This window comes from Streptomyces rishiriensis (genome assembly GCF_003112535.1).
In the GTDB taxonomy this organism is placed as follows: Bacteria; Actinomycetota; Actinomycetes; order Streptomycetales; family Streptomycetaceae; genus Streptomyces; species Streptomyces rishiriensis.
On sequence record NZ_BEWA01000002.1, the window covers coordinates 1 to 461373 of the forward strand.

At 71.6% G+C, this 461373-nt stretch carries 375 protein-coding genes, 9 tRNA genes and 3 pseudogenes; 178 read left to right on the top strand and 209 right to left on the bottom strand.

Going from position 1 to position 461373, the window contains the following annotated elements:
- Nucleotides 1–1583 precede the first annotated feature (1583 nt).
- Nucleotides 1584–1991, bottom strand: a complete 408-nt coding sequence (locus Sri02f_RS01775) for a hypothetical protein (protein ID WP_159106651.1) — start codon at nucleotides 1989–1991, stop codon at nucleotides 1584–1586.
- Nucleotides 1992–2181: 190 nt separating this feature from the next.
- Entirely contained in the window at nucleotides 2182–10302 is an 8121-nt protein-coding gene (locus Sri02f_RS01780) for a ricin-type beta-trefoil lectin domain protein (protein WP_159106652.1), read from the bottom strand.
- A gap of 323 nt (nucleotides 10303–10625) precedes the next feature.
- On the opposite strand from Sri02f_RS01780, the gene Sri02f_RS01785 reads away from it, so the two are divergent.
- Nucleotides 10626–14549 carry a LamG domain-containing protein gene (locus Sri02f_RS01785; RefSeq protein ID WP_159106653.1) on the top strand — a complete coding sequence of 1308 codons (3924 nt, stop codon included), beginning with the start codon at nucleotides 10626–10628 and terminating at the stop codon, nucleotides 14547–14549.
- 222 nt (nucleotides 14550–14771) lie between these two features.
- Nucleotides 14772–15554 (top strand): sulfite exporter TauE/SafE family protein, encoded by a 783-nt coding sequence (locus Sri02f_RS01790; RefSeq protein ID WP_108999284.1) that lies wholly within the window; start codon nucleotides 14772–14774, stop codon nucleotides 15552–15554.
- A gap of 513 nt (nucleotides 15555–16067) precedes the next feature.
- On the opposite strand, the gene Sri02f_RS01795 is transcribed toward Sri02f_RS01790, so the two are convergent.
- From Sri02f_RS01795 to Sri02f_RS01805, 3 genes are all read right to left on the bottom strand, one after another.
- A tRNA-Ile gene (locus tag Sri02f_RS01795) sits at nucleotides 16068–16141 on the bottom strand.
- Between the two features lie 180 nt (nucleotides 16142–16321).
- A tRNA-Asn gene (locus Sri02f_RS01800) sits at nucleotides 16322–16394 on the bottom strand.
- Between the two features lie 5 nt (nucleotides 16395–16399).
- A tRNA-Asn gene (locus tag Sri02f_RS01805) sits at nucleotides 16400–16472 on the bottom strand.
- Between the two features lie 159 nt (nucleotides 16473–16631).
- Between Sri02f_RS01805 and Sri02f_RS01810 the strand changes: the two genes are divergently transcribed.
- The 4 genes from Sri02f_RS01810 to Sri02f_RS01825 all read left to right on the top strand — a co-directional run bounded on the left by Sri02f_RS01810 (nucleotide 16632) and on the right by Sri02f_RS01825 (nucleotide 22725).
- On the top strand, nucleotides 16632–16937 hold the full coding sequence (locus Sri02f_RS01810; protein ID WP_108999285.1) for a hypothetical protein: 306 nt from the start codon (nucleotides 16632–16634) through the stop codon (nucleotides 16935–16937).
- Nucleotides 16938–17185: 248 nt separating this feature from the next.
- Nucleotides 17186–18640: a xylulokinase gene (locus tag Sri02f_RS01815; protein WP_108999286.1), complete on the top strand. Its 1455-nt coding sequence runs from the start codon at nucleotides 17186–17188 to the stop codon at nucleotides 18638–18640.
- A gap of 423 nt (nucleotides 18641–19063) precedes the next feature.
- Nucleotides 19064–20797: an ABC transporter ATP-binding protein gene (locus Sri02f_RS01820; RefSeq protein WP_108999287.1), complete on the top strand. Its 1734-nt coding sequence runs from the start codon at nucleotides 19064–19066 to the stop codon at nucleotides 20795–20797.
- Complete coding sequence (locus Sri02f_RS01825) at nucleotides 20797–22725, top strand: ABC transporter ATP-binding protein (RefSeq protein WP_108999288.1); 1929 nt, start codon at nucleotides 20797–20799, stop codon at nucleotides 22723–22725. The genes Sri02f_RS01820 and Sri02f_RS01825 overlap by 1 nt, the downstream gene beginning before the upstream one ends.
- A gap of 131 nt (nucleotides 22726–22856) precedes the next feature.
- Here the strand turns inward: Sri02f_RS01825 and Sri02f_RS01830 are convergent, their stop codons facing one another.
- The 5 genes from Sri02f_RS01830 to Sri02f_RS01850 all read right to left on the bottom strand — a co-directional run bounded on the left by Sri02f_RS01830 (nucleotide 22857) and on the right by Sri02f_RS01850 (nucleotide 30102).
- Complete coding sequence (locus tag Sri02f_RS01830; RefSeq protein ID WP_245970400.1) at nucleotides 22857–24152, bottom strand: RNA polymerase sigma factor; 1296 nt, start codon at nucleotides 24150–24152, stop codon at nucleotides 22857–22859.
- A 106-nt stretch (nucleotides 24153–24258) separates the two neighbouring features.
- The gene (dnaG, locus tag Sri02f_RS01835; RefSeq protein WP_108999289.1) at nucleotides 24259–26157 is read right to left on the bottom strand and encodes a DNA primase; all 1899 of its coding nucleotides are present in this window, start codon (nucleotides 26155–26157) and stop codon (nucleotides 24259–24261) included.
- A gap of 231 nt (nucleotides 26158–26388) precedes the next feature.
- Nucleotides 26389–27654 carry an NAD(P)/FAD-dependent oxidoreductase gene (locus tag Sri02f_RS01840; RefSeq protein WP_108999290.1) on the bottom strand — a complete coding sequence of 422 codons (1266 nt, stop codon included), beginning with the start codon at nucleotides 27652–27654 and terminating at the stop codon, nucleotides 26389–26391.
- Nucleotides 27655–27929: 275 nt separating this feature from the next.
- Nucleotides 27930–29189 (bottom strand): deoxyguanosinetriphosphate triphosphohydrolase, encoded by a 1260-nt coding sequence (locus Sri02f_RS01845; RefSeq protein ID WP_108999291.1) that lies wholly within the window; start codon nucleotides 29187–29189, stop codon nucleotides 27930–27932.
- Nucleotides 29190–29322: 133 nt separating this feature from the next.
- The gene (locus tag Sri02f_RS01850) at nucleotides 29323–30102 is read right to left on the bottom strand and encodes a sirohydrochlorin chelatase (RefSeq protein ID WP_108999292.1); all 780 of its coding nucleotides are present in this window, start codon (nucleotides 30100–30102) and stop codon (nucleotides 29323–29325) included.
- A 286-nt stretch (nucleotides 30103–30388) separates the two neighbouring features.
- On the opposite strand from Sri02f_RS01850, the gene Sri02f_RS01855 reads away from it, so the two are divergent.
- Nucleotides 30389–31066, top strand: a complete 678-nt coding sequence (locus Sri02f_RS01855; protein WP_108999293.1) for a SanA/YdcF family protein — start codon at nucleotides 30389–30391, stop codon at nucleotides 31064–31066.
- A 144-nt stretch (nucleotides 31067–31210) separates the two neighbouring features.
- Here the strand turns inward: Sri02f_RS01855 and Sri02f_RS01860 are convergent, their stop codons facing one another.
- The 3 genes from Sri02f_RS01860 to Sri02f_RS01870 all read right to left on the bottom strand — a co-directional run bounded on the left by Sri02f_RS01860 (nucleotide 31211) and on the right by Sri02f_RS01870 (nucleotide 34997).
- The gene (locus Sri02f_RS01860; protein ID WP_108999770.1) at nucleotides 31211–31978 is read right to left on the bottom strand and encodes an enoyl-CoA hydratase-related protein; all 768 of its coding nucleotides are present in this window, start codon (nucleotides 31976–31978) and stop codon (nucleotides 31211–31213) included.
- Nucleotides 31979–32076: 98 nt separating this feature from the next.
- Nucleotides 32077–33324 (bottom strand): FNR domain-containing protein, encoded by a 1248-nt coding sequence (locus Sri02f_RS01865; protein ID WP_108999294.1) that lies wholly within the window; start codon nucleotides 33322–33324, stop codon nucleotides 32077–32079.
- The gene (locus Sri02f_RS01870; RefSeq protein WP_108999295.1) at nucleotides 33321–34997 is read right to left on the bottom strand and encodes an AMP-binding protein; all 1677 of its coding nucleotides are present in this window, start codon (nucleotides 34995–34997) and stop codon (nucleotides 33321–33323) included. The genes Sri02f_RS01865 and Sri02f_RS01870 overlap by 4 nt, the downstream gene beginning before the upstream one ends.
- Before the next feature lie 363 nt (nucleotides 34998–35360).
- On the opposite strand from Sri02f_RS01870, the gene Sri02f_RS01875 reads away from it, so the two are divergent.
- Complete coding sequence (locus Sri02f_RS01875) at nucleotides 35361–37439, top strand: molybdopterin oxidoreductase family protein (protein WP_108999296.1); 2079 nt, start codon at nucleotides 35361–35363, stop codon at nucleotides 37437–37439.
- Nucleotides 37440–37466: 27 nt separating this feature from the next.
- On the opposite strand, the gene Sri02f_RS01880 is transcribed toward Sri02f_RS01875, so the two are convergent.
- On the bottom strand, nucleotides 37467–38240 hold the full coding sequence (locus Sri02f_RS01880) for a TetR/AcrR family transcriptional regulator (RefSeq protein WP_108999297.1): 774 nt from the start codon (nucleotides 38238–38240) through the stop codon (nucleotides 37467–37469).
- 149 nt (nucleotides 38241–38389) lie between these two features.
- On the opposite strand from Sri02f_RS01880, the gene Sri02f_RS01885 reads away from it, so the two are divergent.
- A complete protein-coding gene (locus Sri02f_RS01885; protein WP_108999771.1) occupies nucleotides 38390–39913 on the top strand; it encodes an MFS transporter in 1524 nt (507 codons plus the stop codon).
- 135 nt (nucleotides 39914–40048) lie between these two features.
- Here the strand turns inward: Sri02f_RS01885 and Sri02f_RS01890 are convergent, their stop codons facing one another.
- Nucleotides 40049–40753 carry a DUF6215 domain-containing protein gene (locus Sri02f_RS01890; protein WP_167467467.1) on the bottom strand — a complete coding sequence of 235 codons (705 nt, stop codon included), beginning with the start codon at nucleotides 40751–40753 and terminating at the stop codon, nucleotides 40049–40051.
- A gap of 200 nt (nucleotides 40754–40953) precedes the next feature.
- Nucleotides 40954–42600: a M4 family metallopeptidase gene (locus Sri02f_RS01895; protein WP_108999299.1), complete on the bottom strand. Its 1647-nt coding sequence runs from the start codon at nucleotides 42598–42600 to the stop codon at nucleotides 40954–40956.
- A 167-nt stretch (nucleotides 42601–42767) separates the two neighbouring features.
- On the opposite strand from Sri02f_RS01895, the gene Sri02f_RS01900 reads away from it, so the two are divergent.
- The 6 genes from Sri02f_RS01900 to nirD all read left to right on the top strand — a co-directional run bounded on the left by Sri02f_RS01900 (nucleotide 42768) and on the right by nirD (nucleotide 49538).
- Nucleotides 42768–43220, top strand: coding sequence for a gamma-glutamylcyclotransferase family protein (locus tag Sri02f_RS01900; protein ID WP_108999300.1), 453 nt, complete (start codon nucleotides 42768–42770; stop codon nucleotides 43218–43220).
- 344 nt (nucleotides 43221–43564) lie between these two features.
- Nucleotides 43565–44119, top strand: a complete 555-nt coding sequence (locus Sri02f_RS01905; RefSeq protein ID WP_108999772.1) for a hypothetical protein — start codon at nucleotides 43565–43567, stop codon at nucleotides 44117–44119.
- A gap of 287 nt (nucleotides 44120–44406) precedes the next feature.
- The gene (locus Sri02f_RS01910) at nucleotides 44407–45030 is read left to right on the top strand and encodes a class F sortase (RefSeq protein WP_108999301.1); all 624 of its coding nucleotides are present in this window, start codon (nucleotides 44407–44409) and stop codon (nucleotides 45028–45030) included.
- 319 nt (nucleotides 45031–45349) lie between these two features.
- Nucleotides 45350–46579 carry an NAD(P)/FAD-dependent oxidoreductase gene (locus Sri02f_RS01920; RefSeq protein ID WP_108999303.1) on the top strand — a complete coding sequence of 410 codons (1230 nt, stop codon included), beginning with the start codon at nucleotides 45350–45352 and terminating at the stop codon, nucleotides 46577–46579.
- Nucleotides 46579–49182, top strand: coding sequence for a nitrite reductase large subunit NirB (gene nirB / locus Sri02f_RS01925; RefSeq protein WP_108999304.1), 2604 nt, complete (start codon nucleotides 46579–46581; stop codon nucleotides 49180–49182). The genes Sri02f_RS01920 and nirB overlap by 1 nt, the downstream gene beginning before the upstream one ends.
- Nucleotides 49179–49538 (top strand): nitrite reductase small subunit NirD, encoded by a 360-nt coding sequence (nirD, locus tag Sri02f_RS01930; RefSeq protein WP_108999305.1) that lies wholly within the window; start codon nucleotides 49179–49181, stop codon nucleotides 49536–49538. The genes nirB and nirD overlap by 4 nt, the downstream gene beginning before the upstream one ends.
- Nucleotides 49539–49576: 38 nt before the next feature.
- Here the strand turns inward: nirD and Sri02f_RS01935 are convergent, their stop codons facing one another.
- Nucleotides 49577–50515: an oxidoreductase gene (locus Sri02f_RS01935; RefSeq protein ID WP_108999306.1), complete on the bottom strand. Its 939-nt coding sequence runs from the start codon at nucleotides 50513–50515 to the stop codon at nucleotides 49577–49579.
- A 171-nt stretch (nucleotides 50516–50686) separates the two neighbouring features.
- Between Sri02f_RS01935 and Sri02f_RS01940 the strand changes: the two genes are divergently transcribed.
- Nucleotides 50687–51151, top strand: a complete 465-nt coding sequence (locus Sri02f_RS01940) for a hypothetical protein (RefSeq protein ID WP_108999307.1) — start codon at nucleotides 50687–50689, stop codon at nucleotides 51149–51151.
- Between the two features lie 75 nt (nucleotides 51152–51226).
- Here the strand turns inward: Sri02f_RS01940 and Sri02f_RS01945 are convergent, their stop codons facing one another.
- The 5 genes from Sri02f_RS01945 to Sri02f_RS01965 form a co-directional block, all read right to left on the bottom strand.
- Nucleotides 51227–53524, bottom strand: coding sequence for an FtsX-like permease family protein (locus Sri02f_RS01945; protein WP_108999308.1), 2298 nt, complete (start codon nucleotides 53522–53524; stop codon nucleotides 51227–51229).
- On the bottom strand, nucleotides 53521–54219 hold the full coding sequence (locus Sri02f_RS01950; protein WP_245970348.1) for an ABC transporter ATP-binding protein: 699 nt from the start codon (nucleotides 54217–54219) through the stop codon (nucleotides 53521–53523). The genes Sri02f_RS01945 and Sri02f_RS01950 overlap by 4 nt, the downstream gene beginning before the upstream one ends.
- A gap of 52 nt (nucleotides 54220–54271) precedes the next feature.
- The gene (locus Sri02f_RS01955) at nucleotides 54272–54739 is read right to left on the bottom strand and encodes a hypothetical protein (RefSeq protein WP_245970351.1); all 468 of its coding nucleotides are present in this window, start codon (nucleotides 54737–54739) and stop codon (nucleotides 54272–54274) included.
- Between the two features lie 267 nt (nucleotides 54740–55006).
- Nucleotides 55007–57754, bottom strand: coding sequence for a pyruvate, phosphate dikinase (gene ppdK, locus Sri02f_RS01960; protein WP_373865058.1), 2748 nt, complete (start codon nucleotides 57752–57754; stop codon nucleotides 55007–55009).
- 459 nt (nucleotides 57755–58213) lie between these two features.
- A complete protein-coding gene (locus Sri02f_RS01965) occupies nucleotides 58214–59452 on the bottom strand; it encodes an ROK family transcriptional regulator (RefSeq protein WP_108999310.1) in 1239 nt (412 codons plus the stop codon).
- A gap of 351 nt (nucleotides 59453–59803) precedes the next feature.
- Here Sri02f_RS01965 and Sri02f_RS01970 point away from each other — a divergent pair, with 351 nt between their 5' ends.
- Together Sri02f_RS01970 and Sri02f_RS01975 are read left to right on the top strand one after the other, a co-directional pair.
- Nucleotides 59804–61180 carry an MGH1-like glycoside hydrolase domain-containing protein gene (locus Sri02f_RS01970; RefSeq protein WP_373865065.1) on the top strand — a complete coding sequence of 459 codons (1377 nt, stop codon included), beginning with the start codon at nucleotides 59804–59806 and terminating at the stop codon, nucleotides 61178–61180.
- Nucleotides 61177–63126, top strand: a complete 1950-nt coding sequence (locus Sri02f_RS01975; RefSeq protein ID WP_108999311.1) for an amylo-alpha-1,6-glucosidase — start codon at nucleotides 61177–61179, stop codon at nucleotides 63124–63126. Before Sri02f_RS01970 ends, Sri02f_RS01975 begins: the two co-directional genes overlap by 4 nt.
- Nucleotides 63127–63353: 227 nt before the next feature.
- On the opposite strand, the gene Sri02f_RS42520 is transcribed toward Sri02f_RS01975, so the two are convergent.
- The gene (locus Sri02f_RS42520) at nucleotides 63354–63776 is read right to left on the bottom strand and encodes a hypothetical protein (protein WP_245970355.1); all 423 of its coding nucleotides are present in this window, start codon (nucleotides 63774–63776) and stop codon (nucleotides 63354–63356) included.
- Between Sri02f_RS42520 and Sri02f_RS01980 the strand changes: the two genes are divergently transcribed.
- The gene (locus tag Sri02f_RS01980) at nucleotides 63756–65438 is read left to right on the top strand and encodes an LTA synthase family protein (RefSeq protein WP_245970356.1); all 1683 of its coding nucleotides are present in this window, start codon (nucleotides 63756–63758) and stop codon (nucleotides 65436–65438) included. The genes Sri02f_RS42520 and Sri02f_RS01980 overlap by 21 nt on opposite strands.
- An 81-nt stretch (nucleotides 65439–65519) precedes the next feature.
- On the opposite strand, the gene dusB is transcribed toward Sri02f_RS01980, so the two are convergent.
- Nucleotides 65520–66662 carry a tRNA dihydrouridine synthase DusB gene (gene dusB / locus Sri02f_RS01985; protein WP_108999313.1) on the bottom strand — a complete coding sequence of 381 codons (1143 nt, stop codon included), beginning with the start codon at nucleotides 66660–66662 and terminating at the stop codon, nucleotides 65520–65522.
- A gap of 106 nt (nucleotides 66663–66768) precedes the next feature.
- On the opposite strand from dusB, the gene Sri02f_RS01990 reads away from it, so the two are divergent.
- Nucleotides 66769–68214: an MFS transporter gene (locus tag Sri02f_RS01990; protein WP_108999314.1), complete on the top strand. Its 1446-nt coding sequence runs from the start codon at nucleotides 66769–66771 to the stop codon at nucleotides 68212–68214.
- A 128-nt stretch (nucleotides 68215–68342) separates the two neighbouring features.
- Here Sri02f_RS01990 and Sri02f_RS01995 read toward each other — a convergent pair whose 3' ends face one another.
- Nucleotides 68343–69272 (bottom strand): helix-turn-helix transcriptional regulator, encoded by a 930-nt coding sequence (locus Sri02f_RS01995; protein ID WP_108999315.1) that lies wholly within the window; start codon nucleotides 69270–69272, stop codon nucleotides 68343–68345.
- Nucleotides 69273–69373: 101 nt separating this feature from the next.
- On the opposite strand from Sri02f_RS01995, the gene Sri02f_RS02000 reads away from it, so the two are divergent.
- The 3 genes from Sri02f_RS02000 (at nucleotide 69374) to Sri02f_RS02010 (ending at nucleotide 71635) form a co-directional block, all read left to right on the top strand.
- Nucleotides 69374–70825, top strand: coding sequence for an MFS transporter (locus tag Sri02f_RS02000; protein WP_245970358.1), 1452 nt, complete (start codon nucleotides 69374–69376; stop codon nucleotides 70823–70825).
- Between the two features lie 111 nt (nucleotides 70826–70936).
- Nucleotides 70937–71176 carry a hypothetical protein gene (locus tag Sri02f_RS02005; RefSeq protein ID WP_108999317.1) on the top strand — a complete coding sequence of 80 codons (240 nt, stop codon included), beginning with the start codon at nucleotides 70937–70939 and terminating at the stop codon, nucleotides 71174–71176.
- Between the two features lie 60 nt (nucleotides 71177–71236).
- Nucleotides 71237–71635, top strand: coding sequence for a hypothetical protein (locus tag Sri02f_RS02010; RefSeq protein WP_174855567.1), 399 nt, complete (start codon nucleotides 71237–71239; stop codon nucleotides 71633–71635).
- Here the strand turns inward: Sri02f_RS02010 and Sri02f_RS02015 are convergent.
- Both Sri02f_RS02015 and Sri02f_RS02020 read right to left on the bottom strand, forming a co-directional pair.
- Entirely contained in the window at nucleotides 71617–72225 is a 609-nt protein-coding gene (locus tag Sri02f_RS02015; protein WP_108999318.1) for a TetR/AcrR family transcriptional regulator, read from the bottom strand. The two genes, Sri02f_RS02010 and Sri02f_RS02015, sit on opposite strands and share 19 nt — an antisense overlap.
- A gap of 25 nt (nucleotides 72226–72250) precedes the next feature.
- Entirely contained in the window at nucleotides 72251–73261 is a 1011-nt protein-coding gene (locus tag Sri02f_RS02020; RefSeq protein WP_108999319.1) for an aldo/keto reductase, read from the bottom strand.
- Nucleotides 73262–73443: 182 nt separating this feature from the next.
- Here Sri02f_RS02020 and Sri02f_RS02025 point away from each other — a divergent pair, with 182 nt between their 5' ends.
- Nucleotides 73444–74556 carry an endonuclease/exonuclease/phosphatase family protein gene (locus tag Sri02f_RS02025; protein WP_108999320.1) on the top strand — a complete coding sequence of 371 codons (1113 nt, stop codon included), beginning with the start codon at nucleotides 73444–73446 and terminating at the stop codon, nucleotides 74554–74556.
- Here the strand turns inward: Sri02f_RS02025 and Sri02f_RS02030 are convergent.
- The gene (locus Sri02f_RS02030; RefSeq protein ID WP_108999321.1) at nucleotides 74535–74816 is read right to left on the bottom strand and encodes a DUF397 domain-containing protein; all 282 of its coding nucleotides are present in this window, start codon (nucleotides 74814–74816) and stop codon (nucleotides 74535–74537) included. The genes Sri02f_RS02025 and Sri02f_RS02030 overlap by 22 nt on opposite strands.
- Nucleotides 74798–75640: pseudogene (locus Sri02f_RS02035) on the bottom strand (helix-turn-helix domain-containing protein). The gene Sri02f_RS02030 and the pseudogene Sri02f_RS02035 overlap by 19 nt, the downstream one beginning before the upstream one ends.
- Before the next feature lie 171 nt (nucleotides 75641–75811).
- Here Sri02f_RS02035 and Sri02f_RS02040 point away from each other — a divergent pair.
- Nucleotides 75812–76192 (top strand): hypothetical protein, encoded by a 381-nt coding sequence (locus Sri02f_RS02040; RefSeq protein ID WP_108999322.1) that lies wholly within the window; start codon nucleotides 75812–75814, stop codon nucleotides 76190–76192.
- 67 nt (nucleotides 76193–76259) lie between these two features.
- Here Sri02f_RS02040 and Sri02f_RS02045 read toward each other — a convergent pair whose 3' ends face one another.
- The gene (locus Sri02f_RS02045) at nucleotides 76260–77642 is read right to left on the bottom strand and encodes a glycine--tRNA ligase (RefSeq protein WP_069767726.1); all 1383 of its coding nucleotides are present in this window, start codon (nucleotides 77640–77642) and stop codon (nucleotides 76260–76262) included.
- Between the two features lie 207 nt (nucleotides 77643–77849).
- Here Sri02f_RS02045 and Sri02f_RS02050 point away from each other — a divergent pair, with 207 nt between their 5' ends.
- Genes Sri02f_RS02050 through Sri02f_RS02065 form a run of 4 tightly spaced genes read left to right on the top strand, consistent with a single transcriptional unit; the run spans nucleotide 77850 to nucleotide 80981 of the window.
- Complete coding sequence (locus Sri02f_RS02050) at nucleotides 77850–78806, top strand: metal ABC transporter substrate-binding protein (RefSeq protein WP_108999323.1); 957 nt, start codon at nucleotides 77850–77852, stop codon at nucleotides 78804–78806.
- A 17-nt stretch (nucleotides 78807–78823) separates the two neighbouring features.
- On the top strand, nucleotides 78824–79600 hold the full coding sequence (locus Sri02f_RS02055) for a metal ABC transporter ATP-binding protein (protein ID WP_069767724.1): 777 nt from the start codon (nucleotides 78824–78826) through the stop codon (nucleotides 79598–79600).
- The gene (locus Sri02f_RS02060; RefSeq protein ID WP_108999324.1) at nucleotides 79600–80502 is read left to right on the top strand and encodes a metal ABC transporter permease; all 903 of its coding nucleotides are present in this window, start codon (nucleotides 79600–79602) and stop codon (nucleotides 80500–80502) included. The genes Sri02f_RS02055 and Sri02f_RS02060 overlap by 1 nt, the downstream gene beginning before the upstream one ends.
- 59 nt (nucleotides 80503–80561) lie before the next feature.
- Entirely contained in the window at nucleotides 80562–80981 is a 420-nt protein-coding gene (locus Sri02f_RS02065; protein WP_108999325.1) for a Fur family transcriptional regulator, read from the top strand.
- Between the two features lie 59 nt (nucleotides 80982–81040).
- On the opposite strand, the gene Sri02f_RS02070 is transcribed toward Sri02f_RS02065, so the two are convergent.
- The 3 genes from Sri02f_RS02070 to recO all read right to left on the bottom strand — a co-directional run bounded on the left by Sri02f_RS02070 (nucleotide 81041) and on the right by recO (nucleotide 83311).
- The gene (locus Sri02f_RS02070; protein ID WP_108999326.1) at nucleotides 81041–81583 is read right to left on the bottom strand and encodes a hypothetical protein; all 543 of its coding nucleotides are present in this window, start codon (nucleotides 81581–81583) and stop codon (nucleotides 81041–81043) included.
- A 107-nt stretch (nucleotides 81584–81690) separates the two neighbouring features.
- Nucleotides 81691–82545 (bottom strand): isoprenyl transferase, encoded by an 855-nt coding sequence (locus Sri02f_RS02075; RefSeq protein WP_108999327.1) that lies wholly within the window; start codon nucleotides 82543–82545, stop codon nucleotides 81691–81693.
- A gap of 16 nt (nucleotides 82546–82561) precedes the next feature.
- Complete coding sequence (gene recO, locus Sri02f_RS02080) at nucleotides 82562–83311, bottom strand: DNA repair protein RecO (protein WP_069767719.1); 750 nt, start codon at nucleotides 83309–83311, stop codon at nucleotides 82562–82564.
- 247 nt (nucleotides 83312–83558) lie between these two features.
- Between recO and bla the strand changes: the two genes are divergently transcribed.
- A complete protein-coding gene (bla, locus tag Sri02f_RS02085) occupies nucleotides 83559–84446 on the top strand; it encodes a class A beta-lactamase (RefSeq protein ID WP_108999328.1) in 888 nt (295 codons plus the stop codon).
- A 97-nt stretch (nucleotides 84447–84543) separates the two neighbouring features.
- Here the strand turns inward: bla and Sri02f_RS02090 are convergent, their stop codons facing one another.
- The gene (locus tag Sri02f_RS02090) at nucleotides 84544–85020 is read right to left on the bottom strand and encodes a protein-tyrosine phosphatase family protein (RefSeq protein ID WP_108999329.1); all 477 of its coding nucleotides are present in this window, start codon (nucleotides 85018–85020) and stop codon (nucleotides 84544–84546) included.
- Between the two features lie 80 nt (nucleotides 85021–85100).
- On the opposite strand from Sri02f_RS02090, the gene Sri02f_RS02095 reads away from it, so the two are divergent.
- Nucleotides 85101–85658 (top strand): SigE family RNA polymerase sigma factor, encoded by a 558-nt coding sequence (locus Sri02f_RS02095; RefSeq protein WP_108999330.1) that lies wholly within the window; start codon nucleotides 85101–85103, stop codon nucleotides 85656–85658.
- On the top strand, nucleotides 85655–86569 hold the full coding sequence (locus tag Sri02f_RS02100) for a hypothetical protein (RefSeq protein WP_245970360.1): 915 nt from the start codon (nucleotides 85655–85657) through the stop codon (nucleotides 86567–86569). Before Sri02f_RS02095 ends, Sri02f_RS02100 begins: the two co-directional genes overlap by 4 nt.
- Before the next feature lie 137 nt (nucleotides 86570–86706).
- Here Sri02f_RS02100 and Sri02f_RS02105 read toward each other — a convergent pair whose 3' ends face one another.
- Together Sri02f_RS02105 and leuA are read right to left on the bottom strand one after the other, a co-directional pair.
- Complete coding sequence (locus Sri02f_RS02105) at nucleotides 86707–87402, bottom strand: tellurite resistance TerB family protein (protein WP_108999331.1); 696 nt, start codon at nucleotides 87400–87402, stop codon at nucleotides 86707–86709.
- 183 nt (nucleotides 87403–87585) lie between these two features.
- Nucleotides 87586–89307 (bottom strand): 2-isopropylmalate synthase, encoded by a 1722-nt coding sequence (gene leuA, locus Sri02f_RS02110; RefSeq protein ID WP_108999332.1) that lies wholly within the window; start codon nucleotides 89305–89307, stop codon nucleotides 87586–87588.
- A 354-nt stretch (nucleotides 89308–89661) separates the two neighbouring features.
- Here leuA and Sri02f_RS02120 point away from each other — a divergent pair, with 354 nt between their 5' ends.
- The 4 genes from Sri02f_RS02120 to Sri02f_RS02135 all read left to right on the top strand — a co-directional run bounded on the left by Sri02f_RS02120 (nucleotide 89662) and on the right by Sri02f_RS02135 (nucleotide 93696).
- Complete coding sequence (locus Sri02f_RS02120; protein ID WP_108999333.1) at nucleotides 89662–90732, top strand: M4 family metallopeptidase; 1071 nt, start codon at nucleotides 89662–89664, stop codon at nucleotides 90730–90732.
- Between the two features lie 21 nt (nucleotides 90733–90753).
- The gene (locus Sri02f_RS02125; RefSeq protein WP_108999334.1) at nucleotides 90754–91020 is read left to right on the top strand and encodes a protealysin inhibitor emfourin; all 267 of its coding nucleotides are present in this window, start codon (nucleotides 90754–90756) and stop codon (nucleotides 91018–91020) included.
- 82 nt (nucleotides 91021–91102) lie between these two features.
- Nucleotides 91103–92440, top strand: a complete 1338-nt coding sequence (locus Sri02f_RS02130) for a GH1 family beta-glucosidase (RefSeq protein WP_108999335.1) — start codon at nucleotides 91103–91105, stop codon at nucleotides 92438–92440.
- Nucleotides 92437–93696, top strand: coding sequence for an MFS transporter (locus tag Sri02f_RS02135; protein ID WP_108999336.1), 1260 nt, complete (start codon nucleotides 92437–92439; stop codon nucleotides 93694–93696). The genes Sri02f_RS02130 and Sri02f_RS02135 overlap by 4 nt, the downstream gene beginning before the upstream one ends.
- A gap of 3 nt (nucleotides 93697–93699) precedes the next feature.
- On the opposite strand, the gene Sri02f_RS02140 is transcribed toward Sri02f_RS02135, so the two are convergent.
- A complete protein-coding gene (locus Sri02f_RS02140) occupies nucleotides 93700–94554 on the bottom strand; it encodes an NAD-dependent epimerase/dehydratase family protein (RefSeq protein WP_108999777.1) in 855 nt (284 codons plus the stop codon).
- 168 nt (nucleotides 94555–94722) lie between these two features.
- On the opposite strand from Sri02f_RS02140, the gene Sri02f_RS02145 reads away from it, so the two are divergent.
- Nucleotides 94723–95571 (top strand): helix-turn-helix transcriptional regulator, encoded by an 849-nt coding sequence (locus Sri02f_RS02145; protein WP_108999337.1) that lies wholly within the window; start codon nucleotides 94723–94725, stop codon nucleotides 95569–95571.
- Nucleotides 95572–95601: 30 nt separating this feature from the next.
- On the opposite strand, the gene era is transcribed toward Sri02f_RS02145, so the two are convergent.
- Nucleotides 95602–96555 (bottom strand): GTPase Era, encoded by a 954-nt coding sequence (era, locus tag Sri02f_RS02150; RefSeq protein WP_167467468.1) that lies wholly within the window; start codon nucleotides 96553–96555, stop codon nucleotides 95602–95604.
- A 173-nt stretch (nucleotides 96556–96728) separates the two neighbouring features.
- Between era and Sri02f_RS02155 the strand changes: the two genes are divergently transcribed.
- Together Sri02f_RS02155 and Sri02f_RS02160 are read left to right on the top strand one after the other, a co-directional pair.
- Nucleotides 96729–98039, top strand: a complete 1311-nt coding sequence (locus Sri02f_RS02155) for an ammonium transporter (RefSeq protein ID WP_108999339.1) — start codon at nucleotides 96729–96731, stop codon at nucleotides 98037–98039.
- Complete coding sequence (locus Sri02f_RS02160; protein WP_108999340.1) at nucleotides 98036–98374, top strand: P-II family nitrogen regulator; 339 nt, start codon at nucleotides 98036–98038, stop codon at nucleotides 98372–98374. The genes Sri02f_RS02155 and Sri02f_RS02160 overlap by 4 nt, the downstream gene beginning before the upstream one ends.
- Here Sri02f_RS02160 and Sri02f_RS02165 read toward each other — a convergent pair.
- From Sri02f_RS02165 to Sri02f_RS02215, 11 genes are all read right to left on the bottom strand, one after another.
- Nucleotides 98371–99381: a WxL protein peptidoglycan domain-containing protein gene (locus Sri02f_RS02165; protein ID WP_108999341.1), complete on the bottom strand. Its 1011-nt coding sequence runs from the start codon at nucleotides 99379–99381 to the stop codon at nucleotides 98371–98373. The two genes, Sri02f_RS02160 and Sri02f_RS02165, sit on opposite strands and share 4 nt — an antisense overlap.
- 90 nt (nucleotides 99382–99471) lie before the next feature.
- On the bottom strand, nucleotides 99472–100803 hold the full coding sequence (locus Sri02f_RS02170; protein WP_108999342.1) for a beta-xylosidase: 1332 nt from the start codon (nucleotides 100801–100803) through the stop codon (nucleotides 99472–99474).
- A 178-nt stretch (nucleotides 100804–100981) separates the two neighbouring features.
- Complete coding sequence (locus Sri02f_RS02175; protein WP_108999343.1) at nucleotides 100982–101455, bottom strand: hypothetical protein; 474 nt, start codon at nucleotides 101453–101455, stop codon at nucleotides 100982–100984.
- A gap of 227 nt (nucleotides 101456–101682) precedes the next feature.
- Complete coding sequence (locus Sri02f_RS02180) at nucleotides 101683–102036, bottom strand: cytidine deaminase (RefSeq protein ID WP_108999344.1); 354 nt, start codon at nucleotides 102034–102036, stop codon at nucleotides 101683–101685.
- Between the two features lie 73 nt (nucleotides 102037–102109).
- Nucleotides 102110–102469 (bottom strand): MmcQ/YjbR family DNA-binding protein, encoded by a 360-nt coding sequence (locus Sri02f_RS02185; RefSeq protein ID WP_108999345.1) that lies wholly within the window; start codon nucleotides 102467–102469, stop codon nucleotides 102110–102112.
- Entirely contained in the window at nucleotides 102466–103773 is a 1308-nt protein-coding gene (locus Sri02f_RS02190) for a hemolysin family protein (RefSeq protein WP_108999346.1), read from the bottom strand. Before Sri02f_RS02190 ends, Sri02f_RS02185 begins: the two co-directional genes overlap by 4 nt.
- A complete protein-coding gene (ybeY, locus tag Sri02f_RS02195; protein WP_108999347.1) occupies nucleotides 103770–104267 on the bottom strand; it encodes an rRNA maturation RNase YbeY in 498 nt (165 codons plus the stop codon). Before ybeY ends, Sri02f_RS02190 begins: the two co-directional genes overlap by 4 nt.
- A 13-nt stretch (nucleotides 104268–104280) precedes the next feature.
- Nucleotides 104281–106419, bottom strand: coding sequence for a PhoH family protein (locus Sri02f_RS02200; protein WP_108999348.1), 2139 nt, complete (start codon nucleotides 106417–106419; stop codon nucleotides 104281–104283).
- 136 nt (nucleotides 106420–106555) lie between these two features.
- Entirely contained in the window at nucleotides 106556–107713 is a 1158-nt protein-coding gene (locus Sri02f_RS02205) for a carbohydrate kinase family protein (protein ID WP_108999349.1), read from the bottom strand.
- Between the two features lie 255 nt (nucleotides 107714–107968).
- Complete coding sequence (locus Sri02f_RS02210; RefSeq protein WP_108999350.1) at nucleotides 107969–109264, bottom strand: glucarate dehydratase family protein; 1296 nt, start codon at nucleotides 109262–109264, stop codon at nucleotides 107969–107971.
- The gene (locus Sri02f_RS02215) at nucleotides 109261–110166 is read right to left on the bottom strand and encodes a 5-dehydro-4-deoxyglucarate dehydratase (protein WP_245970406.1); all 906 of its coding nucleotides are present in this window, start codon (nucleotides 110164–110166) and stop codon (nucleotides 109261–109263) included. The genes Sri02f_RS02210 and Sri02f_RS02215 overlap by 4 nt, the downstream gene beginning before the upstream one ends.
- 206 nt (nucleotides 110167–110372) lie before the next feature.
- Here Sri02f_RS02215 and Sri02f_RS02220 point away from each other — a divergent pair, with 206 nt between their 5' ends.
- Complete coding sequence (locus tag Sri02f_RS02220) at nucleotides 110373–111155, top strand: IclR family transcriptional regulator (protein WP_108999352.1); 783 nt, start codon at nucleotides 110373–110375, stop codon at nucleotides 111153–111155.
- A 174-nt stretch (nucleotides 111156–111329) separates the two neighbouring features.
- Nucleotides 111330–112619 (top strand): MFS transporter, encoded by a 1290-nt coding sequence (locus tag Sri02f_RS02225; protein WP_108999353.1) that lies wholly within the window; start codon nucleotides 111330–111332, stop codon nucleotides 112617–112619.
- An 83-nt stretch (nucleotides 112620–112702) separates the two neighbouring features.
- Here Sri02f_RS02225 and Sri02f_RS02230 read toward each other — a convergent pair whose 3' ends face one another.
- From Sri02f_RS02230 to hrcA, 10 genes are all read right to left on the bottom strand, one after another.
- On the bottom strand, nucleotides 112703–113692 hold the full coding sequence (locus Sri02f_RS02230) for an adenosine deaminase (protein WP_167467469.1): 990 nt from the start codon (nucleotides 113690–113692) through the stop codon (nucleotides 112703–112705).
- 20 nt (nucleotides 113693–113712) lie between these two features.
- Nucleotides 113713–114618 (bottom strand): ribonuclease Z, encoded by a 906-nt coding sequence (locus tag Sri02f_RS02235; RefSeq protein WP_108999355.1) that lies wholly within the window; start codon nucleotides 114616–114618, stop codon nucleotides 113713–113715.
- A gap of 6 nt (nucleotides 114619–114624) precedes the next feature.
- The gene (locus tag Sri02f_RS02240; protein ID WP_108999356.1) at nucleotides 114625–114978 is read right to left on the bottom strand and encodes a histidine triad nucleotide-binding protein; all 354 of its coding nucleotides are present in this window, start codon (nucleotides 114976–114978) and stop codon (nucleotides 114625–114627) included.
- Between the two features lie 101 nt (nucleotides 114979–115079).
- Complete coding sequence (locus Sri02f_RS02245) at nucleotides 115080–118280, bottom strand: S41 family peptidase (protein ID WP_108999357.1); 3201 nt, start codon at nucleotides 118278–118280, stop codon at nucleotides 115080–115082.
- A 45-nt stretch (nucleotides 118281–118325) separates the two neighbouring features.
- Complete coding sequence (locus tag Sri02f_RS02250; protein WP_108999358.1) at nucleotides 118326–118826, bottom strand: hypothetical protein; 501 nt, start codon at nucleotides 118824–118826, stop codon at nucleotides 118326–118328.
- Nucleotides 118827–118947: 121 nt separating this feature from the next.
- Complete coding sequence (locus tag Sri02f_RS02255) at nucleotides 118948–119340, bottom strand: VOC family protein (protein ID WP_108999359.1); 393 nt, start codon at nucleotides 119338–119340, stop codon at nucleotides 118948–118950.
- Between the two features lie 16 nt (nucleotides 119341–119356).
- The gene (locus tag Sri02f_RS02260; RefSeq protein ID WP_108999360.1) at nucleotides 119357–120103 is read right to left on the bottom strand and encodes a 16S rRNA (uracil(1498)-N(3))-methyltransferase; all 747 of its coding nucleotides are present in this window, start codon (nucleotides 120101–120103) and stop codon (nucleotides 119357–119359) included.
- Nucleotides 120100–121233, bottom strand: coding sequence for a nitronate monooxygenase (locus tag Sri02f_RS02265; protein WP_108999361.1), 1134 nt, complete (start codon nucleotides 121231–121233; stop codon nucleotides 120100–120102). Before Sri02f_RS02265 ends, Sri02f_RS02260 begins: the two co-directional genes overlap by 4 nt.
- Nucleotides 121234–121321: 88 nt before the next feature.
- Nucleotides 121322–122458 (bottom strand): molecular chaperone DnaJ, encoded by a 1137-nt coding sequence (gene dnaJ / locus Sri02f_RS02270; protein ID WP_108999362.1) that lies wholly within the window; start codon nucleotides 122456–122458, stop codon nucleotides 121322–121324.
- Nucleotides 122459–123475 carry a heat-inducible transcriptional repressor HrcA gene (gene hrcA / locus Sri02f_RS02275; RefSeq protein WP_069767684.1) on the bottom strand — a complete coding sequence of 339 codons (1017 nt, stop codon included), beginning with the start codon at nucleotides 123473–123475 and terminating at the stop codon, nucleotides 122459–122461.
- Between the two features lie 160 nt (nucleotides 123476–123635).
- Here hrcA and Sri02f_RS02280 point away from each other — a divergent pair, with 160 nt between their 5' ends.
- Both Sri02f_RS02280 and Sri02f_RS02285 read left to right on the top strand, forming a co-directional pair.
- Nucleotides 123636–124361 (top strand): MBL fold metallo-hydrolase, encoded by a 726-nt coding sequence (locus Sri02f_RS02280; protein ID WP_108999363.1) that lies wholly within the window; start codon nucleotides 123636–123638, stop codon nucleotides 124359–124361.
- A gap of 42 nt (nucleotides 124362–124403) precedes the next feature.
- Nucleotides 124404–125210, top strand: coding sequence for a DUF3097 domain-containing protein (locus tag Sri02f_RS02285; protein ID WP_108999364.1), 807 nt, complete (start codon nucleotides 124404–124406; stop codon nucleotides 125208–125210).
- A 43-nt stretch (nucleotides 125211–125253) separates the two neighbouring features.
- On the opposite strand, the gene hemW is transcribed toward Sri02f_RS02285, so the two are convergent.
- From hemW to lepA, 5 genes are all read right to left on the bottom strand, one after another.
- On the bottom strand, nucleotides 125254–126486 hold the full coding sequence (gene hemW, locus Sri02f_RS02290) for a radical SAM family heme chaperone HemW (RefSeq protein WP_108999778.1): 1233 nt from the start codon (nucleotides 126484–126486) through the stop codon (nucleotides 125254–125256).
- Between the two features lie 207 nt (nucleotides 126487–126693).
- The gene (locus Sri02f_RS02295; RefSeq protein WP_108999365.1) at nucleotides 126694–127839 is read right to left on the bottom strand and encodes a Dyp-type peroxidase; all 1146 of its coding nucleotides are present in this window, start codon (nucleotides 127837–127839) and stop codon (nucleotides 126694–126696) included.
- A gap of 73 nt (nucleotides 127840–127912) precedes the next feature.
- Nucleotides 127913–130051: a SpoIIE family protein phosphatase gene (locus Sri02f_RS02300; RefSeq protein ID WP_108999366.1), complete on the bottom strand. Its 2139-nt coding sequence runs from the start codon at nucleotides 130049–130051 to the stop codon at nucleotides 127913–127915.
- 187 nt (nucleotides 130052–130238) lie between these two features.
- Nucleotides 130239–132113 (bottom strand): AMP-dependent synthetase/ligase, encoded by a 1875-nt coding sequence (locus Sri02f_RS02305; protein WP_108999367.1) that lies wholly within the window; start codon nucleotides 132111–132113, stop codon nucleotides 130239–130241.
- Between the two features lie 247 nt (nucleotides 132114–132360).
- Entirely contained in the window at nucleotides 132361–134229 is a 1869-nt protein-coding gene (lepA, locus tag Sri02f_RS02310) for a translation elongation factor 4 (RefSeq protein WP_108999368.1), read from the bottom strand.
- 221 nt (nucleotides 134230–134450) lie between these two features.
- Here lepA and rpsT point away from each other — a divergent pair, with 221 nt between their 5' ends.
- Nucleotides 134451–134717: a 30S ribosomal protein S20 gene (gene rpsT / locus Sri02f_RS02320; protein ID WP_020127768.1), complete on the top strand. Its 267-nt coding sequence runs from the start codon at nucleotides 134451–134453 to the stop codon at nucleotides 134715–134717.
- Between the two features lie 274 nt (nucleotides 134718–134991).
- Here the strand turns inward: rpsT and Sri02f_RS02325 are convergent, their stop codons facing one another.
- The 10 genes from Sri02f_RS02325 to leuS all read right to left on the bottom strand — a co-directional run bounded on the left by Sri02f_RS02325 (nucleotide 134992) and on the right by leuS (nucleotide 148710).
- On the bottom strand, nucleotides 134992–135387 hold the full coding sequence (locus tag Sri02f_RS02325) for a nuclear transport factor 2 family protein (protein WP_108999779.1): 396 nt from the start codon (nucleotides 135385–135387) through the stop codon (nucleotides 134992–134994).
- Nucleotides 135388–135701: 314 nt separating this feature from the next.
- The gene (holA, locus tag Sri02f_RS02330) at nucleotides 135702–136691 is read right to left on the bottom strand and encodes a DNA polymerase III subunit delta (protein ID WP_218029839.1); all 990 of its coding nucleotides are present in this window, start codon (nucleotides 136689–136691) and stop codon (nucleotides 135702–135704) included.
- 283 nt (nucleotides 136692–136974) lie between these two features.
- Nucleotides 136975–137220: a hypothetical protein gene (locus tag Sri02f_RS02335; protein WP_167467470.1), complete on the bottom strand. Its 246-nt coding sequence runs from the start codon at nucleotides 137218–137220 to the stop codon at nucleotides 136975–136977.
- A 93-nt stretch (nucleotides 137221–137313) separates the two neighbouring features.
- The gene (locus Sri02f_RS02340; RefSeq protein ID WP_108999371.1) at nucleotides 137314–138204 is read right to left on the bottom strand and encodes a YceI family protein; all 891 of its coding nucleotides are present in this window, start codon (nucleotides 138202–138204) and stop codon (nucleotides 137314–137316) included.
- 234 nt (nucleotides 138205–138438) lie between these two features.
- Entirely contained in the window at nucleotides 138439–139224 is a 786-nt protein-coding gene (locus Sri02f_RS42185; RefSeq protein WP_108999372.1) for an arylamine N-acetyltransferase, read from the bottom strand.
- A 475-nt stretch (nucleotides 139225–139699) separates the two neighbouring features.
- Nucleotides 139700–142408 carry a ComEC/Rec2 family competence protein gene (locus tag Sri02f_RS02355; RefSeq protein WP_245970411.1) on the bottom strand — a complete coding sequence of 903 codons (2709 nt, stop codon included), beginning with the start codon at nucleotides 142406–142408 and terminating at the stop codon, nucleotides 139700–139702.
- A 146-nt stretch (nucleotides 142409–142554) separates the two neighbouring features.
- The gene (locus Sri02f_RS02360; protein WP_108999375.1) at nucleotides 142555–143694 is read right to left on the bottom strand and encodes a ComEA family DNA-binding protein; all 1140 of its coding nucleotides are present in this window, start codon (nucleotides 143692–143694) and stop codon (nucleotides 142555–142557) included.
- Between the two features lie 107 nt (nucleotides 143695–143801).
- Nucleotides 143802–144647 carry a DegV family protein gene (locus Sri02f_RS02365; protein ID WP_108999376.1) on the bottom strand — a complete coding sequence of 282 codons (846 nt, stop codon included), beginning with the start codon at nucleotides 144645–144647 and terminating at the stop codon, nucleotides 143802–143804.
- A gap of 112 nt (nucleotides 144648–144759) precedes the next feature.
- Nucleotides 144760–145506 (bottom strand): hypothetical protein, encoded by a 747-nt coding sequence (locus Sri02f_RS02370; protein WP_108999377.1) that lies wholly within the window; start codon nucleotides 145504–145506, stop codon nucleotides 144760–144762.
- Between the two features lie 315 nt (nucleotides 145507–145821).
- A complete protein-coding gene (leuS, locus tag Sri02f_RS02375) occupies nucleotides 145822–148710 on the bottom strand; it encodes a leucine--tRNA ligase (protein ID WP_108999378.1) in 2889 nt (962 codons plus the stop codon).
- A 427-nt stretch (nucleotides 148711–149137) separates the two neighbouring features.
- Between leuS and Sri02f_RS02380 the strand changes: the two genes are divergently transcribed.
- Nucleotides 149138–150451, top strand: a complete 1314-nt coding sequence (locus tag Sri02f_RS02380; protein WP_174855568.1) for a cytochrome b family protein — start codon at nucleotides 149138–149140, stop codon at nucleotides 150449–150451.
- Nucleotides 150448–152058 (top strand): NADH-quinone oxidoreductase subunit NuoF family protein, encoded by a 1611-nt coding sequence (locus Sri02f_RS02385; RefSeq protein WP_108999380.1) that lies wholly within the window; start codon nucleotides 150448–150450, stop codon nucleotides 152056–152058. Before Sri02f_RS02380 ends, Sri02f_RS02385 begins: the two co-directional genes overlap by 4 nt.
- Before the next feature lie 151 nt (nucleotides 152059–152209).
- On the opposite strand, the gene Sri02f_RS02390 is transcribed toward Sri02f_RS02385, so the two are convergent.
- From Sri02f_RS02390 to Sri02f_RS02405, 4 genes are all read right to left on the bottom strand, one after another.
- A tRNA-Ala gene (locus Sri02f_RS02390) sits at nucleotides 152210–152282 on the bottom strand.
- A 163-nt stretch (nucleotides 152283–152445) separates the two neighbouring features.
- Nucleotides 152446–152679 carry a hypothetical protein gene (locus tag Sri02f_RS02395; protein WP_003976229.1) on the bottom strand — a complete coding sequence of 78 codons (234 nt, stop codon included), beginning with the start codon at nucleotides 152677–152679 and terminating at the stop codon, nucleotides 152446–152448.
- A gap of 3 nt (nucleotides 152680–152682) precedes the next feature.
- Nucleotides 152683–152856: a hypothetical protein gene (locus Sri02f_RS02400; RefSeq protein WP_107450363.1), complete on the bottom strand. Its 174-nt coding sequence runs from the start codon at nucleotides 152854–152856 to the stop codon at nucleotides 152683–152685.
- A gap of 69 nt (nucleotides 152857–152925) precedes the next feature.
- Entirely contained in the window at nucleotides 152926–154320 is a 1395-nt protein-coding gene (locus tag Sri02f_RS02405) for an MFS transporter (RefSeq protein WP_245970362.1), read from the bottom strand.
- 208 nt (nucleotides 154321–154528) lie between these two features.
- On the opposite strand from Sri02f_RS02405, the gene Sri02f_RS02410 reads away from it, so the two are divergent.
- A complete protein-coding gene (locus tag Sri02f_RS02410; RefSeq protein WP_373865060.1) occupies nucleotides 154529–155509 on the top strand; it encodes a helix-turn-helix transcriptional regulator in 981 nt (326 codons plus the stop codon).
- A 102-nt stretch (nucleotides 155510–155611) separates the two neighbouring features.
- Here Sri02f_RS02410 and Sri02f_RS02415 read toward each other — a convergent pair.
- The 7 genes from Sri02f_RS02415 to Sri02f_RS02440 form a co-directional block, all read right to left on the bottom strand.
- Nucleotides 155612–155684, bottom strand: a tRNA-Ala gene (locus tag Sri02f_RS02415).
- 94 nt (nucleotides 155685–155778) lie between these two features.
- Nucleotides 155779–156453 carry a histidine phosphatase family protein gene (locus tag Sri02f_RS02420; protein WP_108999381.1) on the bottom strand — a complete coding sequence of 225 codons (675 nt, stop codon included), beginning with the start codon at nucleotides 156451–156453 and terminating at the stop codon, nucleotides 155779–155781.
- Nucleotides 156450–156896, bottom strand: a complete 447-nt coding sequence (rsfS, locus tag Sri02f_RS02425; RefSeq protein WP_108999382.1) for a ribosome silencing factor — start codon at nucleotides 156894–156896, stop codon at nucleotides 156450–156452. Before rsfS ends, Sri02f_RS02420 begins: the two co-directional genes overlap by 4 nt.
- Nucleotides 156897–157106: 210 nt before the next feature.
- Nucleotides 157107–158996 (bottom strand): LCP family protein, encoded by a 1890-nt coding sequence (locus Sri02f_RS02430; RefSeq protein WP_108999383.1) that lies wholly within the window; start codon nucleotides 158994–158996, stop codon nucleotides 157107–157109.
- A 16-nt stretch (nucleotides 158997–159012) separates the two neighbouring features.
- A complete protein-coding gene (nadD, locus tag Sri02f_RS02435) occupies nucleotides 159013–159639 on the bottom strand; it encodes a nicotinate-nucleotide adenylyltransferase (RefSeq protein WP_108999384.1) in 627 nt (208 codons plus the stop codon).
- Nucleotides 159640–159736: 97 nt separating this feature from the next.
- A complete protein-coding gene (locus Sri02f_RS41640) occupies nucleotides 159737–159901 on the bottom strand; it encodes a hypothetical protein (RefSeq protein WP_167467473.1) in 165 nt (54 codons plus the stop codon).
- 143 nt (nucleotides 159902–160044) lie between these two features.
- The gene (locus Sri02f_RS02440; RefSeq protein ID WP_108999385.1) at nucleotides 160045–160206 is read right to left on the bottom strand and encodes a hypothetical protein; all 162 of its coding nucleotides are present in this window, start codon (nucleotides 160204–160206) and stop codon (nucleotides 160045–160047) included.
- A gap of 137 nt (nucleotides 160207–160343) precedes the next feature.
- On the opposite strand from Sri02f_RS02440, the gene Sri02f_RS02445 reads away from it, so the two are divergent.
- Nucleotides 160344–161498, top strand: coding sequence for a M48 family metallopeptidase (locus Sri02f_RS02445; RefSeq protein ID WP_108999386.1), 1155 nt, complete (start codon nucleotides 160344–160346; stop codon nucleotides 161496–161498).
- A 302-nt stretch (nucleotides 161499–161800) separates the two neighbouring features.
- Here Sri02f_RS02445 and Sri02f_RS02450 read toward each other — a convergent pair whose 3' ends face one another.
- The 11 genes from Sri02f_RS02450 to rplU form a co-directional block, all read right to left on the bottom strand.
- A complete protein-coding gene (locus tag Sri02f_RS02450; protein ID WP_108999387.1) occupies nucleotides 161801–162871 on the bottom strand; it encodes an SCO2583 family membrane protein in 1071 nt (356 codons plus the stop codon).
- A gap of 124 nt (nucleotides 162872–162995) precedes the next feature.
- Entirely contained in the window at nucleotides 162996–163571 is a 576-nt protein-coding gene (locus tag Sri02f_RS02455) for an SCO2584 family spore wall biosynthesis protein (RefSeq protein ID WP_108999388.1), read from the bottom strand.
- A gap of 131 nt (nucleotides 163572–163702) precedes the next feature.
- On the bottom strand, nucleotides 163703–164989 hold the full coding sequence (locus Sri02f_RS02460; protein WP_108999389.1) for a glutamate-5-semialdehyde dehydrogenase: 1287 nt from the start codon (nucleotides 164987–164989) through the stop codon (nucleotides 163703–163705).
- Between the two features lie 300 nt (nucleotides 164990–165289).
- Complete coding sequence (locus Sri02f_RS02465) at nucleotides 165290–165844, bottom strand: DUF8830 family protein (RefSeq protein ID WP_108999390.1); 555 nt, start codon at nucleotides 165842–165844, stop codon at nucleotides 165290–165292.
- A gap of 156 nt (nucleotides 165845–166000) precedes the next feature.
- Nucleotides 166001–167107 carry a glutamate 5-kinase gene (gene proB / locus Sri02f_RS02470; protein ID WP_108999391.1) on the bottom strand — a complete coding sequence of 369 codons (1107 nt, stop codon included), beginning with the start codon at nucleotides 167105–167107 and terminating at the stop codon, nucleotides 166001–166003.
- A 359-nt stretch (nucleotides 167108–167466) separates the two neighbouring features.
- A complete protein-coding gene (locus tag Sri02f_RS02475) occupies nucleotides 167467–168696 on the bottom strand; it encodes a glycosyltransferase family 2 protein (protein ID WP_108999392.1) in 1230 nt (409 codons plus the stop codon).
- 176 nt (nucleotides 168697–168872) lie between these two features.
- Nucleotides 168873–170945 carry a CDP-glycerol glycerophosphotransferase family protein gene (locus Sri02f_RS02480; RefSeq protein ID WP_245970366.1) on the bottom strand — a complete coding sequence of 691 codons (2073 nt, stop codon included), beginning with the start codon at nucleotides 170943–170945 and terminating at the stop codon, nucleotides 168873–168875.
- Nucleotides 170946–171133: 188 nt separating this feature from the next.
- Nucleotides 171134–172633, bottom strand: coding sequence for a bifunctional cytidylyltransferase/SDR family oxidoreductase (locus tag Sri02f_RS02485; RefSeq protein WP_108999394.1), 1500 nt, complete (start codon nucleotides 172631–172633; stop codon nucleotides 171134–171136).
- A gap of 794 nt (nucleotides 172634–173427) precedes the next feature.
- Nucleotides 173428–174864 (bottom strand): GTPase ObgE, encoded by a 1437-nt coding sequence (gene obgE, locus Sri02f_RS02490; RefSeq protein ID WP_108999395.1) that lies wholly within the window; start codon nucleotides 174862–174864, stop codon nucleotides 173428–173430.
- 120 nt (nucleotides 174865–174984) lie between these two features.
- The gene (gene rpmA / locus Sri02f_RS02495; protein WP_007381992.1) at nucleotides 174985–175239 is read right to left on the bottom strand and encodes a 50S ribosomal protein L27; all 255 of its coding nucleotides are present in this window, start codon (nucleotides 175237–175239) and stop codon (nucleotides 174985–174987) included.
- Nucleotides 175240–175253: 14 nt separating this feature from the next.
- A complete protein-coding gene (gene rplU / locus Sri02f_RS02500; RefSeq protein ID WP_007381993.1) occupies nucleotides 175254–175574 on the bottom strand; it encodes a 50S ribosomal protein L21 in 321 nt (106 codons plus the stop codon).
- A gap of 233 nt (nucleotides 175575–175807) precedes the next feature.
- On the opposite strand from rplU, the gene Sri02f_RS02505 reads away from it, so the two are divergent.
- The 3 genes from Sri02f_RS02505 to Sri02f_RS02515 all read left to right on the top strand — a co-directional run bounded on the left by Sri02f_RS02505 (nucleotide 175808) and on the right by Sri02f_RS02515 (nucleotide 180470).
- Complete coding sequence (locus Sri02f_RS02505; protein ID WP_108999396.1) at nucleotides 175808–176410, top strand: acyltransferase; 603 nt, start codon at nucleotides 175808–175810, stop codon at nucleotides 176408–176410.
- A gap of 124 nt (nucleotides 176411–176534) precedes the next feature.
- Nucleotides 176535–178757 carry a glycosyltransferase family 4 protein gene (locus Sri02f_RS02510; RefSeq protein WP_108999397.1) on the top strand — a complete coding sequence of 741 codons (2223 nt, stop codon included), beginning with the start codon at nucleotides 176535–176537 and terminating at the stop codon, nucleotides 178755–178757.
- A 123-nt stretch (nucleotides 178758–178880) separates the two neighbouring features.
- Entirely contained in the window at nucleotides 178881–180470 is a 1590-nt protein-coding gene (locus tag Sri02f_RS02515; RefSeq protein ID WP_108999398.1) for a trypsin-like serine protease, read from the top strand.
- A gap of 81 nt (nucleotides 180471–180551) precedes the next feature.
- Here Sri02f_RS02515 and Sri02f_RS02520 read toward each other — a convergent pair whose 3' ends face one another.
- The 11 genes from Sri02f_RS02520 to Sri02f_RS02570 form a co-directional block, all read right to left on the bottom strand.
- On the bottom strand, nucleotides 180552–181931 hold the full coding sequence (locus tag Sri02f_RS02520) for a glycosyltransferase (protein ID WP_108999399.1): 1380 nt from the start codon (nucleotides 181929–181931) through the stop codon (nucleotides 180552–180554).
- A 17-nt stretch (nucleotides 181932–181948) separates the two neighbouring features.
- Nucleotides 181949–182521 carry a hypothetical protein gene (locus Sri02f_RS02525; protein WP_108999400.1) on the bottom strand — a complete coding sequence of 191 codons (573 nt, stop codon included), beginning with the start codon at nucleotides 182519–182521 and terminating at the stop codon, nucleotides 181949–181951.
- A 9-nt stretch (nucleotides 182522–182530) separates the two neighbouring features.
- Nucleotides 182531–183736, bottom strand: a complete 1206-nt coding sequence (locus tag Sri02f_RS02530) for a glycosyltransferase (RefSeq protein WP_245970368.1) — start codon at nucleotides 183734–183736, stop codon at nucleotides 182531–182533.
- 138 nt (nucleotides 183737–183874) lie between these two features.
- A complete protein-coding gene (gene wecB, locus Sri02f_RS02535; RefSeq protein WP_108999401.1) occupies nucleotides 183875–184981 on the bottom strand; it encodes a non-hydrolyzing UDP-N-acetylglucosamine 2-epimerase in 1107 nt (368 codons plus the stop codon).
- Nucleotides 184982–185231: 250 nt separating this feature from the next.
- Nucleotides 185232–186515, bottom strand: a complete 1284-nt coding sequence (locus Sri02f_RS02540) for a nucleotide sugar dehydrogenase (RefSeq protein ID WP_108999402.1) — start codon at nucleotides 186513–186515, stop codon at nucleotides 185232–185234.
- 9 nt (nucleotides 186516–186524) lie between these two features.
- Entirely contained in the window at nucleotides 186525–188231 is a 1707-nt protein-coding gene (locus Sri02f_RS02545; RefSeq protein WP_108999403.1) for a glycosyltransferase family 2 protein, read from the bottom strand.
- A gap of 108 nt (nucleotides 188232–188339) precedes the next feature.
- Entirely contained in the window at nucleotides 188340–189365 is a 1026-nt protein-coding gene (locus tag Sri02f_RS02550; RefSeq protein ID WP_108999404.1) for a Gfo/Idh/MocA family protein, read from the bottom strand.
- Nucleotides 189362–190477, bottom strand: a complete 1116-nt coding sequence (locus tag Sri02f_RS02555; protein WP_108999405.1) for a DegT/DnrJ/EryC1/StrS family aminotransferase — start codon at nucleotides 190475–190477, stop codon at nucleotides 189362–189364. The genes Sri02f_RS02550 and Sri02f_RS02555 overlap by 4 nt, the downstream gene beginning before the upstream one ends.
- A gap of 455 nt (nucleotides 190478–190932) precedes the next feature.
- The gene (locus tag Sri02f_RS02560; RefSeq protein ID WP_108999406.1) at nucleotides 190933–195135 is read right to left on the bottom strand and encodes an Rne/Rng family ribonuclease; all 4203 of its coding nucleotides are present in this window, start codon (nucleotides 195133–195135) and stop codon (nucleotides 190933–190935) included.
- 277 nt (nucleotides 195136–195412) lie between these two features.
- Nucleotides 195413–196177 carry a TIGR03936 family radical SAM-associated protein gene (locus tag Sri02f_RS02565; protein ID WP_108999407.1) on the bottom strand — a complete coding sequence of 255 codons (765 nt, stop codon included), beginning with the start codon at nucleotides 196175–196177 and terminating at the stop codon, nucleotides 195413–195415.
- Nucleotides 196178–196225: 48 nt separating this feature from the next.
- Nucleotides 196226–197395: a hypothetical protein gene (locus Sri02f_RS02570; RefSeq protein ID WP_108999784.1), complete on the bottom strand. Its 1170-nt coding sequence runs from the start codon at nucleotides 197393–197395 to the stop codon at nucleotides 196226–196228.
- Nucleotides 197396–197898: 503 nt separating this feature from the next.
- On the opposite strand from Sri02f_RS02570, the gene Sri02f_RS02575 reads away from it, so the two are divergent.
- Nucleotides 197899–199521 (top strand): recombinase family protein, encoded by a 1623-nt coding sequence (locus Sri02f_RS02575; protein WP_108999408.1) that lies wholly within the window; start codon nucleotides 197899–197901, stop codon nucleotides 199519–199521.
- Nucleotides 199522–199605: 84 nt separating this feature from the next.
- Here the strand turns inward: Sri02f_RS02575 and Sri02f_RS41645 are convergent, their stop codons facing one another.
- Nucleotides 199606–200319, bottom strand: a complete 714-nt coding sequence (locus Sri02f_RS41645; protein WP_167467466.1) for a hypothetical protein — start codon at nucleotides 200317–200319, stop codon at nucleotides 199606–199608.
- Here Sri02f_RS41645 and Sri02f_RS02585 point away from each other — a divergent pair.
- Nucleotides 200236–201044, top strand: a protein-coding gene (locus Sri02f_RS02585) for an IS5 family transposase (RefSeq protein ID WP_167467475.1) whose coding sequence is annotated in 2 segments (ribosomal slippage) — nucleotides 200236–200575 and nucleotides 200575–201044 — 810 coding nt in all. Because the reading frame shifts where the segments join, the coding sequence is not laid out codon by codon here. The two genes, Sri02f_RS41645 and Sri02f_RS02585, sit on opposite strands and share 84 nt — an antisense overlap.
- 5 nt (nucleotides 201045–201049) lie before the next feature.
- Here the strand turns inward: Sri02f_RS02585 and Sri02f_RS02590 are convergent.
- From Sri02f_RS02590 to Sri02f_RS02655, 13 genes are all read right to left on the bottom strand, one after another.
- Nucleotides 201050–201451 (bottom strand): DUF6896 domain-containing protein, encoded by a 402-nt coding sequence (locus Sri02f_RS02590; RefSeq protein WP_108999411.1) that lies wholly within the window; start codon nucleotides 201449–201451, stop codon nucleotides 201050–201052.
- A gap of 82 nt (nucleotides 201452–201533) precedes the next feature.
- Complete coding sequence (locus tag Sri02f_RS02595; RefSeq protein ID WP_159106654.1) at nucleotides 201534–202421, bottom strand: VanZ family protein; 888 nt, start codon at nucleotides 202419–202421, stop codon at nucleotides 201534–201536.
- Nucleotides 202422–202725: 304 nt separating this feature from the next.
- Nucleotides 202726–204687 (bottom strand): TIGR03960 family B12-binding radical SAM protein, encoded by a 1962-nt coding sequence (locus Sri02f_RS02605; protein ID WP_108999414.1) that lies wholly within the window; start codon nucleotides 204685–204687, stop codon nucleotides 202726–202728.
- 123 nt (nucleotides 204688–204810) lie between these two features.
- The gene (locus tag Sri02f_RS02610; protein ID WP_108999415.1) at nucleotides 204811–206349 is read right to left on the bottom strand and encodes a CYTH and CHAD domain-containing protein; all 1539 of its coding nucleotides are present in this window, start codon (nucleotides 206347–206349) and stop codon (nucleotides 204811–204813) included.
- Between the two features lie 104 nt (nucleotides 206350–206453).
- Entirely contained in the window at nucleotides 206454–207653 is a 1200-nt protein-coding gene (gene rodA / locus Sri02f_RS02615) for a rod shape-determining protein RodA (RefSeq protein WP_108999416.1), read from the bottom strand.
- Nucleotides 207650–209899: a penicillin-binding protein 2 gene (mrdA, locus tag Sri02f_RS02620; RefSeq protein WP_108999417.1), complete on the bottom strand. Its 2250-nt coding sequence runs from the start codon at nucleotides 209897–209899 to the stop codon at nucleotides 207650–207652. Before mrdA ends, rodA begins: the two co-directional genes overlap by 4 nt.
- Nucleotides 209900–210054: 155 nt before the next feature.
- Nucleotides 210055–210726: a rod shape-determining protein MreD gene (gene mreD / locus Sri02f_RS02625; protein ID WP_108999418.1), complete on the bottom strand. Its 672-nt coding sequence runs from the start codon at nucleotides 210724–210726 to the stop codon at nucleotides 210055–210057.
- A gap of 14 nt (nucleotides 210727–210740) precedes the next feature.
- A complete protein-coding gene (mreC, locus tag Sri02f_RS02630; RefSeq protein WP_108999419.1) occupies nucleotides 210741–211679 on the bottom strand; it encodes a rod shape-determining protein MreC in 939 nt (312 codons plus the stop codon).
- Nucleotides 211680–211887: 208 nt separating this feature from the next.
- Nucleotides 211888–212907, bottom strand: coding sequence for a rod shape-determining protein (locus Sri02f_RS02635; RefSeq protein ID WP_020127820.1), 1020 nt, complete (start codon nucleotides 212905–212907; stop codon nucleotides 211888–211890).
- A 233-nt stretch (nucleotides 212908–213140) separates the two neighbouring features.
- Nucleotides 213141–213554: a nucleoside-diphosphate kinase gene (gene ndk, locus Sri02f_RS02640; protein WP_108999420.1), complete on the bottom strand. Its 414-nt coding sequence runs from the start codon at nucleotides 213552–213554 to the stop codon at nucleotides 213141–213143.
- A gap of 94 nt (nucleotides 213555–213648) precedes the next feature.
- Nucleotides 213649–214014 carry a DUF4233 domain-containing protein gene (locus tag Sri02f_RS02645; protein WP_108999421.1) on the bottom strand — a complete coding sequence of 122 codons (366 nt, stop codon included), beginning with the start codon at nucleotides 214012–214014 and terminating at the stop codon, nucleotides 213649–213651.
- 8 nt (nucleotides 214015–214022) lie between these two features.
- Nucleotides 214023–215555: a bifunctional tetrahydrofolate synthase/dihydrofolate synthase gene (gene folC / locus Sri02f_RS02650; protein WP_108999422.1), complete on the bottom strand. Its 1533-nt coding sequence runs from the start codon at nucleotides 215553–215555 to the stop codon at nucleotides 214023–214025.
- A gap of 99 nt (nucleotides 215556–215654) precedes the next feature.
- Nucleotides 215655–218306 (bottom strand): valine--tRNA ligase, encoded by a 2652-nt coding sequence (locus Sri02f_RS02655; RefSeq protein WP_108999423.1) that lies wholly within the window; start codon nucleotides 218304–218306, stop codon nucleotides 215655–215657.
- Between the two features lie 136 nt (nucleotides 218307–218442).
- Here Sri02f_RS02655 and Sri02f_RS02660 point away from each other — a divergent pair, with 136 nt between their 5' ends.
- The gene (locus Sri02f_RS02660) at nucleotides 218443–219450 is read left to right on the top strand and encodes a hypothetical protein (RefSeq protein ID WP_108999424.1); all 1008 of its coding nucleotides are present in this window, start codon (nucleotides 218443–218445) and stop codon (nucleotides 219448–219450) included.
- Nucleotides 219451–219533: 83 nt separating this feature from the next.
- Here the strand turns inward: Sri02f_RS02660 and clpX are convergent, their stop codons facing one another.
- From clpX to Sri02f_RS02685, 5 genes are all read right to left on the bottom strand, one after another.
- Nucleotides 219534–220823: an ATP-dependent Clp protease ATP-binding subunit ClpX gene (gene clpX, locus Sri02f_RS02665; RefSeq protein WP_069772792.1), complete on the bottom strand. Its 1290-nt coding sequence runs from the start codon at nucleotides 220821–220823 to the stop codon at nucleotides 219534–219536.
- 181 nt (nucleotides 220824–221004) lie between these two features.
- The gene (locus Sri02f_RS02670; protein WP_108999425.1) at nucleotides 221005–221685 is read right to left on the bottom strand and encodes an ATP-dependent Clp protease proteolytic subunit; all 681 of its coding nucleotides are present in this window, start codon (nucleotides 221683–221685) and stop codon (nucleotides 221005–221007) included.
- Nucleotides 221686–221917: 232 nt separating this feature from the next.
- Entirely contained in the window at nucleotides 221918–222523 is a 606-nt protein-coding gene (locus Sri02f_RS02675) for an ATP-dependent Clp protease proteolytic subunit (protein ID WP_069772790.1), read from the bottom strand.
- Between the two features lie 253 nt (nucleotides 222524–222776).
- Nucleotides 222777–224171, bottom strand: a complete 1395-nt coding sequence (gene tig / locus Sri02f_RS02680) for a trigger factor (protein WP_108999426.1) — start codon at nucleotides 224169–224171, stop codon at nucleotides 222777–222779.
- Between the two features lie 204 nt (nucleotides 224172–224375).
- A tRNA-Pro gene (locus Sri02f_RS02685) sits at nucleotides 224376–224452 on the bottom strand.
- A 165-nt stretch (nucleotides 224453–224617) separates the two neighbouring features.
- On the opposite strand from Sri02f_RS02685, the gene Sri02f_RS02690 reads away from it, so the two are divergent.
- A tRNA-Gly gene (locus Sri02f_RS02690) sits at nucleotides 224618–224688 on the top strand.
- Nucleotides 224689–224821: 133 nt separating this feature from the next.
- Here Sri02f_RS02690 and Sri02f_RS02695 read toward each other — a convergent pair.
- Both Sri02f_RS02695 and Sri02f_RS02700 read right to left on the bottom strand, forming a co-directional pair.
- Nucleotides 224822–225187: a hypothetical protein gene (locus tag Sri02f_RS02695; protein WP_108999427.1), complete on the bottom strand. Its 366-nt coding sequence runs from the start codon at nucleotides 225185–225187 to the stop codon at nucleotides 224822–224824.
- A gap of 241 nt (nucleotides 225188–225428) precedes the next feature.
- Complete coding sequence (locus tag Sri02f_RS02700; RefSeq protein WP_108999428.1) at nucleotides 225429–225623, bottom strand: hypothetical protein; 195 nt, start codon at nucleotides 225621–225623, stop codon at nucleotides 225429–225431.
- Nucleotides 225624–226012: 389 nt separating this feature from the next.
- On the opposite strand from Sri02f_RS02700, the gene Sri02f_RS02705 reads away from it, so the two are divergent.
- Nucleotides 226013–227320: an acyltransferase family protein gene (locus tag Sri02f_RS02705; RefSeq protein WP_108999429.1), complete on the top strand. Its 1308-nt coding sequence runs from the start codon at nucleotides 226013–226015 to the stop codon at nucleotides 227318–227320.
- Here the strand turns inward: Sri02f_RS02705 and Sri02f_RS02710 are convergent.
- Nucleotides 227308–227757 (bottom strand): HD domain-containing protein, encoded by a 450-nt coding sequence (locus tag Sri02f_RS02710; protein WP_108999430.1) that lies wholly within the window; start codon nucleotides 227755–227757, stop codon nucleotides 227308–227310. The two genes, Sri02f_RS02705 and Sri02f_RS02710, sit on opposite strands and share 13 nt — an antisense overlap.
- Before the next feature lie 43 nt (nucleotides 227758–227800).
- Nucleotides 227801–228985, bottom strand: coding sequence for a PP2C family protein-serine/threonine phosphatase (locus Sri02f_RS02715; RefSeq protein WP_108999431.1), 1185 nt, complete (start codon nucleotides 228983–228985; stop codon nucleotides 227801–227803).
- Nucleotides 228986–229148: 163 nt separating this feature from the next.
- Between Sri02f_RS02715 and Sri02f_RS02720 the strand changes: the two genes are divergently transcribed.
- Complete coding sequence (locus Sri02f_RS02720; protein ID WP_245970370.1) at nucleotides 229149–230390, top strand: GNAT family N-acetyltransferase; 1242 nt, start codon at nucleotides 229149–229151, stop codon at nucleotides 230388–230390.
- 27 nt (nucleotides 230391–230417) lie between these two features.
- Here Sri02f_RS02720 and Sri02f_RS02725 read toward each other — a convergent pair whose 3' ends face one another.
- Nucleotides 230418–231224, bottom strand: coding sequence for an Fpg/Nei family DNA glycosylase (locus Sri02f_RS02725; protein ID WP_108999433.1), 807 nt, complete (start codon nucleotides 231222–231224; stop codon nucleotides 230418–230420).
- A 108-nt stretch (nucleotides 231225–231332) separates the two neighbouring features.
- Nucleotides 231333–231818, bottom strand: coding sequence for a ribose-5-phosphate isomerase (locus Sri02f_RS02730; protein WP_069772781.1), 486 nt, complete (start codon nucleotides 231816–231818; stop codon nucleotides 231333–231335).
- A gap of 213 nt (nucleotides 231819–232031) precedes the next feature.
- Between Sri02f_RS02730 and Sri02f_RS02735 the strand changes: the two genes are divergently transcribed.
- Complete coding sequence (locus tag Sri02f_RS02735) at nucleotides 232032–233540, top strand: amino acid permease (protein ID WP_108999434.1); 1509 nt, start codon at nucleotides 232032–232034, stop codon at nucleotides 233538–233540.
- Nucleotides 233541–233672: 132 nt separating this feature from the next.
- On the opposite strand, the gene Sri02f_RS02740 is transcribed toward Sri02f_RS02735, so the two are convergent.
- Nucleotides 233673–235496 (bottom strand): serine/threonine-protein kinase, encoded by a 1824-nt coding sequence (locus Sri02f_RS02740; protein ID WP_108999435.1) that lies wholly within the window; start codon nucleotides 235494–235496, stop codon nucleotides 233673–233675.
- Nucleotides 235497–235789: 293 nt separating this feature from the next.
- Here Sri02f_RS02740 and Sri02f_RS02745 point away from each other — a divergent pair, with 293 nt between their 5' ends.
- Nucleotides 235790–236512 carry a hypothetical protein gene (locus tag Sri02f_RS02745; protein WP_108999436.1) on the top strand — a complete coding sequence of 241 codons (723 nt, stop codon included), beginning with the start codon at nucleotides 235790–235792 and terminating at the stop codon, nucleotides 236510–236512.
- A 99-nt stretch (nucleotides 236513–236611) separates the two neighbouring features.
- On the opposite strand, the gene Sri02f_RS02750 is transcribed toward Sri02f_RS02745, so the two are convergent.
- Entirely contained in the window at nucleotides 236612–237217 is a 606-nt protein-coding gene (locus Sri02f_RS02750) for a biotin transporter BioY (protein ID WP_108999437.1), read from the bottom strand.
- A gap of 543 nt (nucleotides 237218–237760) precedes the next feature.
- Here Sri02f_RS02750 and Sri02f_RS02755 point away from each other — a divergent pair.
- From Sri02f_RS02755 to Sri02f_RS02785, 7 genes are all read left to right on the top strand, one after another.
- Complete coding sequence (locus tag Sri02f_RS02755) at nucleotides 237761–238975, top strand: ROK family protein (protein WP_108999438.1); 1215 nt, start codon at nucleotides 237761–237763, stop codon at nucleotides 238973–238975.
- 302 nt (nucleotides 238976–239277) lie between these two features.
- Nucleotides 239278–240345 (top strand): ABC transporter substrate-binding protein, encoded by a 1068-nt coding sequence (locus Sri02f_RS02760; protein ID WP_108999439.1) that lies wholly within the window; start codon nucleotides 239278–239280, stop codon nucleotides 240343–240345.
- 5 nt (nucleotides 240346–240350) lie between these two features.
- Nucleotides 240351–241319, top strand: a complete 969-nt coding sequence (locus Sri02f_RS02765) for an ABC transporter permease (protein ID WP_108999440.1) — start codon at nucleotides 240351–240353, stop codon at nucleotides 241317–241319.
- Nucleotides 241295–242032 carry an ABC transporter ATP-binding protein gene (locus tag Sri02f_RS02770; RefSeq protein WP_108999441.1) on the top strand — a complete coding sequence of 246 codons (738 nt, stop codon included), beginning with the start codon at nucleotides 241295–241297 and terminating at the stop codon, nucleotides 242030–242032. The genes Sri02f_RS02765 and Sri02f_RS02770 overlap by 25 nt, the downstream gene beginning before the upstream one ends.
- A 132-nt stretch (nucleotides 242033–242164) precedes the next feature.
- Nucleotides 242165–243505, top strand: a complete 1341-nt coding sequence (locus Sri02f_RS02775) for an LLM class flavin-dependent oxidoreductase (RefSeq protein ID WP_108999442.1) — start codon at nucleotides 242165–242167, stop codon at nucleotides 243503–243505.
- Nucleotides 243506–243518: 13 nt separating this feature from the next.
- Nucleotides 243519–244409 (top strand): TauD/TfdA dioxygenase family protein, encoded by an 891-nt coding sequence (locus tag Sri02f_RS02780; protein ID WP_108999443.1) that lies wholly within the window; start codon nucleotides 243519–243521, stop codon nucleotides 244407–244409.
- A 111-nt stretch (nucleotides 244410–244520) separates the two neighbouring features.
- Nucleotides 244521–245906 carry an amino acid permease gene (locus tag Sri02f_RS02785; RefSeq protein ID WP_108999444.1) on the top strand — a complete coding sequence of 462 codons (1386 nt, stop codon included), beginning with the start codon at nucleotides 244521–244523 and terminating at the stop codon, nucleotides 245904–245906.
- Between the two features lie 263 nt (nucleotides 245907–246169).
- On the opposite strand, the gene Sri02f_RS02790 is transcribed toward Sri02f_RS02785, so the two are convergent.
- Nucleotides 246170–246814, bottom strand: a complete 645-nt coding sequence (locus Sri02f_RS02790) for a DsbA family protein (protein ID WP_108999445.1) — start codon at nucleotides 246812–246814, stop codon at nucleotides 246170–246172.
- Between the two features lie 154 nt (nucleotides 246815–246968).
- Between Sri02f_RS02790 and pepN (Sri02f_RS02795) the strand changes: the two genes are divergently transcribed.
- Both pepN (Sri02f_RS02795) and Sri02f_RS02800 read left to right on the top strand, forming a co-directional pair.
- On the top strand, nucleotides 246969–249551 hold the full coding sequence (pepN, locus tag Sri02f_RS02795) for an aminopeptidase N (RefSeq protein WP_108999446.1): 2583 nt from the start codon (nucleotides 246969–246971) through the stop codon (nucleotides 249549–249551).
- 213 nt (nucleotides 249552–249764) lie between these two features.
- Nucleotides 249765–250826 (top strand): hypothetical protein, encoded by a 1062-nt coding sequence (locus tag Sri02f_RS02800; RefSeq protein WP_108999447.1) that lies wholly within the window; start codon nucleotides 249765–249767, stop codon nucleotides 250824–250826.
- 66 nt (nucleotides 250827–250892) lie between these two features.
- Here Sri02f_RS02800 and Sri02f_RS02805 read toward each other — a convergent pair whose 3' ends face one another.
- Complete coding sequence (locus Sri02f_RS02805; protein WP_108999448.1) at nucleotides 250893–251252, bottom strand: MerR family transcriptional regulator; 360 nt, start codon at nucleotides 251250–251252, stop codon at nucleotides 250893–250895.
- A 70-nt stretch (nucleotides 251253–251322) separates the two neighbouring features.
- Between Sri02f_RS02805 and Sri02f_RS02810 the strand changes: the two genes are divergently transcribed.
- On the top strand, nucleotides 251323–251763 hold the full coding sequence (locus Sri02f_RS02810; protein ID WP_108999449.1) for a hypothetical protein: 441 nt from the start codon (nucleotides 251323–251325) through the stop codon (nucleotides 251761–251763).
- 89 nt (nucleotides 251764–251852) lie between these two features.
- Here Sri02f_RS02810 and Sri02f_RS02815 read toward each other — a convergent pair whose 3' ends face one another.
- Complete coding sequence (locus Sri02f_RS02815; protein ID WP_174855570.1) at nucleotides 251853–252314, bottom strand: NUDIX hydrolase; 462 nt, start codon at nucleotides 252312–252314, stop codon at nucleotides 251853–251855.
- Between the two features lie 121 nt (nucleotides 252315–252435).
- Between Sri02f_RS02815 and Sri02f_RS02820 the strand changes: the two genes are divergently transcribed.
- Together Sri02f_RS02820 and Sri02f_RS02825 are read left to right on the top strand one after the other, a co-directional pair.
- Nucleotides 252436–253014 (top strand): CGNR zinc finger domain-containing protein, encoded by a 579-nt coding sequence (locus Sri02f_RS02820; protein ID WP_108999451.1) that lies wholly within the window; start codon nucleotides 252436–252438, stop codon nucleotides 253012–253014.
- 262 nt (nucleotides 253015–253276) lie between these two features.
- Nucleotides 253277–256591, top strand: coding sequence for a S8 family serine peptidase (locus Sri02f_RS02825; RefSeq protein WP_108999452.1), 3315 nt, complete (start codon nucleotides 253277–253279; stop codon nucleotides 256589–256591).
- A gap of 106 nt (nucleotides 256592–256697) precedes the next feature.
- Here the strand turns inward: Sri02f_RS02825 and Sri02f_RS41045 are convergent, their stop codons facing one another.
- Together Sri02f_RS41045 and Sri02f_RS02845 are read right to left on the bottom strand one after the other, a co-directional pair.
- Nucleotides 256698–257453: a hypothetical protein gene (locus Sri02f_RS41045; RefSeq protein WP_159106655.1), complete on the bottom strand. Its 756-nt coding sequence runs from the start codon at nucleotides 257451–257453 to the stop codon at nucleotides 256698–256700.
- A gap of 1 nt (nucleotide 257454) precedes the next feature.
- Entirely contained in the window at nucleotides 257455–257997 is a 543-nt protein-coding gene (locus Sri02f_RS02845) for a sigma-70 family RNA polymerase sigma factor (RefSeq protein ID WP_174855571.1), read from the bottom strand.
- 332 nt (nucleotides 257998–258329) lie between these two features.
- Between Sri02f_RS02845 and Sri02f_RS02850 the strand changes: the two genes are divergently transcribed.
- Entirely contained in the window at nucleotides 258330–259346 is a 1017-nt protein-coding gene (locus Sri02f_RS02850) for an aspartate-semialdehyde dehydrogenase (protein WP_108999456.1), read from the top strand.
- A 92-nt stretch (nucleotides 259347–259438) separates the two neighbouring features.
- On the opposite strand, the gene Sri02f_RS02855 is transcribed toward Sri02f_RS02850, so the two are convergent.
- The gene (locus Sri02f_RS02855; RefSeq protein ID WP_108999457.1) at nucleotides 259439–259939 is read right to left on the bottom strand and encodes a DUF1203 domain-containing protein; all 501 of its coding nucleotides are present in this window, start codon (nucleotides 259937–259939) and stop codon (nucleotides 259439–259441) included.
- A 205-nt stretch (nucleotides 259940–260144) separates the two neighbouring features.
- Here Sri02f_RS02855 and pepN (Sri02f_RS02860) point away from each other — a divergent pair, with 205 nt between their 5' ends.
- On the top strand, nucleotides 260145–262712 hold the full coding sequence (pepN, locus tag Sri02f_RS02860; protein ID WP_108999458.1) for an aminopeptidase N: 2568 nt from the start codon (nucleotides 260145–260147) through the stop codon (nucleotides 262710–262712).
- A 141-nt stretch (nucleotides 262713–262853) separates the two neighbouring features.
- On the opposite strand, the gene Sri02f_RS02865 is transcribed toward pepN (Sri02f_RS02860), so the two are convergent.
- On the bottom strand, nucleotides 262854–263837 hold the full coding sequence (locus tag Sri02f_RS02865; RefSeq protein WP_108999459.1) for an EamA family transporter: 984 nt from the start codon (nucleotides 263835–263837) through the stop codon (nucleotides 262854–262856).
- A 78-nt stretch (nucleotides 263838–263915) separates the two neighbouring features.
- Here Sri02f_RS02865 and Sri02f_RS02870 point away from each other — a divergent pair, with 78 nt between their 5' ends.
- Nucleotides 263916–264437, top strand: coding sequence for a MarR family winged helix-turn-helix transcriptional regulator (locus tag Sri02f_RS02870; RefSeq protein ID WP_108999460.1), 522 nt, complete (start codon nucleotides 263916–263918; stop codon nucleotides 264435–264437).
- Between the two features lie 141 nt (nucleotides 264438–264578).
- Here the strand turns inward: Sri02f_RS02870 and Sri02f_RS02875 are convergent, their stop codons facing one another.
- The 3 genes from Sri02f_RS02875 to Sri02f_RS02885 all read right to left on the bottom strand — a co-directional run bounded on the left by Sri02f_RS02875 (nucleotide 264579) and on the right by Sri02f_RS02885 (nucleotide 267399).
- A complete protein-coding gene (locus tag Sri02f_RS02875; RefSeq protein WP_108999461.1) occupies nucleotides 264579–264848 on the bottom strand; it encodes a hypothetical protein in 270 nt (89 codons plus the stop codon).
- Nucleotides 264849–264978: 130 nt separating this feature from the next.
- Entirely contained in the window at nucleotides 264979–267168 is a 2190-nt protein-coding gene (gene malQ / locus Sri02f_RS02880; RefSeq protein ID WP_108999462.1) for a 4-alpha-glucanotransferase, read from the bottom strand.
- Entirely contained in the window at nucleotides 267169–267399 is a 231-nt protein-coding gene (locus tag Sri02f_RS02885; protein WP_245970372.1) for a hypothetical protein, read from the bottom strand.
- Between the two features lie 152 nt (nucleotides 267400–267551).
- Here Sri02f_RS02885 and Sri02f_RS02890 point away from each other — a divergent pair, with 152 nt between their 5' ends.
- The 5 genes from Sri02f_RS02890 to Sri02f_RS02910 are packed head-to-tail and all read left to right on the top strand — an operon-like array spanning nucleotide 267552 to nucleotide 271885.
- Nucleotides 267552–268169: an RNA polymerase sigma factor gene (locus tag Sri02f_RS02890; protein ID WP_108999464.1), complete on the top strand. Its 618-nt coding sequence runs from the start codon at nucleotides 267552–267554 to the stop codon at nucleotides 268167–268169.
- Nucleotides 268166–269128, top strand: a complete 963-nt coding sequence (locus Sri02f_RS02895) for a zf-HC2 domain-containing protein (protein ID WP_108999465.1) — start codon at nucleotides 268166–268168, stop codon at nucleotides 269126–269128. The genes Sri02f_RS02890 and Sri02f_RS02895 overlap by 4 nt, the downstream gene beginning before the upstream one ends.
- Entirely contained in the window at nucleotides 269125–269898 is a 774-nt protein-coding gene (locus Sri02f_RS02900) for an ABC transporter ATP-binding protein (protein ID WP_174855573.1), read from the top strand. Before Sri02f_RS02895 ends, Sri02f_RS02900 begins: the two co-directional genes overlap by 4 nt.
- Entirely contained in the window at nucleotides 269895–271241 is a 1347-nt protein-coding gene (locus Sri02f_RS02905; protein ID WP_108999467.1) for a hypothetical protein, read from the top strand. Before Sri02f_RS02900 ends, Sri02f_RS02905 begins: the two co-directional genes overlap by 4 nt.
- Entirely contained in the window at nucleotides 271238–271885 is a 648-nt protein-coding gene (locus Sri02f_RS02910; protein ID WP_245970373.1) for a hypothetical protein, read from the top strand. Before Sri02f_RS02905 ends, Sri02f_RS02910 begins: the two co-directional genes overlap by 4 nt.
- 100 nt (nucleotides 271886–271985) lie before the next feature.
- Here the strand turns inward: Sri02f_RS02910 and Sri02f_RS02915 are convergent, their stop codons facing one another.
- The gene (locus Sri02f_RS02915; RefSeq protein WP_108999468.1) at nucleotides 271986–272522 is read right to left on the bottom strand and encodes an HNH endonuclease; all 537 of its coding nucleotides are present in this window, start codon (nucleotides 272520–272522) and stop codon (nucleotides 271986–271988) included.
- 323 nt (nucleotides 272523–272845) lie between these two features.
- Between Sri02f_RS02915 and Sri02f_RS02920 the strand changes: the two genes are divergently transcribed.
- The 14 genes from Sri02f_RS02920 to Sri02f_RS02985 all read left to right on the top strand — a co-directional run bounded on the left by Sri02f_RS02920 (nucleotide 272846) and on the right by Sri02f_RS02985 (nucleotide 292798).
- Entirely contained in the window at nucleotides 272846–273952 is a 1107-nt protein-coding gene (locus Sri02f_RS02920; protein WP_108999469.1) for a mechanosensitive ion channel family protein, read from the top strand.
- 280 nt (nucleotides 273953–274232) lie between these two features.
- The gene (locus Sri02f_RS02925; protein ID WP_108999470.1) at nucleotides 274233–275444 is read left to right on the top strand and encodes an ROK family transcriptional regulator; all 1212 of its coding nucleotides are present in this window, start codon (nucleotides 274233–274235) and stop codon (nucleotides 275442–275444) included.
- A gap of 95 nt (nucleotides 275445–275539) precedes the next feature.
- Nucleotides 275540–276889: an ABC transporter substrate-binding protein gene (locus tag Sri02f_RS02930; protein WP_108999471.1), complete on the top strand. Its 1350-nt coding sequence runs from the start codon at nucleotides 275540–275542 to the stop codon at nucleotides 276887–276889.
- Nucleotides 276890–276891: 2 nt separating this feature from the next.
- Nucleotides 276892–277896, top strand: coding sequence for a carbohydrate ABC transporter permease (locus tag Sri02f_RS02935; RefSeq protein ID WP_245970375.1), 1005 nt, complete (start codon nucleotides 276892–276894; stop codon nucleotides 277894–277896).
- Between the two features lie 5 nt (nucleotides 277897–277901).
- Complete coding sequence (locus Sri02f_RS02940) at nucleotides 277902–278795, top strand: carbohydrate ABC transporter permease (RefSeq protein WP_108999472.1); 894 nt, start codon at nucleotides 277902–277904, stop codon at nucleotides 278793–278795.
- 6 nt (nucleotides 278796–278801) lie between these two features.
- On the top strand, nucleotides 278802–280067 hold the full coding sequence (locus Sri02f_RS02945; protein WP_108999473.1) for a 6-phospho-beta-glucosidase: 1266 nt from the start codon (nucleotides 278802–278804) through the stop codon (nucleotides 280065–280067).
- Nucleotides 280058–281029 carry an N-acetylglucosamine kinase gene (locus tag Sri02f_RS02950; protein WP_108999474.1) on the top strand — a complete coding sequence of 324 codons (972 nt, stop codon included), beginning with the start codon at nucleotides 280058–280060 and terminating at the stop codon, nucleotides 281027–281029. Before Sri02f_RS02945 ends, Sri02f_RS02950 begins: the two co-directional genes overlap by 10 nt.
- Nucleotides 281030–281329: 300 nt before the next feature.
- Nucleotides 281330–282703, top strand: coding sequence for a GlnX family signal transduction membrane protein (locus Sri02f_RS02955; protein ID WP_108999475.1), 1374 nt, complete (start codon nucleotides 281330–281332; stop codon nucleotides 282701–282703).
- Nucleotides 282704–282717: 14 nt separating this feature from the next.
- Complete coding sequence (locus tag Sri02f_RS02960) at nucleotides 282718–283746, top strand: glutamate ABC transporter substrate-binding protein (RefSeq protein ID WP_108999787.1); 1029 nt, start codon at nucleotides 282718–282720, stop codon at nucleotides 283744–283746.
- 86 nt (nucleotides 283747–283832) lie between these two features.
- Nucleotides 283833–285182, top strand: coding sequence for a coiled-coil domain-containing protein (locus Sri02f_RS02965; protein WP_108999476.1), 1350 nt, complete (start codon nucleotides 283833–283835; stop codon nucleotides 285180–285182).
- Nucleotides 285183–285184: 2 nt separating this feature from the next.
- Entirely contained in the window at nucleotides 285185–287929 is a 2745-nt protein-coding gene (locus Sri02f_RS02970; RefSeq protein WP_108999477.1) for a serine/threonine-protein kinase, read from the top strand.
- 3 nt (nucleotides 287930–287932) lie between these two features.
- Nucleotides 287933–289276 (top strand): PP2C family protein-serine/threonine phosphatase, encoded by a 1344-nt coding sequence (locus Sri02f_RS02975; RefSeq protein ID WP_108999478.1) that lies wholly within the window; start codon nucleotides 287933–287935, stop codon nucleotides 289274–289276.
- 276 nt (nucleotides 289277–289552) lie between these two features.
- Entirely contained in the window at nucleotides 289553–290899 is a 1347-nt protein-coding gene (locus Sri02f_RS02980; RefSeq protein WP_108999479.1) for a vWA domain-containing protein, read from the top strand.
- A gap of 66 nt (nucleotides 290900–290965) precedes the next feature.
- Nucleotides 290966–292798 carry an FHA domain-containing protein gene (locus Sri02f_RS02985; RefSeq protein ID WP_108999480.1) on the top strand — a complete coding sequence of 611 codons (1833 nt, stop codon included), beginning with the start codon at nucleotides 290966–290968 and terminating at the stop codon, nucleotides 292796–292798.
- Nucleotides 292799–292808: 10 nt separating this feature from the next.
- Here Sri02f_RS02985 and Sri02f_RS02990 read toward each other — a convergent pair whose 3' ends face one another.
- Entirely contained in the window at nucleotides 292809–293855 is a 1047-nt protein-coding gene (locus Sri02f_RS02990; protein ID WP_108999481.1) for a methyltransferase domain-containing protein, read from the bottom strand.
- 153 nt (nucleotides 293856–294008) lie between these two features.
- Between Sri02f_RS02990 and Sri02f_RS02995 the strand changes: the two genes are divergently transcribed.
- A complete protein-coding gene (locus Sri02f_RS02995) occupies nucleotides 294009–294422 on the top strand; it encodes a globin (RefSeq protein ID WP_108999482.1) in 414 nt (137 codons plus the stop codon).
- Between the two features lie 60 nt (nucleotides 294423–294482).
- Here the strand turns inward: Sri02f_RS02995 and Sri02f_RS03000 are convergent, their stop codons facing one another.
- From Sri02f_RS03000 to ettA, 3 genes are read right to left on the bottom strand one after another with little or no spacing between them, the layout of a single operon-like run.
- Complete coding sequence (locus Sri02f_RS03000; RefSeq protein WP_108999483.1) at nucleotides 294483–295163, bottom strand: DUF8185 domain-containing protein; 681 nt, start codon at nucleotides 295161–295163, stop codon at nucleotides 294483–294485.
- A complete protein-coding gene (locus Sri02f_RS03005) occupies nucleotides 295160–295582 on the bottom strand; it encodes an acyl-CoA thioesterase (protein ID WP_108999484.1) in 423 nt (140 codons plus the stop codon). Before Sri02f_RS03005 ends, Sri02f_RS03000 begins: the two co-directional genes overlap by 4 nt.
- Nucleotides 295583–295588: 6 nt before the next feature.
- Nucleotides 295589–297253 (bottom strand): energy-dependent translational throttle protein EttA, encoded by a 1665-nt coding sequence (gene ettA / locus Sri02f_RS03010; RefSeq protein WP_108999485.1) that lies wholly within the window; start codon nucleotides 297251–297253, stop codon nucleotides 295589–295591.
- A 1165-nt stretch (nucleotides 297254–298418) separates the two neighbouring features.
- On the opposite strand from ettA, the gene Sri02f_RS41050 reads away from it, so the two are divergent.
- The 3 genes from Sri02f_RS41050 to Sri02f_RS41055 all read left to right on the top strand — a co-directional run bounded on the left by Sri02f_RS41050 (nucleotide 298419) and on the right by Sri02f_RS41055 (nucleotide 304244).
- Complete coding sequence (locus Sri02f_RS41050; protein WP_159106656.1) at nucleotides 298419–299993, top strand: hypothetical protein; 1575 nt, start codon at nucleotides 298419–298421, stop codon at nucleotides 299991–299993.
- Between the two features lie 309 nt (nucleotides 299994–300302).
- The gene (locus tag Sri02f_RS03020) at nucleotides 300303–301247 is read left to right on the top strand and encodes a restriction endonuclease (RefSeq protein ID WP_108999487.1); all 945 of its coding nucleotides are present in this window, start codon (nucleotides 300303–300305) and stop codon (nucleotides 301245–301247) included.
- 882 nt (nucleotides 301248–302129) lie between these two features.
- Entirely contained in the window at nucleotides 302130–304244 is a 2115-nt protein-coding gene (locus tag Sri02f_RS41055) for a hypothetical protein (RefSeq protein ID WP_159106657.1), read from the top strand.
- Nucleotides 304245–304693: 449 nt separating this feature from the next.
- Here the strand turns inward: Sri02f_RS41055 and Sri02f_RS42525 are convergent, their stop codons facing one another.
- From Sri02f_RS42525 to Sri02f_RS03035, 3 genes are read right to left on the bottom strand one after another with little or no spacing between them, the layout of a single operon-like run.
- On the bottom strand, nucleotides 304694–305077 hold the full coding sequence (locus Sri02f_RS42525; RefSeq protein ID WP_108999488.1) for a hypothetical protein: 384 nt from the start codon (nucleotides 305075–305077) through the stop codon (nucleotides 304694–304696).
- Nucleotides 305071–305499, bottom strand: a complete 429-nt coding sequence (locus Sri02f_RS03030) for an ATP-binding protein (RefSeq protein ID WP_108999489.1) — start codon at nucleotides 305497–305499, stop codon at nucleotides 305071–305073. Before Sri02f_RS03030 ends, Sri02f_RS42525 begins: the two co-directional genes overlap by 7 nt.
- A gap of 46 nt (nucleotides 305500–305545) precedes the next feature.
- Complete coding sequence (locus Sri02f_RS03035; protein ID WP_059130624.1) at nucleotides 305546–305953, bottom strand: NUDIX hydrolase; 408 nt, start codon at nucleotides 305951–305953, stop codon at nucleotides 305546–305548.
- 110 nt (nucleotides 305954–306063) lie between these two features.
- Between Sri02f_RS03035 and Sri02f_RS03040 the strand changes: the two genes are divergently transcribed.
- Nucleotides 306064–306852, top strand: a complete 789-nt coding sequence (locus Sri02f_RS03040) for a GntR family transcriptional regulator (RefSeq protein WP_057600682.1) — start codon at nucleotides 306064–306066, stop codon at nucleotides 306850–306852.
- A 25-nt stretch (nucleotides 306853–306877) separates the two neighbouring features.
- Here Sri02f_RS03040 and Sri02f_RS03045 read toward each other — a convergent pair whose 3' ends face one another.
- Complete coding sequence (locus Sri02f_RS03045) at nucleotides 306878–307219, bottom strand: hypothetical protein (RefSeq protein ID WP_245970376.1); 342 nt, start codon at nucleotides 307217–307219, stop codon at nucleotides 306878–306880.
- Nucleotides 307220–307398: 179 nt separating this feature from the next.
- On the opposite strand from Sri02f_RS03045, the gene Sri02f_RS03050 reads away from it, so the two are divergent.
- The 9 genes from Sri02f_RS03050 (at nucleotide 307399) to Sri02f_RS03090 (ending at nucleotide 313490) form a co-directional block, all read left to right on the top strand.
- Entirely contained in the window at nucleotides 307399–307755 is a 357-nt protein-coding gene (locus tag Sri02f_RS03050) for an SCO3933 family regulatory protein (RefSeq protein WP_108999490.1), read from the top strand.
- A complete protein-coding gene (locus Sri02f_RS03055; protein WP_108999491.1) occupies nucleotides 307755–309137 on the top strand; it encodes an FtsK/SpoIIIE domain-containing protein in 1383 nt (460 codons plus the stop codon). The genes Sri02f_RS03050 and Sri02f_RS03055 overlap by 1 nt, the downstream gene beginning before the upstream one ends.
- Before the next feature lie 83 nt (nucleotides 309138–309220).
- Complete coding sequence (locus tag Sri02f_RS03060) at nucleotides 309221–309847, top strand: DUF2637 domain-containing protein (RefSeq protein ID WP_108999492.1); 627 nt, start codon at nucleotides 309221–309223, stop codon at nucleotides 309845–309847.
- 11 nt (nucleotides 309848–309858) lie between these two features.
- Nucleotides 309859–310050: a mobile element transfer protein gene (locus Sri02f_RS03065; RefSeq protein ID WP_108999493.1), complete on the top strand. Its 192-nt coding sequence runs from the start codon at nucleotides 309859–309861 to the stop codon at nucleotides 310048–310050.
- 16 nt (nucleotides 310051–310066) lie between these two features.
- Nucleotides 310067–310261, top strand: a complete 195-nt coding sequence (locus Sri02f_RS03070) for a hypothetical protein (protein ID WP_108999494.1) — start codon at nucleotides 310067–310069, stop codon at nucleotides 310259–310261.
- A gap of 22 nt (nucleotides 310262–310283) precedes the next feature.
- The gene (locus Sri02f_RS03075) at nucleotides 310284–310535 is read left to right on the top strand and encodes a SpdD protein (protein ID WP_108999495.1); all 252 of its coding nucleotides are present in this window, start codon (nucleotides 310284–310286) and stop codon (nucleotides 310533–310535) included.
- Between the two features lie 159 nt (nucleotides 310536–310694).
- Complete coding sequence (locus tag Sri02f_RS03080) at nucleotides 310695–311978, top strand: replication initiator (RefSeq protein WP_108999789.1); 1284 nt, start codon at nucleotides 310695–310697, stop codon at nucleotides 311976–311978.
- Complete coding sequence (locus Sri02f_RS03085; protein WP_108999496.1) at nucleotides 311971–312210, top strand: helix-turn-helix transcriptional regulator; 240 nt, start codon at nucleotides 311971–311973, stop codon at nucleotides 312208–312210. Before Sri02f_RS03080 ends, Sri02f_RS03085 begins: the two co-directional genes overlap by 8 nt.
- Nucleotides 312210–313490, top strand: a complete 1281-nt coding sequence (locus Sri02f_RS03090; RefSeq protein WP_108999497.1) for a tyrosine-type recombinase/integrase — start codon at nucleotides 312210–312212, stop codon at nucleotides 313488–313490. The genes Sri02f_RS03085 and Sri02f_RS03090 overlap by 1 nt, the downstream gene beginning before the upstream one ends.
- A 314-nt stretch (nucleotides 313491–313804) precedes the next feature.
- Here Sri02f_RS03090 and Sri02f_RS03095 read toward each other — a convergent pair whose 3' ends face one another.
- From Sri02f_RS03095 to Sri02f_RS03110, 4 genes are all read right to left on the bottom strand, one after another.
- On the bottom strand, nucleotides 313805–315223 hold the full coding sequence (locus tag Sri02f_RS03095; RefSeq protein ID WP_108999498.1) for a TQXA domain-containing protein: 1419 nt from the start codon (nucleotides 315221–315223) through the stop codon (nucleotides 313805–313807).
- 326 nt (nucleotides 315224–315549) lie between these two features.
- The gene (locus Sri02f_RS03100) at nucleotides 315550–316032 is read right to left on the bottom strand and encodes a single-stranded DNA-binding protein (RefSeq protein WP_108999499.1); all 483 of its coding nucleotides are present in this window, start codon (nucleotides 316030–316032) and stop codon (nucleotides 315550–315552) included.
- A 292-nt stretch (nucleotides 316033–316324) separates the two neighbouring features.
- Complete coding sequence (locus Sri02f_RS03105) at nucleotides 316325–318541, bottom strand: YfjP family GTPase (RefSeq protein WP_108999500.1); 2217 nt, start codon at nucleotides 318539–318541, stop codon at nucleotides 316325–316327.
- Between the two features lie 3 nt (nucleotides 318542–318544).
- A complete protein-coding gene (locus tag Sri02f_RS03110) occupies nucleotides 318545–320152 on the bottom strand; it encodes a dynamin family protein (RefSeq protein ID WP_108999501.1) in 1608 nt (535 codons plus the stop codon).
- A 320-nt stretch (nucleotides 320153–320472) separates the two neighbouring features.
- On the opposite strand from Sri02f_RS03110, the gene Sri02f_RS03115 reads away from it, so the two are divergent.
- Nucleotides 320473–320545 (top strand) — tRNA-Arg (locus Sri02f_RS03115).
- 274 nt (nucleotides 320546–320819) lie between these two features.
- Here the strand turns inward: Sri02f_RS03115 and Sri02f_RS03120 are convergent.
- The 3 genes and pseudogenes from Sri02f_RS03120 to Sri02f_RS03130 all read right to left on the bottom strand — a co-directional run.
- Nucleotides 320820–321411: pseudogene (locus tag Sri02f_RS03120) on the bottom strand (helix-turn-helix domain-containing protein); the annotation flags it as partial.
- A 61-nt stretch (nucleotides 321412–321472) separates the two neighbouring features.
- Nucleotides 321473–322123 carry an alpha/beta hydrolase family protein gene (locus Sri02f_RS03125; RefSeq protein WP_108999502.1) on the bottom strand — a complete coding sequence of 217 codons (651 nt, stop codon included), beginning with the start codon at nucleotides 322121–322123 and terminating at the stop codon, nucleotides 321473–321475.
- Between the two features lie 594 nt (nucleotides 322124–322717).
- A complete protein-coding gene (locus tag Sri02f_RS03130) occupies nucleotides 322718–322993 on the bottom strand; it encodes a hypothetical protein (protein ID WP_245970418.1) in 276 nt (91 codons plus the stop codon).
- A gap of 746 nt (nucleotides 322994–323739) precedes the next feature.
- Between Sri02f_RS03130 and Sri02f_RS41065 the strand changes: the two genes are divergently transcribed.
- Nucleotides 323740–323892, top strand: a complete 153-nt coding sequence (locus Sri02f_RS41065) for a hypothetical protein (protein WP_159106659.1) — start codon at nucleotides 323740–323742, stop codon at nucleotides 323890–323892.
- 254 nt (nucleotides 323893–324146) lie between these two features.
- Here the strand turns inward: Sri02f_RS41065 and Sri02f_RS03135 are convergent, their stop codons facing one another.
- Nucleotides 324147–325265, bottom strand: a complete 1119-nt coding sequence (locus Sri02f_RS03135) for an acyltransferase family protein (RefSeq protein ID WP_245970383.1) — start codon at nucleotides 325263–325265, stop codon at nucleotides 324147–324149.
- 717 nt (nucleotides 325266–325982) lie between these two features.
- Between Sri02f_RS03135 and Sri02f_RS03140 the strand changes: the two genes are divergently transcribed.
- Together Sri02f_RS03140 and Sri02f_RS03145 are read left to right on the top strand one after the other, a co-directional pair.
- Nucleotides 325983–326981, top strand: a complete 999-nt coding sequence (locus Sri02f_RS03140) for an Lrp/AsnC family transcriptional regulator (RefSeq protein WP_108999503.1) — start codon at nucleotides 325983–325985, stop codon at nucleotides 326979–326981.
- Nucleotides 326982–327116: 135 nt separating this feature from the next.
- On the top strand, nucleotides 327117–328598 hold the full coding sequence (locus Sri02f_RS03145) for an MFS transporter (RefSeq protein ID WP_108999504.1): 1482 nt from the start codon (nucleotides 327117–327119) through the stop codon (nucleotides 328596–328598).
- Nucleotides 328599–329156: 558 nt separating this feature from the next.
- Here Sri02f_RS03145 and Sri02f_RS03155 read toward each other — a convergent pair.
- Both Sri02f_RS03155 and Sri02f_RS03160 read right to left on the bottom strand, forming a co-directional pair.
- A complete protein-coding gene (locus tag Sri02f_RS03155; RefSeq protein ID WP_245970385.1) occupies nucleotides 329157–329990 on the bottom strand; it encodes a 4'-phosphopantetheinyl transferase family protein in 834 nt (277 codons plus the stop codon).
- A gap of 35 nt (nucleotides 329991–330025) precedes the next feature.
- Entirely contained in the window at nucleotides 330026–330406 is a 381-nt protein-coding gene (locus Sri02f_RS03160; protein ID WP_069773010.1) for an S-adenosylmethionine decarboxylase family protein, read from the bottom strand.
- A 431-nt stretch (nucleotides 330407–330837) separates the two neighbouring features.
- On the opposite strand from Sri02f_RS03160, the gene Sri02f_RS03165 reads away from it, so the two are divergent.
- The 4 genes from Sri02f_RS03165 to Sri02f_RS03180 all read left to right on the top strand — a co-directional run bounded on the left by Sri02f_RS03165 (nucleotide 330838) and on the right by Sri02f_RS03180 (nucleotide 334494).
- On the top strand, nucleotides 330838–332685 hold the full coding sequence (locus Sri02f_RS03165) for a GNAT family N-acetyltransferase (RefSeq protein WP_108999507.1): 1848 nt from the start codon (nucleotides 330838–330840) through the stop codon (nucleotides 332683–332685).
- Nucleotides 332682–333764 carry an HAD-IIIC family phosphatase gene (locus tag Sri02f_RS03170; RefSeq protein WP_108999508.1) on the top strand — a complete coding sequence of 361 codons (1083 nt, stop codon included), beginning with the start codon at nucleotides 332682–332684 and terminating at the stop codon, nucleotides 333762–333764. The genes Sri02f_RS03165 and Sri02f_RS03170 overlap by 4 nt, the downstream gene beginning before the upstream one ends.
- On the top strand, nucleotides 333761–334039 hold the full coding sequence (locus tag Sri02f_RS03175) for an acyl carrier protein (RefSeq protein WP_108999509.1): 279 nt from the start codon (nucleotides 333761–333763) through the stop codon (nucleotides 334037–334039). Before Sri02f_RS03170 ends, Sri02f_RS03175 begins: the two co-directional genes overlap by 4 nt.
- Before the next feature lie 140 nt (nucleotides 334040–334179).
- Entirely contained in the window at nucleotides 334180–334494 is a 315-nt protein-coding gene (locus Sri02f_RS03180) for a chaplin (protein ID WP_108999510.1), read from the top strand.
- A gap of 68 nt (nucleotides 334495–334562) precedes the next feature.
- On the opposite strand, the gene Sri02f_RS03185 is transcribed toward Sri02f_RS03180, so the two are convergent.
- The 8 genes from Sri02f_RS03185 to chpG all read right to left on the bottom strand — a co-directional run bounded on the left by Sri02f_RS03185 (nucleotide 334563) and on the right by chpG (nucleotide 339720).
- The gene (locus Sri02f_RS03185; RefSeq protein WP_108999511.1) at nucleotides 334563–335429 is read right to left on the bottom strand and encodes a tyrosinase family protein; all 867 of its coding nucleotides are present in this window, start codon (nucleotides 335427–335429) and stop codon (nucleotides 334563–334565) included.
- Nucleotides 335413–335898, bottom strand: a complete 486-nt coding sequence (locus Sri02f_RS03190) for a tyrosinase family oxidase copper chaperone (protein WP_108999512.1) — start codon at nucleotides 335896–335898, stop codon at nucleotides 335413–335415. The genes Sri02f_RS03185 and Sri02f_RS03190 overlap by 17 nt, the downstream gene beginning before the upstream one ends.
- Before the next feature lie 177 nt (nucleotides 335899–336075).
- Nucleotides 336076–336597, bottom strand: a complete 522-nt coding sequence (locus Sri02f_RS03195) for a hypothetical protein (RefSeq protein ID WP_108999513.1) — start codon at nucleotides 336595–336597, stop codon at nucleotides 336076–336078.
- A 186-nt stretch (nucleotides 336598–336783) separates the two neighbouring features.
- Nucleotides 336784–337377: a vitamin K epoxide reductase family protein gene (locus Sri02f_RS03200; protein WP_108999514.1), complete on the bottom strand. Its 594-nt coding sequence runs from the start codon at nucleotides 337375–337377 to the stop codon at nucleotides 336784–336786.
- A gap of 1 nt (nucleotide 337378) precedes the next feature.
- Entirely contained in the window at nucleotides 337379–337879 is a 501-nt protein-coding gene (locus Sri02f_RS03205; RefSeq protein WP_108999515.1) for a DUF5949 family protein, read from the bottom strand.
- A gap of 235 nt (nucleotides 337880–338114) precedes the next feature.
- Nucleotides 338115–338402, bottom strand: coding sequence for a hypothetical protein (locus Sri02f_RS03210; protein WP_108999516.1), 288 nt, complete (start codon nucleotides 338400–338402; stop codon nucleotides 338115–338117).
- Between the two features lie 156 nt (nucleotides 338403–338558).
- The gene (locus tag Sri02f_RS03215; protein ID WP_108999517.1) at nucleotides 338559–339215 is read right to left on the bottom strand and encodes a hypothetical protein; all 657 of its coding nucleotides are present in this window, start codon (nucleotides 339213–339215) and stop codon (nucleotides 338559–338561) included.
- Between the two features lie 265 nt (nucleotides 339216–339480).
- Nucleotides 339481–339720: a chaplin ChpG gene (gene chpG / locus Sri02f_RS03220; RefSeq protein WP_108999518.1), complete on the bottom strand. Its 240-nt coding sequence runs from the start codon at nucleotides 339718–339720 to the stop codon at nucleotides 339481–339483.
- A gap of 239 nt (nucleotides 339721–339959) precedes the next feature.
- Between chpG and Sri02f_RS03225 the strand changes: the two genes are divergently transcribed.
- From Sri02f_RS03225 to Sri02f_RS03270, 9 genes are all read left to right on the top strand, one after another.
- Nucleotides 339960–341063: a DUF3344 domain-containing protein gene (locus Sri02f_RS03225; protein ID WP_108999519.1), complete on the top strand. Its 1104-nt coding sequence runs from the start codon at nucleotides 339960–339962 to the stop codon at nucleotides 341061–341063.
- Nucleotides 341064–341116: 53 nt separating this feature from the next.
- The gene (locus tag Sri02f_RS03230) at nucleotides 341117–342292 is read left to right on the top strand and encodes a glycosyltransferase family 4 protein (protein ID WP_108999520.1); all 1176 of its coding nucleotides are present in this window, start codon (nucleotides 341117–341119) and stop codon (nucleotides 342290–342292) included.
- Nucleotides 342289–343704: an exopolysaccharide biosynthesis polyprenyl glycosylphosphotransferase gene (locus tag Sri02f_RS03235; RefSeq protein WP_108999521.1), complete on the top strand. Its 1416-nt coding sequence runs from the start codon at nucleotides 342289–342291 to the stop codon at nucleotides 343702–343704. The genes Sri02f_RS03230 and Sri02f_RS03235 overlap by 4 nt, the downstream gene beginning before the upstream one ends.
- A 230-nt stretch (nucleotides 343705–343934) precedes the next feature.
- The gene (locus Sri02f_RS03240; protein ID WP_373865066.1) at nucleotides 343935–345215 is read left to right on the top strand and encodes an O-antigen ligase family protein; all 1281 of its coding nucleotides are present in this window, start codon (nucleotides 343935–343937) and stop codon (nucleotides 345213–345215) included.
- Nucleotides 345212–347017 (top strand): murein biosynthesis integral membrane protein MurJ, encoded by a 1806-nt coding sequence (gene murJ, locus Sri02f_RS03250; protein WP_245970389.1) that lies wholly within the window; start codon nucleotides 345212–345214, stop codon nucleotides 347015–347017. The genes Sri02f_RS03240 and murJ overlap by 4 nt, the downstream gene beginning before the upstream one ends.
- Nucleotides 347004–347744 carry a polysaccharide deacetylase family protein gene (locus tag Sri02f_RS03255; protein WP_108999523.1) on the top strand — a complete coding sequence of 247 codons (741 nt, stop codon included), beginning with the start codon at nucleotides 347004–347006 and terminating at the stop codon, nucleotides 347742–347744. Before murJ ends, Sri02f_RS03255 begins: the two co-directional genes overlap by 14 nt.
- Entirely contained in the window at nucleotides 347741–348904 is a 1164-nt protein-coding gene (locus Sri02f_RS03260; RefSeq protein WP_108999524.1) for a glycosyltransferase, read from the top strand. Before Sri02f_RS03255 ends, Sri02f_RS03260 begins: the two co-directional genes overlap by 4 nt.
- A complete protein-coding gene (locus Sri02f_RS03265) occupies nucleotides 348901–349548 on the top strand; it encodes a YveK family protein (RefSeq protein WP_108999525.1) in 648 nt (215 codons plus the stop codon). The genes Sri02f_RS03260 and Sri02f_RS03265 overlap by 4 nt, the downstream gene beginning before the upstream one ends.
- Entirely contained in the window at nucleotides 349545–350660 is a 1116-nt protein-coding gene (locus Sri02f_RS03270) for a GNAT family N-acetyltransferase (protein WP_108999526.1), read from the top strand. Before Sri02f_RS03265 ends, Sri02f_RS03270 begins: the two co-directional genes overlap by 4 nt.
- 28 nt (nucleotides 350661–350688) lie before the next feature.
- Here Sri02f_RS03270 and Sri02f_RS03275 read toward each other — a convergent pair whose 3' ends face one another.
- On the bottom strand, nucleotides 350689–352092 hold the full coding sequence (locus tag Sri02f_RS03275; RefSeq protein ID WP_174855574.1) for a glycoside hydrolase family 26 protein: 1404 nt from the start codon (nucleotides 352090–352092) through the stop codon (nucleotides 350689–350691).
- A gap of 162 nt (nucleotides 352093–352254) precedes the next feature.
- Here Sri02f_RS03275 and Sri02f_RS03280 point away from each other — a divergent pair, with 162 nt between their 5' ends.
- Nucleotides 352255–353649 (top strand): carboxylate--amine ligase, encoded by a 1395-nt coding sequence (locus Sri02f_RS03280; protein WP_108999527.1) that lies wholly within the window; start codon nucleotides 352255–352257, stop codon nucleotides 353647–353649.
- On the top strand, nucleotides 353649–354893 hold the full coding sequence (locus tag Sri02f_RS03285; protein WP_108999793.1) for an FAD-dependent oxidoreductase: 1245 nt from the start codon (nucleotides 353649–353651) through the stop codon (nucleotides 354891–354893). Before Sri02f_RS03280 ends, Sri02f_RS03285 begins: the two co-directional genes overlap by 1 nt.
- Before the next feature lie 63 nt (nucleotides 354894–354956).
- Here Sri02f_RS03285 and Sri02f_RS03290 read toward each other — a convergent pair whose 3' ends face one another.
- The 3 genes from Sri02f_RS03290 to Sri02f_RS03300 all read right to left on the bottom strand — a co-directional run bounded on the left by Sri02f_RS03290 (nucleotide 354957) and on the right by Sri02f_RS03300 (nucleotide 357191).
- Entirely contained in the window at nucleotides 354957–356129 is a 1173-nt protein-coding gene (locus tag Sri02f_RS03290) for a chaplin (protein ID WP_108999528.1), read from the bottom strand.
- A gap of 107 nt (nucleotides 356130–356236) precedes the next feature.
- Nucleotides 356237–356464, bottom strand: a complete 228-nt coding sequence (locus tag Sri02f_RS03295) for a chaplin (RefSeq protein WP_108999529.1) — start codon at nucleotides 356462–356464, stop codon at nucleotides 356237–356239.
- 313 nt (nucleotides 356465–356777) lie between these two features.
- Entirely contained in the window at nucleotides 356778–357191 is a 414-nt protein-coding gene (locus Sri02f_RS03300; RefSeq protein ID WP_108999530.1) for a rodlin, read from the bottom strand.
- 230 nt (nucleotides 357192–357421) lie between these two features.
- On the opposite strand from Sri02f_RS03300, the gene Sri02f_RS03305 reads away from it, so the two are divergent.
- The 3 genes from Sri02f_RS03305 (at nucleotide 357422) to Sri02f_RS03315 (ending at nucleotide 359503) form a co-directional block, all read left to right on the top strand.
- Nucleotides 357422–357832, top strand: coding sequence for a rodlin (locus Sri02f_RS03305; RefSeq protein WP_108999531.1), 411 nt, complete (start codon nucleotides 357422–357424; stop codon nucleotides 357830–357832).
- Nucleotides 357833–357936: 104 nt separating this feature from the next.
- Complete coding sequence (locus Sri02f_RS03310) at nucleotides 357937–358968, top strand: LCP family protein (protein WP_108999532.1); 1032 nt, start codon at nucleotides 357937–357939, stop codon at nucleotides 358966–358968.
- Between the two features lie 127 nt (nucleotides 358969–359095).
- A complete protein-coding gene (locus tag Sri02f_RS03315; protein ID WP_108999533.1) occupies nucleotides 359096–359503 on the top strand; it encodes a rodlin in 408 nt (135 codons plus the stop codon).
- A gap of 141 nt (nucleotides 359504–359644) precedes the next feature.
- On the opposite strand, the gene Sri02f_RS03325 is transcribed toward Sri02f_RS03315, so the two are convergent.
- From Sri02f_RS03325 to iolC, 8 genes are all read right to left on the bottom strand, one after another.
- Complete coding sequence (locus tag Sri02f_RS03325; protein ID WP_108999534.1) at nucleotides 359645–360499, bottom strand: ABC transporter permease; 855 nt, start codon at nucleotides 360497–360499, stop codon at nucleotides 359645–359647.
- Nucleotides 360496–363150, bottom strand: coding sequence for an alpha/beta fold hydrolase (locus tag Sri02f_RS03330; protein WP_167467476.1), 2655 nt, complete (start codon nucleotides 363148–363150; stop codon nucleotides 360496–360498). Before Sri02f_RS03330 ends, Sri02f_RS03325 begins: the two co-directional genes overlap by 4 nt.
- A 117-nt stretch (nucleotides 363151–363267) precedes the next feature.
- Nucleotides 363268–364665 (bottom strand): APC family permease, encoded by a 1398-nt coding sequence (locus tag Sri02f_RS03335; RefSeq protein WP_108999535.1) that lies wholly within the window; start codon nucleotides 364663–364665, stop codon nucleotides 363268–363270.
- A gap of 255 nt (nucleotides 364666–364920) precedes the next feature.
- Nucleotides 364921–366423, bottom strand: coding sequence for a CoA-acylating methylmalonate-semialdehyde dehydrogenase (gene mmsA / locus Sri02f_RS03340; RefSeq protein WP_108999536.1), 1503 nt, complete (start codon nucleotides 366421–366423; stop codon nucleotides 364921–364923).
- Between the two features lie 14 nt (nucleotides 366424–366437).
- A complete protein-coding gene (gene iolD / locus Sri02f_RS03345; RefSeq protein WP_108999537.1) occupies nucleotides 366438–368315 on the bottom strand; it encodes a 3D-(3,5/4)-trihydroxycyclohexane-1,2-dione acylhydrolase (decyclizing) in 1878 nt (625 codons plus the stop codon).
- Entirely contained in the window at nucleotides 368312–369142 is an 831-nt protein-coding gene (gene iolB, locus Sri02f_RS03350) for a 5-deoxy-glucuronate isomerase (RefSeq protein ID WP_108999538.1), read from the bottom strand. The genes iolD and iolB overlap by 4 nt, the downstream gene beginning before the upstream one ends.
- A 7-nt stretch (nucleotides 369143–369149) precedes the next feature.
- Entirely contained in the window at nucleotides 369150–370043 is an 894-nt protein-coding gene (locus tag Sri02f_RS03355) for a Cgl0159 family (beta/alpha)8-fold protein (RefSeq protein ID WP_108999539.1), read from the bottom strand.
- Complete coding sequence (gene iolC, locus Sri02f_RS03360) at nucleotides 370040–371008, bottom strand: 5-dehydro-2-deoxygluconokinase (RefSeq protein WP_108999540.1); 969 nt, start codon at nucleotides 371006–371008, stop codon at nucleotides 370040–370042. Before iolC ends, Sri02f_RS03355 begins: the two co-directional genes overlap by 4 nt.
- 176 nt (nucleotides 371009–371184) lie before the next feature.
- Between iolC and Sri02f_RS03365 the strand changes: the two genes are divergently transcribed.
- Nucleotides 371185–372102 (top strand): sugar phosphate isomerase/epimerase family protein, encoded by a 918-nt coding sequence (locus Sri02f_RS03365; RefSeq protein ID WP_108999541.1) that lies wholly within the window; start codon nucleotides 371185–371187, stop codon nucleotides 372100–372102.
- 317 nt (nucleotides 372103–372419) lie between these two features.
- The gene (locus Sri02f_RS03370) at nucleotides 372420–372620 is read left to right on the top strand and encodes a helix-turn-helix transcriptional regulator (RefSeq protein ID WP_108999542.1); all 201 of its coding nucleotides are present in this window, start codon (nucleotides 372420–372422) and stop codon (nucleotides 372618–372620) included.
- A gap of 103 nt (nucleotides 372621–372723) precedes the next feature.
- Here the strand turns inward: Sri02f_RS03370 and Sri02f_RS03375 are convergent, their stop codons facing one another.
- Nucleotides 372724–373767: a zinc-dependent alcohol dehydrogenase family protein gene (locus Sri02f_RS03375; RefSeq protein ID WP_108999543.1), complete on the bottom strand. Its 1044-nt coding sequence runs from the start codon at nucleotides 373765–373767 to the stop codon at nucleotides 372724–372726.
- Between the two features lie 202 nt (nucleotides 373768–373969).
- On the opposite strand from Sri02f_RS03375, the gene Sri02f_RS03380 reads away from it, so the two are divergent.
- Complete coding sequence (locus tag Sri02f_RS03380) at nucleotides 373970–374209, top strand: heavy-metal-associated domain-containing protein (RefSeq protein WP_108999544.1); 240 nt, start codon at nucleotides 373970–373972, stop codon at nucleotides 374207–374209.
- A 140-nt stretch (nucleotides 374210–374349) separates the two neighbouring features.
- A complete protein-coding gene (locus Sri02f_RS03385; protein ID WP_108999545.1) occupies nucleotides 374350–376626 on the top strand; it encodes a heavy metal translocating P-type ATPase in 2277 nt (758 codons plus the stop codon).
- A gap of 889 nt (nucleotides 376627–377515) precedes the next feature.
- Here the strand turns inward: Sri02f_RS03385 and Sri02f_RS03390 are convergent.
- From Sri02f_RS03390 to Sri02f_RS03400, 3 genes are all read right to left on the bottom strand, one after another.
- Nucleotides 377516–378814, bottom strand: a complete 1299-nt coding sequence (locus tag Sri02f_RS03390) for a citrate synthase (protein ID WP_108999546.1) — start codon at nucleotides 378812–378814, stop codon at nucleotides 377516–377518.
- A 240-nt stretch (nucleotides 378815–379054) separates the two neighbouring features.
- The gene (gene recD2 / locus Sri02f_RS03395; protein ID WP_108999547.1) at nucleotides 379055–381313 is read right to left on the bottom strand and encodes an SF1B family DNA helicase RecD2; all 2259 of its coding nucleotides are present in this window, start codon (nucleotides 381311–381313) and stop codon (nucleotides 379055–379057) included.
- Between the two features lie 50 nt (nucleotides 381314–381363).
- Nucleotides 381364–381687: a hypothetical protein gene (locus Sri02f_RS03400; RefSeq protein WP_108999548.1), complete on the bottom strand. Its 324-nt coding sequence runs from the start codon at nucleotides 381685–381687 to the stop codon at nucleotides 381364–381366.
- Between the two features lie 224 nt (nucleotides 381688–381911).
- Here Sri02f_RS03400 and Sri02f_RS03405 point away from each other — a divergent pair, with 224 nt between their 5' ends.
- From Sri02f_RS03405 to Sri02f_RS03485, 17 genes are all read left to right on the top strand, one after another.
- Complete coding sequence (locus Sri02f_RS03405; protein WP_108999549.1) at nucleotides 381912–382928, top strand: LacI family DNA-binding transcriptional regulator; 1017 nt, start codon at nucleotides 381912–381914, stop codon at nucleotides 382926–382928.
- The gene (locus tag Sri02f_RS03410) at nucleotides 382925–384469 is read left to right on the top strand and encodes a sugar ABC transporter ATP-binding protein (RefSeq protein ID WP_108999550.1); all 1545 of its coding nucleotides are present in this window, start codon (nucleotides 382925–382927) and stop codon (nucleotides 384467–384469) included. The genes Sri02f_RS03405 and Sri02f_RS03410 overlap by 4 nt, the downstream gene beginning before the upstream one ends.
- A complete protein-coding gene (locus Sri02f_RS03415; protein WP_108999551.1) occupies nucleotides 384459–386411 on the top strand; it encodes an ABC transporter permease/substrate-binding protein in 1953 nt (650 codons plus the stop codon). The genes Sri02f_RS03410 and Sri02f_RS03415 overlap by 11 nt, the downstream gene beginning before the upstream one ends.
- A gap of 73 nt (nucleotides 386412–386484) precedes the next feature.
- Nucleotides 386485–387393, top strand: a complete 909-nt coding sequence (gene rbsK / locus Sri02f_RS03420; RefSeq protein ID WP_108999552.1) for a ribokinase — start codon at nucleotides 386485–386487, stop codon at nucleotides 387391–387393.
- Entirely contained in the window at nucleotides 387390–387779 is a 390-nt protein-coding gene (gene rbsD, locus Sri02f_RS03425; protein ID WP_108999553.1) for a D-ribose pyranase, read from the top strand. The genes rbsK and rbsD overlap by 4 nt, the downstream gene beginning before the upstream one ends.
- Nucleotides 387780–388089: 310 nt before the next feature.
- The gene (locus Sri02f_RS03430; protein ID WP_108999554.1) at nucleotides 388090–388422 is read left to right on the top strand and encodes a hypothetical protein; all 333 of its coding nucleotides are present in this window, start codon (nucleotides 388090–388092) and stop codon (nucleotides 388420–388422) included.
- Between the two features lie 46 nt (nucleotides 388423–388468).
- Complete coding sequence (locus Sri02f_RS03435) at nucleotides 388469–388780, top strand: pore-forming ESAT-6 family protein (protein WP_069771063.1); 312 nt, start codon at nucleotides 388469–388471, stop codon at nucleotides 388778–388780.
- A 58-nt stretch (nucleotides 388781–388838) separates the two neighbouring features.
- Nucleotides 388839–389228 carry a DUF6507 family protein gene (locus Sri02f_RS03440; protein ID WP_108999555.1) on the top strand — a complete coding sequence of 130 codons (390 nt, stop codon included), beginning with the start codon at nucleotides 388839–388841 and terminating at the stop codon, nucleotides 389226–389228.
- A complete protein-coding gene (locus Sri02f_RS03445) occupies nucleotides 389225–391615 on the top strand; it encodes a YwqJ-related putative deaminase (RefSeq protein ID WP_108999556.1) in 2391 nt (796 codons plus the stop codon). Before Sri02f_RS03440 ends, Sri02f_RS03445 begins: the two co-directional genes overlap by 4 nt.
- The gene (locus Sri02f_RS03450) at nucleotides 391615–391986 is read left to right on the top strand and encodes a toxin-antitoxin system YwqK family antitoxin (protein WP_108999557.1); all 372 of its coding nucleotides are present in this window, start codon (nucleotides 391615–391617) and stop codon (nucleotides 391984–391986) included. Before Sri02f_RS03445 ends, Sri02f_RS03450 begins: the two co-directional genes overlap by 1 nt.
- 46 nt (nucleotides 391987–392032) lie before the next feature.
- The gene (locus Sri02f_RS03455) at nucleotides 392033–392902 is read left to right on the top strand and encodes an immunity 49 family protein (protein ID WP_108999558.1); all 870 of its coding nucleotides are present in this window, start codon (nucleotides 392033–392035) and stop codon (nucleotides 392900–392902) included.
- Between the two features lie 24 nt (nucleotides 392903–392926).
- Entirely contained in the window at nucleotides 392927–393196 is a 270-nt protein-coding gene (locus Sri02f_RS03460; RefSeq protein WP_108999559.1) for a hypothetical protein, read from the top strand.
- 16 nt (nucleotides 393197–393212) lie between these two features.
- Nucleotides 393213–394598 carry a type VII secretion integral membrane protein EccD gene (gene eccD, locus Sri02f_RS03465; protein WP_108999560.1) on the top strand — a complete coding sequence of 462 codons (1386 nt, stop codon included), beginning with the start codon at nucleotides 393213–393215 and terminating at the stop codon, nucleotides 394596–394598.
- A 13-nt stretch (nucleotides 394599–394611) separates the two neighbouring features.
- The gene (locus Sri02f_RS03470) at nucleotides 394612–396051 is read left to right on the top strand and encodes a CpaE/TadZ family protein (RefSeq protein ID WP_307721022.1); all 1440 of its coding nucleotides are present in this window, start codon (nucleotides 394612–394614) and stop codon (nucleotides 396049–396051) included.
- Nucleotides 396052–396127: 76 nt separating this feature from the next.
- Nucleotides 396128–400129 (top strand): type VII secretion protein EccCa, encoded by a 4002-nt coding sequence (eccCa, locus tag Sri02f_RS03475; RefSeq protein ID WP_108999561.1) that lies wholly within the window; start codon nucleotides 396128–396130, stop codon nucleotides 400127–400129.
- Complete coding sequence (locus Sri02f_RS03480) at nucleotides 400126–401535, top strand: DUF6177 family protein (protein ID WP_108999562.1); 1410 nt, start codon at nucleotides 400126–400128, stop codon at nucleotides 401533–401535. The genes eccCa and Sri02f_RS03480 overlap by 4 nt, the downstream gene beginning before the upstream one ends.
- 204 nt (nucleotides 401536–401739) lie before the next feature.
- Entirely contained in the window at nucleotides 401740–402951 is a 1212-nt protein-coding gene (locus Sri02f_RS03485) for an esterase/lipase family protein (protein WP_108999563.1), read from the top strand.
- A 92-nt stretch (nucleotides 402952–403043) separates the two neighbouring features.
- Here Sri02f_RS03485 and Sri02f_RS03490 read toward each other — a convergent pair whose 3' ends face one another.
- Nucleotides 403044–403325: a GntR family transcriptional regulator gene (locus tag Sri02f_RS03490; RefSeq protein ID WP_108999564.1), complete on the bottom strand. Its 282-nt coding sequence runs from the start codon at nucleotides 403323–403325 to the stop codon at nucleotides 403044–403046.
- A gap of 159 nt (nucleotides 403326–403484) precedes the next feature.
- On the opposite strand from Sri02f_RS03490, the gene Sri02f_RS03495 reads away from it, so the two are divergent.
- From Sri02f_RS03495 to Sri02f_RS03505, 3 genes and pseudogenes are all read left to right on the top strand, one after another.
- Nucleotides 403485–403715 (top strand): hypothetical protein, encoded by a 231-nt coding sequence (locus tag Sri02f_RS03495; protein ID WP_245970391.1) that lies wholly within the window; start codon nucleotides 403485–403487, stop codon nucleotides 403713–403715.
- Nucleotides 403712–403972 carry a hypothetical protein gene (locus Sri02f_RS03500; RefSeq protein ID WP_108999565.1) on the top strand — a complete coding sequence of 87 codons (261 nt, stop codon included), beginning with the start codon at nucleotides 403712–403714 and terminating at the stop codon, nucleotides 403970–403972. Before Sri02f_RS03495 ends, Sri02f_RS03500 begins: the two co-directional genes overlap by 4 nt.
- A 21-nt stretch (nucleotides 403973–403993) precedes the next feature.
- Nucleotides 403994–404098: pseudogene (locus Sri02f_RS03505) on the top strand (type II toxin-antitoxin system YoeB family toxin); the annotation flags it as partial.
- 153 nt (nucleotides 404099–404251) lie between these two features.
- Here the strand turns inward: Sri02f_RS03505 and Sri02f_RS03510 are convergent.
- Genes Sri02f_RS03510 through Sri02f_RS03520 form a run of 3 tightly spaced genes read right to left on the bottom strand, consistent with a single transcriptional unit; the run spans nucleotide 404252 to nucleotide 407393 of the window.
- Entirely contained in the window at nucleotides 404252–405052 is an 801-nt protein-coding gene (locus tag Sri02f_RS03510) for a sugar phosphate isomerase/epimerase family protein (protein WP_108999796.1), read from the bottom strand.
- Between the two features lie 32 nt (nucleotides 405053–405084).
- Nucleotides 405085–406239, bottom strand: coding sequence for a dihydrodipicolinate synthase family protein (locus Sri02f_RS03515; RefSeq protein ID WP_108999566.1), 1155 nt, complete (start codon nucleotides 406237–406239; stop codon nucleotides 405085–405087).
- Nucleotides 406236–407393 carry a Gfo/Idh/MocA family protein gene (locus tag Sri02f_RS03520; protein WP_108999567.1) on the bottom strand — a complete coding sequence of 386 codons (1158 nt, stop codon included), beginning with the start codon at nucleotides 407391–407393 and terminating at the stop codon, nucleotides 406236–406238. The genes Sri02f_RS03515 and Sri02f_RS03520 overlap by 4 nt, the downstream gene beginning before the upstream one ends.
- A gap of 299 nt (nucleotides 407394–407692) precedes the next feature.
- On the opposite strand from Sri02f_RS03520, the gene Sri02f_RS03525 reads away from it, so the two are divergent.
- Complete coding sequence (locus Sri02f_RS03525) at nucleotides 407693–408739, top strand: LacI family DNA-binding transcriptional regulator (RefSeq protein WP_108999568.1); 1047 nt, start codon at nucleotides 407693–407695, stop codon at nucleotides 408737–408739.
- 824 nt (nucleotides 408740–409563) lie between these two features.
- Entirely contained in the window at nucleotides 409564–410364 is an 801-nt protein-coding gene (locus Sri02f_RS03530) for a sugar phosphate isomerase/epimerase family protein (protein WP_108999569.1), read from the top strand.
- A 150-nt stretch (nucleotides 410365–410514) separates the two neighbouring features.
- Here Sri02f_RS03530 and Sri02f_RS03535 read toward each other — a convergent pair whose 3' ends face one another.
- Genes Sri02f_RS03535 through Sri02f_RS03545 form a run of 3 tightly spaced genes read right to left on the bottom strand, consistent with a single transcriptional unit; the run spans nucleotide 410515 to nucleotide 413484 of the window.
- A complete protein-coding gene (locus tag Sri02f_RS03535) occupies nucleotides 410515–411147 on the bottom strand; it encodes a GNAT family N-acetyltransferase (protein ID WP_108999570.1) in 633 nt (210 codons plus the stop codon).
- Nucleotides 411148–411175: 28 nt separating this feature from the next.
- Entirely contained in the window at nucleotides 411176–412402 is a 1227-nt protein-coding gene (gene aroA / locus Sri02f_RS03540; RefSeq protein WP_108999571.1) for a 3-phosphoshikimate 1-carboxyvinyltransferase, read from the bottom strand.
- 5 nt (nucleotides 412403–412407) lie between these two features.
- Nucleotides 412408–413484, bottom strand: a complete 1077-nt coding sequence (locus Sri02f_RS03545; RefSeq protein WP_108999572.1) for an EamA family transporter — start codon at nucleotides 413482–413484, stop codon at nucleotides 412408–412410.
- A gap of 100 nt (nucleotides 413485–413584) precedes the next feature.
- Here Sri02f_RS03545 and Sri02f_RS03550 point away from each other — a divergent pair, with 100 nt between their 5' ends.
- Both Sri02f_RS03550 and Sri02f_RS03555 read left to right on the top strand, forming a co-directional pair.
- The gene (locus Sri02f_RS03550; RefSeq protein WP_108999573.1) at nucleotides 413585–414499 is read left to right on the top strand and encodes a LysR family transcriptional regulator; all 915 of its coding nucleotides are present in this window, start codon (nucleotides 413585–413587) and stop codon (nucleotides 414497–414499) included.
- Between the two features lie 217 nt (nucleotides 414500–414716).
- Nucleotides 414717–416501: a glycoside hydrolase family 3 protein gene (locus tag Sri02f_RS03555; protein WP_108999574.1), complete on the top strand. Its 1785-nt coding sequence runs from the start codon at nucleotides 414717–414719 to the stop codon at nucleotides 416499–416501.
- Nucleotides 416502–416595: 94 nt separating this feature from the next.
- Here Sri02f_RS03555 and Sri02f_RS03560 read toward each other — a convergent pair whose 3' ends face one another.
- The 5 genes from Sri02f_RS03560 to Sri02f_RS03580 all read right to left on the bottom strand — a co-directional run bounded on the left by Sri02f_RS03560 (nucleotide 416596) and on the right by Sri02f_RS03580 (nucleotide 424589).
- Nucleotides 416596–418008, bottom strand: coding sequence for a S28 family serine protease (locus tag Sri02f_RS03560; RefSeq protein WP_108999575.1), 1413 nt, complete (start codon nucleotides 418006–418008; stop codon nucleotides 416596–416598).
- A 95-nt stretch (nucleotides 418009–418103) separates the two neighbouring features.
- Nucleotides 418104–418523: a hypothetical protein gene (locus tag Sri02f_RS03565; protein WP_245970393.1), complete on the bottom strand. Its 420-nt coding sequence runs from the start codon at nucleotides 418521–418523 to the stop codon at nucleotides 418104–418106.
- Between the two features lie 247 nt (nucleotides 418524–418770).
- Nucleotides 418771–422499 carry an ABC transporter ATP-binding protein gene (locus Sri02f_RS03570; protein ID WP_108999576.1) on the bottom strand — a complete coding sequence of 1243 codons (3729 nt, stop codon included), beginning with the start codon at nucleotides 422497–422499 and terminating at the stop codon, nucleotides 418771–418773.
- 91 nt (nucleotides 422500–422590) lie between these two features.
- The gene (locus tag Sri02f_RS03575) at nucleotides 422591–423628 is read right to left on the bottom strand and encodes an esterase-like activity of phytase family protein (protein WP_108999577.1); all 1038 of its coding nucleotides are present in this window, start codon (nucleotides 423626–423628) and stop codon (nucleotides 422591–422593) included.
- Nucleotides 423629–423731: 103 nt separating this feature from the next.
- A complete protein-coding gene (locus Sri02f_RS03580; protein WP_108999578.1) occupies nucleotides 423732–424589 on the bottom strand; it encodes a serine hydrolase in 858 nt (285 codons plus the stop codon).
- Nucleotides 424590–424757: 168 nt separating this feature from the next.
- Between Sri02f_RS03580 and Sri02f_RS03585 the strand changes: the two genes are divergently transcribed.
- Both Sri02f_RS03585 and Sri02f_RS03590 read left to right on the top strand, forming a co-directional pair.
- Nucleotides 424758–427025 (top strand): mannosyltransferase YkcB-related protein, encoded by a 2268-nt coding sequence (locus tag Sri02f_RS03585; protein WP_108999798.1) that lies wholly within the window; start codon nucleotides 424758–424760, stop codon nucleotides 427023–427025.
- 201 nt (nucleotides 427026–427226) lie between these two features.
- On the top strand, nucleotides 427227–428033 hold the full coding sequence (locus tag Sri02f_RS03590) for an endonuclease I family protein (RefSeq protein WP_108999579.1): 807 nt from the start codon (nucleotides 427227–427229) through the stop codon (nucleotides 428031–428033).
- A 36-nt stretch (nucleotides 428034–428069) separates the two neighbouring features.
- On the opposite strand, the gene Sri02f_RS03595 is transcribed toward Sri02f_RS03590, so the two are convergent.
- The 3 genes from Sri02f_RS03595 to speB all read right to left on the bottom strand — a co-directional run bounded on the left by Sri02f_RS03595 (nucleotide 428070) and on the right by speB (nucleotide 431615).
- On the bottom strand, nucleotides 428070–428684 hold the full coding sequence (locus tag Sri02f_RS03595; protein WP_373865067.1) for a DinB family protein: 615 nt from the start codon (nucleotides 428682–428684) through the stop codon (nucleotides 428070–428072).
- Nucleotides 428685–428952: 268 nt separating this feature from the next.
- Nucleotides 428953–430638, bottom strand: a complete 1686-nt coding sequence (locus Sri02f_RS03600) for a thiamine pyrophosphate-binding protein (RefSeq protein ID WP_108999581.1) — start codon at nucleotides 430636–430638, stop codon at nucleotides 428953–428955.
- Nucleotides 430635–431615, bottom strand: a complete 981-nt coding sequence (gene speB, locus Sri02f_RS03605) for an agmatinase (protein ID WP_108999582.1) — start codon at nucleotides 431613–431615, stop codon at nucleotides 430635–430637. Before speB ends, Sri02f_RS03600 begins: the two co-directional genes overlap by 4 nt.
- A 110-nt stretch (nucleotides 431616–431725) precedes the next feature.
- Here speB and Sri02f_RS03610 point away from each other — a divergent pair, with 110 nt between their 5' ends.
- Both Sri02f_RS03610 and Sri02f_RS03615 read left to right on the top strand, forming a co-directional pair.
- The gene (locus Sri02f_RS03610) at nucleotides 431726–433180 is read left to right on the top strand and encodes a PucR family transcriptional regulator (RefSeq protein WP_108999583.1); all 1455 of its coding nucleotides are present in this window, start codon (nucleotides 431726–431728) and stop codon (nucleotides 433178–433180) included.
- Between the two features lie 66 nt (nucleotides 433181–433246).
- Complete coding sequence (locus Sri02f_RS03615) at nucleotides 433247–434047, top strand: phosphatase (protein ID WP_108999799.1); 801 nt, start codon at nucleotides 433247–433249, stop codon at nucleotides 434045–434047.
- Between the two features lie 11 nt (nucleotides 434048–434058).
- Here the strand turns inward: Sri02f_RS03615 and Sri02f_RS03620 are convergent, their stop codons facing one another.
- The 3 genes from Sri02f_RS03620 to Sri02f_RS03630 form a co-directional block, all read right to left on the bottom strand.
- On the bottom strand, nucleotides 434059–434931 hold the full coding sequence (locus tag Sri02f_RS03620; RefSeq protein ID WP_108999584.1) for an acyl-CoA thioesterase: 873 nt from the start codon (nucleotides 434929–434931) through the stop codon (nucleotides 434059–434061).
- A gap of 36 nt (nucleotides 434932–434967) precedes the next feature.
- Nucleotides 434968–436125: an acyl-CoA dehydrogenase family protein gene (locus tag Sri02f_RS03625; RefSeq protein WP_108999585.1), complete on the bottom strand. Its 1158-nt coding sequence runs from the start codon at nucleotides 436123–436125 to the stop codon at nucleotides 434968–434970.
- A 164-nt stretch (nucleotides 436126–436289) separates the two neighbouring features.
- The gene (locus Sri02f_RS03630) at nucleotides 436290–436889 is read right to left on the bottom strand and encodes an SACE_7040 family transcriptional regulator (RefSeq protein WP_108999586.1); all 600 of its coding nucleotides are present in this window, start codon (nucleotides 436887–436889) and stop codon (nucleotides 436290–436292) included.
- 97 nt (nucleotides 436890–436986) lie between these two features.
- On the opposite strand from Sri02f_RS03630, the gene Sri02f_RS03635 reads away from it, so the two are divergent.
- The 11 genes from Sri02f_RS03635 (at nucleotide 436987) to Sri02f_RS03685 (ending at nucleotide 451302) form a co-directional block, all read left to right on the top strand.
- Entirely contained in the window at nucleotides 436987–438603 is a 1617-nt protein-coding gene (locus tag Sri02f_RS03635; protein ID WP_108999587.1) for a carboxyl transferase domain-containing protein, read from the top strand.
- A gap of 12 nt (nucleotides 438604–438615) precedes the next feature.
- On the top strand, nucleotides 438616–440652 hold the full coding sequence (locus Sri02f_RS03640) for an acetyl/propionyl/methylcrotonyl-CoA carboxylase subunit alpha (RefSeq protein ID WP_108999588.1): 2037 nt from the start codon (nucleotides 438616–438618) through the stop codon (nucleotides 440650–440652).
- Nucleotides 440653–440663: 11 nt separating this feature from the next.
- Entirely contained in the window at nucleotides 440664–441599 is a 936-nt protein-coding gene (locus tag Sri02f_RS03645) for a hydroxymethylglutaryl-CoA lyase (RefSeq protein ID WP_108999800.1), read from the top strand.
- 6 nt (nucleotides 441600–441605) lie between these two features.
- The gene (locus tag Sri02f_RS03650) at nucleotides 441606–442766 is read left to right on the top strand and encodes an acyl-CoA dehydrogenase family protein (RefSeq protein ID WP_108999589.1); all 1161 of its coding nucleotides are present in this window, start codon (nucleotides 441606–441608) and stop codon (nucleotides 442764–442766) included.
- Between the two features lie 323 nt (nucleotides 442767–443089).
- Nucleotides 443090–444139, top strand: a complete 1050-nt coding sequence (locus tag Sri02f_RS03655; RefSeq protein WP_108999590.1) for an ABC transporter substrate-binding protein — start codon at nucleotides 443090–443092, stop codon at nucleotides 444137–444139.
- Nucleotides 444140–444272: 133 nt separating this feature from the next.
- Nucleotides 444273–445094 (top strand): siderophore-interacting protein, encoded by an 822-nt coding sequence (locus tag Sri02f_RS03660; RefSeq protein WP_108999591.1) that lies wholly within the window; start codon nucleotides 444273–444275, stop codon nucleotides 445092–445094.
- 197 nt (nucleotides 445095–445291) lie between these two features.
- Nucleotides 445292–446734 (top strand): lysine decarboxylase DesA, encoded by a 1443-nt coding sequence (gene desA / locus Sri02f_RS03665; RefSeq protein WP_108999592.1) that lies wholly within the window; start codon nucleotides 445292–445294, stop codon nucleotides 446732–446734.
- Nucleotides 446691–448001 (top strand): lysine N(6)-hydroxylase/L-ornithine N(5)-oxygenase family protein, encoded by a 1311-nt coding sequence (locus Sri02f_RS03670; RefSeq protein ID WP_373865061.1) that lies wholly within the window; start codon nucleotides 446691–446693, stop codon nucleotides 447999–448001. Before desA ends, Sri02f_RS03670 begins: the two co-directional genes overlap by 44 nt.
- A complete protein-coding gene (locus tag Sri02f_RS03675) occupies nucleotides 447998–448549 on the top strand; it encodes a GNAT family N-acetyltransferase (protein WP_108999594.1) in 552 nt (183 codons plus the stop codon). Before Sri02f_RS03670 ends, Sri02f_RS03675 begins: the two co-directional genes overlap by 4 nt.
- Nucleotides 448546–450333, top strand: coding sequence for an IucA/IucC family protein (locus Sri02f_RS03680; RefSeq protein WP_108999595.1), 1788 nt, complete (start codon nucleotides 448546–448548; stop codon nucleotides 450331–450333). Before Sri02f_RS03675 ends, Sri02f_RS03680 begins: the two co-directional genes overlap by 4 nt.
- 102 nt (nucleotides 450334–450435) lie before the next feature.
- A complete protein-coding gene (locus Sri02f_RS03685; protein WP_108999596.1) occupies nucleotides 450436–451302 on the top strand; it encodes a DUF4429 domain-containing protein in 867 nt (288 codons plus the stop codon).
- 167 nt (nucleotides 451303–451469) lie between these two features.
- On the opposite strand, the gene Sri02f_RS03690 is transcribed toward Sri02f_RS03685, so the two are convergent.
- Nucleotides 451470–453032, bottom strand: a complete 1563-nt coding sequence (locus Sri02f_RS03690; protein WP_108999597.1) for a purple acid phosphatase family protein — start codon at nucleotides 453030–453032, stop codon at nucleotides 451470–451472.
- A 186-nt stretch (nucleotides 453033–453218) separates the two neighbouring features.
- Between Sri02f_RS03690 and Sri02f_RS03695 the strand changes: the two genes are divergently transcribed.
- Nucleotides 453219–453476 (top strand): hypothetical protein, encoded by a 258-nt coding sequence (locus Sri02f_RS03695; protein ID WP_069769676.1) that lies wholly within the window; start codon nucleotides 453219–453221, stop codon nucleotides 453474–453476.
- A 24-nt stretch (nucleotides 453477–453500) separates the two neighbouring features.
- A complete protein-coding gene (gene glmS / locus Sri02f_RS03700; protein ID WP_108999598.1) occupies nucleotides 453501–455318 on the top strand; it encodes a glutamine--fructose-6-phosphate transaminase (isomerizing) in 1818 nt (605 codons plus the stop codon).
- A gap of 151 nt (nucleotides 455319–455469) precedes the next feature.
- Here glmS and Sri02f_RS03705 read toward each other — a convergent pair whose 3' ends face one another.
- Nucleotides 455470–456036, bottom strand: a complete 567-nt coding sequence (locus tag Sri02f_RS03705; RefSeq protein WP_108999599.1) for a GPR1/FUN34/YaaH family transporter — start codon at nucleotides 456034–456036, stop codon at nucleotides 455470–455472.
- Nucleotides 456037–456183: 147 nt separating this feature from the next.
- Nucleotides 456184–456711: a universal stress protein gene (locus Sri02f_RS03710; protein ID WP_107443814.1), complete on the bottom strand. Its 528-nt coding sequence runs from the start codon at nucleotides 456709–456711 to the stop codon at nucleotides 456184–456186.
- A gap of 369 nt (nucleotides 456712–457080) precedes the next feature.
- Here Sri02f_RS03710 and Sri02f_RS03715 point away from each other — a divergent pair, with 369 nt between their 5' ends.
- The 4 genes from Sri02f_RS03715 (at nucleotide 457081) to Sri02f_RS03730 (ending at nucleotide 459933) form a co-directional block, all read left to right on the top strand.
- The gene (locus Sri02f_RS03715; protein ID WP_108999600.1) at nucleotides 457081–457410 is read left to right on the top strand and encodes a hypothetical protein; all 330 of its coding nucleotides are present in this window, start codon (nucleotides 457081–457083) and stop codon (nucleotides 457408–457410) included.
- A gap of 377 nt (nucleotides 457411–457787) precedes the next feature.
- Nucleotides 457788–459023 (top strand): helix-turn-helix domain-containing protein, encoded by a 1236-nt coding sequence (locus tag Sri02f_RS03720; RefSeq protein ID WP_108999601.1) that lies wholly within the window; start codon nucleotides 457788–457790, stop codon nucleotides 459021–459023.
- A gap of 117 nt (nucleotides 459024–459140) precedes the next feature.
- Nucleotides 459141–459743 carry an oligoribonuclease gene (gene orn / locus Sri02f_RS03725; RefSeq protein WP_108999602.1) on the top strand — a complete coding sequence of 201 codons (603 nt, stop codon included), beginning with the start codon at nucleotides 459141–459143 and terminating at the stop codon, nucleotides 459741–459743.
- 117 nt (nucleotides 459744–459860) lie between these two features.
- Nucleotides 459861–459933, top strand: a tRNA-His gene (locus Sri02f_RS03730).
- A 110-nt stretch (nucleotides 459934–460043) separates the two neighbouring features.
- Here the strand turns inward: Sri02f_RS03730 and Sri02f_RS03735 are convergent.
- On the bottom strand, nucleotides 460044–461099 hold the full coding sequence (locus Sri02f_RS03735; RefSeq protein ID WP_108999603.1) for a LacI family DNA-binding transcriptional regulator: 1056 nt from the start codon (nucleotides 461097–461099) through the stop codon (nucleotides 460044–460046).
- Between the last annotated feature and the right edge of the window lie 274 nt (nucleotides 461100–461373).

Genomic DNA, 461373 nt, shown 5'->3' on the forward strand with positions numbered 1-461373 from the left:
AACCGCCGGTTCGTGGCGTCTGCGGCGCGTCCGGCAAACAGCCGGCGATCATGGCCTCCCCCGGATCTGGCGCCAACATCCACATCACGGCGCCATGCGACGGCGGCATCGCAGTTGCATGGCTCATCAGACAACCGGGCCGTTCTCTGTTCGGGCAGTTTCCGCCCTGACGCGCACCAGCTCGTCACGCCCCGCTACCGACGCGATCGAGCTCCCCAGAGTGAGGCCGAACCCGGTCAGCGCGGAAGCTTCTCGCGCGGCCGGGCAGACCCCACGGACAGTGGTCGCAGACCTCACGGAAACCCTGCGTCCCCAACACGTCCCCACGATCATGAAAATGAGGTCGAGGAGATGGTGCCGGCTCGTCGGCTCAAGCCCGCTGGCCAGCATTCCCTCAGTTCAGGGCGACGCCCGCCCGGCAAGGGAGCAAGATCCGCACCCGGCTCCGAACTCACGCGCAGCGGATTCAGTCCGTTCAGGCGAAGTTGACGATCCGACAGGACAAAATGAACGTTTCCGCAGGTCAGGAGCCTGCACAAGTGGGGCGGGTGGGACTCGAACCCACGGCCGACGGATTATGAGTCCCTTGGGGATCTTGGCGGCCCTTGCCCGTCCACGCTCATTCATGACGTTTTTGCAGGCCAGAAGGGGTGGGCCGTGTCGACACACCTTCGCCTTTGTCAGTCTGTTCCTGTCCTTGTGTCCCGACTGCGTCCCGACACCGCCTGATTGGACAGGACCCACGGGCTTGGCAGGGCGTCGTACGAGTTCGGCGCGGGGCTCGAACCCTGCCGCAGCGGATTGCCTTTCCAACGCGCCCGTGCTCGCCCCTGCGCGCCGGGCAAACCCGGCAATGATCTCTACTCAGCCGAGTGCGCCTGTATCCCTACCGAAAAGCACTGGCCAACGACCGGTATGACTGCTGATGGGCTATCTGGGACGGGACTCTCAGCCCTGGACCACGGCGAGGGTGCCGTTGGCCGGAGGATCAGCACGGAGGACGGCGCGGCGGCTGCCCTCAACTGTTGGCGGCGGAGCCGGGCGCCCGGCTACTGGCGAACACACCGAGGAATCCCGCGATCAAATAGGACACGCCGTCAGCCCTCGGGGCTTTCGAGTAAGTTTTTGCGAGCTTGGCCATCCCGGATGACGCGTGTTCCCCCATCTCCTCCAGCCCCGCCCCGGCGATCCAGGCACCAGCAGCCTCGGCGGCAGGCTCTTGTCACGGGTGTCTCCGTGCGCCGGGCTGCGCACCGGGGAATCGTATGTCGCCTGCCGCACCGCCTGCTGCTCAACCTCGGACAGAGCCTGATGCTCGCCGACGCGCCCTCCCCAGAGACGCGCCGCGAGCGCCTCGCGCCCGCCGGACAGCCGCTTTGCCCAGCCGTCCACCGCTTTGAGCAAGACCTTGATTTGGAGCACTCCCGGAGCAGCTGCTGCACCGCCCATTCGGGTATGCTCCCCGACCTGCTGCAAGGCACCTCCGCACTCAGCCAGCCAACCGCGACCATGGGAACCGAGTAGTCCGCATACAAGTACGGAGTACCGTCCGCCAGTTCCAATAGCCGGCCCTCTGTCTGCAGTCAGTCACGCTTCGCCCGCTTCCTCACCCGGCCGACCAGCTTGGCATCGAAATACTCGAACCGTTCGCGGTCGGCGTCCACCGCGTCTAGAACCATCCGAGCCATCGAGGCACGACCAGTCGCGTACTCCGCGTAGAGGGTCCAGATACCTTCACGGGCCGCGATCTGGCAGTCGATCTCGAGTTCTGGAGCGCCAGCCTCGACTTCGGTCCAGTGAGACTCCCCGCCGACACAGGAAATGAGCTCGTCGAGCAAACGGATGTGTACCGCTTCGGATGTCTCCTCGTTCAGGGCCGCCACAATCATGGAGGTCACGGGTACCGCCACCTCGAAAAGGAGGGACTGAATGTACACGTGTCCCTCCAGGGAGGCATCGGCCATCTCTTGGGACGTGCTTGCCTCCAGCAAGCGAGCGAAGGTCTCGGGAATGTGGGCTCCCGTCCCGCCGCACCCGCATCGCAGGGAACCCCAGTCCACGCGCTCGGCCTGGATCAAGGAAGGCCTGACAGTCATGCCCGCACCCCCGGTGCCTTCTGCTCTTTGCTGAGCCACTGGTACACGCCGCTCGCGCGGCCGCGAGGTACACCGTACCCAGAGGTCATCTGTTGTCCCAGTCGCCAGGGTGCATGTACCAGGCTCCGGGTTCGACGTCCTCCGGAGTCAAGTAGGTCTGGCAGATAGGGCAGATGGGCATCTCGTCCCAAATCTCCATCTCTCTGTCCCAGTACAGGGCACGCGTGAGTGTCACACGATTCGCGTCACCGCCGAGGGCGTTGATGACATTCCCCTCCGCGCAGTATCCGCAGCCGGATGAGGCAACGGCTATTTCACCTGTTTCAGCGTTGTAGCCAGCGGTCCAGGTCTTCTTGGCGAGTCCGGTGCTGGCCACCACGCCGTCTCCGTTCGGGAAAAGTGTGCGCTGCGCCATCCGGTCCCGGAGATTCCGTGCGCCGGCGAGACCGTCCTCGATCCTCGTGCCCCTCGGCACCCGGGTTTTGGTGACGACCGCCGTGGACGAGGCCTTGCGGCCGGGTGCGGTCTTCTGCACCGGAGCACGTGAGTCCCGCGCCGAGGGTCTCGTCCCTGGCGCCCCTGCCTCAGGAGCACTCGGTGCAGCCGCCTCCGCGTTCGTCGCACGGGCCTGTTCCTGCGCGTTCGCCCGCTTCAGCGCCGCCAGGTCCGCCGCGTCGGACGCTGCTTCGTCGACGGCCTTGGCGCCCGCGCCGGCCGCGGCCGCCGCGTCGGCGTCGGCTCCGCCTCTGGCCGTGTTGACCAGCGCGCTTTCGCCTTCACCCGCCGCACCGCGCTCCAGAGCCCCGATGCCGCTGCCTTCCATGCCCCCGCCGGAGACGACGCCGCCCGCGATTGCGCAGGCCTGGTCGTGGTCCGATCCGCTTCCCGTGAGCCAGAACTCGCACACGGACAGCGAGCGGATGGCCAGACCGATGTCCACGATGCTGCTGTAGAGGAGGTCGGGAGCGGCCTTCGGGTCGGGCGGTGTCGCGGGGGGCGTGAGGCCGGGAGACGGCTGCGGGGTGGAGCCTCCGCCGCCGCCGCCACTGGAGGTGCTGGTGGGCGCAGGCGCCGGGGACGGGGAAGGCGTCGGACCGCAGTCGATGACGCACTTGTTCATGGACGGGTCGTTGTACCAGTCGTCGAAACCCGTGGGGTCGCTGCTGCTGGCGGGGTTGTCGGCGGCGTATGTGTAGCCGCCCATCTGGTTGGGGTCACCGGCCTGGAAGAGCGGGTCCGGGGTGAGGAAGCGGCCGATGACCGGGTCGTAGTTGCGGGCGCCGAGCAGGTTGAGGCCGGTGACGGGATCGGCGGGCTGACCGAGGAAGCCGTGGTTCTCGTCCGGCGCCACCCAGGAACCGGGCTTGGTGCCGCGCGGGTTGCCCCAGGGGTCGAACGAGCGGCGGGTGACGGCCAGCGTGGCGGCGTTGACGGCGGTCAGGGCGGTGCCCTGCCCGTTGGCGACCTGGTAGCTGACTGTGCCGGTGCTGGAGCGCGTCACGGTGGTGCCGTCCGGACCGGTGATGTTGCGCAGGCCAGTCCAGGTCTTCGCGGCGACGTTGAGGGTGATCTGCTCGGTGCCGCCGAAGAGGTAGAGGACGCGGGTCTTGTCCACGCCGTCGACCGCGGCGGTCTGTTCCAGCAGGCCGCCCTTGGCGTCGTACAGGTACTTGCTGGTGTTGGTGTGGGTGCCGGAGATCGTGGCGACGGTGGCGGTGTGGCCTTCGGCGTCGTAGGTGAAGGTCTGGGTCTGGCCCGCCGGTATCGCGCCGGTGGCGGCGCTCGTCCACGTCTGGCCGCTGCCGCCGCAGGTGGCGATGGTCAGCTGGGTGCCGTTGGTGGCGGAGGCTCCCGGGTCGGTCAGGCACATCGCGCTGTTGGCGTTGTTGACCAGCGTGCCGGTGGTGGTGGCCTTCCACTTCTGGGTGGCGTCGGTCTTGCAGGTGTCGATCACCACGAGGGTGCCCGAGGCGGTCGCGTTGCCGGAGGTGTCCAGGCACATGCCGAGGACCTTCACCGTGCCGTCGGTGCCGATCGTCAGCTTCTCGCTGGTGGCGCCGTTGCAGGTGTTGATCTGCACCTTCGTGCCCGCGGTGGTGGACCCGCCCGCGTCGTCGACGCACCGCTTCCCGCCGCCGGAGATCGTGAAGGCGGTGGACAGCGGGCCGGTGGTCGTCACCTTCCGGCTCATGGTGTCGCCCGCGTTCACGTTGCCGTAGGCGGGGTCGGCGTACGTCGACGTGATGGTCGCGGTGCCGGAAGGGTTGGTGAGGGTGGCCGTCCCCGCCTGGTCGGGCAGCGTAGCGGGCGCCGTGCCGTTGGCGCCGGGGTAGGGGATGCTCTGCGTGATGTCGTTGAGCGCGTTGCCGGTGGTGTCGTGGTTGACCGTGCCGGTGCGGTCGCCGAGCTGGTCGTAGGTGTAGGTCTGCCAGTACGGGGCGGCTCCGCCGACGGTGGTGGCCGTGATGGGGGCCGTGGTGGTCGTCTGCACCCGCGCGGTGTTGCAGCCGCCCACGGCGCCGACCGTGGCCGCCGTGGGATCGGTGATGCCCCCGGTGTCCGTCCAGGCGTCGGTCAGCCGCTGGAAGGAGTCGTAGGTGAAGCATTGGGTGTCGTGCGCCGTGTTGTTCTGCAGGTCGTCGGCCGCGGTGAGTTCGCCGGCCTGGTTGTAGCGCAGATTGACGACGTCCAGGGCCGTGGCCGAGGTCTGCACCATGCTGCTGGTCTGGGTGACGCGCCCGGTGGTGGCGTCGTACTGGGCGAAGGTCGCCAGTTCCTTGCCGGTGGGGCCGTAGTTGGCCTGCAGCACGCGCCCGAACGCGTCGTGGACGGCGGTGTCCAGGTAGGCGGGCGTGTTGGCGGAGTTGATGAAACCGCCGATGCCGTCGAGGTTGCCCTGCTGGGTGTAGCCGTAGTCGATGTCCTCGGCGGGCAGGTTGCCGTCCGCCTGGTAGTGCGCGGTGGAGAGCAGGCCGACGTTCGGGGTGTAGCGGGCCGTGGAGGTGTAGGTGACGGTGCCTGACGTGGGCGCGCTGCTCTGTCCGGCGGCGGCGAAGCCGTCGGCTGCCGGGATCGTCAGTGTGGTTCCGAGCGGCTGGTAGGCCGTGTTGTAACCGGTGACGGCCTGGGTGTACGCCGACCCCGAGGCGCCCCCGACGTAACGGGTGGCCGAGGTCTGGTAGCCCTTCTCCAGCGTGTCGTACACATGGGACACCAGCAGCTTGGACGGGTCCGGTGTGGCGGACCAGGCGGCGGCGTATTCGGCAGTGGGGCGGTTGTCCCAGTCGTAGGTGAGGGACAGCGCCTGGCCGCGCGCGTCGGTGGTCTGCAGCAGGTTGCCGGTCACGTCGTACTTGTCGAACGTGGTCTTGCCGGCGTTGGGGTCGGTCTGAGAGGTCTTCTGGCCTAGCAGGTTGTACGTGTACGACCAGGTGTTGCCCGCGCTGTCCTTGATCGAGTCGATCTGGCCGGCGGGGGTGTAGGTGTAGCGGGTGGTGGCGTCGGCCGCCGGGACGGCGTTCGCCGTGCCCTGCTTCCACAGCGCGGAGCCGCCGGAGGCGACGACGGCCGCCGTGGAGTCGTTGCGCACCTGGAAGGTGGCGCCGGTGGTGGCCGTCAGGCCGGACGTCCACAGCTGGGCCGCGGCCGTGCTGTAGACGACCAGGTTGCCGTCGGTGCCGAACCTGGCCCAGGCGCCGGGGTGACCGCCGGTGCCGGAGGACCAGATGGTCGCGCCGGTCGCCAGGGCGGAGAGCACGAGGTTGCCGTCCGCCTGCATGGTCAGGCGCACGCTGTCGGAGGTCAGCGAGGTTCCCGAGGGGATCACCGAGCCGCCGGGCAGGGTGACCGTGGAGCCGGTGTTCTTCACCGTGGTGCTGGTGGTCTGGCCGATGGCGTTGGTGAAGGAGGCGGTGGAACGGCCCCCGGCTGGTGCCGTTGTGTCGACCTCGTCAGCTCCCGGGTAGCTGATGGAGGTGTGCCACTGCTCGACGGCCTGGTGCCAGAGGGTCCCTCTGAGGGGTCGTCCCTGGCCGTCGTACGTGGAGGTGGTCTCCGAGGGGATCTGGTTCTCGTTCGCCGCGTACAGCGTGGTCGACGGGAAGTTGTTCGGCTCGGAGTACGGCGCGTAGGCGGCGACCTGCCAGCCGTGCGAGTCGTAGAAGCTGTCCGAGATGATGCGGCCGGAGTTCGAGTCACCCATCGCGGTGGACTGGCTCTGTCGCGGCTGCAGCATGCCGTCGTAGATCGTGATCGAGGTGGCGTACGTGCCGTCCTCGCGCAGCGTCTTGGAGGTGACCGACGTCGGTGCGCCGGGCTGGGTGATCGTGTCTCCGGGCGCGGGTACGGCGCCGGGGTTGATGGAGTACTCGAAGGTGCGGTCCGGGCTCTGTCCGGCTGCCTTGTCCCGGCCGGGCAGCCACACCGCAGTGCGCCTGCCGAGCGCGTCGTAGGTCATGTCGGTCTTGCGACCGTTGGCGTCGACGTTCTCGGTGGACAGTCCGCGCAGCGGGTCCAGGGAGGAAGTGACCGTCCAGTTCTTTGAGTTGGTGGTGGTGATGCCGGTGGGGTTGGTGTTCTCGCCGGTCGAGGTCCAGGGAGGGGTGAAGGCCGTGTGGGTGTTCTGCCCGGTGACGTCCAGGGTGTCGGTGATCCGCCCGGCGCCGTCGTACTTCATCGCCGAGTTGGTCTGCCAGTTCTCCGTGGTGCCGGTGTAGCCGGTGGCCGTGCGCACAGCGGTGACCCGACCCGTCGTCGTGCTCCCGGTCTGCCCGAGCTGCCCGAAGGTCCCCAAATTCGTGAGGCTGCCGTCACCGTCGTAGTAGAGCTTCTTGTCGGCCAGGAGCGTGGTGGCGCTCGGTGCGGTGCCGCACGGGCCGCTGACGGCGGTGATCTGGGCCGGGTAGGCCAGGGCCATCGAGTTACCGGACGGCGGCGTCGCGTAGGTCGTGGTGGTGCACTTCTCCTGTTTCGGGTCGACGCCGTCACCGTGCTGGTTGACGGAGGAGAGGCGGCCCTGGCTGTCGTACGCCGTGTCGGTCTTTGTGTGCCGCCAGGTCCCGTTGGAGGTGAGTTCGTATTTCAGGGAGCTGCCGGACTTGATCCGGTGCGCGGTGAGGTCGGGCAGGGTGGACAGGGTCGGCTCGGTCTCGCCGGGGTTGTCCTCCTGGGTCCAGTCCGTCCAGGGCGTCCGGTGGGAGGAGGCGGTGCTGGTGAAGGCGAACGGGCCGTTGACGCTGACGGCGTCGACGGCGCCGCCGGCCTGGGTGTAGGTGTCGTCCTCGAGCATGCTGCCGGACAACTGGTCCGAGTCGGTCACGCTCAGCACGGTGCTGCCGCCGACCTTGGCGTCGACGGTGACGGAGCGGCGGCTGCCGTCGGCCTTGTAGTCGCCGTCCATGCCCTGCAGGTAGGTGGTGGTCCGCTGAGTGACGGGCTCGGGGCTCTGGCCGGTCTGCACGGTGACGGTGCGGAAGCCGCGGAACTGGTCCCAGGTCCGGTACTGATCGTCGGTCAGCGCCGAGTCGTCGCGGTGCCAGGCCGGGCCGGAGTAGCTGTAGCGGGAGATCTGCGTCTCGGAGCCCGCCGGGTTGCTCTGGGCGTCCGGCTTGTACTGGCCCGCGATGGTCAGGTCGGACACGGCCACGCTGTCGACCGTGACCTTGTTGAACCAGTCCGCGACCGGCTTGGAGGCTCCGGGCACGGTCCAGTAGACGGGATAGCAGGAGTCGGCGTTGCTGTCCGCCTGGGAGATGGAGAGCGATCTGCCCGCACACGGAGCCGAGTTGTACTCGACTGCGATCGACTCACCGGTCTCGGTCTGCACACTCGAGATGCGCGGCCGATACAGCGGCGGGGCGGACGGGGAGTCGTCGTTGACCCGGTTGTCGATCTCGGTGCCGGTGAACGACACCTGATTCAGCGCGATGTCGCTGTTGCCGTTGCCGTAGGTGCCCTTTCCGGTGTGCCGGACGGACTGGAGCCACATCACGGCCTGCAGCATCCCGGCGTCCTTCGGGTCCACCGTGGTGCCGGTGACGGGGTCGACAGTGCCGCCCGCGTCAGAGTAGATCTGGCCCAGCTTGTAGGAGTCGACCGCGGTGAGCTGGTCGGCCGCCTTCACATGAACCTTGGTGGTGATGGAGTCCAGCCGCGTGGTGGTCCAGAAGCTGGGCCCTGACGTGATGCACACGTCGTCGGGGACGGTCGTGGCGCCGTCCGGCAGCTTCGTCTTGTCCGTCGAGTCGCAGTGGAGGTCCCACGGCACGTCGGGCCAGTGCGTGGCGGTGGAGTCCTTCAGGTTGGACGCGGAGCAGTCGGTGAACGTGGAGGTGGTCTGGCATCGCTGGGCCAGGCCGAAGTCCACCTCGGCCGCCGGAGTACGCCCGGCCTGCTCATCGGCCAGCGTGTATCCGTACGAGAGCAGCGTCAGCGCGCCGCCGCGGGTGTACGAGGTGAGAGTGCCTGTGTCGTCCGGGTCGGTCGACTCGCCCGCTTGACCGCCGCCGAGATCGTAGTAGTTGGACTCGGTGGTGTAGTCGTACCGCTGCACGAATCCGGCTGGTGACACCACGAAGTCGAGGTTCCAGCGCCAGCCCTCCGGCTTGTCGCACTGGGACGCCTTCCCCTTGGCGCTGTCGTAGCAGGGGTCCGTCGCTTGCGGGTGCAGGACGGGGACGCCCCAGGCGGAGTGCGTGGAGGGGTCGGCAGGGTTCGCGGGCATGGTGGCAGCGGTGCCCGCACCGTTCGGGGAATGGTCGGCGCCGAAGTAGGCGGCTGTGCCATCCGTAGTCAGGACCCGGTAGTAGACGCCGTCGTGCAGGCCGTTGTCGGCTCCGGACAATTCCTGTACGAGGGTGCCGTCGTCGCCCTGCAACCGCCACTGCCTGATCTCCCCGGTCACGCTGGAGTCCACGCCGTCCGGCACCAGTACTCCGGAGTGCGCGCCGAAGGACAGCGTGGCGTTGTCCCCGCCCCAGCACTCGTCGCCGGAACCCTTGAGGATCTTGTCTCCACCGGAGTCGAGGAGGGAGCCGCACTTGCGGTAGGCGCGCTCCACGGAACCGACCTGGTAGCTCCAGCCGTCCCCGACCCACGAGGCCTGGGAGTTGCGGGCGGTGGTCTCGCCGTCGACGGTCTGCGAGTCGTAGCTCAGGCCGACGGAAGGCGCGTTGCCACCGATCGCGGACGGCACCGAGATCGGGTACGAGTAGGTGAACGAGCCCGTGGCGGAGGCCTGCCAGGTACCGGCGGCCGACAGCGTGGTGGCACCGTAGTCGCCCTGGGAGCCCGAGGTGCCGGAGGTGACCGCCAGCGCCGTGGTGCCTGTCGTGGCGGTCGCCGTCACGGGCGCGGTGCGGACCGACATCGTCTGCGGGCCGTCCGCGTTAGCTGCCTGGTCGGGGCCTTTCGTCTGTTCGGGGACCTCTGCCTTCTCGGGCGCGGGCTCGGCGTCGGGTGCGGCCCCCAGGGTGACAGTCGCCGTCAGCTGTTCGGCGGTGGGACGGTTGGTGAACGCGATCGGGGTGCGCTTCTGGCATTCCGTCCGCTGCGGGGTGGTCAGCGCGCATGCCGGCAACTGCACCAGCTGCAGCCGTGAACCGTAGCCGCCGCCGTACGCCTTGGCGATCGCGGCGTAGTCGACGACCACGCGCACCCGGCCGCCTGCGGTGGCCGCGCCGGACGGTGTGATGCCCAGCAGCATGCCGTTGGCGCCGGCCTTGAGGGTCTGCGTGTGAGAGGCGGTCTGTACGCGGACCTCGCCGACAGGGTGTCCGTCGTCTGCCTGGGTCACCCAGACCGGCAGTTCACCGGCCTTGACCGGCTTCGCCGCGCCGTGGGTGCCCAGGGCGACGGTGGCGGTGCCCGCCTTGGGCCACTGAGGTCCCCGCGCCCGATAAGTGCCCAGTGAGCCGGAGCCCTTGGGGTGGGGGGTCTTCTTCCGCAGGGCGTGATGCCCGACGGTCAGGGGCGCGGGGAGCTCCTTCGGGTTCCAGACCTCGCCGTCGAAGCGGAAGCCTCCGTGGTGGCCGAACCCGTCGTCGCCGTCGGCCCTGTGTCCGGGGAGGAATCCCGGGGTGCCGAAGCCCGTGGCGATCGCCGCCGGCAGGAGCAGCGCGAAGAGGGCGACGGGAATCGTCCAGAGTCCCAGCCCAGTCAGGAATCTTCGGTGCCACACGCCCGCGAACCAGCGCCGTCTGCCACTCACGCGTACCCCCCGGAACACGGCCTTGAGAGGCCGTCACATCGCCAGACCACACGTGTGAGTGATCGAGCGGAGGCTAGGTTCGGCCATGATCACGACTCAAGTCCCTTTGCCGTTTCGATGACAAAACCGTGCATCAACTTGGCAGAGCGTGTGTATTTTCTGTGCCGAAATTGATCACTGCCGAGTGGCAATCGGGCTTCCCCCACCCCGCTGCCCGCGAACCGAAGGAAGCCCGCCACGTGTTCAGAGCACCGATACGCGCCGGTCGCAGACGTACTGCGTCGGCTCATCGTCTGGCCCTCTTCGCCACCGCACTCGGCTTGTTGACGGCTTTGCCCGTGCTGCCCGCCGCGGCCGACGACTTCGCGCCCACTCCGGCCGATCCCCTGCTGGCCGCGCAGAGCCAGGCCATGTCCACCGGACAAGCTGTCCCCGTAGACGCACTCACCACAGAGGTCTCCACCACCGAGGCGCTTCCGGACGGCACCTTCGCCAACACCACGAGTGCGCTGCCGACCCGGGTCCTCAAGGACGGCGTCTGGACCCGGGTGGACGGCACCCTGGTCCCGGACAGCCAGGGTGGGTACACGCCAAGGGCCACACCGAACGGGGTCATCCTCTCCGGCGGCGGCGACGGCCCGCTGGTCACCCTCAACCATGCCGACGGGCCCAGCATGGCCTTCACCCTGCCGTTCACTCTGCCGAAGCCGGACATCAGCGGTGACACCGCGCTGTACGCCTCGGTGCTGCCGGGGGTGGATCTGTCGGTGTCCGTCACGGACCAGGGCGGCTTCAGCGACGTCCTGATCGTCCACGACGCCGAGGCCGCAGCCAACCCCCAGTTGCGGAAGCTTTCCTTGGCCACCGCCACCCAGGGCCTCACCCTGGCCACCACCTCCTCCCACAGCATGAGCGCCACCGCCACTGACGGCGATCTGGCCTACACGAGCCCCCAGCCTCTGATGTGGGACTCCAGCTCGACGCCCGTCGCCTCCCACGAGGCCGGTCCGGCCGCCGGCTTGACGTCCTCCGTGGACGGTCCCGGGCCCGGAGCCGACACCAAGCCCGTGGGCATGACCGCCACGAACAAGGCCCTGACGCTGATCCCGGACGCCGGCATGCTCACCGCCCCGGACACCGCCTATCCGGTGTACATCGACCCGTACACCAACCCGGTGTCCTCTACCGCCGGTCATTACACCGAGGTCTACTCCAGCTCGACCTGCAGCAACTCACCGCAGTACGACAAGCCACAGACCAACGGCCAGGGCGCGGGCTATCAGCGGTGGGGCGGCGTCTGCGGTGTCGGCTTGGAGCGCTCGTACTGGGCGATCAACACCAGCGGACTGCACCCGGCGTTCGTCGTCTACGACGCCTACGTGAAGATCTCCACCACCTACGCGGCCAGCTGGAACTGCAGCCAGAACCAGCCCCTCACGCTCCACACCACGAATGCGATCAGCTCCGGCACCGACTGGCTGTCGCGGCCCGGCGTCCACGACACCGCCTTCCCACCGGTGACCGACACAGTGCCCAGCGGCGCCAACTCCAACAGCTCCTGCAGCAACAGCACCGCGACCTTCCATGTCACCGACCAGGCCCAGAAGATCGCGGACCAGGACGGAGACGGCTATGACGCGGCCGGCACCTTCGGCGCCGGCACCAACACCTGGACCATCGGCCTGTACGGAAACGAGTCGCAGACCTCCGGCAACGACGACTACCTGCGCCTGTCGACCACGCTGACCCTCACCACCAAGTTCGACATCCCGCCCGGCGTGCCGACCAATCTCCACATCACCCCGGCCGCCACCGGCGCGTCGGCCGCCTGCACCACGAGCGGTGTGGGCTGGATCGGCGCCACCACCTACTCGGACGCCGGCAGCAACATCACCCTGCACTCCACCGTCACCACCCAGATGTCCGGCGAGAACGTCAAGGCGCACTACCACGTCTGGGACCGTACGGTCGATCCGGACGGCGACGGCAGTGGGGCCGACGTATCGACCCCGACCAGCGCCTTCCTCGCCTCCGGCACCGACGCGGCGGTGAAGATCGGCGCCACTTTGAAGGACGGCCACCAGTACGGCTGGGACGTCTACGCCGAGGACGACTCGGTCTCCGACCTGAAGTCCACGACATCCGACCACTGCTGGTTCTCCACCGACTTCACGGCACCGGCAACCCCGGAGGTGACCGGCAACTCGTCGTTCCCCCCAGTCGGCTCCGGCCCCGCCGACCCGGTGGTCTACGCCGGCCCCGGCAAGACCACGAACTTCACCGTGGCCGGCGCCGACAGCCCGGCCGCCGACACCAGCTGTGCCCCCGGCCCCTGCAAGTCCAGCGGCATGGACTCCTTCCTGTGGCAACTCGACTCCCCGCCCACCGCCGCCGACGGCCAGAGCACCGCGATCACCGGCACCGACAACCAGGGCAGGTCCACCGCCACCATCCCCGTCCCGATCCGCGACTGGGGCGTACACACCCTGTACGTGGCCGGCGTCGACAAGGCCGGCAACATCTCCACCAACCCCTACGGCTACACCTTCACCGTCCCCTGGAACCCGGCCACCACGATCAAGCCCGGTGACATCTCCGGCGACGGCGTTCCCGACCTGCTTGCCACCACCAAGACCGGCGACCTCAACCTCGTCCCGGGCAACCTCGACCCGGCCCAGAACACCGACCCGGTCCAGAGCGGCCCCGTCACCGGCACCCCGCCGGCCGTCACCGGCCCGGTCACCGTGGCCACCGCCGCCGACTCACCCGACGGCACCGGCTGGAACAACTACCTCATCGCCCACCGCGGCAACCTGCACGGCACGAACGTCGACGACCTCTTCGCGTACAACAAAACGAGCAAGCAGCTCTACGTCGTCAAGAACGACCAGGACCCGGTCGACGACGCGTCCTTCCCGAGAAGCCCGTACTCCACGTTCGGCGGCTTCATCGGCCGACGGTTCGACGTCATCGCCAAGGACGCCTGCGCACCGGCCGACATCGTGGCGGACGACACGCGCTGCCGGACCACGGACTACAACGCCCAGACCTGGAACATCAGCCAGCTCATCACTCCGGGCAACGTCTTCGGCAACACCAACGACTACCCCGCTGTGATCACCATCGAGAACAAGGAGCTGTGGATCTACCAGTCCGACGGCGGCTACCACCTGAAGAACCCGATCCTGCTCGGCGACGGCGACTGGACGGGCCAGACGCTGATCGCGGCGGGCACCTTCAAGGGCAGCCCCGTGCTGTGGTCCCGTGACAACGCAACCGGCGAGCTCTTCAGCTACCCGGTCACCGTCGACACCACCACCCTGGTGCCGTCCCTGCTCCACCCCACGATCCACACCAGCCTGCGACTGGCGCTGCCACCTGCCTCCTACCCCGCCGTCGCCTCACCCGGCGACATCAACAGCCCCATCAAAAGCAGCGCAACCGACCCCGGAGCCCCGGACGGACTTCCCGATCTCTACACCGTCGACACGTCCGGTCAGCTCATCGAGTACAACTACCGGCAGAGCCCCGTCCTCACCTCCCCGCCCATCTACGACTTCGCTCCACCGGTCTCCCTGGGCTCGGTGACGGACACCGCCACCCACTGGTGGCAGCTCGCCGAAGGCACCGGCACCACCGGCGCCGACAGCACCGGCACCCTGGGCGCCACCCTGTCCGGCGCCTACACCTGGGGCGCCGACACCACCCGGGGCAAGTTCCTCAGCCTGAACGGCACCACCGGATACGGCACCACCACGGCGCCCGCCGTGGACACCTCGAAGAGCTTCACGGTCTCCGCCTGGGTCAAGCTCAACTCGCTCTCCGTCAACAGCACGTTCGTCTCCCAGAACGGCACCACCAACAACGGCTTCCAGCTGTACTACTCCTCCGGCGCCCAGGGATGGGCCTTCGGCCGCTGGAGCACCGACGCCTCCGGCGGCGTGTGGCGGGCGGCCTACGGCAGCAAGGCCACAACAGGCCAGTGGACCCACCTGGTCGGCGTCTACGACGCCACCGCCAAGGAGGTCCGCCTGTACGTCAACGGCAAACTCACCGCAACCAAGGACTGGACCTACGCCCCCTGGAACGCCACCGGCCCCGTCCAGGTCGGGCGCAAACTCTCCTCCGGCGTCTACGGCGAATACGCCAACGCGTCCATCAGCGGCATCCGCATCTATCCCACCGCCCTGCCCCCCGCCGACGCCGCAGCCACCGGCGACAGCCCCAAGGTGACCCAGCTCGACTGATCCCACGGTCAACGCTCGGCCCAGGGCCCGTCCCGGATCGACCGGGGCGGGCCCGCGTCGTGCCACGGCCGCCGCGGCGGCGGTGCCACGCGGAAGAACAGCGCCCACTGTTCCCGACCTCGGGTGTTCAAGCCGGCACTCTGCGCGGGCCGACCGAGCGGTTGTTCCTTGCCCCGGAAGCCGGTTGGATCAAGCCAGGACGATGTGCACGAGGGGGCAGGGGTGGCGTGGTCGACGGGGCTGCTCGGGTTCGCCGCCGGGTTCCTGATATCGGTGGCCACCTCGCCCGTCGGGGTCTCCGGAGCGGTGTTCCTGCTGCCGGTACAAGTCAGCGTCCTGGGCGTGCCCAGCCCGGCCGTGACACCGACGAACCTGCTGTACAACGTCGTGGCCGGGCCCGGCGCCCTCCTTCGCCACTGGCGGGCCGGGCGCCTGGGAGGGCCACTGACGCGCCTGCTCATCGCGGGTACCGTGCCCGGCGTCGTCATCGGCGCGGCGATCCGGGTCTTCGCCATTCCGGGACCAAGGGTCTTCCGTCTCTTCATCGCCGTGCTGCTGCTGCCGCTCGGACTGTGGCTGTGGCTGCGGACCGTGCGCCCGGCACCTGCCCGTGACACCCGCCGACCCTCCCCTCGCGCGACGACTTCGCTCGCCCTGGTCATCGGTGTCGCCGGGGGCATCTACGGAATCGGGGGCGGCTCCCTGCTCGGCCCGATCCTCGTCGGCCGCGGAGCACCCGTCGCAACCGTCACACCCGCCGCCCTCGCCTCCACGTTCGTGACGTCCGTCGTCGGCGCGGCCACCTACGCACTGCTCTCCCTCACGGCCACAGGTGACGTCGCCCCCGACTGGCCACTGGGCCTTTCCTGCGGCCTCGGAGGCCTTGCCGGCGGCTACCTCGGCGCCCGCCTCCAACCGCTCCTGCCCGAGAGCGCACTTCGGCTCCTGCTGGGCACCCTCGCCACCGGAATCGGCACGCTCTACACGGTCCAGATCCTGCGCTGACCACGCATGACTCAGCCCCCGTAGCCACTGCCGTACCCTCCACAGCCGGGCAGCCACCGGACACGGTGTTCACCTCGACCCGACACCGGCATCCGCAACACGACGCCGGGCGACTGCGGGACCGCAGCCGAGCGACACATCGCCCAGACCGGACAGTTTTCAGTTCGGGCAGTTTCCATGAGCTCCAGCAGCGAAGAGCGGGAGCCACACTGCGCCGCGCGGTGCCGACCCCCTACCCGCCCTCAGGCGACGCCGGCGCGGCGGACGGAGCGGCACCTTCCGTTTCCCTGCGTCCTAGCAGCGTCCCGACTCAAGCGCCCAGCCACTCACAGAAGCCACCTGCGGCGACTTCTCCGGTTACGAGCCGAGGTATCTGTGCAGGTCAGAGCAGTTCGGACTCTCGATGGCGGCAACGCTGCCGAAGCCACGCGCAGCGGATTCAGTCCGTTCAGGCGAATTTGACGATCCGGCAGGACAAAATGAACGTTTCCGCAGGTCAGGACCCTGCGCAAGTGGGGCGGGTGGGACTCGAACCCACGGCCGACGGATTATGAGTCCGCTGCTCTAACCGGCTGAGCTACCGCCCCATAGCGGCGTGTCGCGTACATGTGTGCGCGCCGTCTGCCGCAGCATAGCCGCTCATACGATCTCACGCTCCGGCTGGTCGGCCTTGCCACGACCATGAGGACAGCGCCTCTGGCCTGCACGGTTCCCACCGGTGTGAGACCACATGAAAAAGGACCCCCATGGGGTCCTCGTTCACGATGCTCCCCCGACTGGACTCGAACCAGTAACCTGCCGGTTAACAGCCGGCTGCTCTGCCAATTGAGCTACAGGGGACCGAGCTCCCCCGACTGGACTCGAACCAGTAACCTGCCGGTTAACAGCCGGCTGCTCTGCCAATTGAGCTACAGGGGAATGCCTCGTTTGCATCGAACGTGCCTGCCTGGGTATTCGCCAGTGGGCGCTCGCTCGCTGCGACACATACATTAGCGCAAGCAGGGGGGTGCTCCGCCAATCGGTTCCCCCCGGCGCCGTCGCCGTGCCAGGGACCTACACGAGGGAAGGGTGGCAGTCATGCGCTACAAGCTCACGTTCGTCGTCGGACTGGCTCTGGGTTACGTACTGGGCACGCGTGCCGGGCGCGAGCGCTACGAGCAGTTGAAGAAGTCCGCCCGGCACGTCGCGCAGAACCCCGCCGTGCGCAACACCGCCGAGACCGCCGCCCAGCAGGGCCGGCAGTACGCGGGCAAGGCGTACCACGCGGTCAGCGACAAGGTCGGCGACCGGATGCCCGAGTCGGTGTCCAGCCGGGTGCGCTCGCTGAAGGAGCGCAGCGCCCACAACGGCAGGGACGACGACTGGGGCAGCAGCAACACCTAGCAGCAACACACGGCAGCGGCACCCGGCTCCCAAGCCCGGCTCCGAAGTCCGGCTTGGAAGTCCGGCTCCGCTGTCCGGCTCCCACATCCGCGGTCCTTTTCGACGCGGAAACGCCGCGCCCCCAGCGGACTCGGGGGGCGCGGCGAGCTGTGTCACCAGGCACGACACCGGCGCGCCCGCCGGACGCCCGGCACCCCGGCGGTGCCCGACGGCCAGACCCGAGCGGAGAGTGCGGCAGAATTTTCGCCATGGGGATAGTCGCCGGGTTGGACAGTTCGCCCGATTTCACTCGTATCGTCGTCTGCGACGGGGACACCGGAGCCGTGCTCCGGCAGGGATACGCGCCGCATCCGGTGGAAGCCGCCGAGGGCGGCGGGCGGCCCTCCGACGTCGATCCGCAGGCCTGGCTGCTGTCCCTGGGCGAGGCCGCGGGCGGCGGCCTGCTGGAGGGCGTGCAGGCCATCGGCGTGTCCTCGCAGCAGAACGCCGTCGTGCCCCTGGACTCGCAGGGCAACACCGTCCGTCCGGCGATGGTCGGCGGGGACAAGCGGGCCCAGGTCGCGGCGGCGGACCTCCTCGACGCGCTCGGCGGGCGCGAGGCGTGGGCGCAGGCCGTGGGATGCGTGCCGCAGGCCGCGCAACCGGTGACCAAGCTGCGCTGGCTGGCGAAGAACGAGCCCGAGGCCGCCGCGCGGACCTCGGTGCTGCTGCAGGCCCACGACTGGCTGGTGTGGCAGCTGCTCGGGCGGCCCGTGAGACGGACCACCGATCGCGGCGGGGCCTCCGGAACCGGGTACTGGTCGGCCGCCACCGGCGGTTATCGGCCTGATCTCGTGGAGCTGGCGCTGGGTCACCAGGCGATGCTGCCCGAGGTGATCGGGCCGTCCGACGCGGCCGGCACGACGCCCGAGGGGCTGCTGATCTCCGCCGGGACGGGCGAGACGATGGCCGCGGCCCTGGGGCTGGGCATCGGGCGGGGCGACGCGGTCGTGTCCCTGGGCGCCTCGGGTTCCGTGATGGCCGTGCACCCCGAGGCGCTGGTCGACCAGAGCGGGATGATCACCTCCCTGGCCGACGCGACGGGGATGCATCTGCCCGTCGTCACCACCCTGAACGCGGTGCGGACCCTGCGCGGGGCCGCCGAGCTGGTGGGGGCGCCCGATCTGGAGGCGCTGTCGGATCTGGCGATGAAGTCGACGCCGGGGTCGCACGGCCTCGTCATGCTGCCGTATCTGGAGGGCGAGCGGACCCCGAACCTGCCGCACACCGCCGGGACCCTGGCCGGGCTGCGACGCGAGTCCATGAAGCCCGAGCATTTCGCGCGGGCCGCGTTCGAGGGCATGCTGTGCGGGCTCGCGGACGCGCTGGACGTGCTGCGCGGCCGGGGCGTGGACGTCCGGCGGATCTTCCTGCTCGGGGCCGCGGCGGAGCTGCCGGCGGTGCAGGCGGCGGCGCCCGCGCTGTTCGGGGCGCAGGTGGTCGTGCCGCAGCCCGCGGACTACGCGGCGATCGGGGCGGCGCGGCAGGCCGCGTGGGCGCTCGGCGTCTCGCAGGGCACGCTGGATCCGCGGACCCCGCCGGCCTGGCAGGGGGCGGCGGCACAGGTTCTGGACCCGGGTGAGGAGCTGGCCGTGGGGCAGGCGGTGCGGCAGCAGTTCGTCTCGGTGCGGGAGCAGACGCATCCGGGCGCGTTCCGCGCATAGGGAGCTCGTCGGCCGCGCTCGTCGGCCGCGCTCGTCGGCCGCGTCCATCGGCTGGCCGCGTCCATCGGCTGGCCGCGTCCATCGGCTGAGCTGCGTCCATCGGCTGAGCTGCGTCCATCGGCTGGGCTGTATCCGACGGCTGGGCTGTGTCCATCGGCTGCGCAGGTGCGTCGGGAGCGGAGGGCCGGGGTGCGGCCGGTGCGCGGCCGGTGCGCGGCCGGTGCGCGGCCGGTGCGCGGCCGGTGCGCGGCCGGTGCGCGGCCGGTGCGCGGCCGGTGCGCGGCTGTGCGCGGTCGAAGGCTGTGAAGACGGCTGTAAACGCACTGCCGCCGGCTAATCGGTTGGGGTAACGCGGGGGGAGTGTCCGACGATAGGGGCCAGGGGCAACCGATGCCTCTCCCCGCCGACCCCGAGAGACGTAGCGTGCTCATACGACTGCTGAGGACCTACCTCAGGCCCTACCGAAAACCCATCAGCCTGCTGGTGCTGCTGCAACTGCTGCAGACCTGCGCCACCCTCTACCTGCCCACGCTGAACGCGCACATCATCGACAACGGCGTCGTCAAGGGGGACACCGGGTACATCCTGTCCTTCGGCGGCGTGATGATCGCCGTCTCGCTGGCGCAGGTCGTGTGCAACATCGGCGCCGTGTACTTCGGCGCGAGGACCGCCTCCGCGCTCGGCCGCGACATACGGGGGGCCGTCTTCGACAGGGTGCAGTCCTTCTCCGCCCGCGAGGTCGGCCAGTTCGGCGCGCCCTCGCTGATCACCCGGACCACCAACGACGTCCAGCAGATCCAGATGCTGGCCCTGATGACGTTCACGCTGATGGTGTCGGCGCCCATCATGTGCGTGGGCGGCATCGTGCTGGCGCTCGGCCTCGACGTGCCGCTCTCCGGCGTGCTGGTCGCCGTCGTGCCCACCCTGGGCGTCTTCGTGACGCTGATCGTGCGGCGGATGCGTCCGCTGTTCCGGTCCATGCAGGTGCGGCTGGACACGGTGAACCGGGTGCTGCGCGAGCAGATCACCGGCAACCGGGTGATCCGCGCCTTCGTCCGGGACGAGTACGAGGAGCAGCGGTTCCGCAAGGCCAACGCCGACCTCACCGACATGTCGCTGAAGACCGGCAACATGCTGGCACTGATGTTCCCGGTGGTCATGACGACGGTGAACCTGTCGTCGATCGCCGTGGTCTGGTTCGGGGCCCACCGGATCGACAGCGGCGGGATGCAGATCGGTGATCTGACCGCGTTCCTCGCCTATCTGATGCAGATCGTCATGTCCGTGATGATGGCCACCTTCATGTTCATGATGGTGCCGCGCGCGGAGGTGTGCGCGGAGCGCGTCCAGGAGGTGCTGGACACCTCGTCGTCGGTGGTGCCGCCCTCGGCGCCGGTCACCGAGCTGCGCCGGCACGGGCATCTGGAGATCCGGGCGGCCGGGTTCCGCTATCCCGGGGCCGAGGAACCCGTCCTCAAGGACATCGAACTCGTGGCCCGCCCCGGTGAGACGACGGCCGTGATCGGCTCGACGGGCAGCGGCAAGTCCACCCTGCTCGGGCTGGTCCCCCGGCTCTTCGACGCGACCGAGGGCGAGGTCCTCGTCGACGGTGTCCCGGTGGCCGAGGTCGAACCCGCGCTGCTGGCGAGGACCGTCGGACTCGTACCCCAGAAGCCGTACCTGTTCGCGGGCACGGTCGCGACCAACCTGCGCTACGGCAATCCCGGAGCCACCGACGAGGAGCTGTGGCAGGCGCTGGAGGTGGCGCAGGCCAGGGACTTCGTCAGCAAGCTGGAGAACGGGCTGGACTCCCCCATCGCCCAGGGCGGGACGAACGTCTCCGGCGGCCAGCGGCAGCGGCTCGCCATCGCGAGGACGCTCGTGCAGCGGCCGGAGATCTACCTCTTCGACGACTCCTTCTCCGCTCTCGACTACGCCACCGACGCGGCGCTGCGCGAGGCGCTCGGCCGGGAGACCGCCGAGGCGACCGTCGTGATCGTCGCCCAGCGGGTGGCGACCATCCGCGACGCCGACCGGATCATCGTCCTCGACCAGGGCCGGGTCGTCGGAGTGGGCTCGCACCACGAGCTGATGGCGGACAACGAGACCTATCGGGAGATCGTGCTCTCCCAGCTCACGGAAGCGGAGGCAGCCTGATGGCCGGGCCCATGGGGCGCATGATGGTCGGCGGCGGTCCCGAGAGCCGCACGCTGGACTTCAAGGTGTCCGGCAGGCGGCTGCTCGCCCGGTTCAAGCCGGAACGGCTCACCCTCTTCGCGATGCTGTTCTGCGTCGTCCTGAGCGTCGGCCTCAGCGTGGTCGGGCCGAAGATCCTCGGCAAGGCCACGGACCTGGTCTTCGCGGGCATCGTCGGACGGCAGATGCCGGCCGGCGCGACCAAGGAGCAGGTCCTCGACTCGATGCGCGGGCGCGGCGACAGCGGTGTCGCGGACATGCTCAAGGGCACCGACTTCACCCCCGGCAAGGGCATCGACTTCGACGCGGTCGGCCAGGTCCTGCTGTTCGCGCTCGGGGTGTACCTGGTCGCCGGTGTGCTGATGGCGGTGGCGACGCGCCTGGTCAACAGGACCGTCAACCGGACGATGTTCCGGATGCGCGAGGACGTGCAGACGAAGCTGTCGCGGCTGCCGCTGTCGTACTTCGACAAGCGCCAGCGCGGCGAGGTCCTCTCCCGCGCGACGAACGACATCGACAACCTCGGGCAGACGCTCCAGCAGTCGATGGGCCAGCTGGTCAACTCGCTGCTGACCGTCGTCGGCGTGCTGGCGATGATGTTCTGGGTGTCGTGGATCCTGGCGCTCGTCGCGCTGGTGACGGTGCCGCTGTCGGCGATGGTCGCCACGCGCGTGGGCAAGCGGTCGCAGCCGCACTTCGTGCAGCAGTGGCGCACCACCGGCAAGCTCAACGCCCACATCGAGGAGATGTACACCGGCCACACGCTGGTGAAGGTGTTCGGTCGCCAGGACGAGTCGGCGCAGCAGTTCGCCGAGCAGAACGACGCGCTGTACGAGGCCGGGTTCAAGGCGCAGTTCAACAGCGGGGTCATGCAGCCGCTGATGATGTTCGTGTCGAACATCAACTACGTGCTGGTGGCGGTGGTCGGCGGGCTGCGCGTCGCGTCGGGTTCCCTGTCCATCGGCGACGTGCAGGCGTTCATCCAGTACTCGCGCCAGTTCTCGATGCCGCTGACGCAGCTCGCGTCGATGGCGAACCTGGTGCAGTCGGGCGTCGCCTCGGCCGAGCGGGTCTTCGAGCTCCTGGACGCCGACGAGCAGGGGGCGGACCCGGTGGTGGCGGAGCGGCCCGCGGAACTGCGCGGGCGGGTGGCGCTGGAGGGCGTGTCCTTCCGGTACGACCCGCAGACGCCGCTGATCGAGGACCTGTCCCTGACGGTGGAGCCCGGCAACACGGTCGCCATCGTCGGCCCGACGGGCGCCGGCAAGACGACGCTGGTGAACCTCCTCATGCGGTTCTACGACGTCTCCGGCGGCCGCATCACCCTCGACGGCGTGGACATCGCGCGGATGTCGCGCGACGAGCTGCGCGCCGCGATCGGCATGGTCCTGCAGGACACCTGGCTGTTCGGCGGCACCATCGCGGAGAACATCGCGTACGGCGCGTCCCGGGACGTGACCCGGGGCGAGATCGAGGAGGCGGCGCGGGCCGCGCACGCCGACCGGTTCGTGCGCACCCTGCCCGACGGCTACGACACGGTGATCGACGACGAGGGCAGCGGGGTCAGCGCCGGTGAGAAGCAGCTGATCACCATCGCGCGGGCGTTCCTGTCCGATCCGACGATCCTGGTGCTCGACGAGGCCACCAGTTCCGTCGACACCCGCACCGAGGTGCTGATCCAGAAGGCCATGGCCAAGCTGGCGCACGGGCGGACGTCGTTCGTCATCGCGCACCGGCTGTCGACCATCCGGGACGCCGACACGATCCTGGTGATGGAGAACGGCTCGATCGTCGAACAGGGCGCGCACACCGAACTGCTCGCGGCCGACGGCGCCTACGCGAGGCTGTACAAGGCGCAGTTCGCCCAGGCGGTGGCCGAGGTGGACTAGTGGACTAGAGCCCTTGCGCCGCAGGAGGCCGCTCGGGGGGCCGCTCCCCTGGGGACGTTCCCCAGGGGGCCGTTCCCCAGGGGGCCGCTCGCGTCGGGGGGCGGCGAGCGGCTCCGCGGGGCCGCCCCGGCTCAGTCCAGGTAGCCGCGGAGCTGGTCCGCGAACGCGTGGTCCCTCAGCTTGTTCAGCGTCTTCGACTCGATCTGCCGGATCCGCTCGCGCGTCACGCCGAAGATGCGGCCGATCTCCTCCAGGGTGCGCGGCCGGCCGTCCGCCAGCCCGTAGCGGAGCTGGACGACCTTCCGCTCGCGTTCGCCGAGCGTGGAGAGCACGGCGTCCAGGTGCTCGCGCAGCAGCAGGAAGGCAGCCGACTCGACGGGGCTGGCCGCGTCGCCGTCCTCGATGAGGTCGCCGAGGGCCACGTCGTCCTCCTCGCCCACCGGGGCGTGCAGGGAGACCGGCTCCTGGGCCAGGCGCAGCACCTCGCCGACCCGCCCGGGCGGGAGGTCCAGCTGGCCGGCGACCTCTTCGGCGGTGGGCTCGTAGCCGCGTTCCTGGAGCATGCGGCGCTGGACGCGGACGACCCGGTTGATCAGTTCGACGACATGGACCGGGACGCGGATGGTGCGGGCCTGGTCGGCCAGCGCGCGGGACATCGCCTGGCGGATCCACCAGGTGGCGTAGGTGGAGAACTTGTAGCCGCGGGCGTAGTCGAACTTCTCGACGGCGCGGATGAGGCCGAGGTTGCCCTCCTGGACGAGGTCGAGCATGGTGAGCCCGCGGCCGACGTAACGCTTGGCGACGGACACCACGAGCCGGAGGTTCGCCTCGATGAGGCGGCGTTTGGCCATCCTGCCCATGACGACCAACCGGTCCAGGTCCAGGGCCAGTTCGCTGTCCAGGTCGGACGCTCCGCTCAGCCTCTCCTCGGCGAACAGGCCCGCCTCCACGCGACGGGCGAGCTCGACCTCCTCGGCCGCGGTGAGCAGCGGGATCCGGCCGATCTCGCGCAGATACTGGCGGAACAGGTCCGAGGAGGGGCTGCCGCTCTCGGTGGCCCGGGCACGCGGCGGGGTCTCGACGGGCTCGGGTTCCGGGCCCTCTTCGAGAGCCTCGGCGGGCGGGTCGGCGGGCTCGGCGTCGCCTTCGGGCCCGGCATCGGCATCCGCCTCAGACCCGCCCTCGGCCTCGGACCCGCCCTCGGCCTCGGTCTCGGACTCGGCCTCGGGGTGGTGCGCGGCGCGGTTCTGCGGCGGGACCGCGGCCAGGACGTCGGTGTCGGCGTCCGGTTCCGTGGTGTCGGTCGGGCTTTCGGCAGTGCGGTCGGTCTGGGTCAGGGTCTGGGTCTGCACGGGGGCGACCTCCAGGATGATCGCTGCTGAGGTGAGCGGCGGCGCTATGCCGGGGGGGCCGCTCCGAGGACTCAGGCACCGGGACCAGTGTGGGGTACGACACAACCTCGCCACGAGGGGCGTGCGGTGACTTTTTGCGTCCGGACCGTGACCACGCGGTTACCGTGCCGCGAGCGACCGCTCAGAGCGCGGAGGGGCCTTCGTGCTGCAGCGCCCTGTCGTACCTGGTCAGAATCATCATCTCGTTCTGGACGGCGGCCGACTGGGCCGGGTCCGTGTGGCCGAGGCGGGTCAGCGTGCTCTGCAGCTCCGTGAGCCGCCGGTTGACGGCCCGGCGGCGGACGGTCACGAGCTGCTCGCCCGCGTAGTTCTCGTCGACGGTGCGGCGCATGATCGCCTCGACCGCGAGTTCGGTCACCATCGCCCGTACCGTGTCGTCGGGCGCGGCCTCCCGGACCCGTACGAGGTACTCCGGGCCGTCCTTGACGCCCCACTCGGCGCCGCCCGCGTCCATGATGGCCTGGCGTACGGCGGCGTAGGGGGCCGCGGTGAACTCGTCGACGCCGTACGCGTCGAAGGCCGGGGACACCAGTTCGGGGCGCTGCAGGGCGAGTTTGAGCAGCTCGCGCTCGGTGGCGTAGACGGCGTTGCGCAGGTTGAGGGCGGGGCCGCCGGCGGCGGACCGTGGGGCGGCGTCGTAGGGCTGGGGGCCGCGGCCGGCCGGCGCGGGGCCCTTGCCGCCGCGGTCGCGGGCCCAACGGGCCAGCTGGGCGACGCGCTTGACGACGAACTGGGTGTCCAGGATGCCGAGCATGCCGGCGAGCTGGACGGCGACCTCGTGCTGGGCCCCGCTGTTCTTGATGCGGGCGACGATCGGCGCCGCCTCGTCGAGGGCGGCGGCCCGGCCCGCCGGGGTGTCGAGGTCGTAGCGCACGACGATCTGGCGGAGCGCGAACTCGAAGAGGGGGGTGCGGGGCTCGACGAGATCGGCGACGGCCTCGTCGCCCTTGGCGAGACGCAGGTCGCAGGGGTCCATGTTGTCCGGCGCGATGGCGATGTACGTCTCGGCGGCGAACTTCTGGTCGTCCTCGAAGGCGCGCAGGGCCGCCTTCTGGCCGGCCGCGTCGCCGTCGAAGGTGAAGATGACGCGGGCGCTGCCGTTGTCCATCAGCAGCCGGCGCAGGATCTTGATGTGGTCGCCGCCGAAGGCCGTGCCGCAGGTCGCGATGGCGGTGGTGACGCCCGCGAGATGGCAGGCCATGACGTCGGTGTACCCCTCGACGACGACCGCGCGGGACGACTTGGCGATGTCCTTCTTCGCGAGGTCGATGCCGTAGAGGACCTGGGACTTCCGGTAGATCGCGGTGTCGGGGGTGTTGAGGTACTTCGGGCCGTTGTCGGTCTCGTAGAGCTTGCGCGCGCCGAAGCCGACGACCTCGCCGCCGATGTCGCGGATGGGCCACATCAGACGGCCCCGGAAGCGGTCGATGGGCCCGCGCCGGCCTTCCTGGGCGAGCCCGGACAGGAGGATCTCCTTGTCGGAGAAGCCCTTGCCGCGCAGGAAGCGGGTGAGGTGGTCCCAGCCCTGGGGGCTGTAGCCGACGCCGAAGTGGACGGCGGCGGCCTGGTCGAAGCCGCGTTCGGCGAGGAAGATCCGGCCGGTGTCGGCCTCGGGGCTGACCGCGAGCTGTTCGGCGTACCAGTCGGCGGCGACCTTGTGGGCCTCGACCAGGCGGATGCGTTCGCCGCGCTGGTGGGCGGGGTTGTAGCCGCCCTCCTCGTAGCGCAGGGTGATGCCGGCCTGGGCGGCGAGGCGCTCGACCGACTCGGAGAAGGTGAGGTGGTCGACCTTCATCACGAACGTGATGGTGTCGCCGCCCTCCTGGCAGCCGAAGCAGTGGAAGAGCCCCTTGCTCGGGCTGACCTGGAAGGACGGGGACTTCTCGTCGTGGAAGGGGCACAGGCCCTTGAGGTTGCCGCCGCCCGCGTTGCGCAGCTGGAGGTACTCGGACACCACGGCGTCGATCGGGACCGCGTCCCGAACAGCCTTCACGTCCTCGTCGTTGATCCGTCCTGCCACGTGGTGATTCTACGGGGGTGCGCCGACATCTCCGGCGAGCGGTGCGCGGGCGCGGGCCGTGACCGGTGCGGTCGCGCCGCGCGGACGCGACCTGCCGCACACGGCCCGCGCCGGGCGGGCGTGGACGCCAGGGTCTGTCGTTCGGATCAGGTCGCGGGGCATCGGCGGGGCCTGTCGATGCCGGTGCGCGCGCCGGCCCCCGCGTCTGCGGGGTGATCCAAACGACAGCCGCTAGGAGCCGAGGCTCTCCAGCGGCACATGGGGGTCGGCCAGGGCCTCGGTGTCCACGGCGGTCCGTGACGCGATCAGCTTCTGGATCGGCTCTGTGACGTCCCACACGTTCACGTTCATGCCGGCCAGGACGCGGCCCTCCTTGACCCAGAACGCGATGAACTCCCGCTTTCCCGCGTCGCCGCGGATCACCACTTGGTCGTACGACCCCGGCGGGGCCCAGCCGCTGTACTCCATGCCCAGGTCGTACTGGTCGGAGAAGAAGTAGGGCACGCGGTCGTACGCGACGGCCTTGCCGAGCATCGCGCGGGCGGCCGCCGGGCCGCCGTTGAGGGCGTTGGCCCAGTGCTCCACCCGCAGCCGGGTGTCGAAGAGGCCGTGCGGGAAGGACGCGACGTCGCCGGCCGCGTAGACGTCCGGGTCGGAGGTGCGCAGCGACGCGTCGACCGCCACGCCGCCGCCGTGGGCGCGGTCGGCCAGCTCCAGACCCGCCGCCTCCGCGAGCGCGGTCCGCGGGGCCGCGCCGATCGCCGCGAGGACGTCGTGGGCGGGGTGCTCCTCGCCGTCGTCGGTGCGGGCGGCCAGGACCATGCCGTCCTGGCCGACGATCTCGGTGAGCCGGGCGCCGAAGTGGAAGCGGACGCCGTGGTCGCGGTGCAGGTCGGCGAAGAGCGTGCCGAGCTCCGGGCCGAGCACGCCGTGCAACGGGGTGGGCTCCGGTTCGACGACGGTGACCTCCGCGCCGTACTCGCGGGCCGCGGCCGCGACCTCCAGGCCGATCCAGCCGCCGCCGGCGATCACCAGGTGGCCGTTGTCGCGGCCGAGGGCGGTCAGGACGCCCTTGAGGCGCTCGGCGTGCGCGAGCCGGCGCAGATGGTGCACGCCCGCGAGGTCGGTGCCGGGGACGTCCAGCCGGCGGGGTTCGGCGCCGGTGGCGAGGAGCAGTTTGTCGTAGTGGGCGAGCGTGCCGTCGTCGCCGAAGCGGACGGTCTTCGCGGCGCGGTCGATCGCGTCGACGGTCTGCCCGAGGTGCAGCTCGATGTCGTTCTGCGCGTACCAGGCGGGCTCGTGCACGAAGACGCTCTCGCGCGTGTCCTTGCCGAGCAGGTACCCCTTGGACAGCGGCGGCCGCTCGTAGGGGTGGTCGCGTTCGTCGCAGATCAGTATCACGCGGCCGGTGAAGCCCTCCGCCCGCAGCGTCTCCGCCGCCTTGGCGCCGGCCAGGCCTCCTCCGACGATGACGAATGTCTGATCCGCGTCGACCACGTGATGCCTCCTACCCGGGGTCTGGGGGGTGTCCCCCAGATGACACTGTGCATGCCGCCACATGCGAGCGTCCCGCACGGAGCGTGATGGGGGAAGGGGGACGTGCCCGATCAAGGCGCGCGGGCGCTCGTTCGGGCCCGTTTGGGCGCACCGGGCGCGCTCTCGGTCTCATTCGCCCTCCTCCCTCTCCCTCCCCCTCTCCCCTTCGGTCTCGGTCTCGGTCTCGGTCTCGGTCTCGGTCTCGGTCTCGGTCTCGGTCTCGGTCTCGGTCTCGGTCACAGCCTCGGGCGTCCCGTGAGCCGGGCGTGCAGCGAACGGGCCGAGGCGTCGGTGAGGGAGGCGATCTGGTCCACGACGACGCGTTTGCGGGCGCGGTCGTCGGGCGCCCGGTCGAACAGGGCGCGGAACTGGGGGTCGAGGCCGTCGGGGGCGCGCGTGGTGAGGGCGTCGGCGAGCTCGCTGATGACGACGCGCTGGTCGGCGCGCAGCAGTTCCTGTTCGGCGCGCTGCATGACGTACCGGTCGGCGACCGCCTTGAGGACCGCGCACTCCAGGCGCGTCTCGTGCGGGACGACGAGTTCGGCGTCGTAGCGGGTGAGGGGGCCCGTGCCGTGCCGCGCGCGGGTGGCAGCCTCGGCGGCTTGGCAGAAGCGGCCGATCAGCTGGCTGGTGGCGTCCTTGAGACGGGCCTGGGCGACCGCCGTGCCGTCGTACCCGTGCGGCCACCATTCCTGGTCCTGGAGACGGTCGAGCGCGGCCGCGAGTTCGGCCGGATCGGTGCCGGCCGGGACGTAACGGCCGACGGCCACCCGGAAGACCTCTTCGCGTTCGGGCTCGGCGTGCAGGCAGTTGGGGTCGATGTGTCCCGCGTGCAGGCCGTCCTCCACGTCGTGCACCGAGTACGCCACGTCGTCCGCCCAGTCCATGACCTGCGCCTCGAAGCAGGTGCGGGTGCCGGGGGCCTCCTTGCGGACCCAGTCGAAGACGGGCCTGTCGTCCTCGTAGACGCCGAACTTGGGGGAGGCCGGATCGGTGGGGTGGGCGCCCCGGGACCAGGGGTACTTGGCGGCGGCGTCGAGGGCGGCCCGGGTGAGGTTGAGGCCCACGGAGCCCTCGGGCGTGAAGCGCTTGGGCTCGATGCGGGTGAGGAGCCTGAGCGACTGGGCGTTGCCCTCGAAGCCGCCGCAGTCCTCCGCGAAGTCGTTGAGCGCCTGTTCGCCGTTGTGGCCGAACGGGGGGTGGCCCAGGTCGTGGGAGAGACAGGCCGCCTCGACCAGGTCGGGGTCGCAGCCCAGGGCCGCGCCGAGTTCCCGCCCGACCTGGGCGCACTCCAGGGAGTGGGTGAGGCGGGTGCGGGGGGTGGCGTCCCAGACGTCCGTGCGGGCGCCGGGCGTCACCACCTGGGTCTTGCCGGCGAGCCTTCTGAGCGCCGAGGAGTGCAGGATGCGGGCGCGGTCGCGTTGGAAGGCGGTGCGGCCGGGGCGTTTGTCGGGCTCCGCCGCCCAGCGTTCCGTTGACGGCAAGTCGTAGGGCATGTCTCGACAGTAAGCGGCCACGGTGACAATCGGGCGCCGGCCGGCTGCCGGGTGCGCTGTTCCGGCGGCCGGCAGGTCGCGTGCGGCCGCACGCGCGCGTGGCCGAGCCGCACGCCGGCCCGGTCCCTCGCCGTCAGGCGGCGCTGCTCTCGGCCCCCGCCGCGAGGGCCTGGTCGTAGCGGTGGAGCAGCAGCTCGGCCATCGCCGGGTGGGTGCCCAGGGGGGCCGACGCGATCCAGGGAGCGGCCTGCGCGCACTCCGTCGCGAAGCGGCCGGGAGCGGTGAAGCAGGAGGCGACCGCCACCCTGTCGCGGCCCCTCGCCGCCAGCGCGCGGAGCGCCGTCGTGACCGTCGGGGCCGCCGTCGACGCGTAGGCGGGGACGACCGGGACGCCGAGGCGTTCGGCGAGGAGCTGCGCCGTGCGGCGGGTGTCGACGGCCGAGTCCGGGTCGCGGGAGCCCGCGGCGGCGAGGACGACCGCGCTCGCGGCGCGTTCCGCCCGGGTCATGCCGGTGCGCCAGCCCGCCTCGACGAGCCGCGCGTGGAGAGCGTCGGCCAGCAGGGGGTGCGGGCCCAGCGGCGCGGCCACGCGCGTGCGTACCCGGGCCGCAGCCGCCGTCTCGGGGATGTCCCGCTTGACGTGGTGGCCGCGGGCCAGGAGCAGGGGGACCAGGACGGCGTCCGCCGTTTCGTCGGCGTCGAGCTCGGCGAGGGTGTCCCTCAGCAGCGGCTCGTTCAGCTCGATGTGGCCGAGGCGCACCGGCAGGCCGGGGCGGCGGGCGCGGACGTCGTCCAGGAGGGCGCGGACGGTGCTCAGCGCACGCGGGTCGCGGCTGCCGTGCGCGACGACGACCAGCGTGGGCCGGCAGGCGCGCCGGCGGGCGTCGAGCTGGACGAGGCTTGGCTGGCTCATGCGTCCATCCTGACGGCACGAGGTTGCACCCCCGTTGCCTGACCGTCACGCGTGTTTTCCGGCCGTTCACGGCGGACTCTGCGCCGCTGTGAGGCGCGGCGCGTGGCACGGGCGCGAACCGGATCACCGCGAGCTGCGTCTTCCGGGCCGAAGAGCCTTTCGGCCTGCCCGGCCTGCCCGGCCTGCCGGACCTGTTGGGCCTCATGGAGCTCTTGGGCCTCTTGGGCCTCTTGGGCCTCTTGGGCCTGGACAGGCCGCCCGATCTTTTGAACCTGGGGGACACCGTATGAACATCCGTCGGCCGCGGTTGCCGCGCACCCGCGCCGGTCGGCGCCGCTGGGTGCAGGCCGTGATGGCCGGGTGCGTGCTGGCGCTGCTGCCGGCCACCTGGCTGTACGTGTCCACGGCGGGGCGGCTGGGCACGACCGCGGACGCGCCGCGCACCGAGGTCGCCGTGGTGTTCGGCGCCGGGCTGTGGGACGGCGAGCCGTCTCCGTATCTCGCGCACCGGCTGGACGCGGCGGCGAAGCTGTACCGCGCGGGGCGGATCGAGGTCGTCCTCGTCACCGGCGACAACAGCCGCGAGGACTACGACGAGCCCGACGCGATGCGCGCCTATCTCATCCGGCACGGAGTGCCCGACGGGCGGATCGTCAGCGACTTCGCCGGATTCGACACCTGGGACTCGTGCGTGCGCGCCAAGAAGATCTTCGGCGTCGACAGGGCCGTGCTGATCAGCCAGGGCTTCCACATCCGGCGGGCCGTCGCCCTGTGCGAGGCGGCGGGGGTGGAGTCCTACGGCGTCGGGGTCGACGCGAAACACGACGTGACCTGGTACTACGGGGGCGCGCGGGAGATCTTCGCGGCCGGCAAGGCGGCCCTGGACGCGATGTTCGAGCCGGACCCCCGCTTCCTGGGACCGAAGGAACGAGGCGTGGCCCGAGCGCTCGGCTCCGCCGGGTGACCCCGCCTGCCGACCGGCGGGCCCGCCCAGCGGGCCGGCCGACCGGCGGGTCGGGCCGCGGCCCGCGTCCCGGCCGCCGTGCGCCCGTGCCATCGTGCCGTCATGCCGTCATGCCGTCATGCAGACGTTGCCGCCGTGCCGCAGTCATCGCCCCCGGAACACCGGGGGGCGTTTCTCCAGGAACGCGGTCATTCCCTCCTTCTGGTCGTCGGTCGCGAACAGGGCGTGGAACACGCGGCGTTCGTAGCGGATGCCGTCGCGCAGGCCGCTCTCCAGAGCGCGGTCCACGCACTCGCGGGCCGCCCGGACGGCGGTGCGGCCGTACGAGGCGATCGTCGTCGCCGCCGCCAGCGACTCGGGCAGGACCCGCTCGTCGGGCACCACACGGGAGACCAGGCCGCACGCCTCCGCCTCCCGTGCGTCCATCGTGCGGCCGGTGAGGACGAGGTCCATCGCCTTGGCCCGGCCGATCAGCCGGGTCAGCCGCTGGGTACCGCCGATGCCCGGGATCACCCCGAGCCCGATCTCCGGCTGACCGAACACCGCCGACTCCCCCGCGATCACCAGGTCGCACATCATCGCCAGCTCGCAGCCTCCGCCCAGGGCGACGCCGTTCACGGCCGCGATCTTCGGGATGCGCAGATCGGCGAACTCCTCCCACGCGCCGAAGTAGTCCTGCTGCGCCATCTCCACGGCAGTCTTCGCCGCCATCTCCCTGATGTCGGCCCCGGCGGCGAAGGCCCGCTCCGACCCGGTGACGACGAGGCAGCCGACAGTCGAGTCCCCGTCCAACGGACGGAGCGCTGCCAGGAGTTCGGTGAGCAGCGCCGAGCTCAGCGCGTTGAGCACGTGCGGGCGGTGCAGGCGTACGGTCACGACCGCGCCCTCGCGTTCCACCTTCAGGTTGTCCATCGTCTCCGTCTCCGTCTCCGTCTCCGTCTCCGTCTCCGGCAAGGGCTCCGCCATGGGCTCCGTCATGCGCTCCGTCTCCGTCGCCGTCTTCGACGTCCTCACGAGTCCCAGATAGCGCCGTACGCCGGGATGCCGCGTCGTTCCAGCCCGTGGACCACCTGCCAGGTCAGCTTCTTGTTGGAGATGCAGATCACGGCCTCCGCGCCGAAGTCGCGGTACGCGGCGTAGGCGAGCGCGACCATGTCGGGCTTGCCGTCGCGGGAGGTGTCCCAGACGACGGCCTGCGGCTGGACGGCGAGGATCTCGTCGACGAGGGCGTCGCCGTAGGTCGTGCGGGGATCCCGCGTCGCCCAGACGAGGCGGGAGGGCACCTCGGCGGCCAGCAGATGGGGCAGGCAGGGGCCGATGCCGCTGCCGGTCGCCACGTACACCACCTTCGTGAACAGGATCTCGATGTTGGCGACGCCGGCGGTGGTGATGCCCTTCGTCCACACCTTCGACGGCAGGTCGTCGATGAAGGAGCCGGTCCAGTCGCCCGCCCGGGAGATCGTGAGCCGGAAGCCGGACTCGCCGGGGGCCGGGACGTTCGCGAAGGAGTGCCACTCCTTGAGCGGGCTGCGGCTGATGGCGGTCGAGGAGCCCGCGAACGGGGTCACTCCGTGGTCGAAGCGGGCCAACGCCACGTGCGTGGAAGGGCGTTCGGTGCGGACGTCCACCCGGCGCAGCCGCAGCCAGGGCAGCGCCACGCTGAACGTCACGAGCGTGAGGACCGCCAGGGACAGGGGGCCCGGAGCCGCCATCAGGGTGTGCGCCCAGAAGAGGGCGAGGGCGCTCCAGCCGCCGAAGCGGTGGATCCTCTCGAAGGCGTCGTGATGGCGGGCACGGAAGGGGGGCAGCGCCGTTGCGACGATCACCGCGAGGAGGGCGGTCAGGGTCCAGCTCACGGCCCGCAGGGGCCCGTCGGTCGTCCTCAGGGTCAGCGCCAGGAACCAGGCCGCTCCGGCCAGCGCCCCGCCCACGTGCAGTCCGCCGAAGTGGTAGACCTTGCCGAGCGTCCAGCGCAGCCGCAGCGGCCAGTGCGTGGGGGCCGAAGTCGCCAGCCGGAAGAGGAGGTTGATGACGTACTGCTGGCGGATCAGCACGGCCAGCGCGAGGTCGGCGAGGGCGGCGTGGCCCAGGGACCGGTCGGTCAGGGGGCGGCCCGCGTACGCGTATCCCAGGTTGAGGACGACGACCAGGGCCGCGAGCCGGTTGTGGTGCATCAGCCGGGGGTGTTTGAGCAGGCGGCGCAACATCCCTACGGGAGGCGGAAGTTCGGTCCCGGTCCGGTTGAGCGAGGTCGTCACCTGGCGCCCACCGCCGGCCGCTCCTGGGCCAGTCGCAGCAGCTCCTGTTTGTCGATCTTGCCGCGGTCGGTCTCCGGCAGGAATGGCAGGGGCATGACATCTTCGGGCACGCAGTAGTACGGCAGCGCCTCCGCGACCGCGCGGCGCGCCGCGGCCGGGTCGACGTCCGCCGGACAGACGAAGGAGACCAGCGTGCGGGCGTCCCGCCGGAGGGTCACCGCACGGGCGCAGCCCGGGATGCGTTCCAGGACCGAGGACACGGAGTCCAGCTCGACCCGGAAGCCGCGCACCTTGACCTGGTCGTCGGTGCGGCCGAGATGCTCCAGCTCGCCGTCGGCGGTCCAGCGGCCGAGGTCGCGGGTGCGGAACATCCGGCGGCCGCCGCCGAGGAAGGGATCGAGGACGTACCGCTCGGCGTTCAGCGCCTCGTCGCACAGATAGCCCTCGGAGACGCAGTCGCCCCCCGCCCACATCTCGCCGACCTCGCCGGCGGGCAGCGGTCGGCGGTCGGCGTCGAGGACGTACACGGTGTTGTTCGGGGTGGGGCGGCCGATCGTCAGCAGCGGGGCGGCCGGGTCGTGACGGCTCATCGTGTTGACGATCGTCGTCTCGGTGGGGCCGCAGCAGTTGAAGAAGTCCGCGCGGCGGGCCCAGCGGTCGGCCAGCGGGCGCGGGCAGGGCTCCCCGGCGACGGCGACCGTGCGCACCCGTGGGCAGGCCGCCGGGTCGATGGCGGACAGGACGGTCGGGGTGGCGATCAGCACGGTGGCCGTGCGCGCGGCCGCGGCGAGGTCGCTGCCCCGGACGACCAGGGTGGCGCCGTGCGCGAGGCAGCCCAGGATCTCCCAGGCCGCCATGTCGAAGGCGATGTTGAGGAGTTGGGCCACCCGGTCGCCGGGGCGGATGCCGAGGTCGCCGGGAGCGGTCAGGAGGAGGTTGGCGACGTTGCGGTGGGTGACCTTCACGCCGTTGGGGCGGCCGGTGGTGCCCGAGGTGAACAGGACATAGCAGCCGTCGTCGGGGGTGACGTGGCGGGGGACCGCCGGGGTCGGCCCGGCAGCCCGCGCGAGGGAGTCGCCGCCGAAGCCTCCGACGGAGCCGCCGAGAGGGGCGCGGAGGGGAGCGCCGAGAGGAGTGCCGGGAAGGGTGCCGAAGGAGCCGCCGAGGGGGTCGCCGAAGAAGCCGTCGGAGCCGTCGGAGCCGTCGCGGGGGTCGCAGGGGTCGTCGAGGACGATCGCGCGTGGGCCGGGCGGGATCTTCGACGTGTGCTCGCGCCGGGTGAGGACGACGGCGGTGGCGGCGGTGCGGACCACGTGGTCGAGCTGGCCGCGGGGGGTGATGCCGATGTCCTGGGGGACGTAGGCCGCGCCCGCCTTCAGGACGGCGAGCAGGCCCACCACCATCGCCGTCGAGCGGCGGACGAAGAGACCGACGTGGTCGCCGGGGCGGACGCCCTCGCGGGCCAGCCGGGCGGCGAGGGCGTCGGCGCGACCGTTCAGCTGCGCGTAGGTGAGGGTCGCGCCCTCGTGTTCCACGGCGATGGCGTGCGGGAAGGCGAGCGCGTTGCGTTCGACGGCGTGATGGATCAGCGGATCCGGGACGGGGACGGCCGGGCCGTGGCCGTACTGCCGGAAGAGACGCCGGTCGCGGGGGGTGAGGTGGCGCAGAGGCATGAGGGAGAGACCTCCAGGCTGCTTCGAGTGTCGGTGACATGGCCGGGGCGGCGGCATGCCCGGGATTTCGAACGCCGTGCGGGGTCGTGCGATGCCGTGCGAAAGGGATGAGCGTCGACTGTACTGCCGTCCCTTCATCTTTCAACCAGGTGTGACCGGCCAACTACCGACAGGGAATGAGTCACGTGTGGCGTCGTCCGCCGCAGCGGCAACTTCCGCACGGTCCACGACGACTCCCGTGGGGTGCTGTGCGTCCGTCGCGGCGCTCCTCACGCGGGCCGGGGACCGGCGGGGAGGGCACCACCACACCGCCGTAACAGGAGACCGCACGGCGCGTAACACGGCCGAAGCACGCTGCATCGCATGCAGACCGCCTCGACGCCCACCCACTGCCCGTACTGCGCCCTGCAGTGCGGGATGGCCCTGTCGCCCCTGCCCACGGGTGGCGTCGAGGTGGTCGAGCGCCCCGACTTCCCGGTGAACCGGGGCGCGCTGTGCGGGAAGGGCCGCACGGCGCCGGCGGTGCTCTCCTCCACCGTGCGGCTGACCTCGCCCCTGGTGCGCTCCGGGGGCTCGCTCGTCCCGGCCACCTGGGAAGAGGCTCTGGACCGGATCGCCGGGGAGCTGGGCCGGGTACGGGACCGGCACGGGGCCGACGCGCTGGGCGTGTTCGGCGGGGGCGGACTGACCAACGAGAAGGCGTACACGCTCGGCAAGTTCGCGCGGGTCGTGCTCGGCACCTCGCAGATCGACTACAACGGCCGCTTCTGCATGTCGTCCGCCGCGGCCGCCGGCGTCAGGGCGTTCGGGCTCGACCGGGGGCTGCCCTTCCCGCTGGAGGACGTCCCGCGGACCGGGTGCGTGATCCTCGTCGGTTCCAACCTCGCCGAGACCATGCCGCCCTCGCTGCGGTTCTTCAGCGAACTGCGGGACAACGGCGGCACGTTGATCGTGATCGACCCGCGCCGCACGAAGACCGCCGAACAGGCCGACCTGCACCTCGCGCCCCGGCCCGGCACGGATCTCGCGCTGGCGCTCGGCCTGCTGCACCTGATCGTGGCCGAGGGGCGGGTCGACGAGGAGTACGTGCGCGAGCGCACCGTCGGCTGGGAGGAGGCCCGGGCGGCCGCCATGGCCCACTGGCCGGAGTACGTGGAACGGATCACGGGGGTGTCCGTTCCGCAACTGCGGGAGACCGTAAGGCTGTTCTGCGAGCCCGAGGCCGCGATGGTGCTCACCGCGCGCGGGCCCGAGCAGCAGTCCAAGGGGACCGACACGGTCGGCGCGTGGATCAACCTGTGCCTGGCGACGGGCCGGGCGGGGCGGCCGCTCAGCGGCTACGGCTGTCTGACCGGCCAGGGCAACGGACAGGGCGGACGCGAACACGGCCAGAAGGCCGACCAGCTCCCCGGCTACCGCAAGCTGGACGACCCGGCGGCGCGGGCGCACGTGGCCGAGGTGTGGGGCGTGGACCCGGACTCCCTGCCCGGCCCCGGACGCAGCGCCTACGAGCTGCTGGACGCGCTGGGCACGGACATCCGCGCGCTGCTGCTCATGGGGTCGAACCCGGTGGTGTCGGCGCCGAACGCCGCGCACATCGAGAAGCGCATCGGATCCCTCGACTTCCTCGCCGTCTGCGATGTCGTGCTGTCGGAGACGGCGGCCCTCGCGGACGTCGTCCTGCCGGTCACCCAGTGGGCGGAGGAGACGGGGACGACCACCAGCCTGGAGGGCAGGGTCCTGCTGCGCCGGCAGGCGATCACCGCCCCGGACGGCGTGCGCAGCGACCTGGAGGTGCTGCACGAGCTGGCGGCCCGGCTGGGCGTCGAGAAGGGCTTCCCGGTCGAGCCCGAGGAGGCCTTCGAGGAACTGCGGCGGGCCAGCGCGGGCGGCGTCGCGGACTACTCCGGGATCACCTACCGCAGGCTCGCCGAGGAGAACGGGGTGTTCTGGCCCTGCCCGGCACAGGACGACGGACCCGCGCCCGGCACGCCCCGGCTCTTCCTCGACCGGTTCGCCACACCGGACGGCCGGGCCCGCTTCGTGCCGGTGTCGCACCGCCCGAACGCCGAGGAGCCGGACGACGACTACCCCGTGCTGCTCACCACCGGGCGGGTCGTCGCGCAGTACCAGTCCGGCGCGCAGACCCGGCGCGTGGCGGAGCTGAACGCCGCCGCTCCCGGCCCCTTCGTGGAGCTGCATCCCCGGCTGGCCGCGCGGCTCGGGGCCGTCGAGGGCGACCGGATGGCGGTCGTGTCCCGGCGCGGACGCGCCGTCGCCCCGGCCAGGATCACCACCGGCATCCGCCCGGACACCGTCTTCATGCCGTTCCACTGGCCGGGCGAGGGCCGCGCCAACACCCTGACCAACCCGGCCCTGGACCCCACCTCCCGCATGCCGGAATTCAAGTCCTGCGCGGTACGCGTGGAACGCGCCGAGTAGGCGGGCGGGAACGCCGGAACGAAGGCCCTAAGCGGGCAGGCGCAGGGACAGGCCGTCCAGGACGACCTGCAGGCCGTAGTGGAACTTCTCGTCGCGCAGGGCCGCGGGGTCGGCGGCCGCCGCGGCCGTGTCCGCGTAGCCGCCGGAGAGATGCTCGTGTCCGGCTGCGGCCCGCTGGGCGGCCGGCATGAGGCGGGCGATGAAGTCGGCCTCGCTCTCGCCCGATCGCGCGACCGTGGTGAGCCAGGCGGCCTCGGTGGTGCTCATGCCGATGACGTAGGACAGGACGGTGTCGATGGCGCGGCTCGGCTCCGGGAAGCCGGCGGCCGTGAACAGCGCGGCCAGGCTCTCCGAGAAGGACATGAGGTTGGGCCCCAGGTAGGCGAGGCCGGCCTGGCCCAGGACCGAGGACAGCCAGGGGTGACGCAGGCCCGTGGCGCGGAAGGCGGCGGCGGCCTCGGTGACGGCGGCCCGCCAGTCGGGGGCGCCCGCTTCCGGCACCCGGATCTCCGCGGCGACCTCGTCCACGGCCAGCTCCATCAGCTCGTCCTTGGTGGCGACGTGCCGGTAGAGGGAGGTCGCGCCCGCGTTCAGCCGGGCGCCCAGCTTGCGCATGCTCAGGGCCTCGATGCCGTCCGCGTCCAGCATCGCGACCGCCTCGCGCACGATCGCGTCCCGGCTGAGCGCGGGCTGGTCCGGCTCACGGCGCTGCCTGGCCCAGACGGACGGTACGGGGTCGGCGTTCTTCGTCCTGGCGGTCACGGTGGCACTCCCTGGGATCGGCGGCCTGTCGGCGTACATCGTGCGCTCCCAGCGTACAGAGCTCGCTCCTTGCGCACACCGTTCCGCTTTGCGTACAGTGTGCGCAGCGGACGGAACACCGTACGCATCAGCCGGAACAGTGTGCGCAACGAAGGAACGGTGTGCGCGCCACGAAGGGGCAGGACGTCATGGAAACCCGTAATCCACGCCGCTGGTGGATCCTCGTCGTGCTGTGCCTGAGCACGCTGGTGCTGCGCCGAGGTCATCGGTCATCGAGGGCACCGCCACGGTCAGCGCCATGCTGTCGATCGTCCGACGCCCAGGACACCCAGTGGATCCTCGACTCCTACATCCTGGTCTTCGCCGGCCTGCTGCTGACCTCCGGAAGCCTCGGCGACCGCTTCGGCCGCCGGAAGGTGATGCTCCTGGGCCTGGCCGTCTTCGGCGCGGCCTCACTGGGCGCGACGATGTGCTCCGATCCCGCCGAGGTGATCGCCATGCGCACCGCGATGGGCGTCGGCGGGGCGCTGATCATGCCGTCCACCCTCTCGATCCTCATCACCGTCTTCGACGAGGAGGAACGCGGCAGGGCGACGGCGATCTGGGGCTCGGTGTCGATGCTGGGCCTGGTCGGCAGCCCGGTCCTGGGCGGCGTGCTGATCGACCACTTCTCCTGGCACTCCGTCTTCTTCGTCAACGTCCCGGTCGTCCTTCTGGCGATGGTCGCCGCCGTGATCCTGATGCCGGAGTCCAGGGCGCCGTGGCAGAAGCCCGACCCGCTGGGCGCGGTGCTGTCCGCGATCGGCATGACCGCCCTCGTCTGGTGGATCATCGAGCTCCCGCAGCACGGCGCGCTGGGCGGCCGCTCCACCGTGACCCTGCTGACCGCCGTCGTCGGCCTGGCGGGCTTCGTGGCCTGGGAGAACGTCACCGCCTCGCCGATGGTCCCGCTGGTCCTGTTCAAGCACCGCAACTTCAGCGGCGGTTCGCTCTCGCTGGCCCTGGTCCAGATCGGCAACGGCGGGCTGCTGCTGGTCCTCACCCAGTACCTGCAGTTCGTCCTCGGCTACTCCCCCGTCAAGGCGGGCCTCGCCTTCCTGCCGTTCGCCGTGGCCGCGCTGATCGGCAACGGCGCGGGCATGAAACTGGCCGCGAGGATCGGCGATCGGTTCGTGATCCTGGCGGGCATGCTCGTGATGGCCGCCGCCTTCGCCCTGCTGACGACGGTCGACGCCGACTCGGGCTTCACCGTCCCGGCGATCGCCCTCGGACTGCTCGGCCTCGGCGCGGGCCTGGCCATGCCGGCCGCCGTCGGCGCGCTGATGAGCACCATCCCCGAGGACAAGGCCGGCGTCGGCTCGGCCCTCAACGACACCATTCAGCAGGCCGGCGCCGCCCTCGGCATCGCGATCCTCGGCTCCCTGCTGACCAGCGGTTTCGCCGCCGGGATGCCGGCCGACGCCCCCGAGGCGGCCCGTCGGTCGATCGGCGGGGCGCTGGCGGTGGGCGGCCGGGACGCGGGCCTGGTCCGGGCCGCCCGGCAGGCCTTCACCGACTCGATGACGACGACCTTCACGGTGAGCGCGATCGGCGTCCTGGCGGCGGCGGTCCTGGCGACGCTGGTGATGCGCGACGCCAAGCCGAAGCACCCCGCCCCGGACGCCCGGACGAAGCCGGAGGAGCAGGAGGAAGAGCAGGAGCTGGTCGCCTGAGCTGGTCGCCCGACCGACCCTGTCCCGTCCCACGATTGAAGGCCGGCACCCTCACGAGGGTGCCGGCCTTCGGCGTTCACCGTCCGGCGGCCGCCACCCGGCGGCCGTCAGTCGGCGGCCGTCAGTCGGCGGCCGTCACGCGGCCGTCGTCCAGCCCGGGACCGTGGGCAGGACCAGCTGGGCGATGCGCAGCAGTGCCGTGTCGTCCGGTCGCATACGGTCCTGGCGCCAGACGGTCAGTTCGTACGAGCCGCCGCGGTCCTTGGCGTCCGGGGCGACGATCAGGGCCCGGGCGATGCCGCCGGGAGCGGTCTCCGACTTGCCGCCGCCGAGGTCGAAGCGGAAGGCGATCGTCTGGGTCGAGTAGAGCACCGCGGGGTGGCCCGCGACCGTCTGGGCCTGCGCTTCGGTCAGCAGGTCGGCCATCCCGGCGATCGGGGTGTGGTCGTAGGACCGTGACAACTGCACGGTGTAGGTGTCCAGTCGGACGGTCGCCCCGGGTGTGGGGATGTCCTTGCCGCCGTCCGTGCCGATCGAGCTGTCACTGCCGTAGGCGGTCAGCGCGCGCTCGCGCGGCGTGCCGAGGAGCGTCGGCAGGTCCGCCCGGTTCAGCGCCGTGCACAGCTGCGTCCCGGAGATGCGGTGCGCCGCCTTCGCGGCCGCCGCGGCCTTCTGGTCCGCGTCGTCGGGGGAACAGGCCGCCGGCTTGTCGGCGGCCTTGGCGTCGTTCTTCTGGAACACGAACAGCGCGCCTCCCAGCGCGCCGACCACCACCAGAGCCGCTATCGCCTGAGCCCACGGGTTCGGACCCTTTTCGGGCGCGGCAACTTCTTCGCTCATGTCCCCCACTGTCCCCATCGCCCCGGTGCTCCCGGCACCGCGAGGCCCCCTGATCGCGCCGGATGCGCGCGGAGGGAGCGTAACGGGTGACCCGGCCGCGGGGAAGCGGGAATTCCCGCCGGGCCCCTGAGGGGGAGCGAGAGCGGCCCGCCCTGTCCGTGAGGCGGGCCGCTCCGGCGTCCGGGAAGGACTCGGTGCACTCAGTTCACGTTGACCGCGCTCCAGGCCGCCGCCACCGTGTTGTACTCCGTGCTGCCCGCGCCGTAGAGGTCCTTGGCCGCGTTCAGGGTGGCGGTCCTGGCTCCGGCGTAGTTGGTCGAGGACGTCATGTAGACGGTCAGGGCGCGGTACCAGATCGCGCCGAGCTTGTCGCGGCCGATGCCGGTGACCGTGGAGCCGTTGGCCGTCGGGGAGTTGTAGGAGACGCCGTTGACGGTCTTGGCCCCGCTGCCCTCGGCGAGGAGGTAGGCGAAGTGGTTGGCGACGCCGGAGGAGTAGTGGACGTCCAGGTTGCCGACCGAACTGCTCCAGTAGTCAGCGGAATTGCCGTCCCTGCTGGGCTTGTCCATGTAGCGCAGGGCGTCCTTGCCGAAGCCGGAGCGGACGATCTTCTCGCCGATCAGGTAGTCACCGACGTCCTGCGAGTTGGCCGCGTGGAACTCGACCAGCGTGCCGAAGATGTCGGACGTCGCCTCGTTGAGGCCGCCCGACTCGCCCGAGTAGGTCAGCTTGGCGGTCTTCGAGGTCACACCGTGGGACATCTCGTGGCCCGCCACGTCCAGGGCCACCAGCGGGCCCAACTGGGTTCCGTCGCCGTCGCCGTAGGTCATGCAGAAGCAACTGTCGTCCCAGAAGGCGTTGTTGTAGCTGTTGCCGTAGTGGACGCGGTTGTAGGAGCCCTTGCCGTCGTTGCCGATGCCGTTGCGGCCGTGGACGTTCTTGTAGTAGTCCCAGGTCGCGTCGGTGCCGTACTGGGCGTCCACCGCCGCCGTGGAGCGGTCCGCGGAGGCTCCGGTGCCCCAGTGGTTGTCGGCGTCCGTGAAGAGGGTCGCGGGGGCACGGCTGATGCAGATGCCGAAGATGCACAGGTCGGTCTTGTTGGCCGCGTCGCCGGTGTACGTGTTGCCGCGCGTGGGGTCCTTGAGCTGGTACGTCGATCCCGAGAGGGTCGTCTCCAGCGGGACCGTGCCGCCGTACAGGGACTTGCCGTCGCCGGTGGCCGTCTCGATCGTGTCCCAGGCGTCGATCCGGGCGCCGGTGCGGGCGTCGGTGAGCACCGCGCGGGCCACCGGGTTGCCCAGCGAGTCCAGGCCGACGACGTTCGTACGCCAGGCCAGTTTCGGGGCGCCGTGCAGGGCGTCGACGACGAGCTGCGGCTTGGCCTTCACCTGCTTCAGCGTCTGACCCAGGTGGGCCGCGCGCAGGGCGTTGACCGCGGCGTCGGCGGCTTTGGCCGCCGGCACCTTCGGGGTGATGCTCGCCAGCGTGATCGCCGCCCGCGTCGCCCGGTCGGCGCCGCGGTATGCGCCGTCACGACCGAGGTGGACGACGAAGTCTCCGCCCAGGACGGGGAGTTGACGGTAGGTGCGGTCGTAGCGGACGTGCTGGGCGCCGTCCTTGTCGACGACCACGTCGCTCACGGACGTGCCCTGCACCGAGCTGAGACCCAGGGCCGCCGCGTGGTCGGCGAGGGCCGCCGCCGCGTTGTCGAGCGCGGTCGCCCTGGTCGGTCTGTCGGCCGCGCCGGCGGCCGGGGAGAGTACGGCGGCCAGGAGAGTGGCCGTGGTGGCGGCGATGCCGGCGGTGGCGAGACGGGAACCTCGGACGTGCTGCCGTATCCGACTCATCAGTGTCTTCGGTCTCCTCGGGAAGGCGCCGTGGGGGGCGCGTGTGGGGGTGGCCGGTGAGCGGCCTGTGGAGGTGGCGCTGATGTCGTCCTGGCATTTAAGTGGGCATGACATGTCATGTCCATAGCGCATGCGCGGGGGACCGGTGAGGGGCCAGTGAGGGGCCGATGAGGGAGAGAATCGTTTCCGTGATCGCCCCCGAACTCCCCTTCTTCGTCTACGGCACGCTCCGCCCCGGCGAGGGCAACCACGACCTCCTCCTGCGTGGCCGCACCCTCCGCGAGGAACCGGCCCGACTGTCGGGCGCGCTGCTCTACGACGGACCCGGCTACCCCTACGCGGTCGAGGCGCCGGGCGAGGCGGGCGCGACCGTCGCCGGGGAACTCGTGACGGCCCGTCCGGAGGCGTACGCGCGACTGCTCGCCGAGCTCGACCGGCTGGAGGAGTACGTCCCGGGCGACCCGCGCAATCTCTACGAACGCGTTGTGCGCGAGGTGGTCCGGGTGGACGGATCCGCCGCCGCGCGCGCCTGGGTGTACGTCGCCGCACCCGCGGTCGCAGCCGGCCTGCGGGCCCGCGGGAACCTCATCGAGGGCGGGGACTGGCTGGCCCGTCGATGACCGCCTCACCCGTTCACACGCCCCGCGGCGACTTTTCCGCACTCGGCCGCCAATACGCCGGTGACCTGCTGAAACAGCGTCGCGAAAGGTCCGGACGTCCACGATCTGACACCCATTCATCCCAGTCCTGACGCACCATCAGCAAGCGCGCTCGCCGCACGGCGGCTTACCTCGGAGGGGCAGGGATTCTCGAAGAGCTCGAAGGAGCACCGATGCGACGCCGTACCGCCCGGCACACCGCCCGCCGTACCACCCGTCGTCCGGTCCGCAGCACCGCCCGCGCCGCCGTCCGTCGTCCGGTCCGCAGCACCGCCCGCGCCGCCGTCCGTCGTCCGGTCCGCAGCATCGCCCGCGCCGCCGTCCGTCGTACCGCCCGTGCGCTGACCGGCGCCGCGCTCGCCGTCACGGCGGCGGCCGGGGTCGCCGCGCCCGCCCATGCCGCGGGCGTCGGCGCCGCTTCACCCGGCGGGCAGCTGGAGGTGTACCCCGCCACCGCCGTGCCGGGCGGACAGGTCTCGGCGAACACGGCGGCGTGCGGGGAGGGCGGATCGGCGGCGGGCGACGCCGGGGCGGTGGGCGCGGGTCGCTTCACGCTCGCGCCCACCACGCACGAGGGCGAGGCCGTCGGGCAGTTCCGGGTGCCGCCGAGCGCGCAGCCGGGCACGTACGAGATCGTCGCGGAGTGCGCCGGGGACGGTCGGCGGATCACCGGGGACCTGGTGGTCGTGCTGGCCTCGGACCGGCAGCCGGTGCCTCCGCGCGGAAGTGTCAAGACGGGGGTCGGCGGCGCTCTGGGCCCCGACCCCGTTCAGACCGCGGCCGGTGTGGCGGCTCTGGCCGTCGCCGCCGCGGGCGGTACCTGGCTCCTGCATCGCCGGGCGAGAGGCGACGGGATCTGACGGACACCCTCCGCCGTCCGTCAGCCGGTACCGCATGTCCCCTCCCCCTCCGGGTCCGACGCCCCTCGCGGCCCGGAGGGGGGCACGGGCCCCGGTTCCTCACAGACCGACTCATCACAGACCGACGCAGCAGACGTCGACGCAGCAGAGATCCACTCGGCACAGGTCCACTCGGCACAGGTCCACTCGGCACAGGTCCACTCAGCACAGGTCCACTCAGCACAGGTCCACTCAGCACAGATCCACTCGGCCACGGAGCGTCGGAGCGACGGAGAGGGGGGAACGGCATGCGCAGGGTCGGCAACGCCGCCATAGCGGCCGTCACCGCGGCCTCCCTGTGCTGCGGCGCGTGGCTGCTGCACAGCGGCGCCGAGACGCACGCCCCGCCGCAGCCGTCCGCGGCCCAGGCCCGCTCCGACGGTCCGCAGCGACCCGGCCGGTCCGCGCCGGCGCTGCCGCCCTCCGCGCCCGACCGCGTCCGCATCCCCTCGATCCACGTGGACGCCCCCCTGACGGGCCTCGCCCTCACCGCCTCCGGCAGCCTCGCCGTCCCGCCCGCCGAGAAGAAGAACCTCGCCGGCTGGTACGAGGCCGGCACCACCCCCGGCGAGACGGGCACCGCGATCGTCGCCGGCCATGTGGACAACGCCGACGGCCCCGCCGTCTTCTACGATCTGGGTGCCCTGCGCAAGGGCAGCGCCGTCGAGGTGGACCGGCGTGACGGGCGTGTCGCCGTGTTCACCGTGGACGCCGTCGAGGTCTACCGAGACCGCGACTTCCCCGACGCGAAGGTGTACGGGGCGGCGGACCGGCCCGAGTTGCGGGTGATCACCTGCGGCGGAGGCTATTCGAAGTCGACCGGTTACCAGGGGAACGTGGTCGTGTTCGCCCATCTCACCGGCAGCCGCTGAGGCCTCCGCCCCGTCGCGGAAGCCGAAGCCGAAGCCGACGCAGAGGCCGAGGCCGACGCAAAGGCCGAGGCTGACGCAAAGGCCGAGGCTGACGCAAAGGCCGAGGCCGAGGCTGACGCAGAGGCCGGGGCCGGTCGGGCCGATCGCGGGGTGGGGGGCCGTGACAGGGGCAAGCGGTGCATGCATGAGCCACGCACCTGGGGAGCTCCTGAGGCGCGGGAACCCTCACACGTGGGGCGGGGTCCCGCTGAGGGCAGCGTTCCTCGCGGGAAACAACGGTGATGCGACCGGGTAACCTCGGCACCGCACGCTCCTGGACATGACCTCGAATTCGCGTGTGGTGGTGCTCGGCGCCGGCCTCGCGGGCGTACGACTCGCCCGCCGGCTCGGCGAACTGGGCGTCCCCGCGCTGCTCGTCGGCGACGAGGAGCACCGGCCCTACAACCGGGTCCTGCTCGCCGAGGTGCTGGCCGGCCGCTACTCGCCCGACGTGATCGCCCTGCCCGCGCCCGCCGGACTGGTCCGGGCCAAGGTCACCGGCATCGACAGCGACCGGCGGGTCCTCTCCTGCGCGGACGGCTCGGAGATCGCCTACGGCACGCTCGTCCTGGCCACCGGCTCCAACCCGGTCCTCCCGCCCCTGCGCGGCCTCTTCACCCCCGACCACGTCCTGCCGGAGGGCGTCCACGCCTTCCGCACCATGGACGACTGCCTCGGCCTGTCGAAGGCGGTACGGCCGGGCGTACGGGCGGTCGTCATCGGCGGCGGGCTCCTCGGGGTCTCCGCGGCCCGCGCGCTCGCGGTGCGCGGCGCCCAGGTCGTCCTCGCCCAGCAGGCCGAGCGCCTCATGGAACGCCAGCTCGACCCGAACGCCTCCCGGCTGGTGCTGCGGCACCTGAAGGACCTCGGCGTCGAGGTGCACACCGAGTGCCGGGTGCGCGACGTGCGCTGCCTCGGCGGCGCCGTCCGGTCGGTCGAGATGGCCGACGGCTACGCCCTCGACGCCGATCTGGTGGTGCTGGCCTGCGGGGTCTCCCCGCGCGCCGGACTCGCCAAGGCCGCCGGGATCGCCGTCCACAAGGGCGTCCTGGTCGACGACGCACTGCGCACGTCGGACCCGCGCATCCGGGCGATCGGCGACTGCGCGCAGCACGACGGGACCGTGTACGGCCTCGCCGCCCCGGCGCTGGAACAGGCCGACGTGCTGGCCGCGTCGCTGGCCGGGGACCCGGACGCCCGCTACACCGGCACCCGCGCCCTCACCCGGCTCACCCTCGCCGGGAACAGCGCCTTCGACCTCGCCGCCTTCGACCTCGCCGCGTTCGGCGAGACCGAGCCCCGCCCGGGCGACGACGTCGTGCAGCTCGCCGACGCCACCCGCGGCACCTACCGCAAGGTCGTCGTCCGCGACGACCGCCTGGTCGGCGGGGTCCTCGTCGGCGAACTCGGCACCGTCGGCGCGCTGGCGCGCGCCTGGGAGGGAGCAGAGCCGCTCCCCTCCGACGGCGGCCCCCTGCTCCACCTGCTCACCAACGACGGAGGCACCTGATGACCGCCACTGAGGGGGCCACCCCCACGATCGTGCTCGTCGGCCACGGCATGGTCGGCCAGCGCTTCCTCGAAGCGATCGCCGAGCGCGGTCTGACCGCCACCCACCGCGTGGTCGTGCTGTGCGAGGAGCCGCGGCCCGCCTACGACCGCGTGGCGCTGACCTCGTACTTCTCGGGCAGGACGGCCGAGGACCTGTCGATGACCGACATGGCGTTCCTCGAGACGCACGGCATCGAGCTCCACGTCGGCGACCCGGCCGAGACCGTCGACCGCGAGGCGAGGAAGGTCGTCGCCCGCTCCGGCCGGGTCTTCGCGTACGACACCCTCGTGCTCGCCACCGGCTCGTTCCCCTTCGTCCCGCCGGTCCCGAACAAGGACGCCGAGGGCTGCTTCGTCTACCGCACGATCGACGACCTGCTGGCCATCGAGAAGTACGCCGAGACGGCGACGACCGGCGCTGTGGTCGGCGGCGGCCTGCTGGGCCTGGAGGCCGCGGGCGCTCTGAAGGGTCTCGGGCTGACGTCCCACATCGTGGAGTTCGCGCCCCGGCTGATGCCCGTCCAGGTCGACGCGGGCGGCGGCGCGGCCCTGCTGCGCACCATCGAGGACATGGGCCTGACCGTCCACACGGGCGTGGGCACCCAGGAGATCGTGGTCGACCAGTCCGGCGCGGTCACCGGCATGAAGCTCTCCGACGGCTCCGAACTCGCCACCGACCTGGTCGTGTTCAGCGCCGGCGTCCGCCCCCGCGACCAGCTCGCCCGCGACTGCGGCCTGACCGTGGGCGAACGCGGCGGCATCGCGGTCGACGAGCGGTGCCGCACGGTCACCGACCCGCACGTGTTCGCCATCGGCGAGTGCGCCCTGGCCGCCGACGGCCGGGTCTACGGCCTGGTCGCCCCCGGCTACGAGCAGGCCGAGACGGCCGCCTCGGCCATCGCCGACGACGAGTCGGAGCAGCTGTCCTTCACCGGCGCCGACCTCTCCACCAAGCTGAAGCTGCTCGGCGTGGACGTCGCGTCCTTCGGCGACGCGCACGGCGCCGCCGAGGACTGCCTGGACGTCGTCTACTCCGACTCCCGCGCCGGCCTGTACAAGAAGCTGGTCATCGGCCGCGACGGCACGCTGCTCGGCGGCATCCTGGTCGGCGACGCCGACGCGTACGGCACGCTGCGGGCCTTCACCGGGTCCGTGCCGCCCGTCGCCCCCGAGTCGCTGGTCCTGCCGGCCGGCGCCGGAGACTCCGTGCAGCTGGGCCCGTCCGCGCTGCCGGACGAGGCGATCGTCTGCTCCTGCCACAACGTGTCGAAGGGCACGATCCGCGGCGCGGTCACCGAGCACTCCTGCACGACCGTGCCCGAGGTGAAGAAGTGCACCAAGGCCGGTACCGGCTGCGGCAGTTGCGTCAAGGTCCTCGGTCAGCTGGTCACCGCCGAGCTGGAGGCGAGCGGCGTCGAGGTCGACAAGGGCCTGTGCGGCTGCTTCTCCCAGACCCGCGAGGAGCTGTACGAGATCGTCCTCGCCCTGCGCGTCAACACCTACCAGGACCTCCTGGACCGCTACGGCCGCGACGGCGCCCGCGGCGGCGACGGGTGCGACGTCTGCAAGCCCGCGATCGGCTCGATCATCGCGTCCCTCGCCCCGAGCATCGGTGCGAGCGGCTACGTCCTGGACGGCGAGCAGGCCGCGCTGCAGGAGACCAACGACCACTTCCTCGCCAACCTGCAGAAGAACGGCTCCTATTCGGTCGTCCCGCGCATCCCCGGCGGTGAGATCACCCCCGAGGGGCTGATCGTGATCGGCGAGATCGCCCGCGACTTCGGTCTCTACACGAAGATCACCGGCGGACAGCGCATCGACATGTTCGGCGCGCGCGTGGAGCAACTTCCCCTGATCTGGACACGGTTGGTGGACGCCGGCTTCGAGTCGGGCCACGCCTACGGCAAGTCCCTGCGCACGGTGAAGTCCTGCGTCGGCCAGACCTGGTGCCGCTACGGCGTCCAGGACTCCGTCCGCATGGCGATCGACCTGGAGCTGCGCTACCGGGGCCTGCGCTCCCCGCACAAGCTCAAGTCCGCGGTCTCCGGCTGCGCCCGCGAGTGCGCCGAGGCCCAGTCGAAGGACTTCGGCGTCATCGCCACCTCCAACGGCTGGAACCTCTACGTCGGCGGCAACGGCGGCGCGACCCCGCGCCACGCGGACCTCCTCGCCCAGGATCTCACCGACGCCGAACTGGTCCGCCTCATCGACCGCTTCCTGATGTTCTACATCCGCACCGCCGACCGCCTGGAGCGCACGTCGACCTGGCTGGAGCGCATCCCGGGCGGCCTGGACCACGTGCGCGACGTCGTCGTGGAGGACTCCCTCGGCATCTGCGAGGAGCTGGAGTCCCTGATGACGGCCCACGTGGCGCACTACGCCGACGAGTGGGCGACCACCATCAACGACCCCGAGAAGCTGGCCCGGTTCGTGTCCTTCGTCAACGCCCCGGACACCCCCGACCCCGTCGTCGGCTTCGTCCCCGAGCGCGAGCAGATCAAGCCCGACCTGCCGCTGCTGACCATCGGCCACCGTCCCCTGGAAGGGAGCGCCCAGCGATGACCCTGGCACCCGAGACCACCGACCTGAAGGTCCAACTGCAGCTGGAGGAGGGCGGACTCGACTGGTTCACGGTCTGCGACCTGAGCCGGCTCGTCCCCGGCCGCGGCGTGGCCGCACTCCTGCCCGACGGCCGCCAGGTCGCCCTGTTCCGCGACCGCTCCGGCGCCCTGTACGCCATCGACAACCGTGACCCGTTCGGCGGCGCGGCGGTCCTCTCCCGAGGCCTGACCGGCACGCACCAGGGCCGCCCGTTCGTCGCCTCCCCGCTCCTCAAGCAGCGTTTCGACCTGGTGAGCGGGGAGTGCCTGGACGACGAGACGGTGCGCGTCGCCACCTACGACGTGCGCGCCGCCTGACGGGTCCGACCGAGGTTCCCCGCCGGCATCCCGGCCGCTCAGTCCCCGAGGGCGTCGTAGGACACATCGGTCAGTTGCTCGGAAGCGGCCCACAGCAGACGGCCCGCCCGGTCGTCGAGGGTCCAGGGCGCCCGCCACGACGGCGCGGGCGCCCCGCGCCACATCGCGAGGGACGGTCCGGTGAACGAGTCCGGGCGCACGCCGGGCGCGGTCGCGGCGTAGAGGGCGGGCAGCGCGCCGGCCTCGGCGGGCTGGGCGATCACCCGGTTGCCGAGCGCCATCAGCCGCTCGGCCGTCCGACGCCCCTCCGCGCGCGGCCCGGCCGTCTGGAGGTTGGTCGCCGCGTACCCCGGGTGCGCGGCCGCCGCGACGACGCCCGCGCCGGCCGCCTCCACCCTGCGCGCCAGCTCGTGTGTGAAGAGCAGGTTGGCCGTCTTGGACCGGCCGTAAGCCAGCCAACGCCGGTAGCGCCGATCGGAGTTGAGATCGCCCGGGTCGATGTTGCCGAGCAGGTGGGCCATGCTGGACACGGTCACGACCCGCGCCCCGGCCGGGCGCTCCGCGGCTTCTAGGAGCGCGGGCAGCAACAGCCCGGTGAGGGCGAAGTGTCCGAGGTGATTCACCCCGAACTGCGTCTCGAACCCGTCGGCCGTGACGCCGTACGGCATGGCCATCACCCCGGCGTTGTTGACGAGCAGGTCGAGCCGGTCGAACGGCGCCGAGCCCGCGAACTCCCGGACGGAGGCGAGATCCCCGAGGTCGAACAGGCCCAACTCCACCTCCGCGCTCGGCACTTCATTGCGCAATCGCCGGACGGCTTCCGCCCCCCGGGCCTCGCTGCGGCAGGCGAGCACGACCCGCGCACCCTTGCGGGCGAGCTCCCGCGAGGTGACGTACCCGAGCCCGCTGTTGGCCCCGGTGACCACAGCGGTACGACCGCTCTGGTCAGGGATGTCGCGCACACTCCAACCGGCCATGCCCGCACTCCTCCCGCCGCCCCGGGCGGCTTGCGCCACTTCCACCACTGTCTCCGCAGCCTACGGCGCTCACCCCCCTTCCCCTGTCCCAAGCCATGCGAAGCGACAATGACGAAATGAAGCCCCACACCACATCAGCCACGGCGGTCACCGACACCGACCGAAAGGCAGATGCCGCGTAACCGCCCCGGCGCCCTGCGCGCCCGCCGCCTCCCCGCCCCCCACTCACGCAAGGTCCCCCCGCCGCCCCGCATCCCCGGCCTCTCCCTCCGCACCAGCCTCGCCGTCCACCGCCTGGAGGACGAGGACGACGGCCCCCTTCTCCTGCCGGGCGCGACGGCAAGCGCACTGCACCGCTACCGCACGTTCGTGACGACCCCCGGACGCGGCGTCCTCTACCCCCGCACGTCCGTGTGCCCCGCCTGTCCCGGCTGCGGCATGGACGACGTCCGTCACGCACGAGACGTCCTGGCAGAGACCCTCCGCCTCCTCACCCCACGCGGAGCGAGGACCGAACTGGCCCGCACACTGAACGAACTGGACCGCACGTACCGCCTCCGCACCCTCCCCGACCCCCGACCGAACCCGCGCCCCTGGTGGCACCGCCGCCTCTCGGAGGGAGCGGAAGGCTGGTGACCGTCCGGCCACCGACCGAACGGGGCGGCACCCCGCCCCCAGGGTGCCGCCCCAGCCCACCTCCGCCGGTCCCGCTCAGTCCCGGCGGATCAACTCGGGGTCGATCCGCCGCCCGATCAACGGCAGAGACCCAAGAGCCGCGACGACGACCACCCCCAGCGCGCTGACCAGCAGCAACGGCACCCCACCCCCATCCCAGAACACGGCCCCACCACCGGTGACCAGGTAACTGGACTCGGCCATCTTCCCTGTCACCACAGCGAGCACAAGACCGATGGTCAACGGCAGCACGACTTGGGCGACTTGAACGGTCCGCAGCGTCCGCGGCCTGGCCCCGAGCAACGAGAGAGCGGTGACCTGCGGACGCCGTTCCACCGCGCGATCGGTCGCGGCGACGAGATAGGCGGCCAGGCCGATGATCAGCCCGAGGATCATGCCGACGGTGAGGAGGGTTTTGATGACGGTGATCTGCTGGAGCGCTGTGGCATCGAGGCCGTCCGTTTCGACCTCGATCGTGGGATCGACTCCCGCGATGCCTTCGAGTACGGAGCGCACGGCCTCGGGAGCGGAGCTGCTGACGAGGGCCAGAGTCACCCTCCCCTCCGGGCGGAAGCCGGCCGGGAACACGGAGGGCGGAAGCAGCACCGTTCCACTGCCGGGAATCTGGGCGGGTGTGTCGTCGTGGTACTGAATGGTGCTGGACGGCACCCGAACAGTGACGAACCGGCTCTTCCCTTTCGAGTTCTGCAAACGAAAAGGGTAGCTCTTTCCTGGTTTGCTGAATTCGTCATAGCTGAAGTTCGGGATCATCAGTCGCGCGGGGCGACCTTCCACACAGTTCTTCACCACCGATGCCATCCTGCGCAGCTGCTCGCACGTCGCGACCACTGCGCTGATGCTCTCCCGCAATTCGTCGCTCTCGGGATCGGTCCACGAATCCGCGAGAACGGCATGCCCTCGAACTCCGGAAACCTTCGTGACGGCTTCTTCCTTCTCACGGCTCATGCCGTCGAGGGCCATCGTGTACAGCTGAACAGGCGCGGTGTTCTTGGACACTTGGTCCAGTTCGATGAGCACGCCCTGAGTGAGCGAGGCCGCGTAGACCAGCAGCACCAGCCCGGTCGCGACGCGCAGAGCTCCACCGGGCTCCACCTCATTGCGGCGCATGGCCAGCCCCAGTGACAGCGAACTCGCGGCTCGCGCCACCCTGCGGGCCAGAAGGCGCGAGAGGATCGGCAAGGACAGCACGAGACCCGCGCCCACCAGCACGACGGCGAGCGGCATCAGGATCGCGGAGAACGATGTGTCGGCGGGGACATGCCCCGTAGCCCCCGCGACGCAGTACCCGATGACGATGCCCATCCCCGGTACGAGCGGTAGCAGGCCCCAGAGTCGAGGGGCCTTCTCCACAGCGCTCCGCCGTACCGCCAGAGGGTTAGCGGCCGCCTTCCTCCCACTGGCCCTACCCACGAACCAGGCCAGCGCCGGACAGCCGACCAGGCAGATCAGGAGCGTTCTGACGGAGAGCGAACCATCCTCCGGGTACCACTTGAACCCGGGAAGCCCCACACGTGACACCAACTGGTTGAGGACCCAGTAGGCACCCAGCCCGAGGACAGCGCCCAGCAGAGCGGCGGCGACGGTCTCGGCGGCGTTGACGCGCTGAACGCCCTTCCTGCTCAACCCCAACAGGCGCAACGCAGCCAACCGCCTCATGCGAGAAGCGGCGGACAGCCGGGCGCACACGGACAGAAACACCGCCAACGGAAGCAGGACGACGCCTGCAAGTGTGAAGCGGAGGATGTCGAGCGTTGAGGGTTCTACTGTCGGGAAGCGGGTTTCTACCTTCCCGAATTCGGACAGTCGGCCACCAGCCTTGAGAACTTCTCGACTGGCACCCACATACGCATACAGTTCGTCGGGATGAGCTAGCCCCTGCTGACCGATCACACCTGCCTCATGGCCGGGCAAGAGATGGGTCAGACCTGGGCTAACGCGGAGGAGATCGTGTAGCCGTGGAGACACAATCAACTCACCAGGGCGAGGAAGCGCACGCAGGCCCGGCGGTGGGGCAATATACGTTTTTCCCGTTGCCACGAAAATCCGAGTGAGAGGCTCCAGCCCGTATGGATCTACCCTCGTGAGCGCCAGGCCGCTCCCGGACTGCGACATGCAACTGCCCAGCCCATTTGAACAATCCGGTTCACGAGCCGCCTTACGAGCATCTTGCGCGGCCAAAATTCCGGGAATTGCGAGCATGACGGCAAGACAACACACTCCGATGGCGCTACCAACTGCCATAAGGAGGAATCGCGCGCGGTTTCCTCGACCGCTACCCAGCAGGAGCCTCAGCCCCAAGAGGAGTTCGTTCACGATGCTTCACGCACCTGTTCCGTTAGCTCACCGTCGCGCATGATGTATCGATTGTCGGCGCGGGCAGCCACCTGAGAATCGTGAGTCACGAGCACAACAGCCGTCCCTTGAGAGCGAGCCAAGCCGAGGAACTCATCCAACACCGCTGCGGCATTGCTGCTATCAAGCGATCCCGTTGGCTCATCGGCAAAGACAACGGCTGGTTTATGCACCAACGCCCTTGCGACAGCAACACGCTGACACTGACCACCTGAAACTTGCGAGGGGCGCCGTTGCCGCAATTCTGCGAGACCGAGCCTATCTAGTACCTCGCCAGCCGCGGCGAGAGCTTGATTTTTCCGCTGCCCGGCCAGACGCAGCGGCAGCGCCGCGTTCTCTTCTACGGTGAGTTCTGGCAGAAGCTCCCCGTACTGGAAGACGAAGCCGAACTGCTCCCGGCGGAGGGCGCTGAGTTCCTCGTCGTCGAGAGCACCGAGAGAGCGGCCCGCAAATGAAACCTCGCCGCGAGCAACTGGAAGCACGCCTGCAAGGCAGTAAAGCAGGGACGACTTCCCAGAACCGCTTTGTCCGGTGATCGCTACGACTTCTCCCCGCCCGAGGGAGATCTCGGCGTTACGGACAGCCAGCGTCTCACCGTAGAGGAGATCAACTCCCCTGGCTGACAGAACTTCTGACGTATTGATTTCGTTCTCCAATCCGGAGCCCGAGCCCAGTTGCTTTACCTGGGCTCGGGGTGTCAGGAATTACTCAGCCACGATCCCAGTTATAGTAAAGCATCTTGGATTGCAGACAGTTGTCCGGCCGCAAGGTGCCACGGTCACGACAAGCCCGGAACCGAGCCTCGCCCGTATAACGCTGAGCACCGTTCCAGTTGGAGTGGTGAAGCTTTACGGAACTCCGCTGCTTTCCGTAGTAGCGCACCCAGTCGTGACCCTGAACCTTCAGTTCGACATAGACGTTGTGCTGGTCTGCGCCGATCGTGTCCCGCAGCCACCCCGACCACTCGAATGCACCATGATTGACGCCCGGCCTGTTGAAGACATACTTCCCTCCGGTGAACGCCACTCCCGTCGTCTCGAGCGTCGGGATATCCCCCTTCACCGGCGAAGCAAACGCCGCCACCGCCGCGCTGAGTACGAGACCGACCGCCGACAGACCGAGCACTGCCCTCTTCACACACACCTCCGTAACCGATGGCGACGTCGTCATCGCCATGAGTAACGGACTGTAGCGGTGCGTAAGTTGACAGAAACGATCTATCACCCCGTAACCACCACATCAGGTGATCGACTTCCGGCCAGTCACCCATCGGCCATCAGCTGCCGGTCCCCCCTCCCCCAACGCCAGAAGACGGCACCCCCGCACAGGGTGCCGTCTTCTCTAGGGCCGGGGCCGTCGGCGATCGGTGAGGGTCGGGGACCGGCGGCGGCTCCGGGGTTCAGTCGCGGTCGGGGGCCGGGGCCCGGGCCGCGGGGGCGGGGCTCAGCGGTGGTCGCTGCCCGTCGACTGGGTCGCCGCCCGGCCCGCTTCCAGGCGGGCCACCGGGATGCGGAACGGGGAGCAGGAGACGTAGTCCAGGCCCACCTCGTGGAAGAAGTGCACCGACTCCGGGTCGCCGCCGTGCTCGCCGCACACGCCGAGCTTCAGGTCGGGACGGGTGCGGCGGCCCGCCTCGGCCGCGGACTTGACCAGGGAGCCGACGCCGTCCCTGTCGATCGTCTCGAAGGGGCTGACGCCGAAGATGCCCTTCTCCAGGTACGCGGTGAAGAAGGAGGCCTCCACGTCGTCCCGGCTGAAGCCCCACACCGTCTGGGTCAGGTCGTTCGTGCCGAAGGAGAAGAACTCCGCCGCCTCGGCGATCTGGCCGGCGGTGAGGGCCGCCCGGGGGAGTTCGATCATCGTGCCGATCGCGAGCTTCAGCTCGACGCCGGTGGCCGCCTCGACCTCCGCGATGACCTGGTCGGCCTCCTCGCGGACGATCTCCAGCTCCTGCACCGTGCCGACCAGCGGGATCATGATCTCGGCGCGCGGGTCGCCCTTGGCGTTCCGGCGCTCCGCCGCCGCCTCGGCGATGGCGCGGACCTGCATGGTGAACAGGCCGGGGATGACCAGCCCGAGGCGCACGCCGCGCAGGCCCAGCATGGGGTTCTGCTCGTGCAGGCGGTGCACGGCCTGCAGCAGGCGCAGGTCGTTCTCGTGGGACTCCTGACGGGACTCCGCCAGCGCCACGCGCACCGACAGCTCGGTGATGTCGGGCAGGAACTCGTGCAGCGGGGGGTCCAGGAGACGGACCGTCACCGGGAGGCCGTCCATGGCCTCGAAGAGTTCGACGAAGTCCTTCTTCTGCAGCGGGAGCAGTTGCTTGAGCGACTCCTCGCGCTCCTCCTGGGTGTCCGCCAGGATCAGGCGTTCCACCTGCTCGCGGCGGTCGCCGAGGAACATGTGCTCGGTGCGGCACAGCCCGATGCCCTGTGCGCCGAAGCGGCGGGCGCGCAGCGCGTCCTCGGCGTTGTCGGCGTTCGCGCGCACGCGCAGGCGGCGCTTGCGGTCGGCGAAGGCCATGATGCGGTGGACGGCCTCGACGAGCTCGTCCGCGTCGTCCGCGCCCGCGTGCATGCGGCCCTCGAAGTACTCGACGACCGGGGAGGGTACGACGGGTACCTCGCCCAGGTACACCTTGCCCGAGGAGCCGTCGATGGAGATGACGTCTCCTTCTTCCACGACGTGGCCGCCGGGGACCGTCATGCGCCGACGCTTGGTGTCGACCTCCAGCTCCTCCGCGCCGCACACGCAGGTCTTGCCCATGCCCCGGGCCACGACGGCGGCGTGGGAGGTCTTGCCGCCGCGGCTGGTCAGGATGCCCTCGGCGGCGATCATGCCGTCGAGGTCGTCGGGGTTCGTCTCGCGGCGGACGAGGATGACCTTCTCGCCCGAGCGGGACCACTTGACGGCGGTGTAGGAGTCGAAGACGGCCTTGCCGACGGCCGCGCCGGGCGAGGCGGCGATGCCCCGGCCGACCTTCTCGACCTTGGCGTCCTCGTCGAAGCGGGGGAACATCAGCTGGGCGAGCTGGGCTCCAGTGACGCGCTGCAGCGCCTCCGTCTCGTCGATCAGGCCCTGGTCGACGAGCTGGGTGGCGATGCGGAAGGCCGCTCCCGCCGTGCGCTTGCCGACGCGGGTCTGGAGCATCCACAGCTGGCCGCGCTCGATGGTGAACTCGATGTCGCAGAGGTCCTTGTAGTGGTTCTCCAGCGTCTCCATGATCTGCATCAGCTGGTCGTAGGACTTCTTGTCGATCTGTTCCAGCTCCGCCAGCGGGACGGTGTTGCGGATGCCCGCGACGACGTCCTCGCCCTGGGCGTTCTGGAGGTAGTCGCCGTAGACGCCCTGGTGGCCGGAGGCGGGGTCGCGGGTGAACGCGACGCCGGTGCCCGAGTCGGGGCCGAGGTTGCCGAAGACCATCGAGCAGACGTTGACGGCGGTGCCCAGGTCACCGGGGATGCGCTCCTGGCGGCGGTAGAGCTTCGCGCGGTCGCCGTTCCAGGATTCGAAGACGGCCTTGATGGCGAGGTCCATCTGCTCGCGCGGGTCCTGCGGGAAGTCGCGGCCGGCCTCGGTCTTGACGATCTTCTTGAAGCGGGTGACCAGCTTCTTCAGGTCCGCCGCCTCCAGCTCGGTGTCGACGGAGACCTTCTTCGCGGCCTTGGCCGACTCCAGCGCGTCCTCGAAGAGCTCGCCGTCGACGCCGAGGACCGTCTTGCCGAACATCTGGATCAGACGGCGGTAGGAGTCCCATGCGAAGCGGGCGTCGCCGGCCTGATCGGCCAGGCCCTGGACCGACTTGTCGGAGAGGCCGATGTTCAGGACGGTGTCCATCATGCCCGGCATGGAGAACTTCGCGCCCGAGCGGACGGACACGAGGAGGGGGTTGTCCGGCTGGCCGAGCTTCTTGCCCATCCGCTCTTCCAGGGCGACGAGGTGCGCACTCACCTCGTCACGCAGTGCCGCCGGCTCCTCGCCGCTGTCGAGGTAGACCTTGCAGGCCACGGTGGTGATCGTGAAGCCGGGAGGGACCGGAAGGCCCAGATTGGTCATCTCGGCGAGGTTCGCGCCCTTGCCGCCGAGGAGGTCCTTGAGGTCCTTGTTGCCCTCGGTGAAGTCGTAGACGAACTTCACGCCCTCAACGCTCGCGGCCGACTCGGCTCCATGAAGATCTTTGTTTTCCGACACGGGTCTCGACTCCTCGAGGACGCGGTGGCTGCCCTGACGGCCAGGAACATACCCAGATCGAAGGCTCCTGGGTACGTCCACTTGCGCGTCATACGCCCGTAACCCGCCGTCAGCCAGTGGATCGAAAGTCAAGGCTTGGCAAGCGCGGGGCCGTGGATGTTTTCACTTGTTGAACGCAAGCGCGCTCCACGAGCCACATTCACGCTCGTATGAGCGATACGCGGCACGATTGATTTCGATCGATGAACGATCAAGGTATGGCACTGAGTGCCACCCTTTGGAGAAGTGCAGCCGTCGTTGATCCGCTCATCTGAGCACCCTCCCCCTCAGGGGTGGCGAGAATCACGCTCCCGCTCGCGGCCCGGGTTCACCATGCGGACGCGGGCGCGGACGCACGTGAGCAACAGAAACCCGCCTGTCACACGCATGTCCGCGCGAGCGTCCTCACCCGAGCGTGCCTCACACCCCGAGGGCCAGCAACCGCTCCTCGGCGCGCTCCGGCGCATACAGGTGCTCCACGACCAGCGCCCCCGCCCCCACCAGGCCCGCCCGCTCCCCCAGCCGTGAGGTCACGACGTCGAGGCGGGCCGTGGAGCGGGGCAGCGCCCGCTGGTACAGCAGTTCGCGCACGCCCGTGAGGAAGGCGGTTCCGGCCAGATCTCCGGCGATCATCAGAACCCCGGGGTTGAGCAGCGTGACGACCGTCGCCAGGACGTCGCCGACCCGGCGCCCCGCCTCCCGGGCCAGCGCGGCCGCCGCCGGGTGCCCGGCGGCGAGCAGGTCGCGCACGTCCGACCCGGAGGACGCCGGTATCCCCGACTCCGCCAGCCGGCGCGCCACGGCCCCGCCGCTGGCGACGGCCGCCAGGCAGCCGTGCGAACCGCAGCGGCACAGCGCGTCCGCGCCCACCCGGATGTGCCCGATGTCGCCCGCCCCGCCGTCGACGCCCCGGAAGATCGAGCCGTCGACCACCACCCCGGCGCCGATGCCGGTGGACACCTTGACCAGCACGAACGCGGAGCAGTCGGGGTAGCCGGAGCGCTGTTCGCCGTACGCCATGAGGTTGGCGTCGTTGTCCACCAGGACGGGGACCTCCGTCGGAGCCGCTGCCGTCCCCGTCCCCGTCCCAGCCCCCGTGTCGGTGTCGGTGCGTTCCCTGAAGGCCCGCGCGAGGCGTCCTCTTATGTCGTAGCCGTCCCAGCCGGGCATGATCGGCGGCTGGACGACCCGGCCCGTCTCGCTGTCGACCGGTCCGGGGACGGCGAGTCCGATGCCGCAGACCTCGTCCGGCCGGTGGCCCGCCTTCACCAGGAGCTCGGCGAACCAGCCGCCCAGTTCGCCGAGGACGACGTCCGGGCCGTCCTCGACGGCCAGCGTGCCGCCGTGCTCGGCCAGGATCTCGCCCGTCAGGGTGAGCACGGCCGCGCGCGCGTGCCGCGTGTCCAGGTCCGCCGCCAGGACGACCGCGTGGGCGTCGTCGAACTCCAGGGTGATCGAAGGGCGGCCGCCCAGCGGCGAGTCGACCGGACCGCCGGCGCCCTCGCGCAGCCAGCCCGCCCGGAAGAGGCGGTCCAGGCGTTGGCCCACGGTCGCCCGGGACAGGCCCGTGGCCTCCTGAAGGGCGCCGCGTGTCGTCGCGCGGCCCTTGCGCACCAGTTCGAGCAGATCACCGGCGCTGGCCTGACCTCGCCCCGTCATGCGCACCCCCTTGTGTTTCCCAAGCCTGCATTACATATTGAGTTTTGCGTGTTAAATAGACGTAACTCTACGGTAGCCGCTGCCGAACCAGGCAGCCTCGTCGTCTTCGGGGAGCCCCGAGTGGATCGCACCGCCCAGCTCAGCGCCCGTGCGGCGAAGGTCGCCGTCGCATACGATCCGGCGGCTCCGCCGGATCGTATGCCGGGTACGTCGGCTCTGTCGGATTCTTCGGCTCTGTCGGCTCCGTCGAACCCCTCGGCTCTGTCGAGTCCGTCGGCTCTGTCGAGTCCGTCGGCTCTGTCGAGTCCGTCGGCTCTGTCGAGTCCGTCGGGCCTGTCGAGTTCGTCGGGCCTGTCGGGTCCGCCGCCGGTCCGGGCTCCGCGTGTCCAGGCCTCGCCCGCCGAAACACTGCGCCGCAGGGCGGTCGCCGTGCTGGAGGCGAACTGGACGGGGACGTCCACGGTCCCCTCGCGCGGGCTGTACCCGCACCAGTGGTCCTGGGACTCGGCCTTCGTCGCCATCGGTCTGCGGCACGTCTCGCCGCACCGGGCGCAGACGGAGCTGGAGACGCTGCTGGACGCCCAGTGGGGCGACGGACGCGTCCCGCACATCGTGTTCAACCCCTCCGTGCCGCTCGACGCGTACTTCCCCAGCCCCGACTTCTGGCGCTCCTCGACCGCGGGGCGCGCTGCGGGCGCCCCGCGCACCGTACAGACCTCCGGCATCGTGCAGCCACCGGTGCACGCGCTCGCGGCCTGGCTGGTGCACCGCGCCGACCCGGGGCTGTCCCGCGCGCGGGGCTTCCTGGCCCGGGTGTATCCCCGGCTGGCCGCCTGGCACCGCTATCTGCTGCACCGGCGGGACCTGGGCGGCGGCGGGCTGGTGTCCGTCGTCCATCCGTGGGAGCAGGGCATGGACAACGCCCCGAGCTGGGACGCCCCGCTCGCCCGGATCGCCCCCGCACCGGCCCGCTCCTTCCGCCGCGCCGACCTCGACCACGGGTCCGCCGAGGACCGGCCGACGGACCTGGACTACGGACGGTACGTGCGGCTGGCGGCGGAGTACCGGGACGGCGCATACGCCGACGCGGGCGGGGAGTTCGCCGTCGAGGACCCGTCGTTCAACGCGCTGCTCATCGCCTCCGAGCACGCGCTCGCGCACATCGCGCACGAGCTGGGCGCGCCGGGCACGGCCCGCCACGCCCGTGCGGAACGGCTCACGGCGGCCCTCGTGGAGCGCCTGTGGGACCCGGCGGAGGGCATGTTCTTCTGCCGGGACCTGCACGGCGCGGGCCTGGTGCCCGAGCGCGGGGTGTCCGGCCTGGTGCCGCTGCTGCTGCCCGGTCTGCCGCGCGAGGTGGTCGATGCGCTGGTGGGGACTCTGCGCGGCCCGCACTTCGGCCTGGGCGGCGTGACCCGGCTGGCGCCCAGCTACGACCTGCTCGGCGAGGCCTTCGACCCGCACCGCTACTGGCGCGGCCCGGCCTGGTTCAACACGAGCTGGCTGCTCGAACGGGGTCTGCGGCTGCACGGCCGCCGGCCCGAGGCCGAGGCGCTGCGCCGGGCCGTCCTGGACATCGCGGGCGGTTCGGACTTCGCGGAGTACGTCGACCCGTACACGGGTGAGGCCTGTGGCGCGACGGGGTTCAGCTGGACGGCCGCGCTGACGCTCGACCTCATCCATCAGGACATGTCAGGCAGTGGTACCGAGGGAGGGGACCTGGGATGACGGACCGGCATCATCTGCTCGTGTTCGGCGGGACGTTCGCCGCGGTGGGCGAGAACGGGGACATCAGCGGCGTACGGGGGCCGGGCCCGGCCTCCGGGTCGCCCGAGGGGCTGTTCGTGCGGGACGCCCGCCACCTCAGCCGCTGGCAGCTGACCCTCGACGGCGCCGTCCCGGAGGCGCTCTCGCCGGTCGCGGACGGGGACACCACGCGCTGTGTGCTCGTCCCGCGCGGCGGCCGCAACGAGCCGCCGTCCTGCACGCTCTTCCGTGAACAGGCCGTCGGCGACAGCTCGTTCGTGGAGTCGCTGCGGATCGTGTGCAACCGCGCGGTGCCGACGACGGTCCGCCTCGCGCTCACCGCCGACGCCGACTTCACCGACCAGTTCGAACTGCGCTCCGACCACCGCACCTACGCCAAGACCGGGGTCGTCCGCCGCCGCGAGATCCTCGACGACGGCGTGGAGTTCACCTACCGGCGCGGCGAATGGACGTCCCGTACGACGGTGACGGCCGAGCCCGCGCCGGACGCCGTCGAGGAGACCGGCACCGGCGCCCGCCGTCTGGTGTGGAAGCTGGAACTCGAACCGCACGGGTCGGCCGAGCTGACCCTGCGGGTGACGGCCCGGCCGCACGGTGAGCGGCGGACCCTGCGGGTGCCCCGCTCACCGGCCTCGGTCACCGGGCAACTCCGCGCGAGAGAAGCCGAGTTCGTGGAGGGCGTGGCCTTCCCCGCCGGCTGGCCCGACCTGACGGCCGCCTGTGCGCGTGGCCTCTCGGACCTGGCCGCTCTGCAGGTCCAGGCGACCGGACCGGACGGCGAGGACCTGCGCGTCCCGGCGGCGGGCGCCCCCTGGTTCCTCACCCTGCTGGGCCGCGACGCGCTCCTGGCCTCCCTGTTCGCGCTGCCCTACCATCCCCGTCCGGCCGCCGCCACGCTCCTCGCGCTGGCCGCGGCCCAGGCCACCGAGACCGACACGCGGACGGTGTCCCAGCCCGGCAAGATCGTGCACGAGGTGCGGCACGGCGAACTCGCCCACTTCGGGCAGGTTCCGTACGGCCGTTACTACGGCTCGGTGGACGCGACCCCGCTGTTCCTCGTCGTCCTCGGCGCGTATGTCGAGCAGACCGGCGACGCGACGCTGGCCCGTCGGCTGGAGCCGCACGCGAGGGCGGCCGTCGGCTGGATGCTGGACCACGGCGGGCTCACCTCCCGCGGCTATCTGGTCTACCGGGCCGACCGGGGCGGTCTGGCCAACCAGAACTGGAAGGACTCCCCCGGCGCCATCTGCTCCGCGGACGGCGCGCGTCCGACCGGGGCGGTGATGGCGGCGGGCGCGCAGGGGTACGCGTACGACGCGCTGCGCCGCACGGCGTGGACGGCCCGCACGGTGTGGGAGGACGAGAAGTACGCCGCCCTGCTCGAACAGGCCGCCGCCGATCTGCGCGACCGCTTCCAGCGGGACTTCTGGATGCCGGACCGCGCCTTCCCGGCGCTCGCGCTGGACGGCGAGGGCCGGCAGGTCGACGCGCTCGCCTCGGACGCCGGTCACCTGCTCTGGTCCGGGCTGCTGGACAAGGAGTACGGGGAGATCGTCGGCCGGCGGCTGCTGGAGGCGGACTTCTTCTCCGGCTGGGGCGTGCGCACCCTCGCGGCGGGACAGCCCGCCTACCACCCGCTCTCCTATCACCGGGGCTCGGTCTGGCCGCACGACAACGCGCTGATCGCCCTGGGTCTCGCGCGTTACGGACTGCACGACGAGGCCCGGACGATCGCCCACGGGCTCGTCGACGCGGCGGCCGCGACCGGTCACCGGCTCCCGGAGGTCCTCGCGGGCTACGGCCGCGACACCCACGGCCGGCCGGTACCGTACCCGCACGCTTGCGTACGGGAATCCCGCTCGGCGGCGGCCCCGTTGGCGCTGCTCACAGCGGTCGGAGGCGCGTAGCCGGTCCGCCGGGCCGGCCCGGCGGACGGCTTGGCGGACGGCCTGGCAGATCGCTTGGCGGACGGCTTGGCGTGACGTTTGCGCGGTGTTTGCCGAGCACTGGCCCGGGGGGCTGAACGCGGGCCGGGAGCAGGCCGTACGAAACTGTGGCGGATCCGGCCCGCACCGGATCCGCCGAACCGCCGGGCTTCGTACGGAAGGACCCTCGGGTGCCAGTCACCACTCGCTCATCCCAGCAGCCTGAATCGAAGGACCCCGAGGACGACACCGTAGACGCTACGGAAACCACAGAAACCCCGGAGCCCGCGGAAGCCACAGAAACCGCGGAGACCGCGGAGACCGCGGAAGCGACGGAACCGGCAGACCGCGCGGAAGCCGGCGAGACCACGGCAACCGCCGGCGAGACCACCGCCGAAGCCGATCCCCAAGCCGATGCCGATGCCGAAGCCGAGTCCGAGGTCGGCGCCACCGCCGATCCCGCGTCCGAAGCCGCATCCGATGCCGAAGCCGTGGCCGGCGCCACCGCCGATCCCGCATCTGAAGCCGCATCCGGTCCCGATGCCGATGCCGATGCCGATGCCGATGCCGAAGCCGATGCCGGGGCCTCCGTCGAACCCGCGCCATCGGGCTTGCGGGCTCGCGTCGCGCATCTGCGGGCCTGGCGGGGCAGGCATCCACGGGCCGCGCGGGTGGTGTGGTGGACGGCGACGGTCCTGTCGCTGATCTTCGTGCTCGGCGCCCTGCTGCTGCCGAACCGGCTCGAGAGCCTCCAGTTCAACAGGTTCACGCGGCTGCCCGTCGAGGCCGTCCTGGGCGCTTCCCTGCTGCTGGCGCTGCCCCGGCGGCCGCGGATCGTCGTCGCGGCGCTGGGCGGGACGGTCCTCGGCGCGCTGATCGTGGTCGACCTGCTCGACATGGGCTTCATGGAATACCTGGGACGGGACTTCAACCTCGTCCTGGACTGGGGACTGCTGGACGACGCGCAGTCCTACGTCGCGGACTCGATGGGCCGGGCGACGGCCGTCGGGGCCGCGATCGGGCTCGTCGTGCTGATCGTCGCGGTGTTCGCGGTGATGGTCCTGGCTACGGTCCGGCTGAGCAATCTGCTGATGCTGGACAGTCAGCGGTCGACCCGGGTCACGCTGATCGCGGCCACCGTGTGGGTCACATGCTCCGTGACGGGCCTGCAGAACGCCGGGGTGCCCGTCGCCTCCTACCGTGCCGGCGGCGCACTGATCAACAAGGGGCGGCAGGTGCAGCAGACCCTCGCGGACGAGGCCGCGTTCGGCAAGGAGACCCGCTACGACACGTTCGGGGCCACGCCGCCCGACCAGCTCGTGCCGGATCTGCGCGGCAAGGACATGATCTTCACGTTCATCGAGAGCTACGGCCGCAGCGCCGTCGAGGACCCGATCATGGCGCCGGGCGTCGACCGGACCCTGGACGCCAGCACGCAGGCCCTGGCGAAGGCGGGCTTCCACGCCAAGAGCGGCTGGCTGACCTCGGCGACCTACGGCGGCAGCAGCTGGCTCGGCCACTCCACCACCCTGTCCGGGCTGTGGGTCGACAACCAGCAGCGCTACCGCACGGTGATGGCGAGCGACCACCTGTCCCTGACCAAGGTGTTCAAGAAGACCGGCGCGTGGGACACCGTCGGGATCATGCCGGGCGTGCAGAAGGGCTGGCCGGAGGTGAAGTTCTACGGACTCGACAAGCTCTACAACGCCTTCCACCTGGGGTACCAGGGGCCGAAGTTCAGCTGGTCGACCATGCCCGACCAGTACGCCCTCGAAGCGTTCCAGCGGCTGGAGCACGGCCGCACCGACCGCGACAAGCCGCTGATGTCGGAGATCATCCTGACCTCGAGCCACCAGCCGTGGGCGCCGATCCCGAAGATGGTCGGCTGGGACGAGATCGGCGACGGCTCGGTCTTCCAGGGCATCGAGGCGGCGGGCAAGAAGGCGGCCGACGTCATCGCCGACGGCACCGCGTCCAAGCAGGAGTACGGCAAGTCCGTCTCGTACTCGGTGACCGCCCTCACCCAGTGGCTGGAGCGCTACGGCACCGACGACACCGTCCTGGTCTTCCTCGGCGACCACCAGCCCATCGCCCGGGTCAGCGGCAACCACGCCAGCCGTGACGTGCCGATCTCGATCGTCGCCAAGGACCCGAAGGTGCTCGACAAGATCTCCGGGTGGAACTGGACGGACGGCCTGAAGCCGGCGCACAACGCACCGGTGTGGAAGATGAGTTCGTTCCGCGACAAGTTCCTCACCGCGTACGGCTCGACCCCGCACCCGTCGCACGGCTGACGCCCCCGGCCGCCCGCGCGGCTGACGCCCCGGCCGCCCGGGCGGCTTCGGCCGTCCGCGCGGGCTCCGAGGGCCGGCGTCTCAGCCGCCGGAGGTGTCCTGTTCCGCTTCCTCGTCGACGCCCGCGCAGTCGTAGGGGTCCTTCAGCCAGCCGTCGGGCAGGACGACCCGGTTGTTGCCGGAGGTGCGGCCGCGGGGGCCGTCGGCTCCGACGGGCCAGGGCTGGTCGAGGTCCAGCTCGTCGAGCCCGGCGCGGAGTTCGGCGAGCGAGGAGGTGATCGCGAGGCGCCTGCGCATCTCACTGCCGACCGCGAAGCCCTTGAGGTACCAGGCGACGTGCTTGCGGAAGTCGACGACGCCCTTGGACTCGTCGCCGATCCACTCGCCGAGAAGGGCGGCGTGGCGGACCATGACGTCGGCGACCTCCTTCAGGGACGGCTGTGCGACGTCGTCGGCGCGGCCCTCGAAGGCGGCGACGAGATCGGCGAACAGCCACGGCCGGCCGAGGCAGCCGCGGCCGACGACCACACCGTCGCAGCCGGTCTCGCGCACCATCCGCAGCGCGTCCTGGGCCGACCAGATGTCGCCGTTGCCGAGGACGGGGATCTCCGGGACGTGTTCCTTGAGGCGGGCGATCGCCTCCCAGTCGGCCGTGCCGCCGTAGTGCTGGGCGGCGGTGCGGCCGTGCAGGGCGATGGACGTCACGCCCTCCTCGACGGCGATGCGGCCGGCGTCGAGGTAGGTGATGTGGTCGTCGTCGATGCCCTTGCGCATCTTCATCGTCACCGGGAGATCGCCGGCGCCGCTCACCGCCTCGCGCAGGATGGCGCGCAGCAGGTGGCGCTTGTAGGGCAGGGCGGAGCCGCCGCCCTTGCGCGTCACCTTGGGGACCGGGCAGCCGAAGTTCAGGTCGATGTGGTCGGCGAGGTCCTCCTCCGCGATCATGCGGACGGCCTTGCCGACGGTGGCCGGGTCGACGCCGTACAGCTGGATCGAGCGCGGATTCTCGCTCGCGTCGAAGCGGATCAGCTGCATGGTCTTCTCGTTGCGCTCGACCAGCGCCCGGGTCGTGATCATCTCGCTGACGAAGAGACCCTTGCCGCCGCTGAACTCCCTGCACAGGGTGCGGAAGGGCGCGTTCGTGATCCCGGCCATCGGGGCCAGGACGACGGGCGGCCGGACGGTGTGCGGGCCGATCTGCAAGGGGGACACGGGCGTGGACATTGCTCCATTGTCGCGTATGCGCGGGGGTACCCGGCCGCGTGCCCCCGGTGGACATGCGGCACTCATTAGTTAGACGCACTATCGATATCGGCGTACGATGACAGCCATGCCCGAGCTCAGCCCTCGCCGACGTCTCCTGGTCCTCGCGATCTGCTGTATGAGCCTGCTGATCGTGAGCCTCGACGTCACCGTCCTCAATGTCGCCCTGCCGTCGATGCAGAGCGACCTGCACGCGTCGACCTCCGGCCTCCAGTGGACGATCGACGCCTACACGCTGGTCCTGGCCTCGCTGCTGATGCTCGCGGGCTCGACCGCCGACCGGATCGGCCGCAAGAAGGTCTTCATGGCCGGCCTGGTCGTCTTCTCGGCCGGCTCCCTGCTGTGCTCGCTCGCCCCGAGCCTGGAGCTGCTGATCGCGGCCCGCATGGTCCAGGCCGTGGGCGGCTCGATGCTGAACCCGGTCGCCATGTCGATCATCACCAACACCTTCACCGCCCCGCGCGAGCGCGCCCGGGCGATCGGGGTGTGGGGCGCGGTCGTGGGCATATCGATGGCCGCGGGTCCCCTGCTGGGCGGACTGCTGGTGGAGTCCGTGGGCTGGCGCTCGATCTTCTGGCTCAACCTGCCCGTCGGCCTGGTGGCCCTGCTGGCGACCCTGCGCTTCGTCCCCGAGTCCCGCGCGCCGAAGGCGCGGCGCCCCGACCCGGTCGGCCAGCTGCTGGTCATCGCCCTGTTCGGCTCCCTGACCTACGCCATCATCGAGGCGCCGGAGGCGGGCACGGCGACCAGCGGCCCCTTCGCCGCCGTGGCCTTCGCCGCCCTGCTGGGCCTGCTGTGGTACGAGCCCCGGCGCGACCAGCCCCTCATCGACCTGCGGTTCTTCCGCTCGGTGCCGTTCAGCGGCGCGACGGTGGTGGCGATCAGCGCGTTCGCCGCGCTGGGCGGCTTCCTCTTCCTGTCGACCCTCTACCTGCAGAACGTACGCGGGCTGGACGCCCTGCACGCCGGGCTGTGGATGCTGCCGATGGCCGTGCCGACGTTCCTGTGCGCGCCGTTGTCCGGTCGGCTCGTGGGCAGCAGGGGCCCGCGGCTGCCGCTGCTGATCGCCGGACTCGCGATGACGACGAGCGGCGTGCTGTTCGCCGCGTTCGACGCCGAGACCTCCGACGCCACGCTGTTCCTCGGGTACGCGCTGTTCGGGGTGGGCTTCGGGTTCGTGAACGCGCCGATCACCAACACGGCGGTCTCGGGCATGCCGCGCAGCCAGGCGGGGGTGGCGGCCGCGGTCGCCTCCACCAGCCGGCAACTGGGCCAGACCCTGGGCGTCGCGGTGATCGGCGCGGTCCTGGTGGCGGGTGTGAACGCGTCGTCGTACCGCGACACCTTCGTCTCCGCCGCCGTGCCCGGCTGGTGGATCCTCACCGGCTGCGGCCTGGTCGTCCTCGTCCTGGGCGCCGTGACCACCGGCTCGTGGGCCAGGCGCACGGCGGAGCGCACCGCCGAGCGGCTGGAGGCCCCGGACGTCCGCGAGGCGGCGGGCGTCAGCGCCTGACCTCCGGCCCGGCGCGACCGTGTCTCCGGCGGGAGCAGTCGTCGGGAACGGCGGGCGCGGAGGGGCGGAGGGCACAGGCCGGGCAGCGGGCGCAGGCCGGCGGCGGGTGCAGGCCGGGCGGGGTGGGGTCAGTGGGAGGGCGGCCGGGCGGCGGCGCTTCGGGCGTAGGCGTACAGCCTCTCCAGCCGCTCCCTGGTCTGCGCGTTCTGCGGTGCGTACGTCACCATGCGGGCCCCGTGTTCCGGGTTCAGCCACAGGTCGGTGTGGGTGACGGTGAGGAGGCCGACGTGCGGGTTGCGGAACTCCTTGACCTTGCTGCGGCCCACGACGACCTCGTAGCGCTCCCAGTTCTCACGGAACTCCGGGGACTCCGTCTGCAGTCGCTTGACCAGCATCTTCCAGGCCGGCTCGGTGAGGTGACCGGCCATGGAGGCGCGGAGCTTGGCGGCCATCAGACGCATCGACTCGTCGAGGTGGACCACCGACTCGCGCCACTGCGGATGCGTGTGGATGAGCACCATGCAGTTGCGGTCCTCGGCCGGGACCGCGTCGAGGTCGCACAGCAGGTGGGCGTAGGTGCGGTTGTAGGCCAGGATGTCGTAGCGGCTGTTCTGGACGCACGCGGGGAGCGGGTCGAGCTGGTCGAGCAGCTCGCGTACGGCGTCGGTGACGCCGGTGCAGGAGGAGGCGGGGGTCGGGTCGGTCGCGCCGGCGAGCTGGAAGAGGTGGGCCCGCTCGCTCGGGTCGAGCAGCAGGGTGCGGGCGAGAGCGTCCAGGACCTGCACCGAGACGTGGATGTCCCTCGACTGTTCGAGCCAGGTGTACCAGGTGACGCCGACCGCGGAGAGATGGGCGACCTCCTCGCGGCGCAGCCCCGGCGTGCGGCGGCGCGCTCCGCGCGGGAGTCCCACCTGCTCGGGCGTGATGCGCTCGCGGCGGCTGCGCAGGAAGGCGGCCAGTTCGTGCCGTCTGGTCTCCGAGCCGACCGCGACCGTGGCGGGGGCGCCCGTCGCCGCGGTCGTCGCGGCAGGCGGCGTCTGCTGGGCCATCGTCGTCATGCCTCCAGCCTGCCGCCCCGCGGATCCTGTTGCCAGGTACTCCTTCTACCAGGATAAGGAGACTCTGGTACCCGTCTGAGGGGCGGCGCAGGCTCGACAGCGTGACCCAGACAACCACGACCTCCACCGCGACCCCGGTCCCGCAGGGCGGCGCCCGCACCGCGGAGCCGTCCCACTCCCTCGGCCCGCTCGGCCTGTTCACGGTGCTGCTCGGCGCGGCGCTGCCCCTCATCGACTTCTTCATCGTCAACGTCGCCCTGCCCACGATGGGACGCGACCTCGCCGCGAGCGAGTCCGTCCTGGAACTCGTCGTGGCCGGGTACGGGCTCGCGTACGCCGTGCTCCTCGTCCTCGGCGGCCGGCTCGGGGACCTGTTCGGCCGGCGCCGGCTCTTCCTGGGCGGGATGGCGGCCTTCGGTCTGACCTCGCTGGCGTGCGGGCTCGCGCCCGACGCCTGGTCGCTGGTGGCGGCCCGGGTCGCCCAGGGCGCGTCGGCCGCCGCGATGGTCCCCCAGGTACTGGCCACCATCCAGTCCGCCACGGTCGGCGCGCGCCGCGCCAAGGCGATGAGCCTGTACGGCGCGACCGCCGGACTGTCCATGGTGGCGGGCCAGATCATGGGCGGCGTGCTCGTCGCGGCCGACGTCGCCGGCAGCGGCTGGCGGTCGGTGTTCCTGGTCAACGTCCCCTTCGTGATCGTCGGACTGCTCCTGGCCGTCCGCACCGTCCCGGAGACCCGCTCACAGCGCCCGGAGCCCGTGGACGGACCCGGCACCGTGCTCCTCGCCGCCGCCCTGCTGACCCTGCTCGCCCCCCTCACCGAGGGCAGGGCCGCGGGCTGGCCGCTGTGGACGTGGCTGTCGCTGGCCGCGTTCCCGCTGGTCACGGGCGCTTTCTACGCGGTGGAGCGACGGGCCGACCGGCAGGGCCGTACGCCGCTGGTGCCGCCGAGCCTGCTCGCGCTCACCACACTGCGGCGCGGGCTGACGATCATGGGGCCCCTCGCGGTCGGCTTCAGCGGGTTCATGTTCGTGATCGCCGTGGCCCTGCAGAGCGGGGCCGGACTGGGTCCGGTGCAGGCCGGCCTCGCCCTCGCGCCGATGGCCCTGACGTTCTTCCTCGCCTCGCTCGCGGGGCCACGGCTCGTGACCCGGTTCGGGGCGCGGGTGGTGACCGCCGGCGCGGTCCTGCAGGGCGTGGGCGTCGTGCTCATCGTGCTGGCGGTGCGCGCCGACTGGCCGGACGTCGGCTTCGTCGAGCTGTTGCCGGGCACGGCGATCGCCGGCGCGGGGCAGGCGCTCCAACTGCCCGTCGTCATGCGGATCGTGATGTCCGAGGTGCCGCCGGCCCGGGCGGGCGTCGGCAGCGGTGTGATGGTGACCACCCAACAGGCCTCGCTGGCCCTGGGCGTGGCCACGCTCGGCACCCTGTTCCTGTCCCTGGTCCCGGGGTCGGGCATGCGGGACGCCCTGGTCACCACGCTGGTCGTGCAGCTGGCCGGGGTGGTCCTGACGGGTCTGCTGAGCCTGCGGCTGCCCCGGAACGTGGGGTGAGAGCGGAGCCGTCCCGTCAAGTCCTCCCCCCGGGGCTGCTGTTGCCGTCGGTCATGCTGCACACTCCTTGCTGCGCGGGCAGCCGCGATGTCCTCGGACGCTGGAGGCGTCATGCCGGAGAACAACGCGAGCAGGGTGAGCCGCTTCGACCAGCACGGGCGGCAGCACGTCGTCCGGGTGCGGCGCGCGGGCGTACAGCGCACCATCAGCTGTGACACCTGCGGCTGGCGCCAGGGGGCGCAGTTCCTGCCCTGGCTGAAGGCGGAGCAGCATCTCGCCGCGGAGCACCAGGCGACGGTGGATCCCGGGGGACGCGACGAAGGCGAGGGCGGCGGCCGCGCGTCGCGATGACTTTCCGGCGTCCCGGGGGTCTACGGCGTCTGGATCTACGGCCGCCAGCGCGGGCGTCCGGTGCTGACGACGCGCCTGGCCCGCAACGGTGTCATGTGCGCGGTCGCCCTGGGCGTCTTCGGGCTCTTCTGGGGGTCGACGCAACTGGCGTGGGCGTACGGGAAAGGCCGCGGCAGGCAGGACGCGGACGGTCTTTACAAGCGTCCCGAGGTCGTCGTCGACACCAAGGAGCCGCTCGACGGCCTGCCGGTGGGGGTGAGCGCGAGTCGCCTGGGCCCGGCCGGGAAGGACGGCCGGACGTACCTCTACCGCTACCGGGGCTTCCGGATGCTGATGGCGTCCGGCGGTCGGCTGTTCCTGGTGACGCCGGACTGGCACGCCGGCCTGGACCAGACGATCGTGCTGCCCTACGGGGACGACATCCGGGTGCAGCTCGTCGCTCAGAAGGACGCGGACTGAGCCCGCAGCCCCCGCAGCAGCAGGTCCACCAGGGCCGTGAAGTCGTCCTCGACGCCCGGCCGCTCCCAGACCTCGAAGTAGCCCGGGTCGTGGAAGCGGCCCGTGGCATGGAAGACGGCACGGGCGGACGCCGCCGGGTCGGCCGCCGCGAAGGCCCCGGACGCGACTCCCGCCTCGACGATCCGGGTCAGCTGACCGGTCAGGTCGGCGAGGTGCTCGTCGACCACCTCGCCCGTCTCCCCGGTGAGCACCATGTACGTGGCGAACAGCTCGGGGTCGTCGCCCGCCTTGCGGCGCTTGGCCTCGAAGAGGGCGGCGAGCCAGTCCCGCAGCCGGGCCTCCGGGGCGCGGGTCTCGTCGGCGCTGATGCCGGCCAGCGTTTCCGACGTGCGGTCCAGCCACCGCTTGGTGACCGCCGCCCGCAGCGCCGCCTTGGTGCGGAAGTGGCGGTAGACGCTGCCGTGGCTGACACCGAGCGCGCGGGCCACGTCCACCACGGTCGCCTTGGCCGGGCCGTGCCGGCGCAGCACCTCCTCGGTCGCCTCGAGGATGCGTTCGGCGGTCAGGGTCTCGGAGGTCTGCGGTGCCATGGTGAGAAGGTACCCGGCGGGCCGGTCAGCGCTCGCTGTCGAGGTGCTCCATGGCCGCGGCCGGGTACCGCTCGCCCGCCGCCGCGTCGGCGGGCACGGCCGCTTCGACGGCCGCGAGGTCGTCGGCGTCGAGGACGACGTCCAGCGCGCCCAGCGACTCCGCGAGCCGGTCGCGGGTGCGGGCGCCGACCAGCGGGACGATGTCGTCCCCCTGGGCCAGCACCCAGGCGATGGCGAGCTGGGCCACGGAGACGCCCTTGGCCTCGGCGATCTTCCGCAGCGCTTCCACGAGGGTCAGGTTGTGCCGGAGGTTGTCGCCCTGGAAGCGGGGCGAGTGGGCCCGGAAGTCATCCGTGCCGAGCTTGCGGTCGGCGGTGAAGTGCCCGGAGATCAGACCGCGCGACAGGACCCCGTACGCGGTGATCGAGATGCCCAGTTCGCGGGTGGTCGGCAGGATGGACCGCTCGATGCCACGCGTGACGAGCCCGTACTCGATCTGGAGGTCGGCGATCGGCGCGGTGGCGGCGGCCCTGCGGATCGTCTGCGCGCCGGCCTCGCTGAGGCCGATGTGGCGGACGTATCCCTGCTCGACCAGTTCGGCGATCGCGCCGACCGTCTCCTCGATCGGCACGTCGGGGTCGACGCGGGCGATCCGGTAGACGTCGATGTGGTCGACGCCGAGGCGCTGGAGGGAGTAGGAGGCGAAGTTCTTCACGGCGGCGGGCCGGCCGTCGTACCCGGCCCAGGAGCCGTCGGGTCCGCGCAGCGCGCCGAACTTCACGCTGGTCAGCGCCTGTTCGCGCAGCGCGGGCGGCGCGGTGCGCAGGGCCTCGCCGATCAGCAGCTCGTTGTGGCCCATGCCGTAGAAGTCGCCGGTGTCGAGCAGGGTGACGCCGGCCTCCAGGGCGGCGTGGATCGTGGCGATCCCCTCGGCCCGGTCCGCGTCGCCGTACAGGGCGGACATGCCCATGCAGCCGAGACCGAGTGCGGAGACCTGGGGGCCGGTGGTGCCGAGGGAACGGGTTCGCATCGTCATGCCCCCAGACTGTCATGACAGCTGACAGATTTCAATATCTGTCATTCCATAGCTGCCACTCCACACCCGCGCGGTCGACGCGCCCACGAGGATGAGGACAATGGAATATGTCGGTGCGCAGTCACCTCGGCGGCGCCTGCCGCCGGCCGAGCGGCCCTTCCGCGCCGCCGTGGAGGCCTGTCATGAGCATCCGCATCGCCACGTTCAACATGGAAAACCTGTTCCGCCGACCCACGGCCTTCCGCCTCACCGACCCGGTGAAACGGAAGGAAATCCTCGACGACTTCGCCGCCCTCGGCGCTCTCCTCGACAAGCCGGAGTACACGGCCGACGACAAGACGAAGATCGCCGGGCTCATCGAGAAGCACCGGGCGTACGCGATCGACCCGGAGGACCCGCCGCCCATCTACGTGAACCAGTCCCGCCCGGGCAAGGACTCCGGACTGTTCAAGCCGCCGGGGCGGGGCAGGCACCCCCACATCGAGGTCACCGCCAACGGCCGTTCCGGCTGGGCCGGTTGGATCGAACTGGGGCAGGACGACCTCGACCTGGAGACGGTGCGCAACACCGGCCGGGTGGTCTCGGAGGTCGACGCCGACATCCTGCTCACCGTCGAGGTCGAGGACCGTCTCGCCCTGGAGCGCTTCAACTCGCAGGTGCTGGCCGGAGCGCTCGGCAGGCGGCCCTACCCCTACGCCCTGCTGATCGACGGCAACGACAGCCGGGGCATCGACGTCGGGATCTTCAGCCGGTACCCGATCACGTCCCTGCGGACCCACATCTTCGAGACCAACCCGGACCGTCCCGACGAGCGCCTCTTCAGCCGCGACTGCCCCGAGTTCGAGATCCGGCTCAACGGCACCCCCCTGGTGATCCTCGGCAACCACCTGAAGAGCAAGTCCAACGACGATCCGGCACTGCGGCTGGCCCAGGCCAGGCGCGTCGCGGAGATCTACCGGGCCGCACTGGAGCGCACCCCGCACGTCATCGTCGCCGGGGACCTCAACGACTTCCCCAGCAGCGACTCGGCCGTGACCCTGGAGGGCGCCGGACTGCGGGACGCGATGACCCACCGCTCCTACAAGGGACTGCCCGGCACGTTCAAGCCGTGCCAGAGCGAGCGGGACAAGATCGACTACCTGCTGATGTCGCCGGAGGTGTGGCAGGAGGTCCAGCACGTCGGCCTGGAGACCCGCGGCATCTGGGCGGACGGCATCAAGTCCTTCGACACCGTGACCTCGGCGGCCAACGCGGCCTCCGACCACGCCGCGCTCTACATGGACGTCGACCTGTAGACGCCGACGAACCGGCCCCAGGCCGCAGCGCCGAACACCAGGACGCCCCGGTCCGGGTCCTTGCTGTCCCGGACGGGGACGAGGGCGGTCACGTTGTCGGCGACTTCGAGGCAGTTGCCGCCGTCCGAGTTGCTGTAGCTGCTCTTGCGCCAGGCGGCGAGGCTGAGCAGGTCGTCGGAGACCTCGAGGCACTCGCCGCCGTCCGAGTTGCTGTAGCTGCTCTTGCGCCACGTCACGTTGCTCAGGTCGATGGCCGACACGGCACTTCCTCCAACATCCGCGAGATGAACGTCCGCGACTTGGTAGGGCTAAGCGCCAGGTCACGAACCCCATCATAGGTTCGGTGCAGGCGCTCAACCCTGCTGGTTTCCTCCACCAGTTCACCCCGTACATCGAATTCGGTATAGACGACCGTTCGGCCTTCTGGAAGACGCAGGAACATCATGGAGGTGCCATCCAGCGGATGCAGCCCCGTACCGAACGGCAGCACATGGAGAGTGATGTGGGGGTGCTCTGAAGCCTCCACCAAATACTCCAACTGCCCCCGCCACTCCACAGGGTCACGCAGCGAGTTGCGCAGCACCGCCTCGGAGATGATCGCGCGGAACGGGGGCGCTCCCGGCCCCTCCAGAACGCTTCACCGTCCGACGCGCGCCTCAACCTGTTGCTCCAGCGCTTCCCCTGTGAGACCACCCGCGGCCAGGGCTTCCCGCGCATACCCGGCCGTCTGCAACAGGCCGGGCGGCCTGCTCACGCCGTAGTGCCACAAGCCGATCGCAGCGGCCTCCAACTCCATGTAGCGCCGGTACTGCTCCTTGAACTGCGAAGGGTCGGCGACCGCCAGCTCCCACAGCGTGAGCAGCATCGAGCCCGTCCCGTAGTGCTGGTCCAGCGCCTCCACGACCTCCGGGCTGCCCAGGCTCTGGCCGCCCTCCATCTTGCCGAAGGTGGACGCGGTCCAGCCGAGCACCTCCTCCAGCTGCCGCAGACTGTCCCCCTTGGCCGCCCGCAGCAGGCGCAGCTCCTCCGCGAACCGTCGCCGAGGTTCCTGGCTCCGCCCCGTGACCACCCGCCTCGCCGGCATCCCGTCCCGCCTCTTCCGCATTTGTGGAATTTGCGCCGCCGAACGACTACGAACCCCTCGTCGACGGCATGTCCGCCCCGCCCGGAAGGCATCCTGACGTCAACCCCCCACCACCTAGAGTATCCCCACCTTCACTTTCAGTAAGGAAGTTGGGCAGAAGGAGCGGACGACATGGAGCACGAACCCGGCACCCTCCTCTACGACCCGGCCACGGACAGGGTCGGCGCGTACCAGGACCGCTCCGGTCCCTACGTGATGCTGCGGCCGGTCGGCGGCGGCCGGGAGTGGCAGGCCGATCCCGCCGAGCTGCGGCCGGCGACCGAGCGCGAGCGGCTGCGCGCCGGGGTGCGGGCGGCGAACGCGCGGGCGCGCACCGACGGGCCGTTCATGCTGGGCCTGCGCCGTCCGCCTCAGCCGGTCCCGGGCTGTCCGGAGTGCGCCGAGCTCGCGTCGCGCCGCGTGAAGGCGCGCGCGGCGCACGACTACAGCGCGGAGACCGACGCCGACGTCCTGCTCCGGGCCCATCTGCGGGAGCGGCACCCGGCCGTATAGCGCGAGGCCGGCCCCGACGGGATTCCGTCGGGGCCGGCCTCGGTCTGCCGCTGAGTGCCGTGGGCGGCTACGCGCCGATCAGGCGGGCGGCCAGGTAGCCCTCGATCTGGTCCAGCGACACGCGCTCCTGCTTCATCGAGTCGCGCTCGCGGACGGTGACGGCGTTGTCGTCGAGGGTGTCGAAGTCGACGGTGACGCAGAACGGCGTGCCGATCTCGTCCTGGCGGCGGTAGCGGCGGCCGATGGCGCCGGCGTCGTCGAAGTCGATGTTCCAGTTCTGGCGCAGCGCGGCGGCGAGGCCCTTGGCCTTCGGCGACAGCTCGGGGTTGCGGGAGAGCGGCAGGACCGCGACCTTCACCGGCGCGAGGCGGTGGTCGAGGCGCAGCACCGTGCGCTTCTCCAGCTTGCCCTTGGCGTTGGGGGCCTCGTCCTCGATGTAGGCGTCGAGGAGGAACGCCAGCATCGCGCGGCCGACACCGGCCGCGGGCTCGATGACGTACGGCGTCCAGCGCTCGCCGGCCTCCTGGTCGAAGTAGGAGAGGTCCTGGCCGGAGGCCTTGGCGTGGGCGGAGAGGTCGTAGTCGGTGCGGTTGGCGACGCCTTCCAGCTCGCCCCACTCGTTGCCGCCGAACTGGAAGCGGTACTCGATGTCAGCGGTGCGCTTGGAGTAGTGGGAGAGCTTCTCCTTCGGGTGGTCGTACCACCGCATGTTCTCCTCGCGCATGCCCAGGCCGGTGTACCAGTTCCAGCGCTGCTCCATCCAGTACTCCTGCCACTTCTCGTCCTCGCCCGGCTTGACGAAGAACTCCATCTCCATCTGCTCGAACTCGCGGGTGCGGAAGATGAAGTTGCCGGGCGTGATCTCGTTGCGGAAGGACTTGCCCATCTGGGCGATGCCGAACGGCGGCTTGCGGCGCGAAGTGGTCTGCACCTGGGCGAAGTTGGTGAAGATGCCCTGGGCGGTCTCGGGGCGCAGGTAGGCGATGGAGCCGGTGTCCTGCGTGGGGCCGAGGTGGGTGGAGAGCAGACCCGAGAACTGCTTGGGCTCGGTGAACTGGCCCTTGTTGCCGCAGTTGGGGCAGTTCACGTCCGCCAGACCGTTGGCCGGCGGGCGGTTGTGCTTGGCCTCGTACGCCTCTTCCAGGTGGTCCGCGCGGAACCGCTTGTGGCAGGAGGTGCACTCGGTCAGCGGGTCGGAGAAGGTGGCGACGTGACCGGAGGCGACCCAGACCTCGGGGGCCAGGATGACGGACGAGTCGATGCCGACCACGTCCTCGCGCGACGTCACCATGTAGCGCCACCACTGGCGCTTCAGGTTCTCCTTGAGCTCGACACCCAGCGGTCCGTAGTCCCAGGCGGCCTTCTGGCCGCCGTAGATCTCACTGCAGGGGAATACGAAGCCACGGCGCTTGCTCAGGCTGACGATGGTGTCGATCTTGTCGGCGGCCACGGTGCTCTCTTCATAACGACGACGGGCGACGAAGCGAGGTGCTTCCAGCGAAGACTTCAGGGTACCGGCGGGGACTCCCCCTCGACCAAATCGGGCCCCCGCCCACAGGGGCCATACCGCAGCCCTTCGGGGCTTACCGGGCCCTTACCGGCCCCTTGCCCCTCAGCTTGTTGACAACGGTTTCCATATTTGTTGAAAATGAGTGTCATGAACGCACGACGAGTCATATCCGGCGCGGCCGTCGCGGCGGCCACCGCCCTCGGCCTCGGCTCCCTCTCCGCCTGCTCCTCCGACAGCGCGGCCGCGGCCAACACGGACAAGTTCGACGTCGTCGCGTCGTTCTACCCGATGGCCTTCCTCGCCGAGCGGATAGGCGGGGACCACGTGCACGTCACCAGCCTCACCCAGCCCGGCCAGGAGCCGCACGACCTGGAGATCAGCGCCAAGCAGACGGCAGCGCTCCAGGAGTCCGACGCGGTGCTCTACCTCAAGAACCTCCAGCCCTCCGTCGACGACGCGGTGGCCCAGTCCGGGCTCAAGACCAAGATCGACGCCGCCTCCCTCACCACACTGGAGAAGCACGGCAACGAGGTCGGCGGCCACGCGGCCGAGCACGACGACCACCAGAACGAGGAGCTGTCCGGCCTCGACCCGCACATCTGGCTCGATCCCGTGCGGTACGCCCAGGTCGCGGAGGGCGTCGGCAAGGCCTTCGAGAAGGCCGACCCGGACCACGCGGCCGACTACAAGGCCAACACCGCGGCCCTGGTGAAGCGACTCGGCGATCTGAACACCGAGTTCGAGAAGGGCCTCGCGAACACGAGGACGAAGGTCTTCGTCACCACCCACGCCGCCTTCGGCTACCTCGCCGAGCGCTACGGCCTGACCGAGGAGGCCATCAACGGCCTCGACCCCGAGTCGGAGCCCAGCGGCGCCCGCGTCAGGGAGCTTGAGAAGATGGCGAAGGCGGACGGCGTCACGACCGTGTTCTACGAGACGCTCGTCAGCGACAAGACCGCGAAGACCATCGCCTCCGACGCGCACCTCAGGACCGACGTCCTCGACCCGATCGAGGGCATCACGAAGAAGTCCCGCGGCACGGACTACTTCGCGGTCCAGCGAGCCAACCTCAAGGCGCTGCAGACGGCCCTGGGAACCAAGTGACCACTACGGAGGGCGTCATGGACGCGAAGGCCGAGCCCGTCATCTCGCTGCGCGGCGTCCGCGCCGAACTGGGCTCGCGCCCCGTTCTGCGGGGCGTCGACCTCACCGTGCGGCGCGGTGAGGTCGTCGCCCTGCTCGGCGCGAACGGCTCCGGCAAGTCCACGGCCGTGCGCAGCGTCATCGGACAGGTGGCGATCGGCGCGGGCGAGATCGAGCTGTTCGGCGCCCCGCACCGCCGGTTCCGGGACTGGGCGCGGATCGGATACGTCCCGCAGCGCACCACGGCCGCGGGCGGGGTCCCGGCCACGGTGACCGAGGTCGTCTCCTCGGGCCGCCTCTCGCGCACCCGCTTCGGCGTCTTCCGCAAGGCCGACCACGCCGCCGTCCGGCACGCCCTGGAGCTGGTCGGCATGGCGGACCGGGCCAAGGACAGCGTCGACGCCCTCTCCGGCGGCCAGCACCAGCGCGTGCTGATCGCCCGCGCGCTCGCCGCCGAACCCGAACTGCTGATCATGGACGAGCCGATGGCAGGCGTCGACCTGGCCAGCCAGGAAGTGCTGGCGCACACCCTGCGCGAGCAGGTCGCGGCCGGCACGACCGTCCTGCTGGTCCTGCACGAACTGGGCCCCCTGGAGCCCCTCATCGACCGGGCGGTCGTCCTGCGCGACGGCTGCGTGCTGCACGACGGGCCGCCCCCGCGGGCCGTGGGGCAGCACGCCCTCCCCGGCCACGACCATGTGCACCCGCACGCACCGGCGGGCGCCGAACCGATCCGCACGGGACTGCTGAGCTGATGGACCTCCTGAACTACGCCTTCATGCAGCGGGCGCTGCTCGCCGCGGTCCTGGTCGGCATCACCGCCCCCGCCGTCGGCATCTACCTCGTCCAGCGCCGCCAGGCCCTCATGGGCGACGGCATCGGCCACGTCGCGATGACCGGCGTCGGCCTCGGCTTCCTGCTCTCCTGGTCGCCGGTGTGGATGGCGACGGCCGTCTCCGTCCTGGGCGCGGTGATCATGGAACTCATCCGCTGGTACGGAAAGACCCGCGGCGACATCGCGCTCGCCATGCTCTTCTACGGCGGGATGGCCGGCGGCGTGATGTTCATCAACCTCGCGCCGGGCGGCTCCAACGCCAACCTGACCTCGTACCTCTTCGGCTCGCTGTCGACGGTGTCGGAGTCGGACGTGACGGCGATCTGCCTGCTCGCCGCCTTCGTGGTCCTGGTCACCCTCGGCCTGCGCCGCCAGCTGTTCGCGGTCAGCCAGGACGAGGAGTTCGCGCGGGTGACCGGCCTGCCGGTGCGCGCCCTGAACCTGCTGACGGCGGTCACGGCGGCGGTGACGGTGACCGTGGCGATGCGCGTGGTGGGACTGCTGCTGGTGTCGGCCCTGATGGTCGTGCCCGTGGCCGCGGCCCAGCAGCTCAGCCGCAGCTTCGCCGCGACCTTCGCGATCGCGGTGGCCATCGGCGTGACGGTGACCATCGGCGGCACGGTCACCTCGTACTACCAGGACGTCCCGCCCGGCGCGACGATCGTGCTGCTGACCATCGCCGCGTTCGTCGCGCTGAGCGTGCTGGCCGCCCCGCTGGCCCGCCGCCGCGCCCGCGCGGTGGCGGCGGCGCAACCCGCGGGCGACCCCGCGGAGTGCGCGATTCCGGCCACCCGGAGCTCGGGCGACGAAGTCGGCGTCTGACCGCGCGCAGGCCGGGCTGGCACAATGGCCCGGCAAGCCGCAGACGTGAGGAGACAACGGTGACGACCGCTGGACCGCCCGTGAAGGGCCGCGCCACCCGGCAGCGCGCCGCCGTGGCGGCGGCGCTCGACGAGGTGGACGAGTTCCGCAGCGCGCAGGATCTGCACGACATGCTCAAGCACAAGGGCGACTCGGTCGGCCTGACCACCGTGTACCGCACCCTGCAGTCCCTCGCCGACGCGGGCGAGGTCGACGTCCTGCGCACGTCGGACGGCGAGTCCGTGTACCGCCGCTGCTCCACCGGCGAGCACCACCACCACCTCGTCTGCCGCGTCTGCGGCAAGGCCGTGGAGGTGGAGGGCCCTGCGGTCGAGACGTGGGCCGAGGCCATCGCCGCGGAACACGGCTATGTGAACGTGGCCCACACGGTGGAGATCTTCGGCACCTGCGCGGACTGCGCGAGGGCCGCCACGGGTTGAGCCGCCGCGCCGGTCCGCCGGGCCCGCCCGCCCGTCGGCCGGACGGGCCCGGCCGACGGTCAGACGCGCCGCAGCCGGCCGTCCAGCACGGCCCGCAGCCGGTCGACGTCCCCGGGGGTGCGGGCGCCCTGCTTGACCAGGACGATCGCGCAGTGGCCGGCCTTGTCCGGACTGCGCAGGGCGAAGACCCTCTCCGACTCCGCGTAGCTGCCGTAGTTGGCCCAGTCCATGCGCAGGTCGGCGTGCGCGCTCACCGTGCGGACGCCCTCCGGGCCGACGCGGACCTGGATGCGGCCGTGGTGCCGGTTCGCCTTCAGCAGCTGCGCGGCCGCCAGACGCGGCGCGAAGTACATCAGCACCGGCCACACCGTGAACATCACGCCGAACGCCATCGCGGTCCCGTCGCCGGCGCGCACGCTCAGGCCGAGCAGCGCGATCCCGGCCAGCGCGACGCACACCAGGAAGACCGGCCGGTGGATCAGACCCGCCCGGCCGTTCTTGCGGGACACCAGCCGGACGGCGTCCTCCATGTCCGCGAGACAGTGCTCGTACTCCAGCACCACCGCGTCCTCGCGCACTCCGACGCCCTGCTCCTCGCCCATGGCCCCTCCCCGGTCCTGCGGTGACGAGCCGTGATCGTAACGGCCGGACGCAGGGGCCCGGCGCGCAGGTCGGACGCCCGCCTCCCGGTGTGGTCCGCCGGACGGCTTCAGGAGGAGCCGGCGTCCTGCTGCGGCGTGCTCCCCTCCAGGGACAGCAGCACCTCGTTCGGGGTGGCGCCGCCGAAACGGCGGTCCCGGGAGGCGAACTCCACGCACGCCCGCCACAGGTCGCGGCGGTCGAAATCGGGCCACAGGACGTCCTGGAAGACCATCTCCGCGTACGCGCTCTGCCAGATCAGGTAGTTGGAGGTGCGCTGCTCGCCGCTCGGCCGCAGGAACAGGTCGACGTCGGGCATGTCCGGGTAGTACAGGTACTTCGCGAGGGTCTTCTCGGTGACCTTGGACGGGTCGAGCCGGCCCGCCTTCACGTCCTCGGCCAGCGCCTGCGCGGCGTCCGCGATCTCCGCCCGCCCGCCGTAGTTCATGCAGAAGTACAGGGTGAGGCGGTCGTTGTCCTTGGTCTGCTCCTGGGCGACCTGGAGCTCCTTGGCGACCGACTTCCACAGCTTCGGCATCCGGCCCGCCCAGCGCACCCGGATGCCGAGTTCGTCGAGGGTGTCGCGGGTCTTGCGGATGAAGTCGCGGTTGAAGTTCATCAGGAAGCGGACCTCGTCGGGCGAGCGCTTCCAGTTCTCGGTGGAGAAGGCGTACAGCGAGATGTTGCGCACGCCCATCTCGACCGCGCCCTGCAGCACGTCGAGGACCTGCTCGGCGCCGACCTTGTGCCCCTCGGTGCGCGGCAGCCCGCGCTCCTTGGCCCAGCGGCCGTTGCCGTCCATGACGATCGCCACGTGTTCCGGGACCAGCTCACCGGGGAGCTTGGGCGGGCGAGCGCCGGACGGGTGCGGCTCGGGCGTCCTGTACTCCCGACGCTGCCGCCCCAGGAACCCGCGTACGACCATGTGCCTCTCGTCTCCTTCACTTTTCCACATACCGAAGGGAGCGCAGCCCGCGCTCCAGATGCCAGTGCAGATAGGCGGACACCAGTCCGCTGCCCTCCCGGACGTGGCGCGGCTCGCACGCGTCCGCCGTCTCCCAGTCTCCCGTGAGCAGCGCGCCGAGGAGGACCAGGGTCTGCGGCGAGGGTACGACGCTGCCGGCCACCCGGCAGTCGACGCAGACGGAGCCGCCGGCGGCGACGGAGAAGAACCGGTTGGGTCCGGGCATTCCGCACTTGGCGCAGTCGCCGAAGCTGGGCGCGTACCCGTTGACGGCCAGCGACCGCAGCAGGAACGCGTCCAGGACGAGGTGCGGGGCGTGCTCGCCGCGGGCCAGGGTCCGCAGCGCCCCCACGAGCAGCAGGTACTGCTGCACGGCCGGTTCGCCCTCGTGGTCGGTGAACCGCTCGGCGGTCTCCAGCATGGCCGTCCCCGCCGTGTAGCGGGCGTAGTCGGTCACGATGCCGCCGCCGTAGGGGGCGATGATCTCGCTCTGCGTGCACAGCGGCAGCCCGCGGCCGACGAGTTCGCTGCTGCCTCGCGCGAAGAACTGCACGTCGACGTGGGAGAAGGGTTCGAGGCGGGCCCCGAACTTGGACTTCGTCCGCCGCACCCCCCGCGCCACGGCCCGCACCCGCCCGTGCCCGCGCGTCAGCAGCGTGATGATGCGGTCCGCCTCGCCCAGCTTCTGGGTCCGCAGGACGATGCCGTCGTCCCGGAAGAGACTCATCGCACACCGCCGCCGGGGGCCCGCCGGGCCGGCCGTCCGCCGCCCGGCCGCGGCGTGCCGCGCCCTGCCTCCCCCGGCCTTCGGGGGCGCAGCACGATGCCGTCGTCGCGGAACAGGCTCATGACCCCATTCTCGCCTACGCCGGAAGGGCGGTGCGCCCGCCCGGCGCAGGCGGGCGCCGGCGCTCGCAACCAGGGCTGCCCGCCGGGGCGTCCGTGTATACGGAAACGACTTCGGTTCCCGACGGATGGAGAGAACGATCTCAGCCTCGACCACTCGCCGCACCCTGCTCACCGCCGGCGCGGGCGCCGGCGCCGCCCTGCTCGCCGCCGGCCCCGCACGGGCCGCCGCCGATCCCGTCACCGCCCGCCTGCGCGACCTGGAGTCCCGGCACGGCGCCCGGCTCGGGGTCTTCGCGTACAACGTCCGCACCCGCCGCCGGGTCCGCCACCGCGCCGACGAGCTCTTCCCGGTCTGCTCGCTGTTCAAGACCCTGGCGGTGGCGGCCGTGCTGCGGGACCTGGACGCGGCGGCGCAGGACCGGCGCATCCACTACACGGCCGACGACCTCGTGGAGAACTCGGAGATCACCAAGGACCACGTGGCCGACGGCATGACGATCGCCGAGCTGTCCGCCGCGGCGATCCAGCACAGCGACAACACGGCGGGCAACCTGCTGCTGCGCGAGCTGGGCGGTCCCGCCGCGATCACCCGCTTCGCGCGTTCCGTCGGCGACCGCGTCACCCGCCTCGACCGCTGGGAGCCGGAGCTCAACTCGGCCGAGCCCGGGCGGATCACGGACACCACGAGCCCGTACGCGATCGCGCGCACCTACGCCCGGCTGGTCCTCGGCGACGCCCTGTCCGCCCCCGACCGCCGCCGCCTGACCGACTGGATGCTCGGCACGGTCACCAGCGCCAACCGCTTCCGCGCCGGGCTCCCCCCGACCTGGACCGTCGCCGACAAGACCGGCGGCGGCTGGTACGGCGCGGACAACGACGCCGGCATCGCCTGGACCCCGGACGGCGCCCCGGTCGTCCTCGCGGTCCAGCTCACCGAGCCCGACCGCGAAGCCCCCTACGACCACGCGCTGATCGTGGAGACGGCGGGCGTGCTGGCGGAGGCGCTCGGCTGAGGCCGCCGGCGGTCGCCCCGGCTCCGGCCCCCGGCATCGTCCGCGGGGCCGGCTGGTCCGCTCAGTCCGCTCAGTCCGCTCAGTCCGCTCAGTCCGCTCAGTCCGCTGAGCCGGAAGGGCCGGCAGGGTCGGCGGGGGTGAAGCGGCGCACGTACCCCCGCTGCCAAGGCGTCTCCACGGCCCGGCGGTCGTAGTGGGCGCGGACGTAACGCACCGCCTCGTCCGCGGGCACGCCGTCCAGCACCGCCAGGCAGGCCAGGGCCGTGCCGGTGCGGCCTCGACCGCCGGCGCAGGCGATCTCCACGCGGGAGTCGGCCGCGCGGCGCCACGCCTCGACGAGGGCCGCGCGGGCGTCGCGACGGTCGGCGGGGAGGCGGAAGTCGGGCCAGCGGACCCAGCGGGACTCCCAGGGGGGCCGCGGGGGCCGGGCACTCAGCAGGTAGAGGCCGTAGGCGGGGACCGGCGCCGCCGGGTCCGGCGGGCGGCGCAGGCCGCGGCCGCGGATCAGCCGCCCCGACGGCAGTTCGAGCACCCCGGGGTCTCCGGCGGACCAGGCCCACGCGTCGTTCTCCATCGCCTCATTCGAACGCGACCGCACGGTGCGGGCAACCGATTCGGCCCGACCGGTGGTCTGGGGGGCGAGGAGGGTGCTTGATGCAGGCCGAACAAGAGGAGCGGTTCCAGGAGTTCGTCAGAGCCCGGTGGTCCCGGCTCGTGCGGACCGCCTATCTGCTCACCGGCGACGTCCACCACGCGGAGGACCTGACACAGACCGCGCTGGCGAAGGCGTACCGGTCGTGGCGGCGGATATCGCGCAGCGACAACCCGGAGGCGTACGTCCGCCGGATGCTGGTCAGCTGCAACAGCGACCGGTTCCGCAAGCGGCGGGTCGTCGAGGCGCTGACCGCGGCGCCGCCCGAGCGGGCGGGCCGCGACGAGGGCGCGGGACGGGTGGAGGAGCGGAGCTCCCTGCTGGACGGACTGGCTCAACTCCCGCCCAGGCAAAGGGCGGTAGTGGTGCTCCGGTACTGGGAGGACCTGTCCGAGGCGGAGGTGGCCGAGACGCTCGGCTGCTCGCCGGGCACGGTCAAGAGCCAGGCGTCGAAGGGACTCGCGAAGTTGCGTGCGCATCCGGGGCTGGCCACCGGCCGCACGGCGTCCGGCAGTCGGGCCCAGGACCACCAGGAACAGGGACAGGAGGTCGGCAGGTGAACGAGTGGGACAGCCGAGGGGACCTGGAGGAGTGGATGCGTGAGCTGCTCGCGCAGGACGCGTACACGGTCCGGCCCTCGCCGGCGCCGTATCCGGCGATCAGGCGGCGGGGACTGGCCGAGCGGCGGCGGCGCGTCGCGGTGACCGGTGCGGCGCTGATCGCGCTGGCCGCGGTGCCGGTGGGGGCCTACGCGGTGAACGGCGGAGACGGGGGGCGGGCCGCCGACACGGCGGCGCCGAAGCCGTCGGCGAGCGTCCCGCACCGCTCGGCCGGGGGCGCGCCCTCGTCGCCGTCCGGTCCCGGGCGGCCCGCGACGCCCGGGCAGTTGCTCGACGGGATCACCTTCGAGCAGGCGGCGGCCGGTCTGAAGGAGTGCCTGCGGGCCGAGGGCGGGTCCGCCGGGAGCACCGCGGACCTGGGCAGGGCGCAGGACTACCGGATCATCCTGGCTGCCAGGAGCACCGGCGACTCCAACGCCTCCGGCGACGGGATCCACGTCGTCGCCGTGAAGGAGCGGCCGGCGGACTTCCGGGTGATCTGCTCCCTCGTCGACGGTGTGGCCTCCGGCATCAGCACCGGCGGGAGCGACGCCGGTCCGCCGAACGCGGGCCCCGTCGTGCCCGACTTCAACGGCGGCAAGCTGTACCAGCAGTCGTTCATCGACAAGGGTCACTGGAAGCTGCCGTTCCGCTGGGGGGTGATCGGCACGGTCGAGCCGTCGGTCGCCAAGGTGACCGTGTCCTACGGAGGTGACGACACGACGGCCACGCTGGACGGACGCTGGTTCGTCGCCGCGGGCGTGCTGAACCGGCAGGTCACCCTGGCGCCGCGCGTCAAGGGCTACGACGCGGCCGGAAAGCTGGTCTACGACTCCGACACGGACAGCTCGTACGAGCGGTCGCTGCCGTAGGCCGCCCGGGTCCGCCGGCGTGGGCCGCCCGGCTCGCGGTGCAGGCCACCGGCGTCCGTCTGCCGCAGGACCGCCGGGCCGCAGGACCGCCGGGCCGCAGGCCGCCGGGCCGCAGGCCGCCGGGCCGCAGCCGGTCCTCAGGACGGTGTTCCCGCGGCGGCCAGCAGGCGTGTCACGTCGTCCGCGCAGATCGTGAGGGCCGCGCCCACCGTGGCGAGGACCTCCCGCTCGGCCGGGGTGTACGGACCGTCGGCGAGGGCGATGCGGGCGCCCTGCAGCAGGATCGATTCGCGGCCGGCCGGGGCGAGGTGGGCGGCGAGCGGGTCGAGGGCCTCGTGGAGCTCTATGGCGAGGCCGGGGCCGTAGGACTCGCCATAGTTGCGGCCGGTGTCGGAGGCGAGGGCGTCGACGAGCGCGGAGAGCTGTTCCTCGGTGCAGTCGGCGAAGCCGGCCGCGCGCACCGCGCCCGCCGCGGTCTCCAGGGACGTGCGGGAGCAGGCGCCGCCGGCGGAGAGGACCGCGAGGGCGACGGTGTGGACGGCGTCGCGCAGCATCGCCGAGAAGCGCACGGTGGTGGGGTGGCCGAGGACGTCGGTGCCGAAGTGGCGGCGACAGGCCGCGCACTCGACGACCGGCCCGGTCTCACCGCGCGGCACGAGCGGCACGCCGAGGACGGTGAAGCGGCGCTGTCCGGTCAGCCGCAGGTAGTTGCGGTCCCCGCCGCAGCCCGGGCAGAAGAACTCGCCGTCGCCGACGGGCGTCCACGCGGTGCGGGTGCCCAGGATGTGGGCAAGCCTGGTGACACGGCCGTCTCGTCCCCGTTCTGGCAGCACGTCGCACCTCCGTAACCCCGCGGCAACATCGCCACGTCTGCGTGATGTTAGCCACAGGGGAGAGGTGTAGTCAGCACCCAGGACGAGACCTTTCCGTGACCTCCACGGGGCAGTGGCCGAAAACGGCGGGACCCCGCTCGTCGACTTCGACGAGCGGGGTCCTCAAACCGCCGGTGAGGGTGGTCAGCGCGTAGCGCGGTTGACGGCGGAGACGACCGCCTTCAGCGACGCACGTGTCGTGTTCGCGTCGATGCCGATGCCCCACAGGACCTTGTCGCCGATCGCGCACTCGATGTACGAGGCGGCCTGCGCGGAGGCGCCCTCGCTCATCGTGTGCTCCTGGTAGTCCAGCAGCCGTACGTCGATGCCGACGGACTGCAGGGCGTCGAAGAAGGCCGAGATCGGACCGTTGCCGGAGCCGGTCAGCACGGTGTCCTCGCCGTCGACGGTGGCCTCGACCTTGAGGGTGTCCACGCCGTCGGTGTCGGTGGTCGACTGGCCGTTCCTGACCTGGATGCGACCCCACGGGTTCTCGGGGTTCGGCAGGTACTCGTCCTGGAAGACCGACCAGATGGCGCCGCCGGTGACCTCGCCGCCCTCGGCGTCCGTCTTGGCCTGGATGAGCTTCGAGAACTCGATCTGCATCCGGCGCGGCAGGTCCAGCTTGTGGTCGTTCTTCAGGACGTAGGCGATACCGCCCTTGCCGGACTGCGAGTTGACGCGGATGACGGCCTCGTAGGAGCGGCCGACGTCCTTCGGGTCGATCGGCAGGTACGGGACCGCCCACTCGATGTCGTCGACGGTGACGCCCTTGGCGGCCGCGTCGGCCTCCATGGCGTCGAAGCCCTTCTTGATGGCGTCCTGGTGGGAGCCGGAGAAGGACGTGTAGACCAGGTCGCCCACGTACGGGTGGCGCGGGTGGACCTCCATCTGGTTGCAGTACTCCCACGTACGACGGATCTCGTCGATGTCGGAGAAGTCGATCTGCGGGTCGACGCCCTGGGAGAACAGGTTCATGCCCAGGGTGACCAGGTCGACGTTGCCGGTGCGCTCGCCCTGCCCGAACAGACAGCCCTCGACGCGGTCGGCGCCGGCCATCAGCGCCAGCTCGGCGGCGGCGACGGCGGTGCCGCGGTCGTTGTGCGGGTGGACCGAGACGCAGACGTGCTCGCGGCGGGAGAGGTTGCGGCTCATCCACTCGAAACGGTCGGCGTGGGTGGAGGGCGTGGAGCGCTCGACGGTCGCCGGCAGGTTCAGGATGATCTCGCGGCCCGGGCCGGGCTGGTAGACGTCCATGACCGCCTCGCAGACCTCCAGGGCGAAGTCCAGCTCGGTGTCGGTGAAGATCTCGGGGCTGTACTGGTAGCCGAACTCCGTTTCGGGGCCCAGCAGTTTCTCGGCGTACTCCATCACCAGGCGGGTGCCGTCGACGGCGATCTGCTTGATGTCGTCCTTGGAGCCGCGGAAGACCACGCGGCGGAAGACGGGCGCGGTGGCGTTGTACAGGTGGACGGTCGCCCGCCTGGCGCCCTTCAGGGACTCCACGGTCCGCTCGATCAGGTCCTCACGGGCCTGGGTCAGCACGGAGATCGTCACGTCGTCCGGGATCGCGCCCTCTTCCTCGATGATGGAGCGCACGAAGTCGAAGTCGGTCTGACCGGAGGCCGGGAAGCCGACCTCGATCTCCTTGTAGCCCATCTTGACCAGCTGGTCGAACATCCGGCGCTTGCGCTCGGGCGACATGGGGTCGATCAGGGACTGGTTGCCGTCACGCAGGTCGGTGGAGAGCCAGCGGGGGGCGGCGGTGATCCGGTTGTTCGGCCAGGTGCGGTCGGGGATGTCGACCTGGTCGTACTGCCCGTACTTGTGGATCGGCATCTGGCTGGGCTGCTGGCGGTTCGCCATGGGGCGTTGGCTCCTCGGGGTGACCGGACGGTTTCCGGACGGAAGGACGGCCGACGCGCAACACCAAGCACCGCGGGGAGGGGGTCGGCCTCGACTACAGGCCCTCGCCGCGGCAGCTAAGGAGAAGCAGCCCGAAACGCATAGTGCTCCGCAGCCTAGCCGAGCCGCTCCGGTCGCGCGGGTCCGTATCAGTATGCGGGACCACGGGGAGCGATAACAGAGAAGTCAGGGGAAAAGGGACGAAACGTGCGCCATACCACTCCGAGCCGTGGATCTGCCGTGTTTGTCACCGTTTTTCACCGATCATGGTTGCCTGTAGTGACAGGGAGGTAACACAGTGCAAAGGTGCCGGACATGACGACTCACGGGGGCTCCGAGCCCGTCTTCTGCACCGTCGTACCGCCGCACGTCCTCGACCGGCTGGCGCGCAACGACGACCCCGCACTCTCCGGTCCCGCCCGGCGCACCCTGCTGCGCGACAGCGAGCTGCGCGCCCGCCGCCGGGTGACCGCCGAGTTCCGCCTGGCCGCCGCACCGGCGGAGAAAGCGCCGTCGGACCAGCCGCTGCGGACGATCTACGACTGCGCGCACGGCACCGACCTGCCCGGCGGCAAGGTCCGCTCCGAGGGTGAGGACCCGGGCCGGGACGCCACCGTCAACCGCGCCTACTCCGGTCTCGGCGCCACCTTCGACCTCTACCTCAAGGCCTACCAGCGCCACTCCATCGACGGCGACGGCCTGCCCCTGGACGCCAGCGTCCACTACGACGAGGGCTACAACAACGCCTTCTGGAACGGCGAGCAGATGGTGTTCGGCGACGGCGACGGCGAGATCTTCCTCGACTTCACCAACTCCGTCGACGTGATCGGGCACGAGCTCACCCACGGCGTCACGCAGTACACGGCGAACCTGACCTACTACGGCCAGCCGGGCGCGCTCAACGAGTCGATGTCCGACGTGTTCGGCTCGCTCATCAAGCAGTACTCGCTCGGCCAGACCGCCGCCGAGGCCGACTGGCTGATCGGCGCGGGCCTGCTCGCCCCGAACGTCACCGGCGCCGCCCTGCGCTCGATGAAGGCCCCGGGCACCGCGTACGACGACGACGTCCTCGGCAAGGACCCGCAGCCCGCGACGATGGACGACTACGTCCGCACCGGCCGCGACAACGGCGGCGTCCACATCAACTCCGGCATCCCCAACCACGCGTTCTACCTCGTCGCCACCGCCCTCGGCGGCCACGCCTGGGAGAAGGCGGGTCAGATCTGGTACGACGTGCTGACCGGCGGCGAGCTCAAGGAGAAGGCCTTCTTCAGCGACTTCGCGGGGCTCACCGCGAAGGCCGCGCGCGAGCGCTTCGGCGACGGCGGCGACGAGTCGCAGGCCGTGAAGAAGGCCTGGGAGCAGGTCGGGGTGCGGATCCTGTAGTTCCGTACTACACAGGGACCCATGCGTATTCAGGTGAGGCGCACGGGCGGGTTCGCGGGCATCGAGCGCAGGGCCGAGGTGGACACGGCGGGGCGGCCCGACGCCGGCGAGTGGCACGCCCTGGCCGAGCAGGCGGTGGCCGGCGGCCGGGGCGCGCCCCCACCGGGGGTTCCGGACGGCTTCAGCTACGAGATCACGGTGGACGGCGAGCGGGTCTACGCGGCCGATCCCCGGCTCACCGCGGAGCAGCGGACGCTGATCTCGCGGGTGTTGAAGGAAGGGGCGTGAGCGTTCCCTGACGCCCCTTCCGAACTGCCAGTTCACGCTGGGGCGTTGACTTCCTTACCCAGCGGTAAGGATGATCCCGCCCATGGCGAACGATCCGCATGCCGCGGCCCACCCGATCCCCCCGTTCCCGGCAGGCTTCCTCTGGGGCGTGTCCACCTCCGCCCATCAGATCGAGGGCGCGGTCGACGAGCGCGAGCCGTCCGTCTGGGACGCCTTCACCGCCGAGCCGGGGCGGGTCAAGGACGGCTCGACGGCCGCGGTGGCCTGCGACCACTACCACCGCCACACGGAGGACGTCGCGCTCCTGTCGGAGCTCGGCGTGGACGCGTACCGCTTCTCGGTCTCCTGGCCGAGGGTGAACTCCCCCGGCGGACTGGACTTCTACGACCGCCTCGTCGACGAGCTGCTGGCCGCCGGCGTGCGCCCGGTCCCCACCCTCTTCCACTGGGACCTGCCGGCGGACCTGGACTGGCTGGAACGCGACACCGCGTCCCGGTTCGGTGAGTACGCCGCGACGGTCGTGGACCGCCTGGGCGACCGCGTCAAGAAGTGGATCACCCTCAACGAGCCCGCCGAGCACACCCTGCTCGGCCATGCGCTCGGCACCCACGCCCCCGGCAAGCAGCTGCTCTTCGACGCGCTGCCGGTCGCCCACCACCAGCTCCTGGCCCACGGGCTGGCCGTGCGGGCGCTGCGCGCGGCCGGCGCCGGCGACATCGGCATCGCCAACTCCCACGGTCCGACCTGGCCCGCGTCCCAGGAGCCGGCCGACCTGGAGGCGGCGGCCTTCTACGACGTCCTGCTGAACCGCCTGTTCGCCGAACCCCTGCTGCTGGGCGAGTACCCGGAGGGCCTCGGCGACCTGATGCCGGGCGACGTGGCCGCCGACCTCAAGGTGATCTCCGAGCCGCTCGACTGGTACGGGGTCAACTACTACGCCCCCACCCGGGTGGGCGCGCCGCAGGGCACGGAGATCGAATTCGGCGGGATCACCATGCCGGCCGAACTCCCCTTCTCCGTCCAGGAGATCGAGGGCGTTCCGGTGACGGACTTCGGCTGGCCGGTGGTCCCCGAGGGCCTGACCGAGCTGCTGACGACGTTCAAGGACCGCTACGGCGACCGCCTGCCGCCGGTCGTCATCACCGAGAACGGCTGCTCCTACGAGGGCCTGGACGACCAGACCCGCATCGCCTACCTGGACGGCCACCTCCGCGCCCTGCACCGGGCGCTGGAGGCGGGCGTCGACGTGCGCGGCTACTTCGTGTGGTCGCTGCTGGACAACTTCGAGTGGGCGGAGGGGTACGCGCGCCGCTTCGGCCTGGTCCACGTCGACTTCGCGACGCAGACCCGGACCCCGAAGGCGTCGTACGCCTGGCTGCGGGACGTGCTGCGGGCGCAGAGAACGCGGGCGCGGGGATGACGACGGCGGACAGCGCCCCGGCGGCCGCACTGGCCGAGCCCGTCGAACGGGTCGGCGGGGGCTGGACGTCGGCCCTGTCCCTGGCCAACGGGGCGATCTGGGTGGGCTGGTACGGCCCGCTGCAGATCCTGCTGGCCTCCCAGGCCGAGGACTTCGCGCCCGGCTCGGGCATGTCGAAGGAGACGATGCTCGCCTGGGTGACGGGCGTCGGCGCGGTGGTGTCGGTGGCCGCCAACCCGCTCTTCGGCGCCCTGTCGGACCGTACGACGTCCCGCAGGGGCCGGCGCACGCCGTGGATCGTGGCCGGGTCGGCGGGCGGCGCGCTGTCGCTGCTGCTGCTCGCGGGCGCGGGCGGCCTCTGGACGATGGCGCTGGGCTGGTGTCTGGTCCAGCTGACCCTGAACGCGGCCTTCGCGGCGGTCACGGCGGCCGTCCCCGACCAGGTTCCCCGGCTCCAGCGGGGCTCGGTGGGCGGCTGGCTGGGGGCCGCGCAGATCCTGGGCGTGGTCGGCGGCACCGGGCTGGCGACGCTCGCCGGAGGCGTCGGGGCGGGGTACGCGGCCTGCGCGGTGTTCACGCTGGTCGGCGTCCTGCCGTACGTCGTGCGGTACGAGGATCTGCGGCTGGCGGAGGCGGACCGGCCCGCCTGGTCCTGGCGGGGCTTCGCGGCCGGCTTCTGGCTGAGCCCGCGCCGCCACCCCGACCTGGGCTGGGCCTGGCTGACCCGCTTCCTGATGAACCTGAGCAACGCGCTGGTGCTGCTGTACCTCCTCTACTACCTGCGCGACCGGCTGCACCACGCCGACCCCGAGCAGGGCGTGCTGATCCTGACGGCGGTGAACGGGCTGACGCTACTGGCCACGGTCGTCGTCGGCGGCGTCTGGTCGGACCGGGTGGGGCGCCGCAAACCGTTCGTGATCTGGTCCGGCGTGCTGATGGCGGTGGCGACGGCGGGACTGGCGGTCTGGCAGACGTGGCCGGGCGCGATCGTCGCGGCGGCGGTGCTGGGCGTCGGCTTCGGCGTGTTCACCTCGGTCGACTTCGCGCTGATGACCGACGTGCTGCCGACGGCCGGGGACCGCGGCAAGGACCTCGGCATCGTCAACGTGGCCAACTCCCTCCCCCAGGTCGCGGCCCCCGCCCTCGCCGCGCCGATCGTGACGTACCTGGGCGGGTACCGGACGCTGTACCTGGTGGCCGCCGTGATCGGGCTGGCGGGGGCGGTGCTGGTCCGCCGGATCAGGGGCGTCGAGTAGGCGTCACAGCGCCCCGGCGTCCCGCGCGGCCCACACCGTGGGGTACAGCGGACGGTAGCCGAGCTCCCGGCGGATGCGCCGGGTGGAGGTGATCCCGGACCACGGGTCGGGGTCGGTGCGGTCCGCCATGCCGACGGGAAGGTCGACGCCGTTGAGCTCGTGCAGGTCGAGCGCCGTCACGGGAGCGTCGTCGGCGACGTTGTAGACGCGGCCCGCGGCTCCCGGCGCGTACAGCAGGCGCAGCAGCCCCTGGGCGACGTCGGCGTGGTGGACCACCTGCAGCCGCTGCGCCGACGCCCACCCGCCGGCCCACCTCAGGGACTGGGCGAGGTGGGGATCGCCCTCGCCGTAGACGAAGACGAGCCGGGCGATCCGCACGTCCAGGCCGTCCAGCGCGAGGAGCTCCCGCTCGGCGGCCGCCTTCGACTCGGTGTACGCGCCCCACATCTCGCCGCCGGGCCGGATCTCGTCGTCCTCCGTCAGCGGGCGGCCCCGCCCGAGCCCGTACACCAGGCCCGTGCTGACCTGCACGAACCGCTGCACGCCCGCCGTCCGCGCGGCCTGCGCCAGCGCCACCGCCGCGTCCCGGTTGACGGCCCACGCCTCCTCGTCCGGCACCCCGCGGAAGGACGCCGCGACGTTCACCACCGCGTCCACCCCGGCCACCGCCTTGCCGAGCGCCTCCGCGTCCCGCAGATCGCCGGTCACTACCTCCGCGCCGAGCTCCGCGAAGCGCTCCGCGCGGGCCGCGTCGCGCACCAGGATCCGCACCCTCTCCCCCGGCCCGGTCTGTGCCAGCAGCCTCGGCACGAACCTGCGGCCGATCTGTCCCGTCGTGCCCGTCACCAGTGTCAGCATCGTCATCGTCGTCCGCTCCTCTTGGCCCGTTCGGCCTGTTCGGCCTGTTCGGCCTGTTCGGTGTGGTGCCACCACCCTCCGGCCGGGCCGCGAGGAGCGGGAGAGACGCGTGGATCAGGGGACCGGCAGTCCCTGGCAAAGCCGGGCGGTCTGGCGCAGCCTGGGAGGGTGAACCGCACCGAACTCGCCGACTTCCTGCGCCGCGGGCGCGCCCGCCTGACCCCCTCGGACGTGGGTCTGGCCCCGGGCGCGCGCCGCCGTACGCCGGGCCTGCGCCGGGAGGAGGTGGCGCAGCTGGCCGGCATGTCGGTGGACTACTACACACGGCTGGAACAGCGCCGGGGCCCCCGCCCGTCGCGGCAGATGCTGTCGGCGCTGGCCCGCGCCCTGCGGCTGACCGTCGATGAGCGCGACCACCTCTTCCACCTGGTCGGCGAGGAGCCCCCGCGCCGGGAGACGGCGTCGACGCATGTGTCGCCCGGGCTGATGCTGATCCTGGACCGGCTGGTCGACACACCGGCGCAGGTGCTCACCGACTGCGGCGAGGTCCTGGCGCAGAACGCGATGGCCAGGGCGCTGACCCACGATGTGATGTCCCGCCCCCGGCCCGAGCGCAATCTCGTGCGCCTGTACTTCCTCTTCCCCGACGCGCGCGGCCTGTTCCCGCCGGAGGACCGCCCCGACCACGCCCGCGCCCATGTGGCCAATCTGCGCGCGGTGACCGCCGCCCGTCCCGACGACCCGGAACCGGCCGCGCTGGTGGCCGAACTACGCGCCGGGAGCGAGCAGTTCGCCCGGCTCTGGGACGCACACGAGGTGTCCATGAGGCACAGGGCGACCAAACGCTTCCTGCACCCGGTGGTCGGACTGCTCGACCTGGACTGCGAGGTGCTGCTCAGCCACGAGCACCACCAGCTCCTGGTCGTCCACACGGCCCGCCCGGACACGGAGTCCTACGAACGGCTGCGGCTGCTGCGCGTGGTGGGGCTCCAGGACATGGCCTCGCCGGCCGTCTAGAAACCCCTCCCGGAGCGCCCCGCCGCGCCCTCAGAACCCCAGCCTGCGCAACTGCTTCGGGTCACGCTGCCAGTCCTTGGCGACCTTCACGTGGAGGTCCAGGAAGACGGGCGTGCCGAGCAGGGCCTCGATCTGTTTGCGGGACTTGATGCCGACGTCCTTCAGGCGCTTGCCCTTGGGGCCGATGATGATGCCCTTCTGGCTGGGGCGCTCGATGTAGATGTTGGCGTGGATGTCCAGCAGCGGCTTGTCGGCGGGTCGGTCCTCGCGCGGGAGCATCTCCTCGACGACGACCGCGATGGAGTGCGGCAGCTCGTCGCGGACGCCCTCCAGCGCCGCCTCGCGGATCAGCTCGGCGACCATCACCTGCTCGGGCTCGTCCGTGAGGTCGCCCTCGGGGTACAGCGGCGGGCTGTCCGGCATCATCGGGATGAGCAGGTCGGCCAGCAGCTCGACCTGCTCGCCGGCGACCGCCGAGACCGGCACGATCTGCGCCCACTCGATGCCCAGCTCCTTGCCGAGCAGGTCGATGGCGATGAGCTGCTCGGCGAGCGCCTTGGAGTCCACGAGGTCGGTCTTGGTGACGACCGCGATCTTCGGGGTGCGCTTGATCCCGGCGAGCTCCTTGGCGATGAACCGGTCGCCGGGGCCCAGCTTCTCGTTGGCCGGCAGGCAGAAGCCGATGACGTCGACCTCGGCCCAGGTGGTGCGCACGACGTCGTTCAGCCGCTCGCCGAGCAGGGTGCGCGGCTTGTGCAGCCCCGGGGTGTCCACCAGGATCAGCTGGGCGTCGGGGCGGTGCACGATGCCCCGGACCGTGTGCCGGGTGGTCTGCGGACGGTTCGAGGTGATCGCCACCTTCTTCCCGACCAGAGCGTTCGTGAGGGTGGACTTGCCCGCGTTGGGGCGGCCCACGAAGCAGGCGAAGCCGGCACGGTGGGCGGACTCGGCCGACTGCTCGGATGACAGGTTGCGAACGCTCATGCCCCCCATTCTCCCTGATTCGCGAAGCCCCGCCGTACACACGAGCGGCAGACCCCTCTCCGGTGAGCTACCGGAAACCTCCACGCAATGAAACGTCACGGAAACACATCCGTGCACAACCGGAAACGCGGGGCGGTGAACCTCTGACGAGCCCCCGCATCGTTGGAGACCCCGTGACTCTGGCCGCCGCCCACGCGAACACCGGCGACACCGCCTGGCTGCTCGCCGCCACCGCCCTCGTCCTGCTGATGACCCCGGGCCTGGCCCTCTTCTACGGCGGCATGGTCCGCACGAAGAGCGTCCTCAACATGCTCATGATGAGCTTTGTGTCGATCGCGCTGGTCACCGTGGTGTGGCTGGCGGCCGGCTACTCCCTCGCCTTCGGCGACGACGTCGCGGGCGGACTGATCGGCGGCCTGGACCACGCCGGCATGGCGGGCCTGGGTCCGGACAGCGTCCAGGGAACCGTCCCGACCCTGCTGTTCGCCACCTTCCAGCTCACCTTCGCGATCATCACGGCGGCGCTGATCAGCGGCGCGATCGCGGACCGGGCGAAATTCGGGGCATGGCTGGTCTTCGTGCCGGTCTGGGCGCTCCTCGTATACGTTCCCGTCGCCCACTGGGTCTGGGGCCCCGGCGGCTGGATCCTGGACCGGCTCGGCGCGCTGGACTTCGCCGGCGGACTCCCGGTCGAGATCACCTCCGGCGCCTCCGGTCTGGCGCTGTGCCTGGTCCTCGGCCCACGCCTGGGCTTCAAGAAGGACGCGATGCGTCCGCACAACCTGCCCATGGTGATGCTGGGCGCGGGCCTGCTCTGGTTCGGCTGGTTCGGCTTCAACGCGGGCTCCGCCCTGGGCGCGAACGGGCTGGCGGCCGCCGCCTTCCTCAACACCCTGACCGCCGGCTGCACCGGTCTGCTGGGCTGGCTCTTCGTCGAGCAGAAGCGCGACGGCCACCCGACGACACTGGGCGCGGCCTCGGGAGCGGTCGCGGGTCTGGTGGCGATCACCCCGTCCTGCGGCTCCGTCTCCCTGCTCGGCGCGCTGGTCGTGGGCCTGGCCGCCGGCGTCGTCTGCTCGTACGCCGTCGGCTGGAAGTTCAAGCTGAACTACGACGACTCCCTCGACGTGGTGGGCGTGCACCTGGTCGGCGGCGTCATCGGCACGCTGCTGATCGGCGTCTTCGCGGTGGACGGCATGACCGGCGGCGCGCAGGGCCTGCTGTACGGCGGCGGGCTCGCCCAGCTCGGCAGGCAGCTGGTCGCCGTGGCCGTCGTGGCGGCGTACGCCTTCACCGTGACGTTCGGCATCGGCAAGCTGCTCGACAGGGTGATCGGGCTGCGGGCGGACGAGGACCACGAGCACACCGGGCTGGACCTTACGGTGCACGCCGAGACGGCATACGATCACGGCGTCCTGGGCCATGGCGCCCCGGTCTCCGCGCACTCCCTCCTCTCCGCCCAGAAGGTCAAGCCACAGGAATGAAGCTCATCACCGCGATCGTCAAGCCTTACCGCCTCGACGAGGTCAAGACGGCACTGCAGGAGCTCGGCGTGCACGGCCTGACCGTGACCGAGGCCAGCGGCTACGGCCGGCAGCGCGGCCACACCGAGGTGTACCGGGGCGCCGAGTACCAGATCGACCTCGTGCCCAAGGTCCGTATCGAGGTCGTCGTCGAGGACGCCGACTCCGAGACCGTGATCGACGCGATCGTGCGCGCCGCGCACACCGGCAAGATCGGCGACGGCAAGGTGTGGGCGGTGCCGGTCGAGACGGTCGTACGGGTCCGGACGGGCGAACGGGGGCCGGACGCGCTCTAGCCTCCGGCGGTTCGGCTGAGTCTCGGCCGCGGGTTCGTGGGGGTCGGTCGCGCAGTTCCCCGCGCCCCTTCGCGCTCTCGCCGGCGTCTGATCAGGAGCCACACCCCTGCCGCGATCACCGCCGCCACGGTCCCCACCGCCGGCCACGGCACCGCCACGAAGGACGCCCTCGCCGACTCCGTCGTCCTGGTGGCGCTCGCCGTCAGCCTGACGTCCGCCCGGTCGAACTGGGGGGCGTGGGCCCAGCGCTCGGTGAGGCGGACGCGCTGGCCCGGGAGCAGCTGGGAGGGGATCTTCCTCAGGTCGCGGGTGAGGAGGGTACGGCCGAACAGGCCGTTCGCGGTCAGCCGCACCCGCGGTTCCAGGGTGACGTTGCCCGTGTTGTGCAGCGTGTAGGAGATCGTCGCCGTGCTGTCGCCGAGGCCCGGGATCAGGGGCTGGTGGTGGCTGATCCGCACGTTCTCGACGGCCAGGGCGGGCAGGGTGGGGCCGCCGACCTGGAGGTAGACGCGGGCGCCGACCGCCCGCTGCACGCCGAGCGCCAGGGAGCCGTCGCCGTTGTCGACCCGTTCGTCGAGGGCGACGATCGCCCCCGGATGGTCGCCGGGTTCGGCGCCCTCGGGCACCTCGACGGTGAAGGGCACGGTGACGGTCCCGTGGCCGGGGACGGTGACCCGCTCTCGTGGGAGCTTCGCCCACGCGCCCACGCCCCGCATCCGCTCGCCCCGCGACTTCACGGCGAACCCACCGTCGCGCGCGGTGTTGTAGGCGTCGGCGGCGTAGAGCCGGAACGTCAGGGGCCGGTCCGTCTTGTTGGCGACGACGACCTTGTCCTCGATCGTCTGCCCGGGGTCGGCGGAGACGTAGAAATACGGCCGCGCGGCGACGGCCGAGGAGACGGGGTAGACGGACCAGCTGCCGTTGTCGGCGGCCCGGGCGGGCGCGGCGAACAGCAGGCAGAGCAGGAACGGCAGGAGGGGCAGGAGGAGGACGTACGGCTTGCGCATAGCTGCGGGACCCCCACGGACTGGGCGGACGGGCGGGTGCGGACCCCTGCGGGGTGGGCGCCCGGCCACCGGTGGACGTGATGCGTACGCTCAGGTGAGCGTGAGGGTCAGGACGCCGGAGTAGCTGCCCGCGGGCGTGAACGCCGGTACGTCGAGGGACAGTTGCGCGTCGGCGGTGAACTCGCCGCCGGTGGCCGTGCCGTCGGGCGTCGACGCCAGGGTCGCCCCGGAGGCTCCCACGGTGCCCGCCGAGCCGGCCTGACAGGTGCTCGGGGAACCCGCCTTGGTCGTGCACGCGGGCGTCCAGCTCAGCTTGCCGGCGTCGATCTTGGCTCCGGGGCCGCTGAAGTCGGTGACCTTGCCGGTCAGGGACCAGCCCGCGGGCCCGCCGCGGAAGTCCTTGACGGTGACGGTCTGCAGGGCGCCGGTCGAGGCGCCGCCCTGGCCGAACTGGACCGCGGACAGCTGGACGGCGTCCCCGGCCTGGGACATCGACAGCGTGCCCGCCCGGACCGTGGTGGTCACCTTCTGACTGCCCGCCGGCACGGGATGGTCGTCGATCACGACGTACGCGACCGGCCCGGCCCCGAGGTCCGGACTCCAGGCGCCGCCCTCGTACGCCACCACACCGGTCGTGGTGAGGTCGCTGACGACGAGCGAGCCGGAGATCCTGCCCTGGGCGTCCGCGGTCACGGTCGCCGTGTCCGCGGTCTGGGCGGACGCGGAGCGCCCGGCGAGCGTCACCGACGCGCCCGCGGTGAAGCCGCTGCCGGTGACGGCGACGGCCGCGCCCTGACTGCCGGAGGCCGAACCCAGGGAGATGGCACGGGTGTTGGCGGGCGGGTTGTCGGCCGCCGTGACCGTCTCCGACACCGGGGCCGGCGGGTTGGTCACCGTGCAGGGCGTGTCGAGTTCCAGGATGTAGCTGGTGTGGATGTTGTAGTCGCCGGGCGAGAGGGTGATCGCGCCGGGCGAGGTGACCGTGAAGGTGCCCGTCATGGAGAACGACGGGAAGACGCCCTTGCCGGGCACCGGGTCGTTCTTCTTCGGGCCCGTGACGGTGACGCTGCCGGTTTGTGCGCCGCCGAGGGTGACCTTGCCCGTCGGCGTCATGATGTCGGCCGGCAGGGCCAGGTCGGTGGGGTTGTTGGCGGCGGGCGTGACCACCGTGTACGTGACGGTGACGGTGTCGCCGACCTTGGGGCTGGTGTTGTCCGCGGTGACCTTCGCGGTGGTGGTGCCGTCGATCGGCGGGAGGCCCGCGATCGCCGGCGGGATGCAGTGCGTGGGGAAGCTGACGTCGGTCGCGGCGCCGGCGGGGCACGCCAGCGCGCCGCCCGCGGTGACCGCGAGCACGGTGACCCCGAGCAGCGATGCCCAGCGTCGTCTTCGGGAACTTCGGGACCTTCGGGGTGAAGCCATGGTTGCCCCCTCCTCCGGGGAGTGCGGGCGCAGCGGCTCTTCTGCGCCGACAGGGGGCATTGAGATGCCGATCGCACGAGAAGTCAATGGAGACGGCGAGGTCAACTGATGGACCGTCAGCTTCCTGCTGCAGCAGGAGAACTGACGGTCCACTGGCACTGTTCCCAGCAGCTGTCGGTCAGAACACGAACGGTCCGGGCGACTGGGGCCCGGAGGCCGTACAGGTGACGGTGATCCCGAAGACGACCATCTTCAGGGAGCCCTTGTAGAAGTCGAGCCTGTCACCGGCGGCCACGGTCCCGTTGAGCGGCCCGACCACGATCGGGGCGCCGGTGGCCATGGCGGGGTTCACCGTGCCGCTGAAGACCCGTGCGGCGCCGGTCGAGTTCGCCATGGTGAGCGTCGAGCTGATGCTGTTCGCGCCGATCGGGATCGGCGCGGTGATCGCGGTGGACGAGAGAGTGAGGGTGGCCGCGGTGCCGCTCTGGGTGGCCGTGAGGGTGGCGGCGCCGCCGCCGAACAGACCGCAGTTCGCGGTCGTGGTGGCCGTCGTCGGCGTGACGGCGGCGGCAGAGGGCGCGAACGCCAGCCCGGTGACCGCGAGGGTCCCGGCCAGCAGTGCCGCACCTGATCCGATTCGTTTGCCTCTCATGATGTTTCCGGCTCCTTCCCGGATGTGGGGAGACGGACGGCCGAAAACGGGACGGGTGGGTGCGGACACCGGTGCCGGTGGGGGGTGGATCTGACGGTCCGTCGGAACTTACGGTCTCATTGATGCGGGACGGACCGGGGCGCGGCAAGGCCGAATTCCGGCCTAGTTACGGCACTCGGCCGGAGAAGGGCGGCAGCCCGCGAAAGAGGGGCAGCACGCGGAGAGCGTCAGCCCGCGGAGAGCGTCAGCCGGACCGTCCCGTCGGGCGAAGCCAGCAGCACCGGCGTCCCCGGCCCGCCGAGGTCCCGCACGGCGGCGAGATCGTCCTCGGCGGCGCCCTCCGACGACGTCACCACCGCCGCCGCCTCCAGCGACCGCGCGCCGGACGCCACCGCCATCGCCACCGCCGTCCGCAACGCGCTCAGCCGCAGCGACGGCAGCTCCACCGTCGCGGCGACGTACGTACGTCCCGTGTCGTCCCGTACGGCGGCGCCCTCCGGCACACCGTTGCGGGCCCGCGCGGAACGGGCCAGGGTGACGATCTTGCGGTCCTCGGGGTCGAGCGCGTTGCTGTCGGTCATGCCCCGAGCATACGAAGGACCGGCCCGCCCGCCCGGACGAGGGGTAGGTCCTCCCGGACCGGGCGGCGTCGCGTCAGGGCCGGTCCAGGCGCAGTCGCTCGGCGCGCGGCAGGCCCGCCACCACCAGGTCGTAGGAGTCCTCGATCAGCTCCCTGACCAGCCGGTCCGGGAGGTCGCCGTCCACCGTGACCGTATTCCAGTGACGTTTGTTCATGTGATACCCGGGGTCGATCAGACCCGGATGCTCAGCGCGCAGCCGGACCGCGTCCTCGGGGTCGCACTTGAGGTTGACCTTCAGGGGCCGCTCGCCGGCCCAGGTCAGCGCGAACATCTTGCCCAGGACCTTGAACACCGGGATCTCCGGCCGGAAGGGGAACTCCTCGGTCACCGCGTTGAAGGACAGACAGAAGGCGCGCAGTTGCTGAGGCGTCACTCGGGACTCGTCTCCTCCCCCGCCGGATCCGCCGGGTCCACCGGCTCGACCAGCACCGTCACGATCTTGTTGCGGCGGCCGGCCGCGGCCTCCGCCGTCAGCCGCAGCTTGCGTCCGTCGGGCAGCCCGACCTCGGAGGAGGCCCCGGCGATGGGCACCCGGCCCAGGGCCTTGGCGAGCAGACCGCCGACGGTCTCCACGTCCTCGTCGTCGTACTCCTCCAGGCCGTACAGCTCGCCCAGGTCGGTGATGTCGAGACGGGCGGTGACCCGGTAGCGGTCGTCGCCGAGCTCCTCCACGGGCGGCAGCTCGCGGTCGTACTCGTCGGTGATCTCACCGACGATCTCCTCGAGGATGTCCTCGATGGTGACGATGCCGGCCGTGCCGCCGTACTCGTCGATGACGACGGCGACGTGGTTGCGGTCCTGCTGCATCTCCCGCAGCAGGTCGCCGGCGTTCTTCGTGTCGGGCACGAACGCGGCGGGCCGCATGGCCGTCGACACCAGCTCGCCCTCGGCGTCGCGGCTGATGTGCGTCTTGCGGACCAGGTCCTTCAGATACACGATGCCGACGATGTCGTCCTCGTTCTCGCCGGTCACGGGTATGCGGGAGAACCCGGAGCGCAGGGCGAGGGTCAGGGCCTGGCGGATCGTCTTGTAGCGCTCGATGACGACGAGGTCGGTCCGCGGGACCATCACCTCCCGTACGAGAGTGTCGCCCAGCTCGAAGACCGAGTGCACCATGCGGCGCTCGTCGTCCTCGATCAGCGACTCCTTCTCGGCGAGGTCGACCAGCGCGCGCAGCTCCGCCTCGGAGGCGAAGGGGCCGCGGCGGAAGCCCTTGCCGGGGGTGAGCGCATTGCCGATGAGGATCAGCAGCGACGGGATCGGGCCCATGATCCGGGCCAGCGGGAGCAGCACGTACGCGGCCGCCGTCGCGGTGTTCAGCGGGTGCTGGCGGCCGATGGTCCGCGGAGACACGCCGACGGCGACGTACGAGACGAGGACCATCACGCCGATCGCCGCGAACAGCGCCGGGGCCGTGCCGTCGATCTGCTGGAGGCAGGCGTAGGTGACCAGCGCCGCGGCCGCCATCTCGCAGGCCACCCGGACCAGCAGCGCCACGTTGAGGTAGCGGGTCGGGTCGGCGGCGATCTGCGCGAGCTTGGCGCTTCCCCGCCGCCCGGAACGCACGGCTTCCTCGGCGCGGAAGCTGGAGACGCGCGCGAGGCCCGCCTCCGCGCAGGCGGCGAGCCAGGCGACGACGACCAGGGCGATCGCGCCGGCGACGAGGGTGGGACTCATGACACGGTGGGGGCCGGGGAAGGACCGGTCAGGCCCCTCTCCGCACGCCAGCCGTCCACGATGGCGGCCTGCAGACCGAACATCTCGGCCTTCTCGTCGGGCTCCTCGTGGTCGTACCCGAGCAGGTGCAGCACCCCGTGGACGGTGAGCAGTGCGAGCTCCTCGTCCATGGAGTGCTGCGTGGGCGCTTCCTTGCCCTGCCGCTCGGCGACCTCGGGACACAGGACGATGTCGCCGAGGAGGCCCTGCGGCGGCTCGTCGTCGTCCTTCGACGGAGGGCGCAGCTCGTCCATCGGGAAGGACATGACATCCGTCGGGCCGGGCAGGTCCATCCACTGGATGTGCAGCTGCTCCATGGCGTCGGCGTCCACGACGATCACCGAGAGCTCGGAGAGCGGGTGGATGCGCATCCGCGCGAGGGCGTAGCGGGCGATGTCGAGGATCGCCTGCTCGTCGACCTCGGTTCCGGACTCGTTGTTGACGTCGATCGACATGGTGCTGGCTTGTCTACTTCCGCTTGTTGCGGCCGCCCTTGTGGGTGCCGTTCTCCGTACCGTTATCGCTGTCGTACTTCTCGTACGCGTCGACGATACGGCCGACCAGCTTGTGCCGGACGACGTCCTGGGACGACAGGCGGGAGAAGTGCACGTCGTCGACGCCTTCGAGGATGTCCTGAACCTGCCGCAGACCCGACTTGGTGCCGCCCGGCAGGTCGACCTGCGTCACGTCACCCGTGATCACGATCTTCGAGTCGAAGCCGAGCCGGGTGAGGAACATCTTCATCTGCTCGGGACTCGTGTTCTGGGCCTCGTCCAGGATGATGAAGGCGTCATTGAGCGTGTTGTGCGTCAGCAGGTAGTCGCTGGTGACGTAGAGGGAGTCCTCGGCCGCCACCTGGATGCAGACCGTCTCCTCCCGGCCCGCGGGCTCGATGCTGTCGATGAACCGCATCGGACGTCCGCCGCCTCCGGCCGCCAGGTACTTCTCGCGCTTGCGCGCGAGACGGAAGGGCTCGACGTCTTCGGGGAGGCGGATGTCGACGACGTGGGCGTCGTACCGGTACAGGACCTCCCGGCCCTTCGCGAGACCGGGCTTGCGGCCTTCGGCGGCCCTGCGGCGGGTGTAAGCGACGCCGCCCAGCGACTGCACGAGCGAGATCACGTCGTCACGGAGCAGAATCGACGTCGTCGTGTACTGGATGCGGCACGTGCGGTCCCTCTGCGTGACGGAACCGCCATCGGAGTCGAGCAGGCCTTGCAGCACGGCAAGACGGACCTCGGCCGAGTTGTACAGGTAGTCGTCGGGGACGAACTTGCTGTGCGAACGCGTGCGCAGCAGGTCCAGTTCGCGCAGAACCCGTGTCACGGGGTTCTCCAGGGTGACCACGTCCCCGGGGGATTTGATCCGGTTGAGGACGTAGTCGGGTCCGCTCCGGTGCCGCACCGCGACACCGGGAAGAGCGCCTTCCAACGCCTGGGCCAGCTCCGGGTCCTCCGTTGCGAAGGACGGCGTGGTGGACCCGGTGAGGCACCCGTCGCCCAGCAGCAACCCCAGCGCGTACGGGTCCATGGGGACCCCGCGCTCGGGGAGGCAGACCGGTGCCGTCAGCATCGGCAGCTCGTACCGGCGGGCATGAGCCGCCCGCAGGTCACCGATCATCTCCTGGGTCTCCAGGACCCGCCACGGCTTGTTTCGACGCCTGTCCGAGGCCGTGCGGACCGTCCACAGGTGCTCACCGCAGCAAAGGGTCCAGGAACCGTCCTGGGCCGTCACGCGGTAGATGTCACGCTCGCCCTGCGGATACACGCCGAGGACCGGCGTCGGCTCACCGTTCGAGCCGATGACGAGGTCACCGACCTGAAGGTCTCCGATGGGACGCCATCCGTCCGGCGTCAGGACGTTCGTGAAGAGCGGTTGCGAGCGACCCCGCATGTACGCCAGCGGCGCCACCTCGATGGTTCCCGCTGCCATCAGCTTCGGGATCGAGTCCGGGTCCAGCATGTCGTGCAGGGCGTCGTACAGCGGACGCAGGTAGGGGTCGATCTTCTCGTAGAGGGTGCCGGGGAGGAAGCCGAGGCGTTCTCCGGCCTCGACCGCCGGCCGGGTCAGGATGATGCGGTTGACCTGCTTGGACTGGAGGGCCTGGACCGCCTTGGCCATGGCCAGGTAGGTCTTGCCGGTGCCCGCGGGGCCGATGCCGAAGACGATCGTGTGCTTGTCGATCGCGTCGACGTACCGCTTCTGGTTGAGGGTCTTGGGTCTGATGGTGCGGCCGCGCGAGGACAGGATGTTCTGCGTCAGAACCTCGGCCGGGGTCTCCTGGCCGTCACTCGTCCCGTTCTCACTCGCCCGCAGCATGGCGATCGAGCGTTCCACTGCGTCCTCCGTCATCGGCTGCCCGGTGCGGAGCACCAGCATCATCTCGTCGAACAGTCGCTGGATGAGGGCGACTTCCCGCACCTCGCCCGTCGCGCTGACCTCGTTGCCCCGGACGTGGATGTCGGCCGCCGGGAAGGCCGTCTCGATCACGCGCAGCAGGGAGTCGCCGGATCCCAGCACGGTCACCATGGGGTGCTGGGCGGGAACGGTGAACTGTGCTCTCGCCTTGCCCTGCGCGGGCGTCTGAGCTGTGGGTGTCTCAGTCATAGACCGGCCCGAGGGCCTTTACGTCCTCCCGGATGCGTCTCGCCTGCCACGAGGGCGGCCTGGCGAGTCCAAGGGTACGCCAGGGCACCGACAACGCCGTAGTGGTTTTGTCATGCCCCGGCGACCATTCCAGCGGCTATGCCGAACGGCCGAAACCGATCGTCGGGACGGCCCTGCGCAGGGGCCACGGGGCCGCGTCCTCCGCCTCCGGGAGCAGCGTGGGCAGCAGGCGCTCCAGGAACGCGTACCGCTGCAGCGCCTCGGGGTCCTGGCCCTGCACCGACTGGACCTTGCGCCACCAGGCGGCGATCTCGGACCAGCCCGGGGCGGAGAGCGAGCCGCCGAACTCCTGGACGGAGAGGGCCGCGGTGAGGCCGGCGAAGGCGAGCCGGTCGGCGAGCGGCCAGTCCGCCAGGGTGCCGGTGACGAAGCCGGCCACGAAGACGTCCCCGGCGCCGGTGGGGTCGAGCGCCTCGACGGCGATGGCCGGGACCTCGGCGGACTCGCCGGTACGCCGGTCGACGGCGTAGGCGCCCTCCGCGCCCAGCGTGACGACCGCGAGCGGCACGTGCGCGGTGAGGGCGTGGGCGGCGGCGCGGGGGCAGGCGGCGCCGGTGTAGCGCATGGCCTCCTCCGCGTTCGGCAGGAAGGCCTCGCAGTGCTCCAGGTCGGTGAGTCCGGCCAGGTCCCAGGCGCCGGTGTCGTCCCAGCCGACGTCGGCGAAGACGCGGGTGCCCCGGCTCGCGGCCTGGGCGATCCAGGGGGCGCTCCGGCCGGGGGTGAGGGAGGCGACGGCGGCGCGGGCGTGCGGGGGGAACTCGGGTGCGGGCTCCTCGGAGGGCGGTTCGTGGCCGTGCGAGACCATGGTGCGCTCCCCCTCGTACGCCATGGAGACGGTGACGGAGGAGTGCCAGCCGGGGACCGTGCGCGAGGTGCTGAGGTCGATGCCCTCGCCGTGTTCGAGGGCATCCCAGCAGTACTCGCCGTAGTGGTCGTCGCCGAAGGCGGCGGCGAGGGAGGTGCGCAGGCCGAGGCGGGCGAGCGCGGTGGCCATGTTGGCGACGCCGCCGGGGCTCGATCCCATGCCGCGCGCCCAGGACTCGGTGCCGCGCACCGGGGCGGAGTCGAGCCCGGTGAAGACGATGTCGAGGAAGACGTCCCCGGTGAGGTAGACGTCCCAGGGCGGATCGTCGGGGGCGCGCCGGGCGGCCAGGGGGTCGACCCGGGCGGCCGGGCGGTTCTGGCCGGTGTGGCGGCGGTGTCCCTCTCCGACGGACGCGTATGACGCGGTCACGGTGCGCTCCCTGACGTGGTGCCGATCTGGCCAGTGTGCACCACACCGCCGACGACGGGCGGCGCGTCACGCCGGGGGCGCCGCGGCGTCGGGCCCGGTGTCCACGGCGGTGGGCGGCCCGGCGCCCACCGCGTCACGGCGTCACGGCGTCACGGCGTCATGGCGTCACGGCGTCACGGCGTCACCGCGTCACCGCGTCACCGCGTCACCGCGTCACGGCGTCACCGCGTCACCGCGAGGGAGCGCGCCGGCGGGTCACCAGCGGGGGACGGACGGCGTGATCCACCCGGGTTCGGCGACGCGCATGGCGGCCGCGTCGTCGCGCTCGCGCAGCGCGCCGTCGTCGTCCAGCCAGCGCCGGTGGAGGAAGTCCAGCCTGTCCCGGTCGAGTTCGACGCCGAGGCCGGGCGTGTCGGAGACGGCCACCTTGCCGTCGTCGAAGGCGAGCCGTTCGGTGAGGACGTCCTCGGACTGCCAGGGATAGTGGGAGTCGCACGCGTGGTGGAGGTCGGGGACGGTGGCGGCGACGTGGGTCATCGCGGCCAGGGAGATCCCGAGGTGGGTGTTGGAGTGCATGGAGACGCCCACGCCGAACGTGCGGCAGACGGCGGCCAGTTCGCGGGTGTTGCGCAGTCCGCCCCAGTAGTGGTGGTCGGAGAGGACGACCTGGACGGCGTCGCGGGCGAAGGCCTCCTTGATCTCGGCGAACGTGGTCACGCACATGTTGGTGGCGAGCGGCACGCCGGTCCCCGCGGCGACCTCGGCCATGGCCGGGGTGCCGAGGGCGGGGTCCTCCAGGTATTCGAGGAGGTCGCCGATCTCGCGGGCGACCCGCAGCGAGGTGGGCACGGACCAGGCGCCGTTGGGGTCGAGCCGCAGGGGGTGTCCGGGGAAGGCCTCGGCGAGGGCCCGGACGGCGGCGATCTCCTCGTCGGGCGGGAAGACGCCGCCCTTGAGCTTGAAGGAGGTGAAGCCGTAGCGCTCCTTGAAGCGCCGGGCCTGTTCGACCACGGAGGCCGGGTCGAGGGCGGCGCCCCAGTCGTCCTTCTCGGCGGGGACGCCCTCGGGGTGGTCGGCCCACTTGTAGAAGAGGTAGGCGCTGTACTCGACGGCGTCGCGCACCTTGCCGCCGAGCAGTGCGTGCACGGGCAGGCCGAGCGCCTTGCCGAGGGCGTCGAGGCAGGCGACCTCGAAGGCGGAGACGACGGACAGGCGCAGTTTGCCGGCGGTCTGGACGCCGCGCAGTCCGCCCACGTCCACCTGTGAGGAGATCCGGGAGCCGTCGACGGACACGTCGTCGGCGATCGTGAACAGCGCGTTCAGATCGCTGACCTGACGACCGGTCAGCCGGTCGGCGAAGGGGCGGGCGAGTTCCAGGTACTTGGTGTCGCCGTAGGTCTCGCCGACGCCGGTGACCCCGTCCGCGGTCTCGACCTCCACGATCAGCCGGGGGGTGTACGGCTGGTGGACGCCCTGGGTGTTGAGCAGGGGCGGGTCGGCGACGAGGATCGGGGTCAGGCGGACGTCCGTGATCGTGAGGTCGGGGCTCACAGGGCGGCTCCTACGAGGTCGAGGCCGGTGGTCAGGAGGGTCGTGAGAGCGGCCAGGTCGGCGGGCGAGGGCTCGGTGAGCGGGGCGCGGACCGGTCCGACGGGGCGGCCGCGCAGGCGGGCCGCGGCCTTGACCAGGGACACGGCGTAGCCCGGCACGCGGTCGCGGAGTTCGACGAGCGGGACGTAGAAGTCGCGCAGCAGCCGCTCCACCGCTTTGCCGTCCCCGCCGTCGCCGTCGCGCAGGGCGGCGAAGAAGGCGTTCGCGATCTCGGGGGCGAAGGCGTGGACGGCTGAGGAGTAGGCGGGGACGCCGACGGTGGCGTAGGCGCGGGCCTGGATCTCGGCGGTGGCCGCGCCGTTGAAGAAGAGGAAGTCCTCGGGTGCGGCGAGGGTGAGGCGCTGGAGGCGGTCGAGGTCGCTGTGGCCGTCCTTGAGGCCGACGACGTTCGGGATGCGGGCGATGCGCCTCAGGGACGCGGCGGTGAAGGCGACCTGACCGCGCTGGTAGGCGATGAGGGGCAGGCGGGTGCGGGCGGCGATCTGCTCCAGCTGGGCGACGAGGCCGTCCTGCGGGGCGGCGACGAGGTAGTGCGGGAGGACGAGGAGGGCGTCGGCGCCGGCCTGTTCGGCGATGCGGGCGAAGCGGGCGGCCTGGGCCCAGCCGTAGCCGGCGCCGGCGACGACGGGCAGGCGGCCGGCGGCCTCCTCGACGGCGATCGTCACGATCTGCCGGTACTCGTCCTCGTCGAGGGAGAAGAACTCGCCGGTGCCGCAGGCGGGGAAGAGGGCGCCGGGGGCGGTGGCGATCTGGGCCGCGACATGGGCGCGGAAGCCGTCGGGGTCGAGGGAGCCGTCGTCGTGGAAGCTGGTGAGCGGGAAGGACAGCACTCCTCGGGCCATGCCGTCCCGCAGGCGCCGGACGGTGTCCCCTGCCGCTGCCCCGGTGGAGCCCTCTGCGGCGTCCCGGGCCGTGTCCTGCGTCGCGTCTCTGTCGAGGCCCACCCGTGTCCATCTCCCTATGTAGACGTCATCCATGTATGAAGATGGAGGTTAGATACACGAACGCTGCCCGTCAATGGAGCCGCCGCGGCCCTTACGATCGGCACATGTCGGAGACAGGGGGCGTCCGCGAGGTGAAGTCCGCGGCGCGCACGGTCGAGCTGCTGGAACTGCTCGCGGCGCGCGCGGACCGGCCCGCCCGGCTGCAGGAGCTGGCCGACGAGCTGGCGGTGCCGCGCAGCTCGATGTACGCGCTGCTGCAGACCCTGATCGGCCGGGGCTGGGTGCGCACGGACGCCACCGGCTCCCTCTACGGCATCGGCATCCACGCCCTGCTGACCGGCACGAGCTACCTCGACTCCGACCCGCGTGTCCGTCTGGTGCGGCCCTTTCTCGACGAGGCGTCCGAGGCGCTGGGCGAGACCATCCACCTGGGGCGGCTGGACGGCCGGGGCGTGGCCTATCTGGCGACGCGCGAGTCGCACGAATACCTGCGCACGATCAGCCGGGTCGGGCGGCGGCTGCCCGCGCACGCGGGGGCGCTCGGCAAGGCGCTGCTCGCCGGGCGGCCGGACGGCGACCTGCCCGACGGCCCCTACGAGGCGCTCACCCCGCACTCCCGCACCAGCCGGGAGGCGCTGCTGGCCGACCTCGCCGAGGTGCGGGCGCGCGGCTACTCCGTGGACCGCGAGGAGGGCGTTCTCGGCATCGTGGGCTTCGGCTTCGCCCTGCGCTACGACGTTCCCGCCCAGGACGCGATCAGCTGCTCGGTGCCGGTGTCCCGGCTGACGCCGGATCACGAGGAGCGGATCGTCGCGGTGATGCGGGAGATCAGGGCCAAGATCGAGGCGGCGGCGCCCGGTTCCGGCCGCGACGCCGACTGGCGATGACGCGCGCTTCTACCCGGTGGGCCCCGCTCCAAACGCGCAGTGATCCACATCACCCACCCCGGGCTTCTTCTCGCACCGCGTGCTTGATACAAATTGCCCGCGCGTTCCTGTCCGTCGACGGTCGGCGCTCCACCCCCTTTTCGTGCCGCCCCTTCCGCATGCCCTGGAACGCCCGTGTTCGCCCCTCGCACCACCGTGCCCTGGCCCGTCGTCGCCCTTTTCACGGCCGGGTACCTCGCCCCCTATCTGCTGCCGACCGTGGTCGGCCGGCTGGACGCCGGGCTTCCGCTGTCCGCCACCCAGGCCGGCGCCGTCGGCAGCGCGCTGCTGCTCGGCTCGGCCTGCGCCGGCTTCCTGCTCGCCTCCCGCGTGGAGCGGATCGGGGCGCGCACCCTCGCCCGCCTCGGTCTGGTCCTCGCCGTCCTCGGATACGGCGGCGCCGCCCTCGCCGGCGCCGTGCCGGCCGTGGTCGCGGGCGCGGTCCTCGGCGGGATCGGCTCCGGCGCCGTCACCACCGTCGCCGCCACCCGGATCGCCGCCCAGCCCGACCCGCACCGCACCTCCACACTGGGCCTGCTCGGGGTCTCCGCGCTCGCGGGCGTCGTCTATCTGACGGTCCCGCACCTGGGCGCGGGGCACGGGCAGCCGCTGGCCGCGATCGCGCTCACCGCGCTGGCGGTGTGGCCGCTGACCGGACGGCTGCCCGCCCGCACGGCCGGCGCGCACCTCCGCACCGAGGACCGTGCCCGCCTTCCCCACCTGCGTTCCGGCCTCGTCCTGGCCGCCGCGATGCCCTGCTGGTCTCTGGTGCAGAACTCCCTCTGGGGCGTGAGCGGACGCATCGGCCTGACCCAGGCCCATCTGTCCGAGGCCGCCGTCGGCGTGGTCTTCGCGGTGGCCCTGGGGGCCGGGCTCATGGGCGTGCTGGGCGCGAGCGCGCTCGGGACGCGGCTGGGGCGGGCGGCGCCCATCGGCGTCGGGACCGTGCTGATCGCGGGGTGCGTCGTCGCCGCCGCGTCGGCGACCGGGCCGCTGAGCTTCGCGGCCGGCGAGATCTCCTGGAACGTCCTGTACCCGATCGTGCTGTCGTACCTGATCGGGCTCGCCGCCTCGCTGGACCGGCGCGGCCGCTGGGCGGTGCTGGTCGGATCGGCGTCCTCGCTCGGGACCGCGGCCGGGCCGCTGACCGGGAGCGTGCTGTCCGCGCAGGCCGGATTCCCGGTGATGGGGCTGGTGCTGGGGGCGGGGCTGCTCGTCGTCGCCGTGCCGATGACGGCCGTGGCCCTGCACACGGGCGGACGGCCGCTGCTCGCCGGCGGGATCCGGCGGCGGGGCGGCGCGGCGGACCAGCTGCCGGTCGAGGTGGTCGAGATCGCGGTGGAGGCCCCGGCCCTGCCCGTCCGGGACGCCTACGACACCGCAGGCCCCCGCCCGGCCGGCGCCGCGCCCGGGTCCGGGGCCTGACGCCGGACCGCGTCGGCCGGGTCCGGGCGGAACACGGATCCGGGCGGAGTCCGGGCGGAACACGGACCCGGGCGGCGATCCGCTCAGAAGGTGTAGGCCTCCACCTCCGCGAGACACCGCGCCCGCCGCTCCTCGTCGTCCTCCAGGAAGGAGGCGACGAAGGAGTTGCGGGCCAGCTCGCGCAGCCGCTCCCCGCTCAGGCCTAGGCTCGTGCGCACGGCGTCGAAGTTGTCGCCGGCGTAACCGCCGAAGTAGGCGGGGTCGTCGGAGTTGACGGTGCAGACGAGCCCCGCGTCGAGCATGGCCGGCAGCGGATGCTCGGCGAGGACGTCGACGGTGCGCAGCCGGACGTTGGACAGCGGACACAGGGTCAGCGGGATCCGCTCCCGCACCAGCCGCTCCACCAGCGCAGGGTCCTCCATGCAGCGCAGGCCGTGGTCGACGCGCTCGACGCCGAGGACGTCCAGCGCCTCGGTGATGTACTCCGGCGGCCCCTCCTCACCGGCGTGCGCCACCCGCCGCAGCCCGAGCGCGGCCGCGGCCTCGTACACCTCGCGGAACTTCACCGGCGGATGCCCGACCTCGGCCGAGTCCAGCCCGATGCCGATGATCCGGTCGAGGTAGGGCTTCGCCGCGTCCAGCGTCTCCAGGGCCGACTCGGCGGACTCGTCGCGCAGGAAGCAGAGGATCAGCCGGGTGGAGACGCCGTGCACGTCCTCGCTGCTGCCCAGCGCCCGCCACAGCCCGTCCACGACCGTGCCCATGCCGACGCCCCGCGCGAGATGGGCCTGCGGGTCGAAGAAGATCTCCGCGTGCCGCACGCCCTGGGCGGCCGCCCGGGCGAGGTAGGCGTTGGCCAGGTCCTCGAAGTCCCGCTCGGTGCGCAGCACCGCCATCAGCTCGTAGTACAGGTTCAGGAACGACTGCAGGTCCTCGAACCGGTACGCCTCACGGAGCGCCTCGGTGTCGGCGTAGGGCAGCTCGACGCCGTTGCGGGCGGCCAGCTCGAAAGCCAGCTCGGGCTCCAGGGTGCCTTCGATGTGCAGGTGCAGTTCAGCTTTGGGGATGGGCATCAAAGCATCGTACGACCGCCTCACCGGCGTTTCGGGACCGGCACCCGCTGGAGGTCGTGCGCCACGGTCAGCTCGCCCTCGAACCCGGCCGCCCGCGCCTGCCGCTCGAACTCCCCGGGGTCGGAGTACCGCTGGCTGAAGTGCGTGAGGACCAGATGCCGCACTCCCGCGTCCCGTGCCGCCCGGGCCGCCTGACCGGCGGTCAGATGCCCGTGGTCGACGGCGAGCCGCTCGTCCTCGTCGAGGAAGGTCGACTCGATGACGAGCAGGTCGGCGCCCTCGGCGAGGGCGTGCACCCCCTCGCACAGCCGGGTGTCCATGACGAACGCGAACCGCTGGCCGCGGCGCACCTCGCTGACGTCGTCCAGCGACACCCCGCCGACGGAGCCCTCCCGCTGGATCCGGCCCACGTCCGGTCCCCGCACGCCGTGCTCGGCCAGCAGCTCGGGCAGCATGCGGCGGCCGTCGGGCTCGACGAGCCGGTAGCCGTAGGACTCGACGGGGTGCGAGAGCAGGGCGGCTTCCAGGCGGTAGGAGGCGGCGGTGGCCAGGACTCCGTCCGTGTCCACGGGGGCCTCCGTGACGCCGACGGTCTCGCGGTAGGCGGTGGAATGGCGCAGCCGGTCGAAGAAGCGCTGCCCGGAGCGCGGGTAGTGCGCGGTGACCGGATGCGGTACCTGGTCGAGGTTGATCCGCTGGATGACGCCGGCCAGGCCGAGGGAGTGGTCCCCGTGGAAGTGGGTGACGCAGATCCGGTGGATGTCGTGCGCGGCGACCCCGGCGCGCACCATCTGGCGCTGGGTGCCCTCGCCGGGATCGAAGAGGACGCCCGAGCCGTCCCAGCGCAGAAAGTAGCCGTTGTGGTTGCGGTGCCGGGTGGGGACCTGGCTGGCGGTGCCGAGCACCACCAGTTCGCGTACGGACACGACGGCCTATCCGGGGGGCCAGTGCAGGCCGCGGCCGCCGAGGACGTGCGCGTGGGCATGCCAGACCGTCTGGCCCGCGCCGGCGCCGGTGTTGAAGACGGTGCGGTAGCTCTCCAGCTTCTCCTCCTCCGCGACCGCCCGCGTCTCGCGCAGGACGTCGGCGGCAAGCTCCGGGGCCGCGGCGGCGAGGGCGGCGGCGTCCCGGTAGTGCGCCTTCGGGATCACCAGGACGTGCGTGGGCGCCTGCGGGTTGATGTCCCGGAAGGCGACGGTCGTGCCGGTCTCCCGCACGATCGTCGCGGGGATCGTCCCCGAGACGACCTTGCAGAACAGGCAGTCGTCCTGCGGTTCCCCTGCCATGCGGGTCCTCCTCAGCCGAAGTCGATCAGTACGGGGGCATCGTATCCGGGGGCCGCCGCCCCGGGCCCGCTCACGCTCGTGCTCACGGGGCGGCGGGGCGGTCAGGGCAGCGAAGGGGGCGTCTTGGCCGGCGTCGACTCCAGGGCGGCCAACGCCAGCGACACCGCCTCGTCCAACTGGACGTCCCGGCCGGCCGCGTGGTCCTGGGGAGCGCAGACCACCTCGACGTCCGGGTCGACGCCGTGGTTCTCCACGCCCCACCCGTACCCCTCCAGCCAGATCGCGTACTTGGGCTGCGTGACGAGCGTCCCGTCGACCAGCCGGTAGCGGCTGTCGATCCCGACCGTCCCGCCCCAGGTGCGCGTGCCGACCACCGGCCCGATCCCGAGCGCCTTGATCGCCGCGTTGACGATGTCCCCGTCGGACCCGGAGAACTCGTTGGCGACGGCGACGACGGGCCCCCGGGGCGCGTCCTCCGGATAGCTGGAGGCCCGCACGCCGCGCGGCACGTCCCAGCCGACGATCCGCCGGGCCAGCTTCTCCACGACGAGCTGGGAGGTGTGCCCGCCCCGGTTCTCCCGGACGTCCACGATCAGCCCCTCGCGCGCGACCTCGACCCGCAGGTCCCGGTGGATCTGGGCCCACCCCGGCGCCTGCATGTCGGGCACGTGCAGATAGCCCAGCCGCCCGCCCGAGGCCTCGTGCACATACGCCCGCAGGTCCGCGACCCACGCGTGATAGCGCAGCGCCTCCTCGTCCGCGACGGGCACGACCACGGCATGCCGGGGCTCACCCCCGCCGGACGGCGAGATCGTCAGCTCCACGACCTTGTCCGCGGCGCCGACGAGCAGCGGCCCGGGCCCGGTGACCGGGTCGACCGGCTGTCCGCCGACGGCGAGGATCGCGTCGCCGGCCCGCACCGCCACGCCGGGCGCGGCGAGCGGGGAGCGGGCGTCGGGGTCGGAGGTCTCCGAGGGCAGGACGCGGTCGATGCGCCAACTGCCGTCCTCGTGCCGGGAGACGTCCGCGCCCAGCAGCCCCTGCCGGGCGCCGCGGCCGTGGCCGCCGCGCGGCATGACGTAGGCGTGCGAGGTGCCGAGCTCGCCGTGCACCTCCCAGAGCAGGTCGACGAGGTCGTCGTGGGTCGCGACCCGCTCCAGCACGGGCCGGTAGCGGTCCAGGACGCCGTCCCAGTCGACGCCGCCGAGGTCCGGCCGCCAGAAGTTGTCCCGCATGATCCGGCCGTTCTCGTCGTACATCTGCCGCCACTCGGCGGTGGGGTCGACGATCCGGCTGATCCGGCCGAGGTCGACGGTGACGTTGCTGTCGCTGTCCTCGTCGCCGGAGGCGCGCCGGTCGCTGGGCACGACCTTGAGCTTGCCGTCGGTCCACAGCAGCAGCCGCTTGCCGTCGCCGCTGACCTCGAAGCCGTCGGCGTCGGCGGCGAGGTGCTCGATGCGCTGCTGGGCGAGGTCGTAGCGCTCCAGCTCGGTGTGCGGGTCGGGGTCGTCCGGGGTGGCCCGGGAGGCGCCGAGGACACCGCGCACGGGGTGGCGCAGCCACAGCACGCCGTCCTTGGCCGCGGCGAGCCCCGAGTAGCGGCCGGCCTCGACCGGGAAGGGGACTATCCGGTCGGCGAGGCCTTCGAGGTCGATCCGGGTGCTCGGGGTTCCCTCGCTGTCGGGCGTCTCCTCCTTGTCGGGCGCCTCGAACGGCCTGCCGTGCCGCTGCGGGCCGAAGGGGGACGGGGTCGTCGCCGCGAGGGTGATCAGGTGCGGGCGGGCGCCGGCGACGAAGGAGAGGTCGAAGACGTGCTGGTCGTAGACCGGGGCGAAGGCGCGGGTGGAGAGGAACGCGAGGTGTTTGCCGTCGAGGGTGAAGGCGGGCGCGTAGTCCCGGAAGCGCAGCGGGGTGGCCTCCGTGACCGACAGGTCGGTGACGTTGGCGAGCTTGAGCTGACTGAGCGGGCGCGGGCCGGGGTGCGACCAGGCCAGCCAGGCCGAGTCGGGCGAGAAGACCAGGCCGGACACCTCGCCGTCGGGGCTGGCGTCGACCTCCCGGACCTCGCCGGTCTCCCGCTCGACGAGCAGCAGCCGCCCGTCGTGCGCGGCGACGGCGGCCCGGCTGCCGTCGGGGGCCATGGCGAGCTCCAGGACCCGGCCGAGCCGTCCGGCGGCGAGCCGGCGCGGCGTGGCGCCCGGGGTCTGTCCGGTGGCGGGGGCGAACTCCAGCGCGTCCTCGCCCTCCGCGTCCGTCACCCAGACGGCCCACTCCTCGCCCTCGGTGCGGAAGGCGCGCGGCAGCCGGGCGCGGACGCCGGGTTCGGCGGCGAGCGCGCGGGCGGGCCCGCTGCGGTGGGTGACCCAGTGGACGGCCCCGCGCACCTCGACGACGCTGCCGCGCGCGGTGTGGTCGGGCGCCGCCCCGCCCAGCCAGCGGGAGGCGGCGACCGGGTGGGGGCGGCGGTCGGCGCGCTGGCCGCCGAGGCGGACGTCGAGCCGCCGCGGTTCGGCGCCGTCCAGGTCGTCCAGCAGCCACAGTTCCCCTGCGGACATGTACACGATGCGGGTGCCGTCGCCGGCGGCCTGGCGGGCGTAGAAGCCCTCGAGGGGGGTGTGCCGGCGCAGGTCGGACCCGTCGGCGAGGGAGGAGTACAGGGCTCCCGTGCCCTCGTGGTCGCAGAGGAACGCGATCCGGTCGCCCGCCCACACCGGGCACTCGATGTTGCTGTCGAGGTCCTCGTGCAGCCGGACGAACTCCCCCTCGCCGTCCCGGTCGATCCACAGCTTGCCCGCGGTGCCGCCCCGGTAGCGCTTCCAGTGGGCGGCCTCGCGGCCCATCGGCGCGGACAGCAGCACGGTGTGCGGGCCGTGGGCGACGGAGCCGACGGGCCCGTAGGGCAGGGTCGTCGCCGGTCCGCCGTCGACGGGGACGGCGCGGGCCCAGGTGCGGCGCAGGGTGGCCTGGTCATGGCTGCTGACGGCGAGGACGTCACCGTCCGGGGTCCAGCCGCGCACCCGGGTCTGCCGGCTCCCCCAGTACGTCAGCCGGGTGGAGGGGCCGCCGTCGACAGGGGCGATGTGCACCTCGGGAGCGCCGTCGCGGGTGGAGGTCCAGGCGACGGTGGCCCCGTCGGGCGAGATGCGCGGCGTGGAGACCGGCACGTTGTCGGCGCTGACCCGCCAGGCACGGCCGCCGTCGAGGGGCGCGAGCCACACGTCGTCCTCGGCGGCGAAGGCCACCGACTCGCCGTGCAGGTGCGGGAATCTGAGGTACGCGGCAGGCGTCGCGGGCTGGGTCACCGCATCACTGTAGGCACCGGCGGTGCGGCTGGTCAGGGGTTTCGATCACTTCCCCACGGCGCCCGCGTGCACGGTCTCGGTGACGGTCACCGTCACGGTGACCGTCGGCCGGACGTCCGGCCGCGCCGTACCGGCCGGGCCGCCCGGCGACCGGCCCACCGGCGACGGCGTCGCGGACCCGCAGTCGCCGAGCCCGCTCACCCGGAACAGCTGCTTCTCGCCCACGACGGCGGTGAGGTCCCCGCGCACACAGGTCCCGTCGACGGCCCGGGTGACCTTCCCGGTGACGGTGATGTCCCGCCCGTCGCCGGTCTTGCCCCGGCAGTCGACCGAGGCCGCGGCCCCCGCCCTGCCCTGGTCCTCGTAGCGTGCCGTGCAGGTCAGCCAGCGCACGTTCACGTGGCGCCGCTGGATCTCCGCGGTCGTCGCCTCGTCGGTGGTGTACGCGACCGACATGCTGCTCAGCCCGCCCGGCTCGCACGCCACGACGCCCAGCGCGGCCACGGCCGCCGCCGGAAGAAGCCAAATACGCCTCAAAGCCCCCATGGAGGGCAGCGTGCCACTCCGGCGGCCGGTCCGGTAGCCCGTATGCGGTCACGTTCGGCGCGGGTTCTGCCTCGGCGCGGGTTCTGCCGTGGAGGCCCGGCGGTCGTGACGGCGGTGGCGCTCAGCCCCGCAGCAGCAGCCACTGCTGAAGCTCCACCAGATTGCCCTCGGGGTCCTTGAGATGGGCCACGCGCATCCGGTCGGTCATCGGCGCCGGGCCCCGCAGCAGGACCGCGCCCCGGGCGACGATCTGCGCGCAGTACGCGTCCAGGTCGTCGACGCGCAGCACCACCAGGGAGCGGTGCCCGCTCGCCGCGTCGCCCAGTTCACCGAGGACGGCGGCCATCATCGCCCGGTCCTGCAGGGCGATGCCGGCCGAGCCGGCGGCGGGGCTGAACTTCTCGTACGGCCCGTCCGCCGCGCCCGACTGCGGTCTGAGGCCGAGGGTGTCAGCGTAGAAGCGGTAGCAGGCGGCGAAGTCGGTGACGAGCAGCCGGACTTGGGCGAGTTCCACGGTGTCCCCCGGGGAGTCAGGACCAGCGGCCGGTGCGGCCGAGCAGCAGGGCGGTCGCCGCCGTGCCGGCGGTCGACGTGCGCAACACGCTACGGCCGAGGCGGTGAGCCCTCGCGCCCGCCTCCTCGAAAAGCGCCAACTCCTCGGGCGACACCCCGCCTTCGGGTCCCACGATCAGCACGATCTCACCCGAGGGCGGGAGTTCGGCGGTCGCGAGGGGATCGCTGGGGTAGGCGCGGTCCTCGTGCAGGACGGCCGCGAAGTCGGCCCCGGCCACAAGTGCCGCCACCTGCTTGGTCGTCGCCGCCTCGGCGACCTCGGGGAAGCGGACCCGGCGCGACTGCTTGCCGGCCTCGCGGGCGGTGGCCCGCCATTTGGCCAGCGCCTTCAGCCCGCGCTCGCCCTTCCACTGCGTGATGCAGCGCGAGGCCGCCCAGGGCACGATCGCGTCGACGCCGGTCTCGGTCATCGTCTCGACGGCCAGCTCACCCCGGTCGCCCTTGGGCAGCGCCTGGACGACGGTGATCCGCGGGAACTCGGCGGGCTCCTCGATCACCTCTCCGAGACTCACCACCAGCCGGTCCTTGCCCTCGGTCGTGACGACCTCGCCCGGCGCCCAGCGTCCGGCGCCGTCGGTGAGGACGACCTCCTCGCCGGCGTGCAGCCGCTTCACGGAGACGGCGTGCCGGCCCTCGGGTCCGTCCAGCACGAACGCGGAGCGGGAGTGCGGGAGTTCGTCGACGACGAAGACGGGGGCGGTCATGACAGGCCTCCGTCACCGGCCGGGAAGCGCGACAACGCTGTCCGCGCTGCGGCGAGTTCGGCCAGCAGGACCTCCACGAGCTGCCCGGCGGGCAGCTCACGGGCCATCCGGTGGCCCTGTCCGGCCCACAGCGCCATGCCCTGCGCGTCGCCCGCCTTGGCGGCCGCCTTGCGCAGCGGCGCCGTCAGGTGGTGGACCTCCGGGTAGGCGGCGGGCGCGTACGGGCCGTGCTCGCGCAGGAAGCGGTTGACCAGGCCGCGGGCGGGGCGGCCGGAGAAGGCGCGGGTCAGCTCGGTGCGCACGAACAGGGGGTTGGTCAGGGCCTGCTTGTGCACGGCGTGCGCTCCTGACTCGGGCGTGGCGAGGAACGCGGTGCCCAGCTGGGCCGCGCTCGCGCCCGCCGCGAGGACCGCGGCGATCTGGCTGCCGCGCATGAGACCGCCGGCGGCGACGATCGGCAGCCGCACCGACTCACGGACCTGGGCGACCAGAGAGAGCAGCCCGATGCCGCAGCCGTCGGTCTCCGGGTTGTCGCGGTGGGCGCCCTGGTGACCGCCGGCCTCCACGCCCTGCACGATCACCGCGTCCGCGCCGGCCCGCTCCACCGCGACGGCCTCCTCCGCGGTGGTCGCGGTGACCAGGGTGAACGTTCCCGCCCGCCGCAGGGACTCCAGCGCGTCGGCGCCGGGGACGCCGAAGTGGAACGACACGACCGGCACCGGGTTGTCCAGCAGCACCGCGAGCTTGGCGTCGTAGCCGTCGTCGCGGCCGCTGTCCGGGTCGCCGAGCTCGGTGTCGTACCAGGCGGCCTCACCGGCGAGCTGGTGGGCGTAGACCTCTATGGCGCCCGCCGCGGGGAGCGCGGCGCCGGCCGCTCCCGAGGAACCGGGGCTCGCCCCGGGGTACTCGGGCTGGGGCATGAAGAGGTTCACGCCGAAGGGGCGGCCGGTCAGGCTCCGCAGCTGCTTGATCTCCTGGTACATGCCGTCGGCCGTCTTGTACCCGGCCGCGAGGAAACCGAGCCCGCCGGCCTCGGCCACGGCGGCGGCGAGCTGGGGCACGGAGACACCGCCCGCCATGGGGGCCTGCACGATCGGATGCGGGAAGAGATCGGTCAGTGCGGAGGACATGACGGCATGTTGTCACGTCCTCCGAACAAGTCCGAATCGGCCCTTCCCCGTGCCCGGCGGGCGCCGGGAGCGGCCCCGCGGGAACCGCTCAGCGCCCGTTGAACGCGTCCTTCAGGCGCGAGAACAGCCCCTGCTGGCCGGGCTGGAACTGGCCCGTGGGCCGCTCCTCGCCGCGCAGCTTGGCCAGCTCGCGCAGCAGCCGTTCCTGCTCCGGGTCCAGCTTCGTCGGCGTCTGGACCTCGACGTGCACGATGAGGTCGCCACGGCCGCCGCCCCGCAGATGCGTGACGCCCCGGGCGTGCAGCGGGATCGACTGGCCGGACTGGGTGCCGGGCCGGATGTCGACCTCCTCCAGGCCGTCCAGCGTCTCCAGCGGCACCTTCGTACCGAGGGACGCCGCCGTCATCGGGAGGGTCACCGTGCAGTGCAGGTCGTCGCCGCGCCGCTGGAACTGCGCGTGCGGCAGCTCGTGGATCTCCACGTACAGGTCGCCGGCCGGGCCGCCGCCGGGGCCGACCTCGCCCTCGCCCGCCAGCTGGATGCGGGTCCCGTTGTCGACGCCGGCCGGGATCTTCACCGTCAGCGTGCGACGCGAGCGGACCCGGCCGTCGCCCGCGCACTCCGGGCACGGGGTCGGGACGACGGTGCCGAAGCCCTGGCACTGCGGGCACGGCCGCGAGGTCATGACCTGGCCGAGGAAGGACCGGGTCACCTGCGACACCTCGCCGCGGCCGCGGCACATGTCACAGGTCTGGGCCGTGGTGCCCGGCGCCGCGCCCTCGCCGCTGCAGGTGGTGCAGACGATCGCGGTGTCGACCTGGATGTCCTTGGTCGTGCCGAAGGCCGCCTCCTCGAGGTCGATCTCCAGCCGGATCATCGCGTCCTGGCCGCGGCGGGTCCGCGAGCGCGGGCCGCGCTGGGACGCCGTGCCGAAGAACGCGTCCATGATGTCGGAGAAGTTCCCGAAGCCGCCTGCCCCGAAGCCGCCGGCGCCGCCGCCGCCCGACTGGGAGAGCGGATCGCCGCCGAGGTCGTAGACCTGCTTCTTCTGCGGGTCCGACAACACCTCGTAAGCGGCGTTGATCTCCTTGAACCGCTCCTGGGTCTTCGGATCCGGGTTGACGTCCGGGTGCAGCTCGCGCGCGAGCCGCCGGAAGGCCTTCTTGATCTCTTCCTGCGACGCATCGCGGCGCACGCCGAGAACGGCGTAGTAGTCCGTGGCCACTTACGACTCCGCCAGGATCTGTCCGACGTACCGTGCCACCGCTCGTACCGCTCCCATCGTTCCCGGGTAATCCATGCGGGTCGGTCCGACCACGCCCAGTTTGGCGACTGCCTCGCTGCCCGAACCGTAACCGACCGACACCACGGAAGTGGAGTTGAGCCCCTCATGGGCGATCTCGTGACCGATGCGTACGGTCATGCCCGAATCCCCTGCCTCGCCAAGGAGCTTAAGGAGCACGACCTGCTCCTCCAGGGCCTCCAGGACGGGCCGGATGGTGAGGGGAAAGTCATGTCCGAAGCGGGTGAGATTGGCGGTGCCGCCGATCATCAACCGCTCCTCGTTCTCCTCGACGAGCGTCTCCAGCAGGGTGGAGAGCACCGTCGTGACCGTGCCGCGGTCCTCCGCCTCGAAGGCGTCCGGCAGATCCTCCACCAGACGCGGCACGTCGGAGAACCGGCGGCCCGCGACCCGGCTGTTGAGCCGCGCGCGCAGATCCGCCAGCGAGGACTCCCCGAAGGGCGCCGGGCAGTCCACCATCCGCTGCTCGACCCGCCCGGTGTCCGTGATCAGCACGAGCATCAGGCGCGCGGGCGCGAGCGAGAGGAGCTCCACGTGCCGCACGGTCGAACGGGTCAGGGACGGGTACTGCACGACGGCGACCTGACGGGTGAGCTGCGCGAGCAGCCGTACCGTGCGGGCCACCACGTCGTCGAGGTCGACGGCGCCGTCGAGGAAGTTCTGGATGGCCCGCCGCTCCGGGCCGGTCATCGGCTTGACGCCGGCCAGTTTGTCGACGAACAGCCGGTAGCCCTTGTCCGTGGGGATGCGCCCGGCGCTGGTGTGCGGCTGGGCGATGTACCCCTCGTCCTCCAGGGCGGCCATGTCGTTGCGGACCGTCGCCGGGGACACGCCGAGGTTGTGACGCTCGGTGAGCGCCTTCGACCCCACGGGCTCCTCGGTGCCGACGTAGTCCTGGACGATGGCGCGCAGAACCTGGAGCCTGCGTTCACTCAGCATCCGCGCGCACCTCCAAGAATCTCGTCCCCCAGTCCCCTGGGCGTCTCCTCTGGCACTCTTCACATCCGAGTGCCAACGTCCCCGGGCCAGTGTACGGCTGTGGGGTACACCCAGGGCAAGGTCGGCCCTCCACGGGACGTTGTGCAGCTAGCGTCGCGGCATGACGGTGACTTGGGAAGAGCTCGGATGGGAGCGGCTCGCGGCGGGGGTCGGCCGGGTGCGGCTGCCTGGCTGGGACTGCACGGCGGGGCTGGTCGTCGGGGCGGGCGCGGTGCTCATGGTGGACGCGGGGTCCAGCCTGGCGGAGGGGGTGCGGCTGCGGGCCCAGGCCGAGGAGCTCACCGGCGCGCGTGTGACCCATCTCGCGCTCACCCACCCCCATTTCGACCATGTGTTCGGCGCTGGGGCGTTCGCCGGCGCGGAGGTCTTCGGGGCGGTGGGCTCGGACTCGGTGCCGGCCGAGGAGCTGCGGGCGGACGCGGTGCGCAGCGGCCTCGACGAGCGGGCGGCGACCGAGGCCGTGGACACGCTCGTGCGGCCCCGCCATCCGGTCTGCGGCGAGTGGACCCTCGACCTGGGCGACGGCCGGCAGGTCCTGCTGGCCAACGTCGGCCCCGCCCACACCGCCCACGACCTCATGGTCCTCGTCCCCGGGGCGGCCGGCTCACCGGAGGTGGTGTTCTGCGGCGACCTGGTCGAGGAGTCCGGCGAACCGCAGGCCGGACCCGACGCCGTCCCCGGCCGCTGGCCCGCCGCTCTCGACCGTCTTGTGGACCTCGGCGGCGAGGACGCGGTGTACGTGCCGGGCCACGGCGCGACGGTGGACGCCGCGTTCGTGCGGGCCCAGCGCGACGCCCTGGCGGCCCGTTTCGGCGTGTCGCGCTGAGCGTGTGTCCCTGGCGCCGGGACTTCTCCTATCGTCATCCGAATGCGCAAGTACTCCACCGACCTGACCCCTCCCTGGAAGAAGCCGAAGCCCGTCCCCGAGGTCGCGGCGGACCCCGGTCTGGTCGTGGAGGAGCCCGGCACCGGGTTCTGCGGCGCGGTGATCCGCTGCGAGGCGGGCACCGTGACCCTGGAGGACCGCTTCGGCACACACCGGGTGTTCCCGCTGGAGCCGGGGGGCTTCCTGCTGGAGGGCCGGCCCGTCACCCTCGTCAGACCCGCCTCGGGGCCGGCCCGCCCCTCCCGCACCGCCTCCGGCTCGGTCGCCGTCCCCGGCGCCCGCGCCCGGGTCGCCCGCGCCGGACGCATCTACGTCGAGGGCCGGCACGACGCCGAGCTGGTCGAGAAGGTGTGGGGCGACGACCTGCGCATCGAGGGCGTCGTCGTGGAGTACCTGGAGGGCGTCGACGACCTGCCGTCGATCGTCGCGGAGTTCGCCCCGGGGCCGGACGCGCGGCTCGGGATCCTGGTCGACCACCTCGTGCCCGGCACCAAGGAGTGGCGCATCGCCCGGTCGGTGACCAGCGAGCACGCCCTGGTCGTCGGCCATCCCTACATCGACATCTGGGAGGCGGTGAAGCCCGCCTCCGTGGGCATCGGGTCCTGGCCGCGCGTGCCGCACGGGCAGGACTGGAAGACGGGGGTGTGCCGCGCCCTGGGCTGGCCGTCGGAGAACACGGGCGCGGTGTGGCAGGCCATCCTGAAGCGGGTGGGCTCCTACAAGGACCTGGAGCCGGAGCTGCTGGGCCGGGTGGAGGAACTGATCGACTTCGTCACGGCCCCGGCGTGACGCCCGCCGCCGCCCGGCGGCTCTCCGGGGCCCACCGGGACGCCTAGTCCACCAGGTCCCGCACCACCGCGTCGGCCAGCAGCCGCCCGCGCAGGGTCAGCACCGCCCGTCCCTCGCCGTAGGCGCCCTCTTGGAGCAGGCCCTCGCCGAGCGCCCGGCGGGACGCCGCAAGGCCGTCCGGCCGCAGCAGTGCGAGCGGCGCGCCCTCCCGCAGCCGCAGCTCCAGCAGGATCCGCTCGACCCGGCGGTCCTCGTCCGAGAGGACCTCCCGTCCGGCGCCCGGCGAGCGCCCGCCGTCGAGGGCCGCCGCGTACGCGCCGGGATGCTTGACGTTCCACCAGCGCACCCCGCCCACGTGCGAGTGCGCCCCGGGTCCGGCGCCCCACCAGTCGGCGCCGCGCCAGTACAGCTCGTTGTGCAGGCAGCGGGCCGCCTCCGAGGCAGCCCAGTTGGAGACCTCGTACCAGTCGTAGCCCGCCGCCGCCATCACCTCGTCCGCGATCAGATAGCGGTCCGCGTGGACGTCGTCGTCGGTCATCGGCACCTCGCCGCGGCGGATGCGGCGGGCGAGCTGCGTGCCCTCCTCGACGATCAGGGCGTAGGCCGAGACATGGTCGGGTCCCGCGCCCAGCGCCGCCTCCAGGGACGCCCGCCAGTCGTCGTCCGACTCGCCCGGGGTGCCGTAGATCAGGTCGAGGTTGACGTGCTCGAAGCCCTCGGCCCGCGCCTCCGCCACGCACGCCTCGGGGCGTCCCGGGGTGTGGGTGCGGTCGAGGACCTTCAGGACGTGCTGCCGGGCGCTCTGCATGCCGAAGGAGACACGGTTGAAGCCGCCCGCGCGCAGGGCCGCCAGATACGCCGGGTCCACGGACTCCGGGTTCGCCTCCGTCGTCACCTCCGCGTCCGCGGCCAGCCCGAACTCGTCGCGGATCGCGCCCAGCATCCGTACCAGGTCGGACGCGCCCAGCAGGGTCGGGGTGCCGCCGCCGACGAAGACGGTGCGGACCTCGCGCGGGTCGTCGCCGAGGACCTTGCGGGCCAGCCGGATCTCGTCGATCAGGGTGTCCGCGTAGTTGTCCCGGGAGGCGAGGACGCCGCCGGTGCCGCGCAGCTCGGTCGCGGTGTAGGTGTTGAAGTCGCAGTACCCGCAGCGGGTCGCGCAGTACGGGACGTGCAGATAGAACCCGAGGGGGCGGTCGGCGGCGCCGGCGAGCGCGTGCGCCGGGAGCGCGCCGTCGTCGGGGACCGGCTCGCCGTCGGGAAGTGCGGAAGGCATGTCGTCCATTGTCCCGTACGTCCGCACCGATCCACGTCCGAGCCGTTGCGCGGCGGCATCGGGCCGCCTCCGGGACGGTCCCCGGCAAGCATCGGTCCACGTCCGGGACGGTCCCCCGGCCGTATCGGTCCGCGTGCCGGGCGTCCTGCCCGCGGCGGCCGGGCGCACGGGCCGGCCGGCCCGGGGCGGCGCGCGCTCGGGCCGCTCTCAGGCCAGCAGGTCCGCGCCCAGCGGCCGCCCGGGGCCCGCCCCCGGCAGGATGTAGGCGAGCGCCGAGCCCCGCGTCTCGGTGAACCCGTTCAGCTCGTCGCGGGTCGCCATCCGCCGCTGCACCCGGGTGAAGAGAGCCGGGTCCCGCATGAAGGCGAGGAACAGCAGGCCCTGGTCGGTGGGACCGTCGGCGTAGGAGTAGCCGCGGCGCAGCATCCGGGCTCCGCCGTCGTGCAGGGAGCTGACCACGCCGACGTGGGAACGCGCCGGGGTGAGGTAGTGCCCCTTCGGGGACTTGGCGAAGACGTCGACCTCGGCGTGCTCGGGGCCGCCCGGCAGCGGGCCGCCCGTCGAGCGGCGGCGGCCGACGACCTCCTCCTGACGGTGCACGGCGAGCCGCGCGAAGTCCTCCACCCGCAGATGCACGCGCCGGACGACGAGGTAGGTGGCGTCGTCCGTCCACACCCAGCGTTCGCACTCCCCGGGGCTCGGGTTGGCGCTGCCGTTCCTGAAGCCGAGCAGGTCGCGCGGGGTGCCGCCGCCGTCCGGGGACGGGGGCAGGAAGCCGGACTGCCGCCAGCGCGGGCTCAGGGTCTCCCCGGCCAGCCGGGTGAGGGACTCGGCCGTCTCGTCGGCCGCGTCGGAGTCGTCGGCGCACAGCTGCACGAGCACGTCACCGCCGCAGCGGGCGGGGTCGAGGCGGTCGCCGGGGAACGAGGGCAGCTCGCGCAGGGCGGTGGGGGCGGACACGCCGAGAAGGGCGGGCAGGCGAGGGCCGACGCCCACCGTGGCGGTGAGCCGCGCCTCCTGGGAGCCGTCCGCCTCCCGCGTCTCGGCGAGCGCGTCGGTCCAGGCCTCCAGCACCTCCTTCAGCGCCCGTGCGCCGGCCGCGCCGCGCACGGCGGGATCGAGGTCGTAGGCCAGGAGCAGCGCGGTGGACTGCCGGGGTGTCGTCACGCCGGCCTGGCGGACGCCGTGGCCGCCGGGACCGGAGCCGGAGCCGGAGCCGGGCCCGGGGGCGCCCGGGTGCGGCGGACCGGCCGCACGGGTACAGGCGGTCGCGGTGAGCCCGAGCCCCGCGCCGGCGATCAGGACGCGTCGACGCAGGGGCGCGTCGATGGGGCTATTCGTTGCCTTCGGCACGAAACGGACGATACATCTGCGGGGGCGGACATCCGTTCTCCCCCGCCCGTCCCCGTGGCCGCCCGAGCGGGCGCTACTCCGCCTGGAGCACCAGCAGGGCCAGGTCGTCCTCGGGAGGCTGCTCGCCGAACGCGTGGACCAGGCCTCGGATCCGCTCCGCGATCAGATCCGCGTCGAGGCCCACGCAGCCCGCCAGCGCGGCGGCGAGCCCTGCCTCGTCGTCGAACTGGCGCAGCCCCGACCGCCGTTCGGTCACGCCGTCCGTGACGCACAGCAGGGTGTCGCCGGGCCGCAGCCGCAGGCTGTCGCAGGTGTAGGCGACGTCCTCGATGACCCCCAGCAGGGTCTGCGGGTGCCCGGCCGTCGCGACCGAGCCGTCCGGGCCGAGCACCAGCGGCAGGGGATGCCCGGCGGAGGCGAAGGTACAGCGCACGCCGCCCTCGAAGGGGGCCAGTTCGCCGTAGAGGAGGGAGAGGAAGCGGGTCTGCGGGCCGTCCCCCGGAACGACGGGCCCGACGAAGGCCCGGGCGGCGGCGTCGGCGGCCTCGGTCGCGTCGTCGAGGAGCAGCTGGTTGAGGCGGTCCAGCACGTCGGCCACGCCGTAGCCCTCGCGGGCCAGCAGCCGCAGCCAGGGCCGGGCCAGACCGATGACCACGGCCGCCTCCGGCCCCTTGCCCTGCACGTCGCCCACCGCGAAGCACCAGCGGCCGTCCCCGGCCGGGAACAGGTCGTAGAAGTCGCCGCTCGGCCCGCCCTGCTCGCGCGGCTCGTAGACGAGCGCGCTGCGCACGCCGGGGATCTCGGCGACCGCGCCGGGCAGCAGCCCGCGCTGGAGAACGGCGCTGATGGTGGCCTGGCGGGCGTACTGACGGGCCGCCCCGATGGCCAGCGCCACCCGGCGGCCGAGGTCCTCGACGAGCCCGGTGACCTCGTCGGGGAAGACGACCGGTCCGGCGCGCCCGATCACCAGTGTGCCCAGCGGACGGCCGCCGGCGATCAGCCGGTAGGCGAGCGCCGCGCCGTGCGGGCCGAGCGACGCGCCGGGCCAGGGGAACGGCTCGGGTCCGGAACGCGGACCGCCGTCGGGCGGACAGGGGGGATCCTTCTCCAGGGTCCCGCGCAGCTCCTCGATGCGGTTCTCACTGGCGTGCCAGACCCGGGCCAGCCGCGGTCCCGGCCCGCCGGCCCACTCGCCGCGTCCGCTGACCTCGTCCTCCAGCCACACCGCGCACCAGTCGGCGAGCCGCGGCACGAGCAACTGGCCGGTCAGCGCCGCCACCAGGTCCTCGTCGAGCTGTCCGGCCAGCAGGTCGGACGCCTCCGCGAGGAAGGAGAGGGCGCCGCGGTTGAGCCAGTCCCGGTCACCCCGGTCCCGCCGGGCGACCGGCTGCGGCGCGGGCGCGAAGGCCGTCGGCGGGCCCGGGGCGTCGGAGACGGCGACGGCGGCAGCGGCAGCGGCCGGATGAGCGTGCCCGGGGACGGATGGGCCCGGGAGGCCGCCGTGTCCGGGGCCGGCGCTTCCGGGGCTACCGTGTCCGGGGCCGGTGAGACCCGGGAGGCGGTCGGGTCCGCGCCCGGTGGGGCCGTGCCCGTCACCGCCGAGGCCCGGTCCCGGATCGAGGGTCGGGGCGAGGGCGAGGGCGGGGTCGGGGTCGGGCGCGAGGGCGGGAGCGACGGCGGGGTCGAGGGCTGGGTCCGGGAGCTCGGGGCTGGGCAGCAGGCGGGCCCAGACCGTCTTCGTCCCCCTGCGGTACGTCACTCCCCAGGCGTCGGCGAGCGTGGCGACCAGGCGCAGGCCACGGCCGTACTCCGGGATCTCGCACGGCGTCTCGCCGCCGCCGTCGCGCGGGGAGCGGGAGGGGTGATGGTCGCCGACCTCGACGACGACCGCCGGGCAGCCGTCGGGACGGCCGGGCTCCTCCTCCAGCCGGCACACCAGCTCCACATCGGTGCCGGCGTGCACGACGGCGTTGGTGACGAGCTCGCTGACGACGAGTACCGCGTCCTGCGCCAGGCGCTCGCCGAGCTCCTCGGCCGGCGCCCGGCCCGTGCCCGCCCACTCCGTCAGCGCGGCGCGGACCAGATCGCGGGCGGCGCCGGGCGCGAGGGGGCTCCCGACCAGCGCGGCGCGGACGCACGGGAGCCCGGGCGCGTACGCGGGCGCGCCGAAGGGCCGGGAGGCGGTCTCCCGTTGCGTCGGAATGGCCCCCATGCGCAGCTCCCCGGACGGTTCGGATGCCCTCAGGGTGACAGACCGATCCCGGTCATGAGCGCTGGGTTACCGAAGTGGTCCGTCCTGGGCGCGAAGCGTGCCGCGCGGGTGTTCGCGCTTGTTCGATGACGCACGGTTGAGGGGCGGAATCCGAGCGTGCGGGCCCCGCCCCCGCCCACGCCCCGCGCTACGCCTCGCGCGCTCCGGCGTACATCTCGTCGATGAGGTGCTTGTACTCCCGCTCCACGACCGGCCGCTTCAGCTTCAGGCTCGGCGTGATCTCGCCGTGCTCGACGTCGAGGTCGCGGGGCAGCAGCCGGAACTTCTTGATGGTCTGCCAGCGCTGGAGACCCTCGTTGAGCCGCTTGACGTACCCGTCGACGAGCTCGACCGTCGCGGGGGCGGCGACGACCTCTTCGTACGGCTTTCCGGCCAGCCCGTTGTCCTTCGCCCAGTCGAGGATCGACGGCTCGTCCAGCGCGATGAGCGCCGTGCAGTAGTTCCGGTCGGCGCCGTGCACCAGGATGTTGGAGACGTACGGGCACACCGCCTTGAACTGGCCCTCGACCTCGGCGGGCGCGATGTACTTGCCGCCGGAGGTCTTGATCAGGTCCTTCTTGCGGTCGGTGATGCGCAGGTACCCGTCGGGCGAGAGCTCGCCGATGTCGCCGGTGTGGAACCAGCCGTCGGCCTCCAGGACCTCGGCGGTCTTCTCGGGGAGCTGGTGGTAGCCCTCCATGATGCCGGGGCCGCGCAGCAGGATCTCCCCGTCTTCGGCGATGCGCACCTCCGTGCCGGGCAGCGGCTTGCCGACCGTGCCGGTGCGGTAGGCCTCGCCGGGGTTGACGAAGGAGGCGGCGGAGGACTCCGTCAGGCCGTAGCCCTCCAGGATGTGGATGCCGGCGCCGGCGAAGAAGTAGCCGATCTCCGGGGCGAGGGCGGCGGATCCGGACACACAGGCGCGCAGGTTGCCGCCGAAGGCCTCGCGGATCTTGGCGAAGACGAGCGCGTCGGCCACCTTGTGCTTGGCGCCCATGCCGAAGGGGACGGACATGCTGCCGGTGCGCCGGAAGTTGTCCTGCGCGGCCTTGGCGTACTCGCGGGAGACCTCGGCGGCCCACTGGAAGATCTTGTACTTGGCCCCGCCGCCCGCGCGGGCCTTGGCGGCGACCCCGTTGTAGACCTTCTCGAAGATGCGCGGCACGGCCGCCATGTACGTGGGCCGGACGATCGGCAGATTCTCGATGATCTTGTCGACGCGGCCGTCGACGGCGGTGACGTGACCGACCTCGATCTGGCCGGAGGTGAGCACCTTGCCGAAGACGTGCGCGAGCGGCAGCCACAGGTACTGGACGTCGTCGCCGCTGATCAGACCCGTCGCGGCGATCGCCTTCGCCATGTACGACCAGTTGTCGTGCGGCAGGCGCACGCCCTTGGGGCGGCCGGTGGTGCCGGAGGTGTAGATGAGGGTGGCGAGCTGGTCCGAGGTGATCGCGGCGACGCGGTCCTTGATCAGCCCGGGCTCCTTCTCCAGCCGGGCCGCGCCGCGCTTCTCCAGCTCGTCGAGGGTGAGGATCCAGTCCGCGGTCTCCACGCCGGCCGGGTCGATCACGACCACATGGGTGAGGGCGGGCAGCTCGGCGCGCTTCTGAACCGCCTTGGCGAGCTGGGCCGCGTCCTCGGCGATCAGCACCCGGCTCTCGGAGTCGGAGAGGATGAACGCCGACTCCTCGGCGTTGGTCTGCGGGTAGACCGTGGTGGTGGCCGCCCCCGCGCACATGATGCCGAGGTCGGCGAGGATCCACTCGATCCGGGTGGAGGCGGCCAGTGCCACCCGCTCTTCGGCCCGCACCCCCAGTTCGATGAGGCCGGCCGCGATCGCGTAGACCCGCTCGGCGGACTGCGCCCAGCTCAGCGACCGCCAGTCGTCGGGGCCCTCGCCGGACGCCGTCGGCACCGGGTAGCGGTAGGCCTCGGCGTCGGGCGTGGCCGCCACGCGCTCCAGGAAGAGGCCCGCGACGGACGGCGGACGGTTCTCGATCAGTGTCTGTGTGTCGCTCACGACATCCTCCGGGGCCCGCGAAGGTGCGGCCGGCTCGTTGCGGCGTCGTTCGACGCGGCTTGTGTTGACGGTGGCTGCTGTTGACCGCGGCTGTTGTTTAACTCACGAGTAACTACCGAGCAGGGATCAGAGTAGAGGGCGACTGGCCAGCGCGTAAGGGGCTCCGGACCGTCACTTTCTCCTGGATACAGGGACAGGGCCCGCCGCGCTCACGCACGACGGGCCCTGGACTCCTGCGCCGAATGGGCTATTTCTTGGCCTTGCCGGATCCCGCGCTGTCGTCGCTGCTCAGGACGGCGATGAAGGCCTCCTGCGGAACCTCCACGGAACCCACCATCTTCATCCGCTTCTTGCCTTCCTTCTGCTTCTCCAGCAGCTTGCGCTTCCGGGAGATGTCACCGCCGTAGCACTTGGCGAGGACGTCCTTGCGGATGGCGCGGATGGTCTCGCGGGCGATGACCCGGGAGCCGATGGCCGCCTGGATGGGCACCTCGAAGGCCTGCCGCGGGATGAGCTCGCGCAACTTGGCGACCAGCCGCACACCGTAGGCGTACGCGGCGTCCTTGTGGGTGATGGCGGAGAAGGCGTCGACCTTGTCGCCGTGCAGCAGGATGTCGACCTTGACCAGGCTGGAGGTCTGCTCGCCGGTGGGCTCGTAGTCGAGCGAGGCGTAGCCGCGGGTCTTGGACTTCAGCTGGTCGAAGAAGTCGAAGACGATCTCCGCGAGGGGCAGCGTGTAGCGGATCTCGACGCGGTCCTCGGAGAGGTAGTCCATGCCGAGCAGCACACCGCGGCGGGTCTGGCACAGCTCCATGATCGAGCCGATGAACTCGCTCGGCGCCAGGATGGTGGCGCGCACGACCGGCTCGTACACCTCCGAGATCTTCCCCTCGGGGAACTCGCTCGGGTTGGTGACGACGTGCTCGGAGGCGTCCTCCATGACCACCCGGTAGACCACGTTCGGCGCGGTGGCGATGAGGTCGAGACCGAACTCGCGCTCCAGCCGCTCACGGATCACGTCGAGGTGCAGCAGGCCGAGGAAGCCCACGCGGAAGCCGAAGCCCAGCGCGGCCGAGGTCTCCGGCTCGTAGACCAGCGCGGCATCGTTGAGCTGCAGCTTGTCGAGGGCCTCGCGCAGCTCGGGATAGTCGGAGCCGTCGAGCGGATACAGACCCGAGAAGACCATCGGCTTGGGGTCCTTGTAACCGCCGAGGGCCTGGGTCGCCCCCTTGTGCAGGGTGGTGATGGTGTCGCCGACCTTGGACTGGCGGACGTCCTTCACACCGGTGATCAGATACCCCACCTCGCCCACGCCGAGGCCGTCCGCGGACAGCATCTCGGGCGAGTTGGTGCCGATCTCCAGCAGCTCGTGCGTGGCGTTCGTCGACATCATGCGGATGCGCTCGCGCTTGTTGAGCTGGCCGTCGATGACACGGACGTACGTCACGACACCGCGGTAGGAGTCGTAGACCGAGTCGAAGATCATCGCGCGGGCGGGGGCGTCCGCCACGCCGACCGGCGCCGGGATCTCCTTGACGACCTTGTCGAGCAGCGCGTCGACGCCGAGACCGGTCTTGGCGGACACCCGCAGCACGTCGTCCGGGTCGCAGCCGACCAGGTTGGCGAGCTCCTCGGCGAACTTCTCGGGCTGCGCGGCCGGCAGGTCGATCTTGTTCAGCACGGGGATGATCGTGAGGTCGTTCTCCATCGCCAGGTAGAGGTTGGCGAGGGTCTGGGCCTCGATGCCCTGGGCGGCGTCGACGAGCAGGACCGTCCCCTCGCAGGCCGCGAGCGACCGCGAGACCTCGTACGTGAAGTCGACGTGCCCCGGGGTGTCGATCATGTTGAGGATGTGCGTGTTGCCCGGATCCTGAGTCGGGGCCCAGGGCAGGCGCACGGCCTGGGACTTGATCGTGATACCGCGCTCGCGCTCGATGTCCATCCGGTCGAGGTACTGAGCGCGCATCTGCCGCTGCTCGACCACGCCGGTCAGCTGGAGCATCCGGTCGGCGAGCGTGGACTTGCCGTGGTCGATGTGCGCGATGATGCAGAAATTGCGGATCAGAGCCGGGGCGGTACGGCTCGGCTCGGGCACAGTCTTAGGGGTCGCGGGCACGCAGGGTCCTGTCTCTTGAGGCGCCTTATGCCTCGGGTCGGATCGATACGTAGGCTCCATGGTCCCATGGGCGGCGACCGGGGACCGGTTTGGGCCACTCGCGGCACCACTGGTAGTCTGGGCAGCTGTGTCTCATGCCCTCTCAGCGCGAGGCACACCTCAGAAAATCACCTGGCACGGGACCTTCACGGCTCCGCGCCTGAACCTGCAAAGGCTCATTCGTGGCGAACATCAAGTCCCAGATCAAGCGGATCAAGACCAACGAGAAGGCCCGGCTGCGCAACAAGGCCGTCAAGTCCTCCCTGAAGACCGCGATCCGCAAGGCCCGCGAGGCTGCTGCCGCGGGTGACGTCGAGAAGGCCACCGAGTACCAGCGCGCTGCCGCGCGTCAGCTCGACAAGGCCGTCTCGAAGGGCGTCATCCACAAGAACCAGGCCGCCAACAAGAAGTCGGCGCTTGCTTCCAAGGTCGAGACCCTCAAGGGCTGAACCCCTCAACTGATCTGATCGCCGGAGGGGTCCAGAGCGGGCCCTCTCATCCGCTCCCGTCCGGCACCCCGAGCCTGTACGCGGCCTGCGTTCGCCACGCGGGTACGGGCTCACCAGCTTGAAACAAGCGTGAACAGCTTGTGCCGAAGGCCCCGGCGCCCCGCCCTTCCCCAGGGCGCGAGCCGGGGCCTTCGGCATGCGCCGGGGGGCCGGGGGGCCGGGGCCTTCGAGATACCCGGGCATCACGACGACCGGCCATTACGGCCTCTCGCCTTCACGACCAGAAGTCGTTGCTCGTGTCGATGTCCTGCACGCACTGGTCGAGGTCGGTGATCTTGTCGCCGACGATCCGGAAGACGATGCACCCGTCTTCGTCCATGTGCTTGCCGCTCCGGTCGGCGATGGAGTGGTGCATCGCGACGGCATGCCCCCGGCCGTCCACCAGCACGTTGCGCAACTCGACGCGCAGCGTCCCGGCCGTCTCCGAGAGGAGCCTGCCGTACATGTCCGTGATCGCGTCGAGGCCCTTGAAGTCCCCGGAGAGCGGGTGGGACCCGGGCACGTGATGCGTGCAGTCGCCCGTCATCAGCCCGCGCAGGACGTCCATGTCCCCGCGGGAGAAAGCGTCGTAGCCCCTGCGGATCAAGGCTGCGTGCGGGTGTTCAGCCATGTCGATCGCCACCTTTCGCATGCGCCGGCGATGTGCGGCTGGTACGTCCGATTCTCCTCCCCCGCGAGGGAAGGGCCACTGGATCAGCGCGGGGATCGGGGGGGAGGGCGGGGAGGGGGAGGGCGGCGTGGACGGTGGCAGGGGGAGGGCGGCGTGGACGGTGGCAGGCGAGGGGCCGCGTGGACGGTGACAGTGACGGGCCCGCGTGGGTGGCCGGCGGCAGGGGAGGCGGTGCGGACGGTGGAAGTGGCAGGCAGCGCGGCTGGTGGGAGCGGGGGCGGAGGTGGGGTGATCCGGTGAGGCGGGGCGGCTGGCTAGCCGCGTCCGCCGGAACGGGCGGCGCGCGCGATGGTCACGACCGCCTTCTCCAGGGCGTACTCGGGATCGTCGCCGCCGCCCTTCACTCCGGCGTCCGCCTCGGCCACCGCCCGCAGCGCGACGGACACCCCGTCCGGCGTCCAGCCCCGCATCTGCTGTCGCACCCGGTCGATCTTCCAGGGCGGCATGCCCAGCTCCCGTGCGAGGTCGGCAGGGCGTCCGCCGCGCGCGGAGGACAGCTTGCCGATGGCCCGCACGCCCTGGGCGAGCGCACTGGTGATCAGCACGGGCGCGACGCCGGTGGCCAGCGACCAGCGCAGCGCCTCCAGCGCCTCGGCGGCCCGCCCCTCCACCGCCCGGTCCGCGACGGTGAAGCTCGACGCCTCGGCCCGCCCGGTGTAGTACCGCCCGACCACGGCCTCGTCGATGGTCCCCTCGACGTCGGCGACGAGCTGCGACACGGCCGACGCCAGCTCGCGCAGATCGCTGCCGATGGCATCGACCAGCGCCTGGCACGCCTCGGGCGTGGCCGACCGCCCGGTCGCCCGGAACTCCTGTCTGACGAAGGCCAGCCGGTCCGCCGGCTTGGTCATCTTCGGGCAGGCCACCTCCCGCGCGCCCGCCTTGCGCGCGGCGTCCAGCAGCCCCTTGCCCTTGGCTCCGCCCGCGTGCAGCAGCACGAGCGTGATCTCCTCGGCGGGCGCCCCGAGGTACGCCTTGACGTCCTTGATCGTGTCGGCGGACAGATCGTGCGCGTTGCGCACGACCACGACCTTGCGCTCCGCGAAGAGCGACGGGCTGGTCAGCTCGGCGAGGGTGCCGGGCTGCAGCTGGTCCGAACTCAGATCTCGTACGTCCGTGTCGGCGTCGGCAGCCCTGGCGGCGGCCACCACCTCCTGCACGGCGCGGTCGAGCAGGAGATCCTCCTGGCCCACGGCAAGCGTCACCGAGGCGAGAGGATCGTCGTTCGCAGTCTTCCTGGCCATCCCCGAAAGCATCCCACGCCGCACTGACAACCCGCCCACGCCGGACGCGGCGACCACCGGGCCGGGCGCAGACCTCCCCGGGGGCTTTCGGGTGGCTTCTGCTGAGCTTCCGGGTGGCTTCGGGGGGACTTCTGCCGGGCTCCGGGGACTTCTGGTGGGCTCCGGGGACTTCTGGTGGGCTCCGGGGACTTCTGGTGGGCTCCGGGGGACTCCTGCTGGGCTTCCGGGCGACTTCTGCTGGGCTTCGAGCGGGGCGCCTGGTGGGCTTCCGGGGGAGCGGAGGCTACGGATCCTCGCGCCACCCCTCCCACTCCGCCGCGAACCCGTCCAGCGCCCCCACGTCGAGTCGCTGCTCCTCGTCGTGCAGCAGGACGAGCCACTGCGCGTCCTCCGCGTCGTCCTCGCCGGCCAGGGCGTCCCGGACGATCCGCGGCTCCTCGCTCACCCCGAACCGCTCCCCGAGCTCCTGGGCCGCCGCCTCCGCGGCCTCGCGATCGGGCAGCACCAGCACATGTCGCACATCACTCACGAAGCCATCTTCCGACATGCGCGGACGGTGTCGTGCCCCGAGTCCGGAATACCGCGCGGCCGACATGCCCGGCGCGCCGCCGGAGGTCGAAGATCAACCCGCCTGCGTCTGCTGCACGATCTGCACGTCCAGCTCGACGGCGATACTGGGCCCGACCAGGGCGATGCCCCGCGCCAGCATCGTCTGCCAGCTGACGGTGAAGTCGTCCCGGTGCAGTTCGGTCCGTGCCCGGCAGGCCGCCCGCGCCTCGCCGTTCATGCCGCTGCCGAGCCCGAGATACTCCGTGTCGAGCGTGACCGTCCGCGTCACCCCGTGCAGCGACAGCGCCCCGGTGACGGCCCACCGGCTGCCGCCCTTGTGCACGAACCGCTCGCTGTAGAACTCGAGTGTCGGAAACCGTTCGACGTCCAAGAAGTCCGCGGACCGAAGATGGTCGTCCCGCATCCTGACGTTCGTGTCGATGGACGCCGCGCCGATCACCACGTGCATCGCCGACTGCTCCACCCGCTCGGCGATCCGCACCGCCCCGGCGAACGAGTTGAACCGCCCGTGGATCCGGGCGAGCCCGATGTGCCGCGCGGTGAACCCGATCGACGAATGCGTCGGCTCTATCTCCCAGTCTCCCGGCGCAGGCAGCTCCGGCGGTCGCGCCACCTGGAGCGTCACATCACCGAGCGAGGCCAGGGTGTTCTCGCCGACCGTCGCGGTCGCCCGGTAGGGCGTGTAGCCCTCGGCGGACACCGCGAGCCGGTACTCCCCCGCGGGCACCGTCGTCATGAACGCCCCGAAGGGATCGGTGCCACCGCTGACGACCTTGCGTCCCGTGGTGTCGCTCACCGCGAACTCCGCATGCGGCACCAGGGCGTTCACCGGATCGAGCACCCGGCAGCTCAGCACTCCGGCGTGCTCCGGGGTGTGGACCGCCGCGAGGGGACTCGTCCGCTGCACCCGGTTCGTACGGTTTCCCAGCCAACGGCCGAACATCCACGACACCCCTGCGCGACTTGACATCACTTGTTGCCGGAGAAGCATTCGATCACTGTTGCCGCTTTCGAGGCAAGACGAGCCCACATCGCGGGAAACCAGCGCATGTGCCGGTACTACGCACGAGTAGCCCCGTGTGACCGGAATCTTCCCCTGCGATCCCCCGGCCCCCCGCTGCCGTCCGCCCAGCTCCCGCTCGCCCGGCTCCCGCCAGCTCCCGTCCGCCTTGCCGCCTTACCGCACCGCCTCCGTCCGCACCGTCGGCACCCGCTCCAACGTGATGCCGAACCGCTCCCGATAGGTCTGCAGAATCTCCTCGTCATCGGTCAGTTCGTTCTCCCGGCTCACTCCGTCGGCGGCCGTCACCTTCAGCCGACGCCCGCTGAGCGTGATCCTCCCGCCGTCCTCGGTGAGCCGCGAGCAGATCAGCGACCTCGTGAAATGCGACTCCGGCGAAGTGCTGTGCCACCAGGCTCCCGCCACGAAGTCCCGCAACACCCGGGGCCGCGCCTCCAGTCGGTACACCCGCGCACCGTCCAGCACGACGTCCAGGTCCCGCACCGCCGAACCGACTCCGCTCGCTGCACCCGCCAGGTGCGGACCGGCCTCGACGATCCTGAAGACCCCGGCAGGATCTGGCTGTTCATCCGCCCGTCCCCACTGCAGCGGGTAGTGACTGTGCGCCCCGAACCCGACGTCCGCCAGCCACTCCCCCGCGTCCGCCGTCCGCACCAGCAGCGCGAGATGGTCGTAGGGAATGCCGAGCCGTTCCTCGTCCCCGTACACCCGTGCCGCCAGCAGCGTGACCTCGAACCCCAGCGCCGCGAGCAGCGCCCCGAACGCCCCGTTCAGCTCGTAACAGAACCCTCCCCTGCGCTCCTCGACGACCTTCGCCACCAACCTCCTCTCCTCCAGCACGATCTCCTCGCCGAGATGCACCGACAGATTCTCGAACGGCACGGCCCGCAGATGCCGCAGATGCAACTCACGGAGCAGACCGACGGTGGGCTCGTACACCAACCCGGAACCGGAGCCGGAACCGGAGCCGGAACCGGAGCCGGAGACGGAGCCAGCGCCAGAGACGGAGCCGGACCCCGGGGCTGGGGTGTGGCCGGGGTCGACGCCAGGGTCAACGCCAGGGTCGACGCCGGGGTCGGACACTGCGCAGGGCGCGGCGAGACCCAGGCGTTCCAGGTAGGCATCGACGAGGCGAACACCGAGCCCTGAACGCGCTTCGAAACGGTGGGCCCCCGACTGCCCGCCACCGGAGCCGACACCTGAACCGGCTCCGAAGGCGGCATCGGAGCCGGAACCTGCATCGGCACCTGCATCGGCACCGGAATGGACACCGGCGCCGGACGGGGAGGCGCGGAGGGAGGGCTGGACGGCGGCAGGGCGCCGGATGGAAGGGTCGGAAGGGGCGAGAGGGGCGAGAGGGGCGGGGAGACCGGAAGGGTCGGGAGCCTCTTGGTCGGCCTGTGCGGGATCCATGTCCTCAGTCTCGCGCCACCCGCATGTCCCCGCCCGCATCCGCGACGACGGCCAACGCCCCGTCTCGGTCCGTCCGCATGACGACCGCGCCGCCCGCACGCAGCGCCGCCACCGTGCTGGGCGCCGGGTGGCCGTACGGGTTGCCTTCGCCGCACGAGATCAACGCCAGCCGTGGCGCCACCGCTCGTATGAGGTCGAGGTCCTGGTAGGCCGAGCCGTGGTGCGCCACCTTGAGCACGTCCACTCCACGCACCAGCTCGGCCGCCGGTGATCGCGCCAGTGCCTGCTGCGCCGGGGGTTCGAGATCCCCGAGCAGCAGCATCCGCAGGCCCGCCGAACGCACGAGGAGCGTGACGCTCGCATCGTTGGGACCGTCCGGTTCCGGGGCCGGGCCCGGTGGCGGCCACAGCACCTCCCAGTCGAGCGCACCGACTCTTCGCCGCTCCCCGGCCGCGGCCCGCACCACGGGGACGTTCCGCGCCCGCGCCTCCTTCCGCACGAAGTCCGCCTGCTCCCGGGGCTCCTCGAACCCCGTCGTCTCGATCGCCCCCACCGCCCGGCCGCGCAACACCCCTGGCAGTCCGGCCACATGGTCGGCGTGGAAGTGGGTGAGCACGACAAGCGGCACCCGGGTGACGCCCAGCGTATGCAGGCACCGGTCGACCAGCTTCGGATCCGGCCCGGCGTCCACCACCACGCCCACGCCCTCGCCGGCTGCGAGGACGGTCGCGTCCCCTTGTCCCACGTCGCACATCGCCAATCGCCAGCCGGGCGGCGGCCAGCCCGTGAGCACCCTGGTCAGCGGCGGCGGCTGCACCACCACGAGCAGCAGCAGCGCCGCACAGAGCCCGCACAGCCACGGGTATCTCAGCACGCGTCGTCCGAGCATCACCGCTGCTGCCGTGGCCATGGCCAGCAGCAGGGCTCCGCCCCAGCTCCCCGGCCAGTCCACCCCTGCGCCGGGCAACGCCGCCCCGGCCCGAGCCACTCCCGCGATCCACCCCGCCGGCCAACTCGCCAACCAGGCAAGCAACTTGGCCACCGGCATCGCCACCGGCGCCGTCGCCAGCGCCGCGAAGCCCAGCACCGTGGCCGGAGCGACCGCGAACTCCACCAGGAGATTGCACGGCACCGCCACCAGACTCACCCGTGCCGACAGCACCGCGACGACCGGGGCGCACACAGCCTGGGCGGCTCCTGCCGCCGCCAGCGCCTCCGCGAGCCGCGACGGCACCCCGCGCCGTCGCAGCGAGGCGCTCCACCGCGGGGCCAGCGTCAACAGCGCCCCGGTGGCGAGGACGGACAGCAGGAACCCGTAACTCCTGGCCAGCCAGGGGTCGTAGAGCACCAGCAGCAGAACCGCCGTCGCCAGCGCCGGGATGAGCGATCTGCGGCGCCCGGTCGCCAGAGCGAACAGCACGATCGCTCCGCAGGCCGCGGCCCGCAGCACGCTGGGGTCGGGACGGCACACCACGACGAATCCGAGCGTGAGCACTCCGCCCAGCAGCGCGGTCGTCCGCAGAGGGACGCCCAGCCGAGGCGCCAGGCCTCGTCGCTCGACCTGCTGGGCCAAGCCCGGCGGCCCCAGGAGCAACGCGAGGATGATCGTGAGATTGCTCCCGGAGACGGCGAGGGTGTGGGCCAGATCCGTGTCCTTGAAGGCCTCGTCCAGCTCGGGCGTGATGCGCGAGGTGTCTCCGACGACCAGCCCCGGCAGCAGCGCCCGCGCGTCCGTCGGCAGCCCCTCGGTGGCCGTCCGCAGTCCCGCCCGCAGCCGCCCCGCCAACCGCTGCACGGCCGTCGGCTCCCTCACCGTCACCGGCTCGGCATGCTTGCGTACCCGCAAGACTGCCGCGATCCGGTCTCCTGTGGCCAAGGGAAGCGCCAGCCGCCCTGTCACCCGCAACCGGGTCGACGGCAGCAGTTCGAGCCATGACGCACCGGGCCTCCCTCCGGAACTCCCCGCGCCATCGGCCCCGCCCTGGCCACGCTTCACGTCCGCGTCCACGTCCGCGTCTCCGGCTCCGGCTCCGGCTCCGGCTCCGGCTCCGGCTCCGGCTCCGGCTCCCCAGCGTCCGGCGAACCCGGCCCGTCCTGCGAACCCCGGATGCGAGCCCGACGTGCCCCAGCCCGAGCCGACGTCCACGATCACCAGCACCGGCGCCCGCGTCGCCACCGCCGTCCGGTCCGGCCCCTCGACGCTGCGCACCTCCGCTTCGATGAGGACGGAGTCGGGGGTCAGGTGGTCACCCCTGACTCTGGGCCGGGCGAGCCGTGGATCGGACGTGATCTCCACCTCTACGGTGACCGTCGCGTACTCCCGCGCCAGCGCGGGTACCGGCCCCCGCCGCAGGTCGGTCCCGTGCAGCCCGGCCGACGCGGCAGCCGCAGCCACGCACAGCAAAGAGGCGGCGACGGTGACTCGGGGCCAGGCCCTTCTGCCGCCGACGGCCGACTCCGACGCCCGGCTCCCACCGCCGGCGCGGTCGCGCCACCCGGCATCGTCTGCTCCGCGCCGCCGATGCACCAGCAGCAGGGCGCCGGCAGCCAGCAGGCAGACGACCACGAGGCCGCCCACCAGCTCCGGCGAGGCGCCCAGCGTCGACGCGGCGGTCGCCCAGGCCGCGAGCGCGGGGGGCACGAGCCGCAGATCCAGCGGACCTTCCTGACGCGGGTGGGCGTCACCGAGTCGCCTGCCGGAGGCGGCGTGCACGGTACGACGGGTGCGGGAGCCGAACGCGGCCCGCACGCCGACGCCCGCGACCGTCGGCCTGCCCCTGACCACAGGGTCACGCGCTGCAAGCCCTCCGGATCCTGGGCCGCCGACTGGGGGTGTCGTGTGCTCACTGGCCTCGCGCCTCATGGCCGCACGAGATTTCGCAGATCGGCGAAGCGTCGCTCACCGATACCGTTGACCTCGCGCAGCTCGTCCACGGAGCGGAAACCACCGTGCTGTGCCCGGTAGTCGACGATGTGCTGCGCCAGCACCGGCCCCACGCCGGGCAGGGTGTCGAGTTGGTCCACGGTGGCCGTGTTGAGAGAGACGAGAGCCGCAGGTCCCGCTCCTGCCGCCGCTCCCGCTCCCGCCCCGGCTCCGGCTCCGGCTGCGACGCCACCGGCCGGTGCGGGTCCGCCGACGACGACCTGCTCTCCGTCGACGAGGAAACGCGCGCGGTTGAGACCGTCGGTGTTGGTGCCCGGTCGAACACCACCGGCGGCGTCCAGTGCGTCGACCACACGTGAGCCGGCCGGGAGACGATGGATCCCGGGCTTCCGTACCTTGCCGCTGACGTCCACCACGATCTCGGCCCCGGCCGTGCCTCCAGGACCAGGCGGTCCCGTGGCATCGGGCGACTCGCCCGCCGACTTCTGCCGGCCCATGTCATAAGGAGCCGCGGCCCGCACGACCTCCGGCGCTCGGACGGGCTGGGTCCGGCCGACCCAGAAGTGCTGAACGGCGAAGACCGCGGCTGCTGCCAACAGCACGGTGAGCGCGAACACGCTCCTGCGTTCCAGTCCACAGCGCGTCTGCAACCACACCGGCATCCGCTCCCGCAGCGCAAGCCCAGCCCGCTCCCGCCACACCACCGCCCCACGAGGGACCGCACCGCCGGCGGCACGGCCCTCGGCATCGACAGCGGTATCGGAATCCGTATCGGCATGGGCATCGCTATGGGCATCGATGCCCATAGCGGAACGCCGACCCCCCACCCCCGCGCCCACACCCCCGCTTCCACCGCCTCCACCGCCTCCACCGCCACCACCGCCACCGCCCCCACCGGACTGCTGTCCCCTCTCCATGTCCCGCTGAAGACGAGTCCGTTCGGCGAACAGCGCCTCCGCCCGTCGACGGTTTTCTTCCGCCGAGGCATGGCCGTGACGGTGCCCGCCCCGGCCCCCGCCAGGTGAACGACGTCGTGGGGAGCGGCCGTCGGAGCCGGGAGGCCGACCGGGGCCGCTGGTCGCGTCGGTGTCGCGTGTGCGTGATCGAAGTGCCATGCGACGAGGATCGGACACTTCACCGAACCGCGATGATCTTGCTCAATTCCGGGGGAAAACCATCGGGTTGTGGATAACTCCACCACTCGCACGAGTGAGGGACCCTCTCACCTCGGCGAGACCACGACCCCCAGCAGTCCCGGTCCGGTATGCGCCCCGATCACCGCTCCGACCTCGCTCACATGCAGGTCGACGAGTCCGGGCACCCGTGCACGCAGACGGTCCGCGAGCGCGGACGCCCGGTCGGGGGCGGCGAGATGGTGCACTGCGATGTCGACCGGCGCGCTTCCGGCCCGCTCGGCGCCGATCTCCTCCAGGCGGGCGATCGCCCGCGACGCCGTGCGCACCTTCTCCAGGAGGTCGATGCGGCCCCCCGCCAGCTGGAGCAGCGGCTTGACGGCGAGCGCGGAGCCCAACAGGGCCTGCGCGGTGCCGATTCGGCCGCCGCGGCGCAGATAGTCGAGGGTGTCGACGTAGAAGTAGGCGGACGTGCCGGCGGCCCGCTTCTCGGCCGCGGTGACCGCCTCGTCGACCGTGCCGCCCGTCTCGGCGGCCTCGGCGGCCGAGAGCGCGCAGAATCCGAGCGCCATCGCGACCATGCCGGTGTCCACCACCCGCACCGGCACCGGGGCCTCGCGCGCCGCGACGACGGCCGCGTCGTAGGTGCCGGACAACTCGGCGGAGAGGTGAAGGGAGACGATGCCGGTGGCACCGGCATCGGCGACCTTGCGGTAGGTCTCGGCGAAGACCTGAGGGCTGGGGCGCGAGGTGGTGACGGGGCGTCGCTTCTGCAGTGCCTGGGCGAGGGAGCGGGTGGAGATCTCGTTGCCCTCTTCAAGAGCCTGGTCGCCGAGGACGACGGTCAACGGCACCGCGGTGATGCCGTGGCGCTCCATCGTCCGCTGCGGCAGATAGGCCGTTGAATCCGTGACGATAGCGACATGGCGGGACATGACCTGGAGGTTACCTGGCGTAGCCTCCGCACGGCAGCCCGGCCCCTCGCACCCGGACCGCCCTTGACCGAATCAAATACCACGCCTGGCGACACCGAAACCCGCGCTCTCGTCAGGTGGTGCTCTCGGGGCGCGGCTTCTTCTGCCAGGGGTAGGTGGGACGCGGTGCCGCAGGCGTGATGGCGGGCCGGGACGGCTCCTCCGCGGTGTGCCCGTGGTGAGTCTCCGGCCACGTCTGTCCTTCTGTCGCGCCGTCGGCGGCGGGCGCCTCGGGCCACGAGGCCGGAGAGGCCTGGGATGTCGGGGAGGGCTCCGGCGTGGTCCAGTGCCGCAGGGCGCCTGCCTCGACGTCTATCTGGGTGCTGAGGGAGTCGAGATCGTCCTCGGCGAAGCGGCGGGCGCGGTCGCGAGCCGCCCAGCGCAGTGAGTCCGCCGAGGCCGTGATGCGTTCGGTGCGCTCCCGCAGCGAGGGAAGCCGCTGGGAGAGTGTGGCCCGGTCCGGCTCGGACTCCAGACGCTTGAGCTCGGCGTCCAGTTCCTGCCCGTGCGCGCTGAGCCGCTGGAACAGGCCGAGGGACTCCTTGAGCGACTCGTCCTCGGCGGCTCCCGCGTGCAGGGCGTCCTGTGTGGCCCGCATGGACGTGCGCAGTTTGAGCCGCAGCTGGGCGATCTCGCCGGCCGGTCCGAGCTGGGCGAAGGACTTGGCCCGCAGAGTGTGGTCCTCCACCGTGCGACGGGCCTGGGTGATGGTGCGGTCGACCCCTCGCTTGGCAGCGCCGACGACCTTCACCGTGGCGTAGACGCCGAGCGCCAGGAAGAGCACGAAGAGCAGGGCGACGATCGTGATCACTGCTTCCACCAGCTCCTCCTCCGGCCTGCCAGGACACATCCGGCGCCGCGATGACGCGCCGCACTTCAAACGGTAAACGAGACGGGCAGGCCCGGAGTTCCAGAAGAACCCCGAACCTGCCCGCACGAAACCCTTAGGGGACGGGCGCAGAGGCCACGCCCCGCCCCTCAGGCACCTCAAGCCTCAGACCCCCGGACCTCAGGCACCTCAAGCCTCAGGTCCCCAGCCCTCAGGCACCTGAGGGCTCCAGGCTCCGGCCTCCAGGCCTCAGCGCACCCCGAGCCCTCGGGAAGCCCAGCACACGAGAGCTCAGGCCACGCAGCCTCAGGCCGGAACGATGTTGACCAGCTTCGGCGCCCGCACGATCACCTTGCGGATGCCGGTCCCGCCCAGGGCCTTCACGACGGCCTCGTCGGCCAGCGCGACCTTCTCCAGTTCCGCGTCGGAGATGGCCGGGGAGACCTCCAGGCGCGCCTTGACCTTGCCCTTGATCTGTACGACGCAGGTCACGCTCTCGTCCACGACGTACGCCGGGTCGGCGACCGGCAGGTCCTGGTGGACCACCGAGTCGGTGTGGCCCAGACGGCGCCACAGCTCCTCGGCGATGTGCGGGGCCAGCGGCGCCACCAGCAGCACCAGGTCCTCGGCGACCCTGCGCGGCACCGCCCCGCCCGCCTTGGTCAGGTGGTTGTTCAGCTCGGTGATCTTGGCGATGGCGGTGTTGAAGCGCAGGCCCTCCAGGTCCTGGCGCACGCCGTCGATCGCCTTGTGCAGGGCACGCAGGGTGTCCTCGTCGATGTCCGCGTCCTCGACGTCGACCACGGTCACCTCGCCGGTGGTCTCGTCGACGACGTTGCGCCACAGCCGCTGCAGCAGCCGGTACTGGCCGACGACCGCGCGGGTGTCCCACGGACGCGAGACGTCCAGCGGGCCCATCGCCATCTCGTACAGCCGCAGCGTGTCGGCGCCGTACTCGGCGCAGATCTCGTCCGGAGTGACCGCGTTCTTCAGGGACTTGCCCATCTTGCCCAGCAGCCGGGAGACCTTCTCGCCCTGGTAGTAGTAGGCGCCGTCGCGCTCCTCCACCTCGGCGGCCGGAACCGCGATGCCCCGGGCGTCGCGGTAGACGTACGCCTGGATCATGCCCTGGTTGAACAGCTTGTGGAACGGCTCCACGGAGGAGACGTGCCCCAGGTCGAACAGGACCTTGGACCAGAAGCGCGCGTACAGCAGGTGCAGCACGGCGTGCTCGGCGCCGCCCACGTACAGGTCGACGCCGCCGTGCGGCTGACCCTCGCGGGGGCCCATCCAGTACTGCTCGATCTCGGGGTCGACCAGCTGCTCGCTGTTGTGCGGGTCCAGGTAGCGCAGCTCGTACCAGCAGGAACCGGCCCAGTTGGGCATGGTGTTGGTCTCGCGGCGGTACTTCCTGGGGCCGTCGCCCAGGTCCAGGGTGACGTTCACCCAGTCCTCGTTGCGCGACAGCGGCGTCTCCGGGGAGGTGTTCGCGTCGTCCGGGTCGAAGGTGCGCGGCGAGTAGTCCTCGACCTCCGGCAGCTCCAGAGGCAGCATCGACTCGGGCAGCGGGTGGGCGACGCCGTCCTCGTCGTAGACGATCGGGAAGGGCTCGCCCCAGTAGCGCTGCCGGCTGAACAGCCAGTCGCGCAGGCGGAAGTTGACGGTGCCCTCGCCGATGCCCTTGCGCTCCAGCCACTGCGTGATGCGCGCCTTGGCGTCGACCACGCCCAGGCCGTCCAGCGAGATGTCGTCGTGGGAGGAGTTGACGATCTTCGCGTCGTAGGAGGCGAAGGCGTCGTCCCAGGTCGAGGTGTCGGTGCCGCGGCCGTCGGTCGGCTCGACCACGCAGGTGATCGGCAGCTCGAAGGCGCGCGCGAACGCGAAGTCACGCGTGTCGTGCGCCGGGACGGCCATGATCGCGCCGGTGCCGTAGCCCATCAGGACGTAGTCGGCGATGAAGACGGGAACCCGCTCGCCGTTGACCGGGTTGGTCGCGTACACGCCCGTGAAGACGCCGGTCTTGTCCTTGGCCTCGGCCTGGCGCTCGACGTCGGACTTGGAGGCGGCCTGCGCGCGGTACGCGGCGATCGCCTCGGCCGGGGTCGCGTGACCGCCGGTCCAGACGTCGTGGGTGCCCTCGGGCCAGGCGTCCGGGGTGAACTTGTCGGCCAGCGGGTGCTCGGGGGCCAGCACCATGTAGGTCGCGCCGAACAGGGTGTCCGGGCGCGTGGTGAAGACGGTGATCTGCTCGCCGTCCACGGGGAAGTCGACGCGGGCGCCTTCCGAGCGGCCGATCCAGTTGCGCTGCTGCAGCTTGATGGCCTCGGGCCAGTCCAGGGCGTCCAGGTCGTCCAGCAGGCGGTCCGCGTAGGCGGTGATGCGCATGTTCCACTGGCGCAGCTTGGCCTTGAAGACGGGGAAGTTGCCGCGCTCGGAACGGCCGTCGGCGGTGACCTCCTCGTTGGCCAGCACGGTGCCCAGGCCGGGACACCAGTTGACCGGCGCGTCGGAGGCGTAGGCCAGGCGGAAGTCGCTCAGGACGTCGGCGCGCTCGGTGGCGGTCAGCTCGCCCCACGCGCGCGTGTGCCCGGGTACGGCACGCTCACCGGACTCGAACCGGGCGACGAGTTCGGCGATCGGACGGGCCTTGTCCGCGTCGGGGTCGTACCAGGAGTTGAAGATCTGCAGGAAGATCCACTGGGTCCACTTGTAGTACTCCGGGTCGATCGTGGCGAACGACCGGCGCTTGTCGTGGCCCAGGCCCAGCCGGCGCAGCTGGACCTTCATGTTCTCGATGTTGGCCTCGGTGGACACGCGCGGGTGCGTGCCGGTCTGCACGGCGTACTGCTCGGCGGGCAGGCCGAAGGCGTCGAAGCCCAGGGTGTGCAGCACGTTGTGGCCGGTCATGCGCTGGAAGCGCGCGAACACGTCGGTCGCGATGTAGCCCAGCGGGTGGCCGACGTGCAGGCCCGCACCGGAGGGGTACGGGAACATGTCCATGATGAACTTCTTGGGCCGGGCGACCAGCTCCGGGTCGCCGGCCAGGTCGCCCTTGGGGTTCGGCGCCGCGTAGGTGCCCTCCGCGTCCCAGAAGTCCTGCCAGCGTGCCTCGATCTCGGCGGCCATGGCAGCCGTGTAGCGGTGCGGCGCGGCCTCTGCCGGGACAGCGGCGGCAGCGGGGTTCGTCTCGCTCATGGTCCTCAAAGCTCCATCGATCGTCTCTGCCAGCGGGTTGTCGTCCAGGAAACGAAAAATCCCCTCGCACAGGAGGGGACGCCGCGCCGATTCCGAACCGTCCGATCACCGGCGGTCGGGACTGATCAGCGCGGCTCGCTAAGCAGAAGGCGTACAGCACGCATGGCGTTAGGGTACCGCAGGCCTTGAGCAGGCCGCGACGAACTTACGTATGCATGGTCGCGACAACGTTGAGGAGCCGGGAACGGGGGGTCGGAGCTGAACCAAGGCCAATGGTTACTTCGCGTAACAGCCGCTATAGGACATCACGCAAGTCACATCGTCGTTTCATAACAACGCAATAACTCAAACCTCGTACCCATCGGTATGGAGCCACTTAGAGTTCGGCAGCGGGACCGCTTTCCCGAAACTGCTCGGAGTTGCCCCCATGAACCCTCGTTCTAGTTACAGCTCGCTCCCCAAGCCCGGCCGGTCGGCCTACGGGTTGGCGACGGCTGTCGTCCTGGTCCTCATACCTGTGGTCGTCCTGGTCGGCGGCGACCAGGTGCAGGCCTTCCTCAACTTCGGTGCGGGCGTCCTGTCGCTGGTATGCCTGACCTGCTCGGTCATCTGGGGCCTGGTCGCCCAGGACCGGCTCATCCTCAACACGCGTCAGCGGATCCTCGCGCAGGGCGTCCACCGCGTGACCGCCGTGGGCTCCATCGCGTTCCTCGTGGTGCACATCACGGTCAAACTGGCACTGGACCACACCGTGCTGATCGCCGCGCTGATCCCGTTCAGCCTGGGCGTCAAGGGCAGCGCCGGACTCATCGGCCTCGGCTCCCTGGCCGCACTGCTCATGATCTTCGTGGGCATCACCGGCGCGCTGCGCAACCAGTTCGCCGCACCGGCCGAGGTCGCCGCCCGCTGGCGTGCGATGCACATGCTGGCCTACCCGGCGCTGTGCGCGGCCCTCATCCATGGCCTGTTCGCAGGCCGCGCGGCCAAGCCGTTCTTCATGATCTCCTACGAGATCTGCCTGGTCGGCGTCATGGCCGCCCTCGCGCTGCGCTCCGCCCCGCGCCCGTTCAAGCGCAAGGTCGCCGATCGGATCACCGGGATCCTGGGCACGCAGGACCGCTTCGACATGGACGGCCTCGAGGCGTCACGCGCGCGCGTCACGGAGACCGGATCGTCGGCGCTGCCCGGCTACGAGGGCCGCTCCGGCCGCTCACCGCTGACCGACACCATGAGCTCCACGCGGATGGCTCCGCCGGCGTCGCCGATGTACGACACGCCGGTCACCCCGGAGCCCGCCAACGGCTTCGCGGCCGCCTACCGCGCCGTCAACACGCCGCCGCGCGGTCAGCAGCAGCCCTATGTGGCCGACCAGACGGCACGCATGGGCATGCCGTTCGACCTGCAGCAGGCCACGGAGGCGATCCCGCGCGTCGACAATGGCGGCAGCACCTCGGGCAGTTGGCCGGTCCCGTCCCCTCCGCCGGTCGGCGAGGCCCCGCCGTCCGCCTACGACCCTCTCCAGGACACGGGATTCAACATCCCGGTCTATGACAATTCGGGTGCCGGCGGATACGGCGCACGTGACGTGTACGACACCGGTGAGACGAATCAGGCCTACGGCGCGTACAACCAGAACGACACGTACAACAGCGGTCCCGCCAATGAACCAGCGCCCGGCGCGTCCTTCGACGCACCGGGTTCGGGCGAACCTTGGAACACGCCTTCCGGAGGCTATAGGTGAACGAGGCCCTGCCCGACGTCCCAGAAGTCCGCGTGGTCGGCCTTCCGCAGCTCACGTCGGGCTTCGACCTTGTCGAACGACTCGATCTGCCCATGCACCTCAAGGTGCACGGGCCGCTCGAGCCCCTGGGCGGAGAGGCCCTCGCGAAGCTCTCCGAGAACATCAACCTGAAGGGCCGCGGCGGCGCGGGCTTCCCCTTCCACAAGAAGCTGCGCTCGGTCGCCGAGACCGCGATCAAGCGCGGCGTCCGGCCGGTCGTCGTCGTCAACGGCAGCGAGGACGAGCCGGCCTGCCGCAAGGACACGGTGCTCATCAACCGTGCCCCGCATCTCATCCTGGACGGCGCTCTGCTGGTCGCGGAGGCGCTGGGTGCCCGCACGCTCGTGGTGGGGGTCACCCGCGAATCCACCCAGCGCTCCATGGAGGCCGCGCTCGCCGAGCGCGGCCTCAGCAACGGCCGTAGATCGGCGCTGAAGGCGTTCGTCCAGCGCAACCCCATCCGCATGGTCACCGGCGCGGCCGCGTCGCTGATCCGCTCCATCGACGGTGGTCCGCCGATCCCGCCCGGCCGCAAGGTCAGCGCCTCGCAGAACGGCGTGGGCGGCGCGCCGACCCTGCTGTCCAACGCCGAGACGTTCGCCCAGCTGGCCATCGCCGCCCGCATCGGCCCCGAGCGCTACGGCAACACCGGCCTGTACGACGAGCCGGGCACCGTCATGCTGACGGTGTCCGGCGCGGTCGCCCGCCCGATGGTGATCGAGGTCCCCACTGGCGTTCCGCTGCGTTACGTCCTTCAGCTCGCCGGCGCACCGCCGGTGCCCCAGGGCGTGCTGACCGGCGGGTACCACGGCAAGTGGATCGACGCGGCGACGGTCAACGAGGCGATCGTCTCCCGCAACTCCCTGGACGCGGTGGGCGGGGCGCTCGGCGCCGGCGCGATCCTGCCGATCAGCCAGGAGACCTGCCCGCTGGGCGAGTCGCTGCGCGTGGCCCAGTGGCTGGCCGACGAGAGCGCGGGCCAGTGCGGTCCCTGCTACCTCGGTCTGCCGGCCGCCGCGCGCGGGATGGAGGACATCCTCAACGGAGGCGGCCCGGCCGCGCTGGAGGCGCTCAAGCAGGTCGCCAAGAACGTGAAGCGACGCGGGGCGTGCTCGCATCCGGACGGCTCCGCGATGTTCCTCGAGTCGACCATCAAGGCGTTCACCGACGACCTGGCCGCGCATGTCCTCGGCAATGGCTGCGGACGGCCCGTGGAGGGCGTTCTGCCGCTCTTCGAGGCCGGCATGGCCCCCGCGGGCATCACGAGCGGCAACGCGGCGGAGGACAGCGGCTCCAGCCGCCAGAAGATCTTCGTGGACTGGACGCTGTGCCGCGGGCACGGCCTGTGCGCCGACATCCTCCCCGAGGTGTTCCAGCTCGGCGCCGACGGCTTCCCGACCGTGGCCCAGGCCAAGGTGCCGCAGTACGCGGAGGCCAAGGCTCTACGCGCGGTGCGTCGCTGTCCGGCGCTGGCCCTGCGCATCGAGGAGGACACCCGCGCGCAGGCGCCCGCGCGCAACCTCCCGGTCCTCTCCCAGGGACGCGGCCGCCGCGCCCTGGGGCGCTGAGCGGTACGACACACAACGTCGGCCGACGAGACGACTGGTTGACGAACGCGCGAGGGGCCGCCTGAGAACAGGCGGCCCCTCGCGCGTTCGTCAGCCGCCCCTGACGCAAAAAGATCCCGCCGGATCGCATCCGATCCGGCGGGATCTGCTGTGGAGCTAAGGAGAATTGAACTCCTGACCTCCTGCATGCCATGCAGGCGCTCTACCAACTGAGCTATAGCCCCTCATGGTCTGGCGGCGGAGCCGCTCTTAGACCGTGTCGCCCGGTTTCCCTGGCGGCGACGCCAACATTACCGGCAGGAAGGGTGGACCACCAAATCGTTTCCGCCCTGTCCGTTTTCGCCCCATATGCACATTCGGTGCGCCGCCGAACTCCGCCGCACGACGTCAAGCGGTGACGAACGAATAGAACCGCTTGAGCGTGCAGTGCTCCTCCAGGAGCCGCCCGTAGATCGGCTCGCCCTCCAGCTCACGGTACGTCTCGATCGGGTCGCCTTTTATGATCAGCGCCCGCGCGCATTCCTCGCACCAGTACTGGTAGTCCGGGTTGACCGGCTCCATGTCACGGACGATCGGGGTGCCGCTGCCGCACCAGTCGCACTTTCGCCTGTGTGCACCCATCGATCAGCTCCAGCTGTGGCCGCAGGCCGTGCACACGTAGGAAGTCCCGCCGTTGTCGCCGAGCACCAGGGCCACATGACCGGAACCGCAGGAGGGGCAGTTGAGCCGGGTGGCCTTGTCCCGTGGCAACGCCACTTCGGAGAGGTGGCCGACCTCTCCGAGGATGCTCGCAGGCATCGCTACTCCCTCCCGTCGGGCCGCGCCCCCTTCCGGCCGTTTGATTCTGCCACGGCCAGACCAATACGGTCAGCGACGCCTCAGTACCAGTCCGGACACAGCACCGAGGGCGGCTGTCGTAGCGAGCGCGAACATGCATGTGAGAAGCGCTTCCGCAGAGGTATACGCCGCCGGGACCCCAACTGACTCAAGTCGGTTGAAGAACAGTGTGCCGAAGACCGCGACGCCGATCAGCTGCCCGAGCTGGGCGACCGTGGCGAGCAGTCCGGCGGCGTCCGCCGCGTCCTCGGGCCGCACCGTCGCCAGCGCGCCGGTCAGCGTCGGGCCGAAGGCGAGCGCGAGTCCGGCGCCCACGCCGGCGTACGCGACGAACAGCCACGCGCCCCCGTGGCCGCCGCCCTTGAAGGCCAGACCCACGCCGGTCACCGACAGCGCGAGGAGCACGAACCCCGCCGCGGCCGGCGACCGTCGCCAGGGCGCGGGCCACCTGCGCCAGGTGAGCCCGACCACCCCGAAGACGAACGCGGTCGGCGCGAAGGTGAGACCCGCGCGCAGCGCGCTGTAGCCGAGGCCGCCCTGGACGTGCAGGGTCAGCACGAACAGGAAGCCGCCGTTGACCGCCATCACGGCCGTGACCCGCAGGACGGCCAGACCCATGCCGGGGTGCCGCAGGACACGGGGCGCGATCAACGGGGCTCCGCCGCGCCGGGCCAGCCGCGCCTCGTAACCGCAGAACGCGACGAACACGAGCGCGCCGACGGCCAGCGACAGCCCGGACCACCAGGGCCAGCCCTGGTCCTGCCCGATCACCAACGGCACCGTGACGAGCGAGACGGCCGCGCCCAGGAGCACGAGGCCGGGCCAGTCCGACGCGCGCGCCCCTTCGCGCGCCGCCGGCCTCGCCGTGTCCCGACCCACGCCCCCGCCCCCGCCCCGCGGCAGGACGCGCCTGCCGACGGCCAGCAGGACGAGCCCCACCGGCACATTCACGAGGAACACCGGACGCCAGCCCGCGCCCAGCAGGTCGGCGCCGACCAGAACGCCGCCCGCCACCTGACCGGCGGCCGCGCCGACGGCGATCACCGCCGCGTAGACGCCCAGCGCCCGTGCCCGGGCCTCGCCGGTGAACGTGCGCTGGATCAGAGTGAGCACCTGCGGGATCATCACCGCCGATCCGACGCCCTGCACCAGCCGGAACGCGATCAGCTCGGTACTCCCCCGGGCCAGTCCGCAGGCCAGCGACGCCACCGTGAACACAGCGAGCCCGACGAGGTGGACCCGGCCGTGCCCGAACCGGTCGCCGAGGCGCGCGCCGGTGATCAGCAGCACGGAGTAGGTGATGGCGTAGCCGGCGACGACCAGTTGCAGGTCCGCGCCGGAGGCGTTCAGGTCGGAACCGATCGTGGGGGCCGCGACGTTCACGATGAAGACGTCGAGCAGTGCCATGAACTGGGCTGCCAGCACGACCGCCAGCAGCCGCCGAGGCCGATTGTCAGTGCCAGGGGCTTTACTGACGGAAGGACTTGAAACGGGTGGAAAGGGCGCGGGGACCGGGCCCGTCCCGGATGTCGTCGTCATGCCGTCGAGCGTGACGAGGACCCGGTACGGGTGCCGAGAGCCCGCCGATGCTGGTACTGACAGCACCTGGCAGAGGCCGGACGGGGGATCGACCATGGGGGACGTGACGATGGGGAACGTGACGACGGGGACACGGGCAGGCTCGGGGACGCGGGCAGGCTCGGGGGCAAGGGCGACGGCCGACGCCGACGGTGAGACGCGGAGCGCGCACGCCCCGGGCCGGGCACATCGACGCCGGCCCGAGCTGGCCGCGTTCCTGCGCGGCAGGCGCGCCCGGGTGACACCGGGAGACGTCGGGATGCCTCCCGGGCTGCGGCGGCGCACACCGGGCCTGCGGCGCGAGGAGGTCGCCCAGCTGTCGGGGGTGGGCGTCACCTGGTACACGTGGCTGGAGCAGGGGCGGCCGATCAACGCCTCCGCGCAGGTCCTGGACGCGGTGGCGCGCACCCTGCGGCTCGACCCGCCGGAGCGGGAGCATCTGTACCACCTGGCGGAGGTGCCCTTCGCGGCCGCGCCCGAGGCGCTGGTGCAGAGCGTGGGTCCGGAGATCCAGGGCATCATCGACGCCCTGTCGCCCCGCCCGGCGGTGGTCTACAACTCGCGTTACGACATCCTGGCCGCCAACGGCGTCTACCGAGACCTGTTCATCGCTCCGGCCGCCGAGCCGGCCGCGCGGGTGCCGGCGAACGCCCTGCGGGGGCTGTTCGCCCTGCGGGAGGAGGAATCCCCGTTGCTCGTCCAGGACAAGGAGCTGCTGCAGGTGATGGTGGCGACCCTGCGGGCGTCGTACGGACTGCATGCGGGTGAGCCCGTCTGGGAGGACTTCATATGCGGGCTGTCCCAGGCCAGTCCTCTGTTCGCGCGGCTCTGGGCGTCCGGTGACGTGGCGGAGCCGGGCCCCCGCGTGAAGGCCTTCCGGCACAAGGCGGTGGGCGAACTGCGGATGACGTCCACGTCCCTGTCGATCAACGGGATGCCGGAGTGCCGGATCGTCGTCTACACGCCGGACGACGAGGAGACGGCGCGGCGCACGGCCCTGCTGCGGAAGGAGACGACAAAAAATCCCGCCCCCTGAGGGACGGGATCTTCGTGAGCCGATGTCGACCGGTTTCGCCGCTTCCATCGATCTTTGACAACTCAACAGAGTGTCGACCGACTGATCGAACCGATCCATCTGTGGAGCTAAGGAGAATTGAACTCCTGACCTCCTGCATGCCATGCAGGCGCTCTACCAACTGAGCTATAGCCCCTTGCGTTCTTCCCGCTCGGCGGTGCGAACAAGAAGAACTTTAGCCTGCGACCTGCCGGAAAGTGAAATCCGGCCCCCGCGGGCCGAGCGGCCGCTCAGTCGTCGTCGCCGAGCACCGGCTCGGGCAGCGTGCCGGCGTTGTGCTCCAGCAGTCGCCAGCCGCGCGCGCCCACGCCGAGGACCGACCAGCAGCAGTTCGAGAGACCGCCGAGGCTCTCCCAGCTGTGCGCATCCAGGCCGAGAAGACGGCCGATGGTGGTGCGGATGGTGCCGCCGTGGCTGACCACGACGAGCGTGCCGTCCTCGGGCAGTTTCTCGGCATGCCGCAGCACGACCGGAGCGGCCCGGTCGGCCACCTCGGTCTCCAGTTCGCCGCCGCCGCGGCGGACCGGCTCACCGCGCTTCCACGCGGTGTACTCCGCACCGTGGCGGGCGATGATCTCTTCGTGCGTCAGCCCCTGCCAGGAGCCCGCGTACGTCTCGCGCAGGGCCTCGTCGTGGGTGACGGCCAGGCCGGTGAGCGCGGCCAGCTCGGCGGCCGTGTTCGCGGCCCGGGACAGGTCCGAGGCGACGATCGCGTCGGGCTGGAGGGAGGCCAGCAGCCGGGCGGAGCGGCGGGCCTGGGCCACGCCGGTCTCGGTCAGCTCGACGTCCGTCGTGCCCTGGAAGCGGCGCTCCACGTTCCAGGCGGTCTGGCCGTGCCGCCAGAGGATGACGCGGCGGCCGCGCCCCGGCTCACGGGACGCGGCGGTCTGCGCCCCGGCAGTCACCGCAGCTCCCCGAATCCGGCGTCGGCGTCCTCCTCGGCCTGCAGCTTGGCGTGTTCCTGGGCCTTGCCGCGGGTCGCCAGGGCGTCTGCGGGCAGCTCCAGCTCGGGGCAGTCCTTCCACAGCCGCTCGAGGGCGTAGAAGACGCGCTCCTCGCTGTGCTGGACGTGGACCACGATGTCGACGTAGTCGAGCAGGATCCAGCGGGCGTCGCGGTCGCCCTCACGGCGTACCGGCTTGGCGCCGAGCTCCTTCTGGAGGCGCTCCTCGATCTCGTCGACGATCGACTTGACCTGGCGGTCGTTGGGGGCGGAGGCCAGCAGGAAGGCGTCCGTGATCGACAGCACGTCGCTGACGTCGTAGGCGATGATGTCGTGCGCGAGCTTGTCGGCAGCCGCCTGGGCGGCGGTCTGGATGAGCTCGATGGAGCGGTCGGTGGCGGTCACTACGTGGCTTTCCGTCGGCGGACACTTGTCCCCAAGGGTCTCACGGACCGCCGACGCCACCCCACGTGCTCAGCGGATCACGCGGGGAACGCCTCCGTACGGTCCCCGCCGCTCCCCTCGCCCGCACGACGCGGACCACCCGCACTGCGCACACCATCCGCACTGCGGGAACCACCCGCGCGACGGGAACCGCTCGGGCGACCGGACCGCTCACCCGGTCGCGGAGGGCTTGTAGTCCTCGCCCAGGACGACCGCCACGTCGGCGTTCCCGGAGACGGAGCCCTTCTTCACGGCGCCGGCGTCGAGACCCAGGGTCTTGGCGACCTCGGAGGCGTTCTCCTTCTCGGCGGGGTCGGCGTAGAGCACCTGGGAGGCGGCCTTCGTGCTCGACGGGCTGCCGGCCTCCAGGAAGGTGAAGCCGCCGTTGAGGATGACCACACGCGCGTCCTCGGTGTTGGCCTTGTCGCCGCTGGCGTTCTGCACGGACACGCTGACGGCTGCGCCCTTGTCGGGGCTCTTCGCGGTGCCTCCGAGGACGTCCTTGACGACGCTCGCGCTGGCCGCTGCGCTGAGCGTGCCGTCGTTCTGGACCGGGAGCAGGGCGGTCTTGTAGTCCCCGCCCTTGGCGAGGTCGGCGAGTTTGGCGAGGAAGGCGCCGAGGTCCTTGTCCGTCAGGGAGGGATCGAGGATCTGCGCCAGCGTCTGGACGGTGACGGTCGCGCCCTGGGCGTCGGAGGACACCTTGCGCAACACGCCTTGCATGACCTGGCCGAACCGCTGCAGCTGGGCGTTCTGCGGCTCCCCGGGGGCGCGGTAGGTGGCGTAGGCGACGGCCGCCTTGCCGCTGAGGGTCTGGTTCTCGCCCTTGGCGACGAGCGGGGCCTGGCCCTTCTTGGCGGCCGGGTCGGGCACGGCCGCGTCGGTGTCGACCTCGATGTTGCCGACGAGGTCGACGAGGTTCTGCAGATAGGGGGTGTCGAGCCGCCAGGTGCCCTCGATGCTGGTGCCGAGAACCGTGGCCAGTGCGTCGCGCGTCCCGGCGGAGCCGTCGTCGTCGACGGACTTGGCGAGCGTCGTCGTGGCGCCGTCGTCGTCCGTGAGGACGAGGGAGTTGGGCAGCAGGACCGTGGTGGCCTGCTTGGCCGTGGTGTTGTCGACGAGCAGCACCGTGGAAGTGCCGCCCCCCGCTGTGTTGTGCAGGTGGACGACGACCACGTCGCGCTTCTGGGCCCCGGCGGTCGTGGTCTTGGCGTCCGGGTCCGAGGACGACGACAGTCCGGGCAGCTTGCCGGCGAACCAGAGGTAGCCCACTCCGCCGACCGCCACCAGCGCCAGCACCACGGCGAGGGCGACGACGCGGCTGCGGGCGCGACGTTTGGCCTCCTCGCGGCGCTCGGTGCGGTTCTCGGTGAAGTTCAGCCAGTCGATGACGTCCTCGGAGTCACCGCCCTGCTCCTCGACGAAGGCGAACTGCTCGGTGTGGTAATCCCGTTGCTCCCCTGAGGCGGCGTCGGACGTGCCGCGCGCGGGGGACGCCGGGTCATCGGTTTCGCGCTCCGCCTCGGAGACCCCGGTCTCCACGGGACCGGCCTGCTGGGGGATGTACGCGGTCTGCTCGGCGGCACGCGGCTGCCCGACCCGGGGCTGCTGTCCGCCGGCGGCGGTCTGGCCGAAGGGGTCGTACGGGACCTCGGTGGCGGCGCCGTAGGGGTCGTGGCCGACGGGGGCCTGCCGACCCGTGTCGTAGCCGGAGGCGGACGGCTGACGGCCCGTGTCGTAGCCGGAGGGGGCCGACTGACGGCCGGTGTCGTAACGGGGCTCGGCCGGACGGCCGGTGTCGTACGGGTCGTATGCGGGCGCCTGCTGCTGCCCGCCCATGGCGTACGGGTCGTAGCCGTACCCCTGCTGTCCCTGAGGCCCTTGCTGCCCCTGAGGTCCTTGCTGTCCTTGTTGCCCCTGTTGCCCGTAGTCGTAGGGCTGCTGCGGCATCTGCCGGGGCGGGACCTGCGGGACCTGCCGGTAGACGGGCTGCCCGTACTCGTCGTAGCCGACGAGTTCGTACTGGCCGTCCCCGTACCCCGCGTCGTATCGGTCGTTCACCGGTACCCCTCTCGGCTCACTGGCCGCGGTACAGCTCGCGCTTGTCGATGTAGCGCACGACTCCGTCGGGCACCAGATACCAGACGGGGTCGCCCTTGGCGACTCTCGCACGGCAGTCCGTCGAGGAGATGGCGAGGGCGGGGACCTCGACGAGCGAGACGCCCCCCTCCGGCAGGCCGGGGTCCATGAGGTTGTGCCCGGGCCGGGTGACGCCGACGAAGTGCGCGAGGGCGAACAGTTCCTCGCTGTCCCGCCAGGTCAGGATCTGTCCCAGGGCGTCGGCGCCGGTGATGAAGAAGAGGTCCGTGTCGGGGTTGAGGGCCCGCAGGTCGCGGAGGGTGTCCACGGTGTACGTGGGGCCGCCGCGGTCGATGTCGATGCGGCTGACCGAGAACTGCGGGTTCTCGGCGGTCGCGATGACCGTCATCAGGTAGCGGTCCTCGGCCGGGGAGACACTGCGGTGGGTCTTCTGCCACGGCTGCCCGGTCGGGACGAACACGACCTCGTCCAGGTGGAACTGCGCGGCGACCTCACTGGCCGCCACGAGGTGTCCGTGGTGGATCGGATCGAACGTTCCGCCCATGACGCCGAGGCGGCGCTTGCCCGGGTTCCGCGGGCCGGTAGGCATGTCCTGCTCTCCCATGCGTGCAGACCCTACCGGCCCGGTCCGGGGGCCCCGGCCGTCGGACGCCCGGAGCGTCCCGCTATGCCGGACTGCCCGTCGGTGATCATGTGCCGGCTCAGCGGTCGCGGTTGAAGCGGGTGGTGATCCACAGCAGGAGCAGCAGGATGAGGAACGCGCTGCCACCGGTGACCAGGGGGCTCAGGCTCTCGTGGTTGCCACCGTGCTCCCCGCCCTCGGCGGCGAGGGTGACCAACTGGGCAGCGGCGCTGTGAAGGCTCATCTTCGGCAGGACCTATCCGATGGAGGTCCCCCCGCTCGACCGGAGCCGAGAGTGGGGGAGGGCGGGAAAGACGTCGGCCCATGGTAAGCGTGAGGGTCGGCGGCGATCACGCCGACTCCGCCATTGGGAACCTTCGCGACGGCTCAGTCGTCCTTCCGCTTGTAGCCCCGCAGCAGAAACCACGCGGTGAGCACACAGCCAAGGATCATCACGATCAGTACGACGCGGAGCAGATTCCCCGCCCCCTGCTGATGGGCGGCGCCGGCGGCTTCGGTGAGCCAGGCGGCTGCGGGGTGGTGCTCCATGGCGTGGGACTCCTTAGGTGTAGTGCCCGTCCACGGTAACTCCGCCCAGGGTGGGCTCCGCTTCGGGGGCGCAAAGGGCCGCACAAGGGTCCGTAAAGGGTCAGGTAAAGGCCACACAGACGCACATGGGGGAAGACATGTCGGACGAAGGCCACGAGCACCACGGCGCCGGTCACGAGAAGGCGCCGAGCAGGCAGCGCAGGCGCTTCCCGGGAATCTCCTCGCGTGCGTACGAGCACCCGGCGGACCGTTCCGCGCTGGTGGCGCTGCGCAAGCTGAGCGGCTTCGACACGGTGTTCAAGGCGCTCAGCGGGCTGCTGCCCGAGCGGAGTCTGAGACTGCTGTTCCTGTCCGACTCGGTGCGGGTCTCCGACCAGCAGTTCGCGCACCTCAACGACATGCTGCGGGACGCCTGCCACATCCTGGACCTGGAGAAGGTCCCGCCCATGTACGTCGCCCAGGATCCGCAGCCCAACGCGATGTGCATCGGCCTGGACGAGCCGATCATCGTCGTCACCACCGGTCTCGTCGAGCTGCTGGACGAGGAGGAGATGCGCGCGGTCGTCGGACACGAGGTGGGCCACGCCCTGTCCGGGCACGCCGTGTACCGCACGATCCTGCTGTTCCTGACCAACCTGGCCATCCGGGTCGCCTGGATCCCGCTGGGCAACCTCGCGATCATGGCGATCGTGACGGCGCTGCGCGAATGGTTCCGCAAGTCGGAGCTGTCAGCCGACCGCGCGGGTCTTCTCGTCGGCCAGGACCTGAAGGCGTCGATGCGCGGCCTCATGAAGATCGCCGGCGGCAACCACCTGCACGAGATGAACGTGGACGCGTTCCTGCAGCAGGCGGAGGAGTACGAGGCGTCCGGGGACCTGCGCGACTCGGTGCTGAAGATCCTCAACGTGCTGCCCCGCACCCACCCCTTCTCCACCGTGCGCGCGGCCGAGCTGAAGAAGTGGGCGGAGTCCCGCGACCACCAGCGGATCATGGACGGGCACTACCCGCGGCGCGGCGAGGACAAGGACACCTCGGTCACGGACTCCTTCCGCGAGTCGGCCGCCCACTACGCCACCAGCGTCAAGAGCTCCAAGGATCCGCTGATGAAGCTGGTCAGCGACATAGCCGGCGGCGCGGGCGATCTGGGCGGCAGGGTGCGTCGCGGTTTCGGCGGGTTCACCGGCCCGGCTCCGTCGGACGACTCGTCGCCGCGCAACGGCTCGACCGGCACCGACGGCGGCACGGACGGTACGGGCGGACCGACGGAGACGCCTCCGCGCGACGCGACCTGACGGCCCCCTCCGCGACGGGCCCCGACGGCGGCGGCCTCTGCCTGGCCCGGCCGGAAGGCGGGAGCGCCGGCCCGGTGCCGCCGGACAGCGGCGGCCTCGGCCAGCTGCGACCGGACGGCGGGGCCTCGCCCGGTGCGGCCGGACGGCGGGGACCTCGGCCCGATGCGACCCGACGGCGGCGGCCCCGGGCCTTGCGTCGGGAGCGGCTCCCTGCCGACGGTCGAAGGCCGACGGTCGGCGCCCCCTACCGATATCGGTGTCCCGACCATCGAGGAGCCCTCGGGGAGCCTGGCGTCCGGGGCTCAGATCTTCGGTTGGGCGCTCGTCGCCAGGGCTCCGCACAGGGCCGTCGCGTCGTCGGTCGCGTAGGGGTCCGTGCCGGCCGGGCCGCCCGCCTTCGCGGTCTGGCCGGCGAGCAGGGGACGCAGATGGTTCGTGGAGTCCTCGGCGCAGGACAGCGGGCCCGCCTGGACGTAGGACACGCTCAGCTGGACCTGGTGGGTGCGCAGGTCGACGCGGTCGAAGCGGAAGTGCAGCTCGCGTCGGACCGTGAAGAGGGAGGCCGCGGCGCCCGTCTCCGCGCCGGTGGGGCGCAGGGCGTACACGAAGGTGTGGTCGGCGGTCACCTCAAGGGTCGAGGAGTCGGTCTCGACGGCCTGCAGGGTGCCCTGGACGCGGATTTTGCTGTCGGCCAGCTCCACCCGGGCCGGGTCAAAGCGGATCAGCCAGCCGGTCGGGGCGTGCCGGCCGTCGGCGGTCGGGCGGCTGAAGCTCTCGTCGAACTGGTCGAGCTGGTCGGAGTCGACCAGGGCGCGCACGGGCCGCACCTGCTGCCCGGTGAGCACCTCCGGGTAGAGGGAGGAGTGCACGATGTAGTCCTTGGCCGTGGTCAGGGCGGTGACCACCTGACTGTCGGAGAAGTGCGCGGTCCGCCGGGAGGCCGGCAGCGGGATGCCCTCGGCGCCGACCCGGAACTGCGCGGCGGGGCTGTGCGCGAACAGGGTCTCGGGGGCGGCCGCTCCGGGCACGACGCCCTGCGGGGAGAGCGGGATGACGGTCATCCGCAGGGGCTCGACGGACCGGCGCGCCGCCTGGTTCTGGTAGGGGCTGCGCAGGCCCATGTAGACGGCCGTGCCGAAGGCGACGGCGACCAGCAGGACCAGGATCAGCGCCTGCCGGGACAGCCCCCGGCGCAGGGGCGGACGACGGCGGACGGCGGGGGCGTGGTCGGTCAGGCGCTCCTGGGCGGAGTACTCCTGGATACGGGCAGCGCGGACGAACGATTCGTCGAAGACGACGGATCGGTACTCGTCCTCGCCACCTCCGGAAGTGCCTTCGGGGGTCCCCTCCGGTGGGTCTCCAGGCCCGGCCATACTTTCAGAGTAGGTCTCGCGGAGCTCGGGTAAACGCCCCGCCGTACCGCAACTTCTGACAGGTACTCACCAGCTTCACCCAGGGCTCGCAACGCCATCGCACGGCGCTGCGTCGCACATGCCTTCAGGGTGTGTGAGGAGCCGCGGAGACGGGTGGCCGGAAAGAGTCGGCGGATGCGGTGGGGGGCGGCACGCTCCCCTGTTCGAGGCCGGTCGTGGCGGGCGGCGGCACCTGGTCCCGGCTGTCCGAGGACCCGCCCCGGTAGACCGCGGCGAAGGCCAGCGCGACCATCCCGATGCCCATCACGAGGGCGAGCATCCAGGCCACCGCTCGGTGCCACCGGATCTGCTTGCCGTACGCGCCGGGAGCGCCGTAGCGGCGTTCCCAGGCTTCGGGAAGGTCGGCGTCGTCCGGGTCGTCGAGGTCGGGATCATGGCCGAAACCACCGGTCCCGTAGGGGTCGTCGTAGCGGTCGCCTCTGGCGCGGGCTCGGCGGGCCTCGGCCTCGGAGGCCTTGGCTCTCGCCTCCGCGGCGGCCAGGAGGCGTTCGACGGCGGTCGGCTCGTGCACCACGGCCGCCTGCACGAAGGCCTCGTCGAAGACCACGGAGGCGAACTCTTCGTCCGACACCCCGCGGTCGTGATCGTCGTCGGGCTCCCAGCCGTCAGGGAACGGCATACCCCCCACGTCCTCCGGCACGGTTCCAGAGTAGACCTGGAGGGTCAATTTGGGCAGGCGGTAGGGAAAGTCGTCCACCGGATGAGACGCCTGTCACGGCCGCCCGCGAGCGGGCCCGACCCGGCCCCGTGCAGCGGGAGCGACGGCCCCCGTCAGCGCCGTACGTGCCCGTCGCCGGTGACGATGTACTTGGTGCTGGTCAGTTCCGGCAGGCCCATCGGGCCCCGGGCGTGCAGCTTCTGGGTGGAGATGCCGATCTCCGCGCCGAAGCCGAACTGGCCGCCGTCGGTGAAGCGGGTGGAGGCGTTCACGGCCACGGTGGTGGAATCCACCAATTGGGTGAACCGGCGGGCCGCCTGCTGCGAGGTGGTGACGATCGCCTCGGTGTGACCGGAGGTCCAGAGCCTGATGTGCTCGACGGCCTTGTCCAGCGAGTCGACGACGGCGGCGGCGATGTCGTAGGAGAGGTACTCGGTCTCCCAGTCCTCCGGCGTGGCCTCCACGACGGTCGCCTTGGAGCCCTCGGCGCACGCCAGCACGCGCTCGTCGGCGTGGACCGTCACGCCCGCCTCGGCGAGGGCGTCGAGGGCGCGCGGCAGGAACGCCGGGGCGATGTCCTGGTGGACGAGGAGGGTCTCGGCGGCGTTGCAGACGCTGACCCGGTGCGCCTTGGAGTTGATCAGGATGTCGATCGCCATGTCGAGGTCGGCGTGGGCGTCGACGTAGACGTGGCAGTTGCCGGTGCCGGTCTCGATGACCGGGACGGTGGACTCCGTGACCACGGTCCGGATGAGCGACGCGCCGCCGCGCGGGATGAGGACGTCGACCAGTCCGCGGGCCCGCATCAGCTCGCCGACGCTCTCGCGGCCCTCACCGGGCACCAGCTGCACGGCGTCGGCGGGCAGCCCGGCGCCGCCGACGGCGTCGCGGAGCACCCTGACGAGGGCGGTGTTCGACTCGTAGGCGGAGGACGAGCCGCGCAGCAGCACCGCGTTGCCCGACTTCAGGCAGAGGGCGGCGGCGTCCACGGTGACGTTCGGCCGGGCCTCGTAGATGATGCCGACGACGCCGAGCGGGACCCGGACCTGGCGCAGGTCGATGCCGTTGGGAAGGGTGGAGCCCCGGACGACCTCGCCGACGGGGTCGGGCAGCGCGACGACGTCCCGCACGTCCGAGGCGATGGCCCGCACCCGCTCCGGGGTCAGGGTCAGCCGGTCGACGATGGCCTCGCTGGTGCCCGCCTCCCGCGCCTTGGCGATGTCCCTGGCGTTGGCCTCCACGATTTCGCTCGTGCGGACCTCCAGCGCGTCCGCGATGGCGAGCAGCGCGTCGTCCTTCACGGCACGCGGCAGCGGCGCGAGGTCGGCGGCGGCCGCCTTGGCGCGGTAGGCGGCGCGGGTGACCGGGGACATGGAGTCGTACGGCGAGAGCGTGGTCATAAGGGAAGGGTAGTGCGCCGCACCGACCGGTTCTCCGCTCGTTCCACACCCCGAGACACCCCGAGACGCCCCGAGGCGACCCGAGACGCCCCGAGGCAACCTGAGGCGACCTGAGAGATCCAGGGCGCCCCTGCCCTCAGGTTCGCCGGGCGCGCCTGACGGCCCGGCCCCCGGCCCCGGCACGACGGCCCCCGGTTGCGCCCCGGCGCATCCCCTACGTCAGGCACGTCCCGCGGCTGCCCGCGCTACGGGCCCCCGGCCAGGCCCAACCGGCGACGGCGACGGCGACGGCGACGGGCATCAGTAGGGGTGGACGCCGACGGGGGTCGCCGGGGCCGGACCGTAGCCCTCGGCGATGCGCTGGTGGTAGGTCTGGCGGTCGATGACCTCCAGGCCGACGATCTCCCAGGGCGGGAGCCCGGCGGTCTGGCGGTGCTCGCCCCACAGGCGCAGGGCGACGGCGGCCGCGTCGTGCAGGTCGCGGGCCTCCTCCCAGTACCGGATCTCGGCGTGGTCGCCCGCGTATCTGCTGGTCAGGAGGAAGGGATGGTCGTGCGCGAGCTGTTCGAGAGCGCGCCGGACCTCCTTCAGCGGGGCCTGTTCACCGGAGACGCTGAGGGTCACGTGCCACAGCCGGGGGACGTCCACGGGCTGCCCGTCCTTCGACTCGGCGACCTCCTGGGCCCGGTACGTCTCCCCGGCCGCCACGCTGGTCAGGGCGCGCTCCTCGCCGGGCGCACGCGCCGGCGCACCCGCCGTACGCGACGACGCCGGCCCGGCCGTGCGCGGTGCCGCCCCGCCGGCCACGCCGGTACTCCCACGGGCCGCTGCCACCCCAGGGCGCACTCGTCTCACGACGGCCTCCTTTACGCAGCGCTCGTGCGGATCGTGTGCCGCGCTCGCCCACCGGACTCCCGCGGTCTGTCACTGAGACAAAGTTGAGCAGGCCGCACGGCTCTGTGGGGCGGTTTCACGGAACGTCCCCCACCGGTACGGTCCGTTCGAGCGCGTTTACGGGTGCAGAATCACCAGGTCGTCCCGGTGGACGACCTCGCGCTCGTACTCCGCGCCGAGCTCCCGTGCCAGCTCGCGGGTCGACCGCCCGAGCAACTGAGGGATCTCCTTGGCGTCGAAGTTGACGAGGCCGCGGGCCACCGCGCGCCCCCGGGCGTCGCGCAGTTCCACGGGGTCGCCCGCGCTGAACTCGCCCTCGACGGAGGCGATCCCGGCCGGCAGCAGCGAGGTACGCCGTTCGACGACCGCGCGCACCGCGCCGTCGTCCAGCGTCAGCGACCCCTGCGGGGTGGACGCGTGCTGCAGCCACAGCAGCCGGTCGGCCGAGCGCTTGCCGGTGGCGTGGAAGAAGGTGCCGGTGTCCCCGCCGGCGAAGGCGTCGGCCGCGTGGACGGCGCTGGTGAGGACGACGGGGATGCCGGCGGCCGCCGCGATCCGGGCGGCCTCGACCTTGGTGACCATGCCGCCGGTTCCGACGCCCGCCTTGCCGGCGCTGCCGATCTCGACGTGCGCGAGGTCCTCGGGGGCCCGCACCTCGGCGATCCGTGAGGTGTCCGGCCTGCTGGGGTCGCCGTCGTAGACGCCGTCGACGTCGGACAGCAGGACGAGCAGGTCGGCGTGGACGAGGTGGGCGACGAGGGCGGCGAGCCGGTCGTTGTCGCCGAAGCGGATCTCGTCGGTGGCGACGGTGTCGTTCTCGTTGACGATCGGGAACGCGCCCATCGCGAGCAGCTTGTCGAGGGTGCGGGAGGCATTGCGGTGGTGGGCGCGCCGGCTCATGTCGTCGCTGGTCAGCAGCACCTGACCGACGCGGACGCCGTACCGGGCGAAGGAGGCGGTGTAGCGCGCCACCAGCAGTCCCTGGCCGACGCTGGCGGCGGCCTGCTGGCGGGCCAGGTCCTTGGGCCGGCGGCGCAGGCCCAGCGGGGCGAGTCCGGCCGCGATCGCACCGGACGAGACGAGGACGACCTCCTTCTCCCCTCCGCTGCGGCTCTTGGCGAGGACGTCGACGAGCGCGTCGACCCGGTCGGCGTCCAGCCCGCCGGAGGCCGTGGTCAGCGACGAGGAGCCGACCTTGACGACGATCCTGCGGGCTTCGCCCACGGCCTGCCTTGCCCCTGCCACGTTGATCTGCGCTCCTCGCATAGGTCCACGCTGTCCACGGCTGCTTTTCCGGCAATCTACGCGAACGGAGGCGCGGGTCGCGCGGGGGTTTCACTGCGCGGACGGATACGCCGGGTCAGCCGTTGCCGCGACGGCTCACAGCCCGGCCGGATACGGAAGTCCGACTGCCAGCCCGGCCGGATACGGAAGTCCGACTGCTCGTCCGGCTCGCGCGCCGAGGCCAGACCAGGCTCGCGCGCCGGACGGCAGAACACCGCGAAGGTCGTCGGGGGCGTTCCCGCCCTCGATCCACCGTCGCGCCGGACACCGCCAGGCTCCCCAGGCGGCCGCCAGGCTCCTCAGGCCGCCGCCGTGCCGCCCGGACGCGCCGTGCGATTGCGCATGCGGCGCACCTTGCGGCGGACCTTGCGGACGAAGCCGCGCAGGAAGGTCTCGGTGGGGTTCTTGCGCCACCCGGGGTACGCCTTGGCCTCGCGGGGCTCGGCCAGGTAGGTCCGGTCGGGGACGCCGGCCTCGGGGGAGCCGTAGTGCGGGTAGGCCAGGTAGAGCTGGGTGCCGCGCTTCTTCAGGACGGGGGCCGGCTTGCTCTTGGCCTGGATGAACTCCAGGACGTCCACGAGGAGGTCGGCGCGCCCGCGGGCCACCAGCTCCAGGCGCAGCCTCTCGTGGACCAGGAGGCGCTGGGCGACCCCTTCGTTCCAGTAGGCGTCCATCAGCGGCTTGGCCAGCTCCAGCTTGGTGCGCCGCGTCTCCTCGTCGTTCCTGAGGAAGACGGGCCCGAACTGCGGCAGCACGGTGACGAGGAACGGGCGGACCATGAGCACGTCACGCTTGGGGCCGGGCGGGACCAGTCGTTCCAGCAGACCCATCAGGGCGCGCGCGGAGTCGAAGCGCAGGGTGTAGCTCCCGCTCTTCGTCACGTGCTTGCCGTCGTCGCGGCCCACCAGGTAGTAGCAGGTGTAGTCGGCGACCACGGAGACCCCGTCGGCCCTTAGATACGCCTCCATCGTGAACAGCGCGTCCTCGCCGGTCCACAGCGACTCGTCGAAGCGCATGCCGTGCCGCTCCAGGAACTCCCGGCGGAACAGCTTCTGCGCGCTGAGCGTGAACTTGATGTTGGACGAGTACACGTCCGTCCGGTCGAGCGTCTCGCCCCACATCGACCTGGGCGGCTTGCGGTTCACGCCCTCGACCCGGCCGAGGACCACGTCCGTGCCGTTGCGATCGGCCATGGCGACCATGCGCTCCAGAGCCTCGGCGCCGAGCCGGTCGTCGGCGTCCAGGAAGAAGACGTAGCGCCCGGTGGCCTTGGACAGGCCGACGTTGCGCGGGCCGCTGGGGCCGCCCGAATTGTCCTGGCGGATCACCGTGACGTCCATGGGGGCGCGGGCGGCGAACTCCTCCAGGAAGTCCCCGGTGCCGTCCTGGGACCCGTCGTCGACGGCTATGACCTCGATGCGGGCCGGGTCCAGGGTCTGCGCCTCGACCGATGCCAGGCACTCGACCAGATACGGCATCGCTTCGTACGCCCCGATGACCACCGTGACGTCAGGCTGCACAACGGTCACTGTTCCCTCTCACCACGCAACGGTCTCCTGACACAAACATGCTTTGGACACCCGATAGACGATGGGTGAACAGGATGGGTTGCCTGTGGCAACGCGTGTTCCACCTCACAGGATGCACCAGAGGCCGGGCCTCCGGAGCATTCCCCCCGGGGACCCGGCCCGCGGCGACGCGTGCCTCAGGCGGTGGTGACGTCCCTGGTCCGTGCGGCTTCGCCGTCCGCCTCGGCGTCCGTCTCGCCGTCCGGCATGTCGTCCGGCGCGACCACGAGGGAGGCCTGGCCCACGTTGCGCGCCTCGGCCTTCACCGTGAGGTCGGTGACGGCCGTGTCGAACCGTTCGCGGGAGGTGGGCTCGTCCGGTCCGAGCAGGTACTCCTTGAGTTCCCTGCGGTCCTTCGCCAGCGGGTCGCCGGCCGGGTCGCGCACGGCGTCCAGGAGCCGGTCCAGCTCGACGGCGTCGTTGCCGAGGATCACCGCGGCGCGCACCGCGGTGTTCTGCCGCCTGAACTCCTCCGCGCCCAGTTCGGCGGAGTCCGTGACCGCGTAGGGCTTGCCGCTCGCGATGTAGTCGGAGACCACGCTGGAGATGTCGGAGACCATCGCCTCGGAGGCGTTGAAGCAGTCGTACAGATGCGGTGAGGCGCCGGTGATCACCCGGTGCTCGTACGAGGGGAACGAGCGCCAGTAGGTCTCGTTCCACTCGGCGCGCAGCCGGGCGGCCTCCTGGTGCTTGCGGACGTCGACGATGCCGTCGCGGCTGGTCACCGCCTCGTCGGCCCGCTCGTCGAAGCCGAGCGAGAGGCCGTCCAGGCGGGTCTTGAGCCGGGTCAGCTCGGCCTTGGCCCTGGCCTGGGCGGCCGGGTCCGCGGTGAAGCGGGAGTCGCTCGCGCGCTGGGCGGCGGCCTTCTTGATCAGAGCGGTGATCCGACGGTGCGCGGCGCCGGCCTTGGCGCTGCGGGTGCCGGTGAACGGGTGCGGCTTGTACAGGACGCGGACCGGGGGCTCGGCGGTGACCAGCTTCTTCACGATGTTCTCGCCGGCCAGCAGCAGCGAGGTGTTGCCCGGGCTGTCGTCCCAGCCCTCCCAGGTGGGCGCGTACAGCACCGTCGGGACGCGGTCCGCGGGCACGCCGTCGCCCGGCCTGATGGACGCCAGCTGCGGGCGGCCGACCTCGACGATGTCCTCGTCGCGGATGCCGACGTCGGCGATGGCGTAGCGGTCGCGGCCCGCCCGGCCGGCGACCCACACCTCGTCGTAGACCTTGCTGAACGGGTTGACGCTGGCGACCTTGTCGCTGTCGCCGTGGCCGATGAAGACGTGCTTCATGGTCGGCACGCGCAGCAGGTGGATGTTCTTGCCGACGTTCGCGCAGTACAACGCGACCCGCACCATGGACAGGTCCAGGTTCATCAGGTGCACCCCCCCGGGCACGCAGATGACCGGGACCGACGTGGGCGCCATCTTCTCCAGGACGGCGCGCTCACGCAGGATCACCAGCGGCCGGGCCTCCATCTGCTCCATGATCTCCAGCCACATGTTGACCTGGTAGGCGGAGTCGTCGGAGCCGGAGAAGTACAGGACCGCCTCGGGCCGGTACTCGCGCAGCCAGGAGCTGACGGTGGCCAGCACCTTGGGAGCCTTCGGCGGGAGCCGCCTGGCCCGCAGATGCGGCACCAGCGCGAGGACGTACAGCGCGCCGAGGCCCAGGGTGACGGCGATGCCGACGAAGCCCGGACGCACCGAGTCGCTCATCGCGTAGACGAGCAGGCCCACGACGGCCGCGAGGTCGAGGTGGAGCATCTTGACCGTGGCGCGGTTCAGCAGCAGGCGCGGCGGGGCGTCCGGGATGCGCAGCCGGGAGGCCAGGTCGACGTTCCTGGTCGCGACCGGCATCTGGCGGCGCTTGGCGATCAGGGTGACCAGCGCGCCGTGCGGCGCCTGCAGGCCGAAGAACACCGTGAAGCACGCGATCGCCGCGTAGAAGACCGACTCCTGCGAGAGGCCGAGTCTCGCCAGCAGCAGGATCAGCAGCAGCTCGCGGACCAGGAACCGGGTGGACACACCGGCTCGCACCTTGGACAGCAGGCCGATGAGGCGACTGCGCTTGCGGTGGAGATAGAGGTCCGCCAGGTAGGTCACGGCGGCCGCGACGGCGAAGGCGGGAGCGCTCGGGACGAGCGCGGCCGCCATGAGGCCGGGGTAGCCCAGCATCATGAGGACCGCTGCGGCCAGTTCGGCCGCGCTGCCCACCCGGGCTACGCGAATAGCGGTGGATATCACGGAGAAACCTGCTCTGGGAGGGGGCCGGTCATAGGTACCTGAAAGTCCGGAAAATCCTTTTTGAAGGTTTCGGGAGTTTTACGGATTCAGGCCTCTGTGAATTCTCCGTAAACCGGGAGCCACAGAGGCCTGAAAATTCGATGGCTATTTGGCGTCGATTATGCCACGCCGTTCTGCCGATCCAGCACCCCGGCCAGGGCCTGCTCGAAGTCCGAGGCCTTGCCGGCAGCGGCCGTCGGGTCCTGCTGACGGACGTCGACGACATGGCCGGTGAGCTCGGAAAGCAGCACGTCGAGGGAGGTGCGGGCGACGGCCTCGGAGGACAGCAGGCTCTCCGCGGGCTCCTGCCCGAAGGCCTTGGTCCGCATGGGAGTCGCGGTGCGCTCGGGGTTGACGCAGTTCACCCGGATGCCGTCGCCCGCCCACTCGTCGGACAGGGCCTGGGTGAGATTCACCATGGCGGCCTTGGTCGAGGAGTACAGGCTGTACTCGGCGCGGCCGCGGGTGTAGCTGCTGGAGGTGTACAGCAGCAGCTGGCCCTTGGTCTCCGCCAGGTACTTGTAAGCCGAACGTGCTATCTGCACCGGCGCCAGGTAGTTGACCTTCAGCGCTTCCTCGATGGTCGCGTTGTCGGTCTCGGCCAGTTTGCCGATGCGCAGCACTCCGGCGGTGTTGACGACGAAGTCGATGCGCCCGGTCTCGCTGTAGGCCTTGGACAGGGCGTCGTCGACCTCCTCCGGGTTCTCCACGTGCGTGCCGGTGGTGGAGCGGCCCAGGGCGTAGACCCGGGCCCCGTAGGACTCGGCGAGCTCGGCGATGTCCTTGCCGATGCCGTACGAACCGCCGAAGACGACCACGGTCCTGCCGGTGAGCAGCTCGCGGTAGACCTCCTCGCCCTTCTGCTCGGGGGTGGCGGAGGAGGCCAGCTGGAAGAGCTTGTCGGCGATGAAGACGTCGACGGGCTGAGTCACCTTCATGTTGTACTCGTCGCCCGCCACGACGTGGATCGGCACGTCCGGCAGATAGCGCAGGACGACCGTGCAGTCGTCGGTGGCCTGGAAGTTGGGGTCGCCCGCCGCCACCTCGTAGGCCCGCCGGATGGTGGACAGCTTGAACGCCTGCGGGGTCTGGCCGCGGCGCAGCCGGGAGCGGTCCGGGATCTCGGTGATGAACTCGCCGTCCTCGCCGTGCGTGCGCGTGACGATGATGGTGTCCGCGGACGGGATGGCCACGTCGACGGCCTGGTAGCGCTCCAGGGCGGTGACGCAGTCGTCGATGACGCGCTGCGAGAGCAGCGGGCGCACGGCGTCGTGGAAGAGGACGTTGAGGTCCTCGCCGTCGGCCAGCCCCTCGCCCAGGGCGGCGATGGCGCGCTCGGTGGTCTCGTTCCGCGTGGAGCCGCCCTCGATGATCGCCCGGACCTTCTGGAACCCGGCCTTGGACACGATCTTCTCGACGTCGGGCACATAGCCGGGCGCCATCAGCACGATGATGTCGTCGACCGAGTCCGCCTTCTCGAAGGTGGTCAGCGTGTGCTCGATGACTGCCTTGCCGGCGATCTTCAGCAACTGCTTGGGGATCGACAGACCCACGCGCTGGCCGGTGCCACCGGCCAGGATCACTGCGGTGGTACGGGGCTTGGCTATGTGCTGGGACACAGGGGACCTACCTTGGGGCGACAGGGACGAGGAAATGGTCCCACTTGCGGTTACCGCGATGCAAGGTGAGCGCCGTTCGCTGCAAATGTGCACGCAACCTGGCATTCATCTGGCGGCGCTGGCGATTGCCGAGACGTCGGCGCAGCTTCCCGCTGACGCCTGTGTAAATCCTGTGAGTTGCTCCACAGGAAGTAACGCATTGCCCGGGCCGGGGTGACGGGTGTGACTCTAACGGTCCTTGAGGAGCGTCATCGCCGCCGCGGACGTCCGGGGCGGCGCTCACCGGGCCCGCACCCGCCTCTTCGCCCGGTCCTGGCGCAGCGAGACGCCCGGGGACCTTGCCGATCTTCACGTCCTGGCCGACGGGGCTGCACCTGTCCTTCATATGCAGGACGCCCCACCGTGGACCGGCCTGGAATTGAGCGGGTCGGCGGGGACCGATAGGAAGGAATTCACTGCCCGCATTTCTCGGCATTTCCGTCCCGTCGGCCTCGAGAGAACGGTTCGCCGTGCGGGGCACGGGCGGCCGAGAAAGCGCCGCCGTAAGACGGCGTCCCGCAAGGAACGGCAGGAGAGGTTCCTGAGACGACGCCGAGAGGAACGGCCGAGAGGAACGGGGGACGGCGCTGAGACCGGGCCGGGGCGGGTGCCGGCCCGGACGAGTGGGGCACGGGCGAGCGGGGCACGGGCGGGTGCGGGCATAGGCGAGTGCGGGTGCGGGCACGGGAGAAGCCGGTCGAGGCAGGCCCCCGGGAACGGGAACCTGCCTCGACGGTGCGCGGGCGGAGCGGGGATCAGAAGGGCTCGAAGCCCTCGAACTCCTGGGTCGCCTCGTCGCGTTCGGCCTGCTTGTCCCGGCGGCGCTGGGTCGCGGGGCGCGGGGCCTCGAAGCGGTGGTCCTCGCCGCGGCGGCCGAGCATCTCGGCGCCGGCCGTGACCGACGGCTCCCAGTCGAAGACGACCGCGTTGTCCTCGGGGCCGATGGCGACGCCGTCGCCGCCGCGGGCGCCCGCCTTCATCAACGCGTCCTCCACACCGAGGCGGTTGAGCCGGTCGGCGAGGTAGCCGACGGCCTCGTCGTTGTTGAAGTCGGTCTGCCGCACCCAGCGTTCGGGCTTCTCGCCCCGGACGCGGAAGAGGCCGTCCTCCTCCAGCGAGACGGTGAAGCCGGTGTCGTCGACCGCCTTCGGACGGATGACGACCCGGGTCGCCTCCTCCTTCGGCTTGGCCGCACGCGCCGCGCCCACCATCTCGGCGATGGCGAAGGACAGCTCCTTCAGCCCCATGTGGGCGACCGCCGACACCTCGAAGACGCGGTAGCCGCGCGCCTCCAGGTCCGGGCGGACCATCTCGGCGAGGTCCTTGCCGTCCGGCACGTCGATCTTGTTGAGCACCACGAGCCGCGGCCGGTTGCCGAGACCGCCGTACTGCTTGAGCTCCTCCTCGATGATGTCGAGGTCGGAGAGCGGATCGCGCTCGGACTCCAGGGTCGCGGTGTCCAGCACATGCACGAGGACGCTGCAGCGCTCGACGTGGCGCAGGAACTCCAGACCCAGCCCCTTGCCCTGGCTGGCGCCCGGGATCAGGCCCGGCACGTCGGCGATGGTGTAGACCGTGGAGCCGGCCGTCACCACGCCCAGGTTCGGGACGAGGGTCGTGAACGGGTAGTCCGCGATCTTCGGCTTGGCGGCGGACAGGACGGAGATCAGCGAGGACTTGCCGGCGCTCGGGTAGCCGACGAGGGCCACGTCCGCGACCGTCTTCAGCTCCAGGACGATCTCCTGGAGGTCGCCGGGCTCGCCGAGCAGCGCGAAGCCGGGCGCCTTGCGGCGGGCCGAGGCCAGCGCCGCGTTGCCGAGGCCGCCGCGGCCGCCCTGGGCGGCGACGTACGAGGTGCCGTGGCCGACCAGGTCCGCCAGCACGTTGCCGGCCTTGTCCTGGATCACCGTGCCGTCCGGCACCGGCAGGATCAGGTCCTGGCCGTCCTTGCCGGAGCGGTTGCCGCCCTCGCCGGGCTTGCCGTTGGTGGCGCTGCGGTGGGGCTTGTGGTGATAGTCGAGGAGCGTGGTGACCGACTGGTCGACGACCAGGATCACATCGCCGCCGCGGCCGCCGTTGCCCCCGTCGGGGCCGCCGAGCGGCTTGAACTTCTCACGGTGGACGGAGGCACAGCCGTGACCCCCGTTACCCGCGGCGACATGCAGTTCGACGCGGTCCACGAAGGTGGTCATCTGGGTGCCTCCAGCACTTGCTACTAAACGAAACGTACGTATCTGTCTACTGCGTAACACGCGAAAGGCGGACCCGCCTTCCCGCACGGGAAGTGAGGTCCGCCTCGCGAAAGCTTCCGATCAGGCGACCGGAACGATGTTCACGACCTTGCGGCCACGGTGGGTGCCGAACTCCACCGCACCGGCGTTCAGGGCGAACAGCGTGTCGTCGCCGCCACGGCCGACGCCCGCGCCGGGGTGGAAGTGCGTGCCGCGCTGGCGGACCAGGATCTCACCCGCGTTGACGACCTGACCGCCGAAGCGCTTCACGCCGAGCCGCTGGGCATTGGAGTCGCGACCGTTCCGGGTGGACGATGCGCCCTTCTTGTGTGCCATGTCTCCTCAGTCCCTTACTTCGCAGCCGCGGGGATCTCAGTGACCTTGATCGCCGTGTACTGCTGGCGGTGGCCCTGACGACGGCGGTAGCCGGTCTTGTTCTTGTAGCGAAGGATGTCGATCTTGACACCCTTGTGGTGGTCCACGACCTCGGCCTGGACCTTGATGCCGGCCAGAACCCACGGGTCGCTGGTCACAGCGTCACCGTCGACAACGAGCAGGGTCGAGAGCTCGACCGTGTCGCCAACCTTGGCAGTGGAAATCTTGTCAACCTCAACGATGTCGCCGACAGCAACCTTGTGCTGGCGACCACCGCTGCGCACGATGGCGTACACGCGGATCTCACTCTCTCGCTCTGGGACGGCATCCCCGCAGTCCAGCCACCCGGGAACGAACACGGACGGCCTCTCCCGGCCACCTAGGTACCGGTACCCGGGAGGAAGAGGGTTTACGGAGATGTGGCATGTCAACCGACACGCCGAGGGTCAAGGCTACGGGGCCGGGCTTGAGGGGTCAAACCGGGCCCGTATGCTCGCACCGAGATGCCAGACACCCGGAAGGCGAAGAAGTGAACTACAGGGTCCAGCCCAGCGCCCAGGTCGACGACAGCGCCGAGATCGGCGCCGGGAGCAGCGTCTGGGACCTCGCGCAGATCCGTGAGGGCGCACGCCTCGGTGAGGGTTGCGTCGTCGGCCGCGGCGCCTACGTCGGCTCGGGCGTGCGGATGGGCGACAACTGCAAGCTGCAGAACTACGCGCTCGTCTACGAGCCCGCCGAACTCGGCGACGGTGTCTTCATCGGTCCGGCCGTGGTGCTCACCAACGACCACAACCCGCGTTCCGTGGACCCTGACGGCAACCAGAAGCGCGGCGGCGACTGGGAGGCCGTCGGGGTGAGGATCTCCGACGGCGCCTCGATCGGCGCCCGCGCGGTGTGCGTCGCACCGATCACGATCGGCCGCTGGGCCATGGTCGCCGCGGGTGCCGTGGTAACGAAGGACGTGCCCGACTTCGCCCTGGTAGTGGGCGTCCCGGCCCGTCAGGTGGGCTGGACAGGCCGCGCCGGCGTCAAGTTGGTGGAAGAGGACGGCATGGCGGGACTTTGGAAGTGCCCGCAGACCGGCACGCTGTACGAGGAGAAGGACGGCGTCCTCACGGAACGCGAGGGCTGACGACGCCCGGCTGCGTGCAGGGATGCGATGTCGCCGCGGGTAGGGTTGCGCTGCCGCGTCGCATTACCCAACTGGACCCGTATCGGACACGCGGCGCGCAGTTGAAAGGGCGAAAGGGATCCGGATGAACAGCCACGTGCTCTATCTCGCACTGGGTACGTACCGAGTGCGAGCGGCGCGCGAGCAGGTGAAGGAACTCGCCGCCTCGGGAACCAGGGTTTCCTTGGTGGTGTCGGACGATACGGAGTGGAAGGACGCCCTGACCGAGCTCGGTCGGCTGGACGGTGTGGACATCGTCCGCGTCGCCCCCGGCAAGGACGGCGGCTGGGCAGCCGCCAAGAAGCTCGCGGGGGCGAAGTCCGGGCCGTTCGCCCAGGCGGACACCATCATCGCCGGTGACGCTCAGGCGCTGCCGATCGCCTGGATCGCCCGCCGTCGACGGCCTGAGCTCGAACTGCTTCTGGAGCCGCACGGTGCCGGGCGCGAGATCGCGCCCGCCGACCTGGCCGTGCTCACGCCCTGGTACCCGTCCCCGAACAACCCCTACGCCGGGTCCTTCGTCCAGGCAGCCACCGCCGCTGTCGGCGACGAGTACGACCGCGTCACCGTCTTCCACACCGAGGACTGGTCCGGCAAGGCACCCGGCGCGCTCGGCGACGCGATCCCGGCGACCGTCAAACGCCTCCGGGAGCGCTCCGCCCTCGGCCAGGTCCTGGACACGCCGGAGGGCACGCTCGTCCGCGTCCCCGTGCCGCTCATCCGCCGCAAGAACTACGCCCCCTGGGTCGAGGCCCAGGTGGAGGCGGTGCGCAGCGCCCTGCCCACCGGCCGCATCGAAGCGCCCCTCGTCCACGCCCACGCGGGCATCTACGGCGGCGTGCTGGCCCTCAAGCTCGCCCGCCCGGACGCGCGTGTCGTCGTGACGGAACACGCCACCTTCCTGGACCAGGTGTTCGCGCAGGAACAGGGGGAACGGCTCTACGGCGAGATGCTGGAGCGTGCGGACGCGGTCATCTGCGTCGGGTCCGTGCTGCGTGACCAGATCGTCGAGCGGTTCCCGAAGCACGCGGCCAAGATCGGCGTGATACCGAACGTGGTCGCCTTCGATCGCTTCGTTCCGGGTCCCGAACGTTCACCCGAGATGCTCCGTTGGCTGTACGTAGGGCGCCTGGTCAAGCAGAAGGGCGTCACGGAGCTGCTGGAGGCCTTTGCGCGGGTCGCCGCGAAGGAACCGGACGCGACGCTCACCATGGTCGGCCACGGCCCGCTCGACGACGAACTGCGCGAGCGGGGCGCGGAACTGAAACTGGGCGACCGGTTCCGGATCCTTCCGCCTGTCGCTCCCGAAGCCGTCGGCACACTGATGCACGAGTACGACCTTCTGGTGCACGCCAGCAAGCTGGAGACCTTCGGGATGACGATCGTCGAGGCGATCGCCACCGGCCTCCCCGTGCTCACCACCCGCAGCGGCGGCCCCGACGAGACCATGGCCGGCATCGAGCCGATGGTCGGCGCACTCATGGACGTCAGCACCGACCCCGCCGTCATCGTGGACGCGTACTGGCGACTTCGCGACCGGGCACATGAGCTCGATCTGCGTGGGGCCCGGAAGATCCTGGAAAGCCGCTACGGGCGTGAGGCCGTCGCCGAGCAGCTCCTCGACGTCTACAACGGCGCCCTCGCCCCCATCCCCGAGCCTCCCGTCACCAGGGAGGTACAGGAAGCGAAGACGAAGGTCGCCGCGGGGAAGAAGAAGGACGCAGCCGGTGACTCCGCCGAGCCCGTCGGACGCGCTGTCATCCTCGCGCTGACCCCCGGAAAGCCCCGTCGCATCGCCAACTTCGCCAACGACCTCGTGGACCGGGGCGTGGAGGTCACCATCGTCACCGCGCAGTCGACGCGGCAGTGGGCGCGGATGGGCCTCGGGCCGGGTGTGCCGGTGCTGAGCATCGAGGACGCCGAGAAGAAGCTGCGCATCCCGCGGGCCGAGCGCTTCCTCGTCTACCGCGCACCCCGTGCGGTGCTGCGCCGGGCCCAGAAGATCGCCGCGAAGAACCGCGACGCGCTCGGCCCGGAGCTGGCCGTCGCCACTGTGCAGCGGGCCCACACCAAGGTCGCCAACGCCTGGCACAAGAAGGTGTTCAACCGCACCTACAAGGAGGTCAGGCCGCAGCTCCTGGCACGGATCGCCAAGCGGCGCGTCCTGCCCGAGCTCAGCCTGGACCAGGTGGATCACGTGTTCGTCAGCGACATCAACTCCACGGTGACGGGCTGGAAGTGGGCCAAGTCCCACCCGCACCTGAAGGTCACCACGAGCCTGGACCGCAAGGTCTACGACACCGAGTGATCTGAGCTGCCAGGTTGCTGGGCGGTACCACCTCTTTCCTCGGTGGTGCCGCCCACAACCTTTTTCCGCCCCGGCCGGTCGAACACCGTGAGATGCGTCGGTTCACCAACAGGGGGGAATCTCATGTCAGTTCTCGGCAGGACCCTGCCGACGGCGGCGGCCGTGGCGGCCCTCACGGGCGGAATGCTCTGCGCGGCGCCCGCGCATGCCGTGGTGGGCGGCGGCACGGCCACCACGTCCGACTGGATGGTGCAGATCCACGCCACCCAGCCCGACGGGAGCGTGCGGATCTGCGGCGGCGCGGCCGTGGGCGCGCACAAGGTGGTGACGTCCGCGGGCTGCGTGACGGGAGCCAAGAGCGTGCGGGTGGCCTCCGGCACCACCAGCCTCCTGGCGGAGACGGAGATGGACCCCGGGGGCGAGGACTCCAACGCCTCGGTGGTGAAACGCACCTGGACGGCGCCGGGCTACGACCCCGCGACCGGCCGCGACGACATCGCGGTCCTCACCACGCGCGACCCGCTGCACACCTCCGCCTACGTGCGTCCGGCCGCCTCCTGGGACATCGGCGCGGACACGCCCGGGACGGTCGGCGCCCTCGCCGGCTGGGGCAGCACCAGCGGCGACTCCCGGACGCCCTCCCCCAACCTGCGCAGGGCGTCTCTGGAGGTCCGGCCCGACACGGAGTGCGCCGAGGCCGCCGGGGCGGCGTGGACGCCGGGACGGATGTTCTGTACCACTCCCCCGCCTCCTGAGCAGGACACCGGCGGCGGGACGCCGTGCACGGGCGACGAGGGCGGTCCGCTGGTCGTCAACGGCCGGCTCGTCGGCGTCTACTCCCGCCCGACCGGCTCCAGTTGCACCGCCGAGGGCAGCCGTGCCGTGTTCACCAAGGTGAGCGCCCTCATCGGGCAGATGAGCGCCCGGATCAACGACACCGACCTGAACGGTGACGGCTTGGCCGACCTGTTCGCGATGACACCGGCCGGCAAGCGGTACGAGTACGACAGCACCGGCAGCGGTCTGAAGCCCCGCAGCCAGTGGCCCACCCTCACCGCGCCCTACAGCCGCTACCGGCAGGTCGACGTGAACGGGGACGGATTCCAGGATTACGTCTACCGGACCGCCTCGGGCGATCTCTACCAGAGCTACGACGTCTACGTCTACGAGGGCTGGGGGAACTGGACCCGCGACCGCTACGAGACGAAGATCGGCAGCGGCTGGAACAGCATGCGGTCGATCACCGTCCCCGGCGACGTCAGCGGCGACGGCGTCCCCGACATCGTCACGGTCGACGGCAACGGCGTGCAGTGGGTCTACGCCTTCCGGCCGGGCGCCGGCCAGGGCCTCAGCGGCAAGTGGAAGACCGGCACCGGCTGGGCCGGATACACCCTCTTCGGCAGCGGCGACTACACGGGCGACGGCAAGCCCGACCTGCTCGCCCGCGACACCGCCGGCCGGCTGTGGATCTACAAGGGCACGGGCAGGGGCGACGCTCCCTGGCAGGCCCGCGCCCAGGTCGGCCGCAGCGGCTGGAACTACACCGCGTACGCGGCGTCCGGTGACACCGACGGCGACGGCAGGGCGGACTTCTACGCCCGGGACAGCGCCGGCTACCTCTGGCTGTACAAGGGCACCGGCAACGCCTCGGCGCCCTTCCAGAACCGGGTGAAGATCGGCGGCGGCTGGAACGTCTACAGCCTCATCAGCTGACCCGGCACGCTGCCCTTGCACGAACGAGGTGGCGCCCGGCCGGAACTCCCGGCCGGGCGCCACCTCACGTCGTACGTCGCGTCACGAGCCGACGATCTCCCGCAGCCGCTCCTCGAACGGGATGAGCGTCGCCTCGCGGGTGTACGTCTGCGCGTGCTGCTGGGCCACCGCACGCTGGTCCGGCGTGAGATCACGGGCCGCCTTGCCCGCCGCCACCATCGACGCGGCCAGCGCGTCCACGTCCAGGCTGTTGGCGTTGAACCACAGCGGATAGCCGTCGAGCACATCCTGCGCGGCGATACCCGGCTGGTGCACCGAGACGATCGGGTGACCGGACGCCATGTACTCGAAGATCTTGCCCGAGGTGACGTACCGGCCGCCGCCCGCCAGGAAGACCAGGACGTCCGCATCCTCGTAGACCCGGCCGACCTCGGTCTTGGAGACCGGGCCGAGGTAGCGCAGACCGTTGTCTTCCACGCCCTCCAGGTGGTCGCCGTCCTCGTTGAGGCCGAGGCGCGCCCTGAGCGCTCCGGGGCTGTTCTTGAAGAAGCCGAGGTGACCGTGGAGCTGCAGCTCGGCGTCGGCCAGATCGGGATGCCGTCTGGCGATCTTGAACGCCTCGGCCATCTCGTCCAACGGCTGCTTCGCCGTGAGGGTGCCGAGGTAGGCGAACTTCAGCGGGCGCGGCTGGTCCTGGCCGGCCTCGCTCACGGCCGGCTCCCCGGCGGCGCCGCTCTCGGCCGGCAGAAGCACGTCCGGGTCCCAGCCGTTGGGCACGACCATCATGCGGTCCGCCACGTCCGGGTAGCGCTCGGCGTGCCAGCCGCGCAGCGCCTCGTTGACGAAGACGGAGGCCGAGGCCTTCGCCAGCATCCGCTTCTCCCACCCCCACGCGATGTGGCCCTCGGGGAAGGCCGGCTCGTCCTGGAAGATCTCCAGCGTCCACGAGTCCCGGTAGTCCATGACGTACGGGACGCCCGTGAGCTTGTTGAACATCCAGGCCGCGCCGAACGAGGCGAAGGGGTTGCCGGTCGCGATGACCACGTCGAACCGCTTCTTGGAATGCAGCTTCAGCGCCCGTACGACGGACGCCCACGCCCAGGAGGAGTAGCGCTCGGGGAAGAGCTTCGTCTGGCTGAACTGGTAGACCCGCTTGGCCATCAGCGGGAAGCTGCGGCGCAGCCAGCTGAACTCCCGCAGATCGTGCTGCCAGGTGTAGTGGTTCAGCGAGGGACGCTCGACGCGGATGCTGGGGTCGACGGTCTTCGACAGCTCCTCGTCGACGGAGCCGATCACGTCGTAGAGGAAGTCGAGCGGAGCCGCGCAGACCGTGACGTCCCACCCCTTCTCCACCAGGTGGTTGGCCGTGGCGCGGGCGCGGTAGACGCCACTCGCCCGCGACGGCGGAAAGTAGAACGCCAGATAGAGCACGCGGGGGCGCCGGTCGCTACGGTTCTTCATCGGTCTTCCTCGGTTGGTCAGCGAGCGGCTGAGTGCTGCACGGGCGCAGCGACGGGTGACGGTACGACGGAATCGACGCTGTAGGCGACGCGCGGGGTTCCCTGGCCGCCGGAATGCCAGGTCTCCAGCAGCTGCACCGCGTGCGGGATCGACAGGGCGTCGGCGACCACGACGAGTTCGGGGCCGCCCTGCGCGCCGAAGCACCGCTGGACCATGCGTGCCCCGACAGCGGGCCACACCCTGCGGTGCAACGGCAGGAAGACCCGGCGGTGCACCCGCCCCGCCACCCGCTTCTCGTACGCCTTGAGGGCCTTCTGCGTCCGCGCCCTGAGCGGTCCGCGGCCGAGGGCGCCGGCCACGCTTCGGGGCGCCTTGTAGAGCACCGCGCGCTCGAGGCGGCGCGGCAGGTGCCGTGCCTCCAGCTCGTCCGGCGTCATCAGCTTCACGCCCGCGGCGAAGTCCTCGGTCGCCCAGCGCTTCTTGTCGTTCACCAGGACGACGACCCGGCCGCCCGCCTCGGCGACGGCAGCGGTTTCTTCGACCACGGCCCGCTTGCGTGCGGCGCCGAGGGCCAGGAACAGGACCTGCATGTCACTCCATCACGGGGAGTCGGGGAACCAGAGTCGGTAGTGCGCCTGGGCCACGGCCTCGTAGCCGTAGTCCGCGGCGAGCTTCGCCCGGGCGCGGCCGAGGTCCAGCCCCTTGTCGAGGAAGCGGGCGCGCAGCCGGCGGAAGCCGTCGCTGATCGACTCGGCGTTCTCTTCGACGTCGATGAGCTCGCCCGCGGCGTCCTCGATGCCGGCGAGGATCTTCTGGGGTCCGCCGCATCGGGTGACCAGCACCGGCAGACCGGCGGCGAGCCCTTCGACGATCGTCATGCCGAACGTCTCGTACCGGCTGGGATGCACCAGCAGGTCGTGCTCGCGCATCAGTTCCAGCGCCCGCTCATGGGGGATGGAGCCGAGCAGTTCGACCGCGTCGCCCAGGCCGAGTTCGGCGACGCGTTCGGTGAGCGGGCGGCGCAACGGGCCCTCACCGGCGAGGGTGAGGGTGAGGGTCGGGTCCTCGGCGTGGCACTGGGCGAACGCCTCGAGGAGCCAGCCCACGCCCTTGTGCTCGCCCAGGGTGCCGAGGTAGATCCACTTGGTGAGGTCCTTCACCGGCTCCGGTCGCGGGGCGTCGAAGGAGATCGGGTTCGGGATGCGCAGGATCTTGTCCGCGTGGTGCGGGAACTGGCGCTCCAGGGTCTCGGTGATCTTGTCACCGACGACGAGGAAGCCGGTGACGCCCTCGAGGAGCTCGTCGTACAGCGGAACGGCGTCGGGATCGTCGAAGACCTTGTCCAGGAACGACGCGTGCTCGGTGACGAACACCTTGGCGCCGGGCCGCGCGTTCTTCAGCGCCGCCCAGCCGCTGGGCAGGCCCACATGGGCGTGCACCACGTCGGCGGGAAGGGGCTTGCCGCCGAGCAGGCTGCGCAGCTGCCGTTCGTGGTTGAGCGCCTGGGCGCCGTGGTTCTGGCCGCGGGGAACGGTGACGGGATACTGCAGAAGTCCGGCGCCGCCCGCGGTGGGCACGCGGTGCACGGCCCGGGACATCAGCTTGGCGTTGGCCGCCTCGACGGCCTTGGTCGCCGCCGCGTCCATGGGGGCCACCCAAGGATCGCCGTGGTACACGGTGAGGCTGTCGCAACCCGGCGCCGTCGCCTCCACCATGGCCTGGACGAAGGACCCCCGGAAAGGCAATTCCCGCGTCGGATACCACGGCGTGATCACGGCCACATCCCGGGATGTTGCCTGCTTCATGTCGACTTCCTTCGAGATTGCCCAGCGAGGCGTCAGATTATCACCGGCGTCGCGGACCGCTCGGGACCGGATCGGACCACTCGGGACCGGATCAGATCGGACCGGCCGCCGGTCCCGAGGACCGGCGGCCCGAGCGGGTCACTCGCCGTTGCGGACCAGGGTCTGCCATTCCTCGAGGATGCGGACGACGTTGTGCGCGGCGCGCCCGTCACCGTACGGGGTGCCCTTGTCCGCGGTCGGCGCGTCACGGGTGACCTTGGCGGCCCACTCGGCGGCGGGCAGCGTGTGCGGGTCCGGGACGAGGACGTTCCAGCCGGTCTCGACCGTCTCCACCCACTCCGTCTCCGGACGGATCGTGGTGGTGACGCGCTCCAGCAGGAACGCCTCCTTCTGCAGACCGCCGGAGTCGGTGACGACACCCGACGACGCCAGCACCGCGGCGATCAGACCGGCGTAGGGCAGCGGGCGGCCGACGTGCAGCGACCCCTTCGTCAGCTCGATGCCGTGCTCCTTGGCACGGGCGACGAGCCGCGGGTGCGCGAGCAGCGCGACGGGCACCGGCAGCCCGGCGAGGGAGTCGACGATCGCGGCGAGCCGCTCCGGGTCGTCCGTGTTGTCCGGCCGGTGGATCGTGGCCAGCAGGAACGGCTGCCCGGGGTCGATGCCCTCGGGCAGGACCGGCGCCGGGTGCTCGCCCGCGAGGACCGCGTCGCGGATCTTCAGGCAGATGTCGACCATGACGTCCCCGGCGAGCACCGCGCGCTGCTTCAGGCCCTCGTCGGCGAGGTGGCGCATGGCCTCCTCGGTCGGGGCGAGCAGCACGTCCGCGCTGTGGTCGGTGAGCACGCGGTTGTGCTCCTCCGGCATACGGCGGTTGAAGGACCGCAGGCCGGCCTCCAGGTGCGCGACCGGCAGGTGCATCTTCACGGCCGACAGGGCGCCGGCGATCGTGGAGTTGGTGTCGCCGTAGACCAGGACCCAGTCCGGCTGCTCCCGCTCGAAGACCGGGTCGAGGGCGGAGAGGACCGCACCGGTCTGCACTCCGTGGCTGCCCGAACCGACCCCGAGGTGAACGTCCGGGTCGGGAATGCCGAGCCCCTGGAAGAAGACGTCGGACAGATCCGCGTCGTAGTGCTGCCCGGTGTGCACAATGACATGCTCGTGTCCGGTCCCGGCGAACGCGGCCGCGATGGGCGCGAGCTTCACCAGTTGGGGCCGGGCTCCGACGATGCTGATGACTTTCACTGCGCACTCTTCATTCTGGTCCGGGGCGGTGGGGAGATCGGCGTAATCATACTGGAGGCCCTGAGGCCCCCAGGGGCCGGAACTGCTGGGGCGCACGGCGCTTTCGCGCCCGCGGGCGGAGGGCCGGGACGACGTCCGTCGTCGCCGTCACCGCCGGCGAACCGGTGCGTCGGCGCCGTACCGAAGCCCCCGCCCCCGGTAACGGGGGCGGGACCACAGGACGGTTCGCGGACGTTCGCGGACGAGCGCCTCAGCCGCCGATGACGACGCGGCGGACGCCCTTCCAGGCCTCCGGGTCCGTCGTGCGACGGCCGTCGACCAGGACGGTGACGTCCGGCAGGTCGGCCGGGGTCAGGGTGCGGTACTCGGCGTGGTCGGCCTGCAGGATCGCCGCGGTGACCTTCTCGCCCGCGTGCGGGGTGAGGCCGTGCGCGAGGAGCTCCGCGTCGGTGTACATCGGGTCCGAGACGAACGGGACCGCGCCGCGCGCCTTGAGGGCCTCGACGGTCGGGAAGACGCCCGAGAAGGCCGTCTCCTTCACGCCGCCGCGGTAGGCGGCGCCCAGGACGAGCACGTTCACACCGGTCAGGTCGCCGTACGCGGCGGCCAGCAGGTCGACGGCGTACTCGGGCATCGCGGCGTTGGCCTCACGCGCGGAGCGCACGACGGTCGCGGCCGGGTCGTTCCACAGGTACATCCGCGGGTAGATCGGGATGCAGTGGCCGCCGACGGCGATGCCCGGCTGGTGGATGTGGCTGTAGGGCTGCGAGTTGCAGGCCTCGATGACCTTCTTGACGTCGATGTCGTTCTGGTCGGCGAAGCGCGCGAACTGGTTCGCCAGGCCGATGTTGACGTCCCGGTAGGTGGTCTCGGCGAGCTTGGCCAGCTCGGAGGCCTCCGCGGTGCCCAGGTCCCAGACGCCGTTCGGCCGCGGCAGGTCGGCGCGCTCGTCGAAGTCGAGGACCTGCTCGTAGAACTCCACGCCACGGGCGCCGGACGCCTCGTCGATGCCGCCGACCAGCTTGGGGTAGCGGCGCAGGTCGGAGAAGACGCGGCCGGTCAGGACGCGCTCCGGGGAGAAGACGAGGTGGAAGTCGTCGCCCGCGGTCAGGCCGGAGCCCTCGGCCAGCATCGGCGCCCAGCGGGTGCGGGTGGTGCCGACCGGGAGGGTCGTCTCGTACGAGACCAGCGTGCCGGGCTTGAGGCCCTGCGCGATGGCCTTCGTCGCGGAGTCCATCCAGCCGAAGTCCGGGGTGCCCTCGGCGTCCACGAACAGCGGGACGACCACGACGACGGCCTCGGACTCGGCGACCGCGGACGCGGTGTCGGTCGTCGCGCTCAGCAGCCCGGCGTCGACGGCCTGCTTCAGCTTGACGTCGAGGTCGTGCTCGCCGGGGAACGGCTCGACGCCGGCGTTGACCAGCTCGACGACCTTCTCGTTGACGTCCGCGCCGATGACCCGGTGGCCCTTGGAGGCGAACTGCACGGCCAGCGGCAGGCCGATCTTGCCGAGTGCTACTACACAGATGTTCATGGAGGGTCGCTACTTCCTTTTGGAACCGGTCGGCTTCTTGAAACCGGCGGACTTCAACTTTCTGACGCCGACCGCCCTGGAGCGGACGGCCAGGGACTTCAGCTTCCGGCCGGGAGCTGCCAGCGCCCGCAGGACCAGAGCGCTCTTCGGCGGGTACATCTGAGCCGTGTCGATCACGACACGCCCCTTGTCGTTGACGATGGCCGACGCCCGGTAGGGGTCCCCCTCCCGGCCCCACCGGCGGGCCAGCGGCATGGGCAGGCCGGTGCCCGGCACGGGTACCTCGTACGTGGCGCCCGCCAGGTCCACGTACACCCGCACACCGCGCTTGGCGGTGACGTACTCCAACGGGATCCGGGCGTGCAGCACGGTTGCGGCGCCGTCCTCGGCGGGCTTGACGAGCTGCTCGCCCACGGGCGCCGGGGTCTTGTGGTTCGGCTTCAGCTTCCGGGCGCCCGGCTTGTCGGCCGACTTGGGCATGGCGCCCTTGGTGAGCCGCAGGGTCATGCCGTCGGTCACGCCGACGACGGGCACCCGCACGGACGCCGAGTAGGTCAGTCCGTCGCCCTGCTGCTCCCAGTCGGAGGCCAGCAGCTTGGTGCCCGGGGCGAGCTGGGCGGCGACCGAGTCCCCGGCCAGCACCTCGAAGACATGGTCGGCCAGTCCGATGCGCGGGTCACGGAAGCCGGGGTAGCGCGCGAAGACGTGCTCGCCCTCGACGACGAACGTGACGCCGTTCTCCGGCTCCGAGACGATCGCCTCGCACAGCTCGTCGACCGCGCCGGCCTGCGCCAGGGCGATGCGCACCCGGCGCTTGACGTCCATGGCGTCACGGATGCCGTCGGTGAAGTACGCGTCCGCGAGTCGGGCAATGCCCGCGCAGATCTTCACCCGCACCTCGCGGTCCAGGGCCGGGAAGTCGTCCTGGACGAGCTTGGCCAGCTCCCAGGTGAAGTGCCGGCGCAGCAGGGCGTCGCGCTGCGGACCCGCCTCGATGAGGCCGGCCGCGAAGTTCATCATCTCGGCGGTGCACTCGAGCCGGGAGAGATGGTCGGCCCGGTAGGTGATGTTGCTGGCGTCGCCGCGCTTGACCGCGTAGTAGCAGGTGTAGTTCGCCACCACCGAGATCTTGCGGGCCCGCACCAGGGCCTCGATGGTGAACGGCTGGTCGCTGCCCACGGCCATGTGCTCGGGGAAGCGCAGCTTGTACTTCTCCACCATCTCGCGGCGGAAGAGCTTGGTGTTGGCCAGGGTGAAGGGCACCCCCGGCTCGTCCAGGCTGACGTCCCGGTCGCCGTGCTGGAACAGCGCCTGGTGGACGTAACGGCCGTTGGTGCCGACCATCTTGCCGACGACCACGTCCGAGTCGTGCTTGTCGGCGTACTTCACCATGCGCTGCAACGCCTCCTCGCCGAGGTAGTCGTCGGAGCCGATGAAGTACACGTACCGGCCGGTCGCCAGTTCCAGCGCCCGGTTGCTGGGCGCGGCCGGGCCACCGGAGTTCGCCTGGTGGATCACCTTGACGGTGTCCGGGTACAGGGCCGCGAACCGGTCGAGTTCGCGGCCGCTGTCGTCGGTGGAACCGTCGTCGACGGCTACGATCTCCAGCCGCTCGCGTCCGATGGTCTGCTTGACCAGGGAGTTCAGGCACTCCGTCAGGTACGGCATCGTGTTGTACACCGCGACGACGACACTGACGTCAGGCGCAGCACTCATGCTAGGGCTCCTGGTCTCCGCCGGCCGTGCCGGCTGGGTCCTGCGGGGAAAGTCTCACAGAACATAGGAGTCCCGCCGAGCACGCACCGTTCCCCCGATGTGTGATGCTCAGCTGCCATGGACGGCCAGGTCCTCCACCGGAAGCGTAACGCTGGTGTTGTGGGCGGCCGACTCCAGAAGCGCCGCCGCCACCTCGACGGTCCGCATGCCCTGGCGCAGGGAGCAGATGTCGACGGGCTTGCCGAGCACCGCGTCCCGGAAGAGCTCGTGCTCGACCTGCAGCGGCTCGCGCTTCGGGATGGCGTACCGGATCATGTCGCCCTCGGAGACGCCGCGGAAGGCCCGCAGGGCTTCCCACTCGGTGGTCACGGCCGCGTTGGAGTGGAACGTCAGGTCGGCGGTGAGGGTGTCGGCGATGAAGCAGCCGCGCTCGCCGGTGACCGACGTGAACCGCTCCTTGAGCGGGCTCAGCCAGTTCACCAGGTGGTTGACCATGGTGCCGTCGTCGAGGCGGCCCACCGCGGAGACCATGTCCTCGTGCTCACGACCGCTCTTGGAGACGGTGTGCGCGGCGATCGACACGTACTGGCGTCCGGTCACCCAGCCGGTGAGGTCGATGTCGTGCGTCGCGAGGTCCTTGACGACGCCGACGTCCGCGATGCGGTGCGGGAAGGGACCCTGGCGGCGGGTGACGACCTGGTAGACGTCACCCAGCTCGCCGGCCTCCAGGCGGGAGCGCAGCGAGAGCAGCGCCGGGTTGCAGCGCTCGATGTGACCGACGCCGGCCACCAGGCCCTTCGACTCGAAGGCCTCGACGAGACGGCGGGCGCCCTCCACGGACTCCGCGACCGGCTTCTCGATCAGCGCGCAGACGCCGGCGTCGGCGAGCGCCAGACCGACCTCTTCGTGCAGATGCGTCGGGCAGGCCACCACCGCGTAGTCCACACCGAGGGCGATCAGTTCCTCGACGGTGTTCAGGATCGGCGCGCCCTGGGCGGCGCCGAACTTGTCCCCCATCGGGTCGACGACGCCGACGAGGTCGACGGCGTCCAGGCCCGACAGGACACGGGCGTGGTGACGCCCCATGGAACCGAGGCCGACGAGTCCCGCTCGCAGCGACTTCCCGGTACTCACAGTTGCTCCCCCAGAGCATTGACGGCGGTGACGATGCGCTCCAGGTCCTGCGTGGACAGGGCCGGGTGCACGGGCAGGGACACGACCTCGGCGGCCGCACGGTCCGTCTCGGGCAGGTCCCAGTCGCGGCCGGCCTTCTGGTCGGGCTCCCAGTACGGCTTCAGCCGGTGGATGGGAGTCGGGTAGTACACGGCGTTGCCGATGCCGGCCTCGGTCAGCCTGGCCATCGCGGCGTCGCGGTCGCCCTGGATGCGCACCGTGTACTGGTGGTAGATGTGCCGGGCGCCCTCGGCCACCTTCGGCGTGATCACGTTCGGCGCCGTGATGTGCTCGGTGAGGTAGGCGGCGTTGGCGATGCGCTGCTCGGTCCAGCCGTCCAGCTTGCGGCGCTGCACGCGGCCGATGGCGGCCGAGACGTCCGTCATGCGCACGTTGGCGCCGACGATCTCGTTGGCATAGCGCTTCTCCATGCCCTGGTTGCGCAGCAGGCGCAGGGTCCGCGCGGTCTCCGCGTCCCCGGTGGAGATCATGCCGCCCTCGAGGCTGTGCATGTTCTTCGTCGGGTAGAAGCTGAACGTGCCCACGGCGCCGAAGGCGCCGACCGGGGTGCCGTTCAGCGCGGCCGCGTGCGCCTGGCAGGCGTCCTCGACGACGGCGAGCCCGTGCTGCCGGCCGATCGCCATGATCTTGTCCATGGCCGCCGGGTGCCCGTACAGGTGCACCGGCATGATCGCCGCAGTGCGCGGCGACAGGGCGGCCTCGACCGCGGCCGGGTCCAGACAGAACGTGTCCGGGTCGACGTCCGCGAACACGACGTCCGCGCCGACCAGCCGCACCGCGTTGGCGGAGGCGGCGAAGGAGAACGAGGGCACGATGACCTCGTCGCCCGGGCCGAGGCCGAGGGCGAGGAGCGACAGGTGCAGCGCCGAGGTGCCGGAGTTGACCGCGACGCAGTGACGTCCCTCGACCAGCTCCGAGAACTCCTCCTCGAAGGCGGCCACCTCGGGCCCCTGGACGACCATGCCGCTGCGCAGAACACGCACGGCGGCTTCGATCTCCTCCTCGCCGATCACTGGTTTGGCGGCCGGTATGAACTCATGGGCGTCGGTCATCGACATCCCCTCCTCTACGGCGACCCAGAAGGCGCACCACGTCATGCACGGTCGGGAAGGGGCCGTGTCGATGCACAGCACGGCCGCATCCCTGGTTGTCCGCCGACGCCTGTGGGCGGGCGGACGGCTTGTCCACAGGACCCCGCCCGGCGAGGGTTCCTTGCGGGAAGTCAGCCGTCTCCGGCTGCGAGACCGGATGTGCTCTTCGGCTGTGGTCACGGTGTGCATGTCTTTGGCCACCGGGACCAGAGTGCACGTTACCAGTCTGGAGACGACGAACTTGCCCAGGGTCACCACCCCGAAACCCACAGCGCGGGTGCGGTCCATCACAAACGAGACACAGAGTAACTCCCCGGTGAACGCACGGCGACACGGGCGCGGGAGGCGGGTGAAACGTCGGCGCGGGCGTCCGGATGTCCGGACGCCCGCGCCCTGCGTACCCGCGCCGGGCGGGGTCAGTCCTCCGTCGAGGCCGTGACGGACGGCACGCTCTGCTGCGCCGCCGCGGTCGTCTTCGTCACCGACTTGGCCGCCTTCTTGGCCGTCGTCTTCTTTGCGGCGGTCTTCTTCGCGGCCGTCGTCTTGGCCGCCGCCGTCTTCTTGGTGGCGGCCTTCTTCGCCGTGGCCTTCTTCGCCGTCTTGCGCGCGGCCGTCTTCTTGGCCGGCGCGTCCTGCGCGTCCTCGGCGGACGCGGCGGCCCCCTCGGACGTGACCTCGGACGCGGGCTCGGCCGTGGCGTCCGCCGCGACCGACGGGACGACCACGACGGCCGTCTCCTCGGACGCGGTCGGCGCGGTGGCCTTGCGCACGGCGCGGCGCCGCGGGCGGGCCGGGGCCGCGCTCTCGGCGACGGGCTCGGCGGCCTGCTCGGCCTCCGGCTGCTCCACCGGAGCGGCCTCGGCGACCGGGGTCCGGACGACCGGGGTCTCGGCGACCGTCACCACGGCGGCCTCCGCCCCCGCGGGGGAACCGGCCGGCGCGGACACCTTGCGGGTGGCGCGGCGGCGCGTACGGCCCTGGGGCGCGGCCTCCTCGGCGACCGGGGTCTCGGCGGGCGCCTCGACGACCGGGTCCTCCACGGCGACCGGCTCGGTGTGCGCGACGACCGTCTCGGCCGGCTGCACCGGACGCTCGGTCTCCGCCTCGACGGTGACGTCCTGCGCGGTGGGCGCCTCGACGGCCTCCTCCGCGGCGGCCCCGCCCGACAGCTCCGAGACGAACGCCTCGGAGCCGCCCCCACGACGCGACCCGCCCCTCGGCGCGCCCGCCGGAGCGGACGCCCTGCGGCTCGACCGGCGACGGCCCCGGCCACGCGTGGCGGCGGCCTCCGCCTCGGCGACGCTGCTGTACAGCTCCTCGTCCACGGCGAACTCGGGGGCGGCCAGCGCGACCGGCTCGGCCACCTCCGCGGCGACCTCGGCCTCGCTCTCCGTCTCCGGCTCGGCGCCCGCGTCCGGCTCGACGACCTCGGCCGCCGTGCTCTCGTACTCGTGGTCGTGGTCGTGGTCGTGGCCCTGTCCGTCGCCGCCGCGGCCGCGCTTCTTGCGCTTGCCGCCGCCGCCGACGGACGTCGGCTGCTCCATGTGGACGATGACGCCGCGCCCGTTGCAGTGCACGCAGGTCTCGGAGAAGGACTCCAGCAGACCCTGGCCGACCCGCTTGCGGGTCATCTGCACCAGGCCCAGCGAGGTGACCTCGGCGACCTGGTGCTTGGTGCGGTCGCGGCCCAGGCACTCCAGCAGCCGCCGCAGCACCAGGTCCCGGTTGGACTCCAGCACCATGTCGATGAAGTCGATCACGATGATGCCGCCGAGGTCGCGCAGCCGCAGCTGGCGCACGATCTCCTCGGCCGCCTCCAGGTTGTTCCTGGTGACCGTCTCTTCGAGGTTGCCGCCCTGGCCGGTGAACTTGCCGGTGTTGACGTCGACCACGACCATGGCCTCGGTCCGGTCGATCACCAGCGAGCCGCCGCTGGGCAGCCAGACCTTGCGGTCCAGCGCCTTCGCGAGCTGCTCGTCGATCCGGTAGGTGGCGAAGACGTCGACCTCGGACGTCCACTTCGACAGCCGCTCGGCGAGGTCGGGCGCCACGTGCGAGACATAGCCGTGGATGGTCGACCAGGCCTCGTCGCCGCTGACGATGACCTTGGAGAAGTCCTCGTTGAAGATGTCGCGCACGACCCGGACGGTCATGTCCGGCTCGCCGTACAGCAGCGTCGGAGCGTTGCCGCTCTTGGCCTTCTTCTGGATCTCCTCCCACTGCGCCTGCAGACGCTCGACGTCACGGCGCAGCTCGTCCTCGCTCGCGCCCTCGGCGGCGGTGCGCACGATGACGCCCGCGTCCTCGGGGACGATCTTCTTGAGGATCGTCTTCAGCCGGGCCCGCTCGGTGTCGGGCAGCTTGCGGCTGATGCCGGTCATCGAGCCCTCGGGCACGTACACGAGGTAACGGCCCGGCAGGGAGACCTGGCTGGTCAGACGGGCGCCCTTGTGACCGATCGGGTCCTTCGTCACCTGCACCAGGACCGGCTGGCCCGACTTCAGGGCGACCTCGATGCGGCGCGGCCCGTTGGCCATGCCGAGCGCCTCGAAGTTGACCTCGCCGGCGTACAGGACGGCGTTGCGCCCCTTGCCGATGTCGATGAAGGCGGCCTCCATCGACGGCAGCACGTTCTGCACCTTGCCCAGGTACACGTTGCCGACGTACGAGGTGGCCTGCTCCTTGTTGACGTAGTGCTCGACGAGCACGTTGTCTTCCAGGACGCCGATCTGGGTGCGCTCGCCGCTCTGGCGGACGACCATCACCCGCTCGACGGCCTCACGGCGGGCCAGGAACTCGGCCTCGGTGATGATCGGCACGCGGCGGCGGCCCTGCTCACGGCCTTCCCGGCGGCGCTGCTTCTTGGCCTCCAGACGGGTTGAGCCCTTGATGGACTGCACCTCGTCGGACGGCTCGGAGGGCTTGCGCGGCTCGCGGACCTTGACGATCGTGCGCTCCGGGTCCCCGACGACGGGCTCGGCCTCGGTGGAGGCGTCCCCGGCCCGGCGACGGCGGCGACGGCGACGACGGCTGCCGGCGGTGGAACCGCCCGCGTCCTCGTCCTCGGCGTCCTCGTCCTCCTGCTCGGCGGTGTCCTCGGCGTCCTGGGCGACCTGGTCGGCGGCGAACTCGTCGGAGTCGGCGTCGCCGGACTCCCCCTCGCCGTCGGCTGCGTCGCCACGACGGCGACGACGGCCGCCGCGGCGGCGACGACGGCGCGACCCGGTCTCCTCGCCGTCGTCATCGCTCTCGACGACGTCCTCGGCGGCCTCGTCGGCCTCGTCCGGCTCGCTCTCCGCCTCGTCCTCCACGGCGGGCGCCGCGGTCTCGGCGGCCTGGGCGGCGGGCGCGGCGGTGCGGCCGGACTCGGCCTCCTCACCGGCGCCGGCGGCCCTGCGGCGGCGACGGCGGCGCGAGCCGGCGGGCTCCTCGGAAGGCTCCGGGGCGCTCTGGACCTCTTCGGGCTCCTCCGCCGCGACGGTGTCGGTCTCGGCCTCGGCGGCGGCCTCGGCAGCGGCCCGCTGCGGCGTCTGGAACTGCGGCTCGGCGAACACGGGTGCCTGGAACACGGCGACCGCGGGGCGCGCCGGACGGCGCGGCGCGTCGTCCTCGCCCTTCACGGGCTCGGGCGCCGAGAAGCCGCCGGCGGCCCGGCGGACCACCCGTCGGCGACCGCGGCGCGGACCGGCGTCCTCGTCGTCGCCGGCGGCAGCCGCAGCGGCCTCGGGGATCTCGGGGGCCTTCGGCTCCTCGACGACGGCGGGAGCGACCGGCTCCGCGGGGGCCTCGGACACCTGGGGCGCCTGGGGTGCGGAGACCTCAGGCGTCTCGGCGGCGGGCGCGGAGACGCGACGGGTGGCACGGCGACGGGAGCGCGGAGCAGCCGGCTCGGCCGCCTCCTCGGCCACCGCGGGCGCCTCGGTCTCGACAGCCTGGACGGCTTCGACGGCTTCGACGGCTTCGGCCGGGGCCTCGGCCTCCGGTGTGGCGACGGGCGCGGTCACCCGCCGGGTGGCGCGGCGCCGCGTGCGCGGAGCGGCCTCGGCAGGCGTCTCCTCGGCCGCCTGGGCGACGGGCTCGGGCGCGGACTCCGCCGCGGCGGGCTCCACGGCCTCGGCCGGGGCCTCCGTGGGTGTGGTCACACGGCGCGTGGCCCGACGGCGGGAGCGGCGAGGAGCCGCGTCCTCGGCCGGGGCTTCCTCGGCCGCGGCCTCTTCGACGGCCGGGGCGCTCGCCTCGGCGGCGGCCACCGGCACGACGGTCTCGGCCGCCTCGGCGGCGGCCGGAGCGCCGACGGGCGCGGAGGCACGGCGGGTGGCCCGCCGGCGGGCACGAGGCGCGGCCTCGGCTGCCTCCTCGGGCTCGTCCGGCTTGGCGTCCGCGCCGACGTTCTCGTCCTGGACGGTCTCGTCCTGGACGTCGTCCTCCGCCAGTTCCTCGACGGACTCCACGGCCGGTATGGCCGGCGTGGTGATCTCGGCCGAGGCGTCGGCGGCGGCGGACGGCGGACCCGCCGGCCGGGATGCGGCACGGCGCCGACGACGCGGCGGCAGGGTGTCGCTGGGGGTGTTCGCTTCGGAGTCCGTCACGGACTCTGCGGATTCGGTTGGCTCGAGCATGCGGGCGTTTCTCCCGTCAGGCTCCCGGGCGCCGCGCCTGGTCCGGTGGCGATCACGAAGGATCGACCGCCGTTGACGTCCGCGGCTCGCGCGATGCGCGGTGCCGCCGTCCGGGGCGCGGGCGCCGCACGGGAGCTCTCTGTGTCCTGTCTCGCCGGTTCCGTACGCCGAATGCGCACGGCCTGGCGAAAGTCTTCTGGTCGGTGCGCTGCCCGACCCAGGTGGCTCCCGAGTCCGAGGGCTGCGCTACGACGTACGTTCCTTCGCGGAACCTTCCCTACGCGGGCGCCTTCGCGGCGGCAGCGGGATCAGCCGTTGTGAGGGCCTGAGCTGCCTCGCGGTCGGGCGCGAGCGGGTCGGTCACCGTGCCGGTCTCTTCATCGAACAGCCCCTGCGCCAGCCTGGTCACCGCAACGGGGACCGGCGGCGCCAGGTCGGCCACGGCGCGGAGACCGGACAGGACGTCGTCGGGTCGAACGGCAGGCGTCACGTGCCGAACAACCAGCCGCAGTATCGCACAGGGCTGGTCATTCGGCCTATCAGTGGGCTCACCGTGCGTTTCCAGCCGGACGACCGCGCCTCGGGTGTCGAAGGTGCGAACGCCGTTCTTGGTCATGCGCTGGACCTCCACGGCGTCGGCCTCGTTGAAGGCCTCCACCGCGCGGCCGGCGTCGGCCGGGTCCACTCCGGCCAGCCGCAGCTCCCACACGGAAGCCGTCAGCCGGTCGGCCAGACCCGAGGTCCGGGCCTCGACCGCGTCGACGACGTCGAGCCCGGCGGGCAGCGACTCGTCGAGCAGAGCTCTCAGCTTCTCCGGATCACGCGCCGAGGTCAGCGCGATCTCCAGGTACTCCGCCTCACTGCCCGTGCCGGTGGGTGCGGCATTGGCATACGACACCTTCGGGTGCGGCGTGAACCCCGCCGAGTACGCCATCGGCACCTCGGCACGGCGCAACGCGCGCTCGAAGGCACGCTGGAAATCACGGTGGCTGGTGAACCGGAGGCGGCCGCGCTTGGTGTAACGCAGTCGGATGCGCTGCACCGCGGGTGCGGGCGGCGGGCCTTCGGGCTGTCGCTTGCCCAGTGTCGTTCAGTCCTTCGTGAGAGCGGTCGTACTGCTACCAAGAGTACGTGCCTCGCCCGCCGATGGTTCCCGGCCCACGGCCGCCTCCCGCCGCACCGGCTCTCCGAAGAGCATGCGGCGCACGTCCGCGCGGGTCTGCCGCGCCGTCTCCCAGGCGGCGGCCAGCGCCTGCCGGGAGGCCCTGCCCACGCTGCGCGCGGCCCGGCCGGCGGGACGCAGCACGGCGTCCCGGACGACGTGCCCGACCGGCGTGAGCACGGTCCGGTACGCCCAGCGCACGGGCTCCACGAAGGTCCACCGCAGAAGAGTCCCGAGGAACCGTCCGACGGCGAGCGAGACGCGCCCGGCGATCCGCCAGGCGTGCCCGAGGGCGTCTGCCACCTCACGGGCGACGACCGCGAGGAAGCGGCCGACGGGGACCAGCGCCCAGCGCCACAGGGCGAGCGCGGGCAGCACGAGCAGGATCCGGGCGGCCCAGTAGAGGACGAGGCCGATCCCGCCGGCCAGCAGCTCCAGGAACCGCCACGCCCCTCGCGCACACCAGCCGATCGCCCGACCGACCGGCGCGAGGAACCACCGGTGCAGCCACCGGGCGGGGACGACGACGAAGTACCTCACCAGCCACGCCCCCGCGCCGTACACACCGACGCCCACGGCGGCGATCACGGCCCCGATCCCCTGCAGCAACCGGAGGACGGCGTGCCCGACGGGCGTCAGCACGCGCGCGTACAGCCACCCGAACCCGGCCCCGACGCCTCGCACCAGCCACGCGAGCCCGTGCCCGAGCGGGGTGAGGAGGTACCGGCAGAGCCAGACCACCGGGGTCACCACCAGCACCTTCCCGAGCCAGGCGAGCGCCTTGGCCGCGGGAACGACGACATAGCGCCACAGCCCGACCAGGGGCCAGACGAACAGTGCCTTCCCCAGCCAGGACAGGGCCCGCCCGAGCGGCCGCAGCACGGCGTCCCGCAGGAGCCGCCCCACGACGACGAGCCCGTCCCAGACCATGCGCACGGGCACGACCAGCACGAGCACGACGATGCGCACGGGCAGCCGGATCGCGACGACGAGACACCCTTCGGGCGCCTGCCCTGGAGTCCGGCCGGGAGTCCGGCCGGGAGTCCGGCCGGCCGGTGGCGCGGCCGGCTCGGCGGCGGGCTGTTTCTGCAGGTCCATATGGACGTAGACGCTACAACCCGCCGAGCGGATGCACGGGTGAGGACCCGTCAGAAAGGGGCGGGCGACCGGCCCGTGGAGCTCGGTGACCCGGAGCCACTGGTCCTCGTAGGCGCCGGCGAATCCCGTGGAGTCGTAGACCCGGCTGGCGGCCGCGGCGGTGAAGGCCAGGGCCGTGAGCCCGCCACACCGCCACTGAACAGGGCGCGCGGCCGGGCGGTCCAGGTCCACAACTTCACGGCTTCGTCGGGCTGACGGTTCACGACGGTTCATGACAGCCAGGTCGTCGCGGCCGTCGCCGTCGAACTCGGACCAACAGGAGACGACCAGGCAGCGCATGGACGCGCGGACCGCCCAGCCCGTCCCCCACGCCCCGCCTCAGCCGGCAGAAGCGGTCGGCTTGACCTCCAGCGGCAGCAGCTTCCTGCCCGTAGGGCCGATCTGGATGTGGGTGTCCATCGCCGGGCAGACACCAATGCCCCTAAATCCAGTACGGTGCCGTCATGGCAACCCGAAGCAGCGGGAAGCGCACGCCAACCCACTTACAGGCGTACGACGTTGAGATTGAGTGGACCGCAGCCGACTTGGCGGTCCTGGAGGATCTGAAGAGGGCCGAGGCACTCTTGCCCGACGAAGCTCCGCGGGCACTCCTCTCCATACGACTGTCCGTCCTCACCGACGAGACGACGTCCCCCGTCCGGCAGGAACTCGACCTGCGCAGGCTGGCCCTGGAACGAGGCCGCCGAGTCGTCGGAGTCGCCAGCGATCTGAACGTGTCGGCCACGAAGGTGCCGCCGTGGAAGCGCAAGGAACTCGGCGACTGGCTCAACAACCGCGCGCCGGAGTTCGACGAGATCCTGTTCTGGAAGCTTGACCGCTTCGTACGACGGCTCACGGACCTCAGCACCATGATCGACTGGTGCCTGAAGTATGGGAAGAACCTGCTGTCGAAGCACGACTCGATCGACCTCACCACGACAGCCGGGAAGATCATGGTCACGATCATCGGCGGCATCGCCGAGATCGAGGCGTCCAACACGAGCACACGCGTCGCGAGCCTCTGGGACTACGCCAAGACCCAGACGGACTGGGTCGTCGGCAAGCCGGCCTACGGCTACGAGACAGCGGAGAAGGAAGACGGCAGGGTCGTACTCGTCGTCAACGAAGAGGTGAGGAGGGCGCTGCATTGGTGCCGTCGCGCCGCTCTGAGGACGAAACCCGCTTCCGCGCGGCGCATGGCCAGAGTGCTCGTACGTGCCGGAATCTGCGGACCGGGCCTGACGACATCGACGATGATCCGTCGGCTCAGGAACCCCGGATTGATGGGGTACCGCGTGGAGGAGAACAAGACCAGAGGCGTACGCCGCTCGAAGATCGTCCTAGGCAACGACGGGAAGCCCATTCGGGTGGCCGCCCCGATCTTCACAGAAGAGGAGTTCGAGAGCCTCCAGGCCGCTCTGGACCGACGCGGGAAGAACCAGCCCACCCGCGCCCCCGGTGGTGCAACGAAGTTCCTCGGAGTCCTGATCTGCGATGACTGTCGCTCCAACATGACGGTCCAGAAGACCAGCCACAAAGGCAGGTCGTACGAGTACCTGCGATGCGGCAAGTGCAAGGGCGGGGGTCACGGTGCACCGAACCCTGAACACATCTACGGCCAGCTCGTCGGCGACGTCCTCAAGGTTCTCGGGGAAGAGCCCGTCATGACACGGGAGTACCGGCAGGGTGCCGAGGCCCGCAAGGAGCAGAAGCGTCTTGAAGAGTCCGTCAGCTACTACATGACCGGTCTCGAACCCGGAGGGCGCTTCACGAAGACCCGCTTCACGAGGGAGCAAGCCGAGAAGACCATGGACGACCTGATCAAGCAGTTGGAGGCCATCGACCCCGAGTCGACCCAGGACCGATGGGTGGCAGTGCACAACGGCAAGTCGTTCCGGGAGCGCTGGGAGGAGGGCGGCATGGAAGCCATGGGCGCGGATCTCCACCGGGTCGGTGTCAAGTGCACGATCAAGCGGACCAAGGTGCAAGGCGTCCGCGCCCCGCACATCCGCATGAAGCTCATGATCCCCAGGGATGTGCGAGACCGCCTGATCCTGAAGGAAGACGACTTCGCCGAAGCCTTCTGAGCAACTCACCCGGCCAGAAACGCAGCCGCCTCCCATGATGGACGGGAGGCGGCTGGGTGAGGACTCGATTTCGGGTGCGCGCCCTCACCGCTTGCCCGCGATACGTTCGCCGGTGGCAGCGTCGATCGCGATGTCCTGCTTGCCGCTCCCGACAAGCCAGACCGGCCGCCACTCCCCCTTGACCTGCTGGGCAAGCAGCAGGGCGGACTCACTCGGCAGGCCCGTCGCAGCCTTCGCCAACGCCTGGGCCTTGGCCTTGTCGACGGTCACTCGCGGAAGCACCGGATCGTCAACAGTTCTGGCCGCGAACCCGATGACTCGTCCTGTGGTGGTGACGGTGAGGTCGAGGCGCATCGGCATCATGACCTTTTCCGCGTAGCGCCGGTACACCACCGTGTAGGCCATCGTCGGGCCGTCGCCGATGGAGCGGACCCGCGGATCACTACCCGCCACATTCTGCGGAAACCACTTGTGAGCGAACTGCGCCGCAGCTGCCGTGACTTCGTTCTTGTTGAGGCTTCCCGCATCTCCGCGGGTATCCGAGGACCAAGCACTTTCCAAGGTCTTCGCCGGCCAGGTTCCGGAGATGGTGCCGTGGTCCGTCGTCGCAGTGATCTGCAGGCGGTTTCCGTCCTTATTGGTCTTACTGATCGTTTCAGAATGAGTTGAGCTGCGGGTCTTGTGCTGGACGATCTTGGTCGGCAGGGTGTCCGAGTGCGTGCTGATCTTGTTCCTGACGACTTGTGGGAGCGGGTGGCTCCGTTGCTGCCGCCCGCTCCCGAACGACGCCACCGACATCCCGGGCGGTTGCGTGTTCCTGACCGAACAGCACTCGCCGGCGTCCTGTTCGTGCTGCGGACCGGTGTCGCCTGGCGAGACGTCCCGGCGGAGACCGTGGGCTGTTCCGGCGTGACGGCCTGGCGCCGGCTGCGGGACTGGACCGAAGCTGGCGTCTGGCCACGCCTGCACGCCGCCCTGCTGACCGAGCTGCGCCGCGCCGCCCTGCTGGACCTGGACGACTGCTCCGTGGACGGATCGCACGTCCGGGCCCTCAAAGGGGGGACCACGTCGGCCCCTCACCCGTCGACCGCGCCCGCCCCGGCTCCAAGCACCACCTGATCGTCGACCGGCACGGAACCCCGCTCGCCGTCACCCTCACCGGCGGTAACCGGCACGACGTCACCCAGCTCCTGCCTCTGCTCGACGCGGTCCCGCCGATTCGGGGAACTCGGGGACGTCCCCGCCGCAAGCCCCGCCGGCTGTATGCGGACCGGGGCTACGACTTCGACAAATACCGCCGCCTGCTGTGGAAACGCGGCATCAAGCCGTTGATCGCCCGACGCGGCGTCGCCCACGGTTCCGGACTGGGCAAGGTGCGCTGGGTCGTCGAGCGCGCCTTCGCCTGGCTGCACCAGTTCAAACGGCTCCGCACCCGCTATGAGCGACGCGCCGATCTCCATCAGGGCCTGCTCGAACTGGCCTGCAGCCTCATATGCCTCCGCCGCCTGCGCACCTCATCCTGAAGCGATCAGCTAGCTACGCTGAACCACCCCGGCCGCACCTCGGCCAGAAGCGGTTGCAGCGACCGCACTGCGGACCGCAGGTCCTCATCCGTGACGTCAACAGGCTCCTGCAGGCTCAGCCCATACCAGCGCAGCCGCCAGAGGTCGAAGACTTCACTCCCGTCGGCCGCGAAGTCCACATCGACTTCAATGCCGTTGCCGCTGACGAATCGGCATCCCGCCCCATGAACCGTGTAGGAATAGGTACCGATGTGCCCACTCCGGCTGATCCGCCGCGAACGGGCCAGGCCAAGGACATCTGCCAGTTGCTCAAGCGAGGGGATCGCCACTCTCATGGCCTCGTCAATCGCGTTGAGAGCGTGGACGTAACCGAGCACGAGGTCTCGCGCAGCCCCAACCCGTTCCATACGGCGTCACCCCCTGAGCCCGTGGCTGAAGGGATTGTTCCATGGGCCGCCCCCATCTCCGCGGGACGGCATTCTGAAACGATCAGTTAGTCTCCCGCACCTGCGTATCACTCCCGAAGACCCCCCTGGCCGCAGTGGTAATCCACTCGTCGGCCTGGACGGCGGATTCAGCAAGAGCACGCTTCTGGTCATCTATCGCGACTATGTTGACCCGCTCAATCCGGGAGTCGAAGACGCCCCCAATAGCCAGCACGGCGAGCACGCCAAGCGACATGCCCCATGCGAGGTCGCGCAGCGGCCTGCCTTGAGATTGCCGCCGCCGGTAGATCCAGAGAGCCCCTGCCAAAGTGCCCAGTAGTGCGCCGGTCGCATTTGCCGCAAGATCTGTCACGCTGCACGAGCGACCCAGATGCCCGGCCGATTGTGCGATTTCCACCGCCCCGCTGAGGGCCCCGAAGGCAGCCGCAACCGTCACTGGCCTTTTGAAGAGAGGGACAGCCAGCAGCGCGCCAGGGACGAAGAGGGCGATGTTCAGCAGGGAACTCGCTGACGTGAACAGATGGGTGGGTGCGCCGGTGTCGCATTGCCAGGATTGCAAACCGGCGTCGCCCGGAAGCAGAGTCACGGCCAAGATGCCGGCCAAGTAGACGGCGAGGGCCGTTCTGAGGGGCCACGGCTTTTTCCTCGCCTTCGCCACAAGGGCCGTAGGCGCCGCAATGAGCGCAGCGAGGATTAGAAAAGAGACGATCAGACCTGGTACAGCGGCAATGGATGCTTCAATCATGTTGCACACGCCGAATCGCTTGATCGCCGCCACCGTGCCGGCCAGGATCTCGCCACGCCGAAGCCTCTTGAGGAACGCCCGGAGTTCCGACCTGACCCGCGTCCAGGTCTGCGGCGATTCCTCGGCGGTGACCCGCTGGCCGACCGCTGCGACGTCCGCGAAGCGCGGGCGCCAGGAACCATCCAACCCCCCCACCACCCCGAGCGCAGATCACCTACCTGGACCCCTGCCAGAAACCTCATGACGGCCCGACCGGTCGACGCTCCCCCGTGTCGCCGAGGCTCTCACGAAGAGCCGCAACGCCTGCTAGATCCACTCCACCTCGGACTGGATACCCGGAAAGCTTCCAGGCCCCGGCAGCGGCGTTCTCGGGGTGTCCTGAGCAACCCGCCGCGCCTTCAGAGTCCCGAGGGAACCGAGCGCTGCGGCCACCTCATCCTCCGTGGCGTCAGCCACAGCCTCAGCGATCCGCCGCAGCGCTTCACTCACCTCAGTGCTCGTGTCCGCTGGTCGCAGCGTCCTTCTTGACCGTGAGCGGCAGCAGCTTCTTGCCGCTGTTGCTCAGTTGTGGCCATGTGTCGAACTGGGGGCACACCCCGCAGTCGAAGCAGGGCGTCCAGCGGCAGTCCTCGACCTCCGTCTCGTCGAGGGCGTCCTGCCAGTCCTCCCAGAGCCAGTCCTTGTCGAGGCCCGAGTCCAGGTGGTCCCAGGGCAGGACCTCCTCGTACGTCTTCTCGCGCGTCGTGTACCAGTCGACGTCCACGCCGAACGCCGGCAGCGTCTTGTCCGCGCAGGCCATCCAGCGGTCGTAGGAGAAGTGCTCGCGCCAGCCGTCGAAGCGGCCGCCGTCCTCGTAGACGGCGCGGATGACGGCGCCGATACGGCGGTCGCCGCGCGAGAGGAGGCCCTCGACGATGCCGGGCTTGCCGTCGTGGTAGCGGAAGCCGATCGAGCGGCCGTACTTCTTGTCGCCGCGGATCTTGTCCCGGAGCTTCTGCAGGCGGGCGTCCGTCTCCTCGGCGGAGAGCTGGGGAGCCCACTGGAACGGGGTGTGCGGCTTGGGCACGAACCCGCCGATCGAGACGGTGCAGCGGATGTCGTTCTGGCCGGAGACCTTGCGGCCCTCGGCGATCACGTTCATCGCCATGTCGGCGATCTGCAGGACGTCCTCGTCGGTCTCCGTGGGCAGGCCGCACATGAAGTACAGCTTCACCTGGCGCCAGCCGTTGCCGTACGCGGTGGAGACGGTCCTGATCAGGTCCTCTTCCGAGACCATCTTGTTGATGACCTTGCGCATGCGCTCCGAGCCGCCCTCGGGCGCGAACGTCAGACCCGAGCGGCGGCCGTTGCGCGTCAGCTCGTTCGCCAGGTCCACGTTGAAGGCGTCGACGCGGGTGGAGGGGAGGGACAGGCCGATCTTGTCCTCCTCGTAGCGGTCCGCGAGGCCCTTGGCGACCTCGCCGATCTCGCTGTGGTCGGCGCTCGACAGCGAGAGCAGGCCGACCTCCTCGAAGCCGGTCGCCTTCAGGCCCTTCTCCACCATGTCGCCGATGCCGGTGATCGAGCGCTCGCGCACCGGGCGGGTGATCATGCCGGCCTGGCAGAAGCGGCAGCCGCGGGTGCAGCCGCGGAAGATCTCCACCGACATGCGCTCGTGGACCGTCTCGGCGAGCGGGACCAGGGGCTGCTTGGGGTAGGGCCACTCGTCGAGGTCCATGACGGTGTGCTTCGACACGCGCCACGGCACGCCCGACCGGTTCGGCACCACGCGGGCGATCCGGGCGTCCGGGAGGTACTCGACGTCGTAGAACCGCGGGATGTACACCGCGCCCGTCTTCGCGAGGCGGAAGAGGACCTCCTCGCGGCCGCCGGGCCGGCCCTCCGCCTTCCACTCGCGGATGATCTTCGTCATGTCGAGCACGGCCTGCTCGCCGTCGCCGATGACCGCCGCGTCGATGAAGTCGGCGATCGGCTCGGGGTTGAAGGCGGCATGGCCGCCGGCCAGCACGATCGGGTCGTCGAGACCTCGGTTCGCGGCCTCCAGCGGGATCCCCGCGAGGTCGAGGGCGGCCAGCATGTTGGTGTAGCCCAGCTCCGTGGAGAAGGACAGGCCGAACACGTCGAAGGCCTTCACCGGGCGGTGGCCGTCCACGGTGAACTGCGGGACGTCGTGCTGCCGCATCAGCGCCTCCAGGTCCGGCCACACGCTGTACGTGCGCTCGGCGAGGACGCCCTCCTGCTCGTTGAGCACCTCGTAGAGGATCATGACGCCCTGGTTGGGCAGACCGACCTCGTACGCGTCCGGGTACATCAGCGCCCAGCGGACGTCGCACGCCTCCCAGGGCTTGACCGTGGAGTTGAGCTCGCCGCCCACATACTGGATCGGCTTCTGCACATGCGGGAGCAAGGCTTCGAGCTGCGGAAAGACCGACTCGACCGACTCGACAGACATCGCGGGGGCACCTTCGTGAGCTGACCGGGGATCCCCCCGGCCGGAGGCGCGGGGGAGGGTGACCATCTAGCGTAACCCGACCGGAGGCATCCCCCGCCCGCGAAAGTTCCGCCGCCCTCGGTCTTAAACCTCCATCTGCTCGCAGGTCCTCTCCCAGACGTCCGGCAGCGCCTCCTCCACCATCCGGGCTCGTCCCTCCTCACGGCCGTACAGCACCCCGTAGGTGAACGCGCTCTCCCCCGCCGCGTGCGCCACGGCGGACAGCTCGCGCAGGGTCTGGCGGGCCATGACGCTGTCCTGGTGGTCGCCGAGCAGGCTCTGCAACGACTTCAGGGACTTGGCCAGCGCCTTGGCGGCGCCCCCGACCGCGGGGGCGGCGGTCTCCGCCGCGTAGCGGGTCCGCTTGGTCTTCTTGCGCGCCTCGTGCAGGCTGACGTCGCGTGTGCGGCCGGCCGGCTGTTCCAGGGCCTGCCCGATCAGCGCGGACACCTTCGCGAAGTCCTTGCGCACGGCCTTGGCGAGCACCTTGGCCGGCTTTCTCGCAGCGGCCTTCAGCAGCGGCGGGTCGGCGACCAGGGCGTCCAGGTCGTCGAGCAGGGTCAGATAGCGCGGCGAGTCCAGGACCCCGAGCAGCCGGTGGCGCGAGCCGCGGGCCTCGGCCTCGGCCCAGGCCCGCAGGCGGGCGCCCACCGGGCCGGAGACGAGGGTGTGGGGCAGGTCGTCCAGGTCGGCCGTCAGGCGCTCGTCGAGCACCTCCTGGTCGCGGCCCGCGCCCAGTTCGCCGGCGAGCCACTTCAGTTCGGCGGCGATCGGTTCGGTGACGGCCGGATCGAGGACCTTGCGGAAGGAGCGGAAGGTGCTGCGCAGCCGACGGGTCGCGACGCGCATGTCGTGCACGGAGTCCTCGGTCTCCTGGCGGACGGCCGGATCGAGGGCGACGATCGCGTCCCGCTGGGCGCGCACGTAGGCCAGCACATGGTCGCCTGCGGTCACGGGATCGCCTGCGGGCTTCTCCCCCGCCGTCTTCCCGTCTTCCGCCGTCTTCCCCTTGGCACGCTTCTTCTTCGACGCCGTCTCCGTCAGCGCCCGCGCCAGCTTGGACGGCGACGTCGACGGCCGGACGCCGGTCTTGCGCAGTCGCTTGTCCAGCTTGTCGAGGAAGGCCGGGTCGCCGCCGTCGGCGAGCTCCACCTCGATCTCGGTCCACTGGGCGCCGCCCTCTCCGCCGAACAGCCGGTCCGCCCGTACGGCGTCCACGCTGGCCTCGGCTAGCAGCCGGCCCTTGCCGTCGACGAGTTCGCGGACGTCCCGGCTGGAGCGCAGGCGCACCACCGGCACCAGCTGGCCTTCGCGGACGCGGGAGCGGACGAGCCGGCCGAGTTCCTCGGGCACGGTGTCCGAGAGCGGCGATCTGATCTCGTCCCGGACTCCGGTCTCGACCGGGAGCTTCAGGTGCCATCCGGCGTCGGAGCCGCCGGTGCGACGGCGCAGGGTGATCGAGGCCGCGGCCAGACGCAGATCGGAGGTGTCGTAGTAGGTCGCGTCCAGCTCGGTGACGCCTCTGTCGAGGACGGTGGCGACGCCGGCGACTCCGGTCAGGTCGGGCAGCCCACTGTCGTCGGATTCGTACTTGCGCTCGATCTCGCGTTTCGTTACCGCCATGAAATGAATCTAGTCGCACTCGGGTCCGAGCGGCAGTGCGCACCGGACCCGAATCACGGCCCAACTCCGGAGAACCACGAGGTGTCGGGGGTGTGTCCAGGGGTTCAGGCCGACATGGGCCGTTGCACCCGGATGGACTGCAGCAGCCCCACCGCCACCCATACCGCGAACATCGACGTGCCTCCGTAGGAGACGAACGGCAGCGGCAGGCCCGTCACCGGCATGATCCCCAGGGTCATGCCGATGTTCTCGAAGGACTGGAAGGCGAACCAGGCCACGATGCCCGCGGCGACGATCGTGCCGTACAGCTCCGTCGTCTCACGCGCTATGCGGCAGGCGCGCCAGAGGACCACGCCGAGCAGGACGATGATCAGGCCCGCGCCCATGAAGCCGAGTTCCTCGCCCGCGACGGTGAAGACGAAGTCCGTCTGCTGTTCGGGGACGAACTGACCCGTCGTCTGCGAGCCGTGGAACAGTCCGGCGCCGGTGAGGCCGCCGGAGCCGATCGCGATCCGCGCCTGGTTGGTGTTGTAGCCCACGCCGGCCGGGTCGAGGCTGGGGTTGGCGAAGGCGGCGAAGCGGGCGATCTGGTACTCGTCCAGGATGTGCAGCTGCCAGACGGCGATCGCGCCGGCCGCGCCCGCGCCGAGCAGTCCGAAGACCCAGCGGTTGGAGGCGCCGGAGGCCAGCAGCACGCCCAGCACGATCATCACCATGACCATGACCGACCCGAGGTCGGGCATCAGCATCACGATCAGCATCGGGACGGCCGCGAGGCCGAGCCCCTGGACCACCGTGCGCTGGTCGGGGTAGAGCTTGTCGCCCGCGTCCACTCGGGCCGCGAGCAGCATCGCCATGCCCAGGATGATCGTGATCTTCACGAACTCCGAGGGCTGCAGCGAGAAGCCGCCGCCGAGCACGATCCAGGAGTGCGCGCCGTTGACCGTGGAGCCCAGCGGCGTCAGCACCGCGAGGATCCCCAGCAGCGAGAGGCCGTACAGGACCGGCACCGCGTTGCGCAGGGTGCGGTGGCCGAGCCAGACGGTGGCGGCCATCAGGGCGAGCCCGATTCCGGTGTTCATCAGGTGCCGGACGAGGAAGTAGTACGGGTCGCCCTGGTTGATCTCGGTGCGGTTGCGGGTCGCCGAGAAGACCAGGAGCGAGCCGATCAGCGACAGCGCGATCGCCGACAGCAGTATCGGCCAGTCCAGCCTGCGGGCCACCGAGTCACGGGCGAAGACCCGCGTCCAGCCGGCCCGCGCGGGCCCGTATCCGGAGACGGAGAAACTGTTCGCGCCGGTCATGTGCACATCCTCCGGCTTCCCCTCTTGCGTCGTCGTCTGCGGGTGTCGCGATTGGGGTCGGTGTTCTGCTGCACGGTGCCCGCCGCCTGCGTCTCGTCCGGCTTCGGCGCGGTCTGCTGGCTGGCGCGCTGCTCCTTGGCCGGGTCCTTGGCGATCTTGGGGGACTTGATCGTGCCGTCCGCCTGGACCTTCGGCAGGCCGGTCTGCGGGGTGGGCAGCAGGGCGTTCTTCTTGTCGATCTTGCCGTCGTCGGAGACGCCGTACATCGCGTTGTAGATGTGCCGCACGGCCTCACCGGAGGCGCCCGAGCCGGTACCGGCCTGGGCGATCGTCATGACGACCGTGTAGTCCTTGCTGTACGTGGCGAGCCAGGACGTCGTCTGCTTGCCGTAGACCTCCGCGGTACCGGTCTTGGCGTGCAGCGGGATCTTGTCCTGGGGCCAGCCGCCGAACTTCCAGGCGGCGGTACCGCGGGTGACCACGCCTTCCAGGGCGGCGTCCATGCCCTTGATCGTGGCCTGGGTGACGGGCAGCCTGCCCTTGGGCTTGGGCTTGATCTCCTGGACGGTTTTGCCGTCTGCGCTGACGATCGCCTTGCCGATGGTCGGGGTGTACATCGTGCCGCCGTTGGCGAGCGCCCCGTAGATCACGGCCTCCTGGATCGGGGTGACGAGGGTGTCGCCCTGGCCGATGGAGTAGTTGATCGAGTCGCCCTCGCGCATCTTGTTGCCTTCGAGGCAGTTCTCGTACGCGATCTTCTCGACGTAGCTGCCGTCCTTCTTGCCGGACTTGCACCAGGAGTCCTTGTTGGCCTTCCAGTAGGACTCCTTCCACTGGCGGTCCGGGACCCGGCCGGTGACCTCGTTGGGCAGGTCGAGGCCGGTCTCCTTGCCGAGTCCGAACTGGTGGGCGGCCTTGTAGAAGTAGTCCTTGGGCTCACCCTTCTTCGGGTTGATGCCGCCGTCCTTCTTCCACTCCCGGTCGGCGAGGCCGTAGAAGACGGTGTCGCAGGAGACTTCGAGGGCCCGGCCGAGCGAGATGGGGCCGAAGCTCTCCCCCTCGAAGTTCTTGAAGACCTGGCCGCCCACCGAGTACGAGCTGGTGCACGGGTAGCCGCCGTCCCACTCGTAGCCCGCCTCGACCGCGGCGGCCGTGGAGACCACCTTGAAGGTCGAACCGGGCGCGGACTGACCCTGTATGGCCCTGTTGAGCAGCGGGTAGTCGGAGTTCTTGCCGGTGAGCTTCTTGTAGTCCTTGGCGGAGATGCCGCCGACCCAGACGTTGGGGTCGTAGGCCGGGGCGGACGCCATGGCGACGACGCGTCCGGTCTTGGCCTCCATCACGACGACGGCGCCGGAGTCGGCCTTGTAGTTCTCGCCGGTGATCTTGTCGAACTGGGTGCGGGCGATCTTCATCGCGTTGTTCAGCTCGTACTCGGCGACCCGCTGGACGCGGGCGTCGATGCTGGTGACGAGGTTGGAGCCGGGCTGGGCCGCGTCGGCCTCTGCCTGGCCGATGACGCGGCCGAGGTTGTCGACCTCGTAGCGGGTGACGCCGGCCTTGCCGCGCAGCTCCTTGTCGTACTGGCGCTCCAGGCCGCTGCGGCCGACCTGGTCGGAGCGCAGATACGGCGAGTCGGTGTCCCGGGCCTTGGTGATCTCGTCGTCGGTGACCGGGGAGAGATAGCCGAGGACCTGGGCGGTGTTGGCGTTGCCGGGGGCCGCGTAACGACGCACGGCCTCGGGCTCGGCGGTGATGCCGGGGAAGTCCTCGGCGCGCTCGCGGATCTGCAGGGCCTGCTTGGCGGTGGCCTCGTCGGTGATCGGGATCGGCTGGTAGGGCGAGCCGTTCCAGCAGGGCTGCGGGGTCTTCGCGTCGCACAGCCGGACCTTCTGGGCGACCTCCTCGGGCTTCATCGCGAGGACGCCCGCGAGCTTTGCCAGGACCGCCTTGCCGTCGTCCCGCTGCTTCAGCAGCTCGGTGCGGGAGGCGGACACCACGAGGCGCGTCTCGTTGTCGGCCAGGGCCACCCCGCGCGCGTCCAGGATCGAGCCGCGCACGGCGGGTTCGACGACCTGCTGGACGTGGTTGCCGGAGGCCTCCTTGGCGTACGCCGCGCCCTCCCGGATCTGCAGGTACCACAGGCGGCCGCCGAGGGTGCCGAGCAGGGAGAGGACGAGGATCTGGATCACGACGAGCCGGATCTGGACCCGTGGGGTCCGACCGGTCTCGGGAATGTTGGTCACTGCGGCTGTCTCCCCCTCTCAGTACGCGGACTCGGTGCGCGAACGTGTGTGCGCGGACGAATGATGAACGAGGGGTCTGTGCGACCTCGTTCCGCCTGGCCTTCCTCGTTCGGGTGATTCAGCCACCGGCGCGCTCGGCGCGCGGACGCCCGCGTTCACAGCCGCTTGACCCCCTTGATGCGCCCGGCACGGGTGGCCCGCGACCTGGCCGCCTTCAGCTTGAGTCCGCCGCGCTGGCCGCCGATCCTCAGGCCCGTGCCCGAGGAGAGCCATCCGGAGGAGATGTCGGGGCTCTTGGCGGCGGAGTTGGTCTCGGCGAGTGGGTCGTTGTCGGCGCGCCGCGCCAGGAACATGATCGCGGGGACCACGAACGGGGCGAGCAGCAGGTCGTACAGGGCGGCCGTGAACAGCAGCCCGGTGAGGCCGACATGACGGGCGGCGGTGTCGCCGACGAGGGCGCCGACCCCGGCGTACAGCAGGGTGGAGCCGACGGCGGCCGCGACGACCACGACCATCGGGCCGGTGGCCGACTTGATCTGCCCGGTCTCGGGCTTGATCAGCCCGGCGAGGTAGCCGATCACGCACAGGACCAGCGCGTAGCGTCCGGCGGCGTGGTCGGCGGGCGGCGCGAGGTCGGCCAGCAGGCCGGCGCCGAAGCCGATGAGGGCGCCGCCGACATGGCCGTACACCATGGCCAGGCCCAGGACGGTGAGCAGGAGGAGGTCGGGGACGGCGCCCGGGAGGTGCAGGCGGGCGAGGACGCTCACCTGGATCACCAGGGCGACGACGACCAGCGGGACGGAGAGCAGGATCCGGTTGACGCGCATGGGGTTGTCAGCTCCTACCGCTGCTGGCCGTCTACGGGTGCGTTCGCGTTCGGCGTGACCGTGACGGTCACCGTCGGCGTGGGGACCGGTTTGGGCTGGGAGGGGAGCACGGTGTCGCGCGGATCCTTCTTCGGGGCCTCGACGACCACGCCCACGATGTCGAGCTTGGTGAAGCTGACGTACGGCGTGACGTAGAGGGTGCGGGTGAGGTCGCCGCCGGAGGGGTCGACGCGGGAGACGACGCCGACGGGGACGCCGGGCACGAAGGGCTTGTCGGCCTGCGAGCCGAAGGTGACCAGCCGGTCGCCCTTCTTCACGTCGGCCTTGCCGTTGAGGAGTTCGACGCGCAGCGGGCGGTCGCCCTGTCCGGAGGCGAAGCCGAGCTCGTCGGACGCCTCCATCCGGGTGCCGACGGTGAAGTCGGGGTCGCTGGCCAGCAGCACGGTCGCGGTGCCCGGGCCGACGGTGGTGACCCGCCCGACCAGCCCGTCCCCGTTCAGGACCGTCATGTCGCGCTTGACGCCGTCGTTGGCGCCGACGTCGATGGTGATCGTCCAGGAGAAGCCCTGGGCCGCTCCTATCGCGATGACCTCCGCGCCCTTGATGCCGTACTGGCCGGTGCCGGCGATCTTCAGCATCCTGTCGAGCTGCGCCAGCCGGCTGCGGTTGCGGTCGTCGCTGCCGAGCTTCGCCTTGAGCGCCGCGTTCTCCTTCTCCAGCGCGGTGAGCCGGTCGTGGCGCCCCCCGGAGTCCCGGACGGCCGAGACGGCGTTGCCGACGGGGTCGACCGCCGACGACACGCCGTTCTCGATCGGGCCGAAGGCCGCGGCCGCGGCCTGCCGGGCGCCGTCGACGGGGGAGTCCTCCCCGCCCCGGATGTCCACCGTGATCAGCGCGAACGCTACGGCGATCAGCAGCACCAGGAGCAGCCGGCTCTCTCGTGTGTCCCTCACGTGCGGCGGCCGTGCCCTTCCTCGAGAGAAAAACCAGAACAGGAATCAGGAAGCAGGTGTCGTAAAGCAGTTGTCAGGGAGCGGGTCGGGAATTGGGGTAGCCCCGGGCCAGGATGACCAAGGGCGCTTTATCGGAGCTTATGCCTCTATATCAACGATCCGCCGCACGAGAGGAGATCGTCTCGCACGGCGGAATCGAAGCGTTACGTCATCTGCGCGGCGCCGCGTCCAGGACCTGCTGGAGCGCCTCGAACTCCTCGACGCACTTCCCGGAGCCGAGCGCCACGCTGTCCAGCGGGTCCTCGGCGATGTGGATGGGCATGCCGGTCTCCCGGCGCAGCCGCTCGTCCAGACCGCGCAGCAGGGCTCCGCCGCCGGTCAGAACGATTCCGCGGTCCATGATGTCGCCGGACAGCTCCGGCGGACACTTGTCGAGCGTGGTCTTCACGGCGTCCACGATGGCGTTGACCGGTTCCTCGATCGCCTTGCGCACCTCGGCGGCCGAGATGACGACGGTCTTGGGCAGTCCGGAGACGAGGTCGCGGCCACGGATTTCGGTGTGCTGGTCGTCGTCGAGGTCGTACGCCGAACCGATCGTGATCTTGATCTGTTCGGCGGTCCGCTCACCGAGGAGGAGGCTGTACTCCTTCTTGATGTGCTGGATGATCGCGTTGTCCAGTTCATCGCCCGCGACACGGATGGACTGGGCGGTGACGATGCCGCCGAGCGAGATGACCGCGACCTCCGTGGTGCCGCCGCCGATGTCCACCACCATGTTGCCCGTGGCCTCGTGGACCGGCAGGCCGGAGCCGATGGCAGCGGCCATGGGCTCCTCGATGATGTGCACCTGACGGGCGCCGGCCTGGGTCGACGCCTCGATGACGGCACGGCGCTCGACGCCGGTGATGCCCGAGGGCACACAGACGACGACTCGCGGCCGAGCCAGATACCTCCGCTTGTGGATCTTCAGGATGAAGTAGCGGAGCATCCGCTCGGTGATCTCGAAGTCGGCGATCACGCCGTCCTTCAGGGGACGCACGGCAACGATGTTGCCGGGCGTGCGCCCGATCATCTTCTTCGCTTCGGCGCCGACCGCGAGGATGCCACCGGTGTTGGTGTTGATCGCGACGACGGACGGCTCGTTGAGTACGATCCCGCGACCCCTGACGTACACCAGCGTGTTGGCGGTCCCGAGGTCGACAGCCATGTCACGGCCGATGAACGACATTGAGTTCCCCATCAGGATTCGACTGGCCTTCCATGAGCTTTGAGGGCTTATCAGGTCGGCGAGGTGGGTGCTGTGACGTGAAGGCTTCCATCGTAAACGCGCCTGCACGAACACTGCGGAGCGGTCTCCGCCATTGTTTGCAGATGCTGTGTGGGTTCGCTCCTGGAGACGGGCGTTCGGGGGCTCACGTTCCCTCGATCGCCCGCTTCAGACCCTTCTGCGGCCTTACGGGGTCAGGCTCGGCCGGGGAAGAAGATCTTCACCTCGCGCTCGGCGGACTCCTCGGAGTCGGAGGCGTGGATCAGGTTCTCGCGGACGATGACGCCGAAGTCGCCGCGGATGGAGCCGGGGGCGGCGGCGATCGGGTCGGTCGGACCGGCCAGCGCGCGCACGCCCTCGATGACCCGCTCACCCTCGACGATCAGCGCGACGACCGGACCGGAGGCCATGAACGCCACCAGCGGCTCGTAGAAGGGCTTGCCCTTGTGCTCGCCGTAGTGCTGCTCCAGCGTGTCCTGGTCCAGCGTGCGCAGCTCCAGCGCGGTGATCTGCCAGCCGGCCTTGCGCTCGATACGGCTGATGATCTCGCCGGTCAGGCCACGACGGACGGCGTCGGGCTTGAGCAGGACGAGGGTGCGCTGGCTCACGAGGGGGCTCCTTCTACTGCCGGTGTTCCGGCGCCGGTGCTCTGGCGCCTGCAGGTGCGGTGGGATGAGGTTACAGGTCGGGTCCGGGCGCTCGTCACGCAGCGTCAGCGGTATCCGGAGAGGTGGCGGAGGCCTGCGCGGCGAAGCGCGCCTTGGCTTCGTCGACCTTTCTGCCGAAGTGCACCGACGCCCACCACAGCGCCCCGAAGAGCACGCCCAGGAAGAACATGATCGGAACGAAGAAGCCGGACGCGACGAGGGTGATCTGCAGCGCCCAGCCGAGGGCGACCCCGCCGGGCCGGGTGACCATGCCGCACAGCAGCACGCTGAAGAGCATGGCGATGCCGCAGACCGTCCACACCGTGGACATGGACAGGTCGGAGTTCTTCATGGCGACCAGGCCGGCGAACCCGATGACGAAGAACTCGCCGATCAGGGTCGAGGAGCAGAGCGTACGCATGGCGGGCCTCAGCCCTTCCCGAGGAGCAGTCGCGCCTCGCCGACGGTGATGACGGAACCGGTGACCAGGACGCCTCCGCCGGAGAACTCCCCCTCCTCCTCGGAGAGGGTGATCGCCGCCTCCAGGGCGTCGGGCAGCCGCGGCTCGACCTGGACGCGTTCGTCGCCGAACACCTCGACGGCGATCGCGGCGAGTTCGTCGGCGTCCATCGCGCGGTGGCTTGCGTTCTGCGTGATCACGACCTCGGCGAAGATCGGCTCGAAGGCCTCCAGGAGCCCGCGCACGTTCTTGTCGCCGCTGGCCCCGACCACGCCGATCAGCCGGGAGAAGTCGAACGCCTCGCGGACGGCCTCGGCGGTGGCCCGGGCGCCGGCCGGGTTGTGCGCGGCGTCCAGGACGACGGTCGGCGAACGGCGCACGACTTCGAGGCGGCCCGGCGAGGTGACGGCGGCGAAGGCCTTGCGGACGCTGTCGATGTCGAGCGGCTCGGGCCGCTGGGAGCCGACGCCGAAGAACGCCTCGACGGCGGCGAGCGCGACGGCCGCGTTGTGCGCCTGGTAGGGGCCGTGCAGGGGCAGGTACACCTCGGGGTACTCGCCGCCCAGCCCGCGCAGGGTGACCAGCTGGCCGCCGACGGCGACCTGGCGGGCGACGACCCCGAACTCCAGCCCCTCCCGGGCCACGGTCGCGTCGACCTCGACGGCCTTCTTCAGCAGCACCTGGGCCGCGTCGACCGGCTGCTGGGCCAGGATGACGGTGGCGTCCTGCTTGACGATCCCGCTCTTCTCGGCGGCGATCTCGGCGGTCGTCTCCCCGAGCCGGTCGGTGTGGTCCAGGTCGATGGGCGTGACCACGGCCACGTCACCGTCGATGACGTTGGTGGCGTCCCAGGAGCCGCCCATGCCCACTTCCACGACGGCGACGTCCACGGGCGCGTCGGCGAAGGCGGCGTACGCCATGCCGGTGAGCACCTCGAAGAAGGACAGCCGGTACTCCTGCATGCCGTCGACCATGTCGACGTACGGCTTGACGTCCCGGTACGTCTCGATGAACCGCTCGGCGGAGATCGGGGCGCCGTCGAGGCTGATCCGCTCGGTGATCGACTGCACGTGCGGGCTCGTGTACCGGCCGGTGCGCAGCTCGAAGGCGCCGAGCAGGGCCTCGATCATGCGGGCGGTGGAGGTCTTGCCGTTCGTCCCCGTGATGTGGATCGACGGGTAGGAGCGCTGCGGGTCCCCCAGCACGTCCATCAGCGCGGCGATGCGGCCGACGGAGGGCTCCAGCTTCGTCTCGCCCCAGCGGGTGGCCAGCTCCGCCTCCACCTCGCGCAGGGCCTTGTCGACCTCGGGGTCCTCGGGGCGCGCGGGCACGTCGGCCTGCGGTGCGCCGCCCTGGGTGCGCAGGGTGCGGCTGCCGGCCTCGATGACCGCGAGGTCGGGGTCGCGGTCGGTCTCCTCGGCGATGATCTCGTCGAAGGGATCGAGAGGGTCGAAGGGGGCGGGCAGGTCGTCGTGGTTGCCGTTCGGGGGGAGCTCGCTCACGGAGCCAGTCTACGGACGGCCGCTGACAGAGGTGGGCGAAGGCCCCCGGAACCGTTCCGGTTCCGGGGGCCTTCGTCGCCGTGGGGCCCTGCCGCCGCCTCAGGCCTGCGGCAGACGGTCCAGCTGGCTCTGGATGCGGGCGATGTCCTCGTCCGCCTTGGCGAGGCGGGTGCGGATCTTGTCGACCACGTTGTCCGGGGCCTTCGCGAGGAACGCCTCGTTGCCGAGCTTGGCGCCCGCCTGGGCCTTCTCCTTCTCGGCCGCCGCCAGATCCTTGGCCAGGCGCTTGCGCTCCGCGGCCACGTCGATCGTGCCGGACAGGTCCAGCGCGACCGTGGCGCCCGCGACCGGCAGGGTCGCCGTCGCCGAGAAGTCCTCGCCCTCCGGCTGCAGGCGCAGCAGCTGGCGGACGGCGGCCTCGTGCGCCGCGAACGGCGTGCCGTCGAGGGTCAGGCGGGCCGGGACGCGCTGACCGGGCTGCAGGCCCTGGTCGGCGCGGAAACGGCGGACCTCGGTGATGACCGACTGGAGGCTCTCGATCTCCTTCTCGGCGACCGCGTCCTGGAAGCCGCCCGGTGCGTCAGCACCAGGGACGGACACAGCCTTGGGCCACTCGGCGACGACGACGGACTCGCCGCCGGTCAGCGTGGTCCACAGCGTCTCCGTGACGAACGGGACGATCGGGTGCAGCAGCTTCAGGGTGACGTCGAGGACCTCGCCGAGGACCCGGCCGGAGACCTTCGCGGGCTCGCCGCCGGCCATGAACGTCGTCTTGGACAGCTCGACGTACCAGTCGAAGACCTCGTCCCAGGCGAAGTGGAACAGCGTGTCGGAGAGCTTCGCGAACTGGAAGTCCTCGTAGAGCGCGTCGACTTCGGCGACGACGGCGTTGAGGCGGGAGAGGATCCAGCGGTCGGTCGCCGACAGCTTCCCGGCGTCCGGCAGCGGACCGTCGACGGTGGCGCCGTTCATCAGCGCGAAGCGGGTGGCGTTCCAGATCTTGTTGGCGAAGTTGCGCGAGCCCTGGACCCAGTCCTCGCCGATCGGGACGTCGACACCGGGGTTGGCGCCGCGCGCAAGGGTGAAGCGGAGCGCGTCGGAGCCGTACTTGTCCATCCAGTCCAGCGGGTTGACCGCGTTGCCGAAGGACTTCGACATCTTCTTGCCGAACTGGTCGCGGACCATGCCGTGCAGGGCGATGGTGTGGAACGGCGGGGTGCCGTCCATCGCGTACAGGCCGAACATCATCATCCGGGCAACCCAGAAGAAGAGGATGTCGTAGCCGGTGACCAGGACGGAGTTCGGGTAGAACTTCGCGAGCGACTCGGTCTGTTCGGGCCAGCCGAGCGTGGAGAACGGCCACAGACCGGAGGAGAACCAGGTGTCGAGGACGTCGGTGTCCTGGTGCCAGCCCTCGCCGGTGGGGGCCTCGTCGTCGGGGCCGACACAGACGACCTCGCCGTTCGGGCCGTACCAGACGGGGATGCGGTGCCCCCACCACAACTGCCGCGAGATGCACCAGTCGTGCAGGTTGTCGACCCAGTCGAAGTAGCGCTTCTCCATCTCCTGCGGGTGGATCTTGACGCGGCCGTCGCGGACCGCGTCGCCGGCGGCCTTCGCCAGCGGGCCGACCTTGACCCACCACTGCATGGACAGGCGCGGCTCGATGGTCGTCTTGCAGCGCGAGCAGTGGCCGACGGAGTGGACGTACGGGCGCTTCTCGGCGACGATCCTGCCCTCGGCGCGCAGGGCGGCGACGATGGCGGAGCGGGCCTCCAGCCGGTCCAGGCCCTGGAAGGGACCGTGGGCGGTGATGACCGCGTGCTCGTCCATGATGGTGAGCGACGGAAGGTTGTGGCGCTGGCCGATCTCGAAGTCGTTCGGGTCGTGCGCCGGGGTCACCTTGACCGCGCCGGTGCCGAACTCGGGGTCGACATGGGTGTCGGCGACGACCGGGATGGAGCGGTTGGTCAGCGGGAGGCGGATCTCCTTGCCGACCAGGTGCTGGTAGCGCTCGTCGTCCGGGTGGACGGCGACGGCCGTGTCGCCGAGCATCGTCTCCGCGCGCGTGGTGGCGACGACGATGGTGTCGTCCCCCTCGCCGTACTTCATGGAGACGAGCTCGCCGTCGTCGTCCTGGTACTCGACCTCGATGTCCGAGATCGCCGTCAGACAACGCGGACACCAGTTGATGATCCGCTCGGCGCGGTAGATGAGCTCGTCGTCGTAGAGCCGCTTGAAGATGGTCTGGACGGCCTGCGACAGCCCTTCGTCCATGGTGAAGCGCTCACGCGACCAGGCGACGCCGTCGCCCAGACGACGCATCTGGCCGCTGATCTGGCCGCCGGACTCGCCCTTCCACTGCCAGACGCGCTCGACGAACGCCTCCCGGCCGAGGTCGTGACGGGACTTGCCCTCCTTGCCCAGTTCGCGCTCGACGACGTTTTGCGTGGCGATGCCGGCGTGGTCCATACCCGGCTGCCAGAGCGTCTCGAAGCCCTGCATGCGCTTGCGGCGAGTGAGAGCGTCGATGAGCGTGTGCTCGAAGGCGTGCCCCAGGTGCAGGCTGCCCGTGACGTTCGGCGGGGGGATGACGACGGTGTACGGAGGCTTGTCGCTCTTGGCGTCGGCCTCGAAGTAGCCCCGCTCCACCCAGCGCTCGTACAGCGGCCCCTCTACGTCGGCCGGCGCGTACTGGGTCGGCAGTTCGGTGGGGGGCGCTGATGGCTGCTGCTGAGCGTTCTCGGTCACGGGCCCAGTTTAGGGGTGTCACCGCGCGGTCCCGAAACGTGTTTCCTCTGTAACGGTGGGGCCCCCGCCACCGTGCAGGTGTGGGCTTTGAGCCAGGATGTGAAAAACGCATAAGCATCTGGAGGGGAACCGAGGAATGAGTCACAACCAGCCGGGCCCGTACGGCGGGCAGCCCCAGCAGCCCGGACCGTACGGCCAGCCCGGTCCGTACGGCCAGCCGCCGCAGGCGCCGCAGCCCGGCTACGGCTACCCCCAGCAGCCCCCCGCCCCGCAGCCCGGCTACGGCTACCCGGCGCAGCCCCCGCAGGGCGTGCCCCCGCAGACGCCGCCCTACGGCCAGCAGCCGCCGTACGGCCAGCAGCCGCCGTACGGCCAGCCCCCCTACGGCCAGCAGCCGCCCTACGGCCAGCCCCCCTACGGCGTCCCGCAGCCCCCGCCGGGCGGCCGCGGGAAGAAGACGGCCGGCATCGTCGTCGGCGCGGTCGCGGTCGTCGCCGCGCTGGGCGTCGGCGCCTACTTCGTGCTCGGCGCGAGCGGCGGCGCCGGCGGCCTCAAGGACGACGGCGCGCACAAGCTGACCACCCCGGGGACCGCCCTCACCGACTACAACCGAGCCTCGGCCGACGGCGCGAGCGCCGGCAAGGACTCGGCCGCCGACCTGGCGAAGACCGGCGTCCAGGACGGCAAGTCCGTGATCGGCGTCTACACGACGGCGGACCTGAGCGGGTACGACCCGGCCGACCCGAGCACCGCGCCCGACGCGTCCGAGCTGGCCACGTCCAAGACCATCACCTTCGCCGGCGCCTACGGCAAGATCGCCGACCCGCAGAAGACGCTGGACCTGTTCTTCGCCAACTTCAAGAAGTCGTCCGAACAGAGCTCCTCCGGTTCCGGCGGCGCCGAGAAGGGCGAGCTGGTCGGCGAACCCGAGACGGCCGACCTGGACGGCGCGGTCATGAAGTGCCAGGCGGCCAAGGGGAAGAACGCGGTCACCAAGCAGGAGAAGACCGACTGGTTCTGCGCCTGGGCGGACTACAGCACCATCGCCATGGTGTCGCCGGGCGACGCCACGAAGGGCGTCACCAAGGACGTGGCGATCGACATCACCACCAAGCTGCGCGAGCAGATCCGCGTCGGGGTGTGACGCGTCGGCCCACACACACGAGCCACACACACGAGGAAGGGCCCCGGTCGGGTGACCGGGGCCCTTCCTCGTACGGATGCCGCCTAGGCGGTCTTCGCCTCGCCCGGGCCGCGGCCGCCGCGGGCGTCGCGGGGGATCAGGGTCGGGTTGACGTTGGAGAGCACCACGTCCGCCGTGATGACGACGCGCGCCACGTCCTTGCGGGACGGGACCTCGTACATCACCGCCTGGAGGACCTCCTCCATGATGGCGCGCAGGCCGCGGGCGCCGGTCTGGCGGAGGATGGCCTGGTCGGCGATGGCCTCCAGGGCCTCGCGCTCGAAGTCCAGCTCCACGCCGTCGAGTTCGAAGAGCCGCTGGTACTGCTTGACCAGCGCGTTGCGCGGCTCGATCAGGATCTGCAGGAGCGCCTCGCGGTCCAGGTTGTGGACCGAGGTGATGACCGGCAGACGGCCGATGAACTCCGGGATCATGCCGAACTTGACCAGGTCCTCGGGCATGACGGCCTCGAACTGGTCCTTGGACTCCAGCTCGCGCTTGGAGCGGATCGTCGCGCCGAAACCGATGCCCTTGGCGCCGGCCCGGGTCTCGATGATCTTCTCCAGGCCCGAGAAGGCGCCGCCCACGATGAACAGCACGTTCGTGGTGTCGATCTGGATGAACTCCTGGTGCGGGTGCTTGCGGCCGCCCTGCGGCGGGACCGAGGCGGTGGTGCCTTCCAGGATCTTCAGCAGCGCCTGCTGGACGCCCTCGCCCGACACGTCGCGCGTGATGGAAGGGTTCTCGCTCTTCCTCGCGACCTTGTCGATCTCGTCGATGTAGATGATCCCGGTCTCGGCCTTCTTGACGTCGTAGTCGGCGGCCTGGATCAGCTTCAGCAGGATGTTCTCGACGTCCTCGCCGACGTAACCGGCCTCGGTGAGCGCCGTGGCGTCGGCGATCGCGAACGGGACGTTCAGCATGCGCGCCAGGGTCTGCGCGAGAAGCGTCTTGCCCGAGCCCGTGGGGCCGAGCAGGAGGATGTTGGACTTCGCCAACTCGATGGCGTCCTCGCGGCTTTGGGCGCCGCCGTTCTCACCGGCCTGGACGCGCTTGTAGTGGTTGTACACCGCGACCGACAGGGCCTTCTTGGCGGGCTCCTGGCCCACCACGTAGCCCTCGAGGAACTCGTAGATCTCGCGCGGCTTGGGGAGTTCCTCCCAGCGGACCTCGCTCGTCTCCGCGAGCTCTTCCTCGATGATCTCGTTGCAGAGGTCGATGCACTCGTCGCAGATGTAGACACCGGGCCCTGCGATGAGCTTCTTGACCTGCTTCTGGCTCTTGCCGCAGAACGAGCACTTGAGCAGATCGCCGCCGTCACCGATGCGTGCCACGGTGTGCTTCCCCTTCGCCTGGGAGACGACTGGACGCTTACGAATCCAGCGGCTCCTGGTGCTGCCTTATTCCGACGGTACCTTGCCTGGCCCCCCGTTCGGGCCCCCCTTGGCACGGTTCACTGCGACGTGGACCGTGTCACACCGTGCCGAGGGGGCCCGAACGGGACGACTCCGAACGTCAACGCAGAGACTCGTTGTTCATCTTCCGGGTGGAGATGATCTGGTCGATCAGGCCGTACGACAGCGCGTCCTCGGCCGTGAGGATCTTGTCGCGCTCGATGTCCTCGCGGATCTTCTCGATCGGCGTGGTCGAGTGCTTGGCCAGCATGTCCTCCAGCTGCGCGCGCATCCGGAGGATCTCGTTGGCGGCGATCTCCAGGTCGGAGACCTGACCGCGGCCGGTCTCACTGTACGGCTGGTGGATCAGCACGCGCGCGTTCGGCAGCGCCATCCGCTTGCCCGGGGTGCCGGCGGCCAGCAGGATCGCGGCGGCGGAGGCCGCCTGGCCCATGCAGACCGTCTGGATGTCGGGCTTCACGAACTGCATGGTGTCGTAGATCGCGGTCAGCGCCGTGAAGGAGCCGCCGGGGCTGTTGATGTAGACCGAGATGTCCCGGTCGGGGTCCATCGACTCCAGGCACAGCAGCTGCGCCATGACGTCGTTGGCGGAGGCGTCGTCGATCTGCACGCCGAGGAAGATCACGCGCTCCTCGAAGAGCTTCGCGTACGGGTCGTACTCGCGGACGCCCTGGGAGGTGCGCTCGACGAAGCGCGGGATGACGTAGCGGGACTCTGCGCGGGGTCCGGTGTATTCGGCCTCGGTGCGGGCGTAGATGCCGCTGCCGGGGAAGTCGTTCACGGTGTCTCCTGAAAGGGGGCTGGGGCGGTGGCTGGAGGGGCTGGAGAGGGGCTCTGACGGCTTCCGAGGCCTCGTGGCGCCCGCTGGGAGGCTCCGGGCGGCCCGGGAGTCCCGAGGGGCTTCCTGGGCCTCCGGGAGGCCTCAGCGGACTCCTGGGGCCTCGGAAGGGATCAGGGGCTCAGGGAGCTCCGGGGAGCGCCCTGGGCGGCCCTGCCGCCGTCAGGGGTGACCCTCAGGCCGCCCCGGTGCCGCCGCCGCCCGGCATGCCGGCGGCCGTCGGGATGACGTCGTCGATGAGGCCGTACTCCTTGGCCTCGAACGCGTCGAACCAGCGGTCGCGGTCCGAGTCGCGGGTGATCTGCTCGACCGACTGGCCGGTGTGCTGCGAGGTCAGCTCCGCCATGCGCTTCTTGGTGTGCAGCAGCCGCTCGGCGTGGATCTTGATGTCCGAGGCCGACCCGGCCAGGCCCGCGGAGGGCTGGTGGATCAGGATCTCGGCGTTCGGCAGCGCGAAGCGCTTGCCGGGGGTGCCCGCGCTGAGCAGGAACTGGCCCATGGAGGCGGCCAGGCCCATGGCGATGGTCACCACGTCGTTCTTGATGAACTGCATGGTGTCGTAGATCGCCATGCCGGCCGTGATGGAGCCGCCGGGGCTGTTGATGTAGAGGTAGATGTCCTTGTCCGGGTCGGCGGCAAGGAGCAGCAACTGTGCGGTGATCTTGTTGGCGATGTCGTCGTCGACCGCCTGGCCGAGGAAGATGATCCGCTCGCCGAGCAGCCGGTTGTAGACCTGGTCGCCGAGGCCACCGATGGAAGGCTCGCCGGCGGCGGAGGGCATCAGATTCGTCACGTATCCACCTGCTCGTCTTAACGACGGCGCCGGGCCGTCTCACGTGTACTGCCGGGGGCAACGGAGACTCCCCTGCCCTCGTACTCATGGACCCTAACGCGCGGGTCCCGCCGGGGAATCCCGGAGAGGAGAGTGTTCGCCGGGGGCGTAGTCGCCCGGGGGCGCGGACGACGGAGGGGCCCCGGAGCGATCGCCGCTCCGGGGCCCCTCGTGCTCTGCGTCAGAGGCGACGCGAGGCCCTTCAGCTCTCGGTCTTCTCCTCGGAGGACTCCGTCTCGGAGGTCTCCGTCTCGGCTGCGGCCTCCGCGGACTCCTCCTCCTCGTCGTCGTCCAGGTCGATGACCTCGCCGTTGGTGTCCTTCACCGTGGCGGACTCGACGACCGTGGCCAGCGCCTTGCCGCGGGCGACCTCGCCGACCAGCAGCGGGACCTGACCACCCTCGACGACCGCCTGGGCGAACTGGTCGGGGGACATGCCGGAGGAGGCGGCACGGCGCATGAGGTGCTCGGTGAGCTCCTCCTGGTTGACGTTCAGCTTCTCGCGCTTGACGAGCTCGTCGAGCACGAACTGGGTCTTGATGCCCTTGACCGCGGCCTCACGGGTCTCGGTCTCGAACTCCTCGGCGGTCTTGCCCTGGATCTCCAGGTACTTGTCGAGGTCGAGGCCCATCTGGCCGAGCTGGTGGTGCTCCAGGTTGTGCTTGCGGGTGTTGACCTCGTCCTCGAGGAGCTTCTCGGGGACGGGCACCTCGACGAGCTCCAGCAGCTTCTCCAGGACGCGCTCCTGGGCCTGCGTGGCCTGGTCGTACTGCTTCATGTTCTCGAGGCGCTTGCGGCTGTCGGCCTTCAGCTCGTCGAGGGTGTCGAACTCGGAGGCGAGCTGCGCGAACTCGTCGTCCAGCTCGGGGAGCTCGCGGGCGGCGACCTGGGTGACCTTGACGGTGACCTCGGCCTCCTTGCCGGCCGCGGAGCCGCCCTTCAGCTCGGAGGTGAAGGTGGTCTCGCCACCGGCCTCCAGGCCCTTGACGGCCTCGTCGATGCCGTCCAGCAGCTCACCGGAGCCGATGGTGTAGGAGACGCCGCTCGCGACGCCGTCCTCCAGGACCTCGCCGTCGACCTTGGCCTCCAGGTCCACCGTCACGACGTCGCCGTCCTCGGCGGCGCGCTCGACCGGGGAGGTCGAGGCGAAGCGCTCGCGGAGCTGCTCGACCGACTTGTCGACGTCCTCCTCGGTGACCTCGACGGCGTCGACCTCGACCTCGATGGAGGAGAAGTCCTCGGGGAGCTCCAGGGCGGGACGCACGTCGACCTCGGCGGTGAAGTTCAGCGTCTCGCCGTCCTTCAGCTCCGTGATGTCGACCTCGGGCTGGCCGAGGACGTCGATCTCCGCCTCGTTGACCGCCTCCGTGTAGAACTTCGGCAGCGCGTCGTTGACGGCCTCCTCCAGCACGGCGCCACGGCCGAAGCGCTGGTCGATGACCCGGGCGGGGATCTTGCCCTTGCGGAAGCCCTTCACCGTGACCTGCTGGTTGATCTTCTTGTACGCCGCGTCGAGGCTGTCCTTGAGCTCCTCGAAGGGCACCTCGATGCTGAGCCGAACCCGAGTCGGGTTCAGGGTCTCCACGGCGCTCTTCACGGTTCGGTCTCCTTGGGGGCTGACTTCTTGGTTTCTGCCGGAGCCAGACCGGCTCCGGCGGATTCGCCGCCCGGAGGACTTCGGAGAACGAGGACACACGGGCGTGCAGCTTGCATAGTAACGGCAGCGACGACACGCCCCAAAGGCGATCAAGCGAGGTGACCGCACAGGTGGCCCGTCACGGTCGGCGACGACCGCGGTCGATGGTCGGGGTGGCGGGATTTGAACCCACGGCCTTCCGCTCCCAAAGCGGACGCGCTACCAAGCTGCGCCACACCCCGTCTGGTGCGACACGTAGGGTACATGCCCGCAGGCCTCGCGACCGCCGCATTCACCGAGCCTTCGGGCGGCCGGCCACGGGGCGGGGAAGGGCGGTGTGCGCCGCAGGCCGCCGACCCGCTACGATGCCTGCAGTGCCGCGGTCACCGACCTGCGGCGCGTCGCGTGCGGGCGTAGCTCAATGGTAGAGCACTAGTCTTCCAAACTAGCTACGCGGGTTCGATTCCCGTCGCCCGCTCTGTACGGCGAAGGCCCGGGTGAGAGGTCGTTTCCTCTCCCCGGGCCTTCGGCTTTCCCGGGGCGTTCACTCCCCCCGTACCGCCGTCGCCGGTCCTGTGGCGCTCCTGCCGCCGCGCGCCTTCCGCTGCCGCTCAGGCGCGGTCCGTCAGCTCCTCCGCGAACACCTGCGACAGGGGCTGCGGTCCCACGTACTGCTGGCAGTTGCACTGCCCGGCCTCGAAACGCAGCGGCTTCTTGTTCTCGTCCCAGGCCGTCGGCAGCTCGACGCGTTCATGGCACCGGCCCTGTTTGTCGTGCTTGGCGAGATGGTGCGTGCAACCGCACACGGGTTCCGGCGGCTTGTGCGCCGCTTCGACGGCCAGGCGCTCCTGCTTCGCCGCCTCCAGCAACTGCAGCTTGCGTTCATGCCGATTGCGCAGCGCGGTGCGGACGTTGTCGGCCACCCACGCGAAACCACCCGTCCAGAAGACGATGAGAACCCACCAGAACCAGTCCACCGACCGCCCCTTCCCCGTATCCTGCCGCAGGCCGGCCCAGAGCCGGACCAACCGTCCCAGGTCTCCGAATCATCGGCGGCGCGGACGCCGGCGGCACTCGGCACAGGCCCGCCTCGCCCCGCACAGCCGCTCCTCGCCCCGCACAGCCCGGGCCGCGCCGCGCCGCGCCGGGTCACGTGCGCGCTTCCCCCCGCTCACCCCTCACCGACGTCCGGGCCCGGCCCGGCGCGACGAGGCCGCCTCAGAAGCTGATCGAGTTGATCGTGTCGGCGAGGGAGTTGAGGAAACGGTTGATCGACGGGGCCATGCCGGTCGAGGCGAGGAAGAAGCCGAACAGGATGGCGACGATGGCCGGGCCCGCCTTGATCGATCCCCCTCGAATCAACACGACCAGGATGATCGCCAAAAGCAGCACCACTGACAGTGAAATGGCCACAACTGATCACACGCCCTCGGTCGGTCCGCACTCCCGAGACCATCGTGCCACCAACCCGGCCTCCCTATGCGGCCCGTGACGCATCATCGCGCGGCGGCCCGCGGCCCCGGGTGCACCGCACGGCAATTCGAGGCCCCGTCCGCACGGGAATCGGGGCGGTTGGTTTCCCCATCCACACATCGTGCGCGCAGGTAATTCGAATAATGATCGTTGTCGCATCAACTACGGCTCCACAAGCGGCGTTATGCGACTTTTCATCGGGATGAATCGTGACATCACGGTCGGTCAGAGGTTACCGTCGCCGATCGATTGCGCTTCCGTGAGGTGAATAACAAGGAATGACCTGGGGTGTTTTACGAATACGCGGGCACGAGGCTAGGGTGCATCGAATGTTCCACGCCGCCTCGTCTCTCGTTCCGAGCTCTCGCTCGCCCCAGAACCAGAACGATCAGCACAACGGTCGACAGGACGATCGCCACGACCGGTCCCCCGGCCGGTCCGGCGCCGACCGCCCCGGGGACAGATCCGCGGAGCGGCCGGCCCCACGGCACGGCGCGCAGCGCGACGCGTTCTTCGACAACGCCAAGTACCTGGCGATCGTGCTGGTGGCGCTGGGCCACGCCTGGGAGCCCCTCAAGGGCGACAGCCGGGTGCTGCAGGCGGCGTACATGTTCGTGTACACGTTCCACATGCCGGCGTTCATCGTCATCTCCGGGTACTTCTCGCGCAGCTTCGACGGGAGCCCCGGCCGGCTGAAGCGGCTGATCACGGGCGTCGCGGTGCCGTACGTCGTCTTCGAGACCGCCTACCCGGTCTTCCGCCGCTACGTCGATCACCTCCCCACCCAGGACATCAGCCTTCTCGACCCCTGGTACCTGACCTGGTTCCTGTGCGCGCTGTTCATCTGGCGGCTCACCACCCCCGTCTGGAAGCTCGTCCGCCATCCGCTGCCGCTCGCGCTGGGCGTCGCCATGCTGGCGTCCGTCACCCCGGCCATCGGCGACGACCTCGACCTGCAGCGGGTGCTGCAGTTCCTGCCGTTCTTCGTGCTGGGCCTGTGCCTGGAGCCCCGCCACTTCCGGCTGGTGCGCCGGCGCTCGGTGCGGATCGCGGCCGTGCCGGTGTTCGCCCTGGCGCTGGCCTTCTCCTGGTGGGCGGTGCCCCGGATGAACGGCGGCTGGCTCTACCACCGCGACTCCGCGCAGGAGTTGGGCGCTCCCTGGTGGGCCGGGCCTGTCATGCAGCTCGCGCTGTTCGGCTGCTCGCTGCTGCTGACGGTCTGCTTCTTCTCCTGGGTGCCGGGCCGCAGGACGTGGTTCACCGCGCTGGGCGCGGGCACGCTGTACGGCTATCTGCTGCACGGCTTCCTGATCAAGGGCGCTGATTACCGCGGCTTGTTCGACCAGCACGCGCTGCACCGGCCGCTCGGCGTGATGGCCGTCAGCCTCGCTGTGGCCGTGGCCGTCACCCTGCTGTGCACCCCGCCCGTACGGCGGGTCTTCCGGTTCGTGATCGAGCCGAAGATGGCGTGGGCCTTCAAGCCGGACGCCGCCGAACTCGCCCGTGAACGCGCCCGGCAGCAGCCGGGCCGGGAACCACAGGAGCAGGGGCAGGAGCAGGGGCACGGGCCGGGGCACGGGGCGAACCAGGGAGCGGAGTCGGAGCGGCGCGAGCGGGTCGGGGTTCAGGAACGCTGATCCGTGAGGCCGAGCAGTGCGCGCATCCGTGCGTACTTCTCCGTCAGCCGGGTGCGGGTGGGACCGTCCAGGACCGCCAGGCGCGCCGGGTCGGCGTTGTGGGCCAGGTCCGCCTCCTTCACCAGCAGCGCGCCCGGCGTGGCCAGGATGCGCCCCGCGTACGCCTCCGGCGTCTCCCCGGCCCGCTTGGTGACCGCCAGGACGACCGCCTTCGTGCGGTCGCTCAGTTCGGCTGCCGCCAGCCAGGCCTCGGACAGGGCGTCGTCCTCGACGGCGTCGTGCAGCCAGGCGGCCGCGATCAGGTCGGCGTCCCCGCCCCGCGCGCGGACGCCCTCCGCGACCGCCCGGAGGTGCTCGGCATAGGGCCGGCCCGCCTTGTCGGTCTGTCCCGCGTGCGCGGTACGGGCCAGGGTCTCGATCTCGGGCAGCGTGAGCATGACGGGGTCCCCTCGGTCAGGGCTCGGGCCGGATCGGCCGGGCTCAGGACAGCGCCGCCGACATGGACGTCGGGCCCTCGCGGCAGATCAGCAGCAGGGCCCGGTCGTCGTTGACGTCCTTCGCCACGGCCTCGATGAGGTGCCAGGCGGCGCCCTGGAAGCCGCCGGCCACGTAGCGGTCGGCCTCGCCGGTGAGACGGTCGATGCCCTCGACGATGTCCCGGTCGGACGTCTCCACCAGGCCGTCGGTGAAGAGCATCAGCACGTCGCCGGGGCGCAGCGAGCCCTTCACCGGGTCGAACTGGGCGCCGTCGTACACCCCGAGCAGGGGGCCTTCGGCGGCCTTCTCCTCCCAGCGGCCGCTGCCCGCGCTGAGCTGGAGGCCCGGCGGGTGCCCGGCCGAGTAGAGCTCGTAGTCGCCGGAGTCGAGGTCGAGGACGAGGTGGATGGAGGTGGCGAAGCCCTCGTCCCAGTCCTGCCGGAGCAGGTAGCCGTTGGCGGCCGGGAGGAAGGCGTGCGGGGGCAGCGAGCCGAGCAGACCGCCGAAGGCGCCCGACAGCAGGAGCGCTCGCGAGCCGGCGTCCATGCCCTTGCCGGAGACGTCGGTGAGGACGACCTCCATGGTGCGGCCGCCGTTCGTGCGGGCCGCGACGACGAAGTCACCGGAGAACGACTGGCCTCCCGCCGGCCTCAGCGCCATCTCGCGGTGCCAGCCGTGCGGCAGGCTCGGCAGCTTGCTCTGCACGCGGATGCGTTCGCGCAGGTCGAAGAGCATGGTGCCGCCGCGCCGCCAGGGCACGCCGACCCGGCTGCGGAACTGGGCGATGAGGAGGCCGAAGAAACCGCATGCGGCCACCACGAGCACCACGCCGGGTGTGACCCGGGACGGGCCCTCGGTGTAGGGGCCCAGTCGCACCGACTCCACGATGAGCGCGGTGGCCGCCGCCGCGTACAGGCCGAGCAGGCTCGACGGGCGCAGCAGCAGTCCGCCGGCGACGATCGGCAGGACGAGGGCGGCCGGGGAGCACCACACCGAGTTGGCGAGCGTCGTGAGAGCGATCAGCGGCACGGTGAGCAGCAGGAAGGCCAGCGCGATCCAGTCCGAGCCGTCGCCGCGGAAGTAGTCCACGGCGCTTCTGCGCACGCCGGTGCGGACCCGGTGCCACAAGTGCTTCATCCGGGCCGTCAACGTCTCGGCTTCCGCGCGCCGCTGTCGTCCTGCTGCCATTAGTTCGGGACCCTATCCATCGAACCCGTCGCTTGGCACGGGAGGTCCCACTTGTCCCCCCTCCGAGGCTCAACTTCACAGTGAACTTCACGGAAAGCGCTCGCGCCGCCAGGTGGGCGAAATTCCCTGGCTCGTCCCGCATCGGGCTGCTAGGCATGAGCCCATGACGAGCGAGGCGGCAGGGCGGATGCGGGGCCTGCGACGGGATGAATGGGACGAGTGGTACGACGCTCTCGTTCGGGCCTTCGGCGGCGTCGGAGAACCGGCCGAGGAACGGGAGCTTTTCAGGGAGCTCACCCCGTATGAACGATCCCTGGGCGTGTGGGACGGCGACGCGTGCGTGGGGACGGCCGGGGCGTACGACTTCCGGCTGACCGTGCCGGGCGGGGCCGCGGTGCCGACGGCGGGCGTGACGATGGTCTCGGTGAGCGCGACGCACCGGCGGCGCGGGGTGCTGACGTCGATGATGCGGCGGCTGCTGGACGACGTGCGGGCGTGGGGCGAGCCGCTGGCGGCGCTCACCGCGTCCGAGCCGGCGATCTACGGCCGGTTCGGGTACGCCACGGCGACCTTCGCACTGAACGCCGAGATCGACACCGGCCGGGTGCGGCTGTCCGTCCCGGCCGGCACGGACGACGTACGGGTGCGGTACGCCGACCCCGGCGCCGCGCTCACGGCATGCGAGGGCGTGTACGCGCGGACCGTGCCCGGCCGGCCCGGGATGCTGGCGCGGCGGCCCGGCTGGGAGCGGCTGGGGCTGCTCGACCCGGAGAGCGAGCGGGGCGGGGCGTCGCCGCTCCAGTGCGTGCTCGCCGAGCGCGACGGCGAGGTCACCGGGTACGCGCGCTTCCGGGTGCTGCCGCGGTGGACGGACAGCGGGCACGACGGGCAGGTGCAGCTGCAGGATCTGGCCGGGGTGGACGCCCTGTCCCGGGCGGCGCTGTGGCGGTTCCTGTTCGGGATCGACCTCACCGCCTCGCTGAAACTGCGGGGGCGGCCGGTGGACGAGGCGTGGCAGCATCTCGTCTCCGACATCCGGCGGTGCGAACTGCGGGTGCAGGACTCGCTGTACGTCCGGCTGGTGGACGTCGGCGCGGCGCTGGAGGCGCGCACCTATCAGACGCCGGTGGACGTGGTGCTGGAGGTGGAGGACGCCTTCTGCCCCTGGAACGCGGGGCGTTGGCGGCTGAGCGGGGACGCCAAGGGCGCGGTCTGCGCGCCGACCGCGGACTCGCCCGATCTCGCGCTTTCGGTGCGGGAGTTGGGGGCGGCGTACCTCGGCGGGGTGAGCCTGGCCTCGCTGGCGGGGGCCGGCCGGGTGCGCGAGCTGCGGCAGGGCGCGCTGGCGGAAGCGGCGGTGGCGTTCGGGTCGGTGTCCGCGCCCTGGCTGCCCCACGGGTTCTAGCGGCGCTTCCCGGGGCCCGGCCGGGGGTCAGTTCTTCTGGCAGGTGGGGCACCAGAAGAGGTTGCGGGCGACCAGGTCGGCGGTGCGGACGGCGTCGCCGCAGAGGTGGCAGGGCTGGTGGGTGCGGCGGTAGACGTACACCTCGCCGCCGTGGTCGTCGACGCGGGGCGCGCGGCCCATCGCCTCCGGGGTGTGCTGGGGGCGGACCGTGTCGATGCGGTTGTGGCGGACGCCGTCGCGCATGAGGGCGACGAGGTCGCTCCAGATCGCGTCCCATTCGCCGGGCGTGACGGTCCGGCCCGCCCGGTAGGGGTCGATGCCGTGCCGGAAGAGGACCTCGGCGCGGTAGACGTTTCCCACGCCCGCGATGACCTTCTGGTCCATGAGGAGCGCGGCGATCGTCGTACGGCTGCGGGACACGCGGGCGTAGGCGAGTCGCGGATCGGCGTCGGCGCGCAGCGGGTCCGGGCCGAGGCGGGCGTGCACGGCCTGCTTCTCGACGTCCGTGATCAGGGCGCAGGTGGTGGGGCCCCGGAGGTCCACGTAGGAAGTGGGGTCGGCCAGGCGGAGGCGGACCGTGTCGGTGGGCGGGGGCGCGGGGGCGTCGCCGAAGGCGACCTTGCCGAAGAGGCCGAGGTGGATGTGGATCCACCGTTCGCCGCCGAAGCCGAGGAAGAGGTGTTTGCCGTGCGCCTCGGTGCGGGTGAGCGGGCCGCCGGTGAGGAGGGCGGCGGCGTCGGCGAACTTGCCCTGGGGGCTGGTCACCTGGAGGGGGCGGCCGGCGAAACGGGCGTAGTCCTGTGCCAGCCGGTGGATGGTGTGCCCTTCTGGCACCGGCGCGTTCCTTTCCTCACCGCCCGCTCGCCCGATCCGGTCGGGCGGGGCGGTCCCGCGTCCGGGCACCGGCCGGCCGCGCGGGGCGGCCGGGGCTCCGGTGCCGGGTTACTGCTGGGGGTGGTGGGCGGGGATCTCGGGGAGGTCGCCCGTGGTCTCGTACGCCGAGAGCATGTCGATGCGGCGGATGTGCCGCTCGTCCTCGGAGAACGGGGTGGCCAGGAACGTCTCGACGAACTTGGTCGCCTCGTCCTGGGTGTGCATGCGGGAGCCGACCGCGACGACGTTGGCGTTGTTGTGCTGGCGGCCGAGGGACGCGGTCTCCTCGCTCCAGGCGAGGGCGGCACGGACGCCCTTCACCTTGTTCGCCGCGATCTGCTCACCGTTGCCGGAGCCGCCGATGACGATGCCGAGGGCCCCGGGGTCCGCGGCCGTCCGCTCCGCGGCGCGGAGGCAGAACGGGGGGTAGTCGTCCTGTGCGTCGTAGATGTGCGGCCCGCAGTCGACCGGGTCGTGGCCCGCCGCCCTGAGCCATTCGACGAGGTGATTCTTGAGTTCGAAGCCGGCATGGTCCGAGCCGAGATACACGCGCATGGGATGAGTGTGACACGCGCGGCGCGGGGTAGCAGCGCCGGGTGCCGCGTCCGCGAAGCCTGCACAACTCCATGGAACCTCAGGGAAACCTCAAGTAACGATTCTGAATCAGAGGTTCCCGAATTCATTCGCCTCGGATTCACTGGACCGGCTCGTAAGCCCCCACGCACGACGCACCAGATTCCCCACGCGGCGCAAAGGAAGACCCTCCCCATGACTTCGCAGCCGACCCTCTCCAAGGCCGAGCACGGCCCTGGAGCCCCCGGAGAAAACGGTTCCGGGCTTCAGGCAGGTCTCAAGAACCGGCATCTGTCGATGATCGCCATCGGCGGTGTCATCGGCGCGGGACTGTTCGTCGGATCCAGCTCCGGCATCGCCACCGCCGGACCGGGCATTCTGCTGTCCTACGCTCTCGTCGGCACGCTCGTGGTGCTGGTGATGCGCATGCTCGGGGAGATGTCCGCGGCCAATCCGACCTCCGGCTCGTTCTCCGCACACGCCGACCGGGCGCTCGGACGCTGGGCCGGGTTCTCCATCGGCTGGCTGTACTGGTTCTTCTGGGTCGTCGTGCTCGCGGTGGAGGCCACCGCCGGGGCCAAGATCCTCGAAGGGTGGATGCCCGCCGTACCGCAGTGGGGCTGGGCCCTCATCGTGATGGTGGTGCTGACGGCCACCAACCTCGTCTCCGTCGGCTCCTACGGCGAGTTCGAGTTCTGGTTCGCGGGCATCAAGGTCGTCGCCATCGGCGCGTTCATCGTCGTGGGCGGCCTCGCGGTCTTCGGCGTGCTGCCCGGCGTCCACAGCGACAAGGCGGGCCTGAGCAACCTCACCGGCCACGGCGGCTTCCTGCCCCACGGTCCCGGCGCCATTCTCACCGGCGTGCTGCTCGTCGTCTTCTCCTTCATGGGCAGCGAGATCGCGACGCTGGCGGCCGGCGAGTCGGAGAACCCGCAGCGGGCCGTAACCAAGTCGACCAACAGCATCATCTGGCGGATCGGCGTCTTCTACCTCGGCTCGATCTTCATCGTCGTCACCCTGCTGCCCTGGAACGACCCGTCCATCAAGGACCAGGGCTCCTACGTCGCCGCCCTGGACTCCCTGGGCATCGCGCACGCCGGTCAGATCATGAACTTCATCGTCCTGACGTCGGTGCTGTCCTGCCTCAACTCCGGGCTCTACACGGCCTCCCGCATGGCCTTCTCGCTCGGTGAGCGGGGCGACGCGCCGAAGGTCTTCGCCCGGACGACGAACCGGGGCGTCCCCCTCGCGGCGATCGTCTCCTCCGTGGTCTTCGGGTTCGTCGCCGTCTTCTTCAACTACCGGTTCCCCGACTCCGTCTTCCTCTTCCTCGTGAACTCCAGCGGGGCCGTGGCCCTGTTCGTCTGGCTGGTGATCTGCTTCTCTCAGCTGCGGATGCGGAAGATCATCCAGGCCGAGGCGCCGGAGAAGCTGGTCGTCAAGATGTGGCTGTACCCGTATCTGACGTGGGCGACCGCCGCGCTGATCGTCTTCGTCCTCGGTTACATGCTGACCGACACCGAGGGCGAGAGCAGCGGGCGGACGACCGTGCTGCTGTCGCTCCTCGTCGCGGCGGTCGTGGTCGCCATCGCCTTCGTACGGCAGCGGGGCTCCGGCCGCCAGGGCCGGCCGGACTCCGTCGCCACGACGGCCGGGGCCGGACCCGAGGCGCGGGCGGAGACGGAGACGGAGACCAAGGTCTGAGTCCGAGCCCGGGTTCGGGCGACTGACGCAGGGGAGGAGGTCCGCTTCGGCGAGCCTCCTCCCCTGCTGTTCTCTTCCCCTGCCGTTCTCTTCCCCTGCGTCGTCGGCTGTTCCGCCGCCGTCGGCGTCGGCTCACGTCACCGTGAAGCTGTCCTTGACCTTCTCGTACGTCCTCAGGGCAGCCTCCTCGGTCCCGGGCTGGTACCAGGTGTTGACCTGATACGACTTCCCGTTCTCGTCGAAGCCGAGGAGCCGGGCGTGCCAGGGGGTGCCCTTGAGGGTGAAGGTGTACTCCCAGACGACCGCCCGCAGGCCCCGGAACGTCGTCTCCTCCAGGCGGATCCTGCGGTAGTCGCGGCCCTGCCGGGCGTTCTGCTCGGAGGTTCGCCAGGTGTCCATCAGGTCGCCTCGGGCCAGGGAGGACTTGGCGACGAGTTCCTGGACGCCGTCCGGGGACGTGTAGTGCACCTCCGCTCCCGTCTTCACATCGCGTCGCCAGCCCTCGGGCGTCGCCCAGGCGAAGCCGCCGGCCTCCTGGTGCGCGCCCGGGGGCAGACTCGGCGGCCTGAAGGTCCCCTCGACCGTGGGGGACGCGGAGGGGTCGGCGCCGGTGACCGCGGGGCCGGTGACCGCGGGGCCGGTGGCTCCGGACGCCCTGGGCGAGGAGCCGGCGGCCTGCCCGTCGCGGTCGCGCGCCCCGGGAGCATTCGCCAGCACGATCGCGGCGACCGCGCCGACGGCGACGACGAGGAGGACGACGACGGTGATGACGGGGGTGAGCGCGCCCGCGCGCCGGCCCGCCCGTGAGCCCGCTCGCCCCGGGCGGGAGCGGATCAGGGAGACGCCGGGGCCCAGGTGCGGGCGGGCGTCGACGTCGAGGAGTTCGGGGACTACGTGGACCTCGGCGACTTCGGGGACTTCGTGGACCTCGGGGGCTGCCGGAGCGGCGGGAAGGGCGAACCGCTCGGACCGGTCGGGCGGTCGGACCTGCCCCGGCACGGAGTCCCGGGGTTCGGGGCGGGACGGCGCAGGACGCCGGGGGTCCTGCGGGGCCGGCCCCTTCCGGGCGTCGAGAAGCGTGCCGATCGGCGCTTCCCTCAGTGGCGGCAGCGGCGGCGTTACGGCTTCCGGTGTCACGGTCAGAGTCGGCGTCGGCGTCGGGGTCGTCGGAGCCGGGGCCGGGGCCGGGGCCGGGAAGGCTATGGGGGCGAGGACGGATTCCAGGGCTGTGAGGGTCGGGCGGGCCGTCGGTTCCTTGAGCAGCAGAGCGGCGAGGACGGTGTGCAACGGCCCGGCCTCGGGCGGGAGCCGGGGCTCCTCGTAGAGGACGGCGTGCAGGGTGGCCAGCGTGGTGTCCCGGGAGAAAGGGGAGTGACCGGCCAGTGCGGCGCACAGCGTCGCGCCCAGGGACCAGACGTCGGAGGGCGGGCCCTGCGGCCGGCCGGAGATGCGCTCGGGAGCCATGTAGTCGGGGGAGCCGACCAGCATGCCGACCATGGTCAGCGCCTTCGCGTCCTGGATCGCGGCGATGCCGAAGTCGGTGAGGACCACCCGCCCGTCGTCCGCTCTCCCACCTCCGTGCTCCACCAGGACGTTGCCCGGTTTGATGTCCCGGTGCAACACGCCCCGCGCGTGGACCTGGCGCAACGCCGTGACCAGCCCGAGGCCGATGCGGGCGGTCTCGCGGGGGCCCAGCGGGCCGTCCTCGGCCATGATCTGTTCGAGGGAGCGGCCGGCCACCAACTCCATGACGATCCACAGGCGTTCGCCCTCGTCCACGACGTCGTAGACGCGCACCACGTGGGGATGGTCGATGCGGGCGGTCGCCCTGGCCTCGCGCAGGGTGCGTTCGCGGCGGGTGCGGGTGTCCTCCGAGCCCAGGCCGTCGATGCGCATCTCCTTCACCGCGACCGGCCGGTCGAGCACCTCGTCGGTGGCTCGCCACACCCGCCCCATTCCCCCCTGGCCGATACTCTCGACCAGCCGATAACGCCCCGTCACCAGCAACCCGGGAAAACCGCCGCGCTCTCCGTTCCCGCCGCTCCCCGAACCTTCCGGACTCCCCGGATTTCCCGGACTTCCCGGATTCCCCACGTTTCCCGAATTCCCCGGCAATCCGCTGCACCCCCTGCATTGTCCGGACTCAGAAACACAATAGTCACACTTAGTGCCGTACCAGCATAGTGCGGAGAAATCTTGTGGTACCTCTTCAAGTACTGCGAATTCAGGCGCAGACAAGGGGGACGAACATGAGTTCTCGTCGTGCGACGACCATTGCCGGATCACTGGTCACGGCATCGTTCTCGGCAGTGTTGATCCTTTCCCTCCCTGCCGGGGCGGACGATCAGGGACCCGGGAGCAGCAAGGGGGGAAAGCCCGTCGGCGAGGCGCCTGCGGGCGTGCGGACGACGACGCTGCTGCCGGAGAGGATCTCGGTCGACAACAAATCCGGGAAGACGGCGATCACCGCCACGGTGAAGAATGAAGGGAGCAAGGACAGCGGACGCATACGGCTTCTGGTCGTCGGCTTCGACGGACTCACCGTCAAGAGCGTTCAGGGATGCGCCGCGATCGCGAAGAAGGACCTTCCGGCGGGTTCCCACAGCGGTTTCTCCTGCCCCGTCGACAATCTCGCCGCCGGAGCGTCGAAATCGTACGACGTCGACGCGACCTTCGATCTGGGAAAGACCGGCAAGATCTGTCTGCCGGTCCAGACGAGTGACGGCAAGAAGACGTTCTGGCAGCAGGGGCCGGTGCCGTTCGGTACGACGAACCCGTCGCCGAACGAGCCCGCCACCCCGCTGCTCCTCGGCACCGACAACACGCCCGCGGCTCCCGGCGGCGACGAACTGCCCAGGACCGGCGTCGGCCGGGACCTGCTCCCGCTGGGCGCGGCCGGGGTCTCGTTGATCGCGGCGGGCGCGGCCGGCCTGTGGTGGTCCCACCGGCGGCCGACCGCCAGGCCGAGCTGACCCCCACCCGCCGACGACCGACGACCCGCGAGGCGGAGGAGGCACGACGCAAAGGAGGCGTGATCCGACGGAAGCCGTCGGATCACGCCTCCTTACCGGTCACCGCTGGACGAGCTTCCACGCGGTGGGCAGCAGGCCCATCGCCAGAGCGGCCTTGAGGGCGTCACCGATCAGGAACGGGGTGAGTCCGGCCGCGACGGCGGCGGAGGCCGAGATGCCGGCCGCGTAGGCCAGGTATGGGACGCCGACGGCGTAGATGATCGCCTCGCCCAGCAGCATCGTGCCCGCCGTGCGCAGCACCGAGCGGTCGGCGCCACGGCGGGCCAGCGCGCCCACCACGGCGGTCGCGAGGATCATGCCGAGGATGTAGCCGAAGGAGACGCCGACGCCCGAGGTGCCGCCGGCGAACCACGGCACGCCCGCGAGTCCGGCCAGCGCGTACACGGCGAGCGAGGAGGCGCCGCGGCGGGCGCCGAGGGTCGCGCCGACGAGCAGCGCGGCGAAGGTCTGGCCGGTCACCGGGACCGGGGTGCCGGGGACGGGGACCGCGATCTGGGCCGCGAGGCCGGTCAGCGCGGCGCCGCCGAGCACGAGCGCGACGTCCCGGACACGGGTGGCGGTCCCGCCCGCGCGGAGCGTGGGGAACGGGAGCAGGTCGGCGAGGACCTGTCCGGGACGGGCGGGGGTGACGGCGGCCGTGCTCATGGGGACTCCGCGGGGGTCGTACGGATCGGGACACGGCGACGCTATCCCAGGGGGGTGTGCGCGATCACCGTCAGCGATCGACAAACGGGCGATCGGGGGCTTGGTGGGCTTCGGACAAAGCATGGGGGTTACACCCGGTACAGGGTGACGCCGGTCACTGAGGTGAGGTGGCGAGGGCGACGCGGGGGTCTCGCAGGACGTCTGTAGGGTTCCGCCAACCGAGCCGCGGCCCTCCCGCCATCGAGCCGCCGTCCGACCGCCGTCCGACCGCCGTCCGACCGCCGTCCGACCGCCGTCGAGCGGGCGTCGTCTCGCCCGTCGGTCGCCTTCTGGGCAGGAGGGGTCCTCGCTGCTAGCTTCGAGCCATGGTTGCCCAGGCCCAGGCCCTGAACTTCTCGTCGCGTCGCCATGTCGACCTGCGACGGGTCGGCGCTGCCGCCTGTCGCCCTCCGGTGTGAGGCGGGCGGAGCCGATCATCCGGCGCGCCGCGCTCCACAGACGGCGCAGTGTCGGACCGGTTCCTGACTTCCGAGGAAGTTCCCCATGCCCCGTACCGCGGCTCCCCCCGCTCTGGTCTCTCCCCTCACCCGGGTCGCCGACAGCGACCGCCGGCGCACCAGCGCCAGCGTGATCCTGCGGTCCGTGCTGGAGCACGGACCGGTGGCGCGCTCCACCATCGCACGGCTGACCGGGCTGTCCCCCGCCTCCGTCACCGACCACTGCGCCCGGCTCACCGGGATCGGACTGCTCCGGGAGGCGGCCGCGCCCCGGCGCAGCAACGGGGTGGGCCGCCCGCACGTTCCGGTGGACCTGGACGACTCCCGGTTCGTGGTGGGCGGCGTGCATGTGGCGGTGCCGTACACGACCGTCTCCCTGCTGGATCTGCGCGGACGGGTGGTGGCGCGACGGGAGTCGAGGCATCGCGGTCTCGAACCGTCCGAGGTGCTGGCGCGGGCCGCCGACGGGCTGGGCGCGCTGCTGGGCGAGAGCCCGGGGTGCCGTCCCCTGTCGCTGGGGGTCGCCGTGGGCGGCTGGGTGGACCGGGATTCGGGCACCGTCGTCGAGCATCCGCTGCTGGGCTGGCGGGACGTGCCGGTCCGCGAGGCGATGAGCGCCCACACCGGACTGGCGGTCCATGTGGACGGACACGCGCGGGCGTTGGTCAACGCCGAGCGGTTGTTCGGGCGGGCCCGCGGCAGCCGCAGTGTGCTGCATCTGTTCGTCGGGAACATGGTCGACGCGGCGTTCGCCACCCATGACGAGGTGCACCACGGGCCGCGTTCCCAGGCGGGCTCGATCGCGCATCTGCCGTTGGCCGGCGGCACGCAGGCCTGCGACTGCGGCCGGGTCGGCTGCCTGCAGGCGGAGTTGAGCGAGCGGACGCTGTGCCGGCGGGCCCGGGAGGCCGGGGTGGCCTACGGGGTGAACCCGATGCACGTGGTCGCCGCCGCGGACGCCGGGAACCCGGTGGCCGCAGGGCTGTTGCGGGAGCGGGCGCGGATGGTGGGGCGGGCGGCCGGTCTGCTGCTGGACGTGCTCAACCCGGAGCGTGTCGTGGTCACGGAGGTGGGGGTGCTGTTCCGGGCGGACTGCCTCGCCGCGTTGCGGGACGAGGTGGGAGCGGCGCGCGCCGCCGCCGTCTCGCCGAGCAGTTTTCCCGACTCCGCGCTGGCCGTCGCGGGCGGGGCGGTGGCGCTCGACGTGCTCTACCGCGACCCGCTGGCCTTGTCCGCGAGCGTCCCACCTGAGCCGAGTTAATTCAGAAACTCCGAATGTTGACAGGCCTCCCACCCGGACAGGAACATCTTTCTCATGAGCTGTCGCACCTTCTGTTGCTGACGCCCCGGCGCGCCGGGTGCGCGCCCTTCTCCCCGCCTCCGACCGGGTGAATTCCCTCCCCCGGTGAATTTCCTCCGCCGGGCCTTTTCCCACCCCTGTCGTGCCATGCCGCACACCGTGGTGTCCTTTCGCGCCCCGCACCGCCCTGCCGTGCCCTTTGTCTGCGTCTGCCGCTGCCGCTGCCGCTGCCAGACTCTCTCCGTTTCTCTGGGGGTCCTCCCATGCCCGTTTCCCGTACGTCCGGTGTCGACCGGCGCCTCTTCCTCGCCTCCCTGCTCGGCGCCGCCGCCGGAGTCGCCGGGCTCAGCGGCTGCGCGGAGAGCAGTGCCGCCACCAGCGGCAAGGGCGTCTCGACCGCCCCGCTCGCCGACAAGGTGCCCGCCGGCACGAGTCTGAAGATCTCCTCCTTCCAGGGCCAGCAGGAGTTGCAGCTCAAGCTGGCGCACCTGCCCGAGCTGCCCTTCAAGGTGTCGAACTGGCTGAACATCGGAGCCGGTCCGGATGTCATCAACGCATTCCGCGCGAAGTCCCTGGACCTCGCCAACAACGCGGGCATCCCGCCGATCCAGGCGCATTACCAGGGCTTCGACGCGAAGATCGTCGCGATCAACATCACGCGTAAGCCGAACTACGCCTTCGCCACCAAGCCGGGCAGCGACATCAGGAGCGTCGACGACTTCCGCGGAAAGAAGCTGGCGTTCTCACAGGGCCAGGCGCAGGGCGTCGTCCTGCTGCGGGCGCTGAAGAAGGCCGGCGTCAAGTACGACGACGTGAAGCTGGTCCCGCTGACCAGCAACCAGTTCCTCACCGCCCTCCAGTCGGGCCAGGTGGACATCGCCCCGCTCGGCAACACCCAGTCGCCCGCCTATCTCCAGCAGTACGGACCCAAGGGCGCCCGCGTCATCACCACCGACGTGGTGGACCTGCTCAGCCTGCTGTGGGCGCCGACGTCCGTGCTGAACGACGAGGCGAAGGCGGCCGCCGTCGCCGCGTTCATCCCGCAGTGGGCGCGCGGTCTGGTGTGGAGCTACGAGAACCCGGACGTGTGGAACGAGGAGTTCTTCGTCAAGACGCAGAACCTGACCCTCGACCAGGCCAAGTCGATCACCGCGCTGGCCAACAAGCCGCTGTTCCCGCCGAGTTGGGACGAGGCCGTCAAGTGGGAGCAGGAGACCGCGGACCTCCTCGCGGAGGGCGGCTTCGTGAAGGAGTTCGACGTCGCGTCGCTCTTCGACCACCGCTTCGAGGGCATCGCCGCCAAGTCCGTGGCAGCCGAGTACCGGAGTTGACCGCCATGACCATCAGCACGAGCACGAGCACGAGCACGAGCACCAACACCAGCACCAGCACCAGCACGCAGACGAGCACCGGCACGGACACCGCCGTGAACGCGGCTCCCACCGTCGCGGCCGTGGGGGCCGTGGAGGCCGTCGCGGCCGTGGAGCCCGTGGGGGCCGGTGACGGGTCCCGGGTCCGGCGCCGTCGGCGCCGTGGACTCGCTCCCGGCAGACCGTGGCCGGCTTCCCGGCTGGCCGGACCGCTGCTCCTGATCGCCCTGTGGGCCGCCGCCTCGGCGGCCGGGCGCCTGGACACCGGGGCGATCCCCGCGCCCTGGACGGTGCTGAAGACCGGCGTCCACCTGTGGACGGACGGGACGCTGACCACCGACGTCCTCACCTCGCTGGAACGCGCCGGGTACGGCTTCGCGATCGGCCTCGTCGCCGGGGTGACGCTCGCGCTGGCCTCGGGGCTCACCCGGACCGGCGAGGCGCTGATCGACGGGACCGTGCAGCTCAACCGGGCCATCCCGACCCTGGGTCTGATCCCGCTGTTCATCCTCTGGCTGGGCATCGGCGAGACCTTCAAGATCGCGATCATCGCCATCGTCGTCTACATCCCGATCTACCTCAACACCCATGCCGCGCTGTCCGGCATCGACCACCGGTTCGTCGAACTCGCCGAGGTGCAGGGCCTGTCGAAGGCCCGGTTCATCCGGCAGATCGTGATCCCCGGAGCACTGCCCGGATTCTTCGTGGGACTCCGGCTCGGCGTCACCGGCTCCTGGCTCGGCCTGGTCGTCCTGGAGCAGATCAACGCCACCAGCGGGCTCGGCTACATGATGTTCCAGGCCCAGAACTACGGCCAGTCGGACGTCATCCTGGTCGGCCTCCTCATCTACGGCGTCTTCGGCCTGATCTCCGACAGCGCGGTCCGTCTCATCGAACGGAGGGTGCTGTCATGGCGCCGCACACTGAGCAGCTGACCCGGCCCGCCGCCGTCCGACTGCGCGGCCTGACCCGGTCCTTCGACGGACGCTCGGTCCTCGACGGCGTCGACCTGGACATCCCCGCCGGACAGTTCGTGGCCCTGCTCGGACACAGCGGGTCCGGCAAGAGCACCCTGCTGCGGGCGGTCGCGGGCCTGGACCACGAGGTCACCGGGGGCGGGGAGCTGACGGCTCCGGAACGGGTGTCCGTCGTCTTCCAGGACTCCCGGCTGCTGCCCTGGCGGCGGGTGCTGGACAACGTGCTCCTCGGCCTCGACGGCAGGGACGCCGACCGCAAGGGGCGGGAGGCGCTCGCCGAGGTCGGGCTGAAGGGGCGCGAGCGGGCGTGGCCCAACGAGCTGTCCGGCGGTGAGGCGCAGCGCGCCGCGCTGGCCCGCTCGCTGGTCCGCGAGCCCGAACTGCTGCTGGCCGACGAGCCGTTCGGGGCGCTGGACGCCCTCACGCGCATCAAGATGCATGCCCTGCTGCGGGTGCTGTGGGAGGCCCACAGGCCCTCCGTGCTGCTGGTCACGCACGACGTGGACGAGGCGATCGTGCTCGCCGACCGCGTTCTCGTCCTCGACCACGGGCGCATCGGGCTCGACCTGACCGTCGAGCGGCCGCATCCGCGCTCGTACCGGGATCCCCTGCTCGGCGAGTACCGCGAGCGGTTGCTGGCGGCGCTGGGCGTGACGTCGGACGTCGCCTGAACTCCGGGACCTCCCCGCCTTCCCCGACTCCCCTCCCCGATAGCCGCCTCGAGAAGCATTTCCCGCTCTGTGCCGCTCTGTGCGCTCTTCGCCGTTCTTCTTCCGTACCTGTCCGAAGCGAAGGACTCCTCCATGCCCCGCCGGCTTCATCTCAACGCCTTCCTCATGAACACCGGTCACCACGAGGCCTCGTGGCGGCTGCCCGAGAGCGATCCCCACGCCCATGTGGAGCTGGACCACTACGTCCGCCTGGCCCGGACCGCCGAGCGCGGCGGCTTCGACTCGCTGTTCCTCGCCGACAGCCCGCAGCTGTGGGGCGACATCGCCCAGCGGCCGGCCGGCGCGCTGGAGCCGCTCACCCTGCTCACCGCGCTGGCGACGGCCACCGAGCACATCGGCCTGATCGCCACCGCGTCCACCTCCTACAACTCCCCCTACAACCTGGCCCGCAGGTTCGCCTCGCTGGACATCATCAGCGGCGGCCGGGCGGGCTGGAACATCGTCACCACGGCGGGTGCGGAGGCCGCGCGCAACTTCGGCCTCGACGCCGAGCCCGCGCACGCCGAGCGCTACGCCCGTGCCGCCGAGTTCCTCGACGTGGCGCTCAAGCTCTGGGACAGCTGGGAGGACGACGCCATCGTCGCCGACAAGGCGACCGGCGTCTGGGGCGACGACGACAAGGTCCACCCGCCCCGGCACCGGGGAACGTACTTCAGCGTCGAGGGCGCCCTCAACGTCCCCCGGTCGCCGCAGGGTTACCCGCTCCTGGTGCAGGCGGGGTCGAGCGAGGACGGCAAGGCCTTCGCGGCCCGGTACGCGGAGGCGGTGTTCACCGCGCAGCAGACGCTCGCCGACGCGCAGGCGTTCTACGCGGACCTCAAGGCGCGGGCCGAGGCGGAGGGCCGCGACCCCGACCACGTCAAGGTGCTGCCCGGCATCGTGCCGGTGGTCGGCTCGACCGAGGCGGAGGCGCGGGCGGAAGAGCGCGTCCTGGAGGACCGCATCGTGTACACGCACGGGGTGCGGCGCCTGGAGCAACTGCTCCAACTGGGCCCTGGCACGCTGGAGTTGGATGCTCCACTGCCCGCCGATCTGCCGCCCGAGGACGCCATCGAGGGCGCCAAGAGCCGCTACACCCTGATCGTGGAGCTGGCCCGGCGGGAACGGCTCACGGTGCGGCAGCTGGTCGGGCGGCTCGGCGGCGGGCGCGGGCACCTCACCTTCGCGGGCACGCCCGAGCAGGTCGCCGACGCGATCGAGACCTGGTTCACCCGTGGCGCCGCCGACGGCTTCAACATCATGCCCGCGGTTCTGCCGTCCGGTCTCGACGCCTTCGTCGACCACGTCGTGCCGCTCCTGCGCGCCCGCGGCCTGCTGCGCGCCGGCTACGGCCCGCGCACGACCCTGCGCGAGAGGTACGGCCTCCCGCGCCCCGCCAACCAGTACGTCAGCCCCGCGCTCGCCACCGTCTGAAAGGACCCCCGCCATGTCCCTCCACCTCCGCAAGGTCACCGCGAACATCGGCGCCCACGTCAGCGGCGTCGACCTCGCCCGGCCCCTCGACGAGGAGACCCGTTCCGCGCTGCGCGAGGCGCTCAACGTCCACAAGGCCCTGGTCTTCGACGACGTGCACCTCGACGACGAGGGCCAGCAGGCCTTCGTCCGTCACTTCGGCGACGTCACCACCGCCCACCCGACCGTGGCGGCCGTCGACGGGGCTCCGAACGTGCTGCCCGTCGACAGCGAGCAGGGCATCGCCAACCACTGGCACACCGACGTGACGTTCGTCCTCAACCCGCCGCAGGCCAGCACCCTGCGCAGCATCACGGTCCCGCCGTACGGCGGCGAGACGCTGATCGCCAGCTCGGCGGCGGCCTACCGGCAACTGCCGGAGCCCCTGCGGGCGCTGGCGGACGACCTGTGGGCCGAGCACACCAACGACTACGACTACGCGGTGCCCGCGGAGGAGATCGACGAGCAGCAGGCCGCCCAGCGCGCCCGCTTCACGTCCATCAAGTTCCGCACCGTCCATCCCGTCGTCCGCGTCCATCCGCTGACCGGCGAACGCGGCCTGTTCATCGGCGGGTTCGCGCAGCGGATCGTGGGTCTGTCGGTGGGCGAGTCCCGCAGGATCCTCGACCTGCTGCAGTCCTACGTCACCCGGCCGGAGAACGTTCTGCGCCACCGTTGGTCGGAGAACCAGCTGGTCCTGTTCGACAACCGCATCACCCAGCACTACGCCGTCGACAACTACGACCGGCAGCCGCGCCGGCTGCACCGGGTGACCGTCGCCGGCGACGTCCCGGTCGGCGTCGAGGGCAAGGAGAGCTACTCGATCGAGGGGGACGCGGCGCACTACACGTCCGTAGCGGCGTAACCACGCTGCGCGTCCGGCCCGTCCGGATGGTGGGCGGCCCCTCCGTGCGCACGGAGGGGCTGCCCACACTGTGGGCGTTTTGCCCATCTCACCCCTTGGACGAGCCGCACCATGCCCAGCACCACCGTCAGCACTCCGCCGGAGCCGGACGCCGCCCTGTCCCACGGCCTCAAGCAGCGCCATCTGTCGATGATCGCCCTGGGCGGCGTCATCGGCGCGGGCCTCTTCGTCGGTTCGGGGGCGGGCATCGCCGCCGCCGGGCCGTCGATCGTCCTGGCCTACGCGCTCTCCGGGCTTCTCGTGATGCTGGTGATGCGGATGCTGGGCGAGATGTCCGCCGCGCATCCCTCGTCGGGCTCGTTCTCGGCGCACGCCGAGCGGGCGTTCGGCCCCTGGGCGGGTTTCACCGTGGGGTGGGCCTTCTGGGTGCTGCTGTGCACGGCCGTCGGCCTGGAGGGCATCGGCGCCGCGAAGATCGTCACGGGCTGGCTGCCGGGCACTCCGGAGTGGGCCTGGACGGGGCTGTTCGTGCTCGTGTTCTGCGGGGCGAACCTGGCCGCCGTGAAGAACTTCGGCGAGTTCGAGTTCTGGTTCGCCGCCCTGAAGGTCGGCGCCATCACCCTGTTCCTGACGCTGGGCGTGCTCGCCGTCGCCGGGGTGCTGCCGGGCACGGACTCCCCGGGGGCGTCGAACCTGGGCGAGGTGTTCCCGCACGGCAGCGAGGGCCTGGTCGTCGGGCTGCTCGCCTCGGTCTTCGCGTACGGCGGTCTGGAGACGGTCACCATCGCGGCCGCCGAGTCGGAGGACCCGGTCAGGGGCGTGGCGAGCGCGGTCCGTACGGCGATGTGGCGCATCGCGGTGTTCTACGTGGGCTCGATGGCGGTCATCGTCACCCTCGTTCCCTGGGACTCCGCGGCGGTCGTCGAGAAGGGCCCGTACGTGGCCGCCCTCGACCGTCTCGGCATCCCCGCCGCCGGACAGATCATGAACGTGGTCGTGCTGGCCGCGCTGCTCAGCGCGATGAACGCGAACGTCTACGGCGCCTCGCGGATCGCGTACTCGCTGGTGGCGCGGGGGCAGGGGCCGAAGGCGCTGGGCTGGGTGTCGGGGGGCGCGCCGCGGATCGCGGTGCTGGCCTCGTGCGTCTTCGGGTTCGGGTGCGTGGCGCTGAGCCACTGGCGGCCGGACGACGTCTTCCCCTGGCTGCTGAACATGATCGGCGCGGTGATCCTGGTGGTCTGGATCTTCATCGCGCTCTCGCAGCTGCGGCTGCGCGGCCGGCTGGAGCGCGAGGCGCCCGAGCGGCTGGTCGTGCGGATGTGGGCGTTCCCGGTGCTGACATGGGTGGCGCTGGCGGGTATGGCCGCGATTCTCGTGCTGATGGCGCGGGAGCCGGGGACCCGGGTCCAGCTGTACTGGTCGGGCGGGATGACGTCGTTTCTGGCGCTCGTCGGCCTCGTCCGGCAGCGGCGGCGCACCACCGTCCGACCTGCCTGACCTGCCTCTCCCGGGCCCTCGCGTGGACGCCACACGGGGGCCTGCTTGTCGCCGACGCGCACTTGCAAGTAACTTGCAATAAGTCGCACGCCTGCGAGGGCCTGCGCCGGCGTCCTGCCTCGTGATCGTCTTCTCACCTTCACACCGGCAGACGGAAAGAAGGAAGCCCCCGTGAGGACGTGACTCACGGGGGCTCTCCGGTGGACGACCGGCCCCCTCCGCGGGACCAGGTCCTTCGACGGCGCGGGCGACCGGCCCGGCCGTCACAGGTTGCTGAAGTCCGGGCCCTTGGTGCGGCTGCGCTTGAGCTCGTAGAAGCCGGGCACCGAGGCGACGGCGACGGTGCCGTCCCACAGACGGGCGGCCTCCTCGCCCTTGGGCGCCGGGGTGACGACCGGGCCGAAGAACGCGATCTGCTCGCCGTCCGGGCCGGGCACGGCGATGACGGGGGTGCCGACGTCCTGGCCGACCTTCTCGATGCCCTCCTTGTGCGAGGCGCGCAGCTCGGCGTCGAACTCGAAGTCCTCCTGGTCGGCGTAGTCGATCAGGTCGGAGGGCAGACCGACGTCGGCGAGCGCGCCGGCGATGGCCTCCAGGGTGGGACCCTCGCCCTTGTTGTGGATGCGGGTGCCGAGCGCGGTGTAGAGCGGGCCGAGGACGTCCGCACCGTGCTTCTGCGCGGCGGCCGCGACCACGCGGACCGGCTTCCACGCCTTGTTCTCCAGGAAGTCCCGGTACTCCTCGGGCAGCTCCTCGAGCCGGTCCTCGTTGAGGACGGACAGGCTCATCAGATGCCAGTGGACCTCGATGTCACGGACCTTCTCCACTTCCAGCACCCAGCGCGACGTCATCCAGGCCCAGGGGCAGGACGGGTCGAACCAGAAGTCGACGGGGGTCTTCTCCGGCATGTCTCTCCTCAGAGATCCTCAAGCAGACAGGGCTTTCCCCACTGAACACCGCGGTCCGTGCCGCGCATTCCCTGCTGCCGCACGTCAGGGGCGCATGGCAGGATCGCTCCTGTCCACCGCACCCATGCGCTGACGCAGTGAGGGAGTACCGCCCGTGCCCGGTGAGAACCTGTCCCGCGACGAGGCCCGCGAGCGGGCGGCCCTGCTGTCCGTCGACGGGTACGACGTGTCCCTCGACGTCCGCTCGGCGGTGGGCGAGCGGGCCGCGGAGACGGAGCCGCGCACCTTCCGGTCGGTCACCACCATCCGCTTCCGCTGCAACGAGCCGGGCGCGTCCAGCTTCGCCGACCTCGTGGCGCCGAGTGTGACGTCGGTGTCCCTGAACGGCCGCGACCTCGACCCGGGCGAGGTCTTCGACGGCTCCCGGATCCTGCTGGACGACCTGGCCGCGGAGAACGAGCTGATCGTCGACGCCCGCTGCGCCTACTCCCGCTCCGGCGAGGGCCTGCACCGCTTCGTCGACCCGGAGGACGGCGAGGTCTATCTCTACACGCAGTACGAGCCGGCCGACTCGCGCCGGGTGTTCGCGTGCTTCGAGCAGCCGGACCTGAAGGCCCCCTTCCGCTTCGAGGTGCGCGCGCCCGAGGAGTGGACGGTGTGGAGCAACGGCGTCGGCGAGCGCGCGGACGGGGTCTGGCGGTTCGCGGAGACGAAGCCGATCTCCACCTACATCACCTGCGTCGTGGCCGGCCCGTACCACTACGTGACCGACGCCTACACGCGCGACCTGGGCGACGGCACGACCCTGGAGATCCCGCTCGGCGCGATGTGCCGCAAGGGCCTGGCCCCCTACTTCGAGGCCGACGACGTCTTCCTGATCACCAAGCAGGGGCTGGACTTCTTCCACGACCACTTCGACTACCCGTACCCCTTCGGGAAGTACGACCAGGCGTTCGTGCCCGAGTACAACCTCGGCGCGATGGAGAACCCGGGCCTGGTGACCTTCCGCGAGGAGTACGTCTTCCGCGGGAAGGTGACGCGGGCGTCCTACGAGGCGCGGGCGAACGTCATCCTGCACGAGATGGCGCACATGTGGTTCGGCGACCTGGTCACCATGGTGTGGTGGGACGACCTGTGGCTGAAGGAGTCCTTCGCGGACTTCATGGGAACCTTCGCGAACGTCGGCGCGACCCGCTTCTCCGACGCCTGGATCACCTTCGCCAACCGCCGCAAGGCGTGGGCCTACCGCGCCGACCAGCTCCCCTCCACGCATCCGATCACCGCCGACATCCGCGACCTGCAGGACGCCAAGCTCAACTTCGACGGCATCACCTACGCCAAGGGCGCCAGCGTGCTGAAGCAGCTGGTGGCCTACGTCGGCCAGGACGCGTTCCTGGAGGGCGCCCGCCGCTACTTCAAGCGGCACGCGTACGGCAACACGCGCCTGGGCGACCTGCTGTCGGTGCTCGGGGAGACCAGCGGCCGGGACATGGCCGGCTGGTCGCGGTCCTGGCTGCAGACAGCGGGCGTGAACTCGCTGACCCCGCAGGTGCTGCTGGACCCACAGGGCAGGATCGACGAGCTCGCCGTGCTCCAGGAGGCGGCCGAGACGCATCCCGAGCTGCGGCCGCACCGGGTGGCGATCGGCCTGTACCGCCGCGAGGGCGACCGGGTCGTGCGGTACGCGCGCGCCGAGGCCGACGTCGACGGCCCGCGCACGGTGATCACCGAGCTGGCCGGGGAGGAGGCGCCCGACCTGGTGCTGGTCAACGACGACGACCTCACCTACTGCAAGATCCGTTTCGACGAGACCTCGCTGGCCACGCTGCGCGCACACCTGGGCGACCTGACCGACCCGCTGGCCCGCGCGCTGTGCTGGTCGGCGCTGTGGAACCTGACCCGGGACGCCCTGCTGCCCGCCGCCGACTTCGTGGACCTGGTGACGCGTTTCGCGCACCGCGAGTCCGACATCGGCGTCCTGCAGATGCTGCACGCCTGGGCGGAGTCGGCGCTGGTGCACTACGCGCCGCAGGACTGGCGGCCGGCGGGCGAGAAGGCGCTGGCCCGGGTCGCCGTGCGCGATCTGCGGGCGGCCGAGCCGGGCAGCGGACACCAGCTGGCCTGGGCGCGCTTCTTCGCGTCGGTCGCGTCGTCCGCGACGGACCTGGAGCTGCTGCGGGGCCTGCTGGACGGCACCGCGAAGATCGACGGCCTGGAGGTGGACCAGGAACTGCGCTGGGCGTTCCTGGAGCCGCTCACGGCGCACGGCGTGGCGGACGAGTCGGCGCTGGCGGCCGAACTGGCCCGCGACGACACCGCGTCCGGCAAGCGCCACCAGGTCCGCTGTCTGGCCGCCCGTCCGTCGGCGGCCGTCAAGGCGCAGGCGTGGGCCCAGCTGACGGAGTCGGACACGCTGTCCAACGCGCTGGCGGAGGCGACGATCGCGGGGTTCGCCCAGCCCTCGCAGCGCGAACTGCTCGCGCCGTACGCGCAGAAGTACTTCGCGGCGATCGAGCGGATCTGGGACGAGCGGTCCATCCAGAGCGCGATGAACGTCGTCAGGGGCCTGTTCCCCTCGCTCCTGGACTCGCCGCAGACGCTGGCGGCGACCGACGCCTGGCTGGCGGCGCACGAGTCGGCGGCCCCGGCGCTGCGGCGGCTGGTGCTGGAGGCGCGGGACGACCTGGCACGGTCGCTGCGGGCGCAGGCGTACGGCGCGGAGGCCGCGGCCCCCTGACCGACTGACCTTTGGCCATGAATTCCGCGCGCGGTCACCGTTACGGAATTCAGTCAATCCCACCCGTAACCCCTGGCGCCCCCGATCGGGACCAGGGGTTTTCGGTGCCTACTCGGCATCCGAACACCCGTCCTTTAGGGCTGGCTTGTCCGGGTTTGTCGACGAGCGTGTAACAGGCGTTAGGGGGCCCGCCGGACGCGGAATCCCCGTTGCATGAACCACAACACCCCGCTCCCCCAGGTTCCCCCGGCGTCCCCCCGCTCCGTCCGCCGTCTGCCGGACGTCCGGCGCCGAGTCACCACGGCGGCCCAGCTGCGCGTCCAGGGCGTCGCGCCCGCCGAGGCGAACGAGCAGTGCCGCCCCGGCGGGCCCTGGCAGCAGATCCTCCCGGGCGTGTACCTGCTCCACCCGGGCCCGCCGACCAGCGAGGAGCGGTTGCACGCGGTGCTGGCCTACGCGGGCCGCGACACCTCGGCGCCGACCGGGGTGCCCGCCCAGCCGGGCGGCGGGGAGCCGCACCGGCCGGTGTACGAGGAGGCGATGATCACGGGCCTCGCGGCGCTGAACCTGCACGGCCTGGCGTCCGCTCCCCCGCTGCCGTCCCTGGAGCACATCGACGTCCTGGTGCCGCGGCCGCGCCGGTTGCGTTCGGCGGGCTGCGCGCACGTCCTGCGCGCGTCCACGCTGCCGGCGCCCGAGCAGGCGACGGGGGTTCCGGTGGCGCCGGTGCCGCGCGCGCTGGCCGACGCGGTGGCCCAGCTGACGGACGCGGGCGTGGTGCGGCGGCTGCTGTCGGAGGCGGTGCGCGGCGGGCACTGCGAACCGGCGGCGGTCGTCCGGGAGTTGACCGAGGCCAGGCTGCTGAGCCGGCCGCACGTGGTGGACGCCGTGGACTCGCTGATCGCCGAGGGCCGCGCGATCACGGAGGAGCGCCTGTACACGATGGTGCGCGAGCACGGCCTGCCCGACCCGGTGTGGAACGTCGACCTGCGCCTGCCGGGCGGCCCGCACCTCGGCGGCCTGGACGCCTACTGGCCCGAGCACGCGGTGGCGGTCGAGCTGGACACCCGGGCCCCCCGCCAGGACGAGGACGCGCTGTGGTCCGAGTACGCCCGCAAGCGGGAGCACCTGGAGCGGCTGGGCATCACGGTCGTGTATCTCACGCCCAGGAAGCTGCGGGACGCGATGGAGCAGCAGGCGGCGGTGGTCCGTACGGCGCTGATGGCCTCGGTCGACCGGGACCCCTCCGCGTATGTCGTGGTGCTGCCCCGGTAGTGACGGACCGGGACCGGGCCAGGAGGGGAGCGGAGGGGCCGTCGGGGCGGACCCGGCGGCCCCTCCTCATGCGCCGGCGGCGCGCAGCGGGCAGCCCGTGCCGGCACGGGCCGCCAGTTCGCCGCGCAGGGCGGCGAGTTCGGCCATCCGGGCGTCGACGATCCGGATCTTCTCCTCGAACAGCGCGGAGAGCGCGTCCGCCTGGTCGGGGGCGTCGCGCAGCTCCTCGCCGTGCCGGGCGATCTCGGCGAGGGAGAACCCGAGGGCCCGCGCGGTGCGGACGTAGGCCAGCCACTCGACCGTCTCCGCATCGAAGTCGCGGTAGCCGTTGGCCAGTCGGCGGCCCTCGACGAGCCCGACCCGCTCGTAGAAGCGGAGGGTGTCCCTGGACACCCCGGTACGTGCGGCGAGTTCTCCGATGCGCATGCGGCGACTCCGTCGACTGGGCGATCCGGCGCTTGACCTTGGAGCGTAGTCCACTGTTTAGCGTCGTCCCATGACCGATCACCTCACTCCCGGCCGGCCCTCCTACCTCCGCGTCGTACGCGCGAGCGCCTGGTACGACCTCACCGTCACGGCCGGTTTCGCGACGCCGTGGACGTACGCGGCGGTGCACCGCCTGCTGTCGTCGTGGAGCAGTTCCTGGGGACTGGGCGGCTTCCCCCCGCTCGATCCGGTACAGACGCTGTTCGCCAACCTGATGGGAGCGGTGGTGGTCGTCTGGGCGGTGCTGCGCCTGGTGGGGCCGCTGCCGGTGCACGGTCTGTACGACGGCGCCGCACGCATCCTGTTCTCCGCCTGGATGGCGTACGCGGCGGCGCACGGCGCGCCCGGCGTGCTGTGGCTGTTCCTCGGCGTCGAGGTCGCCTTCGGGGCGGCGCAGCTGGCGCCGTGGGCGCGGGCGCACCGGCTCCGGACACGGTCCACGACGCGGTGACGCGGACAGCCGTGGCGATAGCCGCCCCGGCGGGAGCTGCCATGGCGGGGCCTGCCGGGGCGGGGGCTGCTGCGGCGGGGGCGGCGGCCTCAGCGCTCGGGCACGTACACCCGGCCGTTCACCGGCCGTTCGCGCCACAGGCCGAGCGCGACGTCGACCAGGCGGACCCGGGTGAGCCCCTCGACCGCGTCCAGGTCGTGCCACGCGGCGAGGTCGGTGGAGCCGTTCACCTCGTTGCGCAGCTCGCCGCCGGCGATCCGGCCCTCGTAGACGATGCGGACGCCGTGGTGGTCCACGGGACCGCGCAGACCCTCGCGGCGGAAGGAGTGGCGGAAGGAGTCGATGCCGAGGAGACCGGTCACCTCGACCCGGTAGCCGGTCTCCTCGTCCAGTTCCCGGACCACCGTGTCGAGCGGGTCCTCCCCGTGCTCCATGCCGCCGCCCGGAAGCACCCACTCGTGCGTGCCGCCGGGGGCCGGCGAGCGGGCGAGCAGGACACGGTCGTCACGGACGCAGACGGCGTAGGCCGCCACCCTCAACCTCTGGCGCATGAGGGGACGTTAACCGCTCGCCCCGCCGCCGTCCGGGGATTTTTCCGGACACCGCAACCGGTCACATACTTTTGAAGGGTGGGATGGAAGGCCGGACCGAAGCCGGACCGAAGGAGAGCTCATGCCCGGCGCCGCCGCATCCCGCCCTCCCGCACCCCGCACCGCGGATCCCCGCCCGCTCACCGGCGAGCCCCTCGCCCTCGACCTCCTCAACACCTGTTGGACGCGGGACGGCGCCGTGCGGGATCTGCTGCGGGACACGCACGGGCCGGCGGTGTGGCTCGCCGCGAACGGGCTGGACAGGCGGTTCACGGCCGACGCGGCGACCCTGCGGCACCTTCTCGACGCCCGCGACGCGATCGAGGCCGCCTTGGACGGCACCCGGACGGAGCACCTGGACCGCGCGCTGGAACACGGCCGCATCCGGCCCACCCTCACCGCCGGGGGACCCGGCGAGCGGGCCGAGTTCGCCGACGAGGCATGGGGGCCGGCCTGGCTGGCCGCCCGCAACTACCTGGAGCTGCTCGCCGGCGCGCCGGACCGGATCCGCGGCTGCGCCCACGAGGCCTGTGCGCTGCACTTCTTCGACACCTCGCGCAACGGCGCCCGCCGCTGGTGCTCCATGGCGACCTGTGGCAACCGCGCCAAGGCCGCCCGGCACCACGCCAGCCGCAAAGAGGCCCGCCGAACAGGGTCCTGAGGACCGGACCGCCCGGTCGGCGCGAGGGACGACGTGCGCACAGCAGACGCACGGCAGGCGGACCGCAGACGGACAGTCCGCGCACAGAGGGCCCGTAGAGGGTTTTCCCCATACATCCATATCGTTTCGGTCAACTCTCCCCAAACAGCTGTCCCTTAGGTAAAGCTTTGCGGTCATCCGGGATCGCGTACCGGACGGCCGTGATCAGGCAGGAACGGTCTCGATCACGTGCCGCTCGTTCCTTTACCTACAAGGGATGCCGATGACCCTCACCCCCCAGCGTGCACCGATATCGGGCACCAGACGCGTGGCCCGCACAGCCGTGGCCGCCGGCCTGGTGGCCGCACTGTCCGCGGTCGGGCCGATACCCCTGGCCTTCTCCGCCGACGCCGGACCGGCCCCGGCGACGTCCGACCCCGGCGCGAAGTCCGCCCCCCGCAAGCTCGGCTCCGACGACGCCGCCCTCCTCGCCGAGGCCAAGGCCTCCGGCGCCAAGAACGTCACGCTGATGGTCGCCACCGCCCCCGGCCGGACCGAGCAGGTCGCCGAGGAGCTGGACGCGGTCAAGGGCGGCTCGGTGGGGCAGTCCTACGACAAACTCGGCTACGTCCGCGCCACCGTCCCGACGGCCAAGGCCGACGCGGCGATCGCCGCCGCCGCCGAGCTGTCCTCGGTCCAGGCCATCGACCTGCGGCAGAACATCGTCCTCGACGACCCGGCGCCGAGCTCGGACGCCGCCAAGTCCGCCGGGTCCGCCGGGAAGGCGAAGAGCTACCCCACGCCGGACAGGAACACCCCCGCCGAGAACCCGTACAACCCGTCCTTCGAGACGGGCGCCGTCGACTTCGTGAAGAAGAACCCGAAGGCGGACGGCCGCGGCGTCACCATCGGCATCCTCGACTCGGGCGTGGACCTCGCGCACCCCGCGCTGCAGAAGACCACCACCGGCGAGCGCAAGATCGTCGACTGGGTGACCGCCACCGACCCGCTGCTCGACAACGACGCTTCCTGGCGCCCGATGGTGACCTCCGTCTCCGGGCCCAGCTTCAGCTACGGCGGCCGCACCTGGACGGCGAAGCCCGGCTCGTACCAGATCAACCTCTTCCGGGAGTCCGCCACCGCGGGCGGTGACGCCAAGGGCGACGTCAACCGCGACGGCGACACCACCGACGCGTGGGGCGTCCTGTACGACGCGGCGGCCGGCACCGTCACCGTCGACGTGAACGGCAACGGCGACTTCACCGACGACACCGCGATGAAGCCGTACAAGGACGGCTACCAGATCGGCTGGTTCGGCACCGACAACCCGTCGACCGACGTCGCCGAGCGCCAGCCGTTCGTCGTGCAGATCCGCAAGGACGTGCCGATGGACCCGCTCGGCGGCGACTGGGTCGGCAAGAAGGCCGACTTCGCCAACATCGGTCTCATCGCCAGCGAGCACGGCACGCACGTCGCCGGCATCACCGCCGCGCACGGCCTGTTCGGCGGCCGCATGGACGGCGCCGCCCCCGGCGCGAAGATCGTCTCGTCCCGCGCCTGCGTCTTCGGCCCGGGCTGCACCAACGTCGCCCTCACCGAGGGCATGATCGACCTGGTCGTCAACCGCGGCGTCGACATCGTCAACATGTCGATCGGCGGTCTGCCGGGCCTCAACGACGGCAACAACGCGCGCGCCGCGCTGTACACGCGCCTCATCGACACCTACGGCGTCCAGCTCGTGATCTCCGCGGGCAACGAGGGCCCCGGCGCGAACACCATCGGCGACCCCGGTCTGGCCGACAAGGTGATCTCGGTCGGCGCGGCCATCTCCAAGGAGACCTGGGCCTCCAACTACGGCTCGCAGGTGACGAAGAAGTACGCGCTGCTGCCCTTCTCCTCGCGCGGCCCGCGTGAGGACGGCGGCTTCACGCCGACGCTCGTCGCCCCCGGCGCCGCGATCAACACCACCCAGACCTGGCTGCCCGGCTCCCCGGTCGCCGACGCGGGCTACCCGCTGCCGGCCGGCTACTCCATGCTGCAGGGCACCTCGATGGCCTCCCCGCAGGCCGCGGGCGCCTCGGCGCTGCTGATCTCGGCCGCCAAGCAGGCCAAGGTCGCGCTCACCCCGGCGGTCCTGCGCACGGCTCTGACCTCGACCGCGAACCACATCAAGGGACTGCAGGCCTACGAGGAGGGCGCGGGCGCCATCGACATCGTGGACGCCTGGAAGTCCATCCGCCACGGCGCCACCGCCCACGACTACACCGTCAAGGCCCCGGTCGACACCGCGCTCGACCAGGCCCTGAAGACGCCGGGCTTCGGCACCGGGATCTACGACCGTGAGAGCGGTCTGAAGGCCGGGCAGAAGAAGACGTACGACGTCACGATCACCCGTACCTCCGGCGCCGACAAGGCGATCCGCCACGAGCTCCGCCTGGAGAACAACGCGGCCGGCGCCTTCAGGATTCTCGGCAAGGGCGACGTGACGCTCCCGCTGAACAAGCCGGTGACGGTCCAGATCCAGGCCAGGCCGAAGGCCGCCGGCATCGCCAGCGCCATCCTGGAGGTCGACGACCCGAAGACCGAGGGCGTCGACAAGCAGATCCTCAACACGGTCGTCGTCTCGACGCCGGTGAGCCACACGTTCTCCGTGTCGAACACCGTGCAGCGCAACAGCTTCCAGTCGTACTTCCTGACCGTGCCCGAGGGCGCCAAGGCGTTCGAGGTCGCGATCGACGGGCTGAAGGACAAGAGCCAGACCCGGTTCATCTCGATCCACCCCTACGGCGTCGCGGTCGAGGACAGCTCCACGATCTACTGCTACAGCAACTACCCCGTCACCAACGGCTGCCGGCCCGACGCCCGTTCGTACCAGAACCCGCAGGCCGGGGTCTGGGAGATCGAGGTCGAGTCGCGCCGCACCTCGCCGCTGCTCGACAACCCGTACAAGCTGGAGGCCACCGTCTACGGCGCGGACTTCGCCCCGCAGAACGTGACCGTGCCCGAGGCGAAGGTCGGCGTCCCGGCCGCGGCCTCCTGGACGGTGGCGAACAAGTTCGCCGCCATCGACGGCAAGCTGGTCGGCGGCCCGCTCGGCTCGTCCAAGAAGGACCGTCCGACGATCGCCAACGGCACCACCCAGACCACCACGGTCGAGGTCCCGGCGGGCGCGAAGTCGCTCGACGTCTCCATCGGCAACGTCTCCGACGCCTCCGCCGACCTGGACCTGACGGTCTACGACGCGTCCGGCAAGCAGGTCGCGCAGCAGGCCGACGGCGACTCGGAGGAGGCGGTCTCCATCCCGTCGCCCGCCGCGGGCACGTACACCGTCGTGGTCGCGGGCTACTCGGTCCCGGCCGGCACGACGGCGTACGACTACGTGGACGCGTTCCTGTCGTCCGCGCTCGGCGCCGTCACGGTCGACGGGTCCGCGCCGGTGAAGCTGGCCACGGGCGCGTCGGCCGCGGTCTCCGCCACCGTCACCGCCGCGGCCACCGCCCCGGCGGGCCGGGTCCTCTTCGGCCAGGTCCAGCTGGTGAACGCGCGGGGCACCGTCGCGGGCGCCGGCAACGTGACGATCGAGAAGGTCACTCCGTAGCACCTGGGGTGAGAAGAAGGGCGGGCGTCCGTACGGGCACCCGCCCTTCGCCGTCCGCGCGCCGCCGCGGCCCGCACCCGGCACGCACCCGGCTCCTGGCAACCGGCTACTCGCAGACGGCGGTCCCCGTCCCGGACAGGGCCCCCGCGAGCTCGTGGCGCTCCGGCGCGATGGCGGGTTCGCCGACCGTCCAGACGTCGGGGACGCCCGTCCCCTGTGCGAGGGCGACCAGCACATGGTCGCCGGGGTTCAGCGGCGCACCCGCGTCCCGCTCCTTGTCGAAGCCGACTTCGGGCGCGCTCCTGGCGGGCCGGTAGACGTGGGTGACGCGCACGCTGACGCGCTCGCGGGTCGTGCCGGGCAGCCGGCGGACGTCCGTCACGTCGCCCTCGACGACGAGCCGGGTGCAGGCGAGGTAGCCGGGGTCGCGCAGCAGAGCGCCGGCGTCCCCGGACGCCTTGCCTCCGGACTCGCCGCGGCCGGCGTCGCTCGCGGCGCTCCTGCTCCCCGCGGCGTCGGAGACCCCGTGCCCGGTCCGCACGACCGCCCAGCCGGCCCCGAAGACCAGCGCACCCGCGGCGGCCGCCCCGACGGCTCCCAGGAGCAGGGGACGGATCCGGCGCGGGGCGCGCGCTCGCCGGACCGGCACGGGCGACGGCGGGGCCGCGCCCTCGCGCACCGGCTCCGTCAGGGCGTGGGCGAGCACGCCGAGCTGCTCGCGCAGCAACGCCACGTCGGCGCTCGCCGCGCGGTGCTCGGCCATGAAGGCGGCGTCCGCACGGGCCTCGTCCGGCAGCGGCTCGTCGGCGATGGCCGCCATCAGCGCGTCGGGGCCGCCGCTGCCGTCGTGTTCCGCGGTCACGTCAGACCACCTCGTCCTCGTGCAGGCGGGCGCGCAGGGCCCGGACCGCCGTGTGCAGGCGGCTCTTGACCGTGCCCTCCGGGACGCCCAGCTCCCGGGCGATGGAGCGCACCGGCAGATCGGCGTAGAAACGCAGGACGACGACCTGGCGCTGGACGTCGGGCAGGTCGTCCAGGCCCTGGGCGACGGCCAGGGAGAGCACGCTGGTGTCCTCGCCGGAGGGGTGCTCGTGCTGGCGCAGCGAGGCCAGCCGTTCCCCCAGCCGCTCCTGCCGGCGTTTGGCCCGGTGCCAGTCCATGGCGAGGTTGGAGGCCACGACCGCCGCCCAGGCGGAGACGTCGCGCGGCGCCTCGTGTCCCTTCGCCGCGCGCTCCAGCAGCCGCAGACGTACCTGCTGTACCCCGTCCGGCAGGTCCGCCTGCGGCACCCCGCCCAGCGCGAGCACCGCCCGCACCCGGCGTTCCTGCGCCGGGTCCAGGGGGTCGTCGCCGTGCCCGGCCCCGTCGCCCTGGACCCGGCGGGTGATCCTGCGCAGCACAGACACCCCTCCCTCGCCGCGTTTCTCCTACGACGCCGCCGCGCCGGAAAACGTTCGCCCGCGGCGCGAGGAATTCCGGGGCGAGGCCGCGGAGGCGTACGTCACACCGGCGGGCGCGGCAGCAGAGCTTGCGGCCAGCGGCCGCACCGGAGGGAATTCCTCCAGCTCAGCGGCGTGCGGGAGCAAGTTCCGCAACCGTCGGTCAGTGGGGGGCGTCCCAGTCCTCGGGCATGGCGGGCAAAGAATTGGACAGGTAGGCCGGTGTCGGCCGCATCATGGGAAAGCCACGGCCAGGCAATGCGTACGTAGCTGGACAGAACGAGACAAAGGGAGTCGTCGTGAGGGTCGGAATCATCGGAGCCACCGGTCAGGTCGGCACGGTCATGCGCAGCATCCTCAAGGAACGGAACTTCCCGGTCACCGAGCTGCGCCTGTTCGCCTCGGCCCGCTCGGCGGGGACGGTCCTGGACGGCGTGACGGTGGAGGACGCGGCGACGGCCGACTACACCGGCCTCGACATCGTGCTGTTCTCCGCGGGCGGCGCGACCTCGAAGGCGCTGGCCGAGAAGGTGGCCTCGCAGGGCGCCGTCGTGATCGACAACTCCTCGGCCTGGCGCAAGGACCCGCAGGTGCCCCTGGTGGTCTCCGAGGTGAACCCGCACGCGATCGTGGACCGCCCCAAGGGCATCATCGCCAACCCGAACTGCACGACGATGGCCGCGATGCCGGTCCTGAAGCCGCTGCACGAGGAGGCGGGCCTGGAGGCGCTGGTCGTCGCCACCTACCAGGCGGTGTCCGGCTCGGGCGTCGCGGGCGTGGCGGAGCTGCACGGGCAGGCGCAGAAGGTCGTGGCGGACGCGGACCGGCTCACCCACGACGGCGCGGCGGTCGAGTTCCCGGAGCCGCAGGTCTACCAGCGCCCCATCGCCTTCAACGTGGTCCCGCTCGCGGGCTCGATCGTCGACGACGGCCTGCACGAGACCGACGAGGAGCAGAAGCTCCGCAACGAGTCCCGCAAGATCCTGGAGATCCCCGGGCTGAAGGTCTCCGGCACCTGTGTGCGCGTCCCGGTCTTCTCCGGCCACTCCCTCCAGGTCAACGCCCGTTTCGCGCGTCCCCTCACGGTGGAGCGCGCGACGGAGCTGCTGGCCGGGGCCCCGGGCGTCGCCCTCTCCGACATCCCCACCCCGCTCCAGGCGGCCGGCCAGGACCCCTCGTACGTGGGCCGCATCCGCCAGGACGAGACCGTCGAGCACGGCCTCGCCCTGTTCGTCTCCAGCGACAACCTGCGCAAGGGCGCGGCGCTGAACGCGGTGCAGATCGCGGAGCTGGTCGCGGCGGAGCTGAAGGACTGACCCACCGGGTCCTCGAAGGGGGCGGGCGTCCGTACGGGCGCCCGCCCCCTTCGTCGTCCCCGTGCCCGCGAACCCGCGGTGAGCCGGGGGCGTCAGCGTCGGCGCACCTCGTAGAGGAAACAGCCGTACTCGACGGCCCGTACGTGGACGAGCGCGACCTCCGGATCCGCGAACGCCTCGGCGAAGGCCGCGTCGAACCCGTCCGGGTCCTCGACGAGGCGGCCGCCCAGGATGCGGCCGTCGTGGGAGTAGCGGCGGACGGTGCGGTGGGAGTTCGTGAACGGCAGGGCGTCCCCGGCCGGGCGCGGGCACGCGCGCGCGTGGACGAAGACGGGGCCCTGCTCGTCGTAGGGCCCCGGGTCGGCGCCGGTCTCAGCGGCCCAGCGGCGCAGGGGCGCGTAGGACACGAGGGCGATCGACTCGCCGGGCTCGCTGCGCCGCAGGCAGCAGCGCAGCAGGGCGCCGCCCTCCTCGTCGGTCTCGGGGACGGTCGGCCGGCCCGCGTCGTCGGTGGAGCGCAGCTCGTCGAGGGCCTCCGGCGGGATCGGCCGGGCGATGCGGACGCCGGAGCGGGCGGTTGTCGGAGTCGTCATGCGCCCAGCCTCGCGCCCGCCGCTCCGCCGCACCGGCGGAATCCGGACGTCGTGCTCAGGTCCCCGCGACCGCCGCGGCGCGGCCGGCGGACCGCCCGCGGCCCCCTCCGGCGGGGCGGGCGGGGGGCCGCACGGAACGTCGTCGCCGCGGACGGCCCCCTCGTGGAAGGATGGCGCAACCGACACATATCGAGGAGATGACCGCGTGCCTGGCACAAACCTGACTCGCGAAGAGGCGCAGCAGCGGGCGAAGCTGCTCACCGTTGACTCGTACGAGATCGATCTCGACCTCTCCGGGGCGCAGGAGGGCGGTACCTACCGGTCCGTGACCACGGTGCGCTTCGACGTCGCCGGGACGGGCGCGGAGTCCTTCATCGACCTGGTGGCCCCGACCGTCCACGAGGTGACGCTCAACGGCGACGCGCTGGATCCGGCCGAGGTGTTCGAGGACTCCCGGATCGCGCTGCCGGGGCTCCTGGAGGGCCGAAACGTCCTGCGGGTGGCGGCGGACTGCGCCTACACCAACACCGGTGAGGGTCTGCACCGGTTCGTCGACCCGGTCGACGAACAGGCCTACCTGTACACGCAGTTCGAGGTCCCGGACGCCCGTCGCGTCTTCGCGTCCTTCGAGCAGCCGGACCTGAAGGCCACCTTCCAGTTCACCGTGAAGGCGCCGACCGGCTGGACCGTCGTCTCCAATTCCCCGACGCCGGAGCCCAAGGACGACGTCTGGGTCTTCGAGCCGACCCCGCGGATCTCCAGCTACATCACCGCGCTCGTCGTCGGGCCGTACCACAGCGTCCACAGCGTGTACGAGAAGGACGGGCAGTCGGTGCCGCTCGGCATCTACTGCCGGCCGTCCCTCGCCGAGTACCTCGACTCGGACGCGATCTTCGAGGTCACGCGGCAGGGCTTCGACTGGTTCCAGGAGAAGTTCGACTACGCGTACCCGTTCAAGAAGTACGACCAGCTGTTCGTGCCGGAGTTCAACGCGGGCGCGATGGAGAACGCGGGCGCGGTCACCATTCGCGACCAGTACGTCTTCCGGTCCAAGGTGACCGACGCGGCGTACGAGGTGCGTGCGGAGACGATCCTGCACGAGCTGGCCCACATGTGGTTCGGCGACCTGGTCACCATGGAGTGGTGGAACGACCTGTGGCTGAACGAGTCGTTCGCCACCTACACCTCGATCGCCTGCCAGGCGTACGCGCCGGACTCGCGCTGGCCGCACTCGTGGACCACGTTCGCCAACTCCATGAAGACGTGGGCCTACCGGCAGGACCAGCTGCCCTCGACCCACCCGATCATGGCCGAGATCGGCGACCTGGACGACGTCCTCGTCAACTTCGACGGCATCACGTACGCCAAGGGCGCGTCCGTCCTGAAGCAGCTCGTGGCGTACGTCGGCATGGACGAGTTCTTCTCGGGCGTGCAGGCGTACTTCAAGCGTCACGCGTTCGGCAACACCCGTCTGTCGGACCTGCTCGGCGCGCTGGAGGAGACCTCCGGCCGTGACCTGGGCACCTGGTCGCAGAAGTGGCTTCAGACCGCCGGCATCAACGTGCTGCGCCCCGAGATCGAGACGGACGCCGAGGGCGTCATCACGTCCTTCGCCATCCGCCAGGAGGCCCCGGCGCTCCCGGCGGGCGCGAAGGGCGAGCCGACCCTGCGCCCGCACCGCATCGCGGTCGGCCTGTACGAACGGGACGGCGCGAGCGGCAAGCTGCTGCGCGACGAGCGGGTGGAGCTGGACATCGACGGCGAGCTGACCGCCGTCCCGCAGCTGGTGGGCAAGCGCCGTCCGGACGTCGTCCTGCTCAACGACGACGACCTGTCGTACGCGAAGGTCCGCCTGGACGAGCAGTCGCTGGCGTTCGTCACCGAGCACCTCGGCGACTTCGAGTCGTCGCTGCCGCGCGCGCTGTGCTGGGCGTCGGCCTGGGACATGACCCGCGACGGCGAACTGCCCACCCGTGACTACCTGTCCCTGGTGCTGTCCGGCATCGGCAAGGAGTCCGACATCGGTGTGGTCCAGTCGCTGCACCGCCAGGTCAAGCTCGCCATCGACCTGTACGCCGACCCGGCCGCCCGCGAGACCCTGCTGACCCGCTGGACGGACGCCACGCTCGCGCACCTGCGGTCCGCCGAGGCGGGCAGCGACCACCAGCTCGCCTGGGCACGGGCGTTCGCGGCGACGGCCCGCACGCCGGATCAGATCGACCTGCTGGAGTCGCTGCTGGACGGCGGGCAGACCATCGAGGGTCTGGCCGTCGACACCGAGCTGCGCTGGGCGTTCGTGCAGCGCCTGGTGGCCGTGGGGCAGTTCGACGAGTCCGACATCGCCGCCGAGCACGAGCGGGACAGGACGGCCGCGGGCGAGCGCCACGCGGCGACCGCGCGCGCCGCGCGTCCGACGCCGGAGGCCAAGGCGGAGGCGTGGGCGTCGGTCGTGGAGTCCGACAAGCTTCCCAACGCCCTGCAGGAGGCCGTCATCGGCGGCTTCGTGCAGACCGACCAGCGTGAGCTGCTCGCGCCGTACACGGACAAGTACTTCGAGGTCGTCAAGGACATCTGGGACTCCCGTTCGCACGAGATCGCCCAGCAGATCGCGGTCGGGCTCTACCCGGCGGTCCAGGTCTCCCGGGAGACCCTGGACAAGACGGACGCCTGGCTGGCCTCGGCCCAGCCGAACGCGGCCCTGCGCCGCCTCGTCTCCGAGTCCCGCTCGGGCGTGGAGCGCGCGCTGAAGGCCCAGGCGGCCGACGCGCGGTAGTCCGCTCGTCCGGCTCCCCCGCACGGCTCCTTCGTACGGGGAAGCCGACGGCTTCTTCATACGGCGCGAAGGGCGCCCGGTGTCCCACCGGGCGCCCTTCGCACATCTCGATCCGCCGCACCCCTCACCCCACGGGGGCCGTCACCGCGCCCGTCCCGCCGGCCGGGGCTCGGCGGTGGGGGCGGGCGTTCGGGCGGGAGCCGTCCGGAGCGGTCCGTCCGCCCCGGGCCGCCCGGCCCACGGCCGCCGGGTCCCGGACCGGCGCGGGCCGGGCCGCCCCGCGCCGAGTTGTCCGGCGAGCGTCGCGCCGAACGCCAGCGCCATCCCCGTCAGCTGCACCGGCGTCAGCGCCTGGCCCAGGGCGGCCCAGCCGACGACGGCGGCCGTCAGCGGGGAGAGCGGGGCGAGGAAGGTGACCTGGGTCGCACTGAGGCGCCCGATGCCGTGGAACCAGAGCCAGTACGAGACTGCCGTGTTGGCCAGGGCGAGATAGAGGTAGCCGCCGACGGCCCGGCCGTCGAGAGCGGGCGGCGGGCCTTCGAGGAGGAAGGCGAGCGGAGCGATCAGCAGGCCGCCCGCGGTGAGCTGCCAGCCGGCCAGGGCGAGCGGGCCCACACCGTCGGGACGGCCCCATTTCTTCGTCAGGACCGTGCCGGCCGACATCGAGGCGGTGGAGGCGAGCGCCGCGAGCACGCCGAGCGCATCGAGGGCCCCGGCCGCCTTCAGCACGACGAGGCTGACGCCGAACGCGGCGACGACGCCGGTGACCAGGTTCCGCGCGGAGGGCCGCTGCCCGAGAAGCAGCGCCGAGAGGCCGACGACGAACAGCGGTCCCACCGAGCCGACGACGGCCGCCATGCCGCCGGGCAGCCGGTAGGCGGAGAGGAAGAGCAGCGGGAAGAAGGCGCCGATGTTCAGCGCGCCGAGTATCGCGGCCTTCCCCCACCAGGCGCCTCGCGGCAGGACCCGGCCGAGGGCGAGCAGCAGCAGCCCGGCGGGCAGAGCCCGCATCAGACCGGTGAACAGGGGGCGGTCGGCGGGGAGGAACTCGGTGGTGACGGCGTAGGTGGTGCCCCAGGAGACCGGGGCGAGGGCGGTGAGCAGGGCGGTCGCTGACCTCTTCATGTAAGTAGCTTAGCGCCAAGCTACTTACCGTCAAGCCACTTTCTTGCGCGTGATCGAAAGCCCTTGGATACTCGACGCATGAGCAGTCAGCAGCCCCCGCGCAAGGACCCGGTCGACGCGATCATCGAACAGTGGGCGACGGTCCGCCCCGACCTCGACACCGCGGCCATGGAGGTCTTCGGCCGGATCTCCCGGCTCACGCGCGCGATGGGCGACCGGATGGACAAGGCGTACGCGGCCCTGGGAGTCGCCCGCGGGGAGTTCGACGTACTGGCCACGCTGCGCCGCTCCGGCGAGCCCTACACCCTCTCGCCCCGCGGGCTGTCGGCGACCCTCATGCTCACCACCGGCGGCATGACCGGCCGCCTCGACAAGCTGGAGCGGGCCGGGCTGCTGCGCCGCTCCCCCGACCCGCACGACCGCCGTGGACTGCAGGTGACGCTGACGGAGAAGGGGCTGGAGCTGGTCGACCGCGCGGTGAGCGCGGGGCTGGACGTCCAGACGGAGGCCCTGAACGCGGCCCTGAACGGCGAACAGGCCGACCGGCTGGCCGACCTGTTGCGAGAACTGCTGCTGGCCACGGAGACGCCCGGCAGCTGACCGGGGGGCGCGCAGAGCGCACCACGCTTCACGCCGCGGCGCGGAAAAAGGCCGTCGCGGGGACCGGCTTCACGCTCGGCGCCACCGCGAAGCCCGCGTCACCGCCGAGGGAGAAGGCGGTGGCGTGGGCGTGGGACAGGCCTAGGCCTTGCCCTTGACCGCGATGTTGGAGCTGGTGGTGTCGGCGCGGTCCTTCGACCTGTCGAGGACCCAGACCAGACCGGCGATCAGCGCGAACAGCGCGAGCGGGGTCAGGACGTACAGACCCAGCGTCTCGATGACGCTCAGTCCCGGGCCGGGGTCGTCACCGTCGTCGCGGGTCAGCGCGAGCGCGGGGGACGACATGAGCAGCATCATCAGCGTCGTACCGGCAGCCAGGGCGCCGGCGCGCAGGGCGTTCTTCTTGTCCACGGTGCAAAGTTAGCGAACGGTGTCGGGGAGCGCGCGTCCGGGGTGCCGTATGAGGCGCGGAGCGCCCGGCCCCTCCCGTCCTCGGGCGCCCCCGGGCGTGCTGCCCCCGGGCGCGGCGGACCTCCCGCTCTCACACGCTCCCGGAAGGGCCGTCCTCGGCCGCCGCGTCCTCGGCGGGGCCGGACCCTGAGGAACCGTCCGGGGAGGGGACGTCCCCGGCAGGGCTGCCCGGGGAGTCGCCGGGCCGCTCCCGCAGGACCTCCATCAGGGCGTGCAGCCTCGGCGAGGCGGCCAGCTGCTCCAGGGTGACCGGGCGGCCCTCGGCGTCGGCGATCGGCAGCCGCCAGTTCGGGTACTGGTCCCAGGTGCCGGGCAGGTTCTGCGGGCGGCGGTCGCCGACGCCGTCCGGGAGCCAGACGCCGACCATGCGGGCTGGGGTGCTCAGCAGGAAGCGGTGCACGGCCTGCACCTCGGCCTCCTCCGAGGAACGGTCGCCCCCGCCTCCGCCGGCCAGCAGCCCGAGCCGGCGGAGCAGGCCCAGCCACTCCGCCGTGTCGTTGGCGGCCTCCGCGCGCTCCTCCTCCAGTGGCCGCGTCAACAGGCCGAGCCGGTCGCGCAGTTCGACGTGCTCGCCGGTGAGGCGGGCGGCGGTGGACGGCAGGTCGTGGGTGGTGGCGGTGGCCAGACAGTCGGCGCGCCAGCGGGCGGGCGGCAGCGGGAGGCCGTCGCCCTCCCAGTCCCGCTCGAACCACAGGACGGACGTGCCGAGCACGCCGCGCTCGCGCAGCGCCTCCCGCACGCCCGGCTCGACGGTGCCCAGGTCCTCCCCGATCACCAGCGACCCGGCGCGGGAGGCCTCCAGCACCAGCACGGCGAGCATGGCCTCGGCGTCGTAGCGGACGTAGGCGCCCTCGGTCGGCGGCTCGCCCTGCGGGACCCACCAGAGCCGGAACAGGCCCATGACGTGGTCGATGCGCAGGGCGCCCGCGTAGCGGAACAGCGCCCGCAGCAGCCGCCGGTAGGGCGCGTAGCCGGAGGCGGCCAGCCGGTCCGGCCGCCAGGGCGGCAGACCCCAGTCCTGACCGCGGGCGTTGAAGGCGTCCGGCGGGGCGCCGACCGACATCCCGGCCGCGAAGTGCTCCTGCTGCGCCCACGCGTCGGCGCCCTCGGGGTGCACGCCGACCGCCAGGTCGTGCACGATCCCGACGGGCATGCCCGCCTCCCGCGCGGCGCGCTGGGCGGCGGTGAGCTGGGAGTCGGTGAGCCAGGCCAGCCGGGAGTGGAAGTCCACGCGGTCCATCAGCTCCCCGCGGGCGCGGGCGGTCCCGGCCGAGCGGGGGTCGCGCAGTTCGGCCGGCCACTGCTGCCAGCGGGAACCGTGCACCTCGGCGAGCGCGCACCAGGTGGCGTGGTCCTCCAGGGCCTGCCCCTGCTCGGCGAGGAAGTCGCAGTAGGCGGCGCGCCTGCCCGGCCCGAGCGGCACGCGGGCGACGAGCTCCAGGGCCTCCCGCTTGAGCTCCCACACCGCGTCCCGGTCGATCAGCTCGCCCTTCTCCAGGACGGCCTCGCGCAGGCGCCCGGCACGTTCCGCGAGCGCGGCCCGCAGCGCGTCGTCGCGCACGAAGGCGTACTCGGGGACGTCCTCGACGCGCAGATGCACCGGGTCGGGGAAGCGGCGGGAGGAGGGCCGGTACGGGGAGGGGTCGGTGGGGGTTCCGGGCACGGCCGCGTGCAACGGGTTGACCTGGACGAACCCGGCTCCGAGCACCCGGCCCGCCCATGCGGTCAGCTCGGCGAGGTCACCGAGGTCGCCCATCCCCCAGGAGCGGCGCGACAGCAGGGAGTACAGCTGGACGAGGAGCCCGTGGGAGCGGCCCGCGGGCGCGGGCAGGCGGGGCGGCGCGACCACGAGGTGGGCGCTGCCGGTGCGTCCGTCGGGTGTGACGGCCGTCAGCCGGTGCACCCCGAGGGGAAGCCCGGCGAGGGAGTCGGGCGCGTCGACGAACTCGTGTCTGTCGCCCTGCTCCGTCTCCACGCGCAGCCGGCTGCCCTCGGGGAGCGCGGCGAGCGCTTCCGCCCGGTCGCCGCTCCAGCAGACCACCGTCGGCGGCAGCAGCCGCTCGCGCAGTTCCCGTTCCCGGGCGGCGAGCGCGGCGCGCACGGCCGCCGGGGAGCCGGCGTCGACCCCGAGGGCGGCCAGGACGCGGACGACGGCGGCGGCCGAGGCCGTGACCGTGCGGTCCGGGGAGGGCTGGTAGGAGGTCGCGACGCCGTGCAGCGCGGCGAGCCGGGCGAGCTCCTCTCCGGGGGGTGCGCTCATCTACGGCCTCGTGGAGTCGGAGTCCGCGGCGAGCGGCGGTTCGCTGGTCAGGGGCTCGGCGTCGGGCAGCGGCGGTTCGCTGGTCAACGGAGGCTGCGCGTGTTTCCCCTCGGCGCCGAGGGCGCACAGGTGGGGGTCGGCGAGGTCGACGGCGGTGGGGGCGGATGTCTCCGCCGGGCGTTTGGATCGGGCCGGCGCGATCACGGTGGGCCTCCTCATCGGATACGACATCGGATACCGCAGCCCTACCCAGCCGACGCGAGGACAGACGTCCCCTTCGCATCCCAACCTGCCACAACCCCGCGCGATCCGCTCAGGACGAGGACCGGGAGGGCGCCGTCGGCGCGTGAACCGGTCGCCCGGGACCGGACGATAGAGGGGGTGTGAGACTGTTCCGCCCCGTGAGGGGCCATGGGGAGGGCGACACGGACGCGGCGCTGCTGCGGGCCGTGGCGGACGGGGACCCGTCAGCGCTGGCCACGCTGTACGACCGGCATGCCGGATGGCTGTTCGCGCGGCTCAGCCGGCGCTGCGCCGACGCCGAGGTCGTGCGCGAGGTGGTGCAGGACACCTTCGTGACCGTGTGGCGTTCGGCGGGCGGGCACGCCGGCCGGGAGGCCGGCGGCTGGCTGTGGACCATCGCCGCCCGCCGGCTCGTCGACGCGCGGCGGGTGCAGGAGCGGGCCGCGCGGGTCGAGACGGCGCGGGTCGAGGACTGGCCGTCGCCGGTCGCCGCCTCCGCCGAGGAACGCGCGCTGGCCGGTCTGGAGTTCGGCGACGTGGGCACCGCTCTCGACCGGATCTCGCCCGAGCTGCGGGAGGTGCTGCGCGTGACCGTCGTCGACGGGCTGACCACCCGGGAGGCGGCCCGGCTGCTCGGCATACCCGAGGGCACGGTCAAGACCCGCGCGATGCGCGCCCGGGCCGAGCTTCGTGCGGCCCTCGCCCAGTTGCGCCCGCACCCGGCTCCGCATCCCCGTCCGGCGGGAGGCCCGGCATGAGCACGACCCCCTGGCACACGTCCGACGACCTCGCCGCCCGCTATGCGGACGGCTCCCTGCCGGAGTCCGAGGCCTGGTCCCTGGAGAAACACCTGGAGCGGTGCGGGGCATGCGCGGCGCGCGTCTCTGCGGCCGTCCGGCAGTCGCCCGCGGCGGGGCCGGTGCTGGCGCAGATACGAGAGGCGGTGCTCAGGGAGACCGCGCTCGCGAAGGCCGTCCGGCCGGAGGCCCGAGAGGCAGGGCGGGCGGCCGCTCACGAGGCGCACCGGGTCTCCCCGGGGACTCTCCGGATTCCCCCCGCCCGCTCCGCCCGCCGCGCGCGCCTGTGGTCCTCCTTCCTCGTCCGCGCCCTGTGGGCCGCCGGTCCCGCCGTCCGTGGCGCCTGGACGGCAGCCGTGTGGCTCGTCGCCCTCGGCGCTCTCGCCCTGTCCTACGGGGCGGGGGTCGACGCTTCGAGGCCGCTGCTGCTGGCGCTCGCGCCGCTGGCGCCCGTCGCCGGGGTCGCCCTCTCCTACGGGGTGCACGCCGACCCGCTGCACGAGATCGCGGCGGCCACGCCGTCCGGGGGACTGCGGCTGATGCTGACGCGGACGGCCGTCGTCCTCGCCGTCAGTCTCCCGCTGCTCACCCTCACCGGCCTGCTGCTGCCCGCCGCCGGGACGCCGGGCGCGGCCGCCTGGCTGCTGCCGGGGCTCGCGCTGACGCTGGCCTCGCTGACGCTGGCGGGCTGGGTCGGCTGCCGGGCCGCCACCGCGCTGACGGGCGGGGGATGGTCGTGCGCCGTCCTCGTCCCGGCGCTGACCGCCTCCGGCGGCCCCGCCCTCACCGAGCTGGCCGAGCAGCTCGACCGCTGCCTGGCCGGCCCTCGCGCCCAGGGGGCCTGGGGGGCCGCGGCCCTGCTGTGCGCCGCGCTGCTCGCCGCCCGCCGTTCCGCCTACGACCACATGGAGAAGCCATGAGCACGATACGAGTGAGCGGACTGCGCGTGCGGCACCGCAGGACCGTGGCGCTCGACGCCGTCGACCTCGACCTCGGCCCCGGCGTGCACGGGCTGCTCGGTCCGAACGGGGCCGGGAAGACGTCGCTGATCCGGGTCCTGGCCACCGTCGCACAGCCGTCCGCCGGGCAGGTGGAGATCCTCGGCGAGGACGTCGGCGAACCGGCCCGGCGCGGCCCGGTCCGTGCGCGACTCGGCTATCTGCCGCAGGAGTTCGGCTACTACCCGCGCTTCACCGTGCGCGAGTTCGTCGCGTACGTGGCCTGGCTGAAGGACATACCGGCCGCGGACGTGCCGGCCGCCGTCGATCTCGCCGTCCGACGGGTCGGCCTCGGCGACCGGGCCGACGCCAAGGTGAGGACGCTGTCCGGCGGCATGATCCGCCGGGTGGGCATCGCCCAGGCCATCGTCAACGAGCCGGACGTTCTGCTCCTCGACGAGCCGACCGCCGGTCTCGACCCCGAGCAGCGCGTCGAGTTCCGCGCCCTGCTGCGCGAACTGGGCGCCCGGGCCACGGTGCTCGTCTCCACCCACCTGGTGGAGGACGTGGCAGCCGCCTGCACGGAGGTCACCCTCCTGGACGCTGGAAGGGTCGCCTACCGGGGCACCCCGGCCTCGCTCAGCGCCGTCGGCGAGGCCTCGGGGCCGGACGGCATCGGCGACAGCCCCATCGAACGCGGCTACACGGCGGCCCTGCGCGCCCACCGCGCCCCTCTGGAGCCGACGCGATGACCCTCGTGACCGAGAAGCGGACCACCCGGCCCGCCGCGCCGCGCCCGCCGCACCCCCTGCGCGCCGAGGTCGCCCGTGGTTTCGCCCCGTGGGCCGGAGCCGCCGCCTTCCTCACGCCGGCGGTGCTGCTGGCCGCCGAGGCGGACCGCTGGCAGGGCGGCTGGGCGGAGACCCGCACCGAGCTGCACGCCATGCAACTGGTCCTCGTACCCCTCGCGGCGGCCGCGGGCTGCCGGCAGGGCGGGCGGGAGCGGCGGCGGGCCACGGAGGAACTGTGGACGACGGCCGTGCGCGGACCGCTGGTCCGGTTGCTGGTGGCGGCGCTGCCGCTCGCGCTGTGGGTGGTGGCGGGCTATCTGCTCGCCGCGACCGGGGCGCTCCTCGCCACCTGGCCGTACGCCCGCGGCGACCGGCCGTACACGGACCTGTTGCCCGCGGACGCGGTGGTGCTCCTGGCCGCCGCGGTGGCCGGGCACGTCGTGGGGCGGCTGGTGGCCTGGCGGCCGGCGCCGCCGCTGCTGGCGGCGGCCGGGTACGTCGGTCTGGCCCTGTGCGGGCGGGCGGATGCGGGCGCCTGGCGCCGGCTCGACCCGGCACTGCCCGTCGCCGAGGAGCTGGTCCCGGTGGGGTGGCAGCCCGTCGCGCTGGCCGTGTGGGCGGGCGGGCTGGCGGCGGCCGCCGTCCTGGCGTACGCGCTGCGGGGACGGCGTCGGTGGACCGTCCTGCTGCCGTTGGCGGCGGCGGCAGCCGCGGGCGGGCTGCTGGTGCGGTCCGGGCCGGAGCTGTGGCACGCGAACCCGTCCGGGAGCGGGCAGGTCTGCGACACGTCGACCGTGCCGCAGATCTGCGTGAACGCCCGCTACGCAGGCATGCTGCCGCAGGTCACGAAGGCTCTGTCGGGTGTCACCGGCCGCCTGGAGGGCGTACGGAACCTGCCCGTCAGGTTCGAGGACCGTCCGGGCGAACCACACGACGGCGAGGTGCAGCTGCCCCTGCTGACGCCGATCGGCTGGTCGGTCGTCCGCGGCCGGCTGACCGATCCTGAGCAGTACGCGTGGGAGGCGACGGCCGCGCTGCAGGACCGCGCGAAGTGCGGCGAGCCGGACGCGCGCGTGCGCGCGGCGGATGCCGCCGTCTCCGACTATCTCGCGCCCAACCCCGCCCAGGGGCACTTCGACGAGCTGGACGCGAAGGGCGACGCCGCCCGGCGCGCCGAGCTGAGGGAACGGCGGGCGGCTCGCGCGCGGCTGGCGTCGATGGGCGCCGACGAGCGCCGGACCTGGCTCTCGGCGTACTTCGCGACGGTCGGCGACTGCCACCAGAACGGGGTGCCCGCCCTGTGAGCCCCCACCGTCTCGCCCTGACCGGCATCGGCCTCTACGCCCGCTCCCGCACCCTTCCCCTCACTCTCGCCCTGCTCGCCGGGACCTGCGCGTTCGCCGCGGAGGCGGCACACCGTACGGACGACGTCCAGCGGGCCCCGGGCTGGTCGGCGCCGGTCGTGGCGTTGGCGCCCCTGCTGGCCGCCGCGCTGATCGGCGCGAGCCTGTACGCCCCCTCCGAGGAGCTGGACCGTACGGCCGTGCGCCCTTGGTGGCCCCGCCGGCTGGTCCATCTGCTCGCCCTGTCCGTCCTCGCCTGCGCGCCAACGGCGCTGACCGTGCCCGGCGACGGCCCCGCTTTCGTCGCCGCGGCCTCGCTCCGCACCCTGCTCGGCTGCGTCGGCGTCACGGCGGCCGCGGCGGTGCTGGTCGGCGCCCGGCTGAGCTGGCTGCCCGCGTTCTGCTGTGTCGGCGCGGTCCACCTCGCGTCGGGCGGGGTACGCGGGTGGGCGGTCACGGTGTGGGCGTGGCCGACGCGGCCGGGCCAGGAGGCGGGGGCGTGGCTGGCTGCGGGCGCGGTGTTCGTGCTGGGCACGGCACTGCACGCGGCCCGCGGCCCTCGCCCGGAAAGCCCGCGCGCACAGGGACCGCACCGCCCCTCGTGACAGCGACGACATCCCGGGGCCGGGTGTCGGCGTCCCGAAGGGCCCCGTGGCCGGGCCTCGGCTCAGCGCCACGGGGCATGAAGAAGCCCGGATCCGTCGGCTATGCGGAGATGCCGTCGATCCGGGCCAGGGCGTCGTCCGCGCCGTACGGTTGCAGGTACGGCAGCCAGCACGGGTCCCTGTGGCCCGTGCCGATGATGCGCCAGGCCAGGCCCGAGGGAGGAGCGGGTTTGTGACGCAGCCGCCAGCCGATCTCGACGAGGTGGCGGTCGGCCTTGACGTGGTTGCAGCGACGGCAGGACGCGACGACGTTGTCCCACACGTGCTTGCCGCCGCGGCTGCGCGGGATGACGTGGTCGACGCTGGTGGCGACGCCACCGCAGTACATGCACCGGCCCCCGTCCCGCGCGAAGAGCGCTCGACGGGTCAGGGGAACGGGCCCACGGTAGGGAACGCGGACGAATCGCTTGAGCCGGACCACGCTGGGTGCGGGGACTGTGACGGTCGCGCTGTGCATGAAGGCGCCGGATTCCTCCAGGGAGACCGCCTTGTTCTCCAGGACGAGGATGAGCGCGCGGCGGAGCGGTACGACGCCGAGCGGCTCGTACGACGCGTTGAGGACCAGGACATGCGGCACGGATGCCTCCTTGGGCGTCGGCGGCGCGTGGCTCGCGCCGGGACGATCTGCAGTCAGTCTCTCCTCTTGCCTGGTGGACGCGCCACCATGTCCCGGTAACGGGCTGGGAGTGTTTTCGACCACACCCTGTTTCTCCCCGGGATCATGGCCTGTTCAAGCGCAGGTGAGGACCGTCTCTCCTTTCCGGATCTCGCCGAAGCACACACAGTGCCCCGTTAGTGTGGTGGTTCTGCCTGTCCGGTGACCATTCCGTGACCTCGCAGCGCGTGTCGACCTCGACCGCCGCACCGGATGACGCAGAGCAGCACCTGGAGGTACCTGCCTTGTCCTTGTCCGCCGTCCTACCGGCCGCCGACGTGTCGCCCACGCCGACTCCCTCGGAGTCGCCGAGCGCAGTGACCGTCCCGTCCCTGCAGGACGCCCAGGAGAGCGCGACGAACGCGGCCAGCTGGGTCGAGCAGAACTGGTCGACGTGGTTGGCGATCGGTCTGCGCGTGCTGCTGATCCTGGTGATCGCGGTGGTGCTCAGAGTGGTGGTCCAGCGGGCGATCACCAAGCTGATCGACCGGATGAACCGCACCGTCGCCTCGGTCGACGGCACGGCGCTGGGCGGGCTGCTCGTCAACAACGAGCGGCGGCGGCAGCGCTCGCAGGCGATCGGGTCGGTGCTGCGCTCGGTGGCGAGCTTCCTGATCCTGGGCACGGCCGCGCTGATGGTGCTGGGCACCTTCGAGATCAACCTGGCCCCGCTGCTGGCCTCCGCGGGCGTCGCGGGCGTGGCGATCGGTTTCGGCGCCCGCAACCTGGTCACGGACTTCCTCTCCGGCGTGTTCATGATCCTGGAGGACCAGTACGGCGTCGGCGACCAGATCGACGCGGGCGTGGCCACCGGCGAGGTCATCGAGGTGGGCCTGCGTGTGACGAAGCTGCGTGGGGCCAACGGTGAGATCTGGTACGTCCGCAACGGCGAGGTCAAGCGGATCGGCAACCTGTCGCAGGGCTGGGCGACGGCAGGCGTCGACGTGACCGTCAAGGCCTCCGAGGACCTCGACCGCGTGAAGGCGACGCTGGACGAGGTCGCCGAGAAGATGAGCAAGGAAGAGCCCTGGAACGAGCTCCTGTGGAGCCCGATCGAGGTGCTCGGCCTGGACAGCGTCCTGCTCGACTCGATGGTCGTCCGGATCTCGGCGAAGACGATGCCGGGCAAGTCCCTGGCGGTCGAGCGCGAGCTGCGCTGGCGCGTCAAGCGGGCCTTCGACGAGGCCGACATCCGCATCGTGGGCGGCGCGACCGCCCCGGTGACGGAGGACCCGGACGACCCGGCGGCCGCGGTCGCGGCGCCCTCGGTCTTCTCCAACGCGGACTCGCCGCAGCACGCGGCGGCGACACCGATCGTGCAGCCCCGGGCGACGACGCCTCCGGGGAAGTAGGGGAAGCAGGGGGAGACGGGGAACGGTTCAGCACGCTCGTTCGAGTGATCAGGGGCATCCGACGCCACAGGCGCGTCGGGTGCCCCGTCGTTCTGCCGGGGCCCCCTGGTAACGACTCTGTTGCCTCGGGAGCGTTTGCCGTTTCGCGCCTTGACGTCCCCTTCGCGCCGGGCTTACGTTCCCTTCCACCGATAGGAAACTTTCCTAACAGTGACCGGATGTGGACGTGCGTCCGGCCGCACTGAGAAGCTGTGCAGTTCAGAAAGGCAGGTGTCGATCCATGGCAGGAACCGCCGGCACGCCGGGCACCCCGCGCGTCCTGCGCGCCATGAACGACCGGGCGGCCCTCGACCTGCTGCTGGCGCACGGCCCTCTGTCCCGCACCCGCATCGGCAAGCTCACCGGCCTGTCCAAGCCCACCGCCTCGCAGCTCCTGGCCCGCCTGGAGGCGGCCGGGCTGGTGCTGGCGACCGGCACCACCGAGGGGCGGCCCGGCCCCAACGCCCAGCTGTACGAGGTCAATCCGGCCGCCGCGTACGCAGCGGGACTCGACGTCACCCCCGAGCGCGTCCTCGCCGCCGTCGCCGACGTCACCGGCCGGACCGTGGGCGCGTACGAGGTGCCCACGCCCGGCAGGAAGACCGCCGGGGCCGTCGTACGGCAGGTCACCGACGCCCTCGACGGCGCGGTGAAGGCGGCCGGCCTCACCCGGGCCGACGTGCGCCGGCTCGTCGTCGCCACCCCCGGCGCCTTCGACCCCACCACCGGCCGGCTGCGCTACGCCTCCCACCTGCCCGGCTGGCACTCCCCCGCGCTGCTCGACGACCTCGCCGCAGCACTGCCGATGCCGGTCGAGTACGAGAACGACGTCAATCTCGCCGCCGTCGCCGAACAACGGCTCGGCGCGGCCCGCGGCCACGAGGACTTCGTCCTGCTGTGGAACGAGGGCGGCCTCGGCGCCGCGCTCGTCCTCGGCGGCCGGCTGCACCGCGGCTGGACCGGGGGCGCGGGAGAGGTGGGTTTCCTTCCGGTTCCGGGCGCGCCCCTGGTCCGACAGGTGACCAAAGCCAACAGCGGCGGCTACCAGGAGCTGGCCGGCTCGCAGGCCCTCCCCCGGCTGGCCCGGGAGATCGGCATGAGCGCGGTCCCCTCCGGGCCGTACGCCGAGGCGGCCGCGACGCTCGTGGCACGGGCGGCCGCCGAGGACACCGTCCTGAACCGGCTGCTGCTCCAGACGTACGCGACCCGGCTCGCGACCGGTCTCGCCTCGCTCGTCTCCGTGCTCGACCCCGAACTCGTCGTCCTCAGCGGCGCCTCCCTGACGGCCGGCGGCGAAGTGCTGCGCGCTCTCGTCCAGGCCGAGCTGGAGGAGCTGGCCGCCTCGCGGCCCAAGCTGGTGATGGGCGACGTCACCGAACGGCCCGTGCTGCGCGGCGCGCTGGAGAGCGCGCTGGCCGCCGCCCGCGACGAGGTCTTCGACACTTCGCGCTAGTCCCACCCGCGCCCTCCCGGCTCCCCTCGCCTCACCCTCTTCTCCTCTCCTCTCACACCTCACCTCACCCTCCCCTGTCCCTGGAAGGCTCCGCCATGCCCACACGCATACCCGAAGTCGTCCGAAAGGCGGCTTTCGCCCTCACCGCCTCCACGGCCCTGCTGCTGAGCACCACCGCCTGTACCGGTCAGTCGGCCTCGGAGGCGAGCGACGACGCGTCCAAGGAGCAGACCATCACCTTCTGGCACGCCTGGAGCGCGCCGAACGAGGTGAAGGCCGTGCAGTCCCTGGTCGCGGGCTTCGAGAAGGCGCATCCCAACATCCACGTGAACGTCGTCGGCAACATGACCGACGACAAGATCAACCAGGCGCTGCGCGCGGGCGGCAGCAAGGCGCCCGACGTGATCTCGTCCTTCACCACCAACAACGTCGGCAAGTTCTGCTCCTCCGGCGCCCTCGTCGACCTCAACCCCTTCTTCAAGAAGGCGCACATCGATCCCGGCGCCACCTTCCCGAAGGCGATGAACCAGTACACCCAGTACGACCTCAACCGGTGCGCGGCGCCCCTGCTGGGCGACGCCTACGGGCTCTACTACAACAAGACGGCGTTCGCGAAGGCGGGCATCCAGACCCCGCCGAAGACCTGGTCCGAGTTCGAGACCGACGCCAAGAAGCTGACGATCGCCCAGGGCGACACGTACAAGCAGCTCGGGTTCATGCCGGACTACCACGGCTGGGAGACGACGACCGAGCACTACATGGGCCAGTTCTCGCCCACCTACTTCGACAGGTCCGGCAAGTCCACGATCGCCACCGACCCGGCCGTGGCCGGCGCCTTCACCCTGCAGAAGAAGCTCGTCGACGACCTCGGCGGCTTCCGGAAACTGGAGAAGTTCCGGTCCGGCCTCGGTGACGAGTGGGGCCCCAAGCACCCCTTCCAGACCGGCCAGGTGGCCATGCAGCTGGACGGCGAGTGGCGTCTGGGCATGGCGATGGACGCCAAACCGGGCTTCGAGATCGGCGTCGCCCCGCTGCCCGTCCCCGACGACCAGGCCGCCCAGTACGGCAAGGGCTACATCACCGGCACCATCGCCGGCATCGCCGCCACCAGCAAGAAGCAGAACGCCGCCTGGGAACTGCTGAAGTACATGACCACCGACACGGGCGCGGTCGTCGCGTTCTCCAACGCCATCCACAACGTGCCGTCCACGCTGGCCGCGCTGAAGTCCCCGGACCTGAAGTACGACCCGCGCTTCAAGACGTTCCTGGACATCGCCGCCAACCCGAACTCGACCACCTCCCCGGCCTCGGTCAACGGCGGCGTGTACCTGACGACCATCCAGCAGCTCGGCTACGACTACGAGAGCGGCAAGGTCACCGACCTGCAGACCGGCCTGCAGCAGGCCGCGAAGCAGATCGACACGGACATCGCGCAGGCGAAGTAGCGATGAGCGCCCTCACGTCGGCGTCCCGGCGCCCCTCGTCCGGCCGTTCATCCCGCCGTTCGCCCGGCCGCTCGCCCGGCCTCGCCGCGAAGCAGCGCAGGCAGGCCCTGCGGACGCTCGCCTTCCTCTCGCCCTGGTTGATCGGGTTCGCGGTCTTCTTCGCCTACCCGATGATCTCGACGGTCTACTTCTCGTTCATGCACTACGACGGCTTCAAGCCGCCGACCTGGAGCGGGACGAAGAACTGGACGTACGTCTTCGAGCACTACCCGTTCTTCTGGCCGGCCCTGCGCAACACCCTCTGGCTGGTCGTGATCATGGTGACGCTGCGGGTCCTGTTCGGGCTCGGGATCGGCATGCTGATCACGAAGATCAAGACGGGCACGGGGATCTTCCGGACCCTCTTCTACCTGCCGTACCTCGCCCCGCCGGTCGCTGCGACCATGGCGTTCGCGTTCCTGCTCAACCCCGGCACCGGCCCGGTCAACTCCCTCCTGGAGAAGATCGGCATCCCCGCCCCGGGCTGGTTCAACGACCCCGACTGGTCCAAGCCCGCCCTCACGCTGATGTTCCTGTGGGGCGTCGGCGACCTGATGGTCATCTTCATGGCCGCCCTGCTCGACGTGCCCAGGGAGCAGTACGAGGCGGCCGAGCTCGACGGCGCGTCGGCGTGGCAGCGGTTCCGGTTCGTCACCCTGCCCAACATCTCGCCGATCATCATGTTCGCGGTCGTCACCGGGGTGATCGCGGCGATGCAGTGCTACACGCAGCCGCTCGTCGCCGGGAAGGTCGCCTCCGGCGTGATCCAGGGCGCGGGCACCATGTTCGAGCCCGGCTACCCCGAGCACTCCACGCTCACCCTCCCCCAGCTCGTCTACAACCTCGGCTTCCAGCGTTTCGACTACGGCTCGGCCTGTGTCGTCGCCCTGGTCCTGTTCGCTCTCTCGATGGCGTTCACCGCGCTGTTGATGCGGCGCCGGGGCGGTCTCATCCAGGCAGGTGACTGACCATCATGACCCAAGTACTGGAACGTCCGCCCGAGTTGACGGCCCCGTCGTCGCCCGCCGAGCGCACCGCCCGCCGCAGGGCACTGCTGGAGTGGATCGCCGTCCACTCCCTGGGCGTGGCGGCCGCCCTCTTCTTCACGCTCCCCTTCGTGTTCGTGTTCCTCACCTCCCTGATGAGCGACTCGCAGGCGCTCAGCCGGGACCTGATCCCGCACACCTGGGAGTGGGGCAACTACCGCAAGGTCTTCGACACCCCCGGCTTCCTCACCTGGTGGCGGAACACGCTGATCTACGCGGGCCTGGGCACCGTCCTCACCGTCGTCTCCTCGGTGCCCGTGGCGTACGCGCTGGCCAAGTTCCGCTTCCGGGGCCGCAATCTGACGCTGATGCTGGTGATCTCGATGATGATGCTGCCGCCGCAGGTGGTCGTCATCCCGATGTACCTCTTCTGGGCCAAGCAGCTGGATCTGTCGGGCACCCTGTGGCCGATGATCATCCCGCTGGCGTTCGGCGACGCGTTCTCGATCTTCCTGCTGCGCCAGTTCCTGATGACGATCCCCAACGAGTACGTGGACGCGGCGAAGGTGGACGGCTGCGGTGATCTGCGCACCCTGCTGAAGGTCGTCCTGCCGATGGCGAAGCCCGGCATCGCCGCCGTCGCCCTCTTCCAGTTCTTCGCCGCCTGGAACGACTACTTCGGCCCGCAGATCTACGCCTCCGAGAACCCGAACGCGTGGACGCTCTCCTACGCCCTGGAGTCCTTCAAGGGCGCGCACCACACCGACTGGAACCTCACCATGGCGGCCACCGTGCTGGTCATGGCCCCCGTGATCCTCGTGTTCTTCTTCGCCCAGAAGGCGTTCGTCGAAGGTGTCACCCTTACCGGAGTAAAGGGTTAACAAGCCATGAAACTCACCGTGGTCGGCGGCGGCTCGACCTACACACCCGAACTCGTCGACGGCTTCGCGCGCCTGCGCGACACCCTTCCCGTGGAGGAACTGGTCCTCGTCGACCCGGCGGCCGACCGCCTGGAACTCGTCGGCGGTCTCGCCCGGCGGATCTTCGCCCGGCAGGACCACCCGGGCCGGATCGTCACGACGTCCGACCTGGACGCGGCCGTGGAGGGCGCCGACGCCGTGCTGCTGCAGCTGCGGGTCGGCGGCCAGGCGGCACGCCTGCAGGACGAGACCTGGCCCCTGGACTGCGGCTGCGTCGGACAGGAGACGACCGGCGCGGGCGGCCTGGCGAAGGCGCTGCGCACCGTCCCGGTGGTCCTGGACATCGCCGAACGCGTCCGTCGGGCCAACCCGCGCGCGTGGATCATCGACTTCACCAACCCGGTCGGCATCGTCACCCGCGCGCTGCTCCAGGCGGGTCACCGGGCGGTCGGTCTGTGCAACGTCGCGATCGGCCTGCAGCGCAAGTTCGCGGCCCTGCTCGACGTGGCGCCGGCCGAGCTGCACCTCGACCACGTCGGCCTCAACCACCTCACCTGGGAGTCCGGGGTGCGGCTGCACGGCCCCGAGGGCGAGGACGTCCTGCCGCGGCTGCTCGCCGGCCACGCCGAGGCGATCGCCGCCGACCTGCGGCTGCCCCGCCCGCTGCTGGACCGTCTGGGCGTGGTCCCGTCGTACTACCTGCGCTACTACTACGCGCACGACGAGGTCGTGCGGGAACTGCGCACCAAGCCGTCGCGGGCGGCGGAAGTGGCGGCGATGGAGAAGGAGCTGCTGTCGCTGTACTCCGACCCGGCCCTCGACGAGAAGCCGGCGCTGCTGGCCAAGCGCGGCGGGGCCTTCTACTCGGAGGCCGCGGTGGACCTGGCGGCGGCGCTGCTGACCGGCTCGGGCAGCCCCTACCAGGTGGTGAACACCCGTAACGCCGGCACGCTGCCCTTCCTCCCGGACGACGCGGTGATCGAGGTCCAGGCGGCGGTGGGCCCCAAGGGGCCGTCCCCGCTGCCGGTCCCCTCCCTCGACCCGCTCTGCACGGGGCTGATGGCGCACGTGACCGCCTACGAGGACCTGGCGCTGGACGCGGCCCTGCGCGGCGGCCGTGACCGGGTGTTCAAGGCGCTCCTGTCCCACCCCCTGATCGGCCAGTACGAGTACGCCGAAGAGCTGACCGACCGACTGGTCGCACACAACCGGGAGCACCTCGCGTGGGTCTGACGGCAGGCGTCCTCGCCATCGACGCGGGCAACAGCAAGACGGACGTCGCGGTCGTGGCGGCCGACGGGGAGGTGCTCGCCACGGCCCGCGGCGGCGGCTTCCGGCCGCCCGCGGTGGGCGTGGCGGCCGCCGTGGACGCCCTGGCGGACACCGTCACGCGCGCGTACGGGGCGGCCGGCGTCACGGCCGCGACCCATGTCTCGGCCTGTCTGGCCAACGCGGACCTGCCGGTGGAGGAGGAGCAGTTGGCGGCGGCCCTGCACGCACGCGCGTGGGGCGGGTCCGTGGACGTCCGCAACGACACCTTCGCGATCCTGCGGGCGGGCGTGGCCGACCCCCGGGGCGTCGCCGTGGTCTGCGGCGCCGGCATCAACTGCGTGGGCATGCGCCCCGACGGCCGTACCGCCCGCTTCCCGGCCCTCGGCCGCCTCTCCGGCGACTGGGGCGGCGGCTGGGGGCTGGCCGAGGAGGCCCTGTGGCACGCTGCGCGGGCGGCCGACGGCAGAGGCGGGCCGACGGCCCTCACCCGCACCCTCCCGGCCCACTTCGGCCTGCCGACCATGTACGCGCTGATCGAGGCCCTGCACCTGGAGCGCGTCCCGCCGCACCGCCGCCATGAACTGACCCCGGTCCTCTTCGCGACGGCGGCGGAGGGCGACGCGGTCGCGCGCGCGGTCGTCGACCGTCTGGCGGAGGAGGTGGTGACGATGGCGACGGTGGCGCTGACCCGCCTGGAACTGCTCGCGGAGGAGACACCGGTGCTGCTGGGCGGCGGAGTCCTGACGGCGGGCCACGGACAGTTGGACGACCGGGTGCGCGAACTGCTGGCGGCCCGGGCTCCCAAGGCGGTGGCCCGGGTGGTGCGCGCGCGGCCGGTGCTGGGGGCGGCGCTGCTGGGCCTGGACCGCGTGGGCGCGGCGGCGGACGCGCAGCGCACGACCCGGGAGTTCTTCGAGGCCTGAGCCCGGCATGCGCACGAAGCGCAGTCCCTCAGTACCTCAGGAGACCGGGGCGGCGGAGCCGCGTCGGCACGGCGGCTCCGTCGTCGGCGCGCGGCCCGACGTTCGCCCGGCGCGCGGCCGGCCCGCGCCCGCCCGGCGCTCACAACGCGAGCCCCCCGAAAGGAACCGAACACCCTCTGAAGACGTATTCATGAACAGGGGTGACTGCGATCTGATCAAGATCCAGTGAAGGCCGGTGCGCACGACACCTCCCGCCAGCGATACTTGCCGGCGGGAGATGACCATGGGGGAGGTCAAACAGTGGCAGACCTGGCAAGCCCGCCGACCAACACGACACCACCGCCGACACGCCGTACGGCGTTCGCCGAGGGCGTCGACACGGTCCGCGCCGCGGCGACGACCGAACCGGGGCGGCTCCGCATCATCGGCGCCCTCCTCGCGCTGCTCGTCCTCGCCTTCGGCGCGGTGACCGCCTGGCAGACGACCGACCGCGAGGCCGCAGCCGACGACGTGCTGCACAAGAGCCAGCCGCTCAGCTCGGCCGCCGCAGACATCTACCGCTCGCTGGCCGACGCCAACACGGCCGCCTCCAACGGCTTCCTGGCGGGGGGCCAGGAGACGGCGGCGACCCGGCAGCGCTACGAGGAGGACATCGACAAGGCGGCCGCCGAACTCGTCACCGCGGCGAGCAACGCCGATCCCGGCTCCCCCTCCACCGAGTTCATCACCCGGCTGAACAAGCTGCTGCCCGAGTACAAGGGCCTGGTGGAGCGCGCGCGGACGTACAACCGGCAGGGCTTCCCGGTCGGCGGCGCCTACCTGCGCTACGCCAACGAGAAGATGCAGGACGACATGCTCCCGGCGGCGGAGGACCTCTACCAGCTGGAGAACCGCCGGCTGCAGGACGACTACGGCGACGCGACCCCCTACCCCTGGGCGGCGATCGCGCTGGGCGTCCTCGCGCTGGCCGGACTCGCCTGGGCGCAGCACCGCAACTACCGCCGCACGAACCGTGTCCTGAACCACGGCCTGGTCGCGGCGTCGGCGGCCACCGCGGTCGTGCTGCTGTGGCTGGTCGTCGGCCACACGGTGGCCCGCTCGGGCCTGAACTCCTCCTACGACAACGGCGTCCGCTCGCTGAACGTGCTGCACGACGCCCGGATCGCCTCCCTCAAGGCGCGCGGCAACGAGAACCTGACGCTGGTGTCGCGCGGCGCCGAGACGGTGAAGGTCACGGCCGACGGCGACGAGATCACGCTCGACAAGTACGACCACGAGTTCACCACCGACATGGGCGCCCTCGACAAGGGCCTCGCGCTCGCGGCGAAGCTCGCCGACGACCGGTCGGGCGAGAAGCCGGTGGCGACGGCCGAGAGCAACATGGCGGAGTGGAAGAAGCGCCACACCGCGGCCCGTGCCCAGGACGACAACGGCAACTACGAGCAGGCGCTGGCCCTGGTGATCGGCGGCAAGGACGCCACCGGCGCGTGCTTCGACGGCGTCGACAAGAACCTGGCGATCGCGCTGGCGCACGAGCAGGCCGAGTTCAGGCAGGCCGCCGGGAACGGTCTGGACGCGATGACCGGCCTGTCGCTCGGCGCCGCCGTGCTCGCCGTCCTGGGCGCCGCGGGCGCGGTCCTGGGCATCGGCCGCAGACTGTCGGAGTACCGGTGATGGGGGGCGTGACGATGCGTGCGCGACGTGTGCGGGCCCGGCTGCGGGGCTGGGGCGGAGTAGGGGCGATGGCGGCCGTCTGCGCCCTCGCGCTGGCGCTCGTGCTGATGCTGCCGTGGGCCCGCTCCGGCGGCGCGGCGAGCCCCGGACAGGGCGGCGGCAAGGTCGCCGAGGCGAGCCAGGCGGCCGACGCCGACTGCAAGGATCCCGAGAAGCAGACGCTGGCGCCGTCGAGCGCGGACGGCCCGACGATCGCCGCGATCAAGGCCCGTCAGGGCGAGAAGCGCAAGCTGATCGTCGGCGTCGACCAGAACAGCTACCGCTGGGGCTACCGCGATCCCAACAACACCGGGGCGGCGCTGGAGGGCTTCGACATCGACCTGGTCCACCGCATCGCCCAGGACATCCTCGGCGACCCGAACGCGGTCCAGTTCAAGGCCATCCCGACCAACCAGCGCATCCCGGCCATCCAGGAGGGCCGGGTCGACATGGTGGTGCGCACGATGACGATCTCCTGCACCCGGCTGAACGACGTGGCGTTCTCCGCGCCCTACTTCAAGACCGGTCAGCAGGTCCTCGCCCCCAAGTCCTCCAAGATCACCGGCTATGACGCCACCCTGGCGAAGTCCAGGGTCTGCACGGCGGCCGGTTCCACGGCCAGCACCAAGCTGGCCGACGACGAGAAGGCCGGCAGGCTCGGGGCCGGCGTCGACATCGCCACCACCGTCCCCAACCAGCTCGACTGCCTCGTCCGGTTGCAGCTCGGCGAGGTCGACGCGGTGGTCACCGACGGCGCGCTCGCGGCCAGCCAGGCCGCCCAGGACCCGACGGTGGAACTCAAGGGCTCCCCCTTCACGACCGAGTACTACGGCGTGGCGATGAAGAAGGACGCCGACGATCTGGTACGCCGGGTCAACCAGATCCTGGTGCAGTACCGCGCGAGCGGCTGGCAGGCGTCGTACGACACATGGCTGTCGGCGACACTGGGCGCCGACGCGGCGACGTCCAGACCGCCCGCGCCGCAGTACCTGCGCACGAGCTAGCAGGCCGCCGGGGGAGGCAGGACGGCGGACACCACCGAGCGGACAACCACCGAGCGGACAACCGACACAGCAGCGAGAGGTGATCGATGGGCGTCACGGGACCCCCCGGGCCGGTGATGGACCGGGACGAGGTCGACCGTGCGCTGGCGCGGCTCGGCGCGGAGCACGAGGCGATCGAGACCTCGCTCCTCGCCCTGCAGGACCACGCGGGCCGCAGACTCCTCGAAGGCGCCGAGCTCACCGGCGTCACCAAGGAGCGCTGGGCGTCCGCGGAGGCGTCGATCACGTTGCTGTGGGCGTACTTCGACGCCTACACGGCCGCGCTGCGCGGCGCCCGCGAGATCCGCTCGCGCCGTCGCTGGTCCAGTCGCGACGACCTGGTGGAGCTGACGGAGCTGCTGCGCGGCGAGTCCGTCACGGTCGCCGGATCGGTCGTCGGCTCGGTCGCCGGCTCAGTCGCCGGATCGGCCGAGGCCCCGACGCTGCAGGGCACGGGCAAGCTCAGCCAGAGCTTCTCCCTCACCACCCTCGTCGACCGGATGAACGAGCTGTACGCGTCCTCGCTCGACATGGTCGTGACCGCCGACGCGGTGTGGTCGGCGCTGCCCGCGCGGATAGATTTACTGGCCGCCGAGCTCCAGCGCACGCGCCGGCTGGCGCACTCCGTCGGCGTCCGCCCCGGCGAACACCCTGCGGGCGACGACCTGGAGCGCATCACCCGCACGCTGACGTCCCTGCGCGAGCAGGTGGTGTCGGACCCGCTGGCCTTCTGGGTGCGCGCGCAGGGCAGTTCCGCGCCGGGCGGCGGCCGCCCGGACACCACGGTCTACGACCGCGAGGCGCGCGCCCTGGAGGACGTGCGCCGCGAGATCGACGCCGTGCTGACGGTCCGCCAGGACGCGGAACAGCGACTGGTGCGCCTGCGCGACGTCCTCAGCCGCGCCGACCGCACGCTCGCCGAGGCGCGCACCGCGCGCGGCGAGGTGCTGGCGAAGATCGCCGCCACGGAGGTGCCGGTGGTCAGCGGCCCGCCGACCGCGCTGCAGGAGCAGCTCGCGACGGCCGCCGAGTACCGCCGGCACGCCCAGTGGCACCGCCTGTCCCCGCTCCTGGAGTCCCTGGAGCAGAAGGCGGAGGACGAACTGCTGCGCGCCCGCGAGTCGTTGAGCGCGGTCACCCAGCCGCTGGCGGTCCGCGCGGAGCTGCGCGGCCGGCTGGACGCGTACAAGGCGAAGGTCGCCCGGCACGGACTCGCGGAGGACCCGTTCCTCATCGAGCGCTACGACGCGGCGCGCCGCATGCTGTGGAGCGCGCCCTGCGATCTGCGCGTCGCCGAACAGGCCGTCCTGCGCTACCAGCAGGCGGCCGCCGAACAGCTCACGGCGCCGCGTGTGCCGGAGCAGGGCGGCCTTGAGGACCGTAGGGGGGAGCAGTAGCCATGAGTCAGGCAGGACAGCCATGTCAGCGGCCGGGCTGCGAGGGGTCGTACGAGGACGTCGGCGACGGCGAGCTGTACTGCGACAACTGCGGTCTGGCCCCGGTCGTCTCGTCCGGGGGCCCCTCCTCCGGGGAGGGTCTGCTCGGCTCACCGCCGACCGGCGTGACCCGGGGCGGCAAGGAGGGCACGGGCAGCGCCGGTTCACGCTCCAGCGGGCGCAGCGCCCGCAGCACCCGTACGTCGTCCCAGTCGTCGAAGTCGCGCCGCTCGGTGTCCGGGCGGCTCTCGCGGTCCCTGTCGGGCAAGTCGACGGGGCGTTCGGTGTCGGTGCGCAGCTCCGGCTCGACGGCCGGTTCCTCCGGCCGGACCCGGCTGGGCGTCGGCCTGGTCTCGGTGCCGCAGGTGCCGAAGCCCGACCCGCGCGCGATGGTGCAGGAGAATCCCGAGGTCCCCGAGCGCAAGCGGTTCTGCTCGCGCTCCGACTGCGGTGCCCCGGTGGGCCGTTCGCGCGGCGAGCGGGAGGGGCGCACGGAGGGCTTCTGCACCAAGTGCGGCCACCCGTACTCCTTCGTGCCGAAGCTGAAGGCCGGGGACATCGTGCACGGCCAGTACGAGGTCGTGGGCGCCCTGGCGCACGGCGGCCTCGGCTGGGTCTACCTGGCCATCGACCGCCCGGTGCACGACCGGTGGGTCGTGCTGAAGGGCCTCCTGGACACCGGCGACCAGGACGCGATGGCCGCGGCCATCTCCGAGCGACGCTTCCTCTCCGAGATCGAGCACGCCAACATCGTGCGGATCTACAACTTCGTCGAGCACCTCGACCAGCGCACCGGCTCCCTCGACGGATACATCGTCATGGAGTACGTCGGCGGCAAGTCCCTCAAGGAGATCGCCAACGACCGTCGCACACCGCAGGGGAAGCGGGACCCGCTCCCGGTCGAGCAGGCCTGCGCGTACGGCATCGAGGCGCTCGAGGCGCTCGGCCATCTGCACAGCCGCAACCTGCTGTACTGCGACTTCAAGGTCGACAACGCGATCCAGACCGAGGACGAGCTCAAGCTGATCGACATGGGCGCGGTCAGACGGATGGACGACGACGCGTCGGCCATCTACGGCACGATCGGCTACCAGGGCCCGGAGGTAGCCGAGGTCGGGCCGTCGGTCGCCTCCGACCTGTACACCGTGGGCCGCACGCTCGCCGTCCTCACCTTCGACTTCCAGGGCTACACGACCGCCTTCGTGGACTCCCTGCCCGACCCCGACAACATCGAGGTCTTCCGCCAGTACGAGTCGTTCTACCGGCTCCTCGTCCGGGCCACCGACCCCGACCCGGCACGCCGGTTCGCCTCGGCGCAGGAGATGGCCGAGCAGCTGACCGGCGTGCTGCGCGAGGTCGTCTCGCTGCAGAGCGGCCGGGCGCGGCCCGCGCTGTCGACGCTGTTCGGGCCGGAACTCAAGGTCACGGACACGGAGCTGTTCCCCAAGCTGGACGGTGAGGTGTCACGGCTGGGCGCGCGGGTGGCGGTCAACTCCCGTCGTCTGTTTGGGGGTTACGGGTCCGCCCGGCCCGTTCCCGTTCCCGCTCTCGCGCTCGCCGGTGGGACGGGCGGCGCGGCCACGCCGTCCGGCGCCCCGGGCGCGGCGCCCGGCCTGCCCGGCACGCCCGGCGCCGCACCGGCGCTCGCCTTCGCGGGCGGCGCCGGCGTCGTCCCCGCGGGCGGCCCGCTGCCGGGCGCGGGCGGCGCTTCGCCGGGGGCGGGCGGCGGTTCCGCCGCGGGGGGCGGCGCACCCGCGGTCGTCCCCGGCGGCCTGGTGAAGACCGTCCCCGCACCCGCCGCGGCCCTCGCCCTGCCCGTCCCCCATGTCGACCCCTCCGACCCCAACGCCGGTTTTCTGGCGGGCCTGTTGGCGTCCGCGCCGGCCGAGCTGATCTCGGCCCTGACGGCCGCGCCGGCGCCGTCGGTCGAGACCCGGCTGCGGCAGATCCGCGCCTGGCTGGAGAACGGCGACCACCAGGCCGCCCTCGCCTCCCTCCGCGAGCTGGAGGACGAACAGTCCGACGACTGGCGGGTGGTCTGGTACCGGGGCGTGGCCGCGCTGGTCACCGGCGACCACGAGGGCGCCGCACTGGCCTTCGACGCGATCTACGACGCCTTCCCGGGCGAGCCCGCGCCCAAGCTGGCGCTCGGCCTGTGCGCGGAGGTGCTGGGGCAGCTCGACAACGCCGCCGAGTACTACCGCCTGGTGTGGTCGACCGACCCCAGCTATGTGAGCGCGGCGTTCGGCCTGGCGCGCGTGCAACTGGCCGCCGGGGACCGCAGTCGCGCCGTCCGGACGCTGGAGTCGGTGCCGGAGTCGTCCATCCACTACACGGCCGCGCGGGTCGCGGCCGTGCGGGCCCGGCTCCGGCAGCGGACCGCTCTCGCCTCCGACGTACCCTTCCAGGAGGACCTCGTCGCCGCCGCGGCGCAGGTCGAGGCGCTGGACGCGTACGGCCTCGACCCGACGCGGCGCGAGCAGTTGTCCGCCGAAGTCCTCGGCTGCGCCCTCGACTGGATACTCTCCGGTGGCCGGGACGCGGCGCCGGCCGCCCGGTCTCTGCTCGGCAGCGAACTGGACGAGCGAGGGCTGCGCTTCGGCCTGGAGCGCTCGTACCGCACGCTGGCCCGGCTGGCGACCGGCGGCGAAGAGAGGATCGACCTGGTGGAACGCGCCAATCGTTACCGCCCCCGGACGTGGGTGTAGTCAATGTCGCAGATGCCCCGGCAGGCCGCCCTGCCGACGTGCCCGAGCTGCGCGGAGCCGCTCGACGCGGGTGACCGTTTCTGCGGTGCGTGCGGATACGACCTGTCCGCCGTGCCGCGCCCGGACGACCATCCGACCCTTACGATGAACGGCTCCGCGCAGCCGGCCCCCGCGCAGGGGACGACGCACGGCACGGGCACGGCGGGACCTGCGGGAGCCGAGGCGCTGGGCGTGAACGGCACGGCCGTCCCGGGCGCGGACGCGAGCGGCGTCCCCGGCGTGCCCGGGGCCCCGCTGCCGCCGCTCGCCGCGGCGGGCCCGGGCGCGCCCGTCGCCGGGGTCCGGTTCGACCGGCCCTCGGAGCCCGACGAGTACGCCCTGCAGGCGCCCGACCCCCGGGTGGCCGCCGAGGCCGCGGCGGTGGCCGAGACCGCGAAGGTGTGCGTGGCCTGCCGCGCGGGCCGGGTGGACGACGACGGTTACTGCGAGAACTGCGGACACGCCCAGCCGCGCGAACGCGACCACATGGAGGCGGAGTCGGGCCCGATCGCCGCCGTCAGCGACCGCGGACTGCGCCACCACCGCAACGAGGACGCCTTCGGCCTCGGCTGCACCGCGCTCCCCGACGGCTCGCCCGCGCTCGTGGCGATCGTCTGCGACGGAGTGTCGTCCGCGACCCGCCCCGACGACGCCTCCCTGGCCGCCTCGAAGGCGGCGAGCGAGTCCCTGCTGGCGGCCCTGCCGCAGGGAGCGCACCCCCAGCAGGCGATGCACGAGGCGATCGTCGCCGCCTCGCACGCGGTCAACGCGCTGGCCGACGAGCCGGCCACGGCCCGCGAGCAGGCCCCGCACCAGAACGCCCCCGCCTGCACACTCGTCGGATCGGTGGTCACCGCCGGTCTGCTGGTCGTCGGCTGGGTCGGCGACAGCCGTGCCTACTGGGTTCCCACGGACCGCAGTTCGCCCCCGGCCCGGCTCACCGAGGACGACTCGTGGGCCGCGCAGATGGTCGCAGCGGGCCTGATGAGCGAGGCGGAGGCCTACGCCGACGAGCGCGCCCACGCGATCACCGGCTGGCTCGGCGCCGACGCCTACGAACTGGAGCCGCACACCGCTTCCTTCAAGCCGGACCGGCCCGGTGTCGTGGTGGTGTGCACGGACGGCCTGTGGAACTACGCGGAGGCCGCTGAGGAGATGGCCGAGGTCCTCCCGCCGGACGCCGCCGGCCGGCCGCTGCACAGCGCACGGGTACTGGTCGGCCACGCCCTCGACGGCGGGGGCCACGACAACGTAACAGTGGCCCTCGTGCCGTTCCCCGCCCCCGTCCAGGGGGCAGGATCGGCCTGAGGCCGCGGCACGGGAACGCCGGGACACCCGGCAACCGGGGCACCGGGGCACCGGGGCACCGGGGCACCGGGGCACCGGGGCACCGGGGCACCGGGGCACCGGGGCACCGGGACATCTGAACACCGGAGCACCAGAACGCCGGGGACGCCGGGGACACCGGAAGCGCCGCCGGCACGGGGACACATGGGGAAGCACGCGCACGGACCGGTGGGGACCGGTCCGTGTCCAGACATCGCCCTGCGAACGTGGGGTTTTCCGAGGGGGATCTGAGCAGGCATGGCCAATTTCTCGAAGTCGAACGTGCCGCAGTTCTCGGTGGACGTCTACCAGAACGAGTACCTGCCGGAGGGCGGTCGCGAGGTCAACGCGATCGTCACGGTCACCGCCACCGGCGGCGGCACGGTGGGCAGCGCGGTCGCCGCGCCGCACCTGTACGCGCGGGGCCAGGGCCCGTCCGCCGCCGTGGCGATCATGGTGGACTGCTCCGGCTCGATGGACTATCCGCCGACCAAGATGCGCAACGCCCGCGACGCCACCGCCGCCGCCGTCGACACCCTGCGCGACGGGGTGCACTTCGCGGTGATCGGCGGCACGCACGTCGCCAAGGAGGTCTACCCGGGCGGCGGCCGGCTCGCGGTCGCCGACGCGACCACCCGCGAGCAGGCCAAGCAGGCGCTGCGCCGGCTGAGCGCGGGCGGAGGCACGGCCATCGGCACCTGGCTGCGGCTCGCCGACCGACTGCTGTCCACGGCCGACGTCGCCATCCGGCACGGCATCCTGCTCACCGACGGCCGCAACGAGCACGAGTCGCCGCAGGACCTCAGGGCCGCCCTCGACGACTGCGCCGGACGGTTCACCTGTGACGCCCGCGGCGTGGGCACCGACTGGGAAGTGAAAGAAGTCACAGGGATCGCCTCCGCCCTGCTCGGCACCGCCGACATCGTCGCCGATCCGGCCGGCCTCGCCGCCGACTTCACGCAGATGATGGAGACGGCGATGGGCAAGGAGGTCGCGGACGTCGCCCTGCGGCTGTGGACCCCGGTCGGCACCGCCGTCAGGTTCGTCAAGCAGGTCGCGCCGACGGTCGAGGAGCTGACCGAACGCCGCACCGAGGCGGGCCCGCGCGCGGGCGACTACCCCACCGGTTCCTGGGGCGACGAGTCCCGCGACTACCACGTGTGCGTCGAGGTCCCCGCGGCGAGCGTCGGCCAGGAGATGCTGGCCGCGCGCGTCTCGCTGGTGATCCCGCAGCCTGAGGGCGCCGTCCACAACCTGGGGGCGCAGGGGTTGGTGCGAGCCGTGTGGACCGACGACATGGCCGCCTCCACGTCGATCAACCCCCAGGTCGCCCACTACACGGGCCAGGCCGAACTGGCCCAGGTGATCCAGCAGGGGCTGGATCTGCGCAAAGCGGGCGATATGGATGGAGCGACGGCGAAACTGGGCCGGGCGGTGCAGCTCGCGAGCGTCTCGGGGAACGCGGATACTGCGAAACTGCTTGCGAAGGTGGTGGACGTGGTCGACGCGACGACAGGTACTGTGCGACTGAAGGCCAAGGTCGCGGACGCCGACGAGATGACGCTCGAGACCCGGTCCACAAAGACTGTTCGTGTAAAGAAGTGACCTGAACGAGCCTCCGGGACACCGCAGGCCTCCGGGACACCGAAGGAGAGAGGGGGACGCGCCGACATGCCGACCTGCCCGAACGGACACCAGTCGGGTTCCGACGACTGGTGCGAGGTCTGCGGTCACCGCATGGCCGGTGCCGTGCCCCCGCCCCCTCCCCCGCCGCCCCCGCCCGGCGGTTACGGCTTCCCGCCTCCCCCGCCCGGCCAGGGCGGGCAGGGCGGCCAGCCCGGAGGACGTCATTCGTCCGCCGGGCCCCAGCACGAGCCCGAGCTCTGCCCGCAGTGCCGCACGCCCCGCGAGGGCGGTGCGCCGTTCTGCGAGGAGTGCCGCTGGAACTTCCTGACCAACACGGCGACCTCGTACACCCCGGCCGCCCCACGCCCCCCGGCCTCCGGCCCGGGCGCGGGCGGTCCGGGCGGTCCGGGCCCGCAGGGTCAGGGCCCCGGTGGTCAGGGCCCCGGTGGTCAGGGCGGACGGTTCCAGCCGCCTCCTCCGTCCTACGGGGGCAGCGACTCCTTCGACTACCAGGGTTCACGCCCGTCCCAGGTGAACCGCCCCGCCGAGCCGATCCCGCCGTTCGGCGGCGAGCCCTCGGGACCGGGCGGACCCGGTGGTCAGGGCGGTCCGCCGCCGTTCGGACGCGAGCCCTCCGGTCCGGGCGGACCCGGCAGCACGGCCGGCGGTCCCCCGCCGGGCGCCTACGGTCGTGACCCGTCCGGTCCGGGCGGCAGTCCCTTCGGACGCGAGCCGTCCGGCCCCGGCGGTCGTCCTCCCGGCCCGCCCGGCGACCCCTTCGGACGCGAACCGTCCGGCCCGCCCTCGGACCCCTACCGGCGTGAGCAGCCCGGCCAGTCCTCCGACCCCTTCGGACGCGAACCCTCCGGTCCCTCCGGCGACCCCTTCGGACGCGAGCCCTCGGGCCCCGGCGGCGGCCGTCCTCCGGGCCAGGGCGGTCCCTCTGGTCCCTCTGGTCCCGGTGGTCCCGGTCAGGGAGGTCCGTCCGGCTTCGGCGGCGACCCCTCGCGGCCGGTCCCGCCGCCGACCGGTCCCCATCCCACCGCCGGCCCCGGCTTCCCGGGCCAGGGCGGTCCCGGCGGTCCCGGCGGACAGGGCGGCCGCGGCGGCCAGAACGGTCCCGGCGGTCCCGGCGGGCAGGGCGGCCCCGGAGGCCAGGGCGGCCCCGGAGGCCAGGGCGGCTACGGACAGGGCGGTGGTCCCGGAGGCCAGGGCATTCCGCAGGCCTACCAGCCGTCCGGTCCGTCGGCCCCGTCCGGCTTCCCGCAGGAGACCGGCCGGCCACAGCCCGGCGGCCGGCCCTTCGGCGGCGGTGACGACGACTGGGTGCTCCCCCCGCCGTCGCACACGGGTCCCGGCCAGGGCGACCCCAGGAACCCCGGCCCGGGCCAGGGCGGCGGTGGCTACGGCTACCCGCAGCCCGGCGGCACGCAGGCTCCGCCCCCGCCCGGCCCGTCGTTCCAGCAGCAGCCGACGACCTGGACCGCGACGATCGGCCCGGACCGCGCGTACTTCATGGCGATGATGCACCGCTCCGGCCCCGAGGCCGCGGGACTGAACCTGCCCGCGTACTCGCCCGAGCAGCAGCGCACGCTCACCGGCAACCAGATCACCATCGGCCGCCGTCGCCACTCCACCGGCGAGACCCCCGACATAGACCTGTCGGTGCCGCCGGAGGACCCGGGCGTCTCGCACCAGCACGCGGTGCTGGTCCAGCAGCCGGACGGCAGCTGGGCCGTCGTCGACCAGAACTCGACGAACGGCACCACGGTGAACGGCTCCGAAGAACCGATCCAGCCGTTCGTCCCGGTACCGCTGCAGGACGGCGACCAGGTGCACGTCGGCGCCTGGACGACGATCACGATCCGCCGCGGCTGAGCGAGGTCCGCTAGGCCCGCGGCGCGGCGGAACCCGTCGAACCCGACGGACCGGATGAACCCGGCGAACCCGGCAGGGGCCATGCGTACGGCCCCTCCGGCGCGTCGAGCCAGGCCCAGGCGTGCCCGGGGCCGACCGTGATGCCGTAGCGCTCCCGCCCCGGCATGCCCTCGCGCTCCCACAGGGCGTACGCCTCCTGCGGGTCTAGGGCGCCCCGGGTCAGGGTCAGCAGGAAGCGGAACAGGTCGCTCTCCCTGGCCCGGTGCGGGATCCCGGCGAGCGCCACCGGTTCCGGCTCGGGCCGGTCCGCCCCGCGCAGCGGCACGAAGAAGGCGGGGGTGTGCAGAAAGCGCCCCTCGGCATGCCCGGCGTCCCGCACGGTCAGCAGAATCAGTCCGGTGGCCAGCGGCGCCAGGACGAGCGCGCCGGGCGCGCACTGGGCGAGCCAGGCAGAAGGGATCGAGGCCAGCGTGCAGGTCGCGATGATCCGGTCGAAGGGGGCGCGCTCGGGCACGCCACGCGCCCCGTCGCCCGTGACGACGGCCGGTCGGTACCCGGCGTCGGCGAGATGCCTGCGGGCGGACTCGGTGATCTCCGGATCCAGGTCGACGGTGGTGACGTCGGCGTCTCCGAGCCGGTACGACAGCAGCGCCGCGTTGTAGCCGGTGCCCGCGCCGATCTCCAGGACCCGGTCGCCGTCCTCGATGCGCAGTTCGGCCAGCATCAGCGCCATCAGGGAGGGCTGGCTGCTGGAGGAGAGCAGCACGCCGTCGCGGAGCCGGGTGGCCAGCGGGACGTCCTCGTAGGCGCCGCGCAGCCACCGTTGCCTGCTGCGCGGGTCGGAACTCTCGCACCAGCGCCGTTCGTAGCCGCCGACGCCGCTGACGTAGTAGTAGGGCACGAAGAGGTGGCGCGGGACGGTCGCGAAGGCCTCCCGCCACCGCGGGTCGGCGGCGAAGGCGCCGCTCGCGTCGATCTCGCGCACCAGCGCGGCCCGCTCCGCGGCGGCGAGGTCCGCGAGCCTTCCGCCGATCGCTCCGAGTTCGTGCTCACCCATGCCTCCACTGTGCGGGGCGGCACGCCCCGAGGCGAACCTTGCGGGCGAGGCGCGCGTGTCGGCGGCGGGTGGCGGGTGGCCGAGAACCGGTGGCGGGCGCGGTCGGTGGCCGTAGTCCTAAGCCTCAAGTCCTCCGTCTTCGCGTCTGAGACCATGGGAGGCGTGAAAGAGATTCGGCGCGGCACGCTTCAGGAGCAGACCTTCTACGAGCAGGTCGGTGGGGAGGAGACCTTCCGCCGACTGGTCCACCGTTTCTACCAGGGAGTCGCCGAGGACCCGATCCTGCGGCCCATGTACCCGGAGGAGGACCTGGGTCCGGCCGAGGAGCGGTTCGCGCTGTTCCTCATGCAGTACTGGGGCGGCCCGACGACGTACAGCGAGCACCGCGGCCACCCGCGGCTGCGCATGCGGCACGCACCCTTCGTCGTGGACCGAGCCGCACACGACGCCTGGCTGAAGCACATGCGCGAGGCGGTCGACGAGCTCGGCCTGTCCGAGGAGCACGAGCACACGCTGTGGAACTACCTGACGTACGCGGCCGCGTCGATGGTGAACACCCCGGAGTAGCCCCGCCCAGGGGTCTCCTTGACGCCAGGGGACTCCGTGACGCCAGGGGACTCCGCGACGTCAGTGAACGCTGACGTCGAGCATTCCCAGGCTCCCCGACCGTCGCACGGCGATCGACCCGTACGGTGTCCGCAGCCGCAGCCACGCGCCGAGCGAGAGCAGCGCGAGGTCCCCGGAACCCGTCGAGGGCCGCAGGAAACCGAGCGACTGGGCCGCGTGCACGGCCCGCACGGGCAGGCCGGTGTCGCCGACCGTCCGGGACCAGATCTCCCGCCCGATCCGGTCGAGTTCGGCCCGCGTCCGCAGCTCGGCGGCCAACTCCTCGCTGCGCGACCGGAATTCGGCGACTGCCGCGCCGACCGTGGCGCGCAGCGCGTCCGGCGAGGGCAGCGCGGGCTCGGGCCGCCAGCCGCCGCGCGGCGGCAGCACACCGGCCCACGGCGGACCGGTGACGGCGGCGGGAACGGCGGCCGTGGCGGCGCTCTCGTCGACGGCCTCCAGCAGCTCACCGGCCGACACGGTCACGTCCAGCGTGACGTCCAGGCCGTTCTCGTACGGCTTGGCCAGCCGGACCGCGCGGACCGCGAGCACCTCGAAGGACGGCGGCCGGCCGAAGACGGCGAGCGCGGTGCCGGCCGCCTGCAGGCGCACGGCCGCGCCACGGTCGTAGTGGAGCAGCCGGGAGAGGAAGGCCGCGAGGTCCGCCGCCTCCCCCTCGTCGGCGAGGTGGAGCACCGTCATGCGGCGACGGCCTCCTTGCCGGCCTCTTGGTCGTCGTCCCGGTACTCCGACAGGAACTCGCGCTCCTCGGCGGTGAGCCGGCGCGGACGCTCGGCCTCGAAGTCGAACGGCACGACCACCGTCGAGGCCCGGACGTAGACGTGGTCGCCGTCCTTCACCTCAGAGGTGATCGTGAAGGAGGCGGCCCTGATCTCCGTGATCCACAGCTCGATGTCCACCGGGGTGTGCCGGTGGACGAGCTGCCGCTTGTAGTCGATCTCGTGGCGCGCCACCACGGACCCCTGCTGGAAGTCCTTCTCCGGACGGAACAGGAAGTCGATACGGGCTTCCTCCAGATAGCGGATGAAGACCGCGTTGTTGACATGGCCGTAGGCGTCCATGTCGGACCAGCGCAGCGGACAGCGGTAGAGGTGGCGCAAGATCGATCAGCCCCGGGTCAGCTTCTTGTAGGTGGCGCGGTGCGGACGCGCGGCGTCCGGGCCCATCCGCTCGATCTTGTTCTTCTCGTACGACTCGAAGTTGCCCTCGAACCAGAACCACTTGGAGTCACCCTCGTAGGCGAGGATGTGCGTGGCGACCCGGTCGAGGAACCACCGGTCGTGGGAGACGACCACGGCCGCACCCGGGAACTCGAGCAGCGCGTTCTCGAGGGAGGACAGGGTCTCGACGTCGAGGTCGTTCGTCGGCTCGTCGAGGAGGAGCAGGTTGCCGCCCTGCTTGAGGGTGAGCGCGAGGTTGAGACGGTTGCGCTCGCCGCCGGAGAGCACGCCGGCCGGCTTCTGCTGGTCCGGACCCTTGAAGCCGAAGGCCGAGACGTACGCGCGGGACGGCATCTCGACCTGTCCGACGTTGATGTAGTCCAGCTCGTCGGAGACGACGGCCCACAGCGTCTTCTTGGGGTCGATGTTCGCGCGGCTCTGGTCGACGTACGAGATCTTGACGGTCTCGCCGACCTTGATGGATCCGGAGTCGGGCTCTTCCAGGCCCTGGATCATCTTGAACAGCGTGGTCTTGCCGGCGCCGTTCGGGCCGATGACCCCGACGATGCCGTTGCGCGGAAGCGTGAAGGAGAGATCGTCGATGAGGACCTTCTCGCCGAACGCCTTGGAGAGGTTGTTGACCTCGACGACGATCGAGCCGAGCCGCGGACCCGGCGGGATCTGGATCTCCTCGAAGTCCAGCTTCCGCATCTTGTCGGCCTCGGCCGCCATCTCCTCGTACCGGGCCAGACGGGCCTTGGACTTGGCCTGACGTCCCTTGGCGTTGGAGCGCACCCAGTCCAGCTCTTCCTTGAGCCGCTTGGCGCGCTTGGCGTCCTTCTGCCCCTCGACCTTGAGACGGGTCGCCTTGGTCTCGAGGTAGGTGGAGTAGTTGCCTTCGTAGGGGTGGGCGCGACCGCGGTCGAGCTCCAGGATCCACTCGGCGACGTTGTCGAGGAAGTACCGGTCGTGGGTGACGGCGACGACGGTGCCGGGGTACTTGGCGAGGTGCTGCTCCAGCCACTGCACGGACTCGGCGTCCAGGTGGTTGGTGGGCTCGTCGAGCAGCAGCAGGTCGGGGGCTTCCAGCAGCAGCTTGCAGAGCGCGACGCGACGGCGCTCACCGCCGGAGAGGTTGGTGACGGGCCAGTCGCCGGGCGGGCAGCCCAGGGCGTCCATGGCCTGCTCCAGCTGGGTGTCCAGGTCCCACGCGTTGGCGTGGTCGAGGTCCTCCTGCAGCTTGCCCATCTCGTCGAGCAGCGCGTCCGAGTAGTCGGTCGCCATCAGCTCGGCGACCTCGTTGAAGCGCCTGAGCTTGCCCATGATCTCGGCGGCGCCGTCCTGCACGTTCTCCAGAACGGTCTTGGACTCGTCGAGCGGCGGCTCCTGCAGCAGCATGCCGACGCTGAATCCGGGCGACAGGAAGGCGTCGCCGTTGGAGGGCTGCTCGAGCCCCGCCATGATCTTCAGAACGGTGGACTTACCGGCACCGTTCGGCCCGACCACACCGATCTTCGCGCCGGGCAGGAAGCTCAGCGTTACGTCGTCAAGGATGACCTTGTCGCCGTGTGCCTTGCGCGTCTTGCGCATGGTGTAGATGTACTCAGCCAAGAGAAACCGTCCGGCAGCTTGAAATCAGGCAGTGGGCAGATACACCCCATCTTGCCTGAGGTCCACCCCCGGGTGGTAACCCATATGGTCGGCGCGCTGTGAGCTGGGGTTTCGTCCTGGACGACTGCGGCAGATCTGTCACTGTCGGTCACTGGTGAGTGGCCCCGGTCACCCTCACACGGCCCAGAGACGGCCCAGCATTGATCATCACGGTCCGGCCAGGTGACCGACTGCGGGCACCTTCGACGTGGGCCGCCCGAGCCTCAGCCGACGACAGCTGGCCACGGCGGCGGGCCTGCCGAACGACCAGGCGCGCGTGTGCCTCGCTACACCCCCACCGGCCTCAGCCACGTTGCCTCTGTGTTGGCTGTTGGTTGGCGTCGGGTGCCCTTGGACGGCTCAGGGACGGCGCGGACGTCACCTATTGCAGGCGACAACGACGCCCAGGATCACGAGAGCGATCAAAAACATCGCTAAGCAGCCGCCTACGGCACTCTCCGCTTCCGCCACGATCCCTTTGGGCTTCGGCCGAGATCTCTCGTAGTCGTGCATGCCCCGCGCTACTGCGCGCCTGATCTCTTCTTCGTCCACGTTCTGCCCCCACGTCACACCGCGTTCCTTCAACGCGGCCCGAGGCAACCTACCCGCTAGCGCACCGCCCGTCTGACCTCTTCGTCCCGAACTCTCGGCTGGGAGGTCATCAGGTTCAGGTGGGCTGGTCGGTCGGCCACAGATAGCTGTTGTCGGTCGGCTGCGGCCGAGGAGGTTGCTGTACTCCGCTGCTGTATCGCAACTATCACCCTCCGCTGCGAACCACCACCTGGCCTCAGCCGCGCTCCCGGTGCCCGGGATACACAGCTCTGCCGAGTCGGCCTCATGTGGGTGACCTTGCTCAGGATTGGATACGACTTCGTCTGGGCCCCAGTCGACGCACAGTCAGTCACGATGGCGAGTGCGCCGCCCGACCGGGCGCGAGTGCCTCTGTACACCCCGACCGGTCTTGACCACGTTGTCGTGTGAGCAGCGGAAGGCCAAGGAACGAGATACTGCAATTGGGCTAATGCGCGGAGTAATCATCTTTTCGTGCGGGTAAGGGTTAATAGGTGTTGAGCTGTGAAGATTACAGCAGGAGTTCGGGGAGTTATGTCACAGAAATTACTGAGCCATGGAAATTAATACCCCTCGGGTGTTGCCGCAGGAAGTGCAAGACATCGCTCTATTGTTGTTGGAGCATCCACGAGCGTGGCGAATGCGTGCAGTGGAGCGAGTTGAACTGTCAAGTGAGCTATGGGCAGAACATGATAGGGAAATTCACGTCCGGCCACTCGGCGAGGTCGCCCACAAACATCACACAAGGCGGGGCCATATCCCCAACCTGCAAACGTTGATGGGCCGCCTCCAGGAGGACAAGAAAGAGCGCATCAGCCTGATTTTGCCGATCACGGCACTACCTAGGGTACCTATTCTTGATCTGAATATCACTGTGGCGGGGAAGCGGGTCTATAGGCTTCCTCTTTGGGAGGGGGCCTTGCTTCAGGCTGCCTTCATGAGGAATCTCGCGGAGAATGCCGGTCTTGGTCCGCTCTCAGAGAAGTTGTCCATGCTTCTTGCGGCGCAATTTTATTATCCGTCTTATGCGTACGAGTCGACGCTTGCACGCTATGAAAGGCTGACACGATACCCAATTAGTTGGTGGCGTCGAACCAGAAAATTGTGCAACAAGGTTGATCCCATGCGTGAATATCTAAGCTCGCAATTGGGATTTGTCATCTATGATAGCGCATACGAGAGGTGGGTGCATATTAAAGAGGAGATCAGTCGAGCGGTGAAGGATTATGAGCCAGAGGATTACAAAAGTCCCACAGAAAACCCTTTGATTGCCCTTCCGCAGTTTGCAAGGGAGTTCGCGAGAAGGTGCCGACAGGAACTTAAGGCGGGCGATGTTACGGATGCGCTAGTTGAACTTCAATCGCTCATCAATGGTGCGCAAAACGTGCAAGAGTCAGAGCAGGCTGAATACAGTAAGAGATTCCTTCGGGCATATGCTGGATTCGGGCTGAGGTGGATGATGTTCGCTCGGTGCCGAGTGCCTAAAGACAGTCCATTCGTGATCACGGTGAGCGAGAAGCGCCCCATCGTCTTTACGCGCAAGAGGAGCAAAAATCCCAACAGGAACCCTAACATGCATCTCCTCGTGGGAAAAACCGCTTGGAAACTCATCACATTCCGTGACGCGGAGACCAACCATGTGAGTATTCGCGTGTCTGACCCTGCTGTGCGGCTTGCTCATTGGCCGGAAGATGAGCAGGTTCTGGCTGACGGATGTGCTCCTGTTGAAAAGATCCCCGATGAAGAAGAACGCACCTCTGAGCTGTATGTTAGGCATGATGCTTCCGAAGCGCGCGATGAGCGCCTCTGGATTAAATGTCACCTGCGACTATCGCGGCTATCCTCATGGATGCTCAGTTTCACTATCGGAATTACGCTGACTGCTCTGGGTTTGTTGTGGTGGCGCGGGATTGGTGAATATCGGACCAGTGGGGCGAAGCAAGGGCTAGGGGCCAAGGATGCAGCTGTTATCCTCATTCCCGTCGCCTTTGCCGCAGCCACCTTGCTTGCGCGCGAGTCTTCTACAATGGGCATGCGTCTCCGCAGAGTACGGCAATCAATCCTCTTGGGGCTGCTTTTCGCGTTGCTAGGGTCGGCCTTCATTCTTTACTTCGTTCACCATGTAAACTAGGCCGTATGCAGCCTGTCCCGCAGCGGCGCCAGAGGATATTGACGCGTTGGCGGTCGCCATGACATGGCTGGCCTGCTCGACGACGTGGCGACCCACTTCGAGGCCTGAGGCTCGTCAGTCCGTCTCGATGACAGCCAGGACAAGCCGTCTCTGTCACTCGCCATCCGCTTGCATCATCGGCCCGCCGACGCACCCTGAATGACGGGGCATCACGATCCCTTGGATCAAGCCTTGTCGTACAGGCTGGTCATCGACTGATCGCACGGTACCGTGATAGGTCGGTGACAGTGCGTGTGGAGGAGGGGGCAGGTGCAGCAGCCTGATGCCCGCAAGAAGACGATCAACCCCAGCGCGTACAACGCACTAGCCGACGCACTCTGGTTGATCTACTGGAACAAAGATCCCTTTGAGCTGTACGTCCGCGGGATGCTGAAGGACCACAGCGAGCTCCTGCCGCAGCTCAACTTCCAGGCCACCAAGCGCGAAGTCTCCGGCCAATTGGTCAAACTGTTGCGGGCCAATGAGACCCGGTACCTGGACGTGACCGTGGCGCTCATGCTCGACATCGCCGCCATGGACCGGTTTCCGAACCTCGAACGACAGGTCGATGGTGACGTCATGGTGGCCAAGGCCACGGCGGCCGTCGCGGAACTGCGGCGCTGGACAGGCAAACAGCAGGACATCATCAAGGAGCACGAGGAGCACGCGGCGGCCATAGCCGAGAGTGCGAAGAAGGACCAGGACGGCCGGGTCTTCGCTCAAGCTCATGACGATCTGAAGCAACGGTTCATCGTGATGCACGCGGCGACCGACAAGCACCAGCGGGGGACGGACTTCGAGGGCTTCATCAACGAGCTGTTCGCCCTGTACGACTTGGAGCCGCGGGCGGCATACATCATGGAGCACGAGCAGATCGATGGCGCGTTCTCCTTCGACACTGACCACTACGTTCTTGAGGCCAAGTGGTGGAAGGAGCGCATCGGCCGACGGGAGCTGGACGTCTTTAAAACCAACATCGAGCGCAAGGGCAAGAACACCCTAGGCTTGTACGTCAGCATGAGCGGCTTCACCTCCGATGCCCTGGCGATCTACAGCATTAGCACGCCGTTCATCACGATGGACGGTGGCGACTTCATGGCTGTGCTGGACCAACGCATCCGCCTGGACGACCTGATGACGCACAAGAGGAAGCACGCAAGCCAGACTGGTCACTGCTATCTGCCCGTCTCCAAGATTTTCTCGAGGATGGAATAACCTAGTACGAGAGGTGAAGATAGACGATTGCGCCAACAGCGGCTTCCGTAAGGCATTGACAGCCGGTCTAACGGGTACGGAGGCGTGAGGTCGGTGGAGTCTCAGTGGGTAAGGCAAGAGATGTCTTCTTGCCCTGGGTCTTGCCGGAGATCTTGGTGAGCAGGGTTTTTGCTGGTCAGGGGCGGCGGGCTCGTGCGCCTGGTGGTCGTCGTTGGTCGTCCTTGGCCACTGTTGAGCAGCCTCGGACGGCCCAGAGACGGCCCAGCCTTGCCCGGGGCGAGGTCTCGTTCGGCTGACGGCCGTCGCCTTCGTCTCGGCCCGTGTCAGCCTCAGCCGACGAAAGCCCGCCACGACGGCGCGTCAGCCGACCGCCTAGGCGCGCGTGTGCCTCGCTGTTCCCCCACCGGCTTCAGCCACGCTATTGGTGCCGTCGACCAGAGCAAGCCGCGACGGTCGGCATGGTTCCCCACACGATCTGGCACGCGTTTGGCACGGGCGCGGCCGTCTGCTGTTCGCTCGCCGCGCAGCGACCACTGCCTCAGGAGCTCGATCAACGGTGGTTCGGGGGGACCTTGTTGGTCTGCCCGGCTGGCCGCCCACTGGCATGAGGTGCTAGGCATGAGACTGTCGCAACTGAATTACTCGATTCAGTGGCGACTGCTGCGGGTAAGGAGCACAATCAGCCGTGGTACGTGTGAGCGCTAGGGGGACGGTTTGACTGACGATCCGCAGAGTGAAACCAGGTTCGAGCCGGCTGCAACGAACGACGCGCCCTCGCATGCAGAGGTTCGCAGAGGTGAGTTGAATTCCTTTATTCGCTACCAGCTAGGGCGCATGCGGTCCCTAAACGAACACCATCGGTTCGAGGACATTTGCAGAGCAGTGGCACGCCAACGGATTACGCGTAACATCCTGGCCGCCACGGGCCCTGTATCGGCCGGGGGCGACCAAGGCCGCGACTTTGAAACATTTCTGAGCTACAACAAAAGCAATATTCAGGATGCGGGCGTATTTTTTGGCCTAGAGAGCAACCAGCTAATCGTTTTTTGCTGCACCCTCCAGACTTCAAATATTCGGCGCAAGGTACTGGCCGACATCGCGACCGTCATGACGCCCACCCCCGGCCCCTCCGTGGCAGCAGTTTTCTACTTCACGGAGGTGGACATCAGTGTTGGAATGAGGCACAAATTGACCCAAGAGGCCCTGGCCGAATATGGGGTTAGGGTGGAATTGATTGACGGCAACTCCATAGCCGAACTACTTTCCGAACCCGAGACGCTTTGGATTGCAAGAGAATACCTTAATGTCTCAACTGAACTTATTAGTGGCACACAAGAGGCGAGCACTGTTGGCCGTGTACTGAACACAGGATCGGTAATCGTTCGCTCTATTTTCGAGTTGGATCCAATTCGTGATCTCGGCGTCCATCCACCCTTGCAGCTAGATGAGTGGGTCGGGATGACTCCATATATTCGGCGTTCTGTAGATGACGATCTTGACGCATTGGTGAATGCAGGAAGTGGCCTTGTCATCCTGGAGGGAAACTCGGCTTCAGGGAAAACGAGAACAGCTTATGAAGCTCTCACTAGAAGCACAGAAAAATGGGGAGAGCGCGCCATAGTAGTTCCTAAAGACGGGACCTCCCTGCGTGCCCTAATTTCAGCCGGGTTCAAGCTAGAAAACACCGTCGTGTGGCTAGACGACCTCGAAAAATTCATCGGTGTAGACGGGGTGGATGAGGGTCTAATTCGCCTCTTCGGTGCGAGCGGTGTCCTCTTCTTGGCTACTCTTCGTTCGGCTGCAAAACATGCTATGGCGTCAGCCACTGCGGGGGCGCCGGGGCGTTCATTGGCCACAGTCTCTAGAGCTGTTATGGCTGGCGCCACCAGCGTGCGTGTAGACCGTTCCCTGAACGAAGAGGAGGTCAGGGCGGTCAAGCGCCAGCGATCGGACCGTCGCATCAGCATGGCCCTCGACAAGGCAAGGCATGCGGGACTAGCGGAATTCATCGCTGCTGGACCGGCTACCCTTGAGCGCTGGCGAGATGGTCAAGACGGGGCAAACGAAGTGGGAGCAGCACTTGTATCTGCTGCTGTGGACTTCAGGCGTGCTGGATACTTTTCTCCAATTCCGCAAGAATGGATTGAAGCCGCTTTTGGTGATTACTTGGATCCTCGCACAAGGCGAAGAATTTCACAGGCCCAGATGGAACCTGCTTTTTCATGGGCAACCGAGACCCTACATGGTGCGAGTTCTTGCCTGGAAGTGGTCGGGGACCGACTTTTTTCGCCCTTTGATTATCTAGTTGACCATGTTCAAGATCAGAAGGAAGAGGAAGATAGGGCACGCCGGAATGGCCCTAGCAGGATACTCAAGACCATCCCTGATGCGATTTGGCATGAAATCCAAGATAGAATTTCAGAAAATGACCCCAGTTTTATGAGTTGTGTTGCAACTTCATCTCTCTCGTTTCATCCTGGACTGAAGTTCCGCTACGAGCTCCTCGTTGAGAACGGGTCAATATCACACGAGTCTTTGAATGACCCTGGCGTCCTCCTCAATTTTGTGCGCTCTTGCACTGAAGCTAGTCTTTGCATTCCGTGCCATGTTGCCGTTCTCCATTTGGATCTGGAGGCCGTACTCAAGGCACTTCTGGATGAATTTGACACCATCCCCAGGTCTGAATCTTTGCGCCTTAGCGAGTCTCAAATGAGTGCCGTTAGAGGGCTTTTCAGCTTGGCAGAGGATGACGCTAATCTAAGCTCTCCCGATTCGCCAGTTATGGATGCTGCCGTCAACTTCCCCCCTCACGTATGGGAAGAGGTAGGTGCATTCTTTCTGATACATGGAGCACCGACCGAGGGGCGCCTTTGGCAATTGTTCGCCGCAGCACAGAGAGGTGAGCCGGTGAAGTGGCCAGTTTCCTTGAAGAAGAATCACGGAGTCCTGATCCCCGAGTATCCGCGTAAACGAGATAGTGGCACGGACGTCAGCTGACCTTCCCTTCGATCGTCTGTGCCTTACTTCCTCTCGTCTGGCGACTCTCCATCTGTGATGGAAACTTCGGTCTAACAGTTACTGAAAAGACGGAAGAAACTTAAATAAGACAGTTGGTAAAGCGGCTTTGGGGGCGGCACATCTTGGCCCGAGTGATCATGGCCCCCTAAGCCAGCGCGTCGGGCAGTCTCCTGACCTGCCGGTAAAGCACGACGTTGGGGCCACAAGCTTCGAGGCTCACACCAAGTGGTGCTGTCAAGCTGTGGAGCCCGCCGCCCTAGCCACGACGTACCCCCTTCTCTGGCATCAGGTGGCTGCATGCTGTCCGCGCGGCACGGGCGCCGGCCGGGCTGGAGCGGGGCGGAGACAGGAGCGCAGGCCCGGTCGGGGGCCGGGCCGCGCGCGGGGAGCGGAGCGAGCCGCCTTGAACCAGTAGAGAAACTTGTAACTCAGTCGGCTCTGTGGGGCTTGAAGTCGTTCGTGCAGGCTGGGAGTTCGACGTCCTGACGATGTGCCAGGGGCAGGAATAGTGCTGGTCGGACTGTCCATGTGATGCGCGTGCTGACGTGGGTGATGGACACCGTCCACGGCTCCCGGCGCAACAGGGCTCGCCTCGTGTCGATGCGGTCGTCATGGAGCCGCGTCCACGCCTCCTGGGAAGCGGCCGTGTCCAGGGCCGGTGAGATGGTGCGCAGGATCGTCGCCACCCAGTTGTTCGCCTCCACCACCGAGTGCGCGTCGAAGGATCCGAAGAGGGCCGGCGGGCGTCGTCCGTCGAGCCGTTGGGTCCAGCACTCGCACCAGAAGCCCGGCCTGGTCGTCGTCCTCAGCACGGGTGGCCTCCTCGGCCTGCGTCGGTGAAGAGCTCCGCCGTGATGGTGTGGCCGGTCTCGCTGCCGTGGACGACGACCCGGTGAGCGATCGCGCTGACCATGCCGAGTCCGCGGCCGTGCTCGGCGTCCTGGTCCTGGTGCTCGACCTTGGGGGCCGTGCCCGTGCCTCCGGCGTCCGTCACCGATACCGCGACCACCTGCGCCGAGACGGCGACAGCCAGGTGGAAGCTGCCGGACTCGCGTCCGCTCGCCGTGTGGAGGATCGCGTTCGCGCTGAGCTCGCTCACGATCAGCTCGGCGTCCTCGGCGAAAGGGGAGCCTCGCAGGACGTCGCGCGTCCATCGGCGGGCCCGGCTGACCTCTTCCGGGAAACCTGGGCAAGACAGTCCCCAGACCCGGGCAGTACTCGTATACTCGTGCATACAAGTTCCTTCATACTGGTAGGCCGCCATGTGCAGCGGGTTCGGACTAGACGAGTTTCACGCCGTCGTGGGCGCGGATGGCCGGCGGAGACGCCGCGTCGAGTGCGTCTATGACGCGGATCGCGTACGCCTCGTCGGCGAGCTCGGAGACTTCTTCACGGGTCACCCAGCGCAGGGCGCGGGTCTCGTCGCCGGTGGTCGGCGTGCCGTCTGCCGCCTCGCAGCGGAAGACCAGCGAGACGATCAAGCCCGTCATGTTCTTGTAGACGCCGGTGAGGGTCGCGGGAAGTGCGATCTTGATGCCGGTCTCTTCGAGGACTTCGCGCTGAAGGGCTTCGGGGACGGTCTCCTCGCGTTCGAGGATGCCGCCCGGCGGTTCCCAGTGACCGTTGTCCCGGCGCTGGATCAGGAGGGCCCGGCCCTGGGCGTCGACGACGACCCCGGCCACGCTCACGGAGTGCGGGCGTTCTGTGCTCACGTTCCTCGGCCCTCTCGGATGGCTAGGCTCTCCACCGTAGCAACAAGCACTCGCCCACTCGTCTAGATACCTAAAGGAGTACACACGTGAGCCCTCTTTCTTCGGGCCTGCTCGGTGATCTCGACCCCACGAGTGATCGTGCGGTCTTCCGGCAGATCGCCGACCAACTGCGTGAAGCCATCGACCGTGGGCGATTCCGGGAGGGCGAGAAGCTGCCCTCGGAAGCGGAGCTCGTCGACCACTACGGGGTCTCTCGCATGACAGTCCGCAACTCCTTCTCCATCCTCCAGGGGGAAGGCCTGGTCCACGCCGAGCACGGCAAGGGCGTCTTCGTCCGGCCGCGTCCGCCTGTGCGGCGTCTCGCCTCGGACCGCTTCGCCCGCCGGCACCGCGAGCAGGGGAAGTCCGCGTTCATCGTCGAGGCGGATGCGGCTGGCAGTCACCCCCAGGTCGACAGCCTTGAGGTGAAGGAGGAGAAGGCCAGCCAGGACATCTCCACGCGGCTCGGGTCCGTGCGGAGGGTTCTTGCACGTCGGCGCCGCTACCTCCTCGACGGGCGTCCGGTCGAGTTCGCCACCTCCTACCTGCCGCTGGACATCGCCCGCGGAACGCAGATCGCCGAACCCAACCCCGGCCCCGGCGGCATCTACGCCCGCCTCGAAGAGCTGGGCCACCGCCTCGACCACTTCGAGGAGGAGATCCGGGCCCGGATGCCCTCGCCTGACGAGGTGCGCACGCTGAGGCTCGCGGCAGGCGTGCCGGTCATTCATCTGATCCGGACCGCCTTCGACACGGAGAAGCGGCCGGTCGAGGTCTGCGACACGGTCATGGCGGCGGACGCCTACGTCCTGGCGTACCAGCTCCCGGCAACGTGAGCGCATGACCGGCGTCAGCGGAGCACTAGACGTCCGGCGTGAACATGTCGCCGATGTTGGTCCACATGAAACCCTCGCGCCAGTCCGGCTTGCCGGTCGCCCAGCCGATGAGCGCCGCGTGCACCTTCTCCTGCGAGACGGTCTGCGTCTGGTAGTGCTCGGCAGGGACGCCGTCCCGGTACTCCAACTGGTAGGTGTTGTTGTCGCGGAACAGGACCTGGATGTACCAGTCCCCTTCGCGGTCCTCGTCCTGGCGCTCCAGCACCATGTGCTCCATGCCGCGTTGCAGGTTGGCGAGCATCGTCCCGATGGCCGGCTTCGAAGGACGCTTCACCACATGGCCGTTGGCGTTTGTCGCTATCAGCATGGCCGGATTCTGACGGATGGGTCTGACAGCGGGTCGGACGCTTCTCGAACTCGTACACCCCAACCCGCTTACTCGTATAGACGAGTGGGCAAGTTGTGTGTCAGGGTGATTGTCGTGAGCCCGAGCGATCGGGTTCGCAGATCGCTTCTTGTATAGACGAGTAGATAGGAATGAGTCCTGTGCGCACCATCCGTGTAGAGACCTCCGCCGCGACCATCCTCCTCACCGAGGCTCCCGAGCCGAAGGTCCGCGACCGGCAGACCGGCGAGATCGCCAAGGACGCCGTCAGTGGCGAGGCGCTGATGACCATCGGTGTCGTCTACATCGAGGACGGGGAGTCCTCGCTGATCAAGGTCACCGTCCCGGAAGGCGGTGTCTCCGAGGGGCTGAACCTCGGTGCGCCGGTCTCGCTGCCGGGGCTGGTCGCCCGGCCGTGGGAGTCCGTGTTCAACGGCCAGCAGCGTCACGGCATCGCCTTCCGGGCCGCCGCCGTCACCCCGGCCGCCTTCCCGGCCGTCATGGGGGCCTCGGCCTGATGAGCGATCTCGCGACGCTTCTGGAGGTGGGTGGTCCTGTCGCCGCGATCGGCGGCGGGGCCGCCTACGCCCGGGCCAACCACCCCGGTCTCTACTGGTCCGCCGTCGGCGGACCGATATCCACCGTCCGGCTGCTCAGCTCGTACGCCTCGGTCATGGAAGCCTGCGGCCTGACCGTCGCGCCGTCCCGGCTGCGTGTCCTCGCCGTCAAGGCCACCACTCGACGCGAGGTGCGGCCCGTTCCACCCCGCCGGGGCATCATCCGACCCACGTCGACCGGCTTACGGCTCCGCCTCCGCCTCGCGCCGGGGCAGGAACCCGCCGACGTCGCCGCCTCGGCCGAACGGCTGCGGCATGCCTGGGGCGTCCACGCCGTGTATGTCTCCACCGTCAAGCCCGGAGTCGTCGAACTGCGGCTCGTCGGCTTCGACGTCCTGCGGAAGGTGCGCATGCCTCGCAAGACTGAGGGCGGGTTCCTCAAGGTGCCCGTCGCGCTCCGCGAGGATGCCATGCCCTTCGTCCGCGACTACCGGGCCGTCCCCCACCAACTCACGCTCGGCGCAACACTGTCGGGCAAGTCCATGTACCTGCGCCATCTCGTCTCGGGCCTTGCACCGCAGGACGTTGCCCTCGTCGGCGTCGACTGCAAGCGCGGGGTCGAGCTGGCCCCGTTCGCCTCGCGACTCTCGGCTCTGGCTACCGATCCGGATGAAGCGGCAGAGCTGCTGCCCGTTCTGGTCAAGGAAATGGAGGACCGGTACGACCTGATCAAAGCCCGCCAGGGCATCGCCCCCAGCACTCCGAATGAGGAGATCACCTCCGACATCTGGGGCCTGCCCGGCAGCGAACGGCCCGTGCCCGTCGTGCTGTTCGTCGACGAGGTGGCCGAACTGTTCCTGACCGCCACCCGCAAGGACGAGGAACGCCGGGATGAGATGGTCACCCAGCTCATCCGCCTCGCCCAGCTCGGCCGCGCGGCCGGCATCTACCTCGAAGTCTGCGGACAGCGCTTCGGTGCCGAACTCGGCAAGGGCGCGACCATGCTCCGGGCCCAGCTCACCGGCCGGGTCTGCCACCGCGTGAACGATGAGGCCTCCGCGAAGATGGCCCTCGGCGACATCGCGCCGGAAGCGGTCCTCGCCGCATGCGCCATCCCCGCCGAACGTCCCGGCCTCGCCGTCGCGGGCGACACGTCCGGCGGCTGGTCCCGCATCCGCACCCCGTATCTCTCCCTCAGCGACGCCGCCGACGTCTGCCGGGAGACGGCCCATCTGGTGCCGGACCTTCCCGCGCTGAAGCCGTTTCGGCCCTACGTGCCCGTGCCGCTGCCCTCGGTCGAGCGGCCGGGGCCCGCGGTCCAGCCGCGCCCCCTCGCCGACTGAGCCTCACCGCACCCCGGTCGGCGTGACCGTCTCGCGCCACGTCCCTACCCCTCCCATGCCTGAACCAGGAAGGAGACGTCCTCATGCGCGCCCAACTGGCCCGCATCGACGCGGTACTCGTCCAGGCGCTCATCGCCGCCGCGCTGTCCTTCGCGCACATCCATGACGTCGCCGTGGCGGCCGGACAGGACGGCTGGAAAGCCTGGGCCTACCCCGTCTCCGTCGACCTGCTGCTCGTCGCCACCTGGCGTCGACTGCGCTCCGGCTCGTCCAAGGGGGCGGCCTGGTGCTGGTTCGTGATCGCGCTCGCCGCCTCGCTCGGTGCGAACGTCGCCACGGCCGGCCTCCTCGACCTCGGCGATGTCCCGGCCTGGCTGCGCATCCTCGTCGCGGGCTGGCCCGCCGTCGCCTTCCTCGGCGGCACACTCCTCGCCCACACCACACCCAAGGCGGCCGACGAGGTCGAGGCCATCGAGGACCAGGAGGACGAGCCCGAAACGGCCCCCGAGCCGACCGCCCCGGCACCACCCGCCATCGAGGCCCCGCTGGACCGCCCGGCCGTCCCGGTCCCGGCCGCCCTCATCGACCACGCCCGCAAGGTCGCCGCCGAGCACCACACCCGAACCGGCACCCCCATGGACGTCACCACCCTGCGCGCCCGGCTCGGCGTCCCGGCGCCCATGGCCGAAGCCATCGCCAGCCACCTCTGAAGGGAGCTCTGATGACCACCAACCGCCGCTTCCGCAACGTCACCCGCATCGGTCCCGTGCAGGTCGGAACCGCCTACGACCACCGCGGCCGCGAGAAGCACACCGCCGCCTGCACCGCCCCGCGCTGCAACTTCTCCGCCGACTACGACAGCCGCGCCGCCGCCGAGTTGGCCGCCCGCACCCACCGCTGCCCCGTCCGCTGAAAGGACCCCGTACCCAGTGACCGTCAGCCTGCCGCTCGTCGTCGTCCTCGGCTTCTTCGCCTGGGCGGCCATCAAGTACCTCGGCGTCCGAGTGTGGATCGTCGTCCTGATCACCCTCTTCGGCTTCTGGCTCTCGCGCACCTTCCTCGCCCCTGCCATCGAGTCCGGCACGCGCTCCGGCGTGGACGTCGTAAACGGCTCACATGACTAGACGAGTAGATAAGGACTTTGCCGTGTTCCTGCCGAAGTACCCGGACAACCCCACCCCGCCGCCCGCGCACACCCACGCCCCGACCGACCCGGCCCCCGTCCCGGTCCGGCGTTCGCTCCCGTCGGTCTCCATCGATCAGAAGACCGTCGCGGCCGTGCTCGTCGGCGGAGTCGTCCTCACCGCGCTCCTGGCCGCCGTCGCCGTCGCGGCCATCTCGGTCGCGGTCGCCGCCGTGGTCCTGCGCTCCCTGCTCCGCGAACACCACCGCCGCTGACCTGCGGCCTGGCCACCGGGGCGGCGCGACACCGCCACGTACTCGCCGCCTCGGTGGCCCACTCCTCCCGAAGTGCCCGTCAGAAGGAGAACCGTCATCTTCACCCGCGCCACCCCGCCCCCACTCCCGGAACTCAGCAACCTCGCCGCAGGCGGCACCCTGCCCGGTATCCTCCGCCAGCTCTCCGGCCTCGGCGGCTGCACCCACCCCATCCGCCTCGACGGCCACCGCACCGAATACGACGTCGACACCGCAACCGGCGAGATCGGCCGCATCCTCCACCAGCTCAACTCGTCCGACCTCCCGGCCGGCCAACTCCTCGTCCGCTGCAACAACCGCCGCACGACCCGCTGCCCGGCCTGCTCGGAGGTCTACCGCCGCGACACCTTCCAACTGATCACCGCAGGCCTGCGCGGCGGCAAGGGCACCCCGGAACGCGTCGCTACTCACCCTCGCGTCTTCGCCACCTTCACTGCCCCCGGCTTCGGCCCCGTCCACAACCGCCGAACCGACGGACGCCCCTGCCGCTGCGGCACCCACCACGACCAGGAGGACGAAGCGCTCGGCACCCCGCTCCAGCTGGACACCTACGACTACGAAGCCGCCGTGCTCTGGAACGCGCACGCCGGGCCCCTCTGGCGACGCTTCTCGATCTACCTGCGCCGAGAGGTCGCCAAGCGTGCGGGTCTGTCACAGCGGGAGCTCCGCGACTACGCTCGCGTGTCCTTCGCCAAGGTCGCCGAGTACCAGAAGCGCGGTGCGGTCCACTTTCACGCCGTCATCCGCATCGATGGTCCCGGTGGCGGCGAGACTCCGCCTCCGGCGTGGGCAACCGCCGAGCTGCTGACCGACGCCATCGGGGCTGCCGCGTCGAAGGTCCGTGTCGACGGCCCGACCATCGACGGCCGCGTTCACGCCTTCGCCTTCGGCCGCCAACTCGACGTCCGCACCATCCGATCCGCCGACTTCAACGACGGCCGGGAGCTCACCGAACGCGCCGTCGCCGCCTACATCGCCAAGTACGCCACCAAGGGCGCGGAGGCGGCCACGGGAGCTCTCGACCGGCCGCTCAAGTTCGTTGCCGAACTCGCCCAGCTCGACATCAGCGAGCACGCGCGCCGCCTCATCCGAACCGCCTGGGCGCTCGGCGCACGCAAGGACCTCGAACACCTCCGCCTACGGGCCTGGGCTCACATGCTCGGCTTCCGCGGCCACTTCTCCACCAAGTCCCGCCGCTACTCCACCACCCTCGGCGCACTCCGCGACGCCCGCGCCGAATGGCGACGAGCACAGGCAGCCAACACGACCGACACCGGACCCGAGACGACGTATGTCCTCGCCCACTGGGTCTTCGCCGGAACCGGCCTCTCCGACGCCGAAGCCTGGCTCGCTGCGTCCCTCGAACCCGCCCCCAGAACCGAAGGAGAGCCCACCCATGGCTAGCCGACGCCTGGCCCTGGCCGACGTTGTCGCCGAACCCCGTGCCCTGCCTTCGCGATACCTGACCCCTGAGGACCTGGTGGAGATGTTCGATCTGCCCAGCGTCGAGACGGTCTACCAGTGGCGACGCAAGCGCACCGGACCCCGTGGCTTCCGCGTCGGCCGGCACTTGCGCTTCGACCCGGCCGATGTGCGCGCATGGGTAGACTCGCTGCGCGAGGGGGCGGCTGCCTGATGGCCGGACACATCCAAGACCGCTGGTACAGGGCCGAGGTCGGTCCGGACGGCAAGACCCGCAAGGTCAAGACCGATCGTCACGGCCTCGGCATGCGCTACCGGGCTCGCTACGTCGGACCCGACGGCACAGAGAAGTCGAAGAGCTTCCCGGACAAGCAGAAGCGGCTGGCAGATGTCTGGCTGACCAGCATCGAGGCCGATATGGCGCGAGGTCAGTACATCGACCCGCAGGCGGCCCGCGTCACCTTCCGCGAGTACGCGGAACGTTGGCTGGCGGCCCTGACGACCGACCTCACGAGCCGGGCCGCCGTGGAAGGACGGTTGCGCCTCCACGCCCTGCCGTACCTCGGTGCCCGGCCCATCGGGTCGTTCCAGGCCGAGCACATCCGCGACTGGAACCGCCAGCTCGAAGACTCGGTGACGTCGGCCCGGTACCGGCGTCTGATCTTCGATGCGGTCTCTTCGGTCCTCAACGCGGCCGTGGATGACCGCCTGCTGGCCTCGAATCCTTGCCGGGCTCGATCGGTCAAGGCACCTCGTCCCGCGCCGTCACGAGTGCATCCGTGGTCCGCAGAGCAGGTCTTCGGGGTGCGTGGCGGCCTGCCCGAGCGCTATCGCGCCATGGTCGACCTGGGCGCCGGATGCGGGTTGCGGCAGGGCGAGATCTTTGGCCTGGCCGTCGACAACATCGGAGACCTGGGATGGGTGTACGTACGCCAGCAGGTGAAGAAGGTACGCGGCACGCTCGTCTTCGCGCCGCCCAAGCGCGGCAAGCTCCGTGACGTCCCCCTCGACCCCGAGGTGTCCGCCGCGCTCCACGACCACATGGAACGCTTCCCGCCCGTAGACGTGACCCTGCCCTGGCTGACTCCGACTGGGCCCAAGGTCACGCATCGCCTCGTCTTCACGAGCGGCATCGGCGCGGCCATCTGGAGTCAGGGCTTCAACGACCAGGCGTGGAAGCCTGCACTGGTTTCCGCCGGCATCATCCCAACCCCCGAGAAGGGGCAGCGGTACGCAGCCGCCCGCGAGCACGGCATGCACGCCCTACGGCACTTCTACGCCTCGGTGCTCCTGGACGCCGGAGAGAACATCAAGGCCTTGAGCCTCTACCTCGGTCACAGCGACCCGGGGTTCACGCTCCGCGTGTACACGCACCTGATGCCGTCCAGCGAGACTCGGACCCGAAAGGCCGTCTCCGCGATGTACCGGGCCGCCGAGCACGCTCACGACGGCCCCGAGACGGCTGACGGCCCAGAGACGGCCCAAGCGGCCTGAGACGGCCCCTCATCGGCGACATAACCGCTGGTGAGGGGCTTTTTTGTGCCCTCCTGCGGTAAGTAACACCCCATCTTGCCTGAGGTCCACCCCCGGGTGGTAACCCGAATGACGGGGGACGGCTGACCTGGGGTTTCGTCGTAGACGACCGATGGACGGCCCCTGGACGACCCCGGACGGCCCCTGGGTCACCTCCGGGCGGTCCCCGGGCGGCCCCGGGCGGCCGATATACGTCCGAGGTCGCCGTCCCGGCCCCCGTGACCCGGCCCCCGCCGCCCATCCCCCGCCCGGGGCGACGCCAGGGGGCAGTCGGTTCAGTCGTGGGGTCGGGCGTCCTTGCGGCCGATCAGGACCAGGGCCGCTCCGCCGATGATCACCAGGCCGATGGCGGTGCCCGCGATGAGGGGGGTGGTGCCGGCGCCGCCCGTCGCGGCGAGGTCGACGCCGCTCTCGGTGGAGACGCCGCCCACCGTGGCCGGGCTCGGCTCGCTGAGGGTCTGGGTGGTCAGGCCCGCGGTCTCGTCGGCCTGGGTCCTGCAGTCCACGACGCCGGTGAAGCGGTAGTCGACGCCTTGCGGGCCGGCGATCGTGAAGTCGTAGGCCTGGTCCTCCTGCAACGGGATCGTCACCGTCCGGGACGCACCGGCCGGGACGGCGTGGTCGGCGCCCATCAGCTCGAAGACGAAGGCCTCGTCGCCCCGGTTGACGGCGGTGAGGTCCACGCCGCTCTTCGCGCAGTCCTTCGCCGCGGACAGCGCCGGGAGGGCGCCCTGCTTCGCCCAGGCCGCGCTGGCCGTCGCCGACACGGTCGACTCACTGGAGCCGGCCAGGATCTGCGTCTGGCTGCGGCTCTCCGAGGTGAAGGCGCGGCCGACGGGAACGCTCGTGGAGGCCTGCACGGTCAGCTCGGCCGACCCGGGGAGCGCGTCGGCGGGCACGTCGAAGAACAGCTGACTGCCGTCCGCCGCGGAGGTGACCACCCTGCCGTCCTTGCCGACGATCCGGATCCCGCTGGTGGCGGCGTTCGGCGGAGGCGTGACCGTCACGGCGGTCGCCTCGGTGTGCACCGTCACCGGGCCGAGCAGCTCGCCGGGCCGGCCGGAGACGGCGGGCACGTCCAGGGAGAGGGAGGCCCGGGGCTCCGCCACCGGGCGGGCGGCCTTCTGGAGGTAGTCCGCGAGGCGCTCGGCCCTCGGGTCGACGGCGTCGACGGCGGCGCTGTCCGAATAGCGCCAGATGGCCACCTGGGTGCCGGCGGCGGCGTCCTGCTCCGTGAGACCGCCGTCGATGCCGGCCTTGTGGGCGAGCGAGGCGAGGTCGTTCACCTGGGGGTAGGAGTTCTGCAGGATCCAACGGATGCGGCCCGCGTCCCGGTTGGCGCCGAGCGAGGTGCCGCTCCACGGCGTCTCGTGGTATCTGGCGTCCCGCTGCGTGGGGTTGTACAGGTCGACGCAGTAGGTCTGCAGGGTGCCGCCGCCCTCGACGGACATCTCGAACAGTCCTGCCGACACCTCCTGATCCCCGCCGTCGGCGTGGACCACGGCCGCGCCGTAGGTCTTGAGGCCGCCTATCGTCGCGGTGGCCCCACCCTGACTCTGCGTCATCTCGGCGGCCGTCGCCGTGCCCGCGCCGGCGACGACGCCGGCCGCGACGAAGCCGGACACCAGCGTCGCCACGGCGAGGCGGACCGCACCTCGTCCGCGCGAGAAGCGCGCAGAGAACGAAGAAATCACACAATTCCCCTTCGAGCAGGACCCGTTGATGTGGGGGGCACGGTCCCACCTGCAGAATCTGAAGCTCCGTGAGCCACGTCCGGCATCCTAGAGACGCGACGCACCGCGCTTCCCGGTCATCTCATCGGATCGGCGATCCGACTCGGAATCGTTATCCCCAAGATCGCCGACCGGCCGGGCTTATCGACAAATACACTCGACGGCCTGGAGCGTATTCCCCGATAAGCCGCAACTCGGTCAGCGACCGGGCCGGCTCTTCCCTGACGCTGCGTCACCGACCCGTTCCCTCACGCAGTGGATCATCCCGTGCCGCGCCGGGCCTCGGTTCACGTCACCGCCGCCGGCTCGCGTCGCCGCTGGGCGGCGGGCTCCGGTTCCGCGGGATCCGCGGCCGGTGTCTCCCAGTCGGGCTCGGGCCGCGTCGGCGCGCCGGCGGCGGCCTGCTCGGGGCGGCCCGATCGCCGGAAGGCCGACGTGCCCCGGGCGAGGTCATGCCCGATCGCCACGGCGTCGATGTCCGCCGACGTCCAGCCCTGCTGTCCCTCGCGGGACTCCGTGCGCACCTTCAGCCTGCCCTGCACCACGACCGGATCGCCGACGTTCAGCGAGGCCATCGCGTTGGAGGCCAGCTGGCGGTTGGCCCACACCGTGAAGAAGTTGGTGTGCCCGTCGGTCCAGGCGCTCTTCTCGCGGTCCCAGTAGCGCGAGGTCACCGCCAGCCGGAACCTCGCCGACGCGCCCGCCGCCAACTCCCGGAAGACCGGCTGCGTCGCCACGTTGCCCACCGCGCAGACCATCGTCTCGTTCACTCGAACCCCTCCCTCGCCGGGCGGTCGCGCCGCCCGGATGCGCCGCCGGGTCCGTCCCGTACGGCTGCGTCCGCCGCGACGGTCGTGGACCGGTGGTCGTGGACCCGTGGGCCGCGTCCCGTCGCCTGCCTCGCGGCGACCGCATCCGTCGCGATCGCCGCGAAGCCAGACTGCCGCCGCCAGGCCGGGCCCGACGGGCGCTGTGGATGACCCCCGGCTTGTGGACAACCCCACCACCCGGACGAGTGATGCACACCCCCCATAGGGGGTCACCCCCGCGGATCACCTGCCGTCATCGCGCGCCGGCCCCCACTCCCATGACCCGCGCGTACTGCTCCCGGACCTCCCGGTACCGCAGCAGCTCCGAGGCGACGGGATCCAGCACGCGCGCCCGGCCGCACCCGGCCGCCGCCTCCCGCAGCCGGCGTTCGGCGTCCTGGCCGTAGCGCCGGGCCGGGCCGCGTGCCGCCATCCTGCAGCTCCACTCGACCAGCGGACCGCCCACGATCCCGGCCACCATCAGCAGCACCGGAACCCCGAGATTCGGCGCGAGGACGCCCACGATCTGCCCGACCAGCCACAGCCCGCCGACGACCTGGAGGAGCGTCATGCACGCCTGCGCCATGACCGCCACCGGCCACCAGCCCGGCCGCGGCGGCCGACCGGGCGGCAGTCCGGCCCGGGCCGCCAGCTCGTCCAGCGCCTCGGGCAGCCCCTGGGCGCCGCGCACGGCCGCCTCCCGCACGGCCTGCGCCCACGGTGCGGGCAGCCCCGCCGAGGCCCGCTCGGACAAGGTGCGCACCGCCTGCTCGACGCGTTGCCGAGCCGTGGTCTCCTCGTCGGGCTGGGCGGTGACCGGCAGCCGGCCGGTGGGAGGGTCGCGCCGGTCCTGGTGCCAGCGCCACAGCCGCAGCCACGGCGTCCCGCACGCGCGGCCCGCGTTGCGCAGCCAGGCGCGTTCGGCCGCCTCGCCGGCCGCGATCGCTCCCACGGCGTCCGCGAGACGGTCGGCGAACTCGTCCCGCGCCTCCTCGCTGAGCCCGGTGCGCCGCCCGGTGGCGTAGACGGGACGCAGCCGCCAGGCGGCGGTGTCCAGGTCGGCCGAGATGCGGCGCGCCGCCGCGCCGCGCTCCGCGACGAACTGGCCGAGCAGCTCGCGCAGTTCGCCGACGCCGTCCCCGGTGAGCGCGGACAGGGCGAGCACGGTGGCGCCGGGCTCGCCGAACTCCCCGAGAGCGACGCCGTCCTCGTCCAGAAGGCGCCGCAGGTCGTCGAGGACCAGCTCGGCGGCCTCGCCGGGCAGCCGGTCGACCTGGTTGAGCACGATGAACATGACCTCCGCGTGGCCCGCCATGGGTCGCAGATAGCGCTCGTGCAGGACGGCGTCGGCGTACTTCTCCGGATCGACGACCCAGATGACCGCGTCGACGAGCCCGAGGACGCGGTCGACCTGCTCGCGGTGCTGGACGGCCGCGGAGTCGTGGTCGGGCAGGTCGATCAGGACGAGCCCGCGCAGCTGCTCCTCCGCGTCCGCGCTCTGCACCGGCCGCCTGCGCAGTCGTCCCGGGATGCCGAGCCGGTCGATCAGGGTCGCCGCGCCGTCGCTCCAGCTGCAGGCGATGGGCGCCGAGGTGGTCGGCCGGCGTACGCCCGTCTCCGAGATGGTCACTCCGGCGAGGGCGTTGAACAGCTGCGACTTCCCGCTTCCGGTGGCCCCCGCGAGAGCGACGACCGTGTGCTGCCCGGAGAGCCTGCGCCGGGCAGCCGCCTCGTCGAGGACCCGGCCGGCCCGGGCGAGCGTCCTGTTGTCGAGGCGTGCGCGGGAGAGCCCCACGAGCTCGCGCAGGGCGTCGAGCCGGGACCGCAGATGCCCGTCGTAGACGAGCGGGGTCGTGGGCAGGGAGCTTCCCCCGCCCCCTCCCCCTCCCCCGCCGCCCCGGGCCTCCTTGACGGCGGCCTGTTCGGCGGCGGACGCCTCGGTCACCCGACGGGCGATGAGACCGTCGTCCCAGGCCGCGCCGCCCTCCGACGGGGAGTCGGCGCGAGAGCCCTGACCGGAGGCCGTGCGGGCGGAGGCGTCCTCGGCGGAGGCGGACGCGCCACCGTCGGCTCCGCCCGCTCCGGATCCGGCGTCGGGCACGCGCGCGTGGCGGGCGGCCTCGCGTTCCGCGCGCTCGCGCCGCTCGGCACGACGCTCCCGCGCGCGGTGCTCTTGCTGATCCTCAGGCTCTTGCGGATCCCGGGGAGCCCGCTGCTCTCGAGGGGCCCGGGGTTCCTGGTCCCGAACCCCCGTCGCCGGGCCCTCCTCCTCCCCCGAACCACGAACGTCCCCCCGCTCCGGATCCCCCGTGCTCCCGGTGATCCCGGTGCTCCCGGTGCTCCCGGTCTTCCCGTTCTCCCGGCTATCGCGGTTGTCTCCGTCACCCATGTGGTCCGTGCGATTCCTGTGGCCCATGCGATGCGTGTGGTCCGTGTGGTCCGTGTGGTCCTGGTCAGTGACGGCGGTCACCGGTCACCTCTCCTTCTGCAGTACGGACAGCGCGGCGATGAGTTCGGCCTGGGGTTCGGGGTGGACTTCGAGTCCGTCGAGGGGCGCGAGGCGGCGCTCGCGCTCGGCGTGCATGACGCGGTCCAGGTGCTCGGCGAGCAGTCGTCCGGCCCGGTCGCGCAGCCGCAGCGCCCCGTGGGCGCCGATCCGTTCGGCGAGCCCCTCGCCCGCGGAACGCGCCCTGCGGCCGCCCAGCAGGGCGGTGGCGACGAGGGCGGCGACGGCCTCCGGATCCGGCGCGACACCGCGTTCCAGGCCCCGCACCTCGTCCTCGGCGTACTCGTCGAGTTCGCGACGCCACCGCCGTACCGCGAGGCCGATCCGGTGCTCGACGCTCTCCGGTGCCGTGTCCCGGTCCGTCAGCTCCGGCGCTTCAGCGGCGGGTTCGCGCCGCCAGGCCTCGTCGACGCGTTCGTCGGCGGCGGAGACGGCACACAGCAGGAGCGCGACGAGGCTCTCCGACAGGGCGTCGAGGAGTTCGCCGGCGGTGCAGTCCAGGGGGAAGGCCCGCCAGCGCTTGAGGGCGTCGCCGGCGAGCACGGCGCCGCTCTGCAGTCGGCCCCGCACACGCTTGTACTCACTGTCGTACGCCGTTTCCACGGCCGAGGTGAGCCGCAGGGCCGCCGAGTACTGCGCGGCGGCGGCGCCGGCCAGCTCGGGCATACGGGCCTTGAGGGAGTTGAGCACGCCGTGGGCCGTGCGGGTCAGGACGTGGCGGCGGGCGGCGGAGTCCTGGGTGTGATGGGCCAGCCAGGTCCGCAACGGCGCCACCGCGGTGGCCGGCAGCAGCCCGCCGCCCCAGGCGGACTCGGGCAGCTCCGGGACCGTGAAGCGCGGGACGTCCCCGAGCCCGGCCTTGGTGAGCAGGGCGCCGTACTGCCGGGACACCTCGGAGACGACCTGGTGGGGGACGCGGTCGAGGACGGTCACGAGCATGGCGTCGTACTCCTTGGCGGTGCGCAGCAGATGCCAGGGCACGGCGTCGGCGTAACGGGCGGCCGTCGTGACCATCACCCAGATGTCGGCGGCGCAGATCAGTTCGGCGGCGAGGACGCGGTTGTCGGCGACGAGGGAGTCGATGTCGGGCGCGTCGAGGAGGGCGAGGCCGGGCGGCAGAGTGTCGGCGGTCTCGATGCGCAGCACGCGTCTGCCGTCCTCGCCGGGCAGCAACAGGTCCTCCGTGGAGTCCTGATGGGGCGCCCACACGCGGGTGAGGCCGGGCAGCACCCGCATGCCGCTGAACCAGTGATGGTCCTCCGGATGGCATACGAGCACCGGGGTCCGTGTCGTCGGCCGCAGCACGCCCGCCTCGCTGACGCGCCGCCCCACCAGGGAGTTGACGAGGGTGGACTTGCCGGCGCCGGTGGACCCGCCCACCACCGCCAGCAGCGGGGCCTCCGGCTGCCTGAGCCGGGGCACCAAGTAGTCGTCGAGCTGGGCGAGGAGTTCGTCGCGGTTGGCACGCGCGCGTGGGGCGCCCGCCAGGGGTAGCGGAAAGCGTGCGGCGGCGACACGGTCGCGCAGGGCGGAGAGTGCGTCGAGCAGCTGAGGCCGTACGTCCAAGGTCACCACACGCGAAGAATGCCCAATTTTAGGGGATTTATGAAGCATATAGGCATGTCTGCGCGCCGATAGGACACAACGGACGGAAGGTGCGACTGGGACAGAGGCACAGCCCAGGCATAACGAGTGCACAACACCCGCGTTCCGGGACGCCAAAAGCGATGCACGATTCGCACCTGCCTGCGATTATCAGGACCGCTTCACCGAACCTCCACATTGAGCCACGGAGGCGAAGCAACCAGGACAAGGAACCGGGAGCCCTATCCTTGTCCCCGGCAGCGTGACGGATCGGCCCACACCCGGGCAGCACGTACGAGGCCACCACATCGGCCCCCGTAGCTCAGTGGATAGAGCAGGCGCCTTCTAAGCGCTTGGCCGCAGGTTCGAGTCCTGCCGGGGGCGCAAGTCTCCGCCCTCCCTCCGGGAGGGCATTTTTGCTGGTCAGAGCACGTTTCGCTCGCCATGACGAAGCCCCGGCCCCTCCCCCGATGATCAGAGGGAAGGTCCGGGGCTGTCCGGTCGTATCCGGGTTTTCGCGGGTGGCTGTGTCGAATGCGTGTCGAGTTTTCGGCGAGAGGCGTCAGTCTCCGTCGGCCGGCTCGGGGAGATCTCCAGCGGCCTCCAGCCGCCTTTTCAGGTCAGGCGGCTGGAGTCAACGCATAGAGCCTCCACCGATCCCGGAGCGGTTCCTGCAGAAGACGACGTCGGGCTCGCCTGCCTCGCGTATGACCTCGCCGTCGGCGATCGCGTGGAGGTGTCCGATGCGGGCCTTCTTGGCTGCGTAGTCCGGGGCACGGGAGGTCTTCCAGGTCTTCACGCGTTGGAAGGAGACGCCTTCCTCGCGGAGCGGGATGCGCAGGCCCTCGTGGCTGATGTCGTCGGCCACCCCGTCGGCGACCAGGAAGTCCGCGAGCTTGGTCAGGCTCCAAGTCGAGAACGGCAGGTCGTGCTCGGTCGGCCTGGACTTGGCGATCTTCTTGATCTCCCGTCGCTCGGGCGGCGTGAACGTCCTGGCCCGGCCGCCGGAGTAATTCGGACACAAAGACCCGAAAGCCGTCGGCGTTGAAATTGTGGATCACGTCCCGTACCCGGTCGGGGCTGGTGAACGACACCTCGGCGATCCGCGCGACCGGCATGCCCTGCGCGGACAGCAGCACCATCTGCGCACGCCGCCAGGTCACCACCGAACCCGTGCCTCTGCGGATGATCCGCAACAGGCGCTGCCCCTCGTCGTCATCGATCGCGCGGACCTGTACTCGTTCTGCCACCCGCACAGCCCGGCAATACCACGCCGTCCGGACCAGCGTCCGGACGACCTGTCACGTCCTCTCAGGGCGCGATGACGAACTCCAGGGTCGCTTGCGCGAGGTCGGCGAGGAACCGGGCACGGTCGAAGCCCTCGGCTTCGGCCATGCCCGGCGGAGGCGTATTCATGAAGCTGAAGTGACCGGCCCCCGGCACGACACGAAGGTCGACCTGGGCCGGTGCACCCTCCAGGCGGACGGCCTGCTCGACGGGCGTGACGGTGTCCATCTCTCCCGCGTAGACGAGCATCGGCGCCTTCACCGCGTCCAGGGCGCCCGGAGCGGCGAACCAGCCGGTCGCGGGAGTGTACAAGACGAGACGGCTGACGCGTGGCTCATGGGGGACATCCAGCGGCCTGCCGTCCCGTCCCCAGGGCGTCGCACCGGCGAGACAGAGGCCGGCCCATCCGCCGATCGAGTGGCCGACCACCACAACAGGCGCGTCCTCAGGCGCCCACTGGTGGAGGGCCTCGACCAGCCCCACCGGGCGTGCGAGAAGCTCAGCGGTGGTCGCCTCCCGGGCGGCGAAGCGCTCGAAGCAGGGCGCGATGACCTGGCAGTCATGGGCTGCCAAGTGCTCCAAGAGGGGCCGGTAACGCTCCGGGTCGCCGCCTGCTCCAGCCGCGAAGAGAACGACACGCTCACGGTTCGTGGGACCAAGTGTCAGTGCCTGCATCTCGTTCCTTCACCACAATGCCGTTCCCCGAAGTCGGCCCGCGGGTCACGCCTCGCTCATTTACGGCCTCAGGTTAGCGCGCCGCAGATCGCGGGATTCGAACGGCTCGCGTCGCGCCAGCAGGGGCAAACGTCGCCTGATACGGCACCAGCTGCGTGACAACGCCGCATTCGGCCCGGCGTCGAATGACACGGGCAGTCGCATGCCTCGTAGACGACCGGGAGGTCGACAGGCGCCGAGGCCGGGGAGGACTCTGCGCAGGCGTGGTGGGTGCCGATCCGGCATGCGGTCGATCGGTGCGGGGATTGCCGAGGTGTCCGTGACGCGGGTCTGTCGACGGGGGCGCATCAGCGGACCTCCACCAGGCCGACGGGTGGACGAGCGCAATGTCCTCCCTTTGAGCGTTTGCCGGTGGTCCACGTCGTCGGAGGCACGCCGGCGGGCGGCTGTGGTCCTGTCCGGAGACAGGGAGGCGGCGAGGGTGGCCGACGGCCCGGAGGTCGTTAAGCGGCGGCGGTGCCTGCCCCTGGGGAATTGCCGCTCTCCGGTGAGCGAGACGGCACGGTGGATACGGTTGAGCACGCTGGTCGGCTCCTACCGCTCATGGCCCGGTCCCCCGACATCGCCCGTCGTGGGGACCGTATTGCGTACGACCGCCCAGAGGGTGCGACCGTTCGTGCTGGTGGCCAGGAGCCCGAAGCGACCGGCCTCCGCAACCACGTCCATGACCTCCCGCCACGACTCGGCGGAGAGCGCGTCCGGCACCTCCGCTTCCACCGACGTGCGCCAGGGGTGTTCCTCGGCAACGGCCCCCGCGTACGCAGCCACGACGGCGAGCACCTCCCCGAGGGGATAGGGCTTTCCCTCCATAATCATCGACCGAGGGGGCCATGCTGGACCTACCCGAAGCAGCTGAATCGGCAACCAAAGGATCAACTTGCGAGGGTGCCGGGAAGTTCTAGAGTGTATTGTGAGACCTAGGCACTGGCCATTTCAAAGCCTAGTAGTATATCTCCTCAGCGGCATAGCGGCTCTTTTTTGGGGGATGGGCAGCCTTGCGACCCGCAAGCCATTTACAGAGGGCATCGTTTTCCCGTATTTGGCGTTTGCCCCGTGGGGTTGGCGAGGCTCATGGCGATTAGCCGCCTTTCCCGTTCCGAATCCCAATTCGAGCAAAGGACAGGGGGCCGGAATCATACCTTCAGGAGGTCGAGAATTATGTCAGCGCCGACACTTCAGACTGCGTTCGTCGACTGGACGTCCGCCGATCCCGTTCGAGATCGGGCCAGTGGGGTCCTGGGCGATGTTGCCGTGTCGATCGAGGGACCTCTGGGTAACTCTTTCATCAGCAACGAATACGACGGCTACGGATGGTCGGCATTCGAGCCGGAGCTTCCTCTCAGCGATGCGGTAGAAGTACGTGGCAGCGCTCCCGGAAGCGACTTCGTGGTCACATTCGATCCCCCGGTGCGGCAACCAGTGTTTGATGTTGCCTCGCTCGCCTCCACCATGAAGTTCACGAACCTCCCGCCCGGGGCCAGGGCGGAAAGCTCAGCGGCGACGTCGACTTCGACGCGTCCGGCGACACGGTCAGAGGCAAGGCACATGAGGCCGCGGTGAACTCCGAAGGGATCCTGGTCACGGACTCCAACGGCACGATCCGCCTCACCGGGGACCACGAGTACGGCTCGGTCAGATTCACCCTGACGCCGAACTTCACGGCCTCCGTGCCCGACGGCGTCATGATCCAAATCGGAATCGGCGGGTGAGGCCGAACGCCCGGACGGGGTCGGCGAGTGGCATGTCTGCTTTCGGCGTCGGACGCACCAACCCGCCGCCAGCGCGATGAGAACGGCAACCGCGCCCCCTTCCGAATGTGTGTCGAAGGCACCGCACATCCGCGGTAGTCAGCCGCGGATCACCAAGTCACGGTTCACCCGACACGCCGAAGCCCCGGACACTCCCCGACGATCAAGGGGAGGTGCCGGGGCTGTTCGGGTGTCCAAGCGGCCGCCGGGACGACTCAGCGGGGTTCCGGGCGGAACAGGGCGCTGGAGAGGCGGCGGCGCAGCAGGCGGCTCACCGGGCGTTCGATCAGCCGGTGCACCAGCCACGAGGCCGTCAGCATGGCGCTGATCGTCAGAGCGAGCACCTGGTACGGCGACAGCCGGTCCTTCAGCGCTCCGATGATCTCCCAGCCGATGTACTGGTGCATGAGATACAGCGGATAGGTGACTGCCCCCGCGTAAGGGAGCCAGCGCCACTTCATCCAGTTCAGCTTCCCGGTCGCGACGAGGGCCATCACCCCGAAGCAGGCGGCGAGCACGGCGACGACCGGCCAGAAGGGGATGCCCTGATGGAAGTAGCCGCGCGATCGGCTCCAGGTGTCGTGGGCGGAGGGCAGGGACGCCCCGAAGCACAGCAGGACCACACCGACGAGCATCAGATTCGGCCGGAAACGGTAGATCAGGAAGAAGGCCATGCCGGCGATGAAGTACCAGCAGTAGTTCGGCATGAGCAGCCCGTAGAGCGGCGACTCCTCGGACTTCGCCAAGAGCATGCCCGCCGCGGCCCAGACGCAGCAGAAGGCCAGCACGCGACGGTACGTCAGGCCCCACCACGCCATCACCGCGAACAGGAGGTAGAAGCGCAGTTCGGCGTAGAGCGTCCAGTACACCCCGTCGACCTTGGCGACGCCGAGCGGCTCCTGAAGCATCGTCAGGTTCGTCACCACGTCGGCCACGGGCAGCGGATTCTGACCGCCCGGCACGAGCAGCAGCACGACGGTGGTGGCCAGGACGGCGAACCAGTACGCGGGGTACAGCCGGACCACCCGGGAGACGAAGAAGGACTCCAGGGACCTGCCCCAGCAGCTCATACAGATGACGAAACCGCTGATCAGGAAGAACAACGGCACGCCCAGCCAGCCGTAGGCGGTGGAGGGGAACGCGGCGGGGAACAGCGTCTCCCCGCGGGCCGACCAGCCTCCGTAGAGCGCCATGTAGTGGTACGCCACCACCATCAACGCCGCCAGCAGCCGCATGCCGTCGAGCGCGGCAATGCGGCCGCCGCGCCGGTGCACCACGGCGGGCGTCGGCTCCGGTAGGACGCGCGGCAGGGTCAGCGTCGGCGAGTCGTTCACGAGCAAGGCGACTCCCACCTCGCCCGTGATCCGTACTCAAGGGCCTGACGTCCCACCCGGCAGCGCATACCGCGGCTCCCTCCCTGACCTTCTGTGTCGAGTGCTTGACACCCCGACCGTCCGAGACGTTGTAGAGGATGCCTGTGGTTTTTCTGTGCACGGTCCGCGACAGGCCGATCGGACACGCCGGGCCACGCCGACGGCGCGCCGGCAGCCGGCCGACGGAGCGTCCTGCCCACCTTCACATACCGCCACTGTCCGCAGCGCCCCACAGTGTGCCGGGTTGGTAAGGGCTTTGCGTCGGTAATCGCAGGAAAGGGGAGTCTGGCCGGTTCTCGACCGTGCCGCGGCCGGTGGGCCGGAGCCTTCACGCCTCGCATGCCGCCGGCACCCCGGACCGGCCGCCGACGACCGAACCGGCGCGACCGTCACCGCCACGGGAACGGCCCCGGGCGGGTGAGGCTACGCCGGCAGGGAATCGACTGTCTCGTGGGCGAGCGCAATTCAGGCGTCCCTCCCAGATGCTGGTATCGCTGCAAATGAAACCTCGGCAGAATATTCTCGGCAGAGATTTCTCGGCCGATCCACGGATCACCGTCTCCACCGAGCATCTGACGCGCTCGCACACCGCACCGCACCATGCATGGTCGCTTCGACCCGACGCCTGCACGCAGGGGCCTCTTCTGACGGATTCCTGCACCTGCCTAGCATCAGCAGATGAATTCCCTCGCCTTCGACAAGGTCGACCGCGGCCTCGCGCACGCGCTGCAGATCGACGGGCGCGTGCAGTTCAACAGGATCGCCGAGGTCCTCGGCGTCTCCGACAGCACGGTCGCCCGCCGCTACCACCGCCTGTACTCGGCCGGTCTGCTGAGGGTGGTGGCCTCGGTGAACCTCTCCCGGCTCGGCTATGTGCCGTGGACCATCCGGCTGCAGTGCACCCCTGACGCGGCGGGCGGCATCGCCGCCGCGCTCGCCCGCCGCACCGACACGTTCTGGGTGCATCTGCTGTCCGGCGGCACCGAGATCTCCTGCGGCACGCAGGCGCGGACCGGCGGAGACAGCGGCGACTCGCTGCTCCTGCACAAGCTGTCGCGCACCACGCGCGTGGTGTCGCTCAGCGCCCACGCGATGCTCCAGGGGTTCGCGAGTCCGTCGCAGTGGTCCGGCCTGGCGTCGCTCACCCCCGAGCAGGCGGAGGCCCTGCGCCCGGAGCCGTACGGCGCGGACAACGCCCCGACGGACCTCTCGCCCGAGGACCACTCCCTCATGGAGGTCCTCTCCCGCAACGGACGGGCGGCGTTGGGCGAGCTGGCGGACGCCACAGGTTGGTCGGAGTCGACAGTGCGGCGCCGCATGGACCACCTGCGGCGCACCGGCGTCCTGCGGTACGAGGTCGACCTGCCGATGTCGGCGCTGGGCTACCGTGCCGAGGCCCGCCTGTGGATGTCGGTGCGCCCTTCGGAGCTGGTCGCAACGGCCCAGGCGCTGGCCGCGCACCCGGAGGTCTCCTTCGCGGCCGTCACCACCGGCCCCACGAACCTCATGGCTTCCGTCGCCTGCAAGGACCACCCGGACCTCTACCGCTACCTCACGGAACGGGTGGCGTCACTGGAGGGGGTCCACAACATGGAGATGGCGACGGTCGACCGCACCGTCAAGCGCGCCGGGTCCACCCTGCCCAGCGAGGCCTTCCGCGACGTCACGCGTCTCTGAAACAGATCGAATCGACGGTTTCCGCCTCTACGCCATCAACATGTGCGCGTATCCGTCAGAATCACCGCTCTGGCTAGGTGCATCCGGCCCTTCGTCGCCACTCTGCGAGTGTTCCCGCAGACGAAAGGACATCTCATGCGCAAGTGGTTGCCGCTTGTCGCGGTGTGCCTCGGGTCGTTCATGCTCATCGTGGACACCACCGTGGTGACCGTCGCGCTGCCCGAGATCGGCACGGGTCTCGACGCCTCACTGTCGAGCCTGCAGTGGGTCATGAACATCTACACGCTGGTGCTGGCCGCGCTCACGCTCAGCGCCGGCTCCGTGGGCGACCTGCTCGGCCGCCGACGGGTCTACCTGCTGTCGCTGGCGGTGTTCGCCGGAGCCTCGCTCCTGTGCGCCCTCTCCCCCGACCCCGAGATGCTCATCGCGGCCCGCGGTCTGCAGGGCATCGGCGGGGCCGCCATGTTCGTGACCAGCATGGCGCTGCTCGCCACGACGTACGAGGGCAAGGACCGCGGCGCCGCCATGGGCGTGTGGTCCGCGGTCATCGGCGTCGCCGCCGCGGTCGGACCGATCTTCGGCGGTCTGCTCACCCAGAGCATGAGCTGGCGTGCCATCTTCTACGTCAACATCCCGATCAGCCTGGTGACGATGCTGCTGACGAGGGTGTGCTTCACCGAGTCCCGGCAGCCGGGCGGCGCCCGCATCGACTTCCCCGGGATCATCACCTTCGCCCTCGCCTCCGGCGCCCTGACCTACGGTCTGATCCGGGCCGGCGAGGACAGCTGGACCTCGCCCTTCACGCTCGGCCTCTTCGCCCTGGCGATCCTGAGCGCCGTGCTCTTCGTGGTCGTCGAACAGCGCCATCCGAGCCCCATGCTGGACATCTCACTGATGCGCAACCCCTCCTTCCTCGCCATCATGCTGAGCACCATCGCCTCCGCCTGGGGCTTCTCCAGCCTGGTCTTCACCTCGCTGTGGCTGCAGTCGGTCGTCGGGCTCACCCCGATCAAGGCGGGTCTGGCGCTGCTGCCGCTGGCCGCGGCGACGTTCGCCGCCGCGACGCTCACCGGCAAGCGTCTGCACGACGTCTCCCCGCGGGTGACCATCACCGCGGCGCTGATCCTGATCGGCGCCGGCTGCGCCGTCAACGGGCTCGCGATCGACGGCGGCTCGTCGTGGGCGGCGGCCCTGCCGGGGCTGCTCGTCATCGGCGTCGGCGTGGGCGTGGGCATGCCGGCCACGGGCTCCGCGGTCTTCGCCTCGGTGCCGCCCCAGCGGGCCGGCATGGGCTCGGGAGCCATGGCCGCCTTCCGTCAGCTGGGACAGGCGCTGGGCGTGGCCGTGCTCGGTCTGGTCTTCGCCGACGTCATCCGAGCCGACCTGGACGGCAAGGTCGAAGACCCGGCCGCCGCCGAGAACGCCCTCACCAGTGGGCGCAGCACCACCCTGGACGTCCTGCACGACGCCGGCGCACACGGTCTGACCTCGGTGTACCTGGCCTCCGCGGGTCTGGCCCTGGTGGCGGCGCTCGGCACGGCCGTCTTCATCCGCAAGCGCGTCCAGGCCGTCCCGCCGTACGCTCCGGCGGGCGAGGAGGCGGCCGAGGCGCACTGACGGTCCACCGGCTCCGTGCGCGGGTGTGTCGTCCCCTGTCACCCCGCGCCAGGTCGCCTTGAGGACCTCGGGCCCGGTCTGGCCGTGGATAGGGCGCGTGATGCCCGACCGCGTCCGGGGTCACCAGCTCACCGGCGATCTTCTCGGAATTCCCCTGGTTGAGCGCCTCGTCGTACAGACGAAGGATGACGCTCCCGTTCTCGTCCGAGCTCGCCATGAGGTCTCTCCGGACTATCGAGGTCCGACAGGGTCGAGAAATCCTCCCCTCGGTCGCCGCAGAGTCACCGAAGAACGCTGAACCATCGACGGGGCAAGGAATCACCGTTTCCGAGCCGCGTGATCGGCCGGGATATCCCGGCGAAGACGATGTGTTCGCCGGGGAGGGGGAGGGACGCGCCCTGCTGGATAGAGGTCACGCCGCTGCCCACCCGGGAACGGGCCTTCGCCGCGGTCCGGGTGACCGGTCGTCAGGAGAACCAGGAGGTCTTCTCCTCCGTCGTCAGCGGCCCGCGGTCGTCGGCGGTCGGGTGAGGACGCCGTTCCCGGCGGCCGGCCCTCTCACGGCCCCGGCGTGACGTCCGCGACGATCGCTCCCCGGACGTACGCGGCGAGCGCCGCCGAGCCGTCCCGCACGGTGATCCGCACCCCGCCCGGCGCCTCCGTGGCACCCACGGCGCCGTCGGCGCCGGCCCCCGCGACCGCCACCGCCGCGGGATGCACCTCGTCCACGAGCAGGTCCGTCAGGCTCATGTCGGGCCGCGCGTCGGGCTGTTCGAGTCGTGCGAGCTGTTCGGGCCAGGCGAGCACCGCCGGCGGCTGTTCGGGGGCGGAGAGTTCCAGACCGCGCAGCGGCGCCCCGAGCCCCACGCCGAGCGCCTTCAGCACGGCCTCCTTGCGCGTCCAGGTGCGCAGGAAGGCGGGCTTGCGTTCGGCGGCCGGACGGCCGTACAGCGCGGCGAGTTCGGAGTCGGCGAGCGCGACGCGGGCGGCCGAGTCGACGTCCAGGCCGACGTCCGCCTCCTCGACGTCGAGGCCCACGCGCCCGGTCGCGCAGACGGCGACGCCGATCACCGCACCGCTGTGGGCGACGGAGAAGTCGAACCCCGGCCGTTCGGACGGCGGCCCGGACGGCGGCAGGGCCAGCCGGACCTTGCCGTGCGGCCCGCCGCAGCGCGGGCACACGCGCCGCAGGGGGACGTCCGCCGGTGGCAGGCCGAGCAGTTCGCCCAGGACCAGCCTGCTCAGCGCGCAGCCCACCAGGAACCGCCCGCGGCCGGACCGGTCGACGGTCGCCTCGTACCGGCGTCGCTCCACCGGGTCGAGGAGTGCCAGGAGACCCGCGTGGGCGTCGGCCAGGTCGGCCCACCACACCTGCACGGGGTGTCCTGGCACGGCGCCTCGTCCCGACCGTGGAGGGGAAGGAGCGGTCAGTGCACGGCGCGCAGCATGCGCGTCACGTTGATGCGCGTCGGCGAGAGGCCGAGTTCCACGCTCTGCATCATTCGCTCGCCGTTCAGCCGGCCGTAAGCGAGGAGATCCACGTTGGCCAGGCTGAATTCGGGCCAGGTGTGAATGCTCAGATGCGAGGCGGAAAGCAGGAGAATCGCGGTGACGGCGCCGTTCGGGAAAACATGCGACGCTTCACCGAGCACCGTGGCGTTTCCCTTTTCGGCGGCCGTGCGCAGCACCTGCAGAAGGCGCTCTTCGTCGGTCAGGATGCTGTGGTCGCTCACCCATACGTCGACTGCATAAGAACAGAGATCGTCGACGTTTATGCCCTCGGTGGCGAGGCTGGCGGAGTTGGTCATGGGGAACCGGGGGTGACGAACCGCTGCCCCCGTCTCCTTTCATATAGGCGCTCGGTGGTGCCCAGAGTAGCATCCGGGGCGCCAGGGGGCTCGCGCGCGCACTGCGTCAAGGGGGCCGGGGGGTCCCCGGCGGATTCAGCGGAAAACCAGCCCGAGCCATTTGGGAGAGTGATTTCCCGGCGCCTTCGGACGCTCCCGGAAATCACCCGCGGACGGCATTCGGGAGAGCTGCGGGACGAGCATCGCGAAATCACGTCTTCCGTGGGTGAATTCCTCGCCGTTCCCCTGGCGTTTCCCCGCGGGGGATGCGGGATCGGCCGGCTCTCCGCCGGCCCGTATACTCGATGGTCCCGGAATCCACTGATCAGCTTGCCTGGAGCAGCATTGTGACCAACGCGCGTCGGCACCCTCGGAGCACCCCCGCCGATTCCGTGCTCACGGAAGTCGCGGACGCCGTCCGGCTCCAGGAGGGCCCGCCCGGAGTGCGGTCCGTCCTGCGCGCGCTGCGCCGGCTCGCCCCGGCGTCCACGAAGGAACTCAGTCGCGCGACCGGCCTGCCCGTTCCCATCGTGGCCGCCCTGGGCAACGAGCTGCGCCGCCGGGGGCTCGTCACCGAGGCGCGTCCGTCGCGGCTGACCGAGGCCGGTGCGGACCTGGTCGCCCGGCTGGGGATGGACCTCGTCCTCGACGCGACCTGCCGCACCTGCGACGGCCGCGAGCTGGTCATCCCCGACGTGCTGGACGAGGCCGTGACGCGGCTGCGCGCGCTCATGGAGTCGGGTCCCGCCGCCGACATGACGATCGACCAGTCGCACTGCACGGCCGAGACCAAGGTGCGCCGGGTGCTCGCGCTGCTCACCGCGGGCGCGCTGCCGGGCGGTTCGCTGCTGCTGATCGGCGACGACGACCTGGTGTCCCTGGCCGTCGCGGTGGTGGGCGACGTGCTCGGCGCACCGATCGTCGAGCGGGTGACCGTCGTGGACATCTCGCCCGAGATCCTCGGCCACATCCAGAAGACGGCGGCCGGTCTCGGCACCCGCGTCGAGACCGTCCAGCACGATCTGCGTCTTCCGCTGCCCGCCGGGCTCCACGGGCAGCACGACGTGGCCATGACCGACCCGCCGTACACGCCCGAGGGCGCCCGGCTCTTCCTCTCCCGAGCCGTGGAGGGCCTGCGGCCCGGTCCGGCGCACAGCGTCTTCTTCTCCTTCGGCGGCAAGAGCCCGGACGAGATGCTGGAGGTGCAGCGGGAGATCATGGAACTCGGCCTGGTCACCAACGGTTACGTCCGCAACTTCAACGAGTACGAGGGCAGCGGCATCCTCGGCGGCGTCGGCTTCTTCCAGCACCTCCTCACCACCACCTCGACCGCTTCGCGGCAGGGCGAGTTCAGCGGCCCCCTCTACACCGGGGACAAGCGGACCCGGCAGCGCGAGTACACGTGCGCGGCGTGCGACACGCGGATCCGGGTCGGCCCCGGCGCCCGCTGGGCCTCGGTCGCCGCACTGCGTGAGGACGGGTGCCCGCAGTGCGGCAAGGGCCCGTTCCGTCCGGGCCGTCTGGTCCCGGTGGAGGAGCCGCCCGCGCCGGCCGCCCTGCCCACGGTCCAGCCCCCCGCCGACGCCCCGGCCCCCGCCGCCGTCGACACCCCCGTCACCGCACCCGCACCCGTCACCGCACCCGCCCCCCTCGCCGCCGCTGCGGCCGCCGGTGCCGCGGCTCCGGCCGCGCCCGCCCCACGCACCTACGGCTGGCGTCCGCCGACCGAGGCCGATCGCGCCGCGCTCGCCGAGCGGGCCCGGCCGTACGTCACCCGACAGGCCGACGAGCGCGATCTGCCGGCCATCGGGCGGTTCGAGGCCGAGATCGCCCGTGTCTCCTTCGGCGAGGACGCCATCGACGACCCGGCCCGCTGGGAGTCCCGCCTCGGCCGCGCCATGGAGAAGTCGAAGGAGGGCATGATCGTCGCCCACCGCCCCGGTGAGGAACCGGTCGGCTGGTGCTGGGTGAGCATCAACCAGAACGCGATGACCGGCGACCGCTACGCCAACTTCCGCTCCCTGGCGGCCTCCCCGGTGGGCAACCGCGGCGACGTCGCCGAACTCCTGCTCACCGCGGGCCTGGACTTCTGTCTGGCCAACGGCATCACGGAGGTCGTCGGCCGGGTCCACGTGGGCAACGTCCCGATGCGCACGGTCTACCGCAAGTTCGGCTTCGACCCGACCAGTCTGTCGATGAAGCTGTTCCTGCCGAAGGAGAAGGAGGACGGCGTCCGATGAGCGGCACGGACAGCTTCGACCCGGACCGGATCAAGTGCGTCGTCTGGGATCTCGACGGCACCCTGTGGGACGAGATCGCCGTCGAGTCCGCCACCGACGCGCTGCCCACGCCCCGCGCCGGGACGCTCGCCGCGATCGACGCGCTGGCGGCCCTCGGCGTGCTCAGCAGCATCGCGAGCCGCAGCGCCCCGTCGGTGCTCGACCGGCTGGAGGCCGTGCCGGCGCTGCGGAGCCGGTTCCTGGCGCCGCAGGTGTCCTGGCAGGACAAGAGCGAGTCGCTGCGCACGATCGCGAAGGACCTGGGCATCGCGGTGGACGCCCTGCTCCTGGTCGACGACTCCCCCTACGAGCGCGCCGAGGTCGAGGCCCTCCTGCCGGGTGTGCGCACCCTCGCCCCCGAGGACGTCCCCGCGCTGCTCGCCGCGTTCGAGGGCCGGGAGGTCACCCCCGAGTCACGGGAGCGGGTGCGCCGCTACCGCACCGAGGAGACCCGCCGGGCCGAGGGGGAACGCTTCCAGGGCTCGCGTGAGGAGTTCCTGCGCTGGTGCGACATGCGCCTCACCGTCGGCGCGGCCACACCGGGCGAGCTCCCCCGGGCGCTGGAGCTCGCCGCCCGCACGCACCGGCTGAACTCCTCCGGCCTCACCCCCGACCGGCTGCGCGAGCTGGCCGCCGCGCAGGGACACGAGGTGTACACCGCCCGCATGACGGACCGTTTCGGCGAGTACGGCGTCATCGGCGCCGCCCTCGTCGACCGCACCGCACCCGCCCGGTGGTCCGTCCCGCTGCTCGCCCTGTCCTGCCGGGTCGCCGGCCGGGGAGCGGCGGCGGCCTTCCTGTTCCGGCTGATGCGGCGGGCGCGCGAGCAGGGGGCGGAGGAGTTCCGGGTGACGCTGCGCCCGACGGACGCCAACCTGGAGATGCGCATCCTGCTGCGCCAGGCGGGTCTGCGCCGCGCGGACGACCCGGGCGCCGGCGCCGCCGCCGACTCGGCGGCCCTGGGCAGGAGCCTGCACGACGAACTGCCCGAGCCGCCCGACTGGCTGCGGGTGACCGAACGAGAGGACGCCGAGGCGTGACGGACACCCTGGACCGGGGGGCGGTGGAACGCGAACTCCGTTCGATGATCGCCGAGGCGGCCCGCCTGGACGAGACCTTCGTAGGGGAACTCCCCGCCGACACCGACCTGTTCGGGCCGCGGATCGGCCTCACCTCGCTGGCCGGGGTGACGCTGCTGGGCGCCGTCGACCGGCGCTTCGGGGTGGACGTGGCCGCGCTGGACCTCAGCCTGGACAGTCTGCAGTCCATCGCCACCCTGAGCGACTTCGTCGCGGCCCACCTCCAGCCCTCCTAGCCACCCGTCTGTACGTCCACCCTGTTCAAAAAGGGTGATCCCTACGACGGTGCCGTGACCCGGCCGGGGCGGCGGCGTTGAACGGGGAGTGCGACGGCGCCCCCTGCTGTCGCACGAACCGATTCACTAAGGAGAACGTGATGTCTCGCATCGCGAAGATGGCCGCTGTTGCCCTCGGCACCAGCGCCGTGGTGGTCAGCGGGGCCGGCCTGGCCATGGCGGACGCGGACGCCAACGGTGCTGCCATCGGCTCGCCGGGTGTCCTGTCGGGCAACGTCGTCCAGGTTCCGATCCACATCCCGGTCAACATCTGCGGCAACACCGTCAACGTCGTCGGTCTGCTGAACCCCGCGTTCGGCAACACCTGCGCCAACGTCAGCGACCACGGCAAGGGCGAAAAGCACGACGACAAGCACGGCGACAAGCACGGCGACCACAACGGCTACGGCGACTGAGCAGCCGCTTCACAGGAGAGCCCCGGCACCTCGAGCGCCGGGGCTCTCCCCTGTTCCCGGGACTTCCGTCAGGCGTACCGGTAGATCCGGGACGCGTCCTCCAGCTGGTCCGGGGTCACGTTCCAGGGGGGCAGCTTCTCGTGGCGGGCCACGACCCGCCGGTACTGGCGGCTGCCCGGACCGGGCGGTTCGGCCGGCAGGTAGCGGTGCTCGCGGTGCCGGCTCTGCCAGCGGGTCCACAGCAGGTCGACGAAGGCGTGGTGGAGCCAGAACACGGGGTCGTTGACGGAGGCGCCGCCGAGCATGACCCCGCCGACCCACCGGTGCACCCGGTTGTGGTTGCGCCACGCGGCGCTGCCCGAGCCGGAGCCCCAGCCCTCCAGCCTGTTGCGGAACCCCCGGTCGACCGTCGAGTCCCAGGGCGAGACGTCGTAGACGGGGTCCCGCAGCGCCGTCTCCACGTCGCTCCTGGCCGGCAGGTCGATCGGGTCGCCGGCGCGGCCGAGGTCCCGGGTGAGGAACTCCCCGTCGGTGACGTTCTCCTTGATGGTCCAGTTGCCGGTGGCGTACGCGAACGGCCCGGTCGTCACCTGGTGGTCGGACCGGCGTCCGTTGCCCCCCAGCAGGTCCTTCGTCCAGGGCGCGGCGGTCGTGGCGCGGTCGCGCGTCCAGTCCCAGTACGGCACCGTCACCGCCGGGTCGACGCGGCGCAGGGCCGCCTCCAGGTCCAGCAGGAACCTGCGGTGCCAGGGCAGGAACGAGGGCGCCATGTGGGCGCTGCGCAGACCGCCGTCGCCGTCGGAGACGTAGTGGTCGATGTGCATGCGCACGAACTCGTCGTACTCGCCCCTCTTCTTGATCGCCAGCAGTGCGTTCACGAACCGCCGTCGCTCGGCGCCGGTGAGCGTGCTGACGTCCTTACGGATGTAGGCCATGGTGTCCCCCCATGTGCGTGTGGTGGTGTGCCGGACCGTCCTCGCGCAGCCGCTCCCCGGGGCCGAGCCCGTCGACGGCGGCGCGGACCGCCTCCAGCGGGGTGGCGTACGAGCGGTAGTGGTCGACCATGCTCAGCCAGGTGCCGTCGGCGCGGCGCATCAGGTGCAGCGGGCGGCCGTCGACGGTGACCTTCCACTCGCCGCCGGTCGCGGCGGCGGGTCCCGACGAGGTGAGGGCCCCGCGGATGTGCCGGCCCCGGTAGGTCTCGTCGAAGGAGGAGCCGGCGGGGCCGGCGTCCGCCGGGCCCGGCGGCCGGGAGGCGGCGACGACCGGGGCGATGGCGAGGGCGGCGGAGGCTCCGAGGAGCCCGCGCAGCAGGTCCCGTCGTCGGGTGCGGCGCGCCGGCGCGGATCTGGCCGTGGCTGCCGGAACTGCGCTCACGGGTACTCCCTCGACGCTGACGGCCATGGTGTGCTCCCTCGTCCGGGACGGTGGTCCGGTGCGGTTGTCGTGGGGCTAACCGCCGAGCGGGCCGCCTGGTCACCGTCTGCGTCCGAACGGTCCGCCCCGGCAGGCGGATCCGGGTACGGCGACGGGCCCGGACGACGGCGTCCGGGCCCGTGTTCGCGTCGGTCGGTCCGGGGGTTACAGCCCCTGGCCCAGACCGAGGTCGGCGCCGGGCACGGCCTGCAGCACGGGCGTGATCACGCCCGCCTCGGGCAGCTTCAGGTCCGGCAGGCCGAAGTGGTCGGGGTTGGGCGCGGTGAGGGGCGCGTCCAGGATCAGGCCGGGGCCGAGCGTGCGCAGGTCGGAGGCGGGGGCGTCGAGGCCGACGTGGTTGAACCGGTCGCCCAGGACCTCCGGCAGGGGGGCCCGCACTCCCAGGCCCGGCAGCCCGGCGGCGACGGGCAGCTGCGGAAGGACGCGCTCCGGGAGGAGGCGGCCCTCGACGAAGCGCGGGCCCTCGGGCGCGCCCGGCGTCGGCAGGGGGATCTCCCCGCCGATGGTGGGCAGTTCCACGTTGAGGGACTTCTCGACGCCGTCCAGCGGTACGGGGACGGGGACGGTGCCGATCGCGGCTGCCGGGCTCGCGCAGGCGGCGGCACCGGCCGCGGCCGCCACGCACGTCAGCACTGCGGCGAGGGTTCCTCGGGTGGTCGACTTCATGTCGGGTACGGACCCTTTCGGTGGAGTTCGGGGGGCGTTGCGTCCGTACCGCGTAACGAGCCGGAAAACGGCATCAGTGCACAATTCCCCCGCATGCCGTAATAGTGCTACCGCCATACCGGCGCGAGGGGCGTCTCGGCACGAGAGGAGCACGGGAGGAGAGCGTTGGGGTGCGACGGCGGCGCGTCAGCCCGTCCAGAAGGCCCACCAGCGGGTAAGGATCAGCATGCCCACGATCCCGATGTGCAACAGCGGCGGCGCCCAGGCGAATTCGCCGAGGAAATCCCGCACGCCGGCCGGCGCCGGCAGGAAGCCGTGGCGCACGTCGAAGGCGACGACGTACCAGAACACGAGGATCGTGGCGACCCAGGCCAGGCAGCACCACAGGCACAGCGCGTTGATCCGGTACAGCGACTGGAACTGCAGCCAGGACACGAAGGCGACGCCGAAGAGGCAGCCGGCGGTGAACGTCAGCCAGTACCAGCGGGGGAAGGCGGCCCGGGCCAGCAGGCCCGCGCCGACGCACAGGACGATCCCGTAGGCCACCAGGCCCAGCATCGGGTTGGGGAACCCGAACACCGAGGCCTGGTCGCTGCGCATGACGCTGCCGCAGGAGACGACGGGGTTCAGGCTGCACCCGGGCGTGAACCCGGGGTCCTCCAGCAGCTTGAACTCGTCGAGGGTGATGACCCAGGAGGCCAGCAGCCCGGCCGCTCCGGCGAGGACCAGCAGCAGGGCGTACGCGCGGCCGCCTCCCACGGCGGCCGGCTGCGGCCGCACATCAGCCGCGCAGGCGGCGGGCGGGCAGGACGATGTGCGCCGCCGCCGTCAGGGTCTCCTCGGCGCCCGCGAACGCGGCCAGCGCGTCGGGCGTGACGGCCCGGCCGGGCGTGGCCTCCGGCCAGGCGCGGGCGGTGAGGACGAGGTAGGCGTAGCCGCGCTCGCCGATGGCCGTGAGCCACTCCGCCGGCGGCAGGCACTGGGCGTTGAGGCCGGGCATGTTCAGGACGGCCGCGCCGGACTCGACGAGCAGACTGAACGGCAGGCTGGGCCGCTCGGTGCCGTCGACGACGTCGCCGCCGACGGGCATGCCGTTGTCGGCGAGCAGCCGCTCGACGGCGGCGGCCGTCCCCTCGGGCCCGTCCGCGGTGTCGCCGAGGGAGTAGGCCAGGAGGTAGGGCATGTCACGGCCGTCGGGAGCCTCGCCGCTCCACGGCATCACGACGAGGGTGCCCAGGTCGGCCACGCGGAAGGGGCGGGTTGCGCTTGGGGTTGAGGTCACCGCGCGACCTTATCGGCGCGTCGACGGGCGGCCGGACGTGTTCTCACCCGACCGGGGGACGACGGCGGGTCGCTCCACACGAACGAGGGACGCGCCGCTCGACTCGCCTCGAACACCGCCCGTGCCGTGCCGGGACGGTGGCGCCGTCCGCCCGGCGGACCGGGGAGGCCTGACGGGCATGACCCGGGGCCGGCCCCGTCGGTGAACGGGAGCCGGCCCTGGCGGCGGGGGCGTCTCAGCCCTGCAGCGGCAGTCCGCCGAGAAGCGGGTTGTGGCTGTTGAGCGCGCCCGCCGCACCCTTGACGGTGCTGAGCACGGAGTCCTTGTTCTCGGTGTCGAGGGCGTCCGACTGGTGCTGGAGCGGCGTCGCGTCCTCCAGGTTGATCGGCCCCCTCGCGAGGGTGTCCACGGCGCCGTTGAGGCTGGTGGGCGTGAGGTCGGCGGGGGCGGCGAACGCGGGCGCGGCAAGGCCGGCGAGGACCACGGATCCGGCAACGACAGCGGCAGCCTTCAGGGACTTCATCGGATTCCTTTCTTCGGCGACTCGGCAACTCAAGTCACCGGGGCACGTTCTGACGTCGTGCCTAACGAGGCCTGTCGGGTGCGGAAACCGGGTACGCAGAATATTTCTGCACCCCGGCGACGCAAACGCCGGGGTGCGCACACGCGGGAACGGCGGTCAGCCGGTGGGCGGGGGCGGCAGCGCGGGCGCCGCCGGAGCCTCGGCCGCCTCGGCCGGCAGGCTGGGCAGACTCGGCAGGCTCAGGCCCAGTCCGTTCAGCGTCGAGGAGAGCAGGTCGAGCAGGCCGTCCAGGACGCCGGTGACCGCCGACACCACCTGGCCGACGTCGAGGGACGTGGCGGCCGTGAGCAGTGAGTCGACGGCCTTCTGCACGGCGGCGAGCGCGTCGGACACGGGGTCGGCGGCCGCCTTCGTCCCGCTGTCCACGGCGCCCTTGGCGAGCGAGGGCGGCACGGCCGCCGGTGCGGCGGGGGCGGCCGGGGCGGCCGGGGCCGCGGCGGTGATCTTGGCGACGGCCGTCCTGACGGCGTCGCCGAGCTGAGTCGCCCGGCCGGGGGTGAGGCGGCCGTCGTCGGCCTTGAGGACGGTGTCGAGCGTCTCGGTGACCGGGGCGAGGACGGTGCTGAGATCGACGAGGCCCTTGCCCTGGGCGCGCAGCGCGGCGACGCCGGGGACGGGCGCATCGGAGGCCGCTGCGACGCGCTCGCGGGCTGTGGCCGTGTCGGACGCCATGGCGGCGGGTGCGGCAAGGCCGAGGACGAGGGAGGCGCACAGTGCGGTGGAAGCGATACGCCGAACGGGCAGACCACGCATGGGAAATCCTTTCGATTGCGTCGGGTCTCGTGCCCACCGCGCAAAGCGTCGTCGCACCCCGCAACACAGCCGTCGCATTGTGCGACTCTTCGCAGCTCACCGCACCGGCATCGCCCCTGATGGGGGGACTCGTCGGGGCCCATCGGGCAGGGCGGGCCACCTTCCCCCGTTCGGGGCAACGCCGGCGGCACGCGAACGGCCGCCCTCCTGGCGGGAGGGCGGCCGTTCGGCGAATGACGAGTCGTGACCTCTGGGGGAGATGACGTCAGTCGTTGATGCAGGTGTTGCCGAACGCCGGGTTCAGCAGGCCGATCACGTTGATCGTGTTGCCGCAGACGTTCACCGGGATGTGGACGGGAACCTGCACGACATTGCCCGACAGGACGCCCGGGGAGTGCGCGGCGACGCCGTTCGCGTCACTGTCGGCGGCGGCGATGCCGGAGGCGCCGGCGACGGCCGCGGCGGCAACGGAGGTCAGGACCAGGCCCTTCGCGATACGCGACATGGAGAGGTGCTCCTTGGGGTTTTTGACGCAAACACCTGGGCGGGGATGCCCGGCGCTGAAGTCAACGCGCGGGGCCGACCGGGGTTGTGCCGCCGAATGAGTGATGTCTCCAGGCATCAAGGTTCACGATACCGACACACTTGTCCGGTTTCAGGGGATTAATCCGGACAGCAGTTAGAGTTGCGCCCCATCCGAGGCACGCCTATAGCAAGCAAATCGCACGAAAGGGCACCGCCGGCATGCGCAATTCCCTGGGTCCGACGCTGCAACGCACCGCGGTCGGCGTCCTCGCCCTCGCCGCGCTCTGGGCGCCGGGCGGCGCCCTGGCGGCCGGCGCGCCGCCGTCCGCGGAGGCCGAACGCCTCCCCTTCACCCAGCGCTACCGCTCCACGCAGCACGGCGGGATCGTCCGCGCGGCCAACGCGGCCATCAGCTGCCGCGCCGCGCCGGCGGCCGCGGCGGCCCCCGCCTGCCCGGCCGTGCGCGCGGGAGACACGGCGCAGAACAACGACTTCGACATGTTCTACGTCGACGTCGACGACGACCCCAACACCTACAACTCCTCCCGCGCCGAGGTCCGGTTGCCCGAGGGCGCACGGGTGACGTACGCGCGGCTGTACTGGGGCGGCAACCTGCGCGTAGGGGAGCAGAAGCCGCCCAAGGACAACGGGCGGGTGCTGATCGCCGAGCCGGGCGGCGCGTACAAGGCGGTGCTCGCCGACACCGTCGTCGGCCATCGGGCGGCCCACGGCGCCGACGCCTTCCAGGCCTCCGCGGACGTCACGAAGCTGGTGCGCGACAGCGGTCAGGGCCTGTACACCGTCGCGCAGGTCAACGTGGCCATGGGCAGGTCCGCCGCCGGAGCGTGGGGCGGCTGGACGCTGGTCGTGGCGTACGAGAACCCGGCCGAGCCGCTGCGGGTCCTGTCCGTCTGGGACGGCTTCGACGACCTCGACGCCCCCGACGGCAAGGAGATCCGGCTGAGCGGGCTCCGCATGCCGGCCGGAGCGGGCGGCCGGGTCGGGCTGGTCGCCTACGACGGCGACCGCGGCCGTTCGGGTGATTCGCTCATGTCCTCGACCGGTGGCCGGGCGGCCGCCGCGCTCACGGACCCGGTCAATCCATCTGACGATGTGTTGAATTCCACGATCAGCGAGCCGGGGGAGGCTCCGGCGGCGCGTGTACCGGCGTACGCCAACACCCTCGGCTACGACTCCGATGTGTTCGATCTGCGCAGGGGTTTGCGGTCCGGCGGTGACCAGCTGACGGTTCGGCTCGTTGCCCACCGGGACGCGGCGTGGGCCGGGGCGCTCTTCGTCGCCGTCGACACACGGAAGAAGTAGTCAGGCGCGTTCCCGCACGTCCCGAGCGCCACCGTGAGCGAGGAAACCGCGCAATGCACCAGCCAGAACCCGACGAGAGAACCCGGGTCCTGCACCTCACCCAGCCGGTGGACGGCGGGGTCGCCCGAGTCGTGACGGACCTGGCGCGGGCCCAGCTCGCGGCCGGTCTGCACGTCACGGTGGCCTGCCCCGCCGGCCGGTTCGCGGGGGACCTGCGGTCCCTGGGCGCGGACGTCCGGCACTGGGCGGCGGCCCGGTCGCCGGGGCCGTCGCTTCCCGGCGAGGTGCGCCGGCTCGCACGCCTGCTCGACGAGGTACGCCCCGACCTCGTGCACGCGCACAGCGCGAAGGCCGGACTGGCCGGCCGGCTCGCGCTGCGCGGGCGGATCCCGACCGTGTTCCAGCCGCACGCCTGGTCCTTCGAGGCCGTCGGCGGCGCCACCGCGGCCCTGGCGCTGCGCTGGGAGCGGTTCGGGGCGCGCTGGGCGGACCGGCTGGTGTGCGTGAGCGAGGCCGAGCGCGCGACCGGTGTGCGCGCCCGGATCGCCGGACGGTGGAGCGTCGTCCCCAACGGCATCGATCCCGAACGCTTCCACCCGGCGCCCGTCGACACCGTCCGCGCCTCCCTCCTGCCCGGCCTCGACGCCGCCGCCCCGCTGGTGGTGTGCGTGGGGCGGCTGTGCCGGCAGAAGGGGCAGGACGTGCTGCTGCGGGCGTGGGACGCCGTCGCGCGCCGCACGCCCGGCGCCCGGCTGGTGCTGGTGGGCGACGGACCGGACGCGGAGCGACTGCGGCGCGGGGCGCCGGAGTCGGTGCTGTTCGCCGGAGCCGTCGCCGACATCGTGCCCTGGTACCAGGCCGCCGACCTGGTCGTGCTGCCCTCGCGCTGGGAGGGCATGGCGCTGGCCCCGCTGGAGGCCCTGGCCTGCGGGCGGCCCGTGGTCGTCACCGACGTGGACGGCGCCCGGGAGAGCCTGCCGGACGCACTCTCGTCCCGCTGTCTGGTGCCCGCCGACGACCCGGCGGCGCTGGCCGGCGCCGTCACCGCACTGCTGCGCGACCCGCTGCTGCGCGAGTCGCTCGGCCACCAGGGGCGCCGGCACGTCCTGGCCACGCACGACGTGCGACGCATGGCCGAGGCGGTCACGGGCCTGTATCGCGAGCTGCTCACGACCACACAAGGGGCGCCCGTCGCGCCCACCGAGTGCAGGGAGTCCATCCACTCGTGACCGCGGAAAGCACCGTCCCCTCTCCTGGCTCGCAGCCCGGATACTCGTCCGTCTCGGTCATCCCGCGCCGCGAGAGCGCGACGGGATTCAGGTTCCCCGTCCGGCGGCCCGCCGCGCGGCCCGCGTCGCCGCTGCCGCTGCTGCTCACCGACGGCCTCGCCGCGCTGGCGGGCGCGCTGGCGCTGAGCGGCGCGCAGCGCCGGCCGCTCCTGGCGGCCCTGCTGGTGGCGGCGACGATGCTGCTGCGCCCGCAGGTCGCGCGGCCGGTGGCGGGGGTCCTCGACGAAGTGCCCGCCGTCTGCGGCCGGATCGCGGTCGGCTGGCTGGTGCTGGCCGCGGTCGTCGGGGCGTGGAACCCGGCGCACGCGCTCTCGGCCCGCACCCTGCTCGTCGGCTGCGCGGTGCAGGCCGTGGCCGGCTGCGCCGGCCGCGCGGTCGTCCATCTGCTGCGGCGGCGGGCGCTGTTGCGCCGCCCGCGCGCCGCGCTCGTCATCGGGCCCGTCACGACCGCGCAGCGGGTGGCCGCCGCTGTGCTGCGCCATCCCCGGTGCGGGGTCCGTCCGGTGGGGATCGTGGCCGAGAACCCCGACGGCGCCGACGGACTGCCGGTGCTGACCAGCGGTCAGGAAGTGCAGCGGGCCCTCATCCAGAACGGCGTCCGGGAGGTCCTGTGCGTCCACCCGGCCGTGCGCAGCGTGCAGGGCCCGCTGCTGCGGGCGCTCGCCGAGTCGGGCTGCACGGTGTGGGAGATCGACGCCGACACCCCCTCGTACGCGAGCCGTGAGCAGCTCGCCGGGTTCTCCTGCCGGCGTCTGGACATGGGCGGCCGCCGCCGCGGAAGCCTCGGCAAACGCCTGCTGGACGTCGCGGTCTCCGGGACCCTGCTGCTGCTGGTGAGCCCGTTGCTGCTGCTGTGCGCGACCGTGCTGCGGCTGACCGACGGTCCCGGGGTCGTCTTCCGGCAGGAGCGCATCGGCAAGGACGGCAGGCCCTTCACCCTGCTGAAGTTCCGCACCCACCGCCCGGTCGACGAGCACGAGGCGGCGACCCGCTGGAGCGTGGCCGGCGAGCGCGAGATGAGCCGCTTCTGCCGCTTCCTGCGCCAGACCTCGCTGGACGAGCTGCTGCAGCTGTGGAACGTCCTGTGCGGCGACATGAGCCTGGTCGGCCCCCGTCCCGAACGTCCCTTCTTCGTCGGCGAGTTCAGCCAGAGCTACCCCGGCTACGCGGCCCGCCACCGCATGCAGACCGGCATCACCGGCCTCGCCCAGGTGCACGGGCTGCGCGGCGACACCTCGATCGAGGACCGGGCCCGCTTCGACAACGCGTACATCGACAACTGGTCGCTGTGGCAGGACGTGTGCATCCTGCTGCGCACCGCGGCCGCCCTCGTGCGACCGACCGGGAGCTGAAACCGCCGATGACCCCAGGACCCGTCCGGAGTTTCCCGCCCGCGCTGCGACGCCTGGCACGGCGTCTCGCCGTGCTGTCGGGGTCTCCCGCGTACGCCCACGCGGGCGCCCCTCCACCGTGCGACGCGGCGGACGGGACGCCACGGCGCCCGTCCCCCGCGCAACCGGCAGCACACCCCGGGCCGGCCCTCGCCCTGCCTCTGCCACCCGCCCGCACGCTGTCCCCGGTCCTGCCCGTGGTCGCCGTGGTCGCCCTGCTCGGCCTGCCGCTCGCGCCCGGCGGCGAGGGCGGCGCCGGACCGGCCGACGCGCTGTCCGCGCTGGTCGTGCTGTTCTGCGCGGTCCGGCTGCTGCGGCAGCGACGGCGTCCGCTGTCCCGGACGTCCGCCGTGCTCTTCGGCCTGCCGGTCGCCGGGCTCGCGCTCGCCGCGATGGGGGCCTCCTCGCCGGGCGCGGGCCTCAGCGGCCTGGGCCGCTACCTGCAGATCTTCGTGCTGGTCCCGGCTGCCGTCGTGCTCCTGGTCCGCGACCGGGCCGACTTCCGGGTGCTGGCCTGGTCGTTCGTCGGCCTGGCGGGGTGGCAGGGGGCCGTCGGCGTCCACCAGTTCGTCACCGGGACCGGCGCCTCGTACCAGGGCGAGACGATCCGGGCGGTCGGCACGTTCGGACCGCAGGACGTGATGGGCATGGCGACCGTGGTGTCCTTCGGACTGATCTGCGCGACCGGGCTGGCGCTCGGCCGGTCCCGGGCGCGGCAGCGGGCGGTCGCCGCCGGCTGCGCGCTCGCGCTGCTGGCGCCGCTGGCGCTCTCCTTCAGCCGGGGCGCCTGGATCGCGACCGCGCTGACCTGCACCGTCCAGCTGGCCCTCGCCGGACTGCGGCGGGCGCTGAAGATCGGCGCGGTGGCAGTGGCGGCCGGGGTGATCCTGGTCGGCGGCTTCGGAGTCGGCTCGGCGATGCTCCAGGAGCGCGTCAGCAGCATCACCCAGGTCGCCGACGCGCCCGACCAGTCGGTCACCGACCGGTACACGCTGTGGGCGTCCGCGATCGCCATCTGGCGCGAACACCCGCTCACCGGCGTCGGGTTGAAGGGCTTCCCCGAGCACCGGGACGCGCACGCCTCGCTGGCCCTGTCCTCCGGCAGCGACACCGACGGCGCGGGCTCGGGCTTCGTCCGGCAGCCGCTGCTGTCCCCGCACGACATGTATCTGCTGGTCCTGGCCGAGCAGGGCCTGATCGGGCTGCTCGCCCTCGCGGGCGGCTGGCTGGCGATGCTGGCCTGCGGGCTGCGCGGCTGGGCCCGCGTGCGGCGCTCGGGTCCCGGCCTCGACTGCGCGCTCGTGGCCTGCGGTCTTCTGGTCTGGCAGCTGATCGACTTCGTGTACGCCGACATCGGCGGGCCGTCGACCGTCCTGACGGCCGTCGTCTTCGGGCTGGTGGCCTGGTGGGCGCTGGTCGGCGGCGACGGTCGCGAGGCCCGCGAGGCGTCCGAGGAGGCGCTCGCGCGATGACGGTGACACCTCCTCGGACGCCTCGCACGGACGACCCCACGTCCGTGCCGCCGGCGCGGGACGCCGCACAGTCCGGGGGGACCGCCGAGACGACCGGGCCCGCGGGGACCGCCGACACGGCCGGGGCCGCCGGGGCCGTCGACACGACCGGGGCCGCCGGGGCCGCCGGGACCGTCGACACGACCGGGGCCGTCGAAGAGGCCTGTGGGGAGGAGGGCCGGAGTTCCGGCGACCTTCCCACGGCCTCCCGCGGCTTCCTCGCCAGGGCCGCTCTCGTCACCGCCGCCCTGTCCGTGGCCGGCGCCCTGCTCGGGCTGCTCCGGGACCAGGCGCTGGCCCGGCTGTTCGGAGCGGGCAGCGACACCGACGCGTTCCTCGTCGCGTGGACCGTGCCGGAGTTCGCGGCCACGCTGCTCATCGAGGACGGACTGGCGTTCGCCCTGATCCCGGCGTTCAGCATGGCGCTGGCCCGCCGCTCCCAGGGCGCGCCGGGCGACCCGGTCCGCGCACTGGTCGCGGGCACGCTCCCCCGGCTGTCGCTGGCCTTCGTCGCGGTGGGCGCCCTGCTGATCGGCACGGCCCGGCAGCTCGTCGAGATCCTCGCGCCCGGCCTGCCCGATCCCGCGCTCGCCGTCGACTGCACCCGGCTCACCGCCACCTGCGCGGTGAGCTTCGGGCTCGCCGGGTACTGCAGCGCGGCCCTGAGGGCGCACCGGCGGTACGTGGCGCCGGCGGCGATCTACGTGGCCTACAACGTCGGCATCATCGCCGGGATGTACGCGCTCGGCGGCCGCTGGGGGGTGCGGTCGGCGGCGGCCGGGGTCGCGGTGGGCGGTCTCCTCATGGTCCTCGTCCAACTTCCCTCGCTTCTTCGCCAGTTGAGGAGGCGCCCCGGGGTCGGGGAGCAGGTCGTGACGCACGAGGTGCCCCGGCCCCTCGACACCGCGCTCCTCACGACCGTCCTGCTGTTCGCGCTGTGCCGGCAGTCCCAGGTCCTCATCGAGCGCTTCCTCGCCTCCCAGCTGCCGGCCGGCGCGATCTCGCACCTCAACTACGCGCAGAAGGTCGCGCAGATGCCGATGATCCTGTCGGTGATGGTGTGCACGGTCACCTTCCCCGTCGTCGCGCGGGCGCTGGCCGAAGGGGACGTCGAACGGGCCCGCAACCGGGTGGAACGGGATCTCGCGCTGGCCGCGTGCATCGTCCTGCTCGGCACGGCGGCGGTGGTCGCCTGTGCGCCCCAGATGATCGAAGTGCTGTTCCAGCGGGGCGCGTTCACCGCGCAGGACACCGCGGCGACGGCCGGGCTGATGCGGGTGTACGCGCTGGGGCTGCTCGGCCAGACCCTGACGGGCGTGCTGGTGCGCTCCTACTTCTCGGCGGGCCGCGGCTCCTGGTACCCGGTCGGCGCGATGACCAGCGGGATCGCCGTCACGTCCGGCATCGGCGCACTGAGCGTCCAGGCCTGGGGGGTGTACGGGATCGCCGCGGCCAACGCGACCGGCATCACCGTCACCGCCCTGGTGCTGCTGGCCGGGATGGGCCCGCGGAGCGTCCCTGTCGGCGTCCGGGGCGTCCTGCGCGAGCTGAGCCGGCCGGTGCGGGCCGCCCTGGTGGCGACCCTGGCCGGCGCCCTGGCCGCCGACCGGTGCGGCGACGCGCTCCTCGGGCTCCTCGTCGGCGGGCTCACCGTGACCGTCGTCTTCCTGTCGCTCGGCCGGGCCCTGCGCGCCCAGGGCATCGTCCACGCACTCCGTTCCGTACATTCCGCGACCCGAAGGCTCTCCCATGGCCGCTCCTGACCGCAGTACGCCCGCCGCCGTCCCCTGGGTGGCGATGTATCACTCCGTGGGCGACTGCTCCGAGGATCCGTATCGCATCACGGTGACCCCCGAGCGGCTGGAGAAGCAGCTGAGGTGGCTGCGCCGGCGCGGCCTGCGCGGCGTCTCCATGGCCGAACTGCTCGCCGCCCGCGCCCGCGGCGAGGGCCGCGGCCTGGTGGGTCTCACCTTCGACGACGGTTACGCCGACTTCCTCACCGGGGCCCTGCCCGTGCTGCGCCGCAACAGCTGCACGGCCACCCTGTTCGTGCTGCCCGGCCGGTTGGACGGCGACAACGCCTGGGATCCGCTGGGTCCGCGCAAGCCCCTGCTGAGCGCCGACGGCATCCGCCGCGCGGCCGGCGAGGGCGTCGAGATCGGCTCGCACGGACTCACCCACGTCGACCTGACCGCGGCCGACGACGTCACGCTCAAGGCCGAGACGGCCGAGAGCCGGGCCGTCCTCGCCGAGCTGCTCGGCGCCGAGCCCGACGGCTTCTGCTATCCGTACGGGACGATCGACCGGCGGGCCGTGGACGCCGTGCGCGAGGCCGGCTACGCCTACGCCTGCGCGATCGACCCCGGCCCGCTGAACGGCCCGCACGCCCTGCCCCGGCTGCACGTCGGGCAGAACGACCACGCCCTGCGCCTGTATCTGAAGTACCGGCTGCACCGGCTGCGCCGGCGCCCCGTGGAGGGACTGCGGTGAAGGCCCTGCACATCATCACCGGACTCGGCGTCGGCGGCGCCGAGCAGCAACTGCGCCTGCTGCTGCGGCACCTGCCGGCACGGTGCGACGTGGTGACGCTGACGAACCCGGGCTCGGTGGCCGACGGGCTGACCGAGGACGGGGTCCGGGTCGTCCACCTCGGCATGGCCGGCAACCGTGATCTGGGCGCGCTGCCGCGGCTGGTGCGGATCATCCGCTCCGGCGGTTACGACCTCGTGCACACCCACCTCTACCGGGCCTGCGTCTACGGCAGGCTCGCCGCACGCCTCGCCGGGGTCCGCGCGGTCGTCGCCACCGAGCACTCGCTGGGCGCGTCGCAGCTGGAGGGGCGCGAGCTGACCGCGGGGGTGCGCGCCCTCTACCTCGCCAGCGAACGGCTGGGCCGCACCACGGTCGCCGTCTCCCCCACGGTCGCCGACCGGCTGATGAGCTGGGGCGTGCCGGCCCCCCGGATCGAGGTCGTCCCCAACGGCGTCGACCTGGCCCGCTTCCGCTTCGACCCGGAGGCGCGCCTGCGCACCCGGCGGCGCCTCGGGCTGCCGGACGACGCGCGCGTCGTCGGCGCGGTCGGCCGTCTCACGGCCGGCAAACGCTTCGACGTGCTCGTCCACGCCCTCGCCCGCCTCCCGGCCGACCACTGGCTGCTGCTGGTGGGCGGCGGGCCCGAGGAGAGCGTGCTGCGGCGCCTCGCACACGAGGCGGGGGTCGCCGACCGCGTGCTGTTCCCCGGTGAACGCCCCTGCGTCCCCGACGGCACCCCCGGCCCCGACCTGCCGTCCCTCGTCTGCGCCATGGACGTGTTCGTCTCCCCGTCCCCCGAGGAGACCTTCGGCCTCGCGGCCGTGGAAGCACTCGCCTCGGGACTTCCCGTGCTCTACGCCTCCTGTCCCGCGATCGAGCACCTGCCCGCGCGGGCGGCCGGCGCCCGCCGGGTGAGCGGCGGCGCCGAGGCGTTCGTCCGCGCGCTGACCGAGACCCGTGCCCAGGCCCCCGGCCCGCGCGCCGCCCCGGACGCCGCCCGCCACTACGACATCACCCGCAGCGCCGCCCAGCTCATGGACGTGTACGCGGCCACCGTCACCGGATCACCCCGGTCGTCCTCCGCTTCCCCGACACCCCAGGGAGTCAGTTCCCCATGACCGAGAACCCCCGTCGTCCTGCCGCCCTGCGCCGCGCCAAGGCGCTGCCGCCCTGGTCCCTGCTCGCGGCGGGCGCCGTCGCCGGCGGTCTGCTCGGCGGCGCGTACGGAGTCGTCAAGCCGCCCGTGTACACGGCCACCGCCTATGTGGTCGCCGTCCCGACCGCGAAGTCGGACCCGGCGTCCGCGCTCGGTTTCGCGCAGGCCTACGGCCGCGTCGCCACCCAGCTCGCCGTGCTCGGCGACGCCCAGGTGTGGGCGGGCGTGCCCGTGAAGACGCTGCAGCAGAACGTGCAGACGGCGACCTCGCCGGACGCCCCGATGGTCGCGATCACGGCGACCTCCCCGCGCGCCGACCTCGCCGCCGACATGGCCAACGCGGTCACCCGCGCGCTGACCCAGCACGCCAAGAGCTCCGAGGACACCACCAACGTCGAGCTGCAGCAGTTCGCCCGCGCGGTCCGGCCGACCGCGCCCTCCTCCGCGTCCCCGACGGTGACCGGGCTGGTGGGGGCGAGCGCGGGCGGGCTGCTCGGCGGGCTGGTCGTGCTGGTACGGCCGAGGCGGGGCTCGCGCGAGGAGGCCGGGCGTCCGGCCGCCGTCCCCGGCCCGGCCCTCGCCGCCGACGCTCACGGAGCGCTGTGAAGGCGACCCTCACGACCGAACTCGTCACCGACGAGCAGGCCTTCGCCGAACTCGCGCCCGCGTGGGGGCGGCTGTACCGGCGGTGCGCGACGGCCACCCCGTTCCAGAGCCACGCCTGGCTGCACTCGTGGTGGCTGTCGTACGGGCGGCGCGGCCGGCTGCGCCTGCTGCTGGTCCGCGACGGCGGTGAGCTGGTCGCCGCGGCGCCGCTGACGGCCGTCCGCCGGCCGCTGCCCGCGCTCGTGCCGCTCGGCGGGGCGATCTCCGACTACGGGGACGTCCTCGTCGACGACGAACACGGCGAGCGGGCCGTCGCCGCGCTCACCGACGGGCTCGCCGCGGCCGCCCGTACCGCGCTGATCGACTTCCGCGAAGTACGGCCGGGCGGCGCGGTGGAGCAGGTCTACGAACGCTGGCACGGGCCGCGTCGGCGGGTGAGCGACTCGGTGTGCCTGGAGCTGCCGGCCGTCCCCATGGAGGACCTGGTGGCCCGGCTGCCGTCGGCGAAGGCCCAGCGGGTGCGCGCCAAGCTGCGCAAGCTGACCGCGCTCGGCGTGCAGCGCAAGGCGGTGTGCCCGGAGGAGGTCGACTCGGCGCTGCGGCGGCTGCTGGAACTGCATGAACTGCAGTGGCAGGGCCGCGGGGTGACGGGGGAACATCTGCGCTCCCGTTTCTGCGAGCACCTGGTGCGCTCGGTCGGACCGATGGTGAGCGCCGGGGACGCGGTCGTCACCGAGTTCCGGCTGGACGACGACGTCGTGGCCGTCGACCTGACCCTGCTGTCGCGGCGGCTGGCCGGGGGCTATCTGTACGGCGCCCACCCGCGGCTGCGGGAGAGCAAGGCGGACGTCGCGGTGATGCTGCTGGACGCGTGCGCCGAGCACACCCGGGACGGGGGGCGCGCCGCGCTGAGCCTGCTGCGCGGCGACGAGCCCTACAAGCACCACTGGCGGCCCGAGCCCGTCGTCAACCAGCGGCTGCTGCTGGCGCGCCGGCGCACCGCCCCGCTGCTGTCGGCGGCCGTCTGCGACGTGGCCGCGCGGCGGCGCGGCAAGGAGTTGCTGCACCGTCTGGAGCAGCGGAGGGAGCGAGCCGGTGGCGGCGGGTCCTGACGCGGGCCCGCCGCCACCGCACCGCGGTTCACCCGCTCTTCGACCACCAGTCCAGGCGGAAGCACAGCTTGCCGCCGAGCCAGTACTCGACCCAGTCGCCGAGGTCCATCGGCGTGCAGTTGGCCGGGGGTTCGCCGGACGGTTCCTGGGAGGGCGCCGGAGTCGTCGGCGGCGTGCCCGGCTCGTCGACGCGGCCGGACAGCAGGGAACGGTAGACCTCGGACGAGCGGGGGTTCTGCCGGCACTGCCACACGCCGTGCGGGCAGTAGTCGGTCAGCGTGTTGTAGAGGGGCCTGTGCTCGTCCATCCAGGCGATCATGCGCCGCATGTATTCGGCGTTGTCACCGTTGCGGAAGAGTCCCCATTCGGGATAGGAAATGGGCTTGCCATGGGCTTTGGCGAAATCCACGTGCGCCTGGAGTCCGTACGGTTCTTTCACCTGCTCGTCGAACGACAGGCCGGTCGGCTGATCGTAGGAGTCCATTCCCAGGATGTCGACGGTGTCGTCCCCGGGATAGCACTCGGTCCAGGGAACGGCGTCCTTGCCGCGGCTCGGCGTGAAGTCGAACCTGAATTTCTGGCCCGGCACCGAACGCATCGTCGAGACGATCCTGTTCCAGTACTTCTTCCAGGCCTCCGGGTCCGGCCCGCAGCGATGGGTGTACGTGATGCCGTTCATCTCCCAGCCGAGCACGATCACCGTGTCCGGCACCTTCAGCGCGACCAGCCGCTGGGCGAGTGCCCGGAAGTGGTGATCGAACTCCCCCGCCGCGCCCTGCCGCAGCAGCCCGCGCACCTCGGCGTCGGAGACGCCCTCCTCGTTGCGCTCCATCATGGGCACGTTGAGGACGAGCATCCGGTCGTCCTGCTCCAGCCGCCAGTCCGCCCACACGTCGAGGAAGCCGGGCGGCCCCTCGATGTTGTGCCAGCTGTCGCCCGGCAGGTAGGTGTGGCCGACGCGCAGCTTCGAGCCGCCCAGCCACTCGCTGAGCTCGGCGATCCGGGCCACGCCCAGGGCGCCGTAGTCGAGGTAGGCGCCGAAGGCGGGGACGCTCTGCGCGGCCGCGCCGGACGGGGTCGGCGTGACGGACGGGGTCGGCGTGAAGGACGGGGTCGGCGTGACGGACTCGCCGGTCGGGGCGGCGGACTCGCCGGTCGGGGCGGGACTCTGAGCGGGCGTCACCGCCGCGGAGGGCGCGGCCGGTGTCGTGCTCAGCGCGGGAGCGGACGGGACGGCCGGGACGGCCGGGACGACTGCGGCGGGCGCGGCGGGCGTCGGGGCGGTGGGGGTGGGAGCGGGAGGATCGGCGACCCGCACCACCCCCGCGCCCGCGGCGAATCCAGGTCCGGACGCCAGAACGGCCGAGGCCGCGACCGTCGCCGCGATGACGGCCAGCCGCCGGGACCGTGCGCGTCGCTGCTGTGGAGCCATGCCTGCTCCTTTCTCCACTCTCGCGTAACGCGCACTGCCCGCGCATTACTGACACTCAGTCATATGAAAGTCACACGAAAAGGAATCACGCCACCGCCGGTACGGCTTTCGAGTGCCTCGATCGCCCAAATCGGTGAACCGAGCCGAAGGACAACGCAGCACATGCCCGAGTCGTCTCTCGACACCCGCGTCCCCGCCGTCCTCCTGCGCATCGACCGGAATCCCTTTCACCACGGAACGCTGGGCGCCGTGCGCTCGCTCGGCCGGGCCGGAGTCGATGTGCACGTGATCGCCGACTCGACGGGAAGCCCCGTGCGCACCTCACGTTTCGTGAGCCGGTTGCATCCCCCGCCGCCGCCCGGCGCATCCCGCGCCGACATCGCCGCCGTGCTGCTGCGGGTCGCCGCCCGCGTCGAACGGCCCGCCGTGCTGATCCCGATGGACGACGCGGGCGCGATCGCCGTGAGCCGGCTGCGCGAGGAACTGGCGCCCGCCTATCTGCTGCCGCAGCAGCCCGGCCATGTGCCCGAACTGGTCGCCGACAAGGCCGAACTGTCCGGACTGTGCGCGGCGGCGGACGTGCCGCACCCGGTCACCCTGATCCCCGACAGCGCGGCCCAGGCCGCCTCGGCCGCCTGGCGGCTGGGCCTGCCGGTGATCGCCAAGTGGAGCCGGCCCTGGCTGCTGCCGGCGGGCTCGGGGCTGCGCAGCACGGCCGTGGTGCGCTCCACCCAGGAGGCCCGCGACCTCTACCTGCGCACCGACGAGGCGGGCAGCCAACTGCTGTTGCAGACGTTCCTGCCGCCGGGTCCGGACCGCGACTGGTTCTTCCACGGCTACGCCGACCGCACCGGCAGGCTCGCCGCAGGCGGCCCGGGCCGCAAGCTGTGCGCCTGGCCGCGCGGGGCGGGCCTGACGGCGGTGGGCGAGTGGACCGACAACCCGCAGGTGGGGGCGCTGGCCGAACGGCTCACCGACAGCCTCGGCTACCGGGGCGTCTTCGACCTCGACTTCCGTCGCTGCGGCATGACGGGCGCCTACCATCTGCTCGACTTCAACCCCCGCCCCGGCGCCCAGTTCCGGCTCTTCGCCGACGCCGCCGGACTGGACGTCGTCCGGGCCCAGCACCTGGATCTGACGCACCGCCCGCTGCCGGTACGGGCCCCGCAGCCGGGGCGGGCGTTCGTAGTGGAGAACTACGCGCCGCTGGCCGCGCTGCGACCGACGCGCCGCAGCCGCGAGCTGGCCTGGCACGCCCACGACGACACCGCGCCCGGCCGCGCCATGTGGGGCCTGTGGGGCTCCCATGTCGCCCGCCGGCTGCTCGACCGGCTGCCCCGGCTGGGCTCGGCGGGCATGGCCGGCCACCGGCTGCGCGTGGTCCGCCAGTCGCCCCCGCCCGCACCGTCCCTAACCGGCCTGACAGGGATGACGGGCACGACGGGGACGACGGGAGCCACCGGGACGACGGGCCTGAACAGCGCGGCGGGCCCGGCCGGTTGCGCGGAGCAGGCCCCGACCGAACCGACCGACGACGAGAGAGCGAGCAGATGCTGATGTACGACCTGCTGGTGGTGGGCGCGGGCCCCTACGGCCTGTCCATCGCGTCCCACGCCGCGGACGCGGGGCTGAGCCTGCGCGTCTTCGGTCGGCCGATGGCCTCCTGGCGTGACAACATGCCGGACGGCATGTTCCTGAAGTCCGAGCCGTGGGCCTCCAACCTCTCCGACCCGGCGGCCCGTTGGCGGCTCGACAGGTACTGCGCGACCCAGGGCACGACCGCCCGGCACGGGGAGCCCATCCCGGTGGAGACGTTCGCCGAGTACGGGCTGTGGTTCGCCCGCAACGCCGTCCCGGACGTGGACGAGCGCACGGTGATCCGGATCGCGTCCCTGCCCGGCGGCTTCGAGGCCGTCACCGAGGACGGCGAGACGGTGCAGGCCCGGACGGTCGCGCTCGCCGTCGGCGTGATGCCGTTCGTCGAGATCCCCGCCGCCCTGCGGGCCCTGCCCCGCGACCTCGTCACGCACAGCAGCCACCACGGCGACCTCGCCCGTTTCCGCGGCCGGGACGTCACGGTGATCGGCGGCGGCCAGGCCGCCCTGGAGACGGCCGCGCTGCTCGCCGAACAGGACACCCGCGTCCGGGTCCTGGCCCGCGCCGACCGGCTGAGCTGGAACGACGTGCCTCCGCCCTGGGAACGTCCCTGGTGGCAGTCGGCCCGCTCGCCGCACAGCGGCCTCGGCTGCGGCTGGCGCAACTGGTTCTACGCCGAACGCCCCGGCCTGTACCGCCGCCTGAGGGAGCCGACCCGGGCACGCATCGCGGCGACCGCGCTCGGACCGGCCGGCGCGTGGTGGGTGCGCAACCGGGTGGAGAGCGCCGTGGAGGTGCGTCTCGCCCACGAGGTGACGGCGGCGCGCGCGGTGCCGGGCGGGATCCGGCTGGAGACGACGGGCGCGGACCACATCGAGACCGAGCACGTGATCGCGGCCACCGGCTTCCGGGCGACACGCGACCGGCTGGGCCTGCTCTCCCCCGAACTGCGCGCCTCGCTGGCCATGGTGGCCGACGGCTCCCCCGAGGTCGGCCGGGACTTCGAGTCGTCCCACCCCGGCCTGTTCCTGGCCGGCCTGGTGACGGCGGCCGGGTTCGGCCCGGCGATGCGCTTCGTCCACGGCGCGACGTTCACTGCCGGGACCCTCGTGCGCGGGGTACGGCGCCGGCTGCACACGGACGGCCCGGCCGGGGTGATCCCGGCGCCGGGCCGGTGCGAGGCGGCACAGACCGTGAGCGGCTGAGGCGGGCGGGACACGGGCGCCGGGCGCGAGTGCGTCCGGCGCCCGTGGCGCGCCCCGAGCGTTTCAGCGACGCGACGCGCCCCTGCCGCGCCGGTACAGGACGGCGCCGCCCGCGATGAGCGCCGCGCTGATACCGGAGGCGGCCAGCAGGGCCGCACTGTCACTGCCGGTGTGCGACAGCTGGGGCGGGGTGTGCCCGCCGCCGCCACCGCCGTACGGAGGCGTGGTGTGTCCGCCGCCGCCACCGCCACCGCCGTACGGAGGCGTGGTGTGTCCGCCGCCGCCACCGCCACCGCCGTACGGAGGCGTGGTGTGTCCGCCGCCGGGCGGGGTGCTGTGCCCGCCCCCGGACGGAGGCGTGCCGTGACCCCCGTGCGGAGGCGGTGTCGAGTGCCCGCCTCCCGAAGGAGGCGAAGAGTGCCCACCACCGGGCGGAGACGAGTGACCGCCACCGGGCGGGGGTGAGGAGTGCCCACCACCGGGCGGAGACGACTGCCCACCACCGGGCGGACTGCTGTGACCGCCCCCCGGAGGCATCGAACCACCGCCGCCCGGAGGACTGCTGTGGCCGCCGCCGGGCGGGGACGAGTGGCCGCCGCCGGGCGGGGTGCTGTGCTCACCGCCGGGCGGAGACGAGTGCCCACCGCCGGGCGGACTGCTGTGACCGCCCCCCGGAGGCATCGAATGACCGCCGCCGGGCGGACTGCTGTGGCCGCCGCCCGGAGGACTGCTGTGGCCGCCGCCCGGAGGACTGCTGTGATCGCCGCCCGGAGGGCTGCTGTGATCGCCGCCCGGAGGGCTGCTGTGATCGCCGCCCGGCGGCGTCTGGCCCCCGCCGCCGCACGTGTCGCCGTAGCCTCCGCAGCCGTCCCCCGCGCCGTTGTTCCCGTTGCCGTGGTCGCCGTATCCGGAGTCGCCGTGACCGGAGCCCCCGTACCCGGAGTCGTCGTCGCCGTGCGGGGCTGCGTGGGAGAGGTGCCCGTGCGTGGCCGACGTGTCGGCACAGGAATTGCCGAACGCCGGGTCGAGCGCGGCGACGACGTCGACCGAGTCGCCGCAGACGTTCACCGGGACGTGCAGCGGGGCCTGGACGTTGTCGCCCGACAGGACCCCGGGCGAGCCCTTGGCGGCCCCTTCGGCTTGCGAGTCGGCGAGGGCGTGGCCGCCCGCGCACAGGGACAGAATGCCCGTCGCGGCGGCGGCCGCGACCATTCCCCTGCTCAGGGTCTGTCGCAATCTCGTGGTCTTCCTGCTCGGAGAATTGGGAAAAGCCGGCCCTGGACCACACGGAGTCGTCCAGGGCCGGCCTTGTTCCGGCCGTCAGCGGCCGGTGTGACGCGTCGTCAGTCGTTGATGCAGACGTTGCCGCCGGCCGGGTTCAGCGCGGCGATGACGTTGATCGAGTTGCCGCACACGTTGATCGGGATATGGATCGGAATCTGGACGACATTGCCCGACAGGACGCCCGGCGAGCCGATGGCCGCACCATTGGCGTCGGCGTCGGCGAAGGCGGGGGCGGCCCCGCCCAGGGCCAGGATCAGACCCGCGACAACAGCAGCGCTCTTCTTCATGGGTTTCCCTTCTCTGCGGTCATGCCCAGATGACGGTCGAAACCGAGCGAGCGCAACCGGAAGGGCTCGCACCATGACCGCAGGCTGCAAACGAGAGATAGACGGGCGAAGAAACTGAGCAACACGCGGCGCACGATAATTCACTCGAACGCCTTCATATAATCAACAGGTCGGGCGCGTAAGGGAAGAAACGGTTCACCTGGACGGCGGGACAATGCCCGGGAAAACGGCCGGTAACGGACCGCGGAAAACCCGCCCGCCGCACGGCCGCCAGAAGAGCGGCGGGCCGTGCGGCGGGCGGCGCCGGTGAACGTCAGCCGTTGGCCACACCGTTGCCCGAGAGGGCGGAGATGTCGTCCAGGATGTGCGACAGCGGCTCGTCGCCCTTCGCCTGGGTGCTGTTCTCGGCGCACTGCTGGTTCTGCGGCGCCGACAGGATCGGGATGTCCTGGACGCCGACGTTGGCGATGACGGCGATGAGCGACTGCACGTCGGCCTTGACCGGCAGGCCCACGCAGAGCTTGTTGGCGGAGCCCTGGACCAGGGTCGCCTGGGGGCTCATGTCGCCCTTGGTCACCGAGTTGCCGAACGCCTCGTGCGCCCCGTTGCCGCTGGCGGAGGTGGTGCCCGCGTCGTCCCCGATGGCAAGCGCCTGGGGGGCGGCAGCCGCCGACACTCCGATGACGGAAGCGGCGACCGCAGCCGCGGCCATTGCCTTCTTCAGCATTTCGCTATTCCTTTCCCTGTCCTGGCTCCGGGCCAGGACCATGTGCCTGCCACCGAACCAACCGGATGTTCCGTGTTTGGTTGCGGCACTTCACCCGATCGGTTTTTCCGACACGCCGGGCCGCGTTCCCACCGATAGGCCATCGGAGTGAAGTCGGAGAACCAAAGGGCGAGTCGGCGGTTAAGCCAGAGCGCTCCGGTGGACGGGGTTCTCACGAAAGGGACTTACAAGTGATCAAGAAGGTACTGGCCACTGCTGCGGTCGCCGCCTCCGTCGTCGGCGCTTCCGCCGTCGCAGCGGCCCCGGCCCTCGCCATCGGCAACGACAGCGGCACGACGTCCGCCAGCGGCAACGGCGCGAGCCAGTCGTTCGGCAACTCGGCCACCTTCGGCAACATGAGCCCCCAGATGGCGCTCATCCAGGGCTCCCTGAACAAGCCCTGCATCGGCCTGCCGGCGAAGGCCAACGTGCAGTCGGTCCTCGCGCTCATCAACGTCGGTGTGCAGGACATCCCGATCCTGTCGGCGCCGCAGAACCAGCAGTGCGTCGAGAACAGCACCCAGGCGAAGGGCGACGAGCCGCTGTCGCACATCCTGGACGACATCTCCGCCCTCTCGGGCAACGGTGCGGCCAACCACTGATCCCGCGTGGTGAACGGGTTCATTTCCTGAACCCCGGGGTGGAATTCCCGCCCGGCCAGCGGGCCGCCGGATCATCGGCGGCCCGCTGTTCTAGCGTGCGGCACGTGACGGTGAAGAGAAATCCTTGGCCCCGCCGCCTGGCGATTCCCGGAATCGTCCTGGCCTCCGCGGGCGCGCTGCTCGGTACGTCCGCGCCGCCCGGCCGGGAGCACGTCCCGCGCGCGATGAACATCCTGCTGATGGGCACCGACGAACGGGACGTCATCAGCGACGCCGAGAAGCAGCGGTTCCACGCCGGCGGCCAGCCCTGCGGCTGCACGGACGTCCTGATGCTGATCCATCTCTCGGCCCACCGGGACCGCGTCAGCGTGATCGGCATGCCCCGCGACTCCTCCGCGCAGATCCCGCCGTACCGCCAGGGGGCGGGCGGCAAGGAACGCCCGTCGCATCCGGCCAAGCTCAACGCGGCCTTCCAGGAGGGCGGGCAGGAGCTCGCCATCCGGACCGTGGAGTCGATGACCGGGGTGAACGTCGACCGGTTCGTGCAGGTGGACTTCCGGCGCTTCATGGACACGGTGAACGAGGCCGGCGGCGTCGAGGTGTGCACGCCACGACGGCTCAGGGACTCCGCGACCGAGCTGGACCTCCCACCCGGCAAGCACCGGCTCGACGGCGGCCGGTCCCTTCAGTACGTCCGGTCACGGCACGTCGACTCCAGCGCCGACCTCGGCCGCATCCAGCGTCAGCAGCGGTTCCTCGTACAGGCGTGGCGGGGACTGCAGGCGCGCAAGCTGCTCGGCGACCCGGCGCGCGCGCTGCGTCTGGTGCGCACGCTGCTCGGCTCCGGCCCGCAGGGCTTCTCGGTGCGCGAGCTCGTCCAGGAGGCCGTCGCGCTGCGCGGTCTGCCCGCCTCGGCCACGGAGTTCACGACGGTGCCGATCAGCGGGTTCGCCCCGGCGTCCCTGGGGATCGGCTCGGCACTGGTCTGGGACGGGCAGAAGGCGGACGGGCTCTTCGCGAAGGTGCGCGAGGACGAGCCCCTGGTCGCCGAGGGCGAGAACCCCCGGCCCACGGACCCGCCGACCGTCCTCGGCAGCACGGTGGCGGTGCGCGGGAGCGCGTACGCGTGCACCTGAGGGGCGTGCGCCCGTCGTGCCCGGTGCGCTGGGCCGATCGGGGCACAGCACGCAACCCCGGGCGGGTGCGGGACGTTGTTGATCACGCAGCTCCTCCTCCGGAGCCCGCCTTTCGAAGGGAACGAACATGAAGAAGCTGTGGGCATCCGCGGCCCTCGCCGCCTCGGTCGCCGGTCTCGCGGCCGTGACCGCCCCGCAGGCGCTGGCCATCGGCGACGACAGCGGCACCACGTCCGCCAGCGGCAACGGCGCCTCGTCGGAGTTCGGCAACTCGGCCACCTTCGGCGACATGAGCCCGCAGCTCTCGCTGGTCCAGGGTTCGCTGAACAAGCCGTGCATCGGCCTGCCGGCGAAGCTCAACGCCCAGTCGCTCATCGCGGCCCTCAACATCGGCGTCCAGGACATCCCGATCCTGTCGGCGCCGCAGAACCAGCAGTGCGTCGAGAACAGCACCCAGGCGAAGGGCGACGAGCCGCTGTCGCACATCCTGGACGACATCTCGGTCCTGGCGGGCAACGGCGCCGGCAACGGCTGAGCCGCAGCCCGACGCTCCGCGACGGCGGGTCACCGGTTCTCCGGTGGCCCGCCGTTCGGCGTGCAGTCTGCCGTCTGCCGTCTGCCGTCTGCCGTCTGCCGTCTGCCGTCTGCCGTCTGCCGTCTGCCGTCTGCCGTCTGCCTAGGACACCACGTCCTTGCGGGCGAAGCCGCGGAAGGCCAGGGCGAACAGGACCAGGGCGTAGGTGACCGAGACGGCGGCGCCCTGGATCATGCCGGACCACTCGGGGGTGGGCTGGACGGCGTCGGCCCACGCGAACTGCCAGTGCGCGGGCAGGAAGTCGCGCCAGTCGCCGAGGGCGGTGACGGCGTCCAGCACGTTGCCGACGATGGTCAGGCCGACCGCGCCGCCGACCGCGCCGAGCGGGGCGTCCGTCCTGGTCGACAGCCAGAACGCCAGCCCTGCGGTGACCAGTTGGGAGACGAAGACGTACCCGACGACGATCACCAGCCGCTGGGCGGCGGTCCCCGGAGCGAGCGCGCCGCCGGTGGGCAGCTCCAGCGGGCCCCAGCCGTAGGCCGCGGAGCCGACGGCGAGGGCGACGACCGGCAGCAGGACCATCGCGGCCAGGCTGAGGCCGAGCCCCACGACGAGCTTGGACCACAGCAGGCGGGCGCGGGGCACGGGCGCGGCGAGCAGATAGCGCAGGGAGGACCAGCCGGCCTCCGAGGCGACCGTGTCCCCGCAGAACAGGGCGACCGGGATGACGAGCAGGAAGCCCGCGGAGACGAACAGGTTGACCGCGGCGAAGTTGGCGCCGGACGCCGTCGCCGTGTCCATCAGCGTCACCTGGCCGTTGCGGCCGCCGGGCTCGCCGCCGATGGCGAAGGCGATGAGCAGCACGAACGGCAGGACGGCGAGGATGCCGCCCATGACCAGCGTGCGGCGGCGCTTGAGCTGGCGGACCAGCTCGACGCGCAGCGGCAGGGTGCGGGACGCCTGGTAGCCGGAGGCGACCTCGGTGAGGGCGCTCATGCGGAACCTCCGATCAGGGTGAGGAAGGCGTCCTCCAGGCGGCGGTGCGGGCCGACCGAGGTCACCGGCACGTCGAGCCGGACGAGTTCGGCGACCAGGCGCTGGGCGGCGCCGTCGGCGGCCAGGCGCACCAGCAGGCCGTCGTCGGCGCGCAGCGCGGAGGCCACCCCGGGCAGGGCGGCGATCTTCTCGACGACCGGCTCCTCCACGGGGGCGGCGGTGCCGACGAGGAGGGTGTCCCCGGAGCCGACGATCTCGGCGACCGGGCCCGCCTGGACGAGCCTTCCGCGGTCCATCACCACGAGGTGCGTGCAGGACTGCTCGACCTCGGACAGCAGGTGGCTGGAGACGATGACCGTGCGGCCGGCCGCCGCGTAGCGGATCATCACTTCGCGCATCTCGCGGATCTGCGGCGGGTCGAGGCCGTTGGTGGGCTCGTCGAGGATGAGCAGGTCCGGAAGGCCGAGCATGGCCTGGGCGATGGCGAGGCGCTGGCGCATGCCCTGGGAGTAGGTGCGCACCGCGCGGGCCAGGGCGTCGCCGAGGCCGGCGATCTCCAGGGCCTCGTCGAGGTGGGCGTCCTCGGCGGGGCGGCCGGTGGCCCGCCAGTACAGCTCCAGGTTCTCCCGGCCGGTCAGGTGCGGCAGGAAGCCGGCGCCCTCGACGAAGGAGCCGACGCGGGACAGGACGGGCGCGCCGGGGCGGATCGCGTGGCCGAAGACGCGGACCTCGCCGCCGTCGGGTGTGATCAGGCCCATCAGCATGCGCAGGGTCGTCGTCTTGCCCGCGCCGTTCGGCCCGAGGAGTCCGAGGACCTGGCCCTTGTCGACGCGGAAGGACAGGTCGCGGACGCTGTAACGGTCGCCGTTCGCGTACTTCTTGCTCAGGTCGGTGATCTGGAGGGGGACCTCGGCGAGCGCGGGGTCGGGGGCCGGGCCGGCGGTGCGGCGGCGGGCGGACAGCAGCAGGGCGAGCGCGACGGCGGCGCCCGCGAGGGGGAGCCACCACACCCAGGACGGCAGCGGGGCGGCGGCCGTCGTCACGGCCGGAGCGGTGGGGACCTTGAGGTCGCCCTTCACGGAGACGGTGTAGGTCGCCGGGGCCGCCGGGGAGGCGTAGCCGAGGTCGGTGGAGGCGAGGACCAGGCGCAGCCGGTGGCCCTCCTCGACCTTGTGGTCGATCGCCGGGAGCGTGACGGTGACGTCCTTGCCGGCCTTGGCGCCCTCGACGCGGACCGGGCTCACGAGCTGGGAGGGCAGCACCTGGTTGCCCTGGGGGCCGCCGCCGCTGACGTCGTAGAGCTTGGCGAAGAGGACGGCGGCGCCGGACGTCGACTTCACGTGGACGGTGACCGTCGGGGAGCCGGTGACCCGCAGGTCGCCGGCGACCGGTGCGGAGTCGAAGGCGGCGAACTGGCCGGGGAAGTCGAGGGAGAGGCCGACGCCGAGGGAGGAGAGCCGCGCGAGACCGCCGCCGCCGAGGCCGGGCAGGGCGGAGACGGCCGGCGGGGTCGCGCCGGGCGGGTTGACGAAGGACTGCTCCTCGCGGCGGCCGGTGAGCGGGAAGGAACGGTCGTCGCTGTTCAGCCCGGGGTAGCGGGCCGCGCTCGCGCCCCTCAACAGGGCAGCGCCGTCGGTGGAGTCGACGCCTCCGGTGCGGGTGACGCGGAAGGCGGGGCCGGTGTCGGCGGACGCGTCGCCCTTGAGATACCGGTCGAACCACGCGGTCACGCGGGACTGGACGCGGGCGGTCTCCATGTCGCCGCCGTCGTGGCCGCCGGCGATCCAGTCAACGTCCACGGGTGCGCCGTTCCTGCGGATCGCCTTCTCGGCCGCGTCGGACTGGGCGAGGGTGAACAGGGAGTCGGTCTGCCCCTGGAGGAGGAGGGTGGGGACCTTGATGCGGTCGGCGACGGCGGACGGCGAGCGCGCTTCGAGGAGTTCGCGCGCGGCGGCGTCCGGGGCGCCGGACTCGGCGACGCGCTCGTACATCGCGGCCAGCGCGGGGGTGAAGCGGGCCGCGCCGCCGCCGGTGTTGAAGAAGACGCCGGCCCACAGCTTCTTGAACACGCCGTCGGGGAAGAGGGCGTCCGCGAGGTTCCAGTAGGTGATCGCGGGGGCGATGGCGTCGACGCGCTGGTCGTACCCGGCGGACAGCAGGGAGATCGCGCCGCCGTAGGAGGCGCCGGCCACGCCCACGCGCGGGTCGCCCGGCTTGTCGAGCCGGACCTCCGGCTGCTTCGCGAGCCAGTCGATCAGCCGGGAGACGTCGGCGACCTCGCCCTTCGGGTCGTTCAGCCCGATCTTGCCGGTGGACCTGCCGAAGCCGCGCGCCGACCAGGTCAGCACCGCGTATCCGTCGCGGGCGAGCTTCTCGGCCTGCGACCTGACGTCGTCCTTGCTGCCGCCGAAGCCGTGCGCGAGGAGGACGGCGGGGCGGCGGCCGGAGCCGCCGGCGGTGAAGTAGGAGGTGTCCAGGCGTACGCCGTCCACCGCCATGACCCGTTCGGCACTGTGCACGGCGGGCGGGTCGTCGCCGGCGGCGACGGCCGTCCAGGTACCGGCGCCGGCGAGTACGACGACGGCGGCCACGGCGGAGACGATCCGTCGCGGCCGCCGTGGTCCTCGCAGACCGGGCAGTCGAAGATCCATGCTTCAACCGTACGGGGTCGACCTGTCAGGGAGCGCTCGACCGTGGGCCGAATCCGCCCCCCTCCCGGCGGCGTACGCGGCGGCCCCGGCGTACCGCGGACGCGGTATGCCGGAAGGTCAGTCGCGGGCGTCCTCGGGGAGGGAGACCAGCCAGCGGGTGTCGCGGCGCGGGCGGAGGTAGAGGGCCCAGTAGAGGGTGGCGACGGCGGTGATGCCGCCGGTCCACAGGAGATAGCCCGTCTCCTGCTGGGTGAGGATGTAGCCGAGGACGGCGATCAGCAGGGCGGGCAGGACCGGCCACAGGGGCATGCGCCAGGCGGAGGTGTGCCGGTGGTGGCCGCGGCGGGAGAGCAGCGCGGCGACGGCGACGAGCAGGTACATCCCGGTCACCGAGACCCCGGTGACGCCGTAGAGGGTGTCCAGGTTCACGAAGCAGAGCAGCGCGCCGGGGACGCCGACGGCCAGGGTGGCCACCCAGGGGGAGCCGAAGCGGCCGAGCTTGGAGAAGACGTCGTTGACGGGCTGGGGCCAGGCCTTGTCGCGGGCGGAGGCGAACAGGACCCGGGAGTTCTGGATGACCATGACGATGCCGGCGTTGATGATCGCGAGCGCCACGCAGAGGCTGACGAAGGCGCCGACCGCGGAGTCGGACCAGGCGGTCACCATGGAGCCGATGTCGCCGCCGGTGAGCTGGGAGAGGTCGGAGGCGCCGAGGGTGATGGCGACGACCGGGACCAGGATGATCACCGTGGAGATGGCGAGGGTGGCCAGGACCGTGCGGGCGACGTTGCGGCGCGGGTGCTCCAGCTCCTCGGAGAGGTAGACGGCGGTCGAGAAGCCCTGGGTGACGAAGAGGGCGATGGCCAGGCCGGAGACGACCAGCATGGCGGTCACGGCGTCGGTGCGCCCGTGCGCGCCGGCGACCTGCATCGAGACGAGGCTGCCCGCGCCGCGGTGGCTGTGGGCGAAGCCCAGGACGGCCACGACGGCGGCCGCGATGACCTCCAGGACCAGGAAGACGCCGGTGATCCAGGCGTTGGCGCGCAGGTCGAGCAGACCGGCGAGGGTGGCGAGCAGCATGACGCCGGCGCCCGCGAGGGCGGGGTCCAGATGGACGAGCGGGGCGAGGTAGTCGGCCGTGCCCATGGCGATCACCGGCGGGACGATCATGACGACGAGGAGGGAGAGGACGAAGACCAGCCAGCCGGCGAGCCGTCCGGCCAGCGTCGACACCATGGCGTACTCGCCGCCCGCGCTGGGGATGAGGGTGCCCAGCTCCGAGTAGCAGAACGCCACGGCGACGCAGAGCAGCGAGCCGATCGCGATCGTGAGGGCGGTCGCGGTGCCGAGCGAGCCGAACAGGTCCGGGACGACGACGAACAGGGTGGAGGCGGGGGTGACGCAGGAGAGGGTCAGAAGGGTGCCGCCGACGACTCCGATGGAGCGCTTGAGCTTCTGGGGACTGTCGGGCGCCTGAGGGAGGGCGGCCTCGACGGGGCGGAGCGTGTCGGTCATGCGGCGATTCCGATCGACTCGTGCGGATGCCTCCGGCGGCTGTGATGGTGCTGCATGGAACCCCGACGAAAACCGGTGCGTCAATAGGTGTTCACCTACGGAATCCGTAGGTGAGTGGCAGTTTTTGCTGCGCTTACGGTCGTCCACGGCCAGTGGGCGCTGCGACTCGGGGCGTGCTGGAACCGCAGGCCTGACGCCGAAAAAAACGGGAAGCCGTCCGGAGTCCGGACGGCTTCACCAGGAAGGGCGGGTCGGTCAGTGGTTGCGGGGGAAGCCCAGGTCGACTCCGCCGGGGCCGTCCGCCGGGTCGGGCCAGCGGGTGGTGACGACCTTGCCGCGGGTGTAGAAGTGCGTGCCGTCGTTGCCGTAGATGTGGTGGTCGCCGAAGAGCGAGTCCTTCCAGCCGCCGAAGCTGTGGTAGCCCACGGGGACCGGGATCGGGACGTTCACGCCGACCATGCCGGCCTCGATCTCCAGCTGGAAGCGGCGGGCCGCGCCGCCGTCCCGGGTGAAGATCGCGGTGCCGTTGCCGAAGGGGGAGGCGTTGATGAGGGCCACGCCCTCGTCGTAGGTGTCCACGCGCAGCACGCACAGCACCGGGCCGAAGATCTCGTCCCGGTAGGCCTTCGCCGTGGTCGGCACCTTGTCGAGGAGCGAGATGCCGATCCAGTGGCCGTCCTCGTAGCCGTCGACCGTGTGGCCGGTGCCGTCGAGGACGACCTCGGCGCCCTCGGCCGCCGCGCCCGTCACGTACGAGGCCACCTTGTCGCGGTGGACCTTGGTGATCAGCGGGCCCATCTCCGACGTCGGGTCGTTGCCGGGGCCGATCTTGATCTTCTCGGCGCGCTCGCGGATCTTGTCCACCAGCTCGTCGCCGACCGCGCCGACCGCCACCACCGCGGAGATCGCCATGCAGCGCTCGCCGGCCGAGCCGTAGGCGGCGGAGACGGCGGCGTCGGCGGCCGCGTCCAGGTCGGCGTCGGGCAGGACCAGCATGTGGTTCTTCGCCCCGCCCAGGGCCTGCACGCGCTTGCCGTTGGCCGAGGCCGTGGTGTGGATGTAGCGGGCGATCGGGGTCGAGCCGACGAAGGAGACGGCCTTGACGTCCGGGTGCTCCAGCAGGCGGTCGACGGCCACCTTGTCGCCGTGGACGACGTTGAACACGCCGTCGGGCAGACCGGCCTCGGCGAGCAGCTCGGCCAGCTTGACCGCCGCCGACGGGTCCTTCTCGCTCGGCTTCAGCACGAAGGTGTTGCCGGTCGCGATGGCCATCGGGAACATCCACATCGGGACCATCGCCGGGAAGTTGAACGGCGTGATGCCCGCGACGACGCCCAGCGGCTGGCGGATGGACGACACGTCCACGCGGCTGGCCACCTCGGTGGACAGCTCGCCCTTCAGCTGCACGGTGATCCCGCACGCGAGGTCGACGATCTCCAGACCGCGGGCGACCTCGCCGAGCGCGTCGCTGTGCACCTTGCCGTGCTCGGCGGTGATCAGCTCGGCGATCTCGTCCCGGTGCGCGTCCAGCAGCGCCCGGAACTTGAAGAGGATCGTGGTGCGCCTGGCGAGGGACGAGGTGCCCCAGGTGGCGAACGCGTCCTTGGCGGAGGCGACCGCGGCGTCGACCTCGTCGACGGTCGCGAACGCGACCTTGGTGGTGACCGCGCCGGTCGCCGGGTCGGTGACCGGCCCGTACGTACCCGACGTGCCCTCGACGGTCTTGCCGCCGATCCAGTGGTTGACGATCTTCGTCATGACCGAGTGCTCCTTCACAGATGGCGGCGTCGGGTGGAGACGTGCCGTTCGTACAGCTCACGTGCCTTCACCGCGGACGGTCGGGTCGCGGTCTCGGCCACAGGTACATCCCACCAGGCCTGTGCCGGCGGCGGGCCCGACACAGTGTCGGCCGTTTCGGTCTCGACGTAGACACACGTGGGAGTGTCGGCGCGCCGCGCCTCGGCGAGCGCCTCGCGCAGTTCGCGGACGGTCTTCGCGCGCAGCACGCGCATGCCGAGGCTGGCCACGTTCGCGGCCAGGTCGACGGGCAGCGGGGCCCCGGTGAACGTGCCGTCGTCCGCGGTGTAGCGGTAGGCCGTGCCGAACCGCTCGCCGCCCACCGACTCCGAGAGGCCGCCGATCGAGGCGTAGCCGTGGTTCTGCACGAGCAGGATCTTGATCGCGATCCCCTCCTGCACGGCCGTCACGATCTCCGTCGGCATCATCAGATACGTGCCGTCGCCCACCAGCGCCCAGACGTTGCGCTCGGGAGCGGCCAGCTTCACGCCGATCGCGGCCGGGATCTCGTATCCCATGCAGGAGTAGCCGTACTCCAGGTGGTACTGGTCCCGCGAGCGCGCCCGCCACAGTTTGTGCAGGTCGCCGGGGAGGGAGCCGGCCGCGTTGATGATCACGTCCGACTCGTCGACGAGGGCGTCGAGCGCGCCGAGCACCTGCGGCTGCGTGGGGCGCACGTCGGGTTCGTCGGCCTCGTAGCAGGCGTCGACGCGCTGCTCCCAGCGCTCCTTGTCCTCGCCGTACTCGGTGACGTAGGCGTCGGCGACCCGGTGGCCGTGCGAGCGCAGCGCCCCGGTCAGCTCGTCCAGCGCGCTGCGGGCGTCCGCGACCAGCGGGAGGCCGGCGAGCTTGTGGCCGTCGAAGGAGGCGATGTTGAGGTTGAGGAAGCGGACGCCGTCGCCCTGGAACAGGGTGTTGGACGCGGTGGTGAAGTCGGTGTAGCGGGTGCCGACGCCGATGACCAGGTCGGCGGTGCGGGCCAGCTCGTCGGCGGTCGCGGTGCCGGTGTGGCCGACGCCGCCCACGTCCTGGGGGTGGTCGTGGCGCAGTGAGCCCTTGCCGGCCTGGGTGGAGGCGACGGGGATGCCGGTGGCCTCGGCGAAGGCCGCGAGGGCCTCCTCGGCGCGGCTGTGGTGGACTCCGCCGCCCGCGACGACGAGGGGGCGGCGGGCCGCTCGGATCGCCCGGACGGCCTCGGCCAGCTCGGCCGGGTCGGCGGCGGGGCGGCGGACGGTCCAGGTGCGCTCGGCGAAGAACTCGTCGGGCCAGTCGTAGGCCTCGGCCTGGACGTCCTGCGGCAGCGCGAGGGTGACCGCGCCCGTCTCCACCGGGTCGGTGAGGACCCGCATCGCCTGCAGCGCCGCCGGGATCAGGGCCTCGGGGCGGGTGACGCGGTCGAAGTACCTCGACACCGGCCGCAGACAGTCGTTGACGGACACGTCGCCCGCGTAGGGGACCTCGAGCTGCTGGAGCACCGGGTCGGCGACGCGGGTCGCGAAGACGTCGCCGGGCAGCAGCAGGACCGGGAGGTGGTTGACGGTGGCGAGGGCGGCGCCGGTGACCAGGTTGGTCGCGCCGGGGCCGATCGACGTCGTCACCGCGTGGGTGGACAGGCGGTTCGACTGGCGGGCGTAGCCGACGGCCGCGTGCACCATGGACTGCTCGTTGCGGCCCTGGTGGAAGGGCATGTCGTCGCCGTACTCGACCAGCGCCTGACCGAGGCCGGCGACGTTGCCGTGGCCGAAGATGCCCCAGGTCGCGCCGATCAGCCGCTGCCGTACGCCGTCGCGCTCGGTGTGCTGTGCGGCGAGGAAGCGCACCAGCGCCTGGGCCACGGTGAGCCTGGTGGTCATCGGTAACCCCCTTCTGCGTGGGCCGGGTGGAAGCAGATCCGCCACTCGCGGGTCTCGCCGGGACCGGCCATGACGTTGAGGTAGTACATGGCGTGGCCGGGCTGGGCGATCGACGGGCCGTGCCAGCCGTCGGGGACGAGGACGGCGTCGCCGGAGCGGACCTCGGCGAGGACGTCGGAGCCTCCCTCGCGGGAGGGGGACACGCGCTGGTAGCCGAACCCGTGCGGGCCGTCGATCTCGAAGTAGTAGATCTCCTCGAGCTCGGCCTCCTCGCCCGGCCGGTGCTCGTCGTGCTTGTGCGGCGGGTACGAGGACCAGTTGCCGCCGGGGGTGATCACCTCGACGGCGATCAGCTTGTCGCAGTCGAAGGCGTCGGCGGAGGCGAAGTTGCGCACATGGCGCAACTGGCCGCCGCTGCCGCGCTCTTCGACGGGGACCTCCGGCGCGGGGCCGTAGCGGGCGGGGAGTCGTCGCTCGCACTTCGCTCCTGCCAGGGCGAAGCGGCCTCCCGCGCCGGAGGCGATCTGGACCCGGGCGTCGCGGGGAACGTACGCGAAGTCGGAGACCGACGCGAACACCGTTTCCCTGCCCAGGAGTTGAAACTCGTCTTCGTCTGTGCGCACGGTACATCCGCCCGTGAGGGGAAGGACGATCCACTCGCTCTCACCGGTGGTGAAGGTGTGGGTCCCCCCCGGTTCCAGCTCGACGATCCGCAGGCTGCAGTAGCCCCAGCCGGCCCGCTCGGGGTCGATGTCGAGCGTGTAGTGGTCGCCGGCGGTCGTGCCGTGCGGGAGGTACAGGTCGTGGTGCGGCTCCGTGTGCGTCATGCGGCCCTCACAGCAGTCCTACGGCGGTGTCCACGGCGGCGGCGACGTCCCCGTCCGCCGGGTACAGCAGCGAACGGCCGACGACCAGGCCCCGGACGGTGGGCAGTTGCAGCGCCCCGCGCCACTTCTCGTACGCGCCGTCCTGTTCCTCGACGGAGCCGCCGACCTCGCCGCCCAGCAGGACGGCGGGCAGGGTCGAGGTCTCCATGACCTCGGCCATGTCGTCGGGGTTGTCGGTGACCGGGACCTTCAGCCAGGTGTAGGCGGAGGTGCCGCCCAGACCGGAGGCGATGGCGATCGACCGGGTGACGGCCTCGGCGGACAGATCGTTGCCCAGCCTGCCGTCGGGGCCGCGCCGGCTGATGAACGGCTCGACGAAGAGGGGGAGTCTGCGGGCGGCCATGTCGTCGACCGCGCGGGCGGTGGTCTCCAGGGTGGTGAGGGAGCCCGGGTCGTCGTAGTCGATGCGCAGCAGCAGCTTGCCCGCGTCGAAGTTCAGCCGCTCGATGTCCTCGGCCCGGTGGCCGGTGAAGCGGTCGTCGAGCTCGAAGACGGCGCCCTGGAGGCCGCCGCGGTTCATGGACCCCATGACGACCTTGCCGTCGAGGGCGCCCAGCAGCAGGAGGTCGTCGAGGATGTCGGCGGTCGCGAGGACGCCGTCGACGCCGGGCCGGGACAGGGCGAGGCAGAGGCGTTCGAGCAGGTCGGCGCGGTTGGCCATGGCCAGCTTGGCCCCGCCGACGCCGAGCGCGCCGCGGGCCGGGTGGTCGGCGGCGACGATCATCAGCCGGCCGGAGTCGCCCAGCAGCGGTCTGCGCGGGCGGCGGGCGGCGGCCTCGGCGATCGCCTCGGGGTACTGCGTGCGCAGCCGGACGAGTTCGGAGACGTCGACGGTCGTCACAGGACGGCCCCCGCCTCGATCGCCGCTTCCACTTCGGCCGGCGTCGGCATCGCGGAGGAGCACTCCAGCCGGGAGGCGACGATGGCGCCGGCCGCGTTGGCGTGACGCATGATCTTCTCCAGGTCCCAGCCTTCGAGCAGGCCGTGGCAGAGGGAGCCGCCGAACGCGTCACCGGCCCCGAGGCCGTTGAGGACGTCCACCGGCAGCGGCGGGACCTCGGCGGACCCGCCCTTGCTGTCGACGGCGAGCACGCCCTTGGGGCCCTGCTTGACCACGGCGAGCTCGACGCCCGCGTCCAGCAGCGCCTGAGCCGCCGCCCGCGGCTCGCGCACCCCGGTGGCGACCTCCACCTCGTCGAGGTTGCCGACCGCGACCGTGGCGTGTTTCAGCGCCTCGGCGTAGAACGGGCGGGCGGCCTCGGCCGGCGCGCCCCCGGACGGGTCCTTCCAGAACATCGGCCGCCAGTCGAGGTCGAAGACCGTGATGCCGGCCTTCGCCCGGTGGGCGAGGGCGGCCAGGGTCGCGGTGCGGCTGGGCTCCTCGCTCAGGCCGGTGCCGGTGACCCAGAAGACACGGGCCTCGCGGACGGCGTCGAGGTCGAGCTCGTGGGCGTCGATCTCCAGGTCCGGCGCCTTGGGCTGCCGGTAGAAGTACAGCGGGAAGTCGTCCGGCGGGAAGATCTCGCAGAAGGTGACCGGCGTCGGCAGCCCGGGCACGGACGTGACCCAGCGGTCGTCCACGCCGAAGCCGCGCAGGGCCTCGTGCAGATACGTGCCGAAGGGGTCGTCGCCGGTGCGGGAGATCACCGCCGTCTCCCGGCCGAGACGGGCCGCGGCGACGGCCACGTTGGTCGCCGATCCTCCCAGGAACTTCCCGAAGGACGTGACCTGCGGGAGCGGGACGCCCGTCTGCAGCGGATAGAGGTCCACTCCTATCCGCCCCATGGTGATCACGTCGTACGCCATCGAGTTCCCTTCGCATCGGCTCGGCCTCGGAAGACCGTCCACGGCACGTCCGCGGCGCACGTCCCGTATCGGCTCTCACGGCTTTCTAGCCCCGCACGGCGGGCCCTGTCAATGTTTTGTCCAGACATTCGGACCAGCCCTTGACACCCCCAGGACGAGACTTCACGCTGGCGGCCATGACGTCGTTGTCACCTGAGTCCTCACTTTCCCGCATCCGGATCGGATCGGCCCCCGACAGCTGGGGCGTCTGGTTCCCGGACGACCCCGCCCAGGTCCCGTGGCGGCGCTTCCTGGACGAGGTCGCGCAGTCCGGTTACGAGTGGATCGAGCTCGGCCCCTACGGGTACCTGCCGACCGATCCCTCGGTCCTCGCCGAGGAGACGGCCGCGCGCGGCCTGAAGGTGTCGGCGGGCACGGTCTTCACCGGTCTCCACCACGGCGAGGCCGTGTGGGAGAAGACCTGGGCCCACGTCGCGGACAACGCGGCGCTCGCCCAGGCCATGGGGGCGCGCCACCTCGTCGTCATCCCGTCGTTCTGGCGGGACGACAAGACCGGTGACGTGCTGGAACCGGACACGCTGACCCCCGAGCAGTGGCGCAACCTGACCTCGCTGACCGAGCGGCTGGGCAAGGAGGTGCGCGAGCGCTACGGTCTCCGGATCGTCGTCCACCCGCACGCCGACACCCACATCGACAGCGAGGAGAACGTCGTCCGGTTCCTGGACGGCACCGACTCCGACCTGGTCTCGCTGTGCCTGGACACCGGGCACTACGCGTACTGCGGCGGCGACAGCGTCAAGCTGATCGAGACCTACGGCGAGCGCATCGGCTATCTGCACCTCAAGCAGGTCGACCCGCGGATCCTGGCGGACGTGCGGGCCAAGGGGACACCGTTCGGGCCGGCCGTGGCCCAGGGCGTGATGTGCGAACCCCCCACCGGGGTGCCCGCGCTGGGGCCCGTCCTGGAGGCGGCGCAGAAACTGGACGTGGACCTGTTCGCGATCGTCGAGCAGGACATGTACCCGTGCGCGCCGGACACCCCGCTGCCCATCGCGCAGCGGACGCGGGCGTTCCTGCGGTCCTGCGGGGCATAGGGACCTGCCCGGCGCCGCACACGCGCCGAGTGGCGCAGGCGGCACACGTTCCACCCGTGCCGCCTGCGCCACCCGTGCCGCCCGTGCGGAGGGATGACGTCACCTGTGTCGCCTGTGTCACCTGTGTCACAAACACCTCCCTTCTGTCACACATGTCGCGTGTACGCGGGATATCCGTCACCGCCCGTCAACAGCTGATTCCAGCCGGTCACCGAGCGTCGTTCACGGGGCACTGGCTTGGTGATCGCCAGCGCAGCGCCGGGCTCCCCCCGGCGGCCTCCCGGCCGCCGCCCCGCGCGCGCAGGGAGGTGCAGCTCATGACCGACCGAAGGCTCTGGTCCTACAAGGAGATCGCGGCGCACATCAAGGTGCAGCCGGACACCGTACGGTCCTACCGCAAACACGGACTGCTGCCCCCGCCCGACCATGTCGAGGGCGGCAAGCCCTACTGGTACGCCGACACCGTCCGCGCCTGGGTCGCCTCCCGCCCGGGCAACCGGGGACGCGCCCTGGACTGACCCGGGCCGGAGCGCGACCGGCTGTGCCCCGCCGACGCGTGGGGCACAGCGCCACGGGACGACGCGCCCGCGGGCCGCGAGCGGAGCGGGCCGCCCCGGGCGGTCACGCCCACGGCTCGACGACCGTCACCCCCGCGCCCTGCGCCGTGCCCAGCGCCGCCAGCGCGGCCGGCGCGGCGTCCAGCGTGATCGTCGACGTCACCAGGAGGTCGGGGCGCAGCGCCCCCGAGCGGACCAGCGCCAGCATCTCGGGGTAGGCGTGGGCGGCCATGCCGTGGCTGCCCAGGAGCTCCAGTTCCAGGGCGACGGCCCGGGCCAGCGGGACGGGGGTGGAGCCGTCCCGCGACGGCAGCAGCCCGACCTGGACGTGCCGGCCCCGGCGGCGCAGCCCGTTCACGGAGGCGGCGCAGGTGACGGGCGAGCCGAGGGCGTCGAGCGAGAGATGCGCGCCGCCGCCGGTCAGCTCGCGGACCGCCTCCGCCGTGTCCGGCACGCGCGTCGCGTCCACGCACTCCACCGCTCCGAACCGGCGCGCCAGCTCCAGGGCCCGGGGCGAGACGTCCACCGCGACGACCCGCGCCCCGCTCGCCGCCGCGATCATCACCGCCGACAGGCCCACGCCTCCGCAGCCGTGCACCGCCACCCACTCCCCCGCCGCGAGCCGGCCCTGGCGCACGACCGCCCGGAACGCCGTGGCGAACCGGCAGCCGAGAGAGGCTGCGGTGGTGTACGCCATGCCGTCCGGGATCGCGACGAGGTTGACGTCGGCGTGGTCCAGGGCCACGTACTGGGCGAAGGAGCCCCAGTGCGTGAACCCGGGCTGGGTCTGGCGTTCGCACACCTGGTGATCGCCTGCCGCGCAGGACGGGCAGCTGCCGCAGCCGCACACGAAGGGGACGGTGACCCGGTCGCCGGGCTTCCAGCCGGTGACCCGGGGGCCCGCCTCCGTCACCACTCCGGCGAGTTCGTGGCCGGGGACGTGCGGCAGCACGATGTCCGGGTCGTGGCCCATCCAGCCGTGCCAGTCGCTGCGGCACAGGCCGGTGGCCTCGACGCGCACCACCACGCCGTGCTCCGCGGGCCGCGGGTCGGGCGTCTCCCGCACCTCCGCCGGCTCCCCGAACCGCTCGAACACCACAGCCCGCATGCGCCCTCGCCCCACCATCGTCATCGCCGTCGCCTTCGTCCACTTCGCCGAAGATCACCGCGAACGCTAGCCGGGCCCGCCGGTCCTGTTGCCGCCACGCCCGGACCCTCCTTGGATTCATACCCCCTAGGGGTATAGTCTGAAGTAACGGGAGACCCCTCGCGGCCCCGCCCGCCCCACCTGCCTCCACGAGGAGAACGACATGACCGCTCAGACCGACACCCCGGGCTCCGTCACCACCGTCTACAAGGTGAGCGGCATGAGCTGCGGCCACTGCGAGGGCGCCGTCTCCGGCGAGCTCTCGGAGCTCGCCGGCGTCACCTCGGTGAAGGCCGTCGCCTCAGCCGGCGAGGTCACGGTCGTCTCCACCGTCGCGCTCGACGAGGCCGCGGTGCGCGCCGCCGTGGACGAGGCCGGCTTCGAGCTGGCCGGCCGGGCCTGAGTCCCCCCGGCGCCCCTACGGCGCCGCACCCGCGCCGCCACCCCCGCGCGGCCCGGGGAAACCCCTCCTCCACCCGCCGGGCCGTACCGACCAGCTGATACTGGTTCCGTACGGCCCGGCCCGCTTCTTGGAGCACGGACATGACCAGCACCGCCACCACCCCACCGCCGACAGCGCAACCGCCGGGCCCGACCGCCGAGGTGGAACTGATCGTCGGCGGGATGACCTGCGCGTCCTGCGCGGCCCGTGTGGAGAAGAAGCTCAACCGCATGGACGGCGTCACCGCGACGGTCAACTACGCCACGGAGAAGGCGAAGGTCAGCTATCCGGCCGGCGTCGACGTGGCCGACCTCATCGCGACCGTGGTGAAGACCGGGTACACCGCCGAGGCGCCCGCGCCCGAGCCGGTCCGGCAGGACCGGGCCGACGGCGAGGGCGGCGAGGGCGGCCAGGACGCGCCCGCGGATCCCGAGCTCGCGGGACTGCGCCACCGGGTCCTCGTCTCCGCACTGCTCGCCGCGCCGGTCGTCCTGCTCGCGATGATCCCGTCCCTGCAGTTCGACGACTGGCAGTGGCTGTCGCTGACGCTCGCCGCGCCCGTGGTCGTGTGGGGCGGCGCGCCGCTGCACCGGGCCGCCTGGACGAACCTGCGGCACGGCGCGGCCACGATGGACACCCTCGTCTCCGTCGGCACGCTGGCCGCGCTCGGCTGGTCGCTGTGGGCGCTGTTCCTCGGCGACGCCGGCATGCCCGGCATGCGCCACCCGTTCGAGCTCACCGTCTCGCGCACGGACGGCGCCTCGACGATCTATCTGGAGGTCGCCGCCGGCGTCACCGTCTTCATCCTGCTCGGCCGCTACCTGGAAGCCCGCTCCAAGCGGCGCGCGGGGGCGGCGCTGCGGGCGCTGATGGAGCTGGGCGCGAAGGACGTGGCCGTGCTGCGCGGCGGCAAGGAGATAAGGATCCCCGTCGACGGGCTGGCGGTCGGCGACCGGTTCGTCGTACGGCCCGGGGAGAAGATCGCCACCGACGGGACGGTCGTGGAGGGCGTGTCCGCCGTGGACGCCTCGATGCTGACCGGCGAGTCCGTGCCGGCGGACGTCGGGCCGGGCGACGCCGTCACGGGCGCGACCGTGAACGCCGGCGGCCGGCTCGTCGTCGAGGCCGCCCGGATCGGCGCGGACACCCGGCTCGCCCGTATGGCGCGGCTGGTCGAGGAGGCGCAGAACGGCAAGGCCCAGGTCCAGCGGCTGGCCGACCGGATCTCCGGGATCTTCGTGCCGGTGGTGCTGCTGATCGCGGTCGCCGTCTTCGGCGGCTGGCTCCTCGCGACGGGCGACACGGTCGCCGCGTTCACGTCGGCCGTCGCGGTCCTGATCATCGCCTGCCCGTGCGCGCTCGGCCTCGCCACGCCCACCGCGCTGATGGTGGGCACCGGGCGCGGCGCCCAGCTCGGCATCCTCATCAAGGGCCCGGAGGTCCTGGAGTCCACGCGCCGCGTCGACACGGTCGTCCTGGACAAGACCGGGACCGTCACCACCGGCCGGATGACCCTGCAGGACGTGTGGACCGCCGACGGCGTGGACGAGCGGGAGCTGCTGCGGCTGGCGGGCGCCCTGGAGCACGCCTCCGAGCATCCGGTCGCCCGGGCGGTGGCGGCGGGCGCCGAGGAGAGGATCGGCGGGCTGCCGGCGGCCGAGCGCTTCGAGAACGTGCCCGGGCGGGGGGTGCGCGGGCACGTGGAGGGCCGCGAGGTGGCCGTCGGGCGCCTCTTCGAGTCCGTCCCGCAGGAGCTGGCTCGCGCCGTGGACGCGGCCGAGCAGGCGGGCCGCACGGCCGTCGTCGTCGGCTGGGACGGGGAGGCGCGCGGGGTGCTCTCGGTCGCCGACGCGGTCAAGGAGACCAGCGCCGAGGCGGTGCGGGAGCTGCGCGCGCTGGGCCTCACGCCGGTGCTGCTGACCGGGGACAACCAGGTGGTCGCCGAGGCGGTGGCGCAGGCCGTGGGCATCGACCGGGTGATCGCCGGAGTGCTGCCGGAGGACAAGGTCGACGTCGTACGGCGACTGCAGGACGAGGGACGCGTCGTCGCCATGGTCGGGGACGGCGTGAACGACGCGGCCGCGCTCGCCGCCGCCGACCTGGGACTGGCCATGGGCACGGGCACGGACGCGGCGATCGAGGCGAGCGACCTGACGCTGGTGCGCGGGGACCTGCGGGTGGCCGCGGACGCCATCCGCCTGTCGCGGCGGACCCTCGCCACGATCAAGGGCAACCTGGTGTGGGCCTTCGGCTACAACGTGGCCGCGCTGCCGCTGGCCGCGGCGGGGCTGCTGAACCCGATGATCGCGGGGGCGGCGATGGCGTTCTCGTCGGTGTTCGTCGTGACGAACAGTCTGCGGCTGCGCACGTTCACCTGAGACGCGCGGAGATACCGCCGAGTAGGGGCAGGCCTTTGACCTAGACCCCTGGAGTCCTGCGCGAGCCTCACATAAGCTCTTCACAAGGCTCGCGCATCATCCTTACGCTTGGGCCTCGATCGCTGTATCCGGTCTCTTGCGCATTTAACGGACATACGCAAGAGACACAGATCACAGTGATGTGAACGTAACCATCGAAGGGGTTCGAAGGTCTAAGTTGCTGATGTCGGGAAGCGTCTTGGGGGGCGTGACCTGACATCTGAGGATGTCTTGGGGGACGTCCTCGGAGATGCGTTGCCGGGGCAGTACACCGGGAAGCTTTGAGCGGCCCTCCCAGCGTGCGCTGTCCCGGCAGATCGCACACAGCGGTGGTGCGGCGAGTTCTGCTCGTTCTGCTCAACCGCGGGCACGACAACCGAAGATGGTCACACAACAGCGAATTCAGGCGCTGTCCTCACAACGCCCGGCCGGATCCCGTGGGGGGAATCCGCACCGGGACATGGGAAGGCGCCCTGGTCGTCGGCCCGTGGGGGGACCGCCGCCGGGGCGCCTTCCGTATGCCCGCACACAGAACCCCGCAAGGGGCTCCGCCGCCCCGCCCTCGGCGCACCTGAAGCCCTTCGACACACGGCCGCCCGCCCGGACCTCAGAGCCGCCCGGGAGCCCGTCGAAACGCGGCCGAGTGCCACGACCCTCAGGGGCGCGGGGAACTGCGCGACCAGCCCCCACCCACCCGCACCCGACGGCGTACCCCAAGGCCCCCGGCCCCCGGACTTCCGGCCCCCGGACGCACGACTGCCCGGGACCAGGGTCCCGGGCAGTCGGACATCAGGACATGCAGCGCATCACGAGGGGCAACCGGCCGTGACGCGGCCCCCCGCCGGAGGCGTCAGCGCTCCTCGACCGGAACGAAGTCGCGCTCGACGACACCGGTGTAGATCTGGCGCGGGCGGCCGATGCGGGAGCCCGGCTCCTTGATCATCTCGTGCCACTGGGCGATCCAGCCCGGGAGGCGGCCCAGGGCGAACAGGACCGTGAACATCTCGGTCGGGAAGCCCATGGCCCGGTAGATCAGGCCGGTGTAGAAGTCGACGTTCGGGTAGAGGTTGCGCGAGACGAAGTAGTCGTCGGAGAGCGCGTGCTCCTCCAGCTTCAGCGCGATGTCCAGCAGCTCGTCGGACTTGCCGAGGGCCGAGAGGACGTCGTGCGCCGCCGCCTTGATGATCTTGGCGCGGGGGTCGAAGGACTTGTACACCCGGTGGCCGAAGCCCATCAGGCGGACGCCGTCCTCCTTGTTCTTCACCTTGCGGATGAAGGCGTCGACGTCGCCGCCGTTGGCCTGGATGCCCTCCAGCATCTCCAGGACGGACTGGTTGGCGCCGCCGTGCAGCGGGCCCCACAGGGCGTTGATGCCGGCCGAGATCGACGCGAACATGTTCGCCTGGGACGAGCCGACCAGACGGACCGTCGACGTCGAACAGTTCTGCTCGTGGTCGGCGTGCAGGATCAGCAGCTTGTCGAGCGCGGAGACGACGACCGGGTCGAGGTCGTACTCCTGCGCCGGCACCGAGAACGTCATGCGCAGGAAGTTCTCGACGTAGCCGAGGTCGTTGCGCGGGTAGACGAACGGGTGGCCGATCGACTTCTTGTACGCGTACGCCGCGATCGTCGGAAGCTTGGCGAGCAGCCGGATCGTGGAGAGGTTGCGCTGCTTCTCGTCGAACGGGTTGTGGCTGTCCTGGTAGAACGTGGACAGCGCGGAGACCACCGACGACAGCATGGCCATCGGGTGGGCGTCACGCGGGAAGCCCTTGTAGAAGTTCTTGACGTCCTCGTGCAGCAGGGTGTGCTGCGTGATGTCGTTCTGGAAGACGGTGAGCTCGTCGACGGTCGGCAGCTCGCCGTTGATCAGGAGGTAGGCGACCTCGAGGAAGGTCGACCGCTCGGCCAGCTGCTCGATCGGGTAGCCGCGGTACCGGAGGATGCCCTGCTCGCCGTCGAGGTACGTGATGGCGGATTTATAGGCGGCGGTGTTGCCGTAGCCGCTGTCCAGGGTCACCAGACCGGTCTGGGCGCGAAGCTTCCCGATGTCGAAGCCCTTGTCGCCGACGGTGCTGTCGATCACCGGGTAGGTGTACTCGCCGTCGCCGAACCGCAGTACTACAGCGTTGTTGGTGTGCTCGCTCACGTCATCCCTCACCGACGTTGTGCCTCTTCTTCGAGGTTGCCCTGACTGTCTCTACCATCCCCCATTTGGCGCAGGAGAGTGCACTCGGGGTCGACCATTGGGCTCATCGGCGGCACTCAGTGCCGCCAACCAGCTCATCCTGCCGCCTTGGTCACGGTTGGGGAAGTGCTCTGTGACCTTCGTGACTCATTTGATCGATCATTTTTTACACGTTCTCCGGAAGTCCCGGAACCGGCGGGCTCACCGGCCCGTGAGCCGGAAGTCCAGGGCCGTGCAACGGCGGCCCGCCGACACCGTGCGCACCGCCTGGCCGATCGCCTTGCGGGAGCCGACCAGGACGACGAGCTTTTTCGCGCGGGTGACGGCCGTATACAGAAGATTCCGCTGCAGCATCATCCATGCCCCGGTGGTGACGGGGATCACCACGGCGGGATATTCACTCCCCTGTGAACGGTGGATCGTCACCGCGTACGCGTGGGCCAACTCGTCCAGTTCGTCGAAGTCGTAGGGAACCTCCTCGTCCTCGTCGGTCAGCACCGTCAGGCGCTGGTCGACCGGGTCGAGCGAGGTGACGACGCCCACGGTGCCGTTGAAGACGCCGTTCTCCCCCTTGTCATAGTTGTTGCGGATCTGGGTGACCTTGTCCCCGACGCGGAACACCCGGCCGCCGAACCGCTTCTCGGGGAGGTCGGGGCGGCCGGGCGTGACGGCCTGCTGGAGCAGCCCGTTGAGGGCGCCCGCGCCCGCCGGGCCGCGGTGCATGGGCGCCAGGACCTGCACGTCCCGGCGCGGGTCGAGACCGAACCGGGCCGGGATGCGGCGCGCGGCGACGTCCACCGTGAGCCGGCCGGCCTCCTCCGTGTCGTCCTCGACGAAGAGGAAGAAGTCCTTCATGCCGTCGGTCAGCGGGTGCTGCCCGGCGTTGATCCGGTGCGCGTTGGTCACCACGCCGGACTGCTGGGCCTGGCGGAACACGCGCGTGAGGCGCACGGCCGGCACCGGGCTGCCGTCGGCGAGCAGGTCGCGCAGCACCTCGCCCGCGCCGACGCTGGGGAGCTGGTCCACGTCACCGACGAAGAGCAGGTGCGCGCCCGGCGGGACGGCCTTGACGAGCTTGTTGGCGAGGAGCAGGTCCAGCATCGACGCCTCGTCGACCACCACCAGGTCGGCGTCCAGCGGGCGGTCGCGGTCGTAGGCCGCGTCGCCGCCGGGCCTGAGCTCCAGCAGGCGGTGGACGGTGGAGGCCTCGGCCCCGGTCAGCTCGGCCAGCCGCTTGGCGGCCCGGCCGGTGGGCGCGGCGAGCACGACCTTCGCCTTGCGCGCGCGGGCCAGCTCCACGATCGAGCGGACCGTGAAGGACTTGCCGCAGCCGGGACCGCCGGTGAGGACGGCGACCTTCTCGGTCAGCGCGAGCCGGACGGCCGCCTCCTGCTCGGGCGCCAGGTCGGCCTTCGTGCGGGTCCTCAGCCAGGCCAGGGCCTTGTCCCAGGCCACGTCGCGGAAGGCCGGCATCCGGTCCTCGTCGGTGCGCAGCAGGCGCAACAGCTGCGCGGACAGGGAGAGTTCGGCGCGGTGGAAGGGGACCAGATAGACGGCGGAGACCGGCTCCCCGCCGTCGGCCGCCGGGACCTTCTCCCGGACGGCCCCGGGGTCCTCGCCCTCCTCCGGCGGTTCGGCGAGCTCCGCGAGGCACTCGATGACCAGGCCGGTGTCGACCTGCAGGAGCTTGACCGCGTCGGCGATCAGCCGCTCCTCCGGGAGGTAGCAGTGGCCCTGGTCGGTGGCCTGGGACAGGGCGTACTGCAGGCCCGCCCTGACCCGCTCCGGGCTGTCGTGCGGGATGCCGACGGACTGGGCGATCCGGTCCGCGGTGAGGAAGCCGATGCCCCAGACGTCGGAGGCCAGCCGGTAGGGCTGGTTCTTCACGACGGAGATCGACGCGTCGCCGTACTTCTTGTAGATGCGCACCGCGATGGACGTGGACACCTCGACGGTCTGGAGGAAGAGCATGACCTCCTTGATCGCCTTCTGTTCCTCCCAGGCGTCGGCGATCTTCTTCGTGCGCTTGGGGCCGAGGCCGGGGACCTCGACGAGCCGCTTCGGCTCCTCCTCGATGATCTTCAGGGTGTCCATGCCGAAGTGCTGGGTGATGCGGTCGGCGAAGACCGGGCCGATGCCCTTGACCAGGCCGGATCCCAGATAGCGGCGGATGCCCTGGATGGTGGCGGGCAGCACGGTGGTGTAGTTCTCGACGGTGAACTGCTTGCCGTACTGCGGGTGGGAGCCCCAACGGCCCTCCATGCGCAGGGACTCGCCGACCTGGGCGCCGAGCAGCGCGCCGACGACCGTGAGGAGGTCGCCGCCGCCTCTGCCGGTGTCGACCCGGGCGACCGTGTAGCCGTTGTCCTCGTTGGCGTACGTGATGCGTTCCAACACGCCTTCCAGCGTGGCGAGCCGCCGCTCTTCCGCCCCCTGGGCGGCCCCCGTCTGTTGGGACATGATCCGACCGTACCGCCCGCCACCGACAGGGCCGCCCGGGCCGCCTCGGATCAGTCCTGTTCGGTGGTCACACAGGTGCCGACCACATAGCCGGTGACGCCGCTCCTGGTGACCTTCACCCAGCGCTTGCTGACGATGCCGCACTTCTCGTACGCGGTGGCTCCGTAGTACATCGCGCAGGAGGCCGAGGCGCTCTCCCCCTTGTTGAGCTGGGCGAGGGCGGTGCCGCCGGTGCTGGTCGTGGAACGGATGACCACGGTCTCGAGGGCCTTGGCCGTGCAGGTCGCCGCGGCGGCCGGGCCCGCGGCCGCGAACGAGGCGCCGACCAGGGCGGCGGCCCCGACGGACGCACCCAGTATCCGGCTTGCGCGCATGTCTGTTCTCCCCTGTGTGCTTGGCACGGGCATGCCACCCGTGTCGGTCGAGGGCAGCCTAGGGCCCCGCGCGGCCGGCTTCATCACGATCCGGTTTCAGCCACGCCGGGGTCTTGATTAACTCCCGTGTAATCGATTCCAATTCCTTCCTGCCCGTAGATGTAATCGATTCCACGCGTCACACGACGTGCGCGAACGCAAGTCCACGAGGAGGTGGAGCGGCGATGGCGAGCATCAAGGACGTCGCTGCCGAGGCGGGCGTCTCCGTCGCCACGGTGTCACGCGTCCTGAACGACCATCCGTCGGTCAGCGACGACGCACGCACGCGCGTGCTGGCCGCCGTCGAGGCGCTGGGCTACCGCCCGAACGCCGTCGCCCGGTCGCTGCGCACCGACCAGACCCGCACCCTCGGCCTGGTCATCAGCGACGTGATGAACCCCTACTTCACCGAGCTGGCCCGCTCCGTCGAGGAGGAGGCCCGCGCCCTCGGCTACAGCGTGATCATCGGCAACGCCGACGAACGGCCCGACCTGCAGGACCACCATGTGACGACCCTCCTGGACCGCCGGATCGACGGTCTGCTGGTCTCCCCCACCGACGGCGGCTCCCCGCGGATGCTGGACGCCGCGCGCGCGGGCACGCCGATGGTGTTCGTCGACCGGTGGATCCCGGGCCTGGACGTGCCCGTGGTGCGGTCGGACGGACGCGCCGCCGTGCGCGACCTCGTGGCGCATCTGCACGGCCTCGGCCACCGCCGGCTCGCCATCATCGCGGGGCCCGCCGCCACCACCACCGGCAGCGAGCGCGTGGAGGCCTTCCGGGCCGCCCTGGCCGAGTACGGGCTCCCCCTCCCCGACGCCTATACGGGACAGGGCGACTTCCAGGCCGAGAGCGGACGGCGGGTCACCGAGGGCTTCCTCGACCTGCCCGAGCCGCCCGAGGTCGTGTTCGCCGCCGACAACCTGATGGCGCTGGGCGCGCTGGACGCCGTCCGCGCGCGTGGGCTGCGCGTTCCGCACGACCTCGCGCTCGCCGCGTTCGACGACATCCCGTGGTTCGTGCACACCGATCCGCCGATCACGGCGATCGCCCAGCCGACGGGCGAGCTGGGGCGGGCCGCCGTGCGCGCGCTCGTCGACCGCATCGAGGGGCGGCCCCCGCAGTCGGTCACCTTCACCGCCCGCCTCGTCGTACGCCGCTCGTGCGGCGAGTCCCCCGTAACGAACAGGAGCCAGACGTGAGCAACGCGGACGAGTTGCTGCGCATCGAAGGCATACGCAAGACCTTCCCCGGCGTGGTCGCGCTCGACAGCGTCGACTTCGACCTGCGGCGGGGCGAGGTGCATGTGCTGCTCGGTGAGAACGGCGCGGGCAAGAGCACCCTCATCAAGATGCTCTCCGGCGCCTACCGGCCCGACGCCGGGCGGATCCTGGCCGGCGGCGAGGAGGTGCGCATCCATGGCGCGCAGGACTCCGAGCGCCTCGGGATCGCCACCATCTACCAGGAGTTCAACCTCGTCCCCGATCTGACGGTCGCCGAGAACATCTTCCTGGGACGGCAGCCCCGTCGTCTCGGGGTGATCGACCGCAAGCGGATGGAGGCCGAGGCCGCCGTCCTGCTGGAGCGCGTGGGCGTGAACGTCTCGCCCCGCGCGCGGGTGCGTGAACTCGGCATCGCCCGGCTGCAGATGGTCGAGATCGCCAAGGCGCTCAGCCTGGACGCGCGCGTGCTCATCATGGACGAGCCGACCGCCGTGCTGACCTCGGAGGAGGTCGACAAGCTCTTCGCGATCGTGCGCAGGCTGCGCGAGGACGGCGTCGGCATCGTGTTCATCACGCATCACCTGGAGGAGATCGCCGCCCTCGGCGACCGCGTCACGGTCATCCGCGACGGCAGGAGCGTCGGACAGGTGCCGGCCTCCACCCCGCAGGACGAGCTCGTCCGCCTCATGGTGGGCCGCTCCATCGAGCAGCAGTACCCCAGGGAGCGCGCCGAGCCGGGCGCCCCCCTGCTGGCCGTCGAGGGGCTCACCCGCGACGGCGTCTTCCACGACGTCTCCTTCGAGGTGCGCGCCGGTGAGGTCGTCGGCGTCGCCGGGCTCGTCGGCGCCGGCCGTACCGAGGTCGTACGGGCCGTCTTCGGGGCCGACCCCTACGACCGCGGGACCGTGCGGGTCGCGGGGGCGCCGCTCCCCCGGCACGACGTCAACGCGGCGATGGCGGCCGGGATCGGCCTGGTGCCCGAGGACCGCAAGGGCCAGGGACTCGTGCTGGACCAGTCGGTCGAGGAGAACCTCGGGCTCGTGACCATGCGGGCCGCGACCCGTGGCGGCCTGGTGGACCTGAAGGGCCAGCGCGAGGCGGCGGCGCGGATCGCCGCACAGCTGGGCGTGCGGATGGCGGGCCTCGGCCAGCAGGTGCGCACCCTGTCCGGCGGCAACCAGCAGAAGGTCGTCATCGGCAAGTGGCTGCTGGCCGACACCAAGGTGCTGATCCTCGACGAGCCCACGCGCGGGATCGACGTCGGCGCCAAGGTCGAGATCTACCAGCTCGTCAACGAGCTGACGGCGGCCGGCGCGGCGGTCCTGATGATCTCCAGCGACCTTCCCGAGGTGCTCGGCATGAGCGACCGGGTGCTGGTGATGGCCCAGGGCCGGGTCGCCGGCGAACTGCCTGCCGAGCAGGCCACCCAGGACGCGGTGATGGCGCTCGCCGTCAGCGCGCCCGCCACCCCCCGTACCACCCCTACGACCACGGAAGTGGAGGCCGGCCGTGGCCGCTGACACGCATCCCAGCACGACGGGCGCCGGCGGCGGCGCCGCGGCGGTCCGCCGCCTGCTCCTCGACAACGGCGCGCTCACCGCGCTGATCGTCCTCGTCATCGCCATGTCGGCGCTGTCGGGCGACTTCCTGACCACGGACAACCTGCTCAACGTGGGCGTCCAGGCGGCCGTGACCGCGATCCTCGCCTTCGGCGTGACGTTCGTGATCGTCTCGGCGGGCATCGACCTGTCGGTCGGCTCGGTGGCCGCGCTGTCGGCGACCGTGCTGGCCTGGAGCGCCACGCAGCACGGCGTCCCGGTGGGCATAGCGCTGCTCCTGGCCGTCGCCACCGGCATCGCCGCCGGTCTGGTGAACGGTTTCCTCATCGCGTACGGCAAACTGCCGCCGTTCATCGCGACCCTCGCGATGCTGTCGGTCGCACGCGGTCTGTCGCTGGTGATCTCCGAGGGCTCGCCGATCGCGTTCCCCGACTCCGTCTCGCACCTCGGCGACACGCTCGGCGGCTGGCTGCCGGTGCCGGTGCTCGTGATGGTCGTGATGGGGCTGATCGCCGCGTTCGTGCTCGGCCGCACCTACATCGGGCGTTCGATGTACGCCATCGGCGGCAACGAGGAGGCCGCCCGGCTGTCGGGTCTGCGGGTGAAGCGGCAGAAGCTCGCCATCTACGCCCTGTCCGGCGTCTTCGCGGCCGCCGCGGGCGTCGTGCTCGCCTCCCGGCTGTCGTCCGCGCAGCCGCAGGCCGCCGACGGCTACGAGCTGGACGCCATCGCCGCGGTCGTCATCGGCGGGGCCTCCCTCGCCGGCGGCACCGGCAAGGCCTCGGGCACCCTGATCGGCGCGCTGATCCTGGCGGTGCTGCGCAACGGGCTGAACCTGCTGTCCGTCTCCGCGTTCTGGCAGCAGGTCGTCATCGGCGTCGTCATCGCGCTGGCGGTGCTGCTCGACACCCTGCGCCGCAAGGCGGGCGCGACCCCGGCGGCGGCCGGCGCGGGCGGCGGCGGCAAGGGCCGGCAGGCGGCGACGTACGGTCTCGCGGCCGTCGTCACCGTGGCGGTCGTCGGCGCGACCTCCTTCCTGCACGGCGGGAGCTCCCCGAGCGCGAACCCGAAGATCGGCCTGGCACTGTCCACCCTGAACAACCCGTTCTTCGTGCAGATCCAGTCCGGCGCGAAGGCCGAGGCGAAGAAGCTGGGCGTGGACCTGACGGTCACCGACGCCCAGAACGACGCCTCGCAGCAGGCCAACCAGCTGCAGAACTTCACCAGTTCCGGTTACGACTCGATCATCGTCAACCCGGTGGACTCGGACGCGGCGAGCAACTCGGTGAAGGCCGCCGACAAGGCGAAGATCCCGGTCATCGCCGTCGACCGGGGCGTCAACAAGGCCGCGGTGGACGCGCTGGTCGCCTCCGACAACGTGGCGGGCGGCGAACTGGCCGCGAGGACGGTCGCCGAGAAGCTGGGCGGCACCGGCAAGATCGTGATCCTCCAGGGCCAGGCGGGCACCTCCGCCGCCCGGGAGCGGGCCGCGGGCTTCGCCCAGGGCCTCAAGGCCTACCCCGGCATCCAGGTGCTCGCCCAGCAGCCGGCCGACTTCGACCGCACCAAGGGACTCGACGTGATGTCGAACCTGCTCCAGGCGCACCCGGACGTCCAGGGCGTCATCGCGGCCAACGACGAGATGGCGCTCGGCGCGATCAAGGCGCTGGGCGCCAAGGCCGGCAAGTCCGTCCAGGTCGTCGGCTTCGACGGCACGCCCGACGGCCTCAAGGCCGTCGAACAGGGCACGCTGTACGCGTCGGTGGCGCAGCAGCCGTCCCAGCTGGGCAGGATCGCCGTGGACAACGCGCTGAAGGCGCTGCGGGGCAAGAAGGTCGAGGAGACGGTGAAGGTGCCGGTGAAGGTGGTCACGGAGGCGAACGTGGCCGGGTTCAGCGGCTGACATCGAACGGGAAGGCGGGCGGTCCCTCGCAGGGGACCGCCCGCCTCACGTCACGTATCAGGGGAGTTCTTCCATGTACGACTACGACCTGCTGGTCGTGGGGTCGGCCAACGCCGACCTGGTGATCGGCGTCGAGCGCAGGCCGGCGGCCGGGGAGACGGTGCTCGGCTCCGACCTGGCCGTGCACCCCGGCGGCAAGGGCGCGAACCAGGCCGTCGCGGCCGCGCGCCTCGGGGCCCGTACCGCCCTGCTGGCCCGGGTCGGCGACGACGCCCACGGACGGCTGCTGCTCGACGCGCAGCGGGCGGCCGGGGTCGACACGACGGGCGTGCTGGCGGGCGGGGCGCCGACGGGCGTCGCGCTGATCACCGTGGACCCCTCGGGGGACAACAGCATCGTGGTGTCGCCGGGCGCGAACGGCCGGCTGACCCCGGCGGACGTCCGCGCCGCGAGCGGGCTCCTGCACGCCTCGAAGGTGGTGTCGGCGCAGCTGGAGATCCCGCTGGAGACGGTCGTGGAGGTCGTCCGGAACCTGGCGCCGGGCGGCCGGTTCGTGCTGAACCCGTCGCCGCCGCGCCCGCTGCCGGCCGAGGTGCTGGCGGTCTGCGACCCGCTGATCGTCAACGAGCACGAAGCGAAGGTGATCCTCGGCGAGGCGGGCGACACGGCCGCCGATCCCGAGGACTGGGCGCGGCTCCTGCTCGCGAAGGGGCCGCGGTCGGTGGTCGTCACGCTGGGCGCGGAGGGCGCGCTGGTGGCGTCGGCGGACGGCGGTGTGCGGCGCGTCGCCCCCGTGAAGGTGGACGCCGTGGACACGACGGGCGCGGGCGACTCCTTCACTGCGGCGCTGGCCTGGCGGCTGGGCGCGGGCGCGTCGCTCGCGCAGGCGGCGGCGTACGCGGCGCGGGTGGGAGCGGTGTCCGTGACCCGGAGGGGCGCGCAGGAGTCGTTCCCGACCGCCGAGGAGGTCGACGCCCTGTGAAGAAGGCGGGGATACTCAACCGTCATCTCGCGGGTGCGCTCGCCGAGTTGGGACACGGCGACGGGGTGCTGGTGTGCGACGCGGGCATGCCGATACCGGACGGCCCGCGCGTGGTCGACCTCGCCTTCCGGGCCGGGGTGCCCTCGTTCGAGGAGGTGGTCGACGGGCTGCTCGCCGAACTGGTGGTGGAGGGCGCGACGGCGGCGGAGGAGGTCCGGGAGGCCAACCCTTCGGCCGCCGGACTCCTCACGGGCCGCTTCCGGTCCCTGACGTACGTCCCGCACGAGCGGCTGAAGGAACTGTCGGCGGGCGCGCGGCTGGTGGTCCGCACGGGCGAGGCGCGGCCGTACGCGAACGTGCTGTTGAGGTGCGGGGTGTTCTTCTGAGGCGTGCGCCGGGGCGGCGGCTCGTGCCGGGGGGCGCGCGCTCGACGACGCCGGAACGGTGCCGGAGCGGGTGGGACGCGGCCCCGGAGCAGCCCCGGAGCAGCCCGCCGAGCGGTGCTGGAACGGTGCCGGAGCGGTGCCGGTGGCGTCCGCCGGAGCGGTGCGGAAGCGGTGCGGAAGCGGTGCGGTGTCGTCCCGGACATGTCCGGATCAGGTCACATCGGGATCTACGACGTTGCGTCCGCAACGTGTTGTGCGACACCATGCTCGAACAGGTATGTGATGTGTACGTGACGCACGGGGGTGAGACGTGAAGTTCGACATGGGATCCACGACCCTCTCGGATCTGGGCAAGAGCACGGTCGGTTCGAGCACCGACCTGGGCACGCTGATCCGTGGCCTCATCCAGGCGGCCGAGCCGCTGGAGGGCAAGTTCAACGGCTCCGGAAAGGTCGCCTTCGACTCGTTCAAGGGGCGTGCTGACGAGATCACCGCCGCGCTCAACGAATCGCTCGGCGGGATCCTCGAGGGCCAGAGCGGCATGGACACCGCGTTCGCGGGCGGCGACACCGAGCAGCACGACAACGCCAACAAGAACATGGGCGCGGCCAACTTCGACGCGGCCCGCTTCGGCGCGCGCTAGGCCTCGGTCCAGGGCGCAGGCAGACAACCACAGGGGGTTTGTGACGATGGGTCAGAATTTGGACCGCCGCTCGTACGACACCGGCGCCTCGGGCGAGGTGCAGGGTGGGCTGCAGGGAATCGTCGGCCAGCTGGAGCGGGTGCTGGCCGACCGCGACAAGGCCGTGAAGGCCGCCATGGCCGACTTCCAGGCCGACGGGGTGTCCGAGGAGTACCACGGCAAGGAACTCCGCTGGAACCGGGCGGCCAACGAGGTGCGCAGCATCATCCAACTGGTGCGCACCACGCTGGAGGACAACGACGGGACGGCCCAGTCGACGATGGCGAAGGCACGGGCGGCGGTCGACAACATCGGCTGAGGCGAGGTGCCGACGCGGCGCCGGCACATGTAGGTCACGGGGATTACGGGGTATCCACATGACGGGGTGGGACATCTCGCCGTCGGGCGTGCGACACGTCCTCACGGAGACGGCGAAGGCGGCCGAGGGCCTCTCGAACACGGGGAAGGCCCTCCAGGAGACCATGCCCAGCGCGGCCGCGTCCGCCGGCACGATCCAGCAGGGCGGCGTCGAGAAGAGCGGGGTCCAGGGACCGGTCGGCGGGGCGCTGGCCGAGTTCTTCACGGCCTACCAGAAGAAACTGGCGTACGTCGCGGTGCGTACGTCGAACTCGCTCAACGGGGCGGCCACCGCGACCAACGCCTACGTCAAGGGCGACCTTGACATGGCGGCGCAGGCCCAGGCCAACGCCCTGAAGGAGCCGAAGATCGACCTGCCGGGCGCGGACGGGCAGCAGGGGGGCAAGTGAGCGCGGACCTCATCGACCCGCAGAACATTCCGCAGTTCACCGGCGACCTGGAACAACTGGGCACGGACTCGATGCTCCTGACCGCGGAGGCCGTCGCCTTCCGCCAGTCGGGCTCGGACGTGCACACCCGCTTCCAGGGGCTGTCGGCGTGCTACTCGGCCCCGGAAGCGGACCAGTTGTTCGCCACGACGGCGCCGGTGGCCGCCAAGGCGGACGAGTTCGCCGACGACCTGGAGAAGGTGGCGGCCGCCCTCAGCGCGTACGAGACGGAGGTCCAGCCGCTCGTGGCCAAGCTGAAGAGCCTCAAGCAGCGGGCGGAGACCTTCCGGCACGACATCGCGGGCGACGACCACTGGCGTGAGGACGACGACAACGTCCAGCTCAACAACGACCTGGTGCACGACGTCAGCACCACGACCGCCGCGTTCTGGCAGGCGGAGATCACCTGCCACAACACGATCACCGGGCTGGTGGGCGGGACGACGCTGATCCTCGAGGACGGCGCGCAGAAGCGGTTGCTGAAACGCGGCACCAGCACGTACGGCTTCACCGCCGACCTGCTGAACCAGTCCGAGGAACTGCCGTGGGGCAAGACCGTGGAGAAGGAGCGGCACGGGCTCGACTGGCTGGGCCACCAGGTGCTCGACTTCGGCAAGGGCTTCGTCGTCGACGGCGTGTGGGGCACGATCCGGGGCCTCGGCACCTTCGTCGGCGTCGACGGATGGGACGCCGCGGGCGAGGCCTGGACGGGGCTCGGCAAGCTCGCGACGGGCCTGGCCATCACCATGACCCCGATCGCCGGCAGCCTGTACTGGACGATGCCCGAGGACAAGCTGCCCGGGTATCTGCGCGAGACCCGCAACACGGTCAAGGAGGCGGGCAAGGCGCTGGTGGCGTGGGACGAGTGGGGCAAGAACCCCGCCCGGGCCGGCGGCGCGGTCACCTTCAACGTCCTGACCACGATCTTCACCGGCGGCGCCGGTACGGCGGCGAAGGGCGGGGCGGTGGCCCGCACGCTCGCCGTGCTCGGCAAGACCGGGCGGCTGGTCGACCCGATGACGTACCTCGGCAAGGCCGCGAAGTTCGGCACGGTCAAGGTCGCCGACGTGTTCGCCGGCCTGCGGGGCGTCCACGCGGGCGCCTTCGACGACATCCTCACCGGGGCGGGACGCGTGCAGCCGGACGGCAGCGTGCTGAGGATCGCCGACGACCTTCCGGTGATCCACGACAACGTCGTCCAGTGGCCGGACGGAACCCGCCTGAACCTGGACGACGGCTCGGTCGTCCGCCCGGACGGGACGGCGGCCCCGGCGAAGGTCGAACTGTCGTCGGCAGACCGGGACTTGCTGCGCCAGACGCTGCCGCACCATGATCTTGCACCAGTCAGTGCCCATGCCGGCGACGTCGACGCACCCAGAGGGCAGACGGGCGGCTCGGGAACGGGAAGGGCGAGCGGCGGGCCCTCTCTGTCAGACGGTCACGCGCCCAGGGGCACGACCCACGACGGGGCGACAGGTACGCCCACGAGTCATGCAGGACCATCCGAATCGGCTTCTGGCCGACCAGCCCCGCACGGCGACGGATCGTTCGGCGGTCCAGGGGAGCCGCATGCGGAAGGGCCCCATCATGACGGGCAACACCACTCTGACATCGGCGACGGTGCCCGGACGCCGGGGCACTCTGAAGCCGATGGCGGCACGCCGCCGTCGGACGGCCACGAGCACCATGGCGCGACTTCACACAGCGATTCCGCAGCAGAAGCCCTCCGATCAGATCTCGACTCCGCCCCCGCTCCCGGCCCGGGTGACAAGGTGCTCGCTCAATTGCCGGAGGCGAGGGTGAGCAGGACCAACGGCTTGATCACCCACGTCGATGGTCGTTCTGTCAGTGACTACCTGGACCAACTGTCACGCGAACGCGGAGCCGCGTATCGCGAGGCCAAGGAAGCGAAGACGTTCCCAAGGAAGCAGACGGGCGCGTGTGTAGGATCGGTGATCGACCTGCGCACCGGCGAAATCATTGAAGGCATCAACGGGACCAAGAGAGATCTCATCCCGTTGAACGAGCTTCACCCCACGCTGGCCGCTCGCTATGAAGCCATCCAAGCGAGCCCGTTGCACGTGGATCACCCGTTGGGTCACGCCGAGGTCAAAGCGGCAAACGCACTACTCTGGGAGCGCACCAGAAGCGGTCTCCCCGATGGCGAGGGCGCACTGGCCGAGATGCGTGCGTCTGTCGAATTTCCTTTCATGTCAGACAAAGCGACAGGGGCTGCAGGCAAGTCAGCTCCCTTCTGCGCCAACTGCAACCACATGCTGCAGGGAGTACCGAGCAGCCATGGACGTTTCACTGGCTTCCCTCCGAGCGATGAGAACTGGATCCCCTGATGGCCGCCCGCCGAATCGACATCGATGACCCAGAAGTTGACATGGATGACGCACAACGCCTGCTCTACCGCGGGGAGCTCTTCACCGGTGAGGTGACGGAGTATCTCGGTGACGCGCTCGTAAGTCTGGACGAATACGTCGACGGAGTACAGGACGGCCCGTCACTGGAGTGGTACAAGGACGGAACCCTGCGGTCTGAGACCATGGTGCGCAAGGGACGGGCCTGCGGGGAATCCAAGGCGTGGCACCAGAACGGAACTCTGGCATCGCTTCGAGTATTCGACGAGGACGGTCTCACGTTCCGCGAGAATTACGAGTGGGACGAGGACGGTAGGCCGACGAAGAGCTGGCGCTTGGACGGAGGTTCCTGAGAGCCCTGCTGAAACAGTTCGACCTCACGAAATGAGAACGTTGTTCATGCCGACGCGCGTTTCCCGGCCTCCGCAGAAGAGCAGTCATCCGAATCCCGATGAACTCCGGCAGGAGATCAACGAGGACACGCTCGAGGACATCCAGCAGCTCGAGCAGTATCCGCAGAGCTTTGGCCTGACCTTCAGCGCTGCTCTGGCCGGCGCCTCTGTGCAGACACTGAATGACCCCACCGCCGAGATGCTGGAGACCTGGGAGGCGTGGGTCATGGCCATGCAGGTCGGGTCTGCGCTCTTCGCCTCGGCGACCGCTCCCGAGGGTTCCACCGTCGAGTGCATGATCGGCCATGAGGTCCGGACGATCCCCGCCGTGGGGCCCACCCACTTCACGGACGCCGGTACCTGGCTGGACGCCTTCTGGCTCGCCGTGGTCTGCCGGGACCAGGCGCGGATGACCGCGTTGTGCCAGGTGCCGATCGAGACGCTGCGGGCCTCCGGCGCGGTGTTCGAGGAGTACATCTACCACTGGGTGGACGCCCTCCAGACGTACTGGCTGGAGCGGCCGGGCCTCGGGGACAAGCTCGTCGCCGCGTTCGACGGGACCGACCCGGACCGGCTGCGGATCGTGGACCGGGAGCTGATGCTCAAGGTCCTGTTCCCGCCGCTCAACCTCTTCCACCGGTTCGTCGCCCAGGACCCGGTCAAGTTCAACGAGGCTCTCGTCCGCGCGATCGAACTGCACAAGGAGTACTGGACCGCCGACCCGGAACGCGAGGAGTCGGGTGACGGCGACATCCCGCTGGCCATCCTCGCGATCACCTGCCTCGCGTACGACGCCGGCCGCCCGATCGACGTCGAGTCCGAGTACCTGCCCGAGCACTTGCTCAAGCGCAGTTGGCTGGGCGAGTTCCCGACGTGAGGGACGCGAGGCAGGTGAACCGGTGTGACCGCTCAGGAATATGACAGTCAGCTTCTGGAGTCCGTCGCCGTGCGGCGGCGGCGGTTGCGGGACGCCTTGTTGTTCGGGGCGCAGCGGCAGCGGCGGGCCGTGGACGAGCGGGTGGGGAAGGTGGTCGCCGGGATGGTGGTCGCGGCCGTGTTGTGCGCGGGGTGCGTGGGGTGGTCGTTCGTGTCGCACCGGGTGATCGGGCAGACCACGAGCCCCTACTCCCCCGGGGTTTCCACACCCTCCGGCAGTTCTGCCGGCCGGTGATAGGTTCGCGAACGTGATGTCTACGGGGGCCTTGAGTCGTAGGGCGGCCGGCGGGCCGGCAGTGCTGAGTCGCGTCACCCTCGTCGGTGAGCGGCGGCGCGTCGACCTCGTGCTGCCGGCACAGGAGCCGGTCGGGGTGCTGCTGCCCGAGATCATGCGGTTGCTGGACGACCGCGTGGAGGGCCGGCCCGCCGCGCGTCACCTCGTCACGGTGGACGGCTCCGCGCTCGATCACGACAGCACACTGGCGACGGCGGGCATCCGTGACGGCGCCGTGCTGCGTCTCGTCCGCGCGGAGGACGCTCCGCCCGCCCCCGTCGTGCACGACGTCAGCGACGAGGTGGCGGAAGGTCTCGGCCACCGGTCGGGGCAGTGGGGGCCTGTCGCGCGGCGGATCACCGCGGGGGTCGCGTGCGTGGGCTGGGCGGTCGTCGCCGCCCTGTTCGCGCGTGCGCAGTACGACCGTTCCGTCGTCGCCGGTGCACTGCTCGCCTCCGCCGGTGCGGCCGCGGTCGCCGGTGCGGTCCTGGGGCGTCTGCGCAGGCAGGCTCCGGCGGTCACCCTGCTGTGCTCCGGTGGCGTGCTCGGTGTGCTGGGCGTGTGGAGCCTCGTCGACGTCCTCGGCGGGGATTCCGCGGGCGCCCTGCGACTGGCCGGGGTGGCCGGCGTGGGCGCGCTGATCCTCGTCCTGCTCGGGCTGTTCACGCCGCTGGGGCGGGGCGGTGTCGTGGGCGCCGCCGCCGTGGCCCTGACCGCCGTCGGCTGGGAGGCAGCCGTCGTCGTGCAGTCCGGCGCCGGGACGGCGGAGCAGCAGGCTCATGTCGGGGCCGTCGTCGGCGTCGTCTGCGTGGTGGTGCTCGGGGTGCTGCCGCGGCTGGCTCTGATGGCGTCCGGCCTCTCGGGGCTCGACGACCGGCGGGCGGGCGGGGTGTCCGTCAGCCGCTACCAGGTGTCCGCCGCTCTGGCCGCCGCCCACCGCGGGCTGGTGCTCGCCACGGTCACCGTGGCCGCGTCGGCCACGGCGGCCGCCGTGCTGGCGGTGCGGTCTCCCTCCGGGTGGACGATGTCGCTCGCCGCGGTCGTCGCGTTGGTGCTGGCTCTGCGGGCCCGGGCGTTTCCGCTGGTCGCCGAGGTGGTCGTGCTGCTGGCCGCGGCAGCCGGCGTCGCCGTACGGTTGCTGACGGCATGGGCGGAGCGGTCCTCGCCCGCTGCCCCGCTGGTCGTGCTCGTCGTGCTGGCGGTCCTGCCGCTGGTCGTGCTCGCCGTGCAGCCGGCCGAGCATGTGCGGGTGCGGTTGCGGCGGTTCGGCGACCTGCTCGAGTCGGTGGGGGTCATGGCCCTTCTTCCGCTGCTCGTCGGCGTGTTCGGTGTGTACGGGCGACTGCTCGACACCTTCGCTTAGGAGGCGCGGCGGCATGACGCAGGGGGAACAGCGGCGGGAGCAGCCGTCGGAGCGCGGCGACGGCCTCGGCGGCGGCCGTGGCGGGGACGGCGGCGACTGGCAGCGCGACGTCCTGCGTGAGCTGGGCGGCGGCCGGGAGGCAGGCTCCGGGCGTCCCGGAGAGCCGGCCCTCCGGCTCGTGCACCCCGCGCCCCCGCAGCCCGAACCCCCGCACCCCGCGGCCGCCGGGAGGGCAGCGGTCCCCCAGTCCCCGGCGGACGCAGTCGACGACACCGCCCGTGCCGGTGGCGAGTTCGGCCCTCACACGTCCGGGCCTCACATACCCGAACCCCACATATCCGCGCCGCACATATCCGGCCCTCCCATATCCGGGCCGGTGTCCCCGGCTCTCGGGTCCGGTGCCGTGGCCGCCGGTTCTCCGGCCGACGGCGAGCCGGGCCCGGTGCGGCCTGCGTCGCCCGCCTCGCCCGCCCGGTCCGCGCCGCCTGCCTCGCCCGTCGTGCCTGCCCCGGATCCCCGGCTTCCGGCGTCCCCCGCTCCCGAGTCGTCCCCCACTCTCGATCCGCGGCTCCTCATCGCCCTGGGACGGCCCCTGCACGGCGACCCCGTGACCCGGCGCACGGGGCGGGCGTTGCGCAAACTCACCTCGTCCGTCGCGCAGGACGTCGCCGAACAGACCCGGATCGCCCGCGAGTTGCAGCAGCCCGTCACGACGGGCCGGGTGGTGGCCGTCACCTCCATCCGCGGCGGCGTCGGCAAGTCCACCGTCTCCGCGTTGCTCGGACGCACCCTCAACCACTACCGGCACGACCTGGTGCTGACGATGGAGGCGGATGCCGCGCTGGGCACCCTGCCGGTGCGCATGGGCGCGGAGGCGGTGCGCTGGACGTGCGCCGACCTCGCGCCGATCCTCACCCCGTCGATGCGGCTGACGGACGTGACCGGCTATCTGGTGCCGGTGTCGGACGGCGGCTGGCTGCTGCCCGCGAGCCGGGGCCAGGTCGGCGCGCCGCTCGACATGACGACGTACCGCAAGGTGACGCTGGCGTTGCGCCGCTACTTCGCCGTGACGGTCGTCGACTGCGAGTCGCTCCCCGGCGAGGTGGCCCGTACGGCCATGGACACCGCGCACGCCCGGGTCGTGGTCGCACCGATGACGGCGGAGGGCGTCGGCGCGACCCGGCAGGTGCTGGACTGGCTGGCGCGGCTGCCGCACTCGGCGCTGGCCGGCACGGTCGTCGCGCTGGTCTGCGGCGCCCCCGACACCGTCCTCGACGACAAGGCGGCCGCCGGTCATCTCCGGGAGACGGGCGTCACCGTCGTCACCGTGCCGTACGACCGTCATCTGGCGGGCGGCGGGCCCATCCGCACCGACCTGCTGGCGCAGACCACGCAGCACGCCGTTCTTCGGCTGGCCGCCGAGGTGATGGGGCGCGCGGTGAGGGTGCGATGAGCACCCGGCCGTCACGAAGTCGCCCGCGTCCGCTCCGCCCCTCGTCCGTCACGACCCGCTCCGGAGAACTCCGCCCGTGACCCTGCGCATCGTCCACCGGCCCGCCCGGAGCACCCGTCCGCTCGAATCCGTCCGGCCGCGCACGGTCGAGGCGCCGCCCAACCTGCCCGAGGGGAAGATCGGCAATGCGGCGACCGCGCTGCTGCCGATGGCCGGCGTCATGGGTTCCGTGATCATGATGACCGTGATCCGCAACAGCCGGTTCGCGGCGCTGGGCGCGGTCGTCCTGGTCTTCGCACTGCTCGGGGCGGTGGCCCTGTTCCTGTCCCAGCGCGGCAAGGCGCAGCGCACCCGGCGCAGCCAGCGCGAGCGCTACCTGGAGTACCTGGAGGAGTTGCGGGAGGAGATGGGGGCCGCCGAGCGCCGGCTGCGGGATGCGGAGCGGGAGCTGAACCCGTCGCCGGACGCCCTGTACGACCTGGTGCGGGATCCGGCCCGGCTGTGGGAGCGGCGCCGCAAGGACGCCGACTTCCTGCGGGTGCGGGTCGGCCTCGGTGACGTGCCGGTCCAGGAGCCGGTCGTGCAGCAGAGCGGCGCCGGCGGGGTGATGACGCCGCCGGACCCGTTCATGCTCAACGAGGCGCGCGCCCTGCAACGCAGGTTCGCGACGGCCGCCGACGTGCCGTTGCCGGTGCCGCTGGACCGCGCCGGGAACGTCAGCGTCGTCGGCGACCGGGAGGGCGTCCTGCGGGTGGCCCGAGCGCTGCTCGTGCAGACGGCCGTGACGCACGCGCCGGACGACGTGGCGCTCGCGCTGGCCGTCCCCCACGAGCGGTCGGCCGAGTGGGAGTGGGCCAAGTGGCTGCCCCATGTGCTGGATCCGCAGGCGCACGACGGTCCGGTGGCCGCACGCCGTATCGCGCCCGATCCGGGGCAGCTGGCCGAACGGCTCCGCCACGAACTGGGCCGGCGGTCCGCCTACGCGGCGGAGGTGCGGCGCGGTCTGGCCGACCGGGACGCGCTGCGGCTGGCCGACCGGCTGCTGGTGGTCGTGGACGGCTACGGCGAGCCCGCCGGCGACCTTCCGCGCCCGGACTCGGCGGTCGGGCTGTCCGACATGGGCGTCACGGTGGTGCACCTCCTCCAGGAGCAGATCCACGAACCGGACGAGGTCGGCATCCGTGTCTCGGTCCACGGCGACCGGGTGGTCGTCGACGATCTGCGCGGCTTCACCGCCGAGGGCGCCGTCGACCCGGTCACCGTCGCGGGCGCCGAGGGCATCGCCCGGCTGCTGGCCCCGCTGCGGCTGTCACCGGAGTCCGCAGCCGAGGGCGCTCCCGTCACCGGACCGGTCGACTTCCCCGCGCTCCTCGGCATCGCCGACCCCGCCGAACCGGATATCCCCACGCTGTGGAAGCCGCGCGGCGAACGCGATTTCCTGCGCGTCCCGATCGGACTGACGGAGCGTCATGAGCCCGTTCTGCTCGACCTGAAGGAGGCCTCCCAGCTCGGCATGGGACCGCACGGACTGTGCGTGGGCGCGACCGGTTCCGGCAAGAGCGAGCTGCTGCGTACCCTCGTCCTCGCCCTGGCCGCCACGCACTCCCCGGAGGACCTCGCCCTCGTCCTGGTCGACTACAAGGGCGGCGCCACCTTCGCCCCCTTCGCCGAACTGCCCCATGTCGCAGGGATGATCACCAACCTGGAGAACCAGGCCGGGCTCGTCGAACGGGTCCACACCAGCCTCGCCGGCGAGGTCAGGCGCCGCCAGCAGGTCCTCAAGGACGCCGGGAACGTCGCCGACATCGGCCACTACGCCGTGCTGCGCGCAACCCGCAGGCCGGACCTCGAAGCGCTCCCGCACCTGTTCGTCGTCATCGACGAGTTCGGTGAACTCCTCACCGCCAAACCGGACTTCATCGACCTGTTCCTGTCCATCGGCCGTATCGGCCGCTCCATCGGCGTGCATCTGCTGCTGTCCAGTCAGCGCATCGAGGGCGGCAAGCTCAAGGGCCTGGACACCTATCTGTCGTACCGGCTGGGCCTGCGGACCTTCTCCGCCGACGAGTCCCGCACGGTCCTCGACACCACCGACGCCTTCCATCTGCCGCCCCTGCCGGGATTCGGCTATCTGAAGGTCGACACGTCCACCTACGAACGGTTCAAGGCCGGATACGTCTCCGGGGCGCACCGCGGGTCCGTGGTGCACGACCGGCACGACGACGCACCGCTGGTTCTGCCCTACCCGACGTACGACAGCGCGCAGCGGGCCGAGGAGCGGCAGGAGGAGTCGGCCGCCACCCGGCGGGAGACCGGCCCGACCGTGTTGTCCCTGATGGTCGGCCGACTCGCCGGGGCCGCGCCCGCCGTGCGCCGCATCTGGCTGCCGCCGCTGCCGGACGCCGTCACCCTGGACGCGGCCGCCGGCCCGGTCCGGGTCTCCGAACGCGGACTGCACCTGGCGCGCGCCACGGGCGGCATGCGGGCGCCGCTGGGCGTGCTCGACGACCCGGCCCGGCAGTGGCAGGGCCAGTGGGTGCTGGATCTGACCACGGCCGGCGGGCACGTGGCCGTGATCGGCGGACCGCAGTCCGGGAAGACCACGCTGCTGCGGACCCTCGTGCTGTCCCTGGCGGCCACCCACACCCCCCGCGACGTCGCCGTGTACGGCCTGGACCTGGTCGGCGGCGGCCTCGCGGCGCTGGCCGCCCTGCCGCACGTCGGCGGCATCGCCGGGCGGGCCGACCGCGAGCGCGCGGCCCGCACGGTCGCCGAGGTGCGGACCATGCTCGCCGAGCGCGAGACGGTGTTCCGCGAGCACGGCATCGACTCCGTCGACCAGCTCCGCCGGCTCCGCGCCGAGGGCCGGCTGCCGCAGCTCGGCTCCACCGACGTGGTACTCGTCGTCGACGGCTTCGGTGCGCTGCGCGACGAATTCGCCGACCTCGACGAGCCCGTCGCCGACCTGCTGAAGCGCGGCGGCGGCTACGGGATCCACGTGGTGGCGGGCATGCTGCGCTGGAACGACGTCCGCATCGCCACCCAGTCGATGTTCGGCACACGCGTCGAGCTGCGGCTGAACGACCCGGCCGACTCCTCCGTCGACCGCAAGCTCTCCGAGACCCTCTCGCCGGACGTGCCCGGCCGGGTGCTCACCGACGGCAGACTGTTCGCGCAGGTCGCCCTGCCACGCCTCGACGGCTCGCCCGCGACCGGCGATCTGGGCCCGGCCCTGGACGAGGCGGCGCGGACCGTCCACGCCACCTGGCACGGCGCACCCGCCGCCCCGGTGCGGGTGCTGCCCGCCCGGCTGCCGGCGACCCGGCTTCCCTCGCCGGCCGCCGAACCGCGGCGGACACCCCTCGGTCTCGACCAGGACGCCCTGGCCCCCGTGCTGCTCGACCTCTTCGGCGGCGACCAGCATCTGCTGGTCCTCGGCGACAACGAATGCGGCAAGACGAATCTTCTGAAGCTGATCGTCGCCGGTCTCGTCGAGCGGTACTCCGACGAGGAGCTGGTCTTCGGCGTCTTCGACCCCCGCCGTGGGCTGCGCGGCGTCGTCCCCGAGCCGTACCGGGGCGGCTACGCCCACAACGCCGCGCTCGCCGGCGCCCTCTCCACCGGCATCGCCGCCGAACTCGAGAAGCGGCTCCCGGAGACCGCCGACCCCGACGCGCCCGAGACCGGCGAACCCTCCTTCCGGGGCCCGCGGATCGTCATCCTCGTCGACGACTACGACATCCTCACCACCGCCGGACAGCAGCCCCTCGCGCCCTTCGTGCCCTACGTCTCCAGCGCCCAGGACATCGGCCTGCACTTCGTCCTCGCGCGCCGCGCCGCCGGAGCCTCCCGCGCGCTGTACGAACCGCTCCTGACCACCCTGCGCGAGACGGGCGCCACCGCCCTGGTCATGACCGGCGACCGCACCGAGGGACAGCTCTTCCCCGGTCTGTACGCCTCCCAGCAGCCGCCCGGCCGCGGCACCCTGGTCCGCCGCGGCCGGCGCCACCAGCTCGTCCAGACGGCGCTGGCCGAAGAGGCAGGGGCAGCCGGGGCAGCCGGGAAGGGAGAGTCGTGACCAAGGACGTCATCGCCCTGACCCCCGAAATGCCGGACACCTGGGCCCTGCTGGCCGGCCTGTACGCGGGCGGCCCCCGGACGCACGTGAGCGCCGGGTCCGAGGGCGCCGTGCTGCGGCTGTGCGCCCCGGACGGCAGGCCGCTGGTGTCGGTGGAGGCCCCGCTGCTCGTCCAGGTCCCCGGGGAGGCCGAACGGCTGCTCGGGCGGGACATGCCCGTGCCGTTCTGGTGGACCGAGGCGCGGGCCTCCGGCGCCGTGCCCGAGGCCGAGCGGCTCGCGGGATCGGTGTGCGGGCGGCTCGCCCTGCTGCTGGGCGGCGGCACCTGGCCCGAGACGGCCGCGAGCACCGACGTCGTGGACGTGAGCGCGGCGGTCGCGCCGGACGACGGGCAGCCGGTCGTCGACGTCCTCACCGAGAGCACGGCCGTGGTCCTGACCGACCGGCCCGTCCTCGCCCTGACCACCTGGCTCTCCGAGGTGCTGCGCGACACCGCGGAGTCGGGCCGCGCCCTGCAGATCGTCACCCCGCCGCACGTGCGGCTGAGCGCCCCGGGCCGCGCCACGCTCCTGCAGCCGCCCAACCGCTGGGTCGTCCAGGACCCGGACCAGGGGTACTACGACGGGCTGTCCGGGGCGGTGCTGCGCTGGCAGGGCGGGACGTTCGCCCCGGCGCTCGGAGCCGACGGATCGGCCTCGGTCGCCGAGGCGTTCGGCCGGACGTCGCCGAGCGCGGAACGGCAGCTGCTCGTGGCGTTCCGCACGACGCTCCCCGCGCAGGAGGACGTCGTCCTGGGCGACGGCGTGGAGACCGCCTGGCGCGCCCTCACCGGCTCACCGCCGGCCGGCTGGGGCACGGCGGAACCCGTCAACCTGCCGTGGTCCGCGCACAGGTTGACCGGCCTGGCACGCGACCGGGCCCCCGATCCCACCCACCTGATCGTGGCCGGGCACCCGGATCGGCCCGCGCTGGGGTGGATCCGCGTCACCCGGACGACCGCGGGCGTCGAGCAGGACGTCACGCTGACCCTCGGATACGGGGACGGCGAGGCGCCACCGCTGGACGCGATCACACCCCTCGCCGAGACCCTCGTCGAGGAGCACGGCCTGACGACGATGCTGGTCTCGGTCCGCCGGGCGCCCCGCGACCTCACCACGGCGCCCGTGCTGCAGGGGCCGCCCCTGCCGGTGGCCTTCACCCTGGGCGCGCGGGACGTCCGGAGCATCGGCCTCACCCATGCCCGCCGCCCGCCCGTAGCGGCGCGCCCCGTCGCGCTGGGCCCGGCCGCCGCCCCGGCCCTGCACTACCCGCTGGGCGACGGGGCGGACCCCGGCGCCCTCACCGAACTCCAGCACCTGGCCGCGCATCTGCGGGCCGGAATGCCGGGCGCGGCGCAGGAGGCCTGAGGGCCGCTTCCGCTCCCGCTCCCGCCGGGTCACCGACGAACAGCAGAGCGAACAAAACAGGCCGTCGGCACATGCCAGGCGCATCAAACACCTCCTCGGCGCATTGCATCACTTGTAATGAACCTCGCAGGTCAAACGGGTGACACGGGCAAATCGCCCCCCATGATGTGGTCGTTCCCCACCCCTCCCACAAGGAGTACGACCATGTCGGAGACAGCCGAGCCCAACGTCGGCACGTTCACCCTCGGCGCCGCGATCACCGTCGAACCCCCCACACCGGTCGAGGTCCCGGACCACGAGGACTGGACCCTGCCGAACGGCTTCGCCTGGATCTTCCGGGGCGAGGGCAACACCACCCCCGGCAATCTCGTCCGCCCCGTGATCATGGCCGACGGTTTCAACCTCGGCCGCAGCGAGCTCGACAAGCTGTACCAGGGGCTGGAGAGCGGCTTCCCGTTCATCAGCGAGCTGCGCAGTCGCGGCAGGGACGTGATCCTGCTCGGGTTCGAGGAGCGCTCCGCGTCGATCCTGGACAACGCGGAAGCCGCCGTCGCCGCCGTCATGCGGGCCAACGCCGAGAAGCAGGGCGACGCCCCGTTGGTCGTCGGCGGGTTCAGCATGGGCGGCATCGTCACCCGGTACGCGCTGGCCAAGCTGGAGACGCAGCGGATGCACCACCAGACCGCGCTGTACTTCTCGTACGACAGCCCGCACCGCGGCGCCTCCATCCCCATCGGCGTGCAGGCGTTCTCGTACTTCATCCCGTTCGCGAACGACTTCGCGAAGCAGATGGACAGCCCGGCGGCCCGTCAGATGCTCTGGCGGCACTACGACAAGGACACCGGGAAGACCGGGGTCGCCAAGGAGCGCACCGAGTTCCTGGCCGCGCTCGACCGGATGGGCGGCTGGCCGCGGATCCCGCGTCTGCTCGGCATCGCGAACGGCCGCGGCGACGGGATCGGCCTGCCGGATGTCACGCCCGGCGAGATGGCGCTGCGGATCGACGGGATCTACCCGGGCACCACCTTCTACACCCAGGCCCAGGGCGACGACGTGACGGTCGCCTACCTGAACCGGCGCTTCCCCAAGGCCGACGAGACCATCACCACCGACGGCTTCCCGGAGCTGGACGGCGCGCCCGGCGGCACCCTGCACACCTACAAGATCCTCGCCGACGCGATGCGGAAGCTCGGCGGCACGGTGGATCTGCGGCACGAGGAGGTGTGCTTCGTGCCGTCGGTGAGCGCGGTCGCCATCCGCGACATCGAGGCACAGGCCGACCTGTACGCGAAGGTCGACGAACTGGACCCGGAGGACAGCGAGTTGGACGACTACCTGCTTTCGTCGACGACCACGCCGCACACCGGGATCACCGAGGAACTGTGCACCTGGCTGCTGGACCGCCTGCCGCACTGACCCGCCGCGTCACGCCCTGGCATCACCGGGGCCGCCCGCCGCTCGCACCTGGCGGAGGGCGGCCCCTTCGCCGCTCCCGGGGGCCGGCAGCACTAGGCAGACGGCGCGGGCGCCTCGGGTGCGGGCGGCAGGGGGTCGGAGACGAACCATCCGCGCTGCGGAACGGCGTACGCCCAGCCTTCGTCCGCCAGCAGGCCGAGCCCTCGCCGCACGGTCGTCCGCGCGATCCCGTACTTCTGCACAAGTTGAGCCTCGCTCGGCAGCATCCGCCCCGGCTGCCAGTCGCCGCGTCGAATCTGCGCCCGCAGAATCTCGGCCAGCTGCCGGTACGGGGTCAGCGGCGCTCCGTGATCGATCTCAGCGTCGGGATTCATGGAGACGACGCTAGGCAACGGCAGTGTTCCCCACACTTTGAGATACGTCTCGCTACGAAGCGATAAAAGGCGATACCATGAGCGGTGTCCAACGAAAGCGCCCCGGCGGGAAGGTGAAAGCTTCCGTGCCGGGGCTCAGCCGACCCTAGGAGTCGACCTATGCGCAGCCTACTGGCCGCGATCCTGAGCCTTTTCCTGCCGCCCCGCGGAGCGCACCGCGCACTCGGGCCTTCGCTCTTCCCGGCCGTCCCCCCGCACCGACCCGCCCCCACAACCGCGACCCGGCCGATCCCCGCGGACGTGATCTTCGCCGACGGGCTGCCTCTGGTGCGGCCGTACCTCGTGGCCCTGGGCCATCAACTCCACGTCCCGGCGGAGGTCGCCGCGTGAGCGCCAGGCGCTTTCGCGGCGTCGGCGTCGACCCCGCCACCGGCAAGGAGGCGTTCGTGGTCGCGCGCCCCGGCGGGGTCCTGGAGGAACTGGCCGACGCGCACGCCCTGAAAGCAGCCGCCGTCCTGGCGACGGTCGTCGGGGCCGTGCTGGACGGCGGCAGGTCGTCTGACGCCGAACTCGCCGCCTTCGTACCGTCGCTGCACGCGGCGCTCGAGGAATGCGTCGGCATCATGGCGGCGGACAGGGAGCGCTGAGATGAGGGGCCTGCGGGCGCCCGCACGGCCGCTTCTGGTACCGAAAACGGGAAGCCGGAGCCCCTGAGGGGCGAACTGTCCGGGTTCTGGTCCCGCCGGATCGACGACGAGCACCGTCTGGTGTAAGCGGTGGAGGACAAGGCCGTCGTGGTCATCAAGGCCCGGCACCACTACGGCTGACCGCTCGCCGCAGCGACACGAGCGGTCTTCGGGTCTTCGTCACCGTCCCGGACCCGGTGGCCGTACGGTCCGGGACGGTGACCCGTCCGGTGACGGAGGCTACCGGTTCGCGTGCGCCAGGAACCGCTGCGCCGTCTCCGCCAGGACCTCGCGGCCGTCGCGCGCCCACAGGCCGTCGTTGAACAGCTCGACCTCGATCGCGCCCGTGTACCCGGCCGCCTCCACGTGGCCCCGCCACTCGCGCATGTCGATCGCGCCGTCGCCGATCTGGCCGCGGCCGTTGAGCACGCCCTCGGGCAACGGCGTGGTCCAGTCGGCGAGTTGGAAGCTGTGGATGCGGCCGCCCGCACCCGCCCGGGCGATCTGGGCGGGGGCCCGGTCGTCCCACCAGACGTGGTACGTGTCCACCGTGACGCCGACCTGGTGGGCCGGGAAACGCTCGGCCAGGTCGAGGGCCTGGGCGAGCGTCGAGACCACGCAGCGGTCGGCCGCGTACATGGGATGCAGGGGCTCGATGGCCAGTTTCACCCCGTGCCGCTCGGCGTACGGGCCCAGTTCGGCGAGGGCGTCCGCGATGCGTTCGCGTGCGCCGTGCAGGTCCCTGGAGCCGGCGGGCAGACCGCCGGAGACCAGGACCAGCACCTCGGTGCCGAGGGCGGCCGCCTCGTCGACCGCGCGGCGGTTGTCGGCCAGGGCCGCCGCCCGCTCGGCGGGGTCGATCGCGGTGAGGAAGCCGCCCCGGCACAGGGTCGTCACCGTCAGGCCCGCGTCGCGGACCAGCTTCGCCGTCGCCTCCACGCCGTACGTCCGCACCGGCTCGCGCCACAGGCCGACGTTGACGACGCCCAGGTCCCGGCAGGCGTCGGCCAGTTCGGGCAGGGACAGCTGCTTCACCGTCATCTGGTTGACGGAGAAGCGGGCGAGGGAGCCGGTCACTGGGTCACTCCGTACAGGGCGAGCAGGCTCTTCATCCGCTCCTCGGCGAGCTTGGGGTCGGGGAACAGGCCCAGGCCGTCGGCCAGTTCGTAGGCGCGGGCGAAGTGCGGGAGGGAGCGGGCCGACTGCAGACCGCCGACCATCGTGAAGTGCGACTGGTGGCCGGCCAGCCAGGCCAGGAAGACCACGCCCGTCTTGTAGAAGCGGGTGGGGGTCTGGAAGAGGTGGCGGGAGAGCTCGACCGTGGGGTCCAGCAGCTCCCGGAAGCCGGTCACGTTCCCCGTGTCGAGGACGCGGACCGCCTCCGCCGCCAGCGGTCCCAGCGGGTCGAAGATGCCGAGCAGGGCGTGACTGAAGCCCTGCTCGTCGCCCGCGATCAGCTCGGGGTAGTTGAAGTCGTCGCCGGTGTAGCAGCGCACGCCCTGCGGCAGCCTGCGCCGGACGTCGATCTCGCGCCGGGCGTCCAGCAGCGAGACCTTGATGCCCTCCACCTTGTCGGGGTGGGCGGCGACGACGTCGAGGAAGGTGCCGGTGGCCGTGTCCAGGTCGGCGGAGCCCCAGTAGCCCTCCAGCGCCGGGTCGAACATCGGGCCCAGCCAGTGCAGGATCACCGGCTCGGCGGACTGGCGCAGCAGATGGCCGTAGACGTCGAGGTAGTCCTCGGGGCCCGAGGCCGCGGCCGCCAGGGCGCGGGAGGCCATGAGGATGGCCTGGGCGCCCGATTCCTCCACGAGGGCGAGCTGCTCCTCGTAGGCCGCGCGGACCTCGGCGAGCGTGCCGCCGGCGGTGAGCTGGTCGGTGCCGACGCCGCAGGCGATGCGGCCGCCGACCGCCTTGGCCTCGGCGGCGGAGCGGCGGATCAGCTCGGCCGCGCCCGCCCAGTCCAGGCCCATGCCGCGCTGGGCGGTGTCCATCGCCTCGGCGACGCCGAGCCCGTGGGACCACAGGTGGCGGCGGAAGGCGAGGGTGGCGTCCCAGTCGACGGCGGCGGGCGAGTCGGGCGATCCGTCCGCGAAGGGGTCGGCGACGACGTGGGCGGCCGAGTAGACCGTCCGGGAGGCGAGGGGCGCGCCGGTGACCGGGACGAAGGGCTCGCTGCGGGGCTCGTAGGTCCGCAGGCCGCCGCCGGCGGCGGGCAGTCGCAGGGTCACAGCGTGACCTCCGGGACGTCGAGACGGCGGCCCTCGGCGGAGGACCTCAGGCCCAGTTCGGCGAGCTGGACGCCGCGGGCGCCTGCCAGCAGGTCCCAGTGGTAGGGGGCGTCGGCGTAGACATGCCGGAGGAAGAGCTCCCACTGGGCCTTGAAGCCGTTGTCGAAGTCGCCGTTGTCGGGGACCTCCTGCCACTGGTCGCGGAAGACCTCGGTGGCGGGGATGTCCGGGTTCCAGACCGGCTTGGGGGTCGCGGAGCGGTGCTGGACACGGCAGTTGCGCAGCCCTGCGACGGCCGAGCCCTCGGTGCCGTCGACCTGGAACTCGACGAGTTCGTCGCGGTGGACGCGCACGGCCCAGGAGGAGTTGATCTGGGCGATCGCGCCGCCCTCCAGCTCGAAGACGCCGTAGGCGGCGTCGTCGGCGGTGGCGTCGTAGGGCTTGTCCTGCTCGTCCCAGCGCTGGGGGATGTGGGTGGCGGTGAGGGCCTGGACGGACTTCACCCGGCCGAACAGCTCGTGCAGGACGTACTCCCAGTGCGGGAACATGTCGACGACGATGCCGCCGCCGTCCTCCGCGCGGTAGTTCCAGGACGGGCGCTGGGCGGCCTGCCAGTCGCCCTCGAAGACCCAGTAGCCGAACTCGCCGCGGACGGACAGGATCCGGCCGAAGAAGCCGCCGTCGATGAGGCGCTTGAGCTTGAGCAGGCCCGGCAGGAACAGCTTGTCCTGGACGACGCCGTGCTTGACCCCGGCGGCGGTGGCCAGGCGGGCCAGTTCCAGGGCTCCGTCGAGGCCGGTCGCGGTGGGCTTCTCCGTGTAGACGTGCTTGCCGGCGGCGACCGCCTTCCTGATCGCCTCCTCGCGGGCGGAGGTGACCTGGGCGTCGAAGTAGATCTCGACGGTCGGGTCGGCGAGGACCGCGTCGAGGTCGGTGGAGACGTTCCGCGGGTCCAGGCCGTGCTGCTCGGCGAGCGCCTTCAGGGCGTGCTCGCGGCGGCCGACGAGGACCGGTTCCGGCCACAGCACGGTGCCGTCGCCGAGGTCGAGTCCGCCCTGTTCGCGCAGCGCCAGGATGGAGCGGACGAGGTGCTGGCGGTAGCCCATGCGCCCGGTCACCCCGTTCATGGCGATCCGCACCGTCTTGCGTGTCACGTCGATCCCTTCGTAGGCGTCGTGCGCAGCGTGGCCGCGCGTTTCGTACGCGTTGTGCGCGCCGCGTACGCCTCTTCCTGATCAGCGTGACAGCAAGCGCTTTCTATACAGGAAGAAGCTAGCCTCTGACCCGTGGTCCGGACAAGACCGTGTCCATCCCGAGTTGTTCGAGGGGGCGAACAACGGGGCTCCTGGGCCGTAAGGTCGGCTCGACACGCCCGGAACCGCGCCTGCCCAGGCTGCTGTCCACCAGGGCGTACGACGACGTACGACGAGATGTGTGACCGGAGGACGACGAGATGACGGTGACCCTGGCGGACGTGGCGGCCCGCGCGCAGGTCTCGCCCGCGACGGTGTCGCGCGTGCTGAACGGGAACTACCCCGTGGCCGCTACCACCAGGGAGCGGGTGCTGCGGGCGGTCGACGAGCTGGACTACGTGCTGAACGGGCCGGCGAGCGCGCTGGCCGCCGCCACGTCCGACCTGGTCGGCATTCTGGTGAACGACATCGCCGACCCCTTCTTCGGGATCATGGCGAGCGCGATCCAGTCGGAGATCGGGGGGCCGGGCGGCCGGGCCGGCGGCGAGCGGCTCGCCGTGGTCTGCAACACCGGGGGCTCTCCGGAGCGCGAGCTGACCTATCTGACGCTGCTGCAGCGGCAGCGGGCGGCGGCCGTGGTGCTCACCGGCGGGGCCGTGGAGGACGAGCCGCACGCCTCGGCGGTGGCGGCGAAGCTGCGCAGGCTCGGCGAGGCGGGCACGCGCGTGGTGCTGTGCGGCCGGCCGCCGGCGCCCGAGACCTCGGCCATAGCCCTGACCTTCGACAACCGCGGGGGCGGCCGGGAGCTGACCGAGCACCTCATCGGGCTCGGACACCGCCGGCTCGGCTACATCGCGGGGCCCGAGGAGCGCACGACCACCCGGCACCGGCTGGAGGGCCACCGGGCGGCGCTGGCCGCGGCCGGCATCGAGGAGGACCCGCACTGGACCGTGCACGGCCGTTACGACCGGCGGGCCGGCTACGAGGCGACCCTGGAACTGCTGCGCCGGGACCCCTCCCTGACGGCGGTCGTCGCCGCCAACGACTCCGTCGCGCTCGGGGCCTGCGCGGCGCTGCGGGAGTCGGGGCTGCGGATCCCTGAGGACGTGTCGGTGGCGGGGTTCGACGACCTTCCGTTCAGCATCGACGTGGTGCCCTCGCTCACCACGGTACGGCTGCCGCTGGCGGAGGCCGGGGCGCGGGCGGGACGCATCGCCATGGGCCGCGAGGAGCCGCCGCCCGGCGGGATCGCCACGATCCGCGGGGAGTTGATGGTGCGCGGGTCGTCGGGGACGCCGCGGACCTGACGCCGGCGCGCCGGACCACCCCCGGCCCGGACCTCACCGCGGCACCCGGCGGACCGGGTCCGGGCACCCGGCCTGGGCGGGGGCGGGGCCTGGGCCGGGCACCCGGCCTGGGCGGGGGCCTGGTCGGGACCGGAGCCTGGGCCGGGACCGAGGCCGGGGGCCGAAGCAGGGACCGGGGCCGGCGGGCACTGCGCCTCACCGTCGCCGGGGGATCGGGGCCGAGGCCGGCACCGCGGCCGGGGGCCGAAGCCGCGGCCGGGGCCGGCAGGCGCGCGCCTCACCGTCGCCGGGGAACCGGGGCCGGAGCCGAGGCCCGGCCCTCAGGCACTGTGCCTCACCCCCGCCGAGGGACCGGGGCCGGGGCCGGGCCGGCGGGCACTGCGCCTCACCGTCGCCGGGGGATCGGGGCCGAGGCCGGCACGGCGGCCGGGGGCCGAAGCCGCGGCCGGGGCCGGCAGGCGCGCGCCTCACCGTCGCCGGGGAACCGGGGCCGGAGCCGAGGCCCGGCCCTCAGGCACTGTGCCTCACCCCCGCCGAGGGACCGGGGCCGGGGCCGGGCCGGCGGGCACTGCGCCTCGACGTCGCCGGGACCGGTCGGCCGGGCCGTTCTCCACGAGAGCGACGAACACGTTGCGCGGCTCCACGCCCGCGCGGGCGCGCCGCCGAGCGGAAGCGGGCGTTGGGCCGGCGCATCGACCCCCACGTGCCCCACGACTCCCACGCCCCCCACAACCCTCACGGGGACTGTACGTACCAGTAGGTACGGAGGGTGGGCGTCCGCCTGCACTGGACCCGCGTGCCGCGTCCGGGTGAGAGTGGGGAGCATGAAGTTCGCCTTTTCCACTCTCGGTGTCCCCGGTCTGCCCGTTTCCGATGTGCTGCGGCTCGCGGTCGCGCACGGCTATCACGGCGTGGAGGTGCGCGCCCATCCCGAGGAGCCGGTCCACCCCGGACTGAGTCCGGACGAACGGACCGCTGTCGCCGCCGAGTTCAAGGCGGCGGGCGTCGAGATCCTCGGGATCGCGGGGTACGCGCGGGTCGCCGCACCCGGCGACGACGAGCCCGTGCTCGACGAGATCCGCGGCCTCGTCGGCCTCGCCCGCGATCTCGGCGCGCCGTTCGTCCGCGTCTTCCCGGGCGGCTCCGAGGAACAGCCCGACGCGGACACCGACGCCGTGGCCGCCCGACGGCTCGGGACCGCCGCCGAGCACGCCGCCGACCTCGGCGTGCGCATCCTGGTGGAGACCCACGACTCGCACCGCACCGGCGCGGACGTCATCCGGATCATCGGTCCCGTCGGACACCGTCAGGTCGGCGCGCTGTGGGACGTCATGCACACCTGGCTGGGCGGCGAGCAGCCGCAGGACACGTACGCCGCGCTGTCGCCGTTCCTCGGCTACGTGCAGGTCAAGGACATCGTCTCGGCCGAGGACACCACCCCGCTGGCGCTGGGCGACGGGGTGCTGCCGCTCGCGGAGTCCGTCGAGGTCCTGACCCGGAACGGCTGGGACGGCTGGCTGTGCTGGGAGTACGAGAAGCGCTGGTACGAGGCCGCGGAGCCCCTGGAGGGCCTCCTCGACGCGGGTCGCGCCCACCTGGGCCGCCTGCTCAACGACTCGGCGTGAGTCCGGGACGACCGCGCCGCTGAGGCGTGTCCCGAGCGGGCCGGTCCCGGCGCGTGCCGCGTCCGGCCGCACGGGGCGGCGGCCCGCGCCGGGCGGTCGTCGTCCGGCGGTCGTGTCGCGGGGCGCCGTCCGGCGCTGCGGGGGCGGTCGTCAGTCCGTGCGGGGGAGGTGGCGGGCCACCCGGTCCGTCAGCCGCCGCTCGCACTCGGGCCATTCCTCCGCCGTGACGGAGAAGATCGCGGAGTCGCGCAGCCGGTCCTCCTCGCCCGGCGCCCAGGAGCGGGACCAGTTGCGCAGGACGCCCTCGAAGCGGGCGCCGACGCTTTCGATCGCCGCGCGAGAGCGGCTGTTGCGGGCGTCCGTCTTCAGGTCCACCCGGGAGACGCCCCACTGAGTGAAGGCATGCCGGAAGAGGAGGAGCTTGGCCTCGGCGTTGACGCCCGTGCCCTGTGCGGAGCCGGCCAGCCAGGTGAAGCCGACCTCGACGGCGTCGAGGCGGTCGTCGGAACGCCAGGACCGCGGCTCCCAGTAGGAGGTCGCGCCGACCGCCCGGCCGGTGGCGAGGGAGATCTGCGCGTAGGGCACGAGCCGGCCCGTCGCCGCGCGGGCGAGCTGCGCGTCGAGGTAGTCGTCGATCTCGTGGGCCCTGGGCACCCAGGTGAAGGCGTACGTCCCCCTGTCCTCCTCGGCCGCCACCGCCAGCTCGGCCGCGTGCCGGCGCTCCAGCGGCTCCAGGCGCACCAGCGCGCCCTCCAGAACCGGCCCGCTCCATGCGAAGCTCACTTCGACGTCGTCCTTTCGCGTTCCCTGCTCAGACGTGCAGCTCCGCGAACGCCTCGTGGAAGCCGGGGAAAGTCTTGCGGACGCAGCCGGGGTCGTCGAACGAGATTCCGGGGACGCGCAGGCCGGTCACCGCGAAGGACATGACGATGCGGTGGTCGCCGAAGGTCTTGACGTCGGCGCCGACGGGGGCGGCGCCGGGCACGATCTCGATCCAGTCCGGGCCGGTGTCCACCCGCACCCCCATCCGCCGCAGGTTCTCCGCGCAGGCCTCCAGCCGGTCGCACTCCTTCACCCGGGTGTTCGCCACGTCCTCGATGCGCACGGGTCCGGAGGCGAAGGGGGCGATCGCGGCGAGCGTCGGCATGGTGTCCGAGATGTCCCGCATGTTGACCGTGAGGCCGCGGAGTTCGCCGGTGCCGGCCACCGTCGTGCGGTCGGCTCCCACGTCCACCCGGGCGCCCATCCGGCGCAGAACGTCCACGAAGCCCAGGTCGCCCTGGAGCGCGCCCGCGCCGAGGCCCGGCACGGTCACCTCGCCGCCGGTGACCGCGGCCGCCGCGAAGAAGTAGCTCGCCGTCGACGCGTCGGGCTCGATGGCGTACGTGGTCGCCCGGTAGCCGCCCGGCGCGACGACGTAGGTGTTCCCCTCGCGGTCCGCCTGCGCCCCGAAGGCCCGCATCATGGCGAGCGTGATGTCCACGTAGGGCGCGGAGACCAGGTCCGTGACGGTGATCCGCAGGCCGGTGCGGGTGAGCGGGCCGAGCAGCAGGAGGGCGGTCAGGTACTGGGAGGACTGGCCGGCGTCCAGCACCACCTCTCCGCCTTCGACGCCGGCCGCGCGCACGGTGAGCGGGTGGTGGCCCTCGGCCTCCTCGTGCCGCAGGTCCACGCCCAGGTCGCGCAGGGCGCGGGTGAGCGGGAGGAGGGGGCGGCGGCGCATCTGGGGCGAGGCGTCGAAGCGGTAGACGCCGTGGCCGGCGGCGGCGAGGGCGGGCAGGAAGCGTGCCGTGGTCGCGCCGTCCCGGCAGTACACGTCGGCCTCGGCGAGCGCCGGTCCCTGCGGGCGGCCGTCGATCTGCCAGGCGTCCGGTGTGCGTCCGACGCGGTAGCCGAGCCGGGTCAGGCCCTCGGCGAACCCCTCGGTGTCGTCCGAACGGAGGGGGCGCTGGAGGGTGGTGACTCCGTCGGCGGCCGCGGCCAGGAACAGGGCGCGGGCGGTGAGGGACTTGGATCCGGGGATCTCGACGAGGGCCATGCCCCTCATGATCCCGCGCCGCTCCGCCCCGCCGCCGGTACGTCCACGGGATGGACGAGTGCCGGGACCGTGCCGTCCGGATGAACGGCCGGGGGAACCGTCGCGGCGACGGCAGGAGGACCGGCCGGGGAGACCGTCGCAGAAACTGCAGGCCCGGACACGGCCGGGGAGACCGTCGGGGGGACGGCCGCGTCCGCGGCGGGCGGCGCGGGTCGCCGGCCGGCCTTCCCCGCGGGCGCCAGGGAGGACAGCGCCACCCCGCCCACCAGCAGGGCGGCGGCGCACCAGCGCGGCCCGCTCACCGACTCGCCGAGGAAGACGGCGGCCGACGTCATGCCGAAGACGGGGACCAGGAGGGAGAAGGGGGCGACGGTGGAGGCCGGGTGGCGGTGCAGCAGCCAGCCCCACGCGCCGAACCCGAAGACGGTCGTCACCCAGGCGACGTAGACGAGCGTGCCGGCGCCCTGCCAGTCCAGGTCGCGCAGCGCGGCCAGGTCCCGTGCCGGGCCCTCGGTCAGGAGGGACAGGCCGAGCAGCGGCAGGACCGGGACCGTGCTCACCCACACCATGAAGTTCAGCGCGTCCGGCGGGGACGCCTTGCGGGTGAGCACGTTCGACGCGCCCCAGCAGACTGCCGCCGCGATGACCAGGGCGAACGCGCCGAGCGGGCCCGAGGAGCCCTCGTCCGCGGCCGCCACGCCGATGCCGGCCAGGGCCACGGCCATGCCGAGCAGGCGGATCCGGGTCGGGCGTTCGCCGAGCACGGCGAAGGCGATGGCGGCGGTGAACACCGACTGGATCTGCAGGACCAGCGAGGACAGGCCGGCCGGCATGCCCGCGTCCATGCCGACGAACAGCAGCCCGAACTTCGCCACGCCCAGCACGAGTCCCACCGCCAGGATCCACTTCCAGGCCACCTTCGGGCGGCCCACCAGGAACACCGCGGGCAGGGCCGCCGCCAGGAAGCGCAGGGCGGAGAAGAGAAGCGGCGGGAAGTGGCCGAGGCCGATCTCGATGACGGTGAAGTTGACGCCCCAGACGGCGGCGACGAGGACGGCGAGGGCGAGGTGAGCGGGTCGCATGCGTCGAGGATCGCCCGCCCGGACCATGAAGCACCAGCGATGATTGCTGCATGGTTGGATGAAGCAACGCTGATCTGTCGTCGAGTTCCAGGAGGCTGCCGTGCTCGATCTCCAGCGCCTGCGCGCCCTGCACGCCGTCTCGGTGCACGGGACGGTCGGCGCCGCGGCCGCCGCCCTCGGCTACACCCCGTCGGCGGTCTCCCAGCAGCTCGCCAAGCTGGAGCGGGAGACCAGGACCGTGCTGCTGGAGCGAGAGGGGCGCGGCGTCCGGCTCACCGACGAGGCGCTTCAACTCGTCGCCGCGGCACAGGAGTTGCTGGCGATCGTGGAGCGCACCGAGACCGAGCTGGAGGAGCGGCGCGGGGTGCCGGCCGGGCGGCTGACCATCGCCGCGTTCGCCTCGGCGGCGCGCGGGCTGCTGCCCGGCGCCCTCGCCGACCTGGCCCGCAGGCATCCCGCCCTGGACGCCCGGCTCACCGAGGTCGACCCGCACCTGTCGGTGGACCTGGTCGCCAAGGGGGCCGTGGACCTCGCCGTCGCGCACGACTGGGACATCGCGCCGCTGCCCGCCCCGGCCGGCGTCGAGCAGGCGGTGATCGGGGACGACGCGTGCGACCTGCTGGTCCCCGAGGGGCATCCCTTCGCCGGGCGGGCGGGGGTGCGGCGCGAGGAATTGGGCGGCGAGCGATGGATCTGCCAGCCGCCGGGCCGGGTCTGTCACGACTGGCTGGTGCGCACGCTGCGCGCGGCGGGGCACGAGCCCGACCTCGTCCACACGGCCGAGGAGAACCCGACCCTGGTCGCCCTGGTCGCGGCCGGGCTGGGGGTGGCCCTCATCCCGCGGCTCGGGCGGGGCCCGCTGCCGCCGGGCGCGGTGGAGGTGCCGCTCGACCCGACGCCGGTGCGGCGGCTGTACGCGCTGTGGCGGACGGGGGCGGCCCGGCGGCCGGCGATCGCGGAGACGGTGCGGGTGCTGCGCGAACAGTGGCCGCACGTGGCGGCCCGCCGGCCCTGAACGCCGGGGGCGGCACAGAGGCTTCCGTTCCGTCACGTCCGCACCGGTTTCCGGTGATCCGTGCGTGGGCGGGAACCCCGCTCGCGTCCCGCCCGCCCCTCCGCGGACTGTCGGACGACTCTCCACGGTGCGGTGTCGGCGCGGCCCCGCCAATGCGCCGATGGCGGCGCCCCCGCAGGTAGCGTGCGCCACCGGCCCCCCACCGCAAGGAGCGCACATGCCCTCCAGACGCACCCTTCTCGCCGCCACCGCCGGCGTCACCGCCGTCCTCGCCGCGGGCGGCACGGCCCGCGCGGACGACCGCCGGCCCGAAGCCCTCCTGGCCCGGATGACCCTGAGGGAGAAGGTCGGCCAGGTCTTCGTCTCGCGGGTGCACGGCCACTCGGCGACCGCGCCCGACCCGGCCGACGCCGACGCCAACCTCGCCGACTTCGGTGTGCGCACGGCCGCCGAGCTGCTCGCGCGGTACCGGCTCGGCGGGATCATCTACTTCACGTGGGCGCACAACACCCGTGACCCGCGCCAGATCGCGGAGCTCTCCGACGGCCTGCAGCGGGCGTCCCTCGGGCAGCCGCGCGGTCTGCCGGTGCTGATCTCCACCGACCAGGAGCACGGCGTCGTGTGCCGGGTGGGCAGACCGGCCGCGCTCTTCCCGGGCGCGATGGCGGTCGGCGCGGGAGGCGACCGGGCCGACGCCCGCACCCTCGGGCTGCTCTCGGGGCGCGAACTGCGGGCCATGGGCATCCGGCAGGACTACTCCCCCGTCGCCGACGTCAACGTCGACCCGGCCAACCCGGTGATCGGCGTCCGCTCCTTCGGCGCCGACCCGGAGGCGGTGGCCGGCCTGGTCGCGGCGGAGATCGAGGGCTACCGGGCCGCCGGGGTCGCGGCGACCGGCAAGCACTTCCCCGGGCACGGCGACACCGCCGTCGACAGCCACACCGGCTTCCCCGTCATCACCCACACGCGCGAGGAGTGGGAGACGCTGGACGCGCCGCCCTTCCGGGCCGCCATCGCGGCCGGCGTCGACTCCCTGATGACCGCGCACATCGTCGTTCCCTCCCTCGACGCCTCCGGCGACCCCGCCACCCTCTCCCGGCCGGTCGTCACCGGCCTCCTGCGCGAGCGGCTCGGCTTCGACGGGGTCGTGGTCACCGACGCGCTCGACATGGCGGGCGTGCGCACGAAGTACGGCGACGACCGGGTGCCGGTGCTCGCGCTGCGGGCGGGCGTCGACCAGCTCCTCAACCCGCCGAAGCTGGACGTGGCCTGGAACGCCGTCCTGAAGGCCGTGCAGGACGGCGAGCTCACCGAGGCGCGGCTCGACGAGTCGGTGCTGCGGATCCTGCGCCTGAAGGCGCGGCTGGGCCTGTTGGACGATCCCTACGTGAGCGTGGGCGACGTCGGGCGGACGGTGGGCGCCCCGGCGCATCTGGCGGCGGCCGACCGGCTCGCCGAGCGCACGACGACGCTGCTGGTCAACGAGGGGCCGGTGCTCCCGCTCTCCGCTCGGACGCACCCCCGGATCCTGGTGCTTGGCGCGGATCCGGCCTCCCCGTCCGGCACGACGGGCCCGCCCACCGAGGTCCTCGCCGCCGCCCTCTCCGCGCTCGGCTTCACGGCGACGGCCCTGTCGACGGGCACGGACCCCTCGCCCGAGGCGATCACCCGGGCGGCGGCCGCCGCGGCGGGGGCCGACGCCGTGGTGGTCGCGACCTACGACGTCACGGCGGACAGTACACAGCGCACCTTGCTGCGGAAACTGACCGCGACCGGACGGCCGGTGGTGGCCACGGCCGTCCGCAACCCCTACGACGTGGCCCAACTCCCCTTCGTGAAGGCCTGCTTGGCGACCTATTGCTGGACGGACGTCGAACTGCGCGCGGCCGCCCGGGTGATCGCCGGCGCGGTCTCCCCGCGCGGCAGACTCCCGGTGCCCGTACAGCGGGCGGACGACCCCGCGCAGGTGCTGTACCCGATCGGCCACGGCCTGACGTACTGAGTCGCGCGTCCGGGGCGACGGGAAGGGCCGTGGACGCCGGGCGCCGAGCCCGGGCGTCCACGGCCCTGTCCGTCGAGTGTGCGTCGGCGTCGCGCTACGGGCGCAGCGCCGGCTCCCGCTCCACGTCGCGGACGTCCAGCTTCGCGTCGAACCTCGCGAGCGGCCTGGCCTGGGACAACGTCGGCGCCGGGACGCCCGCCCAGTCCAGAATGCGGGCCGTGGCCAGCGCCTTCTGGTCCGCGACCAGACCGGCCACGTTCGCGCCGTGGTTCAGGCCGGGAGCGGTGAAGACGTAGCTGTCCTTCGCACCCTTGCCCAGCCGGAAGCGCTCGGCGCCCCACGGGTCGTTCTGGCCGTAGACGAAGAGCATGTGCCGGGCGTTGTGCCGCACCCACGAGTCGACGTCGCGCATCGCCCCCGGCTGGAACGTCATCGGGATGTCGCGGGGGACGAAGTTGCGCGGCGGCTGGTAGCCGTAGCGGACGTACTTCTTCTCGATGTACGGGAAGTGGATGGTGGGCGCGCCGAGTTGGGTGCCCGCCTGGTAGTAGTACGGGGTGTACGTCGCCAGGCCCTGGTCGGCGTAGGCGGAGAAGCCGGAGATGGTGTCGACCGAGTTCCAGATCTCGTCGTCCGTGGCCGTGGCCGCGTCCGCCGGGACCGACGCGCAGTCGGACAGCAGGCTGTACTGCCAGAAGCCCCAGACGTAGTCCAGGACGACCGCCTCGTAGGCGCGGTCCAGGCTGCCGACGGTGGTGAAGGTGTAGCCGTTCTCCGCCGCGTACGCCGCGTACTTCTTCTCCAGCGGCTCCCGGCGCACCAGCGCCTCGCGCTGGACGGCGTTCAGCCGGTCGCGGCACTCCTTGGTGCCGACGGAGGCGAAGAAGCGGTCGTAGGCCGAGTCCTCGTCGTTGACGACGTCGTTCGGGGCCACGTAGGCCACCACGCCGTCCATGTCCCTGGGGTAGAAGCGCTCGTAGTAGGTGGCCGTCATGCCGCCCTTGGAGCCGCCGGTGGAGATCCACTTCTTGCCGTAGATCTTCTTCAGCGCCGTGAAGATGCGGTGCTGGTCGCTGGCCGCCTGCCAGATGTCCAGCTTGGACCAGTCGGCCGGGGACGGACGGGACGGGGTGAAGAAGCGGTACTCCATGGAGACCTGGTTGCCGTCCACGATCTGGGTGGGCTCACGGCGGCCCGGCGTGGTGGAGACGTTGTAGCCGCCGGTGTAGAAGACCGTCGGGCGGCTCACGTCCCGGTGCAGCACCGTGATCCGCTGCTGGAACGTGCCCTTTCCGGGGTGCCTGTGGTCCACCGGCTGGGTGTACTCCAGGACGAAGTAGCGGTAGCCGGGGTACGGCTTCTCCTCGACCAGGCTCATGCCCGGTACGGCGAGGAGCCGGTCCTTGATGTCGACGGCCTGCGGTTCCGCGGCGGTGGCCGCTCCCGCCGTGCTCAGCGTGCCTATGAGCACCATGAGCGCGAGCAGCCATCTGAGCGCCTTGCGCATGCGCGTGCACCCTCCCTGTGAGACAGATGTGCGTCGCCGGAAGGTATCGGAGCAACACCCGTCACACCAGAGGGGCTTGGCACGTCAGGCAGGGGTCAGCACTGGAACCAGACGGAACTGTACGAGCCGCCGGTCACCGCTCCCGTCACCCGCACGTAGCGGTGGCCCGCGTACACCCGCGCCGGCGGTGAACTGCGGCTGTCCCGCCGCGACTTCGACACCGCGCGAAGGCCGCGCGCCTGCAGGCTCACCGAGACCAGCCGCCGGGCGCCCGGGTGCTTCTGGACGGTGACGGCGCAGACGTAGCCGCCGTCGCGGAAGACCTGCACGATGCCGGTGGAGAAGGGGAGGGTGCGCACCTTGCGGCCCGCGCAGCCGGTGGCGGAGGCGGCCTGGGCGCTGCCCGGCGCGACGACGGCGAGCAGTCCGGACACGATCAGCAGGACCAGCCCCGCCGCCAGCCGCCTGCTCGCCGTGCCCCTGGCGTCCTTCGGCCCCGAAGCGCCTGTGCCCACGGTCCCCGCCCCTCCCACGTTCCCCGTACACGACAGCCGGCCGCGCCGGCCGTTCACGTTTCGGCCGTACTGATGTACGGACGCCCGACACGTGTCGGATGGTTGCGCGAGTCGCGACCGCGACGCCGGGGGCTTCCGGGACGACCGGCCGGGCTCCGCCCGGCGACCACCGCCCCGGAAGCCCCCGGCCCCTGCCCCGTTCGCTGCCCCGGTCTCGGTCCCTGCCCCTGCCCCTGCCCTGTCCCGATCAGACCGCCGCGGGCGCGTCCTCGCCCACGAAGGTGCGCCACAGGCGGGCGTAGCGCCCCTCGAGGGCCAGCAGCTCCTCGTGCGTGCCGTCCTCCACCACCTGGCCGTGATCCATCACCACGACGCGGTCCGCTCGGGCGGCGGTGGTCAGGCGATGGGCGACCACGAGGGTGGTGCGGCGGCCTGCCAGACGGTCCGTGGCCTGGTTGACCAAGGCCTCCGTCGCGAGGTCGAGGGCGGCCGTCGCCTCGTCGAGGAGCAGCACGTCCGGATCGACGAGTTCGGCGCGGGCCAGTGCGATCAGCTGGCGCTGGCCCGCGGAGAGGTTGCGGCCGCGTTCTGCGACGGCGTGCAGATAGCCGCCGTCGAGTGTGGCGATCATCTCGTGCGCGCCGACCGCCCGGGCCGCCGCCTCCACCTCGGCGTCGGTGGCCTCGGGCCTGCCGTAGGCGATGGCGTCGCGGACGGTGCCCGGGAACAGGTACGCCTCCTGCGGGACCACGCCCAGCCGGTGGCGGTACGAGGTGAGGTCGAGGGAGCGCAGGTCGGCGCCGTCGACCGTGACCCGGCCGGCGGTGGGGTCGTAGAAGCGGGCCACCAGCTTGACGACGGTCGACTTGCCCGCGCCGGTCTCGCCGACGAAGGCGACGGTCTGACCGGCCGGGATGCTCAACTCGATGCCGCTCAGGGCCTCTTCGGGTTCGTCGGCGGAACCGTACGCGAAGTGCACGCCCTCGAAGGCGATGTCGCCGCGCAGGGAGAGGACCTCCACCGGTTCGCCGGCGGGCGCGGTGGACGTCGGCTCCCGCAGCAGCTCCTGGATGCGGCCCAGGGAGACGGTGGCCTGCTGGTAGCCGTCGAAGACCTGGGAGAGCTGCTGGACGGGGGCGAAGAACAGGTCGATGTAGAGGAGGTAGGCGACCAGGGCGCCGGTGGTCAGCGTCGCCGCGTCGACCCGGCCCGCGCCCGTGATGAGGACCGCCGCGGCGGCGACCGACGACAGCAGCTGCACGAACGGGAAGTAGACCGAGATCAGCCACTGGCCCCGGATACGCGCCTGGCGGTAGCTCTCGGAGCGCTCCGCGAACCGCGCCCCGCCGTCGCGCTCGCGCCGGAAGGCCTGCACGATCCTGAGCCCGGACACGGACTCCTGGAGGTCGGCGTTGACCGTCGACACCCGCTCGCGGGCGAGCTCGTACGCCTTGACGCTCGCCTTGCGGAAGAAGTAGGTGGCGACGGCCAGGGGCGGGAGCGTGGCGAAGACGACCAGCGCCAGCTGCACGTCGATCACCAGCAGGGCGATCATGATCCCGAAGAAGGTGACGACCGAGACGAACGCGGTGACCAGGCCGGTCTGCAGGAACGTGGACAGGGCGTCGACGTCCGTCGTCATCCGCGTCATGATCCGGCCGGTCAGCTCCCGCTCGTAGTAGTCGAGCCCGAGACGCTGGAGCTGGGCGAAGATCTTCAGGCGCAGGGTGTAGAGGACCCGTTCGCCGGTGCGCCCGGTCATCCGGATCTCGCCGGTCTGCGCGACCCACTGCACGAACACCGCGAGCAGCGCGAGCAGGGAGGCGGTCCAGACGGCGCCCAGCGCCATCCGGCTCACGCCCTGGTCGATGCCGTGCCGGATCATCACCGGCAGCAGCAGGCTCGTCCCGGCGTCGACGGCGACCAGCGCGAGGCTGACGAGGAGGGGCGCGCGGAAGCCGCGCAGCAGCCGGCGCAGGCCGTACGACTCCTCCGGCTGGACCGCCCGTCCCTCGTCGACGTCCGGCGTGTCGAGGGCCGGGGGCAGCGCCTCGACCTGGGCGAGGAGGTCGGGGGTGGCCGGCGTCCCGGACAGGGCGGTGTCCTTCGGCTCGCGGTCGCCCGTCCACAGCCGGGGGGTCACGCCGCGCTCGGCGTCGAACTCGGCGTCCAGCTCGTCGCGGACGGTCGTGTCGTCGACCGGCGCGACCCGCTGGGCGTGGCCGGGCGAGACGCCGCCGAGCTCGTCGGGGTCGGTGAGCAGGCGGCGGTAGAGCGCGGAGCGTTCCTGCAGCTCCTCGTGGGTGCCGAGGTCGGCGAGCCGGCCGCTGTCGAGGACGGCGATGCGGTCGGCGAGGTTGAGGGTGGACCGGCGGTGGGCGATCAGCAGGGTCGTGCGGCCCTGCATGACCTGCTTGAGGGCCTCGTGGATCTCGTGCTCGACGGCTGCGTCCACGGCGGAGGTCGCGTCGTCCAGGACGAGCAGGCGCGGGTCGGTGAGGATCGCGCGGGCGAGCGCGACGCGCTGGCGCTGGCCGCCGGAGAGGGTGAGGCCGTGCTCGCCGACGGTGGTGTCGTAGCCGTCGGGCAGCTCGGCGATGAACCGGTCGGCCTGGGCGGCGCGGGCGGCGGCCTCGATCTGCTCCTGGGTCGCGTCGGGACGGCCGTACGCGATGTTGGCGCGGACCGTGTCGGAGAACAGGAAGGAGTCCTCGGGGACCAGGCCGATCGCGGCCCGCAGCGAGTCGAGGGTGAGTTCGCGCACGTCGTGGCCGCCGATGAGGACGGCGCCCCGGGTGACGTCGTAGAAGCGGGGCAGCAGGAGCGAGACCGTGGACTTCCCCGAACCGGACGAGCCGACGACCGCCAGGGTCTCGCCGGGGCGGATCTCGAAGGTGAGGCCGTCGAGGACGGGCCGGTCGGGGTCGTAGCCGAACGCGACGTCGTCGAACTCGACGGTGGCGGGGGCGTCGGCCGGGAGCTCCTTGGCGCCGTCCTTCATCGACGGCTCGGTGTCGATCAGTTCCAGGACGCGCTCGGTGCCCGCGCGGGCCTGCTGGCCGACCGTGAGGACCATGGCGAGCATCCGGACCGGGCCGACGAGCTGGGCGAGGTAGGTGGAGAAGGCGACGAAGGTGCCGAGGGTGATGTGGCCGCGCACGGCCAGCCAGCCGCCGAGCGCCAGCATGGCGACCTGGCCGAGGGCGGGGACGGCCTGGAGGGCCGGGGTGTAGGCGCTGTTCAAGCGGATGGTGCGCAGCCGCCCCGCGAAGAGCCGGCGGCCGACCTCGCGCAGCTTGCCGGTCTCCTGGTCCTCCTGTCCGAAGCCCTTCACCACGCGGACGCCGCTGACGGCGCCGTCGACCACGCCCGCGACCGCCGCCGCCTGGGCCTGCGCGTACCAGGTGGCGGGGTGGAGCCTGGTCCGGCTGCGCCTCGCGATGTACGCGAGGGCGGGCGCCACGGCGAGGGCGACCAGGGTCAGCGGCAGCGACAGCCACGCCATGATCACCAGGGAGATCACGAAGAGGAGCAGGTTCCCGATCGTCATCGGGAGCATGAAGAGCAGGCCCTGGATGAGCTGCAGGTCGCTGGTGGCGCGGCCGACCACCTGGCCGGTGGACAGCTCGTCCTGGCGGCGGCCGTCGAGCCGGGTGATCGTGTCGAACATCTCGGTCCGCAGATCGTGCTGCACGTCGAGGGCGAGCCGTCCGCCGTAGTAGCGGCGCACATAGGTGAGGGCGTAGACCAGCACGGCGGCGGCTATCAGGGCCCCGGCCCAGGGGGCCATGCCGCGGCTGTGGTCGCCGATGACGTCGTCGATGATCACCTTGGTGACCAGCGGGACCAGCGCCATGACGGCCATGCCGCCGAGGGAGGAACCGAGGGCGAGGACCACGTCCGCCGGATGACGCCAGGCGTACCGGGCCAGTCTGCGCGCCCAGCTCGGTCGCCGCTCCCCCTGCTGCGCTGTCACGCCGGTGCCTTCCTGTCGTCCTGCTCTGCCGGAAGGCACCAACGCCGAAGCAAGCGGATTTCATCCCTCCGCAACAAATCGCGTCCTGCGGTCAGACCCGGACGTGCAGGAACAGGAACCGGGTCGTCTGCGCCGCGTTCTGGTTGTCGTCGCTGACCAGCAGCACCCGCAGGCCGCCCCGGTCGCGGCCGGTGACCGCCATGCCCTCGATGTTGTCCAGCAGCGGGTTGGGCTGGGGCTGCTCGGCGGTCGCGCCCAGTGACGGGCAGGTCACCAGGTCGGCCAGCAGGGTCTTCCCGACCAGGCGCACGCCGGGCTGCCCGGTCAGGTTCTCGATGCCGGCGGTGTCCGTGGCGTGGCGCGGGTCGGCCAGGTAGAGGCGGACGGTGTTGCCGACGCCCGTGGTGAAACCACGCTCCAGGACGAGGAGCCGGCCGTCGGCCAGGGCCTGGACCTCGGGCACGCCGAGGCCGGCGTCCGTGCGGTAGGCGTACTGGGCGGCGAGCCGGAAGCGGTCGCCCCGGGTCCGGGTCCAGGTCCGGGTCCAGGTCTGGAAGCGGACGACGCCCGCGCTGTCGCCCGCGATCGGGTACTCCATGGAGGCGAGGAGGGTGCGGCCGCCGGGCAGGAGCGTCAGCCCCTCGAAGGTCTGGTTGGCGGTCGCCCGGCCGGCCGGGGCGACGAGGAGCGAGGGCGGTACCGGGAGGCGGTCGAGGATCTCGCCGTCCCGGCTGTAGCGGCGGACGGACGGCTCGGTCTCGGAGGTGACCAGCCGTGTGCCGTCCCGGTCCACGACGAGCCCCTCGCTGTCGAGGGCCGCGCCCTTCTCGTCCGCGAGCGGGACGACCGACTCCGGGGCGAGCGTCCTCGCGTCCAGCCGGAAGAGGGCGGAGCGGTCGGAGAGGGCCGCGAGGGAGCCGTCCTCGTTCAGGGCGAGGGCGGAGAGGTTGCCGACGAAGGCGCCGTCGAACGTCGTCTTGTCGAGCGCGTCGGAGAAGCGGTCGACGGAGACGGACGGCGAGCAGGCGTTCCCGGCGGCCGGGTGGGCGGCGGCGGGCCCGGCGGCGGTCAGCGTGGCGGCCGCCGCCAGGCCGGCGGTGAAGGTGGCGAGTACGGTTCGCAGGCGCATGGGCCTCACCGTAGGGCGGGCCGGTGACGCGCGGTGGGACACGGCATGAAGGAACCGGCCTCGGAGGAACCGGCGTTGACGGACCGGCGCGAGGAACCGGCGTTCAGGACGCGGCGATGTCCCGGTGGATGACCTTGGCGACGCCCTGGATGGTCGCTATGCCGTAGTCCATCGTGCTGTTGCCGTGCGTCAGGACGGTGATGACGTAGTCATGGCCGCCGCCCTTGAACGAGCCGATGCTGTGCACCCGCCAGCCGTTCGTGGCGCGCGACAGCCAGCCGTTCTTCACGTGCCAGCTGACCCCGGCGGGCCGCCCGTAGGGGGTGCCCCAGCGCTGCGAGGGTATGACCTGGCCCATCAGCGTGTTCACATAGGCGCGCGAGGCGTCGGTGAGCACCGCGTTCTTGGCGGTGAGCAGCTTCAGCAGCTTCTGCTCGTCGGTGACGGTGATCTGGGTCAGTCCCCAGTAGTTGTTCGCGCCGGGCTTGGTCTGCGTCATGTTCGCCGCGGTCAGGAAGCCCTTGATCTTCGTCAGACCGAGCTGCTTCCACAGGGTGGAGGTGGACGCGTTGTCCGACTGGGTGATCATGGCCGTGGCGAGGGTCTTCTCCCGGCTGGTCAGCGCCCGCCGGGTCTTCTGCGCGTCCCACAGCAGCGCGGACAGGACGGTCGCCTTGACGACGCTGGCCGAGTCGTAGGCGGTGGAGGCGCGCAGGGTGCACGTGGTGTTGCCGGTCCGGTCGTAGAGGCCGACGGCGACGGTGCCTCTGCGGTTGGCGAGCGCGGCGGTGATGTCCTTCTTCAGCTTGGCCGCAAGGCCTGCCTTGGCCGAGGTGCAGCCGACGGTCGGGGTGGCGGCCGAGGCGGGCGCGGCGGCCACCCCGGTGATGAGGAGGCCGGCGCCGAGCCCCGCGGCGAGCAGGCGTGCGCGTCGTGTCGTGCTGGATGTCCCCTGATTCATGCCCCGTTGACACACGAGTTCGCAGGAAAGGTTGTACGAATCCGTCGCACGAATCTTCGGACCCCGGCGAGAGCCCGGTCAACGCGTCATCGCGGCCGCCGCGTTCTCACAGGCCACGGCCAGGTCCGGCACAGCGGCCACCCACAACGGCCGTACAGCATGCGCAGGGTGACATCTGCCACCGATCCCCTCCCCCACCCGACCGTGTCCCCCGACTGGGCGCCGCCGGCGCCGGCGGCCGGGGCCCCGCCACCGGACCGGGCGCCGCGCTGGTCCCTTCCCGCGCTGCTCGCGATCCTGGCCCTCGCGGCGGTCCTCTACGGCTGGAACCTGTCGGGCAGCAGCCTCAACAGCTTCTACAGCGCCGCCGTCTACAGCGGTACGAAGAGCTGGAAGGCGTGGTTCTTCGGCTCGCTCGACGCCGGCAACTTCATCACCGTCGACAAGCCGCCGTTCGCGCTCATGATCATGGGTCTGTCCTGCCGGGTCCTCGGCTTCGGCACCTGGCAGATGATGCTGCCGGAGGTCGCGGCGGCGCTGGGCACCATCTGGACCCTGCACGCCACCGTGAAGCGGGCGTTCGGCCATGCGGCCGCCGCCCTCGCGGCCCTCGTGCTCGCGCTGACGCCGATCACCGTCGCCATCAACCGCGACAACAACCCCGACACGGTCCTGGTCCTGCTGATGGTCGGCGGCGCCGCCCTCGCGCTGCGCGCCACGCGCGACGACCGGCTGCTGCCGCTGCTCGGCTCCGCGGTGTGCTTCGGGCTCGCGTTCAACACCAAGATGCTCCAGGGCTACATCGCCCTGCCCGCCGTCTTCGCCGTGTACCTGTACGCGTCGGGGCTCGGGTGGCGGAAGAAGGCCGTGAACCTGGCGCTGGCCGCCGTGGCGCTGGCCGTCTCCAGCTTCTGGTGGGCCACGGCCGTGTCCCTGGTGCCCGCCGACGACCGCCCGTACATCGGCGGTTCGACGGACGGCGGCGCCTGGGACCTGATCATGGGCTACAACGGCCTGGGCCGGGTCCTCGGCGGCGAGGGCAACGGCGGGGGCGGCGGAGGCGGCGCCGGCGGCACCTTCGCCGGGACCGCGGGCATCGGCCGGATGTTCAACGACGTCCTCGGCGGCCAGATCTCCTGGCTGATCCCCTTCGCGGGCATCGCGCTCGTCGCCGGGCTGGCGCTGTGCGGCCGCGCCCCGCGCACCGACATGACGCGTGCCGCGCTGGTCCTGTGGGGCGGCTGGCTCGTGCTGCACTACCTGACCTTCGCCATGGCCGAGGGCACGATGCACCCGTACTACACCACCGCGCTCGCTCCGGGCGTCGCGGCGCTGTGCGGGGGCGGCGGCGTCATGCTGTGGCGGGCCTTCCGCGGCGGCGACGCCCGCTGGTCGTGGGTGCTGCCCGCGGGGCTCGTGGTCACCGGCGTCTGGGCGATCGTGCTGCTGCGCCGGGCCACCGGCTGGAACACCTGGCTGTGGCCCGCCGTCGGCGTGGTCATGGCCCTCGCGGTCGTGGGCCTGGCCGTCCTGCGGTCGGCGGGCTCCGGCACGAGGTTCCGGCTGCTGGCCGTGTCCCTCGCCGCGGCGATCGTGGCGGCCCTCGCCGGTCCGACGGCGTACGCCGCATCGCCGGCCTTCGGTTCGGCCGGCGGCATGATGGGCGGCACCAATCCCACCGCGGGTCCGTCCACCGGGGGCGGCATGGGCGGCCCCGGCGGCGGCGGACCCGGCGGCCGCATGCGGGACGGCCGCGAGGACGGCCGACAGGGCGGCGCGAACGGCGAGTTCCCCGGCGGCGGCGCCCAAGGCGGCCAGACGCCCCCGGGCGGCGACGGCGAGCTCCCCCAGGGCGGCGGCACGAGCGGGGCCCCGAGCGGCCAGGGCGGCCAGGGCGGCCAGAGCGGCCAACAGGGCTACGGCAACGGCGAGTTGCCGGGCGGCGACGCTCAGGGCGGCACACCCGCCGGCATGGGCGCAGGCATGGGCGCCGGCATGGGCGCCGGCGGCGGCATGGGCGGCGCCGACAGCGCGCTCGTCTCGTACCTGGAGAAGCACCAGGACGGCGCCACCTGGCTGATCGCGGTGTCCAACTCGCAGAGCGCGGGCCAGCTGATCCTGAGCACCGGCAGGCCCGTCATCTCGATGTTCGGCTTCACCGGCTCCGACAACGCGATGACCCTGGCCCGGCTCGAGGAACTGGTGAAGAAGGGCGAGCTGCACTACATCCAGCTCGGCGGGGGCGGCGGTCCGGGCGGCGGGAACAACAGCCTGCTGACCGAGATCACCGCCTGGGTGCAGAAGAACGGCACGGCGGTCAAGGAGAGCGCGTACGGCGCGAGTTCGTCGTCCTCCACCGCGGACGCGGACGCGTCGTCCGCCGCGCAGAGCGGCGGTTCGACGGTCTACCGGCTGGACCCCTCCGACGTGAGCTGACCGGCGGAGGACCCCCACCGCGCCGACGGCCCCCGACCTCGCGTCGGGGGCCGTTTCGCGCATGCCGACTCGCGTGGAGTGGGGGCGGTTTGCCCGCCCCCGACATCTGATCGACATGTCAGGTTCATTGCCATGACCGCATGTGCATGTCACTCTCCCGATTGCCGCCTTCAATCAACCCGCGTAGATCGGACACCCCACATGCTGGCGACACGCATAGGCCGATGGAAGTCGGTGGCGCTTGCCACCACCGCCGTCCTGGTCGGCATCACCGCACCCGCGCTCACCGCGACCCCCGCCGCGGCGACCACGACGGCGTACGACTCGACGTACTACAAGAACGCGGTCGGCAAGACGGGTTCGAGTCTGAAGTCGTCCCTGCACACGATCATCAGCGCCAACGTCTCGAAGATCTCGTACTCGGCCGTCTGGAACGCGCTGAAGGTCACCGACCAGGACCCGAACAACAGCAACAACGTGATCCTGATGTACAGCGGCGTCTCGCGCAGCAAGTCCCTCAACGGCGGCGCCGTGGGCGACTGGAACCGCGAGCACGTGTGGGCCAAGTCCCACGGCGACTTCGGCGAGGTGACCGGCCCCGGCACCGACCTGCACCACCTGCGCCCCGCCGACGTGACGGTCAACAGCGTCCGCGGCAACCTGGACTTCGACAACGGCGGCAGCACGGTCGCGAACGGCGGCGGCAGCCGCGTCGACTCGGACTCCTTCGAGCCCCGCGACGCCGACAAGGGCGACGTGGCCCGCATGATCCTCTACATGGCGGTCCGCTACGACGGCGGCGACGGCTTCGCCGACCTGGAGCCGAACGAGAAGGTCAACAACGGCAGCAACCCGTACATCGGCAAGCTCTCCGTCCTCAAGGCGTGGAACGACGAGGACCCGCCGAGCGCCTTCGAGGAGAAGCGCAACCAGGTCATCTACGACACCTACCAGCACAACCGCAACCCGTTCATCGACCACCCGGAGTGGGTCGACGCGATCTGGTAGGCCGCCGCGCGGGCGGGCCGGGGCGTTCGGCGCGCCCTACTCCCCGCCCGCGCCGCGCGGAGCCCCGTACCAGCGCCACGCGGTGCGGCGCGCGTGCCCCGGCAGATCCCCCCGGCCGGTGGCCCACAGCAGAGTGGGCCACCGGTCCGTGTCCGCGGGGGCGTCGGGGAACAGCCGGGCCAGCACCCGGTCGCACAGACCGGTGTCCGGCTCCCACCGCGCACCCAGCCCCTGGGCGACGTCGTGCAGGTGCACCAGGGTCTCGACGACGCCCATCGCGGCGAAGCCCTCGGGGTCCGAGGCCCCGAAGACGTGGTGCGACCGGACCGTCGCCGGGGTCGTGCGCACCATCGCCGCCAGCATCGCCCCGCATGTCTCCAGCACCTGCGCGAGGCCCGCCGCCCCGGCGGCCCGGTCGGCGAAGACGACGTTCGCGGGACCGCCGGGGCGCCTCGGGCTCCAGAGGAAGGCCACCTCCGTGTCCGACGGCGGCTGCTCGGGCCCCAGTTGGGCGGCGTAGGCGAACAGGTCGTCGGCGAGATGCTCGACGGTCTCCCAGCAACTCCACTCCAGGGAACCGGCCCTGGCGTCCCAGTCGGCGCCCTCCGCGCCCCGCAGCGCCGCGACGGCCGACCGCACCGCGTGACGCACGTCGTCGGCGGTCACGGGGCCGGGATCGGAACCGGCGTCGCGACCGGGGCCGGCGGCGGGCGCGGGATCGGCCTCGCGTTCGGGACGGGCGTCGTGTTCGGGACGGGCGTCGTGTTCGTGGCCGGACGAGCGGTGGGCATCGGACATGCCGGGACCGTACCAACGATCACCGGACGGCGACCGCGCTTCCCCCCACGTGGGCACCCGTACTCCTGCGCAGGTCACCGCACCCGCCCCGCCTGACGGGATGCCGGACGCCTCGGGCCTCTCAGCCGAGGTGCGTGGCCGCGAACATCCGCAGCACCGCCGGGAGCACGACCACCGAGGGGCCCGGTGAGCGCAGCGCCTTCGCGAGGTCCGCCTCCAGGGTCTGCGGCGAGGTCCGCGCACCGGGCACCCCGAAGGACTCCGCCAGCGCCGCGAAGTCGGGCCGGGTCAGCTCGGTGGCAGTCGGCTCGCCGAAGGCGTCCGTCATGTACTCGCGCAGGATGCCGTAGCCGCCGTCGTCGACGACGAGCCAGGTGACGTTCAGGTCGTGCTGGCGTGCGGTGGCCAGTTCGGCGACCGAGTACAGGGCGCCGCCGTCGCCGGACACCGCGAGCACCGGACGGGTCGGGTCCGCGACCGCCGCGCCCAGGGCCGCCGGGAAGCCGTAGCCGAGGCCGCCCGCGCCCTGGGCGGAGTGCATCAGGTTGGGGCCGCCGGCGTCGAAGGCGGACCAGGCCCAGTACGCGAGGACGGTCATGTCCCAGAAGGACGGCGAGCCGGCGGGCAGCGCCCTGCGCACCGAGGCCAACACGTCCTGTTCCAGGGCGAGTTCCTGGGCGGCGATGCGGTCGGCGACCTTCGCCAGCAGCGCTCGGACGCGTTCGGGGGCCGTCGGGTCCTCCCGTTCGGACACCGTCTCCAGCAGCGCCTGCAGCGCCAGGCGCGCGTCCGCGTGGATGCCCAGCGCCGGGTGGTTGGACTCCAGCTTGCCGAGGTCCGCCTCGATCTGGACGATCCGGCCCCGGGGCCTGAACGTGTGGTAGTTGGAGGAGAGTTCGCCGAGGCCCGAGCCGACGACCAGGAGCACGTCGGCGTCCTCGAGGAAGTCCGTCGTGTGCCGGTCCTCCAGCCAGGACCGCAGGGACAGGGGGTGGTTCCAGGGGAACGCGCCCTTGCCGCCGGGGGTCGTGACGACCGGGGCCCCGAGGGTCTCCGCCAGCTGCCGCAGCTTGCCCGACGCGTCCGCCCGGACGACTCCCCCGCCCGCGATGATCGCCGGGCGGGCGGCGGTGGACAGCAGGTGTGCGGCCAGGGCCGTCAGCTCGGGGCGCGGCGGCAGCTCCTCGGGGAACGCGTCGCCTCCGGTCACCACCGGGATCGCCGTGCCGGCCAGCAGGACGTCCTGCGGGATCTCCACCCACACGGGGCCGTGCGGCGCCGACAGCGCCGACTTCCAGGCCGCCTCGATCGCCGACGGGATCTGCGACGGGGCACGGACCGTGTGGACCGACTTCACCACGCCCCTGAACGAGGCCGCCTGGTCGGGGAGTTCGTGCAGATAGCCGTGGCGGCCGCCGCCCAGGCCCGCGGTGGGGACCTGGCTGCAGATCGCCAGCACCGGAGCGGAGGCCGCCGCGGCCTCCTGCAGGGCCGGCAGGGAGGTCAGCGCGCCCGGTCCCGTCGACAGCAGTAGCGGGGCCGCCTCGCCGGTGATCCTGCCGTACGCGTCCGCCGCGAAGCCCGCGTTGTTCTCCACCCGCAGGCCGACGTAGCGCAGGTCCGAGCGGCGCAGGGCGTCGAACAGGCCGAGCGCGTGCTGGCCGGGCAGGCCGAAGACCGTCGTCGCGCCGAGGGCGGCCAGGGTCTCCACGACGAGGTCCCCGCCCGTGCGGCCGGCGGGAGGGTTCAGCGCGGCCTCCGTCTGTGCGGCAGTCGGGCGGAGCACCAGGTCGTGGTCGTGGGTCACTTGCCCTCGTTCTCCTCGCGGGCCCCGGCGATCCGGCGGGCCATGATCGTGGTCAGTTCGTACGCCGTGTGGGACGCGGCCACCGACGTGATCTCCGCGTGATCGTACGCGGGGGCCACCTCGACGACGTCCGCCGAGACCAGGTTGCACGAGGCCAGTCCGCGCAGGATCTCCAGCAGCTCGCGGGAGGTCATGCCGCCCGCCTCGGGGGTGCCGGTGCCGGGGGCGTGGGCCGGGTCGAGGCAGTCGATGTCGATGGAGATGTACAGGGGGCGGTCGCCGATGCGCTGGCGCAGCTGGTCGGCCACCTCGTCGGCGCCCCGGCGGTAGACGTCCGCCGAGGTGACGATGCCGAAGCCCATCTTCTCGTCGTCGGTCAGGTCCTGCTTGCCGTAGAGCGGGCCGCGGATGCCGACGTGGGAGAGGGCCTCGGTGTCGAGGATGCCCTCCTCGACGGCCCGGCGGAACGGCGTGCCGTGCGTGTACTCCGCGCCGAAGTAGGTGTCCCAGGTGTCGAGGTGCGCGTCGAAGTGCAGCAGGGCCACCGGGCCGTGCTTCTTCGCGACCGAGCGCAGCAGGGGCAGCGCGATGGTGTGGTCGCCGCCCAGGGTCATCAGACGCGCGCCGGCGCCGATCAGGTCGTCCGCGGCCGCCTCGATCGTGTCGACGGCCTCGTTGATGTCGAACGGGTTCGCGGCGATGTCACCGGCGTCCGCGACCTGCGCGAGCGCGAAGGGGGAGGCGTCCTGCGCGGGGTTGTAGGGCCGCAGCAGCCGGGACGCCTCCCGGATGGCGTTGCCGCCGAAGCGGGCGCCCGGCCGGTAGGAGACGCCCGAGTCGAACGGCACGCCCACCACGGCGACGTCGGCGCGGCCCACCTCGTCGAGACGGGGCAGCCGGGCGAAGGTCGCGGGGCCGGCGTACCGCGGGACGCGGGAGGAGTCGACGGGGCCGCGGGGCGTCTCGTTGCTGGTCATGGTCCATCGCCTTCTTTCCGGGAGTGCGTTCCACGATAGGTGGCCGCACCACGGCCGCGAAGTGTACGTTTCCTCCATTCGGAGCCCGCTGGACGGAGGAAGTGCACACCATGCCCGAGCAGCCCGCCGTGCCCCCCACTCCGCCGGTCCCGCTCTCGGCTCTGCTGGCCCGCGAGGATCTGGCGCTGCGGCAGATCGCCGGGCCCGCCGACGCTGGCACGGTGCTGCACGGCGCGCACGCCTCGGAGATGGCCGACCCGTACCCGTACCTGCTGGGCGGCGAACTGCTGCTGACGGCAGGGGTGCACATCGCGGGGGCGGACGGGCCGGCGAGCCGCTTCGGCGACTACGTCGGGCGGATCGTGGCGGCGGGCGGTGCGGCCCTCGGCTTCGGCGTGGCTCCGGTGCACGACACCGTGCCCCGCGCGCTGGTCGAGGCCTGCGACGCGCACGGGCTGCCGTTGATCGAGGTGGCGCCGCGCACCACGTTCGCGGCGGTGGCCCGGGCGGTCTGGCAGCTGATGGAGCGAGCCCGCACGGCGGAGCTGCGGCGGGTCACGCAGGCGCAGCAGAGCCTCGCGGCCGCCGCCTCCCGCCCCGACCCGGTGCCGTCGGTGCTGCGGCAGCTGGCCCGGCGGGTCGGGGGCCGTGCGGTGCTCTACGGGCCCGAGGGGGCGCAGATCGCGGCGGCGGGCTCCCCCACCGGCGCGGAGGACGCGCTCGCCGGGCTCGCCCGCCGCCTCGCCTCGCGCGGCCCGTCGACCGCCGGCGACACCGCCGCCTCCGGTGTCCGGCTGGCCGCCTACGCCCTCGGCGCGGGCCGGGGTTTCGTCCTGGGCGTCGCGTTCGCGCGGCGCGAGGCCGGCGACCACGCCATCGCGTCCGTCGCCGCGGTGCTCCTCACCCTCCTGACCGGCGCGCGGCAGACCGGCTCGGACGCGGCCCGTTCCTCGGCGCTGGTGCGGATGCTGCTGGGCGGCGCCCCCGAGGACGTGGCCGCGCTCCTCGGCGGCGAGCGGTGGACCGTCGTGCACGCGCGTCCGGAGGCGGCGGAGCCCGGCCCCGTAGCCGCTTCCGCCCTCGGCGCCGCGCTGGGGTCGCCGCTGGTCGACCCGGCCTCCGGCGTCGTACGGGTCCTCGTGCCCGCCGAGCGCGAACCGGGGCCGCAGCCCGGCTGGACGCTCGGGGTCAGCGCCGTCGTCGAGCCGTCGCAGTGGCCGCTCGCCGACACACAGGCGGCCCTCGCCCTGGCCCGCGCCCTGGCGACCCGCACGGCCCTGGTCCGGCACGGCGGACGAACGGCCCTGGCCGGCCTGGTCCCGCCCGGCGAGGCCGCGGAGCACGCGCGGGCGCTCCTCGCGCCCCTCGCCGCCTCCCCTGCCCTCGCCGAGACCCTGCGGGCCTGGCTGTCGCTGCACGGCAGCTGGGACCGCACGGCGGTGGCCCTTTCGGTGCACCGCAACACCGTGCGGCAGCGCATCGCCCGCTGTGCGGCCCTGCTCGACGCCGACCTGGACGACGCGGACGTGCGCATGGAGCTGTGGTTCGCCCTGAAACACCGGTGAGTGACGCGTGTCCCAGCGGCCGGAACGGCGAGGACGCGCACAGCCCGCTGCCTCACAATGGAGACCATGCCGATACCCGGGACGCCCAGCCGCGCCGAACTCGTCGACCACCTCGTCAGGACCCGTATCGCCGGGGACGTCGCCACGCCCCGCGAGAACAACCTGTCCCACTACCGTCAACTCGCCAACGGCGTCCGCAACTTCTGGCTCGGTCTGGAACTCGGCGACCGCTGGAGCGACGAGCAGGACGTGCTCGCGGTGATGGCGGAGCGGGTGGGCGTGAACGACGACCCCGAGTACCGCTACGGCCAGGACACCATCGACCCGCAGCTGACGGTCGACGGCCTGGACCGGATGGCGGCCCGGCTGCGCAAGGCCGCCGAGGGGCGGCAGCGGGTCCTGTTCGCCACCGGCCACCCGGGCGGCCTCCTCGACGTGCACCGCGCCACGGCCGCCGCCCTGCGCGAGGCGGGCTGCGAGATCGTCGTCATCCCGCAGGGGCTGCAGACCGACGAGGGGTACGTCTGGCAGGTCGCCGACGTGGCGGTGCTGGAGCACGGGGCCACCCTGTGGCACACCCACTCCGGCGAGCCGATGAAGGCCATCCTGACGGCCCTGGAGCGCGCGGGGCGCCCGCTGCCGGACCTGGTCGTGGCCGACCACGGCTGGGCGGGCTACGCCGGCCGGCACGGCGTCGACTCCGTCGGCTACGCGGACTGCAACGACCCGGCGCTCTTCATCGGCGAGGCGGAGGGCGTCGTCCAGGTGGCGGTCCCCCTGGACGACCACGTCGTCAGCCCGCGCCACTACGACCCGATGGTCGCCTACCTGCTGACGGAGGCGGGCCTGATGGAGGCGGAGCTCTAGGAGACGCCTGCTCAGTCCTCCCGCGGGACGCGGACCACGCCCTCCTGGATCACCGACACCGCGAGCCGGCCGTCCTGCGTGTAGATGCGGGCCTGGCCGAGGCCGCGGCCGCCGTGCGCGGACGGCGACTCCTGGTCGTACAGCAGCCACTCGTCGGCGCGGAACGGGCGGTGGAACCACATGGCGTGGTCCAGGGACGCCCCGACGACGTCGCCCACCGCCCAGCCGCCGCGGCCGTGCGCGAGCAGCACCGAGTCGAGCAGCGTCATGTCGGAGACGTAGGTGGCCAGGACGACGTGCAGGAGCGGGTCGTCGGCCAGCTTGCCGTTGGAGCGGAACCAGACCTGGGAGCGCGGCTCGCGCGGCTCCCCGAACCTGCCGTACGGCGGCTCGTCGACATAGCGCAGGTCGATCGCCTGCCGGGCCTCCAGGAACTTCTCGACGACCACGGGATCGAGGTGGTCGTAGCCGCGCAGCCGCTCCTCGGAGGTGGGCAGCGTGGCCGGGTCCGGCGAGGGCGGCATGGGCGTCTGGTGGTCCAGGCCCTCCTCGTACGTCTGGAAGGACGCCGACAGCGTGAAGATGGGCCGGCCGTGCTGGACGGCGACCGCGCGGCGGGTGGTGAAGGAGCGGCCGTCGCGGATGCGCTCGACGCTGTAGACGATGGGCGCGCCCGGGTCGCCCATGCGCAGGAAGTATGCGTGCAGGGAGTGGGCGTGCCGGTCCTCGGGGACCGTGCGCCCGGCGGCGACCAGCGCCTGGGCCGCCACCTGCCCGCCGAACACGCGCGGGACGACGGCGGACCGGGACCGGCCGCGGAAGATGTTCTCCTCGATCTGCTCGAGGTCGAGCAGATCGAGGAGATCCTGTAGTGCCTGGCTCATGGCGTCCAGTTGTACCGGGCGGTGGTTGCCGGGGCCTTACAGACCCATGTCCTTGGCGATGATCGACTTCATGATCTCGCTGGTGCCGCCGTAGATGCGGTTGACGCGGTTGTCCGCGTACAGGCGGGCGATCGGGTACTCGTTCATGAAGCCGTAGCCGCCGTGCAGCTGGAGGCAGCGGTCGATCACGCGGTGGGCGACCTCGGTGCAGAACAGCTTGGCGCTGGCGGCCTCGGCCGGGGTCAGCTCGCCGGCGTCCAGGGCCTCCGTGGCGCGGTCGGCGACGGCCTCGGCCGCGTCCACCTCGGCCTGGCAGGCGGCCAGCTCGAACTTGGTGTTCTGGAAGTGCGCGACCGGCTTGCCGAAGACGGTGCGCTCCTGCACGTACTGCTTGGCGAACCGGACGGCGGCCTTGGCCTGCGCGTACGCGCCGTAGGCGATGCCCCAGCGCTCGGAGGCCAGGTTGTGGCCGAGGTAGTAGAAGCCCTTGTTCTCCTCGCCGAGGAGGTCCTCGACGGGCACCTTGACGTCGACGAACGCCAGCTCTGCGGTGTCGGAGGTCTTCAGGCCGAGCTTGTCCAGCTTGCGGCCGACCGAGTAGCCCTCGGCCTTGGTGTCCACCACGAAGAGGGAGATGCCGTGCCGGCGGTCCTCGGCGGTCGGCGCGGCGGTGCGCGCGCAGACGATCATGCGGTCGGCGTGCACGCCGCCGGTGATGAACGTCTTGGAGCCGTTGAGGACGTAGTGCGTGCCGTCCTCGGAGAGCTTGGCGGTGCTCTTCATGCCCGCGAGGTCGGAGCCGGTGCCCGGCTCGGTCATCGCGATCGCCCACATCTCCTCGCCGGAGACGAACTTCGGCAGGAAGCGCTTCTTCTGCTCGTCGGTGGCGAGCAGCTTGATGTACGGCAGGCCGAGCAGCACGTGCACGCCGGAGCCGCCGAAGGTGACGCCCGCGCGGGCGGTCTCCTCGTACAGGACGGCCTCGAACTTGTAGGAGTCGATGCCGGCGCCGCCGTACTCCTCGTCGACGCGGATGCCGAAGACGCCCAGCTCGGCGAGCTTGTAGTAGAAGTCGCGCGGCGCCTGGCCGGCCGCGAACCACTCGTCGTAGACCGGGACGACCTCGGCCTCGATGAAGGCCCGGAGGGTCTCCCGGAACGCCTCGTGGTCCTCGTTGAACACCGTACGGCGCACCGCCGGCCCCTCTCTGCGCCTAAGCCGGCGCCGCTCTCGCGGATGTGGTGCTCGCCGTCGGGGTTCCTCGATGCACGGTTGCGGTCACCGATGGCTAAGCGCTTGCTCAGGCCACCGTACCGGCGGGTAGGGAGAGGCGTCCAGAGGGTCGGCCGTAACGCTCGTCACTCCCCCGCGGCCGCGGCCGCGAACGCGCCGCGGGCCATGCGGTGCAGCAGCCCGGCCGTGGTCGCGCGGCCGGGGAGAGAACCCGGCCGGCCGAGGTGCGGGGTGGAGTTCAGCAGGCCGAAGACCGAGTGGACCGCGGAGCGCGCCGCCGGCTCGGCGAGGCCCGGGTACACCGCGCGCAGGACCTCCACCCACAGCTCCACGTACTGCCGCTGCAGCTGCCGCACCAGCTTGCGGTCACTGTCGCGGAGGCGGTCCAGCTCGCGGTCGTGCAGGGTGATCAGGGGACGGTCGTCGAGGGCGAAGTCGATGTGCCCCTCGACGAGCGAGTCGAGGACCGCCTCGGAGGGCACCCCGTCCGCCTCCTCCAGGCGCCGTTTCGCACCGGTCAGCAGTCGGCCGCTGATGCCCACCAGCAGTTCGGCGAGCATCGCGTCCTTGCCGGGGAAGTGGCGGTACAGCCCCGGGCCGCTGATACCGACCGCGGCCCCTATCTCGTCGACCCCGACGCCGTGGAACCCGCGCTCGGCGAACAGACGCGCGGCCTCCCTGAGGATCTGCTCGCGCCGGGTGGGGGCGTCCGTTCTCGTGGCCATGAGGGCAATTCTAGACAGGGAGGTTAGCGGTCGTTAACCTGGAGGAAATGGTTAACGCTCATTAACAGTCGATCACTGGCGTGAGGGGACCGCGAGGATGGAAGAGGCACCGGAGCTGACGAGCGCGGCGGATCCCGCGTCGGAGGCCTGGAGGGCCAACGAGGAGGCGCACCGCGCGCTCGCCGAGGAGCTGCGCGGCAGACTCGCCGCGGCCCGGCTGGGAGGCGGTGAGAAGGCGCGGGCCCGGCACACCGCGCGCGGCAAGCTGCTGCCCCGCGACCGGGTCGACACCCTCCTGGACCCGGGCTCGCCGTTCCTGGAGCTCGCCCCCCTCGCCGCCGACGGGATGTACGGCGACCAGGCCCCGGCCGCCGGCGTCATCGCCGGGATCGGGCGGGTCGGCGGGCGCGAGTGCGTGATCGTGGCCAACGACGCCACCGTCAAGGGCGGCACGTACTACCCGATGACGGTCAAGAAGCACCTGCGCGCCCAGGAGGTGGCGCTGGAGAACCGCCTGCCCTGTCTGTACCTGGTGGACTCCGGCGGGGCCTTCCTGCCCATGCAGGACGAGGTGTTCCCCGACCGCGACCACTTCGGGCGGATCTTCTACAACCAGGCCCGGATGTCCGGGGCCGGGATCCCGCAGATCGCGGCCGTGCTCGGCTCGTGCACGGCCGGCGGAGCGTACGTCCCCGCCATGAGCGACGAGGCGGTCATCGTCCGCGGCCAGGGCACGATCTTCCTGGGCGGGCCCCCGCTGGTGAAGGCCGCCACCGGCGAGGTCGTCACCGCGGAGGAACTCGGCGGCGGCGAGGTGCACGCGCGCGTGTCGGGCGTGACCGACCATCTGGCGGAGGACGACGCGCACGCGCTGCGGATCGTGCGCGACATCGTCGCCACGCTCCCCGCGCGCGGGCCCCTGCCCTGGCAGGTGCGGCCGTCCGTGGAGCCCAAGGTCGACCCCTACGGGCTGACCGGCGCCGTCCCGGTCGACTCGCGCACCCCCTACGACGTGCGGGAGGTCATCGCGCGCGTGGTCGACGGCTCCCGCTTCGCGGAGTTCAAGTCCGAGTTCGGGCAGACCCTGGTCACCGGCTTCGCCCGGATCCACGGCCACCCGGTCGGGATCGTCGCCAACAACGGCATCCTGTTCTCCGAGTCCGCCCAGAAGGGCGCCCACTTCATCGAGCTGTGCGACCAGCGGGGGATCCCCCTGGTGTTCCTGCAGAACATCTCCGGGTTCATGGTCGGCAAGGACTACGAGGCGGGCGGCATCGCCAAGCACGGCGCGAAGATGGTGACGGCCGTGGCGTGCACGCGCGTGCCGAAGCTGACGGTCGTCGTCGGCGGGTCGTACGGCGCGGGCAACTACTCCATGTGCGGCCGGGCCTACTCGCCCCGCTTCCTGTGGATGTGGCCCAACGCCAAGATCTCCGTCATGGGCGGCGAACAGGCCGCCTCCGTCCTCGCGACGGTCAAGCGCGACCAGCTGGAGGCCGGCGGCCAGGAGTGGCCCGCCGAGGACGAAGAGGCCTTCAAGGACCCGATCCGCGCGCAGTACGAGCGGCAGGGCAACGCCTACTACGCGACCGCCCGGCTCTGGGACGACGGGGTCATCGAACCGCAGGAGACCCGGCAGGTGCTGGGCCTGGCCCTGACGGCCTGCGCCAACGCGCCGCTGGGCGAGCCCCGGTTCGGCGTCTTCCGGATGTGAGGAGGGGACTTCATGTTTGACACAGTGCTCGTGGCCAACCGGGGCGAGATCGCCGTCCGCGTCATCCGCACGCTGCGCGCCATGGGCGTGCGCTCGGTGGCGGTCTTCTCCGACGCCGACGCGGACGCCCGGCACGTCCGGGAGGCGGACACGGCCGTCCGGATCGGCCCGCCGCCCGCCGCCGACAGTTATCTGTCCGCCGACCGGCTGCTGGAGGCGGCCGCGCGGACCGGCGCCCAGGCCGTCCACCCGGGGTACGGCTTCCTGGCCGAGAACGCCGGCTTCGCCCGCGCGTGCGCCGACGCGGGGCTGGTCTTCATCGGGCCGCCCGCCGAGGCCATCGCTCTCATGGGCGACAAGATCCGGGCCAAGGCGACGGTACGGGAGGCCGGGGTTCCGGTGGTGCCCGGATCGAGCGGCAGCGGCCTGACGGACGACCAGCTCATCGCCGCCGCGCACGAGATCGGCGTCCCCGTGCTGCTGAAGCCGAGCGCGGGCGGCGGCGGCAAGGGCATGCGGCTGGTGCGCGATGCGGCGCTGCTGCCCGAGGAGATCGCCGCCGCCCGCCGTGAGGCCCGCGCCTCCTTCGGCGACGACACCCTCCTCGTCGAGCGGTGGGTGGACCGGCCCCGGCACATCGAGATCCAGGTCCTCGCCGACGGCCACGGCAACGTGATCCACCTCGGCGAGCGCGAGTGCTCGCTGCAGCGCCGGCACCAGAAGATCGTCGAGGAGGCGCCCAGCGTCCTGCTCGACGAGGCCACGCGCGCGTCGATGGGCGAGGCGGCCGTGCAGGCGGCGCGCTCCTGCGGGTACCGCGGGGCGGGCACGGTGGAGTTCATCGTGCCGGGCGGCGATCCGTCCTCGTACTACTTCATGGAGATGAACACCCGGCTGCAGGTGGAGCATCCGGTCACCGAACTCGTCACCGGCCTGGACCTGGTGGAGTGGCAGCTGCGGGTGGCCGCCGGCGAACCGCTGCCCTTCGGCCAGGAGGACGTGCGGCTGACCGGGCACGCCGTCGAGGCGCGCGTCTGCGCCGAGGACCCCGCGCGCGGGTTCCTGCCGTCCGGCGGCACGGTGCTGCGGCTGCGCGAGCCACAGGGCGACGGCGTGCGCACCGACTCCGGGCTCAGCGAGGGCGCCGAGGTCGGCAGCCTCTACGACCCCATGCTGTCCAAGGTGATCGCCTACGGCCCGGACCGGGAGAGCGCCCTCAGGAAGCTCCGGGCGGCCCTGGCCGGCACGGTCACGCTGGGCGTGCAGACCAACGCCGGGTTCCTGCGGCGGCTGCTGGCCCACCCGGCGGTCGTGTCGGGCGACCTGGACACGGGGCTGGTGGAACGGGAGGCCGCGTCGCTGGTCACGGCCGACGTCCCGCCGGACGTCTACGCGGCGGCGGCCCTGTTGCGCCAGGCCGCGCTGGACCCCGCGCCCGGCGCCGGCTGGGTGGACCCCTTCTCGGTCGCGGACGGCTGGCGCCTCGGCGGCGAGCCCGCCTGGACCGCGCACCACCTGCACGTGCCCGGACACGACCCGGTGACGGTCCGTGTGCGCGGCACGGCCGACGGCGGGCGGGAGGTGCTGCTCGACGGGGAGGGGACCCCCCGCCGCAGCTCCGGGATCCTGCCCCCGCGGCCGGACGACCCCCGCTTCGTCTGCCGGCTCGACGGCGTCACGCACGCCTTCGCCGCGCTGCCCGACGGCACCTGGCTGGGCCGCGACGGCGATGCCTGGCAGGTGCGCGACCACGACCCGGTGGCCGCCTCCCTCACCCGGGGGGCCCACGCGGGCGCCGACTCGCTCACCGCGCCCATGCCCGGCACGGTCACGGTCGTCAAGGTCGCCGTGGGCGACGAGGTGGCCGCGGGCCAGAGCCTGCTGGTCGTCGAGGCGATGAAGATGGAGCACGTCATCTGCGCCCCGCACGCCGGCACCGTCGCCGAACTCGACGTGACACCGGGCACGACGGTCGCCATGGACCAGGTGCTCGCCGTCGTCGCCCCCGCGGATGACCCGGCGACCGACCCGGCGAAGGAGGAGAAGTGACGACGCTCCCCATGACCGTGCCCGCCGCGGGCCTGCCCGCGCGGGTGCGCATCCACGAGGTCGGCGCCCGCGACGGTCTGCAGAACGAGAAGACGACCGTGCCCACGGACGTCAAGGCGGAGTTCGTGCGCCGCCTCGCCGACGCGGGCCTCACCACCATCGAGGCCACCAGCTTCGTGCACCCGAAGTGGGTCCCCCAGCTCGCGGACGCCGAGCAGCTGTTCCCGCTGGTGAGCGATCTCGACGTGGCGCTGCCGGTGCTGGTGCCCAACGAACGCGGGCTGGACCGGGCGCTGGCGCTGGGCGCGCGCGGCGTCGCCGTCTTCGCCAGCGCCACCGAGTCCTTCGCCAAGGCCAACCTCAACCGCACGGTGGACGAGGCGCTGGCCATGTTCGAGCCCGTGGTGGCCCGCGCCAGGGCTCAGGACGTACGGGTGCGCGGCTACCTCTCCATGTGCTTCGGCGACCCGTGGGAGGGCGCGGTCCCGGTCGAGCAGGTCGTCCGGGTCTGCCGTGCCCTGCTCGACATGGGCTGTCACGAGCTGAGCCTGGGCGACACGATCGGCGTGGCCACCCCGGGCCATGTGCGGGCCCTGCTCACCGCGCTGAACGGACAGGGCGTCCCCACCGACGCGTTGGGGGTGCACTTCCACGACACCTACGGTCAGGCGCTCGCCAACACCTTCGCCGCGCTCCAGCACGGCGTGACCACCGTCGACGCCTCGGCGGGCGGTCTCGGCGGCTGTCCGTACGCCAAGTCCGCCACCGGCAACCTCGCCACCGAGGACCTCGTGTGGATGCTGCGGGGCCTCGGCATCGACACCGGGGTGGACCTCGGCCGTCTCGTCGCCACAAGCGAGTGGATGGCCGCCCTTCTGGGCCGACCCAGCCCGTCCCGCACCGTCCGAGCACTCGGCACCACGACACAGCCCCACAAGGAGCAGTGACCCGACATGGACCACCGTCTCTCCCCCGAACTGGAAGAACTTCGCCGCACGGTCGAGGAGTTCGCGCACGACGTGGTCGCGCCCAAGATCGGCGACTTCTACGAGCGGCACGAGTTCCCCTACGAGATCGTCCGCGAGATGGGCCGCATGGGCCTGTTCGGGCTGCCCTTCCCCGAGGAGCACGGCGGCATGGGCGGCGACTACCTCGCCCTGGGCATCGCGCTGGAGGAACTCGCGCGGGTCGACTCGTCCGTGGCGATCACCCTGGAGGCCGGGGTCTCGCTGGGCGCGATGCCGATCCATCTCTTCGGCACGCCCGAGCAGAAGCGCGAGTGGCTGCCGCGGCTGTGCTCCGGCGAGATGCTCGGCGCCTTCGGGCTGACCGAGCCGGACGGCGGCTCGGACGCGGGGGCGACGCGCACCACGGCCCGTCTCGACCCCGACACCGACGAGTGGGTGATCAACGGCACGAAGTGCTTCATCACCAACTCGGGCACGGACATCACGGGGCTGGTCACGGTCACCGCGGTGACGGGCCGCAAGCCGGACGGCCGGCCGCTGATCTCCGCGATCATCGTCCCGTCCGGCACCCCGGGCTTCACCGTCGCGGCGCCCTACTCGAAGGTCGGCTGGAACGCCTCCGACACGCGTGAGCTGTCCTTCTCCGACGTGCGCGTCCCGGCGGCGAACCTGCTGGGCGAGGAGGGCCGCGGGTACGCGCAGTTCCTGCGGATCCTCGACGAGGGGCGCATCGCCATCGCCGCGCTGGCGACGGGTCTCGCCCAGGGCTGCGTGGACGAGTCGGTGAAGTACGCGAAGGAGCGGCATGCGTTCGGCCGTCCGATCGGCGCCAACCAGGCCGTCCAGTTCAAGATCGCCGACATGGAGATGAAGGCCCACACGGCCCGCCTGGCCTGGCGGGACGCGGCCTCGCGGCTGGTGGCCGGAGAGCCGTTCAAGAAGGAGGCGGCGCTGGCGAAGCTGTACTCCTCCACGATCGCCGTCGACAACGCCCGTGAGGCCACCCAGGTGCACGGCGGCTACGGGTTCATGAACGAGTACCCGGTGGCCCGTATGTGGCGCGACTCCAAGATCCTGGAGATCGGCGAGGGCACGAGCGAGGTGCAGCGGATGCTGATCGCCCGCGAGTTGGGACTCCCCGCCTGACCGGACGCCGTCCCGCGCACGCCCCTGCGCACCCCGCCACCCTCGGCACCCTCGGCACCCCGGCACCCTTGCGCTTCTGCGCCCCCCCCCATCAGCCGCCCGGCGGCCTCAGGTCACCCCTTGAGGCCGCCGACTCCGTTTCACCGACGCCCCGCTGACGGGTCGTCCGCCGCCGATCGACAGGCAGGTCACAGGCGTGGGACAGGTGTCGCCGGGGGCGGTCCCGGGCTCCGGGCCGCCCTCTGGACACGAGCTGAGGTTAGGCTAACCTACATTCGAATCGTCCTCGGGTGATCCCGCCCCGTTCGAAAGTGGCCACACTCATGTCCAACGCCAGCGCCGTCCGTCCCACCCGCCGTGGCATCCTCGCCGCCGGTGGCGCCCTCGGCCTCGGCGCCGTGCTCGCCGCCTGCGGGGACGAGGACGCGAGCAGCAGCGGCTCCGGGTCGCCGGCGAGCGCCTCGGCGAAGTCCGGCCCCTGGACCTTCAAGGACGATCGCGGCACCACGGTGAAGCTCGACGCCGTCCCCGCGAACATCGTCGCCTTCACCGGCGTCGGCGCGGCCCTCCACGACTACGGGATCCAGGTCAAGGGCGTCTTCGGGCCGACCAGGACCACCTCGGGCAAGGCCGACGTGCAGGCCGGCGACATGGACGTCAGCAAGGTGACGGTCCTCGGCAACGTCTGGGACGAGTTCAACGTCGAGAAGTACGCGGCCCTCGCGCCCGACGTCCTCATCTCCACGATGTTCGACAGCGCCGGTACCCTCTGGTACGTCCCCGAGGCCTCCAAGGACAAGATCGCGAAGCTCGCCCCCAGCGTCGGCATCTCCGTCTACGACCGCCAGCTGACCGCTCCGCTCCAGCGCATGTGGGAGCTGGCCGAGTCGCTGGGCGCCGACATGACGGCGGCCTCGGTCACCGGGGCCAAGAAGAGGTTCGAGGACGCGGCCGCCCGGCTGCGCGCCGCCGCCAAGGCCAAGCCCGGCATCAAGGTGATGGCCGGTTCCGCGAGCCCCGAGCTGTTCTACGTCTCCGGCACCGACCTCTCCGTCGACCTGGAGTACTTCAAGGCCCTCGGCGTGAACTTCGTCGAGCCGCCGGCCGCCGCCAAGGCCCAGGGCGGCGGCTGGTACGAGTCGCTGAGCTGGGAGAACGTCGACAAGTACCCGGCCGACATCATCATGATGGACGACCGTTCCTCGACCATCCAGCCCGCCGACATCACCGAGGCGACCTGGAAGAAGCTGCCCGCGGTGAAGGCCGGCCAGGTCATCGCGCGCTCCCCCGAGCCGATCCTGTCCTACGACAAGTGCGTGCCGCTGCTGGAGAACCTCGCCGCGGCGCTGGAGAAGGCGAAGAAGGTCGCCTGACGAGGGCGACCCGACGCTGCGGGCGCGCCGCGGGCGCAGCCGCAGCGGTCGCGCCCATGTGGCGGAGCCGCGCGCCGACGCGGCCCCGCGCCCCTGAGTGAGCCGCCCCGTCCCACGTCTTCAGGAGCCCCCCATGACCACCGCCGTCGCCGCCCCCTTCCGGTTCTTCTCGCTCCAGGTCGCACAGACGCGGCGGCTGTCGCCGTCCCTGGTCCGGGTGAGTCTCGCCGGGGAGGACCTGCGGCACTTCTTCTCCGACGGGCGCGACCAGTCGCTGTCGCTTTTCCTGCCGCATCCGGGCCAGGAGGAGCCGCAGGTCCCCGTCGAGCTCGGGGACGGCTGGTGGCAGGGATGGCGTGAACTGCCGGACGGGGTACGGGCGGTGATGCGTTCGTACACGCTGAGCGCGCTGCGCGCCGACGCGCTCGGGCGCACGGTCGGGATCGACGTCGACTTCGTGCTGCACACCCCCGCCGGGCCCGCCTCCGCGTGGGCGGCGCGGGCGGTCGCCGGCGACCGGGTGGTGCTGCTCGGGCCCGCGGCGGCCGACAACCGGGCGATCCGGTTCCGTCCACCGCACGACGCCGACCTGCTGGTGCTCTGGGGCGACGAGAGCGCACTGCCGGCCGTCGCGTCCATCCTGGAGTCGCTGCCGGCCGGACAGCGCGCCCGGGTCTGGCTGGAGGTCCACGACCCCGCCGACGTCCGGGAGTTGACGACCCGCGCGGCCGCCGAGGTGACCTGGGTGGTCGGGGAGGCCTCGGTCGACGCCGTCCGCGCGGCCGCCCTGCCGCCCGCGGCGAACCCGTACGTCTGGATCGCGGGCGAGTCGGGATCCGTGAAGGCGCTGCGCCGGCACTTCGTGCAGGAGCGGGGTGTGGACCGCCGCCGGGTCACCTTCGTCGGGTACTGGCGCCGGGGCATGAGCGAGGAAGAGCTCCGCGAGACCGCCTAGCGAACACCGGGCCCCCGCAGCGGACCCGCGGGGGCGCACACGTGACCACCGTCACGGCACACTCAGGATCAGGGTGATCAAAGTTAGGTTAGGCTTACCTAAGTTGATCTGGGATCCGTCCCCGAAACGCTCCGGTCCGCCCCCGAACCGCCCCGCTCCGCCCCGGACCCCGTCCCCACCCCCGGAGGGCCCCCACCATGCGCTCGCACCTGCTCAATGACACGACCGCGGAGCACTACCGCCGCTCCGTGACCGAAGGAGTAGAGCGGGTGGCCGCCAAACTCGCCGCCACCGACCGTCCGTTCACCGGCGTCACGGCCGACGCCCTCGCGCCCCGCATCGACGCGATCGACCTCGACCGGCCCCTGGGCGACACGGCCGCCGTGCTCGACGAGCTGGAGGAGGTCTACCTCCGCGACGCGGTCTACTTCCACCACCCCCGCTACCTCGCCCACCTCAACTGCCCCGTGGTCATCCCCGCCGTGCTGGGCGAGGCGGTCCTGTCCGCCGTCAACTCCTCCCTCGACACCTGGGACCAGTCGGCCGGCGGCACCCTCATCGAGCGCAAACTGATCGACTGGACGTGCGCCCGCACCGGCCTCGGCCCCGCCGCCGACGGCGTGTTCACCTCCGGCGGCAGCCAGTCCAACCTCCAGGCCCTGCTGCTGGCCCGCGAGGAGGCGAAGTCCGACTCCCTGGCGAGACTGCGCGTCTTCGCCTCCGACGTCAGCCACTTCAGCGTGCAGAAGTCGGCGAAACTGCTCGGCCTGGGCCCGGACGCGGTGATCACCGTCCCCGTCGACCACGACAAGCGCATGCAGACCGTGGCGCTCGCCCACGAGCTGGAGCGCTGCCGGAAGGACGGCCTCGTCCCCATGGCCGTCGTCGCCACCGCCGGCACCACCGACTTCGGCTCCATCGACCCGCTCCCCGAGATCGCCGAGCTGTGCGCCCAGTCCGGCGCCTGGATGCACGTCGACGCCGCCTACGGCTGCGGGCTCCTCGCCTCCGTGAAGTACCGGGACCGCATCGACGGCATCGAACGGGCCGACTCCGTCACCGTCGACTACCACAAGTCCTTCTTCCAGCCCGTGAGTTCCTCCGCCGTCCTGGTCCGGGACGGGTCCACGCTGCGGCACGTCACCTACCACGCCGAGTACCTCAACCCGCGCCGCACGGTGCAGGAGCGCATCCCCAACCAGGTGGACAAGTCCCTGCAGACCACCCGCCGGTTCGACGCCCTCAAGCTGTGGATGACCCTGCGCACGATGGGCGCCGACGGCATCGGCCGGCTGTTCGACGAGGTCTGCGACCTGGCCGTCGACGGCTGGCGCCTGCTGGCCGCCGACCCGCGCTTCGACGTCGTCGTCCAGCCGTCGCTGTCCACCCTCGTCTTCCGCTACATCCCCGCCGCCGTCACCGACCCGGCCGAGATCGACCGCGCCAACCTCCACGCCCGCAAGGCGCTGTTCGCCTCCGGCGACGCGGTGGTCGCGGGCACCAAGGTCGGCGCCCGCCACTACCTGAAGTTCACCCTGCTCAACCCCGAGACCACGACCGACGACATCGCCGCCGTCCTCGACCTGATCGCCGGCCATGCCGAGCAGTACCTGGGAGAGTCCCTTGACCGCGCTTGCTGAATCCACGGACACCGTCCATGACTTCGTGGGGATCGGGCTCGGCCCCTTCAACCTCGGACTGGCCTGTCTGACCGAGCCCATCGCCGAACTCGACGGCCTGTTCCTGGAGTCGAAGCCCTGCTTCGAGTGGCACGCGGGGATGTTCCTCGACGGCGCCCACCTCCAGACCCCGTTCATGTCGGACCTGGTCACCCTCGCCGACCCGACGTCCCCCTACTCCTTCCTCAACTACCTGAAGGAGAAGGGCCGGCTGTACTCGTTCTACATCCGCGAGAACTTCTATCCGCTGCGCGTGGAGTACGACGACTACTGCCGCTGGGCCGCCGACAAGCTGACCAGCGTGCGCTTCTCGACGACGGTCGCCGAGGTGACCTACGACGAGAGCGACGAGCTGTACGCGGTGCGGACCACCGACGGGGACGTCCACCGCGCCCGGCACCTGGTCCTCGGCACCGGCACCTCCCCTCACGTCCCGCAGGCCTGCGCCGGCCTCGGCGGCGACTTCCTGCACAACTCCCGCTACGTGCAGCACAAGGCGGAGCTGCAGAAGAAGGAGTCGATCACCCTGGTCGGCTCCGGGCAGTCGGCCGCCGAGATCTACCTCGATCTGCTCTGCGAGATCGACGTGCACGGCTACCGGCTGAACTGGGTCACCCGCTCCCCGCGCTTCTTCCCGCTGGAGTACACCAAGCTCACCCTGGAGATGACCTCCCCCGAGTACGTCGACTACTTCCGGGCCCTGCCGGAGCAGACCCGCTACCGCCTCGCCGACGAGCAGAAGGGCCTGTTCAAGGGCATCGACGGCGATCTCGTCAACGAGATCTTCGACCTGCTCTACCAGAAGAGCCTCGGCGGCCCCGTCCCCACCCGGCTCCTCACCAACTCGGCCCTCACCGGCGCGAGCCACGCCGACGGCACGTACACGCTGTCCTTCCGCCAGGAGGAGCAGGGCAAGGACTTCGAGCTGAGCAGCCAGGGGCTGGTGCTGGCCACCGGTTACCACTACGCCGAGCCCGCGTTCCTCGCGCCGGTCCGGCACAGACTGCGCCGCGACGCCCACGGCAACTTCGACGTCGGCCGCAACTACGCCATCGACACCACGGGCCGGGGCGTGTTCCTGCAGAACGCGGGCGTGCACGCGCACAGCGTCACCTCGCCCGACCTCGGCATGGGTGCCTACCGCAACAGCTACATCATCCGCGAGCTGCTCGGCAGCGAGTACTACCCGGTCGAGAAGACGATCGCGTTCCAGGAGTTCGGCGTATGACCATCCCCGCGGCCGTGGGCCGCCTCTCCCTGCGTCCCCTCGACCCGCTCCGCGACGCCGGGCTGCTGCACCGCTGGGTGACGCACCCCAAGGCCGCCTACTGGATGATGCAGGACGCGGAACTCGTCGACGTCGAACGGGCCTACACGGACATCGCCGCCGACGAGCACCACCATGCGCTCCTCGGACTGCACGACGGCGAGCCGGCCTTCCTGATGGAGCACTACGACCCCGTCCACCGCGAGCTGGTCGGCCTGTACGAACCGCTCCCGGGCGACGTCGGCATGCACTTCCTGGTCGCCCCCACGGACCGGCCGGTGCACGGTTTCACCCGCGCGGTGATCACCGCCGTCGTGGCGCACCTCTTCGCGGACCCGGCGGTGCGGCGCGTCGTCGTCGAGCCGGACGTCTCCAACAAGGCCGTGCACGCCCTCAACGAGGCCGTCGGCTTTGTTGCCGAGCGGGAGATCCGCAAGCCGGAGAAGACGGCGCTGCTGAGCTTCTGCACCCGCGAGCGGTTCGCCGCCGCGACGGGGGTGACCGCATGAGCCTCGCCGACGCCGTGGCCCACCTCTCCCCCGAACACTGGGCGAAGGCCAACCGTCTGCTGGTGCGCAAGGCCCTCGCGGAGTTCGCCCACGAGCGGCTCGCCACGCCCGAGGAACTCGCCACGGCCGAGGGCAAGGAGGGCCGGTACGCCGTCCGCAGCGACGACGGGCTGACGTCCTACCGATTCACCGCCGTCCGCCGCGCCCTCGACCACTGGCAGGTCGACGCCGACTCAATCACCCGTACGCGCGACGGAGCCGAACTCCCCGTCGAGGCACTGGACTTCTTCGTCGAGCTGAAGTCGTCCCTGGGGCTCAGCGACGAGATCCTGCCGGTCTATCTCGAGGAGATCTCCTCCACCCTCTCCGGCGCCTGCTACAAGTTCGCCAAGCCCGAGGTCACCTCGGCGGAGCTGGTCCGCAGCGGGTTCCAGGCCATCGAGACCGGGATGACCGAGGGCCACCCCTGTTTCGTCGCCAACAACGGGCGGCTCGGCTTCGGCATCCACGAGTACCTGGCGTACGCGCCGGAGACGGCGAGCCCCGTGCGGCTGGTGTGGCTGGCCGCGCACCGTTCGCGGGCCTCGTTCACGGCCGGCGCCGGCATCGAGTACGCGTCCTTCGTGCGCGAGGAGCTGGGCGCCGCGACCGTCGACCGGTTCGACGCGGTCCTGCGCGAGCGCGGCCTGGACCCGGCCGACTACCTCCTCATCCCCGTCCACCCCTGGCAGTGGTGGAACAAGATCACCGTCACCTTCGCGTCCGAGATCGCCCGCGGGAACCTGGTGTGCCTGGGCGAGGGCGACGACGAGTACCTGGCGCAGCAGTCGATCCGCACCTTCTTCAACCGGACCCACCCCGAGAAGCACTACGTCAAGACCGCCCTGTCCGTGCTCAACATGGGCTTCATGCGCGGACTGTCGGCCGCCTACATGGAGGCCACCCCGGCCATCAACGACTGGCTGGCCCGGCTCATCGACGACGACCCGGTGCTGAGGTCGACCGGTCTGTCGATCATCCGTGAGCGGGCCGCCGTCGGCTACCGGCACCTGGAGTACGAGGCCGCGACGGACCGCTACTCGCCGTACCGCAAGATGCTGGCGGCGCTGTGGCGGGAGAGCCCGGTGCCGGCGCTGCGGGAGGGCGAGTCGCTCGCGACGATGGCCTCGCTGATCCATGTGGACCACGAGGGGCGGTCGGTGGCCGGCGCGCTCGTCGAGCGCTCGGGCCTGCCCCCGGCACAGTGGCTGCGCGCCTACCTCCAGGCCTACTACACGCCGCTGCTGCACAGCTTCTACGCCTACGACCTGGTGTTCATGCCGCACGGCGAGAACACGATCCTGGTGCTGAAGGACGGCGTCGTGCAGCGGGCGGTCTACAAGGACATCGCCGAGGAGATCGCCGTCATGGACCCGGACGCGGTGCTGCCGCCCGAGGTCCGGCGCATCCGCGTGGACGTGCCCGAGGACAAGAAGCTCCTGTCGATCTTCACGGACGTCTTCGACTGCTTCTTCCGCTTCCTCGCGGCCGGCCTCGCCGCCGAGGGCGTCCTGGAGGAGGACGAGTTCTGGCGCACGGTCGCCGAGGTCACCCGCGCCTACCAGGAGGCGAACCCCCGACTGGCCGACCGGTTCCGCCAGTACGACATGTTCGCCCCCGAGTTCGCCCTGTCCTGCCTCAACCGCCTGCAACTGCGCGACAACCGGCAGATGGTGGACCTGGCCGACCCGTCGGGCGCCCTCCAGCTGGTCGGCACCCTGCGGAACCCCGTCGCGGGGTTCTGACCAGGCCCGGCGGGCTCCCCGGGTACGGTCCCCGGGGAGCCCGCCGTCGTGTGCCCGCCGGGCCGCCGTGTGCCCGGCCCGGGGCGGTGGAACAATCCCCGCATGGCGGAAATCCTGCAGAAGGACGGCACGTGGATCTTCGACGGCGACGCCCTGCGGCTGACGCCGGGACGGGACAGGAACGTCGGACTGCTGCGCCGGGAGCTGGGTGAACTCGTCGTCCCGCTACGGGCGTTGGCGGGGGTGTCGTTCGAACAGGGGAAGAAGGCCGGGCGGCTCAGGCTGCGGCTGCGGGACGGGGCGGACCCGCTGCTCCAGGCGACGGGCGGCCGGCTGGCCGAGCCGCACGATCCGTACCAGCTGCTCGTCGAGTCCGACCGGTACGGCGTCGCCGAGTACTTCGTGGACGAGGTGCGCAACGCGCTGCTGCTGGACGAGGTCCCGTCCGACCCGGTGGACGCCTATCTCCTCCCCGGCCCTTCCGTGCCCCTGTCCGTCTCCGCGGGGGACGGCACCGCGAGCTTCGACGGCGAGACCGTACGGCTGGAGTGGAACTGGAAGACGGAGGAGGCCAAGTCGTCCGCGGGGCCCCGCACACTGTCGGTCGCGGAGATCGACGGCGTGGAGTGGCAGCCCTCGGCGGGTCTGGAGAACGGGGCTCTGCGGTTCCGCCTGCGGCACGCGCCCGCCACGACCCCGCCGAAGTACGACCCGAACGCCGTGGAGCTGTGGGGCTTCAGGAAGGACCCGCTGATGGCCCTGGTCGCGGCGGCCGTGCAGGCACGGCTCCCGCATCCGGCCGCAGGCGCCGAGGACGCCGTACGGCCGCAGCTGCCCGGCCCTGCCGCCGAGGGCGGCCACGACGCGCTGCTGCGGCGGCTGCGCGAGCTCGGCGAACTGCACCGCGACGGCGTCCTGACGGACGACGAGTTCGCCCTGGCCAAACATGCGGTCCTCAAGCGCCTCTAAGGCCTGTCGTTTGGACCACCCCGCAGACGCGGGGGCCGGCATCGGCAGGTCCCGCCGATGCCCTGCGACCTGATCCGAACGACAGACCCCAGCGCGGGTGAGGACCGCCTGCCGGCCGGCGCCGGCGCCGGGGGTGCGCGCCCCGCCTTCCGGGCGCGCCGGCCCGGCTACTTCGCCTTGCGGGCCACCGTGAAGTGGTCGATCCGGTCGCCGGTCTCCGCGATGCCCTGGACCTTCAGGGTCGTGTAGTGGCCCTTGGGCGCGGGGGTCACGTCCACGCGCAGGAACGAGTAGTTCAGGTAGCGCACGCGCGACCAGGCGACCGTCTCGTTCTGCTTGCCGTCCTTGAGGTTGACGAACGAGGCCACCGAGTCAACCTCGTGCTCATGGCCCTCGTAGGAGTCCGGGGCGGTGAAGGCGTACAGGCTGCGGCCCGCCGCGCCCGCCGTGACGTAGACGACGCCCTCGGTCTCGGGGTAGGCCGTGCCGCCGATGGGGAGCTTCTTGGTGACGGTGTTGCCCTTGATGACGTCGGTGCGCTCGTACTGGTGGTTGTGGCCGTTGATGACCAGGTCCACCTGGTACTTGTCGAACAGCGGCACCCACTCCTGGCGCACGCCGCCCTCCGAGGCGTGCGCGGTCGAGGTGCAGTACGCGCAGTGGTGGAAGAACACCACGACGAAGTCGATGTCCTTCGAGGCGCGGAACTTCTTGAGCTGCGCCTCGAACCACTTGGTCTGGGTGCCGCCTGATATGCCGAGGTTGGCCGGGATCTCGAAGGAGACGTCGTTGGGGTCCAGCGAGACGACCGCCGTGTTGCCGTAGACGAAGGAGTAGACGCCCGGCAGGTTCTTCTTGTCGGGGCCGTTGTCGGGAAGGTTCCAGCGGGCCTCCTCGCCGCCGTAGCCGTTGGGCGAGTACCAGGCCTCCATGTCGTGGTTGCCGTACGACACCATCCACGGCACCGACTTGGCGACGGACTCGGTCTGGGCGAGGAACTGGTCCCAGGTGCGCGAGTCGAAGACGGTGTCGGAGGTCTTGCCCTGCCCGGCGGGGTCGCCGTAGGCGATGTCGCCGGCGTGCAGGTGGAAGGCCGGGTTCTGGCCGAGGATCAGGCTGTCGTTGGCCAGGGCGTGGTAGCTGACGCCCTGGTCGCCGAAGGCCGTGAAGGTGAAGGGCGCCTTGTGGGCGGGGGCCGTGGTGAAGGTGCCCAGGGTGCCCAGCAGGTGCGGCGCGGCCGGGTCGAAGCCCGCGTGGCCGACGCCGTAGTAGTACGTCCTGCCCGGCTTGAGGCAGGTGAGCTCGGCGTGCACGTAGTACTGGGTGTGGTCGCCGCTGGCGCCGACGCCGGCCGGGGTGTACAGGGTGCGCACCTCGGCCTCGATCTTGCGGGAGAGGTCCCAGGGGTGGGCGCCGATGCGGATGAACGGCTTCTTCACCGCGACCGGGACCTGCCAGGAGACGGTCATCTCGGTGCGCGGGTCGGTGCCGTAGGCGAGGTGGCGGCCGAAGGGGGCGACGAGAGCGCCGTCGACGGTCTCGGTGTGCGAGAGCGGCTGGGTGGGAACGGCGGCCTGTGCCGTGGCGCCGGTGACGAACGCGCCACCCGTGACGGCGCCCAGGGTGACCGCGCCGCCTCTGATCATCGTGCGCCGGGAGAACTTGGCGCGCAGATACTCGTGCTGCTCGGCCATGCTCATGCGGTCGGCGAGCTGCTCGGGTACGCCCATGCGAGGAGTGTCCATGACGTCTGAAACTCGTCGCCTCCGGCTACGGGCCGCAAGACGCCGAATGGACGGTTCGCGAACAGCGCCCCATAACACATTCAATGTTCTCCCAAGGCTCCCTAACAGCCGTCTGCCCGAAATCGGGCACGATTCTTGCGAAACCGGCTCGCGTCCCTCAGGATCTACCGGGTGCACGACGAACTTGTTGATCACCTGACGCGTTCCACGCCCCTGCAGCGGGGCGAGGCGCTGCGGGTGATCCAGGACGTGCTCGCCTACTTCGACGAGACGACCGAGGACTTCGTCCGTCGCCGCCACCGCGAGCTCCAGGCCCAGGGCCTGGTGAACGCGGAGATCTTCGAACGGATCGAGGCGGACCTGAAATACCGTGCGGTGGCGCCGCCCGAGCTCACGCTCAGGCAACTGCGGCGCATCGTCTACGGCTGAACCGAAGCTTGGGGATACGTATACATGTGCGGAATCGTCGGATACATCGGGAAGCGTGACGTCGCTCCCCTGCTCCTGGAGGGCCTGCAGCGCCTGGAGTACCGCGGGTACGACTCGGCGGGCATAGTCGTCACCTCCCCGAAGACGGCCGGCCTGAAGATGGTCAAGGCCAAGGGCCGGGTGCGCGACCTGGAGGCCAAGGTCCCGGCGCGCTTCAAGGGCACCACCGGCATCGCCCACACCCGCTGGGCCACCCACGGCGCTCCCTCCGACGTGAACGCCCACCCGCACATGTCGGCCGACCTCAAGGTCGCCGTCGTCCACAACGGCATCATCGACAACGCCTCCGACCTGCGGAAGAAGCTGGAAGCCGACGGCGTCGAATTCCTCTCCGAGACGGACACCGAGGTGCTCGTCCACCTCGTGGCCCGCGCCCAGGCCGAGAAGCTCGAGGACAAGGTCCGCGAGGCGCTGCGCGTGGTCGAGGGCACCTACGGCATCGCCGTGATGCACGCCGACTTCTCGGACCGCATCGTCGTCGCCCGCAACGGCTCCCCGGTCGTCCTCGGCATCGGCGAGAAGGAGATGTTCGTCGCCTCGGACATCGCCGCGCTGGTCGCCCACACCCGCCAGATAGTCACCCTCGACGACGGAGAGATGGCCACCCTCAAGGCGGACGACTTCCGCACCTACACCACCGAAGGCACCCGCACCACGGCCGAGCCCACCACCGTGGAGTGGGAGGCCGCCTCCTACGACATGGGCGGCCACGACACGTACATGCACAAGGAGATCCACGAGCAGGCCGACGCCGTGGACCGCGTGCTGCGCGGCCGCATCGACGACCGCTTCTCCACCGTGCACCTCGGCGGCCTCAACCTGGACGCCCGCGAGGCGCGCCAGATCCGCCGTGTGAAGATCCTCGGCTGCGGCACCTCGTACCACGCGGGCATGATCGGCGCCCAGATGATCGAGGAGCTCGCCCGCATCCCCGCGGACGCCGAGCCCGCCTCCGAGTTCCGCTACCGCAACGCGGTCGTGGACCCCGACACGCTGTACATCGCCGTCTCGCAGTCCGGTGAGACCTACGACGTGCTGGCGGCCGTCCAGGAGCTGAAGCGCAAGGGCGCGCGGGTGCTGGGCGTGGTCAACGTGGTCGGCTCGGCGATCGCCCGTGAGGCGGACGGCGGCGTCTACGTGCACGCCGGCCCCGAGGTCTGCGTCGTGTCGACCAAGTGCTTCACCAACACGACGGTGGCCTTCGCGCTGCTCGCCCTGCACCTCGGCCGCACCCGCGACCTGTCGGTGCGCGACGGCAAGCGGATCATCGAGGGTCTGCGCAAGCTGCCCGCCCAGATCGCCGAGATCATGGGGCAGGAGGCGGAGATCGAGAAGCTGGCCGAGGAGCTCGCCGAGGCCCGCTCGATGCTCTTCATCGGCCGCGTCCGGGGCTACCCGGTCGCCCGTGAGGCCTCGCTGAAGCTCAAGGAGGTCTCGTACATCCACGCCGAGGCCTACCCGGCCTCCGAGCTCAAGCACGGTCCGCTGGCCCTCATCGAGCCCGCGCTCCCGACGGTGGCGATCGTCCCCGACGACGACCTGCTGGAGAAGAACCGCGCGGCCCTGGAGGAGATCAAGGCCCGCAGCGGAAGGATCGTCGCGGTCGCCCACCGGGAGCAGGAGAAGGCCGACCGGACGATCGTCGTCCCCAAGAACGAGGACGAGCTCGACCCGATCCTCATGGGCATCCCGCTCCAGCTCCTCGCCTACTACACGGCGAAGTCGCTGGGCCGGGACATCGACAAGCCGCGCAACCTGGCGAAGTCGGTCACCGTCGAGTAGTCGCCCCTCGCCGCGCGGGCCGACCGCGCGAGCAGGCCCCGCCGGTCCTCGGCGGCCGGGCAACCGGAACGGGCCCCCCGTGCTGCCACCATGCACGGGGGGCCCGCTCCATTCGCCGGGGACGCCCGACTCCCCGGCGCCGGCTGCCGGTTCAGCCCGCGGCCGTCACGCCGGGGCGGGCAGCACGTCGAGGGAGCGCCGTGGGCCAGTGCGCCAGAGCCGCCGTCGCCGCGTACCAGGCGACCGCGCCCGCCGCGACGGCGAACCAGCCGCCCGCCTCGGTGAGTCCGTCGCCGCCGGCGAAGCGGGCGACGGCCATCAGCACCAGACCGACGCAGAACAGCCCGTAGGCCGCCTGGCCGAGCCGGTCGCCGCCGGCGAGGGTCAGGGAGAGCGCCACGAGGGCGAACAGGAGCAGGAAGAGCCCTGCGGCGTTGTCGGAGACCTGGGCGCCGGCGGAGACCGCCCAGGTGAACCAGAAGGCGCCGAGGACGGTGTAGGCGGTGCCTGCGGCCGCGTCCCGGTCGCGCAGGGCGAACAGTCCGGCGACGAACAGCGCGACACCGCCGACGTAGTGGGCGAGGGACACGGCGTCCGCGGCCGTCACGCCGTCGATGAGGTCGGTGTACCCGAGTCCGAAGGCCAACAGGGTGACGCCGAGGGCGAGTCGGCCGGCGATCGTGATGGTGCTGCTTCCCGCAGAGACGTCGTTGTCCACGGCAAGCTCCCTTCAGGCATGTGCAGTTGTGTGAGCGATATATGCCCTTCACAAAGGCACAAACACCCCTACGCGTCAGTAGTCTCATCTCGCGCGCACAGGGGACCCGAAGCGCCGGGATCTCATCCCACCTGGGAGAACGGGGAGTTACGGAATGACGACGACGGGGCGCTTGGCCCGCTTGGCGAGCCGGCCCGCGACGGAACCGAAGAGCCGGCCGACGAGGCCGTGCGTGGATCCGACGACGATCGCGTCGGCCTCGTACTCCCGCCCGACCTCTTCGAGCTCGTGACAGATGTCGCCGCCGCGCTCGACGAGGATCCAGGGCACCTCGGCGAGGTAGTCCGCACACGCCAGCTCCAGACCGAGCACCTCGGTGCGATGGTCGGGCACGTCGACGAAGACGGGCGGCTCGCAGCCCGCCCACACCGTGGTGGGCAGCCGGTTGGCGACATGGACGATGATCAGGCCCGACCCGGAGCGATGGGCCATGCCGATGGCGTACGCGAGAGCGCGTTCGCTGGACGTGGAGCCGTCGAAACCGACGACCACCCCGTGCTTGAAGGCGGGATCGCAGGAATGACGTGCCTCTTCAGCCGCCAGGGGCTCGGCCGCCGTAGGGTCGGCGACGGGCCGCTTGCGGTCCGCGGGTTCGAAGAATTCGTGACCGGCCATGGCTGTCTCGGCGTATCGATCCTTATACGGGTGGGACGGCGGTGAGCGGCGGAGCTGTCCGGGAATCCTCTTCCCAACCCCATACCCCCAAGGGTACGGCGGCACGCCTCCTGGGCCCAGTGCCCGCACGCCCCCGGTGGGGGTTCCAGGGAGCATGCACGAGCGGACGCCCGTAACGCAATGGTTGCTGCCCCGTACAGGCGGTTTGCGCGGGATTCACCGAGACCCGGACCCCTCCTGACAGTGACCGACCGCTCGAACAGGCGTTGAACCCCGTGAACCGGTGATCCCCGTGAGCCGCCGCCCGCCGACCGAGCCCCGCGGCACCGCCCCCGCCGCAGCGCCGCCGCCCAGGAAGGAGCCCGCCCGATGCCCTCGCCCCGCACCACCCCCGAGCCCCGCGCCGCCGAAGACCGGACGACCGACCTGATTCGCTGGGCGGCCTTCACCTGTGTCCTGGTGCCGGTGGTCCTCCTCTGGTACGGCGCCTCCCTCGCCGGGGCCGCCGGCACCGCCCTCGGCCTCGCCGCCGTCACGGCCGTCTGCCAGGTGCTGCTGCGCCGGTCCGAGCGGTGTGCGGCCCGGCCGGCGGCCGAGGAGCCCGCGCCCGGGGCGCACCACCCGGGGCACCGCCAGCGCACCGGAACGGGGTCCCGTCGCGGGGGTCGTCACTCCGGGGGAAACTCACCGGTCGGTTGACCGGTTTTCACGCACGGACCCGCTTGTTTTCAGCCAACTTCCGGTAAGTGTGCATCCCTTGCCGTAACCACCCCTCACCCCCCGTTCCACCTGCACGGAAAGGGCCTCGGGGGACCCGTGCACCCTACGGGGATTGGCCACCGCACCGAGGCGCACTTCCCTGCACGGCCCACGAGTGCAACGCTTCGTGATCGAATGCTTCACGCCAAGTTGCCATGTCGACAATCTGCCGGGTAGTGAACTGGCCACGTCGGCATCGTGCGACACGTTAGATTCGATCTTGACTGTCTACGGCGGGGGACTCGTGCAGGACCGAGGGGAAACGTGCAGGAGCGACACAACCGAGGAGCCGCGACCACCGAGGGGGGCTTAGCAGGATGAGCCACGACTCCACTGCCGCGCCGGAAGCCGTGGCCCGGAAGCTGTCCGGGCGACGCCGCAAGGAGATCGTCGCGGTGCTGCTGTTCAGCGGCGGCCCCATATTCGAGAGTTCCATTCCGCTGTCGGTGTTCGGGATTGACCGCCAGGACGCCGGCGTACCGCGCTACCGCTTGTTGGTGTGCGGCGGAGAAGAAGGCCCGCTGCGGACCACAGGGGGCCTGGAACTCACCGCACCACACGGCCTGGAGGCGATCTCGCGGGCGGGCACGGTCGTCGTGCCGGCCTGGCGTTCGATCACATCGCCACCGCCGGAGGAGGCGCTCGACGCACTGCGCCGGGCGCACGAGGAGGGCGCCCGCATCGTGGGCCTGTGCACCGGCGCGTTCGTGCTGGCCGCCGCGGGCCTGCTGGACGGCCGTCCGGCCACGACCCACTGGATGTACGCACCGACGCTGGCCAAGCGCTATCCGTCGGTCCACGTGGATCCACGAGAGCTCTTCGTGGACGACGGCGACGTGCTGACGTCGGCCGGCACCGCGGCCGGAATCGATCTGTGCCTGCACATCGTGCGGACAGATCACGGTAACGAGGCGGCGGGCGCGCTGGCCCGGCGTCTCGTGGTGCCACCGCGCCGGTCGGGCGGCCAGGAGCGCTACCTCGACCGGTCTTTACCCGAGGAGATCGGCGCCGACCCGCTGGCCGAGGTCGTCGCCTGGGCGCTGGAGCACCTCCACGAGCAGTTCGACGTGGAGACGCTGGCGGCACGCGCCTATATGAGCCGGCGCACCTTCGACCGCCGCTTCCGGTCGCTGACCGGCAGCGCGCCGCTGCAGTGGCTGATCACCCAGCGGGTGCTTCAGGCGCAGCGTCTGCTGGAGACGTCGGACTACTCGGTGGACGAGGTGGCGGGCCGCTGCGGCTTCCGCTCGCCGGTGGCCCTGCGCGGCCACTTCCGCCGCCAGCTCGGCTCGTCGCCGGCGGCGTACCGGGCGGCGTACCGGGCGCGCAGGCCGCAGAGCGAACGGCCGACGGACCACGAGCCGTCTCCCCCGCCGCCACCGCCGCCGTCGCTGCACCCCGAGTCGCCCGGACCGGTGCCTCCGCAGATCCGGCGCACCGCCGCCGCGACGGCCGGGGCGATGGGCTCGTCGGCCTCCCTGCCGTCCGAGCACGCCCGTGAGGCGTACGCGACCTCGCGGGCGAGCGTGCCGGGGCAGCGCAGCGGCATGTGAACGACCCCCGACGCCGGTCGGGCCGGGAGGTCCCGGCCCGACCGGCGTCCGGGCGCGCCCCCAAGGGCGCCGGACACGGGACGCCTCAAAAGGCGACGTCAGCTTTAGGGTGGTCGCATGAACGATCGCATGGTGTGGATCGACTGCGAGATGACCGGCCTCTCGCTGTCCGACGACGCTCTCATCGAGGTAGCCGCCCTCGTCACCGACTCCGAGCTGAACATCCTCGGCGACGGTGTGGACATCGTCATCCGCCCGCCGGACCGGGCGCTGGAGACGATGCCGGAGGTGGTGCGTCAGATGCACACCGCGTCCGGACTGCTCGACGAGCTGGCGGGCGGGACGACGCTCGCCGAGGCCGAGGCACAGGTCCTCGCCTATGTGCGGGAACACGTGAAGGAACCGGGCAAGGCCCCCCTGTGCGGGAACTCCGTCGGCACCGACCGCGGCTTCCTGGCCCGGGACATGGCGGCCCTGGAGAACTACCTCCACTACCGGATCGTCGACGTCTCCTCGATCAAGGAGCTCGCCCGGCGCTGGTACCCGCGGGCGTACTTCAACAGCCCCGAGAAGAACGGCAACCACCGCGCCCTCGCCGACATCCGCGAGTCCATCGCGGAACTGCGCTACTACCGCGAGGCCGTGTTCGTGCCGCAGCCCGGCCCCGACTCCGACACGGCGAAGTCGATCGCGGCCAAGCACGTCCTGCCCGCCGGGTAGGGCTCCCGCAAACGACGTTCGGACGGCCTCGGGAAAGCCGTGCGCGAGCACCCCTTCGGACCCTGTACACTTTTTCTCGGCCGGTAGGGAGACCGCAAAGTCCAACTGCCGGGCGTGGTGGGTGTAGCTCAGCTGGTAGAGCACCTGGTTGTGGTCCAGGATGCCGCGGGTTCGAGTCCCGTCACTCACCCTGAGTAATCAGCCGGTGATCTCCTGTGAAGGAGGTCACCGGCTGATCGCGTTGTACGGGCGGCCCGCGGTGTACGGGCCCGCACGGTGCGCGGGCCCCCGCTCGGCCCGTCAGGACGAAGCCCGCTCCACCAGCTTCGTCGCCAGCACCACCTGCCGCCGTTCCGGCCCCCGGGACACCGTGGGGCGGCTGTCCGCGATCTCCGACAGCAGCAGGTCGATCATCCTGCGCCCCATCTCCTCGATGGGCTGGCGGACGCTGGTGAGCGGCGGGTCCATGTGACGCGCTATGGCCGAGTCGTCGTACCCGACCAGCGCCACGTCGTCGGGGATGCGGCGGCCCTGCTCGCGCAGGACCTGCCGGGCGCCGGCCGCCATCACGTCCGAACCCGCGAACACCGCGTCCAGGCCGGGGCGCCGGTCGAGCAGCGCGGCCATCGCGCGACGCCCGCCCTCCTCGGTGAAGTCCCCCTGCTCGATGAGCTGTTCGTCCGCCGCGTGCCCCGCGTCGCGCAACGCCTCACGGTAGCCGTCGACGCGGCGCTGGGCGCCGTACACGTCGAGGCGGCCGGTGATGTGGGCGATCTCGCGGCAGCCGCGGGCCAGCAGGTGCTCGACGGCGGAGCGGCCGCCGCCGAAGTTGTCGGAGTCCACCGACGCCAGCGACTCGCGCGCCGACCTCGGGCCGCTGATCACGGCGGGGATCTCCAGCTGGGCGAGCAGGTCGGGCAGCGGGTCGTCGGCGTGCACGGACACCAGCAGGACGCCGTCCACCCGGTGCGCGGCCAGGTACTCGGCGAGCCGGCGGCGCTCCTTGTCGCTGCCCGCGAAGATCAGCAGAAGCTGCATCTCCGTGTCCGCCAGCTCGGCGCCGACGCCCTTCAGCATGTCCGAGAAGTACGGCTCCGCGAAGAAGCGGGTCTCCGGCTCGGGGACGACCAGGGCGATGGCGTCCGTGCGGTTGGCGGCCAGGGCGCGGGCGGCCGTGTTCGGGACGTATCCGAGTTCGGCGACCGCCGCCTCGACGGCCGCGCGGGTGGCGTCGCTGACCCGGGGCGAGCCGTTGATGACCCGGGAGACCGTGCCGCGACCGACCCCGGCACGAGCGGCGACCTCCTCCAGGGTCGGCCGGCGGCCGCCCCGGCTCCGCCCACTGCTGACCGCCATGGTCGCCGCCTTCCGTTCGCAGCATTCAGGCCAGGAATGTAACAGTCGTCGCCCCGGCCCTCCCCGGCCCATTCTCCCTCGCCGGACGGCGGATTCCCGCACCGGGCGGCAGGAAGGCGCGGCGGGGACGGCGGGTGTCAGGGCGGCGTCCGTGCAGGCCGGTGTCCGAACCCGGCCGGGTCCCGCCGCCGGGTCCCGCCGCCCGGCGCCCCTCGCGCCCGTCCCGCTCCCTCAGGCGAGGGCGCCGCCGGACGACGTGCGGGGTCCGGCCGGG

Bases quoted from the DNA above. Each gene is read 5' to 3' on its own strand.
- Sri02f_RS03160 (WP_069773010.1), bottom strand. From the start codon at position 330,406: ATGACCAACTCCGCCAGCCTCGCCACCGAGGGCATAAACGTCGACGAT.
- malQ (WP_108999462.1), bottom strand. From the start codon at position 267,168: ATGAGCGCACCCCCCGGAGAGGAGCTCGCCCGGCTCGCCGCGCTGCAC.
- Sri02f_RS02265 (WP_108999361.1), bottom strand. From the start codon at position 121,233: ATGTCCTCCGCACTGACCGATCTCTTCCCGCATCCGATCGTGCAGGCC.
- Sri02f_RS03380 (WP_108999544.1), top strand. From the start codon at position 373,970: ATGACCGCTCAGACCGACACCCCGGGCTCCGTCACCACCGTCTACAAG.
- Sri02f_RS02545 (WP_108999403.1), bottom strand. From the start codon at position 188,231: ATGAGTGCTGCGCCTGACGTCAGTGTCGTCGTCGCGGTGTACAACACG.
- Sri02f_RS01815 (WP_108999286.1), top strand. From the start codon at position 17,186: ATGGGGATAGTCGCCGGGTTGGACAGTTCGCCCGATTTCACTCGTATC.
- Sri02f_RS02140 (WP_108999777.1), bottom strand. From the start codon at position 94,554: ATGCTGACACTGGTGACGGGCACGACGGGACAGATCGGCCGCAGGTTC.
- Sri02f_RS02810 (WP_108999449.1), top strand. From the start codon at position 251,323: ATGACCGATCACCTCACTCCCGGCCGGCCCTCCTACCTCCGCGTCGTA.
- Sri02f_RS01850 (WP_108999292.1), bottom strand. From the start codon at position 30,102: ATGAGCCAGCCAAGCCTCGTCCAGCTCGACGCCCGCCGGCGCGCCTGC.
- Sri02f_RS03230 (WP_108999520.1), top strand. From the start codon at position 341,117: ATGCACCAGCCAGAACCCGACGAGAGAACCCGGGTCCTGCACCTCACC.
- Sri02f_RS03735 (WP_108999603.1), bottom strand. From the start codon at position 461,099: ATGGCGGTCAGCAGTGGGCGGAGCCGGGGCGGCCGCCGGCCGACCCTG.
- Sri02f_RS02075 (WP_108999327.1), bottom strand. From the start codon at position 82,545: ATGGTCGTACGCGGGTTCCTGGGGCGGCAGCGTCGGGAGTACAGGACG.
- Sri02f_RS02815 (WP_174855570.1), bottom strand. From the start codon at position 252,314: ATGCGCCAGAGGTTGAGGGTGGCGGCCTACGCCGTCTGCGTCCGTGAC.
- Sri02f_RS03210 (WP_108999516.1), bottom strand. From the start codon at position 338,402: ATGAAGTCCCTGAAGGCTGCCGCTGTCGTTGCCGGATCCGTGGTCCTC.
- Sri02f_RS02280 (WP_108999363.1), top strand. From the start codon at position 123,636: ATGACGGTGACTTGGGAAGAGCTCGGATGGGAGCGGCTCGCGGCGGGG.
- Sri02f_RS01975 (WP_108999311.1), top strand. From the start codon at position 61,177: ATGACGGACCGGCATCATCTGCTCGTGTTCGGCGGGACGTTCGCCGCG.
- Sri02f_RS02360 (WP_108999375.1), bottom strand. From the start codon at position 143,694: ATGGCACTTCGATCACGCACACGCGACACCGACGCGACCAGCGGCCCC.
- Sri02f_RS03280 (WP_108999527.1), top strand. From the start codon at position 352,255: ATGCCCGAGTCGTCTCTCGACACCCGCGTCCCCGCCGTCCTCCTGCGC.
- Sri02f_RS03185 (WP_108999511.1), bottom strand. From the start codon at position 335,429: ATGGCCTACATCCGTAAGGACGTCAGCACGCTCACCGGCGCCGAGCGA.
- Sri02f_RS02735 (WP_108999434.1), top strand. From the start codon at position 232,032: ATGACTTCGCAGCCGACCCTCTCCAAGGCCGAGCACGGCCCTGGAGCC.
- murJ (WP_245970389.1), top strand. From the start codon at position 345,212: ATGACGGTGACACCTCCTCGGACGCCTCGCACGGACGACCCCACGTCC.
- Sri02f_RS03545 (WP_108999572.1), bottom strand. From the start codon at position 413,484: ATGCGACCCGCTCACCTCGCCCTCGCCGTCCTCGTCGCCGCCGTCTGG.
- mmsA (WP_108999536.1), bottom strand. From the start codon at position 366,423: ATGACGAAGATCGTCAACCACTGGATCGGCGGCAAGACCGTCGAGGGC.
- Sri02f_RS03090 (WP_108999497.1), top strand. From the start codon at position 312,210: ATGGCCGGACACATCCAAGACCGCTGGTACAGGGCCGAGGTCGGTCCG.
- Sri02f_RS03635 (WP_108999587.1), top strand. From the start codon at position 436,987: ATGGAAGAGGCACCGGAGCTGACGAGCGCGGCGGATCCCGCGTCGGAG.
- Sri02f_RS01810 (WP_108999285.1), top strand. From the start codon at position 16,632: ATGCGCTACAAGCTCACGTTCGTCGTCGGACTGGCTCTGGGTTACGTA.
- Sri02f_RS03180 (WP_108999510.1), top strand. From the start codon at position 334,180: ATGTCTCGCATCGCGAAGATGGCCGCTGTTGCCCTCGGCACCAGCGCC.
- Sri02f_RS02015 (WP_108999318.1), bottom strand. From the start codon at position 72,225: ATGGCACCGCAGACCTCCGAGACCCTGACCGCCGAACGCATCCTCGAG.
- Sri02f_RS02975 (WP_108999478.1), top strand. From the start codon at position 287,933: ATGTCGCAGATGCCCCGGCAGGCCGCCCTGCCGACGTGCCCGAGCTGC.
- Sri02f_RS02980 (WP_108999479.1), top strand. From the start codon at position 289,553: ATGGCCAATTTCTCGAAGTCGAACGTGCCGCAGTTCTCGGTGGACGTC.
- Sri02f_RS02460 (WP_108999389.1), bottom strand. From the start codon at position 164,989: ATGACCACGCTCTCGCCGTACGACTCCATGTCCCCGGTCACCCGCGCC.
- Sri02f_RS03370 (WP_108999542.1), top strand. From the start codon at position 372,420: ATGACCGACCGAAGGCTCTGGTCCTACAAGGAGATCGCGGCGCACATC.
- Sri02f_RS02885 (WP_245970372.1), bottom strand. From the start codon at position 267,399: ATGTCGTATCCGATGAGGAGGCCCACCGTGATCGCGCCGGCCCGATCC.
- Sri02f_RS02930 (WP_108999471.1), top strand. From the start codon at position 275,540: ATGCCCACACGCATACCCGAAGTCGTCCGAAAGGCGGCTTTCGCCCTC.
- Sri02f_RS01955 (WP_245970351.1), bottom strand. From the start codon at position 54,739: ATGGCGATGACGACGTCGCCATCGGTTACGGAGGTGTGTGTGAAGAGG.
- Sri02f_RS03125 (WP_108999502.1), bottom strand. From the start codon at position 322,123: ATGCAGGCACTGACACTTGGTCCCACGAACCGTGAGCGTGTCGTTCTC.
- Sri02f_RS01875 (WP_108999296.1), top strand. From the start codon at position 35,361: ATGCAGACCGCCTCGACGCCCACCCACTGCCCGTACTGCGCCCTGCAG.
- Sri02f_RS02070 (WP_108999326.1), bottom strand. From the start codon at position 81,583: ATGGGCGAGGAGCAGGGCGTCGGAGTGCGCGAGGACGCGGTGGTGCTG.
- Sri02f_RS02395 (WP_003976229.1), bottom strand. From the start codon at position 152,679: ATGGGTGCACACAGGCGAAAGTGCGACTGGTGCGGCAGCGGCACCCCG.
- Sri02f_RS03265 (WP_108999525.1), top strand. From the start codon at position 348,901: ATGACCGAGAACCCCCGTCGTCCTGCCGCCCTGCGCCGCGCCAAGGCG.
- Sri02f_RS02510 (WP_108999397.1), top strand. From the start codon at position 176,535: ATGAACAGCCACGTGCTCTATCTCGCACTGGGTACGTACCGAGTGCGA.
- Sri02f_RS02960 (WP_108999787.1), top strand. From the start codon at position 282,718: ATGCGTGCGCGACGTGTGCGGGCCCGGCTGCGGGGCTGGGGCGGAGTA.
- Sri02f_RS03435 (WP_069771063.1), top strand. From the start codon at position 388,469: ATGGGTCAGAATTTGGACCGCCGCTCGTACGACACCGGCGCCTCGGGC.
- Sri02f_RS01995 (WP_108999315.1), bottom strand. From the start codon at position 69,272: ATGACGACGATGGCCCAGCAGACGCCGCCTGCCGCGACGACCGCGGCG.
- Sri02f_RS02740 (WP_108999435.1), bottom strand. From the start codon at position 235,496: ATGGGGCGGGTGTGGCGAGCCACCGACGAGGTGCTCGACCGGCCGGTC.
- ybeY (WP_108999347.1), bottom strand. From the start codon at position 104,267: ATGTCGATCGACGTCAACAACGAGTCCGGAACCGAGGTCGACGAGCAG.
- Sri02f_RS01895 (WP_108999299.1), bottom strand. From the start codon at position 42,600: ATGAGTCGGATACGGCAGCACGTCCGAGGTTCCCGTCTCGCCACCGCC.
- Sri02f_RS03710 (WP_107443814.1), bottom strand. From the start codon at position 456,711: ATGGCCGGTCACGAATTCTTCGAACCCGCGGACCGCAAGCGGCCCGTC.
- Sri02f_RS02130 (WP_108999335.1), top strand. From the start codon at position 91,103: ATGGCGAACGATCCGCATGCCGCGGCCCACCCGATCCCCCCGTTCCCG.
- holA (WP_218029839.1), bottom strand. From the start codon at position 136,691: ATGGCCAGGAAGACTGCGAACGACGATCCTCTCGCCTCGGTGACGCTT.
- Sri02f_RS02770 (WP_108999441.1), top strand. From the start codon at position 241,295: ATGGCGCCGCACACTGAGCAGCTGACCCGGCCCGCCGCCGTCCGACTG.
- Sri02f_RS03255 (WP_108999523.1), top strand. From the start codon at position 347,004: ATGGCCGCTCCTGACCGCAGTACGCCCGCCGCCGTCCCCTGGGTGGCG.
- rbsK (WP_108999552.1), top strand. From the start codon at position 386,485: ATGTACGACTACGACCTGCTGGTCGTGGGGTCGGCCAACGCCGACCTG.
- Sri02f_RS03330 (WP_167467476.1), bottom strand. From the start codon at position 363,150: ATGGATCTTCGACTGCCCGGTCTGCGAGGACCACGGCGGCCGCGACGG.
- Sri02f_RS42520 (WP_245970355.1), bottom strand. From the start codon at position 63,776: ATGCGCGACGCGAGCCCGCAAGCCCGATGGCGCGGGTTCGACGGAGGC.
- Sri02f_RS02250 (WP_108999358.1), bottom strand. From the start codon at position 118,826: ATGGGGGCTTTGAGGCGTATTTGGCTTCTTCCGGCGGCGGCCGTGGCC.
- Sri02f_RS03145 (WP_108999504.1), top strand. From the start codon at position 327,117: ATGCGCAAGTGGTTGCCGCTTGTCGCGGTGTGCCTCGGGTCGTTCATG.
- Sri02f_RS03530 (WP_108999569.1), top strand. From the start codon at position 409,564: ATGAAGTTCGCCTTTTCCACTCTCGGTGTCCCCGGTCTGCCCGTTTCC.
- bla (WP_108999328.1), top strand. From the start codon at position 83,559: ATGGAGAGAACGATCTCAGCCTCGACCACTCGCCGCACCCTGCTCACC.
- Sri02f_RS01900 (WP_108999300.1), top strand. From the start codon at position 42,768: ATGAGGGAGAGAATCGTTTCCGTGATCGCCCCCGAACTCCCCTTCTTC.
- Sri02f_RS02200 (WP_108999348.1), bottom strand. From the start codon at position 106,419: ATGACTGAGACACCCACAGCTCAGACGCCCGCGCAGGGCAAGGCGAGA.
- Sri02f_RS02855 (WP_108999457.1), bottom strand. From the start codon at position 259,939: ATGACGACTCCGACAACCGCCCGCTCCGGCGTCCGCATCGCCCGGCCG.
- speB (WP_108999582.1), bottom strand. From the start codon at position 431,615: ATGACCAGCAACGAGACGCCCCGCGGCCCCGTCGACTCCTCCCGCGTC.
- Sri02f_RS02175 (WP_108999343.1), bottom strand. From the start codon at position 101,455: ATGAGAGGCAAACGAATCGGATCAGGTGCGGCACTGCTGGCCGGGACC.
- Sri02f_RS01990 (WP_108999314.1), top strand. From the start codon at position 66,769: ATGCCCGAGCTCAGCCCTCGCCGACGTCTCCTGGTCCTCGCGATCTGC.
- recD2 (WP_108999547.1), bottom strand. From the start codon at position 381,313: ATGTCCCAACAGACGGGGGCCGCCCAGGGGGCGGAAGAGCGGCGGCTC.
- obgE (WP_108999395.1), bottom strand. From the start codon at position 174,864: ATGACCACCTTCGTGGACCGCGTCGAACTGCATGTCGCCGCGGGTAAC.
- Sri02f_RS03375 (WP_108999543.1), bottom strand. From the start codon at position 373,767: ATGCGGGCTGTGGTGTTCGAGCGGTTCGGGGAGCCGGCGGAGGTGCGG.
- Sri02f_RS03640 (WP_108999588.1), top strand. From the start codon at position 438,616: ATGTTTGACACAGTGCTCGTGGCCAACCGGGGCGAGATCGCCGTCCGC.
- Sri02f_RS02610 (WP_108999415.1), bottom strand. From the start codon at position 206,349: ATGGCGGTAACGAAACGCGAGATCGAGCGCAAGTACGAATCCGACGAC.
- dusB (WP_108999313.1), bottom strand. From the start codon at position 66,662: ATGTCCACGCCCGTGTCCCCCTTGCAGATCGGCCCGCACACCGTCCGG.
- Sri02f_RS02870 (WP_108999460.1), top strand. From the start codon at position 263,916: ATGAGCAGTCAGCAGCCCCCGCGCAAGGACCCGGTCGACGCGATCATC.
- Sri02f_RS03325 (WP_108999534.1), bottom strand. From the start codon at position 360,499: ATGAGCGCCCTCACCGAGGTCGCCTCCGGCTACCAGGCGTCCCGCACC.
- Sri02f_RS03495 (WP_245970391.1), top strand. From the start codon at position 403,485: ATGCGCAGCCTACTGGCCGCGATCCTGAGCCTTTTCCTGCCGCCCCGC.
- Sri02f_RS03285 (WP_108999793.1), top strand. From the start codon at position 353,649: ATGTACGACCTGCTGGTGGTGGGCGCGGGCCCCTACGGCCTGTCCATC.
- Sri02f_RS02190 (WP_108999346.1), bottom strand. From the start codon at position 103,773: ATGAGTCCCACCCTCGTCGCCGGCGCGATCGCCCTGGTCGTCGTCGCC.
- Sri02f_RS02800 (WP_108999447.1), top strand. From the start codon at position 249,765: ATGAACCACAACACCCCGCTCCCCCAGGTTCCCCCGGCGTCCCCCCGC.
- Sri02f_RS02965 (WP_108999476.1), top strand. From the start codon at position 283,833: ATGGGCGTCACGGGACCCCCCGGGCCGGTGATGGACCGGGACGAGGTC.
- chpG (WP_108999518.1), bottom strand. From the start codon at position 339,720: ATGTCGCGTATCGCGAAGGGCCTGGTCCTGACCTCCGTTGCCGCCGCG.
- Sri02f_RS02905 (WP_108999467.1), top strand. From the start codon at position 269,895: ATGACCCTCGTGACCGAGAAGCGGACCACCCGGCCCGCCGCGCCGCGC.
- Sri02f_RS02730 (WP_069772781.1), bottom strand. From the start codon at position 231,818: ATGCGCGTGTATCTCGGCTCGGACCATGCCGGCTTCGAACTCAAGAAT.
- Sri02f_RS02985 (WP_108999480.1), top strand. From the start codon at position 290,966: ATGCCGACCTGCCCGAACGGACACCAGTCGGGTTCCGACGACTGGTGC.
- Sri02f_RS02170 (WP_108999342.1), bottom strand. From the start codon at position 100,803: ATGGCTTCACCCCGAAGGTCCCGAAGTTCCCGAAGACGACGCTGGGCA.
- Sri02f_RS02660 (WP_108999424.1), top strand. From the start codon at position 218,443: ATGAGTCACAACCAGCCGGGCCCGTACGGCGGGCAGCCCCAGCAGCCC.
- Sri02f_RS03335 (WP_108999535.1), bottom strand. From the start codon at position 364,665: ATGACCGACACGCTCCGCCCCGTCGAGGCCGCCCTCCCTCAGGCGCCC.
- Sri02f_RS01935 (WP_108999306.1), bottom strand. From the start codon at position 50,515: ATGGCCGGTTGGAGTGTGCGCGACATCCCTGACCAGAGCGGTCGTACC.
- Sri02f_RS01965 (WP_108999310.1), bottom strand. From the start codon at position 59,452: ATGACGGGGCGAGGTCAGGCCAGCGCCGGTGATCTGCTCGAACTGGTG.
- Sri02f_RS02135 (WP_108999336.1), top strand. From the start codon at position 92,437: ATGACGACGGCGGACAGCGCCCCGGCGGCCGCACTGGCCGAGCCCGTC.
- Sri02f_RS02865 (WP_108999459.1), bottom strand. From the start codon at position 263,837: ATGAAGAGGTCAGCGACCGCCCTGCTCACCGCCCTCGCCCCGGTCTCC.
- Sri02f_RS03675 (WP_108999594.1), top strand. From the start codon at position 447,998: ATGACCATCCCCGCGGCCGTGGGCCGCCTCTCCCTGCGTCCCCTCGAC.
- Sri02f_RS02125 (WP_108999334.1), top strand. From the start codon at position 90,754: ATGCGTATTCAGGTGAGGCGCACGGGCGGGTTCGCGGGCATCGAGCGC.
- Sri02f_RS02060 (WP_108999324.1), top strand. From the start codon at position 79,600: ATGGACCTCCTGAACTACGCCTTCATGCAGCGGGCGCTGCTCGCCGCG.
- Sri02f_RS02410 (WP_373865060.1), top strand. From the start codon at position 154,529: ATGGGGGACGTGACGATGGGGAACGTGACGACGGGGACACGGGCAGGC.
- Sri02f_RS02635 (WP_020127820.1), bottom strand. From the start codon at position 212,907: ATGTCGTTCATCGGCCGTGACATGGCTGTCGACCTCGGGACCGCCAAC.
- Sri02f_RS03685 (WP_108999596.1), top strand. From the start codon at position 450,436: ATGGCGGAAATCCTGCAGAAGGACGGCACGTGGATCTTCGACGGCGAC.
- Sri02f_RS02240 (WP_108999356.1), bottom strand. From the start codon at position 114,978: ATGGCAGGGGAACCGCAGGACGACTGCCTGTTCTGCAAGGTCGTCTCG.
- Sri02f_RS03060 (WP_108999492.1), top strand. From the start codon at position 309,221: ATGCGCGCCCAACTGGCCCGCATCGACGCGGTACTCGTCCAGGCGCTC.
- Sri02f_RS02055 (WP_069767724.1), top strand. From the start codon at position 78,824: ATGGACGCGAAGGCCGAGCCCGTCATCTCGCTGCGCGGCGTCCGCGCC.
- Sri02f_RS03660 (WP_108999591.1), top strand. From the start codon at position 444,273: ATGACCACCGCCGTCGCCGCCCCCTTCCGGTTCTTCTCGCTCCAGGTC.
- Sri02f_RS03470 (WP_307721022.1), top strand. From the start codon at position 394,612: ATGACGCAGGGGGAACAGCGGCGGGAGCAGCCGTCGGAGCGCGGCGAC.
- Sri02f_RS02900 (WP_174855573.1), top strand. From the start codon at position 269,125: ATGAGCACGATACGAGTGAGCGGACTGCGCGTGCGGCACCGCAGGACC.
- Sri02f_RS01910 (WP_108999301.1), top strand. From the start codon at position 44,407: ATGCGCAGGGTCGGCAACGCCGCCATAGCGGCCGTCACCGCGGCCTCC.
- Sri02f_RS02440 (WP_108999385.1), bottom strand. From the start codon at position 160,206: ATGGAGCACCACCCCGCAGCCGCCTGGCTCACCGAAGCCGCCGGCGCC.
- Sri02f_RS02300 (WP_108999366.1), bottom strand. From the start codon at position 130,051: ATGGGGGCCATTCCGACGCAACGGGAGACCGCCTCCCGGCCCTTCGGC.
- Sri02f_RS03655 (WP_108999590.1), top strand. From the start codon at position 443,090: ATGTCCAACGCCAGCGCCGTCCGTCCCACCCGCCGTGGCATCCTCGCC.
- Sri02f_RS03190 (WP_108999512.1), bottom strand. From the start codon at position 335,898: ATGGCCGTCAGCGTCGAGGGAGTACCCGTGAGCGCAGTTCCGGCAGCC.
- Sri02f_RS02340 (WP_108999371.1), bottom strand. From the start codon at position 138,204: ATGTTCGGCCGTTGGCTGGGAAACCGTACGAACCGGGTGCAGCGGACG.
- Sri02f_RS02090 (WP_108999329.1), bottom strand. From the start codon at position 85,020: ATGGAGAACGACGCGTGGGCCTGGTCCGCCGGAGACCCCGGGGTGCTC.
- Sri02f_RS02285 (WP_108999364.1), top strand. From the start codon at position 124,404: ATGCGCAAGTACTCCACCGACCTGACCCCTCCCTGGAAGAAGCCGAAG.
- Sri02f_RS41050 (WP_159106656.1), top strand. From the start codon at position 298,419: ATGGAAATTAATACCCCTCGGGTGTTGCCGCAGGAAGTGCAAGACATC.
- Sri02f_RS03000 (WP_108999483.1), bottom strand. From the start codon at position 295,163: ATGACGGTGCTCCACCTCGCCGACGAGGGGGAGGCGGCGGACCTCGCG.
- Sri02f_RS03400 (WP_108999548.1), bottom strand. From the start codon at position 381,687: ATGCGCGCAAGCCGGATACTGGGTGCGTCCGTCGGGGCCGCCGCCCTG.
- Sri02f_RS02160 (WP_108999340.1), top strand. From the start codon at position 98,036: ATGAAGCTCATCACCGCGATCGTCAAGCCTTACCGCCTCGACGAGGTC.
- Sri02f_RS03215 (WP_108999517.1), bottom strand. From the start codon at position 339,215: ATGCGTGGTCTGCCCGTTCGGCGTATCGCTTCCACCGCACTGTGCGCC.
- eccD (WP_108999560.1), top strand. From the start codon at position 393,213: ATGTCTACGGGGGCCTTGAGTCGTAGGGCGGCCGGCGGGCCGGCAGTG.
- Sri02f_RS02520 (WP_108999399.1), bottom strand. From the start codon at position 181,931: ATGAAGAACCGTAGCGACCGGCGCCCCCGCGTGCTCTATCTGGCGTTC.
- Sri02f_RS02445 (WP_108999386.1), top strand. From the start codon at position 160,344: ATGTCGGACGAAGGCCACGAGCACCACGGCGCCGGTCACGAGAAGGCG.
- aroA (WP_108999571.1), bottom strand. From the start codon at position 412,402: ATGGCCCTCGTCGAGATCCCCGGATCCAAGTCCCTCACCGCCCGCGCC.
- iolD (WP_108999537.1), bottom strand. From the start codon at position 368,315: ATGACCACCAGGCTCACCGTGGCCCAGGCGCTGGTGCGCTTCCTCGCC.
- Sri02f_RS03405 (WP_108999549.1), top strand. From the start codon at position 381,912: ATGGCGAGCATCAAGGACGTCGCTGCCGAGGCGGGCGTCTCCGTCGCC.
- Sri02f_RS02095 (WP_108999330.1), top strand. From the start codon at position 85,101: ATGCAGGCCGAACAAGAGGAGCGGTTCCAGGAGTTCGTCAGAGCCCGG.
- nadD (WP_108999384.1), bottom strand. From the start codon at position 159,639: ATGGGAGAGCAGGACATGCCTACCGGCCCGCGGAACCCGGGCAAGCGC.
- Sri02f_RS03065 (WP_108999493.1), top strand. From the start codon at position 309,859: ATGACCACCAACCGCCGCTTCCGCAACGTCACCCGCATCGGTCCCGTG.
- Sri02f_RS03295 (WP_108999529.1), bottom strand. From the start codon at position 356,464: ATGAAGAAGAGCGCTGCTGTTGTCGCGGGTCTGATCCTGGCCCTGGGC.
- Sri02f_RS03485 (WP_108999563.1), top strand. From the start codon at position 401,740: ATGTCGGAGACAGCCGAGCCCAACGTCGGCACGTTCACCCTCGGCGCC.
- Sri02f_RS03680 (WP_108999595.1), top strand. From the start codon at position 448,546: ATGAGCCTCGCCGACGCCGTGGCCCACCTCTCCCCCGAACACTGGGCG.
- iolC (WP_108999540.1), bottom strand. From the start codon at position 371,008: ATGGCGTACGACGTGATCACCATGGGGCGGATAGGAGTGGACCTCTAT.
- Sri02f_RS03645 (WP_108999800.1), top strand. From the start codon at position 440,664: ATGACCGTGCCCGCCGCGGGCCTGCCCGCGCGGGTGCGCATCCACGAG.
- Sri02f_RS03045 (WP_245970376.1), bottom strand. From the start codon at position 307,219: ATGCTGATAGCGACAAACGCCAACGGCCATGTGGTGAAGCGTCCTTCG.
- Sri02f_RS41640 (WP_167467473.1), bottom strand. From the start codon at position 159,901: ATGAGCCTTCACAGCGCCGCTGCCCAGTTGGTCACCCTCGCCGCCGAG.
- Sri02f_RS02945 (WP_108999473.1), top strand. From the start codon at position 278,802: ATGAAACTCACCGTGGTCGGCGGCGGCTCGACCTACACACCCGAACTC.
- hrcA (WP_069767684.1), bottom strand. From the start codon at position 123,475: ATGCTGAGTGAACGCAGGCTCCAGGTTCTGCGCGCCATCGTCCAGGAC.
- Sri02f_RS01920 (WP_108999303.1), top strand. From the start codon at position 45,350: ATGACCTCGAATTCGCGTGTGGTGGTGCTCGGCGCCGGCCTCGCGGGC.
- Sri02f_RS02005 (WP_108999317.1), top strand. From the start codon at position 70,937: ATGCCGGAGAACAACGCGAGCAGGGTGAGCCGCTTCGACCAGCACGGG.
- Sri02f_RS03650 (WP_108999589.1), top strand. From the start codon at position 441,606: ATGGACCACCGTCTCTCCCCCGAACTGGAAGAACTTCGCCGCACGGTC.
- Sri02f_RS03615 (WP_108999799.1), top strand. From the start codon at position 433,247: ATGCCGATACCCGGGACGCCCAGCCGCGCCGAACTCGTCGACCACCTC.
- hemW (WP_108999778.1), bottom strand. From the start codon at position 126,486: ATGCCTTCCGCACTTCCCGACGGCGAGCCGGTCCCCGACGACGGCGCG.
- Sri02f_RS03140 (WP_108999503.1), top strand. From the start codon at position 325,983: ATGAATTCCCTCGCCTTCGACAAGGTCGACCGCGGCCTCGCGCACGCG.
- nirB (WP_108999304.1), top strand. From the start codon at position 46,579: ATGACCGCCACTGAGGGGGCCACCCCCACGATCGTGCTCGTCGGCCAC.
- Sri02f_RS03630 (WP_108999586.1), bottom strand. From the start codon at position 436,889: ATGGCCACGAGAACGGACGCCCCCACCCGGCGCGAGCAGATCCTCAGG.
- Sri02f_RS02540 (WP_108999402.1), bottom strand. From the start codon at position 186,515: ATGAACATCTGTGTAGTAGCACTCGGCAAGATCGGCCTGCCGCTGGCC.
- Sri02f_RS02645 (WP_108999421.1), bottom strand. From the start codon at position 214,014: ATGCGTACGCTCTGCTCCTCGACCCTGATCGGCGAGTTCTTCGTCATC.
- Sri02f_RS01870 (WP_108999295.1), bottom strand. From the start codon at position 34,997: ATGCCTCTGCGCCACCTCACCCCCCGCGACCGGCGTCTCTTCCGGCAG.
- Sri02f_RS41645 (WP_167467466.1), bottom strand. From the start codon at position 200,319: ATGTCGGTGGCGTCGTTCGGGAGCGGGCGGCAGCAACGGAGCCACCCG.
- Sri02f_RS03225 (WP_108999519.1), top strand. From the start codon at position 339,960: ATGCGCAATTCCCTGGGTCCGACGCTGCAACGCACCGCGGTCGGCGTC.
- Sri02f_RS02750 (WP_108999437.1), bottom strand. From the start codon at position 237,217: ATGAGCACGGCCGCCGTCACCCCCGCCCGTCCCGGACAGGTCCTCGCC.
- Sri02f_RS01845 (WP_108999291.1), bottom strand. From the start codon at position 29,189: ATGCCCTACGACTTGCCGTCAACGGAACGCTGGGCGGCGGAGCCCGAC.
- Sri02f_RS03720 (WP_108999601.1), top strand. From the start codon at position 457,788: ATGAGCCACGACTCCACTGCCGCGCCGGAAGCCGTGGCCCGGAAGCTG.
- nirD (WP_108999305.1), top strand. From the start codon at position 49,179: ATGACCCTGGCACCCGAGACCACCGACCTGAAGGTCCAACTGCAGCTG.
- desA (WP_108999592.1), top strand. From the start codon at position 445,292: ATGCGCTCGCACCTGCTCAATGACACGACCGCGGAGCACTACCGCCGC.
- Sri02f_RS03440 (WP_108999555.1), top strand. From the start codon at position 388,839: ATGACGGGGTGGGACATCTCGCCGTCGGGCGTGCGACACGTCCTCACG.
- Sri02f_RS02215 (WP_245970406.1), bottom strand. From the start codon at position 110,166: ATGGCCCGAGGAGTGCTGTCCTTCCCGCTCACCAGCTTCCACGACGAC.
- Sri02f_RS03510 (WP_108999796.1), bottom strand. From the start codon at position 405,052: ATGACGGTGAAGCAGCTGTCCCTGCCCGAACTGGCCGACGCCTGCCGG.
- Sri02f_RS03580 (WP_108999578.1), bottom strand. From the start codon at position 424,589: ATGAATCAGGGGACATCCAGCACGACACGACGCGCACGCCTGCTCGCC.
- Sri02f_RS03275 (WP_174855574.1), bottom strand. From the start codon at position 352,092: ATGGCTCCACAGCAGCGACGCGCACGGTCCCGGCGGCTGGCCGTCATC.
- Sri02f_RS02260 (WP_108999360.1), bottom strand. From the start codon at position 120,103: ATGACCGCCCCCGTCTTCGTCGTCGACGAACTCCCGCACTCCCGCTCC.
- era (WP_167467468.1), bottom strand. From the start codon at position 96,555: ATGAGCGTTCGCAACCTGTCATCCGAGCAGTCGGCCGAGTCCGCCCAC.
- Sri02f_RS02555 (WP_108999405.1), bottom strand. From the start codon at position 190,477: ATGACCGACGCCCATGAGTTCATACCGGCCGCCAAACCAGTGATCGGC.
- Sri02f_RS01825 (WP_108999288.1), top strand. From the start codon at position 20,797: ATGGCCGGGCCCATGGGGCGCATGATGGTCGGCGGCGGTCCCGAGAGC.
- Sri02f_RS02530 (WP_245970368.1), bottom strand. From the start codon at position 183,736: ATGAAGCAGGCAACATCCCGGGATGTGGCCGTGATCACGCCGTGGTAT.
- Sri02f_RS02925 (WP_108999470.1), top strand. From the start codon at position 274,233: ATGGCAGGAACCGCCGGCACGCCGGGCACCCCGCGCGTCCTGCGCGCC.
- Sri02f_RS03365 (WP_108999541.1), top strand. From the start codon at position 371,185: ATGACGTCGTTGTCACCTGAGTCCTCACTTTCCCGCATCCGGATCGGA.
- Sri02f_RS02820 (WP_108999451.1), top strand. From the start codon at position 252,436: ATGCCCGGCGCCGCCGCATCCCGCCCTCCCGCACCCCGCACCGCGGAT.
- Sri02f_RS02710 (WP_108999430.1), bottom strand. From the start codon at position 227,757: ATGCTCACGCTGCCCGAGATCGAGACCCTGGCCCGTACCGCGCACGCG.
- Sri02f_RS03450 (WP_108999557.1), top strand. From the start codon at position 391,615: ATGGCCGCCCGCCGAATCGACATCGATGACCCAGAAGTTGACATGGAT.
- rodA (WP_108999416.1), bottom strand. From the start codon at position 207,653: ATGACCGGCGCGAACAGTTTCTCCGTCTCCGGATACGGGCCCGCGCGG.
- Sri02f_RS02970 (WP_108999477.1), top strand. From the start codon at position 285,185: ATGAGTCAGGCAGGACAGCCATGTCAGCGGCCGGGCTGCGAGGGGTCG.
- rpmA (WP_007381992.1), bottom strand. From the start codon at position 175,239: ATGGCACACAAGAAGGGCGCATCGTCCACCCGGAACGGTCGCGACTCC.
- Sri02f_RS01885 (WP_108999771.1), top strand. From the start codon at position 38,390: ATGGAAACCCGTAATCCACGCCGCTGGTGGATCCTCGTCGTGCTGTGC.
- Sri02f_RS03300 (WP_108999530.1), bottom strand. From the start codon at position 357,191: ATGCTGAAGAAGGCAATGGCCGCGGCTGCGGTCGCCGCTTCCGTCATC.
- Sri02f_RS03620 (WP_108999584.1), bottom strand. From the start codon at position 434,931: ATGAGCCAGGCACTACAGGATCTCCTCGATCTGCTCGACCTCGAGCAG.
- Sri02f_RS02785 (WP_108999444.1), top strand. From the start codon at position 244,521: ATGCCCAGCACCACCGTCAGCACTCCGCCGGAGCCGGACGCCGCCCTG.
- Sri02f_RS02040 (WP_108999322.1), top strand. From the start codon at position 75,812: ATGGAGCACGAACCCGGCACCCTCCTCTACGACCCGGCCACGGACAGG.
- Sri02f_RS02230 (WP_167467469.1), bottom strand. From the start codon at position 113,692: ATGCCCATCCCCAAAGCTGAACTGCACCTGCACATCGAAGGCACCCTG.
- Sri02f_RS02525 (WP_108999400.1), bottom strand. From the start codon at position 182,521: ATGCAGGTCCTGTTCCTGGCCCTCGGCGCCGCACGCAAGCGGGCCGTG.
- Sri02f_RS02825 (WP_108999452.1), top strand. From the start codon at position 253,277: ATGACCCTCACCCCCCAGCGTGCACCGATATCGGGCACCAGACGCGTG.
- Sri02f_RS03085 (WP_108999496.1), top strand. From the start codon at position 311,971: ATGGCTAGCCGACGCCTGGCCCTGGCCGACGTTGTCGCCGAACCCCGT.
- Sri02f_RS01860 (WP_108999770.1), bottom strand. From the start codon at position 31,978: ATGGACAACCTGAAGGTGGAACGCGAGGGCGCGGTCGTGACCGTACGC.
- recO (WP_069767719.1), bottom strand. From the start codon at position 83,311: ATGAGTCTCTTCCGGGACGACGGCATCGTCCTGCGGACCCAGAAGCTG.
- Sri02f_RS03610 (WP_108999583.1), top strand. From the start codon at position 431,726: ATGCCCGAGCAGCCCGCCGTGCCCCCCACTCCGCCGGTCCCGCTCTCG.
- Sri02f_RS03555 (WP_108999574.1), top strand. From the start codon at position 414,717: ATGCCCTCCAGACGCACCCTTCTCGCCGCCACCGCCGGCGTCACCGCC.
- Sri02f_RS03130 (WP_245970418.1), bottom strand. From the start codon at position 322,993: ATGGAGGGAAAGCCCTATCCCCTCGGGGAGGTGCTCGCCGTCGTGGCT.
- Sri02f_RS02995 (WP_108999482.1), top strand. From the start codon at position 294,009: ATGGGAGGCGTGAAAGAGATTCGGCGCGGCACGCTTCAGGAGCAGACC.
- Sri02f_RS02760 (WP_108999439.1), top strand. From the start codon at position 239,278: ATGCCCGTTTCCCGTACGTCCGGTGTCGACCGGCGCCTCTTCCTCGCC.
- Sri02f_RS02780 (WP_108999443.1), top strand. From the start codon at position 243,519: ATGTCCCTCCACCTCCGCAAGGTCACCGCGAACATCGGCGCCCACGTC.
- Sri02f_RS01890 (WP_167467467.1), bottom strand. From the start codon at position 40,753: ATGAGCGAAGAAGTTGCCGCGCCCGAAAAGGGTCCGAACCCGTGGGCT.
- Sri02f_RS02120 (WP_108999333.1), top strand. From the start codon at position 89,662: ATGACGACTCACGGGGGCTCCGAGCCCGTCTTCTGCACCGTCGTACCG.
- Sri02f_RS02935 (WP_245970375.1), top strand. From the start codon at position 276,892: ATGAGCGCCCTCACGTCGGCGTCCCGGCGCCCCTCGTCCGGCCGTTCA.
- Sri02f_RS02575 (WP_108999408.1), top strand. From the start codon at position 197,899: ATGGCAACCCGAAGCAGCGGGAAGCGCACGCCAACCCACTTACAGGCG.
- Sri02f_RS02940 (WP_108999472.1), top strand. From the start codon at position 277,902: ATGACCCAAGTACTGGAACGTCCGCCCGAGTTGACGGCCCCGTCGTCG.
- Sri02f_RS03170 (WP_108999508.1), top strand. From the start codon at position 332,682: ATGAGCGGCACGGACAGCTTCGACCCGGACCGGATCAAGTGCGTCGTC.
- Sri02f_RS02400 (WP_107450363.1), bottom strand. From the start codon at position 152,856: ATGCCTGCGAGCATCCTCGGAGAGGTCGGCCACCTCTCCGAAGTGGCG.
- Sri02f_RS02180 (WP_108999344.1), bottom strand. From the start codon at position 102,036: ATGACCGACAGCAACGCGCTCGACCCCGAGGACCGCAAGATCGTCACC.
- Sri02f_RS01855 (WP_108999293.1), top strand. From the start codon at position 30,389: ATGAACATCCGTCGGCCGCGGTTGCCGCGCACCCGCGCCGGTCGGCGC.
- Sri02f_RS02590 (WP_108999411.1), bottom strand. From the start codon at position 201,451: ATGGAACGGGTTGGGGCTGCGCGAGACCTCGTGCTCGGTTACGTCCAC.
- Sri02f_RS03670 (WP_373865061.1), top strand. From the start codon at position 446,691: ATGCCGAGCAGTACCTGGGAGAGTCCCTTGACCGCGCTTGCTGAATCC.
- Sri02f_RS03385 (WP_108999545.1), top strand. From the start codon at position 374,350: ATGACCAGCACCGCCACCACCCCACCGCCGACAGCGCAACCGCCGGGC.
- Sri02f_RS03590 (WP_108999579.1), top strand. From the start codon at position 427,227: ATGCTGGCGACACGCATAGGCCGATGGAAGTCGGTGGCGCTTGCCACC.
- Sri02f_RS02775 (WP_108999442.1), top strand. From the start codon at position 242,165: ATGCCCCGCCGGCTTCATCTCAACGCCTTCCTCATGAACACCGGTCAC.
- Sri02f_RS02765 (WP_108999440.1), top strand. From the start codon at position 240,351: ATGACCATCAGCACGAGCACGAGCACGAGCACGAGCACCAACACCAGC.
- Sri02f_RS03455 (WP_108999558.1), top strand. From the start codon at position 392,033: ATGCCGACGCGCGTTTCCCGGCCTCCGCAGAAGAGCAGTCATCCGAAT.
- glmS (WP_108999598.1), top strand. From the start codon at position 453,501: ATGTGCGGAATCGTCGGATACATCGGGAAGCGTGACGTCGCTCCCCTG.
- Sri02f_RS02450 (WP_108999387.1), bottom strand. From the start codon at position 162,871: ATGGCCGGGCCTGGAGACCCACCGGAGGGGACCCCCGAAGGCACTTCC.
- Sri02f_RS03315 (WP_108999533.1), top strand. From the start codon at position 359,096: ATGAAGAAGCTGTGGGCATCCGCGGCCCTCGCCGCCTCGGTCGCCGGT.
- Sri02f_RS03690 (WP_108999597.1), bottom strand. From the start codon at position 453,032: ATGGGCGTACCCGAGCAGCTCGCCGACCGCATGAGCATGGCCGAGCAG.
- Sri02f_RS02990 (WP_108999481.1), bottom strand. From the start codon at position 293,855: ATGGGTGAGCACGAACTCGGAGCGATCGGCGGAAGGCTCGCGGACCTC.
- Sri02f_RS02025 (WP_108999320.1), top strand. From the start codon at position 73,444: ATGAGCATCCGCATCGCCACGTTCAACATGGAAAACCTGTTCCGCCGA.
- Sri02f_RS01880 (WP_108999297.1), bottom strand. From the start codon at position 38,240: ATGTACGCCGACAGGCCGCCGATCCCAGGGAGTGCCACCGTGACCGCC.
- Sri02f_RS02165 (WP_108999341.1), bottom strand. From the start codon at position 99,381: ATGCGCAAGCCGTACGTCCTCCTCCTGCCCCTCCTGCCGTTCCTGCTC.
- mreD (WP_108999418.1), bottom strand. From the start codon at position 210,726: ATGCGCGTCAACCGGATCCTGCTCTCCGTCCCGCTGGTCGTCGTCGCC.
- Sri02f_RS03195 (WP_108999513.1), bottom strand. From the start codon at position 336,597: ATGAAGTCGACCACCCGAGGAACCCTCGCCGCAGTGCTGACGTGCGTG.
- Sri02f_RS03030 (WP_108999489.1), bottom strand. From the start codon at position 305,499: ATGCACGAGTATACGAGTACTGCCCGGGTCTGGGGACTGTCTTGCCCA.
- Sri02f_RS03490 (WP_108999564.1), bottom strand. From the start codon at position 403,325: ATGAATCCCGACGCTGAGATCGATCACGGAGCGCCGCTGACCCCGTAC.
- Sri02f_RS03560 (WP_108999575.1), bottom strand. From the start codon at position 418,008: ATGCGCAAGGCGCTCAGATGGCTGCTCGCGCTCATGGTGCTCATAGGC.
- orn (WP_108999602.1), top strand. From the start codon at position 459,141: ATGAACGATCGCATGGTGTGGATCGACTGCGAGATGACCGGCCTCTCG.
- Sri02f_RS02325 (WP_108999779.1), bottom strand. From the start codon at position 135,387: ATGGCTGAACACCCGCACGCAGCCTTGATCCGCAGGGGCTACGACGCT.
- Sri02f_RS02745 (WP_108999436.1), top strand. From the start codon at position 235,790: ATGAGTTCTCGTCGTGCGACGACCATTGCCGGATCACTGGTCACGGCA.
- iolB (WP_108999538.1), bottom strand. From the start codon at position 369,142: ATGACGCACACGGAGCCGCACCACGACCTGTACCTCCCGCACGGCACG.
- Sri02f_RS03575 (WP_108999577.1), bottom strand. From the start codon at position 423,628: ATGCGCCTGCGAACCGTACTCGCCACCTTCACCGCCGGCCTGGCGGCG.
- Sri02f_RS02715 (WP_108999431.1), bottom strand. From the start codon at position 228,985: ATGGCAGCAGGACGACAGCGGCGCGCGGAAGCCGAGACGTTGACGGCC.
- Sri02f_RS02365 (WP_108999376.1), bottom strand. From the start codon at position 144,647: ATGTCCCGCCATGTCGCTATCGTCACGGATTCAACGGCCTATCTGCCG.
- leuS (WP_108999378.1), bottom strand. From the start codon at position 148,710: ATGAGCGAGACGAACCCCGCTGCCGCCGCTGTCCCGGCAGAGGCCGCG.
- Sri02f_RS02605 (WP_108999414.1), bottom strand. From the start codon at position 204,687: ATGTCTGTCGAGTCGGTCGAGTCGGTCTTTCCGCAGCTCGAAGCCTTG.
- Sri02f_RS03715 (WP_108999600.1), top strand. From the start codon at position 457,081: ATGCCCTCGCCCCGCACCACCCCCGAGCCCCGCGCCGCCGAAGACCGG.
- Sri02f_RS03055 (WP_108999491.1), top strand. From the start codon at position 307,755: ATGAGCGATCTCGCGACGCTTCTGGAGGTGGGTGGTCCTGTCGCCGCG.
- Sri02f_RS02570 (WP_108999784.1), bottom strand. From the start codon at position 197,395: ATGGACCTGCAGAAACAGCCCGCCGCCGAGCCGGCCGCGCCACCGGCC.
- Sri02f_RS02675 (WP_069772790.1), bottom strand. From the start codon at position 222,523: ATGCCCTCCGCCGCCGGCGAGCCTTCCATCGGTGGCCTCGGCGACCAG.
- leuA (WP_108999332.1), bottom strand. From the start codon at position 89,307: ATGGCGAACCGCCAGCAGCCCAGCCAGATGCCGATCCACAAGTACGGG.
- Sri02f_RS02560 (WP_108999406.1), bottom strand. From the start codon at position 195,135: ATGCTCGAGCCAACCGAATCCGCAGAGTCCGTGACGGACTCCGAAGCG.
- Sri02f_RS02790 (WP_108999445.1), bottom strand. From the start codon at position 246,814: ATGCCGGAGAAGACCCCCGTCGACTTCTGGTTCGACCCGTCCTGCCCC.
- Sri02f_RS02755 (WP_108999438.1), top strand. From the start codon at position 237,761: ATGCCCCGTACCGCGGCTCCCCCCGCTCTGGTCTCTCCCCTCACCCGG.
- Sri02f_RS02380 (WP_174855568.1), top strand. From the start codon at position 149,138: ATGAACCCTCGTTCTAGTTACAGCTCGCTCCCCAAGCCCGGCCGGTCG.
- Sri02f_RS02705 (WP_108999429.1), top strand. From the start codon at position 226,013: ATGTTCCACGCCGCCTCGTCTCTCGTTCCGAGCTCTCGCTCGCCCCAG.
- Sri02f_RS02020 (WP_108999319.1), bottom strand. From the start codon at position 73,261: ATGACGATGCGAACCCGTTCCCTCGGCACCACCGGCCCCCAGGTCTCC.
- Sri02f_RS02895 (WP_108999465.1), top strand. From the start codon at position 268,166: ATGAGCACGACCCCCTGGCACACGTCCGACGACCTCGCCGCCCGCTAT.
- Sri02f_RS02515 (WP_108999398.1), top strand. From the start codon at position 178,881: ATGTCAGTTCTCGGCAGGACCCTGCCGACGGCGGCGGCCGTGGCGGCC.
- Sri02f_RS02050 (WP_108999323.1), top strand. From the start codon at position 77,850: ATGAACGCACGACGAGTCATATCCGGCGCGGCCGTCGCGGCGGCCACC.
- Sri02f_RS01940 (WP_108999307.1), top strand. From the start codon at position 50,687: ATGCCGCGTAACCGCCCCGGCGCCCTGCGCGCCCGCCGCCTCCCCGCC.
- Sri02f_RS02720 (WP_245970370.1), top strand. From the start codon at position 229,149: ATGACGAGCGAGGCGGCAGGGCGGATGCGGGGCCTGCGACGGGATGAA.
- Sri02f_RS02805 (WP_108999448.1), bottom strand. From the start codon at position 251,252: ATGCGCATCGGAGAACTCGCCGCACGTACCGGGGTGTCCAGGGACACC.
- Sri02f_RS03525 (WP_108999568.1), top strand. From the start codon at position 407,693: ATGACGGTGACCCTGGCGGACGTGGCGGCCCGCGCGCAGGTCTCGCCC.
- Sri02f_RS02220 (WP_108999352.1), top strand. From the start codon at position 110,373: ATGTCGGAGACAGGGGGCGTCCGCGAGGTGAAGTCCGCGGCGCGCACG.